The organism is Serratia sp. 121840015-1, from assembly GCF_053627655.1.
In genome coordinates, this window is the sequence record NZ_JBSEYF010000001.1 from 1908820 (window position 1) to 2358200 (window position 449381).

The 449381-nt window shown below is 59.1% G+C and carries 442 protein-coding genes, 8 tRNA genes and 4 pseudogenes (1 of these 454 running past the window's edge); 191 read left to right on the forward strand and 263 right to left on the reverse strand.

Annotated elements, in window-relative coordinates; genetic code table 11:
• Nucleotides 1-19: 19 nt before the first annotated feature.
• Entirely contained in the window at nt 20-1135 is a 1116-nt protein-coding gene (locus ACUXAC_RS09220; protein ID WP_387442177.1) for an AI-2E family transporter, read from the forward strand.
• Nucleotides 1136-1227: 92 nt separating this feature from the next.
• Nucleotides 1228-1440, forward strand: a complete 213-nt coding sequence (locus tag ACUXAC_RS09225) for a hypothetical protein (protein WP_033638232.1) — start codon at nt 1228-1230, stop codon at nt 1438-1440.
• On the opposite strand, the gene ACUXAC_RS09230 is transcribed toward ACUXAC_RS09225, so the two are convergent.
• The gene (locus ACUXAC_RS09230) at nt 1437-1856 is read right to left on the reverse strand and encodes a GNAT family N-acetyltransferase (RefSeq protein WP_084826357.1); all 420 of its coding nucleotides are present in this window, start codon (nt 1854-1856) and stop codon (nt 1437-1439) included. The genes ACUXAC_RS09225 and ACUXAC_RS09230 overlap by 4 nt on opposite strands.
• A 146-nt stretch (nt 1857-2002) precedes the next feature.
• On the opposite strand from ACUXAC_RS09230, the gene ACUXAC_RS09235 reads away from it, so the two are divergent.
• Nucleotides 2003-2293, forward strand: coding sequence for a hypothetical protein (locus ACUXAC_RS09235; protein ID WP_084826358.1), 291 nt, complete (start codon nt 2003-2005; stop codon nt 2291-2293).
• 29 nt (nt 2294-2322) lie between these two features.
• Here ACUXAC_RS09235 and ACUXAC_RS09240 read toward each other — a convergent pair whose 3' ends face one another.
• Complete coding sequence (locus ACUXAC_RS09240) at nt 2323-3225, reverse strand: HNH endonuclease (protein ID WP_387442181.1); 903 nt, start codon at nt 3223-3225, stop codon at nt 2323-2325.
• Nucleotides 3226-3373: 148 nt separating this feature from the next.
• Nucleotides 3374-3940: a cell envelope integrity protein TolA gene (tolA, locus tag ACUXAC_RS09245; protein ID WP_204275758.1), complete on the reverse strand. Its 567-nt coding sequence runs from the start codon at nt 3938-3940 to the stop codon at nt 3374-3376.
• Between the two features lie 237 nt (nt 3941-4177).
• On the opposite strand from tolA, the gene ACUXAC_RS09250 reads away from it, so the two are divergent.
• The 3 genes from ACUXAC_RS09250 (at nt 4178) to uspF (ending at nt 5324) form a co-directional block, all read left to right on the forward strand.
• Nucleotides 4178-4411: a YgdI/YgdR family lipoprotein gene (locus tag ACUXAC_RS09250; protein ID WP_197769354.1), complete on the forward strand. Its 234-nt coding sequence runs from the start codon at nt 4178-4180 to the stop codon at nt 4409-4411.
• Between the two features lie 12 nt (nt 4412-4423).
• Nucleotides 4424-4651 (forward strand): YgdI/YgdR family lipoprotein, encoded by a 228-nt coding sequence (locus tag ACUXAC_RS09255; RefSeq protein WP_038877767.1) that lies wholly within the window; start codon nt 4424-4426, stop codon nt 4649-4651.
• A gap of 217 nt (nt 4652-4868) precedes the next feature.
• Complete coding sequence (gene uspF, locus ACUXAC_RS09260; RefSeq protein WP_060419331.1) at nt 4869-5324, forward strand: universal stress protein UspF; 456 nt, start codon at nt 4869-4871, stop codon at nt 5322-5324.
• Nucleotides 5325-5408: 84 nt separating this feature from the next.
• On the opposite strand, the gene icd is transcribed toward uspF, so the two are convergent.
• Nucleotides 5409-6662, reverse strand: a complete 1254-nt coding sequence (gene icd / locus ACUXAC_RS09265) for an NADP-dependent isocitrate dehydrogenase (RefSeq protein WP_015377612.1) — start codon at nt 6660-6662, stop codon at nt 5409-5411.
• Between the two features lie 131 nt (nt 6663-6793).
• Between icd and rluE the strand changes: the two genes are divergently transcribed.
• From rluE to mnmA, 4 genes are all read left to right on the forward strand, one after another.
• The gene (gene rluE / locus ACUXAC_RS09270; protein WP_454266609.1) at nt 6794-7420 is read left to right on the forward strand and encodes a 23S rRNA pseudouridine(2457) synthase RluE; all 627 of its coding nucleotides are present in this window, start codon (nt 6794-6796) and stop codon (nt 7418-7420) included.
• 22 nt (nt 7421-7442) lie between these two features.
• Nucleotides 7443-7781, forward strand: a complete 339-nt coding sequence (locus ACUXAC_RS09275; RefSeq protein ID WP_070914804.1) for a lysozyme inhibitor LprI family protein — start codon at nt 7443-7445, stop codon at nt 7779-7781.
• Nucleotides 7782-7795: 14 nt separating this feature from the next.
• The gene (locus ACUXAC_RS09280) at nt 7796-8242 is read left to right on the forward strand and encodes an NUDIX hydrolase (protein ID WP_225528889.1); all 447 of its coding nucleotides are present in this window, start codon (nt 7796-7798) and stop codon (nt 8240-8242) included.
• Nucleotides 8243-8348: 106 nt separating this feature from the next.
• Nucleotides 8349-9449, forward strand: a complete 1101-nt coding sequence (mnmA, locus tag ACUXAC_RS09285) for a tRNA 2-thiouridine(34) synthase MnmA (RefSeq protein ID WP_089185865.1) — start codon at nt 8349-8351, stop codon at nt 9447-9449.
• 48 nt (nt 9450-9497) lie between these two features.
• On the opposite strand, the gene kup is transcribed toward mnmA, so the two are convergent.
• Nucleotides 9498-11366 (reverse strand): low affinity potassium transporter Kup, encoded by a 1869-nt coding sequence (gene kup, locus ACUXAC_RS09290; RefSeq protein ID WP_049296670.1) that lies wholly within the window; start codon nt 11364-11366, stop codon nt 9498-9500.
• Nucleotides 11367-11697: 331 nt separating this feature from the next.
• Here kup and hflD point away from each other — a divergent pair, with 331 nt between their 5' ends.
• Nucleotides 11698-12324 (forward strand): high frequency lysogenization protein HflD, encoded by a 627-nt coding sequence (hflD, locus tag ACUXAC_RS09295; protein WP_060419339.1) that lies wholly within the window; start codon nt 11698-11700, stop codon nt 12322-12324.
• A 22-nt stretch (nt 12325-12346) separates the two neighbouring features.
• Nucleotides 12347-13717, forward strand: a complete 1371-nt coding sequence (gene purB / locus ACUXAC_RS09300) for an adenylosuccinate lyase (protein WP_033638215.1) — start codon at nt 12347-12349, stop codon at nt 13715-13717.
• A gap of 48 nt (nt 13718-13765) precedes the next feature.
• Here purB and ACUXAC_RS09305 read toward each other — a convergent pair whose 3' ends face one another.
• From ACUXAC_RS09305 to pdxR, 3 genes are all read right to left on the reverse strand, one after another.
• Nucleotides 13766-14470: a GNAT family N-acetyltransferase gene (locus ACUXAC_RS09305; RefSeq protein ID WP_197769351.1), complete on the reverse strand. Its 705-nt coding sequence runs from the start codon at nt 14468-14470 to the stop codon at nt 13766-13768.
• 16 nt (nt 14471-14486) lie between these two features.
• Nucleotides 14487-14939 carry a GNAT family N-acetyltransferase gene (locus tag ACUXAC_RS09310; protein ID WP_100396292.1) on the reverse strand — a complete coding sequence of 151 codons (453 nt, stop codon included), beginning with the start codon at nt 14937-14939 and terminating at the stop codon, nt 14487-14489.
• A gap of 115 nt (nt 14940-15054) precedes the next feature.
• Entirely contained in the window at nt 15055-16569 is a 1515-nt protein-coding gene (gene pdxR / locus ACUXAC_RS09315) for a MocR-like pyridoxine biosynthesis transcription factor PdxR (RefSeq protein WP_060440161.1), read from the reverse strand.
• A 134-nt stretch (nt 16570-16703) separates the two neighbouring features.
• Between pdxR and ACUXAC_RS09320 the strand changes: the two genes are divergently transcribed.
• Complete coding sequence (locus tag ACUXAC_RS09320) at nt 16704-17468, forward strand: GntR family transcriptional regulator (RefSeq protein WP_038877791.1); 765 nt, start codon at nt 16704-16706, stop codon at nt 17466-17468.
• 21 nt (nt 17469-17489) lie between these two features.
• Here the strand turns inward: ACUXAC_RS09320 and ACUXAC_RS09325 are convergent, their stop codons facing one another.
• Nucleotides 17490-18509: an ADP-ribosylglycohydrolase family protein gene (locus ACUXAC_RS09325; RefSeq protein WP_100396290.1), complete on the reverse strand. Its 1020-nt coding sequence runs from the start codon at nt 18507-18509 to the stop codon at nt 17490-17492.
• A gap of 378 nt (nt 18510-18887) precedes the next feature.
• Between ACUXAC_RS09325 and phoP the strand changes: the two genes are divergently transcribed.
• The 3 genes from phoP (at nt 18888) to ACUXAC_RS09340 (ending at nt 22228) form a co-directional block, all read left to right on the forward strand.
• Entirely contained in the window at nt 18888-19559 is a 672-nt protein-coding gene (phoP, locus tag ACUXAC_RS09330; RefSeq protein WP_004941169.1) for a two-component system response regulator PhoP, read from the forward strand.
• A gap of 5 nt (nt 19560-19564) precedes the next feature.
• Nucleotides 19565-21022 carry a two-component system sensor histidine kinase PhoQ gene (phoQ, locus tag ACUXAC_RS09335; protein WP_454266709.1) on the forward strand — a complete coding sequence of 486 codons (1458 nt, stop codon included), beginning with the start codon at nt 19565-19567 and terminating at the stop codon, nt 21020-21022.
• 84 nt (nt 21023-21106) lie between these two features.
• Nucleotides 21107-22228: a ribosomal protein uL16 3-hydroxylase gene (locus ACUXAC_RS09340; RefSeq protein WP_033638200.1), complete on the forward strand. Its 1122-nt coding sequence runs from the start codon at nt 21107-21109 to the stop codon at nt 22226-22228.
• Between the two features lie 41 nt (nt 22229-22269).
• On the opposite strand, the gene ACUXAC_RS09345 is transcribed toward ACUXAC_RS09340, so the two are convergent.
• Both ACUXAC_RS09345 and pepT read right to left on the reverse strand, forming a co-directional pair.
• Nucleotides 22270-23358 (reverse strand): malate/lactate/ureidoglycolate dehydrogenase, encoded by a 1089-nt coding sequence (locus ACUXAC_RS09345; RefSeq protein WP_060419349.1) that lies wholly within the window; start codon nt 23356-23358, stop codon nt 22270-22272.
• 90 nt (nt 23359-23448) lie between these two features.
• Entirely contained in the window at nt 23449-24678 is a 1230-nt protein-coding gene (pepT, locus tag ACUXAC_RS09350) for a peptidase T (RefSeq protein ID WP_342121277.1), read from the reverse strand.
• 57 nt (nt 24679-24735) lie between these two features.
• Between pepT and ACUXAC_RS09355 the strand changes: the two genes are divergently transcribed.
• The 5 genes from ACUXAC_RS09355 to potD all read left to right on the forward strand — a co-directional run bounded on the left by ACUXAC_RS09355 (nt 24736) and on the right by potD (nt 29044).
• A complete protein-coding gene (locus ACUXAC_RS09355; RefSeq protein ID WP_126179550.1) occupies nt 24736-25008 on the forward strand; it encodes a hypothetical protein in 273 nt (90 codons plus the stop codon).
• Between the two features lie 25 nt (nt 25009-25033).
• Nucleotides 25034-26149, forward strand: coding sequence for a spermidine/putrescine ABC transporter ATP-binding protein PotA (potA, locus tag ACUXAC_RS09360; RefSeq protein WP_060419354.1), 1116 nt, complete (start codon nt 25034-25036; stop codon nt 26147-26149).
• Nucleotides 26133-26993 carry a spermidine/putrescine ABC transporter permease PotB gene (gene potB / locus ACUXAC_RS09365; RefSeq protein ID WP_060419356.1) on the forward strand — a complete coding sequence of 287 codons (861 nt, stop codon included), beginning with the start codon at nt 26133-26135 and terminating at the stop codon, nt 26991-26993. Before potA ends, potB begins: the two co-directional genes overlap by 17 nt.
• On the forward strand, nt 26990-27772 hold the full coding sequence (potC, locus tag ACUXAC_RS09370) for a spermidine/putrescine ABC transporter permease PotC (RefSeq protein ID WP_047727722.1): 783 nt from the start codon (nt 26990-26992) through the stop codon (nt 27770-27772). The genes potB and potC overlap by 4 nt, the downstream gene beginning before the upstream one ends.
• A gap of 228 nt (nt 27773-28000) precedes the next feature.
• A complete protein-coding gene (gene potD, locus ACUXAC_RS09375; RefSeq protein WP_060419358.1) occupies nt 28001-29044 on the forward strand; it encodes a spermidine/putrescine ABC transporter substrate-binding protein PotD in 1044 nt (347 codons plus the stop codon).
• Between the two features lie 48 nt (nt 29045-29092).
• On the opposite strand, the gene cobB is transcribed toward potD, so the two are convergent.
• The 6 genes from cobB to ACUXAC_RS09405 form a co-directional block, all read right to left on the reverse strand.
• Nucleotides 29093-29929: a Sir2 family NAD+-dependent deacetylase gene (cobB, locus tag ACUXAC_RS09380; protein ID WP_015377583.1), complete on the reverse strand. Its 837-nt coding sequence runs from the start codon at nt 29927-29929 to the stop codon at nt 29093-29095.
• 11 nt (nt 29930-29940) lie between these two features.
• Entirely contained in the window at nt 29941-30861 is a 921-nt protein-coding gene (nagK, locus tag ACUXAC_RS09385; RefSeq protein WP_084826366.1) for an N-acetylglucosamine kinase, read from the reverse strand.
• A 53-nt stretch (nt 30862-30914) separates the two neighbouring features.
• The gene (gene lolE / locus ACUXAC_RS09390) at nt 30915-32162 is read right to left on the reverse strand and encodes a lipoprotein-releasing ABC transporter permease subunit LolE (protein WP_025302503.1); all 1248 of its coding nucleotides are present in this window, start codon (nt 32160-32162) and stop codon (nt 30915-30917) included.
• Nucleotides 32162-32866: a lipoprotein-releasing ABC transporter ATP-binding protein LolD gene (gene lolD / locus ACUXAC_RS09395; RefSeq protein ID WP_004941120.1), complete on the reverse strand. Its 705-nt coding sequence runs from the start codon at nt 32864-32866 to the stop codon at nt 32162-32164. Before lolD ends, lolE begins: the two co-directional genes overlap by 1 nt.
• Nucleotides 32859-34061, reverse strand: a complete 1203-nt coding sequence (gene lolC, locus ACUXAC_RS09400; RefSeq protein WP_387442204.1) for a lipoprotein-releasing ABC transporter permease subunit LolC — start codon at nt 34059-34061, stop codon at nt 32859-32861. Before lolC ends, lolD begins: the two co-directional genes overlap by 8 nt.
• 105 nt (nt 34062-34166) lie before the next feature.
• Entirely contained in the window at nt 34167-34808 is a 642-nt protein-coding gene (locus tag ACUXAC_RS09405; protein WP_454266610.1) for a helix-turn-helix transcriptional regulator, read from the reverse strand.
• A gap of 93 nt (nt 34809-34901) precedes the next feature.
• On the opposite strand from ACUXAC_RS09405, the gene ACUXAC_RS09410 reads away from it, so the two are divergent.
• Together ACUXAC_RS09410 and mfd are read left to right on the forward strand one after the other, a co-directional pair.
• Nucleotides 34902-35885 (forward strand): threo-3-hydroxy-L-aspartate ammonia-lyase, encoded by a 984-nt coding sequence (locus ACUXAC_RS09410; protein WP_197861842.1) that lies wholly within the window; start codon nt 34902-34904, stop codon nt 35883-35885.
• A 152-nt stretch (nt 35886-36037) separates the two neighbouring features.
• Entirely contained in the window at nt 36038-39511 is a 3474-nt protein-coding gene (gene mfd / locus ACUXAC_RS09415) for a transcription-repair coupling factor (RefSeq protein ID WP_368907390.1), read from the forward strand.
• Between the two features lie 32 nt (nt 39512-39543).
• On the opposite strand, the gene ACUXAC_RS09420 is transcribed toward mfd, so the two are convergent.
• Nucleotides 39544-40644 carry a GGDEF domain-containing protein gene (locus tag ACUXAC_RS09420; protein ID WP_387442208.1) on the reverse strand — a complete coding sequence of 367 codons (1101 nt, stop codon included), beginning with the start codon at nt 40642-40644 and terminating at the stop codon, nt 39544-39546.
• 199 nt (nt 40645-40843) lie between these two features.
• Between ACUXAC_RS09420 and ACUXAC_RS09425 the strand changes: the two genes are divergently transcribed.
• Both ACUXAC_RS09425 and dauA read left to right on the forward strand, forming a co-directional pair.
• Nucleotides 40844-41329: a heme-degrading domain-containing protein gene (locus ACUXAC_RS09425; protein WP_147840271.1), complete on the forward strand. Its 486-nt coding sequence runs from the start codon at nt 40844-40846 to the stop codon at nt 41327-41329.
• 232 nt (nt 41330-41561) lie between these two features.
• Entirely contained in the window at nt 41562-43250 is a 1689-nt protein-coding gene (gene dauA, locus ACUXAC_RS09430) for a C4-dicarboxylic acid transporter DauA (protein WP_060419372.1), read from the forward strand.
• A 48-nt stretch (nt 43251-43298) separates the two neighbouring features.
• Here the strand turns inward: dauA and kdsA are convergent, their stop codons facing one another.
• From kdsA to ACUXAC_RS09465, 7 genes are all read right to left on the reverse strand, one after another.
• The gene (gene kdsA, locus ACUXAC_RS09435) at nt 43299-44153 is read right to left on the reverse strand and encodes a 3-deoxy-8-phosphooctulonate synthase (protein ID WP_454266611.1); all 855 of its coding nucleotides are present in this window, start codon (nt 44151-44153) and stop codon (nt 43299-43301) included.
• 58 nt (nt 44154-44211) lie between these two features.
• On the reverse strand, nt 44212-45021 hold the full coding sequence (gene sirB1, locus ACUXAC_RS09440) for an invasion regulator SirB1 (protein WP_038872030.1): 810 nt from the start codon (nt 45019-45021) through the stop codon (nt 44212-44214).
• Entirely contained in the window at nt 45018-45419 is a 402-nt protein-coding gene (locus ACUXAC_RS09445) for a SirB2 family protein (RefSeq protein ID WP_170310367.1), read from the reverse strand. The genes sirB1 and ACUXAC_RS09445 overlap by 4 nt, the downstream gene beginning before the upstream one ends.
• A gap of 41 nt (nt 45420-45460) precedes the next feature.
• Nucleotides 45461-46294 (reverse strand): peptide chain release factor N(5)-glutamine methyltransferase, encoded by an 834-nt coding sequence (prmC, locus tag ACUXAC_RS09450; protein WP_060419374.1) that lies wholly within the window; start codon nt 46292-46294, stop codon nt 45461-45463.
• A complete protein-coding gene (gene prfA, locus ACUXAC_RS09455; RefSeq protein WP_033638166.1) occupies nt 46294-47379 on the reverse strand; it encodes a peptide chain release factor 1 in 1086 nt (361 codons plus the stop codon). The genes prmC and prfA overlap by 1 nt, the downstream gene beginning before the upstream one ends.
• A 31-nt stretch (nt 47380-47410) precedes the next feature.
• Nucleotides 47411-48673 carry a glutamyl-tRNA reductase gene (gene hemA / locus ACUXAC_RS09460; RefSeq protein ID WP_033638164.1) on the reverse strand — a complete coding sequence of 421 codons (1263 nt, stop codon included), beginning with the start codon at nt 48671-48673 and terminating at the stop codon, nt 47411-47413.
• A 254-nt stretch (nt 48674-48927) separates the two neighbouring features.
• Complete coding sequence (locus ACUXAC_RS09465) at nt 48928-49071, reverse strand: hypothetical protein (protein ID WP_154618166.1); 144 nt, start codon at nt 49069-49071, stop codon at nt 48928-48930.
• 299 nt (nt 49072-49370) lie between these two features.
• On the opposite strand from ACUXAC_RS09465, the gene lolB reads away from it, so the two are divergent.
• From lolB to prs, 3 genes are all read left to right on the forward strand, one after another.
• Nucleotides 49371-49994: a lipoprotein insertase outer membrane protein LolB gene (gene lolB / locus ACUXAC_RS09470; protein ID WP_122004130.1), complete on the forward strand. Its 624-nt coding sequence runs from the start codon at nt 49371-49373 to the stop codon at nt 49992-49994.
• Complete coding sequence (gene ispE, locus ACUXAC_RS09475; protein ID WP_033638162.1) at nt 49991-50857, forward strand: 4-(cytidine 5'-diphospho)-2-C-methyl-D-erythritol kinase; 867 nt, start codon at nt 49991-49993, stop codon at nt 50855-50857. Before lolB ends, ispE begins: the two co-directional genes overlap by 4 nt.
• A 174-nt stretch (nt 50858-51031) precedes the next feature.
• Nucleotides 51032-51979: a ribose-phosphate diphosphokinase gene (gene prs, locus ACUXAC_RS09480; RefSeq protein WP_004941061.1), complete on the forward strand. Its 948-nt coding sequence runs from the start codon at nt 51032-51034 to the stop codon at nt 51977-51979.
• 185 nt (nt 51980-52164) lie between these two features.
• Here prs and ychH read toward each other — a convergent pair whose 3' ends face one another.
• Nucleotides 52165-52443, reverse strand: a complete 279-nt coding sequence (ychH, locus tag ACUXAC_RS09485; protein ID WP_025160276.1) for a stress-induced protein YchH — start codon at nt 52441-52443, stop codon at nt 52165-52167.
• 301 nt (nt 52444-52744) lie between these two features.
• Between ychH and pth the strand changes: the two genes are divergently transcribed.
• A complete protein-coding gene (gene pth, locus ACUXAC_RS09490) occupies nt 52745-53335 on the forward strand; it encodes an aminoacyl-tRNA hydrolase (protein WP_387442223.1) in 591 nt (196 codons plus the stop codon).
• Between the two features lie 37 nt (nt 53336-53372).
• Here pth and ACUXAC_RS09495 read toward each other — a convergent pair whose 3' ends face one another.
• Nucleotides 53373-54902 (reverse strand): SulP family inorganic anion transporter, encoded by a 1530-nt coding sequence (locus ACUXAC_RS09495; RefSeq protein WP_070914791.1) that lies wholly within the window; start codon nt 54900-54902, stop codon nt 53373-53375.
• Nucleotides 54903-55236: 334 nt separating this feature from the next.
• Here ACUXAC_RS09495 and ychF point away from each other — a divergent pair, with 334 nt between their 5' ends.
• Together ychF and ACUXAC_RS09505 are read left to right on the forward strand one after the other, a co-directional pair.
• Nucleotides 55237-56328, forward strand: coding sequence for a redox-regulated ATPase YchF (gene ychF / locus ACUXAC_RS09500; RefSeq protein WP_004941048.1), 1092 nt, complete (start codon nt 55237-55239; stop codon nt 56326-56328).
• 278 nt (nt 56329-56606) lie between these two features.
• On the forward strand, nt 56607-57137 hold the full coding sequence (locus tag ACUXAC_RS09505) for a hypothetical protein (protein ID WP_060419384.1): 531 nt from the start codon (nt 56607-56609) through the stop codon (nt 57135-57137).
• Nucleotides 57138-57221: 84 nt separating this feature from the next.
• Here ACUXAC_RS09505 and ACUXAC_RS09510 read toward each other — a convergent pair whose 3' ends face one another.
• Together ACUXAC_RS09510 and ACUXAC_RS09515 are read right to left on the reverse strand one after the other, a co-directional pair.
• A complete protein-coding gene (locus ACUXAC_RS09510; protein ID WP_075335069.1) occupies nt 57222-57443 on the reverse strand; it encodes a hypothetical protein in 222 nt (73 codons plus the stop codon).
• Nucleotides 57444-57578: 135 nt separating this feature from the next.
• Entirely contained in the window at nt 57579-58028 is a 450-nt protein-coding gene (locus tag ACUXAC_RS09515) for a tautomerase family protein (RefSeq protein WP_454266612.1), read from the reverse strand.
• A 189-nt stretch (nt 58029-58217) separates the two neighbouring features.
• Between ACUXAC_RS09515 and ACUXAC_RS09520 the strand changes: the two genes are divergently transcribed.
• The gene (locus ACUXAC_RS09520) at nt 58218-58688 is read left to right on the forward strand and encodes a winged helix-turn-helix transcriptional regulator (RefSeq protein ID WP_350428634.1); all 471 of its coding nucleotides are present in this window, start codon (nt 58218-58220) and stop codon (nt 58686-58688) included.
• Nucleotides 58689-58695: 7 nt separating this feature from the next.
• On the opposite strand, the gene ACUXAC_RS09525 is transcribed toward ACUXAC_RS09520, so the two are convergent.
• On the reverse strand, nt 58696-59376 hold the full coding sequence (locus tag ACUXAC_RS09525; protein ID WP_225528900.1) for a helix-turn-helix domain-containing protein: 681 nt from the start codon (nt 59374-59376) through the stop codon (nt 58696-58698).
• A gap of 375 nt (nt 59377-59751) precedes the next feature.
• On the opposite strand from ACUXAC_RS09525, the gene ACUXAC_RS09530 reads away from it, so the two are divergent.
• The 6 genes from ACUXAC_RS09530 to ACUXAC_RS09555 all read left to right on the forward strand — a co-directional run bounded on the left by ACUXAC_RS09530 (nt 59752) and on the right by ACUXAC_RS09555 (nt 66684).
• Nucleotides 59752-60285, forward strand: coding sequence for a fimbrial protein (locus ACUXAC_RS09530; RefSeq protein ID WP_015377562.1), 534 nt, complete (start codon nt 59752-59754; stop codon nt 60283-60285).
• Between the two features lie 143 nt (nt 60286-60428).
• The gene (locus ACUXAC_RS09535) at nt 60429-61097 is read left to right on the forward strand and encodes a fimbrial biogenesis chaperone (RefSeq protein ID WP_454266613.1); all 669 of its coding nucleotides are present in this window, start codon (nt 60429-60431) and stop codon (nt 61095-61097) included.
• 20 nt (nt 61098-61117) lie between these two features.
• The gene (locus ACUXAC_RS09540; RefSeq protein WP_454266614.1) at nt 61118-63652 is read left to right on the forward strand and encodes a fimbria/pilus outer membrane usher protein; all 2535 of its coding nucleotides are present in this window, start codon (nt 61118-61120) and stop codon (nt 63650-63652) included.
• A 28-nt stretch (nt 63653-63680) separates the two neighbouring features.
• Complete coding sequence (locus tag ACUXAC_RS09545; protein ID WP_197848431.1) at nt 63681-65021, forward strand: fimbrial protein; 1341 nt, start codon at nt 63681-63683, stop codon at nt 65019-65021.
• On the forward strand, nt 65021-65773 hold the full coding sequence (locus tag ACUXAC_RS09550) for a fimbrial biogenesis chaperone (protein WP_227818413.1): 753 nt from the start codon (nt 65021-65023) through the stop codon (nt 65771-65773). Before ACUXAC_RS09545 ends, ACUXAC_RS09550 begins: the two co-directional genes overlap by 1 nt.
• 44 nt (nt 65774-65817) lie before the next feature.
• Nucleotides 65818-66684 carry a hypothetical protein gene (locus ACUXAC_RS09555; RefSeq protein WP_060419394.1) on the forward strand — a complete coding sequence of 289 codons (867 nt, stop codon included), beginning with the start codon at nt 65818-65820 and terminating at the stop codon, nt 66682-66684.
• A 6-nt stretch (nt 66685-66690) separates the two neighbouring features.
• Here ACUXAC_RS09555 and ACUXAC_RS09560 read toward each other — a convergent pair whose 3' ends face one another.
• From ACUXAC_RS09560 to ebgR, 7 genes are all read right to left on the reverse strand, one after another.
• Complete coding sequence (locus ACUXAC_RS09560; protein WP_060440184.1) at nt 66691-67284, reverse strand: ATP-dependent Clp protease proteolytic subunit; 594 nt, start codon at nt 67282-67284, stop codon at nt 66691-66693.
• 45 nt (nt 67285-67329) lie between these two features.
• A complete protein-coding gene (locus tag ACUXAC_RS09565; protein ID WP_454266615.1) occupies nt 67330-67659 on the reverse strand; it encodes an SRPBCC family protein in 330 nt (109 codons plus the stop codon).
• Nucleotides 67656-67970 carry an ArsR/SmtB family transcription factor gene (locus tag ACUXAC_RS09570; RefSeq protein WP_084826381.1) on the reverse strand — a complete coding sequence of 105 codons (315 nt, stop codon included), beginning with the start codon at nt 67968-67970 and terminating at the stop codon, nt 67656-67658. The genes ACUXAC_RS09565 and ACUXAC_RS09570 overlap by 4 nt, the downstream gene beginning before the upstream one ends.
• Nucleotides 67971-68071: 101 nt before the next feature.
• Entirely contained in the window at nt 68072-69574 is a 1503-nt protein-coding gene (locus tag ACUXAC_RS09575; RefSeq protein WP_049202532.1) for an amino acid permease, read from the reverse strand.
• Between the two features lie 58 nt (nt 69575-69632).
• Nucleotides 69633-70085, reverse strand: a complete 453-nt coding sequence (locus ACUXAC_RS09580; protein WP_055312129.1) for a beta-galactosidase subunit beta — start codon at nt 70083-70085, stop codon at nt 69633-69635.
• Nucleotides 70082-73171: a beta-galactosidase subunit alpha gene (ebgA, locus tag ACUXAC_RS09585; protein WP_447259990.1), complete on the reverse strand. Its 3090-nt coding sequence runs from the start codon at nt 73169-73171 to the stop codon at nt 70082-70084. Before ebgA ends, ACUXAC_RS09580 begins: the two co-directional genes overlap by 4 nt.
• A gap of 170 nt (nt 73172-73341) precedes the next feature.
• The gene (gene ebgR / locus ACUXAC_RS09590; RefSeq protein ID WP_049274237.1) at nt 73342-74322 is read right to left on the reverse strand and encodes a transcriptional regulator EbgR; all 981 of its coding nucleotides are present in this window, start codon (nt 74320-74322) and stop codon (nt 73342-73344) included.
• Between the two features lie 336 nt (nt 74323-74658).
• Here ebgR and ygjJ point away from each other — a divergent pair, with 336 nt between their 5' ends.
• Both ygjJ and ygjK read left to right on the forward strand, forming a co-directional pair.
• Complete coding sequence (gene ygjJ, locus ACUXAC_RS09595) at nt 74659-75729, forward strand: protein YgjJ (protein WP_454266616.1); 1071 nt, start codon at nt 74659-74661, stop codon at nt 75727-75729.
• 17 nt (nt 75730-75746) lie between these two features.
• On the forward strand, nt 75747-78122 hold the full coding sequence (gene ygjK / locus ACUXAC_RS09600; protein ID WP_080432932.1) for an alpha-glucosidase: 2376 nt from the start codon (nt 75747-75749) through the stop codon (nt 78120-78122).
• A gap of 43 nt (nt 78123-78165) precedes the next feature.
• Here the strand turns inward: ygjK and ACUXAC_RS09605 are convergent, their stop codons facing one another.
• Together ACUXAC_RS09605 and ACUXAC_RS09610 are read right to left on the reverse strand one after the other, a co-directional pair.
• Nucleotides 78166-78591: a universal stress protein gene (locus ACUXAC_RS09605; protein WP_015377548.1), complete on the reverse strand. Its 426-nt coding sequence runs from the start codon at nt 78589-78591 to the stop codon at nt 78166-78168.
• Nucleotides 78592-78738: 147 nt separating this feature from the next.
• The gene (locus ACUXAC_RS09610; protein WP_049202527.1) at nt 78739-79257 is read right to left on the reverse strand and encodes a hypothetical protein; all 519 of its coding nucleotides are present in this window, start codon (nt 79255-79257) and stop codon (nt 78739-78741) included.
• 236 nt (nt 79258-79493) lie between these two features.
• On the opposite strand from ACUXAC_RS09610, the gene metQ reads away from it, so the two are divergent.
• The 5 genes from metQ to lhgO all read left to right on the forward strand — a co-directional run bounded on the left by metQ (nt 79494) and on the right by lhgO (nt 85405).
• A complete protein-coding gene (gene metQ, locus ACUXAC_RS09615) occupies nt 79494-80309 on the forward strand; it encodes a methionine ABC transporter substrate-binding lipoprotein MetQ (RefSeq protein WP_454266617.1) in 816 nt (271 codons plus the stop codon).
• A gap of 186 nt (nt 80310-80495) precedes the next feature.
• Nucleotides 80496-81530 carry a TAXI family TRAP transporter solute-binding subunit gene (locus tag ACUXAC_RS09620; protein WP_141958918.1) on the forward strand — a complete coding sequence of 345 codons (1035 nt, stop codon included), beginning with the start codon at nt 80496-80498 and terminating at the stop codon, nt 81528-81530.
• A 13-nt stretch (nt 81531-81543) separates the two neighbouring features.
• Nucleotides 81544-83499, forward strand: coding sequence for a TRAP transporter permease (locus ACUXAC_RS09625; protein WP_197658982.1), 1956 nt, complete (start codon nt 81544-81546; stop codon nt 83497-83499).
• Nucleotides 83496-84215 (forward strand): FadR/GntR family transcriptional regulator, encoded by a 720-nt coding sequence (locus ACUXAC_RS09630; RefSeq protein WP_049202524.1) that lies wholly within the window; start codon nt 83496-83498, stop codon nt 84213-84215. The genes ACUXAC_RS09625 and ACUXAC_RS09630 overlap by 4 nt, the downstream gene beginning before the upstream one ends.
• Nucleotides 84215-85405 carry an L-2-hydroxyglutarate oxidase gene (lhgO, locus tag ACUXAC_RS09635; RefSeq protein ID WP_100396271.1) on the forward strand — a complete coding sequence of 397 codons (1191 nt, stop codon included), beginning with the start codon at nt 84215-84217 and terminating at the stop codon, nt 85403-85405. Before ACUXAC_RS09630 ends, lhgO begins: the two co-directional genes overlap by 1 nt.
• 29 nt (nt 85406-85434) lie before the next feature.
• On the opposite strand, the gene ACUXAC_RS09640 is transcribed toward lhgO, so the two are convergent.
• The 5 genes from ACUXAC_RS09640 to ACUXAC_RS09660 form a co-directional block, all read right to left on the reverse strand.
• The gene (locus ACUXAC_RS09640) at nt 85435-86199 is read right to left on the reverse strand and encodes an SDR family oxidoreductase (protein WP_387442256.1); all 765 of its coding nucleotides are present in this window, start codon (nt 86197-86199) and stop codon (nt 85435-85437) included.
• A gap of 139 nt (nt 86200-86338) precedes the next feature.
• The gene (locus tag ACUXAC_RS09645) at nt 86339-87259 is read right to left on the reverse strand and encodes a sugar ABC transporter substrate-binding protein (protein WP_087762341.1); all 921 of its coding nucleotides are present in this window, start codon (nt 87257-87259) and stop codon (nt 86339-86341) included.
• A 62-nt stretch (nt 87260-87321) separates the two neighbouring features.
• Complete coding sequence (locus ACUXAC_RS09650; protein ID WP_025160279.1) at nt 87322-88362, reverse strand: ABC transporter permease; 1041 nt, start codon at nt 88360-88362, stop codon at nt 87322-87324.
• A gap of 15 nt (nt 88363-88377) precedes the next feature.
• Nucleotides 88378-89862, reverse strand: coding sequence for a sugar ABC transporter ATP-binding protein (locus tag ACUXAC_RS09655; RefSeq protein ID WP_049202519.1), 1485 nt, complete (start codon nt 89860-89862; stop codon nt 88378-88380).
• A 75-nt stretch (nt 89863-89937) separates the two neighbouring features.
• Nucleotides 89938-90867, reverse strand: coding sequence for a sugar ABC transporter substrate-binding protein (locus tag ACUXAC_RS09660; protein ID WP_033642730.1), 930 nt, complete (start codon nt 90865-90867; stop codon nt 89938-89940).
• Nucleotides 90868-91351: 484 nt separating this feature from the next.
• Here ACUXAC_RS09660 and ACUXAC_RS09665 point away from each other — a divergent pair, with 484 nt between their 5' ends.
• The 3 genes from ACUXAC_RS09665 to dcuR all read left to right on the forward strand — a co-directional run bounded on the left by ACUXAC_RS09665 (nt 91352) and on the right by dcuR (nt 94645).
• Nucleotides 91352-92194 (forward strand): class I fructose-bisphosphate aldolase, encoded by an 843-nt coding sequence (locus ACUXAC_RS09665; protein WP_047727766.1) that lies wholly within the window; start codon nt 91352-91354, stop codon nt 92192-92194.
• Nucleotides 92195-92319: 125 nt separating this feature from the next.
• Nucleotides 92320-93933, forward strand: a complete 1614-nt coding sequence (locus tag ACUXAC_RS09670; RefSeq protein WP_387442261.1) for a sensor histidine kinase — start codon at nt 92320-92322, stop codon at nt 93931-93933.
• Nucleotides 93926-94645, forward strand: coding sequence for a two-component system response regulator DcuR (dcuR, locus tag ACUXAC_RS09675; RefSeq protein WP_123894649.1), 720 nt, complete (start codon nt 93926-93928; stop codon nt 94643-94645). The genes ACUXAC_RS09670 and dcuR overlap by 8 nt, the downstream gene beginning before the upstream one ends.
• 37 nt (nt 94646-94682) lie before the next feature.
• Here the strand turns inward: dcuR and ACUXAC_RS09680 are convergent, their stop codons facing one another.
• From ACUXAC_RS09680 to ACUXAC_RS09700, 5 genes are all read right to left on the reverse strand, one after another.
• Nucleotides 94683-95018, reverse strand: coding sequence for a hypothetical protein (locus tag ACUXAC_RS09680; RefSeq protein ID WP_060419415.1), 336 nt, complete (start codon nt 95016-95018; stop codon nt 94683-94685).
• A gap of 43 nt (nt 95019-95061) precedes the next feature.
• On the reverse strand, nt 95062-95367 hold the full coding sequence (locus ACUXAC_RS09685) for a hypothetical protein (protein WP_084826386.1): 306 nt from the start codon (nt 95365-95367) through the stop codon (nt 95062-95064).
• 171 nt (nt 95368-95538) lie between these two features.
• On the reverse strand, nt 95539-95757 hold the full coding sequence (locus ACUXAC_RS09690; RefSeq protein WP_142109717.1) for a YdgH/BhsA/McbA family protein: 219 nt from the start codon (nt 95755-95757) through the stop codon (nt 95539-95541).
• 226 nt (nt 95758-95983) lie between these two features.
• Nucleotides 95984-97183, reverse strand: coding sequence for an enoyl-ACP reductase FabV (fabV, locus tag ACUXAC_RS09695; protein WP_387442266.1), 1200 nt, complete (start codon nt 97181-97183; stop codon nt 95984-95986).
• Nucleotides 97184-97366: 183 nt separating this feature from the next.
• Entirely contained in the window at nt 97367-97717 is a 351-nt protein-coding gene (locus ACUXAC_RS09700; protein ID WP_084826387.1) for a DUF4377 domain-containing protein, read from the reverse strand.
• Between the two features lie 523 nt (nt 97718-98240).
• Here ACUXAC_RS09700 and ACUXAC_RS09705 point away from each other — a divergent pair.
• The 4 genes and pseudogenes from ACUXAC_RS09705 to ACUXAC_RS09720 all read left to right on the forward strand — a co-directional run.
• On the forward strand, nt 98241-98597 hold the full coding sequence (locus ACUXAC_RS09705; RefSeq protein ID WP_073533859.1) for a GtrA family protein: 357 nt from the start codon (nt 98241-98243) through the stop codon (nt 98595-98597).
• Nucleotides 98594-99505 carry a glycosyltransferase family 2 protein gene (locus tag ACUXAC_RS09710; protein WP_087762336.1) on the forward strand — a complete coding sequence of 304 codons (912 nt, stop codon included), beginning with the start codon at nt 98594-98596 and terminating at the stop codon, nt 99503-99505. Before ACUXAC_RS09705 ends, ACUXAC_RS09710 begins: the two co-directional genes overlap by 4 nt.
• Nucleotides 99506-99518: 13 nt before the next feature.
• Complete coding sequence (locus ACUXAC_RS09715) at nt 99519-100961, forward strand: glucosyltransferase domain-containing protein (RefSeq protein ID WP_084827859.1); 1443 nt, start codon at nt 99519-99521, stop codon at nt 100959-100961.
• 165 nt (nt 100962-101126) lie between these two features.
• Nucleotides 101127-101642, forward strand: a pseudogene (locus ACUXAC_RS09720) (tyrosine-type recombinase/integrase); the annotation flags it as partial.
• A 305-nt stretch (nt 101643-101947) separates the two neighbouring features.
• Here the strand turns inward: ACUXAC_RS09720 and ACUXAC_RS09725 are convergent.
• The 4 genes from ACUXAC_RS09725 to ftnA form a co-directional block, all read right to left on the reverse strand.
• Nucleotides 101948-102289: a YebY family protein gene (locus tag ACUXAC_RS09725; protein ID WP_019454721.1), complete on the reverse strand. Its 342-nt coding sequence runs from the start codon at nt 102287-102289 to the stop codon at nt 101948-101950.
• A gap of 69 nt (nt 102290-102358) precedes the next feature.
• Entirely contained in the window at nt 102359-103240 is an 882-nt protein-coding gene (gene copD, locus ACUXAC_RS09730; protein WP_342121292.1) for a copper homeostasis membrane protein CopD, read from the reverse strand.
• A gap of 2 nt (nt 103241-103242) precedes the next feature.
• On the reverse strand, nt 103243-103626 hold the full coding sequence (gene yobA / locus ACUXAC_RS09735) for a CopC domain-containing protein YobA (protein WP_004940886.1): 384 nt from the start codon (nt 103624-103626) through the stop codon (nt 103243-103245).
• Nucleotides 103627-103951: 325 nt separating this feature from the next.
• Nucleotides 103952-104470: a non-heme ferritin gene (gene ftnA, locus ACUXAC_RS09740; RefSeq protein WP_025302449.1), complete on the reverse strand. Its 519-nt coding sequence runs from the start codon at nt 104468-104470 to the stop codon at nt 103952-103954.
• A 344-nt stretch (nt 104471-104814) separates the two neighbouring features.
• Between ftnA and ACUXAC_RS09745 the strand changes: the two genes are divergently transcribed.
• The gene (locus ACUXAC_RS09745; protein WP_033638067.1) at nt 104815-105045 is read left to right on the forward strand and encodes a DNA polymerase III subunit theta; all 231 of its coding nucleotides are present in this window, start codon (nt 104815-104817) and stop codon (nt 105043-105045) included.
• A gap of 33 nt (nt 105046-105078) precedes the next feature.
• On the opposite strand, the gene pip is transcribed toward ACUXAC_RS09745, so the two are convergent.
• Together pip and dksA are read right to left on the reverse strand one after the other, a co-directional pair.
• Nucleotides 105079-106032 carry a prolyl aminopeptidase gene (gene pip / locus ACUXAC_RS09750; RefSeq protein WP_061872130.1) on the reverse strand — a complete coding sequence of 318 codons (954 nt, stop codon included), beginning with the start codon at nt 106030-106032 and terminating at the stop codon, nt 105079-105081.
• Between the two features lie 194 nt (nt 106033-106226).
• A complete protein-coding gene (gene dksA / locus ACUXAC_RS09755) occupies nt 106227-106652 on the reverse strand; it encodes an RNA polymerase-binding protein DksA (RefSeq protein ID WP_049270193.1) in 426 nt (141 codons plus the stop codon).
• A gap of 424 nt (nt 106653-107076) precedes the next feature.
• On the opposite strand from dksA, the gene exoX reads away from it, so the two are divergent.
• The gene (gene exoX / locus ACUXAC_RS09760) at nt 107077-107745 is read left to right on the forward strand and encodes an exodeoxyribonuclease X (RefSeq protein WP_197659216.1); all 669 of its coding nucleotides are present in this window, start codon (nt 107077-107079) and stop codon (nt 107743-107745) included.
• A gap of 35 nt (nt 107746-107780) precedes the next feature.
• Here the strand turns inward: exoX and ACUXAC_RS09765 are convergent, their stop codons facing one another.
• The 6 genes from ACUXAC_RS09765 to ACUXAC_RS09790 all read right to left on the reverse strand — a co-directional run bounded on the left by ACUXAC_RS09765 (nt 107781) and on the right by ACUXAC_RS09790 (nt 114678).
• The gene (locus ACUXAC_RS09765) at nt 107781-109814 is read right to left on the reverse strand and encodes a S9 family peptidase (RefSeq protein WP_342121293.1); all 2034 of its coding nucleotides are present in this window, start codon (nt 109812-109814) and stop codon (nt 107781-107783) included.
• Between the two features lie 68 nt (nt 109815-109882).
• Nucleotides 109883-110536: a tellurite resistance TerB family protein gene (locus ACUXAC_RS09770; protein ID WP_060419772.1), complete on the reverse strand. Its 654-nt coding sequence runs from the start codon at nt 110534-110536 to the stop codon at nt 109883-109885.
• 158 nt (nt 110537-110694) lie between these two features.
• Entirely contained in the window at nt 110695-111273 is a 579-nt protein-coding gene (locus ACUXAC_RS09775; RefSeq protein ID WP_019455786.1) for a TorD/DmsD family molecular chaperone, read from the reverse strand.
• A 42-nt stretch (nt 111274-111315) separates the two neighbouring features.
• On the reverse strand, nt 111316-112053 hold the full coding sequence (locus ACUXAC_RS09780) for a phosphatase (protein WP_049202798.1): 738 nt from the start codon (nt 112051-112053) through the stop codon (nt 111316-111318).
• Between the two features lie 90 nt (nt 112054-112143).
• Nucleotides 112144-113085, reverse strand: coding sequence for a glyoxylate/hydroxypyruvate reductase GhrA (gene ghrA / locus ACUXAC_RS09785; protein WP_142109693.1), 942 nt, complete (start codon nt 113083-113085; stop codon nt 112144-112146).
• Between the two features lie 126 nt (nt 113086-113211).
• Nucleotides 113212-114678 carry a peptide MFS transporter gene (locus ACUXAC_RS09790; RefSeq protein WP_060419493.1) on the reverse strand — a complete coding sequence of 489 codons (1467 nt, stop codon included), beginning with the start codon at nt 114676-114678 and terminating at the stop codon, nt 113212-113214.
• 447 nt (nt 114679-115125) lie between these two features.
• Here ACUXAC_RS09790 and ACUXAC_RS09795 point away from each other — a divergent pair.
• The 3 genes from ACUXAC_RS09795 to ACUXAC_RS09805 all read left to right on the forward strand — a co-directional run bounded on the left by ACUXAC_RS09795 (nt 115126) and on the right by ACUXAC_RS09805 (nt 116611).
• A tRNA-Ser gene (locus tag ACUXAC_RS09795) sits at nt 115126-115215 on the forward strand.
• A gap of 465 nt (nt 115216-115680) precedes the next feature.
• Nucleotides 115681-115770, forward strand: a tRNA-Ser gene (locus ACUXAC_RS09800).
• Between the two features lie 145 nt (nt 115771-115915).
• Nucleotides 115916-116611 carry a hypothetical protein gene (locus ACUXAC_RS09805; RefSeq protein WP_139159341.1) on the forward strand — a complete coding sequence of 232 codons (696 nt, stop codon included), beginning with the start codon at nt 115916-115918 and terminating at the stop codon, nt 116609-116611.
• 69 nt (nt 116612-116680) lie between these two features.
• On the opposite strand, the gene ACUXAC_RS09810 is transcribed toward ACUXAC_RS09805, so the two are convergent.
• Complete coding sequence (locus tag ACUXAC_RS09810) at nt 116681-117037, reverse strand: helix-turn-helix domain-containing protein (protein WP_004928813.1); 357 nt, start codon at nt 117035-117037, stop codon at nt 116681-116683.
• A 295-nt stretch (nt 117038-117332) separates the two neighbouring features.
• On the opposite strand from ACUXAC_RS09810, the gene sdeA reads away from it, so the two are divergent.
• Together sdeA and sdeB are read left to right on the forward strand one after the other, a co-directional pair.
• The gene (gene sdeA, locus ACUXAC_RS09815) at nt 117333-118520 is read left to right on the forward strand and encodes a multidrug efflux RND transporter periplasmic adaptor subunit SdeA (protein ID WP_203088834.1); all 1188 of its coding nucleotides are present in this window, start codon (nt 117333-117335) and stop codon (nt 118518-118520) included.
• Between the two features lie 24 nt (nt 118521-118544).
• The gene (gene sdeB, locus ACUXAC_RS09820; RefSeq protein WP_308342735.1) at nt 118545-121688 is read left to right on the forward strand and encodes a multidrug efflux RND transporter permease subunit SdeB; all 3144 of its coding nucleotides are present in this window, start codon (nt 118545-118547) and stop codon (nt 121686-121688) included.
• A 64-nt stretch (nt 121689-121752) separates the two neighbouring features.
• Here the strand turns inward: sdeB and ACUXAC_RS09825 are convergent, their stop codons facing one another.
• From ACUXAC_RS09825 to hinT, 9 genes are all read right to left on the reverse strand, one after another.
• Nucleotides 121753-122232, reverse strand: a complete 480-nt coding sequence (locus tag ACUXAC_RS09825) for an RrF2 family transcriptional regulator (protein WP_087762330.1) — start codon at nt 122230-122232, stop codon at nt 121753-121755.
• A 264-nt stretch (nt 122233-122496) separates the two neighbouring features.
• Nucleotides 122497-123033 carry a glycine zipper 2TM domain-containing protein gene (locus tag ACUXAC_RS09830; RefSeq protein ID WP_168166356.1) on the reverse strand — a complete coding sequence of 179 codons (537 nt, stop codon included), beginning with the start codon at nt 123031-123033 and terminating at the stop codon, nt 122497-122499.
• A 355-nt stretch (nt 123034-123388) separates the two neighbouring features.
• Nucleotides 123389-124693: an NAD(P)/FAD-dependent oxidoreductase gene (locus ACUXAC_RS09835; protein ID WP_004928794.1), complete on the reverse strand. Its 1305-nt coding sequence runs from the start codon at nt 124691-124693 to the stop codon at nt 123389-123391.
• 332 nt (nt 124694-125025) lie between these two features.
• Complete coding sequence (gene ycfP, locus ACUXAC_RS09840) at nt 125026-125568, reverse strand: alpha/beta hydrolase YcfP (RefSeq protein ID WP_141969510.1); 543 nt, start codon at nt 125566-125568, stop codon at nt 125026-125028.
• A gap of 79 nt (nt 125569-125647) precedes the next feature.
• The gene (nagZ, locus tag ACUXAC_RS09845) at nt 125648-126667 is read right to left on the reverse strand and encodes a beta-N-acetylhexosaminidase (protein WP_141969511.1); all 1020 of its coding nucleotides are present in this window, start codon (nt 126665-126667) and stop codon (nt 125648-125650) included.
• Nucleotides 126668-126705: 38 nt separating this feature from the next.
• On the reverse strand, nt 126706-127572 hold the full coding sequence (gene thiK / locus ACUXAC_RS09850) for a thiamine kinase (RefSeq protein WP_447259981.1): 867 nt from the start codon (nt 127570-127572) through the stop codon (nt 126706-126708).
• Nucleotides 127553-128143 carry a penicillin-binding protein activator LpoB gene (gene lpoB, locus ACUXAC_RS09855; protein WP_049271371.1) on the reverse strand — a complete coding sequence of 197 codons (591 nt, stop codon included), beginning with the start codon at nt 128141-128143 and terminating at the stop codon, nt 127553-127555. Before lpoB ends, thiK begins: the two co-directional genes overlap by 20 nt.
• A gap of 26 nt (nt 128144-128169) precedes the next feature.
• Nucleotides 128170-128559 (reverse strand): YcfL family protein, encoded by a 390-nt coding sequence (locus ACUXAC_RS09860; RefSeq protein WP_060419506.1) that lies wholly within the window; start codon nt 128557-128559, stop codon nt 128170-128172.
• 11 nt (nt 128560-128570) lie between these two features.
• Entirely contained in the window at nt 128571-128921 is a 351-nt protein-coding gene (gene hinT, locus ACUXAC_RS09865; protein WP_004928776.1) for a purine nucleoside phosphoramidase, read from the reverse strand.
• Nucleotides 128922-129140: 219 nt separating this feature from the next.
• On the opposite strand from hinT, the gene ACUXAC_RS09870 reads away from it, so the two are divergent.
• The gene (locus ACUXAC_RS09870) at nt 129141-130046 is read left to right on the forward strand and encodes a transporter substrate-binding domain-containing protein (protein ID WP_169318280.1); all 906 of its coding nucleotides are present in this window, start codon (nt 129141-129143) and stop codon (nt 130044-130046) included.
• Here the strand turns inward: ACUXAC_RS09870 and ACUXAC_RS09875 are convergent.
• Complete coding sequence (locus ACUXAC_RS09875; protein WP_225528913.1) at nt 130043-130411, reverse strand: winged helix-turn-helix transcriptional regulator; 369 nt, start codon at nt 130409-130411, stop codon at nt 130043-130045. The two genes, ACUXAC_RS09870 and ACUXAC_RS09875, sit on opposite strands and share 4 nt — an antisense overlap.
• Before the next feature lie 99 nt (nt 130412-130510).
• Here ACUXAC_RS09875 and ACUXAC_RS09880 point away from each other — a divergent pair, with 99 nt between their 5' ends.
• Nucleotides 130511-131260 carry an SDR family oxidoreductase gene (locus ACUXAC_RS09880; RefSeq protein ID WP_100396549.1) on the forward strand — a complete coding sequence of 250 codons (750 nt, stop codon included), beginning with the start codon at nt 130511-130513 and terminating at the stop codon, nt 131258-131260.
• Between the two features lie 42 nt (nt 131261-131302).
• Here the strand turns inward: ACUXAC_RS09880 and ACUXAC_RS09885 are convergent, their stop codons facing one another.
• Nucleotides 131303-132607: an Nramp family divalent metal transporter gene (locus tag ACUXAC_RS09885; protein WP_049271379.1), complete on the reverse strand. Its 1305-nt coding sequence runs from the start codon at nt 132605-132607 to the stop codon at nt 131303-131305.
• A 230-nt stretch (nt 132608-132837) separates the two neighbouring features.
• Between ACUXAC_RS09885 and mntR the strand changes: the two genes are divergently transcribed.
• Together mntR and ACUXAC_RS09895 are read left to right on the forward strand one after the other, a co-directional pair.
• Nucleotides 132838-133308, forward strand: coding sequence for a manganese-binding transcriptional regulator MntR (mntR, locus tag ACUXAC_RS09890; protein WP_038875534.1), 471 nt, complete (start codon nt 132838-132840; stop codon nt 133306-133308).
• 14 nt (nt 133309-133322) lie between these two features.
• A complete protein-coding gene (locus ACUXAC_RS09895; protein WP_122016416.1) occupies nt 133323-133688 on the forward strand; it encodes a DUF4180 domain-containing protein in 366 nt (121 codons plus the stop codon).
• A gap of 57 nt (nt 133689-133745) precedes the next feature.
• Here ACUXAC_RS09895 and ptsG read toward each other — a convergent pair whose 3' ends face one another.
• The 14 genes from ptsG to yceD form a co-directional block, all read right to left on the reverse strand.
• Nucleotides 133746-135179 (reverse strand): PTS glucose transporter subunit IIBC, encoded by a 1434-nt coding sequence (ptsG, locus tag ACUXAC_RS09900; protein WP_016928184.1) that lies wholly within the window; start codon nt 135177-135179, stop codon nt 133746-133748.
• Nucleotides 135180-135522: 343 nt separating this feature from the next.
• Nucleotides 135523-136299, reverse strand: coding sequence for a metal-dependent hydrolase (locus tag ACUXAC_RS09905; protein WP_041034646.1), 777 nt, complete (start codon nt 136297-136299; stop codon nt 135523-135525).
• A 19-nt stretch (nt 136300-136318) separates the two neighbouring features.
• Nucleotides 136319-137326, reverse strand: coding sequence for a DNA polymerase III subunit delta' (holB, locus tag ACUXAC_RS09910; protein ID WP_342121013.1), 1008 nt, complete (start codon nt 137324-137326; stop codon nt 136319-136321).
• Nucleotides 137326-137964 (reverse strand): dTMP kinase, encoded by a 639-nt coding sequence (gene tmk / locus ACUXAC_RS09915; protein WP_033646442.1) that lies wholly within the window; start codon nt 137962-137964, stop codon nt 137326-137328. Before tmk ends, holB begins: the two co-directional genes overlap by 1 nt.
• A complete protein-coding gene (gene mltG, locus ACUXAC_RS09920; protein WP_049197996.1) occupies nt 137954-138979 on the reverse strand; it encodes an endolytic transglycosylase MltG in 1026 nt (341 codons plus the stop codon). Before mltG ends, tmk begins: the two co-directional genes overlap by 11 nt.
• A gap of 13 nt (nt 138980-138992) precedes the next feature.
• Complete coding sequence (pabC, locus tag ACUXAC_RS09925; RefSeq protein ID WP_049197997.1) at nt 138993-139790, reverse strand: aminodeoxychorismate lyase; 798 nt, start codon at nt 139788-139790, stop codon at nt 138993-138995.
• A 144-nt stretch (nt 139791-139934) separates the two neighbouring features.
• Nucleotides 139935-141176, reverse strand: a complete 1242-nt coding sequence (fabF, locus tag ACUXAC_RS09930; protein ID WP_049197999.1) for a beta-ketoacyl-ACP synthase II — start codon at nt 141174-141176, stop codon at nt 139935-139937.
• A gap of 82 nt (nt 141177-141258) precedes the next feature.
• Nucleotides 141259-141495 carry an acyl carrier protein gene (gene acpP, locus ACUXAC_RS09935; protein ID WP_004719003.1) on the reverse strand — a complete coding sequence of 79 codons (237 nt, stop codon included), beginning with the start codon at nt 141493-141495 and terminating at the stop codon, nt 141259-141261.
• Between the two features lie 154 nt (nt 141496-141649).
• Nucleotides 141650-142384, reverse strand: a complete 735-nt coding sequence (fabG, locus tag ACUXAC_RS09940) for a 3-oxoacyl-ACP reductase FabG (protein WP_016928193.1) — start codon at nt 142382-142384, stop codon at nt 141650-141652.
• A gap of 11 nt (nt 142385-142395) precedes the next feature.
• Nucleotides 142396-143325, reverse strand: a complete 930-nt coding sequence (gene fabD, locus ACUXAC_RS09945; protein WP_015377451.1) for an ACP S-malonyltransferase — start codon at nt 143323-143325, stop codon at nt 142396-142398.
• A gap of 18 nt (nt 143326-143343) precedes the next feature.
• On the reverse strand, nt 143344-144297 hold the full coding sequence (locus ACUXAC_RS09950; RefSeq protein ID WP_025302411.1) for a beta-ketoacyl-ACP synthase III: 954 nt from the start codon (nt 144295-144297) through the stop codon (nt 143344-143346).
• Between the two features lie 6 nt (nt 144298-144303).
• On the reverse strand, nt 144304-145338 hold the full coding sequence (plsX, locus tag ACUXAC_RS09955) for a phosphate acyltransferase PlsX (RefSeq protein ID WP_197784637.1): 1035 nt from the start codon (nt 145336-145338) through the stop codon (nt 144304-144306).
• Between the two features lie 11 nt (nt 145339-145349).
• Nucleotides 145350-145517, reverse strand: a complete 168-nt coding sequence (rpmF, locus tag ACUXAC_RS09960; RefSeq protein WP_004927778.1) for a 50S ribosomal protein L32 — start codon at nt 145515-145517, stop codon at nt 145350-145352.
• 16 nt (nt 145518-145533) lie between these two features.
• Nucleotides 145534-146055, reverse strand: coding sequence for a 23S rRNA accumulation protein YceD (gene yceD / locus ACUXAC_RS09965; protein WP_004927780.1), 522 nt, complete (start codon nt 146053-146055; stop codon nt 145534-145536).
• A gap of 141 nt (nt 146056-146196) precedes the next feature.
• On the opposite strand from yceD, the gene ACUXAC_RS09970 reads away from it, so the two are divergent.
• On the forward strand, nt 146197-146778 hold the full coding sequence (locus ACUXAC_RS09970) for a Maf family protein (RefSeq protein ID WP_060440208.1): 582 nt from the start codon (nt 146197-146199) through the stop codon (nt 146776-146778).
• A 6-nt stretch (nt 146779-146784) separates the two neighbouring features.
• On the opposite strand, the gene rluC is transcribed toward ACUXAC_RS09970, so the two are convergent.
• Nucleotides 146785-147744 carry a 23S rRNA pseudouridine(955/2504/2580) synthase RluC gene (gene rluC / locus ACUXAC_RS09975; RefSeq protein ID WP_038875510.1) on the reverse strand — a complete coding sequence of 320 codons (960 nt, stop codon included), beginning with the start codon at nt 147742-147744 and terminating at the stop codon, nt 146785-146787.
• 552 nt (nt 147745-148296) lie between these two features.
• On the opposite strand from rluC, the gene rne reads away from it, so the two are divergent.
• Nucleotides 148297-151674: a ribonuclease E gene (gene rne / locus ACUXAC_RS09980; RefSeq protein ID WP_387442435.1), complete on the forward strand. Its 3378-nt coding sequence runs from the start codon at nt 148297-148299 to the stop codon at nt 151672-151674.
• Nucleotides 151675-151735: 61 nt separating this feature from the next.
• Here the strand turns inward: rne and ACUXAC_RS09985 are convergent, their stop codons facing one another.
• Entirely contained in the window at nt 151736-152023 is a 288-nt protein-coding gene (locus ACUXAC_RS09985; RefSeq protein WP_015377446.1) for a putative quinol monooxygenase, read from the reverse strand.
• A 213-nt stretch (nt 152024-152236) separates the two neighbouring features.
• Between ACUXAC_RS09985 and pyrC the strand changes: the two genes are divergently transcribed.
• The 8 genes from pyrC to ACUXAC_RS10025 all read left to right on the forward strand — a co-directional run bounded on the left by pyrC (nt 152237) and on the right by ACUXAC_RS10025 (nt 157810).
• Nucleotides 152237-153283, forward strand: coding sequence for a dihydroorotase (pyrC, locus tag ACUXAC_RS09990; protein WP_060440211.1), 1047 nt, complete (start codon nt 152237-152239; stop codon nt 153281-153283).
• 75 nt (nt 153284-153358) lie between these two features.
• Nucleotides 153359-153598, forward strand: a complete 240-nt coding sequence (gene dinI, locus ACUXAC_RS09995) for a DNA damage-inducible protein I (RefSeq protein ID WP_038875499.1) — start codon at nt 153359-153361, stop codon at nt 153596-153598.
• 130 nt (nt 153599-153728) lie between these two features.
• On the forward strand, nt 153729-154007 hold the full coding sequence (locus tag ACUXAC_RS10000; RefSeq protein WP_038875495.1) for a hypothetical protein: 279 nt from the start codon (nt 153729-153731) through the stop codon (nt 154005-154007).
• 201 nt (nt 154008-154208) lie between these two features.
• Entirely contained in the window at nt 154209-154463 is a 255-nt protein-coding gene (bssS, locus tag ACUXAC_RS10005; protein ID WP_454266618.1) for a biofilm formation regulator BssS, read from the forward strand.
• A gap of 141 nt (nt 154464-154604) precedes the next feature.
• Nucleotides 154605-155720 carry an N-methyl-L-tryptophan oxidase gene (gene solA, locus ACUXAC_RS10010; RefSeq protein WP_070914764.1) on the forward strand — a complete coding sequence of 372 codons (1116 nt, stop codon included), beginning with the start codon at nt 154605-154607 and terminating at the stop codon, nt 155718-155720.
• Nucleotides 155721-155936: 216 nt separating this feature from the next.
• The gene (locus ACUXAC_RS10015; protein WP_038875489.1) at nt 155937-156563 is read left to right on the forward strand and encodes a LuxR C-terminal-related transcriptional regulator; all 627 of its coding nucleotides are present in this window, start codon (nt 155937-155939) and stop codon (nt 156561-156563) included.
• Between the two features lie 122 nt (nt 156564-156685).
• On the forward strand, nt 156686-156802 hold the full coding sequence (locus ACUXAC_RS10020) for a DUF2770 family protein (RefSeq protein ID WP_004927822.1): 117 nt from the start codon (nt 156686-156688) through the stop codon (nt 156800-156802).
• A gap of 3 nt (nt 156803-156805) precedes the next feature.
• Entirely contained in the window at nt 156806-157810 is a 1005-nt protein-coding gene (locus ACUXAC_RS10025) for a zinc-dependent alcohol dehydrogenase family protein (RefSeq protein WP_387442442.1), read from the forward strand.
• On the opposite strand, the gene ACUXAC_RS10030 is transcribed toward ACUXAC_RS10025, so the two are convergent.
• Nucleotides 157758-158816, reverse strand: coding sequence for an AI-2E family transporter (locus ACUXAC_RS10030; RefSeq protein ID WP_060440213.1), 1059 nt, complete (start codon nt 158814-158816; stop codon nt 157758-157760). The two genes, ACUXAC_RS10025 and ACUXAC_RS10030, sit on opposite strands and share 53 nt — an antisense overlap.
• Nucleotides 158817-159258: 442 nt before the next feature.
• Here ACUXAC_RS10030 and ACUXAC_RS10035 point away from each other — a divergent pair, with 442 nt between their 5' ends.
• Nucleotides 159259-159813: a cytochrome b gene (locus ACUXAC_RS10035; RefSeq protein WP_033646456.1), complete on the forward strand. Its 555-nt coding sequence runs from the start codon at nt 159259-159261 to the stop codon at nt 159811-159813.
• 23 nt (nt 159814-159836) lie between these two features.
• Nucleotides 159837-160415, forward strand: a complete 579-nt coding sequence (locus ACUXAC_RS10040; RefSeq protein ID WP_387442445.1) for a YceI family protein — start codon at nt 159837-159839, stop codon at nt 160413-160415.
• 42 nt (nt 160416-160457) lie between these two features.
• Here ACUXAC_RS10040 and trhO read toward each other — a convergent pair whose 3' ends face one another.
• Together trhO and ACUXAC_RS10050 are read right to left on the reverse strand one after the other, a co-directional pair.
• A complete protein-coding gene (trhO, locus tag ACUXAC_RS10045) occupies nt 160458-161525 on the reverse strand; it encodes an oxygen-dependent tRNA uridine(34) hydroxylase TrhO (protein ID WP_387442447.1) in 1068 nt (355 codons plus the stop codon).
• Nucleotides 161526-161558: 33 nt separating this feature from the next.
• Nucleotides 161559-161855, reverse strand: coding sequence for a hypothetical protein (locus ACUXAC_RS10050; RefSeq protein ID WP_127554732.1), 297 nt, complete (start codon nt 161853-161855; stop codon nt 161559-161561).
• A 50-nt stretch (nt 161856-161905) separates the two neighbouring features.
• On the opposite strand from ACUXAC_RS10050, the gene ACUXAC_RS10055 reads away from it, so the two are divergent.
• The 4 genes from ACUXAC_RS10055 to ACUXAC_RS10070 all read left to right on the forward strand — a co-directional run bounded on the left by ACUXAC_RS10055 (nt 161906) and on the right by ACUXAC_RS10070 (nt 166676).
• On the forward strand, nt 161906-162826 hold the full coding sequence (locus ACUXAC_RS10055; protein ID WP_038875457.1) for a Kdo(2)-lipid IV(A) acyltransferase: 921 nt from the start codon (nt 161906-161908) through the stop codon (nt 162824-162826).
• A gap of 100 nt (nt 162827-162926) precedes the next feature.
• Complete coding sequence (locus ACUXAC_RS10060) at nt 162927-163211, forward strand: YciI family protein (protein ID WP_049199424.1); 285 nt, start codon at nt 162927-162929, stop codon at nt 163209-163211.
• Between the two features lie 199 nt (nt 163212-163410).
• Nucleotides 163411-164649 carry a multidrug efflux MFS transporter MdtG gene (gene mdtG / locus ACUXAC_RS10065; protein ID WP_084826411.1) on the forward strand — a complete coding sequence of 413 codons (1239 nt, stop codon included), beginning with the start codon at nt 163411-163413 and terminating at the stop codon, nt 164647-164649.
• 473 nt (nt 164650-165122) lie between these two features.
• The gene (locus tag ACUXAC_RS10070; RefSeq protein ID WP_046686847.1) at nt 165123-166676 is read left to right on the forward strand and encodes a peptide MFS transporter; all 1554 of its coding nucleotides are present in this window, start codon (nt 165123-165125) and stop codon (nt 166674-166676) included.
• Nucleotides 166677-166726: 50 nt separating this feature from the next.
• On the opposite strand, the gene ACUXAC_RS10075 is transcribed toward ACUXAC_RS10070, so the two are convergent.
• The 4 genes from ACUXAC_RS10075 to ACUXAC_RS10090 are packed head-to-tail and all read right to left on the reverse strand — an operon-like array spanning nt 166727 to nt 168288.
• Nucleotides 166727-167125, reverse strand: coding sequence for a VOC family protein (locus ACUXAC_RS10075; RefSeq protein WP_038875445.1), 399 nt, complete (start codon nt 167123-167125; stop codon nt 166727-166729).
• A complete protein-coding gene (locus ACUXAC_RS10080) occupies nt 167116-167544 on the reverse strand; it encodes a DUF6691 family protein (protein ID WP_387442454.1) in 429 nt (142 codons plus the stop codon). Before ACUXAC_RS10080 ends, ACUXAC_RS10075 begins: the two co-directional genes overlap by 10 nt.
• Nucleotides 167545-167546: 2 nt before the next feature.
• The gene (locus ACUXAC_RS10085) at nt 167547-167981 is read right to left on the reverse strand and encodes a YeeE/YedE family protein (protein ID WP_387442457.1); all 435 of its coding nucleotides are present in this window, start codon (nt 167979-167981) and stop codon (nt 167547-167549) included.
• A complete protein-coding gene (locus tag ACUXAC_RS10090; protein ID WP_048233328.1) occupies nt 167971-168288 on the reverse strand; it encodes an ArsR/SmtB family transcription factor in 318 nt (105 codons plus the stop codon). The genes ACUXAC_RS10085 and ACUXAC_RS10090 overlap by 11 nt, the downstream gene beginning before the upstream one ends.
• Nucleotides 168289-168425: 137 nt before the next feature.
• On the opposite strand from ACUXAC_RS10090, the gene ACUXAC_RS10095 reads away from it, so the two are divergent.
• Nucleotides 168426-169220, forward strand: a complete 795-nt coding sequence (locus ACUXAC_RS10095; RefSeq protein ID WP_387442460.1) for an AraC family transcriptional regulator — start codon at nt 168426-168428, stop codon at nt 169218-169220.
• Here the strand turns inward: ACUXAC_RS10095 and leuA are convergent.
• Nucleotides 169177-170859 carry a 2-isopropylmalate synthase gene (gene leuA / locus ACUXAC_RS10100; RefSeq protein WP_387442462.1) on the reverse strand — a complete coding sequence of 561 codons (1683 nt, stop codon included), beginning with the start codon at nt 170857-170859 and terminating at the stop codon, nt 169177-169179. The genes ACUXAC_RS10095 and leuA overlap by 44 nt on opposite strands.
• A gap of 209 nt (nt 170860-171068) precedes the next feature.
• Between leuA and ACUXAC_RS10105 the strand changes: the two genes are divergently transcribed.
• Entirely contained in the window at nt 171069-171446 is a 378-nt protein-coding gene (locus ACUXAC_RS10105; protein ID WP_033638020.1) for a MysB family protein, read from the forward strand.
• 33 nt (nt 171447-171479) lie between these two features.
• Nucleotides 171480-172025 carry a GNAT family N-acetyltransferase gene (locus ACUXAC_RS10110; RefSeq protein WP_387442466.1) on the forward strand — a complete coding sequence of 182 codons (546 nt, stop codon included), beginning with the start codon at nt 171480-171482 and terminating at the stop codon, nt 172023-172025.
• A 6-nt stretch (nt 172026-172031) separates the two neighbouring features.
• On the opposite strand, the gene ACUXAC_RS10115 is transcribed toward ACUXAC_RS10110, so the two are convergent.
• The 3 genes from ACUXAC_RS10115 to mdoG form a co-directional block, all read right to left on the reverse strand.
• A complete protein-coding gene (locus ACUXAC_RS10115; protein ID WP_046688460.1) occupies nt 172032-172229 on the reverse strand; it encodes a YceK/YidQ family lipoprotein in 198 nt (65 codons plus the stop codon).
• Between the two features lie 211 nt (nt 172230-172440).
• Entirely contained in the window at nt 172441-174999 is a 2559-nt protein-coding gene (gene mdoH, locus ACUXAC_RS10120; protein WP_084826418.1) for a glucans biosynthesis glucosyltransferase MdoH, read from the reverse strand.
• Nucleotides 174992-176560 carry a glucans biosynthesis protein MdoG gene (mdoG, locus tag ACUXAC_RS10125; RefSeq protein ID WP_025302384.1) on the reverse strand — a complete coding sequence of 523 codons (1569 nt, stop codon included), beginning with the start codon at nt 176558-176560 and terminating at the stop codon, nt 174992-174994. Before mdoG ends, mdoH begins: the two co-directional genes overlap by 8 nt.
• Before the next feature lie 260 nt (nt 176561-176820).
• Here mdoG and mdoC point away from each other — a divergent pair, with 260 nt between their 5' ends.
• The 4 genes from mdoC (at nt 176821) to ACUXAC_RS10145 (ending at nt 180866) form a co-directional block, all read left to right on the forward strand.
• Nucleotides 176821-177951, forward strand: coding sequence for a glucans biosynthesis protein MdoC (gene mdoC / locus ACUXAC_RS10130; protein WP_060419569.1), 1131 nt, complete (start codon nt 176821-176823; stop codon nt 177949-177951).
• Nucleotides 177952-178255: 304 nt separating this feature from the next.
• Nucleotides 178256-178480 (forward strand): hypothetical protein, encoded by a 225-nt coding sequence (locus tag ACUXAC_RS10135; protein ID WP_038875417.1) that lies wholly within the window; start codon nt 178256-178258, stop codon nt 178478-178480.
• A gap of 283 nt (nt 178481-178763) precedes the next feature.
• Nucleotides 178764-180485, forward strand: coding sequence for a potassium/proton antiporter (locus ACUXAC_RS10140; protein WP_038875414.1), 1722 nt, complete (start codon nt 178764-178766; stop codon nt 180483-180485).
• A 252-nt stretch (nt 180486-180737) separates the two neighbouring features.
• The gene (locus ACUXAC_RS10145) at nt 180738-180866 is read left to right on the forward strand and encodes a hypothetical protein (RefSeq protein WP_019455877.1); all 129 of its coding nucleotides are present in this window, start codon (nt 180738-180740) and stop codon (nt 180864-180866) included.
• 61 nt (nt 180867-180927) lie between these two features.
• Here ACUXAC_RS10145 and ACUXAC_RS10150 read toward each other — a convergent pair whose 3' ends face one another.
• The 5 genes from ACUXAC_RS10150 to cho form a co-directional block, all read right to left on the reverse strand.
• The gene (locus ACUXAC_RS10150; RefSeq protein WP_387442473.1) at nt 180928-181059 is read right to left on the reverse strand and encodes a hypothetical protein; all 132 of its coding nucleotides are present in this window, start codon (nt 181057-181059) and stop codon (nt 180928-180930) included.
• A gap of 69 nt (nt 181060-181128) precedes the next feature.
• A complete protein-coding gene (locus tag ACUXAC_RS10155; protein ID WP_038875410.1) occupies nt 181129-181632 on the reverse strand; it encodes a YlaC family protein in 504 nt (167 codons plus the stop codon).
• Between the two features lie 123 nt (nt 181633-181755).
• On the reverse strand, nt 181756-182055 hold the full coding sequence (locus tag ACUXAC_RS10160) for a sigma-S stabilization anti-adapter protein IraP (RefSeq protein ID WP_387442476.1): 300 nt from the start codon (nt 182053-182055) through the stop codon (nt 181756-181758).
• Between the two features lie 185 nt (nt 182056-182240).
• Nucleotides 182241-182337, reverse strand: a tRNA-OTHER gene (locus tag ACUXAC_RS10165).
• Nucleotides 182338-182449: 112 nt separating this feature from the next.
• Nucleotides 182450-183298 (reverse strand): excinuclease Cho, encoded by an 849-nt coding sequence (gene cho, locus ACUXAC_RS10170; RefSeq protein WP_100396533.1) that lies wholly within the window; start codon nt 183296-183298, stop codon nt 182450-182452.
• Between the two features lie 216 nt (nt 183299-183514).
• Here cho and ACUXAC_RS10175 point away from each other — a divergent pair, with 216 nt between their 5' ends.
• The 6 genes from ACUXAC_RS10175 (at nt 183515) to ACUXAC_RS10200 (ending at nt 190582) form a co-directional block, all read left to right on the forward strand.
• A complete protein-coding gene (locus tag ACUXAC_RS10175; protein ID WP_100396532.1) occupies nt 183515-184720 on the forward strand; it encodes a macrolide efflux RND transporter periplasmic adaptor subunit EtsA in 1206 nt (401 codons plus the stop codon).
• Nucleotides 184717-186654, forward strand: a complete 1938-nt coding sequence (locus ACUXAC_RS10180) for a MacB family efflux pump subunit (protein WP_387442479.1) — start codon at nt 184717-184719, stop codon at nt 186652-186654. Before ACUXAC_RS10175 ends, ACUXAC_RS10180 begins: the two co-directional genes overlap by 4 nt.
• 3 nt (nt 186655-186657) lie before the next feature.
• On the forward strand, nt 186658-188025 hold the full coding sequence (locus ACUXAC_RS10185) for a macrolide efflux RND transporter outer membrane subunit EtsC (RefSeq protein ID WP_387442482.1): 1368 nt from the start codon (nt 186658-186660) through the stop codon (nt 188023-188025).
• A 415-nt stretch (nt 188026-188440) separates the two neighbouring features.
• Nucleotides 188441-189943, forward strand: coding sequence for a glycine betaine/L-proline transporter ProP (proP, locus tag ACUXAC_RS10190; RefSeq protein ID WP_060419579.1), 1503 nt, complete (start codon nt 188441-188443; stop codon nt 189941-189943).
• A 141-nt stretch (nt 189944-190084) separates the two neighbouring features.
• Nucleotides 190085-190222 carry a hypothetical protein gene (locus tag ACUXAC_RS10195; protein WP_162215441.1) on the forward strand — a complete coding sequence of 46 codons (138 nt, stop codon included), beginning with the start codon at nt 190085-190087 and terminating at the stop codon, nt 190220-190222.
• Nucleotides 190223-190312: 90 nt separating this feature from the next.
• The gene (locus ACUXAC_RS10200; RefSeq protein WP_033646469.1) at nt 190313-190582 is read left to right on the forward strand and encodes a hypothetical protein; all 270 of its coding nucleotides are present in this window, start codon (nt 190313-190315) and stop codon (nt 190580-190582) included.
• Nucleotides 190583-190648: 66 nt separating this feature from the next.
• Here the strand turns inward: ACUXAC_RS10200 and ACUXAC_RS10205 are convergent, their stop codons facing one another.
• From ACUXAC_RS10205 to ACUXAC_RS10215, 3 genes are all read right to left on the reverse strand, one after another.
• Complete coding sequence (locus ACUXAC_RS10205) at nt 190649-191233, reverse strand: hypothetical protein (protein WP_387442486.1); 585 nt, start codon at nt 191231-191233, stop codon at nt 190649-190651.
• Nucleotides 191166-191453 carry a hypothetical protein gene (locus ACUXAC_RS10210; protein ID WP_387442488.1) on the reverse strand — a complete coding sequence of 96 codons (288 nt, stop codon included), beginning with the start codon at nt 191451-191453 and terminating at the stop codon, nt 191166-191168. Before ACUXAC_RS10210 ends, ACUXAC_RS10205 begins: the two co-directional genes overlap by 68 nt.
• Before the next feature lie 141 nt (nt 191454-191594).
• The gene (locus ACUXAC_RS10215; RefSeq protein WP_060419585.1) at nt 191595-192047 is read right to left on the reverse strand and encodes a PaaI family thioesterase; all 453 of its coding nucleotides are present in this window, start codon (nt 192045-192047) and stop codon (nt 191595-191597) included.
• Nucleotides 192048-192284: 237 nt separating this feature from the next.
• Here ACUXAC_RS10215 and ACUXAC_RS10220 point away from each other — a divergent pair, with 237 nt between their 5' ends.
• Nucleotides 192285-193625 (forward strand): anaerobic C4-dicarboxylate transporter, encoded by a 1341-nt coding sequence (locus ACUXAC_RS10220; protein WP_025302367.1) that lies wholly within the window; start codon nt 192285-192287, stop codon nt 193623-193625.
• A gap of 447 nt (nt 193626-194072) precedes the next feature.
• Here the strand turns inward: ACUXAC_RS10220 and ACUXAC_RS10225 are convergent, their stop codons facing one another.
• The 8 genes from ACUXAC_RS10225 to ACUXAC_RS10260 all read right to left on the reverse strand — a co-directional run bounded on the left by ACUXAC_RS10225 (nt 194073) and on the right by ACUXAC_RS10260 (nt 202365).
• Complete coding sequence (locus tag ACUXAC_RS10225; RefSeq protein WP_454266619.1) at nt 194073-194657, reverse strand: HumD family translesion DNA polymerase; 585 nt, start codon at nt 194655-194657, stop codon at nt 194073-194075.
• Nucleotides 194635-196242, reverse strand: a complete 1608-nt coding sequence (locus ACUXAC_RS10230; protein WP_454266620.1) for a phage tail fiber protein — start codon at nt 196240-196242, stop codon at nt 194635-194637. Before ACUXAC_RS10230 ends, ACUXAC_RS10225 begins: the two co-directional genes overlap by 23 nt.
• Nucleotides 196243-196265: 23 nt before the next feature.
• The gene (locus ACUXAC_RS10235) at nt 196266-196850 is read right to left on the reverse strand and encodes a tail fiber assembly protein (protein WP_454266621.1); all 585 of its coding nucleotides are present in this window, start codon (nt 196848-196850) and stop codon (nt 196266-196268) included.
• A 7-nt stretch (nt 196851-196857) separates the two neighbouring features.
• Nucleotides 196858-197772: a tail fiber protein gene (locus tag ACUXAC_RS10240; RefSeq protein WP_454266622.1), complete on the reverse strand. Its 915-nt coding sequence runs from the start codon at nt 197770-197772 to the stop codon at nt 196858-196860.
• A 69-nt stretch (nt 197773-197841) separates the two neighbouring features.
• Nucleotides 197842-198078, reverse strand: a complete 237-nt coding sequence (cor, locus tag ACUXAC_RS10245; protein ID WP_454266623.1) for a phage exclusion lipoprotein Cor — start codon at nt 198076-198078, stop codon at nt 197842-197844.
• A gap of 118 nt (nt 198079-198196) precedes the next feature.
• The gene (locus tag ACUXAC_RS10250) at nt 198197-198856 is read right to left on the reverse strand and encodes a hypothetical protein (protein ID WP_454266624.1); all 660 of its coding nucleotides are present in this window, start codon (nt 198854-198856) and stop codon (nt 198197-198199) included.
• A 2-nt stretch (nt 198857-198858) separates the two neighbouring features.
• Nucleotides 198859-199143 carry a hypothetical protein gene (locus tag ACUXAC_RS10255; RefSeq protein ID WP_454266625.1) on the reverse strand — a complete coding sequence of 95 codons (285 nt, stop codon included), beginning with the start codon at nt 199141-199143 and terminating at the stop codon, nt 198859-198861.
• 36 nt (nt 199144-199179) lie between these two features.
• Nucleotides 199180-202365, reverse strand: a complete 3186-nt coding sequence (locus ACUXAC_RS10260) for a host specificity protein J (protein ID WP_454266626.1) — start codon at nt 202363-202365, stop codon at nt 199180-199182.
• A 259-nt stretch (nt 202366-202624) separates the two neighbouring features.
• Between ACUXAC_RS10260 and ACUXAC_RS10265 the strand changes: the two genes are divergently transcribed.
• On the forward strand, nt 202625-203014 hold the full coding sequence (locus tag ACUXAC_RS10265; protein WP_454266627.1) for a hypothetical protein: 390 nt from the start codon (nt 202625-202627) through the stop codon (nt 203012-203014).
• Here ACUXAC_RS10265 and ACUXAC_RS10270 read toward each other — a convergent pair whose 3' ends face one another.
• From ACUXAC_RS10270 to ACUXAC_RS10450, 37 genes and pseudogenes are all read right to left on the reverse strand, one after another.
• A complete protein-coding gene (locus tag ACUXAC_RS10270) occupies nt 203015-203632 on the reverse strand; it encodes a tail assembly protein (RefSeq protein ID WP_147880730.1) in 618 nt (205 codons plus the stop codon).
• On the reverse strand, nt 203625-204344 hold the full coding sequence (locus tag ACUXAC_RS10275; RefSeq protein WP_454266628.1) for a C40 family peptidase: 720 nt from the start codon (nt 204342-204344) through the stop codon (nt 203625-203627). The genes ACUXAC_RS10270 and ACUXAC_RS10275 overlap by 8 nt, the downstream gene beginning before the upstream one ends.
• Before the next feature lie 2 nt (nt 204345-204346).
• Nucleotides 204347-205084: a phage minor tail protein L gene (locus ACUXAC_RS10280; protein ID WP_454266629.1), complete on the reverse strand. Its 738-nt coding sequence runs from the start codon at nt 205082-205084 to the stop codon at nt 204347-204349.
• Nucleotides 205081-205422, reverse strand: coding sequence for a phage tail protein (locus ACUXAC_RS10285; protein WP_101453159.1), 342 nt, complete (start codon nt 205420-205422; stop codon nt 205081-205083). Before ACUXAC_RS10285 ends, ACUXAC_RS10280 begins: the two co-directional genes overlap by 4 nt.
• A gap of 39 nt (nt 205423-205461) precedes the next feature.
• Nucleotides 205462-208431: a phage tail tape measure protein gene (locus ACUXAC_RS10290; RefSeq protein ID WP_454266630.1), complete on the reverse strand. Its 2970-nt coding sequence runs from the start codon at nt 208429-208431 to the stop codon at nt 205462-205464.
• Between the two features lie 39 nt (nt 208432-208470).
• Entirely contained in the window at nt 208471-208725 is a 255-nt protein-coding gene (locus ACUXAC_RS10295; RefSeq protein WP_121553932.1) for a DUF1799 domain-containing protein, read from the reverse strand.
• A 47-nt stretch (nt 208726-208772) separates the two neighbouring features.
• The gene (locus tag ACUXAC_RS10300; protein ID WP_085336835.1) at nt 208773-209126 is read right to left on the reverse strand and encodes a phage tail assembly chaperone; all 354 of its coding nucleotides are present in this window, start codon (nt 209124-209126) and stop codon (nt 208773-208775) included.
• Nucleotides 209127-209171: 45 nt separating this feature from the next.
• Nucleotides 209172-209828, reverse strand: a complete 657-nt coding sequence (locus ACUXAC_RS10305) for a phage tail protein (protein WP_085336834.1) — start codon at nt 209826-209828, stop codon at nt 209172-209174.
• A gap of 43 nt (nt 209829-209871) precedes the next feature.
• On the reverse strand, nt 209872-210291 hold the full coding sequence (locus ACUXAC_RS10310) for a phage tail terminator-like protein (protein WP_454266631.1): 420 nt from the start codon (nt 210289-210291) through the stop codon (nt 209872-209874).
• The gene (locus tag ACUXAC_RS10315) at nt 210288-210872 is read right to left on the reverse strand and encodes a hypothetical protein (protein WP_147880737.1); all 585 of its coding nucleotides are present in this window, start codon (nt 210870-210872) and stop codon (nt 210288-210290) included. The genes ACUXAC_RS10310 and ACUXAC_RS10315 overlap by 4 nt, the downstream gene beginning before the upstream one ends.
• A 1-nt stretch (nt 210873) precedes the next feature.
• The gene (locus ACUXAC_RS10320) at nt 210874-211224 is read right to left on the reverse strand and encodes a hypothetical protein (RefSeq protein ID WP_454266632.1); all 351 of its coding nucleotides are present in this window, start codon (nt 211222-211224) and stop codon (nt 210874-210876) included.
• A gap of 1 nt (nt 211225) precedes the next feature.
• Nucleotides 211226-211714 carry a DnaT-like ssDNA-binding protein gene (locus ACUXAC_RS10325; RefSeq protein WP_454266633.1) on the reverse strand — a complete coding sequence of 163 codons (489 nt, stop codon included), beginning with the start codon at nt 211712-211714 and terminating at the stop codon, nt 211226-211228.
• A gap of 39 nt (nt 211715-211753) precedes the next feature.
• On the reverse strand, nt 211754-211993 hold the full coding sequence (locus tag ACUXAC_RS10330) for an Ig-like domain-containing protein (protein WP_230472578.1): 240 nt from the start codon (nt 211991-211993) through the stop codon (nt 211754-211756).
• A gap of 14 nt (nt 211994-212007) precedes the next feature.
• Nucleotides 212008-212970: a major capsid protein gene (locus ACUXAC_RS10335; RefSeq protein ID WP_049273122.1), complete on the reverse strand. Its 963-nt coding sequence runs from the start codon at nt 212968-212970 to the stop codon at nt 212008-212010.
• A gap of 3 nt (nt 212971-212973) precedes the next feature.
• Nucleotides 212974-213669 carry a hypothetical protein gene (locus tag ACUXAC_RS10340; protein WP_454266634.1) on the reverse strand — a complete coding sequence of 232 codons (696 nt, stop codon included), beginning with the start codon at nt 213667-213669 and terminating at the stop codon, nt 212974-212976.
• 66 nt (nt 213670-213735) lie between these two features.
• On the reverse strand, nt 213736-214848 hold the full coding sequence (locus tag ACUXAC_RS10345) for a phage minor head protein (protein WP_454266635.1): 1113 nt from the start codon (nt 214846-214848) through the stop codon (nt 213736-213738).
• Complete coding sequence (locus ACUXAC_RS10350; RefSeq protein ID WP_101453169.1) at nt 214820-216238, reverse strand: DUF4055 domain-containing protein; 1419 nt, start codon at nt 216236-216238, stop codon at nt 214820-214822. Before ACUXAC_RS10350 ends, ACUXAC_RS10345 begins: the two co-directional genes overlap by 29 nt.
• Nucleotides 216238-217548, reverse strand: a complete 1311-nt coding sequence (locus tag ACUXAC_RS10355) for a terminase large subunit domain-containing protein (RefSeq protein ID WP_049273117.1) — start codon at nt 217546-217548, stop codon at nt 216238-216240. Before ACUXAC_RS10355 ends, ACUXAC_RS10350 begins: the two co-directional genes overlap by 1 nt.
• Nucleotides 217526-218542 (reverse strand): terminase small subunit, encoded by a 1017-nt coding sequence (locus ACUXAC_RS10360; protein ID WP_195880691.1) that lies wholly within the window; start codon nt 218540-218542, stop codon nt 217526-217528. The genes ACUXAC_RS10355 and ACUXAC_RS10360 overlap by 23 nt, the downstream gene beginning before the upstream one ends.
• 285 nt (nt 218543-218827) lie before the next feature.
• Nucleotides 218828-219088 (reverse strand): Rz1-like lysis system protein LysC, encoded by a 261-nt coding sequence (gene lysC / locus ACUXAC_RS10365; RefSeq protein ID WP_420705022.1) that lies wholly within the window; start codon nt 219086-219088, stop codon nt 218828-218830.
• A complete protein-coding gene (locus tag ACUXAC_RS10370) occupies nt 218988-219374 on the reverse strand; it encodes a hypothetical protein (protein WP_454266636.1) in 387 nt (128 codons plus the stop codon). The genes lysC and ACUXAC_RS10370 overlap by 101 nt, the downstream gene beginning before the upstream one ends.
• A complete protein-coding gene (locus ACUXAC_RS10375; RefSeq protein WP_454266637.1) occupies nt 219371-219994 on the reverse strand; it encodes a glycoside hydrolase family 19 protein in 624 nt (207 codons plus the stop codon). Before ACUXAC_RS10375 ends, ACUXAC_RS10370 begins: the two co-directional genes overlap by 4 nt.
• Nucleotides 219995-219997: 3 nt before the next feature.
• Nucleotides 219998-220333: a phage holin, lambda family gene (locus ACUXAC_RS10380; RefSeq protein WP_454266638.1), complete on the reverse strand. Its 336-nt coding sequence runs from the start codon at nt 220331-220333 to the stop codon at nt 219998-220000.
• Between the two features lie 170 nt (nt 220334-220503).
• Nucleotides 220504-221004 (reverse strand): antiterminator Q family protein, encoded by a 501-nt coding sequence (locus ACUXAC_RS10385; RefSeq protein WP_454266639.1) that lies wholly within the window; start codon nt 221002-221004, stop codon nt 220504-220506.
• Nucleotides 221001-221285, reverse strand: coding sequence for a DUF1364 domain-containing protein (locus ACUXAC_RS10390; RefSeq protein ID WP_454266640.1), 285 nt, complete (start codon nt 221283-221285; stop codon nt 221001-221003). Before ACUXAC_RS10390 ends, ACUXAC_RS10385 begins: the two co-directional genes overlap by 4 nt.
• Nucleotides 221282-221875 (reverse strand): DUF1367 family protein, encoded by a 594-nt coding sequence (locus tag ACUXAC_RS10395; protein ID WP_310677627.1) that lies wholly within the window; start codon nt 221873-221875, stop codon nt 221282-221284. The genes ACUXAC_RS10390 and ACUXAC_RS10395 overlap by 4 nt, the downstream gene beginning before the upstream one ends.
• Nucleotides 221876-221943: 68 nt before the next feature.
• Complete coding sequence (locus ACUXAC_RS10400; RefSeq protein WP_436331148.1) at nt 221944-222135, reverse strand: hypothetical protein; 192 nt, start codon at nt 222133-222135, stop codon at nt 221944-221946.
• A 242-nt stretch (nt 222136-222377) separates the two neighbouring features.
• The gene (locus ACUXAC_RS10405; protein WP_454266641.1) at nt 222378-224669 is read right to left on the reverse strand and encodes a DNA cytosine methyltransferase; all 2292 of its coding nucleotides are present in this window, start codon (nt 224667-224669) and stop codon (nt 222378-222380) included.
• Nucleotides 224666-225187, reverse strand: coding sequence for a class I SAM-dependent methyltransferase (locus ACUXAC_RS10410; RefSeq protein ID WP_454266642.1), 522 nt, complete (start codon nt 225185-225187; stop codon nt 224666-224668). Before ACUXAC_RS10410 ends, ACUXAC_RS10405 begins: the two co-directional genes overlap by 4 nt.
• Nucleotides 225174-225380: a hypothetical protein gene (locus tag ACUXAC_RS10415; RefSeq protein ID WP_454266643.1), complete on the reverse strand. Its 207-nt coding sequence runs from the start codon at nt 225378-225380 to the stop codon at nt 225174-225176. The genes ACUXAC_RS10410 and ACUXAC_RS10415 overlap by 14 nt, the downstream gene beginning before the upstream one ends.
• Nucleotides 225377-225622: pseudogene (locus tag ACUXAC_RS10420) on the reverse strand (hypothetical protein). The gene ACUXAC_RS10415 and the pseudogene ACUXAC_RS10420 overlap by 4 nt, the downstream one beginning before the upstream one ends.
• Nucleotides 225623-225625: 3 nt before the next feature.
• A complete protein-coding gene (locus ACUXAC_RS10425; protein WP_454266644.1) occupies nt 225626-226117 on the reverse strand; it encodes a hypothetical protein in 492 nt (163 codons plus the stop codon).
• A 42-nt stretch (nt 226118-226159) separates the two neighbouring features.
• Nucleotides 226160-227575, reverse strand: coding sequence for a DnaB-like helicase C-terminal domain-containing protein (locus ACUXAC_RS10430; RefSeq protein WP_454266645.1), 1416 nt, complete (start codon nt 227573-227575; stop codon nt 226160-226162).
• Nucleotides 227565-228302: a helix-turn-helix domain-containing protein gene (locus ACUXAC_RS10435; protein ID WP_060424859.1), complete on the reverse strand. Its 738-nt coding sequence runs from the start codon at nt 228300-228302 to the stop codon at nt 227565-227567. Before ACUXAC_RS10435 ends, ACUXAC_RS10430 begins: the two co-directional genes overlap by 11 nt.
• A 2-nt stretch (nt 228303-228304) precedes the next feature.
• On the reverse strand, nt 228305-228523 hold the full coding sequence (locus ACUXAC_RS10440) for a hypothetical protein (protein ID WP_060424860.1): 219 nt from the start codon (nt 228521-228523) through the stop codon (nt 228305-228307).
• Nucleotides 228524-228548: 25 nt separating this feature from the next.
• Entirely contained in the window at nt 228549-229001 is a 453-nt protein-coding gene (locus tag ACUXAC_RS10445; protein ID WP_060424914.1) for a toxin YdaT family protein, read from the reverse strand.
• Nucleotides 229002-229062: 61 nt separating this feature from the next.
• A complete protein-coding gene (locus ACUXAC_RS10450; RefSeq protein WP_261456199.1) occupies nt 229063-229266 on the reverse strand; it encodes a Cro/CI family transcriptional regulator in 204 nt (67 codons plus the stop codon).
• 79 nt (nt 229267-229345) lie between these two features.
• On the opposite strand from ACUXAC_RS10450, the gene ACUXAC_RS10455 reads away from it, so the two are divergent.
• From ACUXAC_RS10455 to ACUXAC_RS10485, 7 genes are all read left to right on the forward strand, one after another.
• Entirely contained in the window at nt 229346-229747 is a 402-nt protein-coding gene (locus ACUXAC_RS10455; RefSeq protein ID WP_261456198.1) for a helix-turn-helix domain-containing protein, read from the forward strand.
• A gap of 862 nt (nt 229748-230609) precedes the next feature.
• Entirely contained in the window at nt 230610-230927 is a 318-nt protein-coding gene (locus ACUXAC_RS10460) for a hypothetical protein (RefSeq protein ID WP_454266646.1), read from the forward strand.
• A gap of 10 nt (nt 230928-230937) precedes the next feature.
• Complete coding sequence (locus ACUXAC_RS10465) at nt 230938-231216, forward strand: hypothetical protein (RefSeq protein WP_443022120.1); 279 nt, start codon at nt 230938-230940, stop codon at nt 231214-231216.
• 51 nt (nt 231217-231267) lie between these two features.
• Complete coding sequence (locus ACUXAC_RS10470) at nt 231268-233427, forward strand: hypothetical protein (RefSeq protein WP_454266647.1); 2160 nt, start codon at nt 231268-231270, stop codon at nt 233425-233427.
• Entirely contained in the window at nt 233424-233924 is a 501-nt protein-coding gene (locus ACUXAC_RS10475) for a siphovirus Gp157 family protein (RefSeq protein ID WP_122004081.1), read from the forward strand. Before ACUXAC_RS10470 ends, ACUXAC_RS10475 begins: the two co-directional genes overlap by 4 nt.
• Nucleotides 233925-234315: 391 nt before the next feature.
• On the forward strand, nt 234316-234540 hold the full coding sequence (locus tag ACUXAC_RS10480) for a DUF4224 domain-containing protein (RefSeq protein ID WP_060424873.1): 225 nt from the start codon (nt 234316-234318) through the stop codon (nt 234538-234540).
• Nucleotides 234541-235557: a tyrosine-type recombinase/integrase gene (locus ACUXAC_RS10485; RefSeq protein ID WP_454266648.1), complete on the forward strand. Its 1017-nt coding sequence runs from the start codon at nt 234541-234543 to the stop codon at nt 235555-235557.
• 143 nt (nt 235558-235700) lie between these two features.
• Here the strand turns inward: ACUXAC_RS10485 and ACUXAC_RS10490 are convergent.
• From ACUXAC_RS10490 to uvrY, 10 genes and pseudogenes are all read right to left on the reverse strand, one after another.
• Nucleotides 235701-235786, reverse strand: a tRNA-Leu gene (locus ACUXAC_RS10490).
• 10 nt (nt 235787-235796) lie between these two features.
• Nucleotides 235797-235870: transfer RNA gene (locus ACUXAC_RS10495), tRNA-Cys, on the reverse strand.
• 361 nt (nt 235871-236231) lie between these two features.
• A complete protein-coding gene (locus tag ACUXAC_RS10500; protein ID WP_102984888.1) occupies nt 236232-236684 on the reverse strand; it encodes a hypothetical protein in 453 nt (150 codons plus the stop codon).
• A gap of 519 nt (nt 236685-237203) precedes the next feature.
• Nucleotides 237204-237701 carry a hypothetical protein gene (locus ACUXAC_RS10505; protein WP_387442720.1) on the reverse strand — a complete coding sequence of 166 codons (498 nt, stop codon included), beginning with the start codon at nt 237699-237701 and terminating at the stop codon, nt 237204-237206.
• 16 nt (nt 237702-237717) lie between these two features.
• Nucleotides 237718-238068: pseudogene (locus ACUXAC_RS10510) on the reverse strand (alpha/beta fold hydrolase); the annotation flags it as partial.
• 159 nt (nt 238069-238227) lie between these two features.
• Nucleotides 238228-238998 carry a hypothetical protein gene (locus ACUXAC_RS10515; protein ID WP_060419592.1) on the reverse strand — a complete coding sequence of 257 codons (771 nt, stop codon included), beginning with the start codon at nt 238996-238998 and terminating at the stop codon, nt 238228-238230.
• A gap of 316 nt (nt 238999-239314) precedes the next feature.
• A tRNA-Gly gene (locus ACUXAC_RS10520) sits at nt 239315-239390 on the reverse strand.
• A gap of 144 nt (nt 239391-239534) precedes the next feature.
• The gene (gene pgsA, locus ACUXAC_RS10525; protein ID WP_033642639.1) at nt 239535-240083 is read right to left on the reverse strand and encodes a CDP-diacylglycerol--glycerol-3-phosphate 3-phosphatidyltransferase; all 549 of its coding nucleotides are present in this window, start codon (nt 240081-240083) and stop codon (nt 239535-239537) included.
• A gap of 58 nt (nt 240084-240141) precedes the next feature.
• On the reverse strand, nt 240142-241974 hold the full coding sequence (gene uvrC, locus ACUXAC_RS10530) for an excinuclease ABC subunit UvrC (RefSeq protein ID WP_072271027.1): 1833 nt from the start codon (nt 241972-241974) through the stop codon (nt 240142-240144).
• Nucleotides 241967-242623, reverse strand: coding sequence for a UvrY/SirA/GacA family response regulator transcription factor (gene uvrY / locus ACUXAC_RS10535; protein WP_004927947.1), 657 nt, complete (start codon nt 242621-242623; stop codon nt 241967-241969). The genes uvrC and uvrY overlap by 8 nt, the downstream gene beginning before the upstream one ends.
• Before the next feature lie 704 nt (nt 242624-243327).
• On the opposite strand from uvrY, the gene ACUXAC_RS10540 reads away from it, so the two are divergent.
• The gene (locus ACUXAC_RS10540; protein ID WP_004927950.1) at nt 243328-243552 is read left to right on the forward strand and encodes a DUF2594 family protein; all 225 of its coding nucleotides are present in this window, start codon (nt 243328-243330) and stop codon (nt 243550-243552) included.
• 142 nt (nt 243553-243694) lie between these two features.
• Nucleotides 243695-244015, forward strand: coding sequence for a GlpM family protein (locus tag ACUXAC_RS10545; protein ID WP_454266710.1), 321 nt, complete (start codon nt 243695-243697; stop codon nt 244013-244015).
• Nucleotides 244016-244034: 19 nt separating this feature from the next.
• On the opposite strand, the gene ACUXAC_RS10550 is transcribed toward ACUXAC_RS10545, so the two are convergent.
• Together ACUXAC_RS10550 and ACUXAC_RS10555 are read right to left on the reverse strand one after the other, a co-directional pair.
• Nucleotides 244035-244466: a hypothetical protein gene (locus tag ACUXAC_RS10550; protein WP_038875373.1), complete on the reverse strand. Its 432-nt coding sequence runs from the start codon at nt 244464-244466 to the stop codon at nt 244035-244037.
• Nucleotides 244467-244636: 170 nt separating this feature from the next.
• Entirely contained in the window at nt 244637-244951 is a 315-nt protein-coding gene (locus ACUXAC_RS10555) for a hypothetical protein (RefSeq protein WP_387442498.1), read from the reverse strand.
• A 541-nt stretch (nt 244952-245492) separates the two neighbouring features.
• On the opposite strand from ACUXAC_RS10555, the gene ACUXAC_RS10560 reads away from it, so the two are divergent.
• On the forward strand, nt 245493-245852 hold the full coding sequence (locus ACUXAC_RS10560) for a hypothetical protein (RefSeq protein ID WP_343179457.1): 360 nt from the start codon (nt 245493-245495) through the stop codon (nt 245850-245852).
• Between the two features lie 47 nt (nt 245853-245899).
• On the opposite strand, the gene ACUXAC_RS10565 is transcribed toward ACUXAC_RS10560, so the two are convergent.
• From ACUXAC_RS10565 to ACUXAC_RS10580, 4 genes are read right to left on the reverse strand one after another with little or no spacing between them, the layout of a single operon-like run.
• A complete protein-coding gene (locus tag ACUXAC_RS10565; RefSeq protein WP_387442501.1) occupies nt 245900-247168 on the reverse strand; it encodes an FAD-dependent oxidoreductase in 1269 nt (422 codons plus the stop codon).
• The gene (locus tag ACUXAC_RS10570; RefSeq protein WP_343179453.1) at nt 247161-247421 is read right to left on the reverse strand and encodes a (2Fe-2S)-binding protein; all 261 of its coding nucleotides are present in this window, start codon (nt 247419-247421) and stop codon (nt 247161-247163) included. Before ACUXAC_RS10570 ends, ACUXAC_RS10565 begins: the two co-directional genes overlap by 8 nt.
• Nucleotides 247418-248542, reverse strand: coding sequence for an NAD(P)/FAD-dependent oxidoreductase (locus tag ACUXAC_RS10575; RefSeq protein ID WP_343179451.1), 1125 nt, complete (start codon nt 248540-248542; stop codon nt 247418-247420). The genes ACUXAC_RS10570 and ACUXAC_RS10575 overlap by 4 nt, the downstream gene beginning before the upstream one ends.
• Nucleotides 248542-249489, reverse strand: a complete 948-nt coding sequence (locus tag ACUXAC_RS10580) for a 4-hydroxyproline epimerase (RefSeq protein ID WP_387442503.1) — start codon at nt 249487-249489, stop codon at nt 248542-248544. Before ACUXAC_RS10580 ends, ACUXAC_RS10575 begins: the two co-directional genes overlap by 1 nt.
• 389 nt (nt 249490-249878) lie before the next feature.
• Between ACUXAC_RS10580 and ACUXAC_RS10585 the strand changes: the two genes are divergently transcribed.
• The 5 genes from ACUXAC_RS10585 (at nt 249879) to ACUXAC_RS10605 (ending at nt 256179) form a co-directional block, all read left to right on the forward strand.
• On the forward strand, nt 249879-250733 hold the full coding sequence (locus ACUXAC_RS10585) for a helix-turn-helix domain-containing protein (protein WP_387442506.1): 855 nt from the start codon (nt 249879-249881) through the stop codon (nt 250731-250733).
• 211 nt (nt 250734-250944) lie between these two features.
• Nucleotides 250945-251865, forward strand: a complete 921-nt coding sequence (locus ACUXAC_RS10590) for a dihydrodipicolinate synthase family protein (protein WP_387442508.1) — start codon at nt 250945-250947, stop codon at nt 251863-251865.
• Nucleotides 251866-251922: 57 nt separating this feature from the next.
• Nucleotides 251923-253539, forward strand: a complete 1617-nt coding sequence (locus tag ACUXAC_RS10595; protein WP_387442511.1) for an aldehyde dehydrogenase (NADP(+)) — start codon at nt 251923-251925, stop codon at nt 253537-253539.
• A gap of 44 nt (nt 253540-253583) precedes the next feature.
• The gene (locus tag ACUXAC_RS10600; RefSeq protein ID WP_454266649.1) at nt 253584-255146 is read left to right on the forward strand and encodes an APC family permease; all 1563 of its coding nucleotides are present in this window, start codon (nt 253584-253586) and stop codon (nt 255144-255146) included.
• A gap of 19 nt (nt 255147-255165) precedes the next feature.
• Nucleotides 255166-256179 carry an Ldh family oxidoreductase gene (locus tag ACUXAC_RS10605; RefSeq protein ID WP_454266650.1) on the forward strand — a complete coding sequence of 338 codons (1014 nt, stop codon included), beginning with the start codon at nt 255166-255168 and terminating at the stop codon, nt 256177-256179.
• A 46-nt stretch (nt 256180-256225) separates the two neighbouring features.
• Here ACUXAC_RS10605 and ACUXAC_RS10610 read toward each other — a convergent pair whose 3' ends face one another.
• From ACUXAC_RS10610 to ACUXAC_RS10620, 3 genes are all read right to left on the reverse strand, one after another.
• Entirely contained in the window at nt 256226-256906 is a 681-nt protein-coding gene (locus ACUXAC_RS10610) for a hypothetical protein (protein WP_149572210.1), read from the reverse strand.
• Between the two features lie 177 nt (nt 256907-257083).
• Nucleotides 257084-257512, reverse strand: coding sequence for a universal stress protein (locus tag ACUXAC_RS10615; protein WP_033642623.1), 429 nt, complete (start codon nt 257510-257512; stop codon nt 257084-257086).
• A 179-nt stretch (nt 257513-257691) separates the two neighbouring features.
• Nucleotides 257692-258408, reverse strand: a complete 717-nt coding sequence (locus tag ACUXAC_RS10620; RefSeq protein WP_060440239.1) for an autoinducer binding domain-containing protein — start codon at nt 258406-258408, stop codon at nt 257692-257694.
• A 334-nt stretch (nt 258409-258742) separates the two neighbouring features.
• On the opposite strand from ACUXAC_RS10620, the gene ACUXAC_RS10625 reads away from it, so the two are divergent.
• The 7 genes from ACUXAC_RS10625 (at nt 258743) to ACUXAC_RS10655 (ending at nt 265828) form a co-directional block, all read left to right on the forward strand.
• Nucleotides 258743-260272, forward strand: a complete 1530-nt coding sequence (locus ACUXAC_RS10625; RefSeq protein WP_141958759.1) for a 3-hydroxyacyl-CoA dehydrogenase NAD-binding domain-containing protein — start codon at nt 258743-258745, stop codon at nt 260270-260272.
• 9 nt (nt 260273-260281) lie between these two features.
• The gene (locus ACUXAC_RS10630; RefSeq protein WP_387442517.1) at nt 260282-261493 is read left to right on the forward strand and encodes an acetyl-CoA C-acyltransferase; all 1212 of its coding nucleotides are present in this window, start codon (nt 260282-260284) and stop codon (nt 261491-261493) included.
• 15 nt (nt 261494-261508) lie between these two features.
• Nucleotides 261509-262720 (forward strand): 5-aminolevulinate synthase, encoded by a 1212-nt coding sequence (hemA, locus tag ACUXAC_RS10635; RefSeq protein WP_060440242.1) that lies wholly within the window; start codon nt 261509-261511, stop codon nt 262718-262720.
• Nucleotides 262717-263889: an MFS transporter gene (locus ACUXAC_RS10640; RefSeq protein ID WP_038875325.1), complete on the forward strand. Its 1173-nt coding sequence runs from the start codon at nt 262717-262719 to the stop codon at nt 263887-263889. Before hemA (ACUXAC_RS10635) ends, ACUXAC_RS10640 begins: the two co-directional genes overlap by 4 nt.
• On the forward strand, nt 263882-264601 hold the full coding sequence (locus ACUXAC_RS10645; protein WP_387442521.1) for an enoyl-CoA hydratase/isomerase family protein: 720 nt from the start codon (nt 263882-263884) through the stop codon (nt 264599-264601). Before ACUXAC_RS10640 ends, ACUXAC_RS10645 begins: the two co-directional genes overlap by 8 nt.
• A gap of 122 nt (nt 264602-264723) precedes the next feature.
• Nucleotides 264724-265290 carry a GNAT family N-acetyltransferase gene (locus tag ACUXAC_RS10650; protein WP_343179446.1) on the forward strand — a complete coding sequence of 189 codons (567 nt, stop codon included), beginning with the start codon at nt 264724-264726 and terminating at the stop codon, nt 265288-265290.
• Complete coding sequence (locus ACUXAC_RS10655; protein WP_342121027.1) at nt 265274-265828, forward strand: hypothetical protein; 555 nt, start codon at nt 265274-265276, stop codon at nt 265826-265828. Before ACUXAC_RS10650 ends, ACUXAC_RS10655 begins: the two co-directional genes overlap by 17 nt.
• Nucleotides 265829-265945: 117 nt before the next feature.
• Here ACUXAC_RS10655 and ACUXAC_RS10660 read toward each other — a convergent pair whose 3' ends face one another.
• On the reverse strand, nt 265946-266248 hold the full coding sequence (locus ACUXAC_RS10660; RefSeq protein WP_308342787.1) for a putative quinol monooxygenase: 303 nt from the start codon (nt 266246-266248) through the stop codon (nt 265946-265948).
• A gap of 384 nt (nt 266249-266632) precedes the next feature.
• Here ACUXAC_RS10660 and ACUXAC_RS10665 point away from each other — a divergent pair, with 384 nt between their 5' ends.
• Together ACUXAC_RS10665 and ACUXAC_RS10670 are read left to right on the forward strand one after the other, a co-directional pair.
• On the forward strand, nt 266633-267946 hold the full coding sequence (locus ACUXAC_RS10665; RefSeq protein WP_387442526.1) for an MFS transporter: 1314 nt from the start codon (nt 266633-266635) through the stop codon (nt 267944-267946).
• A gap of 74 nt (nt 267947-268020) precedes the next feature.
• Nucleotides 268021-268524 (forward strand): DedA family protein, encoded by a 504-nt coding sequence (locus ACUXAC_RS10670; protein WP_100396520.1) that lies wholly within the window; start codon nt 268021-268023, stop codon nt 268522-268524.
• A 220-nt stretch (nt 268525-268744) separates the two neighbouring features.
• Here ACUXAC_RS10670 and ACUXAC_RS10675 read toward each other — a convergent pair.
• A tRNA-Lys gene (locus ACUXAC_RS10675) sits at nt 268745-268820 on the reverse strand.
• A 349-nt stretch (nt 268821-269169) separates the two neighbouring features.
• Between ACUXAC_RS10675 and cycA the strand changes: the two genes are divergently transcribed.
• Nucleotides 269170-270570 (forward strand): D-serine/D-alanine/glycine transporter, encoded by a 1401-nt coding sequence (gene cycA, locus ACUXAC_RS10680; protein ID WP_197652030.1) that lies wholly within the window; start codon nt 269170-269172, stop codon nt 270568-270570.
• Between the two features lie 51 nt (nt 270571-270621).
• Here cycA and ACUXAC_RS10685 read toward each other — a convergent pair whose 3' ends face one another.
• A complete protein-coding gene (locus ACUXAC_RS10685; RefSeq protein ID WP_049201628.1) occupies nt 270622-271545 on the reverse strand; it encodes a DMT family transporter in 924 nt (307 codons plus the stop codon).
• 67 nt (nt 271546-271612) lie between these two features.
• Here ACUXAC_RS10685 and ACUXAC_RS10690 point away from each other — a divergent pair, with 67 nt between their 5' ends.
• The 6 genes from ACUXAC_RS10690 (at nt 271613) to ACUXAC_RS10715 (ending at nt 276560) form a co-directional block, all read left to right on the forward strand.
• Nucleotides 271613-272188 carry a helix-turn-helix domain-containing protein gene (locus tag ACUXAC_RS10690; RefSeq protein WP_060440248.1) on the forward strand — a complete coding sequence of 192 codons (576 nt, stop codon included), beginning with the start codon at nt 271613-271615 and terminating at the stop codon, nt 272186-272188.
• Between the two features lie 117 nt (nt 272189-272305).
• Nucleotides 272306-272776, forward strand: a complete 471-nt coding sequence (locus ACUXAC_RS10695; RefSeq protein WP_049272896.1) for a helix-turn-helix domain-containing protein — start codon at nt 272306-272308, stop codon at nt 272774-272776.
• Between the two features lie 86 nt (nt 272777-272862).
• A complete protein-coding gene (wrbA, locus tag ACUXAC_RS10700) occupies nt 272863-273462 on the forward strand; it encodes an NAD(P)H:quinone oxidoreductase (RefSeq protein WP_049201633.1) in 600 nt (199 codons plus the stop codon).
• 236 nt (nt 273463-273698) lie between these two features.
• Complete coding sequence (locus ACUXAC_RS10705; protein WP_016928271.1) at nt 273699-274013, forward strand: hypothetical protein; 315 nt, start codon at nt 273699-273701, stop codon at nt 274011-274013.
• Nucleotides 274014-274146: 133 nt separating this feature from the next.
• Nucleotides 274147-275607, forward strand: a complete 1461-nt coding sequence (locus ACUXAC_RS10710) for a TrkH family potassium uptake protein (protein WP_387442534.1) — start codon at nt 274147-274149, stop codon at nt 275605-275607.
• Between the two features lie 152 nt (nt 275608-275759).
• A complete protein-coding gene (locus ACUXAC_RS10715) occupies nt 275760-276560 on the forward strand; it encodes a DNA/RNA non-specific endonuclease (RefSeq protein ID WP_038875289.1) in 801 nt (266 codons plus the stop codon).
• Between the two features lie 50 nt (nt 276561-276610).
• Here the strand turns inward: ACUXAC_RS10715 and ACUXAC_RS10720 are convergent, their stop codons facing one another.
• Both ACUXAC_RS10720 and ACUXAC_RS10725 read right to left on the reverse strand, forming a co-directional pair.
• Nucleotides 276611-279691, reverse strand: a complete 3081-nt coding sequence (locus ACUXAC_RS10720; protein WP_159317874.1) for a MexW/MexI family multidrug efflux RND transporter permease subunit — start codon at nt 279689-279691, stop codon at nt 276611-276613.
• 10 nt (nt 279692-279701) lie between these two features.
• Nucleotides 279702-280787 carry an efflux RND transporter periplasmic adaptor subunit gene (locus ACUXAC_RS10725; RefSeq protein ID WP_387442540.1) on the reverse strand — a complete coding sequence of 362 codons (1086 nt, stop codon included), beginning with the start codon at nt 280785-280787 and terminating at the stop codon, nt 279702-279704.
• Between the two features lie 145 nt (nt 280788-280932).
• Here ACUXAC_RS10725 and soxR point away from each other — a divergent pair, with 145 nt between their 5' ends.
• Nucleotides 280933-281406 (forward strand): redox-sensitive transcriptional activator SoxR, encoded by a 474-nt coding sequence (soxR, locus tag ACUXAC_RS10730; RefSeq protein WP_308378638.1) that lies wholly within the window; start codon nt 280933-280935, stop codon nt 281404-281406.
• 46 nt (nt 281407-281452) lie between these two features.
• Here soxR and ACUXAC_RS10735 read toward each other — a convergent pair whose 3' ends face one another.
• From ACUXAC_RS10735 to ACUXAC_RS10770, 8 genes are all read right to left on the reverse strand, one after another.
• Nucleotides 281453-281974, reverse strand: a complete 522-nt coding sequence (locus tag ACUXAC_RS10735) for a helix-turn-helix domain-containing protein (protein WP_343179432.1) — start codon at nt 281972-281974, stop codon at nt 281453-281455.
• Nucleotides 281975-282056: 82 nt separating this feature from the next.
• On the reverse strand, nt 282057-282581 hold the full coding sequence (locus ACUXAC_RS10740) for a hypothetical protein (RefSeq protein WP_343179430.1): 525 nt from the start codon (nt 282579-282581) through the stop codon (nt 282057-282059).
• Between the two features lie 135 nt (nt 282582-282716).
• A complete protein-coding gene (locus ACUXAC_RS10745; protein ID WP_343179428.1) occupies nt 282717-283781 on the reverse strand; it encodes a fimbrial protein in 1065 nt (354 codons plus the stop codon).
• Nucleotides 283782-283796: 15 nt separating this feature from the next.
• Nucleotides 283797-286292, reverse strand: a complete 2496-nt coding sequence (locus tag ACUXAC_RS10750) for a fimbria/pilus outer membrane usher protein (RefSeq protein ID WP_454266651.1) — start codon at nt 286290-286292, stop codon at nt 283797-283799.
• Between the two features lie 14 nt (nt 286293-286306).
• Nucleotides 286307-287002, reverse strand: a complete 696-nt coding sequence (locus tag ACUXAC_RS10755; RefSeq protein WP_343179608.1) for a fimbrial biogenesis chaperone — start codon at nt 287000-287002, stop codon at nt 286307-286309.
• 48 nt (nt 287003-287050) lie between these two features.
• Nucleotides 287051-287647, reverse strand: a complete 597-nt coding sequence (locus tag ACUXAC_RS10760) for a fimbrial protein (protein WP_373275474.1) — start codon at nt 287645-287647, stop codon at nt 287051-287053.
• A gap of 797 nt (nt 287648-288444) precedes the next feature.
• Nucleotides 288445-288657: a hypothetical protein gene (locus ACUXAC_RS10765; RefSeq protein ID WP_060419649.1), complete on the reverse strand. Its 213-nt coding sequence runs from the start codon at nt 288655-288657 to the stop codon at nt 288445-288447.
• Nucleotides 288658-288885: 228 nt separating this feature from the next.
• Nucleotides 288886-288973 (reverse strand) — tRNA-Ser (locus ACUXAC_RS10770).
• 229 nt (nt 288974-289202) lie between these two features.
• On the opposite strand from ACUXAC_RS10770, the gene yccA reads away from it, so the two are divergent.
• Together yccA and tusE are read left to right on the forward strand one after the other, a co-directional pair.
• On the forward strand, nt 289203-289862 hold the full coding sequence (gene yccA / locus ACUXAC_RS10775; RefSeq protein WP_141958735.1) for an FtsH protease modulator YccA: 660 nt from the start codon (nt 289203-289205) through the stop codon (nt 289860-289862).
• A gap of 111 nt (nt 289863-289973) precedes the next feature.
• On the forward strand, nt 289974-290303 hold the full coding sequence (gene tusE / locus ACUXAC_RS10780; protein WP_070913939.1) for a sulfurtransferase TusE: 330 nt from the start codon (nt 289974-289976) through the stop codon (nt 290301-290303).
• Between the two features lie 34 nt (nt 290304-290337).
• On the opposite strand, the gene yccX is transcribed toward tusE, so the two are convergent.
• Nucleotides 290338-290616 (reverse strand): acylphosphatase, encoded by a 279-nt coding sequence (yccX, locus tag ACUXAC_RS10785; RefSeq protein WP_060419652.1) that lies wholly within the window; start codon nt 290614-290616, stop codon nt 290338-290340.
• A 92-nt stretch (nt 290617-290708) separates the two neighbouring features.
• Between yccX and rlmI the strand changes: the two genes are divergently transcribed.
• Both rlmI and hspQ read left to right on the forward strand, forming a co-directional pair.
• Entirely contained in the window at nt 290709-291899 is a 1191-nt protein-coding gene (rlmI, locus tag ACUXAC_RS10790; protein ID WP_141958733.1) for a 23S rRNA (cytosine(1962)-C(5))-methyltransferase RlmI, read from the forward strand.
• 60 nt (nt 291900-291959) lie between these two features.
• Nucleotides 291960-292277 carry a heat shock protein HspQ gene (gene hspQ / locus ACUXAC_RS10795; RefSeq protein WP_033637900.1) on the forward strand — a complete coding sequence of 106 codons (318 nt, stop codon included), beginning with the start codon at nt 291960-291962 and terminating at the stop codon, nt 292275-292277.
• A 57-nt stretch (nt 292278-292334) separates the two neighbouring features.
• Here the strand turns inward: hspQ and ACUXAC_RS10800 are convergent, their stop codons facing one another.
• Nucleotides 292335-292748 carry a CoA-binding protein gene (locus ACUXAC_RS10800; RefSeq protein ID WP_060419657.1) on the reverse strand — a complete coding sequence of 138 codons (414 nt, stop codon included), beginning with the start codon at nt 292746-292748 and terminating at the stop codon, nt 292335-292337.
• Nucleotides 292749-293004: 256 nt separating this feature from the next.
• Between ACUXAC_RS10800 and ACUXAC_RS10805 the strand changes: the two genes are divergently transcribed.
• Together ACUXAC_RS10805 and ACUXAC_RS10810 are read left to right on the forward strand one after the other, a co-directional pair.
• On the forward strand, nt 293005-293670 hold the full coding sequence (locus ACUXAC_RS10805; protein WP_060419659.1) for a DUF2057 family protein: 666 nt from the start codon (nt 293005-293007) through the stop codon (nt 293668-293670).
• 122 nt (nt 293671-293792) lie between these two features.
• A complete protein-coding gene (locus ACUXAC_RS10810) occupies nt 293793-294251 on the forward strand; it encodes a methylglyoxal synthase (protein ID WP_060440261.1) in 459 nt (152 codons plus the stop codon).
• Between the two features lie 33 nt (nt 294252-294284).
• On the opposite strand, the gene helD is transcribed toward ACUXAC_RS10810, so the two are convergent.
• Complete coding sequence (gene helD, locus ACUXAC_RS10815; protein ID WP_343179419.1) at nt 294285-296339, reverse strand: DNA helicase IV; 2055 nt, start codon at nt 296337-296339, stop codon at nt 294285-294287.
• Nucleotides 296340-296505: 166 nt separating this feature from the next.
• On the opposite strand from helD, the gene ACUXAC_RS10820 reads away from it, so the two are divergent.
• Nucleotides 296506-296958 (forward strand): YccF domain-containing protein, encoded by a 453-nt coding sequence (locus ACUXAC_RS10820; RefSeq protein WP_004928120.1) that lies wholly within the window; start codon nt 296506-296508, stop codon nt 296956-296958.
• Between the two features lie 26 nt (nt 296959-296984).
• Nucleotides 296985-299120 (forward strand): YccS family putative transporter, encoded by a 2136-nt coding sequence (yccS, locus tag ACUXAC_RS10825; protein ID WP_343179416.1) that lies wholly within the window; start codon nt 296985-296987, stop codon nt 299118-299120.
• Between the two features lie 4 nt (nt 299121-299124).
• On the opposite strand, the gene ACUXAC_RS10830 is transcribed toward yccS, so the two are convergent.
• Nucleotides 299125-299781 (reverse strand): TfoX/Sxy family DNA transformation protein, encoded by a 657-nt coding sequence (locus ACUXAC_RS10830; protein WP_060419667.1) that lies wholly within the window; start codon nt 299779-299781, stop codon nt 299125-299127.
• A gap of 229 nt (nt 299782-300010) precedes the next feature.
• On the opposite strand from ACUXAC_RS10830, the gene sulA reads away from it, so the two are divergent.
• Together sulA and ompA are read left to right on the forward strand one after the other, a co-directional pair.
• Nucleotides 300011-300517 (forward strand): SOS-induced cell division inhibitor SulA, encoded by a 507-nt coding sequence (gene sulA / locus ACUXAC_RS10835; RefSeq protein WP_454266652.1) that lies wholly within the window; start codon nt 300011-300013, stop codon nt 300515-300517.
• Between the two features lie 357 nt (nt 300518-300874).
• Nucleotides 300875-301954, forward strand: a complete 1080-nt coding sequence (gene ompA, locus ACUXAC_RS10840; protein WP_060419786.1) for a porin OmpA — start codon at nt 300875-300877, stop codon at nt 301952-301954.
• A 101-nt stretch (nt 301955-302055) separates the two neighbouring features.
• On the opposite strand, the gene matP is transcribed toward ompA, so the two are convergent.
• Nucleotides 302056-302514 (reverse strand): macrodomain Ter protein MatP, encoded by a 459-nt coding sequence (matP, locus tag ACUXAC_RS10845; protein ID WP_454266653.1) that lies wholly within the window; start codon nt 302512-302514, stop codon nt 302056-302058.
• Nucleotides 302515-302724: 210 nt separating this feature from the next.
• On the opposite strand from matP, the gene ACUXAC_RS10850 reads away from it, so the two are divergent.
• Both ACUXAC_RS10850 and fabA read left to right on the forward strand, forming a co-directional pair.
• On the forward strand, nt 302725-304473 hold the full coding sequence (locus ACUXAC_RS10850; protein WP_387442563.1) for an AAA family ATPase: 1749 nt from the start codon (nt 302725-302727) through the stop codon (nt 304471-304473).
• Between the two features lie 68 nt (nt 304474-304541).
• Nucleotides 304542-305060: a bifunctional 3-hydroxydecanoyl-ACP dehydratase/trans-2-decenoyl-ACP isomerase gene (gene fabA, locus ACUXAC_RS10855; protein ID WP_049200448.1), complete on the forward strand. Its 519-nt coding sequence runs from the start codon at nt 304542-304544 to the stop codon at nt 305058-305060.
• Between the two features lie 316 nt (nt 305061-305376).
• Here fabA and rmf read toward each other — a convergent pair whose 3' ends face one another.
• From rmf to rlmKL, 6 genes are all read right to left on the reverse strand, one after another.
• A complete protein-coding gene (rmf, locus tag ACUXAC_RS10860) occupies nt 305377-305547 on the reverse strand; it encodes a ribosome modulation factor (protein WP_004928150.1) in 171 nt (56 codons plus the stop codon).
• 269 nt (nt 305548-305816) lie between these two features.
• Complete coding sequence (gene pqiC, locus ACUXAC_RS10865; RefSeq protein WP_049272921.1) at nt 305817-306377, reverse strand: membrane integrity-associated transporter subunit PqiC; 561 nt, start codon at nt 306375-306377, stop codon at nt 305817-305819.
• Entirely contained in the window at nt 306374-308020 is a 1647-nt protein-coding gene (pqiB, locus tag ACUXAC_RS10870) for an intermembrane transport protein PqiB (RefSeq protein ID WP_060440264.1), read from the reverse strand. Before pqiB ends, pqiC begins: the two co-directional genes overlap by 4 nt.
• Nucleotides 308007-309251, reverse strand: coding sequence for a membrane integrity-associated transporter subunit PqiA (pqiA, locus tag ACUXAC_RS10875; protein WP_454266711.1), 1245 nt, complete (start codon nt 309249-309251; stop codon nt 308007-308009). The genes pqiB and pqiA overlap by 14 nt, the downstream gene beginning before the upstream one ends.
• Nucleotides 309252-309396: 145 nt before the next feature.
• Nucleotides 309397-311301 carry an ABC transporter ATP-binding protein gene (locus tag ACUXAC_RS10880; protein WP_070913944.1) on the reverse strand — a complete coding sequence of 635 codons (1905 nt, stop codon included), beginning with the start codon at nt 311299-311301 and terminating at the stop codon, nt 309397-309399.
• A 5-nt stretch (nt 311302-311306) separates the two neighbouring features.
• Complete coding sequence (gene rlmKL, locus ACUXAC_RS10885) at nt 311307-313433, reverse strand: bifunctional 23S rRNA (guanine(2069)-N(7))-methyltransferase RlmK/23S rRNA (guanine(2445)-N(2))-methyltransferase RlmL (protein ID WP_087762369.1); 2127 nt, start codon at nt 313431-313433, stop codon at nt 311307-311309.
• 103 nt (nt 313434-313536) lie between these two features.
• On the opposite strand from rlmKL, the gene ACUXAC_RS10890 reads away from it, so the two are divergent.
• Complete coding sequence (locus ACUXAC_RS10890) at nt 313537-314640, forward strand: YcbX family protein (protein ID WP_141969720.1); 1104 nt, start codon at nt 313537-313539, stop codon at nt 314638-314640.
• A gap of 6 nt (nt 314641-314646) precedes the next feature.
• Here the strand turns inward: ACUXAC_RS10890 and ACUXAC_RS10895 are convergent, their stop codons facing one another.
• Both ACUXAC_RS10895 and pyrD read right to left on the reverse strand, forming a co-directional pair.
• Nucleotides 314647-315195, reverse strand: a complete 549-nt coding sequence (locus tag ACUXAC_RS10895) for a cell division protein ZapC (RefSeq protein ID WP_004928171.1) — start codon at nt 315193-315195, stop codon at nt 314647-314649.
• A gap of 176 nt (nt 315196-315371) precedes the next feature.
• Complete coding sequence (pyrD, locus tag ACUXAC_RS10900; protein ID WP_019454516.1) at nt 315372-316382, reverse strand: quinone-dependent dihydroorotate dehydrogenase; 1011 nt, start codon at nt 316380-316382, stop codon at nt 315372-315374.
• Between the two features lie 258 nt (nt 316383-316640).
• On the opposite strand from pyrD, the gene ssuE reads away from it, so the two are divergent.
• Genes ssuE through ssuB form a run of 5 tightly spaced genes read left to right on the forward strand, consistent with a single transcriptional unit; the run spans nt 316641 to nt 320954 of the window.
• Complete coding sequence (gene ssuE / locus ACUXAC_RS10905) at nt 316641-317219, forward strand: NADPH-dependent FMN reductase (RefSeq protein ID WP_060440267.1); 579 nt, start codon at nt 316641-316643, stop codon at nt 317217-317219.
• Nucleotides 317220-317243: 24 nt separating this feature from the next.
• Entirely contained in the window at nt 317244-318209 is a 966-nt protein-coding gene (locus ACUXAC_RS10910; RefSeq protein WP_060421805.1) for a sulfonate ABC transporter substrate-binding protein, read from the forward strand.
• 20 nt (nt 318210-318229) lie between these two features.
• Nucleotides 318230-319378 carry an FMNH2-dependent alkanesulfonate monooxygenase gene (gene ssuD / locus ACUXAC_RS10915; protein ID WP_060440269.1) on the forward strand — a complete coding sequence of 383 codons (1149 nt, stop codon included), beginning with the start codon at nt 318230-318232 and terminating at the stop codon, nt 319376-319378.
• An 11-nt stretch (nt 319379-319389) separates the two neighbouring features.
• A complete protein-coding gene (ssuC, locus tag ACUXAC_RS10920) occupies nt 319390-320184 on the forward strand; it encodes an aliphatic sulfonate ABC transporter permease SsuC (protein WP_060440270.1) in 795 nt (264 codons plus the stop codon).
• Nucleotides 320181-320954, forward strand: coding sequence for an aliphatic sulfonates ABC transporter ATP-binding protein (gene ssuB, locus ACUXAC_RS10925; RefSeq protein ID WP_060440271.1), 774 nt, complete (start codon nt 320181-320183; stop codon nt 320952-320954). The genes ssuC and ssuB overlap by 4 nt, the downstream gene beginning before the upstream one ends.
• Nucleotides 320955-321010: 56 nt before the next feature.
• Here the strand turns inward: ssuB and pepN are convergent, their stop codons facing one another.
• Nucleotides 321011-323629, reverse strand: a complete 2619-nt coding sequence (gene pepN, locus ACUXAC_RS10930) for an aminopeptidase N (RefSeq protein ID WP_087762280.1) — start codon at nt 323627-323629, stop codon at nt 321011-321013.
• 335 nt (nt 323630-323964) lie between these two features.
• Between pepN and ACUXAC_RS10935 the strand changes: the two genes are divergently transcribed.
• The 5 genes from ACUXAC_RS10935 (at nt 323965) to ACUXAC_RS10955 (ending at nt 331602) form a co-directional block, all read left to right on the forward strand.
• Nucleotides 323965-325665: a GGDEF domain-containing protein gene (locus ACUXAC_RS10935; RefSeq protein WP_454266654.1), complete on the forward strand. Its 1701-nt coding sequence runs from the start codon at nt 323965-323967 to the stop codon at nt 325663-325665.
• A gap of 255 nt (nt 325666-325920) precedes the next feature.
• Entirely contained in the window at nt 325921-327126 is a 1206-nt protein-coding gene (gene pncB, locus ACUXAC_RS10940; RefSeq protein WP_060440274.1) for a nicotinate phosphoribosyltransferase, read from the forward strand.
• Between the two features lie 213 nt (nt 327127-327339).
• Entirely contained in the window at nt 327340-328740 is a 1401-nt protein-coding gene (gene asnS / locus ACUXAC_RS10945) for an asparagine--tRNA ligase (protein ID WP_038874233.1), read from the forward strand.
• A gap of 301 nt (nt 328741-329041) precedes the next feature.
• Nucleotides 329042-330166, forward strand: a complete 1125-nt coding sequence (gene ompC, locus ACUXAC_RS10950; RefSeq protein ID WP_060421783.1) for a porin OmpC — start codon at nt 329042-329044, stop codon at nt 330164-330166.
• Between the two features lie 245 nt (nt 330167-330411).
• Nucleotides 330412-331602 carry an amino acid aminotransferase gene (locus ACUXAC_RS10955; RefSeq protein ID WP_060421780.1) on the forward strand — a complete coding sequence of 397 codons (1191 nt, stop codon included), beginning with the start codon at nt 330412-330414 and terminating at the stop codon, nt 331600-331602.
• Between the two features lie 72 nt (nt 331603-331674).
• Here the strand turns inward: ACUXAC_RS10955 and ACUXAC_RS10960 are convergent, their stop codons facing one another.
• The 7 genes from ACUXAC_RS10960 to cmoM form a co-directional block, all read right to left on the reverse strand.
• Nucleotides 331675-332322 (reverse strand): MBL fold metallo-hydrolase, encoded by a 648-nt coding sequence (locus ACUXAC_RS10960; protein ID WP_049195843.1) that lies wholly within the window; start codon nt 332320-332322, stop codon nt 331675-331677.
• Between the two features lie 64 nt (nt 332323-332386).
• Nucleotides 332387-332935, reverse strand: coding sequence for a YcbK family protein (locus tag ACUXAC_RS10965; protein ID WP_025302289.1), 549 nt, complete (start codon nt 332933-332935; stop codon nt 332387-332389).
• Between the two features lie 180 nt (nt 332936-333115).
• Nucleotides 333116-334924 carry a L,D-transpeptidase gene (ldtD, locus tag ACUXAC_RS10970; RefSeq protein WP_071605332.1) on the reverse strand — a complete coding sequence of 603 codons (1809 nt, stop codon included), beginning with the start codon at nt 334922-334924 and terminating at the stop codon, nt 333116-333118.
• Nucleotides 334925-335144: 220 nt separating this feature from the next.
• Nucleotides 335145-339593, reverse strand: a complete 4449-nt coding sequence (gene mukB, locus ACUXAC_RS10975) for a chromosome partition protein MukB (RefSeq protein ID WP_060440277.1) — start codon at nt 339591-339593, stop codon at nt 335145-335147.
• Nucleotides 339590-340318 carry a chromosome partition protein MukE gene (gene mukE / locus ACUXAC_RS10980; RefSeq protein ID WP_033637863.1) on the reverse strand — a complete coding sequence of 243 codons (729 nt, stop codon included), beginning with the start codon at nt 340316-340318 and terminating at the stop codon, nt 339590-339592. Before mukE ends, mukB begins: the two co-directional genes overlap by 4 nt.
• A complete protein-coding gene (gene mukF, locus ACUXAC_RS10985; RefSeq protein WP_004928228.1) occupies nt 340299-341621 on the reverse strand; it encodes a chromosome partition protein MukF in 1323 nt (440 codons plus the stop codon). Before mukF ends, mukE begins: the two co-directional genes overlap by 20 nt.
• Nucleotides 341618-342403, reverse strand: coding sequence for a tRNA uridine 5-oxyacetic acid(34) methyltransferase CmoM (gene cmoM / locus ACUXAC_RS10990; protein ID WP_015377334.1), 786 nt, complete (start codon nt 342401-342403; stop codon nt 341618-341620). Before cmoM ends, mukF begins: the two co-directional genes overlap by 4 nt.
• Nucleotides 342404-342555: 152 nt before the next feature.
• On the opposite strand from cmoM, the gene elyC reads away from it, so the two are divergent.
• A complete protein-coding gene (gene elyC, locus ACUXAC_RS10995) occupies nt 342556-343329 on the forward strand; it encodes an envelope biogenesis factor ElyC (protein WP_100396504.1) in 774 nt (257 codons plus the stop codon).
• A 7-nt stretch (nt 343330-343336) separates the two neighbouring features.
• Here the strand turns inward: elyC and ACUXAC_RS11000 are convergent, their stop codons facing one another.
• From ACUXAC_RS11000 to cspE, 6 genes are all read right to left on the reverse strand, one after another.
• Nucleotides 343337-344233 carry a YcbJ family phosphotransferase gene (locus ACUXAC_RS11000; RefSeq protein ID WP_060421759.1) on the reverse strand — a complete coding sequence of 299 codons (897 nt, stop codon included), beginning with the start codon at nt 344231-344233 and terminating at the stop codon, nt 343337-343339.
• 149 nt (nt 344234-344382) lie between these two features.
• Nucleotides 344383-345132: a 3-deoxy-manno-octulosonate cytidylyltransferase gene (kdsB, locus tag ACUXAC_RS11005; RefSeq protein WP_004928235.1), complete on the reverse strand. Its 750-nt coding sequence runs from the start codon at nt 345130-345132 to the stop codon at nt 344383-344385.
• The gene (locus ACUXAC_RS11010) at nt 345129-345311 is read right to left on the reverse strand and encodes a Trm112 family protein (RefSeq protein ID WP_004928237.1); all 183 of its coding nucleotides are present in this window, start codon (nt 345309-345311) and stop codon (nt 345129-345131) included. Before ACUXAC_RS11010 ends, kdsB begins: the two co-directional genes overlap by 4 nt.
• 295 nt (nt 345312-345606) lie before the next feature.
• A complete protein-coding gene (locus ACUXAC_RS11015) occupies nt 345607-346833 on the reverse strand; it encodes a winged helix-turn-helix domain-containing protein (protein ID WP_454266655.1) in 1227 nt (408 codons plus the stop codon).
• Between the two features lie 113 nt (nt 346834-346946).
• Nucleotides 346947-347168, reverse strand: coding sequence for a cold-shock protein (locus ACUXAC_RS11020; protein WP_004928241.1), 222 nt, complete (start codon nt 347166-347168; stop codon nt 346947-346949).
• A 222-nt stretch (nt 347169-347390) separates the two neighbouring features.
• The gene (cspE, locus tag ACUXAC_RS11025) at nt 347391-347600 is read right to left on the reverse strand and encodes a transcription antiterminator/RNA stability regulator CspE (protein WP_019454537.1); all 210 of its coding nucleotides are present in this window, start codon (nt 347598-347600) and stop codon (nt 347391-347393) included.
• A 525-nt stretch (nt 347601-348125) separates the two neighbouring features.
• Here cspE and hglS point away from each other — a divergent pair.
• Nucleotides 348126-349532: a 2-oxoadipate dioxygenase/decarboxylase HglS gene (hglS, locus tag ACUXAC_RS11030; RefSeq protein ID WP_100396502.1), complete on the forward strand. Its 1407-nt coding sequence runs from the start codon at nt 348126-348128 to the stop codon at nt 349530-349532.
• 2 nt (nt 349533-349534) lie between these two features.
• Here the strand turns inward: hglS and lpxK are convergent, their stop codons facing one another.
• From lpxK to ansB, 9 genes are all read right to left on the reverse strand, one after another.
• Nucleotides 349535-350515, reverse strand: a complete 981-nt coding sequence (gene lpxK, locus ACUXAC_RS11035; protein WP_454266656.1) for a tetraacyldisaccharide 4'-kinase — start codon at nt 350513-350515, stop codon at nt 349535-349537.
• Nucleotides 350515-352263 carry a lipid A ABC transporter ATP-binding protein/permease MsbA gene (gene msbA / locus ACUXAC_RS11040; RefSeq protein WP_047727931.1) on the reverse strand — a complete coding sequence of 583 codons (1749 nt, stop codon included), beginning with the start codon at nt 352261-352263 and terminating at the stop codon, nt 350515-350517. The genes lpxK and msbA overlap by 1 nt, the downstream gene beginning before the upstream one ends.
• A gap of 35 nt (nt 352264-352298) precedes the next feature.
• Nucleotides 352299-354569: a ComEC family protein gene (locus ACUXAC_RS11045; protein WP_454266712.1), complete on the reverse strand. Its 2271-nt coding sequence runs from the start codon at nt 354567-354569 to the stop codon at nt 352299-352301.
• A 276-nt stretch (nt 354570-354845) separates the two neighbouring features.
• Nucleotides 354846-355130, reverse strand: coding sequence for an integration host factor subunit beta (ihfB, locus tag ACUXAC_RS11050; protein ID WP_004928264.1), 285 nt, complete (start codon nt 355128-355130; stop codon nt 354846-354848).
• A gap of 62 nt (nt 355131-355192) precedes the next feature.
• Nucleotides 355193-356866 (reverse strand): 30S ribosomal protein S1, encoded by a 1674-nt coding sequence (gene rpsA, locus ACUXAC_RS11055; protein WP_004928267.1) that lies wholly within the window; start codon nt 356864-356866, stop codon nt 355193-355195.
• Between the two features lie 184 nt (nt 356867-357050).
• Entirely contained in the window at nt 357051-357740 is a 690-nt protein-coding gene (gene cmk, locus ACUXAC_RS11060; protein ID WP_004928270.1) for a (d)CMP kinase, read from the reverse strand.
• Between the two features lie 266 nt (nt 357741-358006).
• On the reverse strand, nt 358007-359293 hold the full coding sequence (aroA, locus tag ACUXAC_RS11065) for a 3-phosphoshikimate 1-carboxyvinyltransferase (RefSeq protein ID WP_060440282.1): 1287 nt from the start codon (nt 359291-359293) through the stop codon (nt 358007-358009).
• 113 nt (nt 359294-359406) lie between these two features.
• On the reverse strand, nt 359407-360492 hold the full coding sequence (serC, locus tag ACUXAC_RS11070) for a 3-phosphoserine/phosphohydroxythreonine transaminase (protein WP_336947736.1): 1086 nt from the start codon (nt 360490-360492) through the stop codon (nt 359407-359409).
• Nucleotides 360493-360795: 303 nt separating this feature from the next.
• On the reverse strand, nt 360796-361842 hold the full coding sequence (ansB, locus tag ACUXAC_RS11075) for an L-asparaginase 2 (RefSeq protein ID WP_454266657.1): 1047 nt from the start codon (nt 361840-361842) through the stop codon (nt 360796-360798).
• A 148-nt stretch (nt 361843-361990) separates the two neighbouring features.
• Here ansB and ycaO point away from each other — a divergent pair, with 148 nt between their 5' ends.
• The 4 genes from ycaO to pflA all read left to right on the forward strand — a co-directional run bounded on the left by ycaO (nt 361991) and on the right by pflA (nt 368435).
• Nucleotides 361991-363754 (forward strand): 30S ribosomal protein S12 methylthiotransferase accessory factor YcaO, encoded by a 1764-nt coding sequence (ycaO, locus tag ACUXAC_RS11080; protein ID WP_141958705.1) that lies wholly within the window; start codon nt 361991-361993, stop codon nt 363752-363754.
• A 461-nt stretch (nt 363755-364215) separates the two neighbouring features.
• Nucleotides 364216-365076 carry a formate transporter FocA gene (gene focA / locus ACUXAC_RS11085; RefSeq protein WP_019454548.1) on the forward strand — a complete coding sequence of 287 codons (861 nt, stop codon included), beginning with the start codon at nt 364216-364218 and terminating at the stop codon, nt 365074-365076.
• Nucleotides 365077-365130: 54 nt separating this feature from the next.
• Nucleotides 365131-367413, forward strand: a complete 2283-nt coding sequence (gene pflB / locus ACUXAC_RS11090; RefSeq protein WP_016928324.1) for a formate C-acetyltransferase — start codon at nt 365131-365133, stop codon at nt 367411-367413.
• Nucleotides 367414-367694: 281 nt separating this feature from the next.
• On the forward strand, nt 367695-368435 hold the full coding sequence (pflA, locus tag ACUXAC_RS11095; protein ID WP_015377324.1) for a pyruvate formate lyase 1-activating protein: 741 nt from the start codon (nt 367695-367697) through the stop codon (nt 368433-368435).
• Between the two features lie 48 nt (nt 368436-368483).
• Here the strand turns inward: pflA and ACUXAC_RS11100 are convergent, their stop codons facing one another.
• Nucleotides 368484-369635, reverse strand: a complete 1152-nt coding sequence (locus ACUXAC_RS11100; protein WP_033637849.1) for an MFS transporter — start codon at nt 369633-369635, stop codon at nt 368484-368486.
• A 163-nt stretch (nt 369636-369798) separates the two neighbouring features.
• Here ACUXAC_RS11100 and ACUXAC_RS11105 point away from each other — a divergent pair, with 163 nt between their 5' ends.
• Nucleotides 369799-370164: a DUF1801 domain-containing protein gene (locus tag ACUXAC_RS11105; RefSeq protein ID WP_197773421.1), complete on the forward strand. Its 366-nt coding sequence runs from the start codon at nt 369799-369801 to the stop codon at nt 370162-370164.
• A gap of 51 nt (nt 370165-370215) precedes the next feature.
• Here the strand turns inward: ACUXAC_RS11105 and serS are convergent, their stop codons facing one another.
• The 5 genes from serS to lrp all read right to left on the reverse strand — a co-directional run bounded on the left by serS (nt 370216) and on the right by lrp (nt 378080).
• Nucleotides 370216-371508 carry a serine--tRNA ligase gene (gene serS / locus ACUXAC_RS11110; protein WP_060440286.1) on the reverse strand — a complete coding sequence of 431 codons (1293 nt, stop codon included), beginning with the start codon at nt 371506-371508 and terminating at the stop codon, nt 370216-370218.
• Between the two features lie 109 nt (nt 371509-371617).
• Nucleotides 371618-372904 carry a replication-associated recombination protein A gene (locus ACUXAC_RS11115; protein ID WP_060421860.1) on the reverse strand — a complete coding sequence of 429 codons (1287 nt, stop codon included), beginning with the start codon at nt 372902-372904 and terminating at the stop codon, nt 371618-371620.
• Nucleotides 372905-372971: 67 nt separating this feature from the next.
• Nucleotides 372972-373583 (reverse strand): outer membrane lipoprotein chaperone LolA, encoded by a 612-nt coding sequence (gene lolA / locus ACUXAC_RS11120; protein ID WP_070913955.1) that lies wholly within the window; start codon nt 373581-373583, stop codon nt 372972-372974.
• Between the two features lie 198 nt (nt 373584-373781).
• Complete coding sequence (locus tag ACUXAC_RS11125; protein WP_454266658.1) at nt 373782-377465, reverse strand: DNA translocase FtsK 4TM domain-containing protein; 3684 nt, start codon at nt 377463-377465, stop codon at nt 373782-373784.
• Between the two features lie 120 nt (nt 377466-377585).
• On the reverse strand, nt 377586-378080 hold the full coding sequence (gene lrp / locus ACUXAC_RS11130; protein ID WP_004928318.1) for a leucine-responsive transcriptional regulator Lrp: 495 nt from the start codon (nt 378078-378080) through the stop codon (nt 377586-377588).
• Between the two features lie 654 nt (nt 378081-378734).
• Here lrp and trxB point away from each other — a divergent pair.
• The 7 genes from trxB to infA all read left to right on the forward strand — a co-directional run bounded on the left by trxB (nt 378735) and on the right by infA (nt 386143).
• Nucleotides 378735-379706: a thioredoxin-disulfide reductase gene (gene trxB, locus ACUXAC_RS11135; RefSeq protein ID WP_100396496.1), complete on the forward strand. Its 972-nt coding sequence runs from the start codon at nt 378735-378737 to the stop codon at nt 379704-379706.
• Between the two features lie 75 nt (nt 379707-379781).
• A complete protein-coding gene (locus ACUXAC_RS11140; protein ID WP_100396495.1) occupies nt 379782-380669 on the forward strand; it encodes a LysR family transcriptional regulator in 888 nt (295 codons plus the stop codon).
• 93 nt (nt 380670-380762) lie between these two features.
• Nucleotides 380763-381380 (forward strand): glutathione transferase GstA, encoded by a 618-nt coding sequence (gstA, locus tag ACUXAC_RS11145; RefSeq protein ID WP_454266659.1) that lies wholly within the window; start codon nt 380763-380765, stop codon nt 381378-381380.
• A 175-nt stretch (nt 381381-381555) separates the two neighbouring features.
• Nucleotides 381556-383322 (forward strand): heme ABC transporter permease/ATP-binding protein CydD, encoded by a 1767-nt coding sequence (gene cydD / locus ACUXAC_RS11150; protein ID WP_060440290.1) that lies wholly within the window; start codon nt 381556-381558, stop codon nt 383320-383322.
• 2 nt (nt 383323-383324) lie between these two features.
• The gene (cydC, locus tag ACUXAC_RS11155; protein ID WP_308381389.1) at nt 383325-385064 is read left to right on the forward strand and encodes a heme ABC transporter ATP-binding protein/permease CydC; all 1740 of its coding nucleotides are present in this window, start codon (nt 383325-383327) and stop codon (nt 385062-385064) included.
• A gap of 29 nt (nt 385065-385093) precedes the next feature.
• Nucleotides 385094-385819 carry a leucyl/phenylalanyl-tRNA--protein transferase gene (gene aat, locus ACUXAC_RS11160; protein WP_454266660.1) on the forward strand — a complete coding sequence of 242 codons (726 nt, stop codon included), beginning with the start codon at nt 385094-385096 and terminating at the stop codon, nt 385817-385819.
• A 105-nt stretch (nt 385820-385924) separates the two neighbouring features.
• Nucleotides 385925-386143, forward strand: coding sequence for a translation initiation factor IF-1 (gene infA / locus ACUXAC_RS11165; RefSeq protein WP_002211347.1), 219 nt, complete (start codon nt 385925-385927; stop codon nt 386141-386143).
• A gap of 205 nt (nt 386144-386348) precedes the next feature.
• Here the strand turns inward: infA and clpA are convergent, their stop codons facing one another.
• Together clpA and clpS are read right to left on the reverse strand one after the other, a co-directional pair.
• Complete coding sequence (gene clpA / locus ACUXAC_RS11170) at nt 386349-388628, reverse strand: ATP-dependent Clp protease ATP-binding subunit ClpA (protein WP_025302261.1); 2280 nt, start codon at nt 388626-388628, stop codon at nt 386349-386351.
• Between the two features lie 27 nt (nt 388629-388655).
• Entirely contained in the window at nt 388656-388976 is a 321-nt protein-coding gene (gene clpS / locus ACUXAC_RS11175) for an ATP-dependent Clp protease adapter ClpS (RefSeq protein ID WP_004928347.1), read from the reverse strand.
• Between the two features lie 355 nt (nt 388977-389331).
• Here clpS and cspD point away from each other — a divergent pair, with 355 nt between their 5' ends.
• Nucleotides 389332-389553, forward strand: coding sequence for a cold shock-like protein CspD (gene cspD / locus ACUXAC_RS11180; RefSeq protein WP_004928349.1), 222 nt, complete (start codon nt 389332-389334; stop codon nt 389551-389553).
• 87 nt (nt 389554-389640) lie between these two features.
• Here cspD and macB read toward each other — a convergent pair whose 3' ends face one another.
• A complete protein-coding gene (gene macB / locus ACUXAC_RS11185; RefSeq protein ID WP_454266661.1) occupies nt 389641-391587 on the reverse strand; it encodes a macrolide ABC transporter ATP-binding protein/permease MacB in 1947 nt (648 codons plus the stop codon).
• Nucleotides 391587-392702, reverse strand: a complete 1116-nt coding sequence (macA, locus tag ACUXAC_RS11190; protein WP_141969787.1) for a macrolide transporter subunit MacA — start codon at nt 392700-392702, stop codon at nt 391587-391589. The genes macB and macA overlap by 1 nt, the downstream gene beginning before the upstream one ends.
• A 195-nt stretch (nt 392703-392897) precedes the next feature.
• On the opposite strand from macA, the gene ACUXAC_RS11195 reads away from it, so the two are divergent.
• Nucleotides 392898-393851 carry a VirK/YbjX family protein gene (locus ACUXAC_RS11195; protein ID WP_141969789.1) on the forward strand — a complete coding sequence of 318 codons (954 nt, stop codon included), beginning with the start codon at nt 392898-392900 and terminating at the stop codon, nt 393849-393851.
• Between the two features lie 14 nt (nt 393852-393865).
• Here ACUXAC_RS11195 and ACUXAC_RS11200 read toward each other — a convergent pair whose 3' ends face one another.
• On the reverse strand, nt 393866-395524 hold the full coding sequence (locus ACUXAC_RS11200; protein WP_454266662.1) for an ATP-dependent endonuclease: 1659 nt from the start codon (nt 395522-395524) through the stop codon (nt 393866-393868).
• A 187-nt stretch (nt 395525-395711) separates the two neighbouring features.
• Between ACUXAC_RS11200 and ACUXAC_RS11205 the strand changes: the two genes are divergently transcribed.
• The 5 genes from ACUXAC_RS11205 (at nt 395712) to ltaE (ending at nt 402510) form a co-directional block, all read left to right on the forward strand.
• Complete coding sequence (locus ACUXAC_RS11205; protein WP_004928363.1) at nt 395712-396608, forward strand: lysine exporter LysO family protein; 897 nt, start codon at nt 395712-395714, stop codon at nt 396606-396608.
• A gap of 181 nt (nt 396609-396789) precedes the next feature.
• On the forward strand, nt 396790-398439 hold the full coding sequence (gene hcp / locus ACUXAC_RS11210; RefSeq protein WP_060421649.1) for a hydroxylamine reductase: 1650 nt from the start codon (nt 396790-396792) through the stop codon (nt 398437-398439).
• Between the two features lie 56 nt (nt 398440-398495).
• The gene (gene hcr, locus ACUXAC_RS11215; protein ID WP_084826498.1) at nt 398496-399497 is read left to right on the forward strand and encodes an NADH oxidoreductase; all 1002 of its coding nucleotides are present in this window, start codon (nt 398496-398498) and stop codon (nt 399495-399497) included.
• Nucleotides 399498-399696: 199 nt separating this feature from the next.
• Nucleotides 399697-401418 carry a ubiquinone-dependent pyruvate dehydrogenase gene (poxB, locus tag ACUXAC_RS11220; protein WP_454266663.1) on the forward strand — a complete coding sequence of 574 codons (1722 nt, stop codon included), beginning with the start codon at nt 399697-399699 and terminating at the stop codon, nt 401416-401418.
• Nucleotides 401419-401493: 75 nt separating this feature from the next.
• Nucleotides 401494-402510, forward strand: coding sequence for a low-specificity L-threonine aldolase (gene ltaE, locus ACUXAC_RS11225; RefSeq protein WP_123894484.1), 1017 nt, complete (start codon nt 401494-401496; stop codon nt 402508-402510).
• Nucleotides 402511-402540: 30 nt separating this feature from the next.
• Here the strand turns inward: ltaE and ACUXAC_RS11230 are convergent, their stop codons facing one another.
• Both ACUXAC_RS11230 and ACUXAC_RS11235 read right to left on the reverse strand, forming a co-directional pair.
• The gene (locus ACUXAC_RS11230) at nt 402541-403236 is read right to left on the reverse strand and encodes an N-acetylmannosamine-6-phosphate 2-epimerase (protein ID WP_159317858.1); all 696 of its coding nucleotides are present in this window, start codon (nt 403234-403236) and stop codon (nt 402541-402543) included.
• Nucleotides 403233-404789, reverse strand: coding sequence for a PTS transporter subunit EIIC (locus ACUXAC_RS11235; RefSeq protein ID WP_187322197.1), 1557 nt, complete (start codon nt 404787-404789; stop codon nt 403233-403235). Before ACUXAC_RS11235 ends, ACUXAC_RS11230 begins: the two co-directional genes overlap by 4 nt.
• Nucleotides 404790-404956: 167 nt before the next feature.
• Here ACUXAC_RS11235 and ACUXAC_RS11240 point away from each other — a divergent pair, with 167 nt between their 5' ends.
• The gene (locus ACUXAC_RS11240; protein ID WP_387442645.1) at nt 404957-405784 is read left to right on the forward strand and encodes a MurR/RpiR family transcriptional regulator; all 828 of its coding nucleotides are present in this window, start codon (nt 404957-404959) and stop codon (nt 405782-405784) included.
• On the opposite strand, the gene ACUXAC_RS11245 is transcribed toward ACUXAC_RS11240, so the two are convergent.
• Entirely contained in the window at nt 405785-406132 is a 348-nt protein-coding gene (locus tag ACUXAC_RS11245) for a DUF1294 domain-containing protein (protein ID WP_033654657.1), read from the reverse strand.
• Nucleotides 406133-406283: 151 nt separating this feature from the next.
• Here ACUXAC_RS11245 and ACUXAC_RS11250 point away from each other — a divergent pair, with 151 nt between their 5' ends.
• Both ACUXAC_RS11250 and ACUXAC_RS11255 read left to right on the forward strand, forming a co-directional pair.
• On the forward strand, nt 406284-407723 hold the full coding sequence (locus ACUXAC_RS11250; RefSeq protein ID WP_454266664.1) for a DUF2867 domain-containing protein: 1440 nt from the start codon (nt 406284-406286) through the stop codon (nt 407721-407723).
• A 158-nt stretch (nt 407724-407881) separates the two neighbouring features.
• Complete coding sequence (locus ACUXAC_RS11255; protein WP_454266665.1) at nt 407882-408892, forward strand: NAD-dependent epimerase/dehydratase family protein; 1011 nt, start codon at nt 407882-407884, stop codon at nt 408890-408892.
• Here ACUXAC_RS11255 and ACUXAC_RS11260 read toward each other — a convergent pair whose 3' ends face one another.
• Complete coding sequence (locus ACUXAC_RS11260) at nt 408893-409729, reverse strand: N-acetylmuramoyl-L-alanine amidase (RefSeq protein WP_197861785.1); 837 nt, start codon at nt 409727-409729, stop codon at nt 408893-408895.
• Nucleotides 409730-409916: 187 nt separating this feature from the next.
• On the opposite strand from ACUXAC_RS11260, the gene ACUXAC_RS11265 reads away from it, so the two are divergent.
• Entirely contained in the window at nt 409917-411443 is a 1527-nt protein-coding gene (locus tag ACUXAC_RS11265; protein WP_197861784.1) for a DUF3300 domain-containing protein, read from the forward strand.
• Between the two features lie 48 nt (nt 411444-411491).
• On the opposite strand, the gene ACUXAC_RS11270 is transcribed toward ACUXAC_RS11265, so the two are convergent.
• Nucleotides 411492-411815, reverse strand: coding sequence for a heavy metal-binding domain-containing protein (locus ACUXAC_RS11270; protein WP_004928400.1), 324 nt, complete (start codon nt 411813-411815; stop codon nt 411492-411494).
• Between the two features lie 159 nt (nt 411816-411974).
• Between ACUXAC_RS11270 and ACUXAC_RS11275 the strand changes: the two genes are divergently transcribed.
• The 6 genes from ACUXAC_RS11275 (at nt 411975) to artJ (ACUXAC_RS11300) (ending at nt 416602) form a co-directional block, all read left to right on the forward strand.
• Nucleotides 411975-412517: a lipoprotein gene (locus ACUXAC_RS11275; RefSeq protein ID WP_049202208.1), complete on the forward strand. Its 543-nt coding sequence runs from the start codon at nt 411975-411977 to the stop codon at nt 412515-412517.
• 264 nt (nt 412518-412781) lie between these two features.
• The gene (gene artP, locus ACUXAC_RS11280) at nt 412782-413510 is read left to right on the forward strand and encodes an arginine ABC transporter ATP-binding protein ArtP (protein WP_038884338.1); all 729 of its coding nucleotides are present in this window, start codon (nt 412782-412784) and stop codon (nt 413508-413510) included.
• 32 nt (nt 413511-413542) lie between these two features.
• Nucleotides 413543-414274, forward strand: a complete 732-nt coding sequence (gene artJ / locus ACUXAC_RS11285) for an arginine ABC transporter substrate-binding protein (RefSeq protein WP_004928409.1) — start codon at nt 413543-413545, stop codon at nt 414272-414274.
• A 9-nt stretch (nt 414275-414283) separates the two neighbouring features.
• Nucleotides 414284-415000 (forward strand): arginine ABC transporter permease ArtQ, encoded by a 717-nt coding sequence (artQ, locus tag ACUXAC_RS11290; protein WP_025159684.1) that lies wholly within the window; start codon nt 414284-414286, stop codon nt 414998-415000.
• A complete protein-coding gene (artM, locus tag ACUXAC_RS11295; protein WP_033637817.1) occupies nt 415000-415668 on the forward strand; it encodes an arginine ABC transporter permease ArtM in 669 nt (222 codons plus the stop codon). Before artQ ends, artM begins: the two co-directional genes overlap by 1 nt.
• Before the next feature lie 199 nt (nt 415669-415867).
• The gene (gene artJ / locus ACUXAC_RS11300) at nt 415868-416602 is read left to right on the forward strand and encodes an arginine ABC transporter substrate-binding protein (RefSeq protein ID WP_033637816.1); all 735 of its coding nucleotides are present in this window, start codon (nt 415868-415870) and stop codon (nt 416600-416602) included.
• 32 nt (nt 416603-416634) lie between these two features.
• Here artJ (ACUXAC_RS11300) and rlmC read toward each other — a convergent pair whose 3' ends face one another.
• The 9 genes from rlmC to ACUXAC_RS11345 form a co-directional block, all read right to left on the reverse strand.
• Entirely contained in the window at nt 416635-417765 is a 1131-nt protein-coding gene (rlmC, locus tag ACUXAC_RS11305) for a 23S rRNA (uracil(747)-C(5))-methyltransferase RlmC (protein WP_141958672.1), read from the reverse strand.
• A gap of 69 nt (nt 417766-417834) precedes the next feature.
• Nucleotides 417835-418314 carry a YbjO family protein gene (locus ACUXAC_RS11310; protein ID WP_343179334.1) on the reverse strand — a complete coding sequence of 160 codons (480 nt, stop codon included), beginning with the start codon at nt 418312-418314 and terminating at the stop codon, nt 417835-417837.
• Between the two features lie 104 nt (nt 418315-418418).
• Complete coding sequence (potI, locus tag ACUXAC_RS11315) at nt 418419-419264, reverse strand: putrescine ABC transporter permease PotI (protein WP_025302238.1); 846 nt, start codon at nt 419262-419264, stop codon at nt 418419-418421.
• Complete coding sequence (gene potH / locus ACUXAC_RS11320; protein WP_049202213.1) at nt 419261-420223, reverse strand: putrescine ABC transporter permease PotH; 963 nt, start codon at nt 420221-420223, stop codon at nt 419261-419263. Before potH ends, potI begins: the two co-directional genes overlap by 4 nt.
• Nucleotides 420224-420247: 24 nt before the next feature.
• The gene (potG, locus tag ACUXAC_RS11325) at nt 420248-421381 is read right to left on the reverse strand and encodes a putrescine ABC transporter ATP-binding subunit PotG (protein WP_387442658.1); all 1134 of its coding nucleotides are present in this window, start codon (nt 421379-421381) and stop codon (nt 420248-420250) included.
• A 122-nt stretch (nt 421382-421503) separates the two neighbouring features.
• Nucleotides 421504-422613: a spermidine/putrescine ABC transporter substrate-binding protein PotF gene (potF, locus tag ACUXAC_RS11330; protein ID WP_343179329.1), complete on the reverse strand. Its 1110-nt coding sequence runs from the start codon at nt 422611-422613 to the stop codon at nt 421504-421506.
• A gap of 406 nt (nt 422614-423019) precedes the next feature.
• Complete coding sequence (locus ACUXAC_RS11335) at nt 423020-423499, reverse strand: type III secretion system chaperone family protein (protein WP_004938666.1); 480 nt, start codon at nt 423497-423499, stop codon at nt 423020-423022.
• Nucleotides 423500-423635: 136 nt separating this feature from the next.
• A complete protein-coding gene (gene rimK, locus ACUXAC_RS11340) occupies nt 423636-424538 on the reverse strand; it encodes a 30S ribosomal protein S6--L-glutamate ligase (RefSeq protein ID WP_038880682.1) in 903 nt (300 codons plus the stop codon).
• Nucleotides 424539-424594: 56 nt separating this feature from the next.
• Complete coding sequence (locus tag ACUXAC_RS11345) at nt 424595-424897, reverse strand: YbjC family protein (protein ID WP_454266666.1); 303 nt, start codon at nt 424895-424897, stop codon at nt 424595-424597.
• A 230-nt stretch (nt 424898-425127) separates the two neighbouring features.
• On the opposite strand from ACUXAC_RS11345, the gene ACUXAC_RS11350 reads away from it, so the two are divergent.
• A complete protein-coding gene (locus ACUXAC_RS11350) occupies nt 425128-425391 on the forward strand; it encodes a GrxA family glutaredoxin (protein WP_004938676.1) in 264 nt (87 codons plus the stop codon).
• A gap of 45 nt (nt 425392-425436) precedes the next feature.
• Here the strand turns inward: ACUXAC_RS11350 and ACUXAC_RS11355 are convergent, their stop codons facing one another.
• On the reverse strand, nt 425437-425826 hold the full coding sequence (locus ACUXAC_RS11355; RefSeq protein WP_033637808.1) for an inner membrane protein YbjM: 390 nt from the start codon (nt 425824-425826) through the stop codon (nt 425437-425439).
• 294 nt (nt 425827-426120) lie between these two features.
• Between ACUXAC_RS11355 and ACUXAC_RS11360 the strand changes: the two genes are divergently transcribed.
• The 3 genes from ACUXAC_RS11360 (at nt 426121) to sigJ (ending at nt 429448) form a co-directional block, all read left to right on the forward strand.
• A complete protein-coding gene (locus ACUXAC_RS11360; protein WP_047728000.1) occupies nt 426121-427809 on the forward strand; it encodes an aspartate:alanine antiporter in 1689 nt (562 codons plus the stop codon).
• 300 nt (nt 427810-428109) lie between these two features.
• Nucleotides 428110-428550 carry a carboxymuconolactone decarboxylase family protein gene (locus ACUXAC_RS11365; RefSeq protein ID WP_387442667.1) on the forward strand — a complete coding sequence of 147 codons (441 nt, stop codon included), beginning with the start codon at nt 428110-428112 and terminating at the stop codon, nt 428548-428550.
• A gap of 1 nt (nt 428551) precedes the next feature.
• A complete protein-coding gene (gene sigJ, locus ACUXAC_RS11370) occupies nt 428552-429448 on the forward strand; it encodes an RNA polymerase sigma factor SigJ (protein ID WP_087762252.1) in 897 nt (298 codons plus the stop codon).
• Between the two features lie 49 nt (nt 429449-429497).
• On the opposite strand, the gene ACUXAC_RS11375 is transcribed toward sigJ, so the two are convergent.
• From ACUXAC_RS11375 to ACUXAC_RS11410, 8 genes and pseudogenes are all read right to left on the reverse strand, one after another.
• Nucleotides 429498-430271 (reverse strand): ankyrin repeat domain-containing protein, encoded by a 774-nt coding sequence (locus tag ACUXAC_RS11375; protein ID WP_387442670.1) that lies wholly within the window; start codon nt 430269-430271, stop codon nt 429498-429500.
• Nucleotides 430268-431749 (reverse strand): phospholipase, encoded by a 1482-nt coding sequence (locus tag ACUXAC_RS11380; protein ID WP_387442673.1) that lies wholly within the window; start codon nt 431747-431749, stop codon nt 430268-430270. Before ACUXAC_RS11380 ends, ACUXAC_RS11375 begins: the two co-directional genes overlap by 4 nt.
• A gap of 381 nt (nt 431750-432130) precedes the next feature.
• Nucleotides 432131-432481, reverse strand: a complete 351-nt coding sequence (locus ACUXAC_RS11385) for a hypothetical protein (protein WP_139159301.1) — start codon at nt 432479-432481, stop codon at nt 432131-432133.
• A 185-nt stretch (nt 432482-432666) separates the two neighbouring features.
• Complete coding sequence (locus ACUXAC_RS11390) at nt 432667-433359, reverse strand: beta/alpha barrel domain-containing protein (RefSeq protein WP_387442676.1); 693 nt, start codon at nt 433357-433359, stop codon at nt 432667-432669.
• Nucleotides 433360-433391: 32 nt separating this feature from the next.
• Complete coding sequence (gene pdxA, locus ACUXAC_RS11395; RefSeq protein WP_387442679.1) at nt 433392-434393, reverse strand: 4-hydroxythreonine-4-phosphate dehydrogenase PdxA; 1002 nt, start codon at nt 434391-434393, stop codon at nt 433392-433394.
• Nucleotides 434390-435070, reverse strand: coding sequence for a nucleotide-binding domain containing protein (locus tag ACUXAC_RS11400; protein WP_387442713.1), 681 nt, complete (start codon nt 435068-435070; stop codon nt 434390-434392). The genes pdxA and ACUXAC_RS11400 overlap by 4 nt, the downstream gene beginning before the upstream one ends.
• Nucleotides 435071-435307: pseudogene (locus ACUXAC_RS11405) on the reverse strand (four-carbon acid sugar kinase family protein); the annotation flags it as partial.
• Nucleotides 435308-435337: 30 nt separating this feature from the next.
• Nucleotides 435338-435505: a four-carbon acid sugar kinase family protein gene (locus ACUXAC_RS11410; protein ID WP_387442682.1), complete on the reverse strand. Its 168-nt coding sequence runs from the start codon at nt 435503-435505 to the stop codon at nt 435338-435340.
• Between the two features lie 112 nt (nt 435506-435617).
• On the opposite strand from ACUXAC_RS11410, the gene ACUXAC_RS11415 reads away from it, so the two are divergent.
• Nucleotides 435618-436523 (forward strand): LysR family transcriptional regulator, encoded by a 906-nt coding sequence (locus ACUXAC_RS11415; protein WP_454266667.1) that lies wholly within the window; start codon nt 435618-435620, stop codon nt 436521-436523.
• A 55-nt stretch (nt 436524-436578) separates the two neighbouring features.
• On the opposite strand, the gene eco is transcribed toward ACUXAC_RS11415, so the two are convergent.
• On the reverse strand, nt 436579-437091 hold the full coding sequence (gene eco, locus ACUXAC_RS11420) for a serine protease inhibitor ecotin (protein WP_049202226.1): 513 nt from the start codon (nt 437089-437091) through the stop codon (nt 436579-436581).
• Nucleotides 437092-437231: 140 nt separating this feature from the next.
• Nucleotides 437232-438077 carry a 5'-methylthioadenosine/S-adenosylhomocysteine nucleosidase gene (locus ACUXAC_RS11425; RefSeq protein ID WP_387442716.1) on the reverse strand — a complete coding sequence of 282 codons (846 nt, stop codon included), beginning with the start codon at nt 438075-438077 and terminating at the stop codon, nt 437232-437234.
• 147 nt (nt 438078-438224) lie between these two features.
• Between ACUXAC_RS11425 and ACUXAC_RS11430 the strand changes: the two genes are divergently transcribed.
• Nucleotides 438225-438959: a phosphatase PAP2 family protein gene (locus tag ACUXAC_RS11430; RefSeq protein WP_387442686.1), complete on the forward strand. Its 735-nt coding sequence runs from the start codon at nt 438225-438227 to the stop codon at nt 438957-438959.
• 5 nt (nt 438960-438964) lie between these two features.
• Nucleotides 438965-439570 (forward strand): undecaprenyl-diphosphate phosphatase, encoded by a 606-nt coding sequence (ybjG, locus tag ACUXAC_RS11435; RefSeq protein WP_060440718.1) that lies wholly within the window; start codon nt 438965-438967, stop codon nt 439568-439570.
• Nucleotides 439571-439607: 37 nt separating this feature from the next.
• On the opposite strand, the gene ACUXAC_RS11440 is transcribed toward ybjG, so the two are convergent.
• Nucleotides 439608-440444: an aldose epimerase family protein gene (locus ACUXAC_RS11440; RefSeq protein ID WP_387442689.1), complete on the reverse strand. Its 837-nt coding sequence runs from the start codon at nt 440442-440444 to the stop codon at nt 439608-439610.
• A 212-nt stretch (nt 440445-440656) separates the two neighbouring features.
• Here ACUXAC_RS11440 and deoC point away from each other — a divergent pair, with 212 nt between their 5' ends.
• The 4 genes from deoC (at nt 440657) to ACUXAC_RS11460 (ending at nt 445993) form a co-directional block, all read left to right on the forward strand.
• Nucleotides 440657-441337, forward strand: a complete 681-nt coding sequence (gene deoC, locus ACUXAC_RS11445) for a deoxyribose-phosphate aldolase (RefSeq protein WP_387442691.1) — start codon at nt 440657-440659, stop codon at nt 441335-441337.
• Between the two features lie 153 nt (nt 441338-441490).
• A complete protein-coding gene (deoR, locus tag ACUXAC_RS11450; protein WP_060421601.1) occupies nt 441491-442255 on the forward strand; it encodes a DNA-binding transcriptional repressor DeoR in 765 nt (254 codons plus the stop codon).
• 979 nt (nt 442256-443234) lie between these two features.
• Nucleotides 443235-444533, forward strand: coding sequence for an HAAAP family serine/threonine permease (locus ACUXAC_RS11455; protein WP_038881129.1), 1299 nt, complete (start codon nt 443235-443237; stop codon nt 444531-444533).
• Nucleotides 444534-444625: 92 nt separating this feature from the next.
• Nucleotides 444626-445993, forward strand: coding sequence for an L-serine ammonia-lyase (locus tag ACUXAC_RS11460; protein ID WP_110611607.1), 1368 nt, complete (start codon nt 444626-444628; stop codon nt 445991-445993).
• A gap of 54 nt (nt 445994-446047) precedes the next feature.
• Here ACUXAC_RS11460 and ACUXAC_RS11465 read toward each other — a convergent pair whose 3' ends face one another.
• The 5 genes in view from ACUXAC_RS11465 to ACUXAC_RS11485 are tightly spaced (at most 50 nt apart) and all read right to left on the reverse strand, a layout consistent with a single transcriptional unit that may run on beyond the window.
• Entirely contained in the window at nt 446048-446713 is a 666-nt protein-coding gene (locus ACUXAC_RS11465; protein WP_084826512.1) for a helix-turn-helix transcriptional regulator, read from the reverse strand.
• Nucleotides 446710-448098, reverse strand: coding sequence for an FKBP-type peptidyl-prolyl cis-trans isomerase N-terminal domain-containing protein (locus ACUXAC_RS11470; RefSeq protein WP_141969853.1), 1389 nt, complete (start codon nt 448096-448098; stop codon nt 446710-446712). The genes ACUXAC_RS11465 and ACUXAC_RS11470 overlap by 4 nt, the downstream gene beginning before the upstream one ends.
• Nucleotides 448095-448517 carry a hypothetical protein gene (locus tag ACUXAC_RS11475; protein ID WP_141969855.1) on the reverse strand — a complete coding sequence of 141 codons (423 nt, stop codon included), beginning with the start codon at nt 448515-448517 and terminating at the stop codon, nt 448095-448097. Before ACUXAC_RS11475 ends, ACUXAC_RS11470 begins: the two co-directional genes overlap by 4 nt.
• A gap of 24 nt (nt 448518-448541) precedes the next feature.
• Nucleotides 448542-449096, reverse strand: coding sequence for a fimbrial protein (locus tag ACUXAC_RS11480; RefSeq protein WP_060421587.1), 555 nt, complete (start codon nt 449094-449096; stop codon nt 448542-448544).
• Nucleotides 449097-449146: 50 nt separating this feature from the next.
• Nucleotides 449147-449381 carry the end of a fimbrial protein gene (locus ACUXAC_RS11485; RefSeq protein WP_063989367.1) on the reverse strand. Its footprint extends 404 nt past the window's final position, so only the last 235 of its 639 coding nucleotides appear in the window; its start codon lies beyond the right edge, outside the window — the gene reads right to left on this strand; its stop codon occupies nt 449147-449149.

Consider the following 449381-nt stretch of genomic DNA (forward strand, 5'->3'; position numbering starts at 1 on the left):
CATCTTTTGAGGGACGACTATGATGTCTAAAGGCATTTCCAAGGGATTCTTTATTCTGATCCTGTTTATCGTCACCGCCGCCTTTCTTGACGTGCTGGGGCCTTACTACTCCTCGGTGCTGTGGGCAATTATTCTGGCGGTGATTTTCCATCCGGTGAAAAAGAAGCTGAAGCAGTACGTCGGCGAACGCAATGGCGTGGTGTCGCTGCTGACGGTGGCGCTGATCTGCCTGATCGTGTTCACGCCGCTGGCGATCATCGCCTCGTCGCTGGCGATGGAATTCAACGTGATCTACACCAAGCTGCAGACCAACAACAGCCAATTGCCGACCATGCTGGCGGACTTTATGCGCCACCTGCCCGGCTGGGCGCAGCGCTTCCTGGCGGAGCATAACCTCAACAGCGCCGCCGAGATCCAAAAGCAGCTTTCCGAGGTGGCGCTCAAGGGTGGGCAATACCTGGCGGGCAGCGTGTTCCTGATCGGCAAGGGCACCTTCAACTTCGTCGTCGGCTTCGGCGTGATGCTCTACCTGCTGTTCTTCCTGCTGAAAGACGGCCCCTACCTGGTGAACCTGGCGCTCGAAGCGCTGCCGCTCTCCCAGCACGTGAAGCACCACCTGTTCGTGAAGTTCGCCGCCGTCTCCCGCGCCACCGTCAAGGGCACGGTGGTGGTCGCCGTGGTGCAAGGCGCGCTCGGCGGGCTGGCGTTTTACTTTACCGGCATCGACGGCAGCCTGCTGTGGGGCGCGCTGATGGCGTTCCTGTCGATCATTCCGGCCGTGGGCTCCGCCATCATCTGGGTGCCGGCGGTGATCTACTTCTTCGCCACCGGCATGCTGTGGAAAGCCATTTTCCTGGTGGTGTTCTTCGTGGTGGTGATCGGCCTGGTGGACAATATTCTGCGCCCGCTGCTGGTGGGCAAAGACACCAAAATGCCGGACTACCTGATCCTGATCTCCACCCTGGGCGGCATGGAAATCTACGGCATCAACGGCTTCGTCATCGGCCCCTTGATCGCCGCGCTGTTCATCGCCTGCTGGAACATCCTGTCCGGCCGCGACAGTGAGGAGAACATCGAAGAGATCGACGAAGCGTTTATCGAGGAAGGCAAAAGCCATCCCGACGCGGCGGAGTAACCCTCCCGCAGCGAATCACGCCGGGGCCCAATTGGGCCCCTTTTTTGTCTGTGGTATCCTTGCCGTGCTTACAAGGAAGAACGGGTTTCGTTATGCTTATTTTTTACGCCACGCTGGCTATCGCCTTCACTCTGCTGTGCCTGATGGCCTTTCTCTATTGCGCTTATCAGCTGTCGAAGCACGGCGACGTCAAGTTTTTGGCCTCGCTTTCCGTGCTGCTCTTCGCGCTGCTGGCCTTCTATGCCGCTTATGGCTACGTCAGCACCTGGCTGCAACAGCAGGCGGTCGATGTCCGGCTGTATTAGCGCGCCTGGATAAAAAAGACCTGCTCCGGATCGCCGTCATCGAGATTGTCAATCTGGCCGCTGGCGACAAACCCGGCGTTCAGCAGCAGCCGCTGCATCGGCAGGTTGGAGCGATTGGTGGAGGTGAACAGCTTCGGGTGCCGACAGTGAGACTTCAACGCGGCAATCAGCACCAGCCCGACGCCCCGGCGGCGATAGCGCTCGCCAACCATCAGCATCTCGATAAAGCCGCAGCCGAAGAAGTGATAGTGCAGCACGCCGTAGCCCATCGCCATGCCGTGTTCCTCGGCAAGATAACAGATGCCCTGCCCGCACCAGGCGCGGATCTGCGCCGCGCGTTGTGGCTCGTCTTCGGCAGCGCTGTCGAGGGCGATCAGGGCTGCGGCATCGGTTTCAGTGGCAAGACGAACAGGCATGTTTACCCCCTCATGTTTATGGGTAGCGGCGACACCGCTTCAACGAAACGGCAACCGAAGCGGGATAATTTTTACATCCCCGCCGAATTTTGTAATCCTATTATAGAGTTACTAGAACCCACGCCAAGGAAGGAAAGCATTTCCCAATGAGAATACCGCAAATCTCCGCCGCCCTGCTGTTTACCCTGCTGCTGACGGGCTGCCAGTTCCACAAAACCGTGTTCCCGCCGCCGTATATCGGCACCCCGCAAGAGATCAGCACCTACGAAGTGAAAGGGCTGACGTTCGTCACCACCGTCACCTTCAGCGGCCTGTTCGCCGAAGATCTGGTGCGCGAATACGCACAGAAACATCACTACCGCTATTACGTGGTAACGATGCGCAGCAACGGTTTTAAAGATCGGGCCGAGCGCGTGAGCGCGATGATGTATCGGTAGGAGCGCCGGCCCTGATTTGCAAACCTGCATCAGGGCTCTACTTCAAACCCCCATCTCGCTCGATGCCGCCGCAGGTAAGCTCTGTTCTTTTCAGACAACCCGCTAATGTTGGCGTCCAACGGGATCCTTAGCTCGCATAACAAACCGCTCATCGTCCGTGAATACAGCAAACGTCCATCATCGGCAAAACTGATCATGCCGCGATCGAACAGCTTGTCCAGATTGGGGATTAACGGCAGACCATTGTGCGGATCCACTTTTTCTTCTGAGGTCGCAATCGACCAGGCAACGATGTGAGAGGCAATGAGAATAGACGGCTCCGCAATCCCCGTGACGGCGCACCGGTTTCCCCACCGCTTAAACATTTTATCGCGATAGGGGCCATGCCCAATCCGCGCCTGAATCACCGTTGCTTGCTCACCACCGATCTCTTTGGTGATTTCGACGGTATCCGCATGGAAGTTGATAGAGAGATTTTCCGAGATAAAACTGGCAATCAACGCGGCTGCCGGTGCGGGGATCTCGCACATATAGTTTTCGGTGCATCCGCCTGTCTTATTAAAAACGCGCGGAAGGCAAGTCGGGTTGTGCATGCGCATGAACGCCTGATTAAAAAGGGAAACATCAATAGGTAGTTCAAGACGCGTCAGTTCCAAATCGACTTGGGTACCCGCAATATACCGCGGTCCCGCGACCCGATGCTCAGGCCGCGGTGCAGAGTAAGCATCGCGTACCGCTGTCGCCACGCCGATAATCTTCCTACCCTTGTGGCAAAAAATCAGGTCACCCTCTTTGACTTTTTTGACCGTTTCCCACCCGGCAGGCTTAAACATGTGCCCAGTCTTATTTATTCCATATTGCGGCGCCCACAGAAATTCGCCCTTCAAAACTTCCGCGACGCTGCCACCGATGTTGACCCAGAAAAAACGCATTGCCACTCTTTTATAATCAGGGGTTTTAACGTTTATCGTCACCATTCATCAATGGCTTTAGTGATTTTCACCCATTAACGCAGAGTGACGGCAATAAAAAATCCCGGCCTTGACCGGGATAGCGTTGCACAGAAACAGCGTTGCTTATTCACTGAGGGCGAAATTCCAACGTGATAATTTGGAACGCATTATGAACCTCTGGCGTTGGCGGCTTAGGCAGACGCGCATCGGCAACCGCCTTCATGGCGGCACGGCAAAGATCCGGATCGCCACCTTCAGTTCGAACACCGACTGGCATGCCGTCCGGCGCCAGCGTGATACGCAATGTACAGCGTTGGCCTGAGTAAGTGGCGGCGTCTTTTAAATGGCGTTGAATCTCAGCTTGCACCTGAGTCATGTAATGTAATTTCTCTTTTCCCGGCGCCGGCGTCTTTGGGTCGCCAAGGTTGGCGAAAAGATCATCGACCTCTTTATTCGCCGTATCGTTTTGGCTGGGGGCAGTACTCTTGGCACACCCCGTTAACGTCAGCGCGGTCATCGCCGCCAATAGTATCGCGATGCCGGTTTTGTAGCCTGAATGCGTTATTTTCATATCCCTGTCCTTATGGATGATTATCAGATGAATCAACGTTGTATTCAAAAAGATCCCCGGTGAATACTTATACAGAATTAACATCCAACCACCAGAGACATTGTTAGTATCAAGCATCGGCATGCGGAGTTTCTTGGTCCGATGATGGCATGATGCCATAGCGCCCTCGCCGGGCAGTACGTCTGCGAGCCCTGACCTATCGATAACTTTGTTATCCGAACGATCAATCACCCCATCAATAAATTAAGAAATTCTTAATTTTTTATCGCATTAAAAGCGTTTCAACGCTAACAATCTGGAGATCCTGCCTATACTTACTTTCCTGCTATTAAATTCATTTAAGTAACCAGGATGGTAAGTATGAAAAGTAAACGACTCTTTGCCGCGCTTCTTACTGCGACTACGGTGATGTTCATAGCGGGCTGCGCTTCCAATCAGGCGATCAAAACAACGGATGGCAAGACCATTGTCACCGACGGCAAGCCTCGGGTCGATAAAGATACCGGGTTAGTCTCCTATCGAAATGCAGAAACGGGCAAAACGGAACAGATCAATCGAGACCAGATTGCAAACATGAGTGAGTTGGATAACTAAAAGGAGCTACAAATGAAAAAAACGCTTGTTCTTCCCGCGATCGCCCTGGTTGCCATCGCCGCACTGTCAGGCTGCACACGCACCAGCTACGCCATCCATACCCACGACGGTCGAACGCTCATCAGTGACGGCAAGCCGAAAGAAACCGCTGCCGGATTGATCGGTTATACCGACGCCAATGGCGTTAAACAGCAAATCAACAAGACGGAAGTCAAAGAGGTTTCAGAGATCCCGCATTAAGATTTCGATAATCTTAGCTAGCTAAAACCAAGGGAGCCAATGGCTCCCTTTCTACTCAAACAAACCGGCGTGCCTGCGTGAATTTAACGATAACGCCGATAAACACCTGACATTTAGCGCCAGCGTTCTCAGGTTTGCCATAGGGATCTCTCCTTTCCCTGCATCAAGCAGCTATAATCCAAAAAGTGGAGTTTTTTGATAACGATAAGGAGGGAGTATGTATAAAACTATCTTGGTTCCCGTGGATATTACCGAGCCGGAATTAACACAGCAGGTCATCCCGCATGTCAACGCGCTCGCCAGGCTCGAAGACTCCCACGTCCATTTCCTGGCGGTGATCCCGTCACGCGCCACCTACGCCGCTTTCGGCTTTGCCGCCACGGCGGCGATAGAAACCAAAGATGAAACCATTGCGCTAGCGACCGAGGGGCTGGCAAAAGCGGCAAAACAATTCAGCGTGCCTGAAGATAGAGTGACCACGCACGTTGCCGTCGGCGATCCTAAAGATCAGATCCTGGAACTCGCCGATGCGCTTAACGCGGAGATTATTGTGATGGGTTCCAACCGCCCTTCTGCGATCACTTACCTCCTCGGTTCCAATGCCACCGCCGTCGTCCGCCACGCCAATTGTCCGGTGCTGGTCGTACGTGAATCGGCTAACGCCGCTCGCTGAGCCTGTCCGATATCTCACTCGCATTTGAACAATAAAAAAACGGGAGCCCTAAGGCTCCCGCTCTCATTCAAGCGCTGAACACACTTACATGTGTTTAACGATAGCGTCGCCAAACTCTGAACATTTCAGCAGCTTAGCGCCTTCCATCAGGCGTTCGAAGTCATAGGTCACGGTCTTGGCGGCGATGGCGCCTTCCATGCCTTTAACAATCAGGTCAGCCGCTTCGAACCAGCCCATGTGGCGCAGCATCATCTCTGCGGACAGGATGATGGAGCCTGGGTTCACTTTGTCCTGGCCGGCGTACTTCGGCGCGGTGCCGTGAGTCGCTTCGAACAGCGCGCAGTCGGAGCCGATGTTGGCGCCCGGCGCGATGCCGATGCCGCCGACCTGGGCCGCCAGGGCGTCGGAGATATAGTCGCCGTTCAGGTTCATACAGGCGATTACGTCGTATTCCGCCGGGCGCAGCAGGATCTGCTGCAGGAAGGCGTCGGCAATCACGTCTTTAACCACGATCTCTTTGCCGGTGTTCGGGTTCTTGATCTTCAGCCATGGGCCGCCGTCGATCAGCTCGCCGCCGAACTCTTCGCGCGCCAGCTCATAGCCCCAATCCTTGAAGGCACCTTCGGTGAACTTCATGATGTTGCCTTTGTGAACCAGGGTCACGGAGTCGCGGTCGTTGGTGATGGCGTATTCGATCGCCGCACGCACCAGACGCTTGGTCCCTTCTTCGGAGCATGGCTTCACGCCGATACCGCACTGCTCTGGGAAGCGGATTTTCTTCACGCCCATTTCGTCGCGCAGGAATTTGATCACTTTGTCCGCTTCGGCGGAGCCGGCTTTCCACTCGATGCCGGCGTAGATGTCTTCGGCGTTTTCGCGGAAGATCACCATGTCGGTCAGCTCAGGCTGTTTCACCGGGCTTGGGGTGCCCTGGTAGTAACGCACCGGGCGCAGGCACACGTACAGGTCCAGCTGCTGACGCAGGGCCACGTTCAGAGAACGGATGCCGCCGCCGACCGGGGTGGTCAGGGGGCCTTTGATGGCGACGCGGTAGTCGCGGATCAGGTCCAGAGTTTCGTCCGGCAGCCACACGTCTTTACCGTAAACGTGGGTAGATTTTTCGCCGGTGTAGATTTCCATCCAGGAGATTTTACGTTCGCCGTGGTAAGCCTTTTTAACGGCCGCATCAACCACGTGGATCATGGCAGGAGTCACGTCAACGCCGATGCCGTCGCCTTCGATGAACGGGATGATCGGGTTATGAGGAACAACCAGTTTACCCTGGGCGTCAACCGTGATTTTTTTACCTTCTGCCGGAACAACTACTTTGCTTTCCATCAACCTCTCCTTCAAGCGCAATTTTGTTAATGCTTTGTAAGATGCGTGTAGATACTACTTGAATATTCGGTCCGCGCCAATCCGAAACGGATTCGGTTATAATGCGCTTATCATCCGTAATCTCAACTGTTATGAAAAAATTCTCTGTTAGAAATCACAACGTTAAACGATTCAGCAAGCCGAATGCCGCCAAACCCGCCGCGCCGAAAGGGCCGCGCCGAATTGTGTTATTCAACAAGCCCTTCGACGTGTTGCCGCAGTTCACCGACGAAGCCGGCCGCGCCACGCTGAAAGCGTACATCCCCTTCCCCGACGTTTACGCCGCCGGGCGCCTGGATCGCGACAGCGAAGGGCTGCTGGTGCTGACCAACGACGGCCAGCTGCAGGCGCAGCTCACCCAGCCGGGGAAGCGCACCGGCAAAATCTATTATGTGCAGGTCGAGGGCGCGCCGCAGGAGAGCGATCTGGCGCCATTGCGCAGCGGCGTAACGCTGAAAGACGGCCCCACGCTGCCCGCCGGGGTGGAGCTGGTGGCCGAGCCGCAGTGGCTGTGGCCGCGCAACCCGCCGGTCCGCGAACGTAAATCCATCCCCACCAGCTGGCTGAAAATCACCCTGTATGAAGGGCGAAACCGCCAGGTGCGTCGCATGACGGCGCATATCGGGTTCCCTACCCTGCGCCTGATTCGCTACAGTATGGGTAATCTTTCGCTGGGTTCACTGCAGCCTGGTGAATGGAAAAGCATCGATTCCCTGTAGACCGATAACTGATGGAGGCGCCATGAAATACACGCCGATCGCGCTGCTGCTCGCCGCTCTGGCGGCCCCGTTCGCCGCCCAGGCCGCCAGCTTCGACTGCGCCAAGGCGGCAAACCGCGATGAGCAAGCCATCTGCGCCAACCGCACGCTGAACGATCTGGACGTGCAAATGGCCACCAAATACCAATTCCTGCGCGGCCTGTTCGCCATGGGCGCGCGCGGCGCGATGCAGGACAGCCAGCAGGCCTGGCTGACAAAACGCCAGCGGTGCGGCGGCGATACCGCCTGCCTGCTGCAAAGCTACCGCACCCGCATCGCCGAGCTGGACGACATCTACCGGCGTATCGACAAACCGCTGTAAGGAAAGGAGAGCGCATGTTCAAACCGCACGTCACCGTGGCCTGCGTAGTGCACGCCGCCGGCAAATTTTTGGTGGTCGAAGAGACCATCAACGGCAAAGCGCTGTGGAACCAGCCGGCCGGCCACCTCGAGGCCGACGAGACGCTGGTGCAGGCCGCCGAACGCGAGTTGTGGGAAGAGACCGGCATCCGCGCCACGCCGCAGGCGTTCCTGCGCCTGCACCAGTGGATCGCGCCGGATCGCACGCCGTTCCTGCGTTTTTGCTTCGTTATCGAGCTGGAACAGCCGCTGCCGACCGAGCCGCACGACAGCGACATCGATCGCTGCCTGTGGCTGACCGCCGACGAGATTCTGCAGGCGCCCAACCTGCGTTCCGCGCTGGTGGCGGAGAGCATTCGCAGCTACCAGCAGCCGGAGCGCTACCCGCTGTCGCTGGTCGGCAGCTTCGCCTGGCCGTTTTAAGGGCGCCGGGCAGCACAAGATGAACAGTGCGCCGGCGCGGCCAACGTGGTAAAATCCTGCGCTTGTTTTTATCAGCACGGTTCGTGTTCAAGTTCGTGAGATCCCCATGTCAGACAACAGCCAGAAAAAAGTAATCGTCGGTATGTCCGGCGGCGTCGACTCTTCCGTTACCGCCTATCTGTTACAGCAACAGGGCTATCAGGTCGCTGGGCTGTTCATGAAGAACTGGGAAGAAGACGACGACGAAGAGTACTGCTCCGCCGCGACCGATCTGGCCGACGCGCAAGCGGTCTGCGACAAGCTGGGCATCGAACTGCACACGGTGAACTTTGCGGCGGAATACTGGGACAACGTGTTTGAGCTGTTCCTGGAAGAGTACAAGGCCGGCCGCACGCCGAACCCGGACATCCTGTGCAATAAAGAGATCAAATTCAAAGCCTTCCTGGAGTTCGCCGCCGAAGATCTGGGGGCCGATTTTATCGCCACCGGCCACTACGTGCGCCGCCAGGACGTGGACGGCAAGAGCCGCCTGCTGCGCGGCGTCGACGGCAACAAAGATCAGAGCTACTTCCTCTACACCCTGAGCCACGAGCAGGTGGCGCAAAGCCTGTTCCCGGTCGGGGAGCTGGAGAAGCCGGAGGTGCGCCGCATCGCCGAGCAGCTGGAGCTGGTCACCGCCAAGAAGAAAGATTCTACCGGCATCTGCTTTATCGGCGAGCGCAAATTCCGCGACTTCCTCGGCCGCTACCTGCCGGCGCAGCCGGGCCCGATCGTCAGCGTCGACGGCCAGACCGTCGGCGAACACCAGGGCCTGATGTATCACACCCTGGGCCAGCGCAAAGGGCTGGGCATCGGCGGCATGAAAGACAGCAGCGAAGATCCGTGGTACGTGGTCGATAAAGACGTGGCCAACAACGTGCTGGTCGTCGCGCAGGGGCACGATCACCCGCGCCTGATGTCCGTCGGCCTTATCGCGCAGCAGCTGCACTGGGTGGATCGCCTGCCGCTGAGCGGCCCGTTCCGCTGCACGGTGAAGACCCGCTATCGCCAGCAGGATATCCCTTGCACCGTGACCCCGCTCGACGATGAACGCATCGACGTGCGTTTCGACGAGCCGGTCTCCGCCGTCACCCCCGGCCAGTCAGCGGTATTCTACCAGGGCGAAGTCTGCCTCGGCGGCGGCATCATCGAACAGCGCCTGGCGTAACTGCCCGGCAAAAGAAAAACGCTGCGTTTACCGCAGCGTTTTTTTTATTCAGAACTCCACCTGCGCCCCCAGCTCGATCACCCGGTTCGGCGGGATTTCGAACAGGTCCGGCGCCCGTAGCGCGTTGCGCTGCAACAGCTGGAACACCTTGCCGCGAATGCGCAAATACCAGGGCCGCTTGCCCAGCACCAGCGTATCGCGCGACATGAAGAACGAGGTCTCGTTCATGGTGAAGCTCATCCCTTCCAGCCCACAGCGGTACAGAATGTCCGTCACGTTGGGCGTTTCGCGCCAGCCGTAGCTCGCCACCACCCGCCAAAAGCTCGCCGACAGCTGTTCGATCGCCACCCGCTGCACGTTGTGCACGTACGGCATGTCGGTGGTGACGATGGTCAGCAGCACCACGCGCTCATGCAGCACCTTGTTGTGCTTCAGGTTGTGCAACAGCACCAGCGGCACCGCGTGCGGCGTGCGCTCCATAAACACGGCGGTGCCCGGCACCCGCTTCGGCGGCGCCTTCTCCAGCGACTCGATCAGCGCGGTCAGCCCCTCCTGATTGTCGCGCAGCCGGCGGATCAGGCGCGAACGTTCGGTCTTCCAGGTCAGCATGATCAGCAGAATGGTCAGCCCGAGCGCCACCGGCAGCCAGCCGCCGGTCGCCAGTTTGATCAGGTTGGCGCCGAACAGCGGCACGTCGATGCACAGCATGATAACTAGCATCAGCCCGCCCAGATAGCGCGGCCAGCCCCAGTTTTTCACCGCCACGATGCTCAGCAAAATCGACGACAGCAGCATGGTGCCGGTCACCACGATGCCGTAAGCCGAGGCCAGGTTGCTGGAGTGTTTGAAGCTGATGATCACGATCAGCACCGCCGCGAACAGCAGCCAGTTCACCACCGGAATGTAAATCTGCCCGGACTCCTGATCGGAGGTATAAATGATGCGCATCGGCGGCAGGTAGCCCAGCCGCACCGCCTGGCGCGTCAGCGAGAACACGCCGGAGATCACCGCCTGCGAGGCGATGACCGTCGCCAGCGTGGCGATCACCAGCAGCGGGATCAGCGCCCAGGTCGGCGCCAGCAGGAAGAACGGGTTGTTGATCGCCGCCGGGTTGGCCAGCAGCAGCGCCCCCTGGCCGAAGTAGTTCAGCACCAGCGACGGCGCCACCAGGGTAAACCACGCCAGGCGGATCGGTTTTTTACCGAAGTGGCCCATATCGGCGTACAGCGCTTCGGCGCCGGTCACCGACAGCACCACCATGCCCAGCGCAAAGAACGATACTGCCTTGTACTCGAGGAAAAAATTCACCGCCCAGTAAGGGTTCAACGCCCGCAGCACGCCGGGGTGATGCAAAATGCCGCCGATGCCCAGCAGCGCCAGCGTCAGGAACCAGATCACCATCGCCGGCGCGAACAGCTTGCCGACGCTGCCGGTGCCGTGTTTTTGGATCGCAAACAGCGCGGTCAGCACCAGCAGCGAGAGCGGCACGATAAAGCGGTCCAGCTCGGGGGCGATAATCTGCAGCCCCTCGATGGCCGAGAGCACCGAAATGGCCGGGGTGATCACCCCGTCGCCATAAAAGAAGCTGCCGCCCACCAGCCCGATCAGCACCGCCGCCGGCACCCAGCGCGCATCCAGGTTGCGGATCGCCAGCGACATCAGCGTCAGGATCCCCCCCTCGCCGTCGTTGTCGGCGCGCATCACGAAACAAATGTATTTAATTGACACCACCAGCGTCAGCAGCCAGAAGATCAGCGACAGAAAACCGTAGATCGAGGCCGGCGTCATGGTGATGCCCTCCTCTGCCGTCAGGCATTCGCGCAGGGTGTACAGCGGGCTGGTGCCGATATCGCCGTACACCACGCCGATGGCCGCCAGCGTCACCGCCGGCAGCGGCTGCTTGTTTTTTACGTGCATATAAAGGTCTTTATTTGAGGGCTCACGTTGGCAGTATAGATGCAGCCGCCGCACTTTATTTGCCGCCGCAACAATATGTTCGCGTCGCCACGCCGGCGATTTTCGCCGCCTATTTGCACAGTTCTGCGCCGCACGGCGCCTCCGCCTCGTTATGGGCGTATTAGACGCTGGGTTTACCCTCGATTTTGTGGCATGATCCGCGGCATTCGTTGTCATCGTTGTTACAGCCACGCCCGATCGTTCTCGTTCGCGGCCGCCGCCGTTACCCTGGCGATACACACAACCTTATGCAGTAAGCCATGTACCGTTCACCGCGTTTACAGGAGTCATCGTGGCGAAGAATTATTATGACATCACGCTGGCCATGGCAGGTATCAGCCAGGCGGCGCGTTTGGTTCAGCAGTTGGCCCATGAAGGGCAATGCAACCGCGAAGCCTTTCAAACCTCGCTGAAAAGCCTGCTGCAGATGGACCCGCCCTCCACGCTGGCGGTGTTCGGCGGTGAAGAACGCAATTTGCTGGTCGGCCTCGAAACCCTGATGGGCGTGCTTAACGCCAACAACAAAGGGCCGGGTGCGGAACTGACCCGCTACACCATCAGCCTGATGGTGCTGGAGCGCAAGCTCAACGCCAACAAACAGGCGATGAACACGCTCGGCGAACGCCTCGGCCAGCTCGAGCGCCAGCTGGCGCACTTCGATCTTGAGTCGGACACCATCATCAGCGCGCTGGCCGGCATTTACGTCGACGTGGTCAGCCCGCTCGGGCCGCGCATCCAGGTGACCGGCTCGCCGGCAATCTTGCAGAACCCGCAGGTGCAGGCCAAGGTTCGCGCCACGCTGCTGGCCGGCATTCGCGCCGCCGTGCTGTGGCAACAGGTCGGCGGCAGCCGCCTGCAGTTAATGTTTTCCCGTAATCGTCTGTTCAAGCAGGCGCAAAATATCGTTGCTCATTGTTAATCGATCCCAGGAGTTGCTACCGATGGAATTATCCTCACTGACCGCCGTTTCCCCCGTTGATGGACGCTACGGTGATAAAGTCAGCGCACTGCGCCCCATTTTCAGCGAATACGGTCTGCTGAAATTCCGCGTACAGGTTGAAGTACGTTGGCTGCAAAAACTGGCGGCCTGCGCAGAAATCAAGGAAGTTCCCGCTTTTGACGCCGACGCAAACGCTTTCCTCGACAAAATCGTCGCGGAATTCAATGAAGAAGACGCTCAGCGCATCAAAACCATCGAGCGCACCACCAACCACGACGTGAAAGCGGTCGAGTATTTCCTGAAGGAAAAAGTGGCGGCGGTGCCTGCGCTGCACGCGGTGTCCGAGTTCATCCACTTCGCCTGCACCTCTGAAGACATCAACAACCTGTCGCACGCGCTGATGCTGCAAAGCGCCCGTCAGGACGTGGTGCTGCCTTACTGGCGCAAGATCATCGACGCGCTGAAAGGGTTGGCGCTGGAATACCGCGATATCCCGCTGCTGTCGCGCACCCACGGCCAGCCGGCGACCCCGTCGACCGTCGGCAAAGAGTTCGCCAACGTGGCTTACCGCATGGAGCGCCAGTACCGTCAGCTGGAGCGCGTGGAGATCATGGGTAAAATCAACGGCGCGGTCGGCAACTACAACGCCCACATCGTCGCTTACCCGGAAGTGGACTGGCACCAGTTCAGCGAGGCGTTCGTGACCTCGCTCGGCATCACCTGGAACCCGTACACCACCCAGATCGAGCCGCATGACTACATCGCCGAGCTGTTCGACTGCGTAGCGCGTTTCAACACCATCCTGATCGACTTCGACCGCGACATCTGGGGCTACATCGCCCTGAACCACTTCAAGCAGAAGACCATCGCCGGCGAAATCGGCTCTTCCACCATGCCGCACAAGGTCAACCCGATCGACTTCGAAAACTCCGAAGGCAACCTGGGCCTGGCCAACGCCGTGTTGGGCCACCTGGCGGGTAAACTGCCGGTGTCCCGCTGGCAGCGCGACCTGACCGACTCCACCGTGCTGCGTAACCTGGGCGTGGGCCTGGGCTACGCGCTGATCGCCTATCAGGCTACCCTGAAAGGCATCAGCAAGCTGGAAGTGAACCAGGCGCACCTGCTGGACGAACTGGATCACAACTGGGAAGTGCTGGCCGAGCCGATCCAGACCGTGATGCGCCGCTACGGCATCGAGAAGCCATACGAGAAGCTGAAAGAGCTGACCCGCGGCAAACGCGTGGATGCCGCCGGCATGCAGGCGTTCATCGATGGCCTGGCGCTGCCGGAAGAAGAGAAAACCCGTCTGAAGGCGATGACCCCGGCCAACTACATCGGCCGCGCCACCACCATGGTCGACGAGCTGAAGTAAGCGCTTTAGCCCGATAAAAAGGCGGCCCCTGGGCCGCCTTTTTGCTTATCATTCGCCGCGCAACACCTGCAGCTTGGCTATCTGCCGCCCCTGCGCATCGAAGTTGTCCGCGCTCAGCCAGCGCGCCAGCGCCTGCCGCACCGCCGGCCAACGGTCGGCGGTGATGGCGAACCAGTCGGTATCCCGGCTGCGCCCCTTGACGATCACCGCGAAGCGGAAGTTGCCCTCGTAGCGAAAACCGAAGCGCAGCGCGGCCTGGCGCGACGGCGCATTATGGCTGTCGCACTTCCACTCGCAGCGGCGGTAGCCCAGCGTGTCGAAGGCGTAACGCAGCAGCAGCGCGATGGCTTCGGTGGCGCTGGAGCGCTGTTTCATCAACGGCGACCAGCTGACGTGGCCGATCTCCAGCACGCCGTTGGCCTCGTCGATGCGCATCAGCGCCACCGTGCCCACCGGCGCGTCGCTGGCGGCGTCGAACACCGTCAGATTGACCAGCGCCGGGTTGGCCTGCAGCGTCTCCAGATGTTGCAGCATCGCCGCCGGCGTATCGGGCCGTTCGATAGACAGATAGGTCCAGTCGCGGCCGTCCGGCGCCAGTTGAAACGCCTCGAACAGCGCAGCGTAATCCCGCTGCGGCTCGAGCGGCGCCAGCGAGCAGAAACGCCCGCCGAGCGTCGCGCCGCCCGGGCGGCGAGCCGGCTGCCAATCCGGCATCGGTTCCCCGACCGGCTGACCATAACGATTCATTGCCATAAACGCCCTCCTGCGATTAACGGGAATAAACGATAAACGAGCTTCTTCTGCCGATTTTGTCGTACAGCGAGCGCGCCGGCGCGTTGTACTCCTGGGTCATCCAGTAGACCCGATCGCTGCCGCGCGTCTCTGCCAATCGGTATGCCTGTTCGAACAGCTTTTCCGACACCTTGTGGCCGCGCGCCTGCGGCGACACATAGAGATCTTCGATATAACAATAGCCGACCGCGCTCCAGGTGGACGGGTGGAACACCAGGTTCATCAGCCCCAGCAGCCGGCCCTCGGCATCCTCCGCCACCAGCCCGTACACCTGTTCATCCTGCCCCAGGCGTGCGAAGGTGCGATCGGTCACCTGCGGCGCCACGTCGGCGCGGTAAAAATCGAGATAGCCCTGCCACAGCGCCAGCCATTGCGCTTTGTCGTCGCCATTGATTCTGCGGATAGTCACTTCAGGGTTGGATAGGTTCATAGCGCCTCACGGAGTAAGATATTATTTCCATTAGGGAAATAATCGGATAGCGGCAGAATACACCGCACGGCGGCGGTGCAATACGGACCAATTCAAAACGCAGAGCAGACCAATTTTAGCCGTCGCTTGCCACCGACAGCGCGTTGAACACCTGCGCCAGCGTCGCGATAAAGCGCACGATCTCATCCGGCGTATAGGCCGAGAAGCCGAGCACCAACGCCCCGCGCTGCGGCGTGCCGGTGTAGAAGTCCGCCAGGCCGTACAGCCGAATCCCTCGCTCGGCGGCCGCCGCCACCAGCCGCCGCTCCGTCGCCGCATCCGCCAACGGGCAAACCAGCTGCAGCCCGCCCTGCGGCAGCGCCGGGCGCGTCCAGGCCGCCAGGTGACGATGCACCGCGTCGTACAGCGCGTCCAGCCGCGCCTTGTACAGCGTGCGCATATTACGCAGATGCTCGGCGTAGCCGCCCTCGTGCAGGAAGTGGAACAGCGTCATCTGCGCCAGCGCCGACGTGTAGCCGTCCTGAAACTGCCTGGCGGCGACCAATGGCCGCACCAGCTGCGGCGGCGCGATCATGAAACCGATGCGCAGCCCCGGAAACAGCGTCTTGCTGAAGGTGCCGAGGTACAGCGTGCGCCCACCGCCGTCCAACCCCTGCAGCGCCGCCTTGGTTTGCCGGTCGTAGTTGAACTCGGCGTCGTAATCGTCTTCGATGATCCAGGCTCGCTGCCGCTGCGCCCACTGCAACAGCGCCAGCCGCCGATCGAGGCTCAGCGAATACCCCAGCGGATAGTGATGGGACGGCGTGATGTAAACGCCCCGTCCGCCGCCCGAGGCCTGCATCAGCTGCCCGACATCCAGCCCCTGCTCGTCGATGCCGATCGGCCGCGCCTGCAGCCCCGCCGACTGCACCAGCTTTTTCGCCCCCTGGTAACCCGGCTCTTCGACGAACACCGCATCGCCAGGATCGAACAGCACCTGGGTACACAGCGCCAGCGCCTGCTGAGAGCTGGTCACTACGATCACCTGCTCCGCCGTCGCCTTGACGCCCCGCTCCCGCTGCAAGTAGTGCGCGATCTCCGCGCGCAGCTCCGGCAGCCCTTGCGGATCGGCATACCCCAACAACCGCTCGCCGTGCTGCCGCAGCGCCTGTTTCTCCCGCTGCAGCCACTGGTCGATGGGAAACGCCCGCAGATCCGCCAGCGAAGGCGTCAGCGAAGCCTGGCGGCTGGTGTGCGGCGTATGGCTGACCGCCAGCAGCGCCCGGCCGCGGTCGCTCAGCTCGCGCTCCGCCAGCCGCGCCTCTTGCCCCGTCGCCGTCGCCAGCAGTTCGCGGCCGAGCAGCGTGTCGCAGCGATAGCGCACAAAGCTGCCGCGCCCCACCGTTCGGCTGATGAACCCTTCCGCCTCCAGCCGAGCGTAGGTCTGTTCCACCGTGTCGCGCGCCACCGCCAGCCGGGCCGCCAACGCACGGCTTGGCGGCAGCTTCGTCCGCCAGGGCAGTTCTCCGGCGGCAATCAGCTGCAACAGGGCCTGATGCAGCGCCGAACGCCGGGTCAGGCCTTGCCGGCGCTGCTGCGCGAAGGCGGCCAGTATCGCCGCGTCGTCCGCGTGTCGTGGGGTGTCGCTCATGGGGGATATTTCTCCTGGCTCTGGGGGCCGACGCACTACTCTACCTCATTTCGCTCCGGCGGCGGCAGTTGCGCTGCCCGGCGAAATCCCCTTAAATAAGCCATCGCATTGCGGCTACAGGACTTCCGTCGGCTATGAGCAAGGAGACCAACCAGCGTCTGCTGGACAAACTGCAGCAGGATCTGGCCAGCGCGGGCGCGATGCCGCTGTATTTGCGCTTCAACGCCTCGGTACGCCAGGCCATCGAGCAAGGGTTGCTGAATTCGGGGGATTTTCTGCCCAGCGAACGCCTGTTCACCGAACGGCTCGGCATCTCGCGCATCACGGTGCGCAAAGCGCTGGCCTGCCTCGAACAGGACGGCATCATCGGCCGTTCGCGCGGTTACGGCACCTTTATCCAACCGCAACGGCCCGAGCCGAAGCTGTTCTATTCATTGGCGGACGTCAAAGGATTCTCGCGCGAGGTGATACAGCAAGGGCGCCGGCCGGACACGCAATGGATCAGCCGCGAACGGATGCCCGCCGGCGCTGAACTGGCTGAAAAGCTCCAGCTGGCGGCCGGTACGCCGATCTACAAACTCAAACGCATTCACTTGATCGATCGGCGGCCAATGTCGGTGGCGGTGTCCTACGTGGTGGTGACGGCAATTGCCAACGTCGACGAGATCGGCATTTCGCTGTACGACTACTTCCGGCGCAATAAGGTTGAGATGGGATCGCTGCGCAGCCAGGTCAGCGCGGCGATGGCCGACGACGATATCCGTCAGGCGCTGCGGCTCTCGGAGCCGATGCCGCTGTTGATCGTGCGCCAGACGCTGTTCGACCACCATAAAAAGCCGATCGAATACAGCGAAAGCTTCTGCCGCAGCGACATGTATGAATTTACCAGCGAAAGCTGATCCGTTGCGTCACGCGGTCGCTTACGCCTCGCCCTGTCGGCGGCGACGAAAACGCGCGAACGCCTGAACGTAAGCCTCGATATCCAGCGGATTCACCCGTTTTAACTCCGCCAGCAATCCGGGTTCGATCGCTTCTGCGCCGTGCAGCGCGCCGCAAATCGCGGTGGCCATCGCGCCGATGGTGTCGGTGTCGCCGCCCAGATTGGCGCACAGCACGGCGCACCGGGTAGGATCGGTTTGCGCCAGCTGCACCATCGCCAGCGCTGCGGGCACCGACTCGATGGTGCCCACCCCGGCGCCGATCAGCTGATACACCCGTTCGGAGGCCTGCTCGGTGTCAGCGGCTTCATCCACCACCTGAAACGCCAGTTCGATGCGCGCCGCCAACGAAGGGCTGAACGTCGTCTCCTGCCGGCGCTGGGCATACTCCGCCACCCCCGGCAACGCCAGGCGAATCGAGGCCCAGTCCGCCCCCTCCACCGCTCGCGCGACGGCCCAGGCGATCGCCACGGCACCGGCGACGGCGATGTCGGATTTGTGCGTCGGGCTGGAAGCCAGCCACACCTGCTGGCAGAAATCCTCCAGCGGCGCGGAAGGCAGCACGCAGCCCAAAGGCGAAATGCGCATCGCCGCACCGTTGGTGATGCCGTTGTTTTCCAACTCGGCGATCGGCGTGCCCGCTTTCTGCTCGCTCAGCGCCAGTTTGGAACTGGGGCCGAGAATGTTCTTGTTGAAGGCGTCAAAACCGTCCACCCAGCGGATCACGTTGCGGGCAATCAGTTCCGGCACCACCTCGCCTTCCGCTTCCAGCAGCGCATCGGCCAGCGCCAATGCCATCGCGGTATCGTCGGTATATTGCCCGGCCTTGAAGTAGCAGGCGGCGGTATTCTCCTTCGGCCCATCGAGAAAGCCGTCTATCCAGCCGAAGTGGCGCTTAACCCGCTCGCGCGGCCACAGCTCGGAAGGCATGCCGAGCGCGTCGCCCAGCATCTGTCCGTAAAGTGCGCCCGCTATGCGTTCTGCCTGGGTTAACTGCTTCATCCGTCGCTCCTGAGAAAATATGCCGATACATCAATAATACCTTATTAGTACCTTTAAAGCTTTTCAAGCGATCCGATTCACCCTTCCGCCTGCCGGCAATGCCCACCGCGTTTAAGGTGCGTTTAACGTTGCCCCGCCGCTGTTTATCCGACGTTTATCAGAGCTTGCCGATAATGTCGGCGAACAAATTGATAACGCTTATTTTAATACATTGCTTCGGCTCTCTTGCGGGCCGAGCGGGTTATACCTACCATAACCTCAGCATTTTTTGCCAAAATGGTTCAGGTGGCCGCGTTATCCCCTGACACGCCGCAGAGCGTGTTCCCTTTTATCGCGTGGGTGACAGGACGTTCACCCGCACAGTCACAGGAGTTCGCCATGCGAGTACTGGTTGTTGAAGATAATGGTTTGCTGCGCCACCACCTTTCCGTTCAGATGCGCGAAATGGGCCATCAGGTCGACGCGGCCGAAGACGCCAAGGAAGCCGATTACTTCCTGCAGGAACACGCGCCGGATATCGCCATCGTCGATCTCGGCCTGCCGGGCGAAGACGGGCTGAGCCTGATCCGCCGCTGGCGCGCGCACCAGACCAAGCTGCCGATCCTGGTGCTGACCGCCCGCGAAAGCTGGCAGGACAAAGTGGCGGTGCTGGAAGCCGGCGCCGACGACTATGTCACCAAGCCGTTCCACCTGGAAGAAGTGATCGCCCGCATGCAGGCACTGATGCGCCGCAACAGCGGCCTGGCTTCGCAGGTGATCGTGCTGCCGCCGTTCCAGATCGATCTGTCGCGCCGCGAACTGAGCGTTAACGATCAGCAAATCAAGCTGACCGCTTTTGAATACACCATCATCGAGACCCTGATCCGCAACGCCGGCAAGGTGGTGAGCAAGGATTCGTTGATGCTGCAACTCTACCCGGACGCCGAACTGCGCGAAAGCCACACCATCGACGTGCTGATGGGCCGCTTGCGTAAAAAGGTGCAGGCGGAATACCCGCATGAAGTGATCACCACGGTACGTGGCCAGGGCTATCGTTTTGACGCGAAGTGAACATGATGTTCAACAAGAATAAAAAACCGTTTTCGCTGCGCGCCCGCTTCCTGATGGCGACCGCCGGGGTGATCCTGGCGCTGTCGCTCTCTTACGGTTTGGTGGCGGTCGTCGGCTACATCGTCAGCTTCGACAAGACCGCCTTCCGCCTGCTGCGCGGCGAGAGCAACCTGTTCTTCAGCCTGGCGCAGTGGAAAGACAACAAGCTCACCATCGCCATTCCCCCCGATATCGATCTCAACTTCCCGACGCTGGTGTTTATCTACGACGATAAAGGCAACCTGCTGTGGAGCCAGCGCAAAGTGCCGGAGCTGGAGAAACTGATCAACAAGGAGTGGTTGGAGGAGTCCGGCTTCTACGAAATCGACACCGACACCCGCGTCAGTAGCGAAGTGCTGGGGGACAACCCCAAAGCGCAAAACCAGCTGAAAGATTACGACGATACCGATCAGAACGCGCTGACCCACTCGGTGGCGGTCAACACCTATGCCGCCACGCCTCGGCTGCCGGCGCTGACCATCGTGGTAGTCGACAGCATTCCGCAGGAGCTGCAGCGATCCGACGTGGTGTGGGAGTGGTTCAGCTACGTGCTGTTGGCCAACCTGCTGCTGGTGGTGCCGCTGCTGTGGCTGGCGGCCTATTGGAGCCTGCGGCCGATCAAGGCGCTGGTCACTCAGGTGGGCGAGCTGGAGAACGGCGAGCGCGATCAGCTCGACGAAAATCCGCCCAGCGAGCTGCGCGGGCTGGTGCGCAATCTGAACATTCTGGTGCGCAACGAGCGCCAGCGTTACACCAAGTATCGCACCACCCTGTCGGATCTGACCCACAGCCTGAAAACGCCGCTGGCGGTGCTACAAAGTACCCTGCGTTCGCTGCGCAGCGGCAAACAGACCACCATCGAAGAAGCCGAGCCGATCATGCTGGATCAGATCGGGCGCATCTCGCAGCAGATCGGTTACTACCTGCACCGGGCCAGCATCAACTCCGGCCAGACGGTGCTGACGCGCGAGATCCACTCGGTGCCGGCGCTGCTCGACAGCCTGGTGGTGGCGCTGAACAAGCTTTATCAGCGCAAAGGGGTAGTGATCACGCTGGACATCTCGCCGGAGGTGACCTTTATGGGCGAGAAGAACGACTTTATGGAAGTGATGGGCAACGTGTTGGAAAACGCCTGCAAATACTGCCTGGAGTTCGTTGAGATCACCTCGCTGCACTCCGAGAAAAACCTCACCATCGTCATCGACGACGACGGCCCGGGGATCCCGGAAAGCAAGCGCCAGCTGATCTTCCAGCGCGGCCAGCGGGTGGATACCCTGCGCCCCGGCCAGGGCCTGGGCCTGTCGGTGGCGGCGGAGATCATCGAGCAGTACGACGGCGAAATCGTCATCAGCGACAGCCCGCTCGGCGGCGCGCGCATGCAGGTCACCTTCGCCCGCCAGCACGACACCCACCACAACGAGTAAATTATGCCTCTGCGGCCCCGATCCACGGGGCCAAACTTCCGTTATAATCGCACTCAGGCTCACTCCTCTCTCCTGGAATAGAACATGGATTATCAATTAGACCTGGACTGGAACGATTTTTTGCAACGTTATTGGCAAAAGCGTCCGGTGATTCTGAAGCGCGGCTTCAAAAACTTTATCGATCCGATCTCCCCGGATGAGCTGGCCGGGCTGGCGATGGAAAACGAAGTGGACAGCCGCCTGGTCAGCCACCAGGACGGTCGTTGGCAGGTTGCGCACGGCCCCTTCGAGAGCTTCGACCACCTGAGCGAAAACAACTGGTCGCTGCTGGTGCAGGCGGTGGACCACTGGCATGAGCCTTCCGCAGCGCTGATGCGCCCGTTCCGCCAACTGCCGGACTGGCGGATGGATGACCTGATGATCTCCTTCTCGGTACCGGGCGGCGGCGTCGGCCCGCACCTCGATCAGTACGACGTGTTCATCATTCAGGGCACCGGCCGCCGCCGCTGGCGCGTCGGGGAAAAAACGCCGCTGAAACAGCACTGCCCGCATCCGGATCTGCTGCAGGTGGAACCGTTCGACGCCATCATCGACGAAGAGATGGAACCGGGCGACATTCTCTATATTCCGCCGGGCTTCCCGCACGAAGGCTACGCGCTGGAAAACGCGCTCAACTACTCGGTGGGCTTCCGCGCACCGAACGGCCGCGAGCTGGTGAGCGGCTTCGCCGACTACGTGCTGGCGCGCGAGCTGGGCAGCAAGCGCTACGGCGATCCGGACGTTAAACTGCGCGAACACCCGGCGGAGATCCTGCCGCAGGAAGTGGACGCCTTACGGCAGATGATGCTGGATCTGGTGCAACAGCCGGAACACTTCCAGCACTGGTTCGGCGAGTTCATCTCCCAGTCGCGCCACGAGCTGGATCTGGCGCCGCCGGAGCCACCGTATCAGGCCGGGGAAATCTACGAGCTGCTGCAACAGGGTGAAGCGCTGCAGCGCCTGGGTGGGTTGCGCGTGCTGCGCGTCGGCGATCGCTGCTTCGTCAACGGCGAGCTGATCGACACCGACCAGCTGCAGGCCGCAGACGCCCTGTGCCAAAACTTCAGCGTCGATGCCGCCCTGCTCGGCGACGCGGTAGACGACCCGTCGTTCCTGGCGCTGCTGACCGCGCTGGTCAACAGCGGGTATTGGTACTTTAACGACTGATTGCCGTCACGCGAACAAGCCACCCTGCCGGGTGGCTTTTTTTATGCCTGCCGCGCCTGCGCGCGATAATCCGCCAGTTCCCCCGCCGCCATGCCCGCCTGCTCCGCCGCCGCACAAATCTGCCGCCAGGTATTGGCATCGATCGGGATGCCCTGCTCCAGCCGCGCAGCGCGGTTGGCCTCTTCCCACTCTCCCGGGACGGCGATCGGCTGTTCGCCGCTCGGCGGCGAAGCTTTCACCCAGCCGATAAAGGCTTCGGCTTCGGCCTGCATTTGCGGGGCGTCGAAGGCCTGCGGATCGAGGATCAGGGTCGTCATGCAGTTGAAGATGGCGTCGCTGCCGGCTTTCAGCGTGGCGTCGTGGGTGGTGCGGCCGCCGGAGAGCGCGCCGCCGAGGATTTCGCACATCGCCGCCAACGCATAGCCTTTGTGCAAGCCGAACGGCAGCAGCGAACCGAACGGCGCTTCGTGCATCACTTTCGGTTCGGTGGTCGGCTGCCCGTGTTCGTCGATCAGATAGCCCGGCGCCACCGACAGCCCTTTGTTATAGGCCACCCGGGTCTTGCCGAAGGCGATACCGCTGGTGGCAAAATCCAACAGCAGCGGCGTGCGGCCCGGCCGCGGGAAAATGGCGCAGAATGGGTTGGTGCCGAAGCGACGATCGCTGCCGCCGAACGGCGCCACCATCGGATCGCCCACCACGTTGACGAAGTGAATCGAAATGAAACCGGCGCGAGCGCACTGCTCCGCCCAATGGCCGATACGGCCGATATGGTGCGCGTTGTGCAGCGCCACCGCCGCCAGGCCCAGCTTGCCGGCGCGTTCAATGCCCAGCGCCATCGCTTCGCTGGCCACCACCTGACCGAAGCCGCGCGCACCGTCGAGCGTCAGCACCGCGCCGGCGTCGCGCACCACCTCGGCATGCTGATTGAGCTGCAATTGCCCCTGCGCCAACGACGCCATGTAGCTGGGGATCATGCCGACGCCGTGCGAGTCGTGCCCGGCCAGATTAGCCTGCACCAGATGATCGGCCACCAGCTCGGCTTCGCGCGCCGTGCTGCCGGCCTGGCGCCAAATCGCCTGAACGAACTGCGCCAAATGCGGGCTGGCGATACGGTATTCGGTGCTCATCATGCGGTCCTTATGCGTGGGGAATAGGCTTCCACACTATGAGCAACGCCTTGTTACGGCAAGCGATTATGCCGATCGCAAGCGTCCCGTTTACCGCGCCCGCTCGGCGGCCAGCGCCGCGATGCGCATGATCACCGCCACCGCTTGCTCCATGCCTTCCAGGGTCACGAATTCGTGCTTGCCGTGGTAGTTGTAGCCGCCGGTGAACAGGTTCGGGCACGGCAGGCCGCGGAACGACAGCTGCGCGCCGTCGGTGCCGCCGCGGATCGGCTTCATCACCGGTTCGATGTCGCAGTCGCGCATCGCCTGCTGCGCCAGCGCGATCACATGCGGGTGCTCCGCCACCTGTTCGCGCATGTTGTAATAGCTGTCTTCGATGCTCACTTCGATATAGCAATCGCGCGGCAGGCCTTTGCCGACCTCGCGGGCGATGTCCACCATCTTGCGCTTGCGCGCTTCAAACCCCTCGCGCTCGAAGTCGCGCAGGATATAGTGCATTTCGGCGCGCTCTACGCTGCCCTTGATGCTGCTGAGATGATAAAAGCCCTGGTAGCCTTCGGTGGTCTCCGGCGCTTCGTCCGCCGGCAGCGCCTGATGAATGCAGGTAGCCAGCGACAGCGCGTTGACCATCACGCCCTTGGCGCTGCCGGGATGCACGCTGTTGCCGAGGATTTTGATCGTCACCGAGGCGGCGTTGAAGTTCTCGCACTCCAGCTCGCCGACGCCGCCGCCGTCCACGGTATAAGCCCATTCGGCATTGAAGGCCGCCACGTCGAACAGCTGCGCCCCCTTGCCCACCTCCTCGTCCGGGGTGAAGGCCACGCGGATGTCGCCGTGCGGGATTTTGCGCGCACGCAGGCGCACCATGGCGGTGAGGATCTCGGCGATGCCGGCCTTGTCGTCGGCGCCCAGCAGCGTTTTGCCGTCGGTGGTGATCAAGGTCTGCCCCAGCATCTGGTGCAGGATCGGGAACATCACCGGCGACAGCACTTCATCGCCGATGCCGAGCGCGATGTCGCCGCCGCGATAGTTCTCGACGATCTGCGGATTGACGTGTTTGCCGCTGAAATCCGGCGAGGTATCCAGATGGGCGATAAAACCGACCGCCGGCACCGGCCAGGCGACGTTGCCCGGCCAGGTGCCCATCACGCAGCCGTGTTCGCTGAGCGACACCCGCTCGAAGCCGAGCGCGATCATTTCCTGCTGCAACGCACGCGCCAGCTTCAACTGCCCGTCGGTGCTCGGCACATGCTTTACGTTCGCTTTGGACTGGGTGTCGAAAGAGACGTAGTTGAAAAAGCGGTCAAGTAATTTGTCCATGGTAGCGGCCCCTCAGAATATCGCGTTTCATTATGCGGAACCGATCAGGATCAAATATTGCGTCAGGTCATTTTTAACCAGAATTCGCCAATATCATTAATCTTTGTGATGATTTCTGAGGGAAATAACACTGTCATCACAGGGTCATTTGTCGCTATCATGATGAAAAACGCGGCATCTGGGCCGGATCGGCTTTCAATTCCGGCATTCAGCGTCTATCATGCGCGCTCGAAAAATTTCCATTGGCGCAACTGGTTTGAGCTTCATTTGATCAGCGGGCATTCCGCAAGCTCCGGCAGTCTTTTCCAGTTGCGGTTCTATCTGCATTAGCCCACGGGATAGAGTAATACGATAAATGACTGAGACATCCTCTCTGACTCCCCTTGTTGAACTGCATGCCCTGAGCAAAGCGTTCGATGGCAAAACCATCATTGCCGATCTCGAACTGGCGATTAACCACGGCGAATTCCTCACCATTCTCGGCCCCTCCGGCTGTGGCAAAACCACGGTGCTGCGCCTGATCGCCGGTCTTGAAGACGCCGATCGGGGCCGCATCGTGCTCGACGGCCAGGACATCACCGCCATTCCGGCCGAACATCGCCACGTCAACACCGTGTTTCAGAGCTATGCCCTGTTTCCGCACATGTCGGTGTTCGACAACGTCGCCTTTGGCCTGCGCATGCAAAAGGTGCCGGCGGCAGAACTGACGCCGCGCGTCGAAGAGGCGCTGCGCATGGTGCAGCTGGATGCGTTCGCCAAGCGGCGGCCGGGCCAGCTCTCCGGCGGCCAACAGCAGCGCGTGGCCATCGCCCGCGCAGTGGTCAACAAGCCGAAGGTGCTGCTGCTGGACGAATCGCTGTCGGCGCTGGACTACAAGCTGCGCAAACAGATGCAGAACGAGCTGAAGGCGCTGCAGCGCAAGCTGGGCATCACCTTCGTGTTCGTCACCCACGATCAGGAAGAAGCGCTGACCATGTCGGATCGCATCGTGGTGATGCGTGAAGGCCGCATCGAGCAAGACGGCACGCCGCGTGAGATCTACGAAGAGCCGAAGAACCTGTTCGTCGCCAGCTTTATCGGCGAGATCAACATCTTCGACGCGGTGGTCTTGCAGCGCCTCGATGCGCAGCGGGTGCGCGCCAACGTCGAAGGCCGCGAGTGCGACATCTATGCCGATCTGCCGGTAGAGCCGGGCCAAAAGCTGAAGGTGCTGCTGCGCCCGGAGGATCTGCGGGTAGAAGAAGTGAACGACAGCGCGCAGCACGACGGGCTGATCGGCTACGTGCGCGAACGCAACTACAAAGGCATGACGCTGGAGTCGGTGGTTGAGCTGGAGAGCGGTAAAACGGTGATGGTCAGCGAGTTCTTCAATGAAGACGATCCGGACGTCGACCACTCGCTCAACCAGAAGATGGCGGTGACCTGGGTTGAAAGCTGGGAGGTGGTGCTGGCCGATGAAGAAATCGCGTAAAGTCTTCCAGAATGTGGTGATCGTCGGCGTCGTCGCCTGGCTGCTGCTGTTCGTGTTCATGCCGAACCTGATGATCATCGCCACCAGCTTCCTGACCCGCGACGACGCCAATCTGGTGCAGATGGTGTTCACGCTGGATAACTATCGGCGCTTGTTCGATCCGTTGTACGCCCAGGTGCTACTGCACTCGCTGAACATGGCGCTGATCGCCACCCTGTGCTGCCTGGTGATTGGCTATCCGTTCGCCTTTATTCTGGCGCGGTTGCCGCAGAAGGTGCGGCCGCTGCTGCTGTTTCTGCTGATCGTGCCCTTCTGGACCAACTCGCTGATCCGCATCTACGGCCTGAAGCTGTTTCTCAGCACCCGCGGCTATCTCAACGACGCGCTGCTGTGGATCGGCATCATCGACAAGCCGCTGCGCATCATGTACACCTCGGAAGCGGTGATCCTCGGCCTGGTGTATATTCTGCTGCCGTTTATGGTGATGCCGCTCTACTCCAGCATCGAAAAACTCGATAAGTCCTGCCTGGAGGCGGCGCGCGATCTCGGCGCCAGCAAGCTGCAGACCTTTATCCGCATCATCGTGCCGCTGACCATGCCGGGCATTATCGCCGGCTGCCTGCTGGTGGTGCTGCCGGCGATGGGGCTGTTCTTCGTCGCCGATCTGATGGGTGGCGCCAAGAATCTGCTGATCGGCAACGTGATTAAAAGCCAGTTCCTCAATATCCGCGACTGGCCGTTCGGCGCGGCTACCAGCATCTGCCTGACGCTGGTGATGGGGCTGTTGCTGCTGGTCTATTACCGGGCCGCCCGCCTGCTGAACAAGAAGGAGGATCTGGCATGATCGGACGTCTGCTGCGCGGCGGTTTTATGACGCTGGTATACGCCTACCTGTATATCCCGATCGTCATCCTGATCGTCAACTCCTTCAACGCTTCGCGCTTCGGCATCAGTTGGCAAGGAGCCACCACCAAGTGGTACAGCACGCTGCTGAATAACGACAGCCTGCTGCAGGCCGCCGGCCACTCGCTGACCATGGCGGTGCTCTCCGCCACCTTCGCCACGCTGATCGGCTCGCTGACCGCGGTGGCGCTGTACCGTTACCGCTTCCGCGGCAAGCCGTTCGTCGGTGGCATGCTGTTCGTGGTGATGATGTCGCCGGACATCGTGATGGCCATCTCGTTGCTGGTGCTGTTCATGCTGCTCGGCATTTCGCTCGGCTTCTGGTCGCTGCTGTTCTCGCACATCACCTTTTGCCTGCCGTTCGTGGTGGTGACCGTTTACGCGCGCCTGAAAGGGTTCGACGTGAAGATGCTGGAGGCCGCGCGCGATCTCGGTGCAAGCGAGTTCACCATTTTGCGCAAGATCATCCTGCCGCTGGCGATGCCGGCGGTGGCGGCCGGCTGGCTGCTGAGCTTCACCCTGTCAATGGACGACGTGGTCGTCTCCTCCTTCGTCACCGGGCCGAGCTACGAAATCTTGCCGCTGAAGATCTATTCGATGGTGAAAGTCGGCGTCTCGCCGGAGGTCAACGCGCTGGCCACCATTTTGCTGCTGCTGTCGCTGGTGCTGGTGATCGCCAGCCAGTGGGTGATGCGCGATCGCTCGCCCAAGGCCGAGTAGCCCTTCCCGCCGGGCGCGGCAGCGCCCGACTCTTTCATTCGCCGCAGTGATATGACTGCGGCCGTTTTTGATCGGCCAGGCTCGGTTAACCCGCTGATTTGCCGCTGGGATAACCGCCTTTACCCACCCCGCCCCGGCCCCTATAATGGCCCCTTTCTGGGGTATGGCGCGGCCGCCAAACGGTTTGCCCATACGGGTTCGGCTCATTACTGCTGAAGGATACGCTGCATGAAAAAGTGGTCACATCTGCTCGCAGCCGGGATGATGGCGCTGAGTTTCTGCTCTGCAAACGCCTCTGACGGCAAAACGCTGTATTTCTATAACTGGACTGAATACGTCCCGCCGGGGCTGCTGGAGCAGTTCACCAAGGAAACCGGCATCAAGGTGATCTATTCCACCTATGAATCCAACGAAAGCATGTACGCCAAGCTGAAGACCTATAAAGACGGCGCGTACGATCTGGTGGTGCCTTCCACCTACTTCATCGCCAAGATGAGCAAGGAAGGCATGCTGCAAAAAATCGACAAGAGCAAGCTCAGCCACTTCAAGGATCTCGATCCTGCCCTGCTGAACAAGCCGTTCGATCCTAACAACGACTATTCCATCCCCTATATCTGGGGCGCCACCGCCATCGGCGTTAACAGCGATGCGCAGGAGCCCTCTACCGTCACGTCCTGGGCCGATCTGTGGCAGCCGCAGTACAAAGGCCGCCTGCTGCTGACCGACGACGCGCGCGAAGTGTTCCAGATGGCGCTGCTCAAGCTGGGCTATTCCGGCAACACCACCGACCCGAAAGAGATCGAAGCCGCCTATCACGAACTGCAGAAATTGATGCCGAACGTGCTGGCCTTCAACTCCGACAACCCGGGCAACCCGTTTATGGAAGGGGAAGTCAACGTCGGGATGGTGTGGAACGGTTCGGCCTTCGTGGCGCGCCAGGCCGGCACGCCGCTGGAGATCGTCTGGCCGAAGGAAGGCGGGATCTTCTGGATGGACAGCCTGGCCATTCCGGCCAATGCGCGCAACGTCGAGGGGGCGCTGAAGCTGATCGACTTCCTGTTGCGGCCGGAAATCGCGGTGCAGGTGGCGGAAACCATCGGTTACCCGACGCCGAACCTGGCGGCGAAGAAGCTGCTGTCGCCGGAGATCGCCAACGACAAGTCACTCTACCCGGATAAGGCGGTGATTGAGCACGGCGAGTGGCAAAACGACGTCGGCGACGCCAGCACGCTGTACGAAAGCTACTTCCAAAAGCTGAAAGCCGGGCGCTAACACGCCCCGCCATCCCATCAGGGCGCGCAGTGCGCCCTGATGCCTTTCTCAGGGCCTGTCGGCCCGCGCCACCTTGCCCACCAGGAACTTGTGCACAAAACGCGGCACCACTTCGCTGGCCAGGCCGTAGTGTTTCTCGTCGAACTGGCTCTCCACCTGGCTCGGCTCCAGATTCAGCTCCATGGCGTAGGCGCCGCCCAGCCGCGCCTCATGCACGAAGCCGGCCGCCGGATAGACGTGGCCGGAGGTGCCGATGGCGACGAAAAAATCGGCCTTGCTCAGCGCCTGATAAATATCGTCCATGCCCAGCGGCATCTCGCCGAACCACACCACGTGCGGCCGCAGCGGCGCCGGGAACTGGCAGCAGTGGCAACGGTCGTCAACGCTGAGATCGCCGGGCCATTCGAACACCTGGCCCGACTGGGTGCAACGCACCTTCAGCAATTCGCCGTGCATGTGCAGCACCCGCTTGCTGCCGGCGCGCTCATGCAGGTTATCGATGTTTTGCGTGACCAGCAGGAAGTTGTCCCCCAGCCACTCTTCCAGATCCGCCAGCGCGCGGTGCGCGGCATTCGGAGCGATCTCCTCCGTCTGCAGCTGGCGGCGGCGTTCGTTGTAAAACGCCTGCACCAGCGCCGGATCGCGCTGAAAACCTTCCGGCGTGGCGACGTCCTCCACCCGGTGCTCTTCCCACAGCCCATCCGCGGCGCGGAAGGTGCGAATGCCCGATTCGGCCGAAATGCCGGCGCCGGTCAACACCACCACAAACGGCTTTTTCAGCTCGGCCGCCGCCATGGTGTCACGGTGAAAAATACGTGAACGAAAGCGCTGATGCAGCACATGCTTACTCTTGCGAAACTGACACAGCCGATGGCGAGTGTGCATTAACTCTCTCCTTACTTTTCCCTGTTTACCAAATTGAGGAACGCTGCGCCGCGCACGCCGCCGGCGTCGCCATAGCGCGCCTTCTCGATGCGCGGCAGCCGGGCCACCCGCAGCAGGTGCGCCGGCAGCCGCTGCGGCAACGCCTGGTAAATGGCGTCGAAGTTCGACAGCCCGCCGCCGATCACCACCAGGTGCGGATCCAGCACCGTCAGCAGGTTGCCCAGGCAGATCGCCAGCACGTCCATAAAGCGGTCGACGTGAGCCACCGCCTGCGGCTCACCCGCCTGATAATGCGCAATGATCTCGGTGGCAGGCAAGTGCCGGCCATAGAAATGGGCGTACATCCATTCGAAACCGCGGCCCGATATGTAATTTTCAATGCAACCCTGATGGCCGCACCCGCAGGCAACGCGAGGCACATCACGCCCCAAGACCTCGAGCGCGTCCACCGGCAGGCGCAAATGGCCGAACTCGCCGGCGATATAGTTGCGCCCAGGCACCGTCTTGCCGTCGACGACCAGCCCGCCGCCTACGCCGGTGCCGAGGATGATGCCCAGCACCGTCGGGTAGCGGCGAAACTCGTCGTCCCAGGCCTCCGACAGCGCAAAGCAGTTGGCGTCGTTATCGACCCGCACCTCGCGCCCGATCAGCGCCGCCAGATCGCGCGGCAGCGGCCGCCCCATCGCCGCCGGCACGTTGGCGGTAAACAGCGTGCCGTCATCGTCGTTGGGCAGGCCCGGGATGCCGATGCCGACGCTGCCGCGCCGGCCGCAAAACGCATCCGCCTCAAGGGTCAGATCGCACAGCGTGGCCAGCAGCTGCCGGTAATCTTCACGCGGCGTCGGCACCCGCTTTTGCCAAATGCGCTGCAGGTGGTCGTCGAACACCCCCAGCTCAATCTTGGTGCCGCCCATATCGAAACCGTAGTACATAACCCATCCCCAGGCTAAAAAAACGGGGCGGCATCGCTGCCTCCCCGTGGGTTTTATTGTCCGCTCAGCACCCGCGCCGGGTCGATGCGGCTGGCGCGCCTGGCCGGATACCAACTGGCCAACAGGCTCAGCACGATGGCGGTTGCCAGCACGATCAGCACGTCCAGCCAGTGCAGCTCGGAAGGCAGGAAGTCGATGAAGTAGATATCGCCCGACAGGAAGGAGTGGCCGACCAGTTTCTCGATGCCCCGGATGATGTTGGTCAGCTGCAGCGAGGCGATCACCCCGATCACTACGCCGCTCAGGCTGCCCAGCAGCCCGGCCAGCAGCCCGTACCAGATGAAGATGGCGCGGATAAAGCCGTCTTTGGCGCCCAGGGTGCGCAGCACCGCGATGTCGGCGCTTTTGTCTTTCACCGCCATTACCAGCGTGGACACGATGTTGAAGCAAGCCACGCCTATCACCAGCACCATCGCCAGGTACATAATGGCGCGGATCATCTGGATATCGCGATACATGTAGCCGTACTTGCCGATCCAGCTCTTGATGTAGATATAAGAATTGGTCACTTCGCCGGCGTCGCGCACCAGTTTATTGGCGGCGAACACGTCGTTCATCTTGAGGGCGATGCCCGTGACGCTGTCACCCATATCGAGATACTGCTGCGCATCGGCCAGCGGCACCAGCGCCAGGCTGTGATCGAGCTGGCCGCTGAGCTGCAAAATGCCGGTCACGTGCAGACGGATGCGCTTCGGCTGCAGCAGCTTCATTTCCGGGTCGCTGTTGGGGATCATCACCGTCACATAGGCGCCCTGCTTGACGCCCAGCGCGTCGGCCACGCCCTTGCCGAGGATCACCTGCTGCTCGCCGGGCTTGAAGTTGGCCCAGGCGTCGCCCTGCACATACTGCGGCAGCGCGCTCAGTCGGCTCTCCTGCTGCGGATCAACGCCTTTGACTTCCACCGCGCGCAGCTGCGCGCCGTTCTCCATCAGGCCGGTAAAGTTGATGTACGGCGCGGCGGCCACAATGCCCGGCACCTTTTCCACCCGCTGCAGAATCGACGGCCAGCCGCTGAATGGCTGATTGACCGGCTCGAGTTCGCCGTGCGGCACCACCGCCAGAATGCGGTTCTTCAGCTCGCGCTCAAAGCCGTTCATCGCGCTCAGGCCGACGATCAGCACCGCCACCCCCAGCGCGATGCCGATGGTGGAGATGACCGAGATCAGCGACACCATGCCGCCGCGTTTACGGCCGCGGCTGAAACGCAGGGCCGTCAGGAAGGACAGTGAGGCTCCCGCCATTACTCGGCCCCCATCAGGGTCAGCTGCGCCTGCAGGTGGCCGTCGGCCATTTCCAGCTGGCGGCTCAGGCGCTTGGCCAGCTGCAGATCGTGCGTCACCACCAGAAAAGCGGTGCCCTGACGCACGTTCAGCTCACCCAGCAGATCGAAGATGCTGTCCGCGGTGCGTTTGTCCAGGTTACCGGTCGGTTCGTCCGCCAGCACCAGCGCCGGGTTGTTGACCAGCGCGCGCGCGATCGCCACGCGCTGACGCTCGCCGCCGGAGAGCTCGGACGGACGGTGCTTGCTGCGTTTTTCCAGCCCGACCGCCGCCAGCATCTCCCGCGCCTTCTCCTGCGCCTGCGCCGGCTTGGCGCCGCCGATCAGCAGCGGCATGGCGGCGTTTTCCAGCGCGGTGAAGTCCGGCAGCAAATGGTGAAACTGATAGATGAAGCCCAGCTGGCGGTTGCGCAGCTCGGCCTTGGCCGCCGAAGACATGGCGTTCAGCGATTCGCCCTTGAAGATCACCTCGCCGGAGGTCGGTGAGTCCAACCCGCCCAGCAGGTGCAACAGGGTACTCTTGCCGGAACCCGAGCTGCCGACGATCGCCATCATCTCGCCCTGCTGCATGGCAAAGCTGACATTGCGCAGCACGTCGGTGTGCAGATTGCCTTCCTGATAGGTCTTGCACAGGTTGTCACACTGCAGCAAAAGATGGTTACTCATAACGTAAAGCCTCAGCGGGTTGTACGGCGGCAGCGCGCCATGAAGGATAAAGCGTGGACAACAAGGAAACCGCCATCGCCACCACGGCGATGATCGTCACCTGCAGCGGATCGACCGCCACCGGCAGCGAAGCGCCGTCGATCAAGGCGCCGAGGATCGGCATCAGGTTATTCAGGTTGGTGGCCAGCAGCACGCCGAGCAGCGTGCCGAGCAGCGAACCGATGATGCCGGCGCTGGCGCCCTGCACCATAAACACCGACATGATCTGGCGGCGAGTCAGCCCCTGGGTCTGCAGAATGGCGACCTCGCCCTGCTTTTCCATCACCAACAGGCCGAGCGACGTAATGATGTTAAACGCCGCCACCGCCACGATCAGGCTGAGCAGCAACCCCATCATGTTTTTCTCCATGCGCACCGCCTGGAACAGCTCGCCCTTGCGATCGCGCCAGTCTTTCCAGACCGTGCCCGCCGGCAGCGCCTGTTGGCTGAGGGTATTGACCGCCAGCGGCTGCTGCAGGAACAGGCGCCAGCCGGTGATGTTGCCGGCCGGGTAGCGCATCAGGCGCGAAGCGTCCTGTTGGTTGACCAGCAGCTGATAGCCGTCCACCTCGCTGTTGGCGTGGAAGGTGCCGATAAGGGTGAACAGGCGCTGGCTGGGTATGCGGCCCATCGGTGTGAACTGGCTGGCGCTCGGCACCATCACGCGCAGCGAATCGCCGCGCTTGACGCCGAGTTGCCCCGCCAGCTGTTCGCCGATGATGATGTTGTATTGGCCCGGCTGCAACTGTTGCTGCTTGACGTTGACCAGATACGGGGTCAGCGGATCGGCTTCGTCGGGATTGACGCCGAGCATCACCCCGACCGCCACGCTGCGGGCGCTTTGCAGCACCACGTCACCGGTGGTCAGCGGTGCGACGCGCGTGACGCCCTGCAGCTTCTGCACCTCGGAGGCCGGCAGCTGCTGCGGGTTGACCGATCCTTGCGGACTGGTAACCAACGCCTGCGGCATCAGGCCGAGGATGTTGTTCTCCAGATCCTTTTCGAAACCGTTCATCACCGACAGCACGGTGACCAACGCCATCACCCCCAGCGTAATGCCGATGGTGGAAAGCCAGGAAACAAACCGCCCGAAGCGGTCTGAGGCTCGCCCGCGCATGTAGCGCAGGCCAATGAATAACGCGACAGGTTGATACATGAAATCCGTTTGATAGCCGTGGCTTAAGCAAAGTGATCATGGATAATAAAGGCTCTCCCTCGTTTAGGGAACACCCGGCGGCCTTTTATTGCGCCGGGCGGCCCCTCATCCGGCGTCTCGCTTGAGCAGGTTATAGACCGACACCCGCGAGATGCCGAGCGCTTCGGCCACCATGGTGGCCGCGCCGCGCAGTTGCAAATACCCTTGCTGCTTCAGCTGTTGCACCACCTGAAACCGCTGTTCGGAAGACAAAGCGCGCGGCTGGGTGGCATGCGACGCGGCGAACGCGTTGATCGCCGCGGCGATGTCCGACAGCGAGCGTGCACTCTCCGCCGCCTGCGGCGCGGCGCTTTGCACCACCGCCGTCAGCTGCTGCAGGATAGCGGTGAAGCTGTTGAAGATAGACACATCCAGATTGAGGCAAATTGCCGCCACAAAGCGGCCCTGGCTATTGCGCAGGCCGATCGAGGTGCTCTTGGCCGGGCGCCCGTCCGGAAACACGCTGGCGTAGTTCTGCACCACGTCTGGAAACTCCGGCGACGCGATGCGCTCCAGCCCCATTTCCGTCGCGGCGTCGCCGATGCGGCGGTTGGATAGATTGTTGGCGATGGCGACAATGGCGCGATCGGGCTGGGTCAGATCGTGCAGCACCACTTCGCAACCGGGCGCGAACATCACGCCCAACGCCTGAACAATTTTTTCCGCTTCGCGCAGCAACAGCGCATTTTCCTGCCTGAGATCGCTCATTAAGTTAACCATTTGACAATAACTTTACAAAGAGTAAATTAAAAATCTACACCAAGCAATGTATCGTCCATCACTTACCTGTGCGAGGTCGCCATGAGTTCAGTCCCACGCTGCATCACCGCCTCCGATATTGCCACCGCCGCCGACGTTATCGCCGGGCATGCCCTGCGCACGCCGGTCATGACTTCGCGCCAGGCCAACCAGATCGCCGGCGCGCAGCTGTTCTTCAAGTGCGAGAATTTTCAGCGCATCGGCGCCTTCAAATTTCGCGGCGCCTATAACGCCATCGCGCAACTCAGCGCAGAGCAGCGTCGGGCCGGGGTAATCGCCTTTTCATCCGGCAACCACGCACAGGCGATGGCGCTGGCGGCGCACGAATTGGGCGTTAGCGCCACCATCGTAATGCCCCATGACGCCCCTGCGGCCAAGCTGGCGGCGACGCGCGGCTACGGCGCCAACGTGGTCATCTATCAGCGCCACAGCGAAGATCGTGAAGAAATCACCCGACGCCTGGCCGCAGAGCGGGGCCTGACGCTGGTGCCACCGTACGATTATCCGCAGGTGATCGCCGGCCAGGGCACCGCCGCCAAGGAGCTGTTTGAAGAGACCGGGCCATTGGATCTGCTGTTGGTGTGCACCGGCGGCGGCGGCCTGCTGGCCGGCAGCGCGGTAGCGGCGAATCACTGGTCGCCGGGCTGCCGCGTGTTCGGCGTCGAGCCCGAAGCCGGCAACGACGTTCAGCAAGCCTTTCAGCGCGGTGAACCGGTGCACATCCCGGTGCCGAAAACCATTGCCGACGGCGCGCAGACCCAACAGGTCGGGCAGCTGACCTTCCCGATCATTCAGGCCTATGTCGAAGGCATTCTGACGGTCAGCGACGCCCAGCTGTGTCGGCAAATGCGCTTCTTTATGGAGCGGATGAAAATGGTGGTTGAGCCGACCGGCTGCCTGGCGGCCGCGGCGGCTATGAACGGCCTGCTCGATCTGCACGGTAAAAAGGTCGGCGTTATCGTCAGCGGCGGCAACCTTGACGTCGACAAGATTGCGCACTATCTCGCCCTGGCCGGCGAAAATTAACGCGGCGCATCGGTTAAATAACAGGCGGAACATCAGAGTATAGCGCTTTTTGCTGTGTCAGTTTGGCGGCCGCTGGGCTACTATAAACAGCATAAAGGCGCTGGGTTATCCGTGCCGGAACGCCCTCTAACACATTGATTAAAGATACCTGAATGAGCACTTCCGATAGCCGTAACCGTTCCTCATCCCCCCGTTATTCTCTGCCCGATCGCGCGGGCGATCTGCGCCAGCTGGGGCAACTGACCGGCGCGGCCTGCGCCGTGGAGTGCGCCGAGATCGTCGAACGCCACCCTGGCCCGGTGATGCTGATCGCGCCGGACATGCAAAACGCCCTGCGGCTGCGCGACGAGATCCAGCAGTTCACCGACCAGATGGTGACCACGCTGTCCGACTGGGAAACCCTGCCGTACGACAGCTTCTCGCCGCATCAGGAAATCATCTCGGATCGTTTGTCGAGCCTGTATCACCTGCCGACCATGGCGCGCGGCGTGATTATTCTGCCGGTCAACACCCTGATGCAGCGCGTCTGCCCGCACGAGTTCCTGCACGGCCACGCGCTGGTGATGAAGAAAGGCCAGCGCCTGTCGCGCGACAAGCTGCGCGCGCAGCTGGAACAGGCCGGTTACCGCAGCGTCGATCAGGTGATGGAGCACGGCGAATTCGCCACCCGCGGCGCGTTGCTCGATCTTTACCCGATGGGCAGCGATGAGCCTTACCGCATCGACTTCTTCGATGACGAAATCGACAGCCTGCGCATCTTCGACGTCGATACCCAGCGCACGTTGAGCGAAGTCGAGGCCATCAATCTGTTGCCGGCCCACGAGTTCCCCACCGACAAAAACGCCATCGAGCTGTTTCGCAGCCAGTGGCGCGAGCAGTTTGAGGTGCGCCGCGACGCCGAGCACATCTATCAGCAGGTCAGCAAAAGCGCCTGGCCGGCCGGCATCGAATACTGGCAGCCGCTGTTCTTCAGCCAGCCGCTGCCGTCGCTGTTCAGCTACCTGCCGGCCAATACGCTGATCGTCAACACCGGCGATCTGGAGGGCGCCGCCGAGCGCTTCTGGCAGGACGTCAACCAGCGTTACGAAAGCCGCCGCGTCGATCCGATGCGCCCGCTGCTGGCGCCGGATACGCTGTGGCTGCGCGTCGACGCGCTGTTCGGCGAGCTGAAGGCCTGGCCGCGCATCGCGCTGAAAACCGATGAGCTGCCGGCCAAGGCCGGCAATACCAATCTGGACTACCATGCCCTGCCCGATCTGGCGGTGCAAGCGCAGCATAAATCCCCGCTGGATAACCTGCGGCGCTTTATCGAAGGCTTCGACGGCAGCGTGATTTTCTCCGTCGAGAGCGAAGGGCGGCGTGAAACGCTGCAGGATCTGCTCGGCCGCATCAAGCTGGCGCCGGCGCTGATTCAGCGCCTCGATCAGGCGGAAACGGCGGGCCGTTACATGATGGTCGGCGCCGCCGAACACGGCTTCCTCGACGGCCTGCGTCAGCGGGCGCTGATCTGCGAAAGCGATCTGCTCGGCGAGCGCGTCAGCCGCCGCCGGCAGGACAACCGGCGCACCATCAATACCGATACCCTGATCCGCAACCTGGCGGAGCTGCATCCCGGCCAGCCGGTGGTGCATCTGGAACACGGCGTCGGCCGCTACGTCGGCCTGACCACGCTGGAGGCCGGCGGCATCAAGGCCGAGTACCTGATCCTCTCCTACGCCGGTGAGGACAAGCTGTACGTGCCGGTTTCTTCACTGCATCTGATCAGCCGCTACGCCGGCGGCGCGGACGAAAACGCCCCGCTGCACAAGCTGGGCGGCGACGCCTGGACGCGCGCGCGGCAGAAAGCGGCCGAGCGCGTGCGCGACGTGGCGGCGGAGCTGCTGGATATCTACGCCCAGCGCGCCGCCAAGGCCGGTTTCGCCTTCAAACACAATCGCGAACAGTATCAGCTGTTCTGCCAGAGCTTCCCGTTCGAAACCACGCCGGATCAGGAACAGGCGATCAACGCGGTGCTGAGCGACATGTGCCAGCCGCTGGCGATGGACCGCCTGGTGTGCGGCGACGTCGGCTTCGGCAAAACCGAAGTGGCGATGCGCGCCGCCTTCCTGGCGGTGGAAAACGGCAAGCAGGTGGCGGTGCTGGTGCCGACCACCCTGCTGGCGCAGCAGCACTTCGACAACTTCCGCGATCGCTTTGCCACCTGGCCGATCCGCATCGAAATGATGTCGCGCTTCCGCAGCGCCAAAGAGCAGCAACAGGTGCTGGACGACGCGGCCGAAGGCAAAGTGGACATCATCATCGGCACCCACAAACTGCTGCAGAGCGATCTGCGCTGGAAGGATTTGGGGCTGCTGATCGTCGATGAAGAGCACCGTTTTGGCGTGCGCCACAAGGAGCGCATCAAGGCGATGCGCGCCGATGTCGATATCCTGACGCTGACCGCCACGCCAATCCCGCGGACGCTGAACATGGCGATGAGCGGCATGCGCGATCTGTCGATCATCGCCACTCCGCCGGCGCGCCGCTTGGCGGTGAAGACCTTCGTGCGCGAATACGACAGCCTGGTGGTGCGCGAGGCGATCCTGCGCGAAGTGCTGCGTGGCGGCCAGGTTTACTACCTTTACAACGACGTGGAAAACATCGAGAAAGCGGCGCAGCGCCTGGCTGAGCTGGTGCCTGAAGCGCGCATCGCCATCGGCCACGGCCAGATGCGTGAACGCGATCTGGAGCGGGTGATGAACGATTTCCACCACCAGCGCTTCAACGTGCTGGTGTGCACCACCATCATCGAAACCGGCATCGATATCCCCAGCGCCAACACCATCATCATCGAGCGGGCCGATCGCTTCGGCCTGGCGCAGCTGCATCAATTGCGCGGCCGCGTCGGGCGTTCGCACCACCAGGCTTACGCCTATCTGCTGACGCCAAACCCGAAAGCCATGGGCACCGACGCCCATAAACGGCTCGAGGCCATCGCGTCGCTGGAAGATCTCGGCGCCGGGTTCGCGCTGGCAACCCACGATCTGGAGATCCGCGGCGCCGGTGAACTGCTGGGTGAAGACCAGAGCGGCCAAATGACCACCGTCGGTTTCTCGCTCTATATGGAACTGCTGGAAAGCGCCGTCGACGCGTTGAAAAACGGTCGCGAACCATCGTTGGAAGATCTCACCAGCAGCCAGACCGAGGTAGAACTGCGCATGCCGACGCTGCTGCCGGAAGACTTCATTCCCGACGTCAATACCCGTCTGTCACTGTATAAGCGTATCGCCAGCGCGAAGAACGACGGTGAGCTTGACGAGTTGAAGGTCGAACTGATCGACCGCTTCGGCCAGCTGCCGGATGCGGCGCGCAACCTGTTGCAATGCGCGGCGCTGCGCCTGCATGCGCAGAGGCTGGGGATCAAACGCATCGAGAGCAACGAGCGCGGCGGCTTTATCGAGTTCGGCGACAACAACCGCGTTGACCCGGGTTATCTGATCGGCCTGTTGCAGGGCAATCCGCAGGTTTACCGCCTGGACGGCCCGAGCAAGCTGAAGTTCACGCTCGATCTGGCCGATCGCCAGAAACGCCTGACGTTCACCGAAGAGCTGCTGAACGCCTTCCGCGAACACACGCTGGCGGCCTAAGGCAACGCCCCCGTCGCTACAACGGGGGCGGCTTATCCGCGCGGAAAACCGGCGCCCAGCGGCGCCAGCTGCATCACGCGGCTGGTCACCACCCGGTTTTTGCCGCTGCGCTTCGCCTCGTACAACGCTTCGTCGGTCATGGCGATTGCCTTGTCCAACGTCATGCCGGGCAGATACAGCGACACGCCGATGGACATCGTGATGTGCGCTTCGTCGTGTGCATTCAGCAAGAACGTCGAGCTTTCCACCGCGCTGCGAATACGTTCGGCTACCCCACCGATGACCTGCGGATCGTAGCTGGCGGTGATCACCATAAACTCCTCGCCACCGTAGCGCCCGACGAAGTCCTCGTTACGCACGCTGTTTTGCAGCAGCCGACCGACGCTGGCCAGCAGCACGTCACCGGCCGGATGACCGTAGGTATCGTTGATGCTTTTAAAGTTATCCAAATCGAGGATCATCAACCCGCACGGGCGACGCTCGGCACGCTGCAGCATCAGCTGATAATCGACGCTGGCGCGGTTGTTGATGTGGGTCAGGCTGTCGGTCGTGGCGCGGGCGCGCATCGCGAAATAGGCGTAGATGTGGCGCTCTTTGAAATTCAGCACATGGTAGCAAATCGCCAGGCAGAGCGCGGAAACCGCCTGGTACAGCAACACGTCCAGCCATAGCCCGCTCATGTCCACCAGCAGCCACACCACCGCGATGCGATACAGTGCGATGGCGCCGATCGTCAGGTAAAACACCCAGTGGGATTTCTTCAGCCACACGCGCGACAGCAGCAACGGCACCAGGATTGAGGCGATAAACAGGTTATCGACGGTGAAACCGCCGGTCAGCGCCATGGCGAACAAAAAGCTCACCAGCCCACTGATACCGCCGCCGAAAAAAGTCACCAGGATCATCGGAATCATCGAAAAGCTGTAGTGCACCTTATCGGTCAGCTCCAGCCGGTCCTGGCTTAAATACAGCACCGCCACCCCGGCCAACAGGCCGAATACGACGCGCTTCCACAGCGCAGAGCGATAGGAGAACGGCGCATTTTTACTGAGAACGAAATAGCTTACCGACAGCGTGGCGTAGGTGATGCAGGCGTCGCTGTAAATGGCGGGAATGGACGCAATGTAGGTCATAAATAGTCAGCGGCTCCTCGGGATCGCCAGGGGTTGATATGCAGACGTTGAATAACGCATCCCTGTCGTCTCCGCTTCGGCGGCGGCTATTTTACACAGTCTATTAATAGAGTAGCAGTTCTATCTTATCGCCAAGCCGTCTATCTCACGATGCGCGCTTCAGGCTACTCTGTGCTTTGTGTTATCGGGGGAGAACCACATGAATATCGACGATGAACTGCAGGCGCTCAGCGAACAGGAAGCGACGCTGGCCTTTACCCATTTTGACGCCGCCACCGCCTGGGAGCTGGGCGCGGCGCTGAAAACCGCCGCCGAGCGGCGCGGCCTGAGCATCGCTATCGAGATCCAACTGGCCGGGCAGACGCTGTTTTATTACGCCATGCCGAGCGCCACACCAGACATCGCCGACTGGGTGCGGCGCAAGCGCAATCTGGTGAATCATTTTCACAAAAGCTCTTACGCCATCGGCCTGCGCCTGCAGCAGCGGCAAACGTCGCTGGAAGAGCGCTACGGGCTGAGCGTGCGCGACTATTCGGTGCACGGCGGCGCCTTCCCGCTCACCCTGGCCGGCCTCGGCTGCGTCGGCAGCATCAGCATTTCCGGCGCGCCGCAGAAGGAAGATCACCAGCTGCTGGTAAGCACTTTAGCCCACTTTCTCGGCTTATCCCTGCCCGCGCTCCACTAGCCGTTAAAACCTTGATTATTCCTTTCCTTTTCAGCCGCAGAATCTGCGGCTGACTTATCTGTTATCCGCATTTAGCGCCAAACAAAAGGGCGACTCTCTGATTTCCTGCGCCAAATTGACACAGGTCTGGTAATCCGCTGAACAAAAGGCGTATGGTATCTGTCACGTGACAAGACGGACCTCATCGGGCCCGCCATTCCTTTCACTTTTGAAGATTTGGTACGCACCGTAGATGAAAACGCATGAAATAAACAAAATTCGCCCCTTCAGCGCGCTGATAGACGCCTGCTGGCGGGAACCTTATAGCCTGGCGCGGTTGCTGAAAGACGCTATCGCCGGGGTGACGGTCGGTATTATCGCCATCCCGCTGGCGATGGCGCTGGCGATCGCCAGCGGCGTGCCGCCGCAGTACGGCCTGTATACCGCCGCCATCGCCGGGATCGTCATCGCCGTCAGCGGCGGTTCGCGCTACAGCGTCTCCGGCCCCACCGCCGCCTTCGTGGTGATCCTGTATCCGGTTTCGCAGCAGTTCGGATTGGCCGGCCTGCTGGTCGCCACGCTGATCTCCGGGGTGTTTCTGCTGCTGATGGGGCTGGCGCGCTTTGGCCGGCTGATCGAGTACATTCCGCTGCCGGTGACGCTCGGCTTTACCTCCGGTATCGCCATCACCATCGCCACCATGCAGATCAAGGACTTCTTCGGCCTGCAGCTGGCGCACACGCCGGAAAATTACGTCGGCAAGCTGTACGCCCTGCTGCAGGCGCTGCCAACGCTGGATTTCGGCGATACCCTGATCGGCGCGGTGACGCTCCTGATCCTGATCTTCTGGCCCAAGCTCGGCCTGCGGGTGCCGGGCCACCTGCCGGCGCTGCTGGCGGGCACCGCGCTGATGGGGCTGCTGGCGCTGTTTGACCACCCGGTGGCAACCATCGGCTCGCGCTTCAGCTACCTGCTGGCCGACGGCAGCAGCGGCCAGGGCATCCCGCCGATCCTGCCGCAGCTGCTGCTGCCCTGGGATCTGCCGGGCGGCGGCGGGCAGCCGTTCACCCTGAGCTGGCAAACCGTTTCCGCCCTGCTGCCGGCGGCGTTTTCGATGGCGATGCTCGGCGCGATCGAATCGCTGCTGTGCGCCGTGGTGCTCGACGGCATGACCGGCAAGAAGCACAACTCGAACAGCGAGCTGATCGGCCAGGGTGCGGGTAACATCATCGCGCCGTTCTTCGGCGGCATTACCGCCACCGCCGCGATTGCCCGTTCGGCGGCCAACGTGCGCGCCGGCGCCACCTCGCCGGTGTCCGCCATCATCCACGCGTTGCTGGTGCTGTTGGCGCTGCTGGTATTGGCACCGTGGCTCTCTTACCTGCCGCTGGCGGCGATGGCGGCGCTGCTGCTGATGGTCGCCTGGAACATGAGCGAGGCGCACAAGGTGATTTATCTGCTGCGCCGGGCGCCGAAGGACGACATTCTGGTGCTGCTGCTGTGCATGTCGCTGACGGTGCTGTTCGATATGGTGATCGCCATTACCGTGGGCATCGTGCTGGCTTCGCTGCTGTTTATGCGCCGCATCGCCCGCATGACGCGGCTGAGTGAGCTGAGCGCCGGCGACGGCCGCCTGGTGCTCCGGGTGAACGGCCCGCTGTTCTTCGCCGCCGCCGAGCGCATCTTTACCGAACTGCTGGCGCGCAGCGAAGGCTACCGCACGATCGTGCTGCAATGGGATGCGGTTCCGGTGCTCGATGCCGGCGGCCTGAGCGCCCTGCGGCGCTTTATCGACGTGCTGCCGGCAGACAAAAAGCTGGTGATCACCGACGTGCCGTTCCAGCCGCTGAAAACCCTGGCGCGTGCGCGGGTGCAGCCGATCGAGGGCCGCCTGCAGTTCTACCCGACGCTGCCGGAAGCGCTGGCGGCCACCGGCGCCTAAACGTAAAAAAGCCCGACGAGTCGGGCTTTTTTTTATGGCGACGAACGCTTAGTTGCTGGTATCCAGCTCCGGGAAGCTCTTCACCAGGTCGTCGATGGCTTTCATCTGCGCCAGGAACGGCTCCAGCTTGTCCAACGGCAGCGCAGACGGGCCGTCGCACTTGGCGTTTTTCGGATCCGGGTGCGCTTCGAGGAACAGGCCGGCCAGGCCAACCGCCATACCGGCGCGCGCCAGCTCGGCCACCTGAGCGCGGCGGCCGCCGGACGCGGCGCCGAACGGATCGCGGGTCTGCAGCGCGTGGGTCACGTCGAAGATCACCGGATGGCCGCCGGTCACGTTCTTCATCACGTTGATGCCCAGCATGTCGACCACCAGGTTGTCATAGCCGAAGTTGCTGCCGCGATCGCACAGGATCACCTGATCGTTGCCGCCTTCTTTGAACTTGTCGACGATGTTGCCCATCTGCCCCGGGCTGACGAACTGCGGCTTCTTGACGTTGATCACCGCACCGGTTTTCGCCATCGCTTCCACCAGATCGGTCTGACGCGCCAGGAAGGCCGGCAGCTGGATCACGTCAACCACTTCGGAAACCGGCTGCGCCTGCGCCGCTTCATGCACGTCGGTGATGATTTTCACGCCGAAGGTTTTTTTCAACTCTTCGAAGATCTTCATCCCTTCTTCCAGGCCCGGACCGCGGTACGAGTGGATGGAAGAACGGTTGGCCTTGTCGAAAGAGGCTTTGAATACGTAAGGGATGCCCAGTTTTTGCGTCACGGTGACGTAGTGTTCGCAGATGCTCATCGCCAGACCGCGCGATTCCAGCACGTTCATACCGCCAAACAGCACAAACGGCAGATCGTTTGCTACGTCGATATCGCCAATGCTAACCACTTTCTGTTTCATGCTTTCGCCTTTGTTAAGGTTGTAACCGTCGCCTTGCAAACTGCACGGAGTCATTGAATTAATGCAGCGTCACCTGTTTCGGCTCAATCGAGTGGATCTGTACTTTGATCACTTCGCTGACCGGGTCTTCAGGACACTGCTCGACAAAATAGTTGAGGTCGGAGATCGCGATATGGTTGCACTCCAGCTGGGCGTAAATCAGCCCGCGGTCGCGGATCTCGTACGGATCTTCCGGATCGAAGCACAGCACCGTTTCGCTGGTGCGCAGCGCCATCTCCAGCTGCTTTTCTTCCATCAGGGCGGCCTTCAGCGTATCGAGCATCTTGCGCACCACCATGATGTTCTCCGACTCGTCGAGATCGTCGTCTTCCAGCTCGGCGCCCAGCCCCAGGTTGCCCTTGATCCACACTTCCAGCTGGTGTTCGCTCAGGGTTTCGCCGTTCAGCGGGTTGATCAGCCACAGCTCTTCGTCCAGCCAGTCGGCGCGCAGGATCAGCTGAGTGGGGAAAATCACCGGCAGCAGCGGCAGATCCAGCGCGTTGGCGATATGCAGGAAGATAGTGCCCAGCGAGACCGGCGTGCCCTGCCGCGCTTCCAGCACCTTGTCCAGCCAGATGGCGTCCGACAGGCGGTACACGCCGCTGGCGCCGCCGAATCCCCAGGTCTTGTAAAACAGTTCGATGAGCGCATCCAGTTGCTGCTCCTGAGTGATATCGACCGGCACCGCCGCGCGCGCTTCGTCCACCAGCTGTTGCAGCTTGCGCTCCACGTCGGCAACCGGGAAATCGCGCCGCACCGACTGCGACACCAGGATCACCCCTTCGCTCAGCGGCGAGGCGTTAAATTCAAAATCAGCAATGCTACTCATAGGTATCCCATCAGAAACGGTATTTTCGTCGTGGCAAGTTTAATTATCAGGTACAGGCAGCCCAACGCCAGCACGAACGCCACGGTTCGCAGCCGCTGACTTTTGGTCTTCTTGCCCAATGCGACGTAGCCAAGCAGGATATAGATAATAACGCCAAACAGCTTCTCGGTCAGCCATGAGTCCATACCCAGCAGCGGATAAAACCCGAACGTCACCACCAGCGCGATGCCGCTGACGAACAGCAGCGTGTCGTTCAGGTGCGGCGCTACCTTGACCCAGCGGCGGCCCATGATCGGCGAGCGGCGCCACTGCCAAAAGAAACGCAGCACAAACAAGGTAATACTGATGGCGACCGTCAGCAAATGGAAATGTTTCAACGCGGTGTATGCAGTCATGATGCTCCCTTAAATGGCTCGGGCGTCGTTATTATGAGAGGCGCTTATCCCGGCCATTGGCCGAGCGTCACGCGGTCGTTGTCGCCATAATCACGGTGGGTGGCGACAGCGGAAAATCCGGCGGCCTGCAGCAGCGCACGCACGCTCTCGCCCTGCTGCCAGCCATGTTCCAACAGCAGCCAGCCCTGGGGCTGCAAATGGTGCGGCGCCTGGCGCACGATGGCGGCCAGATCCGCCAACCCACGATCGGCGGCGACCAGCGCGCTGCCGGGCTCGAAGCGCACGTCGCCCTGCGACAAATGCGGATCGGCGGCGTCGATATAGGGCGGATTGCTGGCGATCAGCGCGAAGCGTTGCCCCGCCACCGGCGCAAACCAGCTGCCCTGTAGAAATCGGACGTTGTCGATCTTCAGCTTGTGCGCATTGTGCTGCGCCAGCGCGACCGCTTCCGGCTGCACATCGACGCCGATAGCCGAACAGTCCGGGCGCTCGCTGGCCAGCGCCAGCGCGATGGCGCCGGTGCCGGTGCCGAGATCGAGGAAGTGGCAGGGTTGCGGCGGCAGGCGCGCCAGCGCCAGCTCCACCAGGCATTCGGTATCCGGGCGTGGGATCAGCGTTGCGGGTGAAACCGACAGCGGCAGCGACCAAAATTCGCGCTCGCCCACCAGATAGGCCACCGGCTCACCGCGTTCGCGGCGCGCCAGCAGCGTCTCCAGCTGCTGTTGCTGCGGTGGCGTCAGCAGGGTTTCACCGAACGCCATCAGGAAGGTTCTGGCCTTGCCGGTCACGAAACCCAACAGGATTTCCGCGTCGCGCCGGGCGCTGTCGCTGTGGGTCAAACGCGCGGCGGCGGCTTTCAGCCAGTGTTGATAGTCCATCACTCTTGCTCGGCGGACAGCGCAGCCAGCTGATCGGCCTGATACTCCTGCACGATCGGCTGGATCAGCATGTCCAGTTTGCCTTCCATCACTTCGTCCAGGCGGTAGAGCGTCAGGTTGATGCGGTGGTCGGTCACCCGCCCCTGCGGGAAGTTGTAGGTGCGGTTACGGTCGGAACGGTCGCCGCTGCCCAGCAGGTTGCGGCGAGTGGACGCCTCGGCCTGCTGGCGCTTGGCCATCTCGGCGGCGCGAATGCGCGCGCCCAGCACCGACATCGCCTTGGCTTTGTTTTTGTGCTGTGAACGTTCGTCCTGGCACTCCACCACGATGCCGGTTGGCAAGTGGGTGATGCGGATTGCCGAGTCGGTGGTGTTAACGTGCTGGCCACCGGCGCCGGAGGAGCGGAAGGTGTCGATTTTCAGATCGCCCGGGTTGATGTCCGGCAGCTCGGCTTCCGGCACTTCCGGCATCACCGCCACGGTGCAGGCAGAGGTGTGGATGCGCCCTTGGGATTCGGTTTCCGGCACGCGCTGCACGCGGTGGCCGCCGGATTCAAACTTCAGCTGACCGTACACGCCGTCGCCGGAGACTTTGGCGATCACTTCTTTGAAACCGCCGTGTTCGCCTTCGTTGGCGCTCATCACCTCGACGCGCCAGCGGCGGCTTTCCGCATAGCGGCTGTACATGCGGAACAGATCGCCGGCGAAGATCGCCGCCTCATCGCCGCCGGTGCCGGCGCGCACTTCGAGGAAGCAGCTGCGCTCATCGTCCGGATCTTTCGGCAGCAGCAACACCTGCAGCTGCTGTTCCAGCTCTTCGCTGGCCGCCCGCGCCTGTTTCAGCTCTTCCTGCGCCATCTCGCGCATTTCCGGATCGTCCAGCATCATTTCCGCCGTCTCCAGATCCTCCTGCACCTGACGCCATTCCAGGAAGCAGCGGCTGACGTCGGTCAGCTGCGCGTATTCTCGCGACAGCGCGCGGAACCGGTCTTGGTCGGCGATAACGCCGGCATCGCCGAGCAGCGCCTGCACTTCTTCATGGCGCTCTTGTAACGCTTCCAGTTTGGCAACAATAGAAGGCTTCATGCGTGGTAATAAACCCTGTTAATAGAGAAAACTAATGCTGATCCAGCCCGAGGCTGTCGCGTAATAACTGCAACCGCTCCACGTCGCCGTCGCCGGCGGCCTGCTGGAGGGATTTGGTAGGGGCATGAATAAGACGGTTGGTCAGTTTATGGGCCAGCTCGTGAATAACCTGCTCCACGTTGGCGCCCTGCGCGATGGCGGCCAGCGCTTTGGCCTCCATCTCTGCGCGAATTTGGTCGGCCTGCGAACGGTAGTCGCGGATGGTTTCCACCGCGCCCTGCGAGCGCAGCCAGGCCATGAAGTTGGTGCTTTCCTGCTGCACGATCGATTCCGCCTGCACCGCCGCCGCTTTGCGCTGCGCCAGGTTGCTTTGAATGATGGCGTGCAGATCGTCCACGCTGTACAGATAGGCGTTGGCCAGTTTGCCGACTTCCGGTTCGATGTCGCGCGGTACGGCGATATCCACCAGCAGCATCGGCTGGTTGCGGCGCGCCTTCAGCGCGCGCTCCACCATCCCCTTGCCGATGATCGGCAGCGGGCTGGCAGTGGAACTGATGATGATGTCGGCGTCCGCCAGGCGTTCGTCGATCTCCGGCAGGGTGATCACCTCCGCGCCGACTTCGTCCGCCAGCAGCTGGGCGCGTTCGCGGGTGCGGTTGGCGATGATCATGTGCCGCACTTTGTGTTCGCGCAGGTGGCGCGCCACCAGCTCGATGGTTTCACCGGCGCCCACCAGCAAGACGTTGAGATCGGCCAGCGATTCGAAGATCTGGCGCGCCAGGGTACAGGCGGCAAAAGCCACGGAGACCGCGCTGGCACCGATGTCGGTTTCGGTACGCACGCGCTTGGCGACGGAGAAGGATTTCTGGAACAGACGCTCCAGCTCGCCGGACAGCGACTGGCCGCGTTGCGACTCGGCGAAAGCTTTTTTCACCTGCCCGAGGATCTGCGGTTCGCCCAGCACCAATGAGTCCAACCCGCTGGCCACCCGCATCAAATGGCTGACCGCGTCGTTGCCCTGATGCCAGTACAGGCTTTTCTTCACCTCTTCCGGGCGCAGGTTGTGGTAGGCGCACAGCCAGGCGACCAGCTGCTCGTGCATGTGTTCCTGTTGCTCTACGCTGAGGTACAGCTCGGTGCGGTTGCAGGTGGACAACACGACGCCGCCCTGCACCAACGGTTGTTGGAGCAAGCTGGTCAGCGCCTCATCGATGGACTCTGGCGAGAAGGTCACCCTTTCACGCAGAGAAACCGGAGCGGTTTTGTGATTTATACCTAACGCCAGCAGGGTCATTGCTTCGAGTAATACTTCTGTTGGTACGGGTTCTCGTTGAACGGCATTCTACTTGATGCGCAGGATCAATAAAAGTAACAACCGCATCTTCCGTTCAATCATTGCCATAGACGGCATCAATCGATGAATAATTAATAAATACAGTGAGATGATTTATAATTTGACGACATAACATACTGAATTTTAGCGCAGGATGCGATCTCCCGCACAGGATTCGGTAAAACCTGCAGGTTATCCGCTTATAATCCGCGCGTTTACCAACCCAGCGTGCCGCAACGGTAGGAGGGATCCAGGATAAAAGAGACCTGCTGGCAAAAAACCTGCTTGGCCTGAAAATAAAAAAATACCGCGCCGGCAAAGCACAGAAGCGAAATGATTATCCGCGCCGCAATCTTCATTCGATTATTTCCCGCAACAAAAACCCCCGGCAGCATAGCGAGGTAAACATCAACCAAACGCTAACGGCGGTCACCCCGCCGTATCGAAAATTGTTGCCCCCGGACAACGGCACGAAACGATTGTGTTAATCTTAATGACGCCCCAATGCGCGTACCGGGTTGGCATTGCGCCGGTAAAAGCGGCAAGATTCAACGCGATGCAGCAAAAAATTGACGCGCCGCCGCCGCCCCGTTAGCGTGAGCGCTGAATCCGGGTTTCGTCGCGCATGCCCGCAAGGACAAAAGGACAAGAGAAAGTTATGCCAATACGCAAAGTTAGTTTGCTCCGTCTGATCCCGCTGGCTAGCCTGGTGCTGGCCGCCTGTACCACCACCAAGCCGACCGGCCCGGCCACCAGCCCGACTTCTCCGCAGTGGCGCGCCCATGAGCAGGCGGTGCAGCAGCTAAGCACCTATCAGACCCGCGGCTCCTTCGCCTACTTGTCTGATCAGAAAAAAGTCTACGCCCGCTTCTTCTGGCAGCAGTTCTCGCCGGAGCGCTACCGTCTGCTGTTGACCAACCCGCTGGGCAGCACTGAAATGGATCTCAACGTGCAGAAAAACGTGGTGCAGCTGACCGACAACCAGGGCAAACGCTACGTCAGCGACAACCCGGAAGAGATGATCCGCAAGCTGACCGGCATGGCGATCCCGCTGAACAACCTGCGCCAGTGGATGCTCGGCCTGCCGGGCGAAGCCAACGATTTTGCGCTGGATGACCAATATCGCCTGAACAAGCTGACCTATCAGCAAGGCGGCCAGACCTGGAAGGTGGATTACCAGAGCTACAGCAACGAGGTACAGCCGACGCTGCCGAACCGCCTGGAACTGCAGCAGGGCGAGCAGCGCATCAAGCTGAAAATGGATAACTGGACGCTCAAATGATTCGCCAGTGGCCCTCCCCCGCGAAACTCAACCTGTTTCTGTACATCACCGGCCGTCGTGAAGACGGCTATCACCTGCTGCAGACGCTGTTCCAGTTCTTGGACTACGGCGACACCCTGACCATTGACCCGCGCCAGGACGACCGCATTCATCTGCTGACGCCGGTCGACGGCGTGCCGGACGAACAGAACCTGATCGTGCGCGCCGCCCGCCTGCTGCAGCGCTATTGCGATGAGCGCGGCCTGCAGACCGCACCGCGCGGCGCCGACATCAGCATCGACAAGCGTCTGCCGATGGGCGGCGGCTTGGGCGGTGGCTCCTCCAACGCCGCCACCGTACTGGTGGCGCTCAACGAACTGTGGCGCTGCGGTCTTGGCGACGACCAACTGGCCGAGCTGGGGCTCAGCCTCGGCGCCGACGTGCCGGTGTTCGTGCGCGGCCACGCCGCCTTCGCCGAAGGCATCGGCGAGCGTCTGCAGCCGGCCGAGCCGCAGGAAAAGTGGTATCTGGTGGCGCATCCCGGCGTCGGCATCCCGACACCGGTTATCTTCGGTGACCCCGAATTGAAAAGAGACACCCCGGTTCGCTCCTTAAGTGAGCTGTTGCAGGCGCCGTACGCAAATGATTGCGAACCGATCGCAAGAAAACGTTTTCGCGAGGTTGAACAGCTTCTTTCATGGCTGTTAGAATACGCCCCGTCACGCCTGACTGGCACAGGTGCTTGTGTGTTTGCTGAATTCGACACAGAAATCGCCGCCCGTCAGGTGTTAAATCAAGCCCCGGAGTGGTTGTGTGGTTTTGTAGCGCGCGGCGTTAACGTCTCCCCACTACATCGCATTCGTTCCGGGCGGTTTGAGTCGTAGCTCAACGTTTCGCTGCGCAGGGTCATGCACACCTGGCCCTGTTATCCCTGCGCTGCCTGCGGTCTCAATTTTAGTTTTACATACCCGTATGTATATTGCGCCGGCGTCGCCGACTGCCCCTTGGCGATGTCGTATGACAATATCTTCTCTGGACGCAAGCCTGAGGTTCTTCTCGTGCCTGATATGAAGCTTTTTGCTGGTAACGCCACCCCGGAACTAGCACAACGTATTGCCAACCGTTTGTACACCAGCCTTGGTGACGCCGCTGTAGGTCGTTTTAGCGACGGCGAAGTGAGCGTGCAAATCAACGAAAATGTACGCGGCGGTGATATTTTCATCATCCAGTCCACCTGTGCCCCGACCAACGACAACCTGATGGAACTGGTTGTGATGGTCGACGCCCTGCGTCGCGCCTCCGCAGGTCGTATTACCGCCGTTATCCCTTACTTCGGCTATGCCCGCCAGGATCGCCGCGTGCGTTCCGCGCGTGTGCCGATCACCGCCAAGGTGGTTGCCGATTTCCTCTCCAGCGTAGGGGTTGACCGCGTTCTGACGGTGGATCTGCATGCTGAGCAGATTCAAGGCTTCTTCGACGTACCGGTAGACAACGTGTTCGGCAGCCCGATCCTGCTGGAAGACATGCTGCAGCAGAACCTGGAAAACCCGATCGTGGTTTCCCCGGACATCGGCGGCGTAGTGCGTGCCCGCGCCATCGCCAAACTGCTGAACGACACCGACATGGCCATCATCGACAAACGCCGCCCGCGCGCGAACGTGTCTCAGGTGATGCACATCATCGGTGACGTGGCAGGCCGCGACTGCGTGCTGGTCGACGACATGATCGACACCGGCGGTACCTTGTGTAAAGCGGCTGAAGCGTTGAAAGAACGCGGTGCCAAGCGCGTATTCGCCTACGCGACGCACCCGATCTTCTCCGGCAACGCCGTGGACAACATCAAGAACTCGGTGATTGATGAAGTGATCGTCTGCGACACCATTCCGCTGTCGCCGGAAATCAAGGCACTGAAAAACGTTCGCACTCTGACCCTGTCCGGCATGCTGGCTGAAGCCATCCGCCGCATCAGCAACGAAGAGTCGATCTCTGCGATGTTCGAGCATTGATGCGTCGTCTTTCCGGTGCGGCGCCCACCGTGCCGGAAAGATAGCGTGCCCGACAGCAGAAAAAGAAAAACCCGTTGGTGCGTGAGCAACAACGGGTTTTCTACTCGTAGTCCAACATGACCTCAAACCTTAATGCACGGCAGATATTCCCTTGCCCTGCTCTCGCTTCCCTTCTGATTTTTTAATCAATGCGACGAACGATGTTGGTCGTTACGGCACCGTTTATCAAAGTGTTTTACCCACCAGTAGCGATCCGCCACTTGCTCGCGGCCGCCGATACGCGCGCCCACCAGCCACAACAGCGCGCCGACGAAGATACTCATGATGGCGCCGTGGGCGAAAAATTGCGGTAAATCGAACTGAGATACTTCAGCAATAATGGAGTATCCGACGCCGCCGATCATCACGACCAGGCCCAGCCCCATAAAAAAGTTGCCCATTCTGTCCGCGTTTCTACGTTTCATATGCCACCTCCATGATTGCCATGTGCCAACCGGGATAACGCTGCAACTTGTTAACCCACTTTGATAAGTTAAGTATAGTCCTTGTGGCGGCAAGGGGATTGCGGAGGCGATCACAAATGGTAAAGAATTATTGACACTTCTTAACACGCCGCTGAAAATTAGCGGACAAATTGAATTATTCAGCTAATGAATCATTCGTCTTTCTTACCTACGGTGACGGCGGAGATCGGATTTTGTCATTCGCTGCCCCGGCAGGTAGACTAAGGCCCTTTCTATTACCCTGATCATAGCGAATCTCCCAGTGAGCAGTATTAAATTGATAGTCGGCCTGGCCAACCCGGGCGCGGAATATGCCCAGACGCGCCACAACGCCGGCGCCTGGTACGTCGATCTGCTGGCCCAGCGCCACAATCAGCAGTTGAAAGAAGAAAGCAAGTTCTTCGGCTACACCGCCCGCTTGAAACTGGCGGGCAACGACGTGCGCCTGCTGGTGCCGACCACCTTCATGAACCTGAGCGGCAAAGCGGTGCTGGCGATGGCCAACTTCTACCGCATCGAGCCGAACGAGATTTTGGTGGCGCACGACGAGCTGGATCTGCCGCCCGGCGTGGCCAAAATCAAGCTCGGCGGCGGCAACGGTGGCCATAACGGCCTGAAGGACATCCAGAACAAGTTCGGCAACAACCCGAACTTCTACCGCCTGCGCATCGGCATCGGCCATCCGGGCGACAAGAACAAGGTGGTGGGCTTCGTGCTCGGCAAACCGCCGGCCAGCGAGCAGAAGATGATTGACGAAGCGATCGACGAGTCGCTGCGCTGCACCGAGATGCTGATGAAGGACGGGCTGGAAAAAACCGTTCAGCGCCTGCACAGCTTCAAGGCGCAGGCCTGAACCTTGCCGCAGCGGGCGCCCTGCCCGCTGCCTGCATTTAGCCGCGCGGGTTGAAGGTCTCCTCGCTCACGCGGCGGTCATCGGCGGTGAAGCCCTCTTCCGCCACGTAATACTGCGGATCGTCCAGCTCATGGCTGCAGAACGGCCCGGCGCGCTTGAGCAGGCGCACGCAGTCACCGCTCAGGTGGCGCAGCCGAATGCTTTTCCCCGCCGCCAGATAACGCGCCGTCAGCTTATCGATCGCCTCTACGCCGCTGGAATCCATCACCCGGGTGCCGGCAAAATCCAGCACCACATTCTGCGCATCGCTCTGCGGATCGAACAACTCGGCGAAAGCGGCAGCGGAGCCGAAGAACAGCGGGCCATCGAGCTGATACACCGCCACGTCGCCCGTCACCTGCCGCTGGCGCACGCGGATGCGCGCCTGCTGCCAGGCGAACACCAGCGCCGAGATAATCACCCCGCTGATCACCGCCACCGCCAGATCGGTAAAGATGGTGATCAGCGTGACGGCGATCATCACCAGCGCGTCCGCCTTTGGCATGCGCCGCAAACGGCGCAGCGAGCTCCACTCGAAGGTGTTGTAACACACTACCAGCATCACCCCGGCCAGCGCTGCCACCGGCAGCAGGCCGATATAGCGCGACAGGCTGACCACGAACAGAATCAGCAGGATGGCGCCCACCGTGCCGGAGAGGCGCCCGCGCCCGCCCGAGGTAAAGTTGATGATCGACTGGCCGATCATCGCGCAGCCGGCGAAGCAGCCGAACAGGCCGCACACCGCGTTACCGGCGCCCTGCGCGATGCTTTCGCGGTTGCCGTTCCCCTTCTTGCCGCCCATTTCATCCAGCACCGTCATGGTCAGCAGCGATTCAATCAAACCGACCAGGGCGATCACCACCGCATAGGGCAACACCACCCGCACCATCTCCAGGGTGAACGGCGCCGTCGGCAGGCTGAAGTGCGGCAGCGCGCCGGAAATGTCCGCCAGATCGCCCACCCGCAGCGTGTGCAGATTGAGGCCGATCGCCAACGCCGAAACCACCAGCAGCGCCGCCAGCGAAGACGGAATGGCCTTGGTCAGGCGCGGGAACAGCACCACCACCGCAATCGCCAGCGCCACCAGGCCGTACATCAGCGGCCCCTGCCCGGCGATCATCTTCAGCTGCGCCAGCATGATGACGATCGCCAGACCGTTGACGAAGCCGTGGATCGCCGGCAGCGGCACCAAACGAATGAACTTGCCCAGCCGGAAGGCGCCAATCAGGATTTGAATCGCCCCAGCGAACAGCGTGGCCCACAGCACGTAGCCCATGCCGTACTGCGCCGCCAGGCTCATCAGCACCACCACAATGGAGCCGGCGGCGCCGGAAACCATGCCCGGCTTGCCGCCAAACAGCGCCGTGACCAGGCCGATGATAAACGCGGTATGCAAACCGACGATCGGCGAAAGACCGGCGACCAGCGAAAAGCCGACCGCCTCGGGGATCATCGAAACCGCCACCACAAAGCCCGCCAGGACTTCATTTTTAACGTCCGCGATCCTGACGTTACTCAGATTAAACATGCATTATTCACTTATGACAGATGACATCATCTCCCCGCGTAGCGGGTATGGGGAGCCGCAAGGGGCGGCAGACTGCAGGCGGGCACAACTCAGGGTGGCGTAGGCAAGAAATACATCCGGCGCGTTTCCTGTCGGTTAATCGGAACGGCCAGTATGGGTAAATGTGATCCAAATCTCAAATAAAAACCTGCCGCGGGCGCTGGGCTCGCCCCGGCCAAACAAGTCTGATCGAGATAAACGCCCATTACGTGTATAATGGCGGCATTATTTTGCCCTTTATGCAGTCGATTAAACCTAACCGGCTGATAGTTAAGATATTTAAGGTGATTACAACATGGGATTCAAATGCGGTATCGTCGGCCTGCCTAACGTAGGCAAATCCACCCTGTTCAACGCGTTGACCAAAGCGGGCATTGAAGCAGCCAACTTCCCGTTCTGCACCATTGAACCGAACACCGGTGTGGTGCCGATGCCCGATCCGCGTCTGGATAAGCTGGCCGAGATCGTCAAGCCGCAACGCATTCTGCCAACCACCATGGAATTCGTCGACATCGCCGGCCTGGTGAAAGGCGCGTCCAAGGGTGAAGGCCTGGGCAACCAGTTCCTGACCAACATCCGCGAAACCGAAGCCATCGGCCACGTGGTGCGCTGCTTCGAGAACGACAACATCATCCACGTCAACAACAAGGTCGATCCGGCCGAAGACATCGACGTCATCAACACCGAGCTGGCGCTGTCTGACCTGGACACCTGCGAGCGTGCCATCCACCGCGTGCAGAAGAAAGCCAAAGGCGGCGACAAAGACGCCAAGGCCGAGCTGGCGGCGCTGGAGAAATGCCTGCCGCACCTGGAAAACGCCGGTATGCTGCGCGCGCTGGATCTGACTGCAGAAGACAAAGCGGCGATCAAATACCTGAGCTTCCTGACCCTGAAGCCGACTATGTACATCGCCAACGTTAACGAAGACGGCTTCGAGAACAACCCGTACCTGGACACCGTGCGTAAAATCGCCGATGCCGAAGGCTCCGTGGTAGTTGCCGTGTGCGCCGCTGTGGAATCCGATATCGCCGAGCTGGAAGACGAAGAGCGCGACGAGTTCATGGCCGAGCTGGGCCTGGAAGAGCCGGGCCTGAACCGCGTGATCCGCGCCGGTTATGAGCTGCTGAACCTGCAGACCTACTTCACCGCCGGCGTGAAAGAAGTGCGCGCCTGGACCATCCCGGTCGGCGCCACCGCCCCGCAGGCGGCCGGCAAGATCCACACCGACTTCGAGAAAGGCTTTATCCGCGCGCAAACCATCGCCTTCGACGACTTCATCACCTACAAGGGTGAACAAGGCGCCAAAGAAGCCGGTAAAATGCGCTCAGAAGGTAAAGACTACATCGTCAAAGACGGTGACGTGATGAACTTCCTGTTCAACGTCTAACCCCTTCCCCGCAGCGTATTTCTCCGCTGCCGCAAACGGAAAAATCCACGCTTCGGCGTGGATTTTTTTGTCTCTCGATTCTGCGTGTTAGCGCTCTGGATAAGAATCTAATGTTAAAAGTGCAACGTACTGAACGTTACGATGAGCAACGGACAGTTTTATTCAGTAGGCCCCTCATCCAGAATGATTAAATTTTCTGCTATTCAATACTTTAATATCTGTATTAAGATGACTTCACAATCTTTGGTTAATTAGTGAGTTAGATAAGGACTCTAGCGATGCCTCTACCTGACCGAATGAGACCCACAAAAGTCAGTAGCAAAAAGATCAATGAGCTGGCAAACAAAGCTAAGCAGATACTTTCAAGAATTGACGAAGGTTTTGACGAACAAGATTCCGTTTTAGAAGCAATGATAGTCGAATGGAACAGCCAGGTTGCATGCCCCTATGCGTTTTCAGATTTCAGAGATTTCTCCTCCTGGACCAGTGCCAGGGAGTTCACCCGCATGGCTTTCAATCTGGAAAAATTCTATGCGGATTTTACCTGGGATGAATTGGTTCAAACACTTCGCTGTGTGTCTGATGCCAAAAGTAAGGAATCCGAACAAAATTTCGCTCTTGCACTGCTTGAGAAAAATTTTGATGGCAATCCATCAGACCTCATTTTTTGGCCGGATGAATGGTTCCAGGATCCTGATATGTTCCATGTTGACCTGACAACCGAAGAGATTGCCGGCTATTTAATGGCCCGCTCTGGCAGGTATTTAGCTGATGCGCCTGAAATAGAGTTAAAGTATCCGATCCCATGATCAATGCTTAAAGAACGGTACTGGCCTCTTTTCCAATCTGAACGCTCAATATTAGATGTTTGTGCGGCTTAAAGCGGCCTAATCCTAAAGGCTTTCCATATAGTTGAATGCGTTCATCAGCTCTTCTTCAGTTAACGGTGATTCCAGATTTGAGCCTGACTCTTTCTCAACTTTTATTAGAAGCTCACTGCGAGTCATTCCCAATCGGTTCGCCACATGGTTAGCACAACTGCGCGCGTGAGACGCTCTCTGTGCCAGCGGCATTGCCGTATTCAACACTTTTTTCCTCGCTGATGAATGAGACATGGCTTCTCCCTGCAAGCGACATTTTTATCCATTCTAACACTTCCGAAAAACAGCCTCTTGGAGGCTGCCTTTCAATTTCTTTCGGCAGATACAGTACGCATTATTTCATAGTCCACAAGCGTTTACCGTTGCTCATTATGTCCATTTCTCGCGGTTATCCCCCCCCCCCCACACCGAAGGCCGATTCTCGCTGCGCCATTTCTCCCCCGCTGCCGTCCCCGGCAACGGGGGTTTCAAACCTTCGATAGTCCACAGTGAGAACGGCGTTTCGTCCACGTGCAGCTCCCAGCGCAACCCGCGCGCGGCAAGGTAGGGTTGCAGGATGCGGGTGCAGGCCGCCAGGAATTGCTGCTGCTCTGCGTCGTTGTCCATGGCGCGCGCAATATGGTCGATGGTCACCCGCACGAAATCATCGGCCGGTTCGCCGCCGAGATAGGCCGAACCTGGCAGCAGCGCGTGGAAGAACACGTTGACGTAAAAGCGCGGCAAAAAGTCCTGGTACAGGGCAGTGACCTTCTGCGCAATCGCGCGTTTATCGGCGGCGCTGAAAGCCGGTTCAGGGTGGTAAATCTGCCACAGTGGCATCGCGTTATCTCCTCGGTAAAGCTGCGGGGTATCGACAATCGTTCTGGCCGGCAGCCTGTGTCAAACAAAACTCCAATAATAAGAGTAATAACTCCAATCATTGAAGTGATCAAGCCGAGGCGATAAAATTATCCGCATTAGGGCGGCAAACGGAGGCAAGGCAACGTGAAAGCAAAAGGGTTTGAAGGTATGACGTGCTCGGTGGCCCACGTGCTGTCGGCATTGGGCGATCGCTGGGGCGCGATTCTCATGCGCGATCTGTTGCTGGGGCTCTCGCGCTATGACGATCTGCGCCAATCGACCGGCATCACCAACAACACGTTGGCCGATCGGCTCAAGGCGCTGGAAGGCAGCGGCCTTATCGAAAAGCGGCAATACCAGACGCGCCCCGATCGCTACGAGTATCTTCCGACGGAGAAGGGAAAAGATCTCGGGCTGCTGGTGATGGCGATGATCCAGATTGGCGACAAGTGGAACCTGTCCGAGCTGGCCGGGCCGCCGCTGCGCGTGGTCGACCGTGCGACTGGCCACCCCGTCACCCTGCGCGTGGTCGATGCCGTGACCGGCGAATCGCTGCCGCCGCAAAACCTGGCGCTGGCCGCCGGGCCCGGCGCCGATGAGATCACGCGATGGCGGCTGGCCGTCGGCAAAACCCGCTAACGGTGCGCTACAACAGCGCAATCATCTTCAGCAGTTCGACCCGATTGCGGATGCCGAACTTTTTGCCGGCGTTATTGAGGTGCGAATAAACGGTTTTCGGGTGCAGGTTAAGCCGCCGCGCGGTCAGGCGGATATCTTCGGTGCGGGCGGTTTCACACAGCACCGCTGCCTCGCCAGGCGTGATTGCCGCCGCCCGCTGCCGGTTCACCACGTGCCGTTCGCTCGTCTCCTGGCGGGCCAGCGTTGCGCAGGTCTCTCGCACCACCTGCAGCGCTTCCCGTTTGTGCAAAATCGCATCCGGCTGCGCCGCAGCGATAAACGCCAGGATCAGCGGTGAAGTCTTATCGATGAAGAACAGTAACCGGACGTCTTTATATTCACTGCGTGAATATTTAATGAATTTTAAATACGCCTCGAACCGGTAAATCTCCTGGGGAAACTCCATAATAATTAAATCAGGCGCCGGGCTTATATTTTTAATGATATTCATATTGGGTGAGGATAAGGTTATCACCCCACCGCCCAATAATGTTTTCATGCCCAGCCGGCACAGCGGTGAACCATCGATATAAATCACTCTCACTTTAATTCTCCTTATCAGCATGGACGCATGCTTCCACACCTCAGGCGGCTTGTCGCTGCTCTTTTTTGGGGTAATTCGCCTGCAAAGCACACCGATATAAAACATCTTGATAACATGTTTTTCAAATAATCACGCAACCGTCAGCACGTTGATTAATACGCAAAAAAGGCATGAATGTTTCAAATTATTTCAATCACAAAAACTGGCGATCCAATAAAATCGCAACGTAATGATATAGATCTATTTTCTATTTTGTATGATATAAGCACAAATGAAAAAAAATGTAACAGCAGGCCTTCTCGTCTTATTGCCTTATTCAAAACACCTATAGGGAAAATTCTTAGTTTGTTAGGATGAAAATCCATGTTTGCCGACGCGTTTAAAAAACAATTGCGCAACATGATTAACCCACAACCGCACGTCAGTAATTTATTACTGTCAGGAAAGCTTTTCTCTAAAGTAAATTAAAGGGCATTTCACATGAATGTTAAATTAGTCGCATTATCCATGCTGGCTCTCTCCGGCGCCTGTGCGGCCGCTTCGTCCAATACGGTGCAATTTAAAGGCGAAGTCAGCACGCAAACCTGCTCGGTGAATATTAACGGCAACCAATCCAACCCGGTCGTTCTGCTGCCGACCGTCGCCGCCAGCAAACTCGCCACCAAAGGCGCCACCGCCGGCGACACCACCTTCACCGTCAACGTGACCGGCTGTGCGGCCGCAACCAGCGATACGGCGATCAAAACCGTGCTGGCGGGCAACAACCCAACCACCAACGGCAACCTGGGCAACGCGGGCGATGCGGCCAAAGTGTCCATTCAACTGCTGGACAGCGACGCCACCACGCCGCTGTCGTTCGCCAGCGGTTCGACCGTCACCACGTCGGCGATGACGCTGGCCAAAGACGCCACCTCCACCTCGCAGAACCTGGTGGCCCGCTACTACGCGGAAGACACCGGCGTGGCGGCCGGTTCGGTGATCGCCACCGCACAGTTCGCCATTAGCTACAAATAAGCCGGCGTCAGGCGCCATACCTGTTGATGCCAGCGCCGCCCTTCGCCGGGCGGCGCTGAATGACTCGCTCCCTTTATCGGTTCACGTTTATGCCGCAGATAACCCGCTCCGCCCGCCGATGGGCCGCCCTGTCGCTTTGCCTAATGAGTTTTGCCGCTACCCACGCGTCGGCCAGCGTGACGCTGCTCGGCAACCGCGTGATCTACCCCGCCGAGGCGCGGGAAAAAACGCTGCAGTTCACCAACGACGACGGCACCCCGGCGCTGATGCAGATCTGGCTCGACATCAATAACCCCAAATCCACGCCGGAAAACGCCGATGCGCCCTTTGTCGCCTCGCCGCAAATCTTCCGCATGAATCCGCACAGCGGGCAGATGGTGCGGCTGTCGTTCGTCGGCCAGCCGCTGCCGCGCGATCGCGAATCGCTGTTCTACCTCAACTTCCTGCAGGTGCCCGCCGTGCGCCAGACGGACAGCGACAAGAACAAACTGCTGCTGGTGGTCACCAATCGGCTGAAGGTGTTCTATCGCCCCGCCGGGTTGGCCGGCGACGCCAACCACGTCATCGATCGGCTCAGCCTGCGCCAGGCCGGTAACGCGCTGCGCGTCGACAACCCGACCGGCTACTTCGCCAACGTCAGCCAGGCCGCGATCCTGAGCGGCGCGAAGCGCATCACCATCCCGCAGGCGGATCTGATCCCGCCGTTTTCACAGGCCAGTTGGCCGGTGAACGGGGAGGTGCGGCAGGTCGCACTGCGCGTCATCAATGACTATGGGGTGGAAATCTCACGCACCCTGGACGTCGCGCGCTGAAACCAGACAGGGAGGTTTTCATGTTCGATGTCCGCAAGGCGACGCCGCTGCCTGCGCGCTGGTGTTGCGCGCTGCTGGCGCTGCCGCTGGGCTGCGCCGCCGCCGACGGCTATACCTTCGATCCCGCGCTGCTGCGCGGCAGCGTGCTGAGCAACAGCGCCCTGAGCCAGTTCAACCAGCAGGACGCCGTTGCTCCCGGCAGCTATCAGATCGATCTGTACCTCAACGGCCAGTTTCTCGAGCGCGACCAAATTCGCTTCGTGCGCGCAGGCCAGCAGGTGCTGCCCTGTTTCGATCGGCCGCAGTTGGCGCGCTTCGGGCTGAAAAATCCGCCGGCGGCCGCCGAAGCAGAATGCCTGCTGCCCGGTCGGGATCTCAAGGACATCGCGGTGAACGCGGACATTTCGCGGCTGCGGCTGGATCTGAGCATTCCGCAGGCGCTGTTGAACGGCCAGCCGCGCGGCAGCGTCAATCCCGCCAGCCTGGACAGCGGCGAATCGATGGCCTTCGTCAATTACAACCTCAACCAGTACCACGTCAGTTATCGACAGGGGCAAACCCGCGATCTCGACTCGACCTACGCCAACCTGAACGGCGGGTTCAACCTCGGGCTATGGCGCTACCGCCAGCAGTCCAGCTACCGCTACGATCGGGAGTTCGGCGGCCACCTGGACACCAGCCGCCGCTACGTCCAGCGCGCAATTTTGCCCTGGCGCAGCGAAATGCTGTTGGGCGAAGGCTTTACCGACGGGCACTTCTTCTCCGGCCTGGGATTTCGCGGTATTCAGCTCAGTTCGGACGACCGCATGCTGCCGGATTCGCAGCGCGGCTATGCGCCGGTGGTACGCGGCGTGGCGAAAAGCAACGCGCGCGTGACGGTGCTGCAGGGCAAAAGCACGCTGTATGAAACCACCGTCGCGCCGGGGCCGTTCGCCATCAACGATCTGTACGCCACCAACTACGCCGGCGATCTCACCGTGGTGGTGACGGAAGCCGACGGCAGCGTCAGTACCTTCACCGTGCCGTTCGCCGCGGTGCCGGAATCCATCCGCCCCGGTCAGTCGCGCTACTCCGCGATCGTCGGCCGTTCCCGCTACGTCGGCGACAACGATCTGTTCAGCGAAGTGACCTGGCAGCACGGCCTGACCAACGCCCTGACCTTCAACCTCGGCAACCAGCTGGCGGACGGTTATCAGGCGATGATGCTGGGCGGCGTGTACAGCAGCTGGCTGGGCGCCTTCGGCATGGACACCACCTATTCCCACGCCAGCCTGCCGGACGGCGGTGCCTCCGGCTGGATGCTGCACCTCTCTTACAGCCGAACCTTCAGCCCGACGGACACCACCTTATCCATCGCCGGCTACCGCTACTCCACCGAAGGCTTTCGCGATCTCAGCGACGTGCTCGGCGTACGGCGCGCCGCCACTACCGGCCAAAACTGGCAGTCCGACTCCTACCGCCAGCGTTCGCGCTTCGAGGTCGCCGTCAATCAGGGGATGGGGGCGTTCGGCAGCCTGACGATGTCCGGCTCGACTCAGGACTACCGCGATCAGCGCGGCCGCGACAATCAGCTCCAGCTGGGCTGGGGAAAAACCTTCGGCAACGGCGTGGCGCTTAACCTCTCCGTCACCCGCACCCGCAGCCTGGGCTACAGCAACGGCGACTACCGCGGCTACGGGCCGCTGGATAACGTCTACAGCGCGCCGCTGGCGCAGAACGCGCAGACCGTCACCGCCCTGTCGCTGAGCTTCCCGCTCGGCCGTTCGTCATCCGCCCCCAGCGTCTCGCTGTTGGCCAACCACAGCCAGGGCCAGGGCGGCAACTATCAGGCTGCGCTGTCGGGCAGCGTCGGCGACGAACAGCCGGTCAGCTACGGCCTGAACTTCACCACCGATGACGATCGCCAACAAAGCATCTGGGGCGGCAACCTGCAAACCCGTCTGCCTTACGCCAACGTCACCGGCTCGTTCTCCACCGCGCGCCAGTACCGACAAGGCTCCCTGTCGCTGCAGGGGGCGGTGGTGGCGCACCGCGGCGGCGTGACATTAGGGCCGTATGTCGGCGATACCTTCGCCCTGATCGAGGCGCCCGGCGCCAGCGGCGCACGGGTGATGGACGGCCAGGGTGCGCGCGTCGATCGCTTCGGCTACGCCCTGGCACCGTCGCTGGTGCCCTATCACTACAACACCGTCGCGCTGAATCCCGAGGGCATGAACGACAAAGCGGAACTGGAAGACGGCCAGCGGCGCGTCGCTCCTTATGCCGGTGCCACGGTGCGCCTGCACTTCAACACCGTGCGCGGCCAGGCGCTGCTGATCACCGCGCAGCGGCCCGATAACGCACCGATCCCGATGGGCGCCAACGTGTTGGACAACGCGGGCAACAGCGTAGGCATGGTCGGCCAGGCCAATCAGGTGTATCTGCGCAGCGATAAGTGCGCCGGGGAACTGACGCTGAACTGGGGCGACACCCCCGGCCAGCAGTGCACGCTGCATTACCGCCTGCCCGCCGGGGAAGACGGCCCGATTCAACGGCTCAGCGCCCCGTGCCGCTAGCCCGTTAAACTTATTTTCAGGAGAGACGATGAAACGCATTCTTTACCCGTTCGCCGCCCTGGCGCTGCTCGCCCTGTCGCTGTTCGGCGCGCCCGCCGCGCTGGCGCAATGCACCCGGGTTTCTCCCGCGATCGATTCCGGTTGCGATCCCTGCGGGGTGGGCACGGCGCTGGGCCGGGTCAATTTGACCAGCACTTACCTGCAGCCCGTCGGCACGCCGCTCGGCACCAGCGTGTTCGACTTCACCTCCGGCACGCGCTATCCCGATCCCAACAAGGTGTTGTATGAATGCGACGCCGGCGACGCGGGGCAGATCTATGAAGTCTTCGCCACCAACGGCGACGATCGCGTCGGCGGCTATTACGATCTGGGCGCCCAGGACGGTAACCCCAACTACTACGCCACCTACTTCCCCTACGTCGGCATCCGCCTGACCCATCTGGATTCCGGCAAGGTTTTTACCCGCTACTGGCAGTCGGCGCCGATTACCCGCTACGCCACCGTCGGCAGCAAAATTCAGATCCGGGTGAAAGACTTCAGCGCCATCCGTGCCGATTTGATCCGCATCAGCTCGCTGCCGGGCGCGGGCGCCAGCAACTACTGCGGCTACAGCGCCGGCAACCCGCTGGTGGGCATGGCCTCGACCACCGGCAATTCGAACTATACCTGCACGCAGCCGAACGGCTATGTCACCTTTCAGGGGCCCGGCATCGCCTCGGATCCTATCGGCAGCGACTCCGCCACCAACTACGCCACCTGGGGCACCGGGCGCTGGAACGCGATGGGCATGGGCACCGCACCCATCTCCTCCTTGACCTATACCGCCACCTGCGTGGCGCGCAACGTCACGCCGCTGGTGATCCTGCCGACCATTTCCGTCAGCCAGCTGACCGCCGGACAAACCTCTCAGGCGCAGTTCACCATCAATATCGAATGCGACAACGCCGCCGTGTCCGGCGTCAGCAGTAACAATACCGCCCTCGGCCTGCAGGTACCGTATGAAAGCTATGTCGCGGCGCAGCAGCTCGGGCTGGTCAGCGCCAACGGCGGCGTGAGCTACCTGCTCTCCAGCGGCTACGGCACCGACAGCAGCGTCGCCACCGGCGTGGGCATCGCACTCGCCAACGCCGGCAACGGCGCGCCGATGAACTTCGTCGGCTGGGCGCGCTGCAGCGCCGGGCAATGCCCGCAGGGCAACGACGCCGGCTGGTACCCGGTGCTCAACGGCGCCAGCGGCGGCGGCAGCACTGCGGCGGGGTTTACCCACTACACCACCCAGCTCACCGCCACGCTCGCCCGGCTGCCCGGGCAAACCGTCACCGCCGGCAAAGTGGACGCCAGGGCCTACGTCTGGGTTAAGGTGCAATAATGATGAGAAAGAAATATCTGACAATGGGATGCGCCCTGCTGCTGGCGCTGGCGGCCATGGGCGCGCAGGCAGGCATCATCGCCTCCGCCACCCGGGTGATTTTCCGCGAGGGTGACACGGAAAAAACCCTGATGTTGCTCAACACCAACGGCTATCCGATCGTGGCGCAAACCTGGGTCGATAACGGCGACGTCAATGCCGCCCCCGAACTGTCGCGCGCGCCGTTTGTCACCCTGCCCAGCGTATTCGCCCTGCCGCCTTCGGCGCTGAAAGGGCTGCGGATCCTGTTTGCCGGCGCGGCCCTGCCCACCGACAGGGAGTCGGTGTTCTGGCTTAACCTGTATGAGATCCCGCCCAGCCAGCCGACCACGCCGCCGCTGGCGTCGCGCGTGACGCTGGCGATGAACACGCAGATGAAAATCTTCTACCGCCCCAAAGCGCTAAAGGGAAACGCCGAAAACGCGGCCGAGGCCGTCTCGTTCTCGCTGCAAAAATCGCCGGGCGGCTATCTGCTGCGCTGCCACAACCGGTCGGCGTTTTATCTCTCCTTCGCCCGCATAAGCGTACACATAGGAAAACGTGATTACCCGGTGCGGCAAGAAAGCGACATGATGACCGCGCCGTTCAGCATGCGGGATTATCACCTCGACGGCGTTGCGGCGCCGACACTCCCTTCACAGATCACCGTTCAGGCCACCCTCATCAACGACCAGGGCCAACAGATCGTCAAGTCATACACAGCAAACCCATAACGATAAAAAGCAGCACATTTTTTAAGTACAGGAAATAGGGAAAAATGAGTCTAAGCAGATTCCAGCTACAGTTTCACCTGGAGAAACAGGCCAACAACATCAGGCAGTCACCGGGATTTCACGCCGCCATCGTCAAACACGGGGAGTTGTTGAAAGAGACCTACAAGAAGCATCCGCTGTTTTACAAAATCATCTTCAGGAACAGCCGGTTCATCATTTGTTCCACCATCCTGTCCATTTACTACCACCAGCCCGCCGCCGGGCTGAAAGACATCAAAGCCTTTTTTAAAGGAAAGAACATGATCAGCGAGAACTCCCTGGACTCCTTTCTGTTCTTTTTGCGGGTCGGCCGCCGGCTGGAGGTCAAACCCTGCGAACATGACAAACGCCAGTTGCGCTATAAGCCTACGCCGCACGCGCTGGCGGAAACCCAGGCGCTGATCGCCTCCATGGCGCGGCCCTATCAGGCGCTGGCGCCACAGATGCCCATCGCGGCGCTGCTGGCGGCGCCCGACTTTCTGCCCACCTTTTTCGCCGCCTACGGGCAGCTGATGCTCAAGGAGATCTACCTGATCGATCTGGTGCCGCAATCCGGACTGTTTATCAGCAAGGACGCCGGCCACATGGTGCTACTGATGCTGCATATCGAAAGCATCCGGCAGGACTCCCCCTTTCTGCTGCTCTCCTCGGCGAAAATCGCCAAGTCGTGCTCCGTCTCACGCGCGCACGTAAACCGCATCCTGCAGGCGGCGGAAAAATCGGGCCTGCTGACCACCACCAATAACGTAGTGATCGAACTCAACAGCTCGTTCTTTATCATGGCAGAGCGCTATTTCAGCCTCTATTTCGCGATGGTCGAATTCGGGCTTGAACGGGTTTGGCACACGCCGCAGGCCGCCGAGCCTCGCTGAGCCGTTTTACCGCTCCCGCAGCACCTTATCGATCAGCCCCCAGGCCGCCGCTTCGTCGGCGGTCATGAAGCGATCGCGATCCAACGCCTGCTCTACCGCTTCATCACTCAGGCCGCAATGTTGGGCGTACAGCCGGATCACCCGGTCTTTGGTGCGCTTCATCTCTTCGGCGTGGATCAAGATGTCGGAGGCCTGCCCCTGAAAGCCGCCCAGCGGCTGGTGCACGTGCAGGCTGGCGTTGGGCAGCGCCATGCGGTGCCCCGGCTCGCCGGCCATCAGCAGGAACGAACCCATCGAACGCGCGGTGCCCATGCACAGGGTATGCACCGGCGCGCGCAGGTACTGCATGGTGTCGTAAATCGCCAACCCGCTGGTGATCGCCCCACCCGGCGAGTTGATGTACAGATGGATCGGTTTTTCCGGGTTTTCCGCCTCCAGAAACAGCAGCTGGGCGCACAGCATTTCAGCCACGTCGTCGTTGACTTCACCGTTGAGGAACACGATCCGATCGCGCAGCAGGCGCGAATAAATATCAAAGGAGCGTTCTCCCCGGCTGGTCTGTTCCACCACCATCGGGACGAGCATCATCTTCTCACGCATCGGTGAACTCCTGGGTTGGCAACAAAGGGAAGTGTGTTTAACGCGTCAGGCGGCGCGCATCACCGTCGTCGGGCCGTCGTTGGCGGCGTCGAGCTGGTGAATAATCCGCAGCAGGCTGCCACCGCCGGCATCCGGCACAATCTGCAGCGTCACTACGCTTTCGAGGAACGGCGGTTGGTCGTCGCGCAGGCGATAGCTCACCGCCTCGCCCGGCGTGGTGGCCAGCGGTTTGGCCTGCGCCAGGTCGCCCGTCGGCAGCCACTGCTCGCGCAGCTCGGGAATGCTGAGCGCCCGCCACACTTTTTCCGGCGGCGCATCGAGCGAATACTCCAACACCAGCCGATCGCGCGGCGGCGGCTCAGCCCGTTTGTTCATTGATCCATGTCCTTCAGTAAGGTTTGCAGCGCGTCGATGCGCGCCGGCCACCAGGCGCGATACTTCGTCAGCCACTGGGCGATCTGCGCCAGCCCGTCCGGGTCGACCTGATAATTGACGCAGCGCCCCTGCTTCGCCTCGCGCACCAGCCCGGCATTGCGCAGCACCGCCAGGTGTTGCGACATTGCCGACTGGCTGATGGGCAGCCCTTCGCGCAGCGCGCTGGCGTTCATGCTGCCGGCGGCGAGTTTGTCGAAGATAGTGCGGCGGGTCGGATCGGCCAACGCTTTGAAGATGTCATTTTCGTTCATATAAACACATTAGTATTCACTTATGTATTATGCAAACGCAGACGTGGATTTTTTACACAAGCGAGACTCCGCGCCGGAGCGCGGAGCCGATAGAGGAGAGATTACAGCGGCTTATTGCAAGCGGGCGTGGTCAGCGCGGGTTGCCCGGCCGGTGCCCCTTCCTGCGCTTCCAGCGCGAGGCGCGCCAGCGGCATGTCTTCGTGGTAGCGCGCCTCGGCGTTCAGGGTCTTCGAGTAGCGGTTGTACTTCCACCAGGCGTATCCCAGGAACACCACCAACCCGCCGACGTTATAGAACACGATGGTCATGATGCTGGCGCCGGTCGGGAACGTCGAAGCGAAGAAACCGACGGTGAAGATGGCGATCAGCACGCTGACGATGGCGATGCCCTGCAGGCGCGAGCCCATTTTGAAATCGCGCGCCACCCGGTCGTACTTCAGCCGCAGATTCAGGTAGGCCAGCATGATGAACAGCGGCGGCAACATCGAGGCGGCGGCGGTCATGTTGATCAGCGTGTTCATCAAATCCTGCACGCTGCTGGAACCCAACGTCGGGATCAGCATCAGCGGGATGACGATGAAGAACTGGATCCAGGCCGCGCGCGTCGGCACGCCGTGCCGGTTCAGGCGAATGGTTTTCTCGCCGAAAATGCCCTTCGGGATTTCGGTGAAGAAAATCTTCACCGGCGCCGCCGTCCACATCAACAGCGAACCGAACATGGCGGTGAAGGAAACAATGCCGACAAAGCGGTTCATCAGCACCGTCGGCAGGCCGAAGTGCGCCGACAGGCCTTCGAACACCTGAACCGTGCCGCCGGTAAAGTGCAGATCGGTGCGGTGCACGAATACGTTAATCAGCAGCGAAGACACCGAATACAGCACGCCGATGAACAGCCCGGAAACGATGATCACCTTCACGAAGGCGCGGCTGCCGCCTTTCACATCGTTCACGTACACTGCCACGGACTCCGCCCCGCCCGCCGCCTGGAAGATCCAGGCGGTAATGCCGAGGAACGCCCAGTTGAAGTTCGGGGTCATCGCCTGCACGTTGATCGGGTCGGCCGGCTCGATGCCGCCCAGCACCGCTGCGCCCGCCAGAACAATGTAGGAAAACGTCAGCAGCAACATCAGCGACGAGGTCACCGAGGTCATCGGCCCCAGCAGTTTTGCGCCGCTGTTGGAGATGTAGGTCGAGAAGGCGAACAGGAAGATGCTGATGATCGCCGTGGTCAGCGGGGTAAACACATAGTCATAGCCCAGGAACGCGTAAGAAGCGTAGGCGATGACGCGCGGCAGCAGCGCGGTGAAAAAGAACAGGTTTACGAACCAATAGGTGTAGGCGGTGATAAACGCCCAACGCCCGCCGAGCGCGCTTTTCACCCAGGCATAAACGCCGGCCTCGGAGTTGCGGTTGAGCGAGACGAATTCGGCGATGATCAGGCAAAAGGGAATGAAGTAAATGATCGTCGCCACCAGGAATACCGGCGACGAGGCGATGCCGAGCTGAATATTGTTGTTAATCACGTTGTTGAAACTGAACACTGCCGCAAACGTCATCGACAGCAGGCCAAACTTGCCGATGGTGTTTCTGTTCGACGCAGCCATAGAGATTCTCCGAATGGTGTAGGGGACTTCGGTTTGTTGTTATCGAGCGGCGAGCGCGCTATTTATTGACGAAATAGCTGTCTTCCACCGTCACTTTTAAAATGACTTTTTTTACCTTGCCGCTTTCTGCGAAGCGGTGAGCCTGGTGGTTTTCGAAGATCACCACGTTGCCTTTGCCGACCCGGCGCCTCTCGCCTTCGCCGCTGAAAAACTCGCGGTCGGTTTCGTCCTGATAGGGCGCCACCGTCGTCAGCGCCCGTTTGTCGGCAACCTCGACGGTCTCTTCCCCGTCGAGGTAATAGTGCACGTCGAAGTAACGGCGGTTGCCCTCCAGCCAGCCGTGCTGGCGGCCGGCGCCGACGCTCAGCCGATACGTCAGCGAGTCGCCGATCGAATGGCACACGTTTGGGCTGATGCGCTCGACATTGGCGATCGCTTCCATGCAGCGCAGCCACTTCTTGCCGCTGTGATAAATGCGCTGGAACTCCGCCAGGGATTCGAGAATGATCATACGTTTTCCTCCGCAGACTGCGGGTGATGATGAGCGGGCGCGAAGTCATAACCGGCGAGCGCGGCACCCTGCGTTTGCCGCCCGTCGAACGGCACCAGTGTGAAGCCGTAGCTGAACGGCGCCAGATAGACCCGGTGGGTATCCAGCACTTCGGAGCCCCAGGAGTTGGAGCCGAGGCCGAGGATCTGGTCGTCCAGGTTCAGCGTCAGGCAGTCGCTCGGTTCCAGCTCGTTGATGTGTTGGGCCTGGTGCAGCATCTCGGCGCTGTAAGGCCACAGGCTGAAGTTGATCGGCCGCCGCGGTTGGATGAAGATCCCCTTGCCCGCCGCGTCCTGCAGGCTCAGCCAGCGCACGTCCTGCCGGTTGCCGTTGTCCTGCGGGAACGGATAGTGTTCGAACAGCGCGTCGGCGCGCTGCCGGTAGTGGCCGATGAGGTTGGCCCGGCAGCTGTCGCGGTAGTTCTCGCCCGGCCCGCGGCCGTAGTATTCCACCTGCACGAAGCGGCGACTGATGCCGAAATCGAGACCGATTTTCGGGATAATCTGCCGGAAATCGCCATAAGGCTCACCGGACAGATCCAGGCTGACGTAGCCCTGCGGGGAGATGCGCCAGCGGTAGGTGCAGCGCATGCCGAAGTCGAACACCGGCGGCGCAATCAGGCTGTGCACCTCGAGCAGCAGATCTTCGCCCTGCCATTGCCGGCTGAGGCGGCGGAAGTGCTGCTGCATGATGGGGAAATGTTGCGGCAGCCAAATCCCCTCATATTCCTGTTTATGGTTATCGATCACCGGTTTGAAGAAGGTGATGCGCGGCGCGCGCCCCACCATTTCTTCATCGTCTACCCGCCACGACAGCAGTTCGCCGCTCAGCAGCGAGAACGCCAGCTGGAACCGGCCGCCGCTGACGAGCAGCTGATGATTCTCCTCGCGGCATTGCAGCGCCGGCGCATCGGCCAACGGTGGAGCCGGTCGCCGCGTCGCCGCCTGGCGCAGATGCTGATAATGCCCCAGCCGCTGGCCGCTCTCGCTGTAGCGGGTGGCGCTGTCCTTATGCACCGCCACGTCGATCAGCGTTTCCCCCTGCCCCAGCGCCAACACCGGCAGATGCATGTCTTCGCTCTCGCCCGGCTGTAGATGCGGCAGCTTGAATTCGTAACTTGCCACCTGGCGGCCGTCGGTCTTGACGCTGACCTTCAGCGTGATATCCGCCAGCGAGCTGAACCAATAGCGGTTTTTCACCCGCAGCACGTCACCCGCCCCCTCTTCCGCCGTCACCTCCACCGGGCACAGCACCTGCTGGTATTCACGCAGGCCGGGGCCGGGGCGCTGGTCCGGATAGATCAGGCCGTCCATGCAGAAGTTGTAGTTGTTCGGGTAGTCGCCGTAATCGCCGCCGTACTGGTAGCGCTCGCGCCCCTGCGCGTCGTGGCTCAGCAGCCCGTGATCGCACCACTCCCAGATGTAGTGCCCCTGCAAACTGGCGTGACGGTTGAACACCGACTGGTATTCGAACAGCCCGCCGGGGCCATTGCCCATCGCGTGGGCGTACTCGCACAGGATGCGCGGTTTGGGGTGCGGGTATTCGCCGAAGGCGTTCATCATCGCCACGCGGGAATACATGGTGCTGATCACGTCGGTCACTTCGGCGTCGCGATCTTCTTCATAGTGGATCAGACGGGTCGGATCGAGCGCTTTGCAGCGCCGGGCCATGGCGCGAATGTTGCAGCCGTAGCCGGACTCGTTGCCCAGCGACCAGATGATGATCGACGGGTGGTTTTTCTGCGCCGCCACGTGGCGCTCGATGCGCTCGACGTAGGCCTGTTCCCAGCGAGGATCGTCGGTGATGCGGCTCAGATCGCCGACGTTGGCGAAGCCGTGGCTTTCCAAATCGGTCTCCGCCATCACGAACAGGCCATAGAGATCGCACAGCTCGTAAAAGCGCGGATCGTTGGGGTAATGGGCGGTGCGCACCGAGTTGATGTTGTGCTGCTTCATCAGCACGATGTCACGCTCCACCCGCGCCATATCGACGGCGCGTCCTTTGCGGTGATCGTGATCGTGGCGGTTGACGCCGTGCAGCTTGAGGTAGCGCCCGTTGACGTACATCAGCCCGTCGCGCACCGCGATCTCGCGGAAACCCACCCGCTGCGGCACCACGCCCAGCAGGTTGCCGGTGCCGTCATACAGGCTGAGCAACAGCTGATACAGGTAGGGATTTTCCGCATTCCACTGCTGCGGGCGGCTGACCGGCAGTTCGAAACGGCAGCTCAGCGCCTGCTCGATGCGCAGATCGTCGCGCCACTGCTCCGCCACGCAGCGATCGCCGTCGAACAGCTGCGCCTGCAGGCGGCAGCCCTCGGCGGCCTGCACACCGAGATGGCGCAGCTCGGCGTCGATCGCCAACTGCGCGTCGCAATAGCGCTCATCGAAGGTGGTGACCAGCGTCAGGTCGTGAAGGTGAGTGGCGCTCTGGCCGATCAGATAGACGTCGCGGAAGATGCCGGCCATCCACCACATGTCCTGATCTTCGATGTAGGTGGAATCGGCCCACTGCATCACCCGCACCGACAGCAGGTTCTCGCCCTGCCGCACATAGGGGCTGATGTCGAACTCGGCGCACAGCCGGCTGCCCTTGCTGAAGCCGACATAGTCGCCGTTAACGTACACCTCGAAGTAGGTTTCCACGCCGTCGAATTTGATCAGCACCTGCTGATCTTGCCAGCCGGCATCGAGCGTAAAGGGGCGTTGATAGGCGCCGGTGGGGTTGTTGGTCGGCACGTAAGGCACGTCGATCGGGAACGGGAAGCCCTCGTCGGTGTACTGCAGGTGGCCGTGCCCTTCCAGCTGCCACATGCCCGGCACCGCCATATCGCTCCAGTCGTTCATCGGCTCCCGATAAAACGCCGCCGGCACCTGCGCCGGGTGCTCGAAGAAGCGAAAACGCCAGCGGCCGCTCAGCAGCTGGAAGCGCCGGCTGGCGTTGCGATCGAAGCTCAGCGCCTGCCCGGCGTCCGCGTAGCTGAAGAAGCTCGCGCGCGGCGCCAACCGGTGCTCCGACTGTTTTTCAATGTTTTCCCAATTATTCACGTCACGTCTCCCGACACCTGTGCAATGCGGAAACGATAGTAAATATTTAGTAAAAACTACAGTTGATATTTACCAAATGACGACAGGATCACAATAAATCTCAAATGCCTTTTTTTATCATGACGTTAATTTTGGGCGCCAACGCAACGCCCCGCCGAGGCGGGGGCCGGTCAGGCGACGGTGGTATCGCGCAGCTGCAGCGAGCTGGGAACGAAGATCGACAGCGGGACGGCGCGCTCATCGCGCAGCCGCTCCGCCAGCAGGTTGACGGCCTGTGCGCCCATGGTCTCCGAAGGGATGCGCACCGTGGACAAGGCGGGGAAAATAAAGCGGGCGGTGGGAATGTCGTTGACGCTGATCAGCGCGATCTGCCCCGGCACCTGAATGCCGTGTTCGTGCAGCGCGCGCAGCACGCCGATCGCGATCGAATCGGTCGCCACCAGCAGCGCCGGCGGATAGCCATTCTTGCTCTGCAACATCGCTTTGGCGCACTGGTAGCCCGACTGGCTGCTGAAATCACCGTGGTAAATGTCCTGCGCTCGCACCACGTTTTGCTGCCGGCCATACTCGACGAACGCCTGCTCGCGCTGGTCGATGCCTGCCGGATCGTCGCGCCCGCCGATAAAGCCGATGCGCTGATAGCCGCGGCCGATGAAGTAGTCGATCACCTTGCGGCTGATCTTGTACAGGTCGACATTGACGCAGTCGAACCGCTCATCCTCCACCACGCCGTCGATGAATACGACCGGCATTTCCTGCTGCCTGAGCTGCTCATACAGCGCGGGCTGTGGCCGGCCGATCACCAGCAGGCCGTCGGCGGCCGGCAGCGCCTTGTCGCCGTTGAAGTCATATCCGGCGCTCAGCGCCACGCCCAGCTTTTCGCACTGCGTTTCGATGCCGTAGCGCATCGCCAGGTAATAGGGATCGTTGATCTCCACGCCCTGCGTATAGGTGAACAGCGCGGCGAAATGCAGGCGTTGCCCGCTTTGCCGTTTGGAAGGTGCAACCTTGTATTCGAGGCGCTCCGCCGCTTCCAGGATCTTCTGGCGGGTTTGCGCCTTCACGCTCAGGGTGGGGTCGTCATTCAACACGCGTGAAACGGTGGCGACGGACACATTAGCGGCTTCAGCAATTTCCTTCAGTGTGGCCATAGAGTCCCAATGCACAGACGAAAAACGGTAGCTTAATCGGATAGCGCCACGGCGTACAGCGCCGCCCGCCTCCTCTCCTTCCCAGACCGGGCCAGCGCACGCTCATGCCAGCCGTTGCCGGGCGCCTGCAGCGAAAGATACCCATTTCGCCCGCTGTGATCAAGTTAACGATTTACTGATTTAAGCGTATTTTTTACTAAATATTTTACTAATATACCTGCCGTTTACTGCCCCATGAGGGCGGACTTTTTCTCTTCTCCCAGGGATCCGGGAGCGACCTCGCGTGAGCCGCCGCTCGGCTGACGTTCCGATCCATCCAACACCAGGCTATGCCCCATGAAATCACTAAGCCATCACGCCCTGTTGCCCTTGTTGCTGCTCGTTAATGCGCCCGCCTGGGCGGCGCAGGAACCGGTGACCCCGGCGGAGCGCAATCAGCTCCCGCCACCGCCGCTTCCCGATAGCACCGCGACCGCCCTGCGTTTTTACGGCGAGCTCGGCATCGGCGGCAACGTCTATTTGAACGGCGAACATCAGCATCAATACAGCGACGGCACCTATATCGAAGGTGGCCTGGAGATCAAACGGGGACACTGGTTCGGCCTGATTTACGGCGAAGGCTGGACCGTGCAGGCGGACAGCCAGGGCCACGCCTGGACGCCGGACCACAGCTGGGGCGGCTTCGAGGGTGGATTGAACCGCTTTTACGGCGGTTACCGCACCGACGACGGCACCGAGATGATGCTCAGCGTGCGCAACGATTCGTCGCTCGACGATTTGCAGTGGTGGGGCGACTTCACGCCGGAGTACGGCTACGTGCTCCCCAACACCCGCGATCTCAGCTACGCCGCCAAGCTGCAAAACCTGACCGGGCGCTTTCGCTACAGCGTGACGGCGGCCCCGGAAAGCCGCATCGACGAGAGCAAGGCACTGCTGCACTTCGGTAAATACGACCGCTATTCCGACAAGTATACCTACCGGGCGATGGCCAATGGCTACACCCAGTACGACCTGCAGGAGAATCTGACGCTGCTGACCGGCCTGGAAGTGACCGACGGGCTGGGGCAGCTGTTTCTGCTGGGGCTGCGCGGCAAACACCTGGCCGGCCGCGTCTGGCACCACACCGGCAAAGGCGACAGCGGCGGCCATCCCGGCAGCGAATCGGGCCTGATGCTCAGCGCGATGACGGAAACCGCCAAAGGGCTGTATCTCTCCACCGCCTACAGCTACGCCCGCCACCGGTTTGATCGCGCGGCGGACACCGCCACCTCATACGCCCAGTTTGGCGTCTGGTACGAATACGCCGGCGGCAAACTGGCCACCGCGCTGGACAGCAAATTCTTCATGCGCAACGACAGCACCGGTGCCAGCAACTCGGTGTTTCTGATGCAATATTTCTATTGGTAACCGTTGAGGCTCCTACGATGAACATGACTCCCCTGACCCCGCTGGCCACTGCCCTCATCCTCGCATGGGCGCTGACGGGCTGTGTGCCGAAAATGCCCGACGCCGACGCCCAGTTGGCCGAGCGCTATAAAAACGTCATCGACCGCCGCGGCGCGCCGCACTTTATGCTCGATTACGATTTCGACGATCACCAGCGCTTCAATCCGTTCTTCGATCTCGGCGCCTGGCACGGCCACCTGTTGCCGAGCGGGCCGGAAGGCATGGGCGGTTTCCCCGGCCCGGCGCTGCTGACCGAAGAGTACATCAACTTTATGGCCAACAATTTCGATCGGCTCAGCGTCTATCGAGACGGTAAACCGGTGCATTTCACCATGACGGCCTACAGCCTGCCCGGCGCCCTGGTGCAGCGGCTCAGCGCGCCGGGCGTGACCGTCAACCTGACGCTGCGCTTCGCCGCCGCGCGCACCTCGCTGCTGGAAACCCAAATCCTGACCGACACGCCGCTGGAGCTGGTGTGGGACGGTGAATTGCTGGAGCGCTACGCGGCCAAAGAGCAAAAACCGCAGCCGCCGGCGACCCTCGAGCAGGCGTTTCCGGACTACACGCGCCGCATTGTGCCGACGGCTGACGGCCTGCGCGTCACCTTCGGCAAGGTGCGCGCGCCGTCGCAGCTGATGACCTCGGGCCAGTCCGAGTATCAGATCCACAAATCGCTGCCGCAGCGCACCACGGTCGACGGCCACCGCTTCCGCGCCACGGCGCGCATCGCCGGTTCCACCACCCTGTACACCACCTACTCGCACCTGCTCACCGCCGAAGAGGCACAGCGCGAACAGCGCGCTATCGCCGATATCCTCGCTCACCCGCAGCGCTATATGGCCGCGTCGGCCCAGCGCTGGGAACGCTATCTCGCCACTGGGCTCAGCAACCCGCACGCCACGCCGGAACAAACCCGCGTGGCGGTCAAAGCGATGGAAACGCTGAACGGCAACTGGCGCGGCGCAGCCGGGGCGATGAAGTTCGACTCGGTCACCCCGTCGGTGACCGGGCGCTGGTTCTCCGGCAACCAAACCTGGCCGTGGGACACCTGGAAACAGGCCTACGCCATGGCGCACTTCAACCCGGACGTGGCCAAGGACAACATTCGCGCAGTATTCGCCTTCCAGATCCGGCCGGGCGACACCCTGCGCCCGTGGGACGCCGGTTTTCTGCCCGACCTTATCGCCTACAACCCCAGCCCGGAGCGCGGCGGCGACGGCAGCAACTGGAACGAGCGCAACACCAAGCCGAGCCTGGCGGCCTGGGCGGTGATGGAGGTGTATCGCGTCACCGGCGATAAGGACTGGCTGGCGGAGATGTACCCGAAGCTGGTGGCCTACCATGACTGGTGGCTGCGCAACCGCGATCACAACGGCAACGGCGTGCCGGAGTACGGCGCCACCCGCGACAAAGCGCACAATACCCCCGACGGGCGCATGTTGTTCACCGTCAAACGCGGGCAGCGCGAGCAAACGCTGGCCGGCCTCGACAATTACGATCGCATCGTGCGCGAGGGGCAGTACGACAGCATCGAGATCCCGGCGCAGACCGCCGCCTCCTGGGAATCGGGCCGCGACGACGCGGCGGTATTCGGCTTTATCGATCCGGATCAATTGGCGCGCTACGTGGCGCAGGGCGGCAAACGCGAAGACTGGCAGGTAAAATTCGCCGAAAACCGCGCGCCGGACGGTACGCTGCTCGGCTACTCGCTGCTGCAGGAGTCGGTGGATCAGGCCAGCTATATGTACAGCGACAACCGCTATCTGGCGGAGATGGCCGATATTCTGGGCCGCGGTGCCGAGGCCGCTGCCTTCCGCGCCAAAGCCGACCGGCTGGCGGCCTACATCAACACCTGCATGTTCGACAAGCAGAGCGGTTTCTTCTATGACATCCGCATCGAAAGCCAGCCGTTGGCCAACGGCTGCGCCGGCAAACCGATCGTCGAACGCGGCAAAGGGCCGGAAGGCTGGTCGCCGCTGTTCAACGGCGCCGCCAGCCAACCGCACGCCGATGCGGTGGTCAGGGTGATGAAGGATCCGCGCGAGTTCAATACCTACGTGCCGCTCGGCACCGCGGCGCTGACCAATCCGGCGTTCGGCGCGGACATCTACTGGCGCGGCCGCGTGTGGGTCGATCAGCTGTATTTCGGCCTCAAGGGCATGGAGCGCTACGGCTATCGCGACGATGCGGTGGCGATGGCGCAGGCCTTCTTCCGCCACGCCGACGGCCTGGTCGCCGACGGGCCGATCCGCGAGAACTACAACCCGCTCACCGGCAAGCAGCAAGGCGCGCCGAACTTCTCCTGGAGCGCGGCGCACCTGTACATGCTGTATAACGACTTCTTCACGCAATAAGCCGCAGCGGCCACCGCCATCGTTGCCCGGCGGTGACCCGCGTTTATGAGCGGATCGGGATCACCAGCACGTCGATATTCAGCTGGTTGATGGCATTGCGGGTGGAAGAAAACAGGTTGCTCCACAGATCGTGGTGATGGCCGAACACCAGCAGATCGATGTTCTTATCCACGACTGCCGTACGCAGTTCATCGACGAAGCCGCCGCGCCCGATAATCACCTCCGCGATCGGGTAATTGACGTTTTGCGTGGTGGGCTCCAGCTCTTTGCGGATCTTCTCTTCGAACGGCACGCCGTCATAGCTGCGCTCCGAAAAGCCGATCGCCGCGTGGTAGGTGTCGTAGTGAACGTCCACATAGATCAGCGAGAGTTTGGCCTGCAGCGCCTCCGCCAGCAGCGCCCCCTTTTCGACCAGCCGTTTGCCGTCATCGCTCAGATCGGTGGCGATGACAATATGGTGGTAACACATAGCGCCTCCTGTCATGGACTCGGTAGAGCCGAGGCTCCGATATCACGCCGGGGTCATATCGTTATGGTTAATTTTAGTTCAGAAATGGCGCGTATGACGGGCGGCAACGCGGAGGGAAAGCCCCGTTGCCGGGGCTGAAGGCAAAAATTACTTCTCGCGCTGCGCCTCAAACCAGACGTTGCACAGCGACAGGATCAGCGTGTTGGCGTCTTTCACCAGCACGTTATCGCCGGGCACCCCATCGGTGCCCTGATCGGTGATGCCTTTGATGGCGGTATCCGCGTGCTGAATGGCCACGCGTTCGACCGACGGCGTGCTGATGCCCAGCATCGGGAAATCGATGTAGGAGCTGCTGCCGGAATTGTCCTCGACAAACTCCTGCGCTTCTACGGTGCTAACGGTGGCCCCTTCGCTTTTCAGCGCCGTGCCGTTCCAGCTGAACGCATCCGCTTTGTAGCTGATTTTGCCGCCGATCAGGCTCTGCGCCTGCTGTTGATCCCAGCAGCCGGTGGTCTGGGTCGGCACAATTTTACTGACGCGCCAGTTGCCCAGCAGCTGTTTGGGGATCGGCCCGGTATCGCTCTCCGCCGCCCGAACCTGAGTCGCCGAGACGCAGGCCAACACCACCAGCGGCAGCAGCGCCTTGCTCCAAGTGTTCAATCGCATTGTCTTTTCCTTCGTTTCAGTACCCAGTCTGCCCTCGCGGGCCAACGGCTATCATAATAAGCCCGCCGATTCGCCGTCAAAACAATCCGCACCGCACCGGGAGGCGGCCGCTCATAGCTAATCGCTATGAGTCATAGTGAATCAGTATTTTGTTTTAGCCCAGCGATTACCTACAGTCACTGCCACTATTCTGCCCGCCCAAATTAGCAGGCAATGTTGACAAGGACCCTGGGAAAATGACATTTACGCTGAAAAACCTCACCCTGGCGCTGGCCGCCGCCGGCACGCTGCTGCTGACCGCCTGCGGCCCGACGGCACAGGACGATCACCACATCAAGGTCGGCATCAGCGCCGGTATCGATCAGTCGCTGTGGGCGGTGGTACAAAAGGTCGCCAAGCAGAAATACGATCTGGACGTGGAGGTGGTGACCTTCAACGACTACGTGCTGCCGAACGAAGCGCTGAACAACGGCGATCTGGACGTCAACGCCTTCCAGCACAAGCCGTATCTGGACAAGCAGATGCAGGAGCGCGGCTACAAGCTGGCGGCAGTGGGCAACACCTTCGTCTACCCGATCGCCGGCTATTCGAAGAAGATAACCGCACTCAGCCAACTGCCGGACGGCGCGCAGGTGGCGGTGCCGAACGATCCGACCAACCTGGGCCGCTCGCTGCTGCTGTTGCAAAAACAGGGGCTGATCACCCTGAAAGAGGGCGTCGGCCTGCTGCCGACCGCGCTGGACATCGTCGGCAACTCGAAAAAGCTGAAGATCGTCGAGATTGAAGCGCCGCAGCTGCCACGCGCATTGGACGACCAACAGGTGACGCTGGCGATCATCAACACCAACTATTCCAGCCAGATCGGCCTGTCGCCGGCCAAGGACGGGCTGTTTGTCGAAGACAAAAACTCGCCGTACGTCAACATCTTCGCCAGCCGCATCGACAACAAAGACAGCGAGAAAGTGAAAGATCTGGTCAAGGCCTATCAGACCGACGAAGTGGCGGCCAGCGCCGCCGACATCTACAAGGGCGACGCCGTCAAAGGCTGGTAACCCTCCCCCGCATGCCCGTGGCGCCCGGCCACGGGTTTTTCATTTCCGCCCCCCGCTGCATCGTTCAATTTTCGCCCGCTCAGATCACAAATCAAGCACTGCGCTTTAGGTGAATAAAGCTGCCATGTTGTATACAAGTTTGCGTAAATGTTTTCTATTTGTTTCAAAAAACCGCTGGGGAAAATAATGAAAAATAGAAAAATCAAAACGTTACTTATTACCTGCGCCGTGGTCGGCGCCGCGTTGCTGGCCATCGCCGGCAAAGCGGAAAACGCCGATAAAACCTTCCTCTCCGTCGCCACCGCTTCCACCGGTGGTACCTACTATCCGATGGGCGTCGGGCTGGCCAACGTCTGGAGCAACCGGCTGAAGCACCAGGGGATACAGGTCACCGGCCAATCCTCCGCCGGCTCGATCGAGAATATCGACCTGCTGCAAAAAGACGAGGCTCAGTTGGCGATTTTGCAAAGCCTGATCGCCGTCGAAGCCTATCAGGGCGTGCGTAACTTCGACGGCCGCGCCTACGGCGATCTGCGCTCCATCTCCATGCTGTGGCCCAACGTCGAACACTTCGTGATGCTGGAAAGCCGGGTGAAAGACGGCACGCTGAACGATATCGCCGGCACGCGCTTTTCCGTCGGGCCGCAGGCCAGCGGCACCGAACAGTCGACGATGATCATCCTGCAGGGCGTCAACCTGACCAAAAAGTCGCTGTCGGCGGAATACCTCGGCTACGGCGACACGGTTTCCGCGATGCGCGACGGGCGCCTGGACGGCGGCGCCCTGCCCGCCGGGGTGCCGGCCGCCGCCGTCACCGATATGTATGCCAGCGGCGTGCCGGCACGCATCCTGGAAGTCACCGACGAACAGCTGGCCAGCATCAACGCCATCGCCAACTCCTGGTTCCGTTTCGACATCAAGGCGGAGACCTACCCGCGCCAGCCCAAGGCGGTCGCCACCATCGCACAGCCCAATATTCTGGTGGCCCTCAGCCGGCTCGATGAAAAGTTGGTGTACGACCTGACCAAAACGATGTTCGAGAACCTGCCGGAAGTGCACCAGGTACACAGCTCGGCCAAATACATCTCGCTGGAAAATGCGCTGAAAGGCGTTTCGGTGCCGCTGCACCTCGGCGCCTATCGCTACTACCGCGAAGCCGGCGTCGAGATACCCGATTATCTGATCCCGCCGGAAGCCGCCGCGCTGGCCGCCAACCCTTAATCCAGGAGGACGTATGAGCACTCACTCTTCTTCACCGCAGCCCGCCGTCGATCTGGACAAGGAAGCCGGCGCCGGCAACCGGCCGCTGAGCGGCGTTTATTTGCAGCTGGCAACCGTCCTGGCGATCGCCATCTCCGCCTATGCCATCTACGCCAACGCGCTGTCCAACACGCAGGAGTTCTACCGCAACACCACTTTCCTGAGCGGCATTCTGATCCTGGGCTTTATCCTGTTCCCCTTCTCGGCTCGGTACGCCACCCGCAGCTTCAACCGCTGGGACTATCTGTTCATCATTCTGACGCTGGTCAGCTACGGCTATTTCTATGTTAACTACGTCGATCTGCACGTGGTGCGCAAGAGCATCCCCAACACCACCGATTATGTGATGGCGGCGATCGGTATCGGCGTGCTGTTCGAAGCCGCGCGGCGCACCACCGGCTATTTCATCCCCGGCCTGGCGAGCTTCGCCATTCTCTATGCGCTGTTCGGGCAGTACTTCATGGGCATCTTCGGCCACGGGGGCTTCTCGGTAGAACGCCTGCTGTATCGGCTGTTCATGACCGGCGAGGGGATTTTCGGCATCACCCTGTCCACCGCCTCCACGGCCATCGTGGTGTTTATTCTGTTCGGCGCCTTTCTCAGCGTCAGCGGCGCGACCGCGCTGTTCAACGATCTGGCGCTGGCCGCCGCCGGACGCCGCCGCGGCGGCCCGGCCCAGGTGGCGGTGATCTCGTCGGCACTGACCGGCTCGTTGAGCGGCAGCGCGGTGGCCAATGTCGCCACCACCGGCACCTTCACCATTCCGCTGATGAAAAGCATCGGGCTGTCGTCCCGCTTCGCCGGCGCCGTGGAAGCCACCGCCTCTACCGGCGGCATGATCATGCCCCCCATCATGGGCGCAGCGGCGTTTATCATGGCCGGTTTCCTCGGCATCTCGTACACCACCATCGTCATCGCCGCCATCGTGCCGGCGCTGCTCTATTACGCCGCGCTGATCATGGCTATCGATCTGGAAGCCAAGAAACAGGGCCTGAAAGGCATCAACAAGGAGAACATCCCTCAGGTGCGCGCGGTGCTGAAGGCGCGCGGGCTGCTGCTGCTGCCGCTCGTCATCGTTATCGGCACGCTGCTGCTGGGCAAAACGCCGATCTATGCCGGCTTCCTCGGCATCATTGCCATCATCGTCGCCAGCTGGCTCACCCCCGACAGTTCGGTGCGCATGACGCCGAAAAAAATCGCGTTGGCCTTGAATGACGCGGCGCGCGGCTCGATCCAGGTCACCATCGCCTGCGCCGCCATCGGCGTGATCATCTGCGTGGTGACCATGACCGGCATCGGCTCCACGCTGGCGTTCAACATCGTCGCCATGACCGACAACACCCTGTGGATGATCCTGCTGGTGGTGATGCTGGTGTGCATCGTGCTCAGCATGGGGCTACCCTCGACCGCGCTCTACATCGTGGTAGCGGTGACCGTGTCGCCGATCCTGATCAAAGCCGGCGTGCTGCCGCTGGCGGCGCATTTCTTCGTGTTCTGGTTCGGCGCGTTGTCCAACATCACGCCGCCGGTGGCGCTGGCCAGCTACACCGCCGCCAGCATCGCCCGCGCCGATCCGATGCAAACTTCGTGGGACGCGGTGCGCCTGGCGCTGCCGGGCTTTATCATCCCGTTCATTCTGGTCTACAACCCGATGCTGTTGATGCAGGGTGACGATCTCAACCCGCTGTCGGTGCTGCATATGGTGATCAGCGCGCTGGTGGGGATCTACGCCCTGTCGATCGCCAGCGCCAATTTCTGGCTGATGAAGACCCACTGGCTGGAGCGGGTGCTGTTTACCGCGGCGGCGATTTTACTGATCAAACCGGGCCTGATGACCGATCTGGGCGGTGCGGCCCTGATCGCCGCCGCCGCCGCCATGCACCTGCTACGCTATAAACAGCGCGCCGCGCTGCCGGGAGGCGCGTCATGATCCGCAAGGTCACGCGCCAGAAAGCCTCTCATCAGGTGCTGGCGCAGCTGAAAGCCGGTATCAACGACGGCACCTTTCCGGTCGGCGAGAAGCTGCCGTCGGAAAACGTGTTGGCGGACGCGTTCGGCGTCAGCCGGGTGCCGGTGCGCGAGGCGCTCGGCGTGCTGGAGGTCAGCGGCATCATCTCCTCACGCCAGGGCGGCGGCCACCGGGTGGAACAGCATTCGCTGCTGAGCAAATACGAACCGCTGGTGATGGAGGTAGCCGACCGCCGCGAGGTGGAAGCGCTGCTGGAAATGCGCGAGGTCATGGAGCAGCAGGCGGCGCGCATGGCCGCCGAGCGCCGTACCGAACAGGAATTGCAGGCGATCGAACAGGCGCACCTCGCCTTTCGTCACTGTACGCTGAACGACGGCCAGATCGGCTATCGGCAGGACTACCTGTTCCACCGCGCCATCATGCAGGCTTCGCATAACCCCTTTTTCGTGCAGATCCTCGATAACATGCACGAGCTGTATCTGGGGGTGCTGGTGTACTCGCTCAGCAAAAACCTAGGGCGGCAGGCCGAGCGCCAGCGGGTGATCGACGAACATGAGCGGGTGTTTATCGCCATTCGCGACGGCGATGCGGCGGCGGCCACCGCCGCCATGCAAAGCCATCTGAACAACGTACGCGGCAAATTACGCCGCCTGGAAAACGAGGAGCAAGAGCCGTGATGTACGACGCGATCGTTATCGGTGCCGGCCTGGTGGGGCTCGGCGTGGTGAATGCGCTGCAGGAAGCGGATCCGCAGCGGCGCATTCTGATCCTGGAAAAAGAGCGCGGCCCGGCGGCGCACCAAAGCGGCCACAACAGCAACGTGGTGCATTCCGGCATTTACTACACGCCCGGCAGCCTGAAAGCGCAGTTGGCAAAACAGGGCAACCGCAGCATGTTCGCCTTTTGCCGCGAACATGACCTGTATCACGATCAATGCGGCAAGGTGATTGTCGCCACCCAGCTAAACGAACTGGATCGGCTGGAGAACATCTATCAGCGCGGCCTGCAAAACGGCCTGCAGGTCACCCGGCTGTCACAGGCGCAGCTGCGGGAGCGCGAACCGCACGTCAATGGCCTTGAAGCGCTGCTGGTGCCCGACGCCGGCATCGTCAACTACGCGGAGGTGGCCGCCAAACTGGCGGAGATCATTGTGCGGCGCGGCGGCGAGATCGCCTACGGCCATCAGGTTGAGGCCATCCGCGAGCACGCCGGCGGCGTCACCGTCACCGCCGCCGGCGACACCTTCGAGGGACGGCTGCTGATCAACTGCGCGGGGCTGTTCAGCGATCGCATCGCCAAATTGGCCGGTTACGAAACCGGCATGAAGATCGTGCCGTTCCGCGGTGAATACTATGTGTTGGACGACGCGAAAAACCACTTGGTCAACCATCTGATCTACCCGGTACCCAACCCGGATTTCCCTTTCCTCGGCGTGCACTTTACCCGCATGTATAACGGCAAACGCGACGTCGGCCCCAATGCGGTGCTGGCCTTCAAACGCGAAGGCTACCGCAAATGCGACTTCAGCCTGCGCGATCTGAGCGAGGTGCTCGGCTATCGCGGCTTTTGGAAAATCGCCGGCAACTACCTCGGCGAAGGGCTGGCGGAAATGCGCCGTTCGCTGTCGCGCCGCCGCTTTGCCGAGAACGCCCGTCGGCTGATCCCGGCGCTGCAGGAGCAGGATATTCGGCCCGGCCCGGCCGGCGTGCGCGCTCAGGCGCTGACCGCCGACGGCAAGCTGGTGGACGACTTCCATTTCGTGCAGGGGAAACGCTCGCTGCACGTGTGCAATGCCCCTTCTCCGGCGGCGACTGCCTCGCTGGAGATCGGCCGCGAGATCGTGCGCCGCCACCTGTCCGCTTTCTGACGCCCGCTGAGGCCACGGCGCCCGTGGTCTCAGCCGCGCTGGATAGACACCCCGCCATCCACCAGCATCGCGGTGCCGGTGACAAATGAGGAAGCGTCAGACGCCAGATACAGCGCCGCCTGCGCGATCTCCTCCGGCATCGCCAGCCGCTTCAGCGCGTGCAGGTCGGCCACCTGCGCCAGCGCCTCCGGGGTATTGCTCATCTGCCGGCCCATCGCCGTATCGGTGCCGCCCGGCAGCAACGCGTTCACCCGAATACCGCGTCCGCCGAACTCCACCGCCAGCGCCTGCGTCAGGCCGATCAGCCCCGACTTGCCGGCCGCATAGGCCGCCGTGCCGGGAAACGCCGCGGTGTGGCCGACGAAGGTGGAGGTGAAAATCACCGAGCCCGCGCCGCGCGCCAGCATGGCGGGGATTTGATATTTGGCGCCGTAGTAGGCGCTCGACAGGTTGGTTTCCAGCACCTCGCGCCATTCTGGCGCGGTGAGCGCCAGCGACGGCCCCAGCGGCCCCAACGTGCCGGCGTTGTTGAAGGCGATATCCAGCCCGCCGAATTCGTCGACCGCCGTCGCCGTCAGCCGTTCGGCGAAGGCTTCATCGCGCACGTCGCCCGCCACCGCGAGCGCCCGGCCGCCCTCGCGCCGAATGTCCTCCACCAGCTCCGCCAACAGCCGCTCGCGCCGCGCCCCCAACACCAGCGCAGCCCCCTGGCGGGCGAACAGCAGCGCCGCCGCCCTGCCGCTCCCCGAACTGGCGCCGCCGATCACCGCCACCTTGCCGTTCAATGCGTTCATCGCTCATCCTCACGCGGTTTAAAGATCCTCAGTGTGAAGCAAGATCCCGCGCCGCGCTGGCCGCAAGCGGACATGTAACTGACGCCAATAAAAAAGGCGCTGCAAGCAGCGCCCCGGCAACGCGGATCTGACGGTTAACTCACGGCCTGGCCGCATACTTCTGCATCGTGGCCGGCGTCACCAGCTCGAACGGGATCCAGTAATACGGCTCGAGCTTTTCACCGTTGATCATGCGCTGCGCCACATCGACCGAGGCTTTGCCCTGCCCGACCGCGTCCTGGAACACCGTGACCTGCATCTTGCCGGAGGCCAGCGCCTTGAGGCCGTCCGGCGTGGCGTCGATGCCGCCGATCAGCACTTTCTTGTCCGCCTTGCCCGCCTGCTGCAGCGCCATGATTGCGCCGATCGCCATCTCGTCGTTGTTGGCGGCGACGATGTCGATCGCTTCGCCGTTGGTCAGCCAGTTCATCATCAGGTCCATGCCTTCACTGCGTGAATAGTTGGCGCTCTGCTTCTGCACCACCTTCATTTTCGGGTACTTGCTCACCACCTGCTCCACGTCTTTGGTGCGCTGCAGCGCGCCGGCGTCGGTCAGGTTGCCGATCATCACCGCCACGTTGCCCTGATAGCCGGCCAGCCGCGCCAGCTCTTCCATCTGCAGCGTGCCGGATTCCCGCTCGTCGGAGCCGACGAACACCACGCCCTGCGGCAGTTTAGCGTCGCCCGGCGTGCGGTTCACGTACACCAGCGGCACGCCGGCGGCCTGGACCATTTTGGTCATCACCGGCGTGCTGGCCGAGTTGACCGGATCGACAATAATCGCGTCCACCCCGGCGCTGATAAAGCTCTGCACCTGATCGGTCTGGCGGCCGACGTCGCCGCGTGCGTCCTCAAACTGCACGGTGATGCCGCGCGCCTTGGCCTCCTTGTCGATCGCCTGGCGGATGATGGTGAGGAAGTTCTGGTCGAAATAGGCCATCGACACGCCGATGGTTTGCGCCCATGCCGGGGTAGACGCGCACAGCGCCACCGCCAGCCACAGCCCTTTCAGGTAATTCATGATGTGTCCCCCGGTAAAAAAACGCCGCCGGCCAACCTGGCGCCGGCGGCAATTCACGGCAATCAGTGTTTTTTGCGGTTGCGCCGCATGTCGATCGACACGGCGGCGACGATAATCACGCCTTTGATGATGTCCTGAATGTAAGAATCGACGCCGATAAAGGTGAAGCCGCTTTTGATCAGGCCGAGGATCACCGCGCCGATCAGCGTGCCGGTGATGCGCCCGACGCCGCCCATCAGGCTGCTGCCGCCGATCACCGCCGCGGCGATGGCGTCCAGCTCGTAGGACATCCCCATGCTCGACTGGCCGCTGCTGACGCGCGCCGCCAGCACCACGCCCGCCAACCCCGCCAGGCCGCCGGCGATGGTGTAAACCGTCACCAGGTACTTATTGACGTTGATGCCGGAAACCCGCGCCGAGGTCATGTTGCCGCCGATGGCGTAGATGTATTTGCCGTAGCGGGTGTGCTTGAGTGCGATATGGAAGATCACTGCAATCACCAGGAAGATGATCACCGGCATCGCACCCTGGCCGATTGACGTGAAGCCGTCCGACAGGAAGCTGACCGGGTTGCCCTTGGTGTAGTACTGCGCCAGGCCGCGCGCCGACACCATCATCCCCAGCGTGGCGATGAACGGCGGAATGCCGGTGCGGGTGATCAGGAAGCCGTTGATAAAGCCGCAGACGATGCCCACCCCGATCCCCGCGCCGATCGGGATCGCCGCCGGCAGATCGAGCAGCCCCGGATACATCGGCGAGATGCTGTCCGAGGTCTGCGCCAGGCTGGCCGCCACTACCGCAGTCAGCGCAATCAGCGAGCCGGAGGAGAGATCGATGCCGGTGGTAATGATCACCTGGGTGACGCCCACCGCGATGATGCCGATGATCGCCACCTGCAGCACGATCAGCAGCAGGCGGTTCGGGTTCAGCAGGAATGACTGATCGCGCATGTACCAGCCGAGGATTTCGAAGATCAGCGCGATGCCGATCATCACGATGAAGATACCGGTATCCTTCGGCATTTTGCCGCTCAGCCCGGAGAACAGCGTTCCCTTGCCCGTTGAATCGGCGGAGAGCGGCTTCTCAATCTTTACGTTACTCATGATGTTCACCCTTCGTTATTCTGAGGCCAGCGCCAGGATCTTCTCCTGGTCCGCGTCGTCTTTGTCCAAAATGCCGGTGATGCGGCCGCCGTGCATCACCATCACCCGGTCGCTCATGCCGAGGATCTCCGGCAGCTCGGAGGAAACCAGAATGATGGCGACGCCGCGGTTGGCCAGCTCGCTGATCAGGCGGTAAATTTCCGCTTTCGCCCCCACGTCGATACCGCGCGTCGGTTCATCGAGGATCAGGATTTTCGGCTGCGCCAGCAGCCAGCGCGCGATCAAGACCTTCTGCTGGTTGCCGCCGCTGAGGTTATTGATGATCTGATCCATGGTCGGCGTTTTGATGTTGAGCTTTTTAATCTGATCCATGCAGTCTTTGGCCATCTGCACGTGGCTGACGAAACCGTTCTTGCCGATGTATTCCGACAGGTTGACGATGCTCATGTTCTCGACCACCGACAGCACCAGAAACAGGCCGGATTTCTTGCGGTCTTCGGTGAGGAACGCCAGCCCGCTCTCGATCGCCTTCGCCGGGGAATCCACTTTTACCGCCTGGCCTTCGATAAAGATCTCGCCGCCGTCCGCCGGGTGCATGCCGAACAGGCTCTCCATCACTTCGCTGCGCCCGGCGCCCACCAGCCCGGCAACGCCGAGGATCTCGCCGCGCTTGACGCTGAACGATACGTCATGGAACCAGCCGCTGCGGCGCAGCCCCGCCACCCGCAGCACTTCCTCGCCGATATTGTTGTTGAATTTGGGGAACATCTGCGTCAGTTCTCGCCCCACCATCATGGTGATCAGCGACTGTTTGGTCAGGTTTTCGGTTTTGTCGCAGGCGATGAAGGTGCCGTCGCGGAAAATGCTCACTTCGTCGGTGATGGCGAAGATCTCGTCCATCTTGTGGCTGATATAGATGATGCCTTTGCCCTGCTCGCGCAGCTCGCGAATGATGGCGAACAGGTGCACCACTTCGCCTTCGGTCAGCGCCGAGGTCGGTTCATCCATGATCAGCACGTCGGCGTTGTAGGATACCGCCTTGGCGATCTCCACCATCTGTTGGTTGGCGATGCTCAGCTCGCCCACCAGCGTTTCCGGCTGCAGTTTGATGTTCAGCCGCGCCAGCAGTTCGCGGGTCTGTTCGTTCAGCTGTTCGTGGTTGACGAACCCCAGCCGCGCCGGCTCGCGCCCCAGCCAGATGTTTTCCGCCACCGTCATGTAGGGCACCAGGTTCAGCTCCTGGTGGATCATGGAAATGCCCGAATGCAGCGCCTGCAGCGTGTCGCTGAAGGTGACCGGCCGACCTTTGATTTTGATCGAGCCTTCGTCCGGGTGGTAGATGCCGATCAGGCATTTCATCAGCGTCGATTTACCCGCGCCGTTTTCCCCCATCAGCGCGTGCACGCTGCCGGGTTTGATTTTAATCGAGACCTTATCCAGCGCTTTGACGCCGGGGAACTGCTTGCTGATGCCTTCGGCCTCAAGAACATAAGGGTACATACCGCTTACCTCCGCACTGACCCACGTTTTCCGCCGCGTTCGCCCCACACCGGCGCCCGCGGCGGGCTTCACGGCTTATTTCTTGTTTTTATCGGCGAATTGCTGGTAATTGGCCTGGGTGATCAGCTGGTAAGGGATCAGCACGTTGCTCTCCACTTTCTCGCCTTTCACCAGTTGAACGGCGGTCTGCACCGCGCCTTCGCCCTGGCCTTTGGCGTCCTGGAACACGCTCAACGCCAGATCGCCCTTCTTGATGAACTCCAGCGCGTCCGGCGTGCCGTCAACGCCGGCCACCAGCACGCCGGATTTCTTGGCCTGCTTCAGCGCCAAAATAGCGCCGATGGCCATTTCGTCGTTGTTGGAGGCGATGGCGTCTATCTGCTGGCCGGACAAAATCCAGTCGGTGGTAACGTCCACCGCCTCTTTGCGGAAGAACTTGGCGGTTTGCTTGTCGACTATTTTGATGCCGGGATAGTTGGCCGCCACCTCTTCCACGCCGCGGGTGCGGTCGCGCGTGGCTTCACTCGACAGCTCGCCCATCAGGATCATTACGTTGCCCTTGCCGTTCATCAGCTTGGCCAGCGCCTCCATCTGCAGCTTGCCGGCCAGCTTGGAGTCGGAGCCGACGTAGGCCATGCCGGCCGGCAGCGCCACTTCCGGCTTGCGGTTGACGAACACCAGCGGGATCTTGGCCTTCTCGGCCAGCTTAATCATCGGCTTGACGCCCTGGGTATCCACCGGGTTGAGGATGATGGCGTCGACGCCCTGGCTGACGAAGTTTTCGATTTGTTGAATTTGCTGCGCGATATCGCCTTTGGCGTCTTCGAACTGGCCGCTGACGTTGCCGTCGGCCTTCATTTTGTTTTGCATCGACTGGCGCAGAATGGTGAGGAAGTTGTCATCGAAGTAAGCCATGGAAACGCCGATCTTGATGTCTTTCGCCAACACGCTGGCCGGCAGCATGCACATCAGTACCGAGGCGGCGATCAGTTTCTTCAGCTTCATGTTCGTTACCCTTTAATCGTTAGAATGAAGAGGTCTGTTGGTTGACAGCTAATGAAAAATATTTTTTACATTCAAACAACAATACGGTCGGTGTTATCCCTTTGATACGGCGAATTTACCGCGTTATCGCCGTATAAAGGTCGTTGGAAAAATGGTGATCAATATCTCAAAACAGATTAAAAACAATAAATTGAAATAAACCCCTGGCACAACAAACGGCACCTTCAGCACGTTTTTAAATGTTTATTTCATAATTTAGATTATTGAAACTTTTTAACCCAAACAAGCGAAACATGCATTTTGGAATGGCTTATTAACAAAAACATGACACGGATCTAACAAATGAAATGAAAGCCGCCGGCAAAGGTCCCCCTTTCGTGCGCCGGCAAAAACTGCGAGCGGCCACGCAGTTTGCGGTTTCCGCGTTTCCCGACCATCCTTACTCGGCAATAATGGACATATCCCTATCTCAGGAGGACCTGACATGCAGCTCAGCAGTAAGGTGCGGATGAACCGCCTGTTCAACAACGGCAAGTGCCTGGACGTGGCGATCGATCACGGCATCGCCAACGAACCGGATTTCTTGATCGGCCTGGAAGATATCGAACGGGTGATGGGCAACCTGATCGCCGCGCGCCCCGACGCCATTCAGGTCAACTACGGCCAGGCGGATCTGCTGCAGCGCGCGCCGCAGCGCGAAAAACCGGCGCTGGTGATGCGCACCGACGTCGGCAACGCCTATAACGCCGCGCGCCACCGCGAAATGTGGGCGGTGCTGCACAACCCGGAGGCGCCGATCCTCGCGGCGCTGCAAATGGACGCCGCCGCGGTGGTGGTCAATCTGTATATGATCCCGGATGAGCCCGGCATTTTCCGCCAGTGCGTGGAAAACATCGGCCGCCTGCGCCACGCCTGCGATCAATACGCCATGCCGCTGATGATTGAACCGCTGGTGATGGCCCCGGCCGGCCAGGGCGCCGCCTACGGCTCGCTCGGCGACGTGGAGAAGATCGTGCCGCTGGTGCGGCTGGCGCGCGAGCTGGGCGCCGACATCATCAAGGCCGACCCGACCGAACGGGTGGAAGACTTCCACCGCGTGGTGGAAGCGGCGCGCTGCCCGACGCTGGTGCGCGGCGGCGGCAAGGGGGAGCTGGGGCCGGTGCTGGAGAAATCCGCCGCGCTGATGGCCCAGGGCGCCTCCGGCATGGTTTACGGCCGCAACGTCTATCAACACAGCAATCCGTCGCAGGTGGTGCGCGCGTTGATGGCAATCATCCATCAGGGCGCCAGCGGCCAACAGGCGCTGGAGATCTACCACCAGCAGTGACCCGCTTTTGTAACTAAAATAACCCCCTGCTCCCCCGGCAGCATGCTATAACCTGCTGCCGGTAACTGCAGCTTGCCTCATTCCTCGCTAGAATACGCCGTGATATCGCCATTCGGAGAACCGCCATGCCAAAACAACGGGTGCCGCTCAAGCTGAGCACCTCCATCACGCTGATGGTGTCCGCCATCATCGCTTCGGTGCTGCTGGTGGTGTTCGCGCTGTTTTTCGTGCAGATGAGCCGCGAGGGGCAAGATCAGCTGCAGCAGAAAGCCATCGCCGTCGCCAATACGCTGGCGCTCTCCAGCACGGTGGTTGACGGCCTGCAGCGGCGCGACCAAAGCGGCACCATTCAGCGCTTCGCCGAGCAGGTGCGCCATCAAAACGAGCTGCTGTTCGTGGTGGTGGTGGATATGCAGGGTATCCGCTATTCGCACCCCAAACCCTGGCTGATCGGCCAGCATTTTATCGGCGACGATCTGGCGCCCGCGCTGCAAGGCAACGTCAACAGCGCCATCAACCGCGGCACGCTGGCCCCGGCGCTGCGGGTGTTCGTGCCGGTGTATGACGCGCAGAAACAGCAAATCGGCGTAGTGGCGCTCGGCATCGCGCTGGATACCGTGCAGCGGGTGGTGGCGGAAAGCCGCTGGATCATCTATTGGACCATCGCCTTCGCCGCGCTGGTCGGCGGCCTGGGCACCTTCTTCCTGGTCTCCGCACTCAAGCGCATCATGCTGGGTTTCGAGCCTTACGAAATCTCCAACCTGTTCGAACAGCGCAACGCCATGCTGCAATCGATTAAAGAAGGCGTGATCGCGGTCGATAATGAATCCCGCATCACCATCGTCAACGACGAGGCCAAGCGCCTGCTGCGCCAAAGCGGCCCGGTGGAAAACCTGCTGCTGGAAGCCGCCAGCAAGCATTGGCCGGCGCAGCTGCATCTGGCGGAGGTGCTGGCCAGCGGCAAACCGCTGCGCGATCGGCAGATCAGCTTCAACGGCAGCGAACTGCTGACCAATACCGTCCCGGTGATCGTCAACGGCCAGGTGACCGGCGCCATCGCCACCTTCCGCGACAAGACCGAGGTCAGCCGCCTGCTGCAGCGCCTGAGCGGCATGGCGCACTACGCCGATGCGCTGCGGGTGCAGTCGCACGAATTTATGAACAAGCTGCACGTGATACTCGGCATGCTGCACATGAAGGCCTACCAGCAGTTGGAAAACTACATCATCAATACCGCCAGCAACTACCAGGAAGAGATAGGCGCGCTGCTGCGCAAAATTCACTCGCCGGAAGTGGCGGGCTTCTTCATCGGCAAGATCAGCCGCGCCCACGAAGCCGGCGTTGAGCTGACCATCGAGGAAACCAGCCTGCTGCCGGAAACCGACGACGCGGAAACCACCCATGTGCTGATCAGCGTGCTCGGCAACCTGATCGAAAACGCCATCGACGCCATCGACGGCGTTGAGGGCCACGAGATCGGCCTGAGCTTCCATCACCACGACGATCAATTACACTGTATCGTCAGCGACGACGGCCCCGGTATCGATCCGGCGATCGGCGCGCGCATCTTCGAACACGGATTTTCTACCAAGGGAACGGGACGCGGCATTGGCCTGGCGCTGATCCGCAGCCATCTGGAGAAACTGGGCGGCAGCATCGATTTCGAATCCGAACCGGGCGAGCTGACCCAATTTTTCGTGCACCTTCCCTATCAGGCCAAGAGCAGAGCCCATGATTAACGTACTGATTGTCGACGACGACCCGATGGTGGCGGAGCTGAACAAATACTACCTGAGCCAGGTCAGCGGTTTTCACTGCCAGGCGACGGTCGCCACCCTGAACCAGGCGCGCGCCCTGCTGGCCGATGCCAGCGTCAGCATCGATCTGGTGCTGCTGGATATCTACATGCAGCAGGAGAACGGGCTGGATCTGCTGCCCGGCCTGCGCGAACTCGGCGAGAAGACGGATGTGATCATCATCTCCTCCGCCAGCGACGTGAACACGGTGCAAAAGGCGCTGCACTACGGCGTGGTGGATTATCTGATCAAACCGTTCCAGTTCAGCCGCTTCAAGGAGGCGCTGAGCCACTACCGGCAGCAGTCGCAGATTCTGGCGCAGCGCGAGTTTTCGCAGGCCGACGTCGACAGCCTGCTGCGCCGCCAGCCCGGCGGCCAGGAGAGCAAGAAGCTGCCGAAGGGGCTGACCAGCATTACCCTGAGCACGGTGTGCGAGTGGATCGAACAGCAGCATGACAGCGAATTCTCCACCGACAACCTGGCCAACGCCATCGGCATTTCGCGGGTGTCCTGCCGCAAGTACCTCATCTATCTGGCGGAGAGCGGCATTCTCGGCACCCGTATTCTGTACGGCGCCACCGGCCGCCCGGTCTATCTGTATCAGCTGAAACCGGACGCGATCGCCATGCTGAAAGAGCATTGCCGCCCGGCCTAAACGACGCCGGGCGCTGATGGCGCCCGGACGGTTAATGTTAGAAGCTGTGCATGTAACACTTCGCCTCGCGGTGAGGATCTTTCGAGTGTCTCCGCAGGCAGCGCTGCTTTTTCTCCTGCTGTTCCAGGTGATGCTGCTGCCGTTTGGCGCTCTCTGCCGCCTCGCGCTGCTGTTCGCGCGCAATCGCCTGCTCGTTGGCCAGCGTCAGATTATCGACATTCCACACCTTGTGGCGCAATGCGTCGCGCTTTTTCTGATACTCCTCGGTGACCTTGCTGTCCTTCGGCGCCGCCGCATGGTATTCCAAATCCACCCGCGCCTGCGCGAAGCTGGCGCAACACAAGGCCGCGCCGGCCAACACTATCCTTTTCATTAATGATTCCTTTTACATCGTTTTACTCTGCGCGCACGCCGGCTCAACAACCGTTCGGCGATGCCGGCGGCTTTTCCTCTGAACGGGGCGCGCGCTGCCCGCCGGTGACGGGCGCTTTGCCGGGCTCGATACCGCACTCCGCCAGCCGCGCCAGCTCTTCCGCATCGCGCTCTGCCGGTGTCGCTTCCTCGCTCATTTCCTGCCGCAGATCCTGCGCCAGCGCTTTCAGCCGCTTTTGAAACAGCACCGGCGACACGCCTTCACATTGCCTGTCGTAGCGCGCCGCGCCGGCGCTTTGGCTTAACGGCAGCAACAGCAAGAGAAAGATCGCGGCCATGTCCTTCGCCATGGGCAACTCCTTTGATTACACCGAAATAAACCGGCGGTTCCCTATAAGGAAAACGAATTGTCTGCTAACGCAATGAATAGTCAGGCCACGGCAGAATAACGCAGGAAAGGTAAACCCTCCGACAATACTGGCAGAATGCGCACATTAATTTGGCTGAATATATTTAGCGGCTTAACGATCGAATATTTTCGACCCATCGAAGGTGCCGCCAATGCCGACATTTCCTTCGTGCAATACCGAGGAGGCGGACTCACCCGCCATGATGCGCTGCCGCTGCTCCCGCGTGGCAGGCTGCGGCTGAGACCAGTCTGGGGACGTCGACGTCGGCTGAATCGCGCTGCAGGCGCTCAACAACAATAACGGTACCGGGGCCCAAAAACGCCATGTCATCGTTTTCTCCTTAAAGGAAATAAAATACCCGCAGCCGGCAGCAAGGGTAAATAAAAAAATGACTTTCTTTAGTTTAATAACCGCCGTTATTTCAACGCCGCCCGCCGATGTTAATCACCTGGTTAACCTATTAACCTGAAATAAACATTTTCGCTTAGCCACCCGATAATTCGCTGGCAATAAAAAAGGCCGGGCTAACCCGACCTTGTTTGACCGCTCGACGCGCTTAGACCAGCTCGATCACATCGAAGTTGGCTTCGCCGCTCAGATCGGCGTCGTAGTCAACGCCCTGCAGACCAAAGCCGAACAGGCGCAGGAATTCCGCCTTGTAGCCCTGGTAATCGGTCAGTTCGTTGATGTTGTTGTCGTTCAGCTGCTGCCAGATTTCACGGCAGGTTTCCTGCACGGCGTCGCGCAGTTCCCAGTCATCCAGACGCAGACGGTGTTTCTCGTCGGTGTCCGGCGCCGCACCGCTGTACAGCTTGGTGGCGAACAAACGCTGGATCTGCTCGATGCAGCCTTCGTGAATGCCCTGCTCCTTCATGATCTTGAACACGATGGAGATATACAGCGGCATTACCGGAATGGCGGAGGAAGCCTGAGTCACCACCGACTTGAGCACCGCAACGTAAGCCGCGCCGCCTTTGGCCTGCAGTTTCTGGTTGATGGCGTGCGCCGCGCGATCCAGATCTTCTTTCGCCTTGCCCAGCGTACCGTGCCAGTAGATTGGCCAGGTTAGATCGGTACCGATGTAGGAGTAAGCGACAGACTGCGCGTTATCCGCCAGCACGCCCGCTTCGTCCAGCGCGTCCATCCACAGCTGCCAGTCCTGGCCGCCCATCACCTTCACGGTGTCGGCGATTTCTTGCTCGTTGGCCGGCTCGACCACGGCTTCAACCAGCACGTCTTTGTTGGTGTCGAGCGCGACGGATTTGTACGGCTCGCCGATCGGCTTCAGTGCGGAACGCACCACTTCGCCGGTTTCCGGCATCTTACGCACCGGCGAAGCCAGCGAGTAAACCACCAGGTCAACCTGACCCAGGTCTTTTTTGATCAGATCGATCACGGTCTGACGGCACTCGTTGGAGAATGCATCGCCGTTGATGCTTTTCGCGTACAGGCCTTCTTCTTTAGCTGCCTTGTCGAAACCGACGGAGTTGTACCAACCGGCGGAACCGGTTTTGCCTTCGCTGCCAGGCTTCTCGAAAAATACGCCGATGGTGGCCGCACCGCTGCCGAAAGCGGCATTGATGCGCGAGGCCAGACCGTAACCGGTGGATGCACCAATGACCAGCACCTTTTTAGGCCCGTTTTTCAGTTCGCCGCGCGACTTAACGTAGGCGATTTGCTCACGGACGTTGGCTTCACAGCCTGCCGGGTGAGCGGTGGTGCAGATAAAACCACGAATTTTAGGTTTGATAATCATAGTAATTTTTTCTTGGTAGCTAAAAACCGAAGGACAATATACCTGATTTTCTCGATATACTTAAGAAAGTGCGAAAACAAGCGCAGTGAACAGACCAGTCGGCAAGCCCGCCGCCGAGACATGTCATGATGGTAAAGGGATAATCATAGCAGGCCGGGTTGCGATTACCCGGCCTGTCGAGGGTCACGCCTTGTTCTTTTCCAACTGCTCAATCAGCGTATAACGCAGCGATGAGGCATCGGCCGGTACGTTCTCCACCGGAGTGACACGCACTTTCAGCCGATACTGATAACCCGGTTCGAAGGTGAAGCCCTCGATGCCGGTGTAGAACAACTCCCACGGCTCCTGCGCGGAACGACGCACCTGCATGCACTTCATCGGGCCGACGCCCACGCAGTCCACCAGCGCGCTGTTCACCAGCAACACTTCCGTTTGGCCGCCTTTCTCGTTCGCGGGCTGATTCATCGAGGTTCCCTCCTGGCTGCAGCCGGCCAGCGCGGCCAACGCAACAAATAACAACGCTTTAATTTTCAATGTACTGCACCAATAGTCATGTAGGTCAGGCGATCCTAACAAATTGACTGGATGAATTGAACCTTGCTTCGTATCACAGGAGCGACATTATTCGTTCGCGCTTAGAGTCTGGTAGCTCGAAAAGAAAACCGAGGATTGTTGCAGATGATTTAGGGGAAATTTTCTTATAAATCAATCACAAAAAAATACCGAATACGGTTCCTTTAATCGAGCGAAAATAAATAAAACAAGCAATTTCAAATAGATATATTGAAATTTGATTATAAAGCCATCAAAAGCACCTCCGTTAAGCGTCTTTTGCTTTCAAATAGTTATCAAAAATCTCGGCTTGATTCGAAAAAAATTCGACGGCTTACGCAGCTAATGCTGCACATCCCTAGAAAAAGTTCGAAAATCGTAATGGGGACCGGTCATCATAACGATGTGTGTGTATGAGCGACTCATCGTGTGTAGGGTGAAAATTTTGCCATCAGTATGATGCGATGGCAAAATATGGCAAACCAACTTTTAAGAATTTCACGCATTGAAGACCTTTATACGTTATGCATCTGTAGGTGTAATCAATACCTTGGTTCACTGGGCTGCTTTTGGACTCATGCTCTTTAGCGGCTTCTCACAATCAGTTTCTAATGTTGTCGCTTTCAGCATCGCTGTAACCGTTTCGTTCTTTGCTAACGCCAAGTGGACGTTCAAAGCGCAAGCTACAACTAACCGCTATACGGTGTATGTGTTGTTTATGGGAGGTATGGCATTCTCTGTCGGTTGGGCAGCAGATACGCTACATGCAAACCCAATTGTAACTCTCGTTACTTTTTCAGTGATCAGCCTAATCTGTGGCTTCATTTATTCTAAGTTAGTTGTCTTCAGGGAAGATAAATGAAAATTTCACTTGTAGTTCCCGTATTCAACGAGGAAGAAGCAATTCCTCTTTTCTATCAGTCTGTCCGTAAGTTCAAGCTTTTTGAGCATATAGACGTTGAGATCGTTTTCGTAAACGATGGCAGCTCCGATACGACAGAAGAAATAATTTCTTCGCTGGCTATCAATGACCCCAAGGTTAAAGCAGTGAACTTTACCCGGAATTTCGGAAAAGAGCCCGCACTGTTTGCTGGCTTGGAAGCTGCTACCGGAGATGCCATTATCCCAATTGACGTTGACCTTCAAGATCCAATTGATGTTATCCCCCATTTATTAAATAAGTGGCAAGATGGCGCAGACGTGGTATTGGCCAAGCGTATGGATAGACAATGCGATGGCAGGATGAAGAGGAAAACGGCAGAGTGGTTTTATCGCGTTCACAATAAAATAAGCAAACCAGCTATAGAAGAGAATGTAGGTGATTTTAGGCTAATGACCAGGGAAGTCGTAGAGAATATTAAGTTGCTTCCGGAGAGGAACCTATTTATGAAAGGTATCCTTAGCTGGGTTGGCGGAAATGTTGCAATTGTTGAATACTCGAGAGCCGAGCGAGTCGCAGGAACCAGCAAATTCAATGGCTGGAAGCTTTGGAATTTGGCAATAGAGGGAATCACAAGTTTTTCCACCTTCCCTCTTCGGGTTTGGGCGTACATTGGATTTTTTGTCGCTGCAATTTCATTTATGTATGGTGCATGGATGATTATAGATAAAGTTATTTGGGGAAACCCTGTGGCTGGTTATGCTTCAATTATAGTTTCCATTCTTTTCCTCGGTGGTGTACAGCTTATAGGCATCGGAGTGCTTGGGGAATATATTGGTAGAATATACATAGAAACCAAACGCCGCCCACGTTATATAATAAAGAAGTAAGGTGAGAATTAATATGTTTTGTAAAATCGACAAAAAAGCACTTTTTCTTTATTCAGGGATTGCTCTTCTTTTTATTTATCCGCTAATCCAAGCTGGTATCTTTTATAGGGATGACCTAGATAGAGCCATAACTGGCCAGTATGGATGGAGAGGATTGGGTAGACCTGTTGCAGATATTCTCATGAAGATTTTATCCGCCAGTGGCCACTATAACCTTGATTTATTCCCCTATACAATGATTGCTTCCTGCTTGTTTATCGGCGGAGCGTCGCTTTTACTTAGCGAGCATTTATCGAGGTTAGAAGTCTCTTCACACAAGTTTGTTGCTGCTCTTCTCATTTTTAATCCATTCATGTTACAAAATATCGCTTACAGATATGACTCTTTAGGCATGTCTGTTGCGTTTTTCCTGGCAGTTATGGCTTATACCTATAAAGCTAATAATCCTATCAGACAAGTTTCGGTGAAACTGTTAGCCGGAGTACTATCTTTAACCCTATATCAGCCATGCGCTAATATATTTATTGGTTTACTTGCTGTGGACATTATGATCGCAGCAGTTAAAAATAACTGCAAGGCTACTGGGATTATAAATAAAACATTTAAAAGTACAGTTTTATTTATCTCTTTTTACTTAGTTTACATGTTGTTTTTTGCTACAAAAAGCAATTCACGTGCAGAGATCATATCAGCTAATTCTGAAGGGCTGGAACATCTGCTAGCTACGACAATGGCATTAAAAGATATGGTTCTATCTTATTTTTATGGGCCAGTTTATATTTATTTTTTAATTCCAGTCGTTAGTGGTTTGATTTTCACACTAATTGCAAATCGCCATAATGGAAAAATGACATTATCATTCGGTCTTTATTGGGTGCTTTCCTTAATTGTGTTTTTAGTTTCACTTATGGGGCCAACCATATTTCTTAAAGACGCACCTGTATTTCCAAGGACTCTGGTCTCCTTCTCTGTGTGTCTTGTTTTGATTGCGATCCCCGTTGTTTGCTTCTTACCCAAAATGAAATATTTGTCACTTGTTCCTGTTATTACAGTAATTGCATTCAGTGCTCAACTAAGCAGCGCTATTAAATCACAGCGCGAGTATGAAGATTTCATTTTCAACATGATTGGTCGCGACTTGATGACTAATAACGAAATAAAAACCATCGGAACAGTTGGCCAAGTCAATATAGATGAAAGAACTAAACTGCTAATGAGCAACAAACCATTAATAGGCTATTTCCTTAGCCCTGCATCTGAGTTTCTAGCCTCTTTCCAGCTAATTAATAAAGGGTTCCCGCAGACACTGCATGGTTACGGAAATGAACAAAACAATAAAAATGCGCTTTCTCGTATGATCAGCAGTGGGATTAAACCAATCTCAACCAATAAGGAATATTCCCTGTTCATTTCTGGTAATACAGCCATTGCATCATTGGGAACGAATAATAATTGACCTATTCAGCCCTCTACCATGAGGGCTTTATTTTGGCGGCTCCGGCCATATGACCACTTCACTTCCATTCCCATCTAATTACTGAATCTTTTGAACATACTTCATCCATTTTATCAATAACTTATTGTCAGCATCACTGATCATCCCCAGCATTAACTGAGTCCTATTCGTGGTGCAGCAGACACAATGCCGCCCTGGTTCGGCTTGGCGATGGATCTGGCTTTGGTTTCTGGCCAACACCGCGAAGATCTAACTCAGATGCGTTTCAGCCATGTCGTAAACGGTCGACTGCTTGTCGAGCAAGGGAAGACGGGTGCCATGATTTCCCTCCCCCTCGATCTGGAGCTGAAAATTGCAGGTCTCCGCCTAGGGACAGTGATCGATCGCTGCAGGTTGGTCAGCACGACAGACTTTATGATCAGCGCAGGAATCCGCAAAAACAGCCCTGATGGCTCACTGCATCCTGATGGACTAACGAAAAAATTTGTTGCGGCTCGGAAGGCTTCAGGTTTGTCGTTCGAGGAAAGTCCGCCGACCTTTCACGAGATCCGCAGTTTGGCTGGCCGGCTGTATGAAAAGGAAAGAGGGAAAGACTTTGCGCAAAAACTGCTTGGGCATTCATCAGAAACGATGACGTTGAAATATCTCAACACGATGAGGAAGGAGTACGTAATGCTGTAAAAGACCGAATATCAAAATTCGAGTAAATTTCGATTTTTCAGAAAAAATACTTATAAATCAATCACACAAAAAAAGACCGAATACGATTCCTATATTCGGTCTAGGGAAATGGCTCTTGGGAGAGAGCCGTGCGCTAAAAGTTGGCATTTAATGCAGGGCTTGTTCAGCCGTGCACTTTAAGAGTAGCCTACCGCGCCAGTTTTGCCAGCCGCCCGGCGGCCGCGTGATAGTTTCGTGACGAAATAACTATGCGGCAAATGCGCATCAATCCGCGCACGTTGGGCAAGGCGTTGGCAAACAAGCGATTAGTCAGCGCACAGCTTCTCGGCGCGTTCAATAAACGGCGCCAGGCTCATTTTTTTCCCCGGTTCGGCAGGGTCGTCCAGCAGGATCACCTCCAGCGGCTGCGCGCGCTGATGGCCCTTCTTCACCTGCTGCTCCGCTGCGTCGTTGAGCGGGTATTGCATCAGAGTGCTGTTGTTGAGCACGAACAGCGCGCCGCCGCTGCGGCACTGCAGCGTCACTTCTTCCTTGGTGAACGCCCACTGTTTGCCGTATTCCAGTTTGGTGATGTTCACCAGTTTGTCTGCCGCCAGCGCGCCGGTCGCGGTTGCCAGCAGCGTAATGCCGAGTAATACCGATTTCATGTGTTGGCCTTAAGGTTGCTATTCACGTCGATTTTCCCGCAGCTTGCCCGGTTGCGGCAAGCCGAAATGTCAAACCGGCGCATAGGTTGCAAATAAACTGACCAGTAGCAGCACCACCATCCCCAGCCCGACTTCAAGCCAGCAGGCCAGCACCACGCCGCGCTGCGCCAGCGCCGGCACGCGGCTCATTGCCGGCACAATGGCGTAGCGATTGGCCAGCGCCACCATCACCATCAGCGCCACCAGCGCGGTTTTGATCAGCAGCAGGCGCTGATAAGGCGAGCCGAGGTTGAGCGGCCAACCGCCGAGAATGATCAGGCTGTTGACGATGCCGGTGACGATCACCGCCGCCACCGCCAGGTGCCCCCAGCGCGAGAAACGGATCAGCGTGGTGATGGCGTCGTTGCGCCACTGCGGCGGCTGCAGGTAACGCAGGCAAACCAGCAACGGCGCCAGGCAGCCGAACCAATAACCGGCGGCCAACAGGTGCACCGCATGGTTGGCGCGGTGCAGCACGCCCAGCGTGCCTTCGTGCATCGCCGCGTGGCCGATGAACGCCAGGCTGACCAGCAGCAGCGCCGAACACAGCGCCAACGCCTGCGCGCGCGGCCTTTCCGGCAGCAGCAGGCTCAGGATCGCCAGCAGCGACAGGCCCAGATGCCAGCGCCACACTTCGCCGAAGGTGGTGCCGAGCACCGCCCACCAAACCTCCAGCCGCCAGGCGTCTTCCCAACCGTCGCCCATTTGCCCGGCCTGAATGGCCAGCAGCGCCACGGCGGAAAGCCCGGCAATCCAGGTGCCGGCAAGCAGCAGCGGGCGCACATCGCGGGAGAGGATCGGGGAGAGGCGCTGCGGTGACAGTAAGGCGGTGAACAGACTGATGCCAAACATCAGCATCACCGCCGCAAAGTGCACCAAGCGACACAGAACGAACAGGGTCGCCAGACTCACGATCAGTTTACGGTGAAGCTGTACTGGCCTTTGGTTTTATGCCCGTCGACCGAAACCACATGCCAGCTGACGTTGTATTTGCCCGCGCTCAGTTCGCCTTCGATCGGCACGTTGACCTGGGTGTTGTTGTTCGGATCGAGCTGCAGCTTGCCGGTTTTCACCACGGCGTTGTCCGGGCCAGTGATTTTCACGCCGCTGAAGTTCGGCTCGATGCCTTCGGAGAAGCTGAGGGTCAGCGCCTTCGGCGCCGGGCTGACGCTGGCGTCGGCCTTCGGCGTTTCCACTTTCAGATGGGCGTGCGCCAGCGCTTGCTGCGAAGACAGGCCGACGAACAGGACGAAAACGGTGGAAAGCAGGCGACAGGAGGAACGAATTTTACCGATCACAGTGGTATCCCTTAACAGTATAAAGAGGGTCATAAGGGTTAAGGCCACAGCCAAGGCGATGTATCAGCGGCCCCAACCCACCGCAAGTGATTGCGCCACGGGTAAACAGAAAAACGGGTTGTATCGGCTAACCCGCTGTTTTGACTCTACCATCCCTGTAGCGTATCGCGGTAAATCATAACGACCAGGCTGCGGCAAGTCGAGCGCATCACTGGCATTTTGCGATCCGGCAGCACGTATCGCCGCATAACCGCGATAAACGCAGGGTAAAAAAAACCGCGCGTCAGGCTCGCCCGCGCGCGGTTTTTCGATGTTCTGATGCGGATTAAGCCTGGCCGTTGCCGCCCTGGCCCATCGCGCCCATTTTCTTCAGATCTTTGTCGATGAAGAACAGGCCTTTGCCGCTGGTGCCCACCAGCGCCAGCTTATCCAGCACGGATTTGAACAGTTTCTCTTCTTCGTGCTGCTCCGCCACGTACCACTGCAGGAAATTGAAGGTGGAGTAATCGTGTGCGGTCATGGCGGCGTGCGCCAGTTCGTTGATCTGACGGGTGATCAACTGTTCGTGTTCGTAGGTCTGCTGGAACACGTCCGCCAGCGATTCGAACGCTACCGGCGGTGCGGCGATGCTGCCCAGCAGCGGCAGAGAGCCGGTGTCGCTCAGGTAGTCGAACAGACGTTGCATATGCTGCATCTCTTCCTGAGAGTGCTCTTTAAGAAATGCGGCGGCGCCTTCAAAGCCTTTATCGCTGCACCATGCGCTCATCTGCAGGTACAGGTTGGCGGAGTAGAACTCCAGATTCAGTTGCTCATTCAGCTTTTGAGTCATTTCTTGCGTCAGCATAATGATTCCTTTTATTTTGCAGGTCATGAATTTAATTTCCGCGCATTATGCCCTGCTGCCGCAAAAATAAAAACACCTTATTTACACTCAAATCACATTAATTATAAAAATCATATATATCAATAAATTAAAATATCAACACCACATTGAGAATTAACATGATAATTATTTTCATCTTTTATTTTAATCAAAAAGCGAATCATTCTTATTTAAAAGAATAAATAGATTGCATTACTCCCGGATAAATATCGCCCACGGCAGCGGCGCAACGGGCTTGCCAAGCGCCGCCGGGTGGATTACCTTCTGCGCAGGTTCAAAGCGGCAAAGTAAGTAAGGAGCATAGCGTGGGTTACAATCTGGCCGAGCTGTCTAAAGAAGAGATGGACCGGGTGAACGTGGATCTCGCCGCCTCAGGCGTGGCGTACAAAGAGCGCTACAACATGCCGGTGATCCCGGAAGTGGTGGAGCGTGAGCAGCCGGAAGCGCTGCGCGACTATTTTCGCGAGCGCGTGGCGCACTACCGCGCGGAATCCCACAGGTTTTCGCGCCTGCCGTACGAGCCGAAGGTCAAATAACAAAAAACCCGCCGTAACGGCGGGTTTTTTACGTCACTTGCCGGCGAACCGGTCGGTGGCGATCATCAGCTGGTGCAAGATGCCCGGCTCATCAAACGAATGCCCCGCCCCTTCCACGATATGCAACTCCGCTTCCGGCCAGGCCTTAGCCAGATCCCAGGCGTTCTGCACCTGGCAGGCCATGTCATAGCGGCCGTGGACGATCACCGCCGGAATATGGCGGATTAGCGGCACGTTGCGCAGCAGCTGGTCATCGCTCTCCAGGAAGCCCAGGTGGGTGAAATAGTGGTTTTCAATGCGGGCGAACGCCAGGGCGAAATCATCCTCGCCGAACGAAGCGGATTCGCGGCTCGGCAACAGCGTCACCGTTTCCCCTTCCCACACGCTCCACAGCTTGGCCGCTTCGAGCTGCACCTGCGGATCGGCCGAAGTCAGCCGCTGCCGGTAGGCGGCGATCACGTCTTTACGCTCTTCATCCGACAGAATGGACAGCACGCGCGCCCATTTGTCCGGGAAGAAGCGTGACGCGCCGTCCTGGTAATACCAATGCAGTTCCTGCTTACGCAGGGTGAAGATGCCGCGCAGCACCATTTCACTGACGCGCTCCGGGTGGGTCTGCGCATAGGCGAGCGCCAGCGTCGATCCCCAGGAACCGCCGAACACCAGCCATTGATCGACGCCGGCCATGTCGCGCAGCCGCTCGATATCGGCCACCAAATGCCAGGTGGTGTTGTTGTCCAGGCTGGCGTGCGGACGGGAGCGGCCACAGCCGCGCTGATCAAACAGCAGCACCTTGTAGCGTTCCGGATCGAACAGCTGACGATGATGCGGGGAGATGCCGCCGCCCGGCCCGCCGTGAATGAAGACCGCCGGTTTACCGTTCGGGTTGCCGCTCAGCTCCCAGTAGATCCGGTGGCCATCCCCAGTGTCCAGCCAACCGCTGTCGTATGCTGCTAACGGCGGGTACAAACCTCGTAATTGTTCCATGGCGCTTTCCGTCTCTCTGTGAGTCATGCTTTCATCAAAGCGGAAGCCGCCCGGCAGGTCAACGGTAAAACCCGAAAACTCGAACGCGCGCCGAGAACTCGGCGCGCGTTTGCTCAAAATCACAACGACCTGCCTGCAAAATGCCCACAGGTCCGATCGGTTGAGGGGCACATTCGCCCCCCGGTGGGATTCAATTAGCCACCTTTGCGCATATGCGGCTCACGCATCTCCTGTGCGGTTTTCGCCTCGATGCTCAGCTCCGCCGTCGGGCGCAGCAGCAGACGCGCCAGCCCGATAGGTTCGCCGGTTTCCCGGCAGTAGCCGTACTCGCCGTTCTGCAATCGCGCCAGCGCCGCATCGATTTTCGGCAGCAGGCGGCTTTCGCGATCCAACTGGCGGAACAGCAGGCGCAGATCCTCTTCGCGCGCCGCCTTGTCGGCTTCATCGCCCGTCGCTTCGCCGCCGTCGATCTCTTTTTTCAGCTCATCGATGTGCAGCAGCAGCTTTTGCCGCTCGTCCTGCAACCGTTGGCGGAAAAACGCCCGTTGAACCGAGTTCATATAATCAGAATCCGGCATGGCCAGCAGTTGCTGCGCATCCGGTAACGTCATGACTGTCATTGCGCTCTCCCAACACCAAAAGTGTAACATTATAACATAATATTTATTTTTAGCACCCGGTCATCCAAAAACAAAATTTCATGCACAAACAGCCGGTTAACCTAAACCTGCACTTTGCCGCTTGCATCCTCTTGGCTTTAGGCGGTTAATGGCTGAGCAAGCCACCCAATCATAGGTAACGAGAGGCCATCATGAGCAAGGGAATGGATAGCAAAAAGAATGCGAAGAAGAAGCCGTTGAAAACCCCAGCTGAGAAACGTGCGGAGAAACGCGCCAAAAAAGCGCATCCGTCTGGTGAGTAAGCGTCCTTCCATCCGTCATTAAACCCGCCAAGGCGGGTTTTTTATTGCCTGTAGTGAGGGTGCGGTTGGCACGGCCGCCTGTGCCGGTTAAGCTGAGGGCTGACGGCAACGCGGAGGAAAACATGACGTTACGCGTAATAGATACCGAGACCTGCGGGCTGGACGGCGGCGTGGTGGAAGTGGCCTCCCTCGATCTGCTCGACGGTCAGTTAACCAACCCGATGAGCGATCTGGTCAGCCCGGATCGCCCCATCAGCCTCGATGCGATGGCGATTCATCACATCACCGAGCAAATGGTGGAAGGCAAACCTCGCATCGCGGTGGCAATCGGCCGCTATCAGGGCAGCCCTTACTACGTGGCGCACAACGCCGCTTTCGATCGCGGCGTGCTGCCGGAGATGAACGGCGCCTGGATATGTACCCTCAAGCTGGCGCGCACGTTGTATCCGGACATCAAGTACGGCAACCAATATCTGCGCTATGCGCTGAACCTGGATGTGCAGCTACCGGCAGACGCCACGCTGTATCCGCACCGCGCGCTGTATGACTGCTACGTCACCGCCGCGCTGCTGCAACGCATCATCAAGGATTCGGGCTGGACGCCGGAGCAAATGGTGCAGATCACCGAACAGCCGGTGCTGCTGAAGAAGTTCAAATTCGGCAAGTATCGCGGGCAGGAGATCGATCGCATCGCCCAGGAAGATCCCGGCTATCTGCGCTGGATGCTGAAATCCATCGACGATCTGAGCCCGGACATGAAGCACACGCTGAAATACTATCTGGTTGGCTAACACGGCGGGCGGCGCAGGCCGCCCGCCGAATACCGTTACTCCGCCAGCGCCAGAATAAAGGCGTACTCCAGCGCAATATCCTCATAGGCCTTGAAGCGCCCGGACTTGCCGCCGTGGCCGGCATCCATGTCGGTATACAGAAGCAGCTGCCGATCGTCGGTTTTCAGCTCGCGCAGCTTGGCCACCCACTTGGCCGGCTCCCAATACTGCACCTGCGAATCGTGCAGGCCGGTGGTCACCAGCAGATGCGGGTATGCCTGCGCCTTCACCTGATCGTACGGGCTGTACTGCTTGATGTAGTCATAATAGGCCTGCTCGTTCGGGTTGCCCCACTCGTCGTATTCGCCGGTGGTCAGCGGGATCGACTCGTCCAGCATGGTGGTCACCACGTCGACGAACGGCACCTGTGCCACCACGCCGTGGAACAGCTGCGGCGCCTGGTTGATTACCGCCCCCATCAGCAGGCCGCCGGCGCTGCCGCCCATGGCGAACACCCGCTTGCCGTCGCCGTATCCCTGGGCGACCAGCGTTTCAGTCACGTCGATAAAATCGTTGAAGGTGTTCTGCTTGTTGAACAGCTTGCCGTCTTCATACCACAGCTGCCCCAGCTCGCCGCCGCCGCGAATGTGCGCCAGCACGAACACGAAACCGCGATCGAGCAGGCTCAGGCGGCTGGCGCTGAACGCCGGATCCATGCTGCTGCCGTAGGAGCCGTAGCCGTACACCATCAGCGGGTTGGCGCCGCGCTGGAAGCGGTCCTGGCGATACACCAGCGAGACCGGCACCTCGACGCCGTCGCGCGCCTTCACCCACACTCGCTCGCTGCGGTAGTTTTCCGGCGTGAAGTTCTTCACTTCCTGCTGTTTGAGCATCGTCCGCTCGCCGCTGTCCATGTTCAGCTCGTACAGCGTGGTCGGGGTGGTCATCGACGAATAGCCGTAGCGCAGCAGCGCGGTCTCCGGATCCGGGTTATACGCCAGCCAGGTGGTGTAAGTCGGATCGTCGAAGGCGATGCGCTTCTCTTCGCCAGTCTGCCAGTGGATCTGGCGCAGCAGCGTCAGGCCGGCGCTGCGCTCCTCCACCACCAGCCAGTCGCGGAACAGGCTGAAGCCCTCCAGCATCACGTCGGCGCGCGGGGCGATCAGCGTCTGCCACTGCGCTTCGTGCGCCTGTTCGCTTTGGTACAGGCCGAAGTTCTTGCCGTCCTTGTTGGAGCGGATGTAGAAATGCTGGTGATAGTGATCGATGGCGTACTCATGATCCTTGCGGCGCGGCACGAACAGCTGCGGCTTGGCGTCCGCACGATCGGCGTCCAGCAGCAGGATCTCCGAGGTGGTGGTGCTGCTCAGGTGGATCAGGATAAAGCGCTCAGAGGTGGTCTTCTCCAGCCCGACGTAGAAAGTATCGTCCCGCTCTTCGTAAATCAGCTCGTCCTGCTGCGGATCGCTGCCCACCACGTGGCGATAGACCTGATACGGCAACAGCGTCTTGGCGTGCTTGCGCACGTAGTACACCGTCGAGGAGCCGTTGGCCCACTCGAAGCTGCCGGAGGTGTTCTCCAGCACTTCGTCCGCCCAGCTGCCGTCGGCCAGGTTCTTGAAGCGAATGTCATACTGGCGGCGCGACAGGAAATCCTCCGCCACCCCCAGCCGCTGGTTGTCGGGGCTGACGTCCAGCCCGCCCAAGGTGTAAAACTCGTGGTTCTCGGCGCGCTGATTGCCGTCGATAAGCACCTCCCAGTGCTCGCTCTCGGCCTGCGGCTGGCGCACGGAAATCGCGTATTCGTTGCCCGGCTCATAGCGCGTCTGATAGCGATAGCCGTGGCGCACGTAAGGCACCGAATGTTCCTGCTGCGGAATGCGCGCCACCATCTCTTCGTACAGAGTTTCGCGCAGCGCCTGCTGCGGTTTCAGCATCGCATCGGTGTAGGCGTTCTCCGCCTGCAGGTAGTCCAGCACCTGGCGGTCTGCGCGCTCGTCGTCGCGCAGCCAGTAATAGTCATCCACGCGCGTGTCGCCGTGGATGGTGATGGGATAAGGGCGTTTTTCCGCTTTCGGTGGGGTCATCATTGCTAAATCATCCGCTTACATAGATTGCGGCAAGAGTGACACGATTCCCCCCGGCTTGCCAAGCGGCGCTATGCCAGCTCGCGTTTTTTCTCGTTGACGTCGCTCTCGATGCCCTGCTTGACGTCCGCCGGGATCTTCAGCGCCTGCGCCAGCGCATCGAGGTAGCCGCGCTCCATAAAGTGATCGACGTCGATCACCAGGCAGCTCAGATAGTAAACCTCCAGCGCCTCGTCTTCGTTTTGCACGCTGCGGGCGATCAATTCCGGGTTGAGCGGCTGATCGAGCGCTTCCTGCACCCAGCTCTGCGCCTCCTCCCCCACCTGCAGCTGCGCCAGGCTGTGATCGATGGCGCGCTGCTCGTCGGCATCGATATGGCCGTCGCTCTTGGCGGCGAACACCAGCGCCTGCACCAGGCGTTTGGCGCGCAGATCCACCGGGGTGGTTTGCAAACCGAACTGCGGTTCGCCCTGATGGGTCTCCTTCACCCGCTGCTTGTACTTGTTCCACAGCACCGCCCCCACCGCCGCACTGCCGCCGACGATCAGCGCATTCTTGCCGAACTTGCCCACCAGCTTGCGCGAGGATTTGTTGGCCAACAGCACGCCGACCAGGCCGCCCAGCGCCGTGGGCGCCAGCAGCTTGCCGATGCTTTCTGCTCCGCCCATCGCGCCGGCCTTCTGCCCGATCAACGTTTGAATCTGCTGCATCCAGTTACTTTTCATCATCTACCCCTTGCGTGAAAAAGCGCGGCGCGCAGGCGCGGCCGAACCGACGGTAAACCGCCAGATTAGGGGATCTTTTGTCAATTTACGTCTGGGGGATGCAAACCTGTGTTTAGCGGATCGGCGGGCCGGGCGGCCCGCCGGGATAAGCTGCGGCGTTACGCTTCTTCGTCGCCCGCTTCGTCGTCCTGCTCGTACTCCGCCAGCTCGTCGCGCATCGCCTGGATGGCGTCGCGGGTCATCAGCGCCAGCGTGCGGTAGAAACCGGTGGTGGCGTGCGCTTCCACTTTACCGAGGAAGCGGCCGCACCACGGCAGCAGAAACTCGTCGAACAGCGCGATCTGCGCCTGCGCTTCATCTTCCTGCGACTGATCTTCCAGCCAGGACGCCGCCAGCAGCAGCTGGCCGAAATGGTCGGCCGGCGCCTCCGCCAGCGGCATGCCGCGCTGCTGGAGGAAGGTGCGCACTTCCGCCTCGCTGGCACCTTCAACGTAGTCGGAGCGGAACGGCGACACGCTGCATTCGCTGCCGACGAACATCGCGTTGAAGTCGGTCGCCAGCTGGTTGACGTCGCAGCCCTGCTGCAGGCGCTTCAGCAGGTCATCCTGCTCCAGCGGCCAATGTTGCTGCAGCTTGCCCTCTTTGATCAGCGCGAACAGCGGCACCAGCAGCGGATCCTGCGGCTGACGGTAGAACAGCGTACCCAGCACGCGGCAGACAATGGAAAACTCATTCATGATAATGCCTTATACAATACGGAAAATTTTGCCGGGACGATGTCACAAATCGGCCAATTCCGCAATCGCCGGCTTGCCGCGCCGCTCGAGAAAGTCCAGCAACCGGCGCGGGCTGACGTTGAGAATGCGCTCCTGCGGGAAGCCCACCTCTTCGATAATGCGCTCACAGTGCTCAAAGTTACCCAGCGAAAAGGCGACGTGCGAATCCGAGCCCAGCGCCAGCCAGCCGCCGGCATCGCGCACCGCGGCGGCGATCGCCCGGCAGTTGGCCTCGCTGCCCTTGCGGGAGTGGGTGAACGACGAGTTATTCAGCTCCAGCGCCACCTCGTATTTGGCCGCCGCCGCCGCGACGGCGGGAATGTCGATCGGGTAGCGCGGGTTGCCGGGGTGGCTGATGATATGCACGTCCCCCTGCGCCATTGCGGCGATCATCGCTTCAGTATTGGACGCTTTATCCTGCGGCGCAAACACCGGCTCATGGAAACCGGCGATGATTACGTCGGTGGCGGTCAACATCGGGCCCGTGCAGTCGATGTCGCCCTGCAGGTTTTTGATGTTGGCTTCGATGCCGCGCAAGATGCCCACGCCGTTCACCAGGCGCGGCCACACATGCATGTTCATAAAGTGCCAGTAGTGAGGCGCATCGGCCATGTCCGGGCCGTGATCGGTGATGGCGAACAGCTTGATGCCTTTCTGCTGGGCTTCGGCGATGTAATCGTGCAGCGTGCTGTAGGCGTGGGTGCTGGCGACGGTGTGCATATGCAAATCAACGGGGTACATTGTTTCTCCTTCCAGAGGGCCCGCCCGCAAAGGTACGGACAGGCGCGATGACGATAACAGCTTATCAGTTACCGAACGGCGGCTGAAGGATCAGTACCCCCGCTGCCTGTCTACCACGCCGGCCGGGGCATGCCCCGCCTCCAGCGCGCGGATGTTGGCGGCGATCTGATCCATCGCCTGCTGCGGCAACGTGATGGCAGCAATATGCGGGGTAATGGTGACACGCGGATGACGCCAGAACGGGTGATCCTGCGGCAGCGGCTCGCGGACGAACACGTCCAGCGTGGCGGCGGCCAGCTGCCCCTGCTCCAGCGCTGCCAGCAGATCGGCCTCCACCAGATGCGCGCCGCGCGCGATGTTGATGAGATAGGCGCCCGTGCTCAACTGCGCGAACAGCTCGCGGTTGAGGATGCCGACGGTCTCCGGCGTATTGGGCAGCAGGTTGATCACCAATTTGACGCCGTCGAGGAAGGCCGCGCGCTGCGCCTCCCCGGCGAAGCTTTGCACGCCATCGATCTGTTTGGCGCTGCGGCTCCAGCAGCGCACGCTAAAGCCAAACTCGGTCAGCTTGCGCGCCACGCTCTGCCCCAGCACGCCGGCGCCGAGGATGCCGATGGTAAAATCATCCAGCGAGTGCGGATCGAGCGGCTGCCACTCCTGCCGCTGCTGCAGCGCCTGATACTCGTCGAAACGACGGAAATAGCGCAGCACATAGCTCAGCGCATATTCCTGCATCTGCTGCGCCATGCCGGTATCCTCCAGCCGCAGCAGCGGTACGCCGGCGGGCAGCGTGCCGGGGTGCTTTCGCTCCTGATCGAGGATCGCGTCAACGCCGGCGCCGAGGGCGAACACCGCTTTCAGATCGCGGCGGTTGGCCAGCATTTCGTGCGGCGGGCGCCACACCAGCGCGTAATCGGCTGGCCGCTCGTCGCCACGCTGCCACTCGCGGATCTCGGCCTGCGGCAGGCGTTGCTTGATGCCGGCCAGCCATTCCTGGGCGTTAAACAAGGGGTGGTAATAAATGATGTTCATACTGCGGGCTCCCGTTTGTTTTTATTGGTTTTCCTCCAGCCTTCCGCGATTCGCCGCCGGATGCAAGCGTTAAAGCCCAAAATAAAAACAGCCCCGACCAGTGGGGCTGTTGTGCATGTTAGCGAATCAGGCGGCGGACGGGCCGTCGCGCCGGATAAGGCGCCGCAGCAGCGGAATTAAAATCAGCATCGCCACGCCAACGCCCGTCGCCCCCCAGCCCAGCGCGCTGAAGATTTCGCTGTAGCCGGGGTTGGTTTGCAGCGGCGTGCTGCCGCTGTTTTCCGGCATCAGGCCGGAGACGTAGCCCGCCAGCACCGAGGCGACGCCGGTCACCATCATCCAGCAGCCCATCATCACGCCCTGATAGCGCGGCGGCGCCAGCTTGCCGATCATGGCGTAGCCGATCGGCGAGATCATCAATTCACCGACGCTTTGCAGCACATAGCTGATAACGATCCATTTGAATGCCACCAGCCCGTCGCCGCCCGCCATGCTGATACCCAGCGGCAGCACCAGCATGCCCAAACCGATGCAGAACAGCGATCCGGAGAACTGCAGCGGAATGTCGATGTTGCAACCGCGAGCGCGCAGGCGGTTGAACCACCAGGCCAGCAGCGGGCCGCCCACCACGATCACCAGCGTGTTGATGTTCTGGATCCACTGCGGCGCCACCTGAATGCCGTAAACGTTAAGGTTGATGTTGTGCTCGGAGAACAGCATCAGCCCCATCGGCGCCAGCTGGTACAGCGCCCAAAACACCAGCGAGCCCAGCGCCAGGATCAGATAGGCCGCCATTCTGCGGCGCTCATCGCGCGGATGGTGGCGCAGGGTCACCACGCACAGCATCAGGAAGATCAGCGCGCCGAGCACGATCACGAAGTGGCCGCTGAACTCGGCATGGGTCAGCATCACGCGGATAATCGGCACCAGCGCCACCAGCACCGCCAACCCGACCAGCATGCGCCAACGGTATTGGCTGCGGGTGGCGTCGTGCAGCGGGGTATTGAGATCCGCCAGAATGCGCCAGCGGCAGACGGCGACGATGATCGCCGCCGCGTTGCCCAGCGTGGCGAACAGGAACAGCGCGCGGTAGTTTTCCGTCAGTTGGAAATACCCGGCGACGGTAAAGCCGACGAAGAACCCGAGGTTCATACCGGCGTAGTTCCACAGGAACGCCGATTCGCGCCGATCATCGTCCGGCTTGAAACGCTGGGTGAGCATCATATTGATGCAGGTGACGTTAAGGCCGCTGCCGGTCAGGAACATCGCCAGCCCCCAGTACAGCCCCCACACGCCCGCGACGGCAATCAGCGCGCAGCCGATCACCTGCAGCACCATGCCGAGCACGAACAGATTGCGGTTACTGAGGAATCGGCCGCCGAGGTAACCGCCGAACATGTGCAGGCCATAGTTGAAGGCGCCGAACACGCCCATCATGGCGTTGGCGCTGCTTTCGTTGAAGCCCAGCCGCTTGGTGGCGTACAGCACCAGCGTAGAGTAAAGCACGGCGAAGCCGAGCGTGGCGAAGATCTGGATGAAGAACAGTGCCCCCGCACCGGGGGGAATGGCATGGCGCGCTTGCGGCGCCGGCATGGCATCTGAAGGAGTCAAAACGAACCTCTACTGCATTATTATGTAATGAGTCTGTCCCTGTCTGCGATATCGCCGGCCTGTCACCCGGCAATCTGCGCGGCGTCGTGATGTTCCTTGCCAAAAACGCCGCGCCGACATGATTCCATTTAGCGACACATCTGACTAATAATCCAGTATTAATGCATATAACAGCAAACAACCCAATCTCATTGTCGACATATTGAGCTATCTGTACAGAAAAAGGTCAAACAATCGTCTTTCATGGATTCCAACCGCTGCCTACCCTGCCCGCCGGTGGCCAAGAGTGGGAATATCGTTCGGTAAATCAGCAAATTGCTGCAAGTTTGGCTAAACAGTCATGAGAATGAAATAAGAGGGTTGACGCTGAGATCAGATTCTCCTACATTAGCGCCCGTCGACAGCGCAACGCGTTTTCGACAACAAAACGGTGAGGTGTCTGAGTGGCTGAAGGAGCACGCCTGGAAAGTGTGTATACGCGAAAGTGTATCGAGGGTTCGAACCCCTCTCTCACCGCCAAATTTAAAAAAAAAGCCTGGATTCGCGTCCAGGCTTTTTTTTGCATGGTGCACCGCCGAGAGGGGCGAGAAGCCTCGACAGGGTTCGACAAAACGCCTGCGTTTTGGACCGCCAACGGCGGCCCGCAGGGTGAGCGCAGCGAATCAAGCCCTCTCTCACCGCCAAATTCAAAGAGAAAGCCTGGATTCACGTCCAGGCTTTTTTTTTGCATGGTGCACCGCCGAGAGGGGCGAGCATCTTTCCCCCTCTGCGACAGTGATCCCCATTTCCGCCGGTTATCCACGAACCTTACCGCTAATTTTCTCGCCCATTCATGACATCTGCCCTGCCGTTCGCCGCAGTTTTCAGCAAAGTGCGCACGGCTTGAGCGGACGAACAAAAACACAGAAATTATTCTTGACCGGATCGGCCCCACTCCCTATAGTAGCGCCCCGTTGCAGCGATGATTTCGCAACAAAAAAATATGGTGAGGTGTCCGAGTGGCTGAAGGAGCACGCCTGGAAAGTGTGTATACGCGAAAGTGTATCGAGGGTTCGAATCCCTCCCTCACCGCCATATTCTACGAAGAAGCCTGAACTCACGTTCAGGCTTTTTTGTATGCATGGCGCACCGACCGGGAGGGAGCCCCTCGACAGCGGCATAAGCTGTCGACCATAATGCCCTCATAAAGATAGGCCAATGCGTAATGCAAGGGAGAAACGTGGCGCGTAAGAAGAAAGGCAATGCCCCGCGGCCAAAGACAGGCCCCGTTAAAGAAAAATCGAATAACCGTTTGGCGAAAATATCGGCATTTTTGGTAGGATCGGGGATTCTCGTGGCGATATTGGGCGCCGCCTATCAGTACTTCGCCGGCAGCGTTTCATTAGCTTTCGTTCAATCCGTCGGAAGAGCCTATGAGTTCCAACTGACAAACGACACGCCTTCGGATCGTACCGTAAAATCCTTCCGCATCATTCCCCCCGACGTCCAGCAAGTGATCTACAAAGTCACCGAGGATGTGTATGCCACCCGCGATGAAAAAGGGCAGATTACCTTGCCGGGCGGCAACCAGAGCTATGTTCCCGCCGCAGAATTTAAAGAGCTTGATGGCCAACGCCTATCCGCGAACTCCTCATTCAAGTTTCGCGTGCCGCCGCTTTCCAATCGCACCTGGATGGCGCCGGAGGCGGCCATCGTCGATATTCGTTATGAAATCGACTCGTCAAACCCTGTACTTGCCGCTATTGAAGGCATATTTAACGTCCTGGGCCTCCACTCCCGCCAGCATACCGTTCGCTACCTGGTCATTGAAAACTACTGGACGCCTTCTCGTTCAAACTCCCTCAACGAGGCGATTCGCATATTCTGCCGCGACAGCGACACGGTGGCGAAGTCAGGCAGTTGCGACAACTTTTGAATCCCCACGGATAGAGACAAAAAAGCCCGAACGCAAATTCAGGCTTTTTTATCCCCACTGCCCAACCGCTCAGTGGTGCGTGCGCCCCATAGACGCCGGCTGCGCCAACGCGCGGCGCCAGTCGCCCGGCGTTTGGCCAAACTGGCGTTTGAAGCTGCGGTTGAATGACTGCTGTGAGTCGAAGCCGAGCGAAATCGCCACGCTGACGATAGGCTCGCCGCTGTTGGCCAGGCGCTCCGCCGACACTTTCAGTTTTTGCATGCGGATATACTCCCCCAGCGCGTAGCCGGTCTGGCGTTTGAACATGCGCTGCAGATGCCATTTGGAATAGCCCGCGCGGTCCGCCACGGTGTTGATATCCAGTTTCTCTTCCAGATTGTTGTCGATCCACGCCTTCAAATCGGTAATAAAGCCCGTAGTGTTCATGCTGATGCTCCCATCATTCGGCAGGGTCACCCTCTGCCCGATGCACATACGTTGCAACAGTTTCGCTTTAAATGCAATTTTTATTATTGCATTTACCAGAAAGCCGCCACTATACTCCACCCAATTAATGTAACCGATATTGATACATTAATGTGACACCAATGTGTTTCAAAACCTAACGCTGCGCCGCTGCACGACGCAGCCGCCCCCTCGCCGCACGCCGGCGCGGGGGCGAATCCCGGAGAACAGGGCCGGGTATGGGGCCTGACCGCGCTTACTTATCGGAATAAAAATAATGGCAAATCAACCAAACTCATCGTTCAACGCCGGAGGCCGCACGCGCGCCGTCGCTCTGGGCCAGCGGCTCTCCGGGGTGGCGCTGCTGGCCACCCTGCTCGCCGGGTGCGACAACAGCGTCGCGCATAACGCCCCGCCACCGCCGCCGGTGGTCAGCGCCGCCAGCGTGGTGGTCAAGCCCATCAGCCAATGGGATGCCTTCAACGGCCGGGTCGAAGCGGTGCAAAGCGTGCAGCTGCGCCCACGGGTCTCCGGCTACATCGAGCGGGTCAACTACACCGAAGGCGACGAGGTGAAGAAAGGCCAGGTGCTGTTCACCATCGACGATCGCACCTACCGCGCCGCACGCGAACAGGCGCAGGCCGAGCTGGTGCGGGCACGCAACCAGGCCGCCCTGGCGCGCAGCGAATCTTCTCGCACCGAGAAACTGATCGGCACTCAGGCCATCTCTCAGGAAGTTTGGGAGCAGCGCCGGTCGTCCGCCGCGCAGGCGCAAAGCAACGTGCTGGCGGCACAGGCCCAGCTCGACATGGCGCAGCTGAATCTCGACTTTACCCGCGTTACCGCGCCGATTGACGGGCGCGCCAGCCGCGCAATGATCACCGCCGGCAACCTGGTCACCACCGGCGACAGCGCCAGCGTGCTGACGACGCTGGTGTCGCTCGACAAGGTCTACGTCTATTTCGACGTGGATGAAGCCACCTTCCTGCGCTATCAGCAGCAGGGCCGGCACGACGCGCGCCTGCCGGTGAAAGTCGGCCTGGTAGGCGAAGACGGCACCCCGCATCAGGGGCTGGTGGATTTCACCGATAACCAGCTGAACGCCGGGACCGGCACCATCCGCATGCGCGCCCTGCTCGACAACCGCGATCGCCGCTTCACGCCGGGGCTGTTCGCCCGGGTACAGATGCCCGGCAGCGCCGAGTTCAACGCCATGCTGATCGACGATAAAGCGGTGATGACCGACCAGAACCGCAAGTTCGTTTACATCGTCGATAAAGACGGCAAGGCGCAGCGCCGCGACATCGACGTGGGCCGCATGGCCGAAGGGTTACGCATCGTGCAGAAAGGGTTGGCAAACGGCGATCGGGTGATCGTCGACGGCATGCAGAAAGTGTTTATGCCGGGCATGCCGGTCGACGCGAAAGCCGTCGCCATGAACCCTATCGCCTCCGCACTTAACTAAGCTCCCAGCAGAGACTTCTGACCCATGGACTTTTCCCGTTTTTTCATCGACCGGCCGATCTTTGCCGCGGTGCTGTCGATCCTGATTTTTGTCGCCGGGGCGATCGCCATCCCGCTGCTGCCGATCAGCGAGTACCCGGACGTGGTACCGCCCAGCGTGCAGGTGCGCGCCGAATACCCGGGCGCCAACCCGAAAGAGATCGCTGAAACGGTGGCCACGCCGCTGGAAGAAGCGATCAACGGCGTCGAAAACATGATGTACATGAAATCGGTCGCCGGTTCCGACGGCGTGCTGGTGACCACCGTCACCTTCCGCCCCGGCACCGATCCCGATCAGGCGCAGGTACAGGTGCAAAACCGCGTGGCGCAGGCCGAAGCGCGCCTGCCGGAAGACGTGCGCCGCCAGGGCATCACCACTCAGAAGCAGTCCCCGGCGCTGACGCTGGTGGTGCATCTGGTCTCGCCTTCCGGCAAGTACGACTCGCTGTACCTGCGTAACTACGCCACCCTGAAGGTCAAGGATGAGCTCGCCCGTCTGCCGGGCGTCGGCCAGGTGCAGATCTTCGGCGCCGGTGAGTACGCGATGCGCATTTGGCTCGATCCGAACAAGGTCGCCGCGCGTGGCCTGACCGCCTCCGACGTGGTGAGCGCCATGCAGGAACAAAACGTGCAGGTCTCCGCCGGCCAGCTCGGCGCGGAGCCGATGCCGACGCGCAGCGACTATCTGCTGTCGATCAACGCCCAGGGCCGCCTGCAAACCGAAGAAGAGTTCGGCAACATCATCCTCAAGAGCGGCGACAACGGCGAGATCGTACGGTTGCGCGACGTGGCGCGCATCGAAATGGGCTCCGGCAGCTACGCGCTGCGCGCCCAGCTCAATAACAAGGATGCGGTCGGTATCGGTATCTTCCAGTCGCCGGGCGCCAACGCCATCGAGCTGTCTGACGCGGTGCGCGGCAAGATGGCCGAGCTGGCGACCCGCTTCCCGGACGGCATGAGCTGGAAATCGCCTTACGATCCGACGGTGTTCGTACGCGATTCGATCCGCGCGGTAGTGGATACCCTGCTGGAAGCGGTGATCCTGGTGGTGCTGGTGGTCATTCTGTTCCTGCAGACCTGGCGCGCCTCGATCATTCCGCTGCTGGCGGTCCCGATCTCCGTGGTCGGCACCTTTGCCGCGCTGTATATGCTGGGCTTCTCGCTCAATACCCTCAGCCTGTTCGGACTGGTGCTGGCGATCGGCATCGTGGTGGATGACGCTATCGTGGTGGTGGAAAACGTCGAGCGTAATATCGAAGAGGGGCTGTCGCCGCTGGCGGCGGCGCACCAGGCGATGCGCGAGGTCTCCGGTCCGATCATTGCCATCGCCGTGGTGCTGTGCGCGGTGTTCGTGCCGATGGCGTTCCTCTCCGGCGTCACCGGTCAGTTCTACAAGCAGTTCGCCGTCACCATCGCCATCTCGACGGTGATCTCCGCCATCAACTCGCTGACCCTGTCGCCGGCGCTGGCGGCGCGCTTGCTTAAACCGCACGGCGCGCCGAAAGATCTGCCGTCACGCCTGATTGACCGGCTGTTCGGCTGGCTGTTCCGGCCGTTCAACCGCTTCTTCGCCAGCGGCTCGCAACGCTATCAGCGCGGCGTCTCCCGCGTGCTGGGCCGGCGCGGCGCGGTGTTCGTCGTCTATCTGCTGCTGCTGGCCGCCGCCGGCGTGATGTTCAAGACCGTACCCGGCGGCTTTATCCCGACGCAGGACAAGCTGTACCTGATCGGCGGCGTTAAGATGCCAGAAGGCGCCTCGCTGGAGCGCACCGATGCAGTGATCCGCAAGATGAGCGCCATCGGCCTGAGCGTGGACGGCGTCACCGATGCGGTGGCCTTCCCCGGCCTGAATGCGCTGCAGTTCACCAATACGCCGAATACCGGCACGGTGTTCTTCGCGCTGGAGTCGTTGAGCACCCGTACCCGCACCGCGGCGCAGATCAACGCCGAGATCAACACGCGCATTTCACAGATTCAGGAAGGCTTCGCCTTCTCAATCATGCCGCCGCCGATCCTCGGCATTGGCCAAGGCTCCGGCTATTCGCTGTACGTGCAGGATCGTGCCGGGCTGGGCTACGGCGCGTTGCAAACGGCGATCAACACCATGTCCGGCGCCATTATGCAAACGCCGGGGATGGGGTTCCCGATCTCCTCGTATCAGGCCAACGTGCCGCAGCTGGACGCCAAAATCGATCGCGACAAGGCCAAGGCGCAAGGGGTACCGCTTAATGCGCTGTTCAGCACGCTGCAGACCTACCTCGGTTCGTCTTACATCAACGACTTCAACCGCTACGGCCGCACCTGGAAGGTGATGGCGCAGGCCGACGGCCAGTTCCGCGACAGCGTGGAGGACATCGCCAACCTGCGCACCCGCAACGACAAGGGCGAAATGGTGCCGATCGGCAGTATGGTCAGCATCGGCACCACCTACGGTCCGGATCCGGTGATCCGCTATAACGGCTTCCCGGCGGCGGACCTGATCGGCGACGCCGATCCGCGCGTGCTCTCTTCAACCCAGGCGATGGGCGCGCTGACGCAGATGGCCGGCAAGCTGTTGCCGAACGGCATGAATATCCAGTGGACCGATCTGAGCTACCAACAATCGACCCAGGGCAACGCCGCGCTGGTGGTATTCCCGGTGGCGGTGCTGCTGGCGTTCCTCGCGCTGGCGGCGCTGTATGAGAGCTGGACGCTGCCGCTGGCGGTGATCCTGATCGTGCCAATGACCATGCTGTCGGCGCTGTTCGGGGTGTGGCTGACCGGCGGCGACAACAACGTGTTCGTGCAGGTCGGGCTGGTCGTTCTGATGGGGTTGGCCTGCAAAAACGCCATTCTGATCGTCGAGTTCGCCCGCGAGCTGGAAATGCAGGGCAAAGGCATCGTCGAGGCGGCGCTGGAGGCCTGTCGCCTGCGGTTGCGGCCGATCGTGATGACCTCCATCGCCTTCATCGCCGGCACCATCCCGCTGATCCTCGGCCACGGCGCCGGCGCCGAGGTGCGTGGCGTCACCGGCATCACGGTGTTCTCCGGCATGTTGGGGGTCACCCTGTTCGGGCTGTTCCTGACGCCGGTGTTCTACGTCACCCTGCGGCGCCTGGTGGCACGCAAAGCGCAGCCGCAGACGGCGTAATCACCGTCTTAACATGCAAAAAGGTCGGGCATTGCCCGACCTTTTTTATGCATGCGATCCGCGATTATTTATCGGCGGCTTCGGCCTCTTGCTCGGCGGCGTATTCCGCGCAGGCGCGCTTGTCGCCCCGCTCCAGTTCGGCCAGCGAATCGGCCACGGTGTGGCGCGCCAGCACCGCAAGCGAAGCCTGCTCGGCCTCGTTCACCACCGATTTGAAATACCAGCAGGCGTTGGCGCTCACCAGGCAGCGGGCCGGCACTTCAGGGCGGGAAGCCCAGATGCGCTTGTCGTCGATCACCGCCAGATAGATGTCCCGCAGGGTGATCTCTTCCGCCGGGCGGCCAAGGTGGATAGAGCCGTTTCGGCCCAGGGTGGAAACGATGATGCCATCTTTGGTCAGCGGGACCATCAGTTTGCGGATAAAACTGGGGTTGGCTTCCAGAGCGGCGGCGAGGGTGGCGCTCGTCGAACGCATGCCCTGCTTCTCAGCTACGGCGACGCTAAGGACCATTTGCAACGCTGTCGGAAAGCGAAAATCTAACATGTCGTTATCTCTGCGAGACGAAATACTCGGGTTTTACCGGTGCGGCGATTGGCGCCGAACACACCGCTTAATTGCACAATAATATAACAAACGCGGGGGCTTTTTTGAAGTTTTGCCCAGTGATATCGCACGCAGACATTAGAACGATCGCAAATTTTTGGGCAGGCAGAAAACAGAAACCCGCGTCAATGTTAACGCCGCTCGCTTAACCGGGTTAAACGATCAGAACTAACACTGCCCGCGGGCTTAATTCGAATGTGGCGATCAGGCTCTGTTCAGCACCAGCTGGCCGTTTTTATCCAACGGGATTTGCGTGCCCGGATCGTGATCCATGCGGATCTTGCCCTGCTGATTACCGATCTTGTAGGTCACGTCATAACCCAGCATTTTCTGAGACTTGTCGTAGACCGTTTTGCAACGCTGCTGAACGCTGGTGCTGACGTCGTTGTTCTGCATCGCCCCTTGCACCTGGTTGCCGGCATAGCCGCCGCCCAGCGCGCCGACCACGGTCGCCACGTCGCGCCCGCGACCGCCGCCGAACTGGTGGCCGATCACGCCGCCCGCCACTGCGCCCAGCACAGAACCGGCGATGCGGTTTTCATCCTGCACCGGCGCACGGTGCGTAACGGTGACGTTGCGGCATTCCTGACGCGGCGTTTTGATGGTTTCTTTAATCGGCGTTGCGGCGAGCACCTGCGCGTACTGCGGACCGGCAGAAAAGACGTCCAGGCTGGCTACCGCGGCAATCCCCAGAGCGGCAGCGATACCAATCCCAACACCGGCTAACATTGACTTGTTCACAGGAAACCTCCTGAAAGTGTTACCACGCATTTTGTCCGGGGTCTGTGACCGGCTGCACCGCGCTTATTATTTTGCGCATGGGCGGCTTGCGGTATCCCGGTTTACGGCGTGCGCGACGCGCCGTCTGTAAACGAGGTAAAGTCTGCACAATGATTTGAGGGCCCGCAATAAGACAAGGGGACCAAAAATGCGGGAAAACGGCCGTTTCGCCGCTGTTTAGGAGGAATCTTAAGAATTTTACCCATACCGACGACAGCTTATGCTGAAGAATCAAACAACCGCCGCCGTTCGCCTCGCGCCGCCATAAAAAAACCCGCGCGGGCGAACCGGCGCGGGTTGGTCGACAAAGGCAGGATCAGTGCATTTTCAGACGCGGGCGGATCACCCGGTTGATGCCGCCTACCAGCATCATCAGGCCGGTTTTGATGTAGCCGTGCAGCGCCACCTGGTGCATGCGGTACAGCGAGATGTAAACGAAGCGCGCGATGCGCCCTTCCACCATCATCGAACCGCGCATCAGGTTGCCCATCAGGCTGCCGACGGTGCTGAAGCGCGACAGCGACACCAGCGAGCCGTGGTCTTTATACACATATGGCTTCAGCGTCTGGCCGTTCATCAGCGCCAGAATATTGGTGGCGCAGCGCGAGGCCATCTGGTGCGCCGACTGAGCGCGCGGCGGCACAAAACCGCCGCCCTCTTTCGGGCAGGAGGCGCAGTCGCCGATGGCGAAGATGTTCGGATCGCGCGTGGTCTGCAGCGTCGGCTCCACCACCAGCTGGTTGATGCGGTTGGTTTCCAGGCCGCCGATGTCTTTCATGAAGTCCGGCGCCTTGATGCCGGCCGCCCATACCATCAGATCGGCATCGATGAACTCGCCACCTTTGGTGTTCAGGCCTTTGGCATCGGCGCTGGTCACCATGGTGTTGGTCAGCACGCGCACGCCCAGTTTGATCAGCTCCTGGTGCGCCGCAGCGGAAATGCGCGGCGGCAGCGCCGGCAGAATGCGCTCGCCGGCTTCCACCAGCGTCACGTTCAATGCGCTGTTGTCCAGGCCTTCGAAACCGTAGCTGTGCAGCTGCTTCACCGCGTTGTGCAGTTCGGCGGACAGCTCAACGCCGGTGGCGCCGCCGCCGACGATGGCGATGTTGACCCGCTCTTTTTGCCCCGGCTGGGCCGAGAACTTCAGGAACAGGTTGAGCATTTCGTTGTGGAAACGACGCGCCTGATGCGGGTTATCCAAGAAGATGCAGTGCTCTTTCACGCCCGGCGTACCGAAATCGTTCGAAGTGCTGCCCAGCGCCATCACCAGGATGTCGTACGGCAGTTCACGCGCCGGCACCAGTTCGCCGCCCTGCTCGTCGCAGATCTGCGCCAGCTGCAGCGTTTGCGTCTCGCGGTTGATGTTGGTCAACGACCCCAGTTGGAAGCTGAAATGGTGATTGCGCGCGTGCGCCAGGTAGCTGAGCGCATCCACGCCGTCATCGAGGGAACCGGTCGCCACTTCGTGCAGCAGCGGTTTCCACAAATGGCTGTGGTTGCGATCCACCAGCGTGATCTCCGCTTTGTTCTTGCGGCCAAGTTTATGGCCCAGGCTGGTCGCCAGCTCCAAGCCACCGGCGCCGCCGCCAACAATAACGATTTTCTTCTTTGGCGTTGTCAAAATAACCCCCTAAATGTGAACCATTTGTTATTCCAGGGTAAATAAATAATATCCTTAGAATACATAGGGTTCGCTTAAAATAAATCGGCTCTCTAAGGCCAGAATAACATGTGAGGTTATTTGGTCATACCAAAATTGACGTACATCAAATTTTTTTGGTTAAAGGCTGGACGCGGGGATTTTTTGGGGATTGTGATTCAAATAGTTAGCGCTGAGTCACAGTTTTAAATTTTGCCGATTGCCACGAAAAACTTTACCTTGGCGTACAAAAAAGCCGCACTTTCCGTCGGTACAAAACGGTGGGCGCGGCTCGCGGCAGCGTTATGAAACTGTTAACCCAGCGCCTTGAACGCCTTGATCCGCTGCAGATGGGGTGAGATGTTTTTGAACTTGTGCGTCTGCTGTTCATCCCAGACGATTTCGTAGTAGTGATGCAGCAATTCGGCGCTGCGCCGGTTATCCAGCACCTCGTCTTGCCGCGACAGCACCACCAGGCAGCGATCGCGATTCTTCTCGCGGAAGTCCTCCACGCACTTGGTGGCGATATCGCGATACTCTTCCGGCCGGTCTATCTTGCCGTGCATGTGCTCTTCCGGGTACAGATTGGGGTTGAACATCGCCTGGCGAATGCCGCACAGGAAGCCGATGCGCTCCGCCCAGAAGCCGCCGAGGCCGACCCCGCAGATCAACGGGTGCGCGTCGCCGCCCTGCTGCACCGCCTTGTCCACCTCTTTCAACAGATGCTGCATGTCGTGACGCGGATGCAGCGTGCTGTAGCTGATAAAGCGCACGTCCGGATCGATAAACTGCAGCTGTAACACCTTTTCATGATTGCCGGGACTGGTGGAATCGAAGCCGTGCAAATAGATAATCATGTGGATCCTCGCAACAAGCCAAGGGCCGCGGGCGCGGCCCTCATCATTTCCGCTCTGCGCCGCGATGCGGCGCCTGGATTCACCCTTGCGAACGCTGCTTGTGCTCCTCCCAGCGTTCGCTCAGCGCGCTGAGCGCCTTGTGCGCCTGCTGCCAGCGCTCGGAGTCGCGCAGTTCCTGACGGGTGAACTGACCGCGATGATATAACCGCTTCACCTTCTCTGCTTTGACCGGGGACAGGTTATCCAGCACGCTGACCGCACCTTCGCGGTGGTTGCACACCAGGATCATGTCGCAACCGGCATCCAGCGCCGCCTGGCCGCGCTCGGCGTAGCTGCCCATAATGGCGGCGCCTTCCATCGACAGATCGTCGGAGAAAATTACGCCGTCGAAGCCCAGTTCCTGACGCAGGATCTGCTGCAGCCAGTACGGCGAGCCGCTGGCCGGACGCGGGTCCGCTTCAGTATAGATGACGTGGGCCGGCATGACGGCGTCCAACAGCTGGCGATTGATCAGCTCGCGGAAGATCGCCATGTCGTGCTCACGGATCTGCGCCAGCGGCCGCGGATCGCGCGGGGTTTCCTTGTGCGAATCGGCGCTGACGGCGCCATGCCCCGGGAAGTGTTTACCGGTGGTTTTCATGCCGGCGCTGTGCATGCCGAGGATGAAGCGTTCCGCCATCGCCAACGCCTGCTGCGGATCGCTATGGAACGAACGCTCGCCGATCGCCGCGCTGACGTGGCCGATGTCCAGCACCGGCGCAAAGCTGATGTCGATATCCTGCGCAATCATTTCCGCCGCCATCAGCCAGCCGGCCTCCTGCGCCAGCCGGCCGCCTTCCTGCGCATCGTGCAACGCGGCGAACGACTGCGCCGCCGGCAGGCGGGTGAAGCCCTCGCGGAAGCGCTGTACGCGTCCGCCCTCCTGATCCACCGCCACCACCAGCCGATCGTGCGATTCGGCGCGGATCTGGCGCACCAGCTCACGCAGTTGCTCCGCATCGTGGAAGTTGCGGGTAAACAGGATCAATCCGCCAACCAGCGGGTGTTTCAATATTTCGCGTTCTTCTGCATCCAGCTCGTAGCCGGCGACATCTAGCATTACTGGGCCCACGGGCACCTCACTTCATTATTGTTCGTTCAGAATTCAGATGATGATAAACAGAATCGCTGGCGCACCGCCGCGCCCCAGCGCAAAAATTCGGCGTCGCCGCTCTGCTGCCAGCGCACTTCAAACCACAGCAGCATCAGATAATCCACCCACGGCAGCCAGCGCCGCACCTGCGCCTGCAGCCGGGCGACGTCGTGATAGCCCTGGCGCGCGTAGTGCTGCAAAAAGCGCTGCTGCTCCTCGGCCGACCAGCCGTTGCCGCGAAACAGCGCGGCGATATCCAGCGCCACGTCACCGTCGGCGGCATATTCCCAGTCGATCAGCCGCAGCCCCTCGCCGGTCGCGAGCAAATTGCCCGGATGGATGTCCATGTGCAGCGGCGCCAGCTTCAGCGGTGAGGGTGGCGTGTTTTGCAAAAAGTGATGCTGCAGGCGCAGCCAGCCAGGAGATAAACGCCGCCTATCCAGCTGCTGCCAGTAGCGGCGGAACTGCCGCCGCAGATCCAGCCGGTAACCGCTGAGCGGCCGCCGATGCAGTTCCGCCGCCATCGCCGCCAGCTCGCCGCGCTGATTCAGCGCCGCAAACTCGGCATCTGTGACGATGTCACCTTCGAGCCATTCGAGGATAAGCCACTGATTATTCTGTGTGAAAACCCGCGGCCCCAGCCCCGGCGCGCAGCGGCGCAAGACCTGCGCTTCCCGCCGTCGGCTCACGCCCAGCGCGCGTTTTTCCACACTGTGCTGCCGCGCCAACAGCGTGATGCCCGAACCGTCGATACGCCAGCTCTCGCCGGTCAGCCCCTGCACCGGGCTGAAATGACAACCGGCGGTATTCACCGCCGGCAGTCTGGTTTCCATCAATCGTCGCAGCGCGGCCTCAGCGTTTAACGGCGCCATTGCCCGACCAGACGATCTCGCCGGTTTGCACCAGCATCAGCTGCATATCCAACGCCGGTGACTTCACGTCGCCGCTGACGTCGCTGTACAGCACGTACTGCGCGCCGACGATGCGCGCCAGGCCAATCGCCTTGCTGCGCGAACCGAAGCTGTCATCCGCTGACAGGCCCAGCGTTTGTCGGGCGCTGGTCAGCTTCGCTTCCGGCACCACGCTGAAGGTGGAGTTCGACGCCAGCGCCTTGTACAGCGCAGCGGTAGCTTTGCCCATCTGCAGCGAACCGTTGGTATTGTTCTTGACGCTGTCCAGCAGCAGCACGCTGCCGGCCGTGACGCCATCGGCCTTCAGCATCTGCCCCACCAGCGGCTGAACGCTGCCCAGCCAGTCAAGCTGCTGGATTTTCGGCGGCTGCGGCACCGGCTCGGTGGTTGGCGGCTGTGGCTGCTCGACCGGCGGATTCGGTTGATCCGGCTCGACGGTGACCGGCGGCAGCGGCTGATCCGGCTCAGGCGGACGCGACAGACAGCCGCTCAGGGTTAATGCGGCCAGCGCCACTAAGACGTACTTTTTCATGCTTTTTCTCCAAACCTGGCAAGCGCTTACAGGTACAGATACAGACGCGCGCTTTTGGCGTCCAGGTTGCCGTTAATCGAGTAGATTTTGGCGTCCGAGTCGGGCGCCACGACGATCTCGCGCGGTTTCTCGAAGGGGCGAATATCCAGCCCCTGCGCGTCGTACCAATAGAAACGATAATGCACGGTGACCGGCGTCGATTGGCTGTTGTTGAGCACCGAGGTCGCCATCACCCGCCCGGAGGCGTTCGAAATCGAGGGCGTATCGGCCAAAATGCCGGCGGTCAGCACCGAAGGATCCATCACCACCGTTTGGCGTTGATTAACCGCGATGCCGGACGGCGAGCTGCACCCCATCAGCAACGCGGCGGGCAACGCCAACGCCACCAGACCACGCAGAGTTTTTTTACCGCGCATGATTTCCTCGCTTAACGTGACAACAGCGGCCCCAGCGAGCGGCCACCGACCAGGTGCATATGAATATGATAGACCTCCTGACCGGCGTGGCGGTTGCAGTTGACGATCAGACGATAGCCGTCTTCGGCGATGCCTTCCTGTTCGGCGATCTTCGCCGCGGCGGTGATCATGCGCCCCAGCGCGGCTTCGTGCTCCACGGTCACGTCGTTGACGGTTGGGATCAGCACGTTGGGAACGATCAGCACATGGGTGGGTGCCTGAGGGGAGATGTCACGGAAAGCGGTGACCAGTTCATCCTGATAAACCACATCAGCAGGGATTTCGCGTCGGATAATTTTACTGAAAATCGTTTCTTCGGCCATCTGGCGTTCCTTTTTACACAATTAGCTGTACGCAGTATGAGTGACAAATTCTACTGCTTTCAACCTGATTGCGCACTTTCCGCGTCGAGTGCTGCAGATTCGCGCAGGCCGGCGCCCCGCTTGTGCATCTTTTCACTTTGGTTATTCACTATTGTTGCTTTACTTGCCCCGTGCCGCCGCCAATAGTAACCCCATGATTAGCAAAGAGTAGAGGGTGTTATGCCACTGAGGATTTCGGCGCTGTGCGCGCTGTTGCTGAGCGCCGCCGTTCAGGCCGCCCCGGCGGGCGGTATCGATCTGCAGGCTAACCGAGAGCCGATGCGCGCAGAGCCGAACCCGGCCGCTATCGCACTGATTCCGGCGAATTTTCACTTTGCGGTGCCCGGCAAGCTGACGGTGGCGGTGGCGTTCGAGAACTCCCCGCCGCTGGCGCTGTTCGCCGAAGACAATAAAACGCTGATCGGCAGCGATCCGGACATCGCCCGCCTGGTGGCCGACAGCCTCGGGCTGGCGCTGAATCTGGTGCCCACCTCCTGGGAAGATTGGCCGCTGGGCATCAGCGCCGGCAAATACGATGCGGCGATCTTCAACATCGCCGTCACCAAACAGCGCAAGACCAAATTCGACTTCGCGACCTATCGGGTGGACACGCTGGGCTTTTACGTCAAATCCACCAGCCACATCACCTCGATCAACCGGCCGCAGGACGTCGCCGGGCTGCGGATCATCGTCGGATCCGGCACCAATCAGGAAAACATTCTGCTGGGGTGGGATAAGCAGAACCGCGCCGCCGGGCTGCCGCCGGTGCAGCCGATCTATGTGACCGACGACGCCGCCACCAACCTGAGCATTCAGTCCGGGCGCGCCGACGCGTTCTTCGGCCCCCACTCCACCGGCGCCTACAAGGCGGCGCTGACCGGCAAGACCAAAATGGTCGGCATCGGCCCCAGCGTGGCCTACGTCGCGGTCACCACCAAAAAAGGCAACGGGTTGGTGAACGCCGTCAACGCCGCCATCAACGGCGTCATCGTCAGCGGCGAATACGCGCAGGTGCTGGAGCGCTGGGGCGAAGGCGACGAAAAGGTCGAGCGCTCCGCCATCAACCCGCCGGGCATCGGCGACTAGCCGCCGATCAGCTGCGGCGCATGCCGACGCATCCACTCGGCCAGCGAGTCCAGCGTCGGCCGCAGCGATTTGCCGAGCGCGGTGACCTGATACTCCACCCGCGGCGGCACTTCGGGATACACCTGCCGCGTCACCAGGCCGCGCTGCTCAAACAGCCGCAGCTGGCGCGTCAGCTCTTTTTGCGCAATGGGCGCCACCGCCCGCTGCAGTTCGCTGAATCGTACCGGGCTGTCGATCACGATCAGCCGGTACAGGATCGGTATCGCCCACTTGCCCGACACCAGATTGACGAAGTCCACCATCGGGCAGGGTTCGCCCGCCGTCGGCAAATTATTTTCCGCCGCTAATGGCGCTTGCGCCGTCATTTCATCCCACCTCGCCCTTTAGTATCCAAAAGGTGCCTACTATGCAAAAGGAACTATAGCGCAAATAATGCCGCAACTGACGCTAAAGAGGAATCGGTTATGTCACGACTGCAAGGCAAATACGCATTGATTACCGGCGGCACCAGCGGCATCGGGCTGGAAACCGCCCGCCAGTTCATCGCCGAGGGCGCGACGGTGGCGATCACCGGGCGCAGCCAAAGCGCCTTGGAAGCGGCGGGCCAGGCATTGGCGGGCAAGGCGCTGTTGCTGCTGAGCGACGCCGGCGATATCCCGCAGCAGCGCGAACTGGTACAGCGGCTGGGGCTAAGGTGGCCGCGGCTGGACGTGCTGTATATCAACGCCGGCGACGTTACGCATCGCCCGCTGCAGGAGTGGGATGAGCAGAGCTATCAGCGGCTGATGGACATCAACCTGAAGGGGCCGTTTTTTCTGATCCAAGCTTTGCTGCCGCTGCTGGCCAACCCGTCTTCGGTGATCCTGTGCGGTTCGGTCAGCGCCCATATCGGCCTGCCGCAGAGCAGCGCCTATGCCGCCAGCAAAGCCGGCTTGCTGTCGCTGGCCAGAACGCTGTCCGGCGAGCTGCACGCGCGCGGCATTCGCGTCAACGGCCTCAGCCCCGGCCCGACCGAAACCCCGGCGTTGGGTAAGCTGGGGTTGGCGGAAGCGGATGAGCAGGCATTGCGCGACGATATCCGCGCGCTGGTGCCGATCGGCCGCATGGGCAGCGCACTGGAGCTAGCCAAAGCGGCGGTGTTTCTGGCGGCGGACGAGTCGGCCTTTATGGTCGGCGCCGAGCTGCAGATGGACGGTGGCGTGGGGAATTTATAATTTAATTTAGCGACGCGGCCGCGCCCCGCGCGGCCCACAAGATCACCCCAGCCCAGGGATCTCAACGCCGAAGGTCTGCAACAGCAGCACCACGTTGAGCAGCACGATCACCACCGTGCCGACCACCGCCGCCAGGCTGGTCCAGCGGCCGTTGGCGAACTCGCCCATGATGTCGCGGCGGCGGGTGAACATCACCAGCGCGATCATCGGGGCCGGCAGCGCCAGGCTCAGCACCACCTGGCTGTAGACCAGCGCGTCGGTGGCGTTGACGCCCATCGCCACCACGATAAACGCCGGCACCATGGTGACCAGGCGGCGCACCCACACCGGAATGCGGAAGCCAACGAAACCCTGCATGATCATTTGCCCGGCCATGGTGCCCACCACCGAGCTGGAAATGCCGGAGGCGATCAGCGAAGCGAGGAAGATGCCGGCGGCCGCCGCACCGAACAGCGGCGTCAGCGTATGATAGGCGGTGCCAATTTCGGCCACGTCGCTGTTACCGGCGTGGAAGGCACTCGAGGCCATGATGACCATCGCGATATTCACCAGCCCGGCGAGCGCCAGCGCGATCACCACCTCAATATTGGAGAAACGCAGCAGCTTACGCCGCTCGCCGTTATCGCTGGCCGGGCTGCGGTGCTGGGTCAGCCCCGAGTGCAGGAAAATAGCGTGCGGCATCACGGTGGCGCCGATAATGCCGACGGCGATGGTCAGCGCCTGCGCGTCCGGCAGCTGCGGCGTCACCATGCCGATCCCGGCCGCCTGCCAGTCTACCGGTACGATGAACATCTCCACCAGGTAGCACAGCGCGATGATCCCCACCAGGCCGCCGATCATCAGCTCGACCGGGCGGAAACCTTTTTTTTCCACCATCAACAGCGCATAGGTGATCACCGCCGTCACCCCCATTCCCGCCAGCAGCGGCATATGGAACAGCAGCGCCAGCGCGATCGCCCCGCCGAGAAACTCCGCCAGATCGGTGGCCATCGCCGCCACTTCGCTGAGCAGCCACATGCCGATCACTACCGGCCGTGAAAACTGGTCGCGGCACATCTCCGCCAGATTGCGGTTGGTGACGATGCCCAGCTTGGCCGACAGCGCCTGGAACAGCATGGCGATCAGGTTGGCCATCACCACCACCCACAGCAGGCTGTAGCCGTATTTCGCCCCGGCCTGAATGTTGGTGGCGAAGTTGCCGGGATCCATATAGGCAATAGAGGCAATCACCGCCGGGCCGGCGAACAGCAACGGCGTAAAGGCGCCGCGCTTGCGTCCGGCAAGGGCGGCGCCAATCGCAATGTTGGTCCGTTCGGTTAACGATGGAGTGGTTGCCGCATCACGCATGAAGTACCCTCAATCTTTCACTGGTTATTTTTCCACCTATCATGCTGACAATGTAGCATCGGCTACACTTTATGCAACAGGCGAAATTCATTGGCTTTGTGTAGAGATATTTCTAACTACCACAATGCGTGGCATCGAATTGATAATGTGTGCTATTTGGACTAACTTAGGGCAACCCTCCCCGTATTGCCGGGAGATGCCATTTTTATGCTTACAGGACGCCCCACGCTATGGTTACCCGCGCGCCAGATAACGCCGACCGCCACGCCCAGACCGACATGCCGGACGAGGCCGAGCACGCCCTGCGTTTTAGCCGCGCCCGCGAAGCGCAGTCCAATGCGCTGATCGAAGATTACGTTGAGCTGATCGCCGATTTGCTGCAAAGCACCCGCGAAGCCAGAACCACCGACATCGCGCGCCGCTTCGGCGTGTCTCACCCGACGGCGATCAAAAATATCGCGCGGCTGAAAAGCGCCGGGCTGGTGGAATCGCGCCCTTATCGCGGGGTGTTTTTAACGGAAGAAGGCGAGCAGCTGGCGCAGAAGGTGCGCCGCCGTCACCGCATCGTGGTCGATCTGCTGATGTGCGTCGGGGTGCCGAGCGAAACCGCCGAGCTGGACAGCGAAGGGATTGAACACCATATCTCGGACGAAACGCTGGCGGTGTTCGAGCATTACCTGCAAAAGCACGCCAAACCCTGACTCCCGGAGCGCCGATGCGCTACGCCGTGCGGCAAATCCATGATCTGCGCCTGGTGGTTTTCGCCGAAGCCGGGCCGCCGTTGAAAGACGAAAACGACGTCAGCCTGTTTATCGCGCCCGCCTTTGAACACGATGCCGGGATGATTGCCCTCCCCGTCAACCGCCTCGACGCCGCCTTCTTCCAACTCAGAAGCGGCATGGCCGGCGCCGTATTGCAGAAATTCATCAACTACCGCCTGCGCGTGGCGCTGCTGGGCGATATCACCCCCTGGCTGGCGCAAAGCAACGCGCTGCAAGATTTTGTGCGTGAAGCCAACTGCGGCGAACAGGTCTGGTTCCTCCCTTCTCACGCCGAACTCGAACAGCGGCTTGGTGCCTGACGGCAGGCAATAAAAAAAGGGAGGCTTTCGCCTCCCTTGGTAACTCCCCTGCCTGAATCAGTGATTACGGATGTATTCGTCCATATCGGTTTTCAGGTTGTCGGACTTGGTGCCGAAGATGGCCTGCACGCCGGAGCCAGCGACGACTACGCCGGCTGCGCCCAGTTTCTTCAGGCCCGCCTGGTCAACTTTGGACACGTCGGCCACGCTGACGCGCAGACGGGTGATGCAAGCATCCAGGTTAGTGATGTTTTCTTTACCGCCGAAGGCCTGAACCAGCGCCGCGGACATTTCGGAACCGCCCTGCGCAGTCTGCTCGGCAGCGGTGTCTTCACGGCCCGGGGTTTTCAGATCCAGCTTGGCGATCAGCACGCGGAAGATGGTGTAGTACACCAGACCGTAGACGATGCCGACGATTGGGAACAGCCAGATTTTGCTGCTGTTGCCGCTCAGTACGATAAAGTCGATCAGGCCGTGCGAGAAGCTGGTGCCGTCACGCATGCCCAACAGGATGCAGATTGGGAACGCCAGGCCGGCCAGGATAGCGTGGATCACGTACAGGATCGGCGCGACGAACATGAAGGAGAACTCGATCGGCTCAGTGATACCGGTCAGGAACGAGGTCAACGCGGCGGAGATCATGATGCCGCCGACTTTCGCGCGGTTTTCCGGTTTGGCCGAGTGCCAGATAGCGATGGCTGCAGCAGGCAGACCGTACATTTTGAACAGGAAGCCGCCGGACAGTTTGCCCGCGGTTGGGTCACCCGCCATGTAGCGAGGGATGTCGCCGTGGAATACCTGGCCCGCCGCGTTGGTGAATTCACCAATTTGCATTTGGAACGGTACGTTCCAGATGTGGTGCAGACCGAATGGCACCAGAGCACGCTCAACCACGCCGTAAATGCCGAAGGCCACGACCGGGTTCTGATAAGCCGCCCACTGCGAGAAGGTCTGGATAGCCGTACCGATCGGCGGCCAGATGAAGGACAGCACTACGCCCAGAACGATCGCCGCCAGACCGGAAATGATCGGCACGAAGCGCTTACCGGCAAAGAAGCCCAGGTATTCCGGCAGTTGAATGCGGAAGAAGCGGTTGAACATATAGGCCGCGATGGCACCGGAGATAATCCCCCCGAGCACACCGGTATCCGCCAGGTGCTTGGCCGCAATTTCTTCAGCCGGCAGGTGCAGCACCAGCGGCGCAACCACCGCCATGGTTTTCACCATGATGCCGTAGGCCACCACCGCCGCCAGCGCGGAAACGCCGTCGTTGTTGGTGAAGCCCAAAGCGACGCCGATGGCGAAAATCAGCGGCATGTTGGCGAAGACCGAACCGCCCGCTTCCGCCATCACGTGGGAGACTACCGCAGGTAGCCAGCTAAAGTTGGCGGAGCCGACGCCCAGCAGGATACCTGCGATAGGCAACACGGACACCGGCAGCATGAGCGATTTACCTACTTTTTGCAGGTTTGCAAATGCGTTCTTGAACATAGTTGAGTGTGCTCCTGAGTAATAATGCTTTGCTACTTCTTGTCGCGATAATTCGCGCTGCAAGGGGGGGAGAAAAACCCCTGCAATTCAGGGTGTCTGAGCACCCCTTGAATTTATTACGCAGAGTAAAATAAATAGCCTGCGCAATGTTTGATGACAATCACGTTTCGATGATCGAGCCGCGGTAACTTTGCATAAACCGGCTATTTTTTGGCAAAACGGGCCAAAAAACACGCATCAATCACCCTGAAACGGGAGGGAACCTTACCCGTTTCAGTGATTAATTACGAGCTTAAAAAAAATTACGCAGACAATGACCTACAGCTATAGCCTAGGTCAAAGATCACAGATCGAGGTGAAATAAGCGTGAAAAGTTGGCGGTGGTCGCTTCGGCCAGTTGTTCCAGGCTGACGCCCTTCAATACCGCCATGTATTCAGCCACATCGCGCACATAGGCGGGTTGGTTTTCTTTGCCGCGATGCGGCACCGGCGCCAGATAAGGCGAATCGGTTTCCACCAGAATGCGATCCAGCGGCACATAGCGGGCCACCTCACGCAGCTGTTCGGCGTTGCGGAAGGTCACGATGCCCGAGAAGGAGATGTAGAAGCCCAGATCCAGCAGCGCTTCGGCCGTGGCCAGATCTTCGGTGAAGCAGTGAAGTACGCCGCCGCAGTCCTGTGCGTTCTCTTCACGCAGGATCGCCAGCGTGTCCGCACGCGCATCGCGGGTGTGGACGATCACCGGTTTGTTCAGATCCCGGCCGATGCGGATATGTTCGCGGAAAGAGTCCTGCTGCAGCTCAAGATTGTCTTTCTGGTAGAAGTAATCGAGCCCGGTTTCCCCCAGCGCTACCACCTGCTCCGCCGCCGCCAGGCGGCGCAGCTCGGCGTAATCATACCCCTCTTCCAGATTGAGCGGATGCACCCCGCAGGAGAAGGCCACGTCGTTGCGCTTGCCGATCAGCTCGGTCATGGAACGGTAGCCCGGCAGCGTGGTGGCGACCGCCAGCACATAGCCGACGTCGCGCGCTTTGGCCTTGGCCAGCGCATCGTCCACATTTTGGTGCAGCGTTTGATAATCCAGACTGTCAAGATGGCAATGGGAATCGACTAACAACATAATGTTTAACTCTTTTACTTTACAGCGAATGAGAGTGGGAATAGCCGGCGGCGCCAAGCATCTGTTCCCAGCGAAGTAACTGTTCGGTCAGCAGCAGCTCGCGATTGACGCCCACCACGCTGAGCAGCTGATGGCGGCAGTTCAGCCACTGCTGCACGATCTGCTGCAGCGAGGCGCTGCTCAGCAGGCTGGCCAGCTGATGCACCAGCGGCTGCTGATCCTGATTCAATACATACTGATGCGCGCCCTGCTGCCACTTCATCGCGTCCACCAGCAGCGCGCACAGCCAGTGCAGGCGCTCGGCGACGTCTTCATGGTTCAACACCGGCAGCAGCGACAGCATATCGCGCTGCGGCAGCGCGGCGCTCAACGCGGCGCACAGGGCGCTGCGCTGTTGCCACTGCTGCGGCTGCAACAGCTGTTCGGCGGCCAGCGGCGCGCCGTCGTGCAGGCGCAGCGCCGTGAGGCGGTCCATCTGAGATCCGGCCGCCTGTCGGCCCAGCCACTGCAGGCTGAGCTGCTCATCCGGGCTCGCCAAATGCCAATACAGGCAACGGCTGCGCAGCGTCGCCATCAGCCGCGACGGCTCACGGCAACCCAGCAGAAAATAGGTTTTCTCCGGCGGCTCTTCCAGCGTTTTAAGCAGCGCGTTGGCCGCCGCCTCGGTCAGCTGTTCCGCCTGCGGCAGCCAAATCACTTTGGCGCCGCCCTGCTGCGCGTGGGCGTACAGCGTTTCAATCACCTGACGGATCGGCTCAATGCCCAGGCTGCTCTTGCCCTTTTCCGGCGCCAGCACGTGATAATCCGGGTGGTTCCCCGCCAGCATCAGCCGGCAGCTGTGGCACTCGCCGCAGCTTTTTTCACCGTTGCGCTGCTGGCAGATCAACCAGCGGCTCAGGCCGTAGGCCAGCGCGTCGTCACCGTTGCCCGCCGCCGCGTGCAGCAGCAGCGCATGATGGCCGCGGCCGTCGGCGTACTGCCCAACCAGCTGGCGATAAGGGCCGTTCAGCCACGGGTACCAGTTCATTATGCGCCTTCCTGCTGCCGCAGCCAGTGGCCGACGCAGTCGCGGATCGCCGCGGTCACCTGCTCCAGCGGCTGGGCGGCGTCGACGGTGACGATGGTTTTATCCTGCGCCGCCAGCTCGAGATAGCGAGCGCGGGTGCGCTCGAAGAACGGCAGCGCCTCCTGTTCGATGCGATCCAACTGACCGCGCGCCTGTGCGCGTTGCAAGCCGACCAGCGGCGGCAGATCGAGATACACCGTCAAATCCGGGCGAAAATCCCCCAGCACGGTGTCGCGCAGCGAGCTCATCAGCTGCGGATCCACGCCGCGGCCGCCGCCCTGGTAAGCCTGTGAAGAGAGATCGTGGCGATCGCCCACCACCCAGGCGCCGCGCGCCAGGGCCGGTTTAATCACGGTCTCCACCAGCTGCACGCGCGCGGCGTACAGCATCAGCACTTCGGCCTTGATGGTCGGCAATTCGCCGTCGATGCCGCGCTTGAACAGATCGCGCAGCTTCTCCGCCAGCGGCGTGCCGCCCGGCTCGCGGGTGAAGACGATGTCGCTGACGCCGTGTTCGCGCAGCACATTGACCACCGTGTCGCGCGCGGTGGTTTTGCCCGCGCCTTCCAGCCCTTCGATAACAACGAATTTACTTTTCATTCTTTTCCTTTAACGCCTGGCGGTACACGCGCACCGCCTGGTTATGGCTCGCCAGATTGGTGGTGAAGGTATGCCCACCCTTGCCGTCGGCGACAAAATAGAGATATGGCGTTTTGGCCGGATTGGCGGCTGCCTGCAGCGAGGCCTCACCCGGCATGGCGATCGGCGTTGGCGGCAGGCCGGCGATCACATAGGTGTTGTACGGCGTCGGCGTCTCCAGATCCTTGCGCGTGATGTTGCCATTATAGCTTTCGCCCATGCCGTAGATCACCGTCGGATCGGTCTGCAGGCGCATGCCGATGCGCAAGCGGTTGACGAACACCGACGCGACCTTGCTGCGCTCTTCCGGCACCGCGGTCTCTTTCTCGACGATCGAGGCCATGGTCAGCAGGTCTTCCGGCGTTTTATACGGCAGGCTGGTGTCGCGGCCGGCCCAGGCGGCCTGCAGCGCTTTGTTCATGCGCACGTGTGCGCGTTTGAGCAGCGCGATGTCGCTCATGCCGGCGGTATACTGATAGGTATCCGGATACAAATGCCCTTCCGGCGTTTCTCCCGCAGGAATGCCGAGCGCTGCGGCAATCTCCGCTTCGCTCTTGCCCGCCAGGGTGTGTTTCAGGTATTTGGACTGCTGCAGCACCTGCTGCCAATCACGCAGGCGTGAGCCTTCGATAAAGCGTGCGGTGAACTGCGCCTCTTTGCCGCTGGCCAACAGTTTCAGCATCTGGCGCACCGTCATGCCCGGCGTGAACCGGTAGGTACCGGCTTTAAACTCCGCCAACTCCGGCTCCAGCTTCAGCAGCCACTGGAACCAGCGCCCGTTGTGCACCAGTTTATCGCGTACCAGTAGCCCTTCCAGCGCTACTCGGCCGGTGCCGGCCGGCAGTTTGAAGATGGTTTCTTGCTGGATAGCCAGCGGCGTATCGGCAAAGCGTTCGATCTTCTGGTAGCCCCAAAACAGCAGCGCCAATACCAGAACAACAATAACAGACAGGACCTTCAGCTTTCTTTTCTTCATCAATCAGCCATGGTTAACAGTGTGGACGCAAAAAATCATACAGCTGGCGCGAAGCATAACGCCATGATTGCGCAGCGTTTACCGGCAGCAGCGGCATCAGCGCATTGCTCACCAGCACTTCGTCGGCATCGGCCAGCGTCTCCAACGGTTCACTGACGCACTGCAGACGGTATTCCGAGCCCGCCAGCAGCGCGATCACCCGCCGCCGCATCAAGCCCGCGACGCCGGCCTGGCTCAGATCCGGGGTAAATACCGCTTTTCCCTTACGCCAGAACAAATTAGCCGCACAGCATTCCACCAGCATACCGGCAGTGTCAAGCACCAGCGCCTCGTCGGCGGCCGTCTGGTCAAGATGCGCGCGGATCAGCACCTGCTCCAGGCGGTTCAAATGCTTCAACCCCGCCAGCAACGGATTGCGCGCCAGCGCCACCGGGCTGAGCGCAAGCGTGATGCCCTGCTCGCGCCACTGCAAATAGTGCGCAGGGTAGCTGCTGCGGGCGACGATACGCGTCGGGTTTTCGCACCCCGTCGGGCTGTAACCCCGCCCGCCGCTGCCGCGCGTCAGTATCGCTTTGACCACGCCGAGCGGAATTGATTCGGCCGCCAGCGCCATCTCCCGCTCGAAAGCCAGCCAATCGGTGGCAGGCAGCATCAGCCGCTGCGCCGCTTGCTGCAGCCGCTCCAGATGCCAGGGCAGCAGCTCGATTTTACCGTCGATAACCCGGGCGGTAGTAAAGCAGCCATCGCCGAACTGCAGGCCACGATCGCTCGGCGCCAGCGCATCGTGGCGTTGTCCGTTAATCCAGTACATGCTTCCTCCTGTTGCCGGGCTATTTCATTACGCTCGCAGGATAGCAGGCGGCGAGACGATACGCAGCACCGCCGGCGGCCAAACGGCGGGCGTAAAAAAGCCCGGTTAAAAAACCGGGCTTTCGTCAGCTATCCGCAGCGCGAGTTACACTCGGCGGAAGATCAGCGAGCCGTTGGTGCCGCCGAAGCCGAAGGAGTTACACAGGGTGAACTCCATATCGCTGACCTGGCGCGCTTCGTGAGGCACGAAGTCCAGATCGCAACCTTCATCCGGGTTATCCAGGTTGATGGTTGGCGGTACCGCCTGATCGCGCAGCGCCAGCACGGTGAAGATAGACTCGATCGCGCCTGCCGCACCCAACAGGTGGCCAGTCATCGATTTGGTCGAACTCACCAGCACGCGGTGGGCATCGGCGCCGAAGACGGATTTCACCGCCTGCGCTTCCGCCTGGTCACCCGCCGGCGTAGAGGTGCCGTGCGCATTGATGTAGCCGATTTGTGACGGGGTCACACCGGCGTCAAGCAGGGCATTTTCCATCGCCAGCGCAGCGCCTGCGCCGTTTTCCGGCGGCGACGTCATGTGATAAGCATCGCTGCTCATCCCAAAGCCCACCACTTCGGCGTAGATTTTCGCGCCGCGTTTTTTCGCGTGCTCGTACTCTTCCAGCACCATCATGCCGGCACCGTCGCCCAGCACGAAGCCGTCGCGGTCTTTATCCCACGGACGGCTCGCCGCCTGCGGGTTGTCATTACGGGTGGACAGGGCGCGCGCTGCGCCAAAGCCGCCGACGCCCAATGGGGTGCTGGCTTTCTCTGCCCCACCGGCCAGCATCACGTCAGCATCATTGTAAGCAATGATACGCGCCGCATGGCCGATGTTGTGCACACCTGAAGTACAGGCGGTGGCGATGGAAATGCTTGGGCCACGCATGCCGTACATGATTGTCAGGTGGCCTGCAATCATATTCACGATGGTGGATGGCACGAAGAACGGACTGATTTTCCGTGGGCCACCGTTAACCAGTGAACTGTGGTTTTCTTCGATCAAACCCAGGCCGCCGATGCCGGAACCGATCGCGGCTCCAATGCGGGTGGCGTTAGCCTCGGTGATGTCCAGACCTGCATCCTGCATGGCTTGCATGCCGGCAGCGATACCGTACTGGATAAAGGCGTCCATCTTGCGCGCATCTTTGCGAGAGATGAAATCCTCAGAATTAAAATTCTTTACCAGGCCAGCAAACTTGGTCGCATAGGCAGTGGTATCGAAATGGTCGATCAGGCTGATGCCACTCTGACCGGCAAGAAGAGCGTTCCACGTGGACTCTACCGTATTGCCGACAGGAGACAACATGCCCAGTCCGGTCACAACTACTCGACGCTTAGACACGTTTGTCCTCCAGGGAGGGAAAAATATGACACTAGGGATAGAAAAAACTTAGGCGGTCGAACGACCGCCTAGATATGTTCTCTTACTGCTGGCTAGCGTTGATGAAATCAATAGCTGCCTGAACAGTAGTGATCTTCTCAGCTTCTTCGTCTGGAATCTCGGTGTCGAATTCTTCTTCCAGTGCCATTACCAGCTCAACGGTGTCAAGAGAATCAGCGCCCAGATCTTCAACGAAAGAAGCGTTGTTCAAAACTTCTTCCTGTTTAACACCCAGTTGCTCAACAATGATTTTCTTAACGCGTTCTTCGATAGTGCTCATACTCTTAAATTTCCTATCAAAACTCGCTTTCGCGATGGTTTTCGTAGTGTATAAAATGCTGAAAAAGATGCAACTAAATCCCGGCTGGTCAAACCACGATTTTACGCTATTTTGCGGTTTTTGCCTCAAATAACGCAAATGGTTTTCACATTTTTTAAATCATGTACATGCCGCCATTGACATGTAACGTTTCACCGGTGATATAGCCGGCCTCATCAGAGGCCAAAAATGCAACAGCGCTGGCGATTTCTTTAGCATCGCCCAGCCGGTTGGCTGGAACTGATGACAAAATGCCTGCGCGTTGATCATCTGTCAACGCCCGTGTCATGTCCGTCTCAATAAAGCCAGGTGCCACGACGTTGACCGTAATGCCACGCGAAGCAACTTCACGTGCCAAAGATTTGCTAAAACCAATCAAACCGGCTTTAGCCGCCGCGTAGTTCGCCTGCCCTGCGTTCCCCATGGTGCCGACAACGGAACCGATGGTGATGATACGGCCAAACCGCTTTTTCATCATAGCGCGCATTACCGCTTTTGACAGGCGGAATACGGAAGTCAGGTTGGTGTCGAGGATATCCTCCCACTCGTCATCCTTCATACGCATCAGCAGGTTATCACGCGTGATGCCGGCATTATTCACTAAAATGTCGATTTCGCCAAATTCGGCGCGAATCGATGCCAGCACGCTGTCGATAGATTGCGCATCAACAACGTTCAACATAAACCCTTTACCGTTTGCGCCCAGGTAGCTGCTGATCGCTTCAGCGCCGCTCTCGCTGGTCGCGGTGCCGATCACTTTGGCGCCGCGTGCCACAAACGTTTCTGCAATAGCTCGGCCAATACCGCGGCTCGCGCCGGTGACCAGAACGATTTTACCTTCGAAGCTCATCATTTTCCTCTTTATTGTTCAAGCGCCGCCGACAGGCTGGCGGTGTCGTTCACCGCCGCAGCCGTCAGGGTGTCAACAATACGTTTAGTCAGGCCGGTCAGCACTTTGCCCGGCCCCACTTCCAGCAGCGACGTCACTCCCTGTGCTGCGATAAATTCTACGCTCTCGGTCCAACGTACCGGGCTGTACAGCTGACGCACCAGCGCGCTTCGGATCGCTTCCGGATCGTTTTCGGTGCGCACGTCGACGTTGTTCACCACCGGCACCTGCGGCGCGTTGAAGGTGATGTCCTGCAGCGCCACGGCCAGCTTGTCGGCGGCCGGCTTCATCAGCGCGCAGTGCGAAGGCACGCTCACCGGCAGCGGCAGCGCACGTTTGGCGCCGGCGGCTTTGCAGGCGGCGCCTGCGCGCTCAACCGCTTCTTTGTTGCCGGCGATGACCACCTGGCCCGGCGAGTTGAAGTTGACCGGAGAAACCACCTGCCCTTGCGCAGACTCTTCACACGCTTTGGCGATCGCGTCGTTGTCCAGACCGATGATGGCGTACATCGCGCCGGTGCCTTCCGGCACCGCTTCCTGCATCAGCTTGCCGCGCAGCTCGACCAGACGGATCGCCGCCTTGAAGTCCAGCACGCCGGCGCAGACCAGCGCCGAGTATTCGCCCAGGCTGTGACCCGCCATCAGCGCAGGCGCTTTACCGCCCTGCTGCTGCCAAACGCGGAAAATCGCCACCGAGGCGGCCAGCAGAGCCGGTTGGGTCTGCCAGGTTTTGTTCAGCTCTTCCGCCGGGCCTTGCTGCACCAGCTGCCACAGGTCGTAACCCAGGGCGGAAGAGGCCTCGCCGAAGGTTTCTTCGACGATCGGAAACTGTGCGGCCAATTCGGCCAGCATGCCAACGGTCTGTGACCCTTGGCCCGGGAAAACAAAAGCAAATTGCGTCATTTTTTCTTCCTGTCCAAATCAGAAACGAACCAGCGCCGAGCCCCAGGTAAAGCCGCCGCCGAAGGCCTCCAGCAGCACCAGTTGGCCACGCTGAATTCGCCCGTCGCGCACGGCTTCGTCCAGCGCGGAAGGCACCGAGGCGGCAGAGGTGTTGCCGTGACGATCGAGCGTCACCACCACTTTGTCCATTCCCATGCCCAGTTTTTTCGCCGTTGCGCTGATGATGCGCAGGTTGGCCTGGTGCGGTACCAGCCAATCCAGCTCGCTGCGGTCCATGTTGTTGGCCTGCAACGTCTCATCGACGATGCGCGCCAGCTCGGTAACCGCAACCTTGAAGACTTCGTTGCCCGCCATGGTGACATAGGCCGGCTTGTCTTGATTCTGACGATCCTTGTACGGCAGCGTCAGCAGGTTGCCGTAGCTGCCGTCGGCATGCAGATGGGTAGACAGAATGCCCGGCGCTTCAGAAGCCCCCAGCACCACCGCCCCTGCGCCATCGCCAAACAGAATGATGGTGCCGCGATCTTCAGGATCCAGCGTGCGCGACAAGACGTCCGCGCCGATAACCAGCGCATGTTTGACCGCGCCGTTTTTCACGTACTGATCGGCCACGCTGAGCGCGTAAGTGAAGCCGGCGCAGGCCGCAGCCAGATCGAACGCCGCGCAGTCTTTGATGCCCAGCATTTGCTGCACCAGGCACGCCGCGCTCGGGAACGCGTGAGTGGTCGTGGTGGTCGCCACGACGATCAGCCCAATGTCTTCTTTAGCCACACCTGCCATTTCCAGCGCTTTCTCAGCGGCCTGGAAGCTCATCGTCGCAACGGTTTCATCCGCAGCGGCGATGCGACGTTCGCGGATACCGGTACGCGTGACGATCCACTCGTCAGAGGTATCCACCATTTTTTCCAAATCAGCATTGGTGCGCACTTGTACGGGCAAATAACTCCCCGTACCGAGAATCTTTGTATACATGTACGATCAGTCACTCTTAGGTAATACAGCCTCAAGGCGCGCAGCAATCCTTTCCGGGACTTGCCGCTGCACCGCCTGCACAGCCTGTTCGATTGCGACTGCAAACGCGTGAGGGTTCGCAGCGCCGTGGCTCTTGACTACGGTGCTGCGCAATCCTAACAGACATGCGCCATTATACTGGTCGGGGTTCAGGTGGCCGAACCGCTTAACCACCCGTTTTTGCAACCAACGGCCCAACAATTTCAGCCACCACGCTTGCTTGTTTCCGTCGCCGGGCGATTTCAGCAGCGATAAGAACACCCTGACCACCCCTTCCATGGTTTTCAGGGTGACGTTGCCCACGAAGCCATCGCAAACCAACACGTCGGTCTTACCGGTGAGCAGTTCGTTTCCTTCCAGGTAACCAATATAGTTGATTGCCGGAGTATTTTTTAGCACAGCGGCCGCTTCGCGGATATTATCCAGGCCTTTGGTCTCTTCTTCGCCAATATTCAGCAGCGCCACCCGCGGTTGCGCAATGCCGATCACCTCTTCCGCCATCACCGCGCCCATCACGGCAAACTGCACCAGCATGGTGCTGTCGCACTCGACGTTGGCGCCCAGATCCAGCACCACGGTTTTACTGCGTTGCTGATTCGGGATCGCCGTCATCAGCGCCGGGCGTTCGATGCCCTCCAGCGGCTTGACCAACAGCTTCGCCAATCCCATCAGCGCGCCGGTATTGCCGGCGCTGACGCAGCCCTGCGCGTTTCCGCTGCTGAGCTGCTCGAGCGCAATGCGCATCGACGTGCCGCGGCTGGCGCGTATCGCTTGTGAAGGTTTGGCGTCGCCGGCAATCACGGACTCGGCGGGCACGACTTGCAGACGCTCCAGAAGAACCGGATCGGCATGGGCAAGCAAAGGGGAGATGACGTCGGGATTGCCGACCAGCAGGAGATGAAGCTGTAAATTAGAGGCCAGTGCCTGCAACGAAGCAGGCACTGTGACGCAGGGACCGAAGTCCCCGCCCATTGCATCTAACGCCAGGGTTAGACGAGTCAAGGTATCGCTACTTAGCCGATAACCTTGCGACCGCGGTAGAAACCGTCGGCAGTGATGTGGTGACGACGGTGAGTTTCACCGGATACTTTGTCTACAGACAGAGTAGTCGTGGTCAGAGCATCGTGAGAACGACGCATGCCACGCTTGGAACGGGTTGGTTTATTCTGTTGTACGGCCATGGACCTTACTCCTCAATTACTTACGCTTTAAACTGGCTAATACGGCAAACGGATTCGGTTTCTCCGCCTCGGGAGGCAGTTGGCCGAATACCATGTCCGCTTCGGACACTTCACAGTGTTCAGATTCATGTACCGGAACGACAGGCAGTGAAAGAATAATTTCGTCTTCAATCATTGCCAACAGATCGACTTCGCCAAACTCGTCAACTTCGATCGGTTCGTACGCTTCCGGTAATGCCTCAGCCTGCTCATCATTGACGACCGGGCTAAAACAATATGTTGTGTGAACCTGATGTTCGAACGGGACTCCACAGCGTTGGCACATCAACGTTACCGTGACGTCCGCATGCCCTGTTATCACCGCGAGGCGCTGATTGTCGATATTGAACGACAACGACACCTCGACATCACTGTCCACACTGACCACGGAGTCGGCAACACGAGTAACCTGCTCAGGCGCATAGACACCAGCATAGTCCAGGCGTTTCTGAGCGGTACGTACCGCATCAATGGTCAAGGGTAATTTTACCTTTTGCATAGGGCGCGCATATTAACTTTGTAACGACATAGAGTCAAAGAAAAAGGCCGTAAAACGGCTCCTTTCACCAATATTCGCTTCCACAGCGGCCGACAGTTTAAAATGCCGTACCCATTTACGCTACGGTTTGCGAAAAAAATTATGCAGAGATTGCTTTTAGCCTCCACCTCCCCCTATCGAAAAATGCTGCTGGAGAAGCTGCAGCTACCCTTCGACTGCGCCGCACCCGAGGTGGATGAAACCCCACTGCCGGGTGAAACCGCCGAAGCGCTGGTGCTGCGCCTGGCGGCGGCGAAGGCTCAGGCGCTGGCCCTCGCCTATCCCGAGCATCTGATCATCGGCTCCGATCAGGTCTGCGTGATCGATGGCAACATCACCGGCAAGCCCCATACCGAGGAGAACGCCCGGGCACAGCTGCGCCAGGCCAGCGGCCAGGCCGTGACTTTTTATACCGGCCTGGCGCTGTACAACGGCCGCAGCAAGCAGCTGCAGGCCCTGTGCGAGCCGTTCCACGTGCATTTTCGCGCGCTGAGCGAAACGGAGATCGCTGCCTATGTTCGCATGGAGCAACCGCTGAACTGCGCAGGCAGTTTTAAGAGTGAAGGATTGGGGATCGCACTGTTCGACAGGCTGGAAGGCCGGGACCCGAACGCCCTGATCGGCCTGCCGTTGATCGCGCTGTTGGAGATGTTGCGGGCTGAGGGCATCAACCCGCTGGTCTGACGCGGATTACTTGGCCGCCTGCCGGCGCAGCACCTGCAGGCAGTGGCGCAGCTCTTCGTCCATCGGCGCTTCGATGCGCATCGTTTCGCCGGTGGACGGATGCTCAAAGCGCAGCGCTGCGGCGTGCAGGAACAGCCGCTTCAGGCCGGTACCCGCCAGCTGGCGATCGAACTCGCGGTCGCCATAGCGATCATCAAAGGCGATCGGGTGCCCGGCATGCAGCGTGTGCACGCGGATCTGGTGAGTGCGCCCGGTGATCGGGCTGGCCTTCACCAGGGTAGCGAATTCGTAACGCTCTTCCACCTTGAAGCGGGTTTCCGAAGGCTTGCCTTCGCTGCTGACGCGCACGATGCGCTCACCGCTTTGCAGAATGTTTTTCAGCAGAGGCGCCTGTACGGCCTTGCAGTGGGACTGCCACTGGCCGCGCACCAGCGCCAGATAATCCTTCTGCATCCCCTTCAGCCGCAGCTGTTCGTGCAGCGAGCGCAGCGCGGAGCGCTTCTTGGCCACCAGCAGCACGCCGGAGGTGTCGCGATCCAGACGGTGCACCAGCTCGAGGAAACGGGCTTCCGGGCGCAGCGCGCGCAGCCCTTCGATCACGCCGAAGCTCAGGCCGCTGCCGCCATGCACCGCGGTGCCGGAGGGCTTGTTGAGGATCAGGAGGTGGTCGTCTTCATAAAGGATGCAGTCTGCCAATGCGGCTACCTTATCCAGCTTGGCCGACACCGGCGTCTCTTCGCGCTCGGCCACCCGCACCGGCGGCACGCGCACCACGTCGCCGGCCGCCAATTTGTATTCGACCTTGATGCGCCCTTTATTGACCCGCACCTCGCCCTTACGCACGATGCGATAAATCATGCTCTTCGGCACGCCTTTCAGGCGAGCGAGCAGAAAGTTGTCGATTCTCTGACCGGCTTCGTCGTCGGAAATCGTGATGAATTGTACTGCTGGATTGTTCGTTTTCATGGTGCGGGATTCTAAATAGAGCGCGTGAATAGCGCCACATCTTTTTCTGTGCTTAACTGTCTCTCTGACGGCGGGCGAAACCCCAGCGGACAATAAGGCAGCAAGCCGGTTTGAACGTTTGCGATTTCTTCCGCAGTTAAGGAAAAGTCACCTTGCTATAACGGCATCAGCAGTGGAATAATGCAGTCACTTTCCGCGTTGATTCTCGTTAAACAGGGAAAACGGTGGAATTATAAAATTTGTCTGATCGCGCAAAAACGCAGCAATGGCGTAAGACGTAATGCGAAATCAAACAATTAGCGGGCTGCGGGTTGCAGCTTGGCCGGCAAATGGAATCAGATCTGTCGACGTAAATCAGAGGCTATTCCCCTAGTAAAAGTGCTGCCTTTCACAAAGAAAAGCAGGCTTACCGAGATAATGCGCCCCTATGCAGGCGACAACCGTGAGGTTGACGGCTTTGCGAGAAGACACGGGGCTTTCGGTTTAACTCCGGCCATGAGGTTATTTTGCCCGCAGCTTTGTCGATAATGTAAAAATAACGAGTAAGTTAAGATGAAAAGAATGTTGATTAACGCAACTCAGCAGGAAGAGTTGCGTGTTGCCCTCGTAGATGGACAGCGGCTGTATGATTTGGATATCGAAAGTCCGGGTCATGAGCAGAAAAAAGCGAATATTTACAAAGGCAAAATCACCCGCATTGAACCAAGTCTTGAAGCAGCGTTCGTGGACTACGGCGCAGAACGACATGGTTTCCTCCCCCTTAAAGAAATCGCCCGCGAATACTTCCCTAGCAATTACTCTTCCCATGGCCGCCCGAACATCAAAGATGTGCTGCGCGAAGGCCAGGAAGTCATCGTTCAGGTAGACAAAGAAGAACGTGGCAACAAAGGCGCCGCCTTGACCACCTTCATCAGCCTGGCGGGCAGCTATCTGGTGCTGATGCCGAACAACCCGCGTGCCGGTGGTATTTCCCGCCGCATCGAGGGCGACGATCGCACCGAGCTGAAAGAAGCGCTCTCCTCGTTGCAACTGCCGGACGGCATGGGCCTGATCGTTCGCACTGCGGGCGTAGGCAAATCCGCCGACGCGCTGCAGTGGGATCTCTCCTTCCGTCTCAAGCACTGGGAAGCGATTAAAAAAGCCGCCGAAGGCCGCCCTGCGCCGTTCCTGATCCACCAGGAAAGCAACGTTATCGTGCGCGCCTTCCGCGATTACCTGCGCCCGGACATCGGCGAAATCCTGATCGACAACCCGAAAATTCTCGATCTGGCCAAAGAGCACATCGCTGCGCTGGGCCGCCCGGATTTCAGCAGCAAAATTAAACTGTACAGCGGTGAAATCCCTCTGTTCAGCCACTACCAGATCGAATCGCAGATCGAATCAGCCTTCCAGCGCGAAGTGCGCCTGCCGTCCGGCGGCTCGATCGTCATCGACAGCACCGAAGCGCTGACCGCCATCGACATCAACTCCGCCCGCGCAACCCGCGGCGGCGACATCGAAGAGACGGCGTTCAACACCAACCTGGAAGCGGCGGACGAGATCGCTCGCCAGCTGCGCCTGCGTGACCTTGGCGGCCTGATCGTCATCGACTTCATCGACATGACGCCGGTTCGCCACCAGCGCGAAGTGGAAAACCGCCTGCGCGACGCCGTGCGCCAGGACCGTGCGCGCATCCAGATCGGCCGCATTTCCCGTTTCGGCCTGCTGGAAATGTCCCGTCAGCGCCTCAGCCCGTCGCTGGGCGAGTCCAGCCACCACGTGTGCCCACGCTGTAACGGCACCGGCACCATCCGCGACAACGAATCGCTGGCGCTGTCCATCCTGCGCCTGATCGAAGAAGAAGCGCTGAAGGAAAACACCAAAGAAGTTCACGCTATCGTGCCGGTTCAGGTCGCTTCGTACCTGCTGAACGAAAAGCGCGAATCCGTCAGCGCGATCGAAAAACGCCAGGGCGGCGTGAAAGCCGTCATCGTGCCGAACGATCAGATGCAAACCCCGCACTACTCGGTGCTGCGCGTGCGTAAAGGTGAGGAAACCTCTACCCTGAGCTACCTGCTGCCGAAGCTGCATGAAGAAGACATGGAGCGCCCGCTGGAAGATGCGCCGATGGAACGCAAGCGTCCGGAGCAACCGGCCCTGGCTTCCTTCTCCCTGTCCGCCGATGCGCCGCCGCCGGCTGAAGAAGCTGTCGCCGTGGCCAAGCCTGCCGCTGCCGCCGCCAAGGCTCAAACCGCAGCGCCGGTCGCCGCCAAGCCGGGCTTCCTGGGCCGCCTGTTCGGGGGTCTGAAGAGCCTGTTCGCCGGTGAAGAACAACCTGCCGTCGAAGAAGCCAAACCGGCCGAAACGCCGAAGGCGGAAGGCAACGGTGAAAACCGTCGTCAGGATCGTCGCGGCCAGCGCCGTCAAGGCACCGGCCGTAAAGAGCGCGGTGAGCGTGGCGATCGTCCGGAACGCGGCGAGCGTAAAGAGCGCGGTGAAGGCCGTGACAATCGCGAGCGCGACAACCGTGAACCGCGTGAGAACCGTGAAGGCCGTGAATCGCGTGAATCCCGCGATGAACAGCGCCGTAACCGCCGCAACCAGCAGCAGAACGCACCGGTCGCTGAGGAAACCGCCTCGGAAGAAAGCGCTAAAGCGCCGCGCGAAGATCAGCAGCAACGTCGTGAGCAACGTGCTGAACGCCAGCGTCGTCGTCAGGAAGAGAAGCGCCAGGCTCAGCAGGAAGTGAAAGCGCTGGAAAGCGTTGAAGCGGTCGAGAGCACCGACGAAGAGCAGGAAGAACGCCAGCAGCAGAACATGCAGCGCCGTCAGCGCCGCCCTCTGTCGCAGAAAGTGCGCATCCTGTCTGCGGAAGAAGAACTGCAGCGTGCAGCGGAAGAGCTGTTGGCACCGAAAGCGCCGGTCGCGAAAGCCGCCGACGCACAGCCGACCGCCGACGACAGCGTCAAGCTGCTGCCGGAAACCGTTGCCGTTCAGCCGGAAGACGATGCCCAGGGCGAAAACCGCGGCAACGGCGAAGGCATGCCGCGTCGCTCCCGTCGTTCACCGCGTCACCTGCGCGTCAGCGGCCAGCGCCGCCGCCGTTACCGTGATGAGCGTTACCCGCTGCAATCCCCAATGCCGCTGGCGGGCGCGTTCGCTTCGCCGGAAATGGCGTCGGGCAAAGTCTGGGTAAGCTACCCGGTTGCTCAGGTTGAAGAAGCCGAAGTGCAGGCCGAAGTCGTAGAACAGGCAGCGGCACCGGTTGTCGCCGCAGCGGTTGAACAACACAGCGCTGCCGTGGAAGAAACTCAGGCTGCGGCCAGCGTCAACGAGCCGGCTCCAGAAGCCGCCGTTGAAACTGCAGCCGTCACCGTAACGGAAGAAGAAGCTGCAGCCGTGGCACCGGTCGTTGCCACCCCGGCCGAGGAAACCCCGGCGCCGGTGGAAGCCGCACCGGCACCTGCCGCAGTTGAAGAACCGAAAGCGGAAGAGACTGCCCCGGCAGTGGAAGCCGAGCCGGTAGCTGAAGCCGTAACTGCAGAACCTGTGGTTGAAGCCAAGCTGGTGGAAGAGAAGCCTGTGGTCGAAACTGCACCGGTAGAAGCCACGCCAGCGGAAGAAACGCCAGTGGCAGAAGCCGCACCTGTGCCAGCCGCCGTAGAAGCCGCTCCGGTCGAAAAAGTCCCAGCGCCAATCGCCGCGGAACCTGCGCCTGTGGTTGCTCAGCAGCCGGCACCGGTGAAAGCCGTGCAGGACGTGCTGTACAAACACATCGCCACTGCGCCGATGACCAAAGCGCCTGCGCCGGCCTACGTGCCGGAAGAACGCAAGCACAGCGACTGGCAGCGCCCTTCCTTCAACTTTGAAGGCAAAGGCTCGGCAGGCGGCCATTCGGCGGTGAGCCAGGCGACCGCGCCGGCCACCAAGCCACAGCCGGTTAACGAATGAGTTAATCTGCAACCCTAAAAAAACCCGCCATCGGCGGGTTTTTTCTTGCCTGTAAAAAGGCTCAGGCTATCTTTTTCAGTTTCTTGATGTCCAAAACGTCCAACTTGCCGTCAAGCCGGCTGACGAACTGCTGAAAATGTGCCGTCTCATTATGCTTATCCAGCGCTTCGCTGCTGGCCCAACGCTCAAAGAACACGAAGACGCCCGGCTTTTCCAGATCGCGATGTAAATCATACTGCAGGTTGCCCAACTCCTGGCGGCTCGGCTCGATAATATCGTGCACCGCTTCGCTGACGGCGGCTTCAAATCCCGCTTTCGCTTGCAGGGTGGCGATAACGCGTACTTCCATTGCTTTCTCCCTTTCCACTTGATGAAGGTCGACGGTATTGGCGTCGGCATCGTTGAAATCTCTGCCACTATGCGCCCGCCGCCCTATTGATTTCAACTTGTCGCCAACAAACAGATGCATCTCAGGCACTTTCCGCTTATCCTTACACCCCGGCGTGAATAAACCCATTATTCGCTTTTCATTAGACGTATTTGACCGCCGGAGCCTAGCTAGATGACCGCACAACCTCAAGTTCTGAAAATCCGCCGCCCAGACGACTGGCATATCCACCTGCGTGACGACGAGATGCTGAAAACGGTGGTGCCCTATACCAGCCAGGTATTTGGCCGGGCGATCGTGATGCCGAACCTGGTTCCCCCCGTAACGACCGTGGCCGCCGCGCGCGCCTACCGCGATCGCATTCTGGCGGCGGTCCCGCAGGGCCACAACTTCACTCCGCTGATGACCTGCTACCTGACGAACTCCCTGGCGGCCAGTGAACTGGTCAACGGCTTCGAGCAAGGGGTGTTTACCGCCGCCAAGCTGTATCCGGCCAACGCTACGACCAACTCCAGCCACGGCGTCAGCGACGTGACCGGCATTTACCCGCTGTTCGAACAGATGCAAAAAATCGGCATGCCGCTGCTGATCCACGGCGAAGTGACCGATCCTGCCGTCGATATTTTCGACCGCGAGGCGCGCTTTATCGAACAGGTCATGGAACCTATCCGCCGCCAGTTCCCAGAGTTGAAGATCGTCTTCGAGCACATCACCACCAAAGAAGCGGCGCAATATGTGCAGGCAGGCAATCGTTTCCTCGGCGCCACCATCACGCCACAGCACCTGATGTTCAACCGTAACCACATGCTGGTGGGCGGCATTCGCCCACACCTGTTCTGCCTGCCGATCCTCAAGCGCAATGTCCACCAGGAAGCGCTGCGTCAGGCGGTCGCCAGCGGTTCGGATCGTTTCTTCCTCGGCACCGACTCCGCGCCGCATCTCAAGCACCGCAAAGAATCCAGCTGTGGCTGCGCCGGCTGCTTCAACGCGCCGAATGCCATCCCGGCTTACGCTGCCGTGTTCGAACAACTCGGCGCGTTGGAGCACTTTGAAGCCTTCTGCTCGCTCAACGGCCCACGCTTCTATGGTCTGCCGCTCAACGAAGACTTCATCGAGCTGCAGCGCGTGCCGACCACCCAACCGGAAGAGATCGCCCTGGGCAATGAATCCGTGATCCCCTTCCTGGCCGGTGAAACCCTGAACTGGTCGCTGAAAAACTGATATTTTTGCTTCGCCCTCTTGCCCCCGCACCCGGTTAACTGTATAAATAAACAGTAAATCGCTTCGGGGGCAATTATGCGTGTTGAAGTCACTATAGATAAAACCCGGCCGCTGCCGGCGGGTGCCATTGAGGCACTGACCGGCGAACTGGGCAAGCGGGTCAATCGCCAGTTTCCAGACGCCGTCGTGCAAGTACGTTATGCCGGCGCCAACGGCCTCTCCGTGCTGGGAGGCGCCAAAACCGACCGGGATCTGATCGAGGAAATCCTTCAGGAAACCTGGGAAAGCGCGGACGAGTGGTTCAGCGCAGAATAACACTGCAATGCTGTTTTTGCCGGGGGTCGCTCTCCGGCTTTTTTGTTTCTGGCGCCCTGCCCATTCATCGCTTACCCTTACTTTGGAACAAAATCCGCCTCAGCGCTGTATTTAACGCAAAGGAGTAAGCATGGCCCCGGACAAGGTGAAATCCGAAGACGCGATGACGTTTGGTGAACTGCTGGCGCTGATTGCCGATCAGAAAAGGCGCTTGAACGTATTGGAAGTGGCTTTCTCTTATCTGGCCTTCAGCCTGGATGACAAAGCCAACCAACTGCTGATCCACAGCCTGAAGCTGGAATCGCACAGCCAAAACCGCGACGCCGAAACGCAGAAACATTTCGCCCATTTGGCCGAAGAGCTGGAAAAATGCCTGCACGGTTCACCGCCGCCAGCCGGCGCGGAATAATGCCCTGCGCTTTATTCATCCAAAAATTCGCATACCGGTTTGTAGAATAATTGTTCAAATAAATATTTATTTTGCAAATTTCGGTGACAACCCCCTCCACCGATGAAAGCGGATGCGTATACTGTAATTGCTCTCATGATGATGAGCCGCATTGATCCTCGTTAGTCACTCACGGTAGTTACTACTCAATAAGGGGTCTTTATGGACAGAAATGATAAAGTAATTCAGACGCACCCGCTTGTCGGTTGGGATATCAGTACTGTCGACGTTTACGACGCCATGATGATACGCCTTCATTACCTGTCTTCACTAGACCAAACGCCAGAAGAAGCCCAAGTAGACAGAACGCTTTGGCTGACCACAGATGTCGCCCGTCAATTAATCAATATCTTAGAGGCCGGCATCGCCAAGATTGAAGCTACGGATTACCAGGATCTTGATCGCAGAAAACATTGATTCATCGTCCCCTACCCCCTGAGGCGCCGCGACCCATTCCCGGCGCCTTTTTCTTTGCCTTTCGCCGTTCAATCAGTGCATTGCGCTCGGCAACCTTTTATCATGGGGCGATAAGAAATCGCTATCAGAGAGGGTGGGCACGTGGAATATGATTTGATTGTGGTGGGCAGCGGTTCAGTCGGCGCGGCGGCAGGGTATTACGCTACCCGGGCCGGCTTGAAAGTGCTGATGATCGACAGCGCCATTCCCCCGCACCGCAACGGCAGCCATCACGGCGATACCCGCATAATCCGTCACGCTTACGGCGAAGGTGAAAAGTACGTGCCGCTGGTGCTGCGCGCACAGGCGTTGTGGAATGCGCTGATTCAACAATCCGGCGAGGAACTGTTCCAGTCGTGCGGCGTGCTCAATTTGGGGCCGCAGCACTCCAAATTCATTCACAATGCTCAGCAGAGCGCGCAGAAATTCCGCCTGAACGCACAAACCCTCAGTGCCGAACAGATCGCTCAACGCTGGCCGGAATTCCGCGCTCCGGAAGGTTACGTCGGCGTTTTCGAACCGGACGCCGGCTTCCTGCGCTCCGAGCTGGCGGTGGCCAGCCTGATCAAGCTGGCGAAAGAGGCCGGCTGCAGTCAGTTGTTCAACTGCCCGGTCAGCGCGGTGGAGCCTATCGATGGCGGCGTTGCAGTCGTCACCGGCGAAGGGCGTTTCACGGCGCGAAAAGCCGTGGTCACCGCCGGCACCTGGGTGAAAGCGCTGTTACCGCAGCTGCCGATTGCGCCATTGCGCAAGGTATTCTCCTGGCATCAGGCGGACGGCCGCTACAGCGTGAACAATCGTTTCCCGGCCTTTACCGTCGAAGCGCAGGACGGCACGCACTATTACGGCTTCCCGGCGGATAACGACGGCCTGAAAGTGGGTAAACACGACGGCGGGCAGCCGATGGACGCCCCCGAGCAGCGCAAACCCTTCGGTAGCTACGCCAGCGACGGCACCGAAGTTTTCTCCTTCCTGCGGCAGTTTTTGCCGGGTGTAGGCGTATGTTTACACGGCGAAGCCTGCAGTTATGACATGAGCCCCGACGAAGACTTTATTATCGATACCCTGCCGGAGTGCGATCGCCTGATGGTCATCAGCGGATTGAGCGGCCACGGCTTCAAGTTCGCCAGCGCGCTGGGTGAGATTGCCGCCCTGTTCGCGCAGGACAAAGCGCCGCCGGTCGACGTCTCCAGCTTTGGTCTGAAACGATTTAGCTAAGCGAAGGATTTCTCTGTCCAGGTTGCCGTCGTGCCCTGGACAGCAAAATTTGGCAGTTACAATTTATTAACCTGCTAACTCTTTTAAATACCAAGTAAAAATTCTGATAACGGAAATTTCTTGCATTCAGCATTTGAATTTCCGAATTGAACACTTGCAGTGTAAGTCCTATTTTACAGAAGATATGCTCCATCGGCTTTCAACAAGGACGTCACCATGAAACTACTTGTCGTGGACGAATGCTGCTTCACCCGGGTCGGTATAGCCAGCTACTTTGCTGATAGTGGGATTACAACGATCAAGTGCTGCCACAGCATTGAGTACGCTACGCCGCTGTTGGCCAGCTTTCAGCCGAGCCACATTCTGGTGAACCTCAGCAACCAGTGCCGCTATAACGAAGCGGACGCACAGCTGCTGGCGTTTATGGAAGCCAGTCAGTCTGCCTTGCTGTTTATCTATCTCGATACGCCTTACCCCTACAGCGAAACGCCAATGCGCATCGCCGATAACGCGTTCCTGTTCAATAAAAGCATTCTGCCACTCACCTTGCGCACGCTGCGCGAAAATCCGCTGGCGCTGGCCGATGACGGCGAAGAGCGTTCCCTGTTCAGCCCGCAGGAACTGACGGTGATGAAATATTGGATGGCAGAAATGCCCAACTACCGCATCGCGAAAAAGCTGCAGATCAGCTCGCATACGGTGTATGTGCACAAGCGTCACATCACGGAGAAGATCAACGCGCGCAACCGGCTGGAGTTCTACTCGCTGTATAACGTGCTGCGTTATTTCTACCCGCCCAGCGCACCAACGAATTCGACGCCGCTGGCGCTGCTGGCGGTGTAACATCAAGCCTGCGATAACGCAGGCTTTTTTATCGCCACTCTTCCAGCGCTCACGCGCGCCCCGCTATAAAAGGTGCCGAGAAAAGGACTATAATCAAAGGTCTCTTTCTTCAGGCGGCTGAAATGTTAAACCGAATACTGGCGGCTATCGTCAACAACGTGCGTGAGCACCTGGTGCTGTATCTTTGTCTGTGGCTGGTGCTGCTGGCGCTGGATGTCTATTTTTTCTTCGTGATGTAACCCATGCCGTCGTCATTTCCCCGATTGAGCTTCAGCCGCTTCGGCGATCCCGCCCAGGTGCTGGCGCTGCAGCAGACGAGCAGGCCGCCGCTGCGCCCCGGCCGGCTGCTGCTGCAGATGCGCTATGCCCCGATCAACCCTTCCGACCTGATCCCGATTCACGGCCAATACGCGCACCGCATCGCCCTGCCGCAGGTGCCTGGCTATGAAGGCGTAGGCGTCATCGTCGATCCGCAAAGCGGACGCTCGACCGGCCGACGCGCGCTGGCGGTAGCGGGTGACGGCAGCTGGCAAACCTTCGTCACACTGCCTGAAGAACGGGTGGTCTGGGTACCGGACGACATCGACGACGCCAGCGCGGCGCAAATCTATATCAACCCGCTCACCTGCTGGGTGCTGCTGACGCAATGGCTGCCGCTCAACGCCGGCGACGTGCTGCTGCTCAACGGCGGCGGCTCCGCCGTTAGCCTGCTGCTGGCACAGATGACGGCGCTGCGTGGCATTCGTCTGGCAGTGGTGGTGCGTAACCTCACTCATCGCCCGGCGCTGCTGGCCGCCGGTGCCTGGCGCGTTTTTGAGGCGCCGCAGCTGGCGCAAATGACCCACTTTGGCGCCCGCGCCGCTATCGACTGCATCGGCGGAGAAGACGGATTGCAGCTGGCGCGGGCGGTTCGCACCGGCGGCGACTTTGTGGCGCTGGGCCTGCTGGGTGGGCGCCAGGTGGATTGGCGGCGCGTGGTGGACGAATTGAAGCTGCGCGCTTCGCTGTTCCACCTGCGTAAATGGAATGCGCAGGCGGCGCCGGCCCAGTGGCAAACGGCGTTTTATCAGCTATTCCAGCTGCTGCGGCGCGGCCAGCTGACGCTGCGCCCGCCCGCCGCGATTTACCCTTTATATCAGTACGCAGCGGCGCTGCAACACGCTGCGCAGCCCGGTGTGAACGGCAAGATCTTCCTCACTCCGGCGGCGCCGGAGGCTGACGCGGCGGGCGGCCGTCGCCCAGGATAACCGCAAGCCGATAACCGCCCTCGGTGGTTTCCAGCGCGATGCGCGCCACGATCGTCAGCGGCACTGACAGCAGCATGCCGACCGGGCCGAGCAGCCAGCCCCAAAAAATCAGCGACAGGAACACCACCAGCGTCGACAACCCCAGCCCGCGACCCATCACCCGCGGTTCGAGGATATTGCCGATCACCATGTTGATTGCGATAAAGCCGCCCGCCACCACCAGCGCATCACCCAATCCGTTGAACAGCAGCGCCTGAATCAGCGGCGGAATGGCGGCCAACACCGAGCCGATATTGGGAATATAGTTGAGCAGAAACGCCAGCAGCCCCCAGATAAAGGCGAAGCGTACGCCGACCGCCGCCAGGAAGATCCAGACGATCACCCCGGTAGCCAGGCTGATGATGGTTTTAATCACCAGATAACGCGTCACGCCGTCCAGCGCCCGCCGCATCGCGGCTAGGCCTTCATTCGGCTTATCCAGCGCCTGCTGCAGCTTATAAGGCAGCAGCTGCACTTCGAACAGCATAAACACCACGGTCATCAGCAGCAGGAAGACGTTGGTCATGGCGCCAGACAGGTGCCCCAGCATGCGGGTAACCAGATTCATCGCCGCGCTGGGATCGACATATTGCAGCATCGCTTCGCTGGAGAGGCTGATATTGAAGCGATCGGCGTAATACTGCAGCTCGCGCAGTTTCTCGATCATCATGCCGCGGTACTGCGGCAGCGAACGGGCGAACTCGTTCAGCGAAGCGCCCAGCATGCCGATGAACAGCATCACGACCACAATCACCGCCGTTACCAGCAGCGTCACCCCAAGGATGCGCGGCACCCGTCGGCGTTCCAGCATCGCCACCAGCGGGTTCAGCACCATGGCGAGGAACACCGCCAGTAAAAACGGCACCACAATATCGGCGGCGGCTTTTACCCCAGCCAGAATGATCACCAGCATCGCCAGCAGGACGGCCAAACGCAGGCTGTTGTCGGTTACACGGGTTCGGCCCATGACGTTTCCTTGTTATTTCACTGGGTTAACCGGCCTTCAAGAGCCGACGCTTGGCGCTAATGGTAGCAAAATCCACCGTCACGCCGCAGAGGATTTAGCGCAACCGTTCGAAAAAATTAATCTTTTCGCCCTGCTCTTTGCCGCGAGAAATAGGCATAACTTTTGCCATCCAATAATCCCGCCGAGCAATTTATGGACAGTTTACGTAAAATGACAAAAGCTGACATTAATAGATAATAAGCCTAATTTTCAACAACTAGCATAATTGTTACGTGAAGGAAATAATATCATCTTCAACGATTTATCTGATGAACCCCGAACATCTCAAACAAATTCACTGACTAATATTTCTAAGAAGTAACATAGTTAAATTTATTATTGATTTTATGTTTCCTAAAGTTTAATTATTGCAACCAGCCAATCGGTAATCGAAGGAAACAGGATGCTCTGGAAAAATACCGCCGATCGTTTCGGCCATGTGTCAGTGTTGATCCACTGGCTGGTGGCGCTGACGGTGTACGGCATGTTCGCGCTCGGTCTGTGGATGGTTACGCTGGGCTATTACGACGTCTGGTACCACCAGGCGCCGGAGATCCACAAAAGCATCGGCGCGCTGCTGTTCATCGTCATGGTGATCCGCGTGATCTGGCGCTTTGTCTCGCCGCCGCCCAAGCCTCTGGCCAGCTATGGTCGCCTCACTCGCGTCAGCGCCATTCTCGCGCATCTGGCGTTGTACGCCGTGTTGTTCGGCATTCTGATCAGCGGCTATCTGATCTCGACCGCCGACGGCCAACCGATCAGCGTATTCGGCTGGTTCGACGTGCCCGCCACCGTGACCGGCATGGCGGAGCAAGCCGATACCGCCGGCGCCATTCACCTTTACCTGGCCTGGGCCGTGGTAGTGCTCTCGGTACTGCACGGGCTGGCCGCGCTTAAACATCACTTTATCGATCGTGATGTCACTTTGAAACGGATGCTGGGTAGCAGCGCCGATTAACCTTTGGACTTATGGAGATTGCTATGTTGAAAAAGACCGTATTGGGCCTGACCGCAGGCGCCCTGCTGCTGAGCGCCGGTTCCGCACTGGCGGCGGACTACAAGATCGACAAACAGGGCCAGCACGCCTTTATCGAATTCCGCATCCAGCACCTGGGCTACAGCTGGCTGTACGGCAGCTTTAAAGACTTCGACGGCGGCTTCACCTTCGACGAAAAAGATCCGTCCAAGGACAAGGTCAACGTGACCATCAATACCGCCAGCGTCGACACCAACCACGCCGAACGCGACAAGCACCTGCGCAGCGCCGAGTTCCTCAACGTAGAGAAGAACAAGCAGGCCAAGTTTGAATCCACCGACGTGAAGAAAAGCGGCGACGGTTATGCGGTGGTCGGTAACCTGACGTTGAACGGCGTGACCAAGCCGATCACGCTGGACGCCAAACTGATTGGCCAGGGCAACGATCCGTGGGGCGGCTACCGCGCCGGCTTTGAAGCCAACGGCAAGATCAAGCTGAAAGACTTCGGCATCACCACCGATCTGGGCCCGGCGTCGCAAGACGTTGAGCTGATCATCTCCGTAGAAGGCGTACGCGAGAAATAAAAAAAGCCCGGCTTGGCGGCCGGGCTTCTCATTTCCTCAGGCTCAGCGGGCTGGGCCTTCTTCTTCCGGTGCCGGAATGTGCATCGTAGTCTGCAACAAGCCTTTCGACTTATTGAAGATCTTGACGCCGTTTTCACGGCCGGCACGGCGCGCGCGCTGCTCTTCGCGCGGCAACTTCAGCTCTTCGCGGCAAATCTCGCTGCAGCACCCTTCAAACTTGGCGGCACAGCTCGGGCACTGAATGAACAGCAGATGACAGCCGTCGTTCTTGCAGTTGGTGTGGGTGTCACACGGCGTACCGCACTGGTGGCAGTTGGCGATCACATCGTCGGAGATGCGCTCGCCCATGCGCTCATCGAACACGAAGTTTTTGCCGATAAACTTCAGCGGCAACCCCTGCTCTTTCGCTTTGCGGGTGTACTCGATAATCCCGCCTTCCACGTGGTAGATGTTTTTAAAGCCGTTGTGCAGCATATAGGCGCTGGCTTTTTCACAGCGAATGCCGCCGGTGCAGTACATGACGATGTTTTTGTCTTTGCTGTCCTGCAGCATCTCCACCGCCATCGGCAGCTGATCGCGGAAGGTATCCGACGGCACCTCGATGGCGTTTTCGAAGTGACCGACTTCGTACTCATAGTGGTTGCGCATATCGACGAACACCGTATTCGGATCGTCGATCATCTGATTGACGCGATCGGCCTGCAGATACTCGCCAACGTTGCTTGGGTCAAAGCTCTCGTCATCGATGCCGTCGGCCACGATACGCTCGCGCACCTTGAGGCGCAGCACCCAGAAGGATTTGCCGTCGTCTTCCAGCGCGATGTTCAGGCGCACCTGATCCAGCGCCGGGTGCGAGGCGAACAGCGCGGCTTTGAACGCCTCGAAATTATGCTGCGGCACGCTGATCTGCGCGTTGATGCCCTCTTTCGCCACGTAGATGCGGCCGAACACCTTCAGTTTTTCGAACTGAACGTACAGGCTGTCGCGAAACGCTTTGGGATCGTCGATGGAGAAGTATTTGTAAAAAGAAACTGTGGTGCGAGGCTCGGTTTCCGCCAGCATGCGCGCCTTCAGTTCCTCGTTAGAAATTCGGTTATGTAACACTGGCATGGTGTACTTTCCTGTCTTTCGGGAGGTGACTGATTATCGCGCGCAGCCTGCCGGCCCGCGCGCGGCGCACATCATACCCGAAAAACCGCCGCCGCGCAGCCCCGCCATCATGCCTACACGGTTGCTCCTGAATAATGCCCGGCCATGATATTGCCGTTGGCCTTTAGCGGGAAATATTGTGGAAAAATCCGGCACCTGATGCATATTTAACGCCGAAAAGGGGATTTTAATGCGTTGTGTTTTCCCGGAGCACGAGAAAAATGCCACAATAGTCGCAAACAAACGGCAGAAACGAACCTTGCGGCCGAACTCACCCGGCTGCCAGACCATGCTATGACTCTGTCATTACACTTAAACAACCGTATTCAAACAGAGAACCCATGACTCAAGTTCCTACTTTCAATCGCTCCTTATTGCACCCACGCTATTGGCTGACCTGGGTCGGCATCGGCTTGCTGTATCTGCTGGTGTTGCTGCCTTACCCCGTCATCTACTGGCTCGGCACCTCGATCGGGCGGTTTGCCATGCGCTTTCTCAAGCGCCGCGTCGCTATCGCCCAACGCAACCTCGAGCTCTGTTTTCCCGACATGCCGCAGGCCGAACGCGATGCGCTGGTGGTAAAGAATTTCGAATCGGTCGGCATGGGGCTGTTTGAAACCGGCATGGCGTGGTTTTGGCCTAACTGGCGCATCGAGCGCTGGTTCAAGGTCAGCGGCCTGGAACACATCCAAAAGGCGCGCGACAACCACCAGGGCGTGCTGCTGATTGGCCTGCACTTTTTGACGCTGGAGCTGGGCGCGCGCATCTTCGGCATTCATAACCCGGGCATCGGCGTTTACCGCCCGCACGACAACAAGCTGATGGACTGGCTGCAAACTTGGGGGCGCATGCGCTCCAACAAGTCGATGCTGGATCGCAAGGACGTCAAAGGCATGATCCGCGCCCTGAAACAGGGCGATATCATCTGGTATGCGCCGGATCACGACTACGGCCCGCGCAGCAGCGTTTTCGTGCCGCTGTTCGCGGTCGACAAGGCCGCTACCACCACCGGCAGCTACGTGCTGGTGCGGATGGGCAAACCAGCGATCATTCCGTTCACCCCGCGCCGCCTGCCGGACGGCAAAGGGTATGAGCTAATCATGCAACCGGCGGTGGAAAACTTCCCGCTGGATAATGAAATCGAGGCCGCCGCCTTTATGAATAAAGTGGTGGAAAAAGAGATCCTGATGGCGCCTGACCAATATATGTGGCTGCATCGTCGCTTCAAGACCCGCCCGGAAGGCGAGCCTTCGCTCTACTGATAAAGCAAACCCGCCACCGGCGGGTTTTTTATTGCGCGCCTCTTGAGAATCGACGGCGAGGGTGGGATGGTAAAGCCTTTGCCGCCAACCTGGAGCCGCTATGTACATTGTCAGCCTGACCTACCATCGCCCGATCGCCGAAGTCGACAGCCACCTTGACGGGCACATCGCCTGGCTTAAGAAATATTTTCAGGACGGCACCTTCGTCGCCTCCGGCCGCAAAAATCCCCGCACCGGCGGCGTGATCCTGGCCAAGGGCATTGAGCGTGCGCGGTTAGACGCCATCCTGGCCGAAGATCCCTTCAACGCCGTGGCTCACTACGAGGTCACCGACTTTAGCGCCACCACCACCGCCGCCGGTTTCGAGGCGCTGGCCGGACTATAAAACGCTGTAAATTCCGCGCGCTAAGCGCGGAATAAGGTTTAAACGTCTTTTTTAAAACTTTATTTCATTTTTTGCCCAATCCTTGTCCCCTCGTTTGCCGTCGCCGCGCTGGCGGCGCATACTTACCAAGCTAACTTTCACGCTTTGCCCCTTCATCTTGCCGCCGGCAAAGCGCGTCACCTTTCGGCAGTGGACATTTATGGCTTCGGCAGCAGAACCCGTTAACTGGAAACGCAACCTTTTCGTCGCCTGGGTAGGGTGTTTCCTCACCGGCGCCGCCTTCAGCCTGGTGATGCCGTTTCTGCCGCTGTATGTAGAGACGCTGGGCGTAACCGGCCATCAGGCGCTCAACATGTGGTCCGGTCTGCTGTTCAGCATCACCTTCCTGTTTTCCGCTATCGCCGCGCCGTTCTGGGGCGCCCTGGCCGACCGACGCGGCCGTAAACTGATGCTGCTGCGCTCCGCATTGGGCATGGCGATCGTCATGGTGCTGATGGGCATGGCGCAAACGGTCTGGCAATTTCTCGCGCTGCGAGCGGTGCTGGGGCTGCTTGGCGGGTTCATACCCAACGCCAACGCGCTGATCGCCACCCAGGTGCCACGCAACCGCAGCGGCTGGGCGCTCGGCACCCTGTCTACCGGTGGCGTAGGCGGTGCGCTGATCGGCCCGCTGATCGGCGGCCTGTTGGCCGACCTCTATGGTCTGCGCCCGGTGTTTTACATCACCGCCGCGGTGCTGTTCGTCTGCTTCGTGCTGACGCTGCTGTATGTCAAAGAGCAGTTCACCCCGGTACAAAAACGCGACATGTTGCACGCACGGCAGGTGTTTGCCTCGCTCAAAAACCCGAAGCTGGTGCTCAGCCTGTTCGTGACTACCATGATTATCCAGATTGCCACCGGCTCGATTGCGCCGATCCTGACGCTGTATGTGCGCGATCTGGCCGGCGTTACCCATAACCTGGCGTTTATCAGCGGGCTGATCGCCTCGGTGCCCGGCGTCGCGGCGTTGATGAGCGCCCCACGTCTGGGCAAGCTGGGCGATCGCATCGGCCCGGAGCGCATTCTGATATGTATGCTGATCGTCTCGGTGCTGTTGCTGATCCCGATGGCCTTCGTGCAAACGCCGTGGCAGCTCGGGGTGCTGCGCTTTCTGCTGGGGGCGGCCGACGGCGCGCTGCTGCCGGCGGTACAGACGCTGCTGATTTACAACTGCACCAATCAGGTGGCCGGCCGCATTTTCAGCTATAACCAATCGTTCCGCGACGTCGGCAACGTCAGCGGCCCATTGCTTGGCGCCGCGGTCTCCGCCGGCTACGGTTTTCGCGCAGTCTTCGGCGTCACCGCTTTGGTGGTGCTGTTCAACGCCGGTTATTCCTGGTGGTGTCTACGGCGGCGGCCGGGCTACATGCGGGAAGACACGCTGCAGGAAGAACAATAGCTGCATTTATCGCCAATTTCCGCCATTGGCCGGATCAACGCCGCGTTTCCCCTACTTTTAATAATGCTTCCTTCGGGCCTGCGAATTTTCGGCCCACTCGGAACATTCTTACCTCAACATCTTGTTTATCAACAATTAATTAACTTTCAGCGCATAAAACCCGCTGTCAATCATATTCCCGCCACAACCAACAGAAAAACCAGAAAAGGAGATGCTTGTCGACTTTTCGTCTAAAAAATGGGATACAGGTACTAGACAAAACCAACGACCAGTTATCAAATGGTTAAATAATATCACGCCAGATGTGAACCATCGGCCAAGTGAAAAAAGGTCAGCACGCTTTCCACGGTTTATCAGCGTTGCAGCCGCGGTTTTGTCGGGTAATCCGCATTGGGCGGATCGCCTTCATTAAATACACATACAACCACAGTACGGGCTGCAGCCATGCAGCGCCTTTTTATTGGGAAATCGTTATGCAATCCTCTGTCAATAAGTCAGAAAGCCGGACCTTCTTCGGCCATCCCTATCCGCTGGGTTCTCTGTTCTTCACCGAAATGTGGGAACGCTTTTCGTTCTACGGCATCCGTCCGCTGCTGATCCTGTTTATGGCCGCCACCGTGTACGACGGCGGCCTGGGTCTGGCGCGTGAGAACGCGTCGGCGATCGTCGGCATTTTCGCCGGCAGCATGTACCTGGCGGCACTGCCGGGCGGCTGGCTGGCGGACAATTGGCTCGGCCAACGCAAGGCCGTCTGGTACGGGTCTATCCTGATCGCCCTCGGTCACCTGTCGATCGCCCTGTCCGCGGTGATGGGCACCAACCTGTTCTTCATCGGCCTGATGTTCATCGTGCTCGGTTCCGGCCTGTTCAAGACCTGTATCTCGGTGATGGTCGGCACGCTGTACAAGAAAGGCGATGCGCGCCGCGACGGCGGTTTCTCGCTGTTCTACATGGGCATCAACATCGGTTCGTTCATCGCCCCGTTGATCTCCGGCTGGCTGATCAAGTCACACGGCTGGCACTGGGGCTTCGGCATCGGCGGTATCGGGATGCTGGTGGCGCTGGTGATCTTCCGGGTATTCGCCGTACCGGCGATGAAACGCTATGACCGCGAAGTGGGCCTGGATTCCACCTGGAACAGCCCGGTCGCGAAGAAGAAAGGCGTCGGCGCCTGGCTGCTGGCATTGGCGGTAGTCCTGGCTGCGGTCATCGTGCTGATCGCTCAGGGCACCATCGTCATCAACCCGGTTGAGGTAGCCAGCGTGCTGGTGTACGTCATCGCCGCGTCGGTCACCCTGTATTTCATCTACCTGTTCGCCTTTGCCGGCCTGAGCCGCAAAGAGCGCGCACGCCTGCTGGTGTGCTTCATCCTGCTGATCTCCGCCGCGTTCTTCTGGTCGGCGTTTGAACAGAAGCCGACCTCGTTCAACCTGTTCGCCAACGATTACACCAATCGCATGGTCGGCGGTTTCGAGATCCCGGCGGTGTGGTTCCAGTCGATCAACGCCCTGTTCATCATCCTGCTGGCACCGGTGTTCAGCTGGGCCTGGCCTGCGCTGGCACGCAATAACGTGCGCCCGAGCAGCATCACCAAGTTCGTGATCGGTATCCTGTGCGCCGCCGGCGGTTTCGGCCTGATGATGCTGGCCGCTCAGAATGTACTGAGCAACGGCGGCGCCGGCGTATCGCCGATGTGGCTGGTGGGCAGTATCCTGATGCTGACGCTGGGTGAGCTGTGCCTGAGCCCGATCGGGCTGGCCACCATGACGCTGCTGGCACCGGAGAGAATGCGCGGGCAAATGATGGGGCTGTGGTTCTGCGCCAGCGCGCTGGGCAACCTGGCTGCCGGCCTGATCGGCGGCCACGTCAAGGCCGACCAGCTGGATATGCTGCCGGATCTGTTCGCTCGCTGCTCCGTCGCGCTGCTGATCTGCGCCGCCGTGCTGATCGTGCTGATCGTGCCGATTCGCCGCATGCTGGAAAATACCCAGTCCAAGAGCGCGCAAAAACCGGCGACCAACGCCTGACGGATAACCCGTTTTTATCTCGCAAACCGGCGCTCGAGGCGCCGGTTTTTTTATGCTTGCCAGGCCTGATGTTGCAGGACCACCCGGTAGCCGTCAGGATCTTCAAAGGTTTGCCCCGCCCTATCCCAATAGGGGTTATAGGCGACGACCGCCAAGAATCCCGCCGCCCGCATCCGCTCACACCCGGCTCGCCATTCGTTCTCATCCGGCAGGTAAAACACCAGCAGATGATCCTGCGTCGGCGCCTGCCCGACCCGCACCCCGCGATGCTGTGTGAACTCCAGATGGTAGGCATGCTGCGGATGCCCGATCATAATGCCGTCAAAGCCCTGATGATCGACAAACTCGCCCAGCCTTTCAAACCCCAACCCGCGGCAATACAGCGTGGCAATCTCTTGCAACCGATCGGTCGGGCGCGCAATGCGCAGCACCGCCTTGGCTATCGACATGAACGCCTCCACCTCATGATAATCTCATACAGCGCCATGCCCGCCAGCATCGCCAGCAGGAACGGCCATACCCGTTGTATTTCCGGCCCCGCCAACACCCAGGCCGGGCCAGGGCAAATGCCCGCCATGCCCCAACCGATGCCGAACAGCGCGCTGCCCACCAGCAAACGGCGATCCACACGCCCGGCGGCCGGGATCTGCAGCGGTTCCCCCAACAGGCTCCGCTGGCGTCGACGCGCCCACATAAAGGCCGGCGCCGCCACTGCAATCGCCCCAACCATCACCAACGCCAGCGAAGGATCCCACTGGCCGGTAATATCGAGAAATGCCAGTACTTTAGCGGGATTGGCCATACCGGCGATAATTAACCCCAGACCGAAAATCACGCCGCTCAGCAGCGCCAACAGAGACTTAAGCATCTTCACCCTCCCAGCCGATGGCGCATCAGCCACACGGTCGTAAAGCCCAGCAGCATAAACACCGCCGTGGCGGCCAACGATCGCGGCGCCAACCGCGCGACGCCGCACACGCCGTGCCCGCTGGTGCAGCCGCTGCCCAATCGGGTACCCACCCCCACCAACAGCCCCGCGATCGCCAGCCAGCCGCTGCCGGCCGCGATCTCACCAGGAGGCAAAGCCGCCGCCGCAGCATACAGCCAGGGAGAAATCAGCAACCCGCCAAGAAATGCGGCGCGCCAGCCTCGCTCCCGGCCGCCCGCGCTCAATAAACCGCCGGTAATGCCGCTGATGCCGGCGATGCGGCCGTTGAACAGCAGCAGCAGCGCTACCGCACCGCCGATAATGGCCCCGCCCGCCAGTGCGGAATAGGGCGTGAAGTGTTGCCAGTCAATGGTCATCTCGGTTCTCCGGCTGTGGGCAATACAGTTGATACAGAGTCGTCAGCAGCGCCAGCGCTTTGGCATCGGCCACCGCATAGTAAATCTGCTTGCCGGCTCGCCGGGTGGAGACCAGCCCCTCCTCGCGCAGCACGCCGAGCTGTTGGGACAACGTTGGCTGGCGGATAGCCAGCGCCTGCGCCAGTTCGCTCACCGCCATCTCGCCCTGGCTGAGCCGGCACAGCAGCAGCAGCCGATCTTCATTGCCCAAGGTGCGCAGCATCGCGCCGGCCTGCGCCGCCGCCTTGCGCATCGCGTCAATATCCATCACACCTCCAATCAATTTATAAAATTATATAATATCATTTTATAAACTATTCATCTGCCGCGTGCCACAGACTGGTGTGGAACCGCGCCGCATGGCATGCTGTCATCCCCCTTTTTGCCGCGCGGAGGCCGCTAACGATGCTGCTGTTTCATGACGTTCTGCCGGTCGATCAGCCCGTCCGGCCGTTGGCCAAGGATTATCGCCACGGCGACAGCGAGCCGGATCACTACCATAACTGCGCGCAGCTGATTCACAGCCTGAGCGGCGTAGTGCAGGTCACGACCCGGCTCGGCAGTTGGGTGGTGCCACCCGGCCGCGGCGTCTGGGTACCGGCGAAAATGGTGCACAGCCTGCGCATCACCGGCCAGGTGGCGGCCAGGACGCTGTTCGTCGATCCATTGGCGCGCGCCGATCTGCCGGCCCAATGCCAGGTGGTACAGGTTTCGCCGCTGCTGCGCGAGTTGATTATCTGTGCGATGGAGATTGCGCCCGGCTATCCAAGCGGCGGGCGCGATGAGCGCGTGATGGAACTGATCCTGGATGAGTTGAGAATGCTGCCGATCCTGCCACTGCACCTGCCCGAACCGCGTGAGGCCTCACTGCTTGCCCTATGCCGCCATATTCAGGCCACGCTGGCACAGCCCTGGACGCTGGAACAGGCGGCCGCTCATCTCAGCGTCAGCGGACGCACCCTGTCGCGGCGCTTCCAGCGAGAAACCGGGCTGCATTTTAGTGATTGGGTGCGGCGCGCCCGTTTGCTGGCGGCGTTGAACGCGCTGGCGACCGGCCGCTCGGTGTTGGAAGTGGCGCTGGATCTTGGCTATGACAGCCCCAGCGCGTTCAGCGCCATGTTCCGCCGGTTATTGGGGGTCGCGCCCAGCGACTATTTCAGCCGGACCGCGCCGACGACAGATAGCGCCCGGCAACGTTAAACAGCGCCTGCAGTGAGGCGCTGGCGGAGTCAACGTCGATGCCAACGCCGTAGGTCGCCTCACCTTGCGGCAGCGCACAGCGGATATAGGCCACCGCTCGGCTGTCGCTCTGATGCCCCAGCGTGTGCTCGTGGTAATCCTCGATCGCCAGCGGCAAGCCGAAGCGCTGGCGCAGCGCATCCACCGCGCTGGAAAGCAGACCGTTGCCAGTCCCCTGCAGACGCAGTGGCTCTCCCTCGCAGGCAACTCGCGCGTTGAAGCTGTAGGCCTCTACCCCATGACTTTCCGTCTGGTAGCTCAACAGCTGCAAGCACGGCTGCTCCACCAGCCCATAGGTGTCGCGGAATAAGCGCCACAGCTGTGCGCCGCTCATTTCCTTCCCGCTGCCGTCGGTCGCACGCTGCACCACCTGGCTGAAATCAATCTGCAGACCGCGCGGCAACGCCAGCCCATGATTTTGTTCCAGTAGCCAGGCAGCCCCGCTTTTACCGGACTGGCTGTTGACCCGGATCACCGCCTCATAGCTGCAGCCGACATCGGCGGGATCGAGCGGCAGGTAAGGCACTTGCCACCAGCCATCTTGTCGCTGCCGTTGCGCGGCGAAACCTTTTTTGATCGCATCCTGATGCGAACCGGAGAAGGCGGTAAACACCAGCTCACCGGCATAAGGATGGCGAGGATGCACCGGCAGCTGATTGCACTGCTCCACCACTTCCACCACCTGTTTCAGGCGGCTGAAGTCCAGGCCCGGCGCCACGCCCTGGGTATAGAGATTCAACGCCAGCGTGACCAGATCGACGTTGCCGGTACGCTCTCCGTTGCCGAACAGGCAGCCTTCGACCCGATCGGCGCCGGCCAACAGCGCCAGCTCCGCGCAGGCCACGCCGGTACCGCGATCGTTATGCGGATGCACGCTGATCGCCACATCGGCGCGACGGCTGAAATGACGACAGAACCATTCAATCTGATCGGCATACACGTTGGGCGTACTCACTTCCACCGTCGCCGGCAGATTGATGATCATCGGCCGCTGCGGCCCCGGTTGCCACACCTCCGCCACCGCCTCGCAGATCTCCAGCGCGAACTCTAATTCAGTAAAACAGAAGGTTTCCGGCGAATACTCGAAGCACCAGGCGGTATCGGGCTGAGCCTCGCAATGCCGACGAATGCGCCGCGCGCCGTTCACCGCCAGCGCCACGGTTGCGGCCTTATCCTGACGGAACACGATGTCGCGAAACATCGGCGCCGTGGCGTTGTACAGATGCACGATAGCCTGCGGCGCACCCTGCAGCGCCTCGAAGGTACGATCGATCAGATCGTCTCGCGACTGCGTCAGCACCTGAATCGTGACGTCGTGCGGGATCAGTTGCTCGTCGATCAGCGTGCGCACAAAATCGAAATCCGTTTGCGACGCCGAAGGGAAAGCCACCTCAATCTCTTTGAAACCGCACTGCAACAACAATTGATAGAATTCGCGCTTGCGTGCGTTATCCATCGGTTCCGCCAGCGCCTGGTTGCCGTCGCGCAGATCGCTGGAGCACCAGCGCGGCGCCTGCCGCAGCGTGCGCGAAGGCCACTGACGATCCGGTAATGTCACCGGCGGGAACGGTCGGTATTTGCTTGAAGGGTCGATTAACATGGGCTTCTCCTGGCAACTGAGTGAACGATAGCGCCATTATTTCCCGCCATCGCCTCCTCTTCTCCCGCTTTGCGGACAACCGTCGTCGCAAAGCGGACAACAAAAAAATTTGCATCCTGCGCCAGTGAGACAACAATTAGTTTTGACGTTTATCCCACCGCACCGGCAATGCGCCGGGCGCTCTACTCTCATTGTCAACGGAGGCGAACATGAGCCTGTATGCAACCCTGGAAGAAGCCATCGAGGCCGCACGTGAAGAGTTTATCGACACCGCCGAAGGCGGCGGCGATGACGAACCGCCGGTGCCGCAGCAGTTCAATCTGCAAAAGTACGTGATGCAGGATGGCGACACGATGTGGCAGGCCGAATTCTTCGAAGAAGAAGGCGAAGCGGTGGAATGCCTGCCGCTGCGCAGCGGTGCGGCGGCGCAGGCGATATTCGACGGTGACTACGACGAGGTGGAGATCACCGCCGAGTGGATAGACGAAAATACCCTGTACGAATGGGAAGAAGGCGACTTCCAGCTCGAGCCGCCGCTGGATACCGAAGAAGGCCAGGCCGCGGCCGATGAATGGGATGAACGTTAACCCGCACCACGTTTTTATCGCCAAGGAGGCAGCATGATTATCCGCCGGGCCCGCCCTACCGACTACCCCGCCATTTTACAGCTGCAGGGGGAAAACGTGCCGGAAGCGCTCGACGAGCGCCACAAACGGCAGGGATTTATCGTATCGCGCATGAATGAGGCGCAGCTGACGGCGATCAACCGCGGCATCGGCATACTCGTGGCCGAACAGGAGGGCCAACTGGCCGGGTTTGTTTGCCTGATGCCCGCCGACGTGCAACCGCGGCCGCCGGTGGTGGATGCGATGCTGGCGACGCTCGCCACGCAGTCCTTCGCCGGGCGGGCGCTGAGTGAGCAGCGGGTGTTTCTCTACGGCCCGGTTTGCCTCGACGCCGCCTGGCGCGGCAAAGGCGTGCTGAAACGCCTCTACGCCGCCGTCAAAGCGCACACCCGTCATGACTACGACGTGGGCGCGCTGTTTATCGACGACGACAATCCGCATTCGTTGGCCGCTCATGTGCAAGGGTTGGGCATGACGGCGCTGGCACCTTTCCATTGCGGGCAGAAAGGCTATCAGTTGGTGGTGTTCGCCACCCGCTGAGCAGGTTTATTCATAGGGGCCATGCTGCGCATCGAACGGCAGCATAAAGGTGTCCACCACCATCGACAGCGGCACATCTATCACCGTGACGTAACGCCAGGGCGTATCGCGCAAATCCCACTGCACGCCGGGATAGTACTGGTGGCCATGCCCCGCACCGGGCACGGTGCGGCTGATGATGCTGCCGCAACCGGTTAAGACCATCACGCTGGCCGCCACGCAGGCCAGCCGAAGGTAGGAAGAGAGCTTCACGACATTGACTCTGAGCAAAGGGTTGTTTCGCGAGTGAACAACGCATCGGCCGCAGTCTACCACAGTTCCCTTTCTCCACCGGTACCGGCGCGCGTAAGCAAAAGGTAAAAAAAACGGGGAACGCGCCATGCGCATTCCCCGTCTGAGCGTTACCGTTCAGCGATTAACGTCGGCCCGTTGGGTGTGCCAGCGGGTTGTGCGGCAACTGCTGATAGTGCTCACGCCAGGCAGCGCCTTCCGGCAACAGCCAGACGCGCTGGTGCAGACGAGCCAGCGTGACCGGATCGCTCAGCAGCTCCAGACGTTTGCCCTTCACCAGCTTCTCCGGCCCCAGCTGCAGCGCTTCGTTCACCCGCTCCTCGCGGTTGCGATCGAGGGTAGCGCGCAGATGGTGACGCGCCGTCGCCAACGCCGTCGCCAGCGCGTTGAAGGACGGGTTGACCACCGCATGCATAAAGCCGTTGGTCAGCGCGCGGTTGCGGTTGAGATGCAGGTACTCTTCCGTCGCCAGCAACTCGCGCGGCGGGTTGTACTCTTCCGGGATCAGGAACAGCTTGGCGCGTTTGCTCTTCATGCCCAGCGTCGCGCGGCTCGACAGCACCGACACGAACGGCGACAGGATCAGCGAGAACACGATCGGCGCCAACCACCACAGGAAGCGCAGATCCAGCCACGCCATGCCGCCGGCCCACACCAGGCCCAACAACATCTGCGAACCATGGCGGCGGAACGCTTCGCCCCAAGGCGTATCGTCATCGTCACGCTGCGGCGAATTCCACACCACTTCCCAACCGAGGAAGGCGCTCACCACGAACACGGTATGGAACAGCATGCGCACCGGCGCCAGCAGCACCGAGAACAGCATTTCCATCAGCATCGAAATGAACAGACGGAACGCCCCGCCGTACTCTTTCGCACCCTTGGCCCAGATCAGCACGATGCTGAGCAGCTTCGGCAGGAACAGCAGCACCAGCGTGGTGGAGAACAGCGCTATCGCCAGCTCGGGCCGCCACTGCGGCCAAACCGGGAACAGCTGCCGCGGCTGCAGGAAGTATTGCGGTTCCATCAGGGTATGCACCACCTGCAATGCGGTGGAGAGCGCCAGGAACATGAACCACAGCGGCGCCGACAGGTAGGACATCACGCCGGTCAGGAACACCGCACGGTGCACCGGGTGCATGCCTTTCACCAGGAACAGGCGGAAGTTCATCAGGTTGCCGTGGCACCAGCGGCGGTCGCGTTTCAGCTCGTCCAGCAGGTTTGGCGGCAGCTCTTCATAACTGCCCGGCAGATCGTAAGCGATCCACACGCCCCAGCCGGCGCGGCGCATCAGCGCCGCTTCAACGAAGTCGTGCGACAAGATTGAACCAGCGAAGGAGCCCTCGCCCGGCAACGGCGCCAGCGCACAGTGCTCGATAAACGGCTTCACGCGGATGATGGCGTTATGGCCCCAGTAGTGCGACTCGCCCAGCTGCCAGAAATGCAGGCCGGCGGTAAACAGCGGCCCGTAAACCCGGGTAGCGAACTGCTGCACGCGCGCATACAGGGTATCCATGCCGGACGCCTTCGGCGCGGACTGGATGATGCCGGCGTTCGGGTTGGCTTCCATCAGACGCACCAGCCCGGTGAGGCATTCGCCGCTCATCACGCTGTCGGCGTCCAGGATCACCATGTAGCTGTACTCGCCGCCCCAACGACGGCAGAAGTCGTCGATGTTGCCGCTTTTGCGTTTTACGCGGCGACGGCGGCGGCGATAGAAGATGCGGCCGTGGCCGTCGACATCGCGGCACAGCTCCATCCACGCCTTTTGCTCCGCCACGCAGATGTCCGGATCGTAGCTGTCGCTCAGCACGTAGATATCGAAGTGCTCCAGCTGACCGGTGGCGGCGACGGACTCATAGGTCGCACGCAGGCCGGCGAACACACGTTCGACGTCTTCGTTACAGATCGGCATGATCAGCGCGGTACGGTGCGCCGGGTTGATCGGCTCATCGCCCTTGATGGTGGAGGAAATACTGTATTTGTCTTTGCCGATCAGCAGCTGCAGGAAGCCCATCAGCGCGGTCCAGAAACCGGCCGAGACCCAGCAGAACAGTACGGCGAACAGGATCAGAATGCCGGTTTGCAGCACATAAGGCAGCAGTTGCAGCACCGACTGCATCAGATCCTGATCCAGCATGGCGATAGGATCGATCAGCGCCCAGCCCTGATAAGGCAAGATGGTTTTCATATACCAGGTGGCGATGCCGGTCTGCACCAGCATCAGCACCAGCAGCACATAGCGGCGCATGGAGCCGACAACGCGCCAGCGGTTCTCGGCCTCGGCCTCCTCTTTGGTGGCGTGCCGATTGTGCGGCGAACGCCCCAGCAGAGAATCCCAGAAGCGCGCCACCGGGTTGGTACGCCAGGCTTCCGGGAACATGGTGGTTCGTTTGATCGGCGGCGTCGCCTTCAGAATGGCGCGCCCTTCGGCGTCGGTATCGAAGTCGTCATCGCTGACCGCATCCGGCCAGGCGCTTTCGATGCGCGGTTTGACCGAGGCCAACGCCACGTCATCCGCCGACAGGCTGTTGACGTTGGCGTCGGCGGCGCCCATCTGCCGATGAAGCGCCTCCAGTGCCTGAGCGTCATCCGCCGTGTGAGGGTTGAGCGCCTCCGACCGCTCGGCGGTCAGAGGCAGCGCCGCAAGATAATCCTGGGCGGGTTGAGTAGGCTTATTCATTGGCAGGTAGCTGATAGCTCCAGGTTTCCGACAGAGTCTTATCGCCATTGACCAGCGCCGCGCGCATTTCTACCGGCTTCTTGTCGTCTTTCACTTTCAGACGCACCGTCAGGCGCCAGCCTTTGGTCACTGGGTTATAGCGGACGTTGTTTTCTACCATTTCACCGTTGTCGCCGATGCTGATCTGAGAAGCGACCGGGGTGTTGGCGTCCAGCCCTTTCAGCACCGGGCCGACGAAGTCGACCAGGAAGGCCACGCTGCCGTCAGGCTCGCGAATCAGGTTGGACTGCTTCACGTCACCGGTCGAACGCATGGTCCGCGCCACATAGGCGATGTCTTGCGAATGCAGTTTGTCTTCATCGCGGGTGAAGTTCAGACGGTAGCTCAGCGTCAGCGGCTTTTTGGCTTCCGGCAGCGTATCCGGCGTCCAGAACGCGACGATGTTGTCGTTGGTTTCATCCGCCGTCGGGATCTCCACCAGCTCGACCTTGCCTTTGCCCCAGTCGCCCTTCGGTTCGATCCAGGCGCTCGGACGCAGATCGTAACGATCGTCCAGATCTTCATATTCTTTGAAGTTGCGACCGCGCTGCAGCAGACCGAAGCCTTTAGGATTCTCAACGGTATAGGTGCTGACGGACAGGTGTTTAGGATTGTTCAGCGGGCGCCAGATCCACTCGCCGTTGCCGGCATGGATAGACAGACCGTTGGAATCGTGCAACGCCGGGCGGTAGTTCAGCGTCGGCGACGGCTGGTTCGGCCCGAACAGGTACATGCTGGTCAGCGGCGCCAGGCCCAGTTTGCCCACCTTGTCGCGCAGGAACACTTTGGACTCGACGTCCACGGTGGTGTCGCGGCCCGGGATCACCGTGAAGCGGTAAGCGCCGGTGGCGCGCGGGGAATCCAGCAGCGCATAAATCACCAGGTGTTTGTCGCCCTGCTTCGGACGCTCAACCCAGAATTCGCGGAAACGCGGGAACTCTTCGCCGGACGGCAAAGCGGTATCGATAGCCAGGCCGCGAGCGGACAGCCCGTAAACCTGCCCTTTACCCACCACGCGGAAATAGCTCGCGCCCAGCAGGCTCATGATCTCATCGTTTTTGTCGGCGCTGTTGATCGGGTAAAGCACCTTAAAGCCGGCAAAACCGAGATTTTTCACCGATTCAGGGTCGTGTTTGACCGAACCGAAGTTGAAGTAATCCGGGCTGTACTTGATCTGTTTTACGCTGGTGGAGGTGACTTCGTTGATTTTCACCGGCGTATCGAAGTACATCCCCTGATGATAAAACTCAAGCTTGAAAGGGGTTTTCAGCTTGCTCCAATAGGCTTTATCGTGATTGAACTGAATCTGCTGATAGTCTGCGAACTTCATCTCGCGGAACTGAGAAGGAAGGTTGCTCTTCGGGGCTTCGAAACCTTTCGCGGCCAGATCCTGCGCCTGCTTGGCCACGTCATCAATAGAAAAGGCCCATGCCGGCGAACTGAACAGCGTGAACAATACGGTAGCACCTAACCAACGAACGCTCGCGGCGCGTGGTTGTCCGGATAATATATTAACTAGCACATCCCCCCCCTATTCGTGTGCTCAAATCATTTAAATCCATATTAATGGATTACTCAGCTTTCCGACAACATGATAAATGGATGGTTCATGTTTACGGCTCATTGTTTAAGCAGCTGATGGAACACCAGCGTAGCAAGCCGCGCAACAAGACGCTATGGAAAAATGCGGGGGGCTATAGTAGGGTTTCGGATAACAATTTAACGTTTGACGACTTATTAAGCGTGTTAATGAGCACCCGATTAAATCACCAGCGGTAATCTATGACTAAAGGCAGCAAACAGCGCGAGTTTTTCCTCGATTCGATCCGGGCCTATTTGATGTTGCTCGGGATTCCGTTTCACCTCTCCCTGATTTATTCCAGCCATGCCTGGGCGGTGAACAGCGCGTCCCCCTCCTTCTCGCTCACGGTGCTGAACGACTTCATCCACGCTTTCCGTATGCAGGTGTTCTTCGTGATATCCGGCTACTTCTCCTACATGCTTTACGAGCGCTACGAGCGCCACCAGTGGCTGAAGGTCAGGCTGGAGCGGGTGGCGATCCCGCTGTTAAGCTCCATCCCGCTAATTACGGTGCCGCAGTTTTTCATGCTGAAATATTTCACCGATAAATTAAACGGCTGGGATGAATTTTCTCTCTATCAGAAAATAAATGTAACAGTTTGGGAATTGGTTTCTCATCTGTGGTTCTTATTGACGCTGTCGTTGTTAACCTGTGCCTGCTTTTATCTGTTCCGTAAAATCAAGCGTCAAACTCGTGAGCATATTCCGGCGTTAATAAACAGACTGCGTGGATTAGGAAACATCTCACTGTGTTTCTTTATTTATGCGGTATGCTATTCGGCCGCGCACCGTATTATTTTAATTGTCGCGCCGCAGCTATTATCCAACGGCCTGTTCAATTTCGTGGTGATGGAGACGATGTTCTACCTGCCGTTCTTCATCCTCGGCGCTTATGCGTTTAAGTACGTGTGGCTTAAGGAGATTTTTCTGCGTCGCTCGCCGCTGGCGCTGCTCGGCTCGCTGCTGTTGTTTATCGCATATATGCTGAATCAAAAGCTGTTGGCGCACAGCAGCTATATGTTCGAACTGGAAGTGGTGATCAAAACCCTAATGGGGATCCTGATGACCAACGTGGTGTTCTCTTTCGGGCATAACCTGCTGAATTATCACTCGCCGCGCATCACCTATCTGGTCAATGCCTCACTGTTTATATATCTGGTGCACCACCCGTTGACCCTGATATATGGCGCTTTCGTGACGCCTTATATCGGCAACAACCTGTTGGGATTCTTGCTGGGCCTGCTGTTTGTGTTCTCGCTGGCCTTCGCTTTATATGAACTGCACAAGCGTATTCCGGTGCTGCGCTTCTTGTTCTCCGGTAAGCCGCAATAACCTTGCGCCCCTGCAAACCCGATCGTTTGCAGGGGTTTCCTGTCATCTTGCCGTCGTGCAAAAAGCCTATACTGGTGGTTTGCACGCAAAGCACACATTGCTCAGCCTGGCGCCGTCCGTTAGGGCAAAGTGATACGGCTGAATACATACCCTAATCGTTATAACTGCGATGCATAAGTAGAAATCCGGATCCCTGCCTTACGGTAGTGATTGGGCTCAACACCCCCGAAGGGCTGCGCGATCGTTTACTTCATTCGATGGCGTTAGCTGCATCTCCCTTCCGTCACGACAGAGAGGATTTTGAATGACTGATAAGAAGACCCCGGCTCAGGAAGCCGAAGTGGAAAACGCCACCCTGCTGAAGATCCTCGGCAGGCTGCTGTCCGCGCTGGACGCCTCAATCAGCGGCAAAGAACGCAGCGTTTTGGTCACTGAACTCTCCAACTTCAATCTCGACGGCATTTCCGAAACGGAAAGCAAGTTGGCCAGCGAGCTGATCAAACGGGCGCTGGAATCGCTCGACCACTAACCCTACCGCGCCTGCATACCATTGAGCCTGCCTGCGCGGGCTTAATGGTTTTTCCCTCAGCCACGATCGGCCATTGTTGCCAAAGCCGAAATACAGCAGCCTGATAATGTTGGAAAAAAGGCAGGATTCTCTCTCTTCTCCTCACTTTCTTCGGTTAATCACACCAAATGGCAATAATTGATCGGTTGTTTTCGCAATCAGCCTTGGCGTTTTACCCACTAAACACGCTATCATCGACACACGCGCAGTGCCCCCTATCCCCCAGCCTCAGGAGAACGATATTTTGGATGCCAGCACCATTAACAGTTTGTTCGTCATCGGTGCCGTGCTGGTGGGGGCAAGCATTCTGCTCAGCTCATTTTCTTCCCGGCTCGGCATTCCGATCCTGGTGATCTTCCTGGCGATCGGCATGTTGGCCGGCGTCGACGGCCCCGGCGGCATCGTCTTCAGCAATTATCCGGTCGCTTACCTGGTCAGCAACCTCGCGTTGGCGGTGATCCTGCTCGACGGCGGCATGCGCACCCGGGTCAGCTCGTTCCGCGTCGCCCTGTGGCCGGCGCTGTCTCTCGCCACCGTCGGCGTGGTGATCACCGCCGGCCTGACCGGCATGGCCGCCGCCTGGCTGTTCAATCTCGATCTGCTGCAGGGGCTGTTGATCGGCGCCATTATCGGTTCAACCGACGCCGCTGCGGTCTTCTCGCTACTGGGCGGCAAAGGCCTGAACGAGCGCGTCAGCGCCACGCTGGAGATCGAGTCCGGCAGCAACGATCCGATGGCGGTGTTTCTCACCATCACGCTGATTGCGATGATCGCCGCCGGGGAAACCGCGCTGAGCTGGACCTTCCCGCTGCATCTGATGCAGCAGTTCGGCATGGGCATCGTCTTCGGCCTGGGCGGCGGCTGGCTGCTGCTGACGCTGATCAACCACATCAAACTGGCGGACGGCCTTTATCCGCTGCTGGCGGTGAGCGGCGGCATTCTTATTTTCGCGCTGACCACCGCGCTGGACGGCAGCGGCATTCTGGCGGTGTACCTGTGCGGCCTGCTGCTGGGCAATCGGCCGATCCGCAACCGTCACGGCATCGTACAAACCTTCGACGGCCTGGCCTGGCTCAGCCAGATCGGCATGTTCCTGGTGCTCGGCCTGCTGCTCAACCCGCACGAGCTGCTGCCGATCGCCATCCCTGCCCTGCTGCTGTCGCTGTGGATGATCCTGTTTGCCCGCCCGCTGTCGGTGTTCATCGGCCTGCTGCCGTTCCGCAGCTTTACCCTGCGCGAACGCGGCTTTATTTCCTGGGTCGGCCTGCGCGGCGCGGTGCCGGTGATCCTGGCGGTGTTTCCGATGATGGCCGGGCTGCCCAACGCCCAGCTGTTCTTCAACGTGGCGTTCTTCGTGGTGCTGGTCTCCCTGCTGCTGCAAGGCACCACGCTGTCGTTTGCCGCCAAAAAAGCCAAGGTGATCGTGCCGCCGGCGCTGACGCCTATCTCCCGCGTTGGGTTGGATGTGCACCCGGAGAACCAGTGGGAACAGTTCGTTTATCAGCTTTCGGCGGAAAACTGGTGCGTCGGCGCGGCGCTGCGTGAGCTGAGAATGCCGCCCAACACCCGCATCGCCGCCCTGTTCCGCGGCAAAGAGCTGCTGCACCCTAGCGGCAGTACCCGCCTGCGGGAGAACGATATTCTGTGCGTCATCGGCCATGAGCACGACCTGCCGATCCTCGGCAAACTGTTCAGCCAGGCGCCGGCCGTGACGCTCGACGAGCGCTTCTTCGGCGACTTTATCCTGCAATCCGACGCCCGTTTAAGCGACATCTCGCAGCTTTATGGCCTCAATCTGCAAGACGACGTGGACGAGCAGCAGACGCTTGGCCAGTTCGTCATTCAGCTGATTGGCGGCGAACCGGTGATCGGCGACCAGGTGGAATGGGACGGCCTGACCTGGACCATCGCCGAAATGGACGGCAATCAAGTCAGCAAAATAGGCGTGCGGATCGTAACCGACTGACGCTGCCGCACCGGCTGCGTTACCAGACGAGGGAACTTCTGGCCTTAAGAACGTTCTTAATCACTATCATGATGCATGAAGTACGGCGTCGCTGAATTATATCCGGTTGATATAAAAACAATTTAACAGCGGCGCCAACAGGGATTAGGGATGTGAACGGTAAGACTCGATTTCTTTCGGTGATGATGATCATGGCGCTGGGCGTAGCGGCGCTCGATCTCAGCATCGCCGGTTTGGTCCATAGACTTTTAATTGGATAATTTCAACGTGACGCAGCGGGAACAAGAAAAAGACATTCTGGGGAAAATACTGGTGACGGTGTCCGCGCTTTGCCTGATTCTGGTGGCGGCGTTCCTCATCTGGGGATTCGTGCTGGATTGATACCGCGGAGGCTCAGAGATAAAAAAAACCGCCGCGGCGGTTTTTTTTATGGGTCAGGCGATCAGATCTTGCAACCTTCGCAGTCCGCTTCGCCTTCGAGGAACTCAGGGACCTCTTTTACCTTCTGCGCCGCTTTTTCTTCGGCTTTCGCCAGTTCGGCATCGATATCAAAATCGAAAATATCATCACTCATCGCTTGGTCCTCACTCTGCTTCACGTTCAAACGCTGAGTATAATCGACAAGCCGCCGGCCGGAAACCTTTCAGTTTGCCGCCGCCAGCTGCGGTGGCTCATCCTGCGGCTTTTTTCCGTAGGCCATGTCATACACGTCGTAGAAGTCGATTTCGCCCTTGTTGCCGATGATCACCCGCATCTTCTGTTTCAGCGCTGCGCCAATAGACGGCTCATCCAGCAGCTGCTGCACCGCATAAGGCGACAGCGCGCGGGTAAAGTACCATTCGCCGTTGTAGCAAACCCGCAGATCCAGCACCCCGATGTCCTCGAAGCGGTATACCGGCCGGATCTCTATCAGCAGCATGGCGAACATGAACAGCACGAAAGCGGTGAAGCCCAGGAAGGCATATATCCCCATGTACGGCACCTGGTACATCACGGCGATCACCGCGAAATAACCGGCGAACATGGCAAGGCACAGATAGCGGTGCGTGCGGGCGAATTCGCTGTTGAAGCGCGGCTTGCCGTCACGCCCTTCGCGCCGATTGATCTGTTCAATCTCTTTAACCAAGATGCTTTTAATCGCGTCCATCGTTACAACCTTATGCTGGAAACAGCATTGCCATCAAATCTCACCGCTAAAAGTAACACAAGTACAGTTTCGCCGGGTAGATCAGTTAGCCAACTTAATGGCGGCAACTGTTATAGTTCGGATTCAGCGCGGCTGGGCGGCCTTGCCTTGCGCAAACATGAACATGCGCTGGGCCACATCGTCGGCCTGTTTGATTTTCTGCTTTTGCGGTTCGTTGCTGCGTTGAATGGCGCGGGCGTAAGCGATTTCATGAGCCTGATCGATCATCGCGATGATCCGGTCACGTTCGGTCTTCTCCATATTGCCCAACATGGTGGTGATAATCGCCTGATAAGCGTTGGACGCGGAGGTCAGCGCTTTCTCTCTCGCCTCGAGGGCGGCGACGCGTTGCAAGAGTTCCTGCAGTTGCTCGGAGTGAGACATATCGACCTCCTGTTGCCGGGCAGCAAGCCTGCCTGATTACAGTTTAGCAAAGGATCGAAAGAGAAAGAGGAAGGAAAGCCAGCGGTTACGGTAAAGCACACCCGAAAATCCCAACGAGGAGCCGATAGTGCAAATCAACCCGGGTGCGCTTTACGGTAAGCGCGGTGAGATGAAGGGAAGAAAGCTGGCGCGCTATGCAGGACTCGAACCCGCGTCTATCAATTTTCAAGCCAAAACAAGCCATTATAAAACCAATCACTCTGCCAACTGAGTTAATAGCGCGTTCCTTCGCTTCGGGGCGCCATTATCCATAACAACATTATGGACTCAAGCTTTTTTAGCATAATGCCCTGAATTTACAGATAAGTCTTAGGTTATCGATAGCGCTATGGCGTTACGGCAGCTCAATAATCCGGTAATCGCCGGCGATGAGCGGCTTACACAAAATCTTGTAGCCATCGCTGTCAAAGTGGCTGGCCGCGCTCTGCAGCTGCTGTGCCTGCGCCAGGCTGCTGACCGAGCCCAGATAAAACCAATTGTGAATCACATGGTACTGGCGCAGCGTCTCGCCCTGTTCTTCCAACGCCACTCGCCCGGCGAACGGCCAACAGGCGATGCGTAGCTGTTCCAACGCCGCGCCGAGCCGCCGCGCATGTTCCTGCGCCGGCTCCATGCCGCAGCAGGCGCCGGCGCACTTGCGCAGGCTGTAGCGGAAGCAGGCTCGCCCGGCGGGCAGCTTGTCGATCCCCAGCTTGCCGTAACATAAACGATGCTCGTCGGCGATGGCGCGCAGCTTTTCCAGCGCGGCATGGCGATTGGCAAACAGCCCATAAAGGTGGGGCGTGACGGCGAAATCGATCTCTTTGGCGTGGGCAATCGTCACCGTGTCCGCCTGCAGACGCAGCGCGCACAGCTGTTTCGAGCGCCGCAGGCGTTTGTTGAACAGCGGCTGCTGTTGCTTGATCAATTGCGCCTCCAGCAGCAGTGCCCCCAACTCGCCCGCAGTTTCGATAAAGCTGATGCGCCGGGTTTGACGCAGCATTTTTGCCTCGTCCTGCGCGCGGAAATGCGCCATTACGCGGCTGCGCACGTTGACGCTTTTACCGATGTAAAGCGGCAGGCTTTCGCTTTCGCCGTGAAACACATAGACGCCCGGCCCTTTGGGCAACGGCGCCAGGCAGGCGCGCAGGTGCTCCGGGTATTGGTAAATGTCGAGTTCCGGCTCGAGGCGGTTTGGCATCATGACGGCGGCGTTATCCTGCTGATGAATGAATACTGGTTTTTTAGCCAGTATAGCGTGCCGTGCAGCCGGTTGCACACCCGGCGGATAATAACTCGCCGTGATCTTTAGCGCGAAAGCCTTTACTATCCCCTTTCCAGCGGGAAAGCGCCTCACGTTTAGCGCCAGTTCAAGCTGGCGCTGCCATGATGGCAGACTGGAACCGCCGCTTTTATCGTTATGGAAAACCTGGGTATGTCATCACTAAAACTCCCCTCCCGCCGTCTGGCGTTGATCGCCGCCATCGTTTTCATCGCCGTCGCTGTCGCGCTGGCAATCTATTGGCAACGCCCGCCGCAGCAGGATTACGTTACCGCGCCGGCCCGCCTGGGCGATATCGAAAACGCCGTGCTGGCCACCGGGCGGCTGGATGCCGTCGAACGCGTTAACGTCGGCGCGCGGGTCTCCGGCGAAGTCAAATCGCTGAAGGTCAAACTGGGCGATCGCGTCACCAAGGGGCAACCGATCGCCGACATCGACGATCTGCAACAACGCAACGATCTGCGCAACGCCGAAGCGGCGCTGAACGTAGTCAAAGCCAATATGTTAGCCAAACAGGCCTTGCTGAAACAGGCAGAGTCGCGTTTTAAACGCCAGCGCCGCATGCTGAACGACGAGGCCAGTTCGCGGGAAGACTTCGAGACCGCCGAAGCCTCGCTCGCCACCACTCGCGCCGATCTGCAGGCACTCAATGCACAGTTGGTGCAATCGCAGATAGAAGTCGAGAAGAAAAAAATCGATCTGGGCTATACCCGCGTGGTCGCGCCGATGGACGGCATTGTTATCGCCGTGGTCACGCAGCAGGGACAAACGGTCAACTCCAGCCAAAGCGCGCCGACCATCGTCAAGCTGGCGCGGCTGGATACGATGACCATAAAGGCGCAGATCTCCGAAGCCGACATCACCCGCATTTCACCGGGGCAAAAGGCGTACTTCACTATTTTTTCCGATCCGGATAAACGCTACGACGCCACGCTGCGCACCATCGAGCTGGCACCGGAATCGGTGATGAAAGACGACTCGCTCGCCGGCACCAGTTCCGCTTCCGGCTCCGGCACCTCGAACGCCTCGGTCTATTACAACGCGCTGCTGGACGTGCCCAACCCGGAAAACCGCCTGCGCATCGCCATGACCGCGCAGGTTTCCTTACTGCTCGGCGACGCGAAGAATGCCCTGCTGGTGCCGATCCAGGCGGTGCATAAAACCGAAGGAAAAGGGCAACAGGTACAGGTGCTGACTCAGGATCAACAGTTGGAAACGCGCGAAGTGACCACCGGCATCACCAACAACGTCGACATTCAGATCCTCAGCGGCCTGAAAGCCGGTGAAACCGTGGTGCTGTCGCAGCCCGCCGCCAAGTCGGCTGAGGATGGCATTTTCCTGTGAACGCGATCATCGAGCTAAAAGGCATCAGCCGAACCTACACCAACGGCGGTCAGGCGCAGACGGTGTTGAAAGACATCGATTTGACCATCGCCGCCGGCGAGCTGGTGGCGATCATCGGCGCCTCCGGCTCCGGCAAATCGACGCTGATGAACATCATGGGCTGTCTCGACGTACCGGATCGCGGCGACTACTACATCAGCGGCCAGAACGCCGCCCACCTGTCGCCGGACGAACTGGCCCGCCTGCGCCGCGAGCATATCGGCTTTATCTTCCAGCGTTATCACCTGATGCCCGATCTCAGCGCGCTGGGCAACGTTGAAATTCCGGCCATCTACGCCAACGCCCGGCGCGATCAGCGGCGGCAGCGGGCAGCGCAGCTGCTCGCGCGGTTGGGTCTGGAAGGACGCGAAGACCACAAGCCCGGCCAGCTTTCCGGCGGCCAGCAGCAGCGCGTCAGCATCGCGCGCTCGCTGATCAACGGCGGCGAAATTATCCTGGCGGACGAACCGACCGGCGCACTGGACACCCAATCCGGCCAGGAAGTGCTGGCGATCCTCAGCGAGCTGAATCAGCGCGGCCACACCGTGGTGATCGTCACCCACGATATGAACGTGGCACAACATGCGCAGCGCGTCATCGAGCTGCGGGACGGTGAGATCATCGCTGACAGCGGCCGCCAATCGGCACCCGCCGTCGCGCTGCCGCCGCCGAACCGCAGCCGGCAAAGCGGCTGGCAAAGCCTGATCGACCGCACCCGTGAATCGCTGCACATGGCGCTGAAAGCGATGAACGCCCATCGCCTGCGCACCGCGCTGACCATGACCGGCATTATCTTCGGCATCGCCGCCGTCGTTACGGTCGTGGCGCTGGGCGAAGGGGCCAAGCAGCGCACGCTGGAGAATATCAAGGGACTTGGCACCAACGTGGTAAGCATCTATCCGGGGCGTGATTTCTTCGACGACGCCATCGACAGCATCCGCACCCTGGTGCCGGCCGATGCCGACGCGCTGGCGCAGCAAAGCTTCGTCGACAGCGTCAGCCCGGAGGTCAGCGCGTCCGACAGCATTCGTTTTCGCAGTAAATCCGCCACTGCCTCGATCACCGGCGTCGGGCGCGACTATTTCCGCGTCAACGGCATCACGCTGGTGCAAGGCGCCACCTTCCGCGACGATCGCAACGCGCTGCAGGAAGTGATCATCGACGACAACGCGCGCCAGGCGCTGTTCGGCGATTTCGGCGTCGAGCCGCTCGGCCAGATCGTGTTTCTCGGCTCGGTGCCGGCGCGGGTGGTCGGCGTCGCCAAAAGCGAACGCAACTATGCGCCCAACCGCATCAGCGTCTGGATGCCCTACAGCACGGTGATGTACCGCATGGTCGGCAAAACCACGCTCAGCGGCATTACCGTGCGGCTGAAGGATGACGTCGCCAGCGAAGCCGCCGTCAGCGCCATTACGCAGTTGCTGACCCAGCGCCATGGCGTCAAGGATTTCATGACGTTCAACCGCGATCAGTTCCGTAAATCGATCGAGCGCACCTCGATGACGCTCAGTTTGCTGATCCTGATGGTGGCCTCGATCTCGCTGGTGATCGGCAGCCTGGGCGTGATGAACATCATGCTGGTCTCGGTGACCGAGCGCACCCATGAGATCGGCGTGCGCATGGCGGTCGGCGCAAGGCGCGGCGATATCATGCAACAGTTCATGATCGAGGCGGTGCTGGTCTGCCTGATCGGCGGCGCATTGGGCATCGCGCTGTCGTTCGCCGCCGGGTCGCTGTTCACCTCGCTGGCGGGCGGCATGTTCACCGCCATTTATTCCTGGCAAGCCGCCGCGACGGCGTTTTTCTGTTCAACCTTAATCGGCATGATCTTCGGTTATCTCCCCGCCCGCAAAGCGGCAAGGATGGATCCGGTCGTTTCATTGGCCAGCGAGTAACCCATGAAAATTTTCTCTCCCTTGGCATTAAGCCTCGCCGCCCTGCTCACCGCCGGCTGCGGCAACGCCCTGAAAAGCGACTACCGGGCGCCGCAGGTCAACTACCCGACGAGCTGGCAGCACGCCGCCGAAAACGCCGCGCCGACGCCGTTCGACTGGCGCGATTTCCACGATCCCGAGCTCGATCGCTGGCTGCAACAGGTGATGGCGAGCAACAACGATCTGGCCGTCGCCGTGTTGCGCGTCTACCGCGCGCGCCTCGAAGCTGAACGCGTTGGCATCAGCACCGCGCCCGACGTCAACGCCTCGTTGAACAGCGGCATCAATCGCCCGCTGTCGGAGTCCTCCGCCTGGAATAAAACCAGCGGCGCGACGCTCTCTACGAGCTATGAAGTCGACCTGTGGGGCAAATTGGCGCGCCAGCGCGACGCCGCCGAGTGGGCCAGCCAGGCTTCCGAGCAGGATCTGCAGACGGCGCGCCTGACGCTGCTGGCCAACGCCGCCACGAATTACTGGCGCATCGGTTTTCTCAATCAACAAATCAGCGTCAGCCAGGCGAGCATCGCCTATGCCAAAACGACGCTGCGGCTGGCCAACGCCCGTTATCAGGCCGGCAGCATCTCGGCGCTGGACGTGGTGAACGCGGAACAAAACGTGCTGACGCAGGAACGCAGCCTGCTGTCGTTACAACACGATCGTCAACAGGCGCTGAACGAGCAGGCGGTGCTGCTGGGCGCGCCATCAGGCCAGGCCACCATCGCGCCCGCGCGCCTGCCGACGACGACGATGCCGCAGATCAACACCGGCATTCCCGCCAGCGTCCTGAGCCGTCGTCCGGATCTCAGCGCTCAAGAGCTGCGGTTGCGCGCCGCCTTGGCCAACGTCGACGAAAAACGTCTGCAATACTACCCTGCGTTCAGCCTGACTGGTTCACTGGGCGCCAGCAGCAGCGCGCTGCTGGAATTCCTGCGCAACCCGACCGGCAGCCTCGGCGCCAGCCTGACGCTGCCGTTCCTGCAGTGGCGGCAAATGGGCGTGGAGATTAAGATCGCCCGTAATGACTACGAACAGCAGGTGCTGGAATTCAGGCAGGCGCTGTACAAGGCGATGGGCGATGTGAATAACGCCCTGTCGCTGCGCGCGCAGCTGCTGGCGCAAGAGGCGCAGTTGCAGGCCTCGCTGGCGCTGGCGCGCAAATCGGAGCGGCTGAACGAGGTGCGTTACCGGCAGGGCGCCGTCACCATTACCGACTGGCTGAACGCGCAGGAACAACGCCGTCAGGCGGAGCTGGCGGTGGATGAAAACCGCTTCGCGCAGTACCAGAATCTGGCGAAAATCTATCTCGAATTCGGCGGTTCATCGGTACCTTAATCCAAACTGCCTGGCCAGTGGGTCAGGCGTTTTTTTTGACGGCAAACACATCAATTTTTCCTGTTTTATCTCCCGTACTCTGTATACTTAAAATATCACAAATTAGACGAAAAATCGTCAAATCGCACATTTATTAGACCATTCTCGCACCAAATCGGTGCAAACACTTAAGTTAAACTGCTGAATTTGATCGCAGCAAGATATAACGTTAAGCTATAGATGCAAAATAATTAGTCACCTAAATGACATAACCTTGGCATAAATGACGATATTTTGTGATCCACATCCCAACTTAAATGTGGATAATGAATCGTCTTGAACCGCGATTCGATTAGCCTATTTGATAACTCGAAAACAATAGTGAACGGAGATTACGCTTTCACGAACAACGAATAATTCATTAAGGGATGATTATATGAAGTTAAGAAAAAAACGACATAAACCGATGCACATCAGCGACATCACCATCATCGATGACAGCAAACTCAAGAAGGCGATCACCGCAGCGGCCCTGGGCAACGCGATGGAGTGGTTCGACTTCGGCGTATACGGCTTTGTCGCCTACGCACTTGGCCAGGTCTTCTTCCCCGGCGCCTCGCCCGGCGTACAAATGATCGCCGCGCTGGCGACCTTCTCCGTGCCCTTCCTGGTGCGTCCGCTCGGCGGCCTGTTCTTCGGCGCCATGGGCGATAAGTTCGGTCGCCAGAAGGTGCTCTCGGTCACCATTATCATCATGGCGGTCAGCACCTTCTGTATCGGCCTGATCCCGTCCTATGCATCGATCGGCATCTGGGCTCCGATCCTGCTGCTGCTGGCCAAGCTGGCGCAAGGCTTCTCCGTCGGCGGTGAATATTCCGGTGCGGCAATTTTCGTCGCCGAATACTCACCGGACCGCAAGCGCGGCTTTATGGGCAGCTGGCTGGACTTCGGCTCCATCGCCGGCTTTGTGATGGGCGCAGGCGTAGTAGTGCTGATCTCCAGCATCGTCGGCGAAGCCAACTTCCTCGACTGGGGCTGGCGTATTCCGTTCTTCATCGCCGCGCCGCTGGGCCTGATCGGTCTCTATCTGCGCCATGCGCTGGAAGAAACCCCGGCGTTCCAGCAACACGTGGATAAGATGGAGAAAGAGGATCGCAACGCCATCGAAAATCCGCCGAAAACCTCGTTCAAAGAGATCGCGGCCAAACACTGGAAAAGTTTGCTGGTGTGTGTCGGTATCGTGATCTCCACCAACGTGACCTATTACATGTTGTTGACCTACATGCCGAGCTACCTGTCGCATAACCTGCACTACTCGGAGGATCACGGCGTTCTGATTATCATCGCCATCATGATCGGCATGCTGTTCGTGCAGCCGGTGATCGGCCTGACCAGCGACCGCATCGGCCGTAAGCCGTTCATCATCGGCGGCAGCATCGGCCTGTTGGCGCTGGCGATCCCGTGCTTCATTTTGATCAACAGCAACGTCATTGGCCTGATTTTCGTCGGTCTGCTGGTGCTGGCGGTTCTGCTCAACTCCTTCACCGGGGTGATGGCCTCCATCCTGCCGGCGATGTTCCCCACGCACATTCGCTACAGCGCGCTGGCGATTTCGTTCAACATTTCGGTGCTGATCGCCGGTGCGACACCGACCGCCGCCGCCTGGTTGGTAGAGGCGACCGGCAACCTGTACATGCCGGCCTACTACCTGATGGTCGTGGCGGTGATCGGTCTTATCACCGGTCTGTACATGAAAGAAACCGCCAACAAACCGCTGCGCGGCGCGACGCCGGCGGCGTCTGACCGCTCAGAGGCGAAAGAGCTGCTGCAGGAGACCTACGACAACATCGAACAGAAAGTCGAGGACATCAACGCGCAGATCGCCGAATTGGAAAAGAAAAAGCAGATCCTGATCGACCAGCATCCCAAGCTGGACTGATCGGCGCTGAAAGACAAAAGCCACCCGATTGGGTGGCTTTTTTGCTTTAAATTCAACTGAAATAATACGCAGCGCATTTTATGACAATCGGGTTTGATGGTAGGCTTTACAGCACACTCTTAATTGATGAAGCACGCGATCATGAGCAAAATGGACCTTCCCGTCATCATCGGTATCCTTGTTATGCTCACCCTGTGGCTCGGCGCACTCTTCAACATCGGCGATATCACCTTCACCATTTCACGCCTGTTCCACTGGATTGAAAGCCAACGCGGCTAACCCGCACAGGCGGTGGAAAACATCGGCTATGATTGAAAGACCTTACCGCCATTTTCCGCGATTATCGCTCGCGATAAAGGGGACTGTATCATGACCGATTATGCGTTCTACAATCAGATCCTGACCCGGCTGGCCGCCAATCACCCCGGCACGCTGGATGAGAAAACTTACGAATTGTGGAAGCAGGACGCCACCAGCCCGCATGCGTTCGCCGATCCCTTCGCCTATCTCAAAACCAAGGGCCTGATACAGGCCTATGTGATGAGCGACATCGACGAGAACAACTATGATATCGACCCGCATCAAACGCGGATCACCGCCGCCGGTCTCGAATTCATTCGCAACGGCGGGTTCAAATAAGGGTGACACGCGCCAATAAAAAACCGCCAGACGGCGGTTTTTTACTCTACAAGCATGCGGACCGGCTCAGGCGGGGAAAGGCCGATAAAATATGCGCAGCACTTCGTTGTCGCCCTGGCGTAAAAAGCCGCCTTCAGGCTGCCAGCGCAGATCGCGCGCCAGATTGAGATTTTCCCAGCCGACCGCGCCCCCCACGCCGATGCAAAGATTTTTATTGCCTGCGGCAAATCCCGCACCGGTACCGATCATGGCATGCAGCAAACGGGGCGCCGCCGCGTCACGCAGGGAGAATATGCCGATAAAACATCCCTGCGGCGCGCGCAGCATATCGGCCATCGTGCGGATCTCGGTATCGTCCGGGCTAACGAAATGTTTGTATTGCTTATCGAACACCGTCTGCCACAGCTGCTTGTATTTCGCCTTGCTGAGCGCGCCTGAACGGTGGGCACAAAGCACCACCGCATCCCAGCACATCTCCCCGCTCAAGGAAAGATACTCTTCCGTATCGGTTTGCGGCTTATCGGCGTAATGCCGTGCAAATTCAGCCGCATTCAAATGCGGCGGCACGGCCTGTCTGGCAACGTCACTCTTGTAGCGCTTGAAATTCAACCAATGCACGGGAAGGCTCCTCTTCACCCGGTAGATTAACAAACCGGCAGCCGTGGATGAGACGCGCCATCAAATCCAGGGCATCGTCGGCAGCGGCGATTTCGTCGTCATTCAGCCCCTGTTCCACCGACCGCTCAATCGCGTTCATCACCCCTGGAGCGCTGGTTTCATCCCCCTGCGCCACCACGTCCAACACGGCTTTGCCAATCGCCAAACAAAGCTCATGATCAAACTCAACCTCTTTATACGGATACGGTTGCATAATCACTCCGATAAATTTTTACCCCAGAATACTAGACCACAATGGCGTATCGCGCCTGCCGCCGTAGCGCAGCGCTGTATGCAACCGAAGAGAAATGCATCAGGCCCCGGGTTGATAGCCCGAAGCCCGATAAAAGGCAGGTTATTGCGGTGCTTGTTCGCTAGGGCGAATGATAAAACAAGTGGCGGTTGCCGAAGCCAGCAGCTTCCCTTGCGCCGTTTTGAGCGTGCCTTCCGCGAAGGCCACGTTTTTGGCCGCATAGACCAGACGCCCTTCGGCGATCAGGTCAGTTTCCTTCGGCACAGGGCGCAACATTTTAACCTGCAGATCGACGGTGCCATACCCAATCCCCGCGCCCAGCGTACTGTGCACCGCGCAACCGGTCACCGAGTCCAAAACCGTGGCGGCAAAGCCGCCATGAACGCCCCCCAGCGGATTCAGGTGGCGCCCGTCAGCCCGCGCCACGATGCGGATATACCCCTCTTCAACCGCCACCGGTTTCATGGGCACGGTTTCAGCGATTGAAGCCGGTGGAATTTTGCCGGCCATCGCAGCCTGTAATAACGCCAACCCCGTCATTTTTGTCGGATCCATTGCTTTCTCCTCTGGTGGTGAACCGGTTATATAGGAGAGGTCTGACCTCTTAACTTGCTTTTTCGTGCTGATGTCGTCAGCCGCCTACTCTTCAGATTCTCTGAATGTGACCGTCATCACTCTTCAGAGTTAATAACCACAATTTATTAATGCCTTTAGATTTAAAACAACTTTCTGCAGCCAACACGGCCGGAAACTGAGCGCAGTTAAGTTCAACATTATTAAGGCGTATTTATCATGGATTTCTTTCTGCAATTAGCGGTGATATTGGCATGCCTGCTGTATGGGGCGCGTAAGGGCGGCATTGCGCTGGGGTTACTGGGTGGGATCGGGTTGATGATCCTGGTGTTCGGCTTTCACCTGCAGCCCGGCAAACCGCCGGTAGACGTGATGCTGGTGATCATCGCGGTGGTAGCGGCCTCCGCCACCCTGCAGGCCTCGGGCGGTTTGGACGTCATGCTGCAGATCGCCGAACGGATGCTGCGACGTAACCCGCGCTATGTCTCGATCATCGCGCCGTTTGTGACCTGCATTCTCACTATCCTGTGCGGCACCGGGCACGTGGTGTACACCATCTTGCCGATCATTTATGACGTGGCGATCAAAAATAACATCCGCCCGGAGCGGCCGATGGCGGCCAGCTCGATCGGCGCGCAGATGGGTATTATCGCCAGCCCGGTTTCGGTGGCGGTGGTCTCACTGGTGGCGATGCTCAGCAGTTACACCTTCAATGGCCGCCATCTGGAATTCCTCGACCTGCTCTCTATCACCATCCCTTCGACCCTGTGCGGCATTCTGGCGATCGGCATCTTCAGCTGGTTCCGCGGCAAAGACCTGGACAAAGACCCGGAGTTCCAGAAATTCATCTCGGTGCCGGAAAACCATCGCTACGTCTATGGCGATGCCGCCACCTTGCTGGACCGGGTGCTGCCGCGCAGCAACTGGATCGCCATGTGGATTTTCCTTGCCACCATCGCACTGGTGGCGGTGCTGGGGGCGTTTTCCGATCTGCGGCCCAGCTTCGGCGGCAAGCCGCTCTCCATGGTCCTGGTGATCCAGATGTGTATGCTGATGGCCGGGGCGTTGATCGTCATCATTACCCGCACCAACCCGGCGTCTATCTCTAAAAACGAAGTGTTCCGCTCCGGCATGATCGCCATCGTGGCGGTGTATGGCGTCGCCTGGATGGCGGAAACCATGTTCGGCGCGCACCTGGCGCAGATCGAAGCCACGCTGGGCGTGCTGGTGAAAGAATATCCCTGGGCCTATGCGCTGATCCTGCTGCTGGTGTCGAAATTCGTCAACTCGCAGGCCGCCGCACTGGCGGCACTGGTGCCGGTGGCGCTGGCGATCGGCGTCAACCCGGCCTATATCGTCGCTTCGGCGCCGGCCTGTTACGGTTATTATATTCTGCCGACCTACCCCAGCGATCTGGCGGCGATCCAGTTCGACCGCTCCGGCACCACCCGCATCGGCCGCTTCGTGATCAACCACAGCTTTATTCTGCCCGGCCTGATCGGCGTCAGCGTCTCCTGCGTCTTCGGCTGGATCCTCGCCGCGGCGTTCGGTTTCTTATGAGTTGTATTTCGGAGCCCTGCGGGGCTCCTCCGTGCAGGCAGGCTGACAATCAAAGGGTATGAGCATGATAAGAAAGGAAAAAGTGCAGGTGCAATACGAATTTCAGGCACAAAAAAACCGCCTCTCGGCGGTTACGACATTACTACTTATTGCTTTGATTATTCGGTATTTTCATTCCCTGGTACCCGGGGCGGGACTTGAACCCGCACAGCCATAAGCCGAGGGATTTTAAATTCAGCGTTAACATTTTTAAAAACAATGGGTTATTTAAAAATTCGGAACATGGGTTAATAACTGTGCATTTAGAAATCATCTAGTTAGAGCACGACCAAACCCCATCTTCCGAACAATTACATGCATAACCGGCGGATGCCAAGTTACCTTTAATCCCTTATTGGATACACCCTTCATGCTGCAATACACCCAAGATGAAAAAGTGACCATTCATCAAATAACCGGCAGATCATCCCACTCGCACGACCGCATATCATTCACGCAGTACATCACCACGCCGAACACCTCGATCCCTTCTTCTGAGTCTTCGTTACCGAGTTCAGTTTCCCGGCCGGAGCCATCGAGAAACTCAAGCGCGCGATACGGGTAAAGACGAAGCCGGCGCAACACATGCGCGCCTTCCTCCGCAACTACGATAATGCTGCCGTGTACCGGCGTCGCCGACGAATCGACAACAAGCAACGCGTCAGCGTGGATACCGACCGCCATCGCCTGGCCAGCGGCGCGGAGCAGATAAGTAGCGCTCGGCTTTGAAATGCAGATCTCGTCAAGGCTCAAGCGGCGCTCAACGTAGTCTGCTGCCGGGCTGGCAAATTTTGGCATCATTCCCATGGTTTTTACCTCACAACAAATACTGTATACATACACAGTATAAGCGTAAAAAAAAACCGATGTGAAGTTCGTTTCACCGCAAAAATGATAGATCGCTGATCGATAAAGGAAGAAAGTATACGCCGGATTGTTTCCGGCGTGATTTCCTGCTTTATGCCGTGGCCTATGCTTCCGTTCCTGTTTCATCGACCGCCGGCATCTCAACGCGCAGATCCACCCAACGCCCCTCAGGGATATCTATCGGCATCCCCTCGTCATAGCCCAGAACGTCATTGCGGGCGAACACCGGCGCCGCCGGGTGTGTGCGGTGATAGGTTTTGATCAGTAGGTCGCCGGTCGGCTCTACCTCGTAATCCACCCAGATCAGCGGCTGTTTGTTGCGGTCGAGAGGAACCTCGATACCACCATCCGGGCCGCCCCATTGAGCATCGGCATTAAACCCGAGCGTGCCGGAAACCCGGTAAACCCCTTCGCTCACGCGTTCAGTGGTCACGCCCTGGCTTTCGTCGTTGAGTTCACAGGTGCCATCACGGAAGAGCTTCACGATCGGGGATGCTTTTTTTATGAAGCCGTTGGCGTCAACTGTAGTGTTTATTTCACTCCACACACGATTCCATAAAATTGTTTTATTCGTAACGACATTTGATGATCCTACCCATAGTCCTCGACCAGACGTAATTGCAAGATAACCACAGCTAGGACCACCATCCATAGGCATTGTTATGCACGAGCCCAGCGTAGCCCCAGGAACATTTATAGATGCCGAATTAAATCGGTTAATTGAAGATAAGTTTTCAACTGAAAACAAATCATCTTTGTGTTGAGGCCCTCTGCCAAATCCATTCAATGAGGCGCTTGCAACGACATTATAATCTGGCATTGACTCTTTAGCATTCCACGTCGGAATTTTATACTCAATGAAACCCATTGTACCGACTGGGTCACTAGCCGCTTTCTGTAATAAAATATTAACTTTAGCCAGTTGCCCCGGACTACGAGAATCAACCGTCATATACGTAGCAGCAGTTACAAAACTGTTGAGCTGAATATATATATCAAATGTGTTTCTTGGGTTTTCCATCATCGCAGCATTCACCACCATAGGACGAGACCCCGTCGTGAACATTGTCAGTGATGCTGCACCTGCAATATTCGTATTTACTGCCCGGTTGCCATAACGGAATATTAGTCGCTGATGTCCGGCTTGCTCCGCATTGCCGTTGTAACCTGCTGCACCATGAAATTCAAAAACAATGGTATCCCCATGCTGATCGGTTGTCACCGTACCAAGTCGATACCAACCCGTACCGGCCGCTTGCGTTGGCATTGCGTAGTGGGTTTTACTCCACAGCGTAGACACAATTCTATCGTCGATGCTACTGGCTAATTGGTCGGCGATCTTTGCTGCATTGTTTTCACTGGATTTAGCCGCCGCAGCCGAATCGGCTGATTCTTTCCTCATCGTCTCGACCGTTTTGACAATCGCCGGAGTCAACTCATCTTCACCTGGTGTGATAAGGAAATCGTTTAGTGTTCCATCCGTCGAATCAGGATATACACGAATTTCACCAACTTTCCCCAGAGTGGATACCAAGACCTCATATTCGCCGGGGAAAACCCGCATTGAATACTTGCCATCGGCTGCGGTAATGGCTGCCGATGAATTGCTCACCAAAACGCGTGCGCTCGTCTCCTTTGCACGCATAGTAATAATCACGTTTGATTGTGGGTCGCCATAAGGACCGCGCAGGATATCGCTAATTAATGCCATCTTTTATTTCTCCATTAAAGTAACTAAGCAGGGATTGAGGGCCAATCAATATCAGGCGCGTTTGATACTTCTACTCGACTTAGATAAACGCTGTAACGCTCCCACTTATCCAGCATCGTTTTTTCCTGTTGGGTTGCCATACCGAGGCGTAAAGCGCGTGTTAGCACAGCGATTTCTCTTTCCGCGCTTGCTGCCAATGTCGATTTTGTTTCTTCCGCATCAGCCTGCGCTTGCGCCTGGGCTTTTTCTCTGTTCTCCAACCAACCCTGGCCGTCCCATTCATCGAATGGCGTTGCCGGCGCAATCAGCGTGTAGCCTTCATCCAACTCCCCCAAACTCTCAACTAGTACCTTTGCGCCGTCTTTTTTCGCATAAGCGTGCTGACCTCTATAATCGTTGACGTAAACCCACGAATCTTTAGCCCTCACTATCGCCATTCCTTTTTTGGTGGGTGGCGGTACATCCAGGTAGGCGTTGGCTGGAAGCCCAAATCCGGGCTGCACGCTGACCGTGATGGGGCCAATCAGTTCATGCGTGTCCTCATAGCAGGCATAAGCCACCACTGAGCCTTCTCCCAGGGAAAAACCGTTCTCATCAAACGCTATCATTCGTGCCTCACGCAAATCGGATTATGAAGTTAACTGCAATGCTTTTAGGGGCTGTCTCATCGGCAGGTTCGTTGTTGAACGTTGAATGCATATAGGGCCAGCTCCCATCAAAATTACTCCCCCAGTTGTAGTAACTGGCACTGGCGAAGCTTTTGCCGATAATAGGGAAGACTTGCTTTTCTCCTGTAAAACTAGCACCTGCCCCCATCTCACGAATGAATGCGGCACTTGGCATGTGTTTATGGCGCTTGAGCCTGTCCGCCGCATATTGCAGCAGCCCCTGACCTTTATTCAGGCCTCTATCAGCATCAAATCCTCGCGGAAATACACCTCGAAAGTCAGGCAGCTTCCCCGTGGGGAAAAGCTTCGCCAACCTCGGCTGCGCATTCTTGTCAAAACTACGCCCATCGCAAATCGCAAAGCCGCTCGGGGGTGTAGCCAGAGGCCAAATACTGATTGCGCCGAAAGGCACATCAATCAAATCAGCCTTACCAGCCAGCTTATCGTTTACGTTAGTCAAGCGCTCACTCAGCGCATTCCAGGCCGGGCCTGTGTATGTGCTGTTGTCGGGAAGTGCTATCGTTACATCACCGGTGCCGCTGAATACCTGTTGCCAGTTCTTCTTATCCAGCAGCAGCCCACGCAACGCCTCTGCGGTATAAGCGTGCGTCTGCGCTGTAATCGTGACCATCGCCCCATAGGGGATTGGCGTCCATGCCAAGCCGCCGGCAGATGGTCCATCGAAATTACGCACCAGGGTTAGCGCCGTGTTCGACTGCACCGACTTAACACCGAGGGTATAAACGGTCTGGCCAACTGTCACCACAATGAAGTCGTTGGCTTTGAGTTCTGTGCTAAACGCAGTGCCGCTACCGGTAACCGCCGCCGAGTTGTTTTTAAGGGTTATCGTGCCTGCTGGCATGGTGTTCTCCTGAATTTTGGCAACAAAAAACCCGGCTCGGTGGCCGGGTTGCTTGGTGTTGAGTGACTTTTATTTATCGCAGGTCGTGCGAGTGAAGTTGGTTTTGCTAACCCAACGCCAACCGAACGGTCCACCAGCTCTATATTGTGTCTGTTCAACCTGCTTGCGAACGCCATAGATAGGAACTGATGTCTCCTGTCCAGCTATAAGGGCCGTCCCATAGCAAATAGGTTCTTGCTTCTCCAAAACACCTGCGCATCCAGTGATAGATGCTGACACTAATAATAAAACAGCTAATCTTTTCATCCCTTTATTATCTCCCTTGCTGTGATATCCATATCCTATCATCGATAGCCTTAACTAACGATCGTTTGCAACGATCAATATCATCAAAATCAATTGGCATAGTCGATCATGTCGTCAATCAAAAGCCAGATACATCTATTACGTACACCGAATCCTTTGTGTTGTAATAAGTTATATTGTGCGCTTCACCGCCGGGAGTATCCCATGCACCGGAATACACTGAGGTGTTGTATCCATCAAAAGCTGAAAAGCTGGATATTGGTTGCTGGAACGGCCTTGGCTGCTGATGACCAATAACAGCCGTAATGTAACCTGTAGTGGCTGGTATTATCGCCCATCGGCCCGTCAAGGTTTCTTTCACATTGTAACCGGCACCATCGCTCCCAGGCTCGCCAAGCCGCCGCGGCGCAGGCATAACTTTAGTTTCATTAGTTTGAATGCATCGTCCCTGTGCATCAAATATGTTAATTCCAAATTTCACTGCAGGCTGAAATTGTGTCGAGAAAGCGTAAACATCTATAGCATATGGACCATTTCCAATTATTAACTTAGATGTGACAGACGCTCCACCGCTCGCAGATCTGGAGACAGAGGCGATAACTCCGCTTGTATTTGAAACCATTGCCAATACAACTGGCTTAGTAAAATCAACATCGAGCTGATCATTTCCTGCTCCAGCACGATCTATACGATATTTTTTTACTAAACTCATAGGCGTGCTATCTGGCGTAGCCCACGGCACCCCATCATTATCTACAAATAACGCTCCCCATGACATAATCACACCTTCACAAGATAAATAATAACCCAACCAGAGTATGCAGGGGCAGTACCACCGCCCCAGACACCATTTGCATCAAACATTTCGATGGTGTTATTGCCAATAACTCTTAGCCCTCTCCTTTCTTGAGTAAAACCTATCCCATCTTGAAGGCTCATAAAGTCTATTTTGTACCCACTTGGGACATTGAAATTCCAGCTTCCAGATTTCTGATTTTGCTCAACTCTAATTGTCCCAATTGTGAAAACCTTAACAATGCCAGTATTATTCGGAGCGCCGTTCATATCCCACGTCTGAAAACCCCACGCCACATGTTCCCCTTAATATTCGCCTATAGCTACACGCAGAACTCCATTGCCATCATATAGCCTGATTGAATTATTTCTTTGGATCATCCTTCCGCCGCTACCCGTCCCGTTATTTTCAAAAATGCCACTCTTATCAAGCCTCCACCCTTGCCTTCCAGCAACATAATCATTCGACTGGATATAATCGCCAATCATCGCGTTTTCTATCCAACCCTTGCCGATAAAGCCCTGACTGATAAGCACCTGTCCATCCTTGATAATGAACGGCGAGTAATAGCTTCCGCTGCTACCGCTGATAACCACGAACTGGTTAGCATTGACGGCGACGCGCGTGTCAACCTGTGTGCCGTTGACGGTCACGGCCACCGCCAGGCCGGCATCGTAATTCGTTCCGTTGTACTTAACGCCGGTTTTCAACGTCCAGATCGCCGAAGGGCCGGAAGCGTCTGCGTAGGCCGTCATTTTCTCCTGTATGGCGGCTTCCTGATCGTTGAATTTGGCGGTGACGTCGGTTTCCAGCTGCGCAACTGAGCTTTGAGCATCAGCGGCCACCTTCTGTGCCTGGATTATCCCGGCCCGGTTTTCGCCATAGTTGGCCCATTGTTGGTTAGCGGTGCCGTATTCCGCCAGCACGCTTTGCAAAATAGCCTCTGGGCTGGTTTTCAGCGGCTCCAACAGCGCCTTGCCGTCCTCGGAATTGAGGTAGTCATCCACCACCGAGCCGATCAGGTCGTCGGCATCTACATTCGACATACCCGCAACAAACGGCGTCCAATCCCCCTTATTCCCGATCCGGTCAACCAGTCGCGCGCGGTACCAACGGCGCACACCTGCCGGCATAGGGCCATGCTGATAGCTCACCCCAGGATAGGGAACGTTCGCCAGTAACAGAGGGTTCTGACCGTCTGCGGTAGTTGCCTGCTCGATCTCGGTGTAGGCTGTATCGCCCGCGCCGGAGGGAAAGCCCCAGGTAATATCGATGGCCCATACGACATTATCACTGGCCATGAGGTTCACCGGCGTGCCAGGTTTACCCACCTTACCGCTGAGCGTGGTCGAGTCAGCATAACCCCAGGGTGATGACACGTCGACCGCATTCACGGCGCGCACGCGCACATCGTACACCCCGGCGTAGATCCCCTGAACGGTAAACCCCTGCGCACTGGTGCGCCCGATGTTTACCCAGTCCCCCTTATCCTTGCGCCACTGCGCCAGATAGTCGATGGCGCCCTCCACGCGCTCCCAGGTCACCTGCATGGATGCTACCGTCAGCCCCTGCGCCTCATGGTCAACTTCGGTGATAGCGATGCCCTTCGGCGCCGGCATGACGTTTGGCGGCGTGACCGAGATCGGCGGCGGGTCTATACGCACGCCGTCATCGATATAACGGTACTTATTGGGGTCATGCTGCACCCCGGCGATTGTGAATGTGCCGTCATCGTTTGCTGAAATAGACGTAACACGAAAATACTGGATCGCCAGCTTGTCACTGTCGATGCACCAGACCGCACCCGGCACAGGTGTTTGCCGATAAGCCGTTGAAACGGTCAGCGTCTTTCTGTCGGCGCTAATAGCGCTGATTGTGCGGCTCTGCGCGGTGCCATCTGGCAGGTTCACCACCAGGCGGTCGCCAACAGCATAGTTTGCCGGACGGTCAACGGTAATATTCCGGCCGCCAACCTGGCTGATACGGCCGCCATTCTCCCGGCCCGCACGGAAAGGATCGGCCACACCGATGATTTCCGCCGGCAGCGGGATGTAACCATCCAGCCCCACGTTGAAGGAAATCGATCCGTCTTTGGCATTGGACAAAATAGCCCACCGGCCCCGGCGGTGCGCTTCGCTCTGCGAGGTACAACCGATCGCCGTCAGCTGCATCTGATTCACGCGGTAGCGCTCGACCAGCTCGGAATCATAGACGCCTTCGATGGTGTCCGAGTAGTGGTTAAGCGGATCGGACCAAGACACCTGGCACGAGCTGAACCGGTTTTTGTACGAGCCGCCGGCATAGGTGAAAACGCCGTCAACCACGTTAGAAACGTGATACACGTAATCGACGTCGCTCTGCGGCACATCCGCGTTCACGTAGATCTGATCGTTACCCCAGAAAGTGATGCCGCGGAACACGGCGGCCAGGTCGCGGAGTACCGTATAGGCGTCCTGCTGGTTCTGAATGAACACGTTGCAGGTAAAGCGCGGCTCTTTCCCGCCGGCGCCGTTAGACACCATTTCATCGCAGTATGCGGCGATGCTGTATAGCTGCCATTTATCGATCATGCTGGCATCAACGCGCCCGCCCATGCCGTAAATTTCATCAAGCACCAGATCGTAAAAAATCCAGGCCGGATTATTGCTGTAGGCCATCTTAAAATTACCGGTCCACGTCCCGCTATAGGTTCTCGTGACCGGGTTGTAGTTGTCCGGCACGCGGATCAACTTGCCTTTCGGCTTGCAGGTCGTTTTCGGCACGCTGCCGTTAAACTGGCTGGAATCGAGCTCGATATACAGCAGCGCCGTATTGGGGTAACGCATCTTGCTGTCGATCACTTCAGCAAAAGAGAACACTTTGAAGGCATTGATCAGTTTGCTGGACGTCGAATCAGGCGTAATGCGGCGCACCCGGATAGACCAACCAGACGTTGCCCGCGGTAGGTCGATGCGGTGATCGCGCTGATAGTCTGAGGTGGTCTTGCCATCAAATTTCCCATCAACGACGGTTTGGTAGGCGCTACCGTCTGTTGAGAGATCGATAGCATATTGCGTGACCGTCCCGACCATGTCGCCGTTGTCTTTGTACTGGTACTGGATAGGCAGGCTAAGCTTGATGCGCACCGCATCGATCGTCAGATTGGAGAACTGCCGCACCCACGGTGACGCGGCTTTAACTTCAATATTCGCTGAAATCTCGTTGTCGATCTCCGGCATGCCCTGGATATAGGTCTGGTCCTGCGTCCCTTTGCGATACTCCCACTTCACGTTTGAAAAGTTGTAATTGCCGGCATCATCCGCCAGCGGGGTGTTGTTCAGGAAAATTTGCTGCGCCGTGAGATCGCCCTGGATTTCTCCTTCCGATAACGCAATCACCATTTTCAGTTTGGCGACCGACAGCAGATCGTCAGCCTGCTCTACCGGAGTATGTGGGCTTCCACCGCCACCTTTGCGGCCACTGATGACCGTTTGCCCTTCAAGTAGTCTCATTTTTCACCCTTAAAAAAAGCCCGCGTGAGCGAGCGAGATTAATACTGTGGAAATGTCAGGTTTTGCTTTGCGATACTTTTGCTTATAATTTCAGCAAAGAATGCATTTCTTCACCGGAAAAACCGGAAGTAGCCAGACACTTTCAATGTCAGAAAAATTGCAAAGATGGGGAGCGAGAAGCATCCCCAGTAAAAAATACATTCCTTTATAAGCTCGCCATGAGAAACAAGGAAATCTAATACGTGCATAAGGGCCTCACATGGATGTTAGTTTGCTTGTATCCTCTCTATCCCTGATTACATCGGTAACAGCGATAGTTGCTACATATTTCATTAACCGTAAAGTCGACTCAGAAAATACAAAGCGAAAAGAGTTTAACGAGTTGGCAGAGCCAATTGTTGAGTACCTGGAGCAGATGGAAGTCTATTGGCGCAGTGATGGCCACTATGTTTTTTCTCCCATGTTTTGGGATGAGCGGGTGACCAAAATAAAGCGACGGCTAACACAGAGACAGGCGAAAAAGTTCACCACCCTGATCAAGAATTTTGACGATGCTTTTAGCGTTGCCATGTCCAATCGTGATGCGAAATCTTGCGCTGCGCTGGTCAAATGTTCAGAGAAACTCCGCAACTTTTTGAAGGTAAGATAATCACTGCTGGTCGCTTGAGAAAATGCCGGCGCTGATGATAGCGCCGCCGATCTCCCGTTCGCCGTAAAGCACCGGCACCGGGTACCCCATCGCCACGGTATTCACCGGCGCGCCGAAAGCATAGTTGGGTTTGTTGTCGGTACTTGAGGACGCGCCAACGTTCATGCTGGGCTGAGGCGTAAGCAACTGCACCACACCGCCGAGCATCATACTCAGGCCGACGCCCGTCAAAATCGACGTGGCTGATATCGTCGTGGCCGTCATTGCGGCACCCCAGGCAGCCATAGACATGCCGGCAGTGAAGAACGCGGCCACCAATGCCACAGCGCCGATCACCACCTGCAGCACGCCGCCACGCTTGGCGCCCTCGATTATCGGCATGATCACGAATTCATCAGCGCCTTTGGCCATGTCGAATTCTTCGATGCCGATATTTTCCCGCCCGCTGAAAAATGCAAAGCGGATCCCGTCGATGTGGGCCGTGGACATGTATTTTTTAAAGCCTGGGATGGTGGCGCACATTGCGCGCAGCGCTTCGCGCAAATCCGCGACCGCATACTCATGATGCCGGCCGAACTTTTTACCCATCGCTCCCTTGAGCGTGATTTTTTTAAGCATCCAATAGCTCCTTGTGTCGAACCACCCGCACGGTGCGATCACGGTAATATTTCCCGTACGGTACCCGCGCCGAAAGGTTCCCGAAGTTGTGGTGCAGAATGGTGTTGTCGCCGAGGTAAATCGCCGCATGGTTGGTTACCGGCGCGCTGATTTGCATCATCACCATGTCGCCCGGTCTGATAGCATCAGACGACACTTCGACAAACCCCTCCGCCTGCCAGTTGTCGTCATAGATGTTTTCTTTCCCATCGATCCACCATTCGCGCGGCACCGAATAATTTTTCAAGAGGATGCCGTGATGCTGGCGGTAATAATCCATGATGAGCGTCCAGCAGTCGGCATAACCCAGCACCCAACGCCGGCCAACCAGTGCGCGGTCCCCCCGCGGCGAGATTGTGCAAAAGTCACCGTCCGGCCAGGACATGATCCCCCACTCCACGCCCGAATGATCGCAATGGATGCGGTCGAACTCCGAGGGAATGAGCTGCACAACATCAGGGTGAGAGTGAACCACCATGATCACCTCGCCCAGCGCTTCGGCAGCTGCATAGTCAAGCGGGCAAAGCGTGAAATAGTCCGTCGGCTTGTCGGCAATGTTTTTACAGGGGATATACCGCTGCTGCTTTCCCGTCTCGATGATCACCCCGCAGGCCTCGTTCGGGTATTCAGCGGCCACATGTTGCCGGATGGCCGCCAGTATTTTTTCTCGCATCGCTATTTCCCCTGCAGGTTAGCCGCTGGAAAGCCCCCATAAGGCAGCGGATTCCCCTTTCCGTGACGATCCTCGCAATCGCGCCGGCGGCCGCCACAAACATCCTGCGCAGGATCGTCCGTTGGAGTGCCGTCTTTCTTGAAATAACGATTGCCGTTGTAGTCGCACCCGGTACCGGTGCGATACCAGCCACGCATGCACCAGGTGCAAACCGGTGTGATCTGCCGGGTCGGCAGCTGCAGGTTCTGGATATCAAACGGGGTACATAACTCAAAGTCGATCTGGGCGCGCGTCTCGGCCTTTTTGGCGTTGATGTAGAAAAGCTGCACCCGCTCTTCGGTCGGCATCGCGCTGGGGTTGCCGGCTTTCCAGTTGGCCGCATCGAGATACTTCGCCATCGTCGTTCGAATGCGCACCTTCGCCTGAACCATATCGTCGTAAGCCAGGCATAAGGACGTTACATAGTTTCCGATGTTGCCAATCGACAGCGTCGGCGTTGGCTGCGCTCCGGTGCTCGTCAACTCAGCGCCTTTAAATTCATACGGGTGAGGGTCGTATTCGTTGCCCTGCCAGATGATCGATGGCATGTTCTCGGCGGCGAACGATGCCCAGCCGTCAGCCGGTATGTTGTGCGCATGGAAGCGCAGCACGCGGTCCATACCAAACGCCGTACCGTCGACTTCAACCAGCTGGATTAGCTGCCCTGGCTCCAGCGACTGTAGATCCTGCATTAAACTCATGGTGCGAAGGCCTCTTCAAAGGTGAATGACAAGGTGATCACCTCAGCGGCGAGAAACGTCGAGGAAATCGAATCCGCTTTCACCCGATAGAGCTTTTTCTCACCCCAGGGGTTTACCCAGAAAAACGATGTGATGACGTGTTTTTGCAAGAACGCTCGGATCGGCGCCACGTTGGATTTTGTGTCGGTAAGGCTCAACGTCCACGATTGAGCCGTGGCATTCAGGCCGCTGCTGGCCACCTGCTTATAGCCATCGCCAAACTGAACGGCGATCACGCTCATATTCTCAGAGCCTGTCGGCTGCGCCTGCGTTCGCCAGATAAAGGTATCAACCGCCATTTTTCCCCCATAAAAAAAGCCAGCGTTGCGGCTGGCCGTTTATCTGCGTCCTGAATATAACAATCCCCCCGGCGACATCTCGCGCTTCAGGCGATCGGTGATTTCGGTCTGGACAATCCCCTGCAACTGCCGGGCTGTGTTGGCGGTATTCGCTGCGCTGACGTCGCCGCCGTTGCTGCTCTCCTGCGTGATGGTGACCGGCGCATGAACAACGATCGAATTGCCTCCCGCCGCCGTGAGCCCGTGCATTGGCGCGTTACCAACATAGCCACCGTCGGCGTAACCCTGGGCGCTGTGCATCATGGCGTACAAGTTGCCAACACCAATATTGCGCGTCGCCTCTTTGGTGAACACGAATTCACCGCCGTGCACGATGCCTTTCGGCTCGTACTTGCCGCCGTCGCCGGTATACCCGCCGTCGTAATGCAGCCCCATTGGAACTGCGCCGGGGTTATTGCCGCCAGATGGCGCACTGAGCGAGCTACCAATCCACCCCATAGCCGCCTGAACGGCGTAAGCCACCAACAGCTTGTTAATGACGTCCACCACCATTTTCAGCATAGAGACGCCGAAACTTTTAACGTTGGCCGATCCGGTCGTCGCAAGGTTGGTAAGCGTGTCGCTCAGCCCAGTGAATGCAGCATTGGCGACGTTAGCGACCGAGGAATAGACATTGGTCGCTGAGTCCAGATATTCGTTCCAGCCTTTCAATGCGCCTTTTTTCCAGTCGCCCCGCAGTTTGTCCTCTTCGGCGTAAAAATCACGTGCCGCCTGCAGCTGCCGCTTGTAACCGTCATCTTGCAGGCTTCCGCCCTGATTCTGCCACCCCTGCGCGAGCTGCGCCTCTTCCATGCGGCGCCGTGCATCCCGATCGCTCAAGCCGGCGCTTTCACGCAGCGCCTGACGCTTCTCGCTCATCTGGGTGACATACTTGGACGAGGCGTCCTGAAGTTTGTTAAGCCGCTCCTGCTTGGCGATCTCGTCGCCGAGAACAGCCAGCCGTTCCTTTTGCGCCAGCACGCTATCTTTGCTGGATAGTAGAGATTGCTCTTGCGCTGTCAGCTTCCGTTTATCGGCGGCCTGCTCCAGAACGGCAAATTTCGCCTGCTCCGCCCACAAATCCTTGCGTTGTTGGCTGATGGTGTCATTGATGCTGCGGTGGTCCTGCAGCACTTTGAGCTGTGCCTGGAGCGCCAACAAATCGGCCTGCGCTTTTTCGTCGGCTCGATCACCGGCCGGCGCCGTGTACTGGCGCCCTTTTTTTGTTCCTCTCTCTTTCTCCCTGGCAAAGCGTTCATTTTCCCGGCTTATAGCCTCATCTTTAACGCTCTGGGATGCATAGGAATTACGGATCTTTGCCAGTTCACGCTGGTGCTTTTCCTCTGAGGTTTCATACCGCTGCTTAAGGGTTTGATCAGCCTGGAACTGTCGCTTTTGGCGTTCTTCGTTGTCACGCTCAGCTTTGTCTCGGGCGGTGCTGATGCTGGATTGGTAGTCTTGCTCCATTAAGCCTGACAATTCAGCTTTCAGGTCGTCGGCCGTTTTACCCGTTTGGTTGAAGTAGATCCCCTTGCTGGCAGGGTTTATCTGAAACTCAACAAGCTTCTGCTGAATGTCGCGGATTTTATCCTTCACCGAAGATTCTCGGCCGATATTCAGCATTTTGTCCCATGCAGAAGAGGCGGCATCGCCAAGCCATTTCCACGCAGACTCCAGCGTACCAAGGTTTTCTTTGATCTCTCCGCTACGCTGACGCATGACTTCCGCGTAACTGTCCATTGCAACGGCCGCTGCTTCGGTGGTGCGCCCCTGTTCGGATAGGCTGGTGATCTGCTCGAGCTGCGTCGCAGTCAGGAAATGCAGCGATTTATCCAACTCTGTGACAGCTTGAACGGGATCACTCTGCAACCGCTTAAACTGGTTAATCGTTTCGTCGATTGATTGCCCCACATCGGCTTTCAACTTAGCCGCTGTATCTGCAATCATGGAGATAGAACCGGCGGAGAAACTCCCGCTTCCAACAACCTTCGCCAGCGCATCAGCCGCGGCATGTTGCGTTACACCATTACCGGCCAGCGCCCTTGCCATTGACTGCAAATCACCTGCCGTTTTACCGGCATAATTCCCTGTCAGGATCAGCTGCCTGTTGAATTCCACCGCTTCTTGTGAGCCTTGATACCAAGCCTTCCCTACTCCATAAATAGCGGCAGCAATCCCTCCCAGCACGCCAGCGATACCGAGCCCGCGCAGCGTCATCATCTGCTCTATCAGCCCGGACCGATTCGCCAGGGTGATGCTGGAGCCACGCAAGGCGCCCAGGTTACCGCGCGCCAGCTCTCCGAGCATAACGCCCAGCTCCCGGCGGGCGGCCGACGTCTGCAAACTGAATTTATGCGTGGCGTCGCCAGCGGTGGACAGCTTTTTGATGTAAACGTCCGCTGCGGAACCAACGCCCAACTGCGCGGCACGGTAGCGCAGCAGCTCTTCCCGCGAAAGGCTCTGCGTCGCCACCTGGTCTTTCAGCTTTTGGATGAAGACCGATTTGGCGGCCGCCGATGCCTCTTCGGCTTTGGTCAGCTCGCGCATTTTATCCGCGGCGTGGCTGGTGAGCGTCAGATAGTCGTTTTGCGTGATGTTGCCGGCGGCACGGGCGGCGCGCACCTGCGACTGAATGGCACGCAATTCCTGCGTGCCGGTGCCGAGCTGCTTGATCCGGTCAATCTGGCGGAAGTAGGATTCGGTCAGCTGGTCCTGCGCCCTGCCGGATGCCGTCGCCGTGGTCTGGCTCTCGCGCAGGCGGCGGCTGTATTCCGCTACCCGTTTGTGCGTTTCCTCGACCTCGTGCGCCACCTCTTTCGATACTTTGGCCGTCTCTTTGCCCGAGGCATTGAAACCGTCAGCCGCGCCGGCAGCGCCTGCAGCAGTTTTCTGGAATTTATCCAGCTCGCTGTTGCCGCGCTGCAGGTCGCCGGTATCGACGCGCAGGGAGATCGATGCAATGTCTGTCATGCGGGGCTCCGTGCAGTAAAAAGCCCGCGCGGCGGGCCATTATTTTTTATGGATGGTGGCAAGCGCAGCGGCTTCCATCACCCTGATATCCGTTAACGCGGTTGCCTCATCGTCGACGCCGTGCAATTTCATCACCCAGGGTAGGCAGTTGTAATCCAACCCGGTGACGCCGCCCATACCGGTACGCCATTGCGTCGCCATTGCCCGGAACACCTCGAACACTGGCCACACGTCGGGGAGCACGTCGATCGGCTCCCCTTTGACGTCCTCGGGCGTTAACCCAAATGCGGCCAGTTCTTCCGGCGACGGATCAGGCGTATAGAACGCCGAGGCAACCGCTGTTAGTTTTTTTCACGAATCGCCATCAGCTCGCGGGTGTAAGTCATGGCGATGGAGTCGAACGCACGCGGGTAGTTTTCCAGAAGTACCAGCACGTTCTCGCTGTTGAACTCGTCAGGCAGCGCCCAGCCAACGGCGATTTCCTCGATGAATGCCACCATCGGCGCGCTGCCGTGGCTACCGGCCTCAATCTGCTTTTCCGTCGCCTCGCGCAGGGTGTTTTCCAGCGCTTCCAGCTGGCTGCGGGTCTTGTGCTTGAACGTGAACGTCAGCACGCCATCTTCTGCGCCGGCGCGCGGGATTGTGACGTCTTTTTTAAACGTCGAGTTTGGGACCAGGGTAAATTTTGCTGTCATGTCGGAACCTGCGAAAAAATGGGGCTTGCGCCCCGAGGGTTAAAATTACTTGTCCTTGTAGAACGTCATGGTGCGGGACTGTACCGCGATCGATACCTGCACCGTTTCCACCTGGTTCACGGCCGTTGCCGGCTGTGGGTCAAAGGATGGCGTGCCGGACCAGTAACGGGTTTCTTTTGCCGTCGGCACATACATGTAAAACGGCAGAATGTCGCCAACGCGATCGGCAGCGGTCAGGACGTCATAAATCGGCAACGTTGAATCATGCGCAAAGGTAAACGTCTGGGTCTTGGCTGCCTTGTACGTCGCCAGGTTGCGCTGGCGGTCGTCCTCAAGGAACTGGATCTGCACGTACTGCTGATCGCCGCCAGACGCCCCCACTTCAGTGATTTGTGGGATCTGCGTCCATTCGGTGATTTTGATAAGCGCGCCGGCGCCGCCGCCCGCCGGGAAAAATTTGGTATTCGACGTATCCAGTGCACCGATCGTCACCGCCGTTGCCGTCGCCGCTGTCACTTTGGCGACCAGGTTGTCGATGTTTCCCCAGCCTGATTTGATGAGCACAATGTCATCGGCGGCCAGGGTGCCATTTGCCACGGTAAACACCGCGCCCTTGGCGTTACTAACCGCTGACGTTGGCAGCGCTGCCGCCATCTTGGAACCAGCGAAAACCGTGGCGCCGTTTGGTAATGCAAATGCCATAGTGGATTCTCCAATTTTGGGCATAAAAAAACCGCCGCGGCGGTCAGTGTGTGATGAGGTGAGCGCGATAGCTCATGCTGACGGGGATGGAATAGCGGGTGTCCGACGTGATGCCACGGTAAACCGTCGGCGGCGTGCTGATGTAGCAGGTGAGCCCCCCATCGCTGAGCGCAAGGCCAACAGGGAACAAAGCGGCCACCCCATCGGCCAGCGCGCGGGCGCCATTGAAGCTGACGCCGTCGCCGGCCTTCGCCACGACGTTGATCTGCCAGACGCCCGGCAGCACCTGCAGCTTTTCCGCCAGGTCGATCGTCGTCGTGGTCGCCGGCATCGCGTAGGCCTGAAGATAGAGCGTATCCGGCGGGTTTTCCGCGATGTTGTCCCACACTACAGGCACGCCTTTACCATCAGCCCATTCACCCAGGCGCGCTTCGAGCAGTTCGGCTACTCGGGTATGACTCACGATTTCACCTCCGATACGGCTGCCTGGAAATGACGCTGGAAATCGGCAGCGGTGATCCGCACCATGCCGCCAGGCGCCTGCGACGAGTGACCAAACTCCAGCGGGTAGGCATAGGGAACGTTATTCGTGAAGTACACCGCCTGCATGCCGACACGAAAACGCTCGATCACCAGCGTGCCGGCGGCCAGCGTTTTACCGCCCGATTTATCCACCTGGCCGGTTTCACCCTGCGGCGCCGCATCCAACCCCACCTGCCAGTTGCCGCGGAACCGGCCGCCGGTATAACCGGCCGGCGCCTTGATATCCATGCTGTCGGATACCCTGGCGCGCTTTTTCAGGCGCCCGGTCGGTGTCAGATTGCCCGGATCGTTACGCTGCGCATCGTTGTGTTCTGCAACCGCATCGTTATAGGCTTTGGCCGTGGCGTTCACCTCCCACAATTCGGGATTGCCTACGGGCGACATCTGAACCAGTTGCGTGAGGATGCGGATCCCCGTTGCGCGGACTACCTGCGCCTGATTGGCCTTTACCTTGTCCACAAAGGCAGTGATCGCCTGCATGAACGCGTCGTTTTCTGCCATGTCATGCCCTCAGCTGTGCGCGGTAGCAGATAAGCACCGCCGCCGGCTTAACCGGGTGCGGATGAACCACGCGATATTTTTTCCCGTCGATCTCAATGCGGTCGTCAATGCGGATTTCCGTCTGGTAGGTTGCCACCAACAGCACATCGCCGTTCTGGATCAGCGTGCCGTCAATTTCGCCCGGCTTATATTCCGTCACAACGCCGACCACGTCCGCCGTTTCGTCGGGTAACCGCACCTCTTTCCCGTTCACCCGCGTCACTTTCCCGCCCCGGGTGAGCACACGCTTTTGCCCGTTCTCGGTAAGCAACCGCGTGGCGGTGGCGCGCATCCGGGTATAGTTAATTGCCATGTCAGCCCCGCATTACGTCAAAATTAATGCCGCCGCCCCCGCCGAGCAGCCCATTAAGCAGGCCGGCCAACCACGAGAAGTACGGCGCGTTTCCGCTTGAGCCCTCGGCATACTGCACCGCCACCGCGCCGGAGACGCTTTCCGCTACCACTTCGCCGCCACCGGCAAAGCTTGGCGTCAGGTCGGTTTCCTGAGCTTCTACCGCCAGGCGACACTGTGCCTGGATCAGCTGGCGCGGGATTTTGTCACTGGCCAGCGGCACACCGTCCACAATCACGCCTGAGCGTGGCCACGGCAGCGCCTGATCCGGCGATAAACGGGAGCCGCGCCAGCTTTGCCCGGCCAGGTAGTCCATCGCCTGCATCAACAGCGTTTCGCATTCGCTGTCATCGTCAGGCAACGAATAGCCGCGCGTCGTAGCAAAATCACGAGCATCCCGCACGCTGGCGTAGCTGTTGAATTCCGGCGAAGCGGGATCCGATATCAGCATGATCACCCCCAATAAAAACGGGGCCGAAGCCCCAAACTATTACGGCGCGGTCACGGTAACCTCGCAGGCTGCGGTTTTTCCGCCGTCCTCCGTGGTCGCTGTGATGGTTGCCGCGCCGGCAGCCACACCGGTAACTTTCCCGTTTTCAACCGTTGCTTTTGCGGCATCAGATGTTGACCAGTTGATCCCTTTGTTCGTGGCGTCTTCCGGCGCCACGGTTGCCGTCAGCGTTTCATTCGCGCCGACGGCCAGAGAGGTCGAGGTCTTGTTAAGCGTCACACCTGATACCGCTATTACTTTGCGGCTTTCTCCCCGAAGGTCACCATCACGCCAGCGGTATCCTTGTTACTGGTGCGCACCTTGTTCCAGTTTGCGCCGGTGGTCAGTTGTGCGTCCGTTGGTGACTTGAGGTTATCGTTTTTCCACTGATAGCCTTTCAGCCCGATAGTGAAATCGTACTCGCCCTGCATCAGGGCTTTCAGGTTTTCGTTACCCAGAACGTCCTGCGCTTTCATGATCAGCGGCGTGGTCTGTACTGCTGCGGCGGCAGAGGTCAAGCCCAGCACATGCTGCAAGTTGTCATCAGCCAGGGCCGGGATATCGGAAATGATGAAACGGCGGCCGAGGCCATCTTGCATCACGTTCACGTTACCAATCTTGAAAAGGCTGTTGGCGTTGGTGAGCGCCTCATCGATGAAGTCGTTGTACGTTGCACCATCCATCACCCAGGCCAACAGTCGGGAGAACGCATCCCCCATTGGTCGGGCGCCTTTGTTCAGGCCACGCAGTGACGGTTTTACCGCGCTGCCGGCGGCACCGGAGAGATCGGTGATCATTCCGCTGTTGGTGGAAATTGCCGCCTTCAGTGCGCCGCAGGTGGTGTTCAGGTAGTCCTGAATCATCGCCTCAGCCGCCTGTGCTGCAACAACTGCTGCAGCCTCTGAGACGTCTTTCCCCAGGCGCTTCATCATGGTAGGAGTTACGCTGACAGGACCAATACGTCCATCAACTTTCACCATGCGATCCAGCAGCTGGCCCAGCTCATCCGGCGTTAATTTTTTATCCGCGTACGCATTACGGCGCTGAGCAAGCCCGCCAATCAACTGCCAGCTGGTTTGTTCGATAAAATCACCGATGTGATCGCCGTTACCCAAAATGAGAGTGCCGCCCGAGGCGGCGTTAAACTTCTGCACTTCCTGATCCACCAGCTCAGTCGCGGCGGTAGAAACTTGCTGCTGAAAAATAATGAGGGACATGCGTTACTCCTGATTGTTTTCGATAATTTGTCGTGCACGGCTCACCAGTGAATCTGGGTTGTCGCCATTTCCATTCCCGCCGCCCCCGGCGCCAGGGTTGCCGCCACCGTTACCCCCGGTTCCGCTGGCTTTGCTGCCGATAATCACGCCCTTGAAGGCCGGGTTACCGACGAATTCTTTTTTCAGTTCATCGATGCTGGCCGCGCTCGGCTTGCCGGCGCCGTCAAGGATGCGCGTCACGTGCTGACCGTCTTTTTCTTCAATGGCCAGGCGTGACTTGATGTGTGGCAGCATCACCGGCGCGGCGTCGCCCGCCAGTTCAGTCGCCAGTTTCTGCGCCACGTTGTCCACCAGCAGGCCATGCAGACTGGTATTCAGCGACTCGATTTCCGCTTTCGACTTAGCTTCGGCGTCGGCCAGTTTTTGCGCCCAGGATTTTTCCAGCGCCTCAACGTCGCCGGTTTTTTTGGCGCGCTCTTCTTCGGCTTTCTTGGTTTCTTCCTCAGCCTTTCGCCTCGCCTCCTGTTCCTTTTTCTTCTCGGTCATCAGCTCGTCGACCTTCTTTTTCAGGCCGTCGAGTTCTGACGTATCGGGCATGCCTTCGAGCTGCACCTGATAGCCGTCGCCGGACTCTTTATAGAGCGCCTTTTGCACGTCATTCAGCGCGTTGTACTCGTCTTTCGTGATTTTGAATTTCATCATCAACCCCGTTGTGATGTTGCGGCCCCAGGCCGCGGGCATAAAAAAACCGCCGAGTGGCGGTCGCTATAGTCCGGCGTCCGAAAACGCCCGTTCGTCAATTTCTCGCAGCTGCTGCAGGCTGAGCCACTCCCCCTTGTCGGAGAAGAATTCCGCCGGACGCATACCGCCGTCACGCATCAAGCGGGCACGGGTTTCGCCCAATACCTCTACCTGGCGCCGGTAGGGCTGTCGTTGCAGCCAGTCCCGATAATTGGTTTCCGCCGGGACCTGGCCATCCATACTGGCGCGAGTGCCCGCCGGCATTTCGTCGGCATCGATACCCAGCGCTCGCCACGATTTCACCACCAGCGTTTCCACCGACCGGCAGCAGAAATGGATCCGCCCCGGGCCGGCGCCATAAGGCACCCTGTGACCGATGGGTTTGTTGTCCAGCGTGTAGCGCAGGCGATCGCGCACGATGCAGGTCGGCGTCGTCTTGTTATCGAGGGTTGCCAGCCATTGCTTGCAGTTGATAACGTCGGCATTGGCATGGGCGAATTCCGTGCGCGCTACAGCCGCCATATGGCTGACGGCGGTTTTTATCACGCTGGTTGCATTGGCCCGGCCGGTTTGCAAAACACCATCCTGATAATTTCGTGTGCGGGTGCCGCGGATCCGCCGATAAATCTGGTCTGTCGTTTCCCCCTGCAGATAACCCTGGCTCACGGCGTTGCTGATGCGCTGTAGTCGGTCGCTTTCCAGCTTGTCGGCCCATTCGCTCAGCAAACGCCCCTGAAACGGCCGCGCCAGCGCTGCGGCGTAAACCTGCTGCGGTGTCAGGCTGATAAGCGGGTAACGCTGTTTCACCAGGTCGGGCAGCAGAGAATCAAACAGGCTGAACTGAAAATCGCCCTCGTACCCGATAAAATCGCCCAGCTCGTCGCTAAGCGCCCCGTAAAACCGCTGGTAAACCTGCCTGTTGATATCCCGCACGCCGGCCAGCAGTGAATCAAGGCGGCGAACAGTGAAGCTCTGCGGGTCCAGGTCATCCAGCGCCATCAGCAATTTTGAAGAAAGCTCGGCGTCCGCCTGGTCGAGAATTTTCACCATTCGCCGGGCGACGCCGGTCGAATAGCGAGAGACAAACAGCGCGTGCGCGAGCGTCTCATCAAGCAGGCGGCTGTTTATCGTCCTCACGTCCGCCTCCTGTCAGGTCCGGCGCCTGATTGCGCAGCAAATCCTCCACTTCTTCCGGCGTCATGCTCTGGTCAATCAGGCCGATGCTCTGCTGGTAGCGGATAAAGTCGACCAGCAGCATCTGGCCGGACTGCACCATCTGCATCAGTACCGCCAGCGCCGCGGAATCCAGCGCAGAAATTTCATAGCGTTTATTCAGCTCGATCGTGGCCTCACCACTGCCGGCAAACATCACCGCGAACGTCAGCGCCCGGTTGATGGCCTGCTCCACGTTGCCGACGCACAGGGACAGGATGCTGTTATCGGTCTGGGCCTCGTCCGTGGCCTGCGTTGCGGTGCGGGCGGAGGTGTTGCGCTCCACCAGCTTCGCACCCAGCATGGCCATCTGCTTTTCGCGGCGTTCGGCTACCGTCAGCGGCAGATTGCGGTCTTCGGCCTGCACGATGCTGATCACGCCGTCTTTTGGCAGTAAAATGCCCTTCGTTGAACCGACTTTGACGCCACTCGATAGATATTTATCGGCCCATTGCTGATCAAGGCCACCTACTGCAATTGTTGGCTGCCCGGTGAGGTGCGAAATCTCGGCGATATCAGCTTCCGCCTGGTAGTGCTTAACGTTCACGTTGGCTATATCAGCCAGCGGCGGCGCATCAGGGGTGTGATCGTTGTTGCTCGAGCCAATCCATGACCACGGCAACTCCGTAAGCTGCTTGCCGGCGCTGTCTTTCAGTTCGACCAGCTTTCCCTCCATCATGCCGGCGGCGCTCTGCTGCCAGCGGCGGGCGTACGCCAGTCCATTAATGAGGCGCAGCTCGATCCACACCTTTTGCAGCAACAGCTCGAAATTTTGCGGATCGTCCACGGGTTCGACGTAGTGAACTACCACCAGCGACGTCTTACCGGCGGTCACGCGCCAGTTAATGATTTCTTTGGCGGTGAACAGGCGCAGGATTGGCCGGCCAAGCCGTGCCAACGTCTGGCTGCCGGAGGCGGTGTAGTCCGTCAGGATACCGGCGCGCCCGCGCTGTAAGTTCTGGCTGACGCTATCGCGGATCAGTTGCGTGAGTGGTTGCCCCTCGCCGTCGGCGTCCGCCTCCAGTTCCGCAACGCGGCCGGTCAGCGTGATTTTTACCGGCTTGTTGAAGGCGATACCCAGCAGGCCGGAGAGCGTCCGCCCGGTCGCATTGATAAATGGCGCCCGCTGCTTATACGCCTTGTAGCGAATATCCTGTGGGTCGTCGTTGACGCTGTCGCTGCTGGGGTGCGGCAGGTATTTTTTGCCGCGCTTTTTAATTTTTCGCTCACCATCAACGCAGTCACCGACGAGCTCCCACTCGGGCAGAAACTCGCGGTATGCCGGGTGGCGATAATCGATGTTTTGCGTGGACATCAGTATGCGAATCCTATGTTGAGGTTGGTCACCGGCTTGATGATCGGGAAGGTTTTGTGGATGTAGTAGCCGGCGCCGTCGTTGGGGTGGTCGTTGTCGGATTTTTTATCCGGCTCGCCGGTTTTTTCATCCCATACCTGCTGCTCGAGGCATTCGGTATAAACCGGGCAACGTGCCACGTTGACCTTGTAGCGCCGTTCGCCGTTGGCATTACAGAACATCGCATTCATCGCGTTGATGCGGTCTTTAACCGGCGGGTTGGCGTTATCGACTATCACGTTGAAGCCGGCATCCTGCAGCTGGGCAATATCCGTTTTGCTGGCGTTATTCGACTTGCGGGAATCACCGGATGCATCCGGGTAGATGTAAATTTCTCGCACCTTGCGATAATCGGCGCCATCGTAGAGCCAGAAACGCTCCTTGATGATGCGGATCATGTCGGGCGTGTCGTACGCGTTGATGATTTCGTTAACCGCACACGGCAGCCCAAGGCGCAGAACGTGAACGATACCCGCCATCTTGCCGACGTTGAAATCCATCCCGATGTAAAGCGGCTCGCCGGGCTGCTCCACCTCATCACAGTTGTTCAACCGGCGATCGAACTGGTGGTAAATTGTGCCGCTCGTCAGGTTGGTAAACTGGCCGCGCAGGTAGGCTTTAATCAGCTCCGGCGGATAGCTCCCCATCAGCGAGGGAATGTAGTCCGGCGGCAGGTTCTTTTCGTTGTCGAACGTCGACGCCTGCACAAGGCCGTACAGCGTCGCCAGCTCCGGCTTGTCGCGTACCTCTTTGACGAACTGGAGCCAAACGAATTTGAACCCTTCCGGCGTCGTGGTGACGTCGATCCCATTGCGTAGCCCGTCCACCTTGTAACGCATACGCGCGATGATTTTTCGCCAGGCCTTTTGTGCCTTCTCCTTTTTCATCACGTCGAGCTCGTCGATCAGCGCGTTACCGATTTTAAAACCGACGATAGTTTCCGGCTTTTCCATCGAGCGGCAGATCGTCGTTCCGCGGTACTGCCGGCCGGCGTAGAAATGCACCTCTTTGTTGCTCTCGTTGATCTGGACGCGCATCCCCCAGTCGTGCGCCACTTCCTCGACCGTCGGGTAAAAAATATCGCGGATCTGCGGATAAGTCGGCGCAAAGTAGCCCTGGTTAATGCGGGGAAACTCCCACATGCCCTTGCAGATACCGCCGCACCCTACCCACGTTTTGCCAGAACCGAACCCGGCCACGTAGGCTTTGAACTTGTGCGGCATAGCCAGAAAACGAGCCTGAGGAATATTAAGCGTCGGCGCTATCATCATCCCTCCTGGCGTCTACCACGTTGATGTTGATCGCCACCGGCTTCGGCGTGTCGTTGTCGTCATCGTCGGCCAGCTCTTTACCCAGCTTTTCAACCTCGAGCTGCCGACGTTCGATTTCGGCCTGCTGCAGCCTTTGCGTAAACTCGCTATCAGCCAAGCCCAGACGTTTCATCACAGCTTCGAACATTTTTTCTCGACTGATTGCCGTGATTTCCACGCCGTTTTTCCCGACCTTCGTACCGGAATACGCCAGACGGGCAATGCCAGATAATTTTCGCGTGTCAGGGAAGTAAGCGCGGCCTATGCCGTCTCCGTTGCAGCGCGGGCAATCAGGGTTAGGATCCGCGTTGTGGTCGTACCCATATCCCCCTTTATCCGACGGATCAGGTTTATTCCTGGCTTTCGCCTCCGCGCACTTTTCTTCGTACTCGATAGCATCGCGCCATTGATAGTGATGGCCGAATCCCCAGCAGTGCCGACAGGCTCCGTGGCGATATTGCGAAATCTCGTTGGCATCAAAGGTGGCCAGTTCCCACATTTTCGCGAGCACGTCGTCGGCGTTGGCCAGTGTGCGTGATACTGACGCAACCAGTTGACTATCGATGGCTCGTTTAACGTTAGGATTCGTCAGAAGCTGACGGCCGTAGTTTGGGTCGCTGTAACCGGCCCGCTCAGCGGCGGCAGTGGCGTTCTGATCAATCAGGTATTCCGCTACGAAAAGGCTTTGCTGTGGTGATAAGCCTGATTCCGATATCAGCTCTTCTGCGCTGACTTTGGGATCCGTCTTGGTACGCACCTTTGATTTTTGCGTACCGCTTTTGCGTACCTGCGTACCTTTTTGCGTACCGCTCTTTGCCTTGCGTACCCAGTCATGTTTTTTGGCGCGCTTCCTGATTGCTCCCTCACTGATGCCGTATATCTCTGCCAAGTCGCGGAGAGAAAGTTGACCGGCACAGTAATCGCGCTCGAGGCCGCTTTCTTCCGGTTGTGACATAGCATTCTCCATAAAAAAAGCCATCAGCCTGCCGGTGCGCTGGGTGCGCGGTGGGTGCAGGTAGACAGCTTTGTTTATCTTCCATGCCAGAACGATCAGCCCGTCGCTCTGTTATGCAAATTAATTCACAAAAATCTCTTCAATTACCCAACAAAATTGATTAACATCAAGGAGTCGACCCTGTACTTTAGTACAGTCTGTGTTGAAAGATTTCCCTGGTGTTGTGTTGCTTTATTACTTGCTCCTCATTCGAGGGGCTTTTTTTTACCCTCGAAATCATAAATTTCATTGCACTGTCTTGATAATGCCTCTACGCCAGTCGTTGAGCGTTTCTATCTGGCCGGCGCATATCAATAGTGCCGTTTGCAGTGCCAGCGCATGGCTACCGATATCCCCCCAGGTATCACCCTTTAGTTTTGGTTTCTCGCAGGAGGTGAAAACCGATTCAGGGGGTAACAGCACGAGCGGGACCGGCGGCGGCGGTGTCCGTTCCGCGCAGGAGGACAATAACAGCGGAAGGAGCAACGCGCCGACTACACTCATCATTCTGGATTGCTTCACGATATTTCCTCTGGTAGTTTTCGCCCTGCTGGCGCAGCTGCTGCTCGCGTTGTTGCTGGGCCGCCATCAGCGCGCGATTCTGCGCATCTTGCGTCTGCAGCGTGGCTATCAGCCCGGCCTGTTGTGCCAGCGTCTTTTTCTGCTCTGCAACCTGCTGGCGTGCCAGCGCCAACCGGTGCGACAGCAGCGAGCTGTAACCGCCGAGGCAAATTGACGCCACCAGCAGAAGCAACATTCCCCCGCCGGCCAGTTTTGAGAGCCAGCCGCTCATGCCAGTGCCTGGCGCGCACGCTCAAATCGTTCTTTGCGGTCTGCCAGCCCGTTATTGCCGCCGTTGATCAGCAGCGTCACCCGTTCGACGTCGCCGGCGTACTGGCCACAATTCCGCGATTTCCAGAACCAGCCAGCGGAGCGCATCGCGTACTCGTCTTTTTCCAGCAGGTCAGGCACCAACAGCAAATCGGTTTTGATGCCGGCGCTGCAGGCGCGATAATTGTCGGCGCCGGTGATCTGGATCAGGCCGCGCCCGCGGTATTTCCAACCATCCCCGGTAGATTTGTTACCCAGGCGGCCGCCGTAGACGAGATTCGCGATCGCCGCCTGGCGGTTCTCCGGCACCACCGATTCGCCGCGCTGGCGCCCAAGCATTTTGCATTGCTCCGCAGTTAGCCGCTTGCCAAACGTCGATTGCAGGCCGGCCACGCTGTAGTTGAACGATTCCGCGACCGCGGTGAAACCGGCCGACTCATGTCCTACCTGGGCAATGAACATTGCCTGCGCCACTGGCGAGGTGATGCCAAACTCGGCGAACGTCGCCTCCAGATGTGGAAACCAGCGCGCGGCCAGTCCGGCGCCAATACCGGCCGCCTCTTTGAATTGATCCTGAGTCATGAATTATTCCTGTCGTGGGGAGCCGGTGCGGTTGCTGGCGATGCGGCGCAGCATATTTGCGAAATAGTCGACGCCGGCATAGCCGATAAACATGCTGCCGAGATAGGCATAGGTGGAATCCCAGCCGAACGCGGCCAAGCAATCTTTGATGAAATAACCAACCATTGCGCACATGGCGGCGTCAATTAGTCGGCGCGTCCATCCTTGCTGGCCAACATATGCGCTGCGCAGTAACGCCATTACCGCAGCCGTGGCCGCATAGCCGCCGCCCTCCTTGTGGGCAGCAAGCCATGTGAGCAACTGCCCCCACACATCGGGGTTTTTGTCAGGCATTTTCATGTCCTCCCCCTGTCGGGGCTGGCCCGATCTCCGGGTGGTAGATACGAAAAAGCCCCGACGATTTGTCGAGGCTCAGAAACAGAAAAACCCGCGCAAGGCGGGTTGTTATCGGGTTACGCACACACAAATGGCAGCGTATGCCGGAATACTGGACCATTGGTCCAATAATGTCAACACGTTCGTGTCAATTTTTTCTTTTTTCGCTCCTGTTCGCGTTCAATAAATGCATTTTGCAATGGTTGATACAATAAATACTCAGCTGCACTTAGTATTTCAGCCACTTCCCGCCTGCAGGTTCGGTGTGACGGCTTCCGGTAGGCTGGTGAGCCGCACCGCCGAGACATTTGTCGTGGCTTAGCAACAGCATGGTAGTATTTAGCGATAGCCCGATCCGATGAGCCATGCACATAGCGGCTCAACAACAATCCGAATGCACGGCGATCGATAGCGTAAAGTTGATCCACGACTCGAGTGATTAGCATGCCATCATCGTCGTTGCATATTGGTCGCGTTGGATATTGTTGCGGCTCTACGGTTGCCATGTACTCTGCAATGATGCTGCTTTGTCGACGCTCCAGTCGGCCGGTATATACCCATGCCCCCCACCGCTCCAACCAGGGATGCAGCCACGCCTCTTGATCTTCGGTCAATTTCAGGCCATCGGTATTCATAGTTTGCCCTCCCTACGCAAAATGGCCTGAGTACGTAAAACTCCTTCAGCATGCATAAGTCTGGCGTCGTTCGCGTCGATAAAGCGCGTTCGGCGGTCTATTTCGTCATGGCATGCACTGCACGCCCAGGCCGCTTGCGCGTCATCTGGCTTTATTGCCGTGCCACACGTGCCGGCAAGCCGGTAATGAGCCGATACTGTTGTTTCTGGGTTGAAATTACAGATGCCGGGAATCCTCACCTGGCATTCGCGTCCGCGGGCTTCTTTAGTTAATTTACTCATGAGGTGTACCCCATCAGTTGGGCGGCTGCGTTTTCTGCCGATTGCTGATCGGGAAAGGTGCGGAACAGAATATAGTTCCAGAGCACGTCGAGGACAGACTTGTAAAATTCACCGAACTCGATATCGTCCATTTTTGCGAACGATATCGATTTGGGCTCTTGGCGTTTGGTGCCGTCAGGCATGATGAATTCAGTGTAGAATCCAGCCTGAATAGTTACCCAGGCGCGGAAAGCCTCGAAGGATTTTTCGGCGCTGATATTGCCGGCCCGCTTTTCTGCGACATCCGCAAGGTATTCATCGGCGGCGGCTTGAAGCGCATCTTCACCGCCGGCGTAATACGCGAGGAATTTTACGTATCCGTTTACCAGTGCTTTGTCTGCAGGCGATATGGTACCGCCGGTCGGCTGCCAATAATCAAAGCCGAGATTCAGCAGTGAGAAAAACTTACGGTGAAAGGCTGGGTTTCGGGCCTGTTTGAAGTCGGCGTAAAGAACGGAGCCGATCTTCTTGGATTGCAAAAAGTCCCTGGCTTCCCGAGTGGTCGGCACCAGTAGATTTCCTGCTGTCTTTGTGTACGAATGCTGCGCCATTGGGGGTCTCCAGTAGCGCAGCGGTTGTTCAGAAGTGAATGAGCTGGGTGTTCAATCCAGCTCATTGATTATAGCTTGTTTCCATCAGGGGCGACAATCGAATAACCCACCGATTTTGCTACTTCCAACATCGCGTTAAGGGTCGAAATGTGTTCGTCGCTATTGACCAAACGCATACCTACCGTTTTGCCATTTTCTCTGCGAATTAAAACAAGGCCATCATCAGGGAGAAGGTCATTAAGTTCTTTCAAATCAATCATAAACACCTCAATCTTTGAGTTTACTTGTTATCCCTCCATCTCCCTGCATGCCTTTAGAGCTAAGTCCTTGTTTTTTGTCAGGTCAAATAGGCAGCGCAGATCGCTGAATGTCATATCGATCGGTTTTAACGATCAACTTTTCATCCTGTGAATATCATGCCACCCATTTTACTGTATATCCAACCAGCACTAATTACCTATCCACCACACAAAACCCCGCGCAATGGCGGGGTGTGCTTGTGTTATGCGGCCATCTTCCATACGCAATATTGCGGCATGTTCGCCCGTACCAACGCCTCAGCAAACGGCGGCGGCACTGAGTTCCCACAACGTGCCACCTGCTCCGATTTAGGCCAACGTGTGCCATCAATGTCTTGATCGATGATGTAGCTGCGCGGGAAGCCGTTGGCGTTATACAGCTCTCGCGGTTCCAGCATGCGCATACAGATATCGACCACCATGTATTGGCCGACCTGGATAAACTGCAGACGTGGCGCCGGGAACAAGTGACTGTCGTCCGGCTCGTCGCTGAATTCGTCCATAAGTCGCGCACAGCACCAGGCGTTATAACGCTGGTCGTCGTTGATCAGCGTTGGCTCGCATTTCACCTCAGTGAGGCCGAACCGATCATGCGTCGGCACTGTGTGCATCGGTGCATCGACGTCGATCCCGTCTTTCTCGTTGCCGTAGTATTTCTGCAGGTACGCTGTCACGTGGCCAATATGATTGCCGCCAGCGGTGAGGGTTGGCGCTGGCGCATTCGTCGGCCGCCCGTCTTTGCATGTGCCACGCAGCTGCACCAGGTGCGACGTACAAAGCGAGTGGTGATCGACCTGCGTCACCGTGTGCATAGGCTCGTCCATTCCCAGCCCGGCGCCGGTGTAGTTCCCGCCGTAGTGCTTGATCAGATTGGCGGCTACAACGGCGTGCTTGATGCCGCCAGCAACGACGGTTCCCAGTGGCGCGCGAATATTCAGGATGCGCGGCGACTGCCCTTTCCGTTCTCCATAGCCCATCTGGATTAACGATGCCGATGCCAGAGCAGTATGCGATTCCGTCGGGATAGTCGCCATTGGCGCGCCGATACTGCGCGGCTTACCGGAGTATGTCGGACCACCAGCACCCACCAACACCGCGCTGGCCAACTGAGTTTTGCCGCCACCGCCAGGCATGATCGTGCCCACCGGCGCATCGGCGCGCTGGCCGGTGCTGTTCCCAAACTGGCGCACAACCACCGGTGCCGCCACGGCGAAACCATGGGTTTGTGTTACCGTCTGCAGCGGCAGGCGGCCGGACTGGCCCCGGAAGCAATCGTATTTGGTTCGGTTTGAGGTGTGATTGCACTTCACAGCGAACGGCTCGATCAACAGGTGCTCGGCTTTGCTTGTAACTGTCGTCAGAGGTGTACCGGTGGCATACTGCCGGCCGTCGCCGCCGACCCCTGTTTGCCCGATCTGCACGATGTACGGGTCTGGACAGTCGATAACGTAGCGTTTTAACCCTTTCACGATCCGGCGCAGCGTGTTGTCCGCCAACGGCTTTTTGCGGCCCATGATGCTGCGTGTGGGGATTGACCAGTCGATACACTCGGCGGCGGTGCGGTAGGGCTGCAGCTGCCCCGCCAGCACTTCGGCACTGTCCGGCGCTCCATGCGAAGGATCCGGCCATACAACGGCCTCACCATCGCAACGGCTGACGACAAACAGGCGCTTGCGGATGGTTGGGGCGCCATAGTCACATGCGCGTAGCTCTTTGTGATCGACGTTATAGCCCAGCCCAGCAACCAGACGGCGGGCGTCGTCGCTGTCGATATCGATGCGAAGAAATTCGCATGCCTCAGCCAGCGCCGGACAATCTGGCGACACGCCGTTGCTCAGCATGCCGATAAACGCCCTGAAGGTTTCCCCGGTGTATGCCGGATCCGGGAACAGATTGCCTTTTTTGTCGGCTTTAAGCGGCCCCCATGATCGGAATTCTTCGACATTTTCCAGCATCAGATAGCGCGGCCGCACCGCCAGCGCCCAGCGCAGCACCACCCAGGCGAGACCACGGATCTCTTTCTTAACCGGTGTCCCACCCTTCGCTTTCGAAAAATGGCGGCAGTCCGGCGAGAACCACCCCAGCAGCACCGGCAGGCCACCGGTGGATATTTTCGGATCAACGCTGAAAATATCCTCGGGATAATGTAGCGTACGCGGGTGATTCACGGCGTGCATAGCCATGGCTACCGGGTTGTGATTCATCGCGATATGCGGTTCGAAACCCAGTGCCTGCTTGATACCTTCGCAACTGCCGCCACCGCCAGCGAACCCAACCACAACCAAACCGTTATCAACAGCGTCAGGACGGAAATCGACGATCTGTTTCTGGCGCGCCCAGGCGTGCGCCGTTTTCTGGATTTCCTGCGGACTGACGCGGTTGAGGAACATCTGATTAATTTTCTGCAGGACACCCTGCTGTTCTTCACCGCTCAACGCATGAACAGGCAACACTGACGACGCGCACTGCTGAACCTCTGTTGGCCAAATGCTCATGATTTCAATTCCCTTGCTGTTTTGCTCGATTTTACGAAGATGATCCAGTGCGTCTTATCGTTCTTGCCGGTGCGTTGCCAGATAGCTGGCTTCTCGTCTGTTAGAGCGATGATTTGGCTAACCGGTATCTGGGTTTCATTCCATTTGAAGATAAGCACACCGTGTGGCCGCAACACCCGGAAAGCTTCGGCGAACCCGGCACGCAGTTCATCGCGCCATGTTTCACGGTCGAGTTTCCCGTACTTCTTCCCCTGCCAGCCATTGGGGCCTACGCGCTCCAGGTGCGGCGGGTCGAACACGACAACAGAGAAACTACCGTCTGCAAACGGCAGCGCAGTAAAGTCGGCGATCATGTCGGGTGATATAACCAGTTTCCGACCGTCGCACAGGGTGTGGCTCTCGCTGCGCTTATCGCTGAATACAGCGCGGTCGTCCTCTTTGTCGAACCAGAACATGCGGGAGCCGCAGCACATATCCAAAATGCTTTTGCCGTCGAGGCTCAGTTCATTTGCTGGCATCACGCACCTCACGATCCAATTGCACGCAGCTGATGGCGGTGCTGGATTGGTACAGCGCCTGATAACAAATCACTCCGTTAGCGTTATCCACGTAACGAGTTAGTGCATTTGCGGAGTTTACGCCGGTAGGTATGGCGATCTTGTCGCAGCCCACCAGTAACAAAACTGTTAGCCCGATGATTAGTTTTTTCATTGCGCATTCCCCTCTCTGCGATCACGCCAGTAATTCAGGCGTGCTCTGAAATGTTCCCGGTATTGATCCGGCGCCTCTTCAATCGCCACTAGCACCTTCGTACGGCTGATCTTGCGCGCGAATAAGTCGCGAATCAGTCCACAGGCGCGCAGGTCGAACTGCTCTAAATCGCGTTATTCCTGCGTCCAGGCGCCTCGATTGAATGGCAAGCCGGGCGGCAGATAATCCGATTGCCCGGCCATAGGTCACCCTCTTGCTAAATGCTGCTGGTTCTCAGAGTTGACGTAGAACTGCCCGTCAACGTGAGTGAGGGTAAATTCCGGTACCGGTTTTTCGTGTCGGGTGATCTCGACATGAGGGGAGTTGATCATCGTCAGGATACGGGTCTGCAGGTGTCGCTGCGTCAGGCCATGTTCTGGGTAATACGTATCCAAGGCCGTCATGATGCCGCGATAAGTCAGGGTTTTACCCATCATTACCGCCGCTAAGTTACGAGTGGGAAAATCGACTTTTAAGGATTTTTTCTTGCCGGCCGTACGCTTATCGGCTTTGGCCGCCGTTTTGGCATACTTGGGAGGCACAACCTGTTCAGGAACCGGCGGCAAGACGAATGTCGAACCGGTACGTGCCCGGGCATTAGCGTTCATGCGCCAGATAATCAGAGCGGTGTGATCGCAGCCGTCATCGATGACTTCTGCCCCAGGTTTTTTCGCGAAAATTAATTCTGTAGTGCTCATGGGTCTTTCCTTTTGGTCAATATCACGCTGGTCAGGCGCCGGTTAAAAACTCTTTGTCGCTTCGTTCTTGTCGGCGTAACGCCGCTCTCTCGCTTGCCCGGTTTGCGCCCGGCGCGCGGCCTCCTCGTCGGTTATGTCTCGGATATATCCGTTTTCCAGCAGCGCATACGCGGTGCCAGTAGCGCCCTCGCGGTTCAGGCGCAAAATCACTTCCATCAGCTGCGGGTCGGCGCCTTTGGTGTATACGGCGTCGCGGTACAGGCCGATCCACACGTCGCAATCCTGCTCGATCTGGCCAGTGTCTTTACTGTCGCTCGGCACCGGGCGCTTGTCGGCGCGGTCTTCGAGTTTGCGGTTCAGCTGGGTCAGCAGCAGCACCGGGCAATCCAATTCTTTGGCCAGATTTTTCAGGCCCGTGGTTATATCGCCATACGCAATATCGCGGCGCTCGGCTTCCTCGGCTTTCATCAGGGTCAGGTAGTCGATCGCCACCAGCCCCACCGTGCCGCGCTGGCGCTTCACTTTGCGGCACTCCGCCACGATGTGCGCCAGCGTTACGCCCGGCGTACTGTCGATCATCAGATTTGACTCGGCCAGCTCGGTGGCCTTGGCCATGGCACGCGCCATATCGCTGTCGTCGTGGGCGCCAACGTAGAAAATCTCCGATTTCACGCGGGCTTCCTGTGCGACCATTCGCTCGATGATCCCCCGGTCGGTCATTTCCAGGCTGAAAACGAGCGTCGGCAGTCGGTGGTTCAACGCAAAGTGCGCGCTGATTTTGTTGTACAGCGCGGTTTTACCCATCTTCGGGCGGGCTCCCACCACAACCAGCGCGCCACGCAGCACCTGTTTCGGGTACATCAGCCGGTCGAGGCTCTCGATACCCAGCGTCAGGCCGGCGGCGCTGTCCGGGTCTTGGAAGCGGCGATCCATTTCATCCACCCACTCGCCGATCACTTCCCCCGCAACGCGCAAGCCGCCGCGTTTGCCAGTTCTTGCATGGTCGGATACCGCAGTGATCATCTGCTGTACGCTGGCGAGTTTGCTCGCAGCATCCATGCCGTTGTTAGCGCCAACCAGTTCAACGCAGGCGTAAAGCTTCTCCAGCGCGTAGCGGAGAACGGCTTTCTCACGCACGGCATGCGCATAGCTGACCATCGCGGGAACGCTGGTATTACGGCCGGTTTCCGCCAGGTACGCGAACCCGCCTACCTGTTCCAGCACGCCCTTGCTCTCGAGCGAATCGCTCAGGGTGATCAGGTCAGTCGGTCGGCTGGCGTTCACCAGCGCGCGCAGCTCAGTGAAAATTATCCGGTGCGCCGCCAGGTAGAACGATTCCGGTTTCAGCAGGCCGAACACTGCCGCCGCCCTGTCGTGCTCCGTGTTGTGCATCAGGCTGCCGAGAATGGCCTGCTCCAGGTCGATGTTGTACGGCGCGGTCGGCAGGTTATCGATCATCGGCGCGGCCCTCTTTCACGGCGACATAGCAGCGCTCAGTGATCAGGTAGTCGAAGTTTTTACGGCGCCACTGGCCACCGCGGCCGTTCGGCCGGTCTTCCAGCATCCACCGGCAATTTTCAGCGATGAACTGCAGGTAAAGCTCCCACCGGGTTTCGTTGAATTTGAATTTCTTCCAGAAGTTGCGCAGCGTACGCTTACGGCTATCCGTCAGGATTTGCACCGAAGCCATTTCCGGTAGCGTGGCGTGGTAGATATTGAGGATTTTTTGATAATCCATCCGATCTGCCTGTTGCTGCTCAGAGTGATCAGCGCCAGCTGATCCACCATCAATCGGTTCATTGACTGATTCAAAAGAGTGACTGATTCTGGGTGCAGGAGCTGCACCACCCCCTGGTGCAGGAGATTCACCACCTGGTGCAGGAGCTGCACCATAGGGTGCAGGATTTGCACCATTGCCAGATAAGGTGATGTGGTAAACATTTGAGCGATTAAGCCCATTCTCCGCCAGGCGTTTTTCGATGCGCACCAGCCCATCTTTGACCAACTGTCGAATGTGATTTTGCACCGATCGCTCGGAGATCTCGCACTGCTCGGCGATGTAAGGCACCGATGGCCAGCATTCACCCTGATCGCTGGCATTGTCGGCCAGTTTCAGCAGCACCAATTTGCGCAGCGGGTTGCCGACTTTGATTTTCATGGCCCGCACCATCATTTCCATACTCATGATCAGATCCCCAGCGAGTCTGCAAGCTGGCGGCACGCATCCTGGTACTGCTCCGGCGATAGGTTTTCTTCTCGCAGTGCGGCCTTGCGCTGCTCGTATTGCTCCCAGACAGCATGCGCGGCAGCCTGGCGATCTTCGAAAATCGGTCTAATCTCTGCGGCGTCGGCAGGTACGCCATTAAGGCGCCAGCCATTCCGGTATGTGATGTGATCAGTTTGCATATTGGCCTTTCCTAGAATCTGGTTGTTACTGCGCGCTGGTCAGGCGCTGGGTATCTTGCAGAGCGTTTAGCGCCCCCGCTATCCGTTGAGGGGTATCGCAGGCGCCAAGCAAAATGGCGATCACCGCCGCGGCAAACTCACGTATGGCCACCGACAGTAAATACTGCACGGACACGCCGCCCAACCTTGCGCGCCGTTCAGCCGGCAGCGCCGCGGCCATAGCGTCGGCCAGCTCTCGCACCTTCGCCCGGGCGGCCTTAGACTCACCACGCAGCCAACGGAAAATCTGCTGACGGTTGTTGTTGATGGCGCGCCAATCCGCCCGACCGAAATCATCCTCGATCGGGTGAAGGCGAACCGTTTCCGATTCGGCGCCGAACAGGAACCACATCCGGCTGATCTCGATTGCCACATGTTCCTGTCCTCGCTCAGCCGCCCAGGCTGTAATCTCGTCTTTCAGAATCTCGATGTTTTCCACTTCGCGTCTCCTGTCGCTCAAAACTTGATTATGCTTAATCAGATTTTGGTGGGGGTTATGGTTAATCTGTCTCCGATGATTGCTTCTCAGCACCGTACAAGGTCATGTCGTACCTAAGAGCACCATTGGTTAGCTCTGCTAAACGGGCTGCTCGACGCTCAGGGATGATGTCTCCCCAGCGTGAAACGGATGCTTGGGAGACTCCCGCGGCTTTGGCTAGCTTGGTTTTGCTGCCAAAGAAATTTATAGCTTCTTCTTTGTGCACACTTACCTCCTGTCATTAACTTTGATTTGGACTTTATGACTTAACAAATGCTAAGTCAATCTAATTTATATTAACCCCTATGAAAACCGATAGCCTTAACGAACGCATTAGAGCGCGCAGAACCGAACTCCAAATGTCACAGCAAAAACTCGCTGATGCTGTGAGGGTCTCGCACGTCACTATTTTTAAGTGGGAGAATGGAGATACTGAACCGAAAGGAAAAAACCTATTCACCCTCAGCAAGGTCCTAAGGTGCTCGCCTACCTGGCTACTCTATGGCGACAAAGAAAGTACACCACTGCCGGCGGACCAATTGCCAACAGAGCTTGATGAAAGGCAAAAAAAACTGCTCGATCTCTTTGATTCTCTTCCTGAATCTGAAAAGGAACGTCACATAATGGACTTGGAACTCAAAGTTGATGGCTTTAATGCACTGTTTGAAGAGCTGTTAATGACGAGAAAAAAATCAACTAAAAAATAGTCAATAATTCAGTTGGTTATATTAATGTGTCTTGCAACTTAACTTTTTGCAAGTAAAAAGCATTGACCGATAACTTACCTTTGGTTAAGCTAATTCCATCAACAGCGCACTAACCCTGCAGCGGTTGTTCAGAAACAGTTCCGCCGGCCGGGCGATACACGGCAAAGAATTTGATTCGAAACGGGCCGCCCGGCGTCAGCCGGTGTGTTTTGGAGAAGGCGAACGGCAAGTAACCCTCCCTGTCACGGCAGTGAAACCGGTTGACGGCGTAATCCCGGTTAAAGAATGCCCCGTGAGGCTTAAACATCGCCCGTCCGCTCCACGTCACGGAGCACCACTATCAAAGAGCGCGGGCGTGCAAAACTGTATCTCACCCGGCGAACGTTAGTACCGAATCCCGGAGAGGGTTCGCCAATAGCGGACAGGATCGCTCTTTTTGATAGTGGTGAATGCCGGGGGCTTCGGGGCGTTGCTCTTGGCCACCACAACCGAAAAAACCATTGCTGTGTGTAGTCTTCGCCCTGTGCGTCGGGGCATTTTTTTCACACCGCATAAATCAGGAAAGACCATAGGCTTGATCAGCCACGATCTGACAGCAGGAATAGACTGCAGCACCTGACCAGTGTTTAACCGAGGAAAGACCATCGGGCCTCACCAGCCCTGACGGCCGGGAAAGACCGGCACCTAATTTTAGGCAGTAAAAAGCCCGCGCTAGGCGGGCTAATTACCCCGAGTTTACATCCCGGGGAGATGGTTGAAGGCGACCAAACCTTCAACGGGTGCCGGGAACCACCCCGGCGTTAGGAAAGACCGATACCACCACAAGGCACTACCGATCGGTGCCAGTATATCAGGAGTTGCTATGAAAGCACTACGGATACCCGTCACGCTCTACATCCACGCGAACGTTAGCCAGTTCACACAAGAAAAAATCTCCGTATTCACCATGGACATGTCGCAGTTCCCTGAATACGTGCTGCTTGAAACTCGCCAAACCCACGTCGACGTTAACCAGCCAGAGCCGATCGACATCATCGGGAGACAGGTCGAAGCGTTGCAGCTGGAAAAAGCACGGCTGGACGATTCTACAAGCAAGCGTATTGCAGAGATCGACGATCAAATTCAGCAGCTGCTATGCATTGAGCACTGCCCAGCCGACGCCGACGAACTCCCGTACTGAGGGCGTGGCCATGGATATCGAAATGGATAACCTGAAATCAGAGCTGGTGCTGTGGTATGGAGTCGATCCAGCAAGCCAGCGCGATCAGTTCGAAGCCGCGGCGACGCACGGCTATTCCGACGAGGCGATCGAAGTTTTCACCCACATCGACGGCACCGCCGCCGACACCCGCGACCGCCTGTTAATGGCCGTAATGATGGCGACGCCTGACACCCTGCAGCAACGCCAACGTGAGCTTTATAGCTGGTATTGCGACAACGTGAAAGCCGTAGCGCGCGACAAGTTTTAACCCAACCCGGCGCCTGACCAGCGCCGATTTTTAACAGAGGAAAGACCCAAAATGCCTATCTACATTTCACTTTTTGAGCCTAAGAAAAAGGCCCAGGTTAACGGCGCTGTGCCGCTGGTGATCGCGTTGGAAGCGCCAAACAAACGCGCGGCCGAAAGCATCGCTACCGGCAAACTGTACGAAGCCTACCCGGAGGGCGGCGACAACTTCTTCAATCCGAAAACTGTCGAAGATCAGACCGGCCACCCTCGCCCGGCCGTCGGTCAGTTCGATGAAAAGTTTGCCGCTGAGAACGTATTCGACGGCAGCGCGTGGACGCCAAAAGAGCCAGAGCCGGAAGTGCCGGCCGGTCCTATCGACCTGATGGCGCAGCCTGCCAACGTTCGGATCGCCGCCGTTGTGATGTACGGTGATGCCCAGATCGATGATAGCCAGTTATCGCTTGTTGTGGATTTGCTCAATGACGAGGAAACGCCAGATGATACCGGCATGCGCGCGGTGATCGACGGGCTTGTATCAGTTCCCGCTGTCGGCGCCATGTACCCCGCATCCGTCTACAAATTGGTTTCAGCACTGTTCCGGAATACTACTGCCATGCCGACCGAAGAGGCCACCATCGCATTCGCGCAGGCCTGGGTCGACAAGCCTGACGATCGCGAAAATCTAACGCAGAACAGCACCAGCACCAGCACCAGCACCAGCACCAGCACCGACAATATCGGCGGCGCGGCCGACTACAACACCCTAAGCATGCATACGGCACTGTCGATCATGGGTGTTAATCCTGCTGAGGCGAAAGCGGCCGATGTGAAGAACGCCAAAGAGATCATCGCCAACCGCGATAATGCCTGGCGCGCTTGGGACAAATCACTGCGTGTGATCGTCGGCATTCTCAACGTCGAAACCGATGTGCGCCACGGCATCATTTCCGACGGTCTGAAAAACCTCAAGCTGATCAGCGACGACGCCGAACGCCTGCACTTCGTGAAATCCCGTCTTGCTGGTCACCCTGCATGTCCTGAGCTGGAGAGCTACGGAAAGAACGCGCCACCGGTAGCAGTGGAAAATCTCGGCGGCCGCTTCTCTATCGAAGGTCTGATCGGCAACGGTGAGCAGCAGCATGCGGATCCAGACACGGCGCAATCTGCCGCCTCAAATCAGGGTGAAAAAACGGAAGTGGCGCAGCAGCAGATAGTTACCGACGCTGCAGCGGCGCAGGCCAAGCAGGAACTGGATCAGATGGGCTATGGCGTTTACGCCAACGCGCCAGCGGAGAAATCCCCGCAACTGCAGCAGGCGGAAGAAAACGCCGACCGCGCCGAAGCACTGGCGCAGCAGCTGAAAGCCGACGATTTCCAGCAGCGCGCCGCGCAGGTTGAGCAGGTAATCGCTGAGCAATCGGCGGAGGATGGCGACAACCTCGGAATTTGGAACCGCGTTTATAAGACCGATGCCAAGTTTACCAAGGCATTCAGCAATAACGGCGGCGGGACATCGATCAACGGCACATACATGGTGATGCAGGCCACCAAAGTATTCGGGCCACAGGGCATTAACTGGGGTGTAGAAATCATCGAAGAGCGTTTCGATAACGGCGCTCCAATCATGCGATCGGTGAAGCAGCAGGACGGGAGCTTTATTCAAGAGATCATTCCGAACGGCGCCGGCGGTTATCTGTGTGAGGTAAACCACACCGTGAAAATCCGCCTGTGGTACAAGCACAGCGGTAAGACTGGCGAGGTGATCGCTTATGGCTGCACCCCATACGTTTACAAGAGCAAAAACGGGCCACTCAGCGACGGTGAAGCGCCGAAAAAGTCTCTCACCGACGCCACCAAAAAAGCCCTGTCACAACTCGGCTTCTCCGCCGACGTGTTCCTCGGCCTGTACGACGATCTGACCTACCGCCAGGAGAACGATGCAGAGTTCGCGCTCAAGAACGCCAGCGAGAAAGCCGAGGGTGTAACCCGCATGCGCGAAGAGTTGGACGAGCATCTGGCGAAAGTCGCCGAGACCCTCAAAGGTGCGGTTACAGCCAATGAGGCGACCAAGGTTCACGGTTCTGTCGCCCGTGAGATTGAAGCCCATCGCAAGGCCGCCGACGGCAAAGGCGATAAAGAGTTTGCCCAATACCTGGCCGGCCGCCTGCGCCGCCTGACCGCACTGAAAGATGAACGCATCGCCGCATTGACCGAGGAGAAAGCATCATGAGTACTACCGCCATTGCATTAGCAGCTGATTACGCCAAGTTTCATGAGCTGATCGAAACCTCCGACGATCTGACGCCGGAGATGATCGCCGACACCCTGGAAGGTATCGAGGGGGCACTCGGCGACAAGCTGGACGCCGCTTTTATCCACGTTCGCAATATTGAGGGGCAGGCCGACACGCTGGCGGCGGAAATCAAACGCCTGACCGACCGTAAAAAGTCATTCGAGAACCGCGCAAAGTCGATCCGTAAATATGTTCTGGCATGCCTGCTGGCCAGCGGCCAGGGCTCCATTAAAACCATCGCAAATACTTTCACGGCGCGCAAAGGCTCCGCCAGCGTGGTGGTCGACAATGCCGACCTGCTGCCTGATGAACTGGTGACGGTGCAAACGGTGGTAGCGCCGGACAAGAAAGCCATCAAAGAGGCAATCGAGAACGGCGTGGAAGTCAAAGGCGCGCATATAGAAATCGGCGAGCCATCGCTGCAGGTGAGGTAACCAGATGCTAAATCGTTCACAACGGCGCGGCATCCCCGCCTATATCACACTTCCCGATGGTCGCGTAGGAACCATCATGACGGATCGACGTTGCGAGGTTATCTACAACCTACCGCCAGATGTGAAGATCAGCAGCAGGCCGCCGCCAAAGTTGATTAAGTCTAATCAGAAATAGGCCGTCACCATCGCTAGCATTGTGGGACACCTCACAACAAGGCAACCACAATGCAGCGATGGCAACCAGGCGCACGCCTACTTTCTGACTTCGATCTCAAAATCGGCCGACTGTCGGCAAGCGTAAGGAAAACGCAGCTCAGTGACCAAGATATTATCCTGGCGTGTCGTGTGACCGACGACGCAATCGCCCGGATGATTGAACCGAGGAAAGACCATGCGAAACGATCACGACATAATCACGAAAGAAGAGATGATTGAGTTGACCGGTCACCATTATAAGTCTAAACAGTGTGACGCTCTCCGCCGGGCCGGGATATTTTTTATTGAACGCCCTGACGGTCATCCAAAAACAACATGGGGGCATTTCCTTAACCCCGTAAAATACCGTAACGAACCGCCGAAACCTGTGGCGGAAGAACCAGATTTCGAGGCGATGTAAATGGCCGGCAAGCGCAAAAACCCCGCGGATAACTGGATGCCGTCTAGAGTATCGCGCGGCCGGTCCGCCTATGAATTCAAGCACCCGGATGGCAGAACTATAAGGCTCTGCCCTCTTGATGTGACGCAGTCCGCCGTCTGGGTGGCATACGAAAAATTTACCAGTCAAAAAGAGGATAAGGTAACGTTCAAAACTTTGGCTGATAGGTTCCTAAGCTCTGCTGAATTTACCGATTTAGCCTTCGACTCCCAGAAGGATTATCAGAAATATGCAAAAAAGGTAATGCCTGTATTTGGGAAGATGGATCCGAACAACATAAAGCCGGAGCACATAAGAAAATACATGGATAAGCGAGGGCTTAAAAGTAAAACCCAGGCTAACCGCGAAAAAACCTTCATGTCGCGGGTATTCGGTTGGAGCTACGAGCGCGGATATGTGAAAGGAAATCCCTGTAAAGGGGTGAGGCAATTTAAGGAGAAGTCTCGCGAGCGCTATATCACCGACGCCGAATACGATGCGGTCTATGCGGTCGCCCCTGATACTGTGAAAGTTGCAATGGAGATCGCCTATCTGTGCTGCGCCCGGCAGGCTGACGTGCTTGCGTTAAGTCGTTCGCAGATCCTAGATCCTGGGATCTTTATCCGCCAGGGCAAGACCGGCGCCAAGCAGATCAAAGCCTGGTCAGACCGACTACGTGCCGCGATAACGTTGGCCGACACGTTGCCAATCAAAGACGGAATTTCCAGCGTGTACGTGATCCACCAGCGTAACGGCAACCGCTACACGCGCGATGGATTTAATACCCAATGGCGCAATGCAAAGCTGGCGGCAATTGCCGCAAATCCCGATATGGATTTCGACTTCACATACCACGACCTGAAGGCGAAAGGCATTTCTGATCTGGACGGTTCTCTGACGGATAAGCAGGCGATCTCAGGCCACAAAAACGCGAGCCAGACGGCAATTTACGATCGCAAAGTGAAGATAGTGCCAGTGGTTGGCAATCAGAAAGGATGAATAAGTATGCTGCTTTCGGGATTTATCTTCTGAAAGCATCTTCTGAAGATGTTCTGAATGGTGATTTAAAGCACAAAAAAACCGCCTCTCGGCGGTTACGACATTACTACTTATTGCTTTGATTATTCGGTATTTTTATTCCCTGGTACCCGGGGCGGGACTTGAACCCGCACAGCCATAAGCCGAGGGATTTTAAATCCCTTGTGTCTACCGATTTCACCACCCGGGCTCGGGAAAGTTGGAGGCGCGTTCCGGAGTCGAACCGGACTGGACGGATTTGCAATCCGCTACATAACCGCTTTGTTAACGCGCCTTTATTCTGTTTGCCTTTTCAGGCCAAAGCCGGTGATTCACCCACTTCGTTTTGTTCTTTTGGTTGGCGATGTTGAAATCGCTTATCCTAATCATCTGATTCTTAAGTAATTTATTTCGTTACCGCCGAATCGATGGACTGCATTATGGACTAAACCCCCCACCTTGGCAACCCCCCGAAATAGCAAAAAGTTCTCTAACGCTTTCAACTGCTTATTTTATGGGCGCACTGTTCACAATGCCGACGCAAAGGCAAGCGGAATGTTGATTTTATATGCATCGGCTCAGGAATTCACGGGCAAATCGGTTCTTTTTTCTCGGCAGGAATCGCTTACCCGCGCCCTCTCCGGCTTTTCATTTGCTTATGGTGATGGGGTACCGTGCATAACATCCTCATGGGGGGCATCGCGCAACCTCCGGCGCCACCATAAAAACCCAGCGATCGTGCCCGGCAAAACCGCGATCGTACCAAAAATACGCTGATCGGCATTCAGCAAACCAGGAGCAACGGCGGATAGCACCGCGCATAACAGCAGAAACCACCGCAATCGGCGAATGCCGGGATGAGCGATTCCGACGATAGCCCCCACCAAACATGCCGGCAGAAAACCGAGCGCATAGGAAAAAGCCCCAATGAACACCAGCATTCCCAGCACATCGCCGACGTTAAAGTACCCAGGATCCACATAGCCACTGATACCAAACGTCATCAGCAGCAGCATCAGCATGCCCCCCAACGGCGGGGCGACCAGCCCGAAGAACAATATGCATCCTGCCAGTCTCCTGACCAGATGCCGTATAGCGCCAGACTTCATACTCCCTCCCGTTCCCGCTTCCTTAATGATACCGGCAGGATTGCAATAATGAGGCCCCTACCCGGCGGGCGCCCCAATCCATAGGCTTAAGTGGGTTTCTTCGAGACCTTTTCCTTCGCCGCAGGCAGCTGAACATAAGTCAGCGCGATTAATTGGGAAAGCCAGGCGCTATCGCCTCACTTCTCTTCCGGAATCACAAAACAAGGCTTTGCACCCGGATAAGGCGGCGCTTCTGAATATTCGTTCAGAAACGCTTTGCCGCCCTGCGTCGGTTTAACAAACAACCGATCATCGCAGACAAGCGCCACCATTTTCTCAGCGCAATAAATACCCTACTCACCGAACATCTTCTTCGCCGAAAGCTTACCCGACGCAGAGATATTGCCGATGATAAACTCTACCGTACTCAGTTTTGAAACCATCGGGCTCCCTTCTTCGTATTCGCAGTCCATCCGTATCAGGCTGGGCCTATTTCAGCTCCTCACCATAAACGCTCTTTCATCATGCAGACAGACCACTTCACTTTGCCGATATCCCAGCACTCAGCCGCGGCCAAAGCGCAGCGTGGCTGCGCCTGAACATGTTGATATGCCCGATCGCCTGACCATCAACCTCCGCCGGCTGCAGCAAGTGGACGGCATGTCGCGCGTTAGGCAACAGCCGCAGCCAGTCAGCGATACTGCGCGGCGTTACCAGCACGTCATCGGCGGCGGCAACCACGGCGATCGGTGCCTGGAATGCGGCATAGTAATGACGTTGAATTTCCGTACCAAAGGCATTTTCCACGTAGCCCGGCCGCCGACACCAAGCGGCCCATTGCCGGGCGACGCCGGCGGGTAAATCCTCTCCCCACCCCAGCCACTTTGCCGGCCCATAGCCGAGCAGCCGTACCGAGAGCGGAATATAGCCCCACATCAAGCCGATCGCCATCGCCCTGAACGGCCAACGGATATTGCCGATATAGCCAGAAGAAGCGGAAACCGCCGTCAGGCTGCGCACGGCATGGTGGTTCGGCATCAACCCCGCCAGCGCTGTGCCCGATCACATGCGCCTGTTGCGCAGCCGTTTTCGCCAGCAGCCAGTTCAGTGCCGCCGGCATATCACACTCTCCCCAGTCCTGTTTACGGGCTTTGGAGTACCGGACATGCGCTTCCGCCAGTGAAACGCCGACGCCCCGATAATCGAACACCATCACCGGATGCCCCTGCTCGCTCAGCCACTGTGCAAAGGCATAGTAGAACCCTTGTTTAACGCCTGTGGCGGGGCAAATCAGCACCGGCGTATTGCTACCGCCCAATGCAGGAAAATAGCTGCCGCCCAACACATAGCCGTCCGCAGCGGTAAAGCGGATGGCGTCGTGCGCCGTCTTATTTTCTTCCTGCATGGCGATCCTCCCGGCCTAGCCAAAATTCTGCCGCTCATTCTTGCATCGTTCAACGGCGGCATCCAGCAGGCGAGCGCTAGCGGGAGACCACGATCGAGTTTCTGCCTCATCGGAACGGCTTTGGCCACAGAAAGAAAACGAGCGTCCAACGGCGCCTTGTTACTCGTTATGCCACAGGTAGCTATTCTCCACCTCAGGCCGCCAGGTTGCGCAGCTCTCCCCCGTTCCATGATTGGCCGAAGTCCAGGGGTTTTCGATAAACGGCCATGGCCTATTTGTGCGTGACGCCTGCTGAACGAGGACCCTCATCGAAAGCACCCCGGAGTGGCTCCAGCTCAACGGGTTCGGGATCTCCGCACAATAGTTCAGCGTGGGCCCAAATTCCCCCGGCGTTTTCGGCAGCGCGAGATTGACAGACACCGAAGCCCCCATGCTCAAAGCATGCCGGTTTTTTGCATACTCAGGTAAGGCAACCTCTGCGCGCTGCAACGCCTGTTGCACACTGGGCTGGCGCCACACAGGTTTCAGAGGCAGCACCAAAGTGACCCCATCCAGCAACGCACCACGGTGGCTGACAGGGAGATTGAAAGTAAGGCGCGTCGGCTGCTGTTCCGACGGGCCAGGTATAATTTGCGGCCGCACGGTCACCGTATGGTCTATTATGTCATCCGCAAAATGCGGTGAGGGGTAACACGTCACGCCGGTCATGCAGCGCGTAAGCTTTAAGCGCCTGCTCTGCTTCCAATAATGCCCGGTCACTCCCGAGCCCTGAATCATCGCGGCCAGCGCGGCTTGATTATCTGTCGGGCTCGCATACGGATAATGCAGCGCGTAAGTTTCAACGGTGAACGCGACGGTGTCGCCGGCTGTCGATTCCGCTGACCAAGACCACCCTATCGTTACCATGACGATCCACAAAATGCGGTGCATACCCACAGCCACCTCCTTGTTATCAGACTCACGGAAATATCCCTTCCTGCAGTCGCTTGTTCATCATCGCCGGGTGGCGACAATGCCTGATCGGTCGCTTAGATATCCAGACTATTTGTCAGGAGAGAAAAAGTACATCATTAGGAAGAGAAATGCGCGATTCTGTTGCTTCGGTATATCGAATCGACGGCCAGAAACATAGCCGCTGATTAAAGAGGGGTGAGGTACAGAAAGCGAGAGGGAGTAGAAAACGAAAAAGGGGCCGAGGCCCCTTTCGCTTACCTGCTGAATCACCGGGATTCAACAAGCTAATGTTTGGAGCGGGAAACGAGGCTCGAACTCGCGACCTCAACCTTGGCAAGGTTGCGCTCTACCAACTGAGCTATTCCCGCATTACCAGAACTGACTGATTTCTTTGCTAACTTTCTGCAATTCATCGTTGCCGTCTGATGCGATGCATTCTACTTACCTGACGTGATGAGTCAATAAAATTGTTGGCTCATCACGATCGTTTGCCGATTTTTGCAGCGCATCGATCACGGTTCCAGCAGATCGTTGCGCGCGGCATTCAAATATTGGAACATCGACCAGAAAGTCAGCACCGCCGCGATATACAGCAAACCGATCGCCACATACTCTACGGAGCGGTCCGGCCGCCACAGCAAGCCCACCAGCGACATCATCTGCGCCATGGTTTTCACTTTGCCGATCCAGGACACCGCCACGCTGCTGCGTTTGCCAATTTCCGCCATCCACTCTCGCAGCGACGAAATGATGATTTCACGGGCGATCATGGTGGCCGCCGGCAGCGTGATCCACCAACTGTGGTAGTGCTCCGCCACCAGCACCAGCGCCACCGCCACCATCACTTTGTCCGCAACCGGATCCAAAAACGCCCCAAAGCGCGTCGTTTGTTTCCAGCGGCGTGCCAGGAAGCCGTCAAACCAGTCGGTGACGGCGGCAAACACAAAGATAACGGCGCAAACCATCGGAGCCCAGCTGAACGGCAGATAAAACGCCAGCACAAAGAATGGGATCAGAACTACGCGAAACAGGGTAAGCCAAGTCGGTATATTCAATTGCATAATGCTACGGTAACTATCTGGCTAGAGTGGAAATTAAGAGTATGTTGCTACATTGCCCTCAGTGTTTCAATGCATTGTAGATCTTTTCTGCCAATGCTTGTGAAATACCCGGCACTTTTGCAATTTCCTCCACGCTGGCGTTCAACAAAGGTTGCAGTCCGCCCATATACTTCAACAGCACCTGGCGCCGTTTCGGCCCTACGCCTTCAATCAGCTCCAGTGCGCTGGTATTTCTGACTTTCGCCCTTCTCTGCCGGTGGCCGGTAATCGCATGATTGTGCGAATCATCGCGGATGTGTTGGATCACATGCAGCGCCGGCGAATCCGGCGGCAGCGAAATCCCCTCGCCTTCCGGCACGAAGAACAGCGTTTCTAACCCGGCCTTGCGATCGGCGCCTTTGGCGATGCCAATCAGCAGCGGCTTGTTCTTGTCCCAGGTAACGTTCAGCGATTTGAACACGTCGATCGCCATGCCGAGCTGCCCTTTGCCGCCGTCGATGAAGATGACATCCGGGATCTTTTTCTCTTCCAGCGCCTTACCGTAACGGCGCTTCAGCACCTGCGTCATCGCCGCGTAGTCATCGCCGGGGGTGATGCCGCTGATATTGTAGCGCCGATACTCCGCGCGTACCGGGCCGTTACCGTCGAACACCACGCACGAAGCCACGGTTTGTTCGCCCATGGTGTGGCTGATATCGAAGCACTCCATACGGTTGATTTCCGTCAGGTTCAGCACCTTGGCCAGCTCCGCCAGCCGCTGATGGATCGTCGACTGTTGCGAAAGCTTGGTGGTCAACGCCGTTGCCGCGTTGGTACGCGCCAGCTTCAGATAACGGGCGCGGTCACCGCGCGGTTTGCTTTGAATTTGGATCTTGCGCCCCGCCAACTCGGAGAGCGACTCCGCAAGCAGGTCTTTTTCCGGCAGGCTGAAATCCAACAGGATCTCGCCGGGCAACGTACGCGCCTGGCTGCCTTGCAGGTAGAACTGGCCGACAAAGGTCTGCACCACTTCGCTCATATCCGTGCCGCCCGGCACTTTAGGGAAATAGCTGCGGCTCCCCAGCACCTTGCCCTGACGGATGAACAACACATGCAGGCACGCCATACCGGCGTCGAACGCCACGCCGATCACGTCCAGATCGTCGCTGTCGCCCGACACGAACTGCCGTTCGGTAACGCGGCGCACGGCCTGAATTTGATCGCGAATGCGCGCCGCCTCTTCGAAATTGAGCAGTTTGCTGGCTGCTTCCATGCGCGCAATCAGCTGATGCAGCACCTGCTGATCTTTGCCCGAAAGGAACAGCCGCACGTAGTCCACCTGCTGCCGGTACTCTTCTTCACTCACCAGGCCGGCGACGCAAGGGCCCAGGCAGCGGCCGATCTGATACTGCAGGCAGGGGCGCGAGCGATTACGATACACGCTGTTTTCGCACTGGCGGATCGGGAACAGCTTCTGCAGCAGCGCCAGCGTTTCACGCACGGCATAAGAGTTGGGAAAAGGCCCGAAATATTCGCCCTTGGCGTGTTTGGCGCCGCGGTGCACCGCCAAACGGGGATGGGTATCCGCGCTGAGAAAAATCAGCGGATAAGATTTATCGTCGCGCAAAAGAACATTATATCGCGGTTGGTACAATTTAATGTAGTTATGTTCCAACAACAGCGCTTCCGTTTCGGTGTGGGTAACCGTTACGTCTATTTGCGCGATATTTTTAACCAGCGTCTCGGTTTTACGGCTGCTGACCTGCTGCCGAAAATAGCTGGCGAGACGTTTTTTCAGGTCTTTGGCTTTACCGACGTAGATCACCGTGCCCGTGGCGTCGTACATACGGTAGACGCCGGGCTGGCTGGTGACGGTACTCAGGAAGGCTTTGGCATCAAAACGGTCATTCACTGCTTAACAACGTCTCCGCATTGAACAATCCATGTCGGATGGCCAGGTGAGTCAGTTCGACGTCGCCGCTGATATTCAGTTTGCTGAACATGCGGTAACGGTAACTGTTCACCGTTTTCGGGCTGAGACTCAACTGCTCCGAGATCTCATTCACTTTTTTGCCTTTGGTGATCATCAGCATGATCTGCAACTCGCGTTCAGACAGGCAGCTGAACGGCGTTTCGGCCTGGGGCTCCAGCTGACTCAGGGCCATCTGCTGGGCGATATCAGACGCGATATAGCGCTGCCCCGCATGCACGGAGCGCAAGGCGTTAATCACTTCCTGCGGCGCGGCGCCCTTGCTCAGGTAACCGGCGGCCCCCGCCTGCATCACCTTCGCGGGCAGCGGGTTTTCAGTATGGATAGTCAACATGATGACTTTGACGTCGGGTGCATAACGCACAATCTTGCGCGTGGCTTCCAGCCCGCCAATGCCCGGCATATTCATGTCCATCAGCACGATATCGACAGCGTTGCCACGGCACCATTTTACGGCGTCTTCACCGCACTGGGCCTCACCGACAACTTTTATACCTTTGATATCTTCAAGAATGCGTCGTATCCCTGCGCGCACCAGTTCGTGGTCATCAACAAGAAGAACGCTAATCAAGGAAAAATCTCCAAAAAAAGGGAGTAACGCAATCAGCCTCTGTTTTCGCCAGAGATATTACTTGTTTTTCAGACAAGAATGAACACAGATTAATACATACTTCCGAATAACTTTGCGGAGCAGAGCTGATTTTTCAATTTTAGCCATCTATGCCGCCAATAAATCGTCACGTCGGAAAAGAACGGGCGACGAAAATAATTTCGTTGCGCCGCGTCAGACACAGGATAGCGCGATAATCATGCAGCGAGGGGGAAATCTGTGTAAGCAATCACGACATGAATAATATTAGCACGGCGGTTGGCCGTTTGTAATCATTTGATATTTAAAGACGTAGCAAAAACCACCGCCATCGCCGGCCGAACACCCGGCGTGCAGAACTATTATTCCCGGCGAACATCGGCAAAATCGGTGCCAGCCGCCTCAAATAATTATAATAACCCCAATGGTTCAACAATAACGTGCCGGACAAATACTTGTTAACCGCCCCGAAATAACTTACCGATAATGGATGATTCAGGCTGGCGTTGAACGGGCGCTGCCCACCGGCGTGAGTGGAGCAAGCCCGGTGCAGATGATGGACGCATGCTATGCTATACTCCGCGCCCAGTTAAATTCGCCGCCGCGCATGGGGCAACGTTTAGCCCGCGCGCGGTGCGCCAAAGCAGCTTGTATCAGGCTACGGCCTCAAAAAATCAGGAGAGAAAATGAGCAACGTTGATTTCACTACGTCTGCAAACCCGGAGATCTTGGCGACCGAGGTTGCCTGCCTCAAAGCCACGCTGACGCTGATCCTGAAGTCGATCGGCCAGGCCGACGCCGGGAAAGTTATCATCAACATGGAACGTTTTATCGCCCAGATTGAAGATCCCACCCAGGCGGAAATCTTCAAGAACAGCATTCAGCAAATCAAGCACGCTTACCGTCAGTAAGCGTTGCGTCTCAGACCCGCGCTTCATGCGGGTCTGCTTTTCCCCGCGTTACGCCACACCCCATTGATCTTGCACGTGCTTTCGGGCAGTGTGTTGGCTTTCCCCCACACCCGAGACCATTATGGGCATCCTTGTCTAAGCGCTGATCGGCGCACTGGTCGTGGTTCTGATCGGCCTGCTGGCCAAAACGCGCAACTATTATATCGCCGGTTTAGTTCCGCTTTTCCCCACTTTCGCCCTGATTGCGCACTACATTGTCGGCAACGAGCGTTCCATTGCGGCGCTGAAAACGACGCTAATTTTCGGCATGTGGGCAGTGCTGCCCTATCTGGTGTATTTGATTTCTCTGTATTTCCTGATTAACAGCCTGCGGCTGTCGTTGGCCCTGGGGGCGGCGGTGCTGTGCTGGATTGCGGCGGCGTGGCTATTAATTACCCTATGGGGATGGTGGCAAGGACGTTAACGCCCTTGCCCGGCCGGGGTTACGGTCGCCCCGCCTGCAAAACGAAACCGCGCTGCCGGTCACCGGCGATGCGCAGATAGCGGCTTTCACCGGCGCGCAGCGTCATCGGTATACTGCCTCCGGTATCACGCCAAATGCACAGGTGATTCTCGATCATATCTTGCCCGATACTGACCGAGATATTGCCTGGCGGCACGCGAAACTCTGCTTTTTCTTTCGCCTCCAGCGAAGCGGCAAACTCCCCATTCACATAGACGCCGGTGCGGCAGCTGCCTGCCAGCATTCCGCTGTCGCGAACCACCACCACCGTGGCGTAAGGCGTATCCGGGATATTCTGATAGAGCATCAGACGGCTCGGGGGCGGTAACTGAGCCTGTTGCGGCGGTATGGCTTGAGTCGCACATCCCGTTAACAGTGCAGAGGCAAATAACAACGCGGCGTAATGCTTCATCCTTGGCTCCTGAAGAAAATAATGCTTATCGTAACAAGAGAATAGCTGCCTCCAGTAGCATTCATGTCGCAGAGGCGAAAAAATCGGACAACTTCCCACGCCCCCATCAACCCGCAGGAATAAGAAGATTCTGCATTAAAGCTCTTGAAATAAAGGCGATTCTTGCAAATTTAAAACTTGACCATGCCACGTTGGATATCTGCCGCAAACGCACCACTGACGTAACTGAAACCATCCGGCGTGACGTAAACCCGGGTATGGCCGGTCTCTGATAACACCGCCACCATATATCCCAGGCTGATCATTTCATGTGAGGGCACATTCATCGGGGTTAGAAATCCACGCCCGCGGCACCACTGATAAAAGCGAGTTCGCCCATATCCCAACACGGCGCCAACATCAGAGAGGTGCTTAAACGTATCATAATCCTCTGATGATGAAGGTAAACCGTCATGACATTCAGGCGTTTTCTTTATCCCAGACAAAATAAACTCCTTTTTTGACCCTGTCGCGAACGGTTATCCTTCATCTGAACTGAATTTAAAAAATCCAAATTTAAAATGCAAATGAATTCCCTGTAACTAAAAAGCCTTTCATGGATGAAATCTGAAAATAAAACCACAATAAAAAAACAGAAATAAAAAAATAAGGTATTAATACCGGGAATTAAATCTTAGGAATGGGTAAATATCCTAAATAAAAATGACATTAAAATAGGATAAGAAAATACTTAGCCTGCATATTGTTTCCCTTCTCAAAATGATGCAATGGCGATCGGTATATTGCGGCAAAAAAGAGAATGGATAAAACCAGCGTCACGTCGCCCCCTCGTCGTGAGATCGCGATCCCTGCCGGCCTCCCTCAATTCGCCACATCCTCTCTCGACGCGGCGCTACCTCAATCACACCTAAACAATAACCATTATCATTTCCAATTGTTCCGTCAGTTTATTACACTTTCTCACCTCGCCAGTTAGGAACATTCCTAGGCGGCGAGCCCCAGGATAGAGAAAGAATTAGGGACACCATGAAGAATTGCCGTTGTTTGATCGTTTTGCCGCTTTTGATGATGACCGCCTGCACCCAATGGGAAAGGCCCGGCGCGGTCGAGAGTACCCGGAATGCCGAATATGCCGAATGCCGTAGCCGCGGCTATGATCGCTTCCCCCCGGACGTGGTGCGGGACGTGGAGTTCAGCTACGAAAACAAATACATTCCTTGCGAGAAGAACAAGAAAGACTGTCCGTCGGGATACCGCTATGACAAGGAACCGTCGATTAAAACAGTGCAGACCGATCGCAATCAGTCCGCCCGAGACGCCACCATCGAAGCCTGTATGTACGGCAAAGGCTGGCGTGAGAAAACCTACTATTGGCCGCAATGGTGATGCAGCGACGTGGGATTGGACTGAAACGTCACCGCAGGGATGCGCCATCAATTGGCGTCGTCGCTGCAATGCCCTCCCAGAGCAACCAGCGTTTCCGCTCTGACCGGCGTTAAAGGCACACGCGGTGGCGTTAAAGGCCAGCCAAAAAGCTGCCTCGCCGCCGTCGCACAGACTTTGCCCTGGCAAGCCCCCATGCCACAACGGCTGCTCAACTTGGCCGTGTTCCAATCTGGCTGATGGCTAATCTGTTCCAGCGTGACGTCTTCGCAGCGACACAGTATCGTTTGCGGTTTGGCCAGCGAATTCAAGCGATCATCAAGTGCAAAGGTGCTTGCCACCGCCGTGGCGAAACGTCGCCACTGCCGCCGCTGCGCCGCCAGGCGCTCTGCCTTTTCCCGCTGCCCAGTGGCAGCATAACCGGCGATAGCGCCTTCAGTGAGTGCCAATTCACTGCCGCCGATACCGGTACACTCCCCGGCAGCAAAAATATGCGCCAGGCTGGTTTGCTGCCAATGATCCACCGCTACGGCGTCGTGTTCTATCCGACACCCCAGCAGCATCGCCAACTCAATATTCGCCACCAGGCCAAAACCGCAGGCCAACCTGTCGCAGGCGATCGTTCTCTCCCGCCCGCCGTTATTGACGTGCACCGAGGTTAAACGTTCCTGCCCCAACGCCGCCAGTACCCGGCTGCCGGCAAGGTAACGACGCGGCATCAGGGAAAACGCCTGACGCAGTTTGGCCGGCCAGCGCCACAGCCCGCCGACGAACGCCGCCAACCGCCAAAGCGGCGCCTGTTCCGCCACCAGCACTACCTCGCCGCCGGCCTGTTTCACGCTGTTCGCCACCGCCAGCAACAGCGGACCACTGCCGGCGATCGCCACTCGCTCACCACGGATCGCCAGCCCCTGCTTGATTTGCGCCTGTAGACCACCGGCGCCGGTCACTCCCGGCAGCGTCCAGCCGGGAAACGGCAACAACAGTTCACGCGCGCCATTGCATAAAATCAGCTTCTGATAGCGAATCACGCCGCAGCCTTCGGCATCTTCATAGGCCAATCGGTTAGCGCCACACTGCGCCACCAGCTTGCAGCCGGACTGCAGCGCAATATTTTCCATCGTCGCCACCGCCTGCCGATAGCGGTTCGCCGTTTCAGGCAAAGCCACCTGCGGCCCATCGCGCCAGATTTGCCCGCCGGGATGCGGATTATCATCAATCATTCGCACCTGGCCACCACTTTCCGCTGCTGCCAGCGCCGCCGCCATGCCGGCCGGCCCGGCACCGACGATCAGCACCTCACAGTCGAAGTTACTCATCATCGCTCCTCTCAATGCGCATACCGGCTTGGCACAGCGTCTGGCACGCCAGACGACGCAGACCGTTAATGGTCACCCGGCACTCCTGGCAAACACCCATGCCGCAAAAGGGGGCGCGCGGTTGGTGTGAAGTCGACAACCGACAACGATCGTCGCCACACAGGCTAAGTGCCGCAGCGACGCTAATGCCAACCGGCACCCGGCAGGGATCGCCATCGATGCTCAACGTAAGCGTGTTTTGTCCTTCATTCATACCGACAGCTCCTCGGCGGCAAACGCCCGCGCCGCCAAATACGGGGTATCGTCAATCTCCGGCGTTTGCCGGCCGATCTGAGCAGTAATCAGCGTGGCGCTGCCGAGGGCAGTCGTGACGCCCAATCCCTCGTGCCCCAACGCCAGCCACAGCCAGGAATGCCGCGGATGCACGCCCAGCAGCGGCAGCCCGTCGGCAGAGGCGGCGCGCAGCCCGGTCCAGCAGCGAATGATGTTCATCTGCGCCAGCGCGGGCAAGAAATGCTGCGCACGCGTGAGCATCGCCGCCAGCACTGGCATGTCCAACGCCGAATCGACGGCATCGAACTGGCGGGAAGAACCGATCAGCCATTGCCCGGTTGGCCGTGCCTGCACATTGAATGCCACCGAGGTGCCGCCGCTGGCATGCGCGCTGGCACCGTATCCCAACTCTACCAACTGATGCCGCACCCGCGGCGGATAGCGATCGGTGATCGCCAGATGGCCCTTCTTGGCGTGCAGCAAAGTCTGGGGCAATAGGCTATTGGCCCTAAGGCCGCAGGCCAGGACCACTATCGGCGCAGCCAGGCGCCTGCCGTCCGCCAGCCGTACTGCCCCCTCTTCCAGCGCTGCTGCTTCGCCATGCACCACGTCGATCGCCGCGCCACCGTCGGCCAACAGCCAGCGAGCCGCGAGCGGCGCATACAGAATGCCGTCGCCCGGCACCCGCAGCCCACCGGCCAGGCCGTGCCGCAGCATCGGCTCCATGGCGGCGATCTGCTCCGCCGTCAGCAATTCAGCGGCTACGTCCTGCTCCGCCAGCCGTGCCCGCTTTTGCTCGGCGATGGCCATTTCATCCGCTTTATCCGCCAGCCATAGCGTTCCGCAGCCGCGCCAGGCACACGCTTGCGGCATGCGCCCCGTCACTTCACGCCATAACCGCAGCGAATAAGCGCTCAACGCCAACTCAGCCGGGTTGTCGTCCATGCACACCAGATGCCCCATGCCGGCGGCCGTAGCGCCGGCGCGGCGATCGTCCACCACCGAGACGCGATACCCTTCCCGCGCCAGCCGCCAGGCGCAGGCGGCACCGATGATGCCGGCGCCGATCACGATGACATCGGCTTTCCGCCCGACGCCCATCAGCGTATTCCCCAGACAAAGGGATCGCGTTCGTCGAGCAGCAGTTGGCTATCGGCGCACACATAGGCCTGCCCGCGAATAAAGGGGGTAATGCGATCGCCATTCCGGCGATAGTAGGCCTGAAACTCGCTGCCGATCACGCTGGCCTGCCGCCACTGCGTGTCCGGCGGCAGCTTGCCGTCCGCCGCCAGACACGCCAGTTTGGCACTGGTGCCGGTGCCGCACGGGGAGCGATCATAGGCTTTTCCGGGGCACAGCACGAAGCTGCGGCTGTCGGCCTGCGGATCGTCACCGAACAGTTCGATATGGTCTATCGCTCCGCCGTCTTCACCGCAGATGCCCGCCTGCTCCAACGTCTGCCGCACCGCCCAGGTGAACGCAGTCAACGCCTCCAGATTTTGTTTATCGATGGGCAACGGCGACTCGCCGATCAGGAAGAACCAGTTGCCGCCCCAGGCGATGTCACCCGTCACCGGCCCGTAACCCGCCACCTCAAGCCGCACCTGGCGGCGGTAACGATAAGCAGCCACGTTCTCCACCGTGACGCTGCCGTCCTCGTGCAGCGTGGCGTTTACCGGGCCGACCGGGGTCTCTATCAGGTGACGCCCGGCGTGGATGCGCCCCATGTGCGCCAGCGAAGCGATCAGCCCGATAGTGCCATGCCCGCACATGCCCAGGTAGCCGCTGTTGTTAAAGAAGATCACGCCGGCGGTGGCCTGTGGCGAACAGGGGCGGCACAGCAACGCCCCCACCAACACGTCGTTACCGCGCGGCTCTAGCATCACCGCACAACGCCAATCGTCATAATGTTGCGCGAAACGCGCCCGCCGTTCCGCCATGCTGCCCTCGCCAAGATCGGGAAAGCCTTCGACGATCAGACGGGTCGGCTCTCCGCCGGTATGAGAATCGATCGCCCGCAAAGCGGTGATATGCGCAGAAAGTGCCATCGGCGTCTCCTGGGTTAATGAGATGTTACCAATGGCGTTAGCCTGAACGAATGTGGCCATAACGGCTTGATGCGTTTCGGCGCGGCAAATGAAGAAATCAGCACAGTGACAAAAGTCAGGCCTGACGCGTCACGGGCGCGCCCTTAACGAAAGCCATAACAATAACTTATTTATCATAGCTTTACTTTCATGCTAAATATCCCCGTGGCGAGAAGCGCCGCAGTTTTCAAGCAACCGCCACGCACCGCGCGGTAAAAGTATGCGGCAATCCGCATATTTGGCAGGCGGCCGGAAATAGCGCTTGATTCGTTAAAGAAAAGTTAATATTGATGCGAAGACATCAACCCGATCCGCCTGTTTTTCCGGCTAACGACCGAAAAGGGACAGCTATGCGAGCCACTTCAGACTATCAGCCTCCGGTTTCTCTCTCTCCGCCTTCGCTCGTGGGGGTGCCGGAGCAAGAGGACGTTTTCGCCGTCGAACATCTTTCGCGCCTCTGCGATGGCCTGGCGCAGCAGCGCCCGAACAACCTGCGCGATCTGCTGAATACGCTGGCGCTGATCGCGCCGCTGCTGAACGCGATCCCCAACGTGGTGTTCTTTATCAAAGACGCCCAGGCCCGCTACCTGCTGGCCAACCTGACGCTGGCCAGGCGCTGCGGTTTCAAAACCGTTACACCGCTGCTGGGCAAGACCTCCGCCGACGTTTTTCCCGCCCAGCTCGGATCCGGCTACACCGAGCAGGATCTGCGGGTATTGCGCCACGGCGTGCTGATCCAGGATCAGTTGGAAATGCACCTGTACAACGGCCGCGAAACCGGCTGGTGCCTGACGCAAAAGCTGGCGCTGTACGACGCGCAGGGAAAAATCATCGGTATGGCGGGTATTTCTCACGATCTGCAGGAGGCCAGGGCCCATCACCCGGCCTACCAACGGCTGGCGGCGATCGACGTGCACATCCGCCGCCACTACGCACGGCCGATCGCACTTGAGGAGCTGACGGTGCTGACCGGCTTGTCGGTGGCGCAGATCGAACGCTACTGCAAGCGTATCTTCCACCTCACCCCGCGCCAGATGATCCACAAAGTGCGGTTGGAAAAGGCCACGGAACTGCTGGCCGGCGATCTGCCGATCACCGACATCGCGCTACTGTGCGGCTACACCGATCACAGCGCCTTCAGCCGTCAATTCAAAGCGATGACCGGCTCTACGCCGCGCGATTTCCGCCTGACGCTTTCCGCTTAATGCGCTGATTTATCTGGTTACCCCCCCCCTCTTTTCACGGTGCACCGGCGCCCGGTTTTTTCACGCCCGCTATTCGGCGCCATTGTGCCAATTTCGTCGCGGCAATCGGCGAAAAGCGTCAAGCCTCCCCGCGCAATACCGGTCACTCTGTCGGTGAGCCTTACCAAAGATTCACTTTTCATTAACACTTTCGGACGACAGGACAAACACGATGAGCCATAAAGCCATAAGCTGGAGCGGCGTATTCCCGGCGGTGACGACCCAGTTCCGCAACGATTTCTCTCTGGACCTCGATGCCACTCATACGGTGATTAAAAACCTGGTGCGCGACGGCGTCTCCGGCCTGGTGGTGTGCGGCACCGTCGGTGAAAACACCTCGATGACGGTGCAAGAGAAGCTGGCGGTGATCGAAGTGGCAAGAGACGCCGCCGACGGTAAAGTTCCAGTGATCGCCGGCATCGCCGAGTTCACCACCGCCTTCGCGCAGAACATGGCGCGTGAAGCGCAAAAGGCCGGCGTCGACGGGATTATGGTGATGCCGGCGCTGGTCTACTCCGCCAAGCCGCACGAAACTGCCGCGCACTTCCGCAGCGTCGCCGGCGCGACCGATCTGCCGATCATGGTCTACAACAATCCTCCCATTTACAAAAATGACGTCACGCCCGACATCCTGACCTCGCTGGTCGACTGCGAAAATATCGTGTGCTTCAAAGACTCGTCGGGCGACACCCGCCGCTTTATCGATCTGCGCAACGAAGTCGGCGATCGCTTCGTGCTGTTTGCCGGGTTGGACGATGTGGTGCTGGAAAGCCTCGCCGTTGGTGCGCAAGGCTGGATCTCCGGCATGTCCAATGCCTTCCCGCGCGAAGGAGAAACGCTGTTCCGGCTGGCGAAGGAAAAACGCTATGAGGAAGCGTTGGCGCTGTACAGCTGGTTTATGCCACTGCTGCACCTCGATGCCCGCCCCGATCTGGTGCAGTGCATCAAACTCTGCGAACAGCGGGTCGGCCGCGGCAGCGCCGTCACTCGTCCGCCGCGCCTGGCGCTGCAGGGCGAAACGCTCACCGAGATCAACGCCGTGATCGATAAAGCGCTGGCCACTCGCCCTGCGCTGCCGAACGTCGGCCTGTAACGCCTTCATCGCCCGGCCCCATGCCGGGCGTCATGCTTTCTCTACCGAGGGTAACCGATGCCCAACGCTCGCTATGCCGCCATCAGCGGCCAACAATTTATCGGCGGCCAGCGCTGCGCCGCAGGGGAAGCGACGCTGCTCAGCCTGCGCGCCGACGACGGTGAGCCGACCGGCTACCGCTTCCACCAGGCCACGGCGGCAGAAACCGCCGCCGCCGCAGAAGCTGCCGCCGCGGCCTTTGCACCCTATTCGCAGCTCAGCGCGGAACAACGCGCGAACTTTCTCGACGCCATTGCCGAGGAGTTAGACGCGTTGGATGAGGCTTTCTTCGCCTTCGCCATGCAGGAAACCGCCTTGCCGCCGGCGCGGTTGAGCGGCGAACGCGCCAGAACCAGCGGCCAGATGCGGCTGTTCGCTACGCTGCTGCGGCGCGGCGACGTCGAGGGCGTGCGCATCGACTGCGCGCTGCCGCAGCGCTCCCCCCTGCCGCGCCCCGATCTACGTCAATACCGCACGGCGCTCGGCCCGGTGGCGGTATTCGGCGCCAGCAACTTCCCGCTGGCGTTCTCCACCGCGGGTGGCGATACCGCCGCCGCGCTCGCCGCCGGATGCCCGGTCGTGTTCAAGGCGCACAGCGGCCATATGATCACCGCCGAGCTGACCGCTCAGGCGATCGAGCGCGCCCGGAAACGCACGGGGATGCCTGCCGGCGTCTTCAACATGATCTTCGGCAACCGCGTGGGAGCCGACCTGGTACAACATCCGGCGATTCAGGCCGTGGGATTCACCGGCTCGCTGCAAGGCGGTCGAGCGCTCTTCGATCTGGCGACGCAACGCCCTCAACCCATCCCGGTCTTCGCCGAAATGTCGAGCATCAACCCGGTCGTGATCCTGCCACAGGCGCTGGCGCGGCGCGGGCAGCACATCGCGCAGGAACTGGTCTCTTCCTTTACGCTCGGTTGCGGTCAGTTCTGCACCAAGCCCGGCGTGATCGTCGCGCTGCGCGGCGCCGCCTTCGATCGGCTGGCCGAAACGATGAGCGCCTTGGTCAACGCCGCCGAACCGCAACCGATGCTGAATACCGGCACGCTAGAGCACTACCGTCACGGGCTGGCGGCCCTCGATGCGCACCCGGATATGCGCCGTCTGGCGGGCCGCAGCGAAACGCCCCCTCATCGGGCGACGGCACAGCTGTATCAAGCGGAGGAGGCACTGCTGCTGCAGGCCGATCCGCTGCTGCAACAGGAGGTCTTCGGCCCGGCCAGCATCCTGGTCGCTGTAAATAGCGAAGCACAGCTGCACGCGGCGCTGTCGGCATTGCAAGGTCAGTTGACCGCCACGCTGCTGGCGGATGACGGCGATCTCGATATGGCCGCCGGGCTGACGACGCTGTTGGCACGCAAAGCCGGTCGGGTGCTGTTCAACGGGTATCCGACCGGGGTAGAAGTGTGCGACGCCATGGTGCACGGCGGCCCCTATCCGGCGACCAGCGACGCACGCGGCACCTCGGTAGGCACGTTGGCCATCGAACGTTTCCTGCGGCCGGTCTGTTTGCAAAACACGCCAGCGGCGCTGTTGCCGCCACCGCTGCAGGACGCCAACCCGCTCAACCTGCTGCGGCTGGTGAACGGCGTTTTCACCCGAGATCCCCTGGTTTCACCTGCCCAAAATTAGCCCGGCCGCATCTGCCTGCCACTCAATAACAAAAGGGTAATACCATGACAACCCAAGGCAAATTCAAGAAGCAGCTTACGCTCACCGATCTGACGTTCATCGGTCTGGGCGCCATCTTCGGCTCCGGTTGGCTGTTCGCCGCCAGCCATGTCTCCTCCATCGCCGGCCCGGCCGGCATCTATTCCTGGCTGATCGGCGGCCTGGCGGTGCTGCTGCTCGGCATCGTCTACTGCGAACTGGGTGCCGCCCTGCCGCGCGCCGGCGGCATCATTCGCTATCCGGTGTTCTCGCACGGCGAACTGATGGGTTATCTGCTGGGATTTATCACGCTGATCGCCTTCTCCAGCCTGATCGCCATCGAAGTCGTCGCCGCCCGGCAATACGCCGCCTGGTTCCCGTTCCTCAGCCAGCCGGGTTCCGGCGACCCTACGCCGATCGGCTGGCTGGTGCAGCTGGCGCTGCTGTGCTTTTTCTTCGCGCTCAACTACTACAGCGTCAAAACCTTCGCCAAATCCAATAATCTGATCAGCGTGCTGAAATTTCTGGTGCCGCTGCTGGTGATCGTGGTGTTGTTCAGCTTTTTCAAACCGGAAAACCTGCACAGCCAGGGTTTTGCTCCCTTCGGTTCCGCCGGGGTTGAGGCCGCCATTTCCGCCGGCGGCATCATCTTCGCCTACCTCGGCCTGACGCCGATCATTTCGGTCGCCAGCGAGGTGCAAAGGCCGCAGCGCACCATTCCCATCGCACTGATCCTGTCGGTGGTGCTGTCCACCATCATCTATGTGCTGCTGCAGATAGCGTTTCTCGGCAGTATCCCCAGCGAGATGCTAAGCGGCGGCTGGGCCGGCATCAGCCAACAGTTCTCCCTGCCGTTCCGCGATATCGCCATCACGCTGGGCATGGGATGGCTGGCATTTCTGGTGGTCAGCGACGCGATCGTTTCACCGAGCGGCACCGGCAATATCTATATGAACGCCACGCCTCGCGTGATCTACGGTTGGGCACGCGCCGGCACCTTCTTCAAACTATTCACCCGGGTAGATGGCGAGTCCGGCATTCCCCGCCCGGCGCTGTGGCTGACCTTCGCTCTCTCGGTATTCTGGACGCTGCCGTTCCCATCGTGGGAAAAGCTGATCGGCGTGGTGTCCGCCGCGCTGGTGCTGAGCTACGCCATCGCCCCGGTCACCGCCGCCGGGCTGCGGCGCAATGCGCCCGATATGCCGCGTCCGTTCCGGGTGCGCGCTTTCTGCGTGCTCGGCCCATTGTCGTTTATCATTTCGGCGCTGATCGTCTTCTGGTCCGGCTGGGATACCGTCTCCTGGCTGCTCGGTTTGCAGATCCTGATGTTCTTCATCTACATCCTGTTCAAAAATCAGGTGCCGACCCACGCCGTTAGCCTCCGGCAGCAAATTTGGTCCTCGCTGTGGCTGATCGTCTTCTATGCGCTGGTGATCGCACTCTCCTACCTCAGCAGCTTCGGCGGCATCGGCGCCATTGCCCACCCGTGGGACACCCTTACCATGGCGGTGATTGCGCTGGCGGTTTACTACTGGGGCGCCTATACCTGTTTACCCCAGGCCAATTTTATCGGCGATGAAGAAGAATGAACCCAGGGAGGACATCAAAATGACATCCATGCACGTTCTGTCGCTGGAACAGGCTTATCAACTGGCGTTGCGCGCACTGCGCAGCAACGGTTTCAATCAGGCGCATGCCGAGGCGGTAGCGCAAAATGTCACCCAGGGTGAACGCGACGGCTGCGCTTCGCACGGGTTGTACCGGCTCTTGGGCTGCGTGCGATCGCTGCAGGCAGGCAAGGTTTCTGCCGATGCGATACCCAGGCTGTTCGACCAGGCACCGGCTATCTTGCGCGCCGATGCCGGCGGCGCGTTTTCTCTGCTGGCCTACCGCACCGCTCTGCCGGCCTTTATCGATAAGGTGCGCACCAACGGTATCGCCGCGTTGACGATCAACCGCTGCGTGCACTTCTCCGCGCTGTGGGCCGACATCGAACCGCTGACCGAGCAGGGGTTGGTGGCCTTGGCCTGCACGCCCAGCCACGCCTGGGTGACGCCGGCCGGCGGTTCGCGCCCGCTGTTCGGCACCAACCCCATTGCCTTCGGCTGGCCGCGCCCGGATCGGCCGCCGTTTTTGTTCGACATCGCCACCAGCGCGACGGCACGCGGCGAAATCGAATTGCATCGCCGCGCAGGCACCCCGCTGCCTGAAGGCTGGGGCATTGATAAGGCAGGCAATCCGTCCACCGATGCCGCCAGCGTGTTGGAGGGCGCAATGCTGACCTTCGGCGGACATAAGGGCTCGGCGCTGGCGGCGATGGTTGAATTGTTGGCCGGGCCGCTGATCGGCGATATGACCAGCAAGGAATCGCTGGCCTACGACGACGGCACCGGTTCGTCGCCTTACGGCGGTGAGCTGATCATCGCGTTGGATCCTGAACGTTTTCTCGGTGCGGATAAGGCGAAATATTTCGCCAGCGCAGAGGCGATGTTTGCTGATATGCAGGCGCAAGGCGCACGCATCCCCGGCGAACGCCGTTATCGGCAGCGGAGGCTGAGCGAACAAGACGGCGTGGAGATCCCCAGAACGCTGTTCGACGAAATCGTGGCGCTGTGCGATTAGCGCCGGATTGATTCCCTCGCGCCGGTAATCCGGCGCGGGGCGAGTTTTACCCTGCCTGAGCCAGGTCGCTGTGCAGGCGCTTGCGCCATACCGGTTTGGTATCCCAGCGGGCGAAGTGTTTCGCCTCTTTACCCGGCTGCACCTGATGCCACATGTCTTCTTGCCACCGGATCGGTTCCTTTCCTCGCAACGTTGGGCGGGTCTGTTTAATCGTCCGTTGCAAAATGCCCGCTTCCTCAGCGGTAATGGGCGGCGCCTGTCTGGCGGCGTCCAGCGCCCGGTTACCCAACGGCTCCATCACCCGGTACAACACGTTGACCTGCTGCTGCGTCGCCTGCTGGTTAGTGCTCATCCCCTTACCCGACCAACCGTCGAAGTTTTCACCGGGATCGTCCCCCTGCGCACGATATTCATTACCCGGCCCCTCGACGATATTCCATCCTTGCCAGGTCACCAAAGTGTGTAATCCATCGCGATCCTGCAGGTTTTTATTCTTGATCTGTTTGAGCACCTCGGCGCGGTTTGGCACACCGATCAGGTTCATAAACTCGTCCAGCGCGTCCCAATGCTGCCCCGCGACCAGACCATTCCAGACATTACGCAAACAGTTCCAGGGAATGGTGTGATGCCAGGTCAGCGTGATAAGCGGTTTGGTTGACGCATGTTGCCAACGGCTCGGTTCACTGCCCCGATCGCCTCTGATGATCCCATCGACTTCTAATGGCATAGCTGCCCCTCTTCTGGCTGAGATGAAGAATATGCGCAAGGCCGGTGCCCCGGTTGGCATAAAAACGTCAGCTAAAATCGTAGCAGCTCAGGCTGAGATGGCAATAAAACGCCAGGCACGCTCTGCAGCCGACCGGCAACCGCAGAACGCGCCCGAAAACGGTGGGCTTAAGACGGATTATCTGACGACCATCACCGAAATATTGGCATGGCGAACGATAGCGGCAGCGTTAGACCCCAGCAAATAGGTTTTCACGCTCGGGCGGCGCGAACCGATGATGATCAGATCGGCGTCGATCTCTTCCGCCAGCTCCAGCGCCTGATCGCGCGCAGAGCCGAAGCTGACGGTGTAATTGAGGCGATCCAACGGCAGATCGATTTCCGACATGATTTTCTTCAGCTTCTCGACCGCCTTCACTTCCGCCTGATTCTCAAATTCCTTGAGACCGAACGAATAGGCAGTCACAAAAGCCGAGGCATCCGGCAGCGCATGGAAGAAATGCACTTTAGCGCCGGACATCTTCGCCAAATATTCCACATGCTTCAGCGCATGTTCGGTCAACAGGTCCTCTTCAATATCGATCGGCACCAAAATAGTCTTGTACATATCACGTCCTTTCTATGTAAACCGGGTGCCTACAGAATACTGCCGTACACGGGCGCGGTGAATCGCTTTATCACGCTTTTGTGATCGGGGGTAAATACTGATAAGGATAGTTCTTAATTTAACAAAATATAAACATCACACCAATAACGGATAGGCGATTAATTATTTAGTACTCGAGATTAAATCAGCTGCAAATAAACCGCTTTGGCGGTGGCGGCGGTCTTATTAGCGACAGAAAGTTTTTTAATCGAGTTGCCGATATGGAAATTGACCGTGCGCTCGCTCACCCCCATCAACAGCGCGATCTCTTCCGCCGTTTTCCCTTCGCTGCACCAGCGTAAAATGTCTTTTTCACGCAGCGTCAGCACATCTTTTATCGCGTCGTCGTTCACCGAGATCAAGGCTTCACGCAGCGTTTTATGGGCGGTTTGCGCCAGCCAAAGGAAAAAAGTTTCATTTACTGCGCGCGCTTGCGGCGCTTGCTCGGGTAGTGCTTTACCGGCAAACGTCAGGATCCCCAGCCGGCCATAGCAATCCTTAACCGACTGCGACCAACCTGCGCACAGGCCGAATTGCGCCATATGCCGCCAAAGCGTCGGCCGCTCGTGATAAAAGCTTTCGTCCCACTGGAACTGCAGCGTGGAATGATGAGCGCGCTCAATAACCGGATCCTGCAAATACACCCGCTGCCGCCGATAATCCTCGAGATAGTTCGCTGAAAAATTCCCTTCGATCAGCATCTTGGGGCGGCTGGCCGGATAACAGGAAAACACGATGTAGGAGAAATAATCAAACCCCAGCGCCTCGGCGCAGGGCTCCAGCTGCGTCAGAAAGCATTCGCGATCGGCCAGGCTGCCAATCACCTCCGCCATGAGCCGTTGAGTGCGGGTATCCATAACGCAGGTTCTCCAGATAGCGATGCCGATTTATCGATAGGTCAGACTCACTATAGAATATCGTCGCCCGGCGCCAGTAGCCGTTTCATATAATAAAAAATACCAACGCTATAACGAAAACAGCTATTCCCTTTAAAATAAGCCTTTTATTGCACCGAATTGGAAAACTGCGCGAATAGCATAATCTCCTCGGCACGTAAACCTGTCATTTCTACCGTTAGACAGCCGGGACACCGCCAATTACTTTCCAGACAGGCACCCAGTGCCGCCGTAAATCCAAAGAGATAATAAGCATTTGCGAATTTCGCATGGCATACAGTGACGGGGATTTTCTATGGCAGAAAGTAATGCGGCAATTCAGTCGGCTGCGATTATCGGCGCGGGAACGATGGGCAGAGGCATCGCTTATCTTTTCGCGCAAAAAGGCATTCGCACGGTGCTTTATAATCGCAACGGCAATACCCTCAGTCAGGCTCGCGACTATATCGAGCTAGACCTGAACAAGAAAGTCGAACAGGGCAAGATCGCGCTGCAGGATAAAGGCGCGGTGTTGGCCAATCTGGTGTTCACCTCGGTATTTGAGACCATTGCCGACAGCGAGCTGGTGATAGAAACCATCGCCGAGCAAGAGCAAACCAAACTTGAGGTGCTGGCGACCATCGCCGCTGCAGTCAAGCCCGACACGCTGATCGCCACCAATACCTCCTCACTGTCGCTAAATAAGCTGGCAACCGCGGTGACGCACAGCGAGCGGTTTATCGGTTTGCACTTTTTCAACCCCGCGCCGCTGATGAAACTGATTGAAATCATCCCGGCCTACTGTACTGCATACGCCACCACGGAGCGTTGCCGCCAGCTGGTGGCCGCGTTGGGGAAACGTGACGTCGTCTGCCAGGCCACGCCGGGGTTTATCGTCAACCGCATGGCCCGCCCCTACTACCTGGAAGGGTTCCGCCTATTGGAAGAACACGTGGCGCGCGCGCCGCAGATCGACCGTGCCCTCAAGGCCGGTGGGCACTTTCGTATGGGGCCACTCGAACTGACCGATTTTATCGGCCAGGACATCAACTATCAGGTCAGTCGGCAAATCTGGCAGGACATGCAATACGACGCGCGCTATACCCCCGGCCACCTGCAGCGTTCGCTGGTCGATGCCGGTCTATTGGGAAAAAAGAACGGCCGCTCCTATTTTGCCGTCGAAGAAAACGCCCCGCCGGTGATGGCCGCCACCGATGCAGACATTGAGACGCTGCACGTTTACGGCGAACACCCTTTTTTTACCCTGTTACAACAGCGGGCCGCGCTTCAGTGGCCACGGCTGCGCGTGGAACAACGGCCGGCATTACCGGGCCTGGGGCCGGCCGTCCGGATCAATGACGCTTTCACCATCAGCATCACCGATGGCCGCACGGCAAACCAGCTGGCCGAGCAGACGGCGGCGGATGCCTTTGTGGTCGATGTTGCCCTGAATTACGCCGACACGGCGTATCTGGTGGCAGCGCACAGCCGCCACGCCTCTGGGGCCAATAAAGCGCTGTTCTTACGCCTGCTGCACACGGCAATCCCGCAGGTTGAATTTATCAAGGATTCCCCGGCCTTGATCGTCGCCCGCGTCCTCAGCAGCCTAATCAACGAGTCGGTGATCATGGTGGAAAGCGGCGTCTGCAGCCGGGAAGACATCGATGTCGCCGCCGTCGCCGGCGTTAACTACGCCGACGGCATTTTCGGCTGGCTCGATAGCCTGGGGGAGAAAAACGTCAGGACGACGCTGAGCAACCTGGCGCAGTTGCTGCACGCGGCGCGCTATGCGCCGCATTACACCCTTCTGCACGCCGCGCAACCGGCGCTGACGACCACGCCTTAAGGATTAATGATGAGCATTCAAGATGACGGCGTTTATCTGATCGACGGCACGCGCACGGCGATCGGCACCTATGGTGGCAGCCTGGCGCATACCCGCCCCGACGACATGGCGGCAACGATCATTCGCAGTCTGCTGCAGCGCCATCCGGCGGCGGAAACGAGCCTGGACGAAGTGGTTCTGGGCTGCGCCAACCAGGCCGGCGAGGACAACCGCAATGTCGCCCGCATGGCGGCGCTGCTTGCCGGACTGGATCCGTCGGTGCCGGCCATCACCCTCAACCGCCTTTGCGCCTCCGGGTTGGATGCCGTGATCTACGCCGCGGCAAAAATCCGCAGCGGCCTTAGCGAACTGATTCTGGCCGGCGGCGTGGAAAGCATGAGCCGCGCGCCCTATGTGCTGAGCAAGAGCGAAACGCCGTTCGATAAGGGGGTAAAGCTGTACGACACCACGCTGGGATGGCGCTTTGTTAATCCGCGGCTGGCGGAGCGCTACGGCAGCGATCCGCTCGGCATCACGGCAGAAAACGTGGCTCAACGGCAGCATATCTCACGCGAGGAACAGGATCTGTTCGCGCTGGCCTCGCAGCAAAAGGCTCGCCGGGCGATCGACAGCGGCCGGCTGGCACGGGAAATCACGCCCGTAGACGTGCCGGCGGATCGTAAAACGACCCGCATATTCGCGCAGGACGAGTTTCCCCGGCTCAGCACGCTGCAACAGTTGCAGACGCTGAAACCGGCGTTCTCCGCCGACGGTACAGTCACGGCAGGCAACGCTTCCGGCATCAACGACGGCGCCGCCGTGCTGCTGCTGGCTTCCGGGCGCTACGTGAAGCGTCAGGGGTGGCAACCTCTGGCGGAGATCGGCGACAGCACGGCCGCCGGGGTTGAACCGGCGCTGATGGGGCTGGGGCCGATCGCCTCCACCGAGCGCTTACTGCAGCGCGGCGGGTTCACCTTGAACGACTTCGACATCATCGAGATTAACGAAGCGTTCGCCTCACAGGTCCTAGCGGCGCTGAAACACTGGCGTATCGACGCCAACGACGCGCGGGTTAACCCGAACGGCGGCGCCATCGCGCTCGGTCATCCGTTGGGGATGTCCGGTGCGCGCCTGGTGCTGTCGGCGGCGCTGGAATTACGCGACCGACAGGCGAGCAACGCATTGGTGACGATGTGCGTCGGCGTCGGCCAGGGTCTGTCACTAAACCTTAAAGCCGTTTAACACAAGGAATATGCTATGAGCGTACTGAACATTCTTGAAGAAAAGCTGGCGGAAACCAAAAAACAGGGGCGTTTTCGCGAGTTCCTCAACCTTGAACGCGGCGTACAGGACAAACCCTGGGCCACCAGCCACGGACACCAAGGTGAGCGCCGTCTCAACGTCTGGTGCTCGAACGACTATCTGGCGATGAGCCACCACCCCAAAGTGCTGCTGGCCACCACCGAAGCGGTTAACCGGGTCGGGTTGGGCACCTGCGGCGCCCGCAGCATTTCCGGCACCTCGGTCTACCACAGCGAGTTGGAAACGCTGCTGGCCAGCGCTTACGGCAAAGAATCGGCTCTGCTGTTCACTACCGGTTTCGGCGCCAACGACGCCACCTTGTCCACCCTGTGCGACGCCATTCCCGATCTGATCGTATTCTCCGACGAGCTGAATCACGCCTCGATGATTTACGGTATCCGCTACAGCAAGGCGGAGAAAAAGATCTTCCGCCACAACGATGTGGCACACCTCGCCGAGCTGCTGCAGGCTGCCGATCCGGCGCGGCCAAAGCTGATCGCCTTCGAGTCGCTGTATTCCATGGACGGTGACTTCGCTCCCTTGGCACAGATCGTGGCGCTGGCGGAACAGTATCAGGCGCTGACCTATCTCGACGAGATCCACTCCGCCGGCGTCTATGGCGAACGAGGGCTGGGCTACGCCGAACAACTGGGCCTGCTGGATAAAATCACCATTATTCAGGGCGGTTTCGGCAAGTCTTACGGTGCGGCGGGCGGCTATATCGCCGCCCCCCGCTCGGTGGTGGAGGCGGTGCGCAGCTGGGCCCCGGCATTCGTCTTCAGCACCTCGTCACCGGCACCGGTGGTGGCCGCAGCGCTAGCCAGTTTTAAATACAACCTCGAGCATGACACCCAGCGCAAGCACCTGCTGGCGATCGTCGATCACCTGAAAACCGGCCTGCGCGCCGCCGGCATTCCGCTGGTGTCGGCCGACAGCCATATCCTGCCGCTGCGGGTCGGCGATCCGCACCGCAACAAACACATCAGCAAAGTACTGCTCGATGAGCATGATATTTACGTGCAGCCGGTCAATGCGCCGACGGTGCCCGCAGGCAGCGAGCGGCTGCGGGTAACACCAACCTCGGCACACTCCCATGCCGACGTGGAGACGTTCCTGGCGGCGCTGGGACGGGTCTGGGCAGCGAACGATCTGCGGAGGGCAGGATGAAGTTAGCGGATTATAACGGCCATCTGGTCACGCTCTGTCTAATGGCGACCGGCACGTTCGCCATCGGCACCGACGCCTTTATCGTCGCCGGCGTGCTCAGTGACATTTCCGATACCTTTGCCGTCAGCCCCGCGCAAGCGGGGCAGTTGATATCGGTATTCGCGCTGGCTTATATGCTGTTCGCGCCACTGACCGCCTGGCTGCTCGGCAACGTCAACCGCAAGCATATCCTACAGTTGGCGCTGGTGCTGTTCATCGCCGGCAATTTGGCCTGCGCCTGGGCCACCAGCTACCTGCAGATCTCGTTCGGCAGAGTGCTGGCCGCATTGGGTGCAGCCTGTTACACGCCGCAGGCCGCCGCCGCCGCAGTGGGGCTGGTGGCGGAAAAACGCCGCGGCCTGGCCATTTCCATCGTCTATGGGGGCATGACGTTGGCTATTGCGCTCGGTATTCCATTCGGTACCTTTCTCGCCAAACTGATCGGCTGGCGTGAAATATTCCTGTTCATCGCCCTGTTGGGGGCAATTGCGCTGCTGGGCCTTTCGCTGGCGCTGCGCGCCATTGCGCCACCGGGCAAGCATTCGCTGAAAGAGCGGCTCGCCCCGCTGCGGCAAAAGGCGGTGCTGACTACGCTGCTGATCACCTTTTTTGCCGTTTGCTCGGAACACATCGTCTATAGCTACGTCAGCGTCTTGCTGAAAAACACCCAGTTCGGCCCGCAGGCGATTCTGCCCCTCGCGCTGCTGGTGTTCGGCATTGGCGCGGTGATCGGCAATTTTGCCTCCGGTGCGTTAACCGATGCCCTCGGCAGCAAGTTTGTGCTGCTGTTTTCCGTGGCGCTCCAGACGCTGTCCCTGTTTCTGCTGGCCTTTTATGTCACTTCCCCCTGGTGGGTACTGGCCATCTTCCTGGTCTGGGGCATTACCGGCTGGATGTATCTGGTGCCGATCCAACATCACCTGTTGTCGCTGTCGAAACGCTTTGGCGCACTGACCGTGTCGCTCAACAGCTCGGTGCTGTACGCCGGCATCGCGGCGGGCGGCATGCTGGGCGGCCTGACGCTCTACGCGCTGCCGGCCCATTACCTGCCGCTGTTTTCGCTGCCGCTCGGCGCCATCGCCCTGCTGCTGACACTGCTGTTTTTCCGGGGAGAGACCAACAATGAATGAAGCCCTCCCGGTGCTTTATGAGCGCCATGGCGAGCTGGTTGCGGTCATCACCCTCAATCGGCCGGAAAAAAAGAACGCCATCAACCTGCAGATGGCCGAGCTGATCCGCACCTACCTGCGGCAGGCAGATAACGATGACTCGGTGCGCGCGATCGTCCTGGCCGGTCAACCGGCGGTATTTTCCGCCGGCATGGATATCAACGCCTTTCATCAGGGTGAACTGCCCATTGTCACGCCGGAGGGGTTTGGCGGGCTGATCCATGCACAGATCGCCAAGGTGATCATCGCCGCCGTTGATGGCATCGCTTACGGAGGTGGCTTTGAGCTCGCCCTGGCCTGCGATCTGATCGTCGCCGGCCAGGGCGCACGCTTCAGCTTCCCCGAAACCGGGCTCGGGTTAGTCGCCGCACAAGGCGGGTGCGCGCGCTTGCCGGCGCGAGTTTCTCCCTATGTCGCACTCGACTGGCTGCTGACCGGCAGAATCGTCGATGCGCAGGAGGCGTTATCACACGGCGCCATTTCCCGTATCAGCGAGGGGACGGCCCAGGAAGAAGCACTGCGCATCGCCGAACAGATCGCCGGAAAAGATCTTGCCGCCAGCCAAACGGTTAAGGCCATCGTGCGCCAGGGGCTGGCACGGCAGGAAGCTCCCTCATTCGATTTTCAACAAGGCCCGGTCGAGCGCCTGCGTCAGGCTGCCGCCCGCCGATAATACCCCTGCCGGTTCGCCTGAACCGGCATTTCCGCTTTTCCGCCACAGCTCATTTTACGCAGCCCACCTCTCGGCGCTGGGCTACACTGCCGGTAGCCCTAATGCGCTGATAAGGAAAAACAATGCGCCCTTTGCCTCTGCTGACCCCCAGGCTGATCCTGCGCCCGTTCACGGCCGACGATCTGCCCCATTTTACCGCCTACCGCAGCCACCCCGACGTGGCGCGCTATCAAAGCTGGAGCGACTACAGCGCCGCCGATGCGCAGGCCTTTTTCGAACAACAACGGCGGCTCGAGTTCAACCGTGACGACAGCTGGTTTCAACTGGCGGTCGAGCGCCGCGAAGACGGCGCGTTGCTCGGCGATGTCGCAGTGCATTTCTTCGATGCGGGGCGCCAGGCTGAACTGGGCGTGACCTTCGCGCCCAGCCATCAGCGGCAAGGGATGGCGCACGAGGCGCTGAACGCCGTCATCGCCCTGCTGTTCGGGCCGCTGGCGAAGCACCGCATTACCGCAGTGGTGGACGCGCGTAATCTTGGCGCCGCCGCGCTGTTCGGCAAGCTGGGTTTTCGGCGCGAGGCCCATTGGCGGCAAAACGTGTTTTTTAAAGGCGCGTGGGGCGACGAATTCGGTTTCGCTCTGCTGCAAAGTGAATGGCGGGAGAATGCAAAGCATGGCGCTGCTGAATAAATACCTTGGGCAATACCAGTTCTCGGAGCGGCATGCCATCACCATCGCCGCGCCGTCGGCCCGGATACTGGCGGCCGTGGCCGCTTACGATCCCAAGCACGATCGCTTTTTCCGCAGCATGATAGCGCTGCGCGAATTGCCCGCACGGCTGATGCCACGCGATAAACCCAGCCCACCGCCGTTTGGCCTGCATAACTTTTGCCTGCTTGAGCGGGATGAAACGGCGCTGGTCTATGGCCTGATCGGCCGCTTTTGGCAGGCCGAATACGGTCTGGAGGACGTCGCCGACGGGCCGGGGTTTCTGGCCTTCGCGCAGCCCGGCGTCGCCAAACTGGCGTTGGGTTACGTCGTGACCCCTTTGCCGGACGGCCGCTGCCGCCTGGTAACGGAAACGCGCATCTTCTGCCCCGACGACGCCAGCCGACGGCGGTTCACCCCCTACTGGTATACTATTCGCCTGGTCAGCGGGCTGATACGCCGCCGTATGTTGCGCGACATCAGGACCGCCAGCGAGGCCACCGCGCATAATCATTCATAGGATGAATACATTTAGGAGCATTCTCAGAGCATGCCTCAAGCAATAAGGTTATTTATTAACCATTACAAGATGCATTGAGAAGCCATTAGCCCCGCCCCCCTGCGGGGCTTTTTTCATCTAGATGCCGTTCAAACCGGGAAATACCTGCATAAACAGGAAGGTGCAAGGCTTGCGCTGATGCTGATTGATCTGTGGCACCAGCCGGGTGAAATGCTCGGTCTGACAATGCACATCCAGGGCGGCGCGATCCGGCCAGCTTTCGATAAAAATAAAATGCCCGGGGTCCTGCTGGTCGATGCACAGTTCATAACTGATGCACAGCGGTTCTTGACGGGTTTTCTCCACCAGCTCGCGATACCATGGCATAACGGTTTCAATGTGTTCCGGATGGATAAAGTCTTCAGCGATGACCTTCAGCATGTTGCGCTCCTGCATTCTGTTTTGCCGTGCCTCACCTTATCGTCCTCACTCCCGAGATGAAAGCCCCCTACTCCAGGCCTATCGCCGGGTTGCCAATTCGGTGATAGCGCACACAGATCTCGATCAAAGCGCTTGAACGCGCCACAGCCCTGTGTGAACTTCCGGTTAACAAAAAAGCAACACACCATTCACCATGGTGATGTCTGCACTCACCTGCCGACCCGATACGCGGCGTTTTTTTTCACCTTTAAAGGCCTGACCATTAGTCCTTTAGACCTTTAAAGGTCCCGAAGAAAAACCGTGGTTACCGTCGTGTTGAGGACAACGGCATCAGGACGGTCCTGTGACCGACGCTTGTCATTCTCAGAAGAGAGGTTAACGCCAGTGAATCACGCCACCTATGCCGCTCCTGCGCTCAACGCCGCCATTCGCAAAACCTGGCGCAGACTGGTGCCATTGATGTTCGCTATGTACTTTGTCGCGTTTATCGACAGGGTTAACGTCGGCTTTGCCAAGGACGCGATGGCCATCGATATCGCGCTGTCCCAATCCGCTTTTGCGCTCGGCGCCGGGATATTTTTTGCCGCCTATGCACTGTTCGGCATCCCGGCCAACCTGCTGATGAACCGCTGGGGCGCAAAACGCTGGCTCAGCGCCACCACCGCACTGTGGGGGATGCTGTCGGCCTGCACCGGGCTGGTGACCAACGAACAGCAGTTTATCGCCCTGCGGTTTCTGCTGGGGATCGCCGAAGCCGGGTTTTACCCCGGCATCCTGCTGCTGGCGTCGATCTATTTTCCCAATAAGGTGCGCGCCTCGGTCATTGGCATTTTCGTGCTCGGCGTGCCGGCGGCCCTGACGCTCGGCTCCCCGCTGTCGGGGGCATTGCTGGAGATGCACGGCGTGCTGGGTAAACCCGGCTGGTTCTGGATGTTCCTGCTGGAAGGGTTGCCGGCCGTCGCCCTCGGCGTCTTCGCCTTTTTCTATCTCGACGATAGCCCGCAGCAGGCCCGCTTTCTGACTGAGGAAGAACGCACGGCGCTGGTCGCACAGTTGGCAGCCGAACAGCAGCAGACCGAAACCAGCAGCGTCAAAGCAGCGATGAGAAGCGGCAAAGTTTGGCATCTGGCGTTGATCTACGGCACCCTGCAGATCGGCGTGTACGGCCTGATGTTTTTCCTGCCTTCGCAGGTCGCCTCGCTGATGGGCACCCATCTCGGCTTCAAGGCCTCGCTGGTGGCCGCCATTCCCTGGGCGTTCTCTGCGCTGGGCGTCTATTTCCTGCCGCGCTTTGCCGACAGAAACACCGCCAGAAGACTACCGATCGCCGTCGCTTGCATGGTCGCGGCGGCGCTGGGGCTGGTGGTCTCTTCCTATGCCGGTCCTTTGCTCGCTATCGCCGCCCTGAGCTGTTGCGCAGTCAGTTTCCTGGCGGTACAGCCGATTTTCTGGACGTTTCCCGCTCAGGTGCTCACCGGCCCGGCGCTGGCGGCCGGCATCGGCTTTTGCACCACGCTCGGCGCGGCGTTCAGCTTTTTAGCCCCGCTTATCCGCACCGAGGCGGAACAGCGTTTTCACAGCCCGCATGCCGGGCCGCTGGTGCTGGCCGCCTTTGCACTGCTGTGCGCCGCGCTGTTGTGGGCGCTCAAAAACCGGCGCGCCGACGTGAGCAAGCAAGACGCAAAGATTGCCGGATAGCGGCGCGTTATTTAGCCATTATTGAACCTGCGGATGGGACACTGGCATTCAGCCCCCTCGCCCACAGGTGTTAAATGGATGAATTGACGCACATTATCGCCAAATACACCCCGGAGCCGGAGATGTTGCTGCTGCTGATTTTCCTGTTTGCGCTGGGTAAATCCGTGATCTTCGTTTCCTCCGTCCTGCCGCCCGCCTCGGTCACGCTGCTGATGGGCATCGTTGCGGGCAAGCACGCGCTGCCTGTCAGCGCCGTTTGGGCGGCCATCACCCTCGGGGCCGCGCTGGGATCGATCTTGTCGTTCCACTGCGGCGCGCTGCTGTGCCGCCGCGATCTTGGCAGCCGGCTACCGGCGCGTTTTCATGCGCCGCTGCACAAAGCCCAGCGCGCCCTGCAAAAGCGCGGGTTGCCATTGCTGTTCGCCTCGCGTTTTCTGGCGGTAATGCGCTATACCGTACCGCTGATGGCCGGCATGCTGAAGCTGCCGCTGGGGCGCGTCTATGCCACCGCCGCACTCTCGGCCGCCGCCTGGGCGCTGATCTTGATGTCGGCTGCGCATTTATTCCCCGCATCTTGACCTGAAAGATTCTTGGGCAAATGACCGCCCCATGCGCCGACGTTGCGTCAGCGCACAGCCTCTCTTGCCGTATAAACTGCCGTGCAACACCGCAGTTTGCGCCAGATCACCTTTCTGAACATCAGTCGAAAAATGCGAATTTTTTTGCAAAAAGCGCGTTTAAAACGGCGCAATGCGGGAAGAAACGGAGAAAAGCCTGGGCGTAACACGCTGATTTGGTTGGTGGGTCGTACAGGGTTCGAACCTGTGACCCATTGATTAAGAGTCAACTGCTCTACCGACTGAGCTAACGACCCAACGAGATAAATTGTCCTCCTCGCCAATGCCGCTGTCAAACGCTTACACTCATTACTTTTTCTCATGCGAATTTTACAACCCTTTGTTTAATCAACGAGATAAGCCGCATAAGGTCTATTAATCCCACCTTTTGAAGAGTAATCTTCCGCTCCCTGAACGTCCGATTTGCCTCCTCCGTGTAAAGATTGATCGACTTTTATCCCGCGTATAAATGTTGTAAAAATGTTGCACAAAGGTGGCGTTATTGCACTACCTTACTAAAGCCGGGCCAACCGGATAAATGTATAAAAAAGAGCCACTTCAGAGCTCGCGACTTCACTAATGACAGGTAAAACAGGACATCATCAGATGGTAGATCACTCTAAAATAGCGACTGACGCGACGCCCGCTTCAGAAGATCATCTACGGCGAAACCTCACTAACCGACATATTCAACTGATCGCCATCGGCGGCGCCATCGGCACCGGTCTGTTTATGGGCTCAGGTAAAACCATCAGCCTGGCCGGCCCTTCGATCATCTTCGTGTACATGATCATCGGCTTTATGCTGTTCTTCGTGATGCGCGCCATGGGCGAGCTGCTGCTGTCCAATCTGGAATACAAATCGTTCAGCGATTTCGCTGCGGATCTGCTCGGCCCGTGGGCCGGTTTCTTCACCGGCTGGACCTACTGGTTCTGCTGGGTGGTCACCGGCATCGCCGACGTCGTAGCGATTACCGCCTACGCCCAGTTCTGGTTCCCCGGGCTGTCGCAATGGATCGCTTCGCTGCTGTGCGTACTGTTGCTGCTCGGCCTTAACCTGGCGACGGTGAAGATGTTCGGCGAAATGGAATTCTGGTTTGCGATGATCAAAATCGTCGCCATCGTCGGGCTGATCGTCGCCGGGCTGGTGATGATCGCCATGCAGTTCCAATCGCCGACCGGCACCGTGGCCTCATTCACTCATCTGTGGAATGACGGCGGCATGTTCCCGAAAGGCATCAGCGGCTTCTTCGCCGGCTTCCAGATTGCGGTATTCGCCTTCGTCGGCATTGAGCTGGTGGGCACCACCGCCGCAGAAACCAAGGATCCGGAGAAATCGCTGCCGCGCGCCATCAACTCGATTCCGATCCGCATCATCATGTTCTACGTGTTCTCCCTGATCGTCATCATGTCGGTGACGCCGTGGAGCTCCGTGGTGCCGGACAAGAGCCCGTTCGTTGAACTGTTCGTGCTGATCGGCCTGCCTGCCGCGGCTAGCGTGATCAACTTCGTGGTGCTGACCTCCGCCGCCTCCTCCGCCAACAGCGGCGTGTTCTCCACCAGCCGCATGCTGTTCGGGCTGGCGCAGGAAGGCGACGCGCCAAAATCGTTCGCCAATCTGTCCAAGCGCGCGGTGCCGGCCAACGGCCTCACCTTCTCCTGCATCTGCCTGCTGGGCGGCGTGGTGCTGATTTACCTGATCCCGAACGTGATGACGGTCTTCACCCTGGTGACCACCGTATCGGCGATTCTGTTCATGTTCGTTTGGACCATCATCCTGTGCTCGTATCTGGTCTACCGTAAACAGCGCCCGGCGCTGCACCAGAAATCGATCTACAAGATGCCGGCCGGCAAACTGATGTGCTGGGTGTGCATGGCGTTCTTCGTGTTCGTGCTGGTGCTGCTGTCGCTGCGCGAAGACACCCGCCAGGCGTTGATCGTCACCCCGCTGTGGTTCATCGTGCTCGGCCTGTCTTACGTGTTCCTGCGCAAGAAGAAAACCGCATGATGCAAAAAGGGGCGGATATCTCCGCCCCTTTTTTCCTTCTAAGCCTCCGCGCTAATCCGCTTCCGTCGCCACCGCCGCTTTATCCTTGCGCCGCACGCGCAGCTCGCTGACCACCACCCCAATCACGATCAACGCGCCCCCCAATAACGCCACGCCCGGCAAACGCTCGCCGGCCAACCGCCCGACGATGCCCGCCCAGACCGGTTCGCCGGCGTAAATCACCGTGGCCCGCGTCGGCGAAACGCTGCGCTGCGCCCAGTTCATGGTCAGCTGAATCAAGGCGCTGGCCAGCCCCAGCCCAATGGCGCTGTACAGCAGATAATCCGAATACGGCGGCGGTGACTCGCCGGTCGGCGCCATCATTAAAAATGAGGTCAGCGAGGCGGTCGCCAGCTGCACGATGGTCACCCGGCGGATATTCACCTTACCGGCGAAGGCGCCGATCAGAATGATCTCTGCCGCCATACCCAGGGTACCGGCCAGCGTCAGAATTTCGCCGAGGCTCAGCGTCATGTCGGTGCTGCTCGGCGCCGCCAGCAGCATCAGGCCGGTAAAGGCCAGCAGAATGCCGATCCACGACATGATGCCGGGGAACCGCCCCAGCACCAGCCATTGCAACAGTGGCACGATCGGCACGTACATGGCGGTGATAAACGCCGATTGGCTGCTGGTGATGGTCTGCAGGCCGACGGTTTGCATACTGTAACCAAACATAATCGCCAGCCCAATCAGCCCGCCCGCCTTCAGTTCATACAGGGTCAGGCCGCGCAACACGCGCAGCGAAAACAGGGTCAGCGCCAGCGTGGCGGTGGCGAAACGCAGACCGACGAAAAAGAACGGCCCGCTGACCTGCATCGCGTGATGCACCGCCAAAAAGGTGCCGCCCCAGATCATGGTGATGAAAATCAACACCGCTTCCGGCAGCCTGATTTGCGGAACCACGGCGGAAATAAAGGATTTTTTTGCTGCTGACACCGGCTTGCCCTTCCTGCTGAGTGCAATATAATGCACAGATCCTGCCAGTATGAGATAAAGTCCGGCGATGAGCAATACGGCGCATAACGCAAAAACCGATCCCCCCAAGGTGCTGCAGTACCTGAGCAGCAATCTGCGCGGCTACCGCCAACAGGCGGGCCTGAGCCAAATGGCGCTGGCCGAGCTTTCCGGCGTCAGCCGCCGCATGTTGGCGGGCATCGAGGCCGGCGATCGCAACGTCAGCCTGGCGGTGCTCGACAAGATCGCCGCCGCCCTGGCGATTTCCTTTACCGACCTGATCCAGGCACCGGAGGCGCGCGGCAGCCATATGGTCGGGGAATTGGCCTGGCAAGGCGCGCAGCCGGGCAGCCAGGCGCTGTTCGCCGCCAGCGTACCGGCGCGGCAGCGGGCCGAGCTGTGGGAATGGACGCTGATGCCGGGCGAGCGCTATGACTCTGCGCCGGACGCCGAAGGCTGGAGCGAAATGATCTACGTGATTGCCGGTACCCTGACGCTGGAGCTGGAACAAGATACGCTGACGCTCACCGCCGGCGCCGCGCAAACCTTCAACAGCGATCAACGCTACGCTTACGCCAACCACGGCGACCTGCCCCTGCGTTTTATCCGCAACGTCGCCTTCTGACCGCCCACCGGCCCGCACCGGCGGCGGATGTCGTGTCGCTGTCGTGCCGCTGTCGTGGCGCCGCCACCGCGCTCGCCCTACACTGAATGACAGTGACAGCGAACTCAGGAGTGCACCATGCAAAAGTACCGCATCAGGCCATTACGTCTGGAAAAAGGCTGGTCGCAGGAGCAGCTGGCGACGATCGCCGGCCTCAGCACCCGCACCGTCCAGCGGATTGAAAACGGTGAACAGGCCAGCCTGGAAACCTTGACCGCGATCGCTGCCGCGCTGGGCGTGCAGGTCAGCGATCTCAATGCGCAGCCGCAACAGGCAATGGAGGAGGAGACGCCTGACGAACAGCGCATTCGTCGCCAGGTCGCGGCAGAAGGCAAGCTGCTGAGCATGGCGGTGCGTTTCGCCGTGATTGGTGTGATGTTGTTCGCCATCAACTGGTTTACCCATCCGCAATATCTCTGGTCGCTGTGGGCGATCGGCGGCATGAGCCTCGCGCTGGTCATGCGGGCGGTGCGTACCCTGCTGCTGCGCAATGTCTTCAGCCGCTGGCAGGAACAGCGGCTGGCGCACAAGCTGCGGCGCTTGCCCTGAATCCGCCATTCGACAAAACCAAATTCGTCATTCGCTTCTATGCTTATCAAGGGTTTTTGTTAATCATCTGAGCGGGAGTACGGAACATGACGAAAGTGTTGGTGCTTTATTACTCAATGTACGGCCATATCGAACACCTGGCACAGGCGGTGGCCGAAGGCGCGAATCGGGTTAACGGCGTGGACGTGACGATTAAACGCGTGCCGGAAACCATGACGCCGGAGGCCTTTGCCAAAGCAGGGGGCAAACAACATCAGCAGGCGCCGGTCGCCAGCCCGCAGGAGCTGGCGGACTATGACGGCATTATCTTCGGCACGCCGACCCGCTTCGGCAATATGGCCGGGCAGATGCGCACCTTCCTCGATCAGACCGGCGGCCTGTGGGCTTCCGGCGCGTTGTACGGCAAGGTAGGCAGCGTCTTCTCCTCTACCGGCACCGGCGGCGGCCAGGAACACACCATCAGTTCCACCTGGACCACGCTGGCGCATCACGGTTTCATCATCGTGCCGATCGGCTATGCCACGCCAGAGCTGTTTGACGTTTCGCAGGTACGCGGCGGCACCCCGTATGGCGCCACCACCATCGCCGGCGCCGACGGTTCGCGGCAACCGAGCAACGAAGAGTTGACCATTGCCCGCTATCAGGGCGAGCACGTGGCAAAAATCACCGCCAAGCTGAAAAGTTAAGCACCCTCCTGCGCCTGTGATTCAAAGGGCCGCGCATTCGCACGGCCCCATCTTGTTGCCGACCCGCCGCAAGGTTAGAATGCCCCTCCCCCGGCCATTCAGCGTCTGAAGGCCAGGCCCGAATTCGTTCTGCCCGTCGCTTGTCAGCCTTAGGCGCGAGGACGGGCGCTCTGTTTTTTGCGCACAGCGAAGGGAATAAGTCAGTGTCTAAAGATTTTGATGAACTAATAAGAGACATGGATCTTATTATTGAAAATGTAGACAGCTTCAAGGCTCTGGCTCCGCGCGCGCCCGAGCCGGCTCCGGCCCCGCCGCCGCCGGTTCATCACTACGATTCGTTCTGCGAGAACATCGCGCTGAAAGTGGTCTTGAAGGTGCTGCTGTCTTCGGTGGACAAGATAGTCAAGGTGCAAATCGCCAACAAGGTCGAGCAAGAGATCGCCCAGATTGAACAGCAGGTGGTGCGCGCCGGCGGCGGCCCGGTGTCGCCGGACGATCTGGCGCAAATGACGCACTATGTGCGCCGCACGGTCAACGACCTGCTGGAATAACGTCTCCCCGGCAGGCTCACCGGCCATATTTATTCGGCGATATGAATTTTTACGCTATTTTTATATCGCCTGCTTTATGCTTGATACACTTCAATAAATTGACACATTGTCGGCAGGCATTCCGAGCAACAGCATGGTCAGAACCAAACAAATCCTGGTCGTCATTCATCTTTGCAGCTTTTTGGTCCTTCTTTACAGCCTTTCGATGATCCCGCCCCTGCTGATGGGCCTGTTGTATAAAGAAAAAAGCGCCTTCTCATTCTTCTATACCCTGGTGGTGGCCGCCACGCTCGGCGGATTGGGCTGGTTCAGCACCCGCCAGTCGAAAGTGCAGTTGCGCACTCAGGACGGCTTTCTGATCATCGTGATGTTTTGGCTGCTGTTTTCCGCGATCAGCTCCCTGCCGCTGTGGCTGGATGATACGCTGAACGTCCGGCTGGTCGACGCGATGTTTGAGGGAGTCTCCGGCATCACCACCACCGGCGCCTCGGTGCTGAATGACGTCTCGAACGTGCCCAAATCGGTCCTCTACTACCGTTCCCAGCTCAATTTTATCGGCGGCCTCGGGGTTATCGTGTTGGCGGTGGCCGTGCTGCCGCTGCTGGGCATCGGCGGCGCCAAACTTTACCAGTCGGAAATGCCCGGCCCGTTCAAGGAGGAACGCCTGACGCCACGCCTGGCCGATACCTCGAAAAACCTGTGGTTGATCTACCTTGGGCTGGGGTTGGCCTGTACCGTCGCCTTTCGTCTGGCGGGCATGCCGTGGTTCGATGCGTTATGCCACGGTATTTCCACCGTTTCGCTCGGCGGATTTTCCACCCGCAACGAGAGCCTGGGGTACTACGACAGTTCGGCGGTGGAAATGGTCGGCGGCATTTTCTCTATTCTGGCGGCGGTGAACTTCACGCTCTATTTCGTGGCCGTCGGCCGCCGCAGCCTGAAACCGCTGTACCGCAGCCCCGAGCTGCGCTTTTTCCTGTTGATTCTGGCCATCGTCGTGGCGATCGTGTGTATCGAGCTATACCGTTCAGGCATGTACGGCGCCAAAGACGCCTTCGTGCACGGCTTTTTCCTCACCAGCTCGATGATGACCGACAACGGCCTGGCGATTGCCGATTACACCCGGATCCCGTCCCATACCATCATGCTGCTGCTGGCGGCGAGTTTCTTCGGCGGCTGCGTCGGCTCCACCTGCGGCGGCATTAAAGCACTGCGTTTTCTGATCATGTACAAGCAAAGCCGGCTCGAGATCAACCAGCTGGTGCATCCCAACGCCATGTATACCATCAAGGTCGGCAATGCACCGATCCAGGATCGAACGCTGCGCTCCGTTTGGAGCTTCTTCTTTCTCTATGTACTGTTCACCTGCTTGTTTATCTGGCTGCTGAATCTGATGGGCTATGATCTGGTCACCGCCTTCGCCACCGTCGCCGCCTGCATCAACAATATGGGGCTGGGGTACGGAGAAACCGCCGCCGGTTTCGGCACGTTGAACGATGCGGCGAAATGGCTGATGTGCGCCGCCATGCTGCTCGGCCGCCTCGAGATCTATCCGATGCTGATCCTTTGTTCACGCGCATTTTGGCGTTTTTGATCGGCCAAGCGGCGTGTAAGGCGCCGTTCCGCTCTGCTAACGCTGACACATTCGCAACATGAATATGTTGCATTGTTGTATTCGTTTCACTGCGATAAGTTTAATTCACTGTAAATATATACAGTATTTTTTAACTTATTGAGGATATGAATATGCGCTTTAACAACAAGATGTTGGCCCTGGCCGCCCTGCTGTTCGCCGTACAGGCGTCGGCCGACACGCTCGAATCCATCGACAACTGCGCGGTCGGCTGCCCGACCGGCGGCAGCAGCAACGTGTCGATCGTGCGTCATGCTTATACGTTGAACAACAACAGCACCACCAAGTTCGCCAACTGGGTGGCCTATCACATCACCAAAGACACGCCGGCCAGCGGCAAGACGCGCAACTGGAAAACCGACCCGGCGCTCAATCCGGCGGATACCCTGGCGCCCGCCGATTACACCGGTGCCAATGCGGCGTTGAAGGTCGATCGCGGCCATCAGGCGCCGTTGGCCTCGCTGGCGGGCGTTTCCGACTGGGAATCGCTGAACTACCTGTCCAACATCACGCCGCAAAAGTCCGATCTTAACCAGGGCGCCTGGGCGCGGCTGGAAGATCAGGAACGCAAGCTGATCGATCGCGCCGATATCTCCTCGGTCTATACCGTGACCGGGCCGCTGTATGAACGCGATATGGGCAAACTGCCGGGCACCCAGAAAGCGCACACCATCCCCAGCGCCTACTGGAAGGTGATTTTCATCAACAACAGCCCGGCGGTAAACCACTATGCCGCCTTCCTGTTCGATCAGAACACGCCGAAGGGCGCCGATTTCTGCCAATTCCGCGTGACGGTGGACGAGATCGAGAAGCGTACCGGCCTGATCATCTGGGCCGGTCTGCCGGACGACGTGCAGGCCTCGCTGAAGAGCAAGCCCGGCGTCCTGCCGGAGCTGATGGGCTGCAAAAACTGACGAAAAAACCCGCCTCGGCGGGTTTATTTTTTCATCCGGGCGCCGGCGGTTTATTCCGTCAGCGCCTTTTGCGCGGCGGCCAACTCACGCTGCCGGGGCGACGCCACCGCGTGATCGCGCGCCAACAGTGTGTACACCGTCGGCAGCACAAACAGGGTGAACAGCGTGCCCACCAGCATGCCGGACACGATCACCAGCCCCAGACCGAAGCGGCTGGCGGCACCCGCGCCGCTGGCGAACAGCAGCGGGATCAAGCCGAACACCATCGCCCCGGTGGTCATCAGCACCGGCCGCAGGCGAATTTGCGCCGCCTGCAAAATCGCGGCGCGCCGCGTCAACCCCTGATGCATCTGCAGTTCGTTGGCGAACTCCACCATCAGAATACCGTGCTTGCTAATCAGCCCGATCAGGGTCACCAGCCCGACCTGGGTATAAATATTCATCGTGGCGTAACCCAGCGCCAGCGGCAATAAGGCGCCGCAGATCGACAGCGGCACGGTGATGAGGATGATCAGCGGATCCTTCAGGCTCTCATACTGCGCCGCCAGCACCAGGTAGATGATCACCAACGCCGCCAGGAACGCGAACGCCAGCGCGCTGCCTTCCTGGGTATATTGGCGCGAATCCCCCTGCCAGTCGTGGCTAAATTCGGCCGGCAGCGCATTGGCCTGCCGCTCGAGGAAGGCGACCGCTTCGCCCATCGAAACGCCGGGGGCGGGGATGGCCTGCAGGGTGGCGGCGTTCTGCTGGTTAAACTGGGTCAGCTTGTTCGGCTCGACCTTAACGGCCACCGACACCACGGTGGAGAGCGGCACCAGCGTATCGTCCTGCGTGCGAACGTACTGCCGCGCCAGCGCCTGCGGCGTCAGCCGCTGTTCACGCAGGCTCTGCGGGATCACGTCATAGGCGCGCCCGTCCATGCCGAAGCGGTTGAGGTAGTTCTCCCCCACCAGCACCGCCAGCGATTCGCCGATGTCGCTCATGCGTATCCCGAGGCTGTTGGCCTTGGCGCGGTCGATATGCACCTCCGCCAGCGGGTTGTTGTAGTCCAGATCGCTGTCCACCACCATAAACAGGCCGCTGTTTCTGGCATTCTGCTTCACCTCTTCCAGGGTGCGATACAGCTGCGGGTAGTCCTGCGGCGTGCGCAGCACCATCTGCACCGGCAGCCCGCCGGTGGAGCCCGGCAGCGCGGGCAGTTGGAAGGCGAAAATGCTGGTGCCTTCGACGTCGTTCACCGCCCGTTGCAGATCGGCCTGCACCGCCGACGCCGAGCGCTGGCGCGCCTGCCACAGCGTCAGGTTGATGCCGCCGATACCGGACGCCGTGCCGTCGCTGCCGTTGATGATCCAGCGGCTTTCGGTTTCCGGCATGCGGTTGTAAACCTCGTCCAGCTTGTACGCAAAACGCTCGACATAGTTCAGGTTGGCGTGCTGTGGCGCCTTGATGGCGGTCAGTACGATGGCCTGATCCTCGGTCGGCGCCAGCTCGCGCTGCGGCATCAGGTACAGCAGCGGCAGGCTGATCATCACCAGCAGCGCCAGCGCGCCGGTCACCCAACGGTGGTGCAGCGAGAAATCCAGCGCGCGCGCATAGCGCCGCGTCAGGCCGCCGAAGAACCACTCGGCGGCGCGCGCCACGCGCCCTTCGCTCTGTTTGGCAGGCAGTAGAAGAGAACTCATTACCGGCGACAGCGTCAGCGCCACCACGCCGGACACCACCACCGCGCCGGCCAGCGTCAGCGCGAACTCGCGAAACAGCGCGCCGGTCAGCCCGCCCATCAGGCCGATCGGCGCGTAGACCGCCGCCAGCGTCAGGGTCATGGCGATCACCGGCCCCGCCACTTCGCGCGCGCCGATCATCGCCGCCGCCAGCGGCGTTTTCCCCTCTTCAATATGGCGATGCACGTTCTCCACCACCACGATGGCGTCGTCCACCACCAGACCGATCGCCAAAACCATCGCCAGCAGCGTCAGCAAATTGACGCTGAAGCCGAAGGCCAGCATCAGCCCGGCGGCGCCAAGGATCGACAGCGGAATGGTCACCACCGGGATCAGCACGGTGCGCAGCGACCCCAGACACAGGTAGATCACCGCCACCACGATCGCCAGCGCTTCGAGCAGGGTATGCACCACTTCATCGATCGAGGCCTGGATAAAGCGTGCGGTTTCGAACGCCAGCGCCATCTTCACGCCCGGCGGCTGCATCTTGTCAATTGCCGGCATCAGGTGACGAATGCCGTCGACGATCACCAGCGGGTTGCCGGTCGGCGTAGGGAAGACGCCGAGAAACACCGCCGGTTCGCCATCCATCAGCGCGCTGGTTTCCGTGGCTGCGGCGCCCAGCTCCACGGTGCCGACGTCTTTCAGGCGCACCAGGCCGTTGCCGTCGTTGCGCACCACCAGATTACGGAACTCCTCCACGCTGGTGAGATCGGTATTCACCCGCACGTTGGCAACCACATACTGCCCTTTCACCTTGCCCGGCGCCGCCTGGTAATTGTTGCGCCGCACCGCGTCGGCCACGTCGGCGGCGGTCAGGCCGCGGCCGGCCAGCCGATCGCTGTCCAGCCACAGGCGCATCGCCATTTTTTGCCCGCCGAACACTTCCACCTTGGCGACGCCGTCGATAGTGGTGAACATCGGCTCCACCACCCGCGTCAGGTATTCGCTCAGCGCCGGCGTGGACAGCGTTTTACTGGAAAAGCCGACATAGGCGACGGCGGTAGCTTCACCGGCGGAGCGCTCAATCACCGGATCGTAAGCCTGCTCCGGCAGCTTGTAGCGCACCTGGTTGACCTTGGCCATCACTTCAGTCAAGGCCTGGGTCGAATCGCGGTTCAGCGCCATGCGCACCGTCACCACGCTGCGCCCCTGCACCGACGAGGATGAAAGGTAGTCAACGCCCTCGACGGACGACACCGCCTGGGCGATCGGCTGCGTGACAAAGCCCTGCATCAGCTCGGACGACGCACCGGGATAGTCGGTGCTGATGGTGATGGTGGAGTTTTCCAACAGCGGGTATTGACGGATCGGCAGTTGGCTGAGCGCCAGCGCGCCGAACAGCAGGATCAGGGTGCTGACCACCAGCGCCAGCACCGGCCGGCGCACGAACAGATCGGTAAATGTCATCGGTCTCTCCTCAAGAACCAGCCTGGGCGGCGTTCAACGTATCCTGCGCCACCGGCTCGGCCGCCATGCCGTCGCTCAGCTTGAGCTGGCCCGAGGTCACCACCCGATCGCCTTCCTGCAGGCCGCTGACGATCTCGACGCGCCCGTCGTTGCGCTCACCCACGGCGACCGAAACGCGTTTGACCGTCATGCCCTTTTCACCCTGCTGTGCCAGGAACACGGTATCGCCGTAGGCCGTGTAGGTCAGCGCCGTTTCCGGCACCGTCAACACCGCCACGCGCTGCTGCTGCGTGACGCGAATGCCGGCGTACATGCCGGCCTTCAGCAACCCCTGGCGGTTGGTCAACGTCGCCTGCACCTGCACGGTGCGGGATTTGCCGATCATCGGGTCGATAGCGGTAATGGCGGCAGGGAAAGCGCGATCGGGATACGCCCCAACCTGCACCGACACCGCCTGCCCCAGCGCCAGCCCGGCGCTGCTTTGTTCGTCCAGCGAGAAGTTGACGCGCAGCGTATCGGCGTCCACCAGGTTCGCCACCGCGTCGGCGGCGTTGAGGTATTGCCCTTCATGCACGCGGCGAATGCCGATGGTGCCGGCGAACGGCGCGCGGATCGCCTTTTGCGCGATTTTGGCCTGCGTTTCCTGCACCGCACCGAGCGCCATATCCCGTTCGGCCAGCGCATCGTCCAACTGTTGCCGCGCGGTGGCGTTGAGGTTCATCAGCTTGCGCATGCGCGCCAACAGCAGATAGGCATTGCGCAATTGCGCCTGCAGGCGCACCAGCTCAGCCTGCTCGACCGCATCGTTGAGCTGCACCAGCAGTTGCCCCTGCCGCACCGTTTGGCCGGATTCGAACAGAATGCGCGTGATGCGGCCGCTGGTCTCCGCCGCCACAGCCACCTGGCTGGCCGCCTCCAGCTCGCCCACGCCGGCGTAACTGCGCGCCGCCTGTTCACGCAGGGCGGGCGCCAGCGCCACTTTCACCGGCGGATAGGCCGGCGCGCCTTCGTTTTGCCGCGCGGTGGATCGCATCGCAACGGCGGCGGCGGCGAGCGCCGCCAGCAGCGCGGCAATAATGAGGTTTCGTTTCATCATGTAACGGTTTCTTCCTGATTTTACAGCCAAAGCCATCCTTCCCCCGACGCAGCGCAGGCAGGTGACGAGAGATGCCGGTTGCCAAGCCCGGCTGGCTGCACTATAAAACCTCAGGTTAACTTGAGGTCAAGCTAAGGAACGTGGAATGGCAAGAAATGAACCGATTGACACCTATCGGCTATTGACCGTGGGGGAAGTGGCGAAGCGCAGCGGCGTGGCGGTATCCGCGCTGCACTTTTACGAAAGCAAGGGGCTGATTCAGGCAACGCGCAACGCCGGTAATCAGCGTCGCTACACGCCGGTGGTGTTGCGCTACATCGCGGTGATCAAAATCGCGCAAAGCGCGGGCATTCCGCTGGAGGAGATCCGCGCCACGCTGGGCCGCTTTCCCACCGGCAGCAAGCTGACCGCCGAACAATGGGGAATTTTGTCCTCCGCCTGGCGCAAAACGCTGGATGAGCGCATTCAGCGGCTGACGGTGCTGCGCGACCATCTCGACAGCTGCATCGGCTGCGGTTGCCTGTCGCTCACCGACTGCCCGCTGCGCAACCCAAACGATATTTTGGGCCAACAGGGCGCCGGCGCGCATATTTTCGAACGCCCGCACGAGCACGGGTGAGTAGACGCACTCCTTGCGACCCAACCCCCCGCCCGTGAGATAGCGATTACACTCGTTCATCCGCTGCCAAAATGAACTGATGAAAACGTTCAATCTCCAGCTTACGCATGGCATTCATTTTATGTTGGCTGACGGTTTTCTCGGAAATGCCTAATGCTTTGGCGATACGAGTATTGGGTTTTCCCGTCAACAGCATGGCCAACACCGCAATCTCTCTCGACGACAGGCGCTGTCCTTTGCCGCTTGCAACAAACGACGTGATTGCCTCCGTGAACGCTACCAACCCGATGCTTTTTTTTAGGCAATTAAAATTCGACAGGCGCGGCGTTTCCACACCGGTCAGCACGATAGCATGGGCAGGCCTGTCTATAATATGCGACAAAAAATTCATGATCCGGCATATAGAAGAAAAAGAAACAATAACCATATCCGCATGACAATAAACGGCATGCACTCTGCCGCCGGCAGGTGAATAGAGATTAATGACCTCAATACCCTCAAAAGGCATCAAGAGCTGCGACATCCCATAAAATAAATAGTAATCGTCAGAAAAGATAGCCACTTGCATAAAGTCATTCCATTGCCATTCGTCATGGGCCATTTTTTAGATAGCCCATGAAAACGATGTGAGTTAATCGATGTTGGTTAACTTACTTCAGAGAAGTACATAATGAGCGCAACAACCCGGACAACGATGAAAGATAAAAATCATCCAGATACATAACACCTTCTTCACTGTATTTTACATTATTATCTAAAATCTCATGAATACCCTCTACCGCACATACCGCATCCTTCCAGACGACACGCTGGCCAAATGGCGAGATCCCGAGATATTGCTCATTCTGGCGGAATCCAACGACGAAATCGCGCAGTATATCGAGAATAATCAGCACCTCACCCCTGCTTATACCCTGTTTTAATTGGACTTTATCAAAAAAAACGCGAAGTGTGTTCTGTAAGGAAAATAGGCTTTTGAACAACCCTCCGGCGATGTCCTTCGGGGTTTTCACACTGGTTGATATGACAAAAGGCAGTTCACCGTGCTGCGAAATATATTGATAGAGTCCATTTATCGCCGTCGTCGGTTTAATATCCAAACCGCGAAGAATTACGTCAACCTCATCTTTTAGCGACTTTTCCACCTTAACACCGATCTGGATTTGTTCCGTCATACAGTTCATCCTCAACATAGAGATCCTGATTAAAAACCAATATTATTCAAGTGATAATATTTGCCATCAATTACCATGTTAAGATTTTTCTTATTCGTATCAACCTGTTTTTTATTATTAAAAATAACAGAAGATTTATTTATATATAATATTAAGCGTGGCGGATGTGTTAATCGTCCCGCTGCTCACGATAACCTTGTCGTAAGGATAATAATAGGCCGCCATGCCGATGGAAAATTGTGCATCTAACGCATTACCGACGCCAGCATGAAATAATGATGTCGCCGAGCCTTGTACCGTGTTGGAAAGCGCTAACATAACGGGCGTATCCGGTGTGTTAGCATTCACCAGGCGAATACCTACACCTCTCGCCGCCCCGGCACTCTTGTCAATCAAAACCGAATTATCCGATGACAGCAGGTTGTTGCTGGATAAAAACATATTGATATCACGATCGGTCGTCCCGTCTTTTTGTCGATTCTGACAACTGAAATTGAGCGTAAAGGGCGTCAGCCCATTTTTCGCGCCCTGAGTTATCTGGGACACTCCCAGCGTCGGCAGTTTCACCGCCAAGCCGGCGTTGTCAAAAGAACAGGTCGTCATTTTAGGCGCATATTTGATAGTCATCGGCTGCCCATACATGTCGCGCTGATCGTAAGGCCAGTTGAAACCATTGAGCAGCCAGGTCAAAATCTTCAACAACTGCTTGGCCGGCCACAAAATAATCTCCAACAACGACATTCCGCTCAGATCGGTCACGAACATCACGTCTTTAAGGCTGACAGTATCGCCGGGTATCGATGTGCCTGTCTTGCTGACCAGACTGAAGCGAATATTCATCGGCTCATTCAACTCCGAGGCGTTGTGCGTTCCCCAACCACTGAGTTTCTTGTTGGCGACATCGTTGATTATCTCTGCCCGCACCCAATACTTTCCATTACTGAACCCCAGAATGGTCGCTTTCGAGCTGTCGGTTGACAGGATGCGGGTATAACCGAATTCACTGCTCGAGGTTGAACAGCTGAATGAACCGCTGTATTGCGTATAAAAACTGCCATCCCAAACCGGTGTCTTGTCGCTGAGCTTATCCGACAAGTCGACGTAGATAGGCGGCGCGTATTGGATGCCGTTGCCGTAGCATGAAGCGTAACTGTAACCACTGAACACTAAGGACAGCGCCAGTACGAGTATCCTGAGCATGGTGTAATTATCCTTTTATCGACAAATGTTGGCTGCGCTGTCCATCGAGATTTGCGGGCGTTCAATCTTGCAAACACCGTCATTCAACCGGACTTCCAGTGACGTGGGTTGCTGTTCCACGCGCAGATACAGGACGCTGGCCTGCCCGACAAAGCCAATGGCGTGTCCGCTTTGATCCGTCACCTCCGCACCAAATGGCAAGGGCACATCTCCGCGCTTAAAAGCGCGAAGCGTATAAGGCCGACGCTGATCGGTTTCGAACTTCAGATAGTTGACGGCGCCGGCATAAGGCACGCTGTTGGCGATATTGCCGACGATCTCCGCCCCGGAGCTATTGCCTGAATCCGACAACGTCACGGAGTTTTGCCGGTACGGCGTGGCGTACGGCACCAAAGCCAGCCCTTCGTCGTTAGTGACGATGCTCTCGTCGCCGTTCACCATCAGCCCTTTGGCCTTGGGCGCATCCACCACCATCATGGTGTTGCCCATTTCGTTTGACGCCAACAAATGCCAAGGGATCGCCACCAGGCTACCGCGGGCACTCATCCCCAATTGTCGATAGTCAGAGGATTCACTGTAGGAGCCGCCGACGGTCGTCGCGTTGGCACGATAGGCTGCATTCACACTCGCCATGCTGTTGCCACCGCTTTGATTACTGCCGGCAAGCGCATAACTCAGTCGGTTCGATTCCAGCGCATTGCCGCTCAGGCTTAGCGTGCTTTGTTGATAATGTGAATCGGTAGCCGATAAGCCGGTACTGAGATAGGCATTATTGTCGAATACCGAAAGCGGCACGCTCAGCGAAAGATAAAACCGCGTCTCCTCTTTTCGATCGGAGTTTCTTACCCTGCTGGCGGAAACGTTATAACTGATACGTTCAAAGGCGTTTGAATACCCAAGTTGATATTCCCGGCTTTTATTCGTATTCGACCAGTAATCACGCTGGGTGCCGGAAAAATACAGCGTTCCCCATCCCTCACCGAGCCGTTGATTAAGGTTCAGATTGAAGGTATTGCGCGGACGAGCGGCGCGAACGGCATCCCAGGTATTCAAATCCAGCGGTGCAAGCTCATCGTCATCTTGGTTGTTCCCGTAGTCGTGAAAGTGTTTGTCGCGTTCTCGGTAACCTTGATGGGTATAAATGGCATCGTTGAAACTGTAATAGCCTTTCGTCGAATAACGATAAGCGGCTAGCGTGAAGTTGGTCGCGGTGGCATCCAGAAATTTGCTATAGGCGATGCGAAAACTTTGCCCATTCTCTTTGCGATCCTGCAAAGACGTCGAGGCTTGAGTTACATCGACGGATACTGCGCCTATCGGCAAGTTCCAACCGCTGCCGAGCAGCCAGGTGCGGTAATCCTCACTGAGGATCGTGCCGGCATAGCCGGTGACCAGATTATTGAATCCATACTGCAGCGTACCCTGCACGAAAGCGGGAGAGTAGTCGGTATTTGCCTGATTGACTTTACCGGCAACCAGACCGTACTTGCTGACGCCCTGCTTCAACATATTGGGTACGGCGGAAAACGGTACGGTAAAGGACTGCTCTCGCCCGTTCGCTTCCTTAACCACCACCAGCAGATCACCCGCGGAACCGGTAGGCAGGATATTGTCCAACGTAAAAGCGCCCGGCGGGACGTTCTCCTGATAGATAAGGTTGCCGTTTTGTAGCACTTTCACCAAGGCGTTGCTCTGCGCGACACCCCGCACTATCGGAGAAAACCCCTGCTGCGAATTGGGTCGCATATTGATGTCTGACGCTAAGGCGCCGCCCCGCACCCTGATCGAGTCGAACAAATCGCCTGGCGAGTAAAAATCGCCCATGGTCAAGTTTGATTTGATGGCAGCGAAGCCACGCTGCACATAGCGAGTATTATTTTGCCAATCATTACCTTGCCGCGAACTGCTACGGAAATTGCTGCTGTCTCTGAATTGCCAGCCTGCCAGGTTAAACCCGGACTCCAGGCCGGTATAAAAATCGTCGGCAGACGCTTTATCGCCCTGCAACGATTGCACGTGGTAATAGGTAGCGTTATAAGCCAACAACAGCGCCGGTACGCCACGATCCCAAAATTTGGCGTCAACATAGCCGGCTTCTGCGCGAATGACTCGCGACTGAGGTACCGTCAACTTCAGGCTAAGCGTCGCCACGTCAAAATCGAAACGCCCCCCTTGCACCAACTTATCAATGGGAATAAGGTCGTTGTCCGCAACGGCGAGCAATGAGTCCAGATCGATGCCCAATAAAGCGGCATCGCGACCGGCAATGCGAATATCGCCCTGGTGCTCGCCGAACAGCAGCGAGAATCGGCCTTTCCAGCTTTGATTGACATAAACGTCGACAGTCTGCGTGCCCGCCGGCATATCATTGTTGAGGTAAAAGCGCGACAGGTCTGACTCGCTGGATGCTCCTGCCAATAAAGAGGTGTCAAATTTCATTGCCGATACTTTACTCGGCGAGATGAATGCAGATACGGTCAGTATCGAAAGCAATTTTATTTTAAGCGTCATTGCTATTCTTCACATTAGCGGGCAGTAATGGCTTTAGATTTATAAGCCCCCAGGTCGTCGATATACAGCAGGGTATAAGCAACATTTCGGCTCACTCCAGATTTCGTCGCGGCAAATAGGCTGGAAAATGGCGCGACCATCACTGAATCAACCAACAGGTTTTTTTTACCTTTCTGGTCAACATTAGCCAACGTAAAAAAATAAGGGCTTTTGTTGATAATCTTAAATCCCGTCCCTGCCGCCTGTAACTCAATAAAATCCGTTATGGCATTAGCGTTGCTGCTTAATCCTGCCGGACGATAAAATAACTTGATACGCGACTTTATGGCCAACTGCAGCGTATTGACACCCTGCAAATTCTCCGGCGTGGGTGGAATATCCAACACGTTCAAATAAAATACAGACTCACGATCGCCAGGAAGCGCGGCTCCCATTTTCTGTATGCGCAATTGCTGGCCATTATTTCCAGCCACTTTCACCACCGGTGGAGATAACAAGAATGGTACGTTTGCCGTCTCAGGCGTCGAGTTTATATCACCGTCATCAATCCATGCCTGCACGAGCGCCGGATCGTTACCGCTGTTCACCAACTGAACGATAACATCTTTGTTTTTTTCGGGATAAATAACACGCGTTCCATTAATTACAATGTTGGCATCGGCGAAAAAGCTGCCGAAAAATAGTCCAACAAAGATTAGGCATTGTTTCATAGTCACCTCAGAAGCCAGGCCTCTGGCACAGGCCTGGCTTAATTGCGATTACAGGTAGGAAATGGTGTAAGTCACGTTGGAGCTCAATTCCCCTACTTTCGCCTCGGTCACATTGGTTTTGTAGTAGTAGGCATCCAACGTCAGGGTCTCTGCATCAGGTGCCGTTTTATCACCTTTGATCTTGGTGAGATAAGGCACATTCAGCGGAATCGGTGTGGATGAGCCCGGCTCAGCCAAAGAGAAACCGACGTTTTTTGCTACGGCGGCGTCGTTTTCATTAACAGAACTGTTTAACAGATACTTTCCGTCGGTAGAGATATTATTCGCCGAAGAGAAGTAGATCTTCAGTGGTGTGCCAGCCGTTCCCGCAGCCGGCGTACAACCGGAAAACGTCAGCGAGAAAGATTTCTTGTTTTTGGTGATTGGCCCGACGACTTTGCCCGCATCAGTTACGGAAATTGGGCTGAGCGCAACGGTAAAGTCAGCGCTTTTTCCGCCGTTGATGGTACAAGTGGTATCCGTAACGGCACCGCTAAACGAAATAACGCCACCGGCAGAATTATCTGCCGCCGTTGCGCTCACAGAAGCTAACGCGGCAGCCAATACCGCCAAAGAGATACCTTGCTTAATCATAATAAACTCCATTACTTTCTTCGCTGAAAGAGAATATATAAAATGACCTATACCATTAAACCGTTCAGAGGCTAACGAAGCTTAGGCAATAGCAGAGCATTGACAGCATCCTGCCATCTCAAAGTTTATATTTGACGGTATATGTTTTTATATATCCAAGTGTATTTTAAAATATATCCAGCAATGGGAAAAATCTCATTCACCGCCAGATGCAGAACATATTAATTCCAAAGACAAAAAGATTGCAACATCGAATCAAATAATTTTCATAACAATAAAAAAAACAAATCAGGTAATAGACGGGAGGCAGTGCATCATAAAAGAGTGGGCACGGTATGCAGCTTACTACGCTGGTTAAATGCGCATACCCATTTCTGCATGAAGTATGGCGTGGGATAAAAACAAAAAACCATTGAAAATAAAAAGAAAAATACAGGAGGAAAAATCTTAAATTTCTTAATTAGCCCTCTTAACTCCCACATAGGGCTAGCTTATTTCCACCTTAAAATACCGATATAGGAGTAGAACAGAAACGCGATGCCATCTACGTTTGGATATCTATACCTATCAAAAACAGCCCCCATTAATTTCATCCATCAGCCGACGAGGCTAAACGCGTCAGACTAGAATATATCTTCCGCAGTCACTTTTTAGGTATATTTTTTAATATATCGAGAGATAAATCACTCCAATAAAGCGCTACAGAGGCTGATCACGATGGGGAGAGAAAAAACGCAGAAAGAGAAATGGCAGGAATAAAAAACCCGAACACACCGGCTCGGGTTTATAGCAAGACAGACATTCGACGATCAGAGCTGTTTTTCAGCCCGAACGATGCCGTGATTCTTCATCACCTCTTCCATGGTGAGATTTTCGTCGTACGGCTTATCGTCTACTACGACGTCTTGCGGGCGCACATAAGGCTTGGTCGCACGCTTGAACATCCACCACCACACGAACACCAGGAAAGCGCCGGACTTCAAAAATATCATGGTCCATAGGGCGACTTGATACCAGTTCATCTCTGTCTCCATAAGAGCATTAAGCGAAATTGATAAGGTGGCGTTGATTATCACCCCGGCGGCGCCTGACAGCAGCAGGCATCCGGGCAGCCAACCTTGATGACCGCATAATCTCACCTATGCGTGGCCCTTATCAATAGCCGATCGCGTTTCCTGCAAAAGCGCCCCAGTTTCTGCGCACGCAAAAGCAAAAAACCCCGTGCTCAAAGAGCACGGGGTCAGAATGTATGGCGGAGGAGCAGAGATTCGAACTCTGGAACGGTTTCCCGTCGACGGTTTTCAAGACCGTTGCCTTCAGCCACTCGGCCACCCCTCCGCAACGACGCGCACTATAAACAGACCTCATTCACTTGTAAAGCCCGGGCGTGTTCAACCGCGCGAAAAATCGGCGAAGGCACAGCAAACGGCGAACAAACGCGCACCTCATCCCCCCGCTGTTGCCGTAATGATAACTAAGGGTAAAGATTGGTAAACAAACTTTAATCAAGCGCTTGCGCTGCCTATTATCGGGATTATTTTGTGATGGCTTGATAAGAGAGAGCATTATGGACCGCATTGTCGTCTCATCTTCTTCGCGCGACTCGCTGCTCAGCACGCATAAAGTCCTGCGCAACACCTATTTCCTGTTATCCCTGACCCTGGCCTTCTCAGCCCTGACCGCAACTGCCAGCACGATGCTGGGTCTGCCAGCTCCGGGTCTGCTGCTGATGCTGGTCGGTTTCTATGGCCTGATGTTCCTGACCCATAAACTGGCCAACAGCCCGGCGGGCATTCTGGCGGCGTTCGCGCTGACCGGTTTCATGGGATACGCCCTTGGCCCAATCCTCAGCTCGTTCCTGAACGCCGGCGCGGGCGACCTGATCATGCTGGCGCTGGGCGGTACCGCAACCGTCTTCTTCTGCTGCTCGGCGTACGTGCTGACCACCCGTAAAGACATGTCGTTCCTGTCCGGCATGATGATGGCCGGTTTTGTGGTGCTGCTGGTGGCGGTGATCGCCAACCTGTTCCTGCAGATCCCTGCCCTGCACCTGGCTATCAGCGCGCTGTTCATCCTGTTCTCTGCCGGCGCGATCCTGTGGGAAACCAGCAACATCATTCACGGCGGCGAGACCAACTACATTCGCGCCACCGTTAGCCTGTACGTGTCGCTCTACAACATGTTCATCAGCCTGTTGAGCATTCTGGGCTTCGCCCGCAGCAACTGATCGCACGTTACGCATGCCTTCCTGGCCCCGCTCCGGCGGGGCTTTGTTTTTTGCGGCCGAAAAAATTTGCTAAACTGGCGGCCGTTCCGAATTATCCGTTATCGAGGCAGTATGTTGGAGTTTGAAGGTCGGGTTATCGACACTGACGCGCAGGGCTATCTGAAAAACAGCGCCGACTGGCATGAAGGGCTGGCGCCACTGCTGGCGGCACAGGAAGAGATCGTGCTCACCGAAGCACACTGGGAAGTGGTGCGCTTCGTGCGTGACTTCTATCAGGAATTTAACACCTCACCGGCGATTCGCATGCTGGTCAAGGCCATTGCGCAAAAATACGGCGAAGAAAAAGGCAACAGCCGCTATCTGTATCGCCTGTTCCCGAAAGGGCCGGCTAAACAAGCCACCAAGATCGCCGGATTGCCGAAACCGGTAAAATGCATCTGACCGCTCCGCCCGCAGCGCCGCTGCAGATGGGCATTCAATAGCGAATGCCAAACCCGGCGTAATCGACCACGCCCTGCGGCTCCACCAGCACGCGTTCGACGCGCGCGCTGCGCGGGCCGCCCTGTTTCAACCACGCCACCAGCTTGTCCACCTGCGCCTGCGTGCCGCAGGCCACCACCTGAACGCTGCCGTCATCAAGGTTGCGCGCATATCCGGTCACCCCCAGCGCCTCGGCCTGCCGCTGTGTGGAATAGCGGAACCCGACCCCCTGCACCACGCCATACACATACGCAGCTATGCAAACTTGTGTCATAATCGCCCCCTTATTCAGTTTTCGTTATGGCATTGCCGTGCTTTTGCACCGCCGTGTCACTCTTTTTCTCCTAGCTGGCAGCATTATTAATTATGACCGTACGCCTGTTTCTCGCCAAAGGACGTGAAAAGTCCTTACTCCGTCGCCACCCTTGGGTGTTCTCCGGCGCCGTTCAACGCGTTGAGGGCAAAGCCCACTCCGGTGAAACCATCGATATTCTCGACAGCCAGGGAAAATGGCTGGCGCGCGGCGCCTATTCGCCCGAGTCGCAGATCCGTGCACGCGTCTGGACCTTCCAGCCAGATGAAGAGATTAACATCGATTTCTTCATCCGCCGCCTGCAGCAAGCGCAAAGCTGGCGCGATTGGGTCGCGCAGCGCGACGGTCTGGACGGATACCGCCTGATCGCCGGCGAGTCCGACGGCCTGCCGGGCATCACTATCGATCGTTTCCAGAATTTCCTGGTGCTGCAGCTGCTGTCCGCCGGTGCCGAATACCAGCGCCCGGCCCTGCTTTCCGCCCTGCAACATTGCTACCCGGAATGTTCGATCTACGATCGCTCCGACGTTGCGGTGCGCAAAAAAGAAGGCCTGCCGCTGGCACAGGGCCCGGTGCTGGGCGATCTGCCCCCGGAACTGCTGCCGATCACCGAACACGGCATGAAGCTGCTGGTGGACATTCAGCAGGGGCACAAGACCGGTTTCTACCTCGACCAGCGCGACAGCCGCCTGGCGGCGCGCAATTACTCCGCCGGCCGTCGGGTGCTGAACTGCTTCTCCTACACCGGCGCCTTCGCCGTTTCCGCTCTGATGGGCGGCTGCGCGCAGGTAATCAGCGTGGATACCTCGCAGGCGGCGCTGGATATCGCCCGGCAGAACGTCGAGCTCAACAAGCTGGATCTGAGCAAAGCGGAGTTCGTCCGCGATGACGTGTTCCAACTGCTGCGCAACTACCGCACCCAGGGCGAGAAATTCGATCTGATCATCATGGATCCGCCGAAGTTCGTCGAGAACAAAAACCAGCTGGCTAGCGCCTGCCGCGGCTACAAAGACATCAACATGCTGGCGCTGCAGCTGCTGAATCCGGGCGGCATTCTGCTCAGCTTCTCCTGCTCCGGGCTGATGCCGACCGACCTGTTCCAGAAAATTTTGGCCGACGCCGCTGTAGATGCCGGACGTGATGTACAATTTATAGAGCAGTTCCGGCAGGCTGCCGATCACCCGGTGATCGCCACGTATCCTGAGGGGCTGTACCTGAAAGGATTCGCTTGTCGGGTGATGTAACTTGAAATGCGCTGCCTTGCCCCCATATATGAGCAAGGCATTGTTTCTCAGGAGGTCATCATGATTGCCAGCAAATTCGGTATCGGACAACAGGTTAGGCATAAACTGCTGGGGTATTTGGGTGTCGTGATCGATATCGACCCGGAATACTCTTTGGAACAACCCAAAGCTGACGAGATAGCGGCGAACGATGAACTGCGTTCCGCCCCTTGGTACCACGTGGTGATGGAAGACGAGGAAGGCCAACCGGTACACACCTATCTGGCGGAAGCACAGCTGGATAGCGAAGCCCAGGAGGCACACCCCGAGCAACCATCGCTGGATGAACTGGCGGAATCCATCCGCCACCAGCTACAGGCGCCACGCTTGCGCAATTGACCGCGCCAAGACCTGAGAAACCCGAGAGGGCCTGGCATCGCGCCAGGCCCTTTTTATTCAGCGCTCCAGCCCCAAACGCGGAATGTCGATTTTCGGACAGCGATCCATCACCACGCGCAGCCCGGCCTGTTGCGCCAGCTCCGCCGCCTGATCGTTAATCACGCCAATCTGCAGCCACAGCGCCTTGGCGCCGATCGCTATCGCCTCTTGCGCCACGCCGTAAGCCGCCTCCGAATTGCGAAACACGTCAACCATATCCACCGGCTGCGGTATAGCGGCCAGCGTAGCGTAAACCGGCTGCCCCAGCAGCGTCTGCCCCGCCAGTTTTGGGCTGACCGGGATCACCTGGTAGCCTTGCGCCAACAGATATGCCATCACCCCATAGCTGGGCCGCGACGGGTTATCGCTGGCACCGACCAGCGCGATAGTTTTCACCTGCTGCAACAGCTCGATAATCTCTTGATCTTGCATCTTTCAACTCCCGTTTATCACACCGCCACTCTCCGCTTCGAGTGTAACCGATCGGCACCCGCTCGGCTAAGCGCAACGCGAGGGAAACTTCAGCGCAATCTTATGGTCAGAGGCTGTCGCGGTTCAGCTGCTCATGGTCGTGTCTAATCGCGATAAAATATGTAAAAATGTGAACATAACGCCCGATTGAAAAATTTTGACACAACCTATGCCGTGTTCAACACTTAGAGCTACGTCACTTTATAAGGAGATAATGATGAAATTTGGTCTGGTGGTTGCGGCGTTGCTCAGCATCAGCATGCCTGCCGCGGCTACGACCCTGAAACTCTCCCCGGACATCGACCTGCTGGTGGTCGACGGCAAGAAAATGACAGGTTCGTTGTTAAAAGGCGCCGACAGTCTTGAACTGGATGGCGGACAGCACCAGCTGCTGTTTAAAGTGACCAAAAACGTCCGCGCCGGCCAGCATACGCAGGCATATGCTTCCCTGCCGCTGGTTGCCTCCTTCAATACGCAAAAGATCAGCCAGGTGGCGATCGAACTGCCGCGCATCGAGAACGATCGCGATGCGCAACGCTTTGACAAGACGTTGAATTATCTGGTGGTCGATAAAGACGGCAACGCCCTGCCGTTCCGGCATGACGTGCTGCATCCCGACAGCGTCACCTTCAATGCCGATTTGGAAAAGGTGATGACAGATTACAACCGCCAGAATCGCTCCGCCTCCGTCGCGGCCTTCGTTCAGGCGAACGCCGATAATCCCTCAACGCCCTCGCTGGCCGGCACGCCGCTGAACGCTCCAACGGTCACGCTGAAAGGGGAAAACGTGTCGGAACAGATGCTGCAATATTGGTTCCAGCAAGCCGACAAGGAAACACAGAAGCGTTTTCTGCGGTGGGCCAATAAACAACCGGTTCGCTGATCCTTCCCGGCGTCTTTCCCCGCAAAGGCGCCTTTTCTTCGCATTTTCAAGCGCAAACGCTAGGCAGTGAAAAACAGTTTCAGTAATCTGTCGCACATCCCCGATTAGCGAAGGACACCGAGATGGAATTGACCACCCGCACTATCGCCGCGCGCAAACACATTGCGCTGGTGGCGCACGATCACCGCAAACAGGCCCTGTTGGAGTGGGTAGAGAGCCACAAGAGCATTTTGGCGCAGCACCAGCTGTACGCCACCGGCACCACCGGTAACCTGATCCAGCGCGCCAGCGGCATTCCGGTCACCAGCATGCTGAGTGGCCCCATGGGGGGTGATCAGCAGGTTGGCGCATTGATTGCGGAAGGCAAGATAGACATGCTGATCTTCTTCTGGGATCCGCTGAACGCGGTACCGCACGATCCGGACGTGAAGGCGCTTCTGCGGCTGGCGACCGTATGGAATATCCCGGTGGCCACCAACCGCTCGACCGCGGACTTTCTGATCGACTCTCCGCTGTTCAAAAGCGAGGTGGAGATCGCCATCCCCGACTATCAGCGCTATCTGCAAGAGCGCCTGAAATAGTCCTCGCGGCCTGGCTACCGCCAGGCCTGATGCCTACGGTTTTTTCTGCACCGGTACGCCAAGATCTTGCAGCTGTTCGACGAACACCGAAGGGCGTTCACGATCCTGCAACAGCCAGACCTGGTGTTTGGCGCGAGTCAATGCGACATACAGCAGGCGGCGCTCTTCGGCATCCGGAAAATCCTCCGGCTGTGGCAGCAGCACCTCTTCCAACACCGACTCGCGCGCCACGGCCGGGAAACCGTCACGCCCGTCATGCAAACCGGCGATGATGACGTATTCCGCCTGCTGCCCCTTGCTGGCGTGGATGGTCATAAACTCCAGATCCAGCTTGGGCCAGCGGGTGGCCGCTTTCGCCAGCGCTTCCGGTTTCAGATGATGGTAGCGCGCCAGTACCAAGATACGCTCGTCCGGCTTGGCATAGCCGCTCAGTTTATCCAGCAAGGGCTCCAGCTGCTCGTGCGGCAGGATCGCCACCGACTTTTTATTGCCCTTGCTCAGGCTGTTGAGCGGTTTTTTCAACTGGTGCGGGTTCTGCTGCACGAACCGGTTGGCTACCTCACCGATACGTTCATTAAAGCGATAAGTGGTGTCCAGCGCGCACTGCGCCCCTTCACCGAAGTGAGTGGTGAACGCCGTGGTTAACGTCAACTCTGCGCCGCTGAAGCGATAAATCGCCTGCCAGTCATCCCCCACCGCAAACAGGCAGGTCTGTTTGTTTTGTCGACGCAGCGCCGCCAGCAACAGCGCACGCTGCGGCGAGATATCCTGAAACTCATCGACCAGAATATGTTTCCACGGGCTGACAAAGCGCCCCTTGTCGAGAATATTGACCGCCTGATGGATCAGACCGGAGAAGTCCACCGCCCCTTCCTCTTTCAAGGCGCTTTTCCAGGCTTTCAGCAGCGGTGCCATCAGCCGGATGCGTTTTGAAAACAGATCGCGGATTTCTTCATCCGCCTGCTCAATCATTTCCGCCTGGCTGCCGCCGTGCATGCGCATCAGCCCCAGCCAGCGTTCCAAGCGGCCCGCCAGCCGATCCGCCAGGCGTTGATCCTGCCAAAAGTCGCCTTCCGGCACTTCCCATTCCAGTTCGTCGCTCAACCATTGACGCCACCCCTTGGCCTGGGCTTTTTTCTCTGCGCACTGTTGTCGCCAATGGGTAATCAGCAACGCTTTGCGCGCTTTGGCATCGGTTTCCAATCGGCTGATGGCCGGGGCTTTGCGGCTGCCCTGTTGAATGATCTGCAGCGCCAATGCATGGAATGTCTTGGCCTGAATGCCGACATCGCCCAAACGCGCTTTGATGCGATCATTCATCTCACTCGCTGCCTGACGGCCGAACGCCAACAGCAAAATTTGGCCCGGCTCCGCCTCCTGACGGCGCAGCAGCCAGCCGGCGCGCGCCACCAGCACCGACGTTTTGCCGCTGCCGGCCCCCGCCAATACCAGAACGGAATCCTCGCCGTTGACCACCGCACGGCTCTGAGAGTCATTGAGCGGTGAACTCTCGACGGTCTGGAAGAAGTTGTGATGTTGCTCCAGCATGCGCTCGGTCCACTGCCGGTTGCGTTGTTCGACGCTGCGCAGCCCCTGCTGCAGCCATTGCAGACACAGATGATAATCAGCCCGGCAGTTATCAAACTCATCCAGACGCGCCACCGGCATCGGCAACGCGGAGAAAGCCTCGTGGATTTGCTGCTGCAGCTTGCCCAGCTCAGACTTTTTAAACCATTTGTCTTGCTGCTCGATGCGCTGGATCTGCGCCACCTGCTGTTGCAACACGCCAGCGCTGACCTCGCTCATTTCTGCGCTCCACTGCTGCCAGGCCTGCTGCAGATAATGATGAAAACGCTGCGTTTCCTGCCATTCGGTGCCGTGCAGCCGCACCACTTTTTCGTCCGGCAATTCAAATTCCAGCTCGCCCCAGACGATGCCGCGCTTGCACCTGACCTGAATCAATTGATTGAAGGGGATCAGATATTCATGTTTTTCCCCGCTCACCTCAACGCCGGCGTGCAGCAACCGCACGCGGTTATAAGGGTGCTGAGCCAGGTGTTTCCCCAGCAATGTCGCTTTAAGTTCCATATCGTCGCGCCATGACTATGTTGAGATTAAATAACGGATATCTGCCAGTTTACCTGTGATAAGCAGTGGCACTCTAGCGCTAAAAAAAGGGTAGAATAGATTTTGCGTTTTTATCGTGAATACGCCCGCATCGCGGTTTGGCCATCATTAGAGCAGAATGACGTCTATGCGTACTGTACTGAATATTCTTAATTTTGTGTTGGGCGGTTTCTTCACCACGCTGGGTTGGCTCATCGCCACGGTGTTCAGCGTGCTGCTGGTCATCACGCTGCCGCTCACCCGCTCCTGCTGGGAAATCACCAAGCTGTCGCTGGTGCCTTTCGGCAATGAGGCAATTCACGTCGATGAACTCTACCCGGAAAAAAGCAATGCGCTGCTCTCCGCCGGCGGTTCGCTGCTCAACATTATCTGGTTGGTGCTGTTCGGCTGGTGGCTATGCCTGTCACACATCGCCGCCGGCATCGTGCAGTGCGTTTCGATCATCGGTATTCCGGTCGGCATCGCCAATTTCAAAATTGCCGCCATCGCGCTGTGGCCGGTGGGGCGCCGCGTCGTCTCGGTAGAAATGGCCCAGCAAGCGCGTATTGAGAATGCTCGCCGCCACTATCATCAGCGTTAATTTTTTCTCCGTTTGAGGAGTTTTTCGTGCTCTCTTTTGCACCCGCAGTTCGTCGTTATACCTACAACAGCAACCTGCTGTATCACCTGCGCATCCTTATTGCGCTGATCGGCACCACCGCCGTTCCCTGGTGGTTGGGCATTCCCAAGCTGACCATCCCGCTAACGCTGGGCGTCGTGGCGGCGGCCCTGACTGATTTGGATGACCGCCTGGCCGGCAGGTTACGCAACCTGCTGATCACGCTGGTGTGCTTCTTTGTCGCCTCTGCTTCAATCGAGCTGCTGTTCCCCTACCCCTGGTTGTTCGCCCTTGGCTTAACCACGTCGACCTGCGGTTTTATCCTGCTCGGTGCCTTGGGGCAACGTTACGCCACCATCGCCTTCGGCGCGCTGCTGATCGCGGTTTATACCATGCTCGGCACCGCCATGTACGATGCCTGGTATCAGCAGCCGCTGCTGTTGGTGATCGGCGCACTGTGGTACAACCTGCTGACGCTGGCGGGCCACCTGCTGTTCCCTATCCGGCCGCTGCAAGAGAACCTGGCGCGCTGCTACGATCAGTTGGCCAACTATCTGGATGCCAAAGCCAATCTGTTCGATCCCGATGCCGAGCGCGACGCCGATCTGCCCTGGATGGATGTCGCGATGGCCAACAGCGCCCTGGTCGCGTTGCTTAACCAAACCAAAGCCTCGCTGCTGACGCGCCTGAAAGGCGATCGCGGCCAGCGTGGCACCCGCCGCACCTTGCACTACTATTTTGTCGCGCAGGATATCCACGAACGCGCCAGCTCTTCCCACGTTCAGTACCACGCACTCAGCCGGCAATTCCGCCACAGCGACATTTTGTTCCGCTTCCAGCGTTTGCTGAGCATGCAGGCGCGCGCCTGCCGCCAATTGGCGCAATCGATCCTGCTGCGGCAAAAGTACCAGCACAACCCGCGCTTTGAACCGGCTTTCAGCCGCATTCAGGAGGCATTGGCGCGCATCGCCGAAACCCAGGGCAATACCGAGCAGACCAAGGCGCTGGCGCATCTGTTGAAAAACCTGCATGCGATCGATGCGCAGCTGGCCAATATCGAATCAGAGCAGACGCTGGCCAGCGGGCAAGCGGAAGAGAACAGCCTGGCCGATGACCGCTTAACCGGCTGGAGCGATATCCGGCTGCGCATCAGCCGCCATTTGACGCCCCAGTCGGCCCTGTTTCGCCACGCGATCCGCATGTCGGTGGTGCTGTGCGTGGGTTACGCCTTCATTCAATTCACCGGCATGCAGCACGGTTACTGGATCCTGTTGACCAGCCTGTTCGTCTGCCAACCGAACTACAGTGCCACCCGCCGACGCCTGGCATTGCGCATCATCGGCACCCTAGCCGGTATTCTTATCGGCCTGCCAATCCTCTATTTCGTGCCTTCACTGGAAGGACAGCTGGTGTTGATCGTCATCACCGGCGTTCTGTTCTTCGCTTTCCGCACCGTACAATATGCGCACGCGACGATGTTCATCACGCTGCTGGTGCTGTTGTGCTTTAACCTGTTGGGTGAAGGATTCGAAGTGGCAGCTCCGCGCGTTTACGATACCTTGCTGGGCTGCGCCATCGCCTGGGCGGCAGTCAGCTTTATCTGGCCGGACTGGAAGTTCCGCCAACTGCCGGCGGTGGTGGATAAAACGCTGAATGCCAACTGCCGTTATCTGGACGCCATTCTGGTGCAATACCACCAGGGTAAGGATAACGGCCTCGCCTACCGCATTGCGCGGCGAGATGCCCACAACAGCGATGCCGAGCTGGCTTCGGTCATCTCCAACATGTCCGCCGATCCCAAGGCCGACAAGGCGCTGCAGGAAGCCGCCTTCCGCCTGCTCTGCCTGAACCACACACTCCTGAGTTATATCTCGGCGTTGGGTGCGCACCGCGAGCGGCTGAATACCCCTGCCACGCTCGACCTGCTCAATGATGCCGTGTGTTACGTGGACGGCGCCCTGCATCAGGAAGAACAGAACAGCCAGCGCATTGCTCAGGCGCTGGAACAGCTGGCGGAGCGTATTCGCCAAGCCGTTCCGGAACCTGAAAGCAAAGAACAGCTGGTTTTGCAGCAGGTGGGTCTGGTGCTCGAACTTCTGCCGGAACTCACCGCGCTGCACACCCAAATCAATAAGACAGTCTAATTATTCAGGGCCCGCTCGACGGGCCCTGAATCACCGGCTCATGTCCATGGCGGCGCATCGCCATCATATGATCGAACCAGCGCACCAATTCGTTATGCAATTCAGCCGGTAATGCCGCCTGATGATAACCGGCTATCGCACCGCCCAGCGACAACAGGACTCGCAATCCCAGATTGGTCTGTTGTTGCAGCAGGCTAAGATAGCTGCGTTTCGCGCCCTGCAACCGCAGGTCATAGGCGTTGCGGATACCCGCTCGCCACAACAGCCGCTCCATATTGACATCTATATTCGGCAGCGCCTTCAATCTGCCGTGGTCGCCGGCCTTGAGCCGCTGTTCCCGACGGGCCTCCCTGACAGCTTGCCAAGCCAGCCCCACCAATTCGTTACGTTCCCGCCACAGGGACTCGTCAACCCAGTAATAGCGCAAAGTGATGGGCACTCCGCGCTTGGAATAGACCATATTGACCATGCCCCGAGCGCGAAAGGCCGGTTCCATGCTCGCCGTAGCCCGCAAATACAGCTCGCCTTCCGCTATCACTGCAAACATCACCCCCTCAGCCAACAGCCCATAGCCGCCAAACTGTGATCGCGTGGTGATGGTGCCCAGCGCCGCGAAGCAACTTTTAGCCTGCGTGATTCTTCTCGTCGACATCCTTTTCATAGCGTTCCTCCTTTTTAGGTTCCGGTCGTATTATTTCTCTCATCAATGAAAAAAGTAACGTGAACAACTAATTAGAAAAATACGCACTATCCGTCTGCATGCCAATCACAAAAAACACCGGTACAAAAAATGATCGCAATTATGCGAGCCGCTACGAAAATTTGGGTTGATCTTATCCGAAATCAGGGATACTGTATAAACATACAGTAACACGACGGGCGGGAACTTTATGCGTACTCAATCACCCTACCAACCTCATTTTAGCCATGGCTCTTTTACCGCGAACAGCGTTGCGAAGAACACAAATGTCGGCAAAGAGAATGGCTTGATCAGTGAACTTGTTTACAACGAGCGCCAGCCCGCAGTGGCTCAACTGCTGTTGCCCCTGCTGCAGCAACTGGGCAAGCAGTCTCGCTGGCTTCTGTGGCTGACGCCGCAGCAAAAGTTAAGCAAGCAATGGCTGCAGCAATCCGGCCTGCCGGTGGATAAAATGGTGCAGTTGAGCCAAATCAGCCCGGTGAATACGGTTGAGGCAATGGAAAAAGCGCTGCAAACGGGGAACTACAGCGTGGTTCTCGGCTGGTTGCCCGAGCTAACGGAGGAGGATCGTCTAAAATTAAGACGTGCGGCAGAATTGGGTAATGCCTACGGGTTTATCATGCGTCCTCAACGTGACATTGACCCGACTCACGGACACTGTTCCACCCTAAAAATTCACTCTTCTTTGTATCATTAAGTAAATTTAGGATTTTTCCCATCATTTTCGCACCCCGTAGAGGGAACCTTTGCGGGATAAGGCACAAAGCTAGTCCGGCTGCGGTTTGCCAAGCAAAAACGCCCGATGAATCGCCGTTTTTTTAGGCTAAGAATGTTAGCAAATATGTACGATTCCGCGTTTTTTTTTAGAGCCTTATCACATCACACTTGTAACTTTCGCGCCACGTTGTAGACTTTACATCGCCAAGGTTGCTCTATAACGTCAGAAAAACTGGCGAGTAACAAACGAGGGCTTAAACCTTGGCGAAGGAATTTAACCAAGGGCTTAAAACAGCTTTAAAGCTCATTGCCTATTTGGATGATAACGAGGCGCAAAATGAAAAAGACAGCTATCGCATTAGCAGTGGCACTGGCAGGTTTCGCTACCGTAGCGCAAGCCGCTCCAAAAGATAACACCTGGTACACCGGTGCTAAACTGGGCTGGTCCCAGTACCACGACACTGGTTTCTACGGTAACGGTTACCAGAACGGTATCGGCAACGGTCCAACCCACAAAGATCAGCTGGGTGCCGGCGCGTTCCTGGGCTACCAGGCAAACCAATACCTGGGCTTCGAACTGGGCTATGACTGGCTCGGCCGTATGCCTTACAAAGGCAGCGTGAACAACGGTGCTTTCAAAGCGCAGGGCGTTCAACTGGCCGCTAAACTGAGCTACCCAATTGCTGACGATCTGGACATCTACACTCGTCTGGGTGGTATGGTATGGCGTGCAGACTCCAAAGCTAACTACGGCAACGGCACTCGCCTGAGCGACCACGACACCGGCGTTTCTCCGCTGGCTGCTGTTGGTGTTGAATACGCACTGACCAAAAACTGGGCTACCCGCCTGGACTACCAGTTCGTAAGCAACATCGGTGACGCAGGTACCGTTGGCGCACGTCCAGACAACACCATGCTGAGCCTGGGCGTTTCTTATCGCTTCGGTCAGGATGACGTAGTTGCTCCAGTTGCTCCAGCTCCAGCTCCGGCTCCAGTTGTTGAAACCAAGCGTTTCACTCTGAAGTCTGACGTGCTGTTCAACTTCAACAAAGCAACTCTGAAGCCACAAGGTCAGCAGGCTCTGGATCAGCTGTACTCCCAGCTGAGCTCTATGGATCCTAAAGACGGTTCCGTAGTTGTTCTGGGTTACACCGACGCCGTTGGTTCTGCTCAGTACAACCAGAAACTGTCTGAAAAACGCGCACAAAGCGTTGTTGACTACCTGGTCTCCAAAGGCATCCCGTCAGACAAAATCTCTGCACGTGGCATGGGCAAAGCTGATCCAGTTACTGGCAACACCTGTGGCTACAAAGCTGGCCGCGCTACCAAAGCTCAGATCGACTGCCTGGCACCAGATCGTCGCGTAGAGATCGAAGTTAAAGGTATCAAAGACGTTGTAACTCAGCCTCAGGGCTAAGTTTACTCGCCTAATAAAAAACCCCGCATTGCGGGGTTTTTTTTCGTCCTGCTGTTATCAGAACATTCAAGACCCAGTGTAACTAAGGCGCTCTGCCCCGTTTACTTAGGTTCTTTATCGAGAATCGCCTTCAAATCTTCTTTCAACGACGACATCTGATTCGCATACTTCTCTTTGCGCTCAGCATCTTCGATAAGCTGCACAACCGTTTCCGACAGCGTGACGCCACGACGGCGCGCCAGGGCAGCCAAGCGTTGCCAAACCAAAAACTCCAGATCGATAGATTTTTTACGCGTATGCTGGTGTTCTGCGTTAAAATGACGTTTGCGGCGGGCGCGGATCGTTTGTTTCATCCGGTTATCCAGCTCCGGATTCATATGAGCGGCAATCCATGCAAGTACCTTGACCGGCTCATTTTCCAGCTTCAGCAGCTCGTTAACCGCCTCCTGAGCAGCGCTGTTTTCAATGTAGCGGGTAATAAGTTCCCCTTCCCGGTGCTTCTTCACCAGGTACTTCCATTTCCAACCGCTCTCCAGATTTTCCAGTTGCTGATATTTCATCTTGAGCTCTTCAGTGACCGCGTAACTTCAAATAAGCATAACAGCTTTGCGCCGAATTTCCCCGGCAATTAAGCCGTCTTTTAGACTGTTTTTTGCACAGTCATCGCGCGATGTCAAACTCCCTGACGCCAACTGGCACTCCACATGTATCAAGCCGCCGTTATTCTTGTATAATCGCCCTTTCCCTTTTTAACGATTGCATCTAACACTTTGACCAATAACCGACTTGAATGGCAATCTTTATTGCCGGACGTAACGCCTTATCAGGCGATATTTGATACCGCCGCTCAGTTGGCACCCGTGCCCTTTTCCGCCATTCAGCCTCGGCTGGAAAATGCCCTGACGCTATTTTGCCATCCTCAATCGCCACCGCGTTTCATGCTGTTGAAAGCGCAAGAAACGCGAGAGTACCTGGAACTGATCGCTCACGCCGTCACGCCACTGCTGGCTAAGAATACGGCATGCCGCGGCAGCCACTATGCCATTCAGGATGGCAAGGTCAGCATAGAGCCGGCCAGCCGTGGCGATGAGCCTTTCGCCGCCGGCGGTGCTTGTCTGTTCCAGGAGTGGATTGAACCGGAGCAGCTGTTTGGTTGCGTACGGATCCACAATGGCGACATTACCCTGCAACCGGGTCTGGTGCACCAGGCCAACGGCGGCGTCCTGATCCTGTCGGCTCGGGCGCTGCTGGCTCAGCCATTGCTATGGCTGCGGCTGAAGCAGATGATCGGCCAGCGCCAGTTCCATTGGGTTTCGCCAGACGAAACCCGCCCGCTGCCGGTAGCCATTCCACCGATGCCGCTGGACCTGCGGCTGATTGTGGTCGGCGACCGTCACGGCCTGGCCGATTTCCACGATATCGAGCCGGAACTGAGCGAACAAGCGGTCTACGGCGAATACGAAGACGATCTGCAGCTGACCGAAGTCGATGATATGGCGCAGTGGTGCGGCTACGTCAACGGCGTGATTGCCGATCGGCAGTTGCCGATGTTAGCGGCCGACGCCTGGTCGCCGCTGATCGTCCAGGCTGTGCGTTACACCGGCGATCAGGGCATCCTGCCACTCTCGCCTGTTTGGCTTGGCCAGCAGCTGTCCGAGGCCGCACTGTATGCCGAAGAGGAGCGCATTACCGCCAAAGCGTTTGAGGCAGCGTTGAATGCCCGCGAATGGCGTGAAAGCTATCTGGCTGAGCGTATGCAGGATGAGATTGAGCTGGGCCAGATCCTGATTGAGACCGAGGGTGAAGTGGTCGGGCAGATCAACGGCCTGTCAGTCCTGGACTATCCCGGCCATCCACGCAGCTTCGGCGAGCCCTCGCGCATCAGCTGCGTCGTGCATCTTGGCGACGGCGAGTTTACCGACGTCGAGCGCAAAGCCGAGCTGGGCGGCAACCTGCATGCTAAAGGCATGATGATCATGCAGGCGTTCCTTATCGCCGAACTGGATTTGGATCAGCAGTTGCCCTTCTCCGCTTCCATCGTCTTTGAACAATCTTACGGTGAAGTGGACGGCGACAGCGCCTCGCTCGCCGAGCTGTGCGCCTTGGTCAGCGCTCTGTCGCAGCAGCCAATCACACAGCAGATCGCCGTCACCGGCTCCGTCGACCAATTCGGCAACGTACAGCCGATAGGCGGCGTTAACGAAAAGGTCGAAGGTTTCTTCGAAGTTTGTTTACGCCGCGGCCTGACGGGCAAACAGGGCGTCGTATTGCCCGTGACCAACGTGCGCCACCTGTGCCTGCGTCAAGATGTCGTCGACGCGGTACGCGAGGGGCAATTCCATCTGTGGGCGGTAGAGAGCGCGGCGGAAGCCTTGCCTTTGCTTACAGGTTGCCTCTACTCTGATGAACAACAGCCGAATTTGTTGGCGGCCATTCAGGAACGGATTGCGCAGGTGAGCCTGCAGGAACGCCGTCGTCCATGGCCGCTGCGCTGGCTCAACTGGTTCAACCACGGCTGATCGGACTTGTTCAGCGTACACGTGTTAGCTAACCTGCGTCCTTCATTAAAATAAGGCTTACTGAGAACATGGTAGATAAACGCGATTCCTATACGAAAGAAGACCTCGAAGCATCCGGCCGTGGCGAGCTGTTCGGCGCCGGTGGCCCACCGTTGCCGGCAGGTAACATGTTGATGATGGACCGCGTGGTCAAAATGAGCGAAGACGGCGGGACTCACAACAAAGGTTATGTGGAAGCGGAGCTGGATATTAATCCGGACCTATGGTTCTTCGGTTGCCACTTTATCGGCGATCCGGTCATGCCTGGTTGCCTGGGCCTGGATGCCATGTGGCAGTTGGTCGGTTTCTACCTCGGTTGGCTGGGCGGCGAAGGCAAAGGCCGCGCGCTGGGCGTCGGTGAAGTCAAGTTCACCGGCCAGGTGCTGCCAACCGCCAAGAAGGTGACTTACCGCATTAACTTCAAGCGCGTTATCACCCGCAAGCTGATCATGGGCGTCGCCGATGGCGAAGTGCTGGTTGACGGCGAAGTGATCTATACCGCTACCGATCTGAAAGTGGGCCTGTTCAAGGATACCGCAGCGTTCTAATCACGCTGACGAGAAGACGGCCACCGCCTTCTTTTCCAACGATCGCGCATGCCGTCACGTCTCTCGTGGCGGCATTTCTTTTATCCCTCAATGCCTTGCACCGCCTCCGCCCTCCCTTTAAGGATCTCCTGTTTACCCACCGCCAGAGCGCCTAAAGCGTACCCCGTCTATATGAATCACGCTTTCTCGCTCCTCGTCAGGCCAGCGCGAAGCAATAACCCCGCTGAGAGCGCCCTGGGTGATGCCACCTCGGAGGCCACAAACAAAAACCTCCGCCAAAGGCGGAGGTTATTCCTTTTATTTGACAGGGAGCCGCTTAAGCGGTCACAGCCCTGTCTTCCATGGCTTCTCGCCAACCTCCCAGCCATTGAGACCGGGCGTCCACTGATGATTGGTAGGGACAATGTTCCCTGGAACGCCCTAAAATACCTGCCTGATACCCTCTCGAATGCGCCCTTTCCAGACGATCGCGTTTCTGTCTCTTCATGCCTCGTTTCCCTCATTTTGGTCTGGTGGAAAGAAAACAATGGCTGCTTTTTGCGCAGCCACGAGTTATCAATAGCGCTAAAAGAAGAGAAGATCAATGCGCAAAATTCACGCCAATGTCATATTTGTGAGCTACGCCCGAGGAAAGTGCTAAGTGGCTGATCTGCCGGGAAAGGGTTTAACTTTTTGAAATGAAAAAGAAATCCCTGCCAGGGAGAAAAAAGACTTTTCACGCTGACAGGGATTAGACGATTTTAGACCAAATTATGACTAAATGCCGCCCATCTGTGCTGCGATAGCCTGGGCTTCCTGCTGCCAGCCCTGCGCCAGCGTGCGCACCAGGGCATCATAGCCGTCCTCACCCTGTTTCAACTCCAGGCTGAAAGGCCGTTTGATCAAGCGCCCCTGGCGGTTCAGCACCCACTCGCCGCGAACGATCGCCTTGCCGTCAAAGCGGCCATGGAAACCGCTGATGGTCACGTTCAGCACATCCTGATCGCTGCTCATCGGTTGCGAAGAAACCACCCAGCCTGGCAGCGCGCTGCTCAGGTTGGTGACCAGCGTTTGCTGCAGCTGCTGGTCGAGCGGGCTGGCCCACAGGTTGTTCTGGGCTATCACATACTGTACGTCGTTGGTTTGATACACCACGCCGCTCTGCGCCAGATAATCCGCCACACTCACGTGCTCCAGCCACAGCTGGCGCGTGGAAGCGCCGCTGCTGCTGGCAGCGGCCGGCGCACCCAGCGCCGGCAACTGATAGTAGGTCTTCTGTGGCGAACTGCTGCAGGCGCTGAGCAACAGCGCCAGGGCTACCGGGATCCATTTCATCATTTCGTGGCCTTCTTCGGCTGAGGGTCAGTGCTGCCGGCGGCTTCAAACACCAGCGCGTTGCTCTTCTCATTCAGGGTGCGCAGCACCGGTTGCAGCTCACGCAACACCTGGTCGAGGCGCTGCATATCGCCCACCATCTTGTTGTAAGCCGGTGAACCAGGCTGGAACCCTTTCATGCTGCGGTTCAGCTCCAGCAGCGTTTTCTGCATGTCCTGCGGCAGCGCCTGCATCTCTTTGCTGGCGATGATGTCGTTCAACGACTTCATGGTCTGCTGCGTCGACTTCATGGTTTTCTGGCTTTCCGCCAGCGTCTTCGTCGCCTCGTTGATCATCGGATTGATCGGCATCGCGTTGATCTTGTCCAGCGTCTGCATCAGTTTCTGCTGGATCTGCGCCAGCCCGCCGCTGGTGGTCGGCATCAGCGGATAACCGAACAGCTCGCGCGGCCCTTTCCACGGTTTCTCCTGCGGATAGAAGTCGAGATCGATATACAGCGAACCGGTCAGCAGGTTGGCGGACTTCATCGAGGCGCGCATGCCGCGGGACTCGGCGTCTTTCAAGTGCCCTTCGATATCGAAATTACCGCCCAGCTGTTTCTGGAAGCGATCCGGCTCGATGCGGATCAGCACCGGAATGCGGTAGTCGTTATCCAGACGCTGCGCCATGCCCTCTTTGTAGAACGGCACCTGAGCCACCGTGCCCAGGCGGATGCCGCGGAATTCGACCGGAGCGCCCGGCTGCAGGCCGCGTACCGAATCGGAGAAGAACAGCAGGTAATCCTTATGCACGGTATACAGCGAATCCTGCGTGCTGCGCTGGTTGTCGAACAGCTGGTACTCCGCCTTCTCTTTCGCCAGTTCACCGCGATCCCAGCCGTCCGGCACGTCGAAGCTGACGCCGCCGCTGAACAGGGTAGTCAGCGATCCCATCTCCACCCGCATGCCCTGCGCCGACATGTCGAACGCCACGCCGCTGTCTTTCCAGAAGCGTACGTTGGTGGTGACCAGCTGGTCGTAAGGCGCGGTGATGAACAGCTGATAGCGCATGGCGCGTTCTTTAGGATCGAAGTAGCTGGTTTCCACCGACCCGACGCGATAGCCGCGGAACAGCACCGGATCGCCGGCGTTGAGCTGGCCCGATTTCTCGCTGTCCAGCACGATGCGCAGCCCCTTGGCGTCCGGGGAGGCCAGCGGCGGCGCGTCGAGCAGCTGATAGTTGTCTTTGCCGTCTTTGCCCTTGCTGCCCGGCTGCAGTTCGATATAAGCGCCGGACAGCAGCGTGCCCAGCCCGGAGACGCCTTCACGGCCGATCTGCGGCTTCACCACCCAGAAGGCGGAGTCCTGACGCAGCAATTTCTCCATGCCGGAATTGAGACGCGCTTGCACCATCACCTTGCTCAGATCATCGCTCAGCGTGACGGTTTCCACCACGCCGACGTCCACGCTGCGGCTTTTGATTTTGGTTTTACCCGCTTCCAGCCCTTCCGCCGTCGTGGTGACCAGCGTCACCACCGGCCCCTGATGGCTGAAGTGGTAAAACAGGATCCAGGCGCCGATCAGCGCGGTCACGATGGGAATGATCCACACCGGCGACCAGCGTTTGATCTTCTCAACGTCTGCGACGCTATGATTATTTTCCGTCACCTTGCGGCTCCTTGTTGATTGTTTCACTTGCGCGATCCCAGGTCAGCCGGGGATCAAATGTCATGGCGGCGAACATGGTGAGGATCACCACCAGCGCGAACAGCACGGCGCCCGTCGCAGGATAAATGCTCATCAACTGCCCCATTCGCACCAGCGCCGACAATACGGCGATCACAAATACGTCGATCATTGACCAGCGGCCAACGAACTCGACCACTTCATAAATCAGGTGCATCCGCTCGCTGTCGGCACGCGGCTTCTTCCTGCCGTTGGCATCCCAGCACAGCCAGCCGATCGCCAGCATTTTCAGCGACGGCACCATGATACTGGCGATGAAAATCACCATCGCCACCGGATAAGAGCCGTCCCCCCACAGCAGGATCACCCCCGCCATGATGGTGGAATTCATCTTGTTGCCCAGCGCCTCGGTCACCATGATCGGCATCAGGTTGGCCGGGATATACAGCATGATGGAGGTCACCAGCAGCGCCAGCGTCCACTGCAGGCTGTGGCGGCGGCGCACGTAGCCGTTGGTGTGGCAGCGCGGGCAGCGTACCTGATTGGCCGGCAGGATCGCCGTGCAGCAGGCGCAGGAGCGTACGCCCTGGCGCATGCCGGTGCGCCCCACCGTCAGCGGACGATCGAGACGCGGCGCCGGTTCGATGTCCTGCCACAGCCAGCGCCGATCCACGCACTGGAAGGCGCGCACCTGCAGCAGGCAGAACAGGCAATAAGGCACGAAGCTGCTGCCGATGCCGATATCGCCGTAGGCCATCAGCTTGACGAAGCTGACCAGCACCCCGGCGAGGAAAATTTCCACCATGCACCAGGTTTTGAACTGGAACAGCACCCGGGCCATCCACTCTTTGAGCCCCAGCGGCAAGCGCACTTTGGCGCACAGCAGAACGATCGCCACCATGCAAAACGCCGGGATCAGCTGCACGAACACCATAAACAAGGTGGCCATACTGGCGTAATCTTCCGCCACCATGACCTCCGGGATTTGAATCAGCCGGATTTCGTTGCCGAGGCCGGCGACGCGCATGTTGATAAACGGGAAAATGTTGGCCAGCACCAGCATGAACAAGGCACTGAGCGCGTAACCGATCGGCCGCTTGCGCGGTTCGTCCCAGCGGACGCTGAGCGTGGTTTTGCAGCGCGGGCATACCGCTTTGCTGCCATAGGCCAGCGGCGGTAGCGCCACCAGCATGTCGCACTGCGGGCACAGCATCAGGTTATCCTGCTGCTCCGCCGAAGGTACGGAATGACTATGCTGCTGATGATTGTTGTGGGAACACACCATATTCCTCCTCAATAACGTTGCTCACCGGCACGTCGATACCGCCCGCAGCAGCGCGCGGGCGGTATCGCAACGGTCAGCCGTTTTTCATCGCTTCCAGCTCTTCCCAACGGGTGAAGGCCTGCTCGAGCTCCTGCTCTGCGTTAGCCAGCGCCGTCAGCACTTCTTGCGTTTCGCTGTGCGGCCGCGTGAAGAAGTCGGCATCGCTCATCTGCGCCTGCAGCGCTTCGATTTCCGCCTCCAGCTGTTCGAGCCGCTGCGGCAGCTGTTCCAGTTCGCGCAGCAGGTTGTAACTCAGCTTGGCCGCCGCTTTCTTCGGCTGTTCGGCCTTTTTCTCCGCCGCCGGTTTGCTCGCGCTCGGCGCCGCCTGACGAATCGGTTTCGCCGTGGCGCGCTGATGATGCGCATCGTAATAGCCGCCGACGAAGGCGTTGATCACGCCGTTGCCTTCAAAGATCCAGCACTCGGTCACCGAGTTGTCGACGAACTGGCGATCGTGGCTGACCAGCAGCACGGTGCCCTGATAGCCGTCGATCAGCTCTTCCAGCAGCTCCAGCGTTTCGACGTCGAGATCGTTGGTTGGTTCATCGAGGATCAGCAGATTGCTCGGTTTCAGAAACAGCTTAGCCAACAGCAGGCGGTTACGCTCACCGCCCGAAAGTGCCTTCACCGGCGTCATCGCACGTTTCGGGTGGAACAGGAAGTCCTGCAGGTAGCCCAAGACGTGACGAGGACGGCCGTTGACCATCACTTCCTGCTTGCCCTCCGCCAGGTTGTCCATCACCGTGCGCTCCGGATCGAGATCCGCGCGGTGCTGGTCGAAGTAAGCCACTTCCAGCTTGGTGCCGCAGTGCACGCGGCCGCTGTCGGCTTTCAGCTGACCGAGCATCAGTTTCAGCAGCGTAGTTTTGCCACAGCCGTTCGGCCCCACCAGCGCAATCTTGTCGCCGCGCTGTACCTGAGCGGAGAAACCGCGCACCAGCACTTTTTCGCCGACCTGATAGTTGACGTCTTCCAGCTCGAATACGATTTTGCCGGAGCGGGTCGCCTCTTCCACCTGCATCTTGGCGGTGCCCATCACTTCACGGCGCTCTGAACGCTCGACGCGCAGCGCCTTCAGCGCGCGCACGCGCCCCTCGTTACGGGTACGGCGCGCTTTGATGCCCTGACGGATCCAGACCTCTTCCTGCGCCAGCTTGCGATCGAACTCGGCGTTTTGCAGCTCTTCCACCCGCAGCGCTTCTTCTTTGCTCTGCAGATACAGATCGTAGTTGCCCGGCCAGGAAACCAGCTTGCCGCGATCCAGATCGACGATGCGCGTCGCCATGTTGCGGATAAACGAACGGTCGTGCGAGATGAAGACGATGCTGCCGTCAAACTCTTTCAGGAAGCCTTCCAGCCAGTCGATGGTTTCGATATCCAAGTGGTTGGTCGGTTCGTCGAGCAGCAGCACGCGCGGCGAGCTCACCAGCGCGCGGCCCAGTGCCGCTTTACGCAGCCAGCCGCCGGACAGCGAGGAAAGCTCGGCGTCGCCGTTCAGCCCCAGCTGCAGCAGCACTTCGCTGATGCGGCTGTCAAGCTGCCACAGCCCCTGGTGGTCGAGGATCTCCATGATTTGCGCCATGCGCGCCAGGTTTTTCTCGCTCGGATCGCTCTCCACCAGGTGGGAAATCGCATGATACGCCTTCAGGTGTTCCGCCTGCTCCGCGACGCCTTCGGCCACGAAGTCGAACACGCTGCCGCCGATATTGCGCGGCGGATCCTGTTGCAGGCGCGCCACGATCAGATCCTGTTCGTAGATCACCCGGCCGTCGTCAAGCGGGATCTCTTTGCCAAGGATCTTCAGCAGCGTGGACTTACCGGCGCCGTTGCGCCCGACCAGACACACGCGCTCGTTGTCTTCGATATGAATTTCGGTGTTGTCTAAAAGCGGCGCATCGCTGAAAGAGAGCCAGGCACCGGACATGCTGATTAACGACATAGTAATTATTTTCCTTCGCCGGCGTGAGTCACCAGCCAGCAGTTGTGGATCTGACGGTTACGGGCAAAGTCCTGCGACAGCGTCTTGGCGGTGATCTCTTTCGCCTCCAGGCCCAGCGCGCTCAGCCCTGCCATATCCATTTGGAAACCGCGCTTGTTGTTCGAGAACATGATGGTTCCGTTACGGCGCAGCAACCGTTTCAAATCTTTCATCAGCGCCAGATGATCGCGCTGCACGTCAAAAGTGTTCTCCATCCGCTTGGAGTTGGAGAACGTCGGCGGATCGATGAAGATCACGTCGAACTGTTCGTTGGCGTTGCTCAGCCACGACAGGCAGTCGGCCTGGATCAACCGATGCTGACGGCCGGTCAGGCCGTTGGCGCGCAGGTTCTTCTCCGCCCATTCCAGATAGGTACGCGACATGTCCACCGTGGTGGTGCTGCGCGCGCCGCCCAGCCCGGCGTGCACGCTGGCGGTGCCAGTATAGGCGAACAGGTTGAGGAAGTCCTTGCCGTTGCTCATCTCGCCCAGCATGCGGCGCGCGATGCGGTGATCGAGGAACAGGCCGGTATCGAGATAGTCGGTCAGGTTGACCCACAGCTTGGCGTTATACTCTTCCACCAGCAGGAATTCGCCTTTCTGCGCCAGTTTCTCGTACTGGTTCTTACCCTTCTGCCGCTCGCGGGTTTTCAGGATCAGCTGATTCGACGGCAATTCCAGCACCGCCAGCGTCGCGTTGATCACATCGAACAGGCGCTGACGCGCTTTTTGCGCATCGACGGTTTTCGGCGGCGCATATTCCTGCACCACCACCTTGCTGCCGTAGCGGTCCACCGCGACGTTGTATTCTGGCAGATCGGCATCGTACAGGCGGTAGCATTCAATGCCCTGCTGTTTCGCCCACTTGTCGAGCTTCTTCAAGTTCTTGCGCAGACGGTTGGCGAAATCTTCCGCCACCTGCACGCCGCCGGTAGTGGCGCCGGCCGGGTTCGCCGCCAGCTGATAGTTTTTCTGCACGCACTCCAGCGGGCCGTTTTTCGCCTTGAACTGGCGCTCGGCGCGCAGCTGCAGGCAGCTCAACAGCTCCGGCGAGGCGCTGAACAGCGAAAGCTGCCAGCCGCCGAAGGCGCTTTTCATCACGCGGCCCAGCATGTTGTGCAGCGCGATCAGCGCCGGTTCGCTTTCCAGACGCTCACCGTACGGCGGGTTGCTGATCACGGTGCCGTGCGGGCCTTCCGGCAGCGGATTGGTCAAGCGCGCCACGTCGCCGACGTTGAAGGTGATCAGCTCGGCGACGCCGGCGCGGCGGGCGTTGCCGCGCGCCATTTCAATCACCCGACGATCGATATCGGAGCCGAAGAAGCGAGAGGCGGTTTCCTGCAGGCCGCGGCGTGCGCGCACCTGCGCTTCGGTGGTGACTTCACGCCACAGTTCGGCGTTGTGGCCGTTCCAGGCGCTGAAGCCCCAGTGTTGGCGGTGCAGGCCCGGCGCGCGATCGGCAGCGATCATTGCCGCTTCGATCAAGAGCGTGCCGGAGCCGCACATCGGATCGAGCATCGGCGTGCCCGGCTGCCAGCCGGAACGCAGCACGATGGCGGCCGCCAGGTTTTCCTTCAGCGGCGCCTGGCCGGTGAGATCGCGGTAGCCGCGCTGGTGCAGGCCTTCGCCGCTCAGATCGAGCGCCACGCTGGCCATATCGCGCTGCAGGAAGACGTTAACGCGAATATCCGGCTGCTGCTTGGCAACCGTTGGGCGTTGGTCAAGTTTACGGGTGAAGCTGTCGACGATGGCGTCTTTCACCTTCAGTGCGCCATATTGGCTGTTGCGGATCTCTTCGTTCACGCCGCTGAAATGTACGGCAAAGGTTTTATCCACGCCAAAAATACTCGGCCAGTCGATCGCCTGCACCCCAAGGTACAGATCCAGATCGCTGTGCACGCGGAATTCGTTCAGCGGCAACAGAATGCGCGAAGCCAGGCGGCTCCACAGCAGGCTTTGGTACAGAAGACGATCGTCACCCTGAAAATGTACCCCACCCTGCACCACTTTGCAGTCGTGAGCGCCAAGCGCTTCCAGCTCGCTTTTTAACAGTTCTTCCAATCCACGCGCCGTGCTGGCAAACAGAGAGTTCATATCGTACTTATCACCAAAAAGAAAATTGTTGCGCATTATAGCTAATCCGCACCGCTTGTCATAAAGTTGCTCCCTTCTATTTAATAATCGCACGGAGATAAGGGTGATCACGCTTTCCAGACTCTACGTCCATCCGGTTAAATCACTGCGCGGTCTGCAGCTTTCTTACGCCCAGGTCGGTAGCAGCGGTCTGGCCTTCGACCGCAACTTTATGATCACCGAGCCGGATGGCACCTTTATTACCGCGCGCCAATACCCGCAGATGGTGCTGTTCACGCCGGCGCTGCTGCCAGACGGGCTATTCCTGACCGCACCGGACGGCGAAAGCGCCGCCATTCGCTTCAGCGACTTCGCCGCCGCGCCGCAGCCGACCGAGGTATGGGGCAACCATTTCACCGCGCTGATCGCGCCGGATGAGATCAACCGCTGGCTGAGCGGCTATTTCCAGCGTGACGTACAGCTGCGCTGGCTGGGGCCGGAGTTGACCCGCCGGGTGAAGAAGCACCCCGAAATCCCGCTGACGTTTGCCGACGGCTATCCTTATTTGCTGATTAACCAGGCTTCGTTCAACGATCTGCAGCAGCGTTGCCCCGGCAGCATCAAGCTGGAGCAGTTCCGCCCCAATCTGGTGGTGAGCGGCGCAACCGCCTGGGCCGAGGACGGCTGGCAGGTGATCCGCGTCGGCGACGTCATGTTCGATCTGGTGAAACCCTGCAGCCGCTGCGTGCTCACCACCGTCAGCACCGAGCGCGGCCGCAAGCACCCGAGCGGCGAACCGCTGAGCACGCTGCAAAAATTCCGTTCCGCCGACAACGGCGACATCGATTTTGGCCAGAATATGATCGCGCGTAACAGCGGCATCATTCGCGTGGGCGATACGGTGGAAGTGCTGTCGACCAAGCCGCCGCGCCCTTATGGCGCCGGGAAAGTGGTGGAGAGCGTGCAAGCGCCGCAAGACAGCGAGCACAGCGTCACTATCGAATACGAAGGAAAGGTGTTTACCGGCAACAACCAGCAGATCCTGCTCGAACAGCTGGAACAGCAAGGCATTCGCGTCCCTTACTCCTGCCGCGCCGGGATTTGCGGCAGCTGCCGCATTACGTTGCTGAGCGGTGACGTCGCGCCCCTGAAGAAAAGCGCGCTGGGCGACAACGGCACCATCCTGTGCTGCAGCTGCATCCCGAAAAGTGATTTGACCCTGGCGTAATCCGCCTTATACCGCCCTGTCGTAAGCCGGGGCGGCGCTTTCATCCTGCGCGCAGGGTTTCAACCGATCGTGCATCACCTTGATGGCATCGCCCAATACCATGGTGCGGCCAGCGACCGTCAGCTGATTTTGCGCCAGCAGGCACAGGCTGGCGTTATCCCCGGCCTCTACCACCAGCAGGCGCGCTTCCGCGCCGCTTTCCATCACTTTCACCGCCGCCAGCTCGCCGTTTTTCGGCTGCAACGGATAATGCTGCTGCGAAAAATGCCAGCTCTTCGGCATCAGCGGTTTCAGGAAACGGTAGGCGACCAGCGCATTCAACACCAGCTCGGCGCGCTGCTCATGGCTGAGTTTGACCTGTTTGCACTGTTCTTCATAGGTGAAATAAAGGGCAGCGTCGTCCACGCAAAAAGCGCATTCATCGAAGGCGTCCGGCGTTAACATTTTGGCCGGGAAACGTGAACGAAAGATCATACCATTAGCTAAATCCAGCATTAGCCGATCGTGTTCGGCATCAAAATACCAACGCCAATTATCGTCAGGTTTTATCTTCATTTCGTATCCTTCTCGCTGCCTATGCCAACGCCGCACTCACCCTAAAAGGCGATTTTATCACCGATAAAATAGCTTAAACATCGGATAATTCCGCGAACGATATTTATGCTAACGAACAAAATATAGACGAGCCGGGGGCAGAAATAAACCCCCGGAATAAAATGAGAGGAAAAATATTAGATATGGGTAACGATATCTTTAATCAAACGTGGGCCATGATAGATAAATCCGGAATAAATTTGCAGCAGGCTCGCGCCGGCCTCCATTTTTTCGCGCGCCGCCGTCAGCGAATCGATGCCGCCCACGCCGATAATCGGCAGGCGCCCTTGCAGTTCGGTGGAGAGACGACGGATCACTTCGGTGCTGCGTGATTGCAACGGACGCCCACTTAACCCGCCCGCTTGTTCGCAGTAATTCAGCCCCTGGATTAATTTTCGATCCAACGTGGTATTGGTGGCGATCACGCCATCGATATTATGCCGCACCAGGCTATCGGCAATTTGGATCAATTCTTCTTCTGAAAGATCCGGCGCGATCTTTACCGCCACCGGCACATATTTGTGATGGCGCGCATGTAATTCCTGCTGCTTATTTTTAATCGCCGCCAAAAGATCGTCCAGCGCTTCGCCATACTGTAAGGATCGTAACCCCGGCGTATTCGGTGAAGAGATGTTAATCGCGATATAACCGGCATACGGATAAACTTTATCCATGCAGATCAAATAATCGTCTTTGCCCTGTTCGACCGGGGTGTCTTTATTCTTGCCGATATTGATCCCAAGAATGCCGCCGAAATGGGATTTCTTAACGTTTTCAACCAGATTGTCCACGCCATGGTTATTGAACCCCATGCGGTTGATCAGGCCTTCCGCCTCGACCACGCGGAACAAGCGCGGCTTGTCGTTGCCCGGTTGCGGGCGCGGCGTCACGGTGCCGACTTCCACATGGCCGAAGCCCATCGCGCCGAACGCATCGATGCACTCGCCGTTTTTATCCAGACCGGCGGCCAATCCCAGCGGGTTTTTAAACGACAGCCCCATGCAGCTGACCGGTTTGGTCGGCACGGACTGGCGAACAAGAAACGCTAATGGGGTGCCGGTAATACGGCTGAGCTGACGAAAGGTCACTTCGTGCGCACGTTCCGGATCGAGCTGGAACAACGCTTTCCTGATGAGGGGGTAGTACATGGACTCTCCTGATTTCCCGGTTGCAAACCGGGGGCGTATTATCCGGTATCCCCCGCCCAATTGGAATTGATTAAAGGCAAAAAAAGCCGTTTTTACGCAACCGTTTTCCCGCTTCGCCGCCAAATCGGCGCCAATCCGCTTTTGCGCATATCGAAATCAAAAAATGAGATTTAAAAAACGCGCCCGATTGCTGGTAGGTTTAAAACACTTCCTGTTGATTTTCTAATTAAACCTAACTTTTAGTTATAAGGAGTGGCAATGCGCGTTATATCACTGGCCGGCAGCCCACGCATCCCATCACGTTCCGCCGCACTGCTCGCGCTGAGCCAGAACTGGCTGCGGCAGCAAGGGGTGGAAGTGACGGCTTATACCCTGCACGACTTCGATGCCGAAGACCTGCTGTATGCCAACTTCAACAGCCCGGCGATCAAGGCGTTTGCCGACCAGCTGGCGCAGGCCGACGGCCTGCTGATTTCCACGCCGGTTTATAAAGCGTCGTTTTCCGGCGCGCTGAAGACCTTGCTGGATCTGCTGCCGGAACGCGCTCTGGATCATAAGGTAGTGCTGCCGCTGGCAACCGGCGGTTCGATCGGCCACATGCTGGCGGTGGACTATGCGCTCAAACCGGTGCTGGCAGCGTTGAAAGCGCAGGAAGTGCTGCACGGCGTATTCGCCGACGACAGCCAGGTCCAACTGACCGGTGAAGGCGCCACGCTCACCGACGCCGTCGCTACCCGGCTGGAAGAGGCGTTGGCCAGTTTTTATCTGGCGCTTGGCCGCCGCAAACCGCCCGCGCTGCGCGTCGCCTCGCCGCTGGCGGCACGTCAGACCGCCTGAAAGGCCTGGAAAAGGAGAGCCTGAATGAAAAAACGCATCGCTTTACGGCGCTGGCTGAGCGCCGCTACCCTCACTGGCCTGCTGTCGCTGGTCTGGGCCAATGCCGCCGCTGCGCAGGATCCGGCGCAGTTCCGCATCGGCTACCAAAAAGGATCGGTCAGCCTGGTGCTGGCGAAGAGCCACCGGCTGCTGGAGGAACGTTTCCCCGCCACCCGCATCAGCTGGATCGAGTTTCCCGCCGGCCCGCAGATGCTGGAGGCCTTGAACGTCGGCAGCATAGATCTGGGCAGCACCGGAGATATTCCGCCGATCTTCGCGCAGGCGGCCGGCGCTGACCTGCTGTATGTCGGCGTTGAGCCGCCCAAACCCAAGGCGGAAGTGATCCTGGTGCCGGAAAACAGCCCGATAAAAAACGTCGCCGATCTGAAAGGCCATAAGGTCGCCTTCCAGAAAGGATCCAGTTCGCACAATCTGCTGCTGCGATCGCTGCAAAAGGCCGGCCTGCAGTTCACCGATATCCAGCCCGCCTATCTGACGCCCGCCGATGCGCGCGCCGCCTTCCAACAGGGCAACGTCGACGCCTGGGCCATCTGGGATCCTTATTATTCCGCCGCGCTGCTACAGGGCGGCGTGCGAGTGCTCGGCGACGGCACCGATCTGAACCAGACCGGTTCCTTCTATCTGGCGGCGCGCCCCTATGTCGAAGCCAACGGCGCCTTTATCAGCCAGGTCTTGACGGTGCTGACCCAGGCCGATGCGCTCACCCGCAGCGACCGGGCGCAAAGCGTGACCCTGCTGGCTAACGCCATGGGGCTGCCGGAACCGGTGATCGCCAGCTATCTGGATCACCGCCCGCCGACCGCCATCACACCGCTCGATGCGCGGACGATCGCCGCGCAGCAGCAAACCGCCGACCTGTTTTACGCCAACCGGCTGGTGCCGGTGAAGGTTGACATCTCGCAACGCATCTGGCGCCCAAGCGCACAATAACTCATGGGAGAAGATTAACGATGAGCCTGAACGTTTTCTGGTTTTTACCCACCCACGGCGACGGCCACTATCTTGGCAGCGCACAGGGCGCGCGCAGCGTCGATCACGGTTATTTGCAGCAGATCGCCCAGGCGGCGGATCGGCTGGGATTCGGTGGGGTACTGATCCCCACCGGCCGCTCGTGCGAAGACTCCTGGCTGGTGGCCGCCTCGCTGATCCCGGTCACCCAGCGGCTGAAGTTTTTGGTCGCGCTGCGGCCGGGCATCATCTCCCCTACGCTGGCGGCGCGCCAGGCGGCGACGCTGGATCGCCTGTCCAATGGGCGTGCGCTGTTCAATCTGGTCACCGGCGGCGATCCGGAAGAGCTGGCGGCCGAGGGGCTGCACCTGAGCCATGAAGAGCGCTACGAAGCCTCAACCGAGTTCACCCATATCTGGCGCCGGGTGCTGGAAGGCGAAACCGTCGATTTCGACGGCAAGCATATTCAGGTGAAAGGCGCCAAACTGCTCTTCCCGCCGGTGCAGCAGCCGCGCCCGCCGCTCTATTTCGGCGGATCCTCCGCCGCCGCGCAGGATCTGGCCGCCGAACAGGTAGAACTGTATCTCACCTGGGGAGAGCCGCCGGCGCAGGTTAAAGAGAAGATCGAAGAGGTGCGCGCCAAAGCAGCGGCGAAAGGCCGCCAGGTACGCTTCGGTATCCGCCTGCATGTCATCGTGCGTGAAACCACCGAAGAGGCCTGGCGCGCCGCCGACCGGCTGATCGCGCACCTCGATGAGGAAACCATCGCTAACGCGCAGCAGGCCTTTGCGCGTTTCGACTCCGTCGGCCAACGGCGCATGGCGGCGCTACACGGCGGCAAAAAGGATAACCTGGAGATCAGCCCGAACCTGTGGGCCGGCATCGGCCTGGTGCGCGGCGGCGCCGGCACCGCGCTGGTGGGCGACGGCCCGACGGTCGCGGCGCGCATGCAGGAATATGCCGATCTGGGCATCGACACCTTTATTCTCTCCGGCTATCCACATCTGGAAGAGGCCTACCGCGTCGGCGAACTGCTGTTCCCGCACCTCGATCTGGCGCAGGAGGAAACGCCCGCGCGCCTTCAGCCGGTGCGCCCGCAGGGCGAAGTGGTGGCCAACATCTATGTTCCGCAAAAAGTGTCGCAGAGCTGAGGAGCGCCCCGATGGCAAAGAACGCGCAACGCATCCTGTATCGGCTGGCCCCCTGGGCGCTGCCGCTGGCGCTGGTGATCCTCTGGCAGATCGCCGTCGAAACCGGCTGGCTGTCCAACCGCATTTTACCGGCGCCGAGCGCAGTGCTGGCCGCCTTCTGGAGCCTGAGCCAAAGCGGCGAACTGTGGCAGCATCTGAGCATCAGCAGCCAGCGCGCGTTGATCGGCTTTGCCATCGGCGGCAGCATCGGGCTTACCCTCGGCTTTATTACCGGGCTGTCGCGCTGGGGCGAACGCCTGCTGGACAGCTCGGTGCAAATGATCCGCAACGTGCCGCACCTGGCGCTGATCCCGTTGGTGATCCTGTGGTTCGGCATCGATGAATCCGCCAAGATCTTTCTGGTGGCGCTCGGTACGCTGTTCCCGATTTATCTCAATACCTACCACGGCATCAAAAACATCGATCGCGGCCTGTTGGAGATGGCCCGCAGCTACGGCCTGAGCGGTTTCCGCCTGTTTACACAGGTGGTGCTGCCGGGCGCGCTGCCGTCGATTATGGTTGGCGTGCGTTTCGCTCTCGGCTTCATGTGGCTGACGCTGATCGTCGCCGAAACCATCTCGGCCAATTCGGGCATCGGCTATCTGGCGATGAACGCGCGTGAATTTCTGCAAACCGATGTGGTAGTGGTGGCCATCGTGCTGTACGCCCTGCTCGGCAAGCTGGCGGACGTGGGCGCGCAGCTGCTGGAGCGCGTCTGGTTGCGCTGGCATCCGGCCTATCAACTGAAACAGGGAGAAGCACTATGACCCTTCCCGCTCGCCTTGCGCAAGGCACGCCGGTGACGCTGGAGTCCATCGGCAAAGGTTACGGCAACCGCACAGTGCTGGACAATATTCAGCTGCACATCTCCGCCGGGCAGTTCGTGGCGGTGGTCGGCCGCAGCGGCTGCGGCAAAAGCACCCTGCTGCGCCTGCTGGCCGGCCTGGAACAGGCCAGCAGCGGCGTGCTGCTCAGCGGCAACGCGCCGCTTGCCGCCGTTAAAGAGGATACCCGGCTGATGTTTCAGGATGCGCGCCTGCTGCCGTGGAAAACAGTGATCGACAACGTGGGGCTGGGGCTGCGCGGCCAGTGGCGCGATGCGGCGCTGCAGGCGCTGGACGCGGTCGGCTTGGCGGATCGCGCCCGCGACTGGCCGGCAGCGCTGTCCGGCGGGCAAAAGCAACGGGTCGCCCTGGCGCGCGCGCTGATCCACCGCCCTCGCCTGCTGCTGTTGGACGAACCGCTCGGGGCGCTGGATGCCCTGACGCGCATCGAGATGCAGGGGCTGATAGAAACGCTGTGGCAACAGCACGGTTTTACCGTGCTGTTGGTCACGCACGACGTCAGCGAAGCCATCGCGCTGGCGGATCGGGTGATCCTGATTGAAGAGGGGCGTATCGGGCTGGATCTCTCCCTCGATCTGCCGCGGCCGCGCCGCAAAGGCTCGGCCCGGCTGGCGGAACTGGAAGCCGAAGTGCTGGAACGGGTATTATCGCCGCCGGTTACCGGGGCCAGCCCGCGCCAGGCGGCGAATTGAACGGATAAAAAAAGGGACGGCAAAAGCCGTCCCTTGATCTATTCAGCGTGAAAAAATCAGGCGTCGAGCGCCTTGCTGATCTTCTCGTACAGATCGCCGGACAGGTTTTCCAACCCTTTCAACTGTTCCAGCGCCTTGCGCATCAGCGCCTGGCGGCCCGCGTCGTAACGCTTCAGGCGAATCAGCGGTTCAATCAGGCGCGCGGCGATCTGCGGGTTACGCTGGTTGAGATCGCTGAGGATCTCCGCCAGGAACTGATAGCCGCTGCCGTCCGCCGCATGGAACGCCGCCGGGTTACCGGAAGCGAAGCCGCCGATCAACGAGCGGGTGCGGTTCGGGTTGCTCAGGCTGAACGAGCGGTGTTGCAACAGCGCACGCACCTTGCTCAGCACGTCTGCCGCCGGGCTGCTGCCCTGCAGCACGAACCATTTGTCCATCACCAGGCCATCCTGATGCCAGCGCTCGTCGAACGCCGCCAGCAGCGCATCGCGGCACGGCAGCTGGGCCGCGACCGCGGCGGACAGCGCCGCCAACGAATCGGTCATGTTATCCGCCTGGCGATACTGTTCGCTCACCAGCTGATCCGCAAGCGCCACATCTTCGCCGAACGCCAGGTAGCCCAGGCAAACATTGCGCAAGGCGCGCTTGGCGATCTCGGCGTGCTCGACGCGGTAGCCGTCGGTCTTGTTGGCGTGATACACCGCCAGCCACTCATCGGCCAACTCACGCGCCAGGCAGCGTACTATCGCTTCGTGCACCGCAGCGATCGCTTCCGGATCGATGGTGGCGAACAGCTCGGCGATTTCGTTCTCAGACGGCAGCGTCAGGATCTGCGCCGCCAGCGCCGGATCCAGTTTTTCGTCCAGCAGCACCGCGCGGAACGCATCGGCCACGTGCAGCGGCAGCGACAACGGCTGCTTCTGCTGGTGCCGCGCCACGTTCAGCTTGATATAGGTCGCCAGCAGGCTCTGCGCCGCATCCCAGCGCGCAAATTCATTGCGCGCGTGCTGCATCAGGAAGGTCAGCTGCTGGTCGCTGTACGGATAGTCCAGCTTCACCGGCGCAGAGAATTCGCGCAGCAGCGACGGCACCGGCTTGTGCGCCACGCCGTCGAACACGAAGGTCTGCTCCGCTTCGGTGACGTTCAGCACGTTGTTGACCGGCAGACCGCCCTTTTGCAGTGGAATGACGTTGCCTTCGCTGTCGTACAGTTCGATATCCAGCGGGATATGCAGCGGCAACTTCTCCGGCTGATCGGCGGTTGGCGCGGTTTTCTGGCTGACATGCAGGCGATACTGCTGGGTTTCCGCGTCGTATTCGTCGCGTACCGTCAACAGCGGCGTGCCGGACTGGCTATACCAACGGCGGAAGCGCGAGAGATCGACGTTGGACGCATCCTCCATCGCCTGCACGAAATCGTCGCAGGTGGCGGCGCTGCCGTCGTGGCGTTCGAAATAGAGCTGCATCCCTTTCTGGAAGTTCGCTTCCCCCAGCAAGGTGTGCATCATGCGGATCACTTCGGAACCCTTTTCATACACCGTCAGGGTGTAGAAGTTGTTCATCTCGATCACTTTGTCCGGGCGGATGGCGTGCGCCATCGGGCTGGCGTCTTCGGCGAACTGCGCGCCGCGCATCACGCGCACGTTATCGATGCGGTTGACCGAACGCGATCCCAGATCGGAACTGAACTCCTGATCGCGGAACACCGTCAGCCCCTCTTTCAGGCTGAGCTGGAACCAGTCGCGGCAGGTCACGCGGTTACCGGTCCAGTTGTGGAAGTATTCGTGGCCGATCACCGCTTCGATGTTCAGGTAGTCCTTGTCGGTGGCGGTTTCTGCCTTCGCCAGCACATATTTGGAGTTAAAGATATTTAACCCTTTGTTCTCCATCGCGCCCATATTGAAGAAATCGACCGCCACAATCATATAAATGTCGAGATCGTATTCCAGGCCGAAGCGGGTCTCGTCCCACTTCATCGAGTTCTTCAGCGACGTCATCGCCCAGTCGGCGCGATCCAGGTTGCCGCGATCGACGAACAGCTCCAGCGCGACCTTACGGCCGGAGCGGGTGGTGAAGCTGTCGCGCAGCACGTCGAAGTCCCCCGCTACCAGCGCGAACAGGTAGCAAGGTTTCGGGAACGGATCCTGCCATTGCACCCAGTGGCGGCCATCGGCCAATTCGCCCTGGCCGATGCGGTTGCCGTTCGACAGCAGGAACGGATAGCGCGCCTTGTCGGCCACGATGCGGGTAGTAAAGCGTGCCAGCACATCCGGGCGGTCCTGATAATAGGTAATGTGGTGGAAGCCTTCGGCTTCGCATTGCGTGCACAGCGCATCGCCGGACAGGTACAGCCCTTCCAGCGCGGTGTTTTTCGCCGGGTGAATGTCGTTGACGATGGTAAGAGTGAATTGTGCCGGCAACTCTTCGATGATCAGTTGGTTATCCTGCTGACGATAGGCGCTCCACGGTTGACCGTCGACCTGAATGCTCACCAGCGTCAGATCTTCGCCATCCAGCACCAGCGGGGCGCCGGCCGTGCCCTGACGTTTGATTTTACTGACGGCGGTCACGCGCGTGGTTTCCGCGTCCAGACTGAAGTCCAAATCGATATCGGTCGTGGTGTAATCAGGCGCGCGATAATCGTGGCGATATTTTGCCTGTGGCTGTTGTGTCATAAAAACCCTTAAACGTCTCAGTGAGTTATAGGTGCAGGCCGCTCTTCTCCTCCGCGCCGCAGCTGGTGTGTTCCCCTGCGGCGCACGGCGGACCTGATTGTGAATAAACTGTATCACAGCTGGCCGAAAAGCCCAGAGCCGCCGGGCGACCACGAGAGAGAAATCAGAGGCAAATCATAAATCGCCCGCCAGACGACAGCGCGGGTGACCAATGGCTAAATAGAAATCAGCATTTAATGCTAAAAAACCGCCGTCCGGGCGCGCCGGCATAGTTGAGGCGGCACAGGCGGCATAGTGGTATAATTGCCGAATCAGGCCCAGGGATGACTCGCACTATGAAAATCAAATACGCAATCTATTTTTTTACCCTGTGCCTGATGACCTCCTTCTCGCTGTTCATCGTCGAGGAGCTGCTCGAAGCCCATACCGACTACCGAGATAACCAACTCAACCTGTATAAGATCGATCGCGCCAAAGAAATCTCCGAGGCCTTCCAGGCTTCGCTGCAGGCTCACCGCCTCAAACGATTGAGCCTGATCGATCCGCAAATCACCCGCGCGCAATGTTTGGCCGCCGATCGGGTGGCGCGTGAGAAAATTACCCGGATCCGCGAGCATCTGAACGATCCGGTCGCCAGGCAGCTCGGGGTGCGGCAAAAAATCGCCGCGCTGTCGATGATCGGCCTGATGGAACAGCTGTTGGATAACGACAACCTGCAGCTTTCGCAGGTCAACAACGCCAATGCCAATCTGTTCAACATCAACAGCGCCTATTACATCTCGCAAACCAGCAAGAGCTATTACCGCTACACCTACGATACCCGGATGGTGGATACCGATTCCTTTATGTTTCTCGAGGCCATTCGCCTCAACAACCGGCTGAATATGTCACTGACGGAGTTAAGCGATCAGATTATCGACGTCAACGTCAACCCGCTCGATCGCAAAGACGCCTACCTGAAGTCCATTCAGTTGACCGGCGTGCTGAACGCGCTGAGCACCCGATTGATCTTCATGAAGATCAACTACGACGACGTGCAAACCACCGAGCTCGTCAATCAGTTGCTCACCCTGGTGTCGGCCGAACGTCTCAAGCAGATCACCGATGGGTTATACACCGCCATCAATACTCAAAAACCCTATCCCGCAGCGCTTATTTCGCGCTATGTCGACGAGCTGAGCGGGCTTTCGCAGGCGCTGTATCAACGCAGCTTCGAGCTGGAAACCGTCGCTTCGCGTCACAAAATTTACGATAGCCAGACCACCATTTACGGCATGATCGCGCTCGCCGGCCTGGTGGTGTTGCTGTTCATTTTGCCGGCGCTGGTGTTCTGCACCAACATCAACCGTTGGCTGACCAAGACTCACAACAATATCGTTCGGTTGTCGCGCGGCGAGATGGATATCGATCGCAACGACGCCTTCTACAGCCGGGAACTGATCGCCATCAGCGACGCCATTCAGCAGCTCAGGCAATACCAGCTGGACAAGGTCTCGCTGGAAAGTGAGAAGCAACTGTTGATTAAAGAGCTCGAGGCCTCTTCCTTCCTCGATCCGCTCACCAATATTTATAACCGCCGTAAATTCTTCCTTGAATGCCAGCTGCTGGGTGACAGCAGCTATCCACAGGCCTTTTGCCTGATCGATATCGACAATTTCAAACAGCTCAACGACAGCTATGGCCACGACGTAGGTGACCAGGCGCTGGTGGCATTCGGCCACCTGCTGCAACGCGCGTTCCGCGCCAGCGACATTTTCTGCCGCTACGGCGGCGAAGAGTTCGCGGTGCTGCTGGGCAACTGTTCGTTGGACAACGCACGGGACATCATGGAGCAATTGCGCACTCGTACTCATCGCCTGACGCTAAATCTGACCGACGGACGGCAAGTGCGTTTCACCACCAGCTGCGGCATTGCGCCGGTCAACGCGTTCACCGCGCTGCAGGCGGCGATCAAACAGGCGGACGAAGCGCTCTATTTTTGCAAAAAGAACGGCAAGGATCGGGTCAGCGTACACACTCAGATCGGGTTTATCTGATTCGCTGTTTAAAATAATTAACATTATAATTTTTATGACTAATTAGGCTAAGTCATTCACCTTACAGGCATATCTGGCTTTTTTTCTTCCCCGCCGCCGCCAGGCCGCCATAAAGGCACGTTTAATCCTCGACCCGCTTTGGTGATTTATGGTGTGATGCAGCTTCAATAACAGGATAATCCGGGTATACTCCACCCCCACTTTTATGATTATCCGGATTTGGACACGCGCCTGACGAGGATGCTGTAACGCGCTATGACTCAATACGCTTCCCCGATTTTGACATCACTGCTTGATACCGATGCTTATAAGCTTCATATGCAGCAAGCAGTGTTCCATCGCTATCCCGCGATCAGCGTGGCGGCGGAATTCCGCTGCCGCGGCGACGAACTGCTGGGCGAATATGCCGACGAGATCCGCGCGCAGGTGGCGCTGATGAGCCGGCTGGCGCTGACCGACGCCGAATTCGCTTATCTCTCGGGCCTGCCCTTCTTCCGTCAGGATTATCTGAACTGGCTGCGGACGTTCCGCTACGATCCGCAGCAGGTGATCGTCGAGAACCGCGACGGCAAGCTGCACATCCGCATCGCCGGGCCGTGGCGCGAAGTGATCATGTGGGAAGTGCCGCTGCTGGCGGTGATCAGCGAAGTAGTACATCGCCGCCGCTCTGCGCAGGTGACGCCGGAACAGGCGGTGGCACATCTGCAGACCAAGCTGGCACAGTTCAAGACGCTGGCGGGCGATCTGGACCTTTCGCGCTTCAAGCTGATGGACTTCGGCACCCGTCGCCGTTTCTCTCAGGGCGTTCAGCAGGCCATAGTCAGCACCTTGCAGGCCGAATTCCCGTACCTGTCGGGCACCAGCAATTACGATCTGGCTCACCAGCTCGGCCTGGCGCCGGTCGGCACGCAGGCGCATGAATGGTTCCAGGCGCACCAGCAGATAAGCCCGGTGCTGGCCAACAGCCAGCGCGCCGCATTGCAAGCCTGGCTGGATGAATACCCGGACCAGCTTGGCATCGCGCTCACCGACTGCATCACCATGGATGCCTTCCTGCGCGACTTCGGCCCGCAGTTCGCCGAGCGTTATCAGGGGCTGCGCCACGATTCGGGCGATCCCGTCGAGTGGGGTGAAAAGGCCATTGCCCACTACGAGAAACTGGGCATCGACCCGATGAGCAAAACGCTGGTGTTCTCGGACAACCTGGATCTGGACAAAGCGCTGGCGCTCTACCGCCACTTCTATCAACGCATCAACCTCGGATTCGGCATCGGCACGCGCCTGACCTGCGATATTCCCGGCGTCAAGCCGCTGAATATCGTGATCAAACTGGTCGAGTGCAAAGGCAAACCGGTGGCCAAGCTCTCCGACAGCCCCGGCAAAACCATTTGTCAGGATCAGGCGTTCGTCAGGGCCCTGCGCAAAGCCTTCGATCTGCCGCTGGTGAAGAAAGCCAGCTGATCCTTCTTTATATAGAGAGAAAGCCGGCCCGGTTCACGCGCCGGCTTTTTTGTTTTTATCCCGAACGCCCTCTTTTCGGCCAGCCGCGATAAATGTTGCGCCAATCCGATGATTTCTGCTTGTGCTCTGCACCGCGGCAAGTAACATAGCCATTACCCCCATATTCTTGGGTTGTAAGCTATTTCTAAACCAAATTATTAAAGAGAGAAATCTATGAGCGTAGTGCCTGTAGTCGACGTACTGCAAGGTCGTGCTGCGGTTGACAGTGAAGTCACCGTACGCGGCTGGGTACGTACCCGGAGAGATTCAAAAGCTGGTATCTCCTTCCTGGCCGTCTATGACGGTTCCTGCTTTGATCCGTTACAGGCCGTCGTTAATAATTCTCTGCCGAATTATCAGGATGAAGTACTGCACCTGACCACCGGTTGCTCGGTTGAAGTGACCGGTAAGGTCGTCGCCTCACCGGGCGAAGGCCAGAGCTTCGAACTGCAGGCCACCGCGATCAAAGTGGTCGGCTGGGTCGACGATCCGGACACTTACCCGATGGCGGCCAAGCGCCACAGCATCGAATACCTGCGCGAAGTGGCTCACCTGCGCCCGCGCACCAACCTGATCGGCGCCGTGGCGCGCGTGCGTCATACCCTGGCGCAGGCGATCCACCGCTTCTTCCATGAAAACGGCTATTTCTGGGTGTCCACCCCGCTGATCACCGCTTCCGATACCGAAGGCGCCGGCGAGATGTTCCGCGTGTCCACGCTGGATCTGGAAAACCTGCCGCGCACCGACAAGGGCACCGTCGACTTTAGCGAAGACTTCTTCGGTAAAGAAGCCTTCCTTACCGTTTCCGGCCAGCTGAACGGCGAAACCTACGCCTGTGCGCTGTCCAAGGTTTACACCTTCGGCCCAACCTTCCGCGCCGAAAACTCCAACACCAGCCGCCACTTGGCGGAATTCTGGATGATCGAGCCGGAAGTGGCCTTCGCGACGCTGGACGACGTTGCCGGCCTGGCCGAAAGCATGTTGAAGTATGTGTTCCAGGCGGTGCTGGATGAACGTGCCGATGACCTGAAATTCTTCGCCGAGCGCGTGGATAAAGACGCAATCTCTCGTCTGGAGCGTTTCGTTTCTTCCGATTTCGCGCAGGTGGACTACACCGACGCCATCGAGATCCTGCTGGCCTCGGGCCAAACCTTCGAAAACCCGGTCTCCTGGGGCATCGATCTCTCTTCCGAGCATGAACGTTACCTGGCTGAGAAACACTTCCAGGCGCCGGTGGTGGTGAAAAACTACCCGAAAGACATCAAAGCGTTCTATATGCGCATGAACGAAGACGGCAAAACCGTCGCGGCCATGGACGTTCTGGCACCGGGCATCGGCGAAATCATCGGCGGCTCGCAGCGTGAAGAACGCCTCGACGTGCTCGATCAGCGTCTGGAAGAGATGGGGCTGAATAAAGAAGACTACTGGTGGTATCGCGATCTGCGCCGCTACGGCACCGTGCCGCATTCCGGTTTCGGCCTGGGTTTTGAACGTTTAATCGCCTATGTCACCGGCGTGCAAAACGTGCGCGATGTGATTCCATTCCCGCGCACGCCACGTAACGCAAGCTTCTAATTTATACGATCAAACGTTTTTTAAACGATTTCGTTACAAAACAAAGGCCAGCATTGCTGGCCTTTCGCATTTTTTAATATTGACGCACGTCACAAAGTTCCCTAAAAATTACATTCAGTTACAAATACTTTCTTTTTGCAACCTGATTGGGACATTGGTATCATTTTCGTCCTAGATTAACCCGCCTGTGAATGGAACACTGCGTTCAGACACAGGACGACACCAATCTATCAACAATAGTTCCCAAAGAATTATTGGCGGCAGTGGCAAAGGTGTCCGAATAACACCAATGAGGGTAATAATGATGAAGCGCAACATTCTTGCAGTGGTTATCCCGGCTCTGTTGGCTGCTGGTGCAGCAAACGCAGCTGAAATCTACAACAAAGACGGCAACAAGCTGGATCTGTACGGCAAAGTTGACGGTCTGCACTACTTCTCCAAAGACAAAGGTAATGACGGCGATCAGACCTATGTTCGTTTTGGCTTCAAAGGTGAAACTCAGATTACTGACCAACTGACCGGTTACGGCCAGTGGGAATACAACGTTCAGTCCAACCACTCCGAGTCTCAGGGCACCGAAGGCACCAAAACCCGTCTGGGCTTTGCCGGTCTGAAATTCGCTGACTACGGCTCCTTCGACTACGGCCGTAACTACGGCGTACTGTACGACGTGGAAGGCTGGACCGATATGCTGCCAGAGTTCGGTGGCGATACCTACACCTACACCGACAACTTCATGACTGGCCGTACCAACGGCGTTGCGACCTATCGTAACAACAACTTCTTCGGTCTGGTTGACGGCCTGAACTTCGCTCTGCAATACCAGGGCAAGAACCAGAACGACGGTCGTGACGTTAAGAAACAGAACGGCGACGGCTGGGGTATCTCCTCTACTTATGACATCGGCGAAGGCGTAAGCTTCGGCGCTGCATACGCTTCTTCCAACCGTACCGACGATCAGAAACTGCGTTCCAACGAGCGTGGCGACAAGGCTGACGCATGGACCGTGGGCGCGAAATACGACGCCAACAACGTTTACCTGGCGGCCATGTATGCGGAAACCCGTAACATGACTCCATTCGGCGGCGGTGACTTCACTAACACCTGTGCTGCTTCTGAAAAATGCGGCGGCTTCGCCAGCAAAACTCAGAACTTCGAAGTGACTGCTCAGTACCAGTTCGACTTCGGTCTGCGTCCAGAAGTGTCTTACCTGCAGTCTAAAGGTAAAAACCTGAACGTCCCAGGCGCGGGTTCTGACCAGGATCTGGTTAAATATGTTTCTGTTGGTACCACTTACTACTTCAACAAAAACATGTCCACCTACGTTGATTACAAAATCAACCTGCTGGATGACAACGCGTTCACCAAAGCAACCGGCACCGCTACTGACGATATCGTAGCTGTTGGTCTGGTGTACCAGTTCTAAGTTGTCTCGCTTAACGGCGGTTTACCGTCGGCTAAGTTAAAAAAACAGGGCCTCGGCCCTGTTTTTGTTTGTGTCAGCCGGTAACTTTTTATCCTGCCAATTTCTCCTTCCCCATCATTTTTTCTGCCTAATACTCCCCCTTCGCAAGATCGCGGTGTTTTTGTCGCAAACGGTTGGCAAAGCCGGTAACTGGCGTTACCCTGATGCTTCTGTCTGCTTAACTCCGAGATTTGGAAGCACCTGACATGTTTGAAAAAATCACCGCCGCACCCGCCGACCCGATCCTGGGCCTGACCGACATTTTCCGCGCCGACGCCCGCCCGAATAAAATCAATTTAGGGATTGGCGTTTATAAAGACGAAACCGGTAAAACCCCGGTGCTGACCAGCGTAAAAAAAGCTGAGCAGTATCTGCTGGAAAATGAGACCACCAAAAACTATCTCGGTATTGAAGGCATCCCGGCGTTCGCCAGCTGCACGCAAGCGCTGTTGTTCGGCAAAGAGAGCCCGATCATCGCCGATCGTCGCGCGCGCACCGCACAGACGCCAGGCGGCACCGGCGGCCTGCGCGTGGCGGCAGACTTTATCGCTAACCAGACCAGCGCCAAACGCATCTGGATCAGCAACCCAAGCTGGCCGAACCACAAGAACGTCTTTAGCGCCGTGGGCCTGGAAGTGCTGGAATACGCCTACTACGACGCCGCCAACCACGCGTTGGATTTCGACGGCCTGCTGAACAGCCTGAAACAGGCGCAGGCCGGCGATGTGGTGCTGTTCCACGGCTGCTGCCATAACCCGACCGGTATCGATCCAACGGCGGAGCAGTGGGCGCAGCTGGCCGAACTTTCCGTCGCCAACGGCTGGCTGCCACTGTTCGACTTCGCTTATCAGGGCTTCGCCAATGGACTGGAAGAGGATGCGCAGGGCCTGCGTATTTTCGCCGCCAAACATAAAGAGCTGATCGTCGCCAGTTCCTACTCGAAAAACTTCGGTCTGTACAATGAGCGCGTCGGCGCTTGCACCATTGTGGCTGCCGATGCCGAAACCGCCGACCGCGCCTTTAGCCAGGTGAAAGCGGCGATTCGCGCCAACTACTCCAACCCGCCGTCACACGGCGCCGCCGTGGTCGCTACCATTCTGGGCAACGACGCTCTGCGCGCGATGTGGGAGCAGGAACTGACCGATATGCGCCAGCGTATTCACCGCATGCGTCAGCTGTTCGTGAATACTCTGCAGGAGAAAGGCGCGCAGCAGGACTTCAGCTTCATCATCCAGCAGAACGGCATGTTCTCGTTCAGCGGCCTGACCAAAGAACAGGTGCTGCGTCTGCGCGAAGAGTTCGGCGTCTACGCCGTGAACTCAGGCCGGGTGAACGTGGCTGGCATGACGCCGGACAACATGGCGCCGCTGTGTGAAGCCATCGTCGCCGTGCTCTAAAAGCATCGACGCAGGTCATAAAAAAAGGGGCGCTCTATGCGCCCCTTGATTTTTCCTGCCGGGAAATAATCGTTACCACACCGCCGGCTCTTCGCGCAGGAACGGGTTGGTCTGGCGCTCGTGGCCGAAGGTCGACATCGGGCCATGGCCGGGAATAAAGCGCATGTCGTCGCCCAACGGCAGCAGTTTGGTACGAATAGAGGCAATCAGCGCCTGATGGTCTCCGCGCGGGAAGTCGCTGCGCCCCACGCCGCCGTTAAACAGCACGTCGCCCACCAGCGCCAAACGCGCCTGCTCATTGATAAAGACGATGTGGCCCGGCGTATGCCCAGGACAGTGCAGCACCTTGAGCGTCATCTCGCCCACCTGCATCTCATCGCCTTCCAACAGCCAGCGGGTCGGCGTCAGCGGCGCGCACTCTTCCAGTCCAAACATCCGGCTCTGCGCCGGCAAACCGTCCAGCCAAAACGCGTCTTCTTTATCCGGGCCGTAGATCGGCACCTGATAATGGTCCGCCAGCTCCGCCGCCGCACCGACGTGATCCAAATGGCCGTGCGTCAGCAAAATCTGAGTGATCGTCACCCCCTGCCGCGCGACTTCCGCTTTGATTTTCTCGGCTTCACCGCCGGGATCGACCAACGCCGCCTGCTGCGTGTTTTCGCACCAAATCAGGCTGCAATTCTGGCTAAAGGCGGTAACGGGAATAAGATGGTATTTCATAAGGCTCCAACGACAATAACGCCGCATCCGCAAGGGGCGGCGTTATTCACTGATGGCACAGCGATTACCAGGTCCGAACCGGGCCGGTATCGATGTGTACAAAGTTGCTACGTGGGTAATATCCTACACCACCGGCGCGCATTTTTAACGCCGCTTTACGGATATTACTCAATTGGATGCCTTCGATATGGAAATCCATCGCCTGGCCTTTGGTGTGGTAGCTGTGCTTGGCCACGCCGCGGCTATGCGCACGCAGTTCGTTGTTGGTATCTACGGAACGGTATCCGGAGATCAGCTGCACCGGCTTGCTGGTGCCCAGCAGCCCCTGCAGGCGATAGAGGTGATCAAACAAGCGGGGATCGATCGATTTAACCTTGTTGGCGCGATAATCGCGGAACAGATGATTTAGCCGCACCAACTCTTCTTTATTGTAACCTTTGCCGTCAAAGAACTCGGCTTTAATAGATTCACCGGTATTCAGGTTATTCAGCACTAAAATACGCGGTCGAGCGGTGGAAAGACTGGCAAACGCCTGCCCTGGAAGCAGCGCTATGCCCATAGCGGCGCCACCTAGCGCCAGCCATTTACGGCGGTGATGATCAATTTTGTCCATGACTCTGTTAAACCCGGCAAGAATGTCAAAATAAATGCACAAAGCAGCGCACTGTCCGAACCATAACCGCCTGCGTATGCTGAGTCAACCCGCGATACGCCTAGGTTTACAGGCCCCCGGCGACGAGGGCCTGCGGTATAGCCAAACATTCTGACCGTTATTTATTTATAATTACTGCATTTACTGCATTAATTTTTTGGCCTGAGCCAAAATTTGTGCGCCCGATCGCACCGTATTATCATAATTGTAAATATCTGTACGGAATTGCGGTTGGCCGTCATCCGAAACCCAGGCGGTCAGATAATACAGTTTTACGGGAATACGCTGGCGAATATTCACATAAGTGGTATTCCCCTCTTTCAGCGTGGAAGACACGCGGCTGTTGTTCCAGCCTGCGTCCTGCAGCAGCATATTCGCCAAATCGGAAGCCTTGTTCACCCGCACGCAGCCGGAGCTGAGCGCACGGATATCTTTCTGGAACAGGCTGTGGTTCGGGGTATCGTGCAGGTAGATGGCGTCCGAGCTCGGCATATTGAACTTGAAGCGCCCCAGCGAGTTGGTGGCACCCGGCGCCTGACGGACGCGATACGGGAAATTGCGCGCAGAAACCATGCTCCAGTCGATCATCGCCGGGTTGATCACTTCCGCATCGTTGCTCCAACCCGACAGCACCGTATAGCCGTGTTTCTGGAAGTAATTACCGTCGCGCATCGCCTTCGGCACAATGTCCTCGCGCACCAGCGTGGTCGGCACGTTCCACGGCGGGTTGACCACCACGTTGTTCAACGCGCTGCTCATCAGCGGCGTCTTACGGCTCGGCCGCCCGACGATAACGCGGGAAGACAGCACTTCATTGCCGTTCTGGTAGTAGGTCAGCGAGTAGTTGGGAATATTCACCATAATGCCGGTGCCGACATGCCCCGGTAAAATTCGCAGGCGTTGTATATTCAGCGCCAGCAGCGCGGCGCGGGTTTTCGGTGACACGTTGAGCCACTCGCGGGTGCGCACGCCGATCACGCCGTCCGCCGTCAACCCCTGCCATTTCTGGAAGCGCTTGACGCCCTCCACCAGCTCATTGGTATAAAGATTGTCGCTCACCACGCTGCCAATCTGCGGCGGCGTCTGCTCCGCAGTCAACTCCGTTACCGGCGCCGCCGATGGGCTGACCGTCACGCGGCTTTTCTCTTCGTCTACCGTCAGCCCGCCGTCGTCGGGCTCATTGCTCTTCGCCGAAACCACCGCCGGTTCCGGCTCCGCTTCCGGCGCCGAGGCGGCCAGCATGCCGGTACGCGTCAGGATCTCACGCAGCGCCGGGATATCGTTGCTCATTTGGCCTGGGCGCAGGCTCGGGCCGCTGCCCACCTGTGGCCACGGACGATTGTCCGCCAGCATGTCGCGCAGCGCCTGATGCATCTTGGCGTATTGCGGATGCTGCGGCGCGAGCGAATTCACATAGCTCAGGGTACGCGCCTGGCGCACCGCCAGCTGCCATTGGTTGATCACCGCGGTGGGCGGCAAGCCAAGCTTGTAGGGAATATTGCTGTACAGCCAGTTGTTGCCGTTGGCACCGATGGCAGAGACGAACTGCAAATAGCCCAGCATCGCATCGGACAGCACCGCATCGCGGCCCGCTTCACTGAGCGCCGGATCGGTCAACATCTTCACCCATTGGGTAAACTGCGGCTGCACGCCGGACATCGCCAGTTCGGCCAGCTGCTGCTGAAACTGCTGAACGGCTTCGCGATCCTGCCACATCGGCTGCATGTGATTCGCCGCATACAGCGGTGCCAGCGTGGAAAGGTAGTGCAAATCCATGCCGCGCGGCAACGCGGCCAGCAGCTCAGAACGGCTCTGCGCAACGGACATGCCTGCTGATGCCACCGGCAACGCCGTAACGGTAGCCGATGCGGAAAACGACGACACAAGACTACAGGCGATAGCGCCACTCAGCGCCAAACGTCGTAGAGAGTTTCCCTTTTTAAGCAACATCCCTTGCCCCCTGTATGCTCACAAAAAAAACGTCAAAAACTGCATATAGTTTCAGTATACAAACAGAAAGGCCGTTTCGCCCTGCGGGCGTCGAATAACTGTTTATGTGATTAAACTAACCGCTTTTCAACGGATAAAAAAGCAGGACTATCATCCACGCGCACAAAAAAATAGCCACCCTGCGGCGGCTATTTTCGGATTTTTAGGGCGTTTTTCTGCGTTACGGCGTTTCAACCGGCGCAGTACCCAGCGCCGGCGGCTCGCCGGCGAAACCGCGCAGCCCCACCACGTGCACATGCTCGTGGTTCTGGAACACTTTACGCACCAGTTTATAGGTGGTGCCCTTCTCCGGACTGATGTTTTCCGGCGCCGCGATGATCAGCTGCATCTCCAGACGGTCGCACAGTTCGAACAGCGTAGCGATCGACTTGGCATCCAGACGCGCCGCTTCATCGAGGAACAGCAGGCGACACGGCGAGATGTCTTTACCGCGCAGGCGGCGGGATTCTTCTTCCCAGCTCTGCACCACCATCACCAGGATTGACATCCCGGTACCGATGGCTTCACCGGTAGACAACGCGCCGCTTTCCGCACGCAGCCAGCCGTCGGAGCCACGGTATACCTCCACTTCCATCTCCAGGTAGTTGCGGTAGTCCAGCAACTCCTCGCCGATGGTCTGTGGCGTGCGCTGCCCCATGTCGATCTGCGGATTCAGGCGCTGATACAGCTTGGCCAACGCTTCGGAGAAGGTCAGACGGTTGCTGTTGAACAGATCCTGATGCTGTTCCTGCTGCTCGGAGAGCACATCCAGCAGGGTGGCATGCGCTTCGCGCACATTGACGTTCAGGCGCACGCTCTTCACCTGGCCGAAGGAAACGGCCTGCAGACCCTGGTTCAGCATGCGAATGCGGTTCTGTTCGCGCTGAATGGTTTTGCGAATGATGTTGGCCACGCTTTTCGAACTGATCGCCAGCTTCTGCTCGCGCGCGGTCAGCTCTTCGGTCAGACGGCCCAGCTCAATTTCCATCTGTTCGATGGCCTCGACCGGATCGTCGGTGCGGATGATGTCCTGACGGATGCGCTCGCGCAGGTGCTGGTACACCGCGATATAGAACTGAATCTTACGCTCCGGCCGCTTCGGATCTTCCGACAGGCGCAGCACATCGCGCAGGTGTTCGTTATCCGCCACGGCCAGACGCAGCGCACCGAGCGCCTTATCCGACATCGAGCGCAGCTCGTCGCCATCCATATACGCCAGCTCGCGGCGGTGCAGGCGGCGTTCCACGCCGTTGTCTTTCACCAGGCGCATCACCGCGCACCAGCCCGCCTTGGCGGTCACCACCTGCTCACGCAGCTGATGATAATCGCGTTCCAGCTTGCGCAGTTTCTTCTGCAGGCCGTCCATTTCGGCTTCGCAGAAGGTCAGCTGCTTCTCCAGCTGGTTGCGGCGAGCGCGGTTGTTGCTCAGCGCCGCATGCAGTTCGTCGCGACGCGCACGGGCGCGCGCTTCGGCATTGGCGTCGGCCTGCACGCCGATGTCCACCAGCTCTTGGCTCAGCTCTTTCAGCATGTCGCGCTTGGCGTCGTACGAGCTTTTCAGCGAGGCCAGCACCTGGCTGTACTGGGTGAACTGGGTTTGATACTGACGCAGTTGCTCACGGGCGCGGGCGCGTTCGGCTTCCGCCTGCTCCAGACGCTGGCGCAGCTTATCGTTCAGATCGTTGTTGGCATTCTGCATGCCGGCAGAATCGGTGTAGCTGAAGTGCGCACGACGCTGCACCACTTCAGTGAGCGCGAACGCCTGCTGTTTAGCCTGACGCTGCACGCTTTGCGCCTGCGCGTAATCCTGCTGCAGCTGTTCATGCTGCTGCGGATCGCTCTGCAGCACCGACAGCAGCGGTTCCAGCTTGGTCAGCGACACGCCGTGCTGTTGGATATGACGCGCGGCGTCCTGCGCTTCTTCCAGCTCTTCGCGGATCTCGTCGACGCGGTCCTGCAGCGTTTCATCGTTCAGCAACGACACCAGCGGCATCAGGCGGTTGAGTGCGGAAATGCCCTCTTTGGCCTGTTCGTACTGCTGACGCTGCTGCTGGTTCTGCGCTTCGTGATTGTTCAGCGCACGTTCGATCTCGCCACGACGGGCGTTCAGGCCGCGGATCTCCGCTTCCGGGTCGGCGTCGAACGCCACCGCCAGATGGGTACCAATAAAGCGGCTGAAAGCCTGGTGCGAGCGCTGGGTTTTCTGCACGTCGAACGACAGCGTGGCGTAGCGCTCCGCCAGCGTTTCACGCTCGGCATGCAGCACTTCCAGACGGTTCTCGCGCGCCGCGCGGCCGAACAACGGCACTTCCGGATAACGGGAGTAACGCCACTGGCGATCGGCGATTTTCACCACCACCGCTTTGTCCTGCTCTTCAACGGCGAACACGCTGTCATCGAACGACTGCGGATCCCCTTCGATCAGGTAAAGATCTTCCGGGCAATCTTCCAGCCCTTCAAGCATCTCACGCACCAGCGACAGATCCGGCACCACGATAGCGTGGCGCGAAGGGCCGTACAGCGCCGAGAAGTAAGGCGCGTCGTCGATGGTGACGTCATCGTAAATTTCCGACAGCAGCACGCCGCCGAAACGTTCGGCCAGCGTGACCAGGCGCTGATCTTCCGCGCCGCCCGGCTGGCTGAGACGTTCGATCTGCGCTTCCACTTCACGTTTGCGGGCCGCCACTTCGTCGCGCTCGACGGTGGTTTCACGCTCGCGCTCCAGCAGCTGCTGCATGTATTCGGTCACCTGCTGGCTGTTTTCCAGCGGCTCTCCGCTCTGATCGCTGAGCTGGCCCAGGGCGTCCTGAGCCGCCAGCCACACCGGCGCGCGCGCCGTCAGCTCACGGATGCGCTGCTGGATCTGCTCCAGCTCCTGGCGCATCTCCATGCGGCGTTCGCCGGCTTCGCTGACGTTCTGCGACAGCGCTTCCAGGCGCTCTTCCAGCTCCTGCTGCAGCATATCGAGATCGTCAGGCTGGTACTCTTGGCCATGGCGTTTGCAAAACTCTTGCAGCAGACGCTCGGCGTCCTGCTGCGAGCGCAGGCGCTGTTCCAGTTCGCTCAGGCGCAGGCGCAGCGGCTGAACGCGCTCGGCGAGGTGCTGCTGCGAAGGCCAGTCGCGCAGCAATTCGCGCGCGCACTGCCAGGCTTCGCTGCGGCTGACCTGGCCGGCGATTTTCCCCACCAGCTGATAGGCCTGTTCGAACTGGCCGTGCGCGGCGTCGGCCACGCTCAGCTTCTGTTCCAGCATCAGCAACGCTTCGGTCGCTTCCTGTTCGCGGGCCTGGAAGGTGTCTAGCCACTGTTCGGCGTTATCGGCGGTCAGATCCGGCAGTTGGCACAGGGCGCGTGCGCGTTCCAACGCCTGCAGCGCCTGCTGGTACTGAATGGCGCGGGTCTGCTGCACGTCGAGCGCCTGCTGGTAGTCGGCCAGCTGGCTCTTCAGCTCATCCACTTCCAGCTCGGCCGCTTCGGCGCGCGCTTCGTTTTCGGCCTGCTGCTCGCTCGCCTCGGCCACCACTTCGTTCTGCTCTTCCAGACGGTAGGTCAGCTCTTCCAGATCGGCTTCATAGCGTTCGATCTTCTCCTGCTGACGCATCGCCGTCTGCACCAGATTCAGGTGATCGCTGGCGGCCTGGTAATCGGTTTCCAGGTCGGATTCGGCACCGCTCTGTTCGCTCAGCTCACGCGCCATTTCCACATGGCGATACTGTTCGGCGGCCAGCTGCTTGCGGCTGCCCAACAGATCGCTGCGCAGCGCCAGCGCGCCGTCCAGATGGATGCGGCGTTCGTTGGCGTGGCGCATATAGTCCGCCGCCACATAGGAAGTGGCCTCGGAAATCAGATGTTTGAACAGATCGCGGTCCGACTGGGTGACGCGAATCGCCTCCAGCGTCATGCGGTTTTCGCGCAGCGCCGCTTCCATGTCCTGGAACGCCTTGCGCACGCCGCTGTTTTCCGGCAGCAGGTAATCGCGCAGCGAGCGGGTGATGGCGCTGGAAATACCGCCGTACAGCGACGCTTCAATCAGACGGTAGAACTTGCTGCGATCGGCGGACGAACGCAGACGTTTCGGGATCACGCCCAGATCGAACATCAGCGAGTGGTAATCGGTGATGGAGTTGAACTGCTTGAACTGCACCCCCTCCATCTCTTCCACGCGATCCTTCAGCTCCTGCAGCGACAGCACGCGCGCCTGGCGCTCACCCACCGTCTGGGTCAGCAACTCGGTCGGCTGCACCGCGGTCGGCAGGCCCTGGATGGTGAACGGTTTGATGTCGACCTTGCGATCGCGCCCCGCCACCTGCTGCAGGCGCACGCCCACCACCACGCGCTGGTGGCGCGAGTTGACGACGTCGAGAGTCGAGTAACACACGCCGGCACGCAGCTTGCCGTGCAGGCCTTTATCGCGCGAGCCGCTGGTGGCGCCCGCTTCGGTGGTGTTACGGAAGTGCAGCAGCGTCAGATCGGGGATCAGTGCGGTGACGAAGGCCGCCATGGTGGTGGATTTCCCTGCCCCGTTACCGCCGGACAGCGTGGTCACCAGCTCATCCAGATCAAAGGTGCGGGCGAAGAAGCCGTTCCAGTTAACCAGCGTCAGCGAGCGAAATTTACCGCGTTCAATCATTCCTGTTCATCCTCTGCACCGTCAGGAGCGTTATCAACCTGCTGATCCTCAGCCTCATTCTCATCGTTCAGCGACAGGCTGGTTTCAACCGGCATCGCCTCGCCGTCGCGAATCATGCGCAGCTGCGCTTCACGCGGATCGTCGCCGCTGCGCACGTCGGCGCCGAAGCGGAACACCGCCTCGGTAATGCGGAACTTGCTGCTGTCATTGCCCATGAAGTAGACCATGCCGAGGCGGCGCAGGCGGTTCAGCGAGGTGCGCACCTTTTCGTGCAGCTTCTGCCGATCGAGATCCGAGCCGGTGGAGCGCTGGTTGACGAACTTCAGCAGCTTGTTCTCATCGGCCAGGCTCAGCAGCTCGTCGTACAGCTCCTGATGGCTGAAAATACCCTCATGCGCCAGGCGCTCGGGGCTGAGATACAGGTAGCACAAGATTTTACCGACCATCATATCCAGCTCGGACAGCACCGAACGCGGGATCAGCGTGGTGGAGCGCGGGCGCAAATAGAAGAAACCTTCCGGCGCCCGAATCAGCTCGACGCTGTAACGGGTGTAAAATTCTTCCAGCTCATCCTGGAAATCCATTAAAAAGGCGTGGTTGTCCAGCTCATCGATACCGATGTGACGACCCGCGCGCAGTTGGCTGTCCAGCGCCGGGAACAGCGAGTTGGACAGTGCCTTGGCCAGCTTGACTGGCATTACTTGTTCAATATTTGTCGATGACATGGGCCTGGACCTTGGCTCCGTAATCATTGATTGCCTGCCATTCCGCCGGCAACCCTGAGAAATCTGCTTCAGCCACACCGAGGCGCACTGCCTGGTCGACCACTAAGCGTGCCACGTCGAAATGACGCGCACGCGGATATTGCGCCAGATAATCGCGCATCACCGCTGCAAGGTTGAGCGGCATCTGCTGTTCCTGATACACCTTCAGCGCCTCTTCGATCATCGCCGCCAGCTGTTCGCGAATTTCGCTGAACTCTTCGAACTCCAGATCCGGCGGCAGTTCCCCGGTCACTTCCTCACTGCGCAGTGCCAGTTCTTCGTCGCGCATGTCCAGCAGACGATCGGCATTGGCATGGGTCAGCGCCCACGGGTGGTCGAAATAGGTTTGCACCGACTGGCGCAGGCGTTGGGCGAACACGCGGTTTTTATCCATATCGATAGCGGTACGGATAAATTTATGTACGTGGCGATCGTAGCCGATCCACAGGTCGATCGCCTGCTGGCCCCAGCTGATGATGCGATCCAGCTTGCTCTGCAGATCGAACACCAGCTTGTCGACGAAGCCCAGCTCCACGTTGCCGAGGGTCGCGTCCTGGATGCGCAGCAGGTTGGCCTGCAGCTTATCGCCCGCCGCATCCAACGTATCTTGCAGCTCGCGCAGGGTGCCCGAGGTTTCCGACAGCAGCATCTCGCAGCTGGAGATCGCCGCCCGCCAGTCTTTACTCAGCAGCGCCGCGATGTCGTTTTTCACGCTCTGCTGCTGCTCGTCCATCACGCGTTGGGTCATGTCTATGCTGTCGAAGATTTCCGCCACCGAATATTTCAACGGCGCGAACACGTTGCGGTGCCAATGGAAATCGTCGCCGCCCTCGTCGGCGGCGTCGGCGGCGCGCTTGAGTTCCTGCGCCACGATCGACAGCTGCATCGACAGACGCAGCGTAGAGAATTCGCGTTGGCGAATATAGTAATCGGTAATGCCGATACCCAGCGGCGTGAGGCGGTAAATCGCATTGCCGTCCGCCAGTTCGCTGGTAAAGCGGTTCAACAGGCGCTGGCGCACCATGTCGTTGATCGCATTGTTGGCGCGCATCGCCACCGTTTCATGCGTCTGTTCAAAACCCTTGCTGACATGGCGAAATGCATCAACCAGCTCACCTTCGCTCATCTCGCCGTCCAGCCGTTCGCCGTTCAGGGTGGCGATGGCGAGCAGAAATGCGAGACGCTCCGTAGGGAGCGAAATAGAGAAATCATTTTTCCGTGCCCAGGCGACCAGTTCGGGTACTGTCTGGGAAAATTCACTCATAGTTCGTCCTTCAGGTTTGGTTTATGCGCCATGACGTGAATATAGCGCCCCAAACTCACGTACGGCTCCTGCCGGCAATAGTGCTGTTCAAGCGCCAGTAACTCTTCAAATTTTTGTGTTTGCAGCTGTCTGCTCTGCAGATAGTCGTGGAACACCCGCACGCCGGTTTTACCGCCGATACGCATGCCCAGCTGTTCCAGCCAACCGTAGACCAATAGCGGATCGTGCGGATATTGCGGCGACAGCGAACGCTTGCGGCGCCGCCTGACCTCGGGATCCACCAGTTGGAAATTACCCAACACCACGTTGCGCATCAAGAGGCCGTTGGCGTTGAAGAACATCAGCGACAGCGCGCCGCCCGGCGTCAGGCAGTCATACAACGCCTGCAGCGCCGCTTCGGGCTCGGCGATCCATTCAAGCACTGCATGAAACAATATCAGATCAACCGGCTGTTCCAAATGTTGAGCGATATCCTGCGCAGAACTTTGTACGAATTGCATGTTCTGGCTCACACCTTTCTGTTCCGCCAGCTGCGCGGCGCGCTGGATCATCTCACCAGAAAGATCGCACAACAACACCTGATGTCCTAATTCTGCCAGCTGGCAGGCCATATGGCCTTCACCGCCCCCGGCGTCGAGGATGCGCAGCGGCCGCTGCGGCAACTGCGCCAGCAACCCGGTCAGATCCTGCCAAACCACCGCCTGGCGGATTTTTCCTTTCGTGGTGCCGTAAATATTACGCGCAAATTTTTCAGCAATATCGTCAAAATTGCGATCCTGCATGGACAACGGCTCCGCTGATCTCATTCTTGTCGGCGGCAAAGCGCACGCCCATTCAAACCTGCTATTTTGGCACAGACTGGCTTAGAATGTATCTTCTTGCGGCCTGTTTATGCCTGGATGCCGCTTTTTCACCCAAAAGGATCTGATTTTCGATGCTGTTCAACCTGAAAAAGTTCTTTGGCTCCATGCTGATGCCGCTGCCGCTGTTGATGCTGCTGATGGGGCTGGCGCTGCTGCTGCTGTGGTTCACCCGCTGGCAAAAAAGCGGTAAGACGATTTTTACGCTGAGCTGGCTGTTTTTACTGCTTTTCAGCCTGCAGCCGGTGGCCGACCGGCTGCTGAGGCCGATCGAAGCCCAATACCAGACTTATCGCGGCAACGATCCGGTCAGTTACATCGTGGTGTTGGGCGGGGGCTATACCTACAATCCCGATTGGGCACCCAGCTCGAATTTGCTCGGCAACAGCCTGCCGCGCGTGACGGAAGGCGTGCGGCTTTACCTTGCGCATCCCGGCGCCAGAATGGTGTTTACCGGCGCATCCGCCGGCAGCATGCAAAGCAACGCCGCCACGGCGGCGCTGGTGGCCGAAAGCCTGGGCGTGCCGCGCAGCGATATGGTGATCCTGAGGGAACCGCGCGATACCGAGGAAGAAGCCGCTCAGGTCGCCAAGTTGGTCGGCGAGCAACCGTTCATTCTGGTGACCTCCGCCAACCATCTGCCGCGCGCCATGCGCTTCTTCGAGGCGAAAGGCCTGCACCCGATCCCGGCGCCGGCCAACCAGTTGGCGATCGACTCGCCGCTGAATATCTGGGATCGCGCCACACCGTCCTCGATGTTCCTCGGCCATACCGAACGTGCCTGGTATGAAACGCTGGGCAGCCTGTGGCAGTGGCTGAAAGGCGCGGATCGCGCCGGCGCCGAGTAAGGCCCGTTCAACCGGCCAGCCAGGGCAGCAGCTGTTGCGACGCATAGTCGAACGGCCGCCGCTCCAGCTTGCCGGTATGAACCAAGCGCCCTACCGCTTCCCACACCACATACAGCCAGCGCCGCGCCAGGAAAGCGTCGGCGACCGGCGCGCGCTGCAGATAGCGGAACAGCAGTTGGCTGGGCATGCCCGCCTCGCACAGGCGAAAAAGATCGTATTCGCGCGGCGCCCACAGCACCACGCCGGGATTGAGCATCGCCAGCAGCTGATCGCTTTTGGGATCCTTCAGCATGCTGCGCAGCGACAGGTTACCGTGCACCAGAACACAGGGATCGTCGAAGCCGACGAAGAAATGGGTCAGCGCTTCGCGCGTGCGGTACAGCAAACGCCGATCCGCCATGGTCAGCTGCGGGGTGGTGAGATTGACTACCGTCGCCCACAGCACTTCGACCCGCTGTTGATACCAGCAAAACCAGTCGTTCTCCTGCGTGCTGTCAACGCTGCCGACGCTGCCGTGGCTGTCGATGCGATGCCAGGCCAATATCCCGTCAACGATCTGTTCCATCAGCATGTTCCAGCGATCCGGCGAGCGCGTCGGCGCTTCAGCCGACACGCCGCGCAGGCGCTCGATCAGCAGGATTTCCTTATACGGCGTCTGTTGAGTACATACCACGCCGTACACCGTGGGCAGCCGAATATCCCCGTCGCGCGCCAGCATCGACAGCTTGTAAGCCTCCTGCTGGGCGATGCCTTGACAGATAAAGCTTTTCGCCATCAGCGGGATCGCGTTGCCCTGCCGATCGTACAGCGAATACATATGCGCATAAGGCTGCTCGCTCACCCGCTCCAGCCGGCTGATGGACTCACCCAGCACAATGCTCAGTTCGGCGCGTAACTGCTCCATAAGGCATTCACCTCAGGCTAATAAGGGGGTACGTAACATCATCGAACGGTGAGCAGAAAAATTCTTCAACGCAGATCAACAAAACGGGGAACAATCATGGGGGGTGTTGCATCGTCGGCGCGTTGCGCGGCGCGCCGACGAACTCAGGCTCAGGGTTGGATGCTGTCGCGCACGCGCTGGAGATCTTCCGGCGTATCGACCCCCACGCTCGGGATCGCTTTCGCGACCGCCACGTGGATTTTTTCACCGTACCACAGCACGCGCAGCTGTTCCAACAGCTCGATCTGTTCCAGCTGGCTCGGCGCCCAGCTGACGTAGCGACGCACGAAGCCGGCGCGGTACGCGTAGATGCCGATATGACGCAGCAGGCTGTCGCCGATGCTCTCTTTCGACGCGGCGAAACGCTCACGATCCCACGGAATGGTGGCGCGTGAAAAATAGAGCGCGTAGCCCTGCGCGTCCATCACGACCTTCACCGCATTGGGGTTGAAAGCCTCTTCGGCGCTCTCGATCGGCACCGCCAACGTCGCCATACCGGCCTGGCTGCCCGCCAGGTTCTCTGCGACCTGACGCACGATCACCGGTGGGATCAGCGGTTCATCGCCCTGCACGTTAACGATGATCTGGTCGTCGGCAAAGCCGTAGTGCGCGATCACTTCCGCCAGCCGCTCGGTGCCGGAATGGTGATCCGGGCTGGTCATGCACACTTCGCCACCGGCGGCTTCCACCGCTTTGGCGACTTCAGGGTGATCGGTCGCCACGATGACGCGGCTGGCGCCGGACTCGCGGGCGCGCTCCATGACGTGTACCACCATCGGCTTGCCGTGAATATCGGCCAGCGGTTTACCCGGCAAACGGGTCGAGGCGTAGCGGGCGGGAATAATAGCGATAAAACTCATGCGTGTTTCTCATCCAGCGACAGCGCACGCGCTTCATTTTCCAACAGCACCGGAATGCCGTCGCGCAGCGGGTAAGCCAACCCGTCCGCTTTGCACACCAGTTCCTGGTTTTCTTTATTGAAATAGAGTTTGCCGTTGCATACCGGGCAGGCAACGATTTCGAGTAAACGGTGGTCCATGCATCCTCCGTAAGGGGATAGGTCATCTGGGAAAGGCTGTGAGGATAGCATAACGCCCGGCCTCAGGTTAATCACCGGTGGCGCCAACCCACCGATATTTCCTCATCGCGCGGGGGCAACAGCTTGAACTGGGGCGCATCCCAGCGTAGAATTTTGTGATACAAATCACAAAAAGGCCGTGATACGTGATCAAACGTCTGCATAAAATCATCGCTCTGTTCGCTAACTTCAGCCACTGAGCCCCTTTGTAACGAGCGGCGCTGAACTTCGTTTTACCCACCGACGGCGTCGTTCGTTATTCCACTTCCCAGCCGGCCCCCCATTCAGCGGCCAACGCCGCCGGAATGTCGCCCAGCGCGACGCGTTGCGCACCGTGCCATTTGGCCGTACGCGCGATGGCCTGCCGGATTTCCTGCGCCCGCTGTTTGCCGAAGCGCACCTGCGGCTCCGCATGGAAACTGATGATCTCGAATACCCCCTGGCGACGGTGCGCCTTGGCGTCAATGCGCCCCACCAGCTCACCGCGGTGCAGCACCGGCAGGGTGAAGTACCCATAGCGACGTTTTTCTTTCGGCGTATAACACTCCAGCCGATAGTCAAAGTTGAACAACTCCAGCGCCCGCCGCCGATCCCAAACTACCGGATCAAAGGGGGACAACAGGCTGGTGACCGTCGATTTGAGTTTGCTCTGTTCCGCCAGCGGCAGCAGTTCCGCCAGAGATTCATGCACATAGAACGGCCCTTCCAGCCCCTCTACCTGTACGGGCGTAATCTCCCCCTGCTCCTGCAGCTCTGCCAGCAAGGCTTTTGGCGCCACGCGTTTCAGCCGATAGTAATCTGCCAACCATTCAGCGCGAAAGATACCCAGATAGCGGCAGGTGCGGCGCAGCATCTGCCTGCGCGCCCGCTCCGCAGGCAGCGTATGACGCGCATCGTCCCAGGCCGGCAGCAACCTTTCGGTCAGATCGTAAACCCGGTGGAAGTTGCGGCGTTCGGCTACCATCAGCTTGCCGGCGGTAAACAGGATCTCCAGGTGTCGTTTCTCCGGTTTCCAGTCCCACCATCCGCTGTTGCCCTTTTTCTCGGCGCTGAAATCGGCGGAGCGCACCGGCCCCTGTTGTTCGATGTGCCGCAGCAGGCTGTCCATCGCCGCCTGGTGCTGCTGCACCCAGTCGGCGGAATATTTCCAGCCCATATCATGAGGCGCCAGCATGCGGTGCCGCAGCAAACCAAAATCCTCAATCGGCAGGAAACAGGCTTCGTGCGCCCAATATTCGAACAGCTTGCGGCCGGCAAGCGCCTGCTCCAGCCATTCCGACTGATAGGCGCCCAAACGGCTGAACAGCACCAGATACGGGCTGCGGGCGACGACGCTAATGGTATCGATTTGTAACAGCCCCATGCGCTGGATCGCGCTCACGACGTCATCGGGCTTAGCCTGGCGTTTAAGCGGAGAAAGCAGCCCCTGGGCGGCAAGGTGCAGCGCGCGAGCGGCGGTAAGGGAAATTATCGGGGTGGTCATCCTGATATCCGTGGCAAGTAGGCAGTGGCCTGATAATAGTGGATATCGAGGGATTTATCTTCGCCAGTGCTTGCGGGTGGCGACACCGGCACTGGCGAGGAAGGAGGGTGCGATCAGAACGCGATAACGTCTGCCGCGGACAGCCCATGCGAGCTGCGATAGATCGAGAACTCAACGTTCTGACCTTCGTTCAACGACTTATTTTTGGTGTTGGCGATAGCGTTGCGATTGACATAGATTTCGTCGCTGCCATCTACCGGCGAAATAAAACCATAGCCTTCGGCCTGATTAAACCATTTCACGCGGCCCATTTTTAACACAGTATTTTTAAACATAACTTATATCCTTTTACTTGAGCATCCTTGACAACGTCTTTTTTTATATTGTCTGGACGCTACCAGCCCATCCTAAAGTTTTTCGTAACAAACCTCTCGTGAGCAAAAAAATAAAAAACCCGCACTAAGGCGGGCTTGTTGAACTTAATATCTTCCGCATGACTCGGCGCTAAAGCGTCACCATGGTTGTATTAAGATCTCTTATACGCGTTCCCTGTATTCTTACAGAGCAACTACGTTGGCGGCAGCCGGCCCGCGCGGGCTGTCCTGGATGGTGTACTCGACGCGCTGGCCTTCAGCCAGGGTCTTGAAACCGTCGGTCATGATTGCGGAGAAGTGTACGAATACATCTTTGCCGCCGTCGTTCTGCTCAATGAAACCAAAACCTTTGCTTTCGTTGAACCACTTAACCTGACCAGTCTTCTTAGACATTACATTTACCTTTAAATATATTTACAAAACCTGCCATAAGAGGCAATTGGGGCCATTTCAGAAACATTACTTATGGGAGGTACTTAGAAGGTTCGTCTTTGAAGCGGAATCGGATGATAACGTTTTTGGAGGAACTACTTAACTCTAAACTCGAACATAAATAGGTCTGGATTACAGGCCGACTTGCATTTACTCATAAATCTGGTGAATGCACAAGAGGTTTATTGCATTAAATTCGCCATTACGCCGAATTTATTTTTATCCCCCTGAATACACATGAATTAATTTACCGTTCTTCGCAGCCCATCCACCGCCTCTTCCCCCAGGCCGGCGCATCATTTGTCCGTCTGTGCGCTGCAAATGAGAGCTAACGCATAAAACTCTAATATGCTTGGCGCCTCTATAACAAATCCCAAATCAGATGGCTAAACTTGAGGGGAAAACAAGGCAGACGGCTTTTTCGCCAGCACTTTTGCCGCTAAAAACACGATTTTTCAGATTATGCTGAATCAAGGAGCTATGCGCATGACCGCCCAGCAGTTCGTTTCACCTAATGAAATCCGCGCCAGATTCTCCCACGCGATGTCGGACATGTACCAAAAGGAGGTACCGCTGTACGGCGATCTGCTGGAGTTGGTGGCGGAAACCAATCGACAGGTTCTGCGCGAAGACGCCGCACTGGCTCATCAGTTGCAAATCACCGGCGAGATAGAGCGCCTCGCCATGGAGCGCCACGGCGCGATCCGGGTCGGCACCGCGGATGAGCTGGCCACCCTGCGCCGCCTGTTCCGGGTGATGGGCATGGCGCCGGTCGGTTACTATGACCTGTCGGTAGCGGGCGTTCCGGTGCACTCTACCGCTTTTCGCGCCGTACATGAAGACGCGCTGCAGATCAGTCCTTTCCGCGTGTTCACCTCCCTGCTGCGCCTGGAACTGATAGAAGATCCCGCGCTGCGTGAACTGGCCGAGCGCTTGCTGGCGCGCCGCCGCATCTTTACCGATCGCGCGTTGGAACTGATCGCGCTGCAGGAAGCGCAAGGCGGATTGAATGCAGCGCAGGCGCAGGAATTTGTCGAACAAGCGCTGGAAACCTTCCGCTGGCACAATCAGGCGACGGTCAGCGCCGAAGAATACCGGCAGTTGCACGATCAGCATCGCCTGATCGCCGACGTCGTAGCGTTTAAAGGGCCGCATATCAACCACCTGACGCCGCGCACGCTGGATATCGATCGCGTTCAACAGGCGATGCCCGGCCGCGGCATTACGCCCAAAGCGGTCATCGAGGGCCCGCCGCGCCGCCGCCGTGCAATCCTGCTGCGCCAGACCAGCTTCAAGGCGTTGGAAGAAAGCGTCGATTTCGTTGAGCACGACGGCCACGCCATCGCCGGCCACCATACCGCGCGCTTCGGCGAGATCGAACAGCGCGGCGTGGCACTGACGCCTAAAGGGCGCGCCCTCTACGACCGCCTGCTGCAGGCGACCAACGATGCACTGCAGGCACCGCCAAGCGAGAAGAACGCCGAGCGCTACTATCAACTGCTGGAGGAAAACTTCCGGGCGTTTCCGGATGATTACGCCACGCTGCGCGAGCAACAGCTGGCGTGGTTCCGCTATTTCCCGACCGAATGCGGCCTGGCGGCCAAAGAGTCGCTGGATAAGCACAGTACCCTGGAGCAACTGATCGAGAAAGAACACGTTCGCTTCCAGCCGCTGGTGTATGAAGATTTTCTGCCGGTCAGCGCAGCGGGGATTTTCCAGTCAAATCTGGGGGACAGCCGCCACGCGCAGTACAATGCCGCTTCCAGCCGGGCTACGTTTGAACAAGCGTTGGGCAGTGAGGTGATCGACGAGCTGGCGCTGTATCAGCAAACCCAGCAGCGTTCGCTGGAGGCCTGCGCGCAAGCCCTGGGGCTTGTCACGCTGGCATCCTGAGGTTACTTGGTCAGCAGAGATTCGATATCCTGCAGCAGTTGCTCAGCCTGAGCGGACGGTAGCACCGCGTCAACCGGTAAATACCACCAATTAGGCTGGGCAAAGGTGCGGCACTTCACCGCGTCCTTCTCCGTCATCAGCAGCGTTTGATCGGCTGCAACCAGCGCCGTCAGCTGCGGCTGCTGATATTCCTGATGATCGGCAAACGCCACTTCCTGCACCACCTCGACGTTCAGCTTTTCCAACGTCGCGAAGAAACGCGGCGGATGACCGATGCCCGCCATCGCCACCACGCGCGGCAGCTCGGCCGCCGGGCGACGTTCACCGCTCAGCAGGTTCACCGCGTCACGCGCCTGCAGGCGCATGGCAATCTCCCCCGCCTGCGCCACGCCGCCATTGGCGACGCGCGCATCGACGCTGCCAAGCCGCGCGGCACGCTCGCGCATCGGCCCGGCCGGTAACCACCAGCCATTGCCGAAACGGCGCACGCCGTCGATGACCACCAGCTCGAAGTCACGCTGTAAGGCATAGTGCTGCAAGCCGTCGTCGGTGATGATCGCATCCAGCGGCTGTTGTTGCAGCAAGGCCTGTACCGCCTCGGCTCGCTTGGGCGCGATCGCCACGGGCGCGCCGGTGCGCTGATAAATCAGCACCGGCTCATCCCCCGCCTCGCGGGTCGAGGTATTCTGATTGAGCACCAGGGGATAGACCGCCGACTTGCCGCCGTAGCCGCGCGAAACCACGCCAACGCGATAGCCCCGCTGCTGCAGGTGTTCCACCAGCCAGATCACCATCGGCGTTTTGCCGTTGCCGCCAGCGGTGAGGTTGCCCACCACCACCACCGGCACCGGCGCGCGCCAGCTTTTGCGCAGGCCACAGCGATAGCTGAGGCGAATCAGCCAACTGAGCAGGCCATACAGCCAGGAGAGCGGCAGCAGCGCCAGATAAAGCAGCGAACCGCCGGACCAGATGCGCTCAATCATTATTGACCAAACTGCATGCGGTGCAGCTGCGCATAGGCGCCCTGCCGTTCAAGCAATTCGGCGTGCTCGCCGCGTTCGACGATGCGGCCGTCCTCCACCACCAGGATCTCGTCCGCCTTCTCAATCGTCGACAGACGGTGCGCGATCACCAGCGAAGTACGGTCTTTCTGCAACTCGTCCAGCGCAGCCTGGATGGCACGTTCGGACTCGGTATCCAGCGCAGAAGTCGCCTCATCCAGGATCAGGATCGGGCAGTCGCGCAGTAACGCACGCGCGATGGCGATACGCTGACGTTGGCCGCCGGACAGCATTACACCGTTCTCACCGATCACCGTATCCAGGCCGTTCTCCATCTTGTTGATGAAGTCCATCGCGTACGCCATTTCGGCCGCTTTCTCAATCTGCTCGCGGCTGTATTCGCTCTCGCGCGCATAGGCGATGTTGTTGGCGATGGTGTCGTTGAACAGGTGCACGTTTTGCGAGACCAGCGCCACCTGATTACGCAGTGAGGCCAGGGTATATTCACGCAGATCGTGGCCGTCCATCAGGATTTCGCCTTCCTGGATATCGTAGAAACGCGTCAACAGGTTGGCGATGGTGGATTTGCCCGAACCGGAACGGCCCACCAATGCGACGGTCTTGCCTTCGGCGATTTTCAGGTTGATATCACGCAGCGCCGGTGTTTCCTTGGACGGGTAGTAGAAGGTGACGTTGCGGAATTCGATATCGCCTTTCGCACGCTTCACTTCGCGGGTGCCAGTGTCTTTTTCCTGTTCCATATCCAAAATGGAGAACAGCGTCTGGCATGCCGCCATCCCGCGTTGGAACTGGGCATTGACGTTGGTCAGCGACTTCAGCGGGCGCATCAGCGCGATCATCGACGAGAACACCACGGTAATGGTACCAGCGGTCAGGGTTGACATCACGCTAGGGAAGCTGGCGGCAAACAGCACGAACGCCAGCGCCAGCGAAGCGATCAGCTGAATGATCGGATCGGAAATCGAAGACGCGGAGACCAGTTTCATGCCCTGTTGACGCATGCGGTTGCTGACCGAGTTAAAGCGCTCGGTTTCCACCTGCTGGCCACCGAAGATCAGCACTTCTTTATGGCCTTTCAGCATCTGCTCGGCGCTGGTGGTCACCTGTCCCATGGTGTTCTGCATGTTCTTACTGATGTTGCGGAAACGCTTGGACACCAAGCGAATGGCGATGGAGACGATCGGCGCCAGCACGATCAGGATCACCGACAGCTGCCAGCTGTAGTAGAACATCATGATGAACAGGCCAATGATCGAGGCCCCTTCACGCACCACGGTCACCAGGGCGCTGGAAGAGGAGGAAGCCACCTGCTCGGAGTCATAGGTAATGCGCGACAACAGCGTCCCGGTAGACTGCTGATCGAAGAAGGCCACCGGCATTCTCATCATGTGGCCAAACAGGCGGCGGCGCATCTGCATCACCACCATGCCGGAAACCCAGGAAATGCAGTAGCTTGAAACAAAGCTGGTCACGCCACGCATCAGCATCAGCGCAATCACCGCCAGCGGCATCCACACCAGCACGCTGCTGTCGGTTTTTCCAAACCCATCGTCCAATAGCGGTTTAAGCAGAGACAGCATCAGCGTGTCCCCCGCTGCGTTCATAATCAACGCAATGGCGGCCACAATCAGCCCGGTCTTAAAAGGAGTGATCATCGGCCAGAGTCGACGGAACGTCTGCCAGGTCGAGAGATCTTTATCATTCATCATGCAAATACCAGCATCGGAAGAAATAGCGGCCTATTTTACTCATTATCACCCTCTACGCCAAACCGCTGATGGTACCAACGGGGCATTAATTGTTCGCGAAAGCCTTTAATTTGCCAATCGTTGTCGAAAAAAAGTACCGATAACTGGCCGGAGCGCGTCGTATCACGCCATGTAATGCCATTTGCCCGGTATCTGGCGACCACTTTACGCGCCGGCAATCGCCATTTGTTGTAACGAGATGCTGACGCCAGCGCCACCTCAGGATTGACCGCGCGCAGAAACGGCGGCGTCGAAGACGTTCTGCTGCCATGGTGCCCCACCTGCAATACCGTGGCCGCCAAACGGTCGCGGCGCAATCGAATCAGCTGTGCCTCCGCCTTCTTTTCCGCGTCGCCGGTAAGCAGCAGGCTGTATTTCCCGTCGTCGATGCGAATCACACAGGAGTCGTCATTGACCGGCCTTTTGAGCGTTTTCGGCGGCCACAGCACCTCGAATTGCAACGACTGCCATCGCCAACGCTCTCCGGCGACGCAGGGCAAGTGCCCCTCCCCGCGTATCGGGCTGCGCACCGTCGCCTGTGGAAACGCACTCTGTACCGTCGACAGCCCGCCGATATGATCGAGATGAGCATGGCTGATGATGATCTGTTCCAGTTCAATACCCCGCCAGTTCAGCATCGGCAAAACATGCCGCTCGGCGGCGCTGCCTGCAGGCCAACGATCGCCGGTGTCATACAATATTCCTTTGCCGTTTTGCTCTATCACCATCGCCAGGCCGTGCCCGACATCGAGCATATCGACGCGCCAGCGGTATCCCGGCTCTTTTCCTCGCCACAGCACGCAGCATATCGCGATCGTCGCCAGGCCCGGCGCATAGCGCCACCACCAATGAAAGCGCCAACAGATAACGATAAGCCATCCCGCTATGCTGGCCAGCAGCGAGGCAGCCCCCAAATCCACCCAACCGCGCTGCAGGTAATGCAACGGCACAAACACCCCGCTCAACGTGAAATCGGCCAACCACCAAAGCCCGTAACTTAGCGAGGGGAAGACGCCGCCGATCACCGCCAGCAAAATCAACGGCACCGTCACCAATGAGACGATGGGCACCGCCCAGAGATTGGCCGGCAACGAAGTCAGCGTCAGGCCTAAAAACAGCGCGACCTGCATCGGCACCAGCAGCAGCGTCATGCCCAGCTGAATATGCAGCCAGCGTACCGGCGCCCAATACCAGGCGGAACGAAATCGCTCGCCGAGCGGCGCCCATTCGAACCAAAAAATCAAACACCCTACCGCCAGCACCGACAGCCAAAAACTGTCTGACAATACCGCCAGCGGATCGCACAACAAAATCAGCCCGACGCACCACAGCCACACTTGCCAGGAAGAACAATGAACGCCGCGCAAGCGCAGCAACATCCACAGCGTCATCGCCAGCGCGGTGCGTGCCGCCGGTGGCTGGGCGCCCACCAACCAGACATAGATCAGCGTCGCCACCCAGCCCGCGACCAGCGGAAAGCGATAACCAATCAGATGGGCGGGAAGAAAAAACTGCAGCGCACGCAGCACCGCCCAAAACAAAATGGCGACCATCGCCACATGCAGCCCCGAAATAGCCATCAGGTGCGCAATGCCGGTTTTCAGCATCAGCGTGCGCAAAGCCTGTTCCAGTGCGGTGCGTTCCCCAAACGCCAGCGCCAGCAACACTGACTTGTAACGCAATTCACCGATGTTGGTTTCCGCATGGCAGATTATGCGCTGGCGCAGGCCGCAATCGCCATCCAGCAAACGAGCCTGCCTGACCTGCGCGGTCAAAGGTTGGCGCTGCGCGATTGCCCAACGCTGGCTGTCAAAGCCGCCTTCATTGAGCTTGCCGTGCACCGGCCGCAAACGCAGTTTCAACTGCCAGCGCTGCCCGGCGCACAGACGCTGCCGTTCTGGGGCCCACGTCGTGGTAAACGTCAGCGCAGGCACCAACCAATGGCCGTCGACTCGCTCGATGCGCATCAGCGTCTGCTTACTGGCGGCAGGCTCCAGTGCGACACTACTCACCTGCGCCACCGCCGTTACATCCGGCATGCGGCTTAGGTGCTCCATTTGCCCAAGCAGGCTTCCGGCGTTGAAAACCGCCCATATGAATCCCAAACCCAGACAGGCCAAATAACGACAGATCGGCCAACGGGTGCGCAGCAGTAAACCGGCGACAAACAGCATCGGCCACAGCAGCCATGGCTCTGGCAACCGCGGTAAAACCAGCAGCGGCAGGATGCCGCAGATAACGGCGAATATCGCCAGATCCAGCGAAATTTTGATCGCTCTTCTCCCATCGGCTCCACCATGAGCAAAAACGCGTCACGGCAAGCAAGCAGGATCGTTGAGGCGATATGTCGCCGCCAGCGGGCTTTAACGAAGATGCGGTGAGCATGGCAGGATAAGAGAGGCCTATGCAGCAGCCACACCGCAAATGCGGCGCAGTACGCAATTCACTTGCGTGTCATGGAGAATCGCAGGCGAAAAAAAACGGCGCCTTAAAGGCACCGTTTTATATTCTTTACAAGCAACAACGCTATGAGCAGTCAGCGACTAGCCATAGATATTGGCGCGGTCACGCAACTCTTTGCCAGGTTTGAAGTGAGGAACGTACTTGCCGTCCAGCTCAACTTTGTCACCGGTTTTCGGGTTGCGGCCTACACGCGGGGCACGGTAGTGAAGAGAAAAACTGCCGAATCCGCGGATCTCAATGCGTTCGCCCTCGGCCAGCGTTGCGGCCATGTGCTCAAGCATCTCTTTCACTGCATCCTCAACGGCCTTCGCCGGAATATGAGATTGCTGGCCAGCAAGTCTTTCAATAAGTTCAGACTTGGTCATAGTACCTCCAAGCTTTGCAGCTAAACTACCGTATCGGGGCGGTCAGAAACCGCCCCCCGTCATTACTCGCCTTTAGCCGCTTTGAAAGCTTCAGCCATTGCGTTAGAGAAGTTGCCTTCTTCCTGTTTGTTGTTAACAGTTGCGATGGCGTCTTTCTCGTCAGCTTCGTCCTTAGCACGTACGGACAGGCTTACAACGCGGTTCTTACGGTCAACGCCGGTGAATTTAGCTTCAACTTCGTCACCTACGTTCAGAACCAGAGTTGCATCTTCAATGCGGTCGCGAGAGGCTTCAGATGCACGCAGGTAACCTTCTACGCCGCCTGCCAATTCAACTGTAGCACCTTTGGCGTCAACTGCAGTGACTTTACCAGTAACAATAGCACCTTTCTTGTTCATAGACAGGTAGTTATTGAACGGGTCTTCAGCCAGCTGCTTCACGCCCAGGGAGATACGCTCGCGCTCTGCGTCAACTTGCAGAACAACCGCTGCGATTTCGTCGCCTTTCTTGTATTCACGTACTGCTTCTTCGCCTGCAACGTTCCAGGAGATGTCAGACAGGTGAACCAGGCCGTCGATGCCGCCGTCCAGGCCGATGAAGATACCGAAGTCAGTGATAGACTTGATTTTACCTTCAACGCGGTCGCCCTTGTTGTGGGTTTCTGCGAACTGCTGCCATGGGTTGGATTTGCACTGCTTCAGGCCCAGGGAGATACGACGACGCTCTTCATCGATGTCCAGAACCATCACTTCCACTACGTCGCCCACGTTAACAACTTTGGACGGATGGATGTTTTTGTTGGTCCAATCCATTTCAGAAACGTGTACCAGACCTTCAACGCCTTCTTCGATTTCTACGAAGCAGCCGTAATCAGTCAGGTTGGTTACACGACCAGTCAGCTTGGTGCCTTCTGGGTAACGTTTCGCGATAGCAACCCATGGATCTTCGCCCAGCTGTTTCAGGCCCAGGGATACACGAGTACGTTCGCGGTCGAACTTCAGCACTTTAACAGTGATTTCATCGCCAACATTGACGATTTCGCTTGGGTGCTTAACGCGTTTCCAAGCCATGTCAGTGATGTGCAGCAGGCCGTCTACGCCGCCCAGATCAACGAATGCACCGTAGTCAGTGAGGTTCTTAACGATACCTTTAACTTCCATGCCTTCCTGCAGGTTTTCCAGCAGTTGATCGCGCTCAGCGCTGTTCTCGGATTCGATAACCGCACGGCGAGAAACGACAACGTTGTTGCGCTTCTGATCCAGCTTGATGACTTTGAACTCAAGCTCTTTGCCTTCCAGGTGCAGAGTGTCACGTACCGGACGCACGTCAACCAGGGAACCTGGCAGGAACGCGCGGATGCCGTTCAGCTCGACGGTGAAGCCACCCTTCACTTTGCCGTTGATAACACCGGTTACAGTCTCAGCTTCTTCGTAAGCTTTTTCCAGCGTGATCCAAGCTTCGTGACGCTTAGCTTTCTCACGGGACAGCAGGGTTTCACCGAAGCCGTCTTCAACAGCATCCAGAGCAACGTCAACTTCGTCACCAACCTGGATTTCCAGCTCGCCCTGGGCGTTTTTGAATTGCTCAGCCGGGATGGCAGACTCAGATTTCAGACCGGCGTCAACCAGTACGATATCTTTGTCGATAGCAACAACGACGCCACGAACGATGGAACCCGGGCGGGTTTCGATTTCTTTTAAGGATTCTTCAAAGAGTTGAGCGAAAGATTCAGTCATGTTGTTAATCTTCAGGGTTCTTTAGTTTAACGTCCATTTAGCGTCCCGCCGAATGGGGTTGTTTCACATACCCCGCCATTGGCTCCATGCCGACAGGGTTTAAGGTTACAGGGGTAAAATTTTACCCGATATATTGCGATACCGCTATGACAAATATGACAAAAAGCCAATAGCGCCGCCGCGCTTATTGCTGCGGCAACGCCAACACTTTCTGTGCATACGTCAACGCCTGCCGGATCACTTCTTCGATCGACATGCTGGTAGAATCCAGCACGAGGGCGTCAGAAGCGGGCACCAGAGGCGCGATAGGCCGATTACGGTCACGGTCGTCCCGTTCCTTTATCTCGGCTAAAAGACGTTCAAAGTTAACATTAAAGCCCTTCTCCTGCAACTGCAGCATGCGGCGGTGCGCGCGCTCCTCCGAGCTGGCGTCGAGGAAAATCTTGACCGGCGCGTCCGGGAACACCACCGTGCCCATGTCGCGGCCATCGGCAATCAGGCCGGGCGCCTCGCGGAATGCGCGCTGGCGGCGCAGCAGCGCCTCGCGCACGCGCGGAAACGCCGCCGCTTGTGACGCGGTGTTGCCGACGGTTTCGGTGCGGATCTCATTGCTGACGTCCTCACCTTCCAAAATCACCTGCAGCTTGCCGTCCTGGGCAACGAAGCGAACATCGAGATGTGCGGCCAGCGGAACCAGCGCTTCCTCAGAAGTGATATCCACCTGATGATGCAACGCCGCCAGCGCCAGCACGCGATAGATCGCGCCGGAGTCCAGCAAACGCCAACCAAGGGACTCGGCCAACGCTTTACACAGCGTGCCTTTGCCTGCGCCACTTGGTCCATCAACGGTTATCACCGGGGCTGTAGCCGTCATTTCTCTCTCCTTCAGGTAGAAAACCTCACAGAGACACGGTGCGCTTCGGCTCAAGGCCCGCGCGCCGAACTCTCTGTCACCTGCCCAATCAGGGGCAAATACGGTGGCGTATTATACGCTGCCCTACGGCGATCTGTTACCCTGGAACTGTCCGGTTGTTGAAAATAAGCGCACAACCGCGAAAAAGTATAGAAGAAACGCCGGTCGCCAAAGGTTAAAAACGATAAAGGCCCACAAAGGGGCCTTAAAATAAACGATTTGACGGGTTACGCCGGCTGGCTGATGCGCGCCAGCTGTTCGAAATAGTCCGGGAAGGTTTTCGCGGTGCATTTCGGATCGAGAATGGTGACCGGAGTATCCGACAGCGCCACCAGCGAGAAACACATCGCCATACGGTGATCGTTGTAGGTGCCAATCTCGGCAAACTGCAGTTTGGCCGGCGGCACGACGTGAATGTAGTCTTCGCCTTCGTCCACTTCCGCCCCCACTTTACGCAGCTCGGTGGCCATCGCCGCCAGACGGTCGGTCTCCTTTACCCGCCAGTTGTAGATATTGCGAATGGTGGTCGGCCCCTCGGCGAACAGCGCTGCGGTGGCGATGGTCATCGCCGCGTCCGGAATGTGGTTCATGTCCATGTCGATGCCGCGCAGTTCACCGCGGCTGCATTCGATGAAATCGTCGCCCCAGGTAATGCGCGCGCCCATTTTCTCCAGCACGTCGGCAAACTTGGTGTCGCCCTGCACGCTTTTGCGGCCGATGCCGGTCACGCGCACGGTGCCGCCCTTGATAGCCGCCGCCGCCAGGAAGTAAGAGGCGGAAGAAGCATCGCCCTCAACCAGGTAATCGCCCGGCGCGATATACGTCTGACGCCCCTGGATATGGAACACCCGGTAGTTGTCGTGGCTCACCGATACGCCGAAGGTGCGCATCAGATGCAGCGTGATGTCGATGTACGGCTTGGAAACCAGCTCGCCCTTGATGTGGATCTGCGTATCCTGCGGCGCCAGCGGCGCGGTCATCAGCAACGCGGTCAGGAACTGGCTGGAGACGCTGCCGTCAACGGTGACCTCGCCGCCCTGGAAGCCGCCGCGCAGGCGAATCGGCGGGTAATCGGTCTGCTCGAGGTAATCAATCTGCGCCCCGCCCTGGCGCAACGCGTCCACCAAATGGCCGATCGGGCGCTCTTTCATGCGCGGTTCGCCGGTCAACACCACGTCGCCTTCACCGAGGCACAGCGCCGCCGCCAATGGGCGCATCGCCGTCCCGGCGTTGCCGAGGAACAGTTCCAGCGGCTGGCCGGCCACCAGCGGCCCGGCCACGCCGGTCACTTCGCACACGGTGCGATCGGCGGAAAGCTGATAGTTCACGCCCAACGCCTGCAGCGCGTTCAGCATATGACGCACGTCGTCGCTGTCCAGCAGGTTGGTCAGCCGGGTCGTGCCTTTCGCCAGCGCCGCCAGCAGCAGAGCGCGGTTAGAAACGCTCTTGGAGCCGGGTAAGTTGACGGTGCCATTGACCAGGGCGACCGGGTGTAACGTCAGGGAATCCACCATGTGAACAAAACTCTCCAATTCTGATAAACGAAACGGCTCCGGAATAATGCCGGAGCCGCTTTAATGCAAAAGGACAACAGCCTGAGCAGCCCGCGTCGGGCGGGCTGACGGAATCAACCGTGACGACGTTCGAAGTCGGCCATGAAGTCGGTCAGCGCCTGCACGCCGGCCAGCGGCATGGCATTGTAAATAGAAGCGCGCATCCCGCCAACTACCCGGTGGCCTTTCAGCGCCTGCAGGCCGATGGCTTCGGCTTCGCTGAGGAACACCTTGTCCAGCGCCGCATTGGCCAGCTGGAACGGCACGTTCATCCAGGAACGGTTGGCGATCGCCACCTGGCTGCGGTAAAAGTCGGATTTATCGATGGTCGCGTACAGCAGTTCGGCCTTGGCCTGATTGCGTTTTTGCATCTCCACCAGGCCACCCTGCTCTTTCAGCCATTTGAACACCAGCCCGGACAGGTACCAGGCGAAGGTTGGCGGGGTGTTGAACATCGAGTCGTTTTCGGCCAGCACGGTGTAGTCGAGGATCGACGGCACTTCTTTGCGCGCCTTACCCAGCAGATCGTCGCGTACGATCACCAGCGTCAGGCCGGCCGGGCCGATATTTTTCTGCGCGCCGGCGTAAATCACGCCGAAACGGCTGACGTCGAGCGGGCGGGACAGGATGGTCGAGGAGTAATCGCCGATCACCACCTTGTCGCCGAAGTCCGGCGTTTCATCGATGGCCACGCCGTCGATGGTCTCATTCGGGCAATAGTGGACATAGGCCGCGTCGTCGCTGAGCTGCCACTCTTTCATCGGCTTGATGCCGCTCAGGCCGTCGATACGGGTTTTCACGTCGATGACGTTCGGGGCGCAATACTTTTCCGCTTCCTTGATGGCGCTGTGCGCCCAATAGCCGCCGTCGATATAGTCGGCGGTGGCCTTGTCGCCCAGCAGGTTCAGCGGCAGCGCGGCGAACTGCGCGCGGGCGCCGCCGTGGCAAAACAGCACTTTATAGTTGGAGGGGACTTTCAGCAGATCGCGCAGATCCTGTTCCGCCTGCTCGGCAACGGCGATGAATTCTTTGCTGCGGTGACTGATCTCCATCACTGACGTGCCCAGACCGTGCCAGTTGCACAGTTCCTGTTCCGCACGACGCAACACTTCCACCGGCAGCATCGCCGGGCCAGAGCTAAAATTATAAACCTGAGTCATTTCCCCTCACCACATTCACTGTTCGCCGCAGAAAAGCGACCTGTCGAAAAGACGCCCGAAGTTAACGCTCGCGTTAACCAACCCATCGGTTTTATCACTCACGCCCCATGGCTGCAACGCTTATTCACCCGTCGGCGGCAAACGGCCGCGCCGGGTGATGACAGGCTCTGCGGCCGTCGCGATTGTTTGGACGATAAAACCCTGCGACATGGGGAAATTCAGCGGGTTAACGCGGTGTTTTATGCTGTATTCAGCCAAGATGGCTGCGGGAGCCCCGGTCGGCCCCCGCAGAAGAGAAAACGATCAGTACTGATTAAACATCTGCTGGATTTGCTTCGCATCTTTGGTTTGCGTCAGCGCCAGCTGCAGCAGAATGCGCGCTTTTTGCGGATTCAGCGTGCCGGCGGCAACAAAGCCGTACTTGGCGTCGTCCACTTCCGCATCTTCGGTGGTGGCGCCGGTTGGCACGCGCGATGAACGCACCACCGCCACACCGTTGTGCGCCGCCGTCGCCAGGGTGTCGAACACCGTTTTATACAGGTTGCCGTTGCCGACCCCGGCGCTGACGATGCCCTGATAGCCTTCGGCGATCAGCGCCTTGGCCGGCGCATCGGAGGCGTTGGCATAGTTGTAGACGATGCCGACCTTCGGCAGTTCGTTCAGCTTGTTGACGTCGAACGGCGTATCCCGGGTATGCTTACGCTGCGGCGAGCGCTGGTAATCGATCTTGCCGTTGTGGATATATCCCAGCGGGCCGTAGTTTGGCGACTGGAAGGTCTGCACGGCGGTGGTGTTGGTCTTGGTGACGTCGCGCGCATCCAGCACGGTGTCGTTCATCGCCACCAGCACCCCGCGGTTGGCCGATTGCGGATCCGCCGCCGTCGCCACCGCATTATACAGGTTGAACGGACCATCGGCGCTCATCGCCGTCGCCGGCCGCATCGCCCCCACCAGCACCACCGGCTTGTCGCACTTCACCGTCAGATCGAGGAAATAGGCCGTCTCTTCCAGCGTATCGGTGCCGTGGGTGATGACGAAGCCGTCGGTCTTGCCACAGTCGGCGTCAATTTTCTTCGCCAACGTCAGCCAGACCCGATCGTTCATGTCCTGCGAACCGATGTTCACCACCTGCTCCCCCTGCACGTTGGCGATGTTTTTCAGCGCCGGCACCGCATCGACCAACGCCTCGACGCCCAGCTTGCCCGCCGTATAGTTGGATTTCGTCGCCGAATCGCCGCCGCCGGCAATGGTGCCGCCGGTCGCCAGCAGGGTGATGTTGGGCAGCGCCAGCGCCGAGGCGCTGAAGCCGGTCAACAGGAGGGTTAACGCGCTGAGTTTCACTGATTTCATTAGATTTCTCCGTGACAGATAACTCGCTGAATTATGGCCTTTATCCTTAAAAAAACTGTGACTTTGCCGCCGCTTTAGGAATACGTGGAGCTCCAGCGTAAAACCCCGTATCATTGCGCGTTTTTAGTACGCGCAAAAAGTGAAGACAATGACGCAAACTTTTATCCCCGGTAAAGACGCCGCCCTGGAAGACTCCATCGCCCGTTTCCAGCAGAAACTGAGCGATCTCGGTTTCAACATCGAAGAAGCCTCCTGGCTGAACCCGGTGCCGCACGTGTGGTCAGTGCACATTCGCGATCGCGATTGCCCGCTGTGCTTCACCAACGGCAAAGGCGCCAGCAAAAAAGCCGCGCTGGCCTCCGCGCTGGGTGAATATTTCGAGCGCCTGTCCACCAACTACTTCTTCGCCGATTTCTATCTGGGCAAGCAGATTGCCGAAGGCGATTTCGTGCACTACCCGAATGAGAAATGGTTCCCGATCCCTGAAGACGACGCGCTGCCGGCCGGCATCCTCGACGAACGCCTGCACGCCTTCTACGATCCGCAGCAAGAGCTGAGCGCCAGCGATCTTGTCGATCTGCAATCCGGCAACTCCGATCGCGGCGTGTGTGCGCTGCCGTTTACCCGTCAGTCCGATCAGCAAACCGTGTACATCCCGATGAACATCATCGGCAACCTGTATGTTTCCAACGGCATGTCCGCTGGCAACACCGCCAACGAAGCGCGCGTGCAGGGCCTGTCGGAAGTGTTCGAGCGCTATGTGAAAAACCGCATCATCGCCGAATCCATCAGCCTGCCGGCGATCCCGGACGAAGTGCTGAACCGTTACCCGGGCGTGGTGGAAGCCATCGCCAAGCTGGAAGAGGAAGGTTTCCCGATCCTCTCCTATGACGCCTCGCTGGGCGGCAACTACCCGGTCATTTGCGTGGTGCTGTTCAACCCGACCAACGGCACCTGCTTCGCTTCGTTCGGCGCGCACCCGGACTTCGGCGTGGCACTGGAGCGCACGGTAACCGAACTGCTGCAGGGCCGCAGCCTGAAAGATCTCGACGTGTTCACCGCACCGACCTTCGATGACGAAGAAGTGGCGGAACACACCAACCTGGAAACGCACTTCATCGACTCCAGCGGCCTGATCTCCTGGGATCTGTTCAAACAGGACGCCGATTACCCGTTCGTTGACTGGAACTTCAGCGGCAGCACGCAGGAAGAGTTCGCCACCCTGATGAGCATCTTCGACAAAGAAGACGCGGAAGTGTACATCGCCGACTACGAGCACCTGGGCGTCTACGCTTGCCGCATCATCGTGCCGGGCATGTCCGACATTTATCCGGCGGAAGACCTGCTGCTGGCCAACAACAGCATGGGCGCGCACCTGCGCGATACGCTGCTGGCGCTGCCGGGCAGCGAGTGGGAGCCGGAAGAGTACCTGGCGCTGATCGAGCAGTTGGACGACGAAGGGCTGGACGACTTCACCCGCGTACGCGAACTGCTGGGCATTGCCAGCGGCAAAGACAACGCCTGGCATACCCTGCGCGTGGGCGAGCTGAAGTCGATGCTGGCGCTGGCGGGCGGCGATCTGGATCAGGCGCTGATCTGGACCGAATGGACGCAGGACTTCAACGCCTCGGTGCTGAGCCCGGCGCGCAGCAACTACTACCGCTGTCTGCAAACGCTGCTGCTGCTGGCGCAGGAGCCTGAACGCGAAGCGGCGCAGTACTACACCGCGTTCGTGAAGATGTACGGCCAGGAAGCGGTCGACGCCGCCTCCGCCGCCATCAGCGGTGAAGCGCGCTTCAACGGGCTGTTCGCCGTCGATGCCGATCTGAAGGCGTTGCCGGCCCATCAGGCGCTGCTGGCGGCCTACGAGAAGCTGCAGGCGGCCAAACGCCGCCACTGGGCCAAGGCCTAAGCATCATCAGGGGGTACTGCCACTTTGGGAGTACCCCTACTGCCAAACGCCGCACTTCGCTGCGGCGTTTTCATTTTTGCGGTGTATTTCAACGCATTCGCTTTTATTTTCTCGCCGGAAAATTGGCGGTTAAACGACCATAAAAATAAATAAACCGTCAATTGTTGCCGGACGGTGAAATAATAATTAACCGATAATTAAACTTTCAGCGCTGCGCGGCGACAAAACGCCTAAAAATTTAACTTTACCCTACGCCGTCCACCCGGTGAATTCAAAAAATTTTGCAAACATTAAAAAAATGTTTTTACTTAAAAATCAATAAATTAACCATAAAAACCACACAAAAAACACGCCATTTTGCCGCTCTACTTCCCCGCCTTATGATCCAAATCAAATTTTCCCCTATACTGCTTTGCTAGTATCTCATTGCGTTGTTTTAACCCTTAAGAGCGAGAGTTAGTTTGAAAACTGACAGCCCCTTCGATCTGATTTTACCTGCGGCCACGGCGAAAATCGCTGAAGATGCCGGCGTGTATAAAGCCACCAAACATCCGCTGAAAACGTTTTATTTGGCGATCACCGCCGGTGTCTTCATTTCCATCGCCTTCGTCTTCTACATCACGGCGACCACCGGCACCGCCGGCGTGCCTTTCGGGCTGGCGAAACTGGTCGGCGGCATCTGCTTCTCTCTCGGGTTAATGCTGGTGGTGGTGTCGGGCGCTGACCTGTTCACCTCTACCGTACTTATCGTCATCGCCAAGGCCAGCGGCCGCATCAGCTGGGGCCAGCTGGGTGCCAACTGGCTGAACGTTTATCTCGGCAATCTGGTCGGCGCGCTGTTCTTCGTGGCGCTGATCTGGTTCTCCGGCGAGTATATGGTCGCCAACGGCCAGTGGGGCCTGAATGTCCTGCAAACCGCAGACCACAAGCTGCATCACACCTTTATCGAAGCCGTGTGCCTCGGCATTCTGGCTAACCTGATGGTCTGCCTGGCGGTCTGGATGAGCTACTCCGGCCGCACTCTGACCGACAAGATGCTCGCCATGGTGCTGCCGGTCGGGATGTTTGTCGCCAGCGGCTTCGAACACAGCATCGCCAACATGTTTATGATCCCTATGGGCATCGTGGTCAAACACTTCGCCACGCCGGAGTTCTGGCAAGCCGTAGGGGCGGTACCTGAGCAATTCGCTCATCTGACAGTAAGCAACTTCATCATCGACAACCTGATTCCGGTCACTATCGGCAACATCATCGGCGGCGGTCTGCTGGTTGGGTTGACTTACTGGGTAATTTATCTGCGCGGGGGCCGCGAACAGCACTAAGCTGTGAGTTACCGCGCGCAGAGTTAGAAATCCACAATCAAAGGTAGGTGTACAATGACCGAACTTAACGAGAAATTAGCCAACGCTTGGGAAGGTTTCAGCAAGGGTGACTGGCAGAATGAAGTCAACGTTCGTGACTTCATCCAGAAAAACTACACGCCTTATGAGGGTGACGAATCCTTCCTGGCTGGCGCAACTCAAGCCACCACCACCTTGTGGGACAAGGTTATGGAAGGGATCAAACTGGAAAACCGCACTCACGCGCCGGTTGATTTCGACACCAACGTTGCTTCAACCATCATTTCTCACGACGCGGGTTACATCGCCAAAGAGCTGGAAACCATCGTAGGTCTGCAGACCGACGCCCCTCTGAAACGCGCGCTGATCCCGTTCGGCGGCATCAAAATGGTCGAAGGTTCGTGCAAAGTGTACGGCCGCGAACTGGATCCGCAGCTGAAAAAAGTGTTCACCGAATACCGTAAAACCCACAACCAGGGCGTATTCGACGTTTACACCAAAGACATCCTGAACTGCCGTAAATCCGGCGTGCTGACCGGTCTGCCAGATGCCTACGGCCGTGGCCGCATCATCGGCGACTACCGCCGCGTGGCGCTGTACGGTATCGACTTCCTGATGGCCGACAAACTGAACCAGTTCAAATCGCTGCAGGAAAAACTGGAAAACGGCGAAGATCTGGAAATGACCATCCAGCTGCGCGAAGAGATCGCTGAACAGCACCGCGCTCTGGCTCAGATCAAAGAGATGGCCGCCAAATACGGTTACGACATCTCCGGCCCGGCCACCAGCGCGCAAGAAGCGGTGCAGTGGACCTACTTCGGCTACCTGGCCGCGGTAAAATCCCAGAACGGCGCCGCCATGTCCTTCGGCCGCGTGTCCACCTTCCTCGACGTGTTCATCGAGCGCGACATTAAGGCGGGCAAACTGACCGAAGAACAAGCGCAGGAACTGATCGACCACCTGGTGATGAAACTGCGTATGGTGCGTTTCCTGCGTACCCCTGAGTACGATGAGCTGTTCTCCGGCGACCCAATCTGGGCAACGGAATCCCTGGCCGGTATGGGCGTCGACGGCCGTACCCTGGTCACCAAAAACAGCTTCCGCTTCCTGAACACCCTGTACACCATGGGGCCGTCTCCGGAGCCGAACATGACCATCCTGTGGTCTGAGAAGCTGCCGCTGAACTTCAAGAAATTCGCGGCGAAAGTGTCCATCGACACCTCTTCCGTTCAGTACGAAAACGACGACCTGATGCGCCCTGACTTCAACAACGATGACTATGCCATCGCTTGCTGCGTCAGCCCGATGATCGTCGGTAAACAAATGCAGTTCTTCGGCGCCCGCGCCAACCTGGCGAAAACCATGCTGTACGCCATCAACGGCGGCGTTGACGAAAAACTGAAAATGCAGGTCGGCCCGAAAGAAGCGCCGATGATGGACGAAGTGCTGGACTATGACAAAGTCATGGCGCGCATGGACCACTTTATGGATTGGCTGGCCAAGCAGTACGTGACCGCGCTGAACATCATTCACTACATGCACGACAAGTACAGCTACGAAGCTGCGCTGATGGCGCTGCATGACCGTGACGTTTATCGCACCATGGCTTGCGGCATCGCCGGTCTGTCCGTGGCGGCCGACTCCCTGTCTGCCATCAAGTACGCGAAAGTCACCACCATTCGCGACGAAGACGGCCTGGCCATCGACTTCAAAGTGGAAGGCGAGTATCCGCAGTTCGGTAACAACGACGCTCGCGTCGATGACATCGCCTGCGACCTGGTGGAACGTTTCATGAAGAAAATTCAGAAACTGCGCACCTACCGCAATGCGGTACCGACCCAGTCCGTACTGACCATCACCTCCAACGTGGTGTACGGTAAGAAAACCGGTAACACCCCGGATGGCCGCCGCGCCGGCGCACCGTTCGGCCCAGGTGCCAACCCGATGCACGGCCGCGACCAGAAAGGCGCAGTAGCCTCCCTGACCTCGGTAGCCAAACTGCCGTTTGCCTACGCGAAAGACGGGATCTCCTACACCTTCTCCATCGTGCCTAACGCGCTGGGTAAAGACGACGACGTGCGTAAAGCCAACCTGGCGGGCCTGATGGATGGTTACTTCCACCATGAAGCCTCCATCGAAGGCGGCCAGCACCTGAACGTCAACGTGATGAACCGCGAAATGCTGCTGGATGCGATGGAAAACCCTGAGAAATACCCTCAGCTGACCATCCGCGTTTCCGGTTACGCCGTGCGCTTCAACTCGCTGACCAAAGAGCAACAGCAGGACGTCATTACTCGTACCTTCACTCAAACGATGTAATACGCCAACCGGGCGGGAAACCGCCCGGTGCCAACGTCGGGGCCGGTTCTGCCGGCCCTTTTCTCCCACCGCTCTCCCCTGACTCTGTACGAGTCTGTTTTGCCGGACATCTATACTGAATGGATAGCCGGCAAAACAGTTATCCGGCAACTGACCGGCCGACAGGCATCATTACCCCCGGTGGCGGGCTCACCCCGCCACTGCATCGCAGATACCTGGCCGGCGGCCACGCGCCTATTTTTAGACTGCGTTTGACAGTCAATATTGGAGAAAACCCCGCAATGTCAGTAACTGGTCGCATCCACTCCTTCGAATCCTGCGGCACCGTCGACGGGCCCGGGATCCGCTTTATCGTCTTCTTCCAGGGCTGCCTGATGCGCTGCCTCTATTGCCATAACCGCGACACCTGGGATACCCACGGCGGCAAAGAAGTGACCGTCGAAGAGCTGATGAAAGACGCGGTGGCCTACCGCCACTTCATGAACGCCTCCGGCGGCGGCGTGACCGCGTCCGGCGGCGAGGCGATCCTGCAGGCTGAATTCGTGCGCGACTGGTTCCGCGCCTGCCACGCCGAAGGCATCAATACCTGCCTGGACACCAATGGCTTCGTGCGCCGCTACGATCCGGTGATCGACGAGCTGCTGGACACCACCGATCTGGTGATGCTGGACCTGAAACAGATGAACGACGAGATCCACCAGAACCTGGTCGGCGTCTCCAACCACCGCACGCTGGAATTCGCCCGCTACCTGGCGAAACGCAACCAGCGCACCTGGATCCGCTACGTGGTGGTGCCGGGTTGGTCAGACGACGATAAGTCGGCGCACCTGCTGGGCGAGTTCACCAAAGACATGACCAACATCGAGAAAATCGAGCTGCTGCCCTACCACGAGCTGGGCAAGCACAAATGGGTGGCGATGGGGGAAGAATACAAGCTGGACGGCGTTCATCCGCCGAAGGCCGAGACCATGGATCGCGTCAAAGGCATCCTGGAAAGCTACGGCCACAAAGTCATTTACTGATTGGCGCAGCGCCAAAGAAAAACCGGCTCATGGCCGGTTTTTTTATGCTCAGGCGGCGGCGAACGGCGTGTGATGGTGATCCGGCTTCTGCTTCTTCAGCAGCATCAGCAGGTAAACCAGCGCCACGGCGGCGATCATCACGAACAGCACGCGATCGGAGTAGTTTTGCATCAGCAGCGCCGTCATCGACGGGCCCAGCAGGCTGCCGATGGTGTAACTCATCAGCAGTGCCTGGTTCATCGCCACCAACTCGTGCGGTAGCGCCTTCTCGCAGGCCCAGGACATCGCCACCGGGTACAGGGTAAAGCCGGCGCAGCCGAGGATGAACAGCGAAGGCGCCATGGCGTAGTTGCCGAGCATCGCCACGCTGGCGAGGATCACCACGAACACCTGAATGCGCAGCACCAGCAGACGCCCGTAACGATCGGCCAAGCGACCGACCGGCCACTGGCCGACGATGCCTGAGCTGACCAGCAGCGCCATCCAGTAACCGACGTTGGCGTCGCTCATGCCCTGATGGGAGAGGTACAGCGGCATCAGGCCGTACAGCGAACCGAGCACGATGCCGGAGATGATGCAGCCATTGATGCCGAGGCGCGCGCTGCGGCGTCTCAGCATTGTCCACACCGCCGCCTGCTGCGGCTCGTCTTCATGGCGGTTGACCCGCGCAAACAGCATCGGCAACATCGCGCTGATCACGATGGCGGTCACCCACGGCACCACGTGCAGCAATTCCGTCGAGGTCATGCTCAACAGCAATTGGCCGGTCACCGTACCGAGGTAATAGACAATCATATAGGCCGCCAGCAGCTGGCCGCGGTTGCTGAGATTGCCGCTGCGCAACAGCGCGCTTTCCACGATCACCCAAATCCAGGCGCAGCCGACGCCGGCGAAGAAGCGCCAGCCCAGCCAGCTCCAAAAATCGATCGACAGCACCATGCCGGCGGTCGCGGCGGCGAACACCAGACAAGAAAGATGATAGCTGCGGGTAAAGCCGACGCGCTGGATCAGTTTGCCCGCCACCAGCGTGCCCAACAGGTTGCCGCTGAAATAAGAGGAGCTGACCATTCCCACCTGCCAGGTCGACAGCTGAGCATGGGTTAACCAAAGAGGCACGAGCGTATTCAAAACGGCAATGGATACCGTGAGCAGCAAGAGACCGCAGAGCAATAAGAGCACTGGGCGGGAGTATGCGGACATAGTGAAATTGTGACCGAACGCGCAATGAGAGTGCGCGCATCATGCCACTGGCGATAAAAAAGTCAATCGCCTCTTATCATTCCACCGCACGATTTGTTTCCGGCTAACTGGCTGAAAAAGCGCTATGCTCAGCGCAGAGCGAATTTGACGACAAAGAGGCAAGATGAGTCAGGCAAATGATGCGGCGGTAGAGGCCCTGCTGGCGGACATCGGCAGTACGCAAGGTGACCTGCTGGCCATTGTGCAGCAGGTGCGGCGGATCGCTGCGGCGAGCGGCAACGGCGTCACCGAATCGGTCAAATACGGCGGCATCATGTTCTCGCATAGCCAATTTTTCTGCGGCGTTTTCGCCTATCGCCACCACGTCACGGTGGAGTTCGGCCACGGCTACCGATTGGAAGATCGTTATCTCCAGCTCGAAGGCAGCGGCCAGTATCGGCGACACATCAAGCTCCACTCGCCCGACGAGGTGAAAAGCAAGCATCTGGCGGACTACATTCAACAGGCTTATACGCTGGCGACGGGCTGAACTCTCGGCATAAAAAAAGCGCCCGCAGGCGCTTTTTTCGTGGTTTGTCGTTTAGCCGATGTATTCCAGGCCGCCCATATATGGACGCAGCACTTCAGGTACCTGAATGCGGCCGTCGGCCTGCTGGTAGTTTTCCAGCACCGCCACCAGCGTACGGCCAACCGCCAGGCCGGAGCCGTTCAGGGTGTGAACCAGACGCGGCTTCTTGTCGGCTTTGCTGCGGCAGCGCGCCTGCATGCGGCGTGCCTGGAAGTCCCACATGTTGGAGCAGGACGAGATTTCGCGGTAGGTATCCTGCGCCGGCAGCCACACTTCCAGATCGTAGGTTTTGCATGCGCCGAAGCCCATGTCGCCGGTGCACAGCAGCACCTTGCGGTAAGGCAGGTTCAGCAGCTGCAGCACTTTTTCCGCGTGGCCGGTCAGCTCTTCCAGGGCATCCATCGAATCTTCCGGACGAACGATCTGCACCATTTCAACCTTGTCGAACTGGTGCATGCGGATCAAACCGCGGGTGTCACGGCCGTAAGAACCGGCTTCCGCACGGAAGCATGGCGTGTGTGCGGTCATTTTCAGCGGCAGAGATTCCTCTTCCACGATCTCGTCGCGCACCAGGTTGGTCAGCGGCACTTCCGCCGTTGGGATCAGCGCATAGTTGCTGCTGTCGGCTTCTTCTTCCAGCGGACGGGTATGGAACAGATCTTCGCCGAACTTCGGCAGCTGGCCGGTGCCGTACAGCGTGGCGTGGTTGACCAGGTAAGGCACGTAGGCCTCCAGGTAGCCGTGCTGCTCGGTGTGCAGATCCAGCATGAACTGAGACAGCGCACGGTGCATGCGAGCGATTTGCCCTTTCATCACCACGAAGCGCGAACCGGTCAGCTTAACCGCGGCGGCAAAATCCAGCCCGCCGGCCATTTCGCCCAGATCGACGTGATCGCGCACCGTGAAGTCGTACTGGCGCGGTTCGCCCCAGCGGGTCACTTCCAGGTTTTCGCTGTCGTCTTTACCATCCGGCACGGCGTCGTCCGGCAGGTTAGGCAGCGTCAGGGCGTAATCGCGGATCTCGCTTTGCAGCGCATCCAGCGCCGCCTTGGCGGCATCCAGCTTGTCACCCAGCTCGTTCACTTCGCGACGCAGCGGCTCGATGTCTTCCCCACGCGCTTTGGCCGCGCCGATGGATTTCGATCGGGAGTTGCGTTCCGCTTGCAGCGTTTCAGTTTCTACCTGCAGAACTTTGCGACGTTCTTCCTGCGAACGCAGCAGATCCAGATCGAGTTTAAAGCCTCGGCGAGCCAGTTTGACGGCGACTGCGTCTAGCTCATTACGCAGCAGATTGGGATCGAGCATGCTAATCCTGTGCTTGTTGTTATTGAAAGAAGTGTTGTTGTTCTATGCGGCTGATTTATAGCCGCATAAAAGAAGAGTGATACCCGCTAACCTTACCGCAACGGCCTCGCTAGCGGTAGCGTTTTGTCGGGCTATTTTGATCCTGCTCAGCCAGCCATGCCAACTTTTCGCCGATTTTCCCTTCCAGCCCACGCGAGGTCGGTTGATAGTAGCGCGTATGGGCCATTTCAGGCGGGAAATAGTTCTCGCCGGCGGCGTAGGCGTTGGGTTCGTCGTGGGCGTAACGGTACTCCGCCCCCAACCCCATCTCCTTCATCAGCTTGGTCGGCGCGTTGCGCAGGTGCTCCGGCACGTCATAATCGGCCTGCTCTTTGGCGTCGCGCATGGCGGCCTTGAACGCGGTGTAGACCGCGTTGCTCTTCGGCGCGCAGGCGAGATAAACGATCGCCTGCGCGATGGCGCGCTCGCCCTCCGCCGGCCCCACGCGGGTGAAGCAATCCCAGGCGGCGATCGCCACCTGCATACCGCGCGGATCGGCGTTACCCACGTCTTCAGAGGCAATCGCCAACAGACGGCGGGCCACATAGAGCGGATCGCCGCCGGCGGTAATGATGCGCGCATACCAGTACAGCGCCGCGTCCGGCGCCGAGCCGCGCACCGATTTATGCAGCGCGGAAATCAGGTCGTAATAGCGGTCGCCCTTGTTGTCGAAGCGCGCGCTGCGTTCGCCCGACACCTCTTTCAGCAGCTCCGGTGTCAGCACCCGCACGCCTTTGGCGTCTAACTCCGCCATGTCCGCCATCATTTCCAGGCTGTTCAGCGCCCGGCGCGCGTCGCCGCCCACCAGTTCCGACAGCAGGCGGCGCGTTTCCGCCGGCAGTTCTACGTTCTGATTGCCAAAGCCGCGCGCCTTGTCGCCCATCGCCTGATCCAGCACCTGGCCGATATCTTCGGCGGTCAGCGCCTTCAGCAGGTAAACGCGGGCGCGGGACAACAGCGCCGAGTTCAGCTCGAACGACGGATTTTCGGTGGTGGCGCCGATAAAGGTGATGGTGCCGTCTTCAATGTGCGGCAGGAAAGCGTCCTGCTGGCTCTTATTGAAGCGGTGCACTTCGTCGACGAACAGGATGGTGCGGCGGCCGGCGTCGCGATTTTGCCGCGCCCGTTCGATCGCCTCGCGGATCTCCTTGATGCCGGAGGTCACGGCGGAGATCCGTTCGACATCCGCCTGACCGTAACGGCCAATCAGCTCTGCCAGCGTCGTCTTCCCGGTGCCCGGCGGCCCCCATAAAATCATCGAGTGCAGCTGCCCGGCCTCGATGGCGCGCGGCAGCGGCTTACCGGCGGCCAGCAGGTGCTGCTGGCCGATATACTGCGCCAGCGTGGTCGGCCGCATACGCGCGGCCAACGGCTGGAACTCGTTCTGGGAAAAATCGAGCGACAGATTATTACTCACTTGCACCTCACTGGCGCTGGTCGTCCAGCGTCACCCCCTTCGGTGGGGTAAATTTGAATTTGGCCGGATCGGCGGCGACGTTCTGTTGGCTTTTCAGCGTGTAGGAACTGCGCTGACCATCCTGCTCCACCGCAGCGAAGCTGCGAATGGTACCGCTGTTGGTCACGCTGATGGCGAACTGCTTCAGGTTGCCGCTGGCGGACTTCGGCGTCAGCTCGAAATCATCGCCCTTTTGCTTCACGTTGTACTGTTTCCAGTCGTTGGCATTATTGCGGGTGATCAGCATAAACGGCGTATTGCCGGTGGCGTTCTTCAGCCAGGTCGCCGTCACCTGCTCGACGAACGGGTTATAGAACCACAGGGTCTGGCCATCGGAGACCAGCACGCTCTCATCAGGCGACGTCATGTGCCAGTTGAACAGGTTTGGCCGCTTCACCCACAGCTCGCCTTCCCCCTGTTGCACCGCGGCGCCGTCGGCGCTGGTCACGGTTTGTGAGAAGCTGGCGTGGAAACTGTTCACCTTCGCCAGGCGACTTTGCAGATCCTGCGCGGCATCGGCCAGCACGGAGGTAGAAGCGAATCCCGAAAGCAGACAGCAGGCAACTAACAGTTTTTTCATTATTCCAGATACCTTATGAAATGCGTTAACCGCAGGGCGACGCCGTGCGGGTCAAATCAACCCTTTACCCGCTTACTTTACCCGAAGCCGGCGATCGGCCGGTAGGCCAATGTTCCGAGAAGAAACGGGTTTACGCTTCTTTGCACAAGGGCCGCTTAAGCGGCCCTTTCTTATTGAATTGCAATGGCTAAACGACCATCAATCGTGCCGAGGCGGCGCCAGCACCTCGCGGTTGCCGTTGTGCCCCTGCTCGCTGACGATGCCCTGCGCTTCCATCTGTTCGATGATGCGCGCCGCGCGGTTATAACCGATGCGGAACTGGCGCTGCACGCCGGAGATGGAGGCACGGCGTTTATCCACCACGAAATCCACCGCCTGGTCAAACAACGGATCCAGCTCTTCGTCACCGTCCATACCGCCGCCGGCACCGCCCTCGCCGTCTTCGCCGCCGCTAAGAATGCCCTCTTTATATTGGGGCCGCTCGCGCGCTTTCCAATCCTTGACCACCGCGTGCACTTCCTGATCGCGCACGAATGCGCCATGTACGCGCACCGGAATCGAGGAGTTCGGCGCCAGATAGAGCATGTCACCCATACCCAGCAAGGACTCGGCGCCCCCCTGATCGAGGATGGTGCGGGAGTCGATTTTGCTCGACACGGTAAAGGCGATACGCGTCGGGATGTTGGCCTTGATAAGACCCGTGATCACATCCACCGACGGACGCTGGGTCGCCAGCACCAGGTGGATACCCGCCGCACGCGCTTTCTGCGCCAGGCGAGCGATCAACTCTTCGACCTTCTTGCCGACCGTCATGATCAGATCGGCGAATTCGTCGACCATCACTACGATGTACGGCTCTTTCTCCAATACCGGCGGCGTGATGTCCATGCTGTCGGTCGGCTTCCAGAACGGATCCGGGATCGGGCGCCCCATCGCTTCGGCCTGATCGACTCGCTCGTTGTAGCCAGCCAGGTTACGCACGCCCAGGGCAGACATCAGCTTGTAGCGGCGTTCCATTTCACCCACGCACCAACGCAGCGCATTGGCGGCGTCTTTCATGTCGGTGACCACATCGGTCAACAGGTGCGGAATGCCTTCGTAAACCGACAGCTCCAGCATTTTCGGGTCGATCATGATAAAGCGCACTTCTTTCGGCGTGGCTTTATACAGGATGCTCAGGATCATGGCGTTGACCCCGACCGACTTACCGGAACCGGTGGTACCGGCGACCAGCAAGTGCGGCATTTTACCCAGATCGGCCACCACCGGCTCGCCGGAGATGTCCTTACCCAATACGATGGACAGCGGCGACGGGTTGTCACGGAAGGCCGGGCAATCCAGCACTTCGCGCAGGTACACCGTCTGCCGCTTGGCATTCGGCAGCTCCAGACCGACGTAAGGCTTGCCGGGGATCACTTCCACCACGCGCACCGCCGAAGTCGACAGCGAGCGCGCCAGATCGCGCGACAGGTTGGAAATACGCGCCGCTTTAACGCCCGGCGCCAGATCCAGCTCGAAGCGGGTGATGACCGGCCCCGGCAGGATGTCCACCACATCGGCTTTCACGCGGTAATCGGCCAGGCTGGCCTCCACCAGGCGCGCCTTCTGTTCCAGCGCGAAGGAGTCGACCGGCTCCACCTCTTTCGGCGCTTCGGTCAGCAGATCCAGCGTCGGCAGCGGCGTGGTCGGCTTCTGCAGCGGCTGATCGTTACGCATCAGGAACGGGTGAATCAAGCTGTCCATCGCCGGATGTTGCTCGGCCTGAGTTTGCTGAGGCGGCTGCTGCACCGGTTGCTGCGGCTGCTGATATTGCGGCTGCGACGGCTGTTGATACTGCTGTTGCTGTTGCTGCGGCTGTTGGTACTGTTGAGGCTGCGAGTGCGGTTGCTGAGGTTGGGCAACCGGCGCCGCAGGCTCAAACTGGCCGAACGGCACGTCGTCCTCTTGCTCGCTTTGCTGTTCAATGCGCTCTTCAAGCTGCGGGGACAGCGTGAACATCGGCTCGCTCGGGCCATCGTCCACTAAATCCGCCATCGGCGAGAAGCTGAAAGCATTGCGGGTATCGACCGGGCTGGCAGCCGGCGCCTGCGGGGCCGGTTCTTGCTGGCCGTAGCGCGCCTGCTGCTGCTCGGCGAATGCCTGGCGCAGCGCGGCCTCTTGCAGCGCCTCTTCGTCGTTCTGTTGATAACCTTCGCCGTAACGTTGGCTCTGCTGTTCGGCAAACGCCTTGCTCAGCTCAGCTTCCTGCAGGGCGCTCTCGTCATCTTGCTCCGGCGCGTAGCTTTCGCCGTAGCGTTGGCTTTGCTGCTCGGCAAACGCCTGACGCAGCGCAGCTTCCTGCAGCGCCTCTTCTTCCTGCGGGCTCACCGCCGTCGGCTGCTGAGGCTCCGCCTCGGCCTGGCGCTGTTCCTGCTCGGCCGCACGCTGCGAAGGCAGCTTGATGCCGTAAGAAGCCAGCTCGCGGCGCGTCGGAATACGTACCGGATTCGGCCGAGGCAGCTCAGGGCCGATGCCCTGTTTAACCTGCGGATTGCCGTCGCTGGTGGCCGTGAAAGCCGGCATGAAGGTCGCCGCTGCGGCGCCCGCAGCGGCAGCGGCTGCCGTATCCAGCTGTGGCTTGGCGCCGGTGGCGCTGAAACCACCCGCTCCGCTGACGTCGGCACTGTCGCGCTGCGCGGCAGTAAAATCAAAGGGAGAACGCGCCGGCGGCTGCGGCGCAGCCGGCTCTTGCCAATTACCCAGGCGCGGCTCATCGTCGTCCCGATAAGGATCGACGGGACGCGTCGCCTTAGGCGCAGGCGTTTCTTCCGGGATTTCGAAGGAATACAGCGGCGGCGTGGCGTCTTGCGCCGGGGCGCTCACCGGGTGCTGATTGACCGAGGTCGGCGCGGCCGGCGCCACCGTTACCGACGGCGCCTGTGTGGCGATCGGTGCAGCAACGGGCTCGTGGATCTCTGCCGTCACCGCCGGTGCAGGCGAAGCCGCCGGCGCGATTGGCGCGGCGTCGGCTTCAACCTCACCATCATCGGCTCGCAGGCCGCTGAGCAACGGATCGGCGGCGTCTTCCGCCGCCTCTTTGGCGCTTTCGGTGACCGAAGGCGCGGAGAACAGCACGTCGTCATCGGCGGCCGCGGCTCCGGCGGCGGTCGCGGCAACCGCGGCTCCGGCGGCGGTCGCGGCAACCGCGGCTGCGGCGCCCTTCCCTGCCTGCTCAGGCTCGTCGTCAACGTAACGTTCGTCATCCTCGAAATAGCGCTCTTCGCGGCGTGAGCGGTTGGTCATCACCGTCGCGACGCCCAGCACAGCACCGCCGATCTTCTCGGCGATCACCAGCCAGGACCAGCCGGTAAACAGCGTCAGCCCCGCCGCCCACACGCACAGCAGCGCCAGCGTGGCGCCGATGCCGTTGAACCACGGCAACATGGCGTTGCTCAGCAGGCTGCCGATCACGCCGCCGGAAGCGAAGTAATAGAGATCGTCAACGTTCAGCGCCGCCAACCCACAGGAGGTAAGCACTAACGCCAGGGTGCCGATCAGGCGCAGGGAGAGCGCGAAATAGTCGATGTAGTCTCTGTTGCCGCGCTGGCGATAGGCCGCCCAGCACAGGACCAGCATGATCGGCGGTATCGCGTAGGCGAGCACCCCGAAGGTGAAGAACAGCGTGTCGGCCAACCAGGCCCCAACACCGCCGCCCAAATTGTGAATCGGCTCATGCCATGCGGTCTGTGACCAGCTTGGGTCAGACGGGTTGAAGCTGACCAGCGCAGCCATGAGGTAAACGGCAAAAATCGCTACCACAATAAGCACAGCTTCCAGCAAACGCCGGCCACTGCTGAGTCTTTTCAGGGTAACTTCTTTATCTTCTGTATATTCCTGGCTCAAGAAAGGCTCTCCAGGTTCCTGTTAGCTGACATAGCAACAGCGCCGAGAAGCTTCCCCGGCGCCGAAACTGTATGAATAAACAGGAGTGTAACCAATTTAATCAGGTTTTGCACCTGCACCTTACCGTGTTTTGATAACCAGACGGTTACTCTGTTTCACTTCTTCCATCACTACGTAGGTACGGGTGTCGTTGACCCCCGGCAAACGCAGCAAGGTTTCACCCAACAGTTTGCGGTAAGCCGACATGTCCGGTACGCGGGTTTTCAACAGGTAGTCGAAATCGCCGGAAACCAGATGACACTCCTGAATTTCTTCAAGCTTCTGCACTGCCGAGTTGAATTGCTCAAACACATCCGGCGCGCCGCGGTTCAGCGTGATCTCCACGAAAACCAGCAGGGACGCATCCAGATAATGCGGGTTGAGCAATGCGGTATAGCCATGAATGAAACCCTGGCGCTCGAGACGGCGCACGCGTTCTAAACATGGTGTCGGGGATAACCCCACGCGCTTCGAAAGCTCGACGTTCGAAATACGCCCATCCTTCTGTAGCTCATTCAGGATGTTGCGGTCGATACGGTCAAGATCTTTACCCGGGCGTTTCTTGTTGTCTGCCATTATTATTGTCTCTCTTATTTTCTTCCGTGCACTTGCCACACCCTAGCCAACGTCAATGTGTAAGGGTTCGTTCCAAGCGAAGACCCGATGCCTGTCATATGCTTCTTCACTACCATCATTCCACGCCGCGCAGCCTGTCTGTCCAACCCCGCGCGACGCCGGTAACGACGTTTAGGTCGAGAAAAAATCTGCAAACGCTTGCGCGCCCTGCTCCGCACATCCACCGCGCATTGCCGCCTCGCGGCGCAAATACGTACGATTTGCTGGTGTTACGGGGATAATTTCTTCTTCCTATGATGTTTTCGCAAATGCGCAGCGGATTGTCAAAGTAAAAGAAGCAAAATCAGAACAACGTACCGTCACGAAAAGTCTGCATCCCATTTTTGGTTATGAATCGCTGGCAGATAAACCCCGGCAGGGAGCGGCTGAAGTCGCAGAATGCGCCGTTTTTGCGCGGTTGGCGATTCGGCGGCCGAATGCGGCTTTGATAAGGTAAATTTCTGCGTTCAGCGTACGATTTGCCGACAGCAGGTGCATTAATAGGCGACAACTATCATACAAATCGTTAACAACATCGCCCGGCGCTTTTTTTACTGCGCCATTTTCCCTACAATCGGTTCCATTGTCCGCCATTGTGGAATAAAGAGGTTATTCATGGGCACGGCTAAACATAGCAAATTACTGATTCTGGGCTCCGGCCCGGCCGGTTACACCGCCGCCGTTTACGCGGCGCGCGCCAACCTGAGCCCGGTGCTGATCACCGGTATGGAACAAGGCGGCCAGCTGACCACCACCACCGAAGTGGAAAACTGGCCGGGCGACGCCGAAGGCCTGACCGGCCCGGCGCTGATGGAGCGCATGCGCGAGCATGCGGAGAAGTTCCAGACTGAAATCGTCTTCGATCACATCAACAGCGTCGATCTGCAGCAGCGTCCGTTCCGCCTGTTCGGCGACAGCGGTGAATACAGCTGCGACGCGCTGATCATTGCGACCGGCGCCTCCGCCCGCTACCTTGGCCTGCCTTCCGAAGACGCGTTCAAGGGCAAAGGCGTTTCCGCCTGTGCGACCTGCGACGGTTTCTTCTACCGCAACCAGAAAGTCGCCGTGGTCGGCGGCGGCAACACCGCCGTTGAAGAAGCGCTGTACCTGTCCAATATCGCCGCCGAGGTTCACCTGATCCACCGCCGCGACAGCTTCCGTTCGGAGAAGATCCTGATCAACCGGCTGATGGAAAAAGTGAAAAGCGGCAACATCGTGCTGCACACCGACCATACGCTGGACGAAGTGCTGGGCGATGAAATGGGCGTGACCGGCGTGCGTATCCGCAGTACCAAAGCGGAAAACGAAACCCGCGAACTGGAACTGGCCGGCGTGTTCATCGCCATCGGCCACAGCCCGAACACCGGCATCTTCGGCGGCCAGCTGGAGCTGGAAAACGGCTACATCAAGGTGCAGTCCGGCATTCACGGCAATGCGACCCAAACCACCATCCCCGGCGTTTTCGCCGCAGGCGACGTGATGGATCACATTTACCGCCAGGCGATCACCTCCGCCGGCACCGGCTGTATGGCGGCGCTGGACGCAGAGCGTTACCTGGACGGCATCGCCGGCGCAGAAGTCTGCTAAGACTTTCTCGCCACCAGCAAAAAGCGGCTCTCGAGCCGCTTTTTTTGTCTTCGCTCCTCAAGAGGATGCACGCCGATGCATAATCTTCTTCACTGGCGCCTGCTGGTTGCCGTCGCCGACAGCGGCACCATCACTCAGGCTGCCGCGCTCTGCGGTATGACGCAGTCTGCCGCCAGCCAGGCCATCGCTCAACTGGAGACAATGCTGAGCACCCGGCTTTTGGTTCGCCAACCGCACAATGTCGTCTTGACCCAAAGCGGCCTACAGATCGTCACCCATGCCCGCACGATGTTGGAAGCACTGCGAGCCATTCAGCAGTGTGCGCAACAAGCCGGCAACGCACACGCGGGCAAAATACGCCTGGCCAGTTTCCCGTCGGCATTCAGCAAGCTGTTGCCGCCGCTGCTGCGCAAATTTCGCCGTCTGTACCCCGACATTGAGCTGATTACGCTCGAGGGCACCGATCACGAAGTGGAGAGCTGGTTAACATCGGCAGCGGCAGACATCGGCGTGGTGCTCAATCCGGCGCCGGAGCGGCAGTGCTTCCCTTTGGGAGAGGATGCCTGGCTGGCGGTCGTGCCCAGCGCGCATCCGCTGGCGCGAGCGCGGCGGCCGGTGGCGCTGGATGCCCTGTTCCGGCTGCCTTTTATCCTGGCGACCGGCGGGTGCGATCTCAATGCGCAAAGCTTGGCGCAGCAGTCGGGCCTGGCGCTGGCCGATATCCGCGCCACCGTCAGCGATTGGCAAACGGCATTGACGCTGGTCAGGGAAGGCACGGGCGTCGCGCTGATGCCCGCGTCCGTGATCCCGCCCGACGCGCTTGGGGTTTGCGCTCTGCCGCTCGTTGCGCCGATTTATCGCCGTTTCGGCCTCGCGTGCTCATCCGAGGCGGCGGCCCGGCTCCCCGTCCAAACCCTGCTGAGTTACCTGCGAGAACAGGAGCAAACTCTGGCCAGTCGCTGAGCTAATAGCGGCTTTCTGAAATTTCCATTTTCCCGCCGGTGCCCGCGTCGGCATGCTGTGGCAAGCGTTCTCATTGACCCACAAGGAAATAGCATGAAGCTGTATTTTGCTCCCGATGCCTGCTCGCTTGCCCCACATATCGTCCTGCGCGAATTAGCGCTCCCCTTCACCCTGATCAGGGTGAACAATCGCAGCAAGCGCTGCGCCGACGGTGAGGATTTCTATCGCATCAACCCCAAAGGTTACGTCGCCGCCCTGCAACTGGGCGATGGCAATGTGATCACCGAAGGCTCCGCTATCGTTCAATACCTCGCCGACCTGCGCCCAGAGCGCCGGCTGGCGCCGCCACCGACGGCCTTTGAGCGGGTACGGCTGCAGGAATGGCTTAATTTCATCACCAGCGAGATCCATGCCGGCGCCGCCCCTTTATTCAATGACGCCCTGCCCGACGGCGCCAAGGCGTTGCTGCGCGACAAGTTGAGGCGGCGATTGGGTTATATCGCGCAAGCTTTGGCACCACAAACTTATCTGCTGGGAACGCATTTCAGCGTCGCAGACGCTTATCTATTTACCGTGTTGCGCTGGATGGCGCGCTTCGAGATTTCGCTGAGCGAGTGGCCGCCGCTCCAGCATTATGTGGCGCGGATCGCAGAGCGAGCGTCGGTGTGCGCCGCTCTGGAAGCCGAGGCCGCGAGTGAGGAAGTCAAATAGTCGGTAACGCGTCTGTTATAGCCACATTTGGCCGCTTTATTATTTTCAGTCTGCCGGGTGACGAGGTAACATGGGACCTCGCTTGTTTGCCGCCGATTGCGCCAAACACTATTATTTAACAGTACGTTAACCCAGCCCGTAACAAACGGGCGCCGGCGATGCAGACGCATATCTGATGAAAAAAACCAGACAGCAACAGTTAACCCGTTGGCTTAAAACCCAGAGTTCGTTAGCGCAGCGTTGGCTGCGCCTTTCCATGCTGTTGGGGCTGTTCAGCGGCCTGCTGATCGTGGCGCAGGCCTGGCTGCTGGCCAGCCTGCTGCACGCCCTGATCATCGAACATACCCCGCGCGAACAGCTGATCCCTTCGTTTATCTGGCTGGCCGCCGCGTTCGCGCTGCGGGCGCTGTTAAGCTGGCTGCGGGAACGGATTGGTTTCCTGTGTGGGCAGGTGATCCGCCAGCGCATGCGCCAACAGGTGCTGGATAAGCTGCAGCAGCTCGGCCCGGCCTGGATCCAGGGCAAACCGGCGGGCAGCTGGGCCAGCATCATCGTCGAACAGATCGAGGATATGCAGGACTATTACTCGCGCTATCTGCCGCAGATGTATCTGGCGGTTTTCATCCCGCTGCTGATTTTGATCGCCGTCTTCCCGATCAATTGGGCCGCGGGCATCATTCTGCTGGCAACCGCGCCGCTGATCCCGCTGTTTATGGCGCTGGTCGGCATGGGAGCCGCCGACGCCAACCGCCGCAACTTCGTGGCGCTGGCGCGCTTGAGCGGCAACTTCCTCGACCGCCTGCGCGGCCTGGACACCCTGCGGCTGTTCGACCGCGCGCAGGCCGAAACCGCGCAGATCGCCAAATCCTCCGAAGACTTCCGCAGCCGCACCATGGAAGTGCTGCGCCTGGCCTTCCTCTCTTCCGGCGTGCTGGAGTTCTTCGCCTCGATCTCCATCGCCGTGGTGGCGGTGTACTTCGGCTTTTCCTACCTCGGTGAACTCAACTTCGGCAGCTACGGCCTCGGCGTGACGCTGTTTTCCGGTTTTCTGGTGTTGATTCTGGCACCGGAGTTTTTCCAACCGCTGCGCGATCTCGGCACCTTCTACCATGCCAAAGCGCAGGCGATCGGCGCGGCGGAAGCGCTGGAAACCTTCCTCAGCGCCGAAGGCGAGCAGATGGGCAACGGCACGCGGCAACTGCCCGCCGATCAACCGCTGACGCTGCAGGCGAACGCGTTGGAAATCCTGTCGCCGAACGGCGTACTGCTGGCCGGGCCGCTGAGCTTCACCCTGCAACCGCAGCAGCGCGTGGCGCTGGTCGGGCTGAGCGGCGCCGGTAAAAGCTCGCTGCTGAATCTGCTGCTCGGCTTCCTGCCCTATCGCGGGTCGTTGACCGTCAACGGCATTGAGCTGCGTGAACTGTCCGCCGAAACCTGGCGCCAGCAGCTGAGCTGGGTCGGCCAGAACCCGCATCTGCCGGCGCAAACCCTGCGCGCCAATATTCTGCTGGGCTGCCCGCAGGCCGACGAAGCGCAGCTGCAGCAGGCGGTGGAACTCGCCTACGTCAGCGAACTGCTCCCTTATCTGCCGCAGGGGCTCGACACCGAAGTGGGCGACAACGCCGCTCGCCTGTCGGTCGGCCAGGCGCAGCGCGTGGCGGTCGCCCGGGCGCTGATCGGTCCGCGCCGCCTGCTGCTGCTGGATGAACCGGCCGCCAGCCTCGATGCCCACAGCGAACAGCGGGTGATGCAGGCGTTGAATGCCGCTTCGCATCAGCAAACCACCCTGCTGGTAACGCACCAGTTGGAAGACACCGAAGACTACGATCAGATTTGGGTGATGGATAACGGGCGCATCGTGCAACAGGGCGATTACGCCACCCTCAGCGCCCAGCCGGGCCTGTTTGCCACTCTGATCGCCCATCGCCGCGGGGAGCTTTAATCATGCGCGTTTTGCTGCCGTTTTTAGCGTTGTATCGCCGCCATAGCCTGCTGATTAGCCTGGGCATCCTTTTAGCGATCGTCACTCTGCTGGCCAGCATCGGCCTGCTGGCGCTCTCCGGCTGGTTCCTGGCCGCCTCGTCGCTGGCCGGATTGGCGGGCCTGTTGACCTTCAACTACATGCTGCCGGCCGCCGGCGTGCGCGGCGCGGCGATCTTCCGCACCGCCGGGCGCTACGCCGAGCGCGTCGTCAGCCACGACGCCACCTTCCGCGTGCTGTCGCATCTGCGGGTATTCACCTTCAGCAAGATCCTGCCGCTGACGCCGGGCGGCATCGCCCGTTTCCGCCAGGCCGATCTGCTCAATCGCCTGGTGGCGGACGTGGACACGCTGGATCATCTTTATCTGCGGGTGATCTCGCCGCTGATCAGCGCAGCGGTGGTGATCCTGGTGGTCACCTATGGCCTGAGCTGGCTCGATCCTGCGCTCGCCCTGACGCTGGGCGGCATTCTGTTGCTGCTGTTGCTGTTGGTGCCGCCGGTGTTCTATCGCGCCGGCAAACCGATCGGCGGCCAACTCACCGCGCTGCGCGGCCAATACCGTACCGACCTGACCGCCTGGCTACAGGGGCAGGCAGAGCTGGTGGTATTCGGTGCCGTCAACGATTTCCGCCAGACGCTGAACGCCACCGAACAGCGGTGGCAACGCCGCCAGTGGCAGCAGGCCTCGCTGAGCGGCAAGGCGCAGGCGTTGATGATCCTCGCCAGCGGGCTGACGGTGACGCTGCTGCTGTGGCTGACCGCCGCAGGCATCGGCGGCGATACCCAGCCCGGCGCGCTGATCGCGCTGTTTGTCTTCGCCGCGCTGGCGTCGTTCGAAGCGCTGATGCCGGTCGCCGGTGCCTTCCAGCACCTCGGCCAGGTGATCGCCTCCGCAACGCGGGTCAAACAGATCATCGATCGTCAGCCGGAGGTCACCTTCCCGGCGGCCGGCCCGGCCGCCGCCGATCGGGCTCAGCTTAGCCTGCGGCAGCTGAGTTTCACCTACCCCGACCAGCCGCAGCCGGTGCTGCGCGACGTCACGCTCGAGGTGGCGGCCGGCGAACACATTGCCTTGCTCGGCCGCACCGGCTGCGGCAAGTCCACCCTGCTGCAGCTGCTGACCCGCGCCTGGCGCACCGACGGCGGCAACATTCTGCTCAACGGCGAACCGCTGGAGGAATATGATGAAACCACGCTGCGTCGAATGACCACGGTCGTCAGCCAGCGGGTGCATATCTTCAGCGATACGCTGCGGGAAAACCTGCGGCTGGCTGCGCCGGACGCCGACGATGCTCGCCTGAGTGACGTGCTGCAGCAGGTGGGGCTCGGCAAATTGCTGGGCAGCGACGGCGGGCTGAACGCCTGGCTCGGCGAAGGCGGCCGGCAGCTCTCCGGCGGCGAACAGCGCCGTCTGGGCATCGCCCGCGCGCTGCTGCACCCAGCCCCGCTGCTGCTGCTCGACGAACCGACCGAAGGGCTGGACGCCGAAACCGAGCAGCAGATCCTGGCGCTGCTGCGCCGGCATTGTCAGGGCAAAACGCTGATCCTGGTGACGCACCGTCTGTACGGCCTGGAACATCTCGACCGCATTTGCGTGATGGACGACGGCCGGATTGTCGAACAGGGCGATCACGCCACCCTGATGCGCCGGCAGGGCCGCTATGCCCGCTTTCGCAACCGTATCAGCAACCTGGCGCCGTAATCGGCCCGTAGAGGACGCAGAGAGCCTGTATGCGCATCGTTAAACTTTCCCCCCAGTCGCTGGCGTTTCCCTCGCCTGAGGGCGCCCTGCGCGACCCTAACGGCCTGCTGGCTATCGGCGGCGACCTGACGGCGCCGCGGCTGCTGGCGGCCTACGAGCGCGGCATCTTCCCCTGGTACTCGCCGGGGGAAGCGATTCTGTGGTGGTCACCCGATCCGCGTGCGGTGCTGTTCCCGACAGAGTTTCATCTCAACCGCAGCCTGAAACGCTTTTTGCGTCACGATCCGTTTCACATCACGCTCAATCACGACTTCGCCTCGGTGATCGCCGCCTGCGCCCACCGGCCGGATGAAGGCACCTGGATCGGCCCGGAGGTACAGCGCGCCTATCAGCATCTGCACCGCCTCGGCTATGCGCACTCGGTGGAGGTGTGGCAGGATGATCAACTGGTCGGCGGCATGTACGGCGTGGCGCAGGGCGCGTTGTTCTGCGGCGAATCGATGTTCAGCCGCGTCACCAACGCCTCAAAATGCGCATTGATGGCCTTTTGCCGCCATTTTGCCGCTTATGGCGGGGAATTGATTGACTGCCAGGTGCTGAACGCTCACACTGCCCGCCTTGGCGCGCGTGAAATTCCGCGCCGTCAATTTTTGCAGCAGCTCAGCACCCTTCAACGGCGGCCTTTGGCGCCGGCGTGCTGGGCGCCGCAAGTCATATCCCCACAGCCGGCTGAACCGCCCTCTCCAGTAAACTAATTGGTGGAAACGGTGCAATGTTCACCGACACATCTTTACATAATGGGGGTTTTTCGGCATTATCTTGCCGGTTAAAAACTAAGGTAGTTAGACCTAGAGGATTCGATGGCCAAAGAAGACAATATTGAAATGCAGGGCACCGTTCTTGATACGCTGCCGAACACCATGTTCCGCGTTGAATTGGAAAACGGGCACGTGGTAACCGCACACATCTCCGGTAAAATGCGTAAAAACTATATCCGCATCCTGACGGGCGACAAAGTCACTGTAGAGCTGACCCCGTACGACCTGAGCAAAGGCCGCATTGTCTTCCGTAGCCGTTAATCGGCTCACCGCGCGCCACACGCTGGCGGCATCGAGGATGTAATCCCTCGGGAGCCCTTTCCGTTTACCCCCGCAGCGACGTTACACAACGGGTTGCAGGTGCGCAGGTAAACTGAGAGGGCTCACTCGTTTCTGTTGTACGGTGAATCTCACCCATAAAAAAAGCGATGCCGAAGCATCGCTTTTTCTTTGCCTGAAGGCGGCCTTAGTGCACCGCGCCCTCGTCCGCCTTGCGTTTGGCGGCGCTGAGGAAGTGATAGGTCAGCTGTTTCTTGTCCTTGTCCAACTCGACCTTCACGGAACCGCCGTCCACCAGCGAGCCGAACAGCAGTTCGTTGGCCAACGGTTTCTTCAGGTTCTCCTGCATGACGCGCGCCATCGGGCGAGCCCCCATCGCACGGTCGTAGCCCTTCACCGACAGCCAGTCGCGCGCTTCGTCGCTCACTTCCAGCGAGACGCCCTTCGCATCCAGCTGCGCCTGCAGTTCGACGATGAACTTGTCGACCACCTGCTGGATCACCTCGGTAGACAGATGGTTGAACCAGATGATGTTGTCCAGACGGTTGCGGAACTCCGGCGTAAACACCTTCTTGATCTCTTCCATCGCGTCGGTGCTGTTGTCCTGCTGCACCAGGCCGATCGATTTGCGTTCGGTTTCCCGCACCCCGGCGTTGGTGGTCATCACCAGGATCACGTTGCGGAAGTCCGCCTTGCGGCCGTTGTTGTCGGTCAGCGTCCCGTTGTCCATCACCTGCAGCAGCAGGTTGAACACGTCCGGATGCGCCTTCTCGATCTCATCGAGCAGCACCACCGCATGCGGATGCTTGATCACCGCATCGGTCAGCAGCCCGCCCTGATCGTAACCGACATAGCCCGGAGGCGCGCCGATCAGACGGCTGACGGTATGCCGCTCCATGTACTCGGACATGTCGAAACGCAGCAGCTCGATATCCATCGCCTTGGCCAACTGTACGGTGACCTCGGTTTTCCCGACCCCGGTCGGCCCGGCGAACAGGAAGGAACCGACCGGCTTGCGCTCGTGGCCCAGACCGGCGCGGCTCATCTTGATGGCTTCCGTCAACGCTTCGATCGCCTGATCCTGGCCGAACACCAGCATCTTCAAGCGATCGCCCAGGTTTCTCAGCACGTCGCGATCGCTGGCCGACACGGTTTTCTCCGGGATGCGAGCGATGCGCGCCACCACGGATTCGATATCGGCCACGTTGACGGTTTTCTTGCGCTTGCTGGCCGGCATCAACCGGCTGCGGGCGCCCGCCTCGTCGATCACGTCGATCGCCTTGTCCGGCAGATGACGATCGTTGATGTATTTCACCGACAGCTCCACCGCGGCGCGGATCGCCTTGGCGGTATAACGCACGTCGTGGTGCGCTTCATACTTGGTCTTCAGGCCGTTGATGATCTGAACGGTCTCTTCCGCCGTCGGCTCGGTGATATCGATCTTCTGGAAACGGCGCGCCAGAGCGCGATCCTTTTCGAAGATGTTGCTGAACTCCTGGTAGGTGGTCGAGCCGATCACCCGGATTTTTCCGCTCGACAGCAGCGGTTTGATCAGGTTGGCGGCATCCACCTGCCCACCGGAAGCCGCGCCGGCGCCGATGATGGTGTGAATTTCATCGATGAACAGGATGCTGTTCTGATCCTGCTCCAGCTGCTTGAGCAGCGCTTTGAAGCGCTTCTCGAAGTCGCCGCGGTATTTGGTGCCGGCCAGCAGTGAGCCGATATCCAGCGAATACAGCGTGCAGTCCGCCATCACTTCCGGCACGTCGCCCTGCACGATACGCCAGGCCAGCCCTTCGGCGATGGCGGTCTTGCCGACGCCGGATTCGCCGACCAGCAGCGGGTTGTTTTTACGACGGCGGCACAGCACCTGAATCGCGCGCTCCAGCTCACGATCGCGGCCGATCAACGGATCGATGCCGCCCACACGGGCCAACTGATTGAGGTTGGTGGTGAAGTTTTCCATACGGTCTTCCCCTCCGGACTGCTCTTCGTTCACCGGGTTTTCCGCATTCGGCGCTTGGCCCGGCTCGTCTTTACGCGTGCCATGTGAAATGAAGTTCACCACGTCGAGACGGCTGACGTCGTGTTTGCGCAGCAGATAGGCCGCCTGCGATTCCTGCTCGCTGAAGATGGCCACCAACACGTTGGCGCCGGACACTTCGCTGCGGCCGGAAGATTGCACATGGAAGACCGCGCGCTGCAGCACGCGCTGGAAGCTGAGCGTCGGCTGAGTGTCGCGCTCTTCTTCGCCGGCGGGCAGCGTCGGTGTGGTTTGTTCGATGAAGGCTTCCAGCTCCTGGCGCAACGCGGCCAGATCCACCGTACATGCCTCAAGCGCTTCTCGCGCGGCAGGGTTGCTCAGCAACGCCAGCAACAGGTGCTCCACGGTCATAAACTCGTGTCTGTGCTCACGCGCCCTGGCGAAAGCCATGTTGAGACTGAGTTCCAGTTCTTGATTGAGCATAAGCACCTCCCCAATAGATTGCCTTATTCAGGCTTTTTCCAGCGTACAAAGCAACGGATGCTCGTTCTCCCTTGCGTACCGGTTCACATGGACGACTTTGGTTTCCGCCACCTCGGCGGTAAAAACACCACAGATCGCCTTGCCTTGATAGTGGACCGTGAGCATCAGTTGCGTTGCGCGTTCAATATCATAAGAAAAGAACTTTTGCAGAACGTCAATCACAAATTCCATCGGTGTGTAATCGTCGTTGTTAAGTATAACTTTATACATAGACGGCGGTTTTACCGCATCGATTTGTTTTTCTTCGGCCAAGTGTTCAAAGTTTAGCCAGTCGTTGTTATTGCCCATCGCTGCTCATCTTCTCTGCTCTGCCCTCTTATATGGGGACAGGTTTCGGTTATTCAAAGTGGGGATAGTTACTATTTTATCATCTTCGGCATCGTCCCGCCGCACTGTAACGTGCGCAAAAAAACGGGCCAATTGTGACTGAATCGTGGCAATAGCGTTACCTGCTTCAAACTTTGGTGAACTGCTCCCCGCCGACAAAAGCCGATCGCTTGACGCCCCGATCATTTGCTCTAGAGTGTAAATTCGTGGCTGGTGGTCTTTTAACCACCCCTTGCCCACCCTGCTACTCGCCCACGGCGAGTGCGAAATCAGTTATTCATCTCACTTAAAATAGCGTTGCGAGGGATGTAAAAGCATGGAGACGGGTACTGTTAAATGGTTTAACAACGCCAAAGGGTTTGGCTTCATCTGCCCAGCCGGCGGTGGCGAAGATATTTTCGCGCATTATTCCACCATCAAGATGGATGGTTACAGAACGTTGAAGGCGGGCCAGCAGGTCAGCTTCGACGTGCATCAAGGGCCTAAAGGGAACCATGCCAGTCTTATTGTGCCGGTGGAAAGCGAGGCGCTGTCCTAAACGCTTCCGGCAGCGTCGCGCTGCACTGACCATGACTGCGATAAAAATGCCAGCCGCCGTGTGACTGGCATTTTTTATGCCTTTTACTTACTCGCGCGCCAGCGCATCGATAGGATTCAGCCGCGCGGCATTGCGCGCCGGCAGATAGCCGAACAACACGCCGATGCCGGTGGAACAGAGGAACGCGCTCAGCAACGCCGCCGGCGGGAAGCTGATCTGCCAGCCCGGCAACACCAGCTGCACCGCCAGCCCGATGGCAAACGACAGCGCAATCCCCAGCGCCCCCCCCACCAGACAAACCAATACCGCCTCGATCAGAAACTGCTGCAACACGTCGCCGGAACGTGCGCCCACCGCCATGCGAATGCCGATCTCGCGCGTGCGTTCGGTCACCGACACCAGCATGATGTTCATCACCCCGATGCCACCGACCACCAGCGAAATCACCGCTACCAGCGTCAGGAACAGCTGCAGCGTGCGGGTGGTTTTCTCGGCGGTTTGCACCAGGCTGTCCATGTTATAGGTGAAGAAGTCCTTCTTGCCATGGCGCAGCGTCAACAGGCGCGACAGCTGCTGTTCCGCTTCCTTACTGTCGTAGCCGTCGCGGATGCGCACGGTGATCGAGTCGAAATAATTGTTGCCCATCAGCCGGTTGGCCATGGTGCTGTAAGGCACCCATACGTTCAGCGTCTTGCTGCTGCCGAACATCGACTGCTTCTCCTTGGCCACGCCGACCACCGTCGCCGGCATGTTACCCACCAGGATCACCTCGCCCACCACGTTCTTCTGGTGCGGGAACAACCGCCGTTGGGTATTGGCGTCGATCACCACCGTCTGCGCCTGAGACTGCACCTGCAGCGGATCGATGCCGACGCCCTGGGTAAAGCTCATGCCGAACACGCGGAAGAACTGCTCGCTGACGCCGTTGACGTTGGCCGCCGCATCGATGTTGCCCAGCCGCAGCCGCATGCTGCTGCTGATGCTCGGCGACAGCGCGCTGATGTAAGGCTGTTCGCGCAACGCATCAAGATCGCCGTATTTCAACGATTGCCGGTAGGTCGGATCGTCGTCGCCGAAATCCTTGCCGGGATAGATGTCGATGGTGTTGGTGCCGATGGATTTGATGTCCGCCAGCACCATCTGCTTGGCGGCGTCGCCGATCACCAGGATCGATACCACCGAGGCGATGCCGATAATGATACCGAGCATGGTCAGCGCGGTGCGCATCTTGTTGGCCGCCATCGCGCGCCAGGCCATGACCAGCGCTTCGCGGAAGCGGCCCCCCACCTGCCGCCAGGAAGCCGCCGCGGCGGCCAGCGCCAGCGGCTCGGCCTGCGCATTCTCCTGCGGTGCCGGACGCGAATCGGCGATAATCTCACCGTCGCGGATCTCGATAATGCGCTCAGCCTGGCGCGCTACCGCCGGATCGTGAGTCACCAGAATCACCGTGTGGCCTTGGGCGCACAGCTGTTTGAGGATCGCCATCACCTCTTCGCCGGAATGGCTGTCGAGCGCGCCGGTCGGTTCATCCGCCAGGATCACCTGCCCGCCGTTCATCAGCGCGCGGGCGATGCTGACCCGCTGCTGCTGCCCGCCGGAAAGCTGGCTCGGCCGGTAGTTGACGCGCTCCCCCAGCCCCAGGCGCCGCAACAGCGCCTCCGCCCGTTCGCGCCGCGCCGCTTTTCCCAGCCCCGCGTACACCGCCGGCACTTCGACGTTGTGCGCCGCGCTCAGGTGCGGCAGCAGATGATAGCGCTGAAAGATAAAGCCGAAATGCTCACGCCGCAGCTGCGCCAGCGCATCGTCGCTCAGCGTCGCCACATCCTGCCCGGCCACCCGATACACGCCGGCGCTCGGCTTGTCCAGACAGCCGAGAATGTTCATCAGCGTCGATTTGCCGGAGCCGGAGGCCCCCATGATCGCCACCATTTCACCGGCGGCGATGCTCAGGCTGATCCCCTTCAGCACCTCCACCGTCTGCTCGCCGGAGCGGTAGCTGCGGCGAATGCCGCTCAGCTGCAACAACGCCGCCATCAGCCGGCCTCCACGCCGCCACGGCTGACGATCACCTCATCGCCCGCCTCGAGGCCGCTGAGGATCTGCACGTCGATATTGTTGCGCAGGCCGATAGCCACCTCGCGCTTCTCTTCCTTGCCCTGTTTCAGCACCGAGACATGGTAACGATTGTCGGCGATCTGATCGCCCAGCGCCGCCAGTGGGATCACCAGCGCCTGCTCGACGCCGGCCAGCTGAATATGCACCTGCGCCGTCATTTGCAAGCGCAACAGCCTTTCCGGGTTGGGCACTTCGAAACGCGCATAATAGAAGATGGCGTTGTTGACCTTTTCCGGCGTCGGCTGAATGTCTTTCAGCACGCCGTCGAAGCGCCGGGTCGGATCGCCCAGCACCGTGAACCAGGCCTTTTGACCCGGCTTGAGGTTAATGACGTCGGCCTCCGATACCTGGGCCTTCACCAGCATGGTGCCAAGATCCGCCAACGTCAGAATGTTCGGTGCCTGCTGCGCCGCGATCACCGTCTGGCCCTGCAGCGTGGTGATCTGCACCACGTCGCCATCCATCGGCGCTTCGATGCGGGTATAGGCCAGGTTGATCTTGGCGGTATCCAGGCTGGCCTGGTTCCGGGCGATCTGCGCATTGATGGTGCCCACCTGCGCTTTCTTCACCGCCAGCTGCGTCGCCGCCTGATCCAGATCCTGACGCGATACCGCCTGCAGTTTGGCCAACGCCTGGTTGCGCTGCAGCGTGACAGCCGCCAATTGCTGCTCGGCCTGTGCCTGCAGCAGTTGCGCATGCAGTTCGCGCAGCGTCGCCTCGCCTTCGCGAATGCTGTTCTGTGCCTGTTGCGGATCGATAACCCCCAGCAACTGGCCTTTTTTCACCTTGTCGCCGATCTCGACATACAGCTTTTCCAACTGCCCGCTAACCTGCGCGCCGACGTCGACCTTGCGCACCGCGTCCAGCTGGCCGGTCGCCAACACGTTCTGCTGCAGATCGCGTTTGCTGGCTTTCACCGTTTTGAAATCGGTTGGCGCCGGATGGCGAAAGTGCCAAACGGCCGCCGCGGCAATCGCCGCAATGACCGCCAGAACGAGTATCCAGCGGCGTTTATGTCCTTTAAACCCTGTCAAAATTGACCTGCCTGTGCTTGTGAATATCGGCCGCCCCTTGCGGCGGCGGAGCTAAATTAGCATGCAACGTAGGGAATAACTAAACCTTAGCTCAACACAATGTGGAGACACGCTTGGTTACAGTTCGGCATTGAACTCCCGTTTAGTGAAGCCTTGATGAAATAGCGCCATTCAACACAAGCCAAGGATTTCATCATGTCACAGCTCAGCTACCCACTCGCCTCCGCCCAGTCGCTTAACGGCTGGCAACTGATGACGGCGCTGATCAATGGCGAAATGGCGCCGAGCAATGCCTGGAAAAAAACCTCGTTTCGCCTGAAGTTTCTCGGCCGTTCGCTGCTCAACTGGCGCACCACCAGCGGCCTGCTCAACACCCTGGCCAGCAACCCGCTGCTGGAAGAGATCCTGAGCGCGCAGCCGAACCTGCCGTGCAAACTGCATCGCCCCTACCTGGCGGCCAACATGAGCAAGATCGAATGCCTGTTCGCCCTGCGCGATCATTACGATCTTATCGTACAGCGCATGCCGCTGAAGATGCGCCTCGGCCACCTCGGCCCGCAATCTTTCGTGTTGGCCAGCGCAATGGGCAAGAACGAAGCGCCGATCACGCTGGAACTGGCGGCGATCGACAAGCTGAATAAGGAAGGGGAAGCCACGCTGCTGCTGCGCAACGCCAACGGCGTGATGCTGGCGGAGATCACCTTTGCGCTGATGCATTATCAGCAGCAGCCGACGCTGTTCATCGGCGGCCTGCAGGGCGCCAACCATGAGGTGCCGCACGCAGAGATCCAGCACACCACCAAAGAGTGCCACGGCCTGTTCCCTAAACGGCTGGTGCTGGAAGGCATCTGCACGCTGGCGCGGCACCTCGGCATTCGCCAGGTCGTGGCGGTCGGCAACGCCACCCATATCTATCAAAACTGGCGTTACCAGAGTAAGAAGAAGGACAAGCTGCACGCCGATTACGATCAGTTCTGGCTGTCGATGGGCGCCAAACCGCTCGACAGCGGCTATTTCCTGCTGCCCGAACGTATCGCCCGCAAGCCGATCGAAGAGATTGCCAGCAAGAAGCGCGCCGAGTATCGCCGCCGTTATCAGCTGCTGGACGAGCTGGAACAGGGATTGGCGGCGCATTTCTGCGCCCGATAACGCCCGGCGGGCCGTCAGTCCGCCCGGCCGCGCGCCAGCCAGATCACCCGTGAGAACATTTTCTTCAGCAGCGGCGGCACCGAATCCGTGCCCCATTCGCCGGCCTGCATCGCGACCTCGATCGCCAGATCCGGCTTCGACGAGTGATGAACCGCTTTCAGGATCACCTTGCGCACCGGCATCTGCGCGTTGAGCGGCACCGACGCCATCCGGTGATAGACCGGGCCGAACCCTTCGCGGAACATGAAGTGCTCCATGTCCGGCGCCGGCAGCGCGGTCAGCCGATCGCGTTCGTTGTCTTCATGATTGTCCAGCAGGCTGCGTACGGTGTTGGCGTATTTTTTACCCGCCTCATCGCCGTCCACCAGCGCATGCCACTCGATGCCCATGCGGCGAGCGAAGCGCAACAGCGGCTTCAGGCCGCACTGGGCGAATTCGATGACCCTCACCCCTTCCGCCTCAAAATGGTAGCCGCATTGGCGCGCCAGCTCGTTCAGCAGCCACACTTCGGTCTCGCCTTCCACCAGCAGCCAGCAGCGGGCGAACAGCGACGACGGCCGATTGAAACGGATATGAAACGCGATACGCCGTCCGTCTTCGGCGCTCAGCCCGCGCGGCCCGAGACGATAGGTTGCGACCCGCCCCGACTCACGCACCAGCCGGCACACGTGCTCCACCGGCACCAGCGACACCAGTTCGCTGGAGTTGGTGGTGGTGATGCGCTGCAATGGCAGCTGATTGAGCAGCCCCCAGGCCACCGACAGCATGATCGGGTGCAGGCGAGTTTCCGGGTCCTCCACCAGCAGCAGCGGCCGGGCATGGGGATCCAGCTTGACGTCGCCCTTGGCCTGCAACAGGGTGGAAAACATCCCCAGCAGGATCAGACGCATGCTGCGGCTATTCGGTTCGGCCACCATGCGGTTGATGCCATCCAGCGCACGCCAGGCATCCTGCTCCGGTTCGCCGCCGCGACGGCGCGGCCGCGCCACCTGCGAACTCTGCTCGGCGAAGTAGTGCTCCAGCAACTGCTGCATGGCCGCCAGCCCCTGACGCAGCTCGCCGTTGGTCAGCTTCTGCGGATTGCGCACCAGCTCGCGCGTCAGCTGATCCAACTGCTGCGCCAGCGCTTGGGTATCGGGTTTGCGTTCATCCCCGAGGCTGCTGGGGCGCAGGCGGCGAATAAAGCGCGCGTCGCGCAGGCGCAGTACCGGGTGGTTGCGGATGATGGCGTGCGCCAGCTGTTCGATATGGTGCAGTTGAAAGGCATTGCCGTCTGCGTCGAGAAAACCGCGCCAGGTGCACACCGTGCCGTCGTCTTCCAGCTCGCCCTCGCAGCGGTAATGAATGCGGCTCAGGCCATCTTCGCCCTTTACCCACAGCGGCGTCAGGTGGCGATAGCGCGGCAGGTGCGCATGGCCGATGTCTTTTTCGCAGAAGGTGAACACCACCTGCAGGTGGCGCTCTTTGGCCGACTCTTCACCGGGGGGGAAATGGAAATCGTGCGCTTCAAACCGGTACAGCTTCTGCTCCGGCGCCAGCAACAGCGTCAGCGCATCCAGCAAGCTGGATTTACCCCAGGCGTTTTCACCGAGCAACAGCGTGTTGTCGTCCAGCATCAGGGACAGCCGGTTAATGCCGCGAAAACCTACAATTTCGATACGCTCCAAGAACATCCGCCGCCTCCCGTGCGCGCCGTCGCCTCTTCAATGAGGTGACCTTCACAGAGCATGGTCAAAAAACCCCTTGCAGGTCAAGCGGCCAACGTCAAATCTGCCGCTTTACTCCGGCCGGGCTTTTGGTTAGCGTGTGCTCCTCGCCGCCGTTCGGCGCGTTTCAAAACTCAAGGACACAAGCTGCACCATGTATTCAGGACTGTTGATTATTCTGTTACCGCTGATTGTCGGTTACCTCATTCCCTTACGCCATCGCCCACTGCTGGTGCTGATCAACCGGCTGCTCAGCTGGATGGTGTACGTGATCCTGTTTTTCATGGGTATCAGCCTGGCGTTTATGGAGGATCTCAGCAGCAACCTGGTGCTGATCTTCCAGTACAGCGCGGTGTTCTTCTTCTGTATTCTCTGCGCCAACCTGCTGTTGCTGGCGCTGCTGGAGCGGCGCATGCCGTGGCGCAGCAGCCATAAACAGGAAAAGTTGCCTTCACGCGTGCACATGGCGCTGGAGTCGCTCAAGCTGTGCGGCGTGGTGCTCGGCGGCTTCCTGCTCGGCCTGACGCAGTGGCAATGGCTGCAGTTCGCCCATAAAGGCAGCGAATATGCGCTGATCTTCCTGCTGTTGCTGGTCGGCATTCAGCTGCGTAACAGCGGCATGACGCTGCGCCAGATCGTGCTCAACCGCCGCGGCACGCTGGTGGCGCTGGTGGTGACCGTCGCGTCGCTGGCCGGCGGCGCGCTGGCGGCTCAGCTGCTGGGGCTGCCGGTCAAGGCCGGGCTGGCGATGGCCTCCGGCTTCGGCTGGTATTCGCTATCGGGTATTCTGATTACCGACGCCTACGGCCCGGTGATGGGCAGCGCCGCATTCTTCAACGATCTGGCGCGCGAGCTGGTGGCGATCATGCTGATCCCGACGCTGGTGCGCCGCAGCCGTTCCACCGCCCTCGGCCTGTGCGGCGCCACCTCGATGGACTTCACCCTGCCGGTGCTGCAGCGCAGCGGCGGGCTGGACATGGTGCCGCCCGCCATCGTACACGGCTTCCTGCTGAGCCTGCTGGCGCCGGTGCTGATCGCCCTGTTCTCCTGATCCTTTTCCCTGGGGGCCGGCCGGCCCCCAAAGCGTAATAATTCCCATCCGCACGGCAAAATTGCGCTAAATCAAACTTGCCCGCAGTAGTCGCACAAAAGCCTTTTGCAACCTCGATCGCCGATCTATGCTTTTAAACAAGCATTATAAATGCAACTTTAAAAAATAAAAGGAAGCGACTATGTTCTGTGTGCAATGTGAACAAACCATCCGTACCCCGGCAGGCAACGGCTGCGCGTATGCTCAGGGCATGTGCGGCAAAACGGCGGAAACCTCCGATCTGCAGGATCTGCTGGTGGCGGCGTTGCAGGGGCTCTCCGCCTGGGCGCTGCAGGCGCGTTCGCTGGGCATCGTCGACCACGAGATCGACAGCTTCGCCCCGCGCGCCTTCTTCTCCACCCTGACCAACGTCAACTTCGACTCCCAGCGCATCATCGGCTACGCGCGCGAAACCTTGCTGCTGCGCGATTCGCTGGCCGCCCGTTGCCGGCTGCTGGACGCCGGCGTACGCGTCGATCACCCGATGGCGGCGCTGCAGCTGGCCGGTGACGATATGCCTGCGCTGCTGCAACAGGCGGCGCAGTTTGCCCTCAACAGTGACAAGGCCGAGGTAGGCGACGACGTCCACGGGTTGCGCATGCTGTGCCTGTACGGCCTGAAAGGCGCGGCGGCCTATATGGAACACGCGCACGTGCTCGGCCAGTTCGACGAGCAGCTCTATGCCGACTACCACGCCTTTATGGCCTGGCTCGGCACCCGGCCGCGCGACGTCGATACCCTGCTGAACAACGCCATGGGCATCGGCAAGATGAACTTCAACGTGATGGCGATCCTCGATCGCGGCGAAACCCAGGCCTACGGCGATCCGCAGCCCAGCGCGGTCAACGTGCGCCCGGTGGCCGGGAAAGCCATTCTGATCTCCGGCCACGATCTGAAAGATCTGCGCATGCTGCTCGAACAAACCGAAGGGCAAAACGTCAACGTCTACACCCACGGCGAAATGCTGCCGGCGCACGGCTATCCGGAACTGAAAAAATTCAAGCATCTGGTGGGCAACTACGGCAGCGGCTGGCAGAACCAGCAGACGGAATTCGCCAAATTCCCCGGCCCGATCGTGATGACCTCCAACTGCATCATCGATCCGAACGTCGGCAACTACGGCGATCGCATCTGGACCCGCAGCATCGTCGGCTGGCCGGGCGTCAACCATCTGGAAGGCGACGACTTCGGCGCCGTGATCCGCCAGGCGCAGGGCATGAACGGCTTCCCTTACACCGAAATTGAGCACCTGATCACCGTCGGCTTCGGCCGCCAGACGCTGCTGAACGCCGCCGACACGGTGATCGATCTGGTGTCGCAGAAAAAACTGCGCCACGTCTTCCTGGTCGGCGGCTGCGACGGCAGCCGCGACGAGCGCAGCTACTTCACCGACTTCGCCCGCAGCGTGCCGCAAGACTGCCTGATCATGACGCTGGCCTGCGGCAAGTACCGTTTCAACAAGCTGGACTTCGGCACCCTGGAAGGGCTGCCGCGCCTGCTGGACGTCGGCCAGTGCAACGACGCCTACTCCGCCATCATGCTGGCGGTCAAGCTGGCGGACACGCTCGGCTGCAGCGTCAACGAGCTGCCGCTCAGCCTGGTGCTGTCGTGGTTTGAACAGAAGGCGATCGTCATTCTGTTGACGCTGCTGTCGCTGGGGGTGAAAAACATCGTCACCGGCCCGACCGCGCCGGGCTTCCTAACCGACAACCTGATGGCGATCCTCAACGAGAAATTCGGCCTGCGTCCGATCACCACCGTCGAGCAGGATATCAACGCGCTGCTCGCCTGATGCCGTTACGTTATGGGGCCGCCTGCGCCGGCCCCTTTGCTTTTTGAGGTGCCCCGATGACTCAACCCACTCCGCTTTGCCCGAACCGCATGCAGGTGCATTCCATCCAGCGTGAAACCGCCGACGTCTGGACGCTGAACCTGATCTGCGACGTTTTCTACCCCTATCAGGCGGGCCAGTTTGCGCTGGTCAGCATCCGCAACAGCGAGGAGACGCTGCGCGCCTATACGCTCTCCTCCTCGCCCGGCCAGAGCCGCTTTCTCAGCATCAGCGTGCGCTGCCTGCCGGACGGCGTCGGGTCGCGCTGGCTGACGCAAGAGGTCAAGCCCGGCAACACGCTGTGGTTGTCCGATGCCCAGGGCGAGTTCAGCTGCGAGCGCCATCCGGCCGATCGTTATCTGATGCTGGCCGCCGGCTGCGGCGTGACGCCGATCGTCTCGATGTGCCGCTGGCTGACCGCCAACCGTCCGGCCTGCGATATCGCCGTGATTTTTAACGTGCGCACCCCCGCCGACACGATTTTCGCCGATCAATGGCGCGCGCTGTGCGCCGCTCATCCGCAGCTGCGCCTGACGCTGATGGCCGAGCGGGATCTGCAACCCGGCTACCTCAGCGGCCGCATCGATGAACAGACGCTGCGGCAGGCGGCGCCGGATATCGCCGAACGCACGGTGATGACCTGCGGCCCTGCGCCCTACATGGAACAGGTGGAGCAGCTTTGCCGCCGGCTCGGCGTGCCGGCCGAGCGTTTCCATAAAGAGCAATTCCACACGCCGACAACGCAGGCCGATGCTACTGAAGGGCTGACGCTGCGCGCTGCCCGCCCGCTGCGCGAATTCCGCGTGCCGGTCGGCAGCACGCTGCTGGCGGCGATGGAGGCCAATGCCCTGCCGGTCAACGCCGCCTGCCGCGCCGGGGTGTGCGGCTCGTGCAAAACCCGCATCCTCGAGGGCGACTACACCACCACCAGCACCATGACGCTGAGCGCGGAAGAGGTAGCGCAAGGCTACGTGCTGGCCTGCAGTTGCCAGCTGCAGGGCGACGTCACGCTGGCGTGATCCCCTGGCCCCATCGCCGCGATGGGGCATTTATCGGCAAGTTCCCTCATCCCCGCCCGGTTACACTTTCCTCCGTCCTACGCTCTTTACCCTTCCTGACCGCATCTCGTCCACAGCCGGTAAGCTATGCTTGCAGTTGTTCTGCTGCCACTCACCGGATCGAGTACACATCGTTTTTCAAACCATGTTTGGGGGAACCATGAAGCAAACCGTAGCCACACTGATCGCCAAAACGCTGGATCAAGCCGGCGTAAAACGCATTTGGGGCGTGACCGGCGATTCGCTCAACGGCCTGAGCGATAGCCTGCACCGCATGGGCACCATCGAATGGCTGGGCACCCGCCATGAAGAGGTGGCCGCCTTCGCCGCCGGCGCCGAAGCCCAGCTCACCGGCCAGCTGGCGGTGTGCGCCGGTTCCTGCGGCCCCGGCAACCTGCACCTGATCAACGGGCTGTTCGACTGCCACCGCAACCATGTGCCGGTGCTGGCGATCGCCGCACACATTCCTTCCAGCGAAATCGGCAGCGGCTACTTCCAGGAAACGCATCCGCAGGAGCTGTTCCGCGAATGCAGCCACTATTGCGAGCTGGTTTCCAACCCGGAACAGCTGCCGCGCGTGCTGGAGATCGCCATGCGCAAGGCGATCCTCAACCGCGGCGTCTCGGTGGTGGTCTTGCCGGGCGACGTGGCGCTGCGCATGGCGCCGGAGGACGCGACCCTGACCTGGCATAGCCCGGCGCTGCCGCTGGTGCAGCCGCCGATGAGCGAGCTGAACAAGCTGGCGGAGACGCTGAATCAGGCGAAGAACATCACCCTGATGTGCGGCAGCGGCTGCGCCGGCGCGCACGATGAGGTCGTCAAGCTGGCCGAGCTGCTGCAGGCGCCGGTGGTGCACGCGCTGCGCGGCAAGGAGCACATCGAGTGGGATAACCCGTACAGCGTCGGCATGACCGGGCTGATCGGCTTCTCCTCCGGCTATCACGCGATGATGAACGCCGACACGCTGGTGCTGCTCGGCACCCAGTTCCCCTACCGCGCGTTCTACCCCACCAACGCCAATATCATTCAGATCGACATCAACCCCGGCAGCATCGGCGCGCACTGCCCGGTCAACATGGCGCTGGTGGGCGATATCCACACCACCCTCAGCGCCCTGCTGCCGCAGCTGGAGCCCAAGCGCGACCGGGCGTTCCTCGACAAGGCGCTGGAGCATTACCGCAACGCGCGCAAGGATCTCGACGGGCTGGCGACCGCCAACGACGACCAGCCGATCCACCCGCAGTATCTGGCGCAGCAACTCAGCCAGTTCGCCAGCGACGACGCCATCTTTACCTGCGACGTCGGCACGCCGACGGTGTGGGCCGCCCGCTACGTGAAAATGAACGGCAAGCGCCGCCTGCTCGGTTCGTTCAACCACGGTTCGATGGCCAACGCCATGCCGCAGGCGATCGGCGCCCAGGCCACCGCGCCGGATAAACAGGTGATCGCCATGTGCGGCGACGGCGGCTTCACCATGCTGATGGGGGATTTCCTGTCGCTGGCGCAGCTCAAGCTGCCGGTGAAAATCGTGGTGTTCAACAACAGCGTGCTGGGGTTCGTGGCGATGGAGATGAAGGCCGGCGGCTATCTGACCGACGGCACCGACCTGCATAACCCGGACTTCGCGGCGATCGCCAACGCCGCCGGCATCAAGGGCATCCGCGTGGAAAAAGCTTCGGAGCTGGACGGCGCGCTGCAGGAGATGTTGGCGCACCCCGGCCCGGCGCTGCTGGACGTGGTCACCGCCAAGCAAGAGCTGGCGATGCCGCCGCAGATCAAGTTCGAACAGGCCAAAGGCTTCAGCCTGTACATGCTGCGCGCCATCATCAACGGCCGCGGCGACGAAGTGGTCGAGCTGGCGAAGACCAACTGGCTGCGCTAAGCAAGCTGCCCCGGTGAAATAAAGGGTATATGATGCCATGTACCCTTTTCCTCTCCCTTATATTCCAGGAACCTTATGCTTATCGATCTACGCAGCGACACCGTCACCCGCCCCAGCGCCGCCATGCGCCAGGCGATGGCTCAGGCAGAGGTCGGCGACGACGTCTACGGCGATGACCCGACGGTCAACGCGCTGGAGGCCGAGGCGGTACGCCTGTCGGGCAAAGAAGCGGCGCTGTTTTTGCCCAGCGGCACCCAGGCCAACCTGGTGGCACTTCTGAGCCACTGCCAGCGCGGCGACGAGTATCTGGTCGGCCAACAGGCGCACAACTATAAATACGAGGCCGGCGGCGCGGCGGTGCTGGGCAGCATCCAGCCGCAGCCGATCGAGGCCGACGCGGACGGCACGCTGCCGCTGGACAAGCTCGCCGCCGCCATCAAACCCGACGATATCCACTTCGCCCGCACCCGGCTGCTGAGCCTGGAAAACACCATCAGCGGCCGAGTTCTGCCGCAGGCCTACCTGCAGCAGGCGTGGCAGTTTACCCGCGAGCGGCAGCTGGCGCTGCATATCGACGGCGCGCGCATCTTCAACGCCGCCGTGGCGCTGAACCTGCCGTTGAAAGAGATCGTGCAATACTGCGACACCTTCACCATTTGCCTGTCAAAAGGATTGGGCGCACCGGTCGGATCGCTGCTGTGCGGCAGCGAGGCCTTCATTCAGCGCGCGCTGCGCTGGCGCAAGATGACCGGCGGCGGGCTGCGTCAGGCCGGCATCCTGGCGGCGGCCGGTCTTTACGCTTTGGAGCATAACGTCGCGCGGCTGCGCGAAGACCATGACAACGCGGTCTGGCTGGAGCAACAGCTGCGGCAGATCGGCGTGGAGGTTGCCGAACCCGGCGCACAGACCAACGTGCTGTACCTGCGCCAATCACCGGCGCTGGCGGCCAAATTCGGCCCGTGGATGCGCGAACGCGGCGTGCTGATCAGCAGCGGCCCGCTGACGCGCATTCTGACCCACCTCGACGTCAGCCGTCAGGATCTGCAGCGGGTGGTCGAGCTGTGGCGGGAGTTCCTCCAGCAGCACGCCTGATCCCTCCTCCCCGGCGCGCCGGGGAGCCCTTCACCGCCCGCCGATGGCCTCGACAAAACGGCGGGTGATCTGCTGCGGGCGCGTAATGGCGCCGCCCACCACGACCGCATGCGCCCCCAACGTCAGGCAGCGTGCGGCCATCGCCGGCGTTTCGACATTGCCCTCGGCGATGACCGGCACCGGCACCGCCGCCAACACCGCGCGCAGAAAACCGAAATCGTCCTCCGCCAGTCGGGCGCCCCGGCTTTCGGCGGTATAGCCGTGCAGCGTGGTGCCCACGCAGTCGAACCCCAACCTGGCAGCCTCTTGCGCCTCTTCCACGGTGGCGATGTCCGCCATCAGCAGCAGCCGGGGATACCTGGCGCGGATCGCGGCAACCAACGCCTCCAGCTGCAGCTCCCCTGGCCGAGGGTGGCCGGTCGCGTCCAGCGCAATCATCTGTGGCGCCGCAGCCATCAGCTCATCGATTTCACGCAGGGTCGGCGTGATATAGACATCGCTACCGGCATAATCGCGCTTGATAATGCCGATCACCGGCAGCGCCACCGTGCGCATGATGGCTTTAACGTCTTCGACGCCGTTGGCGCGGATCGCTGCCGCACCGCCTTGCTCGGCCGCCAGCGCCATGCGTGCCATGATAAAATCGCTGTGCAGCGGCTCGTCGTCCAGCGCCTGGCAAGACACCACCAGCCGACCCTTAATCTGCTGCAAAATGGAAAGCGTCATAAATCCAACAACTCCTCGACTTCGTTTTTAATAATGGTCACGTGCGGGCCATAGATCACCTGAACGCCGTTGCCGCGAACGATCACCGCCCGCGCGCCGCTGGCCTTCAGCCCGCCCTCGTCCAGCAACCGGCTCTGTTTTACCGTCACGCGCAGCCGCGTGGCGCAACAATCCAGTTCGACGATATTCTCTTTGCCACCCAGCGCCGCCAGCACCTGCTGCGAGCGTTCGGTGCCGGTCGTCACCGCTTCCGGCACGGTTTCCACCTCGCGCCCCGGCGTTTTGAAATTGAAGCGCAGGATCAGGAAACGGAACGTGAAGTAGTACAGGAAGAACCAGGGCACCCCGACCAGCGGCACATACATCCAATGGGTTTTCGCTTCGCCCTGCAGCACGCCGAACAGCATGAAATCGATAAAACCGCCGGAGAACGTCTGGCCGATGGTGATATGCAGAATGTGTGCGATCGCGAACGCCAGGCCGTCGAACAGCGCGTGCACCACGTACAACGCCGGCGCGATGAACAGGAACGAGAATTCGATAGGCTCAGTGATGCCGGTCAGGAAAGAGGTCAGCGCCGCCGACAGCAGCAGCCCGCCGACGCGCTTGCGGTTCTCCGGGCGCGCGCTTTGGTACATCGCCAGGCAGGCGCCGACCAGGCCAAACATCATGGTGATAAAGCGGCCGGACATGAAACGCGCCGTGCCGATGTAGAACTGCTGCGTATTCGGGTCGGCCAACTGGGCGAAGAAAATGCGCTGCGTGCCTTCCACCAGCTGTCCGTTGATCACTTCGCTGCCGCCGAGCGCGGTGGTCCAGAACGGCAGGTAGAAGATGTGATGCAGGCCGAACGGCCCAAGCATGCGCAGCACGAAGCCGTAGATAAAGGTGCCGAGATAGCCGCTGGCGTCCACCAGGCCGCCCATGCCGAAGATCAGCCGTTGGAAAGGCGGCCACACCACGGTCATCAGGGCGCCGACCGCCATCGCCGCCAGTGAGCTGACGATCGGCACAAAGCGCGAGCCGCCGAAAAAGCCCAGGAACGGCGGCAGCGCTATCTTGTTGTAGCGGCCGTGCAGATACCAGGTCACCAGACCGATGACTACCCCGCCGAACACCCCGGTCTCCAGCGTCTGGATCCCGAGAATCGTTCCCTGCCCCAGCGCGCCGGCGTTCTGCGTGGCCAGCGTGCCGTTGATTTTCAACAGCGCATTGATGGTGGCGTTCATCACCAGATAGGCGATCAGCGAGGCCAGCCCCGCCGTGCCCTTGTCGCTTTTGGCCAACCCCACCGCCACGCCGACCGCGAACAGGACCGCCAGGTTGGCGAACACGATGGCGCCAGCGCTGGCCATCACCGTAAATACGCTTTGCAGCCAGCCGACGTCGAGCCAGGGATACGCCTCGACGGTATTGGGGTTGGACAGCGCACCGCCGATCCCCAGCAGCAGGCCGGCCGCCGGCAGCACGGCGATCGGCAGCATGAACGATTTGCCGAACAGCTGGGCTTTTTCGAACCAGCCGCCGGAGCGTGACAATTCTGGTGTTGACATAAATTTTTCCCCGCTATCATTTTTATGATGAAAATTTTTACCACATTAAAATTTATTTAATGAAAATTTTATTCATAACGATGATCGGCTTCACAATCCGTCGATTTTGCTGGCGAGCGGCGGCGTCTTTCCGCCACAATAGAAACGGGCATACTCAGAAAGGTAACGTGATGAATACAGGCAACTTGTTATTGCGGCTGCGGCAGGATTTGGCGGGGTACAGCCCCACGCTGCAAAAGCTCGGCAACTATCTTCTTGCGGAGCCCTCCCGCGCCGTTTACCTGACCATCACCGAACTGGCGCGTGAAAGCGCCACCAGCGAAGCCAGCGTCACGCGGCTGTGCCGCCATCTGGGCTGTAAAGGCTATACCGAATTTAAAATGGCGCTGGCCATCAGCCTGCAGCAAAGCCAGCCGGAGGCGGCGACGCGGCAAAGCGCGGCGGAAAATTTGGTGGAAGAGAGCGTGCAGGCGCTGCGGGATACCGGCGCGCTGTTGGATCCGCAGGCGCTGCAACAGGCGGCGGACAGCCTGCAGCGTTGCGCTTCGGTGCAGATTTACGGCGTCGCCGCCAGCGCCATCATCGGCGATTTTCTGCACTACAAGCTGTTGCGCCTCGGCAAACCGGCGCAGCTGTTCAGCGACATGCACCGGGCGGCGATGAACGCCGCCTCGCTGAGTGAGCGGGATCTGCTGATCGTCATCTCCAGCTCCGGCTCCACCAAGGACGTGCTGCATGCGGTGGCGTTGGCCAAAGGGCGCGGCGCACGCGTGATCGCAATCAGCAACACCCAACGCAGCCCGCTGGCTAAAATGGCGGATACGCTGCTGGTGGCAGCCAAACCGGAAGGGCCGCTGACCGCCGGCGCCCTGCCGGCCAAGGTCGGCGCCATGCTGCTGGTGGAGTTGATGATCGCCGAACTGGCTCAGCGCGATCCCGCCTACGCTCAGGCGATGCAGGCCACCGCCAGCGCTACCCTGCCGCTGCTGTTGTAATCAGAAGATCCAGCGGCCATAAACCCAGTACCACAGCCCCAGCACCGCCACCAGGTTGAGCGCCACGCTGAGGATGAACCAGGTTTTAAACGGCTGCTTCTGGGTTTTGTGGCGAAACAGCTGCTGTGCCGCCAGTGCGCCCAACCACCCGCCCAGCGCACCGAACAGCAACAGCGTCGCCTCCGGTACCCGCCGCCACCCTTTGCGCGCCGCCAGCTTATCGCCGCCGTAGATCAGAAACGTCAACAGGTTGGCCAACAGCAACCACATCCACACCGGATGCAGCGAGAACAGGCTGGCGACCAGCGCCAGGCCCAGCAGGGCGTAACAAATCACATTGAGCTTCATGACATCCGGTTTTTCGTTCGGTAAGGGGGCGCGTAGTGTGAACCTGCGCCAGGATGGATGCAACCGGCTTATACCCATACAAAAAGTGCATTTAAACCCTGAATTTGGCATCCTGTCGTTCTGCCAATCCTCTACCGCACAAGGCGGCCCGATGACACCCCAACGCGTACTGGTTCTTGGAGCCAGCGGCTATATAGGCCAGAACCTGATCCCGCACCTGATCGAACAGGGGCACCAGATTACCGCCGCCGCGCGGCGCATCGAGTGGCTGCAGGAGCGGAACTGGCCGCAGGTCAACTGCCTGTATGCCGATCTGTATCGCCCGGAGACCCTGAGCGCGGCGCTGTGGGAGATCGATACGCTTTACTATCTGGTGCATGCGATGGGCGACGGCGACGATTTTATCGAGAAGGAGCGCCAGGCGGCGGAAAACCTGCGCGACGCGCTGCGCAATGCCGGCGTCAAACAGGTGATCTTTCTCGGCGCGCTGCAGCCAAACGACGACAGCTCACCGCACCTGGCGGCCCGCCGCCTGACCGGCGAGATCTTGCGCCAGAGCGGCGTGCCGGTGACCGAGCTGCGCGCCGGCATCATCGTCGGCCCCGGCTCGGCGGCGTTCGAAGTGATGCGCGACATGGTCTACAACCTGCCGGTGCTGACGCCGCCGCGCTGGGTGCGTTCGAAGTCATCGCCGGTGGCGCTGGAGAACCTGCTGGTTTATCTGGCCGATCTGCTGGCGCACCCGGCGCAGGAACACCGCATCTTCGACGTTGCCGGGCCGGAGTACCTCAGCTATCAGGATATGTTCAAACTCTTTATCGCCCTCAGCGGCAAGCGGCGCTGGCTGATCCCGATCCCCTTGCCGACGCGGCTGATTTCGGTGTGGTTCATCAGCCTGATCACCTCGGTGCCGCCGCCGATCGCCCGCGCGCTGATCCAGGGGCTGAAGCACGATCTGCCCGCCGACGGCCGGCCGCTGCAGGCCCTGATCCCGCAGCGGCTGCACACCTTTGATCAGGCGGTCGCCACCACGCTGCAGCGCGAACAGGAGGTGGTCGATTCCGCCGACTGGGGCTACGATCCGGCGGCGCGGGCCCGCTGGCGCCCCGGCTACGGTTACTATCCAAAACAGGCCGGTTATTCGCTTGACACCGCCGCCACCCGCGAGGCCCTGTGGCAAACGGTGCAGCAGCTGGGGGGCGAAGAAGGCTATTTCTACGCCAATATTCTGTGGCGGCTCCGCGCTCGCATGGACGACATGATCGGCAACGGGGTGGTCTACGGCCGCCCGGCGCGCGCGACCCTGGCGATGGGCGACGAGATCGACGGCTGGAAAGTCATCACGCTGAAGCCGCTGCGGCAACTGGCGCTGCTGTTCGGCATGAAGGCACCGGGGCTGGGGCGGCTGAGCTTCAGCATCACCGATCACGGCGATCGCCGCACGCTGGACGTGCGCGCCTGGTGGCATCCGGCCGGCTTCAGCGGGCTGCTGTATTGGTTCGCCATGATGCCCGCACACCTGTTCATTTTTCGCGGCATGGCGAAGCGCATCGCCGAGCTTGCTGAGAGCCGGGATCGCCAACAGCGCTGAACGCCGTTCATTTGTCGATCAACCGCACAGTTTGCCGCTGTGCTTCGGGGCTTTCCGATTGCATAGCGCACGAAATCACGGAAGAATGGCATCTTATTTGCTGGGAGCGCCGCAAGCGCCCGCCGGTATTCCGATTTTGGGTGAGAATAGAGTCCGTTATGAAGGTATTGGTCACCGGTGCCACCAGTGGGTTAGGCCGTAACGCCGTTGAATATCTGCGCCACCAGGGCATCAAAGTGCGCGCCACCGGCCGCAACCAGGCGATGGGCGGCCTGCTGGAAAAAATGGGCGCGGAGTTTATTCATGCCGATCTCACCAATCTGATCTCTTCGCAGGCCAAGGCGATGCTGGCGGACGTCGACGTGCTGTGGCACTGCTCCAGCTTTACCTCGCCCTGGGGCACCGAAGAGGCCTTCGAACTGGCCAACGTCCGCGCCACCCGCCGCCTCGGCGAATGGGCGGCGGCCTACGGCGTAGCGCAGTTCATTCACATCTCCTCCCCGGCGATCTATTTCGATTACCACCATCACCGCAACGTGACCGAAGACTTCCGCCCGCAGCGCTACGCCAACGAATTCGCGCGCAGCAAGGCCGCCGGCGAGCAGGTGATCCAGCAGTTGGCGCTGTCCAATCCGCAGACCCATTTCACCATTCTGCGCCCGCAGGGATTGTTCGGGCCGCACGACAAAGTGATGCTGCCGCGGCTGCTACAGATGATCAAACGCTACGGCAACCTGCTGCTGCCGCGCGGCGGCGCGGCGATGGTGGACATGACCTATCTGGAGAATGCGGTGCACGCCATGTGGCTGGCGACGCTAAAAGAAGATACCCCGTCCGGCCGCGCCTACAACATCACCAACCAGCAGCCGCGCCCGCTACGCACCGTGGTGCAGCAGCTGATCGACGATCTGGGCATGAAGTGCCATATCCGCTCCGTCCCCTATCCGATGCTCGATATGATGGCGCGCGGCATGGAACGCCTCGGCAGCAAAAGCGAGAAGGAGCCGGTGCTGACCCACTACGGCGTCGCTAAACTCAACTTCGACCTCACGCTCGATACCACCCGCGCGCAGCAAGAGCTGGGCTATCAGCCGATCGTCTCGCTGGAAGAAGGCATCGCGCGCACCGCCCGCTGGCTGAAAGATCACGGTAAGCTGCACGGCCTGTAATCAACGCGCCGCGCCGTACTTCACCAGCAGCGCATCGACAATCGCTTCACTCTCTGCATCCGGCTCGCCGCGCACATCGTCGGGCCGGAAGTGCATCTGAAACGCCGCTACCACGTTGCGCTGCTGCCGCGCATCCCATGACGGGTCGTTCGCATAGCCGTAACGCGCCAGCTTTTCGAGCAGCGGCGCCATCGGTACCGGCGCATGACGATCGCGCCCCGCCAGCAAACGCTGCACGTCTCGTTCGTCCGGCCAGGCGCCGATGCCGGCCTGGGCCAGCTGCCGCCAGGGGAACAGCGGGCCGGGATCCTGTTTGCGCTGCGGCGCGATATCGCTGTGCCCCACCACGTCCTGCGGCTGGATGCCATAGCGTTGGATAATGTCGCGGCTCAGCGGGATCAGCACGGCGATCTGCTCCGCCGTATAGGGTTGCCAGTGGGTGAACAGCATGCTGCGGGTGAAGCCCTTGTTGACGATTTCGATGCCGATCGAGGTGTCGTTGAGGTTGCTGCGGCCGCGCCAGGCGCTGGTGCCGGCATGCCAGGCGCGCATCGCCTCCGGCACCAGCCGGTACACCGTCGGTTTGCCATGATCGCGCTGCGGGTGCGCCGGCAGCAGATAATGGGCGCTGACGTGCTCGTCGGTCAGCGTTTTCAGCGATGAATGGAAATCTTCCGCCGTGTAATGCATCACCAAAAACCGGATGCGCTGATCGGCACCCTGCGCCTGATGCAGGGTTTCGAGCTGGTAAGCGCCGCGATCGACGAGCGTGTCCTGCTGTGGACTTTGGCACCCCGCCAACAGCGCGGCGGCGATAATCCCTGGCCAAATTTTCACTTATCCTCCTGATTGTCGCCCGTGAAAATGGTAAGGCGACGCGATTAGCCTGTATCCAATCATCACGCTCATCGAGAAATGATGACAGATAGCGCCGATGTGCAAGCGAGTGTTTCTCTCGGCTGGCGCCCTGCGCCCCCCATGATAGTCTCAAAGTATCATCTGCGCTGAAAGAGCGGAGTCGAACATGTTCACACCACGCTATCTGTCCTGGTTGCTCTGTGCCGCCATGCTGCCGCTCAGCGGCTGCGATCAGCAAAAAGTCGCTGGTGCGATGGGCGGGAGCACGCCGCCCCCGGCCGCTCCCGCCGCTACTGCAAGTGCACCGGCCTATACGCCGCTGACCGCCGATCAGCTGTACCAGTTGGTCAGCCCGGTGGCGCTGTTCCCCGATAAGTTGCTGGCGCAGGTCTTGGCCGGCGCGGGCTATCCCGACCAAATCAGCGCCGCAGATGCCTGGCTGGCGCAAAACCGCGGCCTGCAGCCGGCGGCGCTCAGCTCGGCGGCCGACGCTCAGCCCTGGGATCCCAGCGTGCGCGGCCTGGTGCAATTCCCCGACGTACTCGATCAGATGGCGAAGAACATCCCCTGGACCACCGCCCTGGGCAGCGCCTACCTCAACGATCCCACCGACGTGATGAACGCCATTCAGGTGATGCGCCAGCGGGCGGCCAGCCAGGGTACGCTGAAAAACACCCCGCAGCAGCGCATCGTCGTGGCGCCCACCACCCGTTACGTGGAGCAACAGTCTTATCGCCAGAGCGTGGTGGCGGCGCCGGGCGAAACCATCGTCATCGAGCCCAGCCAGCCGGATACGGTTTACGTCCCGCATTACGACCCCTGGGTGGCCTACGGCACGCCAATCCCCGCCTACCCCAGCTATCAGTATCAGCCTTCGGGCTATAGCGGCGGCGACATGTTGGCGGCCGGCGTGATCAGTTTCGGCGTCGGCATCGCGGTCGCCTCATTGTTCAATCAGCACAACAGCGGTTGGCACAACTGGGATATGCGCTGGGACGACCGACGCCAACCGGTGGTCTACCGCAATGCGCCTTACGTATCGCACTCCACCACCGTGGTAAATCGCGTCACCAACATCAACCAATATAACAACGTCAACAATGTGAATCGCAGCAGCACCAGCACGGTGAACAACTACAATACACCCCCCGCCGCGCCGACGCCGCGCTTCAACGCATCGACGCCGAACGCGGCGCCGCAACAGCCGCGCGTCGCGCCTGCAGCCCATGCGCCGATGACCATGCCGAACTTTGCGCATTCCCAGCCGGTAGCGGCCGCGCCGCACGTGCAACAATCGGTCAACGCGTCCCATGTGCAGCAACCGATGAGCATGCCGACGTTCACGCATACCAAGCCTGCGGCGCCCCACGCGCAGCAGCCGATGGCCGTGCATTCAGCGCCGGTACAGACGCATCCGATGCCAGCCGTCGCGCCGGTGCATCAATCCGCCGTGCGGCCACCGGTTCAGGTCGCACCTCACGTCGCTCAGCCGGCGGTACACGAACCGGCCGTAGCGCCGCACCCGGCGGTAGTGCGCCCGACGCCGATGCCGCAAGAACGCGTCATGCCGCATCCGGCCCCGGCGCCGCAGATCCGCCCGTCGTTCGTTCAGCCGATACAGCATCGCCAGGAGCCGGCGCCGGTAAAACCGCAGGAGCACCGCCCGATCGTCGAGCAGCACAAGGTGGGGTAAAGCAAGAGAACGTCGCCCCGGCAGAATGGCCGGGGCGCGAGAATGGCGTTAGCGGCTGACTTTCACCGCGGTGCCGCTGACGGTCACCATCAGCATGCTGCCGTCTTTACCAACGGTTTCATAATCGATATCAATGCCGACCACCGCGTTGGCGCCCAGCTCTTTCGCCTGATCTTCCAGCTCTTCGAACGCGATCAAGCGCGCCTTGCGCAGCTCTTTCTCATAAGCGCCCGAGCGGCCGCCGACGATATCGCGCACGCCGGCGAAGAAATCACGAAAAATGTTGGCGCCGAGGATCGCTTCGCCGGTCACGACGCCGCAGTATTCGGTGATGGTGAACCCTTCCAGGGTCGGGGTAGTTGAAAGCTGCATCAGAATTCCTTGTTTGATTAATTCAACGTATCTATGACCAGAGGATTGGCATTGTGTTCGCTTAATCAATGGCACGCAGTACGAATGCAAGGCCAAAAAACGCATTTATACTGTAAGCTATCGGTCTTCATGGTAGAGACTTTCACATAAGGTAATAAGATGAAAACAAAAACGATTGCGGCTGTTTTACCCTTAGCGCTGTTGCTGAGTGCCTGTACCACGGTGGAACCGGCATACAAGGATATCGGCACCCGCAGCGGCAGCTGTGTGGAAGGCGGCCCGGATACGGTCGCGCAAAAGTTCTATGACCTGCGCATCCAGCAGGGCGCCGGCCTGCCGGACAGCAACCGCCTGGCGCAGCTGCAGCCTTACCTGAGCAAAGTGCTGTATCAGGATCTGGTCAGCGCCGGCCAGAACCCGGGCAAGCACCGGATAACCGGCGATCTGTTCTCCGGCAATGCGCAGGGGCCAAGCAGCGCGTCCGTCGCCAGCGCCTCGACCATTCCTAACACCGATGCGAAAAACATCCCGCTGCGCGTTGACTTGAGCTACCAAAAAGACGCCAACAGCACCGTGAACTGGCAGGACGAAGTGCTGATGGTGCGCGAAGGCACCTGCTGGGTGGTTGATGATATTCGCTACCTGAATGTTCCAGCGCACGCCACCAACGGCAGCGTGCGCCAGGTGCTGGAAAACCAGTAACCCGCAATACCCCGGCCGACGCGGGCTTGCCGCGTCGGTCATCCCCGCCGTCCGCCCACCGCTCGAATTTCGTCCAATAGAAAAAATTTCGCTACCGATCTCACAGCCTGCGCCACAAATCCCCTCCCTCGGCTTGAGTCGCGGTATCTTGTGCTAATCTTTTACTGTCCCGCCGCACACTCATAAATTTTAACGCACAAAGATTGCATAAGTATTCTGTGGAAGTTAACATTTGCGGTATCAATGTCTATTCAATTCTGGCGCATGAGTATTCAACTTAACGGTATCAATTGCTATTACGGCGCTCACCAGGCGCTGTTTGACATCACGCTGGATTGTCCAGCCGGGGAAACCCTGGTGCTGCTTGGCCCAAGCGGCGCCGGGAAAAGTTCATTGCTGCGGGTGCTGAACCTGCTGGAAATGCCGCGTTCGGGCCAACTGCAGATCGCCGGCAACCAATTCGACTTTAAGCAGGCGCCGGGCGAGAAAGCCATTCGCGAACTGCGCCAAAATGTCGGCATGGTCTTCCAGCAATACAACCTGTGGCCTCACCTCACCGTGGTTCAGAACCTGATCGAAGCGCCTTGCCGCGTGCTGGGTCTGACCAAGGCTCAGGCGATGGAGCGTGCCGACAAGCTGCTCAAGCGTCTGCGCCTGACCGACTTCGCCGATCGCTTCCCGCTGCACCTTTCCGGCGGCCAGCAGCAGCGCGTGGCGATCGCCCGTGCCCTGATGATGGAACCGCAGGTGCTGCTGTTCGATGAACCGACCGCGGCGCTGGATCCGGAAATCACCGCTCAGATCGTCAGCATCATTCGCGAACTGGCCGGCACCGGCATCACGCAGGTGATCGTCACCCACGAAGTGGAAGTGGCGCGCAAGACCGCCAGCCGCGTGGTGTACATGGAAAACGGCCACGTGGTGGAGCAAGGCGACAGCAGCCACTTCACGCAGCCGCGGACCACCGAGTTTGCCAACTACTTATCACACTAACAATTAACTTGCTGTAATTTGGGGAGTTTGCGATGAAAAAACTAATAATCGCCGCCGTTCTGGCCGGCATCAGCGTTTCCGCCTCCGCAGCCGAAACGATCCGTTTCGCTACCGAAGCCTCCTATCCTCCATTTGAATTTATTGACGCCGGCAACAAGATTCAGGGTTTTGATGTCGATCTGGCCAACGCCCTGTGCAAAGAGATGCAGGCCGAGTGCACCTTCACCAACCAGGCGTTCGACAGCCTGATCCCGAGCCTGAAGTTCAAGCGTTTCGATGCGGTCATGGCCGGTATGGACATCACGCCGGAGCGTGAAAAGCAGGTGCTGTTCACCAAGCCGTACTACGATAACTCGGCGCTGTTCATCGCGCAGAAAGGCAAAATCGCCGACGTGGCGGCGCTGAAAGGCAAGAAAGTGGGCGTGCAAAACGGCACCACCCACCAGAAATACCTGACCGACAAGCACCCGGAAATCACCACCGTGCCTTACGACAGCTACCAGAACGCCATTTTGGATCTGAAGAACGGCCGCGTTGATGCGGTGTTCGGCGATACCGCGGTGGTCAACGAGTGGCTGAAGCAGAATGACGCGCTGGCGGCAGTGGGCGCCAAAGTGACGGATAAAGACTACTTCGGCACCGGCCTCGGCATCGCGGTACGCCAGAAGAACACCGATCTGCAGGGCAAGTTCAACGCCGCTCTGGACAAGATCAAGCAGGATGGGACCTATGAAACCATCTACAAAAAATGGTTCCAGCAGTAATACGCCCCGATGAATGAATTACAACCTTTAGCAAGCGCCGCCGGCATGACCGTCGGCCTTGCCGTTTGCGCCCTGATCCTCGGGCTGATTCTGGCGATGCTGTTCGCCGTATGGGAATCGTCCCGCTGGAAAGCGGTCAGCTGGCTCGGCACCGCCTGGGTGACCGTGCTGCGCGGCCTGCCGGAAATCCTGGTGGTGCTGTTTATCTATTTCGGCTCGTCGCAGCTGCTGTTGATGCTCTCCGACGGCTTTACCCTCAACCTCGGTCTGTTCCAGCTGCCGATTCAGCTGGCGATCGACAATTTCGAAGTCAGCCCGTTCCTGTGCGGGGTGATCGCTCTGGCCCTGCTCTATTCCGCCTACGCTTCGCAGACGCTGCGCGGCGCGCTCAAAGCGGTGCCTCAGGGGCAGTGGGAATCCGGCCAGGCGCTGGGGCTCGGCAAGGCGGCGATCTTCTTTCGCCTGATCATGCCGCAGATGTGGCGCCACGCCCTGCCCGGCCTCGGCAACCAGTGGCTGGTGTTGCTGAAAGACACCGCGCTGGTGTCGCTGATCAGCGTGAACGATCTGATGCTGCAAACCAAGAGCATCGCCACCCGCACCCAGGAACCTTTTACCTGGTATGTGATCGCCGCGGCCATCTACCTGCTGGTGACGCTGTTCAGCCAATACGTCATCAAACGCATTGAGCTGCGCGCCACGCGCTTTGAGCGGGGGCCAGTCTGATGATTGAGTATTTACCGGAGATCCTCAAAGGGTTACACACCAGCCTGACGCTGACCGTCGCCGCGCTGATCGTCGCGCTGGTGCTGTCGCTGCTGCTGACGGTGATACTGACGCTGAAAACGCCAATCCTGACGCCGCTGGTCAAGATCTACGTGACGCTGTTCACCGGCACACCGCTGCTGGTGCAGATCTTCCTGATCTACTACGGCCCCGGTCAGTTCCCGGCCATCCGCGACTACCCGTGGCTGTGGAACCTGCTGTCGCAGCCCTGGCTGTGCGCGATGATAGCACTGGCGCTGAACAGCGCGGCCTACACCACGCAGTTGTTCTACGGCGCGGTGCGCGCCATTCCCGCCGGGCAGTGGCAGTCGTGCGAAGCGCTGGGCATGTCGCGCCGGCAGACGCTGCGCATCCTGCTGCCGTTCGCCTTCAAGCGCGCGCTGTCGTCTTACTCCAACGAAGTGGTGCTGGTGTTCAAAAGCACCTCGCTGGCTTACACCATCACGCTGATGGAGGTGATGGGCTACAGCCAGCTGATGTACGGCCGCACCTACGACGTCATGGTATTCGGTGCCGCAGGCCTGGTGTACCTGTGTGTCAACGGCCTGCTGACGCTGCTGATGCGCTTGGTGGAGCGCCGCGCGCTGGCGTTTGAACGCCGCAACTGAGGCCGCCTCCCCCCATGAGCCCCGCCATTGCGCGGGGCTTTTTTTATCCCCACAGCAATACTTAATTATTTATATTGCATTTTAATTCACCCAGTGGCAGGGTTATCAGCAGGCGCACACGTAAAAACCTCTGGCGATTACCAGTAAAAACAAACGATAGCGAATAATCACTTTCAGGATTCAGACAGGAGCTCTACGCATGAAAAAACTGCTGCTTGCCGCGACGATGTTGGCCGGGATCACCTTTAACGCTACCGCGGCCGAGACCATCCGCTTCGCCGCTTCCGCCACCTACCCGCCGTTCGAATCGCTGGACGCCAACAACCAGATCGTCGGCTTCGATATCGATCTGGCCAACGCGCTGTGCAAGCAGATGCAGGCGCAGTGCACCTTCACCAACCAGGCGTTCGACAGCCTGATCGCCGCGCTGAAATTCAAGAAATACGATGCGGTGATTTCCGGTATGGACATCACGCCGGAGCGCAGCAAACAGGTCGCTTTCACCCAGCCTTACTACGCCAACTCGGCGATCGTGATCGCGCAAAAAGGCAAGTTCAGCTCGCTGGCGGATCTGAAAGGCAAAAAGCTCGGCATGGAAAATGGCACCACCCACCAGAAATACATGCAGGACAAGCATCCGGAGATTAACACCGTCTCTTACGACAGCTACCAGAACGCCATTCTGGAGCTGAAAAACGGCCGTATCGACGGCGTGTTCGGCGACACCGCCGTGGTGAACGAGTGGCTGAAAACCAACCCGCAGCTGGCGCCGGTGGGTGAGCACATCACCGATGCGCAATACTTCGGCACCGGCCTCGGCATCGCGGTGCGCCCCGACAACCAGGCGCTGCTGGCCAAGCTGAACGCCGCGCTGGACGCCATCAAGGCCGACGGCACCTACAAGGCCATCAACGACAAGTGGTTCCCGCAGTAAGCAATAAGGCCCGGTTATCCGGGCCTTATGTTTTATAAAATCCGCACCAACAGCGTCAGCACTTCGTAGTGCGCGGTATGCGGGAACATGTCGAACAGCTGCACCCGTTCGATGCGGTACCCCGGCAACATCTCGATATCTTTCGCCATGCTCTCGGCATTGCAGCTGGAATAAAGAATATAGTCCGGCGCCATCCGGCTCAGGTAGTCGCACAGCGCCTGGCCGATGCCACGCCGCGGCGGGTTGACCAGCACCAGCTGCGGCACCTGACCTTCGGCGGTGGCGAAGCGGGTGGAATCGAGCGCCTGAAAATCGACGTGCAGCAGCCCTAACCGCTGCGCCGACTGGCGGGCGCAGGCGATCGCTTCCGCGCTGATTTCGATGCCGGTCAGCCGCGTTTGCGGTTGCGCGCAGTGCAGGCCGAAACCGCCGACGCCGCAGAACAGATCCCACATGCTGTCGATACCCAGCGCGCGCACCCAGTCGCGGGCGGTGGCATACAGATCGGCGGCCACCTGCGGGTTGGTCTGGAAGAAGCTTTGCGGGCGGATAAACAGCGGCACCTGATTGAACCGCTCCTCCAGCGCCTGCTGTTCGGTCAGCGCGATCTCGCGCTCCCCTTCCATGATCGCCATGTGCACCGGCTGAATATTGGCGGAGATCACCTTGAGCTGCGGCAGCTGCTGCTGCAGCCACGGCAGCGCGGCCCGCAGCTGCGCCAGCTTGGTTTCCGAACGCAGCACGAAGCGCAGCATCACGCCGCCGTCGAGCGTGCTTTCGGTCAGCAGCAGGTACTTCAGCTCGCCGCGTTTGCGCGCCACGTTATACGGCGTCAGGCCCGCGCGGGCGATAAAGCTTTTCAGCACCGCAAACATCGGCGCAAAGCCGGCGGGATACAGCGGGCAGTCGCTCAGATCGACCGGCGTGCCGTCGCGGTGCAGCATGCCGAGCAGCGGGCGTTCCACGCTGCCGCTGACCACCATCTTGGCTTTATTGCGAAATGCGCTCAGCTCTCCCGCCACCGGCTGCAGCCACTGCGCGACGTCGCGCCCGGCCAACAACGATTGCAGGTGATGCTGTTTGTCGGCCAGTTGCTGCGGATAGGGCTTTTCCAGCCACTGACAGGAACGGCAGGTGCCCGCCGTATACAAAGCGCAATGCATGAAGATTACCGTGAAGTTCAGGATGACGAATTAAGGGCGCAGAGTTTACCACTCCGCGCGCCTAAAATCTCACTTGCGCGCGGCGAAGAAGCGGCGGCTGGCGGTAGGGACGAACAGCAGCGCCAGGATCACCACGTCGGGGATCTTTTGCAGGATCAGAACGTGCAGGATTTGGCCGCTGGTTTCCCCTTCCACGGTAAACACCTCGGGGAAAACGCTGCCGATGGTGGCCAACAGCAGGTAAAGCACCACGATGCACTGGCAGACCACATAGCCCCAGCGCCCCCAGTTGCGGCCGCGCATCACCGCAAAGCCGCAGCTGATTTGCAGGCACAGCAGCATCAGGCCGGCCAGAAAAATAAGGGTAGAATCCCACGCCTGCGCGCTGGTGTTGACGAACTCCTGCGCACCGTCGACGCCCAGTTCGCCCAACAGCAGCACCACGCTGATACACTTGATCGCGACCATGGCGGTACCCGCCACCATCACCGGCACCGGCGTATCCGAAGTCGATCCCATTCCCTGCCCGCTTTTCAGCATGTCTGACATATCCGTGTTCCGCTACGACGCGCCACCAATACAGATGGCGCATGTAAAGTCAGGTAGTTAGTTGCAATACTTATTGATTGCAAAAATAGCAGGTTTGTTACGATTCAGCTACGGGCCGCCCGCTGTAATTCACGCGATCGTTGTTTTTCCGAGCGCGCCATAAACCACCAGGCGATCAGGCCGAGAATGCCCACCACCAGCAGGATCAGGCTGGCCAACGCGTTAATTTCCGGATTCACCCCCATGCGCACGCTGGAGAATACCAGCATCGGCAGCGTGGTGGCGCCCGGGCCGGAGACGAAGCTGGCGATCACCAGATCGTCCAACGACAGGGTGAACGCCAGCATCCAGCCGGAGATCAGCGCCGGCGCGATCATCGGCAAGGTGATGACGAAGAACACCTTCAGCGGCGGCGCCCCCAAATCCATCGCCGCTTCTTCAATTGAGCGATCCACCTCGCGCAGGCGCGAGCTGATCACCACCGCCACGTAAGCGGTACAGAAGGTGACATGCGCCAGCCAGATGGTGAACATGCCGCGTTCCGACGGCCAGCCGAAGGCGTGCCCCATCGCCACGAACAGCAGCAGCAGCGACAGGCCGGTGATCACGTCCGGCATCACCAGCGGTGCGGTCAACATAAACGCAAAACCGGTCGAACCGCGAAAGCGGCCGAAGCGCACCATCACCACGGCGGCGATGGCGCCCAGTACCACCGCGGCGGTGGCGGAGGCGGCGGCGATGGTCAGGCTGAGCCCCACCGCGCTGATCATCGCCGAGTCGTGAAACAGTTCGGTATACCAGCGCGTGGACCAACCGGCCCACACCGTCACCAGTTTGGAGCTGTTGAAGGAGTAGATCACCAGCATCAGCATCGGCGCATACAGGAAGGTAAAGCCGACCGTCAGGATGGCGATGCGCCACGGTGAACGCACTACCGGCAAGTTGTTCATTCCTGCCCCCCCATTTCCTTGTTCTGGTGTTTGTGGAACCACAAAATTGGCACGATCAACAGCAGCAGCATGATGGTAGCGACCGCCGAGGCCACCGGCCAGTCGCGGTTATTGAAGAACTCCTGCCACAGCACGCGGCCGATCATGATGCTGTCCGGCCCACCGAGCAGTTCCGGGATCACGAACTCGCCCACCGCTGGAATGAACACCAGCATCGAACCGGCGATGATGCCGCCGCGCGTCAGCGGCACGATCACGCTGAAGAAGGTTTTCAGCGGCCGGGCCCCCAGATCCAGCGACGCCTCCACCAGCGAGTAATCCAGCCGGATCAGCGCCGTGTAAATTGGCAGCACCATAAACGGCAGATAGGAATAAACGATGCCGATATACACCGCCAGGTTGGTGTGCAGGATCACCAGCGGCTGGTCGATCACCCCTAGCCACATCAGAAAGTTATTCAGAATGCCGTTGTTTTTCAGAATGCCCATCCAGGCATAGACGCGGATCAGGAACGAGGTCCAGGAAGGCAGGATCACCAGCAGCAGCAGAATGTTGCGGGTTGACGCTTTGCTGTGGGCCACCGCCCAGGCCAGCGGATAGCCGATGATCAGGCAGCACAGCGTCGAGACCGCCGCCACGCGCAGCGACTGCAGATAGGCGTCGATATACAGCGGATCGTCGGTCAGCTGCAGGTAGTTGGCGAAGTTGAGCGCGATGTTCAGCTTGCCGTCCGCCCAGCTCAGCAGCTCGGTATAGGGCGGCACCGCCAGCGCCAGCTCCGCCAGGCTGATCTTGAACACGATCAGGAACGGCAGCATGAACAGCAGCGTCAGCCATAAATACGGCAGCGCGATCACCAGCTTGCGGCCGTGAGCCATCAGCAGGCGGTGGAACAGCGCCTTGAAGGTGCCGGGCGTTTTGGCCGGCGGTTCCGGCGTGCGTTCAGAAAGCAGGGTCATACGGGTTACTCCTCACCGGCTCCACTACACTGTCAACACTACGCAGCTGTCGGTTTCCCAGCACAGACGCACTTCATCGCCCCAGGTCGGCATCCCCTTGCGGAAACGGTGGCCGTTTTGCAGCTGGGCGCTGATAATCTGCCCGCTGTGCAGCTTCACGTGATAGATGGACAGATCGCCCAGGTAGGCAATGTGCGCCACTTCCCCCACCGCGAAGTTGCAGCCGTCTGCCGGCACCTGTTCGCACAGCAGGATCTTCTCCGGCCGCAGCGCCACCTGGATCGGCACGCCGTCCACCACCGAGGCGTCCGGATCCACCTTGATCGCATGACGCAATCCGGGGCTTTGCAAGATCAGCGCGTCGTCGTGCCGCGCCTGCAATACGCAGTCGAAGACGTTGACCGAGCCGATAAATTCGGCGCTGAAGCGGCTGTTCGGATGCTCGTAGATCTCTTCCGGCTCGCCGATCTGCACGAACTTGCCGCGGTTCATGATGGCGATGCGCCCCGCCATGGTCATCGCCTCCTCCTGATCGTGCGTCACCATCACGCAGGTCACGCCGACGCGTTCGAGAATATCGGTCACTTCCAGCTGCATGCGATCGCGCAGCTTCTTGTCCAGCGCGCCCATCGGCTCATCCAGCAGCAGCAGCTTCGGCCGTTTGGCCAGGCTGCGCGCCAGCGCCACCCGCTGCCGCTGGCCGCCGGAAAGCTGGTGCGGCTTGCGCCTGGCGAACTCCTGCATGTGCACCAGCGCCAGCATTTCCGCCACCCGTTCGGCGATTTCTGCCCGCGGCATTTTGTCCTGCTTCAGGCCGAAGGCGATGTTCTGCTCTACCGTCATGTGCGGGAACAGCGCGTAAGACTGAAACATCATGTTGATCGGCCGCTGGTACGGCGGCACGTGCGACATATCCTGCCCATCGAGCACGATCTGCCCTTCCGAGGGCTGTTCGAAGCCGGCCAGCATGCGCAGCAAGGTGGATTTGCCGCAGCCGGACGGGCCGAGCAGCGCAAAGATTTCGCCCTTGTAGATGGTAAGGCTGACGTCTTCGACCGCGTTCTGCCCGTCGAAGGTTTTGGTGAGGTTACGGATTTCCAGCAGAGGGGTGAAAACCTTCTGCGACTTGGCTTGAGGACGAGGGATGACGTCGTTCAATCGGGGTGCTCTCCGGCGTAAAGCGGCACAAAACCACGGCGAGCGCCGTGGCCCAAAACGGCAATGCAGGCGGGGGCACCCGCCTGCCGGTTTACCGACGATAGGGGGCGATCCCCCTATCATCACTTCCCGCTTTTAACTTTAGTCCATGCGCGGGTAATGACACGGTCCAGCTTCGGCGACTGCACGTTGAGCGTGAACAGCTTGGCGCGAACATCGGCCGGCGGATAGACGTTCGGGTTATCGCGCACTTCGGCATTCACCAGCGGCGTGGAATCCTTCACCGCATTGGCGTAGTAAACGTGATTGCTGATGTCCGCCATCACGTCCGGCTTCAGCAAGAAGTTCAGGAACTGGTAGGCAGCATCCTTGTTCTTGGCGTCCGCCGGCATGGCGAACATGTCGAAGTAGGTCAGCGCCCCCTCTTTCGGGATCGCATAGGCCACGTTGACGCCGTTCTTCGCCTCTTTGGCGCGGTTGGCCGCCTGCATCACGTCGCCGGACCAGCCGAGCGCCACGCAGATATCGCCGTTCGCCAGATCGTTGATGTACTGGGAAGAGTGGAAATAGCGGATATTCGGCCGCAGCTTCAGCAGCAGATCGTTGGCCGCGCCGGTATAGTCCGCCGCGTTGGTGCTGTTGGGATCTTTACCCAGGTAGTGCAGCACGGTGGCGTAGACTTCGCTCGGCGCATCGAGGAAGGAAACGCCGCAGCTTTTCAGCTTCTCGAGGTTTTCCGGCTTGAAGATCAGATCCCAGCTGTTGACCGGCGCGTCTTTCCCCAGCACCGCTTTCACCTTGTCGACGTTATAGCCGATGCCGGTGGTCACCATCATGTAAGGGATGCCGTATTTGTTGTCCTTGTCGTTGTGCGCCACCAGCTTCAGCATCTCGGGATCGAGATTTTTGTAGTTGGGGATTTTGCTCTTGTCGAGCGGCTCGAAAATGCCGGCCTGCGACTGACGCTCGAGGAAGTTGGACGAAGGAACCACCAAATCGTAGCCGGTGCTGCCCGCCATCAGTTTGCCTTCCAACACTTCGTTGGAGTCAAAAACGTCGTACACCACCTTGATACCGGTTTCTTTCTGGAATTTGGCCAGGGTATCCGGCGCGATATAGTCGGACCAGTTATACACGTGCAGCGTTTTATCTTCGGCTGACGCCGTGACGGACGCGGCCATCAGCAGGCCGGCAACCACACCCGATAACCACTTTTTACGTTGGGTGACCATCCGTAACTTCCTCCAAAACAGGGTGAATCATAGAATTGAACTTGTATCTGCAGCGATACAAAACCTTTCCTGATTGAGCGCAATCGTTGCAACCGCGAACTGAATGGCTATGCATATGATTGCATGCGCCTTTTTTCACTGCCCTGCTCGCGTGGTCACAAGGGAAATCGCAAGCCCTTTGCAGAATCAGCAGCATAGCCGCTGCTACCGCAACCCGCCAGCCCCCAGGGTAAAAAACGCCTTTTATCGATTTTTTATGCAGTTTTTCTCTATGTGATACGCCATTAACGGCACAAAAGGCGAGAAAGATCGGGCGGCAAAGGCCAAAGTGCAGAATATTTTATTGCGGAGGGGAATAACGGCAGCATGCCGCCGGAGCGACGGCATGCTTAAGGTACGGCGAGGATCAGTGCAGCATCGGCTGACGCACGGCGCCAGCGGGGATCTCTTCTTCATCCCCCATAAACAGCAGATCGTTCGCCCGCGCTTCGAGGATCACCATCGAGACCTGCTCTTCGCCCTGCTGCATAAAGTGGGTGAACTGCTCATAGGTGATGCCGACCGCCACGCTCAGCGACTGGCAGACGATCAGCTTCGGCAGGTTGTCGTCCTGAATGTCGACAAAGGCTTTGATGGTCAGCGAACTGGCGTTGATTTGGCTCAGATCCGCTACCAGCGGGATCAGCGCGGTCGGCTTCACCTCGGCCAGCGCGGAGAACAGAATGACGTTGTCCACCAGATCTATCTTGGCGTCGAACACGCCGTCGAAGTTCTGCATGTGCGGCAGGTGCAGCGCCTGGCAGGAATCGCACTCAAAGAAAGAAATGCCCGACTGATCCAGCCAGCGCCGCAACAGCGCCAAATCGGGGACAATGAGTGAATCCATAATAACCAGCCTCACAATATTCAATACGCGAAAAGGCGCATAGCTTACGGAATATTCACCCGATACGCCACGATCAATGCGGCTTAATTCACTAATTAAGATATTGCTCGGCGAGAAAAGCGCACCGCCTGCCCCGTCACCCGCCGGATTTCAGGCGAAAGCCAGGCCGGCCGCGCTGCTCGATGTATTCTATCATCATGCCGGCGATGTCCAGCCCGGTGGTGGTTTCCACGCCTTCGAGCCCCGGCGACGCGTTGACCTCCATCACCAGCGGGCCGCGCTCGGCGCGCAGGATATCCACCCCGGCGACGTCCAGCCCCAGCGTGCTCGCCGCTTTCACCGCGATCGCCCGTTCTCTGGCGGTGATGGTCACCTTGCGGGCGGTGCCGCCGCGGTGCAGGTTGGAGCGAAATTCGCCGGGCTTGGCCTGCCGCTCGATGGCGGCCACCACCCGGCCGCCCACCACCAGGCAGCGCACATCGCTGCCCTGCGCTTCGCGCACGTATTCTTGCACCAGGATATGCGCGTTCAGGCCACGAAAGGCGTCGATCACGCTTTCCGCCGCCTGGCGGGTTTCCGCCAGCACCACGCCGATGCCCTGCGTGCCTTCCACCAGCTTGACCACCAGCGGCGCGCCGCCGACCAGCTCGATCAGATCGCCGGTGTCGTCGGGCGAATGGGCGAAGCCGGTGATCGGCAGATCGATGCCCTGCCGCGCCAACAGCTGCAGCGAACGCAGCTTGTCGCGGGCGCGGGTAATGGCCACGGATTCGTTTAGCGGGTAGCTGCCGAGCAGCTCGAACTGGCGCAGCACCGCCGTGCCGTAAAAGGTGATGGCGGAGCCGATGCGCGGGATCACCGCATCGTAACGCTCCAGTTGGCGGCCGCGATAATGAATGGTCGGCGCCGCCGGATTGATGTTCATGTAGCAGGAGAGCGGATCGATGATATCGATGCTGTGCCCGCGATCTTCCGCCGCTTCACGCAGCCGCTTGCATGAGTAGAGCGTTCCGTCGCGAGAAAGAATGGCAATTTTCACTCGTCACCCCAAAAAGACCAACGCCTGCCCGGCAGGCGGGTTAGCGGCCGCGGCGCTCAGGCGCGCGGATCGCTGTCCTGATTATCTTTCGATTGCGGCTTGTGGCGATCGTTTTCCGGCGGCAGACCGCCGCGCATCAGCGGCCCGAAGCCCTGCACCACGCGCCACACCAGAAACGCCGCCGCCGGCACCATCAGCGCCACGCCGAGGAAAATCATGCCGACCGCCGCCTGCTGCGACGCCAGCCAGCCCGGCAGCTGCAGGTGGCCGTGAATGCTGAGGTAGGCCAACACCAGCATCACGATGCCCAGCCCTTCCAACACCAGCACCGGGCGCGGTAAGTCACCGAATGAACGCATATTTTTCTTCTCCAGAAGGTCTGCCCCCAGTGTAGTGAATTCCCGTCGGCGGCGACAGCCCCGGCCGACTAATTGGTTGCATGAATCAGATTAACAGGTAATTCCTGCTTTTTTTTCACCGCCTCAACGGGCATAGTAAGCGCCATCTGACGCAGGTAATGACTTTTTCGGTGACGGGATGTCGTTGCGGTAGCGAACAATTTATTGAAAATCCAATTAAGGAGCGTTGCATGTTTGCAGTAATCTTCGGGCGTCCTGGCTGTCCTTATTGTGTCCGCGCTAAAGAACTGGCGGAAAAACTGACTGAAGAACGCGACGATTTCAACTTCCGTTACGTTGACATCCACGCGGAAGGCATCACCAAGGCCGATCTGGAAAAAACCGTCGGCAAACCGGTTGAAACCGTGCCGCAGATCTTCCTGGATGAGAAGCACATCGGCGGTTGCACCGATTTCGAAGCTTACGCCAAAGAACACCTGAACCTGTTCCAGTAAGTTTTTGAACGACAAAGACAAAAAAGGCGCTTAACGCGCCTTTTTTTATTGCCGCTGCCGCCGGTGCAGCTGCTGCAGCGTCTGCAACAGGCCGAGGGCGAACAGCATCAGCATCGCGCCGAACACGCACCAGAACACTGCGCTGGTGGCGTACGCCAGCTCCTGCCAGAACGAAGAGGACGGCGTCAGCCAGAAGTGGCGGATCAACAGGCACAGCGGCAGCGCATACAGCGCGCCGAGCAGCGGGCAAAGCAGCCGCTTGCGGCTCGACAGATAGCTGGCGATCGCACCGGGGATCACAAACAGCAGCAGGCCGGTTTCGCCGTGGTGCTCATGATCCGTGCTGCCGAACAGGCCGGTTTGCTGGCCGAGAAACACCAGGCTGAACAACAGAAAACAGCTGAGAATGCCCAGCCAATATCTATAACTCGTCATGCGAATTCTCCCCCGCCCAATTACTGCATCAATAGAAATCGGCCTGGCCCCCCGCGCGGAGACGCTGAACCGAATTTTTTCCTTGGTCAAAAGAGAGTTAAATGCGCACGGCGGCACAGGAAATCAGCTTTCTGTGCTGGCTGTCATCGGTCATAGCGTCTAGAATGAACGCCGCCGAACGATGGTTCGCTTCGCCTTACGCTGGTGGTGATTTATGACGTCGTTTTAAGGCTGAATTTATCTCTTATAGTTATCTATATCAAGCACTTACTGGTAAACAATAAGTTATCCTCCGTGAACATAAACGTCGCTAGTTTGTTAAACGGTAACTACATTCTGTTACTGTTCGTGGTACTCGCACTGGGGCTGTGCCTCGGTAAACTCCGTCTGGGCTCCGTCCAACTCGGTAATTCCATTGGCGTTTTGGTGGTTTCGCTGCTGCTCGGCCAGCAACACTTCGCCATTAACACCGAGGCGCTGAATCTCGGCTTTATGCTGTTTATTTTCTGCGTCGGCGTGGAAGCCGGGCCCAACTTTTTCTCGATTTTCTTCCGCGACGGCAAAAACTACCTGATGCTGGCGCTGGTGATGGTCGGCTCGGCGATGGTGCTCGCCATCGGTCTCGGCAAGCTGTTCCACTGGGACATCGGCCTGACCGCCGGCATGCTGGCCGGCTCGATGACTTCGACGCCGGTGCTGGTGGGTGCCGGCGACACGCTGCGCAACACCATCGTCAACGGCCCGGCGCTGCTGGCGGCGCAGGATCATCTGAGCCTCGGCTACGCCCTCACCTACCTGATCGGTCTGGTCAGCCTGATCTTCGGCGCGCGCTACCTGCCGAAGCTGCAGCACCAGGACCTGTCCACCTCTGCCCAGCAGATCGCCCGCGAACGTGGCCTGGACACCGACAGCCAGCGCAAGGTCTACCTGCCGGTGATCCGCGCCTACCGCGTCGGCCCCGAGCTGGTGGCCTGGGCCGACGGCAAGAACCTGCGCGAACTGGGCATCTACCGCCAGACCGGCTGTTACATCGAACGCATCCGCCGCAACGGCATTCTGGCCAACCCGGACGGTGATGCGGTGCTGCAGGTGGGCGACGAGATCTCGCTGGTCGGCTACCCGGACGCCCACGCGCGTCTGGACCCGAGCTTCCGCAACGGCAAGGAAGTGTTCGATCGCGATCTGCTCGACATGCGCATCGTGACCGAAGAGATCGTGGTGAAGAACAGCAACGCGGTGAACAAGCGCCTGAGCCAGCTGAAGCTGACCGATCACGGCTGCTTCCTCAACCGCGTGATCCGCAGCCAGATCGAAATGCCGATCGACGACAGCATCGTGCTCAACAAGGGCGACGTGCTGCAGGTGAGCGGCGACGCGCGCCGGGTGAAGAGCGTGGCGGAGAAGATTGGCTTTATCTCCATCCACAGCCAGGTGACCGACCTGCTGGCATTCTGCGCCTTCTTCATCATCGGCCTGCTGATCGGCCAGATCACCATTCAGTTCAGTAACTTCTCGTTCGGCATCGGCAACGCCGCCGGCCTGCTGATGTCCGGCATCATGCTCGGCTTCCTGCGCGCCAACCACCCGACCTTCGGCTACATTCCGCAGGGCGCGCTGAACATGGTGAAAGAATTCGGCCTGATGGTGTTTATGGCGGGCGTGGGCTTGAGCGCCGGCGCCGGCATCGGCCACAGCCTGGGCGCGGTCGGCGGCCAGATGCTGATTGCCGGGCTGATCGTCAGCCTGGTGCCGGTGGTTATCTGCTTCCTGTTCGGCGCCTACGTGCTGCGCATGAACCGCGCCCTGCTGTTCGGTGCGATTATGGGCGCCCGCACCTGCGCGCCGGCGATGGAGATCATCAGCGACACCGCACGCAGCAATATCCCGGCGCTGGGCTATGCCGGCACCTACGCCATCGCTAACGTGCTGTTAACGCTGGCGGGTTCACTCATCGTAGTGCTATGGCCAGGGATACTCGGCTGATCGATTAGCGGGAGAGATGGATCGGCGATAAAAATATTTTGATTTTTTTGTCGCCGGCCAGAACTTTCGTTGGGGGCCGCAGTCTGAATTAGTGCCACTGCTTTTCTTTGATGTCCCCATTTTGTGGAGCCCGATAATCCCGCCTTTTAGGTTCAAGATTATCGGGTTTTTTGTTGCCTGAAAAACGTATTACATCAACGGCCCACGGCCCCAAAATGCACATTTTTGCTGTGGTTCGGTCACACATCCCTCTTCTCATTCGTCATCTATATGTGTTAACCCGATAAATGAGGAGTTCTTATGACTACGTTAGTGAATACCGATCCTGTCAATCATGCGCAAACCATTGCCAACGTTTTTTCCGCACTGCTGAAAGTGCATGGCGCTATCGATGCGCACAATCTGGAGCGCAAGATCTACCATCTCGTCCTCCTGCGCGCTTCGCAAATCAATGGCTGCGGTTACTGTGTCAAGATGCATACCAAAGAAGCGCGCGAGGACGGTGAAACCAACGCACGTCTGGACAGGCTGGTGGTATGGGAACACGTTGATGATTTCACGCCTCGCGAGCGCGCCGCATTTGCCTGGACAGAAGTGTTAACGCGGCTTGAATCCCATACCGAGTATGGCCCACTGCGCGCGGCATTGCGCGCGTACTATTCCGAGGAAGAAATCAGCGCGCTAACCGCAAATATCACTATGATAAATCTGTGGAATAGAATTCATATTTCCGGCCACTAATATGAAAAACGACAAGTATGCAGCACTGTTCGAATCGAGAAGACCGTTTCTGATCGGCCTCGCCTATCGTATTTTAGGTTCTCTGGCCGACGCGGAAGATGCCGTGCAAGATACCTATATCAAATGGTTACATGCGGATCGCCACAGCATTCTGAATCCTGCGGCCTGGCTGACCACCGTCTGCACTCGTCGTTGCCTTGACCTGCTGCGCGCCGCGCAGCAGGCTCGCGTCGATTATGTCGGTATTTGGCTACCAGAACCCATTCAAACCGCCGTAGCCAAAACGCCCGAGCAGACGTTGGAACTCGCATCGTCGCTGTCGACGGCCTTTATGCTGTTGCTCGAAAGACTCACTCCCCGCGAGCGCGCAGCCTATTTGCTGCATGACATCTTTGATTTGCCCTACGCGGATCTCGCCACGACATTAGGTGGGGAAGAAACGGCGTGTCGTAAACTGGTGTCACGCGCGCGCGAAAAAGTTGGCCGCCCAGAGGAGCGTAAAACCCAGCCCACAGAGCGGCAGGAGGCGTTGCTGATCGCTTTCAAAACGGCGGTGGAAACGGCAGATATCGAACCGCTTTTGACCCTGTTGTCCGAAGACGTTAAGCTCAGTGCGGACGGCGGCGGCAAAGTGCCCGCCAACCTGGCTGAACTCATCGGCAAACGTGACGTGCTCGAGTTTATCGGCGGTAAATTGCCAATGTTTTGGCAAACCTATGTCTGGCAACACGCGCTCATCAATGGCGTGCCGGGCGCCTTGCTATCCGAACAAGGCCGTATTACGGCGTCTGTCAGTCTCAGCTTGAATGCCGAAGGCCGACTGGCTCAGGTATTTATCGTGCGCAACCCAAGCAAACTTTCGCAACTCGACCGTCTGTGGACAATGCCTCTGCGGTAAGAACACCTTTACAACATGTGCCCAGTTTCTGGTAATACAGCGAGACGGCTTATTGACTGACAGGAGCAGGCGGCCATTTCCCGCCACGCTTAATTAGCTCGTCTTTGATGCGCTCAAGAGACTCTTTCGCCTCACTGCCGTCCGGGCTTCTATTAATCAACCGTTGCAGTTGATTACCCATCGTCCAACCCGAGTTGCCTCTTATATCGCTATCGGCGCCTTTTTCTAATAGAAGAATGACGTGGTCATAGGAGTGATAGTCTAAAGCATCGATGAGCAGCGTATCACCCAGTGAATTTCTTACATTTATATCCGCACCATAATCCAGCATGACTTCTAATGTCTCTGTATTCTTGGCAAGAATACTTTTAAATATAATTGGCTTATTGTTGATTTTATCTTTTGCATTAGGAGAGAGTCCCCCATCTAACATGGATTTTATCCAGATTCCCTTATCTGCTTTCATAACAAATTCAGCGGGGCTACTTCTCCCTTCCGGCCTTGGCTGCAGTGGGTCTGCCCCCGCCTTAACCAAATCCGTAATGATCTTGAGCCGCTCTGGCGTGTTCTTGTCAAAGATAGCGTTATTTATCGCCCAGAATAGCAACGTCATCTCCGCCTTGGCCGGCCGATTTAACGTTTCTTTGCTTACCGTCGGTAAAACCTTATCCAGCTTTTGCCTGTCACCCTCGTAGATGATGTTGGCGATGTCCAGCTGCTTTCCTTCAAAGTAATCCTGCGGTTGTAAATCCATACCTTGTTTGCACCCCTGCATGATGAGCGTAGACACTACCATCGTGATAATGAGTATGATTTTTTTCATATTCTTCCCTTGATTGTGGCAATGTCATCGTCTTTTTCATTTTCAATGCATTGTATCGCCTGGTCTATACCGTGCTTGTCCAGCAGTGAGCCTGTTCCACCGGGAAGCGTGTGTTTTACTCCCACGGCGTCAGGCGCCAACATGGACAACCGTTCTTTCGCCATCACTGCGGGCGGATAAAATTTGAGGTCTTTGGCATCCTCCCACAAATCAACCTCCTGCAGCTTGGTCAACAGCTCCCCTTTCACGCGATACGCCTGAATATTATCGGCGTTGCCTATTATAGAGCCACCGTATTTTTCGACGGTTCCCGCATTCAGGCCTGCTGCATTAAACGTCCAAGCCGGTTTGCCGCTGGCTATGGAGGTCGCAGAGGCCATACCACCGCCTAATGAATGACCTGCAATGTCAATATTTGATACTTTCGAAATTTTATCGCCAATTATAACGGCTTGTTTATAGTATTCAGAATTAAACCCCAACCCCTGAGCGCCGTTATTTGACCAGTCACTCAGATTTTTAATGCCTGACAAATCGCCATTCAGTAACGCTTTCTGGGCAGCCTTGCTTATTCCCTCCGGGAACTCGGGCGCACGCGATCCACGGAACACCACCGTCGGATTCATCGCTTTACCAAAGACCCTTTCATCTGGCTGATAAACCCGAGCCAGAAAGCCCGGCGTATCCTCATCGTCATAGAGCATATCTTTGCTTAAACCGAGTTTACCCAGCGCCCCATCATTGTTACTGATGTCCTTCCAGCCCTCAGGGATGTCTATCGTGTCCTTGAGTGGGTTAGTGGTCTTGTAAACATTCTCAGCCAGCTTCGCTTTTTCGACCGCGACGTTGTTCTCCGCCAATCGCTGTGCCGCCATGCGCGCATCCGGGTAAATGCTGCGGTTGCCTCGCCCTATCAGGTATTGGCGTTCTTGCCAGCGCTCTGCCTTGGTCATCGGACGGATGGCCTGTACCGTGGCGGCAACGGTTGCCACTGCGGTAGCGATAGCTTGCTGCAGAGGGGGATTCCGGGTCGTATTCTGCCTCGCCGGCAGCACCGTCGGTTTTGCCCGCTGGCCATAGCGGCTGACCATTTCTTCATAGCGGGCGATCACGCGCCCTGTAGGATAAAAGGCAGGAAGAGAGCTGCCGGGATAGCGCTGTAATCGGCCTTCCGCGTCGACGTAAAACGCGTATTTGGTCGGCGTCCAGGCGCCTATTTCCTCATCAATCGCCAGCAAGCCGCCCCGGTTGAGATCATCGAACACTCTGCGCTTCACAGCCGCGTCCTCACGATAACCGGTGACGCCAATACCGGATTGAGTATTACGGGTTATGGAATACCGGCTGCTTATCGATATGCCGGCTGCGCCGCCGAACAGATAATGCCGTTCCAGCTCATGGCACGCTTGTGTCGGGGTGAGTATCCGGGAGAAACTTTCCGGCGCCGTGTGTTCAGAAAAGAGAGAGAGCAGCTTCATACGGCACCAGTCCGTACGTCGCTTCCCTGAGGCGGCGTTCCGGCCCCTTTCCTTGTCACCTCGCCGAGATTTAGCGAACGATAACGCATTGGATATCCTTATCTTGCAGGTCACTGCATGTCCGTGAATGTTCGAAAAACTAGCACAATTCAGCAAAGATTGCTTTGTTGTCTTGCTGTTCACACCGTAACACCCGGTGGAGGAAATCCATGCAGTGGCGTTTTTCGGCAGCGGCATCTGGCATACGCCATAGGAAAATAAATCTCAGATAAAAGCCTGGCGGAAAATCAGAAGGGATATAGAGAAAAAGAAAAATGGCACACCCGACGTTGCTGGGCTGCTTTTGCTGCGCCGGCCACAGGCCGGCGCAGCAATGCCCGTTTAGAACCGCTGTTTGATAGGTTCATCACTGTTCAGATTACCGTTGGCCTGCGCTTCCCCGCAGGTGGTGGGGCCAAAGGCCACCACTTTGCCGTCGCTGTTTCTGAAGCCGACGTAGAACGGCGTCACGGTGCCGTTCGGCAAGCGGTGGTTATAGTCGTGGCACACGCCCTGACCGTTCAGCGTCGGCCGGGTGGCGATCGGCGCGCCGAAATCCCGGCTGACCGAGCGCTTGTCGGCGCCGACGTGAAAGGCCTCGGCGATCTTTTGATCGCGCAGCAGGCTGAAGGTATCGCAGCCGGTTAACAACAGGCTCACCGCCACAACGGTACTCCCTAACCCTTTATTCATTTTTCACTCCCTCTATATATATATTGAATCTGGCGGCAATTACGCTTTTTTGCCGGGTAAACGTCGGCGAGCGCCCAAGGGCGTGCCTGCTCGCTAGAGCATTAAAAAGAGAAGCCATACAAATTAATGATTCAACGAATGAGATAACTGCCCCATCGCCGTGGAAAGAACCGGATGGAGACGCGTTACAGTTTGCGGATCACATTGCCAATCAGGCATTTCACGGCGTTGACTTGCGCCGTCAGCCCCGGCTTGTCGGCGGGAAACACACCGTCCAGCGCCGCGGTACCGACGGTGAAGCCAACCGCATTGCCCGTCACCACGGCGGCGATGCGATCTTCGCGGTCGATAGAGCCGGCGATATAAACCGGTTTGTCGACCGCATCGCACACCCGCCGAATCAACGTCGGCACGTCGCCGGCAAAGCGGTAGGCCAGCAGATCCAGCCCTGTCACGCCCGGTAAAGCGGCGCGCTGGCGGGCGCTGGCGACAATATCGTCAATGTCACCTTCCAGCACGCTGGGGTGGCCGCTGATGCGGCCGGCAAACGGATAGTAGCGCAGGCCAGACTGACGAATGATCGGCAGCACGCTTTCCGGCCGCGTTCCCCCCATCAATACATCAACACCCAACGCCAGCGCCGCACGCGCCGAATTCATCTCGCTTTCCTCATCCAGGCTAACCACTTCCAGATAAGCGGTGGCGCCAGCGGCGTGGATCGCCTGCGCCAACTGTTTGAGTTGATCCAGCGGCAGGCCGATATCCTTAAAGCCGATATGCTTCACGCCGGCAGCCAGCACCTCTGGTAGCCGCGCTTGCGCATCGGGCACCGTGCTGTCGTTGCGCGTCAGCATGAAAATAAACTCGGGTGTGTGCATGGTGTTTCCTTATTGTCTTCAGGTGATATGAGTTATTGGGCGTGCAACATTTTTTCCGCCTGCCGGAAGGCGTACAGCAGGCTGGCGTGTTCCGCCCGTCCGCTGCCCGCGATATCGAACGCCGTACCGTGGTCGACCGAGGTGCGGATAAACGGCAGGCCGACGGTGACGTTAACGCCGTGATCCACCCCGAGATATTTCACCGGGATCAGGCCCTGGTCGTGATATTGGGCGACCACAATGTCGAACTCCCCGCGCCGGGCGCGCATGAAAACGGTATCGCCGGGCCAGGGGCCGCTGACGTCCAACCCCTGTTCCCGCGCCAGGGCGATGGCGGGCACGATGACGTCAAGATCTTCGCGGCCGAACAGGCCATTCTCCCCGGCATGCGGATTCAGGCCGGCCACCGCAATGCGCGGTTTCGCTATGCCCAGCGCCCGACAGGCCGTTTGCGCCAGATGAAACGCGCGCAGTTCGTTTTCCACGGTCGCCGCGTCGATGGCGTCCCGCAGCGAAACGTGAATGGAAACCAGGATCACCCGCAGCTCGTCGTTGGCCAGCATCATGGCAAAGTCCTGGGTGCCCGAGCGCGCTGCCAGGATCTCGGTGTGCCCCGGATAATCGATCCCCGCCAGGCGCATCGCCTCCTTGTTCAACGGTGCGGTGACGATGCCGGCGATACGCCCCGCCAACGCCAGATCGATGGCGGCAACTACCCAGGCATAAGACGCCGCGCCCGCGCGCTTATCGAGCCTGCCGAGGGGCAAGTCTGTCGGCAGCGCAACGCCGGCGGAATAGACGGCGGTTTCTCCCCGCATCCAGGCTTCGTCCCATCCCGCCAGCGAGGCGGGCAGCTCGCGGATGTGCAGCGTCAGCCCCAGACTGGCCGCCGCGCGCGCCAGGGCACCGGCATCGCCAATCACCACATAAGGCGTGCTCAACCGCTCTTTGGCCGCCAGTTTGGCGATGATCTCCGGCCCGATGCCGGCGGGATCGCCCATCGTTATCGCCAGCGGCAAGGTGGAAAGGGTCATCGTTCTTCTCCTTCTCGGTCAGCGCGCAACCGGGTTACGCAGTTCAACAACGTGGCAGCCCGGCCGAAACCGCCCGCCTTGGTGGCGAACGGCAGCCTGCGGCCCGGCAGATTTAACAACCCGAAAGGCACGCCGGGTTCCACCTCACCGAACAGCGTCAATGAGCCGGCCGCCATGGCGTCGACGATACGCCGCGCGGTATCGCCGCCGGTCGCCACCAGCCCGTCGAAGGCGGGCGTGCAACGGCTGACGACCGCGCCCAGCGCAGCGGCATGATCCGCCGTGGCCGCTCGCGACCGGGGCGACATCAGGCAAACCACATCGGCACGCGCAAACGCCGCTCGCACCTCTTGCGCTATCGCCTCGGGATCGGCCGCTTCAGGCAGCATGACAAGCACCGCGCCCGCCTGCCGCAGGCTTGCCAGCTGGGCGTCATTCGCCGGATGCAGGCTGCCAATCGCCACCAGCACCTTGCGGGCTCGCAGCGGCGGTTGAGCGGGCGGCGCGTTCTCCTCCGAGGACAACGCACGCGACAGCGCCGCCGCCAGGCCCGGCGACCCCACCCACACCACCGGTTCGGCAATGCCGATCCGCCTCACGACCTCATCCAGCTCGCCGTTGTCTGCGGCGTCGAATACCTGAAAGCGCGTCGGTTCCAGCCCCGCCATGCGCTCCATGACGTAGCCGGTGACGATCGGGTTCTTCGGATCGCGCGCAAAGGCGGTCTGCTCCAGCGCGACGCCGTCGACGTATTGCCGGCCGCCCACCGTGGTGCGGCCGACATCCGGGAAGGCCGGCGCGACGATGGCGAGACGGCGCCCGCTGCCCGTCAGCGCCCCGCGCGTTTCCGGCCCCAGATTGCCGCGCAGCGTGGAATCCACCGTTTTGTAGATGAGGCGCGCCGGTTTCACGCAGGCGGCGGCATGGCGAAAACGCCGCTCCGCCTACTCCGGCGAAACGAAGCGGGAATCTAAATCGAAGGCGACGATCTCCGCGTCCTGCAACGTGGCATCGGGCAGGCGCAGCATGACGCAGGCATTCAGTCCGCGTGCGGCGAACGGGGCCGCGCCGTCGAGCGCGCTGGTAAGATCATCGGCGAGAATGGCAATCATCGCAGTTACCCGTAAGTGGAAAGTGATGCACACTTTGGCGGATTTGGCTGGCAATAAAAAACGATTTGCGTAGTATCAATGATTGATAAAAACTCAATCAAAAGGGGGCGCAGTGCGTCAACGAAGATTGCCTAACCTGGCGGTATTGCGGGCTTTCGAAGCTACGGTGCGGTACGGCAGCGTGTCGAAAGCCGCCAAATCTCTCAACGTCACCGACGGCGCCGTCAGCCGCGCGGTGCGCGAATTCGAGCAGACCCTGGGATTCGCGCTGTTTCAACGCACCAGCCGCATGGTGCATCCGACGCCGCAGGCGCAAGAGCTGGCGAGCGAGATCGGCCGGGGGCTGGACAACCTGCAGTCGGCGATCGACCGCGCCTGTCGGCATCATCAGAATCGCCCGTTGGTGATCTCCTGCGAGCCGACCTTTCTGATCCGCTGGCTGATCCCGCGTCTGGCCGGTTTGCAGCAGGCGGTGGGGAAAGAACGCGATCTGCAGCTGGTCTCCGCCGACGGCGCCGTCGCCTTCTCGCGTGAAGGCATCGATCTGGCGATCCGCCGCAACGATTTCCCGATCGCTGACGACGTGGTCGCCCGCCCGTTCCTCAAAGAACGGGTCGGCCCGGTATGCCGCCGGGAGCATGCCGCGGCGGGGCGTGAACTGCGCGGTACCCTGCTCCACACCGAGACGCGCCCGTACGCCTGGCGCGACTGGTGTGCCCACAGCGGCATCGAGATCCGGCCGGGCAACGAGCTGCGTTTCGAACATTTCTATCTCAGCCTGCAGGCGGCGGTCGCCGGTGCCGGTATCGGCATCGGTCCGTTGGCGCTGGTGGCGGATGATATCGTCAACGGCGCACTGGTGGCGCCATATGGCTTTGCGCCTGACGGGACGGATTACGTGCTGATGGCCCAGGCCGACGCCCAGGAGGATGCGATCTTCTCAACGGTGTTGGATTGGCTGATCGCCATGGGGGAAGAAACCGAACGGGCGGTGTTGGTGGGCGAAAAGAAAGCGTAACGGGGAAAAGTCTCCGCCTGCCGCGCAGGGCAAGCGGAGTGGCGTCAGGCGGCGATTACTTCTGTTCGGCCTGACTTACGGTATCTTCGGCTTTCCAGATGCGGTATTTCACTTCCGCGTCTTTCGGCGCATACACCACGATCGGCAGGCGGCTGTTGTAGCGCTGCATCGCGGCATCACCCAGGTTGGCGGCGATGAATTGCTTGGTCTTAGTGTTGTCCGGGCAGCCCATCAGCGTTGAGGCCGGATCGGACAGCTTCTCCAACACCAGATAGTCATAGCCCCAGCCGGAAAGGGTTTTGGTCTCCAGCGTGCCGCCAATCATGTGGCGGTTGCAGTCCACTTCCAGCGTCTTGCCGATCAGCAGCTCCACCTTGTAGTTCTCTTCGTGCTCTTGCTTCGGCAGGTAGATCACCTGGCGGTTCATGCCCTTCTCGGCTTTCGGGTAAGGCGCGATCTTTTCCAGCGGCTGCTTGCTGATATCCGCGTCATCGCCAGAGGTCGCCGCCATTGCGCCGGCGGAAACGGCCATCAGCAGGCCAGAAAATACAACGGATGCCTTGTTCATGTTTTATCCCTACACGTTGTCAAATAATCCGCCTATAAACTAATACACTACAGCCAAGCTCGCCACAGGTTTAATCTTCTTTACAATAGGCGATCAATAGTGACAATCGCCTGATATCGCCGATTAACCGGAGTAATGACTCAGCGTTTCTTCAGGTTGGCAACATAGGCCTTCACCACCTGATAGACATAATCCTGGCATGCCAGCCCGGTTTGCGGATCGTATTTGCCCTGATTGGTGATGTTGTTGGACAACACGCGAATGCCGACGAACGGCACCTTGAACTCAGCGGCGATCTGCGCGGCGGAGGCGGTCTCCATCTCTTCGACCGACGTCCGGTAGCTGTCGTGGAAATAGCGAATGCGATCCAGCTCGCTGTTCCATACGTCAGCCGAGCCGATCACCCCTTCCACGACCTTGCCCTGTCGGTAATCGCTCTTAACGCTTTGCGCAATCGCCAGCAGGTTGGGGTCGGCGGGAAACTGACGCAGGCTGTGCGCCTTTTTGTCCTCGCCGGCGCTGCCTTTGGAAGCCAGCAGATCCATCGGCTGCCACTGACGCGAGTCGCTGCCTTCCCCCAACGCCTTGGCCGGCGTTTTGAACGCGCCGAGATTGACCGAATATTTGCCCAGCACGATGTCATATACTTTCAGTGCCGGGTCATGGCCGCCGGCGGTGCCCTGATTAATGATCGCCACCGGGTGAAACTGCGTGGCGGCGATCGCCGTGGCCGCCGCGGCGTTGGACATGCCCTTCAGCGTCTCCGACACCACCACCGGGTAGCCGTCTACGGTACCGTGCCAAAAGCGCCAGCCGCCAACCTGCTCCTCACGCGGGTTTTCCAACCGCTGGGCGAAACGTTCCGCCTCCACCGGCATGGCGCCCTGTACCACGATCGGCCCGGCCGCCGCAGGTTGGCCAAAGCTCAGCGGAGAAAAGGCCGCACCGGCGGCTGACAACAGTAAGACACGCGCTTTATTCTGCATCACCACACTCTCATCCCGAAAAAAAGCAAACGATTACCTTAGCCGAAGGCGGTGGCCTCGGATAGGGTTTTCTTACCGGGGGACTAAGGTTTTCTTAAGACAGAATTATTACAGTGGCGTTATTCAATCCTGCCACCGAGCCTGCGCGTGAATCCAGAATCGTCATTAAATCAATCCTCAACGGCACCGCAAATTAAGACAACCGCCCTTTACTCCCTGCCGGCATCCTTTTACCGTTGGCAGGTTTTTGGCCTGCTGATCAGCGGCCTGCTGTTCCTGTGGCTCTCCCGCAACGAACAGCTGGACTGGGCGATCAGCAACTTTTGGTACGATCCCGCCAGCCGGCATTTCCCGTGGCAAAACAATTATTGGCTGGATCTGATCAACCACCGCCTGCTGAAGCAAATAGTGATCGTCGGGGCGGTACTGACGCTGTTTTGGGGCATCTATCGCCGCAGCGCGCGCCTGATCGTGACCATGCTGTTGATCGGGATCGGCCCGTTGGTGGTGGGCATTCTCAAGGCCACCAGCGCGCACTCCTGCCCGTGGGATCTGATCGAGTACGGCGGCAAGGCGATGTCCTTCCCGCTGTTCGGCACGGTACCGGCGCTGCCGGGCCCCGGCCGCTGCTTCCCCGGCGGGCACGCCTCGAGCGGTTTCGCGGTCATGGCGTTGTTTTTCCTGTTTTATCCGCAGCGTCCGCGCCTGGCCTGGTGGTGCTGGTGCGGCGGCATTGCGCTCGGCATGCTGATGGGCTTTGGCCAGATCATGCGCGGCGCCCATTTTCTTACCCATAACCTGTGGGCGGGTTGGTGGGTTTGGTTAAGCCAGTTGGCTATTTATTGGACGGTTAGCGGCTATTGGCGCCGCAAGACGAGGTAACGGTTATGGAACAGTTGAACCATTTTCTTTTCGCCTGGATCAATGCGACCCCGGCGTCTCCCGAGTGGACGATCGATTTCGCCACCTTTTTGGCGCGCGATCTGATCATCATCGTGCCGCTGCTGATCGTCGGCCTGTGGCTGTGGGGGCCGCAAAGCCAGCTGGTTTCGCAGCGCCAGGTGGTAGCGAAAACCACTATCGCGCTGCTGTTCGCCATGCTCGCCGCCGCCACCATCGGCGCGCTGCTGCCGCATGAGCGCCCGTTCGTCGCCGGCGTTGGCTATACCTTCCTGGCACATGCGCCGGACAGCTCGTTCCCGAGCGATCACGGCACCGCCATCTTTACCTTTGCGCTGGCGTTTCTGTTCTGGCACCGGGTCTGGTCCGGCGTGCTGCTGATGATCGTCGCCGTCGGCATCGCCTGGTCACGCGTTTACCTCGGCGTGCACTGGCCGCTGGATATGGTCGGCGGTTTCCTGCTCGGCCTGGTCGGCTGCCTGTTCGCCCAACTGGTGTGGAATCTGTTCGGCGATGTCATCGCCGACAAGCTGTCGCGCCTGTATCGTTTCCTGTTCGCCTTCGCCATTCGCCGTGGCTGGGTGAAAGAGTAACTGCACAACATGACCGGGGCGTTACCGCCCCGTTATTTCACACCACGCCGGTGGTCACGCAAAACGCCCGCGTTTTTCCCGCCCCCAGCATCATTCCCGCCTCTTCCTCCAGCGCATTCGGGCGACAGTTCGCCGGCTGGATAAAAGCCAGCAGCCGCCGGTTGCCCTGAACGGCGATGCGCCGCAGGCCATAGTTGAATTGCCCGGTAGCGAAGCGCGTCACATAGCGCCGGCCTTGCGGCGCCAGCATAAAGAACTCGGCCTGATCCACATAGCGCGACAGATCGTCGGAGCACAGCAGTTCCTGCCCGAGCGCATCCCCCAACAGCGCCGGCGCCGGCAGGTTCTGACGGAATACCGCGTCGGGAAGGCAGCCGTAGTTGAGGCGACACACATAGCGCAGCGGCTGCGGCCGCTCGGCCAGGTTGGTGACCGTCATCTCAATGGCGAACTGCGCGCTCTGCGCCGCCAGACGCAGCGCCGGGCCGATGCGCCAACGCCCACCCGCCCGCTCCCCCTCGCCGTGCAACGTCAGCTCATCGCCCGCCAGTTGGAGCCACACGCGTTGCATCTGCAGCGGCTCACCGTCCTGATTCGGCCAGGCAGGGCAGAACGCGGCATCGTCAGCGCGCTTTTTTCCTGCGCCCCGCACGCTGCGGCGGCCCGACTTCAGCGAATAACCGTCAAACTCGGCATCCCAGATCGCGAGGCCCTGATACGGTAAAACCGTCAGCGCGCCACGGCTGTTCGCCAGCGTCAGCATCGGCCCGCGTTTTGCGCAACGATGTGCACTCACCGCGAAATCCGCGTTGCGGAACAGTTCCTGCCGCTGCGCCCCGAAAGCTTCAGGAGCCAGATCGATGTTGATCTTCATCTTTTTTCCCTCGACGTTTCGCTCGCGCAGGCCGCGAGCCCTAAAATGTTATTTAAATAACAAATCAACCATCCTTAATGTATACACACAGCGGCATCATATCGACGATCTCGTCGACATTTTTAAACACCACTAGGTTTATCTGTGTCGAAATGTTATTATTTTCACATTGCTTACCCCTTTTACTGTCTTAACCTCACTAAGGAACCGCGATGACCACCGAAAACATCGATTACGCCAGCTATATCGACCACACCCTGCTTGCGATGGACGCCACCGAACTGCAGATCGCCAAACTGTGCGAAGAAGCGCAGCAGCACAACTTCTATGCGGTGTGCGTCAACTCCGGCTACGTGCCGCTGGCAGCCCAACTGCTGCAGGAAAGCACTGTGAAAGTCTGCTCGGTGATCGGTTTCCCGCTGGGCGCCGGCCTGACCGTTGCCAAAGCCTTTGAAGCCAAAGCGGCGATCGCCGCCGGCGCGCAAGAGATCGATATGGTGATCAACGTCGGTTGGTTGAAAAGCGGCCTGCTGGACGAAGTGAAAGCCGACATCGCCGCCGTGCGCGAGGTTTGCGCGGCGATCCCGTTGAAGGTAATATTGGAAACCTGCCTGCTCAGCGATGCGCAGATCGTCCAGGTTTGTGAAATGTGTCGCGAACTCGATGTGGCCTTCGTGAAAACTTCCACCGGCTTCAGCACCGGCGGCGCTCGGGAAGAGCACGTCAAACTGATGCGCGAGACCGTGGGCAGCGAGATGGGCGTGAAAGCTTCCGGCGCCGTGCGCGATCGCGCCACCGCCGAGAAGATGATCAACGCCGGCGCCACGCGTATCGGCACCAGCTCCGGCGTCGCCATCGTTTCCGGCGCGCAGCCGGCGGCGGGCAGCTACTGATCGTCGGCATGCCCTGACGGGCACAGCCAATACACTCCGATGCGGGACAATACGGGCGGCCAAGGCGGCCCGATATTGCCCCGCATTGTTGTGTTTAGCGCCGGACACGCCGGCACGCCCTTTTACCTCTACTACCTGTGGGAAGACGGACCTATGGAAACGCGGCGCGAAGAACGTATCAACCGGCTAGTTCAGGCGTTAAAACGCGCTGACAAGATCCACCTGAAAGAAGCCGCCGTGCTGCTGGGGGTCTCGGAGATGACCATTCGCCGCGATCTGAGCGCCGAACCGGCGGCGGTGGTGCTACTCGGCGGCTATGTGGTGACCGATCCGCGCAGCAACGGCGTGACCAACTACTTCGTTTCCGATCAAAAAGCCAAGCAGGTGACGGAGAAACGGCGTATCGGCCTGCTGGCGGCCCCGTTGATCAATGAAAACGACACGGTGTTTTTCGACTGCGGCACCACTACCCCGGCGATCATCGACGCCATCGCCGACGAGCTGACCTTCACCGCCGTCTGTCATTCGCTGAACACCTTCCTGGCGCTGCAGGACAAACCGAACTGCAAGGTGGTCCTGTGCGGCGGTGAGTTCAAGCCGAACAACTACATCTTTTCCAGCGTCAGCGGCCGTAACGAGCTCGATCACATCTGCCCGAACATCGCCTTTATCTCCGCCGCCGGCCTCAGCCTGCAGCACGGCGCCACCTGCTTCAACTTCGACGAGCTGGAGATGAAGCATCGCGCCATGGCGATGGCGCAGCAAAAGATCCTGGTGGCAGACCACAGCAAGTTCGGCAAAACCAAACCGGCCTGCATCGGCCCCCTGACGCAGTTCGATCGGGTGATCAGCGACCGCCAGCCGGACGCCGACTTCATGGCGTTCTTCAACGACAACGCCATCGCTACCCGCTATTAGTCCGCCTTCTGCGCCGTCGAAACCGACGGCGCACCGTTGCAATCCCCTTCTTTCTCCGCCCGAAAATGAACAAATAATGCGCAATCGATTCGCGTTTTTCGCTTATCCGCACGCAACATCAGGTTAATAAAATGCAACAGGTCACCCGAGTGATTATTTTCTCGCAGGCTAAACCGGCTGTCGGCTGCGTGAATTAACGACTATTTATGGCTTTTATATGATAAATCGCGCCAAAGGCCGGGATGTTTAAATAAACGGCGGTTTAAGCGATTGCAGCAAATCTCGCCAATACCTGTTAGTTATCTGTTATTTATATGATGAATGGTTACGCATTTTTATCCGCTAACCACGTAAGTAATTTCCCTTGGTTATTAGCGGTGATTTTTAATGAAAACACATTAAAAACAAATAGATGAATTGAATTTTACTTAAAAATACAATGTGATCTACGTCACTAAAACTGCTTAATCCGGGTTTTTCGCTAGATCCAAAACCACGCATAAAATATATTGCTCGGCTTGCTGCTGAGCACAGCGCTTTATCCGGCTAATTATTGTACAAACCGCATAATCGCAGAAATCTTTATGAGAGCGTTCTCAGCACAAAATCTTACACAAATGTGCAACAAATGCGCGAAAAATCGATAAAAAAGCAGATAACTGCACATATTGCGCATTTGAGAGCAGGATCACGGTTGTTTCTACTGTAAATCGTTATCTTGCCGCCAACAAAAATCGACAGGCAAAGACCTGTCGGCAGCGGTAACGACTTTTATCACCCGTGACGGTGAAAAGTCTTTAGTGAATTACCCGGCGCTGTGCCTTGGTAATGAACGCAATAAACAACCAGGGGGACGCCAAAACATCCCCGCAAGCAACACCTGATTCTTACCGCAAGCGTTGCCTGAATAGGACGTTTGACGGTTTAACCTTAAGTTTTGTCTTTTAATTTTAAATTCGTGTTCACTTCGGAGATATTTATGGACACTACACAGACCGGCACAATTGCCTCTGCGGCCTCGGGCTCCAGCAGTACCTGGCGTAAAACGGATACCATGTGGATGTTGGGCCTGTACGGCACCGCCATCGGCGCAGGCGTCCTGTTCTTGCCAATCAACGCCGGTATCGGCGGTTTGATTCCTCTGATCATCATGGCCATCATCGCTTTCCCGATGACCTTCTTTGCCCACCGCGGCCTGTGCCGTTTCGTTCTGTCCGGCAAAAATCCCGGTGAAGACATCACCGCCGTGGTAGAAGAGCACTTCGGCATCACCGCCGGTAAGCTGATTACCCTGCTGTACTTCTTCGCCATCTACCCGATTCTGCTGGTTTACAGCGTGGCGATCACCAACACCGTCGACAGCTTCATCACCCACCAGTTGGGCATGACATCGCCACCGCGCGCCATCCTGTCGCTGATCCTGATCGTCGGCCTGATGACCATCGTGCGCTTCGGCGAGCAGGCCATCGTGAAAACCATGAGCATCCTGGTCTTCCCGTTCGTCGCGGTGCTGATGCTGCTGGCGGTGTATCTGATCCCTAACTGGACCGGCGCCATCTTCGAAAACGTGTCGCTGTCCGGCAGCGGTACCGGCATGGGCCACGGCCTGATCATGACCCTGTGGCTGGCGATCCCGGTAATGGTGTTCTCCTTCAACCACTCGCCGATCATCTCCGCCTTCGCCGTCGCCAAACGCGAAGAGTACGGCGCAGACGCCGAGAAAAAATGCTCCCGCATTCTGGCTTATGCACACATCATGATGGTGCTGACCGTGATGTTCTTCGTGTTCAGCTGCGTGCTGAGCCTGACGCCGGAAAACCTGGCGGAAGCCAAGGCGCAGAACATCTCGATTCTGTCTTACCTGGCTAACCACTTTAACAACCCGATGATCGCGTACATCGCGCCGGTTATCGCCTTCGTCGCCATCACCAAATCGTTCCTGGGCCACTACCTGGGCGCCCGTGAAGGCTTCAACGGCCTGGTTGCCAAGTCGATGAAGAGCCGCGGCAAAACCGTCAGCACCGCCAAGCTGAACCGCATGACCGCAATCTTCATGCTGGTGACCACCTGGATCGTCGCCACCCTGAACCCAAGCATCCTGGGCATGATCGAAACCCTGGGCGGCCCAATCATCGCCATGCTGCTGTTCCTGATGCCGATGTATGCCATCCGTAAAGTGCCTGCCATGCGCAAGTACAGCGGCCACATCAGCAACGTGTTCGTGGTTGTGATGGGTCTGATCGCCATCTCTGCTATCGTGTTCAGCCTGCTCGGCTAATCACGTCCGGCCGGCGCCGCTGCGCGCCGGCCCTCCCGCACTCCCCCATTTCCCGTATTCACCGCCTGAAACCTGAAGAAGGAGGCGAGACCATGGTCAGCGTTTTCGATATTTTCAAAATTGGCATCGGCCCATCCAGTTCCCACACCGTTGGCCCGATGAAAGCCGGCAAACAGTTCGTCGACGATCTGATCGCCCACCAGCAGCTGCAGGACACCACCCGCGTGGTGGTCGACGTGTACGGTTCGCTGTCGTTGACCGGTAAAGGCCACCACACCGATATCGCCATCATCATGGGCCTGGCCGGCAACCTGCCGCACGACGTGGACATCGACAGCATTCCGGGCTTTATCCGCGACGTCGAACAGCGCGGCCGCCTGTCGCTGGCCAACGGCCACCACGAGGTGGATTTTCCGCTGCACGGCGGCATGAATTTCCACAGCGACAACCTGCCGCTGCACGAAAACGGCATGCGCATCCGCGCCTTCGCCGGTGAACGCCTGCTGCACAGCAAAACCTATTACTCGATCGGTGGCGGTTTCATCGTCGACGAAGAGCACTTCGGCCAGTCCGCCGAAGGCGCCACGCCGGTGCCCTACCCGTTCAAATCGGCGCACGATCTGCAGCAGCATTGCAAAGACACCGGGCTATCGTTGTCCGGCCTGGTGATGCAGAACGAGCTGGCGCTGCGCAGCAAGGCGGATATCGACGCGCACTTCGCCGACGTCTGGCAGGTGATGAGCGCCGGTATCGAACGCGGCATCAACACCGAAGGCTTGCTGCCCGGCCCGATGAAAGTGCCGCGCCGCGCCGCCGCGCTGCGCCGCATTCTGGTGACCGGCGACAAGAACAATATCGATCCGATGAACGTGGTCGATTGGATCAACATGTTCGCGTTGGCCGTCAACGAAGAGAACGCCGCCGGTGGCCGCGTGGTCACCGCGCCGACCAACGGCGCCTGCGGCATCATCCCTGCGGTGCTGGCTTACTACGACAAGTTCATCCGCCCGGTAAATGCCAATTCCTACACCCGCTACTTCCTGGCGTCTGGGGTGATTGGCGCGCTGTACAAAATGAACGCCTCGATCTCCGGCGCCGAAGTGGGCTGTCAGGGGGAAGTGGGCGTAGCCTGTTCGATGGCGGCGGCCGGGTTGACCGAGCTGCTGGGCGGCAGCCCGGCGCAGGTGTGCATCGCGGCGGAGATCGCCATGGAGCACCATTTGGGGCTGACCTGCGATCCGCTCGCCGGCCAGGTTCAGGTGCCCTGCATCGAACGCAACGCTATTTCCGCCGTCAAGGCGGTCAACGCCGCACGCATGGCGATGCGCCGCACCAGCGAACCACGAGTTTGTCTGGATAAGGTGATCGAAACCATGTACGAAACAGGCAAAGACATGAACGCCAAATACCGCGAAACCTCCCAGGGCGGGCTGGCGATTAAGGTCGTGGCCTGCAACTGACCGCCACGGCGAGGCCCTAAAGGCGCCGGCCGGTCCGATCTGGCCGGCGCCGTTTCAATGCCGCTCTTTCCCTGCCGCAACGCCCGGCTGAATGCCGGCCCGAGCCCCCACGGCGCCGGGGCGGGCGCTGTGCCGCAGCCAGCCGTAAAGTTCGGCATTACGCCGGAATCCCATCTTGCGCATAACGCTCATCTTGTGATTGCTGACGGTTTTCACACTGATGTCCAGCATCCGTGCAATTTGCGTTACCCCCATCTCCCGCGTCATGCAGCGCATGATCTCCTGTTCGCGCAGCGTCAGGCCGCGGTGCTGGCATACGCAGTTCATGCCACAACCCGGCCTGCCCGGCCATTTGCTGCGCCGCTCCAGTTCGGCGCTCACCTGATACAATGCCGATACCAGCGGCGTATCGTGGTAAATGACACCGGCCTCCAGCGAGCATCGGGTGCCGACGGTGCGTTTATGCCGCCCCTCCGGCGTTCGCAACGAGAAATACAGCGTTTTGCGCCCTGCGGCCTGCGCCTCAAAGAAGTGACAAAAGCAGCTTTGCACGCCGGGAGGAAAATAGCAGAACACCAGATCGGCTTCGTGAATTTGCTGCGCATCCAGTAACAGCGTGCGCTTGCCGTAAGTGCTGAAATGCAGCGCCAGGGCCTCCTGCCAACCGGCGCTGAAGTAACGGTTTTCATCAAATAGCGCGATTTTTATCATGGTGTTCATCCCTGCCCTCCCGCCGTTCCGGCTTCCCGTTTAACCGCCTGGGCCCCCTTTGTCGGAGCCTGACTGTTGTCGATGCGTAATTCATAAATCATGGTGGCGTTAGGTGGCACTTTCGGCGGATAGCCGGTTTCGCCGTAGGCCAGCGCCGGCGGCACGACCATCGTCAGCGAACCGTGGTTATGCAGATGGCTTATCGCCTCTCTGAACAGCGGCGGATACTCGGACAGCGGTTGCGACAGCACCTTGCCGCTCAGCTCCATATCCTGGATCACCGTGCCGTCGGTCAATTTCTCCTTCACGACCACATCGACCACCGCCGTTGGCGCCAGCGCGCCCTCCCCGGCGTAATCCACCCGATACCAAAAGCCCATCGCCGACTGCTTTACGCCCTTTTGTTGACTGAACTGCGCCAGATAATCTTCATCACGCCGCCGCTGTTCGTTAACGCGTTTCTCACGCGCGGCCATGGCGGCGGCATCCGCCTGCGCCGTCAGCGTATTCAGTTCATCCGGCGGCAGCTGCAAACGCCCCGACACGCTATCGATGACGCCCGCCAACAGGCTGTCGCGGTCCACCGGTACGCCCCAGCTTTGACGCTCCGTCACTACCCCCTGAATATCCCGCCCCAGCGCACTGCCCGCCGCATAGGACAAACGCTTGCGTTCATCCTTCAACTGCTCCGGCGTCACCTCCCATTGCAGCCGCTTATGCAGCGCCAACAGCGCTTCGCGCGCCTGCTGGGTCACTTTCTGCTCATCGGCCCGCTTCTGCTCACTCGCCTCCAGCGCGTTACGCAGAGCGTGCAGTTCCTCCTGGTGCTCGCGCTGGCGTTGTGCAAGCGTCTGCGCCGATGCCTGCGCGGCGGACTCCAGCTCGGTGACGCGCCGTTCGGCCTGCATCGCCGTCGCTTTGGTTTTGGCGGTTTCCTGCGTCGCCTGCCGCAGCAGCGCCTCGGCGCGCTGCGCATCGGGCGAGCCGCGCCAGGCGGCGCCCAGCCCGGCGATCCACTGCTGCAGCGTTGACGAATCAGGCAACGTCGCGACGGGTGGCGCTGCTTTCTCAGCCCGCAGCGCAGTAAGTTCCTGGCGCAACATCGTCAGTTCCATTCGCTGGCGCGCCAGCTGTTGGTCACGCGCCAATAATTCCTGGCTCAGCGTAAAAGCTTTGGCCGGTGAAGCAGGCTGGTGGGTGTCCGGCGGACGCTTTGCCGGCTCACGCTTTTTTTGCCCCGCCCCGCGGTCGGCGGGCGCCGCGTTTTCGCTCTTCGGCGCGGTGTTCTGCCGTTGATACTGCTCGGCAAACTGCAGCAGCGCCGGCACGCCGTCGTCCGCCTGCGCGACGCCGGTGAACAGCAGAGCCGCACAGCCCAGCAGGCGCAGCCTCATTTAACCTGCTCCCCGCGATCCGCCAAGCCGGTCAACACCGCCTGATTCACTCCGGCGCACAGATAGTTGACCTTGTAGCGATACAGCGCATCCACCGTCTCCTGCGTGTCGCCGTTTACCCGTGCACGCAGGTTGGCGTACTGCGAAGCGCCGCTCATCAGGCTGTCGAAGGCCTGTTTATAGCGCTGATACTGTTTCTCGTCGATCGTGCGCAATGCACCCAGTTGCTGCTGGCACTGCTGCAGCTGCTCGGCCTCACGCTGCTTGCGCAAAGCCTCTTCTGACGGAGCTTGCACAGCCTGATTTTTGGTGTTCACGGCGGGCTTGCCCGACTTTTGGTTTTGACAGGCGGCGGCGCTCAACGCCAACAGGCACAGCAGGCTCATGCGCAGAGCGCGATTGAGGGGCTTTATCATCATTGCGTTTTTTGTCCTTGTAGACGCTTATTCGTATTCCAACGTAAAGGTGGCCACCGCGCTGAAGGTGCCGCGGCCGATGGACTTCGTTTGGATGGCCTCCGGCTCCCCCTGCACATAGGCCTGCAGCGTGAGCGTGGTGTTGCCGGCATTCAGGCGGAATTTATCGCTGGCCCGATTGAGCGGCAGCGCCTTGCCGGTGCTGTCCTCCAGCCCGATGCCGATCCCCGAGGCCAGGCTGCCGGCATCCAGCGCCAACAGGCCGGGTAGCTTAGCGTCCTCGGTGCCGGTAAACGTGATGGCCACCGTATTGCCCAGGCTGAGATCGCACTCGGTCAGGTGCAACGCGAAGCTTTGGCTATGGGTACGGGTGTTCAGATACAGGTATTTGTCGACGATGGTGCCGAAATCCAGTTGGATATCCTCATCTCCCGGCTGAATGACGCACGGCTCGGCTACCAGCGTACCGTGAAAGCGCATGTTTTCCGCCGCAGTCGCCGGCGGCGCCATCATGCCGGCCGCCATGACCATGCCTGCCCCCAACAGCGCGCTCCGGCGCCGGTTCGTCTCTGTCGCGCGCATGTCGCCACTCCCTTTGGTTGTGCTTGCGCCGGTCCGACGCAAGCGGCGTATTAGTCGTAATAAAGGCGGAAATCGATCGCCGCACGGTAGGCGCCGGCGCTCAGCGTCGCCGGGGTTCGCACCGGCGTCACCGTATACGTCAGGGTGTTTTGCCCCGGCGTCAGCAAGATCGGTTTGTTACGCGCGCCGAGGCGCACCGGCAGGCCGCTGGCATCCGCCAACTGCAGCCCCAAGCCGGTGACGCCGGCTACCCTGACCAAACCCGGCGCGTCGTCATCCGCAGGC

Excerpts from the sequence above, each read along its gene's own strand:
- ACUXAC_RS11250 (WP_454266664.1), top strand. The coding sequence starts at position 406,284 with ATGACACCCCAACGCGTACTGGTTCTTGGAGCCAGCGGCTATATAGGC.
- ACUXAC_RS10095 (WP_387442460.1), top strand. The coding sequence starts at position 168,426 with ATGCTGCTGTTTCATGACGTTCTGCCGGTCGATCAGCCCGTCCGGCCG.
- ACUXAC_RS10115 (WP_046688460.1), bottom strand. The coding sequence starts at position 172,229 with ATGGTCTTAACCGGTTGCGGCAGCATCATCAGCCGCACCGTGCCCGGT.
- ACUXAC_RS09710 (WP_087762336.1), top strand. The coding sequence starts at position 98,594 with ATGAAAATTTCACTTGTAGTTCCCGTATTCAACGAGGAAGAAGCAATT.
- msbA (WP_047727931.1), bottom strand. The coding sequence starts at position 352,263 with ATGATGAATGATAAAGATCTCTCGACCTGGCAGACGTTCCGTCGACTC.
- mdtG (WP_084826411.1), top strand. The coding sequence starts at position 163,411 with ATGGCTTCGGCAGCAGAACCCGTTAACTGGAAACGCAACCTTTTCGTC.
- infA (WP_002211347.1), top strand. The coding sequence starts at position 385,925 with ATGGCCAAAGAAGACAATATTGAAATGCAGGGCACCGTTCTTGATACG.
- ACUXAC_RS10615 (WP_033642623.1), bottom strand. The coding sequence starts at position 257,512 with ATGTACAAGACTATTTTGGTGCCGATCGATATTGAAGAGGACCTGTTG.
- ACUXAC_RS09230 (WP_084826357.1), bottom strand. The coding sequence starts at position 1,856 with ATGCCTGTTCGTCTTGCCACTGAAACCGATGCCGCAGCCCTGATCGCC.
- ACUXAC_RS09645 (WP_087762341.1), bottom strand. The coding sequence starts at position 87,259 with ATGAATTACCTGAAAGGGCTGTGGCTGGCGGTGGCGCTGTGCGCGTCT.
- ACUXAC_RS09240 (WP_387442181.1), bottom strand. The coding sequence starts at position 3,225 with ATGCGTTTTTTCTGGGTCAACATCGGTGGCAGCGTCGCGGAAGTTTTG.
- cor (WP_454266623.1), bottom strand. The coding sequence starts at position 198,078 with ATGAAAAGATTAGCTGTTTTATTATTAGTGTCAGCATCTATCACTGGA.
- ihfB (WP_004928264.1), bottom strand. The coding sequence starts at position 355,130 with ATGACCAAGTCTGAACTTATTGAAAGACTTGCTGGCCAGCAATCTCAT.
- ACUXAC_RS11245 (WP_033654657.1), bottom strand. The coding sequence starts at position 406,132 with ATGAAGCTCAATGTGATTTGTTACGCCCTGCTGGGCCTGGCGCTGGTC.
- ACUXAC_RS09305 (WP_197769351.1), bottom strand. The coding sequence starts at position 14,470 with ATGGCAATGAATCGTTATGGTCAGCCGGTCGGGGAACCGATGCCGGAT.
- ACUXAC_RS10660 (WP_308342787.1), bottom strand. The coding sequence starts at position 266,248 with ATGCTGAAGGTCATCGCTGAAGACTTTATCCATCCGGAACACATTGAA.
- potF (WP_343179329.1), bottom strand. The coding sequence starts at position 422,613 with ATGGTCACCCAACGTAAAAAGTGGTTATCGGGTGTGGTTGCCGGCCTG.
- ycaO (WP_141958705.1), top strand. The coding sequence starts at position 361,991 with ATGACGCAAACTTTTATCCCCGGTAAAGACGCCGCCCTGGAAGACTCC.
- elyC (WP_100396504.1), top strand. The coding sequence starts at position 342,556 with ATGCTGTTCAACCTGAAAAAGTTCTTTGGCTCCATGCTGATGCCGCTG.
- ACUXAC_RS11390 (WP_387442676.1), bottom strand. The coding sequence starts at position 433,359 with ATGCACACACCCGAGTTTATTTTCATGCTGACGCGCAACGACAGCACG.
- ACUXAC_RS10110 (WP_387442466.1), top strand. The coding sequence starts at position 171,480 with ATGATTATCCGCCGGGCCCGCCCTACCGACTACCCCGCCATTTTACAG.
- ACUXAC_RS10410 (WP_454266642.1), bottom strand. The coding sequence starts at position 225,187 with ATGCCAGCAAATGAACTGAGCCTCGACGGCAAAAGCATTTTGGATATG.
- ACUXAC_RS10020 (WP_004927822.1), top strand. The coding sequence starts at position 156,686 with ATGTTAAACCGAATACTGGCGGCTATCGTCAACAACGTGCGTGAGCAC.
- ACUXAC_RS09775 (WP_019455786.1), bottom strand. The coding sequence starts at position 111,273 with ATGAATGAGTTTTCCATTGTCTGCCGCGTGCTGGGTACGCTGTTCTAC.
- ACUXAC_RS10290 (WP_454266630.1), bottom strand. The coding sequence starts at position 208,431 with ATGACAGACATTGCATCGATCTCCCTGCGCGTCGATACCGGCGACCTG.
- ACUXAC_RS10880 (WP_070913944.1), bottom strand. The coding sequence starts at position 311,301 with ATGTCGTTAATCAGCATGTCCGGTGCCTGGCTCTCTTTCAGCGATGCG.
- aat (WP_454266660.1), top strand. The coding sequence starts at position 385,094 with ATGCGCATCGTTAAACTTTCCCCCCAGTCGCTGGCGTTTCCCTCGCCT.
- ACUXAC_RS09310 (WP_100396292.1), bottom strand. The coding sequence starts at position 14,939 with ATGAACCTATCCAACCCTGAAGTGACTATCCGCAGAATCAATGGCGAC.
- icd (WP_015377612.1), bottom strand. The coding sequence starts at position 6,662 with ATGGAAAGCAAAGTAGTTGTTCCGGCAGAAGGTAAAAAAATCACGGTT.
- ACUXAC_RS10655 (WP_342121027.1), top strand. The coding sequence starts at position 265,274 with ATGGCGCTGCTGAATAAATACCTTGGGCAATACCAGTTCTCGGAGCGG.
- mnmA (WP_089185865.1), top strand. The coding sequence starts at position 8,349 with ATGTCAGACAACAGCCAGAAAAAAGTAATCGTCGGTATGTCCGGCGGC.
- ACUXAC_RS10265 (WP_454266627.1), top strand. The coding sequence starts at position 202,625 with ATGGATGTTAGTTTGCTTGTATCCTCTCTATCCCTGATTACATCGGTA.
- ACUXAC_RS10625 (WP_141958759.1), top strand. The coding sequence starts at position 258,743 with ATGGCAGAAAGTAATGCGGCAATTCAGTCGGCTGCGATTATCGGCGCG.
- deoR (WP_060421601.1), top strand. The coding sequence starts at position 441,491 with ATGGAAACGCGGCGCGAAGAACGTATCAACCGGCTAGTTCAGGCGTTA.
- ACUXAC_RS09685 (WP_084826386.1), bottom strand. The coding sequence starts at position 95,367 with ATGGCGAAGGACATGGCCGCGATCTTTCTCTTGCTGTTGCTGCCGTTA.
- fabD (WP_015377451.1), bottom strand. The coding sequence starts at position 143,325 with ATGACGCAATTTGCTTTTGTTTTCCCGGGCCAAGGGTCACAGACCGTT.
- rmf (WP_004928150.1), bottom strand. The coding sequence starts at position 305,547 with ATGAAGAGACAGAAACGCGATCGTCTGGAAAGGGCGCATTCGAGAGGG.
- prmC (WP_060419374.1), bottom strand. The coding sequence starts at position 46,294 with ATGGACTATCAACACTGGCTGAAAGCCGCCGCCGCGCGTTTGACCCAC.
- ygjK (WP_080432932.1), top strand. The coding sequence starts at position 75,747 with ATGAACATGACTCCCCTGACCCCGCTGGCCACTGCCCTCATCCTCGCA.
- hcp (WP_060421649.1), top strand. The coding sequence starts at position 396,790 with ATGTTCTGTGTGCAATGTGAACAAACCATCCGTACCCCGGCAGGCAAC.
- ACUXAC_RS10375 (WP_454266637.1), bottom strand. The coding sequence starts at position 219,994 with ATGACTCAGGATCAATTCAAAGAGGCGGCCGGTATTGGCGCCGGACTG.
- ACUXAC_RS09715 (WP_084827859.1), top strand. The coding sequence starts at position 99,519 with ATGTTTTGTAAAATCGACAAAAAAGCACTTTTTCTTTATTCAGGGATT.
- rpmF (WP_004927778.1), bottom strand. The coding sequence starts at position 145,517 with ATGGCCGTACAACAGAATAAACCAACCCGTTCCAAGCGTGGCATGCGT.
- ACUXAC_RS10800 (WP_060419657.1), bottom strand. The coding sequence starts at position 292,748 with ATGCAAGATCAAGAGATTATCGAGCTGTTGCAGCAGGTGAAAACTATC.
- ACUXAC_RS09325 (WP_100396290.1), bottom strand. The coding sequence starts at position 18,509 with ATGAAGCAGTTAACCCAGGCAGAACGCATAGCGGGCGCACTTTACGGA.
- ACUXAC_RS10280 (WP_454266629.1), bottom strand. The coding sequence starts at position 205,084 with ATGAGTTTAATGCAGGATCTACAGTCGCTGGAGCCAGGGCAGCTAATC.
- acpP (WP_004719003.1), bottom strand. The coding sequence starts at position 141,495 with ATGAGCACTATCGAAGAACGCGTTAAGAAAATCATTGTTGAGCAACTG.
- hemA (WP_060440242.1), top strand. The coding sequence starts at position 261,509 with ATGAGCGTACTGAACATTCTTGAAGAAAAGCTGGCGGAAACCAAAAAA.
- ACUXAC_RS09870 (WP_169318280.1), top strand. The coding sequence starts at position 129,141 with ATGCCACTGAGGATTTCGGCGCTGTGCGCGCTGTTGCTGAGCGCCGCC.
- ACUXAC_RS09560 (WP_060440184.1), bottom strand. The coding sequence starts at position 67,284 with ATGCGTGAGAAGATGATGCTCGTCCCGATGGTGGTGGAACAGACCAGC.
- rluE (WP_454266609.1), top strand. The coding sequence starts at position 6,794 with ATGAAAAAATTCTCTGTTAGAAATCACAACGTTAAACGATTCAGCAAG.
- ACUXAC_RS10480 (WP_060424873.1), top strand. The coding sequence starts at position 234,316 with ATGCGAAACGATCACGACATAATCACGAAAGAAGAGATGATTGAGTTG.
- ACUXAC_RS11015 (WP_454266655.1), bottom strand. The coding sequence starts at position 346,833 with ATGACCACCCCGATAATTTCCCTTACCGCCGCTCGCGCGCTGCACCTT.
- ACUXAC_RS10515 (WP_060419592.1), bottom strand. The coding sequence starts at position 238,998 with ATGCACCGCATTTTGTGGATCGTCATGGTAACGATAGGGTGGTCTTGG.
- ACUXAC_RS09790 (WP_060419493.1), bottom strand. The coding sequence starts at position 114,678 with ATGCCGGCGCCGCAAGCGCGCCATGCCATTCCCCCCGGTGCGGGGGCA.
- ACUXAC_RS10475 (WP_122004081.1), top strand. The coding sequence starts at position 233,424 with ATGAGTACTACCGCCATTGCATTAGCAGCTGATTACGCCAAGTTTCAT.
- ACUXAC_RS10595 (WP_387442511.1), top strand. The coding sequence starts at position 251,923 with ATGCCCAACGCTCGCTATGCCGCCATCAGCGGCCAACAATTTATCGGC.
- ACUXAC_RS09320 (WP_038877791.1), top strand. The coding sequence starts at position 16,704 with ATGAGCAAGGAGACCAACCAGCGTCTGCTGGACAAACTGCAGCAGGAT.
- ACUXAC_RS09530 (WP_015377562.1), top strand. The coding sequence starts at position 59,752 with ATGAATGTTAAATTAGTCGCATTATCCATGCTGGCTCTCTCCGGCGCC.
- ltaE (WP_123894484.1), top strand. The coding sequence starts at position 401,494 with ATGCTTATCGATCTACGCAGCGACACCGTCACCCGCCCCAGCGCCGCC.
- ACUXAC_RS10620 (WP_060440239.1), bottom strand. The coding sequence starts at position 258,408 with ATGGATACCCGCACTCAACGGCTCATGGCGGAGGTGATTGGCAGCCTG.
- rlmKL (WP_087762369.1), bottom strand. The coding sequence starts at position 313,433 with ATGAACTCTCTGTTTGCCAGCACGGCGCGTGGATTGGAAGAACTGTTA.
- ACUXAC_RS10075 (WP_038875445.1), bottom strand. The coding sequence starts at position 167,125 with ATGTCGATAGCCAAGGCGGTGCTGCGCATTGCGCGCCCGACCGATCGG.
- tmk (WP_033646442.1), bottom strand. The coding sequence starts at position 137,964 with ATGAAAAGTAAATTCGTTGTTATCGAAGGGCTGGAAGGCGCGGGCAAA.
- ACUXAC_RS09340 (WP_033638200.1), top strand. The coding sequence starts at position 21,107 with ATGGATTATCAATTAGACCTGGACTGGAACGATTTTTTGCAACGTTAT.
- mukE (WP_033637863.1), bottom strand. The coding sequence starts at position 340,318 with ATGTCATCGACAAATATTGAACAAGTAATGCCAGTCAAGCTGGCCAAG.
- pyrC (WP_060440211.1), top strand. The coding sequence starts at position 152,237 with ATGACCGCACAACCTCAAGTTCTGAAAATCCGCCGCCCAGACGACTGG.
- prfA (WP_033638166.1), bottom strand. The coding sequence starts at position 47,379 with ATGAAGCCTTCTATTGTTGCCAAACTGGAAGCGTTACAAGAGCGCCAT.
- ACUXAC_RS09345 (WP_060419349.1), bottom strand. The coding sequence starts at position 23,358 with ATGAGCACCGAATACCGTATCGCCAGCCCGCATTTGGCGCAGTTCGTT.
- ssuB (WP_060440271.1), top strand. The coding sequence starts at position 320,181 with ATGACCCTTCCCGCTCGCCTTGCGCAAGGCACGCCGGTGACGCTGGAG.
- sirB1 (WP_038872030.1), bottom strand. The coding sequence starts at position 45,021 with ATGAGTAGCATTGCTGATTTTGAATTTAACGCCTCGCCGCTGAGCGAA.
- ACUXAC_RS10235 (WP_454266621.1), bottom strand. The coding sequence starts at position 196,850 with ATGATAGCGTTTGATGAGAACGGTTTTTCCCTGGGAGAAGGCTCAGTG.
- ACUXAC_RS09250 (WP_197769354.1), top strand. The coding sequence starts at position 4,178 with ATGAAAAGTAAACGACTCTTTGCCGCGCTTCTTACTGCGACTACGGTG.
- ACUXAC_RS10485 (WP_454266648.1), top strand. The coding sequence starts at position 234,541 with ATGGCCGGCAAGCGCAAAAACCCCGCGGATAACTGGATGCCGTCTAGA.
- potA (WP_060419354.1), top strand. The coding sequence starts at position 25,034 with ATGACTGAGACATCCTCTCTGACTCCCCTTGTTGAACTGCATGCCCTG.
- ACUXAC_RS09655 (WP_049202519.1), bottom strand. The coding sequence starts at position 89,862 with ATGTACCCTTATGTTCTTGAGGCCGAAGGCATCAGCAAGCAGTTCCCC.
- artQ (WP_025159684.1), top strand. The coding sequence starts at position 414,284 with ATGAATGAATTACAACCTTTAGCAAGCGCCGCCGGCATGACCGTCGGC.
- ACUXAC_RS09225 (WP_033638232.1), top strand. The coding sequence starts at position 1,228 with ATGCTTATTTTTTACGCCACGCTGGCTATCGCCTTCACTCTGCTGTGC.
- rlmC (WP_141958672.1), bottom strand. The coding sequence starts at position 417,765 with ATGCATTGCGCTTTGTATACGGCGGGCACCTGCCGTTCCTGTCAGTGG.
- leuA (WP_387442462.1), bottom strand. The coding sequence starts at position 170,859 with ATGTTAATCGACCCTTCAAGCAAATACCGACCGTTCCCGCCGGTGACA.
- ACUXAC_RS09255 (WP_038877767.1), top strand. The coding sequence starts at position 4,424 with ATGAAAAAAACGCTTGTTCTTCCCGCGATCGCCCTGGTTGCCATCGCC.
- ACUXAC_RS10465 (WP_443022120.1), top strand. The coding sequence starts at position 230,938 with ATGGATATCGAAATGGATAACCTGAAATCAGAGCTGGTGCTGTGGTAT.
- ACUXAC_RS09525 (WP_225528900.1), bottom strand. The coding sequence starts at position 59,376 with ATGTTTTATATCGGTGTGCTTTGCAGGCGAATTACCCCAAAAAAGAGC.
- ACUXAC_RS10135 (WP_038875417.1), top strand. The coding sequence starts at position 178,256 with ATGACTGATAAGAAGACCCCGGCTCAGGAAGCCGAAGTGGAAAACGCC.
- ACUXAC_RS11195 (WP_141969789.1), top strand. The coding sequence starts at position 392,898 with ATGTCACAGCTCAGCTACCCACTCGCCTCCGCCCAGTCGCTTAACGGC.
- sdeA (WP_203088834.1), top strand. The coding sequence starts at position 117,333 with ATGGCAAATCAACCAAACTCATCGTTCAACGCCGGAGGCCGCACGCGC.
- hspQ (WP_033637900.1), top strand. The coding sequence starts at position 291,960 with ATGATTGCCAGCAAATTCGGTATCGGACAACAGGTTAGGCATAAACTG.
- ACUXAC_RS10590 (WP_387442508.1), top strand. The coding sequence starts at position 250,945 with ATGAGCCATAAAGCCATAAGCTGGAGCGGCGTATTCCCGGCGGTGACG.
- ACUXAC_RS11205 (WP_004928363.1), top strand. The coding sequence starts at position 395,712 with ATGTATTCAGGACTGTTGATTATTCTGTTACCGCTGATTGTCGGTTAC.
- ybjG (WP_060440718.1), top strand. The coding sequence starts at position 438,965 with ATGGAACAGTTGAACCATTTTCTTTTCGCCTGGATCAATGCGACCCCG.
- ACUXAC_RS11465 (WP_084826512.1), bottom strand. The coding sequence starts at position 446,713 with ATGAACACCATGATAAAAATCGCGCTATTTGATGAAAACCGTTACTTC.
- ACUXAC_RS10315 (WP_147880737.1), bottom strand. The coding sequence starts at position 210,872 with ATGGCAGAAAACGACGCGTTCATGCAGGCGATCACTGCCTTTGTGGAC.
- hglS (WP_100396502.1), top strand. The coding sequence starts at position 348,126 with ATGACCGCCCAGCAGTTCGTTTCACCTAATGAAATCCGCGCCAGATTC.
- ACUXAC_RS10090 (WP_048233328.1), bottom strand. The coding sequence starts at position 168,288 with ATGGATATTGACGCGATGCGCAAGGCGGCGGCGCAGGCCGGCGCGATG.
- ACUXAC_RS11270 (WP_004928400.1), bottom strand. The coding sequence starts at position 411,815 with ATGCAGCTTTCAACTACCCCGACCCTGGAAGGGTTCACCATCACCGAA.
- artJ (WP_033637816.1), top strand. The coding sequence starts at position 415,868 with ATGAAAAAACTGCTGCTTGCCGCGACGATGTTGGCCGGGATCACCTTT.
- ACUXAC_RS11100 (WP_033637849.1), bottom strand. The coding sequence starts at position 369,635 with ATGTCCGCATACTCCCGCCCAGTGCTCTTATTGCTCTGCGGTCTCTTG.
- ACUXAC_RS09765 (WP_342121293.1), bottom strand. The coding sequence starts at position 109,814 with ATGATGACCCCACCGAAAGCGGAAAAACGCCCTTATCCCATCACCATC.
- cydC (WP_308381389.1), top strand. The coding sequence starts at position 383,325 with ATGCGCGTTTTGCTGCCGTTTTTAGCGTTGTATCGCCGCCATAGCCTG.
- pgsA (WP_033642639.1), bottom strand. The coding sequence starts at position 240,083 with ATGCAATTGAATATACCGACTTGGCTTACCCTGTTTCGCGTAGTTCTG.
- ACUXAC_RS10745 (WP_343179428.1), bottom strand. The coding sequence starts at position 283,781 with ATGCTCAGGATACTCGTACTGGCGCTGTCCTTAGTGTTCAGTGGTTAC.
- fabV (WP_387442266.1), bottom strand. The coding sequence starts at position 97,183 with ATGATTATCAAACCTAAAATTCGTGGTTTTATCTGCACCACCGCTCAC.
- holB (WP_342121013.1), bottom strand. The coding sequence starts at position 137,326 with ATGAACTGGTACCCGTGGCTGAACGGCCCTTATCGCCAGCTGGTTGGG.
- ACUXAC_RS10175 (WP_100396532.1), top strand. The coding sequence starts at position 183,515 with ATGGAAAACCTGGGTATGTCATCACTAAAACTCCCCTCCCGCCGTCTG.
- ACUXAC_RS10440 (WP_060424860.1), bottom strand. The coding sequence starts at position 228,523 with ATGCAAACTGATCACATCACATACCGGAATGGCTGGCGCCTTAATGGC.
- ACUXAC_RS10200 (WP_033646469.1), top strand. The coding sequence starts at position 190,313 with ATGACCGATTATGCGTTCTACAATCAGATCCTGACCCGGCTGGCCGCC.
- ACUXAC_RS10610 (WP_149572210.1), bottom strand. The coding sequence starts at position 256,906 with ATGCCATTAGAAGTCGATGGGATCATCAGAGGCGATCGGGGCAGTGAA.
- ACUXAC_RS10210 (WP_387442488.1), bottom strand. The coding sequence starts at position 191,453 with ATGCAACCGTATCCGTATAAAGAGGTTGAGTTTGATCATGAGCTTTGT.
- ACUXAC_RS10380 (WP_454266638.1), bottom strand. The coding sequence starts at position 220,333 with ATGAAAATGCCTGACAAAAACCCCGATGTGTGGGGGCAGTTGCTCACA.
- lolD (WP_004941120.1), bottom strand. The coding sequence starts at position 32,866 with ATGAGTAACCATCTTTTGCTGCAGTGTGACAACCTGTGCAAGACCTAT.
- ACUXAC_RS09875 (WP_225528913.1), bottom strand. The coding sequence starts at position 130,411 with ATGACGGCGCAAGCGCCATTAGCGGCGGAAAATAATTTGCCGACGGCG.
- ssuE (WP_060440267.1), top strand. The coding sequence starts at position 316,641 with ATGCGCGTTATATCACTGGCCGGCAGCCCACGCATCCCATCACGTTCC.
- ACUXAC_RS10040 (WP_387442445.1), top strand. The coding sequence starts at position 159,837 with ATGTTGAAAAAGACCGTATTGGGCCTGACCGCAGGCGCCCTGCTGCTG.
- clpS (WP_004928347.1), bottom strand. The coding sequence starts at position 388,976 with ATGGGCAATAACAACGACTGGCTAAACTTTGAACACTTGGCCGAAGAA.
- ACUXAC_RS10195 (WP_162215441.1), top strand. The coding sequence starts at position 190,085 with ATGAGCAAAATGGACCTTCCCGTCATCATCGGTATCCTTGTTATGCTC.
- ACUXAC_RS10740 (WP_343179430.1), bottom strand. The coding sequence starts at position 282,581 with ATGACGGAACAAATCCAGATCGGTGTTAAGGTGGAAAAGTCGCTAAAA.
- ACUXAC_RS09570 (WP_084826381.1), bottom strand. The coding sequence starts at position 67,970 with ATGAACGAAAATGACATCTTCAAAGCGTTGGCCGATCCGACCCGCCGC.
- ACUXAC_RS10430 (WP_454266645.1), bottom strand. The coding sequence starts at position 227,575 with ATGATCGATAACCTGCCGACCGCGCCGTACAACATCGACCTGGAGCAG.
- lhgO (WP_100396271.1), top strand. The coding sequence starts at position 84,215 with ATGTACGACGCGATCGTTATCGGTGCCGGCCTGGTGGGGCTCGGCGTG.
- yceD (WP_004927780.1), bottom strand. The coding sequence starts at position 146,055 with ATGCAAAAGGTAAAATTACCCTTGACCATTGATGCGGTACGTACCGCT.
- wrbA (WP_049201633.1), top strand. The coding sequence starts at position 272,863 with ATGACGAAAGTGTTGGTGCTTTATTACTCAATGTACGGCCATATCGAA.
- ACUXAC_RS10910 (WP_060421805.1), top strand. The coding sequence starts at position 317,244 with ATGAAAAAACGCATCGCTTTACGGCGCTGGCTGAGCGCCGCTACCCTC.
- ACUXAC_RS09575 (WP_049202532.1), bottom strand. The coding sequence starts at position 69,574 with ATGGCTGCGTCGAACAGAAACACCATCGGCAAGTTTGGCCTGCTGTCG.
- ACUXAC_RS10695 (WP_049272896.1), top strand. The coding sequence starts at position 272,306 with ATGCAAAAGTACCGCATCAGGCCATTACGTCTGGAAAAAGGCTGGTCG.
- ACUXAC_RS11345 (WP_454266666.1), bottom strand. The coding sequence starts at position 424,897 with ATGCGTTCATTCGGTGACTTACCGCGCCCGGTGCTGGTGTTGGAAGGG.
- cspD (WP_004928349.1), top strand. The coding sequence starts at position 389,332 with ATGGAGACGGGTACTGTTAAATGGTTTAACAACGCCAAAGGGTTTGGC.
- ACUXAC_RS10350 (WP_101453169.1), bottom strand. The coding sequence starts at position 216,238 with ATGTCCACGCAAAACATCGATTATCGCCACCCGGCATACCGCGAGTTT.
- ACUXAC_RS10550 (WP_038875373.1), bottom strand. The coding sequence starts at position 244,466 with ATGAAGCATTACGCCGCGTTGTTATTTGCCTCTGCACTGTTAACGGGA.
- pflA (WP_015377324.1), top strand. The coding sequence starts at position 367,695 with ATGTCAGTAACTGGTCGCATCCACTCCTTCGAATCCTGCGGCACCGTC.
- sigJ (WP_087762252.1), top strand. The coding sequence starts at position 428,552 with ATGAAAAACGACAAGTATGCAGCACTGTTCGAATCGAGAAGACCGTTT.
- ACUXAC_RS10335 (WP_049273122.1), bottom strand. The coding sequence starts at position 212,970 with ATGTCCCTCATTATTTTTCAGCAGCAAGTTTCTACCGCCGCGACTGAG.
- ACUXAC_RS10505 (WP_387442720.1), bottom strand. The coding sequence starts at position 237,701 with ATGCCGAACCACCATGCCGTGCGCAGCCTGACGGCGGTTTCCGCTTCT.
- phoP (WP_004941169.1), top strand. The coding sequence starts at position 18,888 with ATGCGAGTACTGGTTGTTGAAGATAATGGTTTGCTGCGCCACCACCTT.
- ACUXAC_RS10755 (WP_343179608.1), bottom strand. The coding sequence starts at position 287,002 with ATGAAACAATGCCTAATCTTTGTTGGACTATTTTTCGGCAGCTTTTTC.
- ACUXAC_RS09550 (WP_227818413.1), top strand. The coding sequence starts at position 65,021 with ATGATGAGAAAGAAATATCTGACAATGGGATGCGCCCTGCTGCTGGCG.
- lpoB (WP_049271371.1), bottom strand. The coding sequence starts at position 128,143 with ATGAAAAAGTACGTCTTAGTGGCGCTGGCCGCATTAACCCTGAGCGGC.
- ACUXAC_RS09420 (WP_387442208.1), bottom strand. The coding sequence starts at position 40,644 with ATGACCTACATTGCGTCCATTCCCGCCATTTACAGCGACGCCTGCATC.
- artP (WP_038884338.1), top strand. The coding sequence starts at position 412,782 with ATGAGTATTCAACTTAACGGTATCAATTGCTATTACGGCGCTCACCAG.
- ACUXAC_RS09860 (WP_060419506.1), bottom strand. The coding sequence starts at position 128,559 with ATGCGCGGTAAAAAAACTCTGCGTGGTCTGGTGGCGTTGGCGTTGCCC.
- yccX (WP_060419652.1), bottom strand. The coding sequence starts at position 290,616 with ATGACACAAGTTTGCATAGCTGCGTATGTGTATGGCGTGGTGCAGGGG.
- ACUXAC_RS09780 (WP_049202798.1), bottom strand. The coding sequence starts at position 112,053 with ATGTACCCCGTTGATTTGCATATGCACACCGTCGCCAGCACCCACGCC.
- ACUXAC_RS09405 (WP_454266610.1), bottom strand. The coding sequence starts at position 34,808 with ATGAGCGATCTCAGGCAGGAAAATGCGCTGTTGCTGCGCGAAGCGGAA.
- potC (WP_047727722.1), top strand. The coding sequence starts at position 26,990 with ATGATCGGACGTCTGCTGCGCGGCGGTTTTATGACGCTGGTATACGCC.
- ACUXAC_RS10385 (WP_454266639.1), bottom strand. The coding sequence starts at position 221,004 with ATGAATACCGATGGCCTGAAATTGACCGAAGATCAAGAGGCGTGGCTG.
- ACUXAC_RS09665 (WP_047727766.1), top strand. The coding sequence starts at position 91,352 with ATGCAGCTCAGCAGTAAGGTGCGGATGAACCGCCTGTTCAACAACGGC.
- dauA (WP_060419372.1), top strand. The coding sequence starts at position 41,562 with ATGAAAACGCATGAAATAAACAAAATTCGCCCCTTCAGCGCGCTGATA.
- ACUXAC_RS10085 (WP_387442457.1), bottom strand. The coding sequence starts at position 167,981 with ATGACCATTGACTGGCAACACTTCACGCCCTATTCCGCACTGGCGGGC.
- lolC (WP_387442204.1), bottom strand. The coding sequence starts at position 34,061 with ATGTATCAACCTGTCGCGTTATTCATTGGCCTGCGCTACATGCGCGGG.
- ACUXAC_RS10810 (WP_060440261.1), top strand. The coding sequence starts at position 293,793 with ATGGAATTGACCACCCGCACTATCGCCGCGCGCAAACACATTGCGCTG.
- potI (WP_025302238.1), bottom strand. The coding sequence starts at position 419,264 with ATGAACAACTTGCCGGTAGTGCGTTCACCGTGGCGCATCGCCATCCTG.
- ACUXAC_RS10560 (WP_343179457.1), top strand. The coding sequence starts at position 245,493 with ATGAAGAATTGCCGTTGTTTGATCGTTTTGCCGCTTTTGATGATGACC.
- pepN (WP_087762280.1), bottom strand. The coding sequence starts at position 323,629 with ATGACACAACAGCCACAGGCAAAATATCGCCACGATTATCGCGCGCCT.
- rne (WP_387442435.1), top strand. The coding sequence starts at position 148,297 with ATGAAAAGAATGTTGATTAACGCAACTCAGCAGGAAGAGTTGCGTGTT.
- serC (WP_336947736.1), bottom strand. The coding sequence starts at position 360,492 with ATGACTCAGGTTTATAATTTTAGCTCTGGCCCGGCGATGCTGCCGGTG.
- ACUXAC_RS09545 (WP_197848431.1), top strand. The coding sequence starts at position 63,681 with ATGAAACGCATTCTTTACCCGTTCGCCGCCCTGGCGCTGCTCGCCCTG.
- ldtD (WP_071605332.1), bottom strand. The coding sequence starts at position 334,924 with ATGTTGCTTAAAAAGGGAAACTCTCTACGACGTTTGGCGCTGAGTGGC.
- nagZ (WP_141969511.1), bottom strand. The coding sequence starts at position 126,667 with ATGCTAGATGTCGCCGGCTACGAGCTGGATGCAGAAGAACGCGAAATA.
- artM (WP_033637817.1), top strand. The coding sequence starts at position 415,000 with ATGATTGAGTATTTACCGGAGATCCTCAAAGGGTTACACACCAGCCTG.
- ACUXAC_RS10225 (WP_454266619.1), bottom strand. The coding sequence starts at position 194,657 with ATGAAACAGGAACGGAAGCATAGGCCACGGCATAAAGCAGGAAATCAC.
- ACUXAC_RS10630 (WP_387442517.1), top strand. The coding sequence starts at position 260,282 with ATGAGCATTCAAGATGACGGCGTTTATCTGATCGACGGCACGCGCACG.
- ACUXAC_RS11230 (WP_159317858.1), bottom strand. The coding sequence starts at position 403,236 with ATGACGCTTTCCATTTTGCAGCAGATTAAGGGTCGGCTGGTGGTGTCT.
- ACUXAC_RS10305 (WP_085336834.1), bottom strand. The coding sequence starts at position 209,828 with ATGGCATTTGCATTACCAAACGGCGCCACGGTTTTCGCTGGTTCCAAG.
- deoC (WP_387442691.1), top strand. The coding sequence starts at position 440,657 with ATGACCACCGAAAACATCGATTACGCCAGCTATATCGACCACACCCTG.
- ompC (WP_060421783.1), top strand. The coding sequence starts at position 329,042 with ATGATGAAGCGCAACATTCTTGCAGTGGTTATCCCGGCTCTGTTGGCT.
- ACUXAC_RS10585 (WP_387442506.1), top strand. The coding sequence starts at position 249,879 with ATGCGAGCCACTTCAGACTATCAGCCTCCGGTTTCTCTCTCTCCGCCT.
- exoX (WP_197659216.1), top strand. The coding sequence starts at position 107,077 with ATGACGTTACGCGTAATAGATACCGAGACCTGCGGGCTGGACGGCGGC.
- dksA (WP_049270193.1), bottom strand. The coding sequence starts at position 106,652 with ATGACAGTCATGACGTTACCGGATGCGCAGCAACTGCTGGCCATGCCG.
- ACUXAC_RS11425 (WP_387442716.1), bottom strand. The coding sequence starts at position 438,077 with ATGCAGAATAAAGCGCGTGTCTTACTGTTGTCAGCCGCCGGTGCGGCC.
- ACUXAC_RS10255 (WP_454266625.1), bottom strand. The coding sequence starts at position 199,143 with ATGAACGGCGCTCCGAATAATACTGGCATTGTTAAGGTTTTCACAATT.
- ACUXAC_RS10030 (WP_060440213.1), bottom strand. The coding sequence starts at position 158,816 with ATGGGCCGAACCCGTGTAACCGACAACAGCCTGCGTTTGGCCGTCCTG.
- ACUXAC_RS09565 (WP_454266615.1), bottom strand. The coding sequence starts at position 67,659 with ATGAACAAACGGGCTGAGCCGCCGCCGCGCGATCGGCTGGTGTTGGAG.
- ACUXAC_RS10035 (WP_033646456.1), top strand. The coding sequence starts at position 159,259 with ATGCTCTGGAAAAATACCGCCGATCGTTTCGGCCATGTGTCAGTGTTG.
- ftnA (WP_025302449.1), bottom strand. The coding sequence starts at position 104,470 with ATGCTGACGCAAGAAATGACTCAAAAGCTGAATGAGCAACTGAATCTG.
- ACUXAC_RS09235 (WP_084826358.1), top strand. The coding sequence starts at position 2,003 with ATGAGAATACCGCAAATCTCCGCCGCCCTGCTGTTTACCCTGCTGCTG.
- ACUXAC_RS10230 (WP_454266620.1), bottom strand. The coding sequence starts at position 196,242 with ATGGCATTAATTAGCGATATCCTGCGCGGTCCTTATGGCGACCCACAA.
- ACUXAC_RS10640 (WP_038875325.1), top strand. The coding sequence starts at position 262,717 with ATGAAGTTAGCGGATTATAACGGCCATCTGGTCACGCTCTGTCTAATG.
- ACUXAC_RS10720 (WP_159317874.1), bottom strand. The coding sequence starts at position 279,691 with ATGACATTTACCGATCTGTTCGTGCGCCGGCCGGTGCTGGCGCTGGTG.
- pabC (WP_049197997.1), bottom strand. The coding sequence starts at position 139,790 with ATGTACTGGATTAACGGACAACGCCACGATGCGCTGGCGCCGAGCGAT.
- ACUXAC_RS10830 (WP_060419667.1), bottom strand. The coding sequence starts at position 299,781 with ATGAAAAGGATGTCGACGAGAAGAATCACGCAGGCTAAAAGTTGCTTC.
- serS (WP_060440286.1), bottom strand. The coding sequence starts at position 371,508 with ATGCTCGATCCCAATCTGCTGCGTAATGAGCTAGACGCAGTCGCCGTC.
- ACUXAC_RS10565 (WP_387442501.1), bottom strand. The coding sequence starts at position 247,168 with ATGAGTAACTTCGACTGTGAGGTGCTGATCGTCGGTGCCGGGCCGGCC.
- ychH (WP_025160276.1), bottom strand. The coding sequence starts at position 52,443 with ATGAAACGTAGAAACGCGGACAGAATGGGCAACTTTTTTATGGGGCTG.
- ACUXAC_RS11115 (WP_060421860.1), bottom strand. The coding sequence starts at position 372,904 with ATGCGGCCGACCACGCTGGCGCAGTATATCGGCCAGCAGCACCTGCTG.
- ACUXAC_RS09950 (WP_025302411.1), bottom strand. The coding sequence starts at position 144,297 with ATGTATACAAAGATTCTCGGTACGGGGAGTTATTTGCCCGTACAAGTG.
- ACUXAC_RS10260 (WP_454266626.1), bottom strand. The coding sequence starts at position 202,365 with ATGAGACTACTTGAAGGGCAAACGGTCATCAGTGGCCGCAAAGGTGGC.
- ACUXAC_RS09425 (WP_147840271.1), top strand. The coding sequence starts at position 40,844 with ATGAATATCGACGATGAACTGCAGGCGCTCAGCGAACAGGAAGCGACG.
- tolA (WP_204275758.1), bottom strand. The coding sequence starts at position 3,940 with ATGCCGATGCTTGATACTAACAATGTCTCTGGTGGTTGGATGTTAATT.
- ACUXAC_RS09220 (WP_387442177.1), top strand. The coding sequence starts at position 20 with ATGATGTCTAAAGGCATTTCCAAGGGATTCTTTATTCTGATCCTGTTT.
- pncB (WP_060440274.1), top strand. The coding sequence starts at position 325,921 with ATGACTCAATACGCTTCCCCGATTTTGACATCACTGCTTGATACCGAT.
- ACUXAC_RS09680 (WP_060419415.1), bottom strand. The coding sequence starts at position 95,018 with ATGAAAAGGATAGTGTTGGCCGGCGCGGCCTTGTGTTGCGCCAGCTTC.
- ACUXAC_RS10250 (WP_454266624.1), bottom strand. The coding sequence starts at position 198,856 with ATGTCATGGGGAGCGTTATTTGTAGATAATGATGGGGTGCCGTGGGCT.
- gstA (WP_454266659.1), top strand. The coding sequence starts at position 380,763 with ATGAAGCTGTATTTTGCTCCCGATGCCTGCTCGCTTGCCCCACATATC.
- lolA (WP_070913955.1), bottom strand. The coding sequence starts at position 373,583 with ATGAAAAAACTGTTAGTTGCCTGCTGTCTGCTTTCGGGATTCGCTTCT.
- ACUXAC_RS10415 (WP_454266643.1), bottom strand. The coding sequence starts at position 225,380 with ATGAAAAAACTAATCATCGGGCTAACAGTTTTGTTACTGGTGGGCTGC.
- ACUXAC_RS10710 (WP_387442534.1), top strand. The coding sequence starts at position 274,147 with ATGGTCAGAACCAAACAAATCCTGGTCGTCATTCATCTTTGCAGCTTT.
- ghrA (WP_142109693.1), bottom strand. The coding sequence starts at position 113,085 with ATGAACATCATTTATTACCACCCCTTGTTTAACGCCCAGGAATGGCTG.
- lpxK (WP_454266656.1), bottom strand. The coding sequence starts at position 350,515 with ATGATTGAGCGCATCTGGTCCGGCGGTTCGCTGCTTTATCTGGCGCTG.
- ACUXAC_RS10405 (WP_454266641.1), bottom strand. The coding sequence starts at position 224,669 with ATGAGCATTTGGCCAACAGAGGTTCAGCAGTGCGCGTCGTCAGTGTTG.
- artJ (WP_004928409.1), top strand. The coding sequence starts at position 413,543 with ATGAAAAAACTAATAATCGCCGCCGTTCTGGCCGGCATCAGCGTTTCC.
- ACUXAC_RS11375 (WP_387442670.1), bottom strand. The coding sequence starts at position 430,271 with ATGAAAAAAATCATACTCATTATCACGATGGTAGTGTCTACGCTCATC.
- ACUXAC_RS09410 (WP_197861842.1), top strand. The coding sequence starts at position 34,902 with ATGAGTTCAGTCCCACGCTGCATCACCGCCTCCGATATTGCCACCGCC.
- ACUXAC_RS09520 (WP_350428634.1), top strand. The coding sequence starts at position 58,218 with ATGACGTGCTCGGTGGCCCACGTGCTGTCGGCATTGGGCGATCGCTGG.
- ACUXAC_RS09630 (WP_049202524.1), top strand. The coding sequence starts at position 83,496 with ATGATCCGCAAGGTCACGCGCCAGAAAGCCTCTCATCAGGTGCTGGCG.
- ACUXAC_RS09970 (WP_060440208.1), top strand. The coding sequence starts at position 146,197 with ATGCAGAGATTGCTTTTAGCCTCCACCTCCCCCTATCGAAAAATGCTG.
- ACUXAC_RS11480 (WP_060421587.1), bottom strand. The coding sequence starts at position 449,096 with ATGCGCGCGACAGAGACGAACCGGCGCCGGAGCGCGCTGTTGGGGGCA.
- mdoC (WP_060419569.1), top strand. The coding sequence starts at position 176,821 with ATGACTAAAGGCAGCAAACAGCGCGAGTTTTTCCTCGATTCGATCCGG.
- ACUXAC_RS09275 (WP_070914804.1), top strand. The coding sequence starts at position 7,443 with ATGAAATACACGCCGATCGCGCTGCTGCTCGCCGCTCTGGCGGCCCCG.
- phoQ (WP_454266709.1), top strand. The coding sequence starts at position 19,565 with ATGTTCAACAAGAATAAAAAACCGTTTTCGCTGCGCGCCCGCTTCCTG.
- uspF (WP_060419331.1), top strand. The coding sequence starts at position 4,869 with ATGTATAAAACTATCTTGGTTCCCGTGGATATTACCGAGCCGGAATTA.
- helD (WP_343179419.1), bottom strand. The coding sequence starts at position 296,339 with ATGGAACTTAAAGCGACATTGCTGGGGAAACACCTGGCTCAGCACCCT.
- ACUXAC_RS11380 (WP_387442673.1), bottom strand. The coding sequence starts at position 431,749 with ATGAAGCTGCTCTCTCTCTTTTCTGAACACACGGCGCCGGAAAGTTTC.
- ACUXAC_RS10000 (WP_038875495.1), top strand. The coding sequence starts at position 153,729 with ATGGCCCCGGACAAGGTGAAATCCGAAGACGCGATGACGTTTGGTGAA.
- fabG (WP_016928193.1), bottom strand. The coding sequence starts at position 142,384 with ATGAGCTTCGAAGGTAAAATCGTTCTGGTCACCGGCGCGAGCCGCGGT.
- sulA (WP_454266652.1), top strand. The coding sequence starts at position 300,011 with ATGCGTACTCAATCACCCTACCAACCTCATTTTAGCCATGGCTCTTTT.
- cycA (WP_197652030.1), top strand. The coding sequence starts at position 269,170 with ATGGTAGATCACTCTAAAATAGCGACTGACGCGACGCCCGCTTCAGAA.
- ACUXAC_RS10650 (WP_343179446.1), top strand. The coding sequence starts at position 264,724 with ATGCGCCCTTTGCCTCTGCTGACCCCCAGGCTGATCCTGCGCCCGTTC.
- hinT (WP_004928776.1), bottom strand. The coding sequence starts at position 128,921 with ATGGCCGAAGAAACGATTTTCAGTAAAATTATCCGACGCGAAATCCCT.
- ACUXAC_RS10400 (WP_436331148.1), bottom strand. The coding sequence starts at position 222,135 with ATGATTGATTTGAAAGAACTTAATGACCTTCTCCCTGATGATGGCCTT.
- ACUXAC_RS11400 (WP_387442713.1), bottom strand. The coding sequence starts at position 435,070 with ATGGAGCGCATGGCGGGGCTGGAACCGACGCGCTTTCAGGTATTCGAC.
- purB (WP_033638215.1), top strand. The coding sequence starts at position 12,347 with ATGGAATTATCCTCACTGACCGCCGTTTCCCCCGTTGATGGACGCTAC.
- ACUXAC_RS11355 (WP_033637808.1), bottom strand. The coding sequence starts at position 425,826 with ATGACGAGTTATAGATATTGGCTGGGCATTCTCAGCTGTTTTCTGTTG.
- ACUXAC_RS11105 (WP_197773421.1), top strand. The coding sequence starts at position 369,799 with ATGAGTCAGGCAAATGATGCGGCGGTAGAGGCCCTGCTGGCGGACATC.
- dcuR (WP_123894649.1), top strand. The coding sequence starts at position 93,926 with ATGATTAACGTACTGATTGTCGACGACGACCCGATGGTGGCGGAGCTG.
- ssuC (WP_060440270.1), top strand. The coding sequence starts at position 319,390 with ATGGCAAAGAACGCGCAACGCATCCTGTATCGGCTGGCCCCCTGGGCG.
- kdsA (WP_454266611.1), bottom strand. The coding sequence starts at position 44,153 with ATGAAACAGAAAGTGGTTAGCATTGGCGATATCGACGTAGCAAACGAT.
- ACUXAC_RS10240 (WP_454266622.1), bottom strand. The coding sequence starts at position 197,772 with ATGCCAGCAGGCACGATAACCCTTAAAAACAACTCGGCGGCGGTTACC.
- ACUXAC_RS10600 (WP_454266649.1), top strand. The coding sequence starts at position 253,584 with ATGACAACCCAAGGCAAATTCAAGAAGCAGCTTACGCTCACCGATCTG.
- ACUXAC_RS10765 (WP_060419649.1), bottom strand. The coding sequence starts at position 288,657 with ATGAACTGGTATCAAGTCGCCCTATGGACCATGATATTTTTGAAGTCC.
- fabA (WP_049200448.1), top strand. The coding sequence starts at position 304,542 with ATGGTAGATAAACGCGATTCCTATACGAAAGAAGACCTCGAAGCATCC.
- ACUXAC_RS09690 (WP_142109717.1), bottom strand. The coding sequence starts at position 95,757 with ATGACATGGCGTTTTTGGGCCCCGGTACCGTTATTGTTGTTGAGCGCC.
- ACUXAC_RS11200 (WP_454266662.1), bottom strand. The coding sequence starts at position 395,524 with ATGTTCTTGGAGCGTATCGAAATTGTAGGTTTTCGCGGCATTAACCGG.
- ACUXAC_RS10160 (WP_387442476.1), bottom strand. The coding sequence starts at position 182,055 with ATGTCTCACTCCGAGCAACTGCAGGAACTCTTGCAACGCGTCGCCGCC.
- ACUXAC_RS09540 (WP_454266614.1), top strand. The coding sequence starts at position 61,118 with ATGTTCGATGTCCGCAAGGCGACGCCGCTGCCTGCGCGCTGGTGTTGC.
- ACUXAC_RS11350 (WP_004938676.1), top strand. The coding sequence starts at position 425,128 with ATGTTTGCAGTAATCTTCGGGCGTCCTGGCTGTCCTTATTGTGTCCGC.
- matP (WP_454266653.1), bottom strand. The coding sequence starts at position 302,514 with ATGAAATATCAGCAACTGGAAAATCTGGAGAGCGGTTGGAAATGGAAG.
- rpsA (WP_004928267.1), bottom strand. The coding sequence starts at position 356,866 with ATGACTGAATCTTTCGCTCAACTCTTTGAAGAATCCTTAAAAGAAATC.
- ACUXAC_RS10220 (WP_025302367.1), top strand. The coding sequence starts at position 192,285 with ATGGATTTCTTTCTGCAATTAGCGGTGATATTGGCATGCCTGCTGTAT.
- mukF (WP_004928228.1), bottom strand. The coding sequence starts at position 341,621 with ATGAGTGAATTTTCCCAGACAGTACCCGAACTGGTCGCCTGGGCACGG.
- ACUXAC_RS11310 (WP_343179334.1), bottom strand. The coding sequence starts at position 418,314 with ATGTCAGACATGCTGAAAAGCGGGCAGGGAATGGGATCGACTTCGGAT.
- potH (WP_049202213.1), bottom strand. The coding sequence starts at position 420,223 with ATGACCCTGCTTTCTGAACGCACGCCGGAACCGCCGGCCAAAACGCCC.
- cmk (WP_004928270.1), bottom strand. The coding sequence starts at position 357,740 with ATGACGGCTACAGCCCCGGTGATAACCGTTGATGGACCAAGTGGCGCA.
- ycfP (WP_141969510.1), bottom strand. The coding sequence starts at position 125,568 with ATGATTATCTATTTGCACGGCTTCGATTCCACCAGTCCCGGCAATCAT.
- ACUXAC_RS11000 (WP_060421759.1), bottom strand. The coding sequence starts at position 344,233 with ATGGAGCAGTTACGCGCCGAACTGAGCATTGTGCTGGGTGAGTCCATC.
- mntR (WP_038875534.1), top strand. The coding sequence starts at position 132,838 with ATGGTTACCCGCGCGCCAGATAACGCCGACCGCCACGCCCAGACCGAC.
- lolB (WP_122004130.1), top strand. The coding sequence starts at position 49,371 with ATGCCAATACGCAAAGTTAGTTTGCTCCGTCTGATCCCGCTGGCTAGC.
- trxB (WP_100396496.1), top strand. The coding sequence starts at position 378,735 with ATGGGCACGGCTAAACATAGCAAATTACTGATTCTGGGCTCCGGCCCG.
- pepT (WP_342121277.1), bottom strand. The coding sequence starts at position 24,678 with ATGGACAAATTACTTGACCGCTTTTTCAACTACGTCTCTTTCGACACC.
- ACUXAC_RS09610 (WP_049202527.1), bottom strand. The coding sequence starts at position 79,257 with ATGCGATTGAACACTTGGAGCAAGGCGCTGCTGCCGCTGGTGGTGTTG.
- ACUXAC_RS09620 (WP_141958918.1), top strand. The coding sequence starts at position 80,496 with ATGAAAAATAGAAAAATCAAAACGTTACTTATTACCTGCGCCGTGGTC.
- ACUXAC_RS11365 (WP_387442667.1), top strand. The coding sequence starts at position 428,110 with ATGACTACGTTAGTGAATACCGATCCTGTCAATCATGCGCAAACCATT.
- ACUXAC_RS11275 (WP_049202208.1), top strand. The coding sequence starts at position 411,975 with ATGAAAACAAAAACGATTGCGGCTGTTTTACCCTTAGCGCTGTTGCTG.
- hcr (WP_084826498.1), top strand. The coding sequence starts at position 398,496 with ATGACTCAACCCACTCCGCTTTGCCCGAACCGCATGCAGGTGCATTCC.
- pdxR (WP_060440161.1), bottom strand. The coding sequence starts at position 16,569 with ATGAGCGACACCCCACGACACGCGGACGACGCGGCGATACTGGCCGCC.
- rlmI (WP_141958733.1), top strand. The coding sequence starts at position 290,709 with ATGACCGTACGCCTGTTTCTCGCCAAAGGACGTGAAAAGTCCTTACTC.
- ACUXAC_RS10425 (WP_454266644.1), bottom strand. The coding sequence starts at position 226,117 with ATGAGCACTACAGAATTAATTTTCGCGAAAAAACCTGGGGCAGAAGTC.
- ACUXAC_RS11440 (WP_387442689.1), bottom strand. The coding sequence starts at position 440,444 with ATGAAGATCAACATCGATCTGGCTCCTGAAGCTTTCGGGGCGCAGCGG.
- ACUXAC_RS09510 (WP_075335069.1), bottom strand. The coding sequence starts at position 57,443 with ATGTCTCATTCATCAGCGAGGAAAAAAGTGTTGAATACGGCAATGCCG.
- ACUXAC_RS09770 (WP_060419772.1), bottom strand. The coding sequence starts at position 110,536 with ATGAAAAGTAACTGGATGCAGCAGATTCAAACGTTGATCGGGCAGAAG.
- ACUXAC_RS10725 (WP_387442540.1), bottom strand. The coding sequence starts at position 280,787 with ATGATGAAACGAAACCTCATTATTGCCGCGCTGCTGGCGGCGCTCGCC.
- ACUXAC_RS10605 (WP_454266650.1), top strand. The coding sequence starts at position 255,166 with ATGACATCCATGCACGTTCTGTCGCTGGAACAGGCTTATCAACTGGCG.
- ACUXAC_RS09515 (WP_454266612.1), bottom strand. The coding sequence starts at position 58,028 with ATGCCACTGTGGCAGATTTACCACCCTGAACCGGCTTTCAGCGCCGCC.
- ssuD (WP_060440269.1), top strand. The coding sequence starts at position 318,230 with ATGAGCCTGAACGTTTTCTGGTTTTTACCCACCCACGGCGACGGCCAC.
- sdeB (WP_308342735.1), top strand. The coding sequence starts at position 118,545 with ATGGACTTTTCCCGTTTTTTCATCGACCGGCCGATCTTTGCCGCGGTG.
- ACUXAC_RS10155 (WP_038875410.1), bottom strand. The coding sequence starts at position 181,632 with ATGGACGCGATTAAAAGCATCTTGGTTAAAGAGATTGAACAGATCAAT.
- ACUXAC_RS10360 (WP_195880691.1), bottom strand. The coding sequence starts at position 218,542 with ATGTCACAACCGGAAGAAAGCGGCCTCGAGCGCGATTACTGTGCCGGT.
- mdoH (WP_084826418.1), bottom strand. The coding sequence starts at position 174,999 with ATGAATAAGCCTACTCAACCCGCCCAGGATTATCTTGCGGCGCTGCCT.
- ACUXAC_RS09885 (WP_049271379.1), bottom strand. The coding sequence starts at position 132,607 with ATGCGTGATGCGGCAACCACTCCATCGTTAACCGAACGGACCAACATT.
- ptsG (WP_016928184.1), bottom strand. The coding sequence starts at position 135,179 with ATGTTCAAGAACGCATTTGCAAACCTGCAAAAAGTAGGTAAATCGCTC.
- ACUXAC_RS10805 (WP_060419659.1), top strand. The coding sequence starts at position 293,005 with ATGAAATTTGGTCTGGTGGTTGCGGCGTTGCTCAGCATCAGCATGCCT.
- dinI (WP_038875499.1), top strand. The coding sequence starts at position 153,359 with ATGCGTGTTGAAGTCACTATAGATAAAACCCGGCCGCTGCCGGCGGGT.
- pdxA (WP_387442679.1), bottom strand. The coding sequence starts at position 434,393 with ATGACCCTTTCCACCTTGCCGCTGGCGATAACGATGGGCGATCCCGCC.
- ACUXAC_RS11410 (WP_387442682.1), bottom strand. The coding sequence starts at position 435,505 with ATGATTGCCATTCTCGCCGATGATCTTACCAGCGCGCTCGACGGCGCG.
- ACUXAC_RS09280 (WP_225528889.1), top strand. The coding sequence starts at position 7,796 with ATGTTCAAACCGCACGTCACCGTGGCCTGCGTAGTGCACGCCGCCGGC.
- ACUXAC_RS09825 (WP_087762330.1), bottom strand. The coding sequence starts at position 122,232 with ATGTTAGATTTTCGCTTTCCGACAGCGTTGCAAATGGTCCTTAGCGTC.
- cmoM (WP_015377334.1), bottom strand. The coding sequence starts at position 342,403 with ATGCAGGATCGCAATTTTGACGATATTGCTGAAAAATTTGCGCGTAAT.
- ACUXAC_RS10735 (WP_343179432.1), bottom strand. The coding sequence starts at position 281,974 with ATGCAAGTGGCTATCTTTTCTGACGATTACTATTTATTTTATGGGATG.
- ACUXAC_RS10060 (WP_049199424.1), top strand. The coding sequence starts at position 162,927 with ATGTACATTGTCAGCCTGACCTACCATCGCCCGATCGCCGAAGTCGAC.
- ACUXAC_RS10300 (WP_085336835.1), bottom strand. The coding sequence starts at position 209,126 with ATGACAGCAAAATTTACCCTGGTCCCAAACTCGACGTTTAAAAAAGAC.
- ACUXAC_RS10895 (WP_004928171.1), bottom strand. The coding sequence starts at position 315,195 with ATGAAGATAAAACCTGACGATAATTGGCGTTGGTATTTTGATGCCGAA.
- potD (WP_060419358.1), top strand. The coding sequence starts at position 28,001 with ATGAAAAAGTGGTCACATCTGCTCGCAGCCGGGATGATGGCGCTGAGT.
- poxB (WP_454266663.1), top strand. The coding sequence starts at position 399,697 with ATGAAGCAAACCGTAGCCACACTGATCGCCAAAACGCTGGATCAAGCC.
- ACUXAC_RS10570 (WP_343179453.1), bottom strand. The coding sequence starts at position 247,421 with ATGAATGAAGGACAAAACACGCTTACGTTGAGCATCGATGGCGATCCC.
- aroA (WP_060440282.1), bottom strand. The coding sequence starts at position 359,293 with ATGGTGGATTCCCTGACGTTACACCCGGTCGCCCTGGTCAATGGCACC.
- ACUXAC_RS10070 (WP_046686847.1), top strand. The coding sequence starts at position 165,123 with ATGCAATCCTCTGTCAATAAGTCAGAAAGCCGGACCTTCTTCGGCCAT.
- lysC (WP_420705022.1), bottom strand. The coding sequence starts at position 219,088 with ATGATGAGTGTAGTCGGCGCGTTGCTCCTTCCGCTGTTATTGTCCTCC.
- ychF (WP_004941048.1), top strand. The coding sequence starts at position 55,237 with ATGGGATTCAAATGCGGTATCGTCGGCCTGCCTAACGTAGGCAAATCC.
- soxR (WP_308378638.1), top strand. The coding sequence starts at position 280,933 with ATGGCAAGAAATGAACCGATTGACACCTATCGGCTATTGACCGTGGGG.
- ACUXAC_RS10150 (WP_387442473.1), bottom strand. The coding sequence starts at position 181,059 with ATGAGTGATGATATTTTCGATTTTGATATCGATGCCGAACTGGCGAAA.
- ACUXAC_RS09535 (WP_454266613.1), top strand. The coding sequence starts at position 60,429 with ATGAGTTTTGCCGCTACCCACGCGTCGGCCAGCGTGACGCTGCTCGGC.
- ACUXAC_RS10455 (WP_261456198.1), top strand. The coding sequence starts at position 229,346 with ATGAAAACCGATAGCCTTAACGAACGCATTAGAGCGCGCAGAACCGAA.
- cydD (WP_060440290.1), top strand. The coding sequence starts at position 381,556 with ATGAAAAAAACCAGACAGCAACAGTTAACCCGTTGGCTTAAAACCCAG.
- ACUXAC_RS10715 (WP_038875289.1), top strand. The coding sequence starts at position 275,760 with ATGCGCTTTAACAACAAGATGTTGGCCCTGGCCGCCCTGCTGTTCGCC.
- proP (WP_060419579.1), top strand. The coding sequence starts at position 188,441 with ATGAAGTTAAGAAAAAAACGACATAAACCGATGCACATCAGCGACATC.
- ACUXAC_RS09905 (WP_041034646.1), bottom strand. The coding sequence starts at position 136,299 with ATGTTGTTAGTCGATTCCCATTGCCATCTTGACAGTCTGGATTATCAA.
- ACUXAC_RS10325 (WP_454266633.1), bottom strand. The coding sequence starts at position 211,714 with ATGCTGATATCGGATCCCGCTTCGCCGGAATTCAACAGCTACGCCAGC.
- ACUXAC_RS09725 (WP_019454721.1), bottom strand. The coding sequence starts at position 102,289 with ATGAAATCGGTATTACTCGGCATTACGCTGCTGGCAACCGCGACCGGC.
- ACUXAC_RS10935 (WP_454266654.1), top strand. The coding sequence starts at position 323,965 with ATGAAAATCAAATACGCAATCTATTTTTTTACCCTGTGCCTGATGACC.
- ACUXAC_RS09810 (WP_004928813.1), bottom strand. The coding sequence starts at position 117,037 with ATGAACACTACGGGCTTTATTACCGATTTGAAGGCGTGGATCGACAAC.
- ACUXAC_RS10460 (WP_454266646.1), top strand. The coding sequence starts at position 230,610 with ATGAAAGCACTACGGATACCCGTCACGCTCTACATCCACGCGAACGTT.
- ACUXAC_RS09580 (WP_055312129.1), bottom strand. The coding sequence starts at position 70,085 with ATGATCATTCTCGAATCCCTGGCGGAGTTCCAGCGCATTTATCACAGC.
- pqiC (WP_049272921.1), bottom strand. The coding sequence starts at position 306,377 with ATGATGAAATGGATCCCGGTAGCCCTGGCGCTGTTGCTCAGCGCCTGC.
- ACUXAC_RS10215 (WP_060419585.1), bottom strand. The coding sequence starts at position 192,047 with ATGGATCCGACAAAAATGACGGGGTTGGCGTTATTACAGGCTGCGATG.
- asnS (WP_038874233.1), top strand. The coding sequence starts at position 327,340 with ATGAGCGTAGTGCCTGTAGTCGACGTACTGCAAGGTCGTGCTGCGGTT.
- ACUXAC_RS10080 (WP_387442454.1), bottom strand. The coding sequence starts at position 167,544 with ATGCTTAAGTCTCTGTTGGCGCTGCTGAGCGGCGTGATTTTCGGTCTG.
- ACUXAC_RS10320 (WP_454266632.1), bottom strand. The coding sequence starts at position 211,224 with ATGGCAATTAACTATACCCGGATGCGCGCCACCGCCACGCGGTTGCTT.
- cspE (WP_019454537.1), bottom strand. The coding sequence starts at position 347,600 with ATGTCTAAGAAGACTGGTCAGGTTAAGTGGTTCAACGAAAGCAAAGGT.
- ACUXAC_RS10575 (WP_343179451.1), bottom strand. The coding sequence starts at position 248,542 with ATGGGCGTCGGGCGGAAAGCCGATGTCATCGTGATCGGCGCCGGCATC.
- ACUXAC_RS10055 (WP_038875457.1), top strand. The coding sequence starts at position 161,906 with ATGACTCAAGTTCCTACTTTCAATCGCTCCTTATTGCACCCACGCTAT.
- ACUXAC_RS10395 (WP_310677627.1), bottom strand. The coding sequence starts at position 221,875 with ATGGCGCAGCATTCGTACACAAAGACAGCAGGAAATCTACTGGTGCCG.
- ACUXAC_RS11385 (WP_139159301.1), bottom strand. The coding sequence starts at position 432,481 with ATGAATAAAGGGTTAGGGAGTACCGTTGTGGCGGTGAGCCTGTTGTTA.
- ACUXAC_RS11455 (WP_038881129.1), top strand. The coding sequence starts at position 443,235 with ATGGACACTACACAGACCGGCACAATTGCCTCTGCGGCCTCGGGCTCC.
- ACUXAC_RS11470 (WP_141969853.1), bottom strand. The coding sequence starts at position 448,098 with ATGAGGCTGCGCCTGCTGGGCTGTGCGGCTCTGCTGTTCACCGGCGTC.
- macB (WP_454266661.1), bottom strand. The coding sequence starts at position 391,587 with ATGGCGGCGTTGTTGCAGCTGAGCGGCATTCGCCGCAGCTACCGCTCC.
- ebgR (WP_049274237.1), bottom strand. The coding sequence starts at position 74,322 with ATGGCCACACTGAAGGAAATTGCTGAAGCCGCTAATGTGTCCGTCGCC.
- ACUXAC_RS10670 (WP_100396520.1), top strand. The coding sequence starts at position 268,021 with ATGGATGAATTGACGCACATTATCGCCAAATACACCCCGGAGCCGGAG.
- ACUXAC_RS09660 (WP_033642730.1), bottom strand. The coding sequence starts at position 90,867 with ATGAAGCTGAAGAAACTGATCGCCGCCTCGGTACTGATGTGCATGCTG.
- ompA (WP_060419786.1), top strand. The coding sequence starts at position 300,875 with ATGAAAAAGACAGCTATCGCATTAGCAGTGGCACTGGCAGGTTTCGCT.
- ACUXAC_RS11020 (WP_004928241.1), bottom strand. The coding sequence starts at position 347,168 with ATGTTTAAAAATACTGTGTTAAAAATGGGCCGCGTGAAATGGTTTAAT.
- ACUXAC_RS11140 (WP_100396495.1), top strand. The coding sequence starts at position 379,782 with ATGCATAATCTTCTTCACTGGCGCCTGCTGGTTGCCGTCGCCGACAGC.
- ACUXAC_RS10355 (WP_049273117.1), bottom strand. The coding sequence starts at position 217,548 with ATGATGATAGCGCCGACGCTTAATATTCCTCAGGCTCGTTTTCTGGCT.
- ansB (WP_454266657.1), bottom strand. The coding sequence starts at position 361,842 with ATGAAATCAGTGAAACTCAGCGCGTTAACCCTCCTGTTGACCGGCTTC.
- ACUXAC_RS09640 (WP_387442256.1), bottom strand. The coding sequence starts at position 86,199 with ATGAACGCATTGAACGGCAAGGTGGCGGTGATCGGCGGCGCCAGTTCG.
- thiK (WP_447259981.1), bottom strand. The coding sequence starts at position 127,572 with ATGGCGCCGTTAAACGCTGAGGCCGCGCTGCGACGATTGATGGAAACC.
- bssS (WP_454266618.1), top strand. The coding sequence starts at position 154,209 with ATGGACAGAAATGATAAAGTAATTCAGACGCACCCGCTTGTCGGTTGG.
- mfd (WP_368907390.1), top strand. The coding sequence starts at position 36,038 with ATGAGCACTTCCGATAGCCGTAACCGTTCCTCATCCCCCCGTTATTCT.
- ACUXAC_RS11010 (WP_004928237.1), bottom strand. The coding sequence starts at position 345,311 with ATGGACCACCGTTTACTCGAAATCGTTGCCTGCCCGGTATGCAACGGC.
- eco (WP_049202226.1), bottom strand. The coding sequence starts at position 437,091 with ATGAACAAGGCATCCGTTGTATTTTCTGGCCTGCTGATGGCCGTTTCC.
- ACUXAC_RS11235 (WP_187322197.1), bottom strand. The coding sequence starts at position 404,789 with ATGTCAACACCAGAATTGTCACGCTCCGGCGGCTGGTTCGAAAAAGCC.
- yccA (WP_141958735.1), top strand. The coding sequence starts at position 289,203 with ATGGACCGCATTGTCGTCTCATCTTCTTCGCGCGACTCGCTGCTCAGC.
- ACUXAC_RS09985 (WP_015377446.1), bottom strand. The coding sequence starts at position 152,023 with ATGGAAGTACGCGTTATCGCCACCCTGCAAGCGAAAGCGGGATTTGAA.
- ACUXAC_RS10690 (WP_060440248.1), top strand. The coding sequence starts at position 271,613 with ATGAGCAATACGGCGCATAACGCAAAAACCGATCCCCCCAAGGTGCTG.
- ACUXAC_RS09625 (WP_197658982.1), top strand. The coding sequence starts at position 81,544 with ATGAGCACTCACTCTTCTTCACCGCAGCCCGCCGTCGATCTGGACAAG.
- ACUXAC_RS10820 (WP_004928120.1), top strand. The coding sequence starts at position 296,506 with ATGCGTACTGTACTGAATATTCTTAATTTTGTGTTGGGCGGTTTCTTC.
- ACUXAC_RS10705 (WP_016928271.1), top strand. The coding sequence starts at position 273,699 with ATGGATCTTATTATTGAAAATGTAGACAGCTTCAAGGCTCTGGCTCCG.
- ACUXAC_RS09495 (WP_070914791.1), bottom strand. The coding sequence starts at position 54,902 with ATGTTTAATCTGAGTAACGTCAGGATCGCGGACGTTAAAAATGAAGTC.
- nagK (WP_084826366.1), bottom strand. The coding sequence starts at position 30,861 with ATGTACTACGGTTTCGATATGGGCGGCACCAAGATTGAGCTGGGGGTG.
- mukB (WP_060440277.1), bottom strand. The coding sequence starts at position 339,593 with ATGATTGAACGCGGTAAATTTCGCTCGCTGACGCTGGTTAACTGGAAC.
- ACUXAC_RS10750 (WP_454266651.1), bottom strand. The coding sequence starts at position 286,292 with ATGACGCTTAAAATAAAATTGCTTTCGATACTGACCGTATCTGCATTC.
- ACUXAC_RS09605 (WP_015377548.1), bottom strand. The coding sequence starts at position 78,591 with ATGTGTTACCACCATATTGTCATCGCCACCGATCTGAGCGATGACGGC.
- ACUXAC_RS11265 (WP_197861784.1), top strand. The coding sequence starts at position 409,917 with ATGTTCACACCACGCTATCTGTCCTGGTTGCTCTGTGCCGCCATGCTG.
- ACUXAC_RS11255 (WP_454266665.1), top strand. The coding sequence starts at position 407,882 with ATGAAGGTATTGGTCACCGGTGCCACCAGTGGGTTAGGCCGTAACGCC.
- ACUXAC_RS10435 (WP_060424859.1), bottom strand. The coding sequence starts at position 228,302 with ATGAGTATGGAAATGATGGTGCGGGCCATGAAAATCAAAGTCGGCAAC.
- ACUXAC_RS10390 (WP_454266640.1), bottom strand. The coding sequence starts at position 221,285 with ATGAGTAAATTAACTAAAGAAGCCCGCGGACGCGAATGCCAGGTGAGG.
- rluC (WP_038875510.1), bottom strand. The coding sequence starts at position 147,744 with ATGAAAACGAACAATCCAGCAGTACAATTCATCACGATTTCCGACGAC.
- ACUXAC_RS10050 (WP_127554732.1), bottom strand. The coding sequence starts at position 161,855 with ATGGTCTGGCAGCCGGGTGAGTTCGGCCGCAAGGTTCGTTTCTGCCGT.
- cho (WP_100396533.1), bottom strand. The coding sequence starts at position 183,298 with ATGATGCCAAACCGCCTCGAGCCGGAACTCGACATTTACCAATACCCG.
- pqiA (WP_454266711.1), bottom strand. The coding sequence starts at position 309,251 with ATGCTGTGCCCGCAGTGCGACATGCTGGTGGCGCTACCGCCGCTGGCC.
- ACUXAC_RS10500 (WP_102984888.1), bottom strand. The coding sequence starts at position 236,684 with ATGAAGTCTGGCGCTATACGGCATCTGGTCAGGAGACTGGCAGGATGC.
- ACUXAC_RS10645 (WP_387442521.1), top strand. The coding sequence starts at position 263,882 with ATGAATGAAGCCCTCCCGGTGCTTTATGAGCGCCATGGCGAGCTGGTT.
- ACUXAC_RS10470 (WP_454266647.1), top strand. The coding sequence starts at position 231,268 with ATGCCTATCTACATTTCACTTTTTGAGCCTAAGAAAAAGGCCCAGGTT.
- ACUXAC_RS10270 (WP_147880730.1), bottom strand. The coding sequence starts at position 203,632 with ATGCTTAAAAAAATCACGCTCAAGGGAGCGATGGGTAAAAAGTTCGGC.
- ACUXAC_RS10580 (WP_387442503.1), bottom strand. The coding sequence starts at position 249,489 with ATGGCACTTTCTGCGCATATCACCGCTTTGCGGGCGATCGATTCTCAT.
- ACUXAC_RS09895 (WP_122016416.1), top strand. The coding sequence starts at position 133,323 with ATGCGCTACGCCGTGCGGCAAATCCATGATCTGCGCCTGGTGGTTTTC.
- tusE (WP_070913939.1), top strand. The coding sequence starts at position 289,974 with ATGTTGGAGTTTGAAGGTCGGGTTATCGACACTGACGCGCAGGGCTAT.
- ispE (WP_033638162.1), top strand. The coding sequence starts at position 49,991 with ATGATTCGCCAGTGGCCCTCCCCCGCGAAACTCAACCTGTTTCTGTAC.
- ACUXAC_RS10185 (WP_387442482.1), top strand. The coding sequence starts at position 186,658 with ATGAAAATTTTCTCTCCCTTGGCATTAAGCCTCGCCGCCCTGCTCACC.
- pflB (WP_016928324.1), top strand. The coding sequence starts at position 365,131 with ATGACCGAACTTAACGAGAAATTAGCCAACGCTTGGGAAGGTTTCAGC.
- pip (WP_061872130.1), bottom strand. The coding sequence starts at position 106,032 with ATGGAACAATTACGAGGTTTGTACCCGCCGTTAGCAGCATACGACAGC.
- ACUXAC_RS09465 (WP_154618166.1), bottom strand. The coding sequence starts at position 49,071 with ATGAAGATTGCGGCGCGGATAATCATTTCGCTTCTGTGCTTTGCCGGC.
- hemA (WP_033638164.1), bottom strand. The coding sequence starts at position 48,673 with ATGACCCTGCTGGCGTTAGGTATAAATCACAAAACCGCTCCGGTTTCT.
- ACUXAC_RS09505 (WP_060419384.1), top strand. The coding sequence starts at position 56,607 with ATGCCTCTACCTGACCGAATGAGACCCACAAAAGTCAGTAGCAAAAAG.
- metQ (WP_454266617.1), top strand. The coding sequence starts at position 79,494 with ATGACATTTACGCTGAAAAACCTCACCCTGGCGCTGGCCGCCGCCGGC.
- ACUXAC_RS11460 (WP_110611607.1), top strand. The coding sequence starts at position 444,626 with ATGGTCAGCGTTTTCGATATTTTCAAAATTGGCATCGGCCCATCCAGT.
- ACUXAC_RS10285 (WP_101453159.1), bottom strand. The coding sequence starts at position 205,422 with ATGGCGGTTGATACCTTTATCTGGCGAACGCAGGCGCAGCCGACAGGC.
- lolE (WP_025302503.1), bottom strand. The coding sequence starts at position 32,162 with ATGGCGGGAGCCTCACTGTCCTTCCTGACGGCCCTGCGTTTCAGCCGC.
- ACUXAC_RS10370 (WP_454266636.1), bottom strand. The coding sequence starts at position 219,374 with ATGAGCGGCTGGCTCTCAAAACTGGCCGGCGGGGGAATGTTGCTTCTG.
- ACUXAC_RS11475 (WP_141969855.1), bottom strand. The coding sequence starts at position 448,517 with ATGATGATAAAGCCCCTCAATCGCGCTCTGCGCATGAGCCTGCTGTGC.
- ACUXAC_RS11335 (WP_004938666.1), bottom strand. The coding sequence starts at position 423,499 with ATGGATTCACTCATTGTCCCCGATTTGGCGCTGTTGCGGCGCTGGCTG.
- kup (WP_049296670.1), bottom strand. The coding sequence starts at position 11,366 with ATGCACGTAAAAAACAAGCAGCCGCTGCCGGCGGTGACGCTGGCGGCC.
- ygjJ (WP_454266616.1), top strand. The coding sequence starts at position 74,659 with ATGAAATCACTAAGCCATCACGCCCTGTTGCCCTTGTTGCTGCTCGTT.
- ACUXAC_RS09670 (WP_387442261.1), top strand. The coding sequence starts at position 92,320 with ATGCCAAAACAACGGGTGCCGCTCAAGCTGAGCACCTCCATCACGCTG.
- kdsB (WP_004928235.1), bottom strand. The coding sequence starts at position 345,132 with ATGAGTTTTATCGCTATTATTCCCGCCCGCTACGCCTCGACCCGTTTG.
- ACUXAC_RS09880 (WP_100396549.1), top strand. The coding sequence starts at position 130,511 with ATGTCACGACTGCAAGGCAAATACGCATTGATTACCGGCGGCACCAGC.
- trhO (WP_387442447.1), bottom strand. The coding sequence starts at position 161,525 with ATGCCAGTGTTACATAACCGAATTTCTAACGAGGAACTGAAGGCGCGC.
- ACUXAC_RS09650 (WP_025160279.1), bottom strand. The coding sequence starts at position 88,362 with ATGAGTAACGTAAAGATTGAGAAGCCGCTCTCCGCCGATTCAACGGGC.
- lrp (WP_004928318.1), bottom strand. The coding sequence starts at position 378,080 with ATGGCAGACAACAAGAAACGCCCGGGTAAAGATCTTGACCGTATCGAC.
- ACUXAC_RS10955 (WP_060421780.1), top strand. The coding sequence starts at position 330,412 with ATGTTTGAAAAAATCACCGCCGCACCCGCCGACCCGATCCTGGGCCTG.
- ACUXAC_RS10540 (WP_004927950.1), top strand. The coding sequence starts at position 243,328 with ATGAGCAACGTTGATTTCACTACGTCTGCAAACCCGGAGATCTTGGCG.
- ACUXAC_RS10760 (WP_373275474.1), bottom strand. The coding sequence starts at position 287,647 with ATGGAGTTTATTATGATTAAGCAAGGTATCTCTTTGGCGGTATTGGCT.
- clpA (WP_025302261.1), bottom strand. The coding sequence starts at position 388,628 with ATGCTCAATCAAGAACTGGAACTCAGTCTCAACATGGCTTTCGCCAGG.
- ACUXAC_RS10105 (WP_033638020.1), top strand. The coding sequence starts at position 171,069 with ATGAGCCTGTATGCAACCCTGGAAGAAGCCATCGAGGCCGCACGTGAA.
- pyrD (WP_019454516.1), bottom strand. The coding sequence starts at position 316,382 with ATGTACTACCCCCTCATCAGGAAAGCGTTGTTCCAGCTCGATCCGGAA.
- potB (WP_060419356.1), top strand. The coding sequence starts at position 26,133 with ATGAAGAAATCGCGTAAAGTCTTCCAGAATGTGGTGATCGTCGGCGTC.
- mltG (WP_049197996.1), bottom strand. The coding sequence starts at position 138,979 with ATGAAGAAAAGAAAGCTGAAGGTCCTGTCTGTTATTGTTGTTCTGGTA.
- ACUXAC_RS09555 (WP_060419394.1), top strand. The coding sequence starts at position 65,818 with ATGAGTCTAAGCAGATTCCAGCTACAGTTTCACCTGGAGAAACAGGCC.
- ACUXAC_RS10025 (WP_387442442.1), top strand. The coding sequence starts at position 156,806 with ATGCCGTCGTCATTTCCCCGATTGAGCTTCAGCCGCTTCGGCGATCCC.
- cobB (WP_015377583.1), bottom strand. The coding sequence starts at position 29,929 with ATGCACACTCGCCATCGGCTGTGTCAGTTTCGCAAGAGTAAGCATGTG.
- ACUXAC_RS10015 (WP_038875489.1), top strand. The coding sequence starts at position 155,937 with ATGAAACTACTTGTCGTGGACGAATGCTGCTTCACCCGGGTCGGTATA.
- ACUXAC_RS10960 (WP_049195843.1), bottom strand. The coding sequence starts at position 332,322 with ATGAAATACCATCTTATTCCCGTTACCGCCTTTAGCCAGAATTGCAGC.
- ACUXAC_RS10340 (WP_454266634.1), bottom strand. The coding sequence starts at position 213,669 with ATGAAATTCAAAATCACGAAAGACGAGTACAACGCGCTGAATGACGTG.
- ACUXAC_RS10275 (WP_454266628.1), bottom strand. The coding sequence starts at position 204,344 with ATGCGAGAAAAAATACTGGCGGCCATCCGGCAACATGTGGCCGCTGAA.
- ACUXAC_RS10965 (WP_025302289.1), bottom strand. The coding sequence starts at position 332,935 with ATGGACAAAATTGATCATCACCGCCGTAAATGGCTGGCGCTAGGTGGC.